Here is a 461,373-nt window from a genome sequence, read left to right as displayed (position 1 = left end):
TCAGCTATTTCCTGAGCGGCTGGCTCGGCGGCCCCAGACTGTACGCCGAGCACTTTGGCAGCATTAACATCCCTGGCGCCCACAGTCACCTGGCCATAGGCAATGCGGAACGCGATGCCTGGCTGCTCTGTATGCGCTATGCGATCGCTGCACAAAATTATCCCAGCGAGTTCGCCAACTACCTACTCGCTCAGCTCACAATCCCCGCTGACCGCATTCATCAGCGGTGCGCATTGGCTCACAACAACTGATTCAAGGACGCCCACAACGTGCCTACTCCCATTGATCCCAAACACCTGATTCTGGACAACTATCCCCGAGTCATCACCACAGAGCCCCGCTACTCCGACATGGATACCAATGCGCATCTGAATAACGGCGCCATCGGCACCTACTATGAAAATGCCCGGGCGCATATGTTGATCTACCTGTTTCAGCGCCCAGATCATTTCAGCGCCCAGGCGCCCGACCGCACGATCCTGGCCGAAATCACACTACGCTACCTGGCTGAAGGCAGCTTCCCGGAGCCAGTCACCGTCGGCAGCGCGATTGGCCACATTGGTAACAGCTCCTTTTCCATGGTTCAGGCCCTCTTCCAGAAAGACCGGTGTATCGGCGTCGCAGAGACCACCATGGTCTACCAGATCGACGGCAAGTCAGCGCCGATCACCGGAGAACTACGCGAGAGATTTATCAGCCAGCAAATTGCGGGCTAGCCAGCCAAGCCTCCTTGCAGGCACCGATCATGGCAAACACCTGCCGGTGTCGCTGTGACTCAGAAGCGGAAAATACTCGAAAGATGACCGCATTTCAGCCGCGCGCTAACGGGTTGGCTCGCTGAATTTGGCACAAACGCTACGGAAATAGAGAGCCCTGCCGTTCGCACTGATCAGGACCGGCAAGCGGCTCTGCGTTCAAGGAGTACGGAGCCTCACCGCCCAGGATCGCCGCCGCCTGCGCCACCGCCCCCCGCAACCAGATGTCGACATCGCCAGGAGCGAGTAACAAAGGAGCACGCGGATGCAGCCAGGCCATTGATGCCGGCGCAGGCGTCGTCAAAATGGTAAAGCTGTCCACACGCTGGTCGCCCCGCGACCATACCTCCCACAAGCCGGCCAGCAGCATCGGCTGGGCACTTGAAACCCGGTAGCACTGCTTGCCAGCCGTTCCCTGCGTCCATTCAAAATACGCCGACACCGGCACAAGGCAGCGCTGGCCACTGCGCCATGCATCCCGAAACGCAGGTTTATCGGCCACTCCCTCGACCCGGGCATTAAACGTGCTGAATTTCACCTTGGGCTGGCGCGACCAGCGTGGAAGCAACGACCAGCGCCGGTCGCGCCAGCCGTCGGCCGACAGTGTCAGCGCCGCCTCGCTGGGCTTTACCGAAAAGCGGATGGGCAACTGTTCCGGCCAGGAGGTTAACAGGCCGCGCCACTCCTGCATTGCCGCCAAATGCTGTTCAAATCGTCCGCACATCTTTTTCGTGCTGCCCTTTCATCTGCGCAGGCCAAACACCGTACTATTGCAAACTATCGCTGCAACCACAGGGCCCGCCCAATATAATGAGACCACCAACAATAAACAGGGAACTATCATGCCACAATCTCTACGCCCGTTTACTATCGCCATTGAAGACCAGGCATTGCAAGATCTTGAACAACGTCTGACCCAAACTCGATGGCCGGAAGCCGAGACCGTTGACGACTGGTCACAGGGCGTGCCACTCGCCAGCATCAAAGCACTGTGCAACCATTGGCTGCACCACTACGACTGGCGCGAGTTTGAAACACGTCTCAATCGCTATCCACAATTTTTGACAGAAATAGACGGCCTGGACATTCATTTTCTGCACATTCGCTCGACCCACGCCGAGGCAATGCCAATGATTCTCACCCACGGCTGGCCGGGGTCCTTCGCCGAATTTCTCAATGTTATCGACCCCCTCGTCAACCCCACTGCCCACGGTGGCAGCGAGAGTGACGCCTTTCACCTGGTAATACCCTCCCTGCCCGGCTACGGCTTTTCCGGCAAACCGGCAAAAACCGGCTGGGGGCTGGAACGCATTGCCCAGGCATGGATCACACTGATGGATCGCCTGGGTTACGACCGCTACGTTGCCCAAGGGGGGGACTGGGGTTCAGGTGTTACCAGCAAAATTGGCGAAATCCAGCCCCCACAGTGCATGGGCATACACTTGAATATGGCACTGGCCATGCCCACCGAAGAGGATCACGCCAATCTCAGCGACAGGGACAAGAAGGCGCTCGCCGATGTTCAATACTACTTCGACCACGACTCTGCCTATGCCATGCAACAAAAATCCCGTCCGCAGACGCTGGCCTACGGTCTGGCCGATTCCCCCGTCGCCCAGGCTGCCTGGATCTACGAGAAATTTCACAGCTGGACTGACAATAACGGCGCCCCGGAAGACGCACTCTCGGTCACCGCCATGCTGGACAATATCAGCCTTTACTGGCTGACCAATAGCGGAGCGTCGTCGGCGAGATTGTACTGGGAAAGCTTTAGCGATATGAGCGGTGTAGAGATTTCATTGCCTACGGGGATATCAGTGTTCCCCCGGGAAATATTTCGCCCGGCAAGGGCTTGGGCGGAACGTAAATACCACAATATCATCCACTGGGGAGAGCCCGCCAAAGGCGGCCATTTCGCGGCCTTTGAGCAGCCGGAAATTTTTGTCGACGAGTTGCGCCAGTGTTTTGCCAGTCTTCGCTAAGCACTCTGCCAACCCCAAAGAGATAAACGCTACAGGCACAAAAAACCCCGGATAACCGGGGTTTCGATCAAATAAAAAGAGGCCCTTACAGACCTCTTTCCACTCGAGTTTAGTTAGCGACTTCAGCTTCCATTACTGCAACAACGCGACGGTTAGCCAGACGGCCCGCAGCAGTGTTGTTGTCAGCGATCGGACGCTCTTCGCCGTAACCGATAGCGCTCAAACGGTTGGCAGCAATGCCGAACTCGTTAATCAGCATCAGGCGTACGGCATCAGCACGTTTTTGCGACAGCTGCTTGTTGAAGGACGCTGCACCAGTGCTGTCAGAGTGACCTTCGATCACAGTGCGCACACCAGAGAACTTCTTCATGAACTCAGCAACCTTGGCCACTTCTGCACGCTGAGTCGCAGGAATTACCGCAGAACCGCTTGGGAAGTTCACTTGCAGTTTGATACTTTCAGTCTGCTTCAGCACGAACTTACAGCCGAATTTATCGACCTGACGGCCAGCAGGCGTGTTCGGGCACTTGTCACGGTAGTTGGGAACGCCGTCACCGTCCTTGTCCAGCGCACAGCCTTTGGCATCAACTGCGATACCCGCTGGAGTGCCGGGGCACTGGTCAACCGTATCCGCAACACCGTCGGCATCGCCATCAGCGGGCCCCAAAGCGGGAGCGGGAGCTGGCATCATGCTGGAGGAAGACTTCTGACCCATCGCGAAGCTTACACCCACCGACAGGATAACGTCGTTGGCATCAGTATCAGTAGCGTAGAAGTAACGTGCGTCAGTACGCAGGCTCAGGTTGTCCTGCAGTTTATAACGGAAGCCGCCACCTGCGTTCAACTGGGTGAAATAGCTTTCCTGATCGAGACCGCCGTCAAATTCCAGTGCGCCCTGGCCGATACCCACCGCCGCATAGGGAGACAAACCGTTCTGCTCACCGTAGTAACGCAGCATGTTCAGTGAGCCGAAAATCACTTCCGCATCGCGGTCAGGATTATCCGAGCTGCTGTCAGCGGTGCCATAGGTCAGCATCCCTTCAACACCCCAGTTTTCTGACAGCTTGTTCTCGATACTCAGTACAATCACAGGAGCATCGTCAAGATCGCTCTCCTCGCTCATGAACTGGTAGCCGAGACCGGCGTTCAGATACCACTTGTTTTCTTCCGCTGACGCTACCGCCGAAGCCATGGCTACTGCTGTAGCCGTCGCGCCCAGTAGGAACTTACGCATAATACTCCCCCTAATTATCACTTTGGTCTTCCTTCGCCATGCCTGAGCGGCACGTCTGAATTCAAGAATAACACGAGCTTAAGGCCTTTAGGGCCTCAAATTTTGTAAATATACCGCGGCCCACTATACGCATCCAGTAGACCAACTCCAATTTCGCAGAACTAGAATTACCACTACAGGCCATGCTTTACCACAATATTTTAAAAAATTTCTATCTCTGGCCTGTCGAGAGCAATTCCTCATTTATAGCCCAGTATCACAGATTAGCAAAATCAGCCTGCACTAAGTCCACGACATAACCTCCCTGACGAAGGGAATGGTCAACTTCCGACGCTGCACCAGACTATGGCGATCCAGCTCGTTTAACACTTCGAACAAGCTGCTGAAGTCTCGCTGACAACGCCGGTAAATATACTCAGCTACCGCATCATTAAGTCCCAGACCACGCTCCAAAGCCCGGTGCTGCAAGGCTTTGATGCGCTCCGACTCGGTCATCTCCACCAATCGGTAGCGACTGAACCCCTGCAACCTCGAACGCAGGTCCGCCAAGCCGACATCCATACTCTGCGGAGCCTGTACTGCCGCCAGCACCAGAAATGTGCCACTCGACAGACAGCGGTTATAGACGTTGAACAGCGCGACTTCCCAATCCGCCTTACCGGCTACAGCACCAAGATCATCAAGACAGAGCAGATCCAGCGCCTCTACTCCCTCCAATACTGCTTCGGCGGGAAAATGGATCACCTCTTCCAGGGGGATATAACGCGCCAGCTTTTCATTGGATACTGCCAGATGGCAGCAGGCCTGTAACAGGTGGCGGCGCCCGGTGTCACCAGACAGCAGGGTAAATTGTTCACCGTCACCCAATGCCGCTCGACGCAGCTCGCTGACCAGCAGCTGTTGGGAATGCGGAACATAGTAATTATCAAAAGTGGCTTCGGTATCCAGACTCAGCGCCAGGGGCAACTGCTCAGCGGTCATTGGCGCGGCTCCGACAGCGACTCCTCGTCAGTTGGCGTCAAAGGCAGACCGCCCTCGGAATACCACTGACTGATGAGATAGCGCTGATGCAAGTAACTGAACAGCACCTTGAAAACCGCCGCTGCCGGCAATGCCAGCAGCACCCCAAGGAAGCCGAACAATTGCCCCCCTGCGAGCACCGCAAAAATCACCATTACCGGGTGCAGCCCGATCTTGTCACCCACCAGAGTCGGCGTCAGCAATACGCTTTCCAGCACCTGGCCCACACCAAATACACCGGCTACCGCCAGCAGTTCCCAACTCAGCCCAAACTGGAAGTAGGCCGCCACGCCGGCGGCGACGATACCGACCAAAAACCCCAGGTACGGCACAATACTGGCCAGCCCCGCGACCAAACCGAGCACCAGCGCCAGATCGACACCCACCGCCCACAGGCCTATGGTATAAATTGCCGCCAGCGCCAACATTACCAGCAACTGGCCGCGGGCAAAGGCACCGAGAATGTCATCGCACTCTGTTGCCAGGTCAACGCACAGCTGTTCTCTGGAACGAGGCAATAATTTGCGGATCGCAGCGGTCATCAAGTCCCAATCGCGCAGCAGGTAGAACGTCACTACCGGTATCAGCGCCACATTGGCCATCCAGGTGATAAACGCCATACTCGAGCCACTGATCTTTTGCCATAAATACAGCAACACGCCCCCTGCGGCGTTCCAGTTTTTACTCAATGCTTCTTTAGCCGAGTCGATGGGCGGCTGTCCGCGATCAGGCAAATCCAGAAACGCTCTCAGCTGTGGCAACGCCTCCGCCTGGAACCACTGTACAAAGGCGTGCAACCGAGTGATCAGCAACTGCACCTGATCGAGCAATATCGGCAAGGTAACCAGAACAATAATCAAACTGACAAGCGTCAGACAGCTGAATACGATAACCACCGCCGCGCTGCGGCCAATTCGGCGCTCCTCAAGACGATCGACCAGGGGGTCGCCCATATAGGCCAGCACCGCCGCAATCGCAAAGGGCATTAGAATCGGGCTCAGTGCACGGAACAACAGCGCCAATAGAATGACGCCACCAACGCTGTACACCATGCGGCTGTTGATGGTCATTTTCTACCCTGCCAGAGATAGTAGGATTGGACTGCCATCGGGGTTATTGCTCCGCTCGCATTCTGCACTTCCCGCAGGCGCCCATCCAGCGCCAGATACCGCCGCACCTTCTCGACGTCATCCTTCAGCACCAGCTCCATGACCAGCTCCGCGCCGTCCAACCACACCGCATTGGCGTGTTCAACCATGGCCAGACCTTCCATATAGGAGAGCAGATGCGCGTACTCGCTAAAATTATCAACCCCACCGATATGGATCAGCGTATTCCCCGAGCGCTGCCCACCAGCCACTGCCGCGTAGCGACGGCCCTGAATATCGGCGATCAAGTCCACCACCGGGCTGAGCATTTCCTCGGAGTTTTGCCCTTGACTGTCGAGACGCGAGTACCCGTCTTCACTCAATAACACCCAACTCGCCACCCATTGCCCGGTCGAGAATTCCGACGCCCGACCCATCAGCACATAGGGGGGCGAGTAGCGTTCAGAGGCGGCTTTGACATCCTCGATGGACATCTGCCACACCTGATCGGTGGTCAGATTGGCCGCATCGACCAGATCAAAGAGGGGAAATTGAAGCGCCAGGCCACGCCGCTGTGCCTGCGCCTGCAGCTCTGCCTCAACCCGGGGATCAGCCCCCGCAGCAACAAAGTTGCGACCGGCGGCGGTATCCACCACCAGCCAAACAATCACTTCGGGCCGGTTCGCCGACCATACAGGCAGAAAGGCCGACTGCAACACGGCGTTTACCTGACCCGGGGCGAAACTCATATCAACCAACAACCCTTCACCCTGATCACTATTCGCCCGCTGATAACGATACCGGGTCAAAAATGGCTCGGGAGCCGCCAGCGCCGAGATGATCGCCGGGTGTTCGCGCACATCCCGCCGCCCCGACACTCGCACAAACACTTCCTCCAGGCCCGCGGCGGCGGCCTGCTTAAGGGACTGTGCCGACTGCTCTGTCACGGGATACTGCGCATCGTATAGCCCAGCAACCGTACCCGCCAACGACGCCGTCGCACCGCCGAGACACCACGCCACCACCAGGGTACGAAAAAAAGCTCTAACCACCTTGTTAAACTCCCATCACAGACATTCCGGGCCGTAGTGTAGCAAGCCTCGGGCGACAGCCCTAACCCCACAGCACCCCGGCGAGCTCACATCGCACAAATTGTCATCCTCCGACGGCGGCAAACACTATAAACTTTCCGGGCGATACACCGCTGCCAATCGCAGGCCCACCGCTATCTATAGCCCTTCCACTCCGCTCAGCGTGAAATCAGCACAACATGCGGTATTTCAATTAGCTTTGGCAAGCCCTAGAATAGCGCCCTCACAGAGGACTGCCCAGCACTATGACCGATTCCAAAAAAACCAGCCTGAGTTATAAAGACGCCGGTGTCGATATCGACGCAGGTGACGCACTTGTCGATCGCATCAAGGACGTCGCCAAACGCACCCGTCGCCCCGAAGTCATGAGCGGACTCGGCGGTTTCGGCGCCCTGTGCCAGCTACCCAGCGGCTACAACGAGCCGGTATTGGTATCCGGCACCGACGGCGTTGGCACCAAGCTCCGCCTCGCCATGGATCTGGGCATTCACGACAGCATTGGCATCGACCTGGTTGCCATGTGTGTCAACGACCTGCTGGTCACGGGCGCAGAACCGCTGTTCTTCCTCGACTATTATGCAACCGGCAAACTCAATGTCGATATCGCCGCCAGCGTTGTCACCGGCATTGGTGCAGGCTGTGAAATGGCTGGCTGCGCATTGGTCGGTGGTGAAACCGCGGAAATGCCCGGCATGTACGAAGGCGAAGACTACGACCTGGCCGGCTTTTGTGTCGGCGTGGTGGAAAAATCGAAGATCATCGATGGCAGCTCCGTACGCATCGGCGATGTATTGATCGGGGTTGGCAGTTCTGGCCCGCACTCCAACGGTTATTCGCTGGTGCGAAAAATTGTCGAGCGCAGCGAAGTGCCACTGGACAGCGCCTTCGGCGACAGTACCCTGGGCAAAACCCTGCTGGCACCAACGCGCATCTACATCAAACCGATACTGAATATCATCAAGCAGTTTCAGGTAAATGCCCTCGCCCATATCACCGGCGGTGGCCTGCTGGAAAATATTCCCCGAGTACTCCCCCCCAACACCAAGGCCGTGATCGACACCCGCAGCTGGCAGCAGCCCGCCATTTTTGACTGGCTTCAGGTTGAGGGCAACGTTGAGGATCGCGAGATGTACCGCACCTTCAACTGCGGTATCGGCATGGTCATGGCCGTGCCACAGGGCGATGCTGAGGGCATTATCGACATGCTCAAGCAGCACAATGAGACGGCCACAGTCATCGGCCAGATTGAAATGGCAGAAGACGGCGACGAGCGCGTAGAGCTGAAAGGCCTGTAACGGCGATGCCCTGTCGTATTGTAGTACTGATATCCGGCGGTGGCTCGAACTTGCAGTCGCTGATTGACTGCGCCGCCCGCGATGAACTGGGCGGCGGCAGTATCGCCGCCGTGTTCAGCAACAAACCCGAGGCCGGAGGCCTGCAACGCGCCGCCGAAGCGGGCATTGCCACACGCTGCATCAACCATACTGACTTCGACAGCCGGGATAGTTTCGACCTCGCCCTGCGTACAGAAATCGACACATTCCACCCCGACCTGGTGATTCTCGCCGGGTTTATGCGAATATTGACCGCGGACTTTGTTAAACACTACCGCGGACGGCTGATAAACATCCACCCATCCCTGCTTCCCAAGTACCCGGGGCTGCGCACCCACCAGCGCGCCATCGACGCCGGCGACAGCGAGGCCGGCGCCACGGTGCACTTCGTCACCGAAGAGCTGGACGGCGGCCCGCCGATCATTCAGGCAAAAGTACCAATAAATAGCGGCGATACTGCGGAAACCCTTGCACAGAAAGTCTTGTCCAAAGAACATCGGATCTACCCACTGGCGGCCCGCTGGTTCGCCGAAGGTAGATTGTCCCTGACTGGATCCAAGGCGGTACTCGATGACCAAGCATTACCGGAAAGCGGCTTCCCATACTCTGATTCGTAGCCTTACGGCCTGGCTAATATTCAGCCTCTCTTCTGCCGCCATGGGCGATACTGTGGCAAGCCCGGAGGCGACGCCCCCAATCCCCCTTCACCCCTATCGCGCGGAATACCAAATCAGCCATAACGGTCTCAGCACCGTCGCCAAGCGGGAGCTTGCTCGGCGAGGCGAACACTGGGTGCTCAGCCAGAACGCCAGAATATTCTTTCTGAAAGTCGATGAAGAAGCCCTGATCGAAACCACGGACAGCGGGTTGCGACCACTGCGCTACGACTACGAAAACAGCGTCAGCAGCAAGCGTAACCAGCGGATTCGTTTCGATTGGCAGCGCAATACCGTCGCTGACAAGAAGGCCCGCAAACCCTGGTCCTTTGAACTCAAGGACAACTATACCGATCAGCTCAGCTCGCAATTGCAGCTTCGTCAGCAGCTGTTGGCGGGTAGTTTCGACGATAACGGCCATATCGAGCAGACCATTATCAGCAACGGCAAGATCAAAACCTATCGCATCGAGAAATTGGGCGAGGAATCGGTCGAAACCGCACTGGGCAACTTCGACACAGTGAAATTGCGCCGCCACCGTGAGGGTAGCAGCAGCGAAACCTTTATCTGGATGGCGCCGGAGTTGAACTACCTGATCGTCAAAATGGAGCAGGTTGAAGACGACGACAACTTTTCGCTCGAAATCCTCAAGGCCGACATTCGCCCCGCCCTCGCCCAGCAGTGGTAACTCAGGTCTTGGGCAGGGTAACGCCGGTCTGCCCCTGGTACTTGCCTCCGCGATCCCGGTAACTCACTTCACAGATCTCGTCTGATTCAAAGAACAGCATCTGCGCCACCCCTTCGTTGGCGTAGATCTTGGCGGGCAGCGTTGTGGTATTGGAAAATTCCAGAGTCACGTGACCCTCCCACTCAGGCTCCAGCGGGGTGACGTTAACAATAATGCCGCAGCGGGCGTAAGTAGACTTACCCAGGCACACCGTCAGTACGCTGCGGGGAATCCGAAAGTACTCCACGGTGCGGGCCAGTGCAAAGGAATTGGGCGGAATAATGCAATGATCGCCAGTGAAGTTCACAAAGCTCTTCTCGTCGAAGGCCTTGGGATCGACCGTTGCCGAATAGGTATTGGTAAACACCTTGAACTCATTGGCACACCGCACATCGTAGCCGTAGCTGGAGGTGCCATAGGAAATAATCTTACTGCCATCGCGCTCGCGCATCTGGCCTGGCTCAAAGGGCTCTATCATGCCCTCGTTCTCCGCCATCCGGCGAATCCACTTATCCGATTTTATTGACATATCTTCCTCTTGCTGCGCCGTTGAGGCACGCAGCTTGTCCTGTGATTAATCGTCGCTGATAGAAATTTGCGGGGCCGCCTCTGCGGTAGCCGCGCGCGTCACCAATTCAGCGGCCATTGCCAGCGCCGCGCCGCGATAGAGCTGCGCGGCTTCGCCGTTGGGCTCTGCGACCATAACCGGCACACCGCAGTCAGCCTGTTCGCGAATCTGCAACGACAACGGCAGTGCGCCAAGCACTTTCACCCCGTAATCTGCGGCGATACTCTGGGCGCCGCCCTGACCAAAGATATGCTCGTGGTGCCCGCACTGGCGGCAGACATGAACCGCCATATTCTCGACCACCCCCAATACCGGCACCGACACCTTGGCAAACATTTCGATACCTTTTTTCGCATCCAGCAGGGCGATATCCTGGGGCGTTGTAACGACTACCGCGCCGGCTATGGGCACCTTCTGCGACAGGGTCAGCTGAATATCCCCGGTTCCCGGCGGCATATCGACAATCAGATAATCCAGATCCTGCCAATAAGTCTGATAAAGCAGTTGTTGCAACGCGCCGGTGGCCATCGGCCCCCGCCACACCATCGGCGTTTTTTCAGTAACCAGATAGCCCATCGACATCGACTGTATTCCATGGGCCTCAATCGGCAACAGATAGTGGGTGCCATACTGCTTCGGCCGCACGCCCTCGGCGACTCCCAACATCATCTGCAGGCTGGGGCCGTAGATATCCGCGTCGAGAATACCCACCCGTGCGCCCTCAGCGGCCAGTGCCAACGCAAGATTCACCGATGTGGTGGATTTGCCCACCCCCCCCTTGCCCGAGGCAACGGCGATAATATTGCGGACATTTTCCAGATTCTGGATTTTTTGCTGGCTGACATGAGCGGCTACCTTCCAGCTCACACTCACCGAGGCCTGACTGCCTATTTCCCGCAGCTGAGCCTGCAAAAACTGCTCATACTCCCGCTGGCGACTTTTTGCCGGGAAGCCCAGCTCAATCGCGCAGGTATCGCTATCCGCGCGCAGGACCTTGCCCAACACTGACAGCGGCTGACTTTGCCCGGGCAGCACCGCCGCCAATACACACTGTTCTATTGCCTGTTGTGTCGTCACAGTGATCCCTCTGTCTTCCGGCTTGATACAAAACGTGATTTCATGCGAAGCCCGCGAGTATACGCCGCCGACAGTTCGGTCACAACGCCGCAACAAGTGCGTTCACAGCGCAAAACCGCTATAGTAACGCGCCTCAAAACCTGAACGACTTAACACCCTGTGCGGGGCCGGACAACGCTCCTGGCCGCCAGACCGCCCATCGTTACCGCTAAAGGATTGTCATGCCACGCAAGATTTTGGTTACCAGCGCTCTTCCCTATGCCAATGGCCCACTGCACCTCGGCCACCTGCTGGAGTCGATCCAGACAGATATATGGGTTCGCTTTCAGAATCTGCGCGGCCACCAGTGCGCCTATCTCTGCGCCGACGACGCCCACGGCACCGCCATTATGCTCACCGCAGAAAAACTGGGCATCACCCCTGAAGAACAGATCGCCAGAGTAAAAGCCGAGCACGAGCGCGATCTTGCGGGCTTTCTGATCAACTTCGACAACTACTACAGCACCCATTCCGACGAGTGTCGCCACTACTCAGAAGAAATCTACCGGCGTCTGGACGCCAACGGCCATATCGAACGCCGGGACATCCAGCAATTGTTCGATCCGGAAAAGGAACTGTTTCTGGCCGACCGCTACATCAAGGGCAGCTGTCCCAAGTGCAAGGCCGAAGACCAGTACGGCGACAACTGCGAGGCTTGCGGTGCGACCTATACCCCCGCCGACCTGATCAACCCGCGCTCGGCCATTTCCGGCGCCACCCCCGTGGAAAAGACCTCCACCCACTACTTCTTCAAGCTCGCCGAGTTCGAGGGACTGCTGCGCGACTGGACCCGCAGCGATGCCCTGCAACCCCAGATCGCCAATAAACTGAGCGAATGGCTCGACGCCGGGCTGCACAGCTGGGATATTTCCCGGGATGCGCCCTACTTCGGCTTCGAAATTCCCGGTGCCCCCGGCAAATACTTTTATGTATGGCTGGATGCGCCCATCGGCTATATGGCCAGCTGCGCCAACTGGTGCGAACGGGAAGGATTGAATTTCAACGATTACTGGGGCAAGGACTCCACTGCCGAGCTCTACCATTTTATCGGCAAGGATATTATCAATTTCCACGGACTGTTCTGGCCCGCCATGCTGGACTCCGCCGGCTTCCGTCAGCCCACGGCGATTTACGCCCACGGCTTTCTGACGGTCAACGGCAAGAAGATGTCCAAATCCCGGGGCACCTTCATCAAGGCCGAGACCTATCTCAAACACCTGCCGGCCCAGTACCTGCGCTACTATTTTGCCGCCAAGCTGTCCGGCGCCGTCGATGATATCGACCTCAACCTGGAAGACTTTACCAAGCGGGTTAACTCCGACCTGATCGGCAAGCTCATCAATATTGCCAGCCGCAGCGCCAAATTCGTGCACAAGGGCAATAATGGGCGCCTGAGCGCCGAGCTGCATAAACCCGAGTTGTGGCAGCAGGTGGTCGCCGCCAGCGAAGGCATTGCCGAACACTTCGAGCGCCGCGACTACGGCAAAGCCGTACGCGAAATCATGGCGCTGGCCGACGCCACCAATGAATATTTTGACGCCTCTGAACCATGGAAGCTGGCCAAAGAGGACGGCGGCGCCATTCAGGCCGCTGCGGTCGCCTCCCAGTGTCTGAACTGTTTCCGTGCCCTGAGCACCTACCTGGCACCGGTGCTACCGGAGCTGGCCGAGCAGGTTGCCAGCTTCTTCAACGCCCCGCTGGACTGGTCAGGACCGATTGAACCCTTACTCGACCACCCCATCGAAAACTTCAAGGCGATGATGTCCCGCGTCGATCCGGATAAGGTTCAGGCAATGGTTGACGACAGCAGCGACACCAGCGCTGCCGCCGCTCCGCAACCCGCCGCCAAACAAGGTAAAAAAGCCGGGGACGAACCGGCTCTGGGAGAAACGATAGAGTTTCCCGACTTCGCCAAGGTTGACCTGCGCGCGGCACTGATTGTCAAAGCCGAACACGTCGAGGGCGCCGACAAGTTGCTGCAACTCACCCTCAGCCTCGGCGAGCTGGGTGAAAAGCAGGTATTCGCCGGGATAAAATCCGCGTACGCCCCCGAGCAACTGGTGGGCAAACTCACGGTAATGGTGGCCAACCTCGCACCGCGTAAAATGCGCTTCGGCGTTTCCGAAGGCATGGTGCTGGCGGCCGGGCCAGGCGGCAAGGAGATTTTCCTGTTGAGCCCCGACAACGGCGCCCAGCCCGGCATGAAGATCCAGTAGTCATTTATCGGCAAAACCGATAAACGATTCAGGATTAACTCGTTTTTAATTGAACACCTGATCGAAATAAAATAGCATCTCGCTATTTCCCACCGGCTGCCGATTGCGGCGGCCGGATTCTATGCAATAGAGGCATCGGCTTTGTTTGCGGACTACACAATACTTCTGCTCGGCGCGATTTTGGTCAACAACTTTGTGCTGGTCCAGTTTCTCGGGCTGTGCCCCTTTATGGGCGTGTCCAGCAAACTGGAAACCGCCATCGGCATGTCCAGTGCGACGACTTTCGTACTGACTCTGGCATCGATTTGCAGCTGGATGACCTACGAGTGGCTGCTGCAGCCACTGGGGCTGGAGTATCTGCGCACCATTACCTTTATTCTGGTCATCGCCGTCGTAGTACAGTTCACTGAAATGGTGGTACGCAAAACCAGCCCTATGCTCTACAAGGTACTCGGTGTGTTTCTGCCTTTGATTACCACCAACTGCGCAGTGCTGGGTGTCGCCCTGCTCAATATCAACAAGGAACACAGCTTTGTAGAGTCTGCCCTCTACGGGTTTGGCGCCGCCGCGGGATTTTCCATGGTGTTGGTCCTGTTTGCCGCCATGCGCGAGCGCATTGCCGCCGCCGACGTGCCTGTTCCCTTTAAAGGCGCCGCGGTTGGCATGGTTACCGCCGGTTTGATGTCCCTCGCCTTCATGGGCTTCGCCGGACTGGTATAGGAGCCGCGCCATGATCGAACTTATCAGCCAACACCCCTTCGCCGCCGCCGTTCTCGCCCTGGTCAGTCTCGGCCTCGTCTTCGGTGCCCTGCTGGGTTTTGCCTCGGTCAAATTCAAAACCGAGGGCGACCCGATTGCCGACCAGGTCGAATCGCTGCTGCCCCAGACCCAGTGTGGTCAGTGCGGCTACCCCGGCTGCCGTCCCTACGCCGAGGCGATTGCCAATGGTGACGACATCAACAAATGTCCACCCGGTGGCGAGGCGACCATTGCCGCCCTGGCCGACCTCCTGGGGGTCGAAGCGAAGCCACTGGACGCCGTGGAAGAGTCCGTGCCCTCGGTAGCCTATATTCGGGAAGATGAGTGTATCGGCTGTACCAAATGCATACAGGCCTGCCCGGTTGACGCCATCCTCGGCTCCGCGAAACACATGCACACCGTTATCGCCAGTGAATGTACCGGCTGCGACCTGTGCGTAGAGCCCTGCCCGGTGGATTGCATAGAAATGCGCCCCATCGAAACCACGTTACAGACCTGGCACTGGGACAAACCCGCTGCCACGGAAGACATCATCGCCTCGGACCGGCCATCTGCCAAGCCATCGGCAGCGGCTTGAACCGGGGGAGCGCAGACCCGCGCAACAGGTAATGACGATTATGATACAAATTCGGGACATCCACGGCGGCATCCATCCCCCGGAAAACAAACTCCAGTCTCTGGGTGAGCCCATTCGCCCGGCGGGTATTCCCGCCCAACTTATTCTGCCACTGTCACAGCATATCGGTGCCCCCGCAGCCCCAGTGGTCAGTGTTGGCGATCGGGTGCTGAAGGGCCAAAAGATAGCCGAGGCCAAGGGTTTCGTCAGCGCCCCGGTCCACGCCCCCACATCGGGCACCGTGGTGGCCATCGAGCCACGGGTTATTCCCCACCCTTCGGGCATGAGCGCACCCTGCATTATCATCAACAGCGACGGCCAGGATGAGTGGGTCAATCACCAGGGCATCAGCGACTATACCGCCGTCGATAAAAACACATTGATCTCGACAATACGCGAAGCCGGTATTGCCGGCATGGGCGGGGCGGGCTTCCCCTCGGCGGTAAAACTGAGCGGCGGCCAGGACAAGCCGATACAAACCCTGATTCTCAATGGCACGGAGTGCGAACCCTATATTACCGCTGACGATATTCTGATGCGCGAACGGGCCGGTCAGATCATCGCCGGCGCCGAGATTCTCCGCCATTTGATCGAGCCACAGGAAACCCTGATCGGCATCGAAGACAACAAGCCCGAGGCCATCGCCGCCATGCGTGCCGCTGCCGAAGGCACCGGTATAGAGATCGTCAGCTTCCCCACCAAGTATCCCTCAGGGGGCGAAAAACAACTGATCCAGATTCTTACCGGCAAGGAGGTGCCCTCTGGCGGCCTGCCCTCTGACGTTGGCATTGTCTGCCAGAACATCGGCACCGCACAGGCGATTTATCGCGCAGTAAACCACGGCGAACCGCTGATTTCCCGAGTGACCACCGTCACCGGCAACGCCTGTGGCTCACCCCGCAACTACGAGGTCTTACTGGGCACGCCGGTGCAATACCTGCTGGATCAAAGCGCCTTTAACGCCAGTGATTGCATTCGCCTTATCATGGGCGGCCCGATGATGGGCTATACCCTGCAGGACACCGCCGTACCGGTGGTCAAAACCACCAACTGCATCCTCGCTCCGACTGTTGAAGAATTGCCGCCACCACCACCGGCCCAGGCCTGTATCCGCTGCGGTATGTGTGCCGAGGTCTGCCCGGTCTCTCTGCTGCCCCAGCAAATGTACTGGTTCTCACGGGCTCAGGAGCACGACAAGCTGGAAGAGCACAACCTGTTCGACTGCATTGAGTGCGGCGCCTGTTCCTACGCCTGCCCGAGCCATATTCCACTGGTGCAATACTACCGAGCCTCGAAGGCAGAAATACGCCAGGCACAGCAGGACAAAATCAAGGCTGAGCGCTCCAAGGAACGTTTCGAAGCCCGGCAGGCCCGTATTGAGCGGGAAGCCGCCGAGAAAGAAGCCAAGCGCAAGGCACGCCTAGAAGCCGCCAAGGCCAGACAAGCAGAAGCCGTCAAGGGCGACAGTAAGCAAGATATTATTCAGGCAGCGATCGCCCGCAGCCAGGCCAAAAAATCCGGCGACGCCGACCCTGCCCAGGCAGCTATTGCCAGGGCTCAGGCGGCGCGCAATGGCACTGCAGTGGAAGAGACGCGGGAAGAAAAACAACAGCGTCTGGAAAAGCTACTCGCCTCTACCACCAAGCGGTTGGCCGCAGCCCAGGAAAAACTTGCCCAGGCGGAAGGCAATAACGACGACAATATTGCCGCGTTCAGAACCGCGGTGGAAAAAACCTCCGCAAAGCTCGCGGCAACCCAAAAAGAGTTGGACGAATTAAAGTCCAGCACCGATGGTGCGGCGCCGACGGACGACCCCGCCGCTGCAGCCATCGCAAGGGCACAGGCCAAGCGCAGTGGCCAGGCCCCCGCTGAAAGCGAGCAGGAAAAAACCCAACGCATCACTGCTCAAATCGCCAGCACCGAAAAACGCCTGGCCGCCGCTCAGGACAAGCTGGCAACGGCCAAGGCCAATGGCGACGACAAGGCCGACGCATTCGCCACCGCCGTCACCAAGACCCAGGAAAAACTGGACGCACTGCGCGCTGAGTTAGCCGCGATCACCCCGACAACCGCCACGCCGGCAACGCCAGTGGAGGACGATCCTGCAGCCCAGGCCATCGCCAGAGCAATGGCCGCACGGGCCGAGTCCGCAGGCATGAGCGAGCGGGAAAAAGCGGAAAAGAATATCGCCTCACTCCAGGCACGGGTCGAAAAAACCGCGGCAAAATTGCGCGCCGCCCAGGAAAGCGGCGACGACAATGCCGAGATTCTGGCAACCAGTCTGGACAAAATGCGCGACAAGCTGACTGCTGCGGAGCAGGCGTTAGCTGCCCTGCGCGAGGAAGAAAACTGACATGGCCTTTCTGAAACTGAGCTCCCCCCACGCCCACGGGCCGATGAGCACGCCCCGGGTGATGCGCCTGGTACTCCTTGCCACCCTTCCCGGCATTGTGAGTCTGACCTGGTTTTTCGGCTTTGGCACATTGGTCAATATACTTTGGGCCAGCCTGTTTGCCCTGGCGTTCGAAGCTCTGGCCCTGAAGCTTCGCCGCCGACCACTGGCCTTTTATCTGAGTGATTGCAGCGCCCTGGTGACCGCTTTTCTACTCGCCATAGCCCTGCCGCCGGCGGCCCCGGTGTGGTTGATTGCGGTTGGCATAGGCTTCGCCATTCTTATTTGCAAGCACATGTACGGCGGCATGGGCTACAACCCCTTTAACCCCGCGATGGCAGCCTATGTGTTACTGCTGATTTCCTTTCCGGTGGATATGACCAATTGGCTGGCTCCAAGGGGCGCTATCAGCGTTGCTGAGCTTCCCGGCCCCATCGACGCCCTGCTACGCAGCCTGGGCGCTGCCAGTACACAGTTCGACGCGGTCACCATGGCCACCCCCCTCGACCTGCTGAAACAAAACGACGCGCTGTTACTGGACGATCTCTGGGCGCAGTCTCCCCAGTTTGGCCAGTTTGCCGGGCTGGGCTGGGAGTGGGCCAACGTTGGCTTTCTTCTGGGTGGCCTCTATTTACTGTATCGCCGCGTGTTTACCTGGCACGCACCGGTGAGCATGCTCGCCAGTCTGACGGTAATAGCGGCGCTGTTCTACGATGGCGGCAGCTCCGCCTCGGGCGGCTCGCCTCTGTTCCACCTGCTCAGCGGTGCGACCATGTTCGGCGCGTTTTTTATTGTTACCGATCCGGTGACCTCTGCGGTATCCAACCGTGGCCGCGTGTTCTATGGCGCCGTAATCGGCATTCTGGTGTACACCATTCGCAGCTGGGGAAACTACCCCGATGCGGTGGCCTTCGCGGTGTTGTTAATGAATTTCGCCGCACCCTTTATCGACCACTACACCCAACCGCGCACCTATGGTCACAAGCCGCGCCAGAACAGGGAGAAGTCCTGATGCTGGGTCAGTCCATCAGTAAAAACAGCCTCCTGCTCGGAGTGTTTGCCATTGTGACCACCGGGGTTATCGCGGCCACCTATCTGTCTACCCAGCAGCGAGTACTGGATAATATCCGCGCTGCGGAAGAACGCGCCCTGCTGGAAGTCATTCCCCGGGAGCAGCACAGCAACAGCATGCTCGATGACAGCCTGTTGATAGACGACAGCGAGTTGCTGGGCCTGCGCGGCCCGCGCAGTGCCTATCGCGCCCGAAACGAAAACGGCGACGTCATTGCCGTCATCCTGCCCGCCACCGCCAGAGACGGCTATACCGGCGACATTGACCTGATTGTGGGTATCTATCGCGATGGGAATATCGCTGGTGTGCGGGTGCTCAGCCACAGGGAAACTCCGGGACTGGGCGACAAGGTCGATTACAAAAAAAGCCGTTGGGTAGACGGCTTTATCGGCCGTAGCCTGACTGATCCCGATACGGCAAAGTGGGCAGTGAAGAAAGACGGCGGCATTTTCGACCAGTTTACCGGCGCTACCATTACGCCCCGTGCGGTTACCGAGGCGGTCCATCGCAGTCTCCGGTATTTCGCCAGCCACCGCACGGCCCTGTTAAACGAGGAAGATCACCATGAGTGAGACCAGCTATCGCGACATATCCCTGAACGGGCTGTGGAAGAACAACCCAGCCATTGTTCAGCTACTGGGACTGTGTCCATTACTGGCGGTGACCGGCTCGGTCATTAACGCCATCGGCATGGCCCTGGCCACTATCTTCGTGCTAACCGTCTCCAACACCTGCGTTTCACTGATCCGCAATATCACCTCGGACGCGGTGCGCCTTCCCGCCTTTGTAATGATTATTGCCGCAGCGGTTACCTGTATCGAACTGCTGATGCAGGCTTTTGCCTACGAGCTGTTCCAGATTCTGGGGATTTTCCTGCCGCTGATTACGACCAACTGCGTTATTCTCGGACGAGCGGACGCCTTTGCCAGTAAAAACCCCCTGCTGCCTTCCATGTACGACGGTTTTATTATGGGTTGCGGCTTTGCCGTGGTACTCATACTGCTGGGGGCCATGCGTGAAGTGGTCGGCACCGGTGCGATCTTTGCCAATATGGACCTGCTCTTTGGTGAGTCTGCGGCAAACTGGAAAATCGTGCTATTCGACGACTACACCGAGTTTCTGGTGGCCATTCTTCCCCCTGGCGCCTTTATTTTCACCGGCTTGATTATCGCCCTGAAAAACCTGATCGATACCGAGATCAAACGACGCGAAGCCGCGAAAGCCGACACCAGCGCCCCCAGCAGCCGCCGGGTGAGGGTCACCGGCCATATCAGCTAAGGGAATGAACCGCTGTCGAATCGCTGATAGCGGTGGAGCGCCTTACCGTCATTGAAAACTCAGGTGCAGCGGCTGGCACTGAAGCCAAAGCGGCTACAGGACTGCTTGGTCAGCCGTTCATCGAGTATCAGACAGCAATCAAAGACCACCAGCGAATAGACCTTGCGCCAAAACTTATTGCTGTAATTGAAGCGAAACATTACGGCAATGACCCGATTAGTGCCTGTGGACCAAACAAGCCTCCTATCCACTACCGCACTACCGCAGAATCAAAAAAGCCCGCAGAAGCGGGCTTTTTATTGTGGTGAGCAGCGGGACTAGTTAACGCTTAGCTGCGCTGTAGCATTCCCTGCCATATAGCCCATCAACTTGTTGCGGGAGTAATTGCTGGCAACGGCGCTAACACGTCCGGTTTCGCCGGTTTCGATCCAGCGCTTGATACGTCCGGCATCGCCGATGGGGCTGCGTTTGCCGTAGGAATCCAGCATCACCAGCACTACTGCGCGGCCATCGATTTCAGTTTGCATAATCAAGCAGCGGCCGGCGAGGTCGAGGTAACCGGTTTTGCTGACATCCGCCTGCCAACGCTCATAGCGCAGTAAGGGGTTGGTGTTGACATAAGCCAGCTTGTAGCCCGGGCGGGAAAAGTGTGCGGTATGCAACGGGGTAGTTGAGTACTCGTGAATTTCCGGGTATTTCGCTGCCGCCGCTACCATGCGCGACAGGTCCGCAGCGGTGGAAACATTGCGGGGCGACAGGCCACTGCTGTCGACAAAACGGGTATTTTTCATACCCAGTGCCGCCGCCTTGCTGTTCATTGCCTCGACGAACTTTTCCTCGCCGCCGGGATAGTTATTCGCCAGCGCTGCCGCCGCAAGATTTTCCGACGACATCAATGCCAGCCGCATCGCCTCACCACGGGAAATTTCAGAGCCGAGGCGAATCCGCGAGAAATAGTGATTGATCGACTTACGATCCCGCTCCTGGAAGCGGATTTTTTCCCGCAGTGACTGCTTTGCATCCAATACCACCATCGCCGTCATCACCTTGGTAAGCGACGCGATGGGCATACGAATATTCGAGTGCTTTTGATAAAGAACTTCACCGGACTCAGCATCCATGGCCAGAGCACTGACCGATGCAAGCTTTAAAGCGGGTCCGTTATCGTTACTCTCCGCGGCGACGGACAGGGATGAAAAACATAATACCGCGACGAGAGAAAGCAGTCTTCTCATTGTTATCTACTCTAACGTGTGGATTTAGTGACACCGTAGCACAGGGCTTCGCGCCGAAGTGTGCGCGCATTCACCTTTCCGAACAAAGGAACCATGTCACAAATCCGACACATCGCGCATAACTGCTTATTGCCTAAGCCTTTACTCTTAATGTATCGAGTATTTCCTCAACCGCGCTGCGGTCCATATCCCGGTCGTCTTCCGCACAGGAATAGGTAATCAGCAGCAGGTGATTGGGGCCGTACAGATACCACTCACGGATGTAATCCCCCTCTTCAACCGTCTCAAACTCCCAGCCCCGCCAATCTTCACCGATCGTGCAGGGCTTCCCCGCCGCCATTGAATGACCAACACTGTTGATCAAGCCCTTCACCGCGTCGGCCCCGGCCATGGCACCCGGCTCTGCCTCGAGGGTGCTCAGGCAGATACAACCCAACTCGTCCTCGTCGAAAATCAGTATGCTGTCATCATCCTGCTCACTGAACCATTGTTCCGGCAGATCGATAAACCACCAATCGCTTTCTATTTCCTGCATATCGAGATCCTGTTTGTTAATCCACCGCCAGCGGCAAGTCCGCAGACATCAGCAGCGCGTTTTCGCGGCCACCCTCAAGCGGGTAATAGTTTTTCCGAATGCCGTCCTCAGCAAAGCCCAGCGAGCGGTAGAGCGCTATCGCCGAGCTATTGGAGACCCGCACTTCCAGTACACAGCGCAGCGCGCCAAACTGCTGCATCCACTCAACACCCTCGATCAATAACTGACGGCCAAGCCCCTGGCGTCGAGCACTGCGGTCGACCACTACATTCAACAGGCTCAGCTCGTCCAGCACCAACGAAAACGCGGCAACGGCGAGAAGCTCGCCACCAACGACCAGACCAAGACAGTGATCGTCGCGCAGGCTGCGCCGCCAGATATCATCAGGCCAGCTGAACGGGTCACTGCGCTGACTCAGCTGGATGCACTCCGCCAAATCGCGGATTTCGAGGGGGACCATTTTCATAGGAGGCGAGGCAATTATCCGAACCGGCAGGTACGCAATTGCGCCCAAAGCCGGGCTTTGCTCCGGGGGTTTGCCATCAGCTCGTCGAGGTCATCCCCCTGGATCAACGTCACCCCTGCCTCAGTCAGCACGTCATCACTGACGTAGCAACGCAGTGCGCTACCCAGTATCAGCACATGGCGCAACGGCACTGTCTCACTGCGGGCCAGCCGCGCACTGAGGGCGTCGCGGGCTTCGACTTCGCCTTGCTGCAAACCGGGAATGGTCAACAGGGGCCACACAAACTCTTCGGCGCTCATCGCCAACGGCGCCTCTGCACCGAGTTCACGGTGACAGGCCCGCGCGATATTGGCTAACAAGCGCTTGGCAGGCACCGACATTGGCCCCTTGCTCGTATCTGCCACGCAACGCAAACCAAAGCCGCAATCGACAATAGTTGCCGTAAAGCGGCACGGGCTATCGTCACTGGCCGTCGCTGCGGCAGAGGGCTTCGGCGGTGCGACAGGTTTGGGCTTGTGTGACTCGTTTTCGCCAAGCAAACCATCAAGGGCGTGGCGGGCACTCCCCCGGGATTCCTCTTTTAGCAGGCGCGCGGCCTGGTCGATCAGTGCAGTGCCACTGCGCATCTCGGCCGGGGCCGGCTCAATTTGCGATGGCGCGGGTGCATCGGCCTCCGCCACGGCCGCAGTATCATTCGCCGCGACCCATTCTGCCTGCCCGGAGGGCCGAGCAGCGGGCAATACATAACGCGGCACGTAGCAGCGAATTCCCATCGCTTGCAGGTACTGCTGGCGGATTTGTGCACTCATCGACTGGTCGCGATTCCTTATGGTTTTCCGGATTATACGCCTTCTCGCTGGGGGTGGGCGCGCTGTTTATCACTGTGCAGAATATTCAACGCATCGAGGTAGGCTTTTACCGAAGCCACAATAATATCGGTATCGGCGCCATTGCCATTTACTATCTGCCCTCCCTTCTCCAGGCGCACCTGTACTTCGCCCTGGGAGTCAGTGCCGCTGGTTATCGCGTTCACCGAGTAGAGTTCCAGTTTGGCGCCGCTGCTGACCGCCGATTCTATAGCCTTGAACGCCGCATCGACGGGGCCGTCGCCCTCCGCACTCACCGTCAGCTGTTGCTCGTCGACCTGCAAGCGCAGCACTGAGCGGGGCCTGCTGCCGCTGCGCGACACCGCTTCCAGCTCCAGCAATTGGAAGCGTTTGGGCACGTCGCCAGGCTGCACATCGCTGACCAGCGCCTGCAAATCCTCGTCAAATATTTCGTGCTTTTTGTCGGCAAGCTCTTTGAATCGGGTAAAGGCCAGATCCAGCGCCGCTTGATGAGCCACCACAATACCCAGGTCTTCCAGCCTGGCTTTAAATGCCGCGCGCCCGGAGTGCTTGCCCAGCACCAAACGGTTGGTGTGCCAGCCCACATCCTGGGCACGCATAATTTCGTAGGTCTCCCGGTGTTTGAGCACACCGTCCTGGTGAATACCCGACTCATGGGCGAAGGCGTTGGCCCCGACAATGGCTTTGTTGGGCTGTACCGGAAAGCCGGTAATCGACGACACCAAACGCGATGTAGGAACGATCTGGGTGGTATCAAGGCGAACATCGACGGGGAACACGTCCTGGCGGGTGCGCACCGCCATGGCAATTTCCTCCAGCGACGCGTTGCCTGCCCGCTCGCCAAGACCGTTAATTGTACACTCGACCTGCCGGGCGCCGTTCAGCACAGCCGACAGGGAGTTCGCCACCGCCAGCCCGAGGTCATTGTGGCAGTGAACTGAAAATACCGCCTTATCGGCATTGGGAATGGCATTGAGCAGACGGCCGATCAGCTCGCCGTACTCGCCGGGCGTACTGTAGCCCACGGTATCCGGCAGATTGATGGTACTCGCCCCGGCGGCAATGGTCTGCTCGATAATACGGCACAGAAAATCAAACTCGGAGCGCGAGGCATCCTCACAGGAAAACTCCACATCGCCGACAAGATTCCGTGCGTGCTTGACCGCAGCGACAGCGCGGGTGACCACATCGTCCGGCTGCATGCGCAGCTTATACTTCATATGAATTGGCGAGGTGGCGATAAAGGTATGAATACGCCCGGCGTTGGCGGGTTTCAGCGCTTCTGCGGCGCGGTCGATATCCTCAGCTCCCGCTCGCGACAAACTGCACACCGTACTGTCGGTCACCGCTTCGGCCACGGCCTTCACTGACTCAAAGTCACCGACGCTGGCAATGGCAAAACCCGCCTCGATCACATCCACGCCCATTTTTTCCAGCATTTTGGCAATGCGGATTTTTTCTTCGCGGGTCATCGAGGCGCCGGGGCTCTGCTCACCGTCACGCAACGTAGTATCAAATATTACCAAACGCTGTTTTGCCACTTAACCTTCCTCCACAGATTTCCCGGCAAGTATAGTCTTCCGACCGTCTCTTCACACTATTTGCCATCGTCTTGTTGGCCATCACTTGTGTAGAATGCCTCAACAACCGTCCGCCGGCCCGCCCGAACGGGGAACTCTGCCGGTAATTCGCAACCAAAGCGACAACGGATCCGGACTGCACCACAGGCGTTGCGGCACACACGCACAGCGAGATCATATTGAACAGGAGTCGGCATCACATGCGCGGACGCATTCTTCCCGCCCTAACCATTTTGCTACTACAGCTCTGCCTGCCCTCAGTGGCTGGCGCAGAGGAGCAATCCAGCCAATCGCTGAGCGAAACCCCGAACGGAAAACTCGTCACCCCTCGTCAGCGGCGGGCCGCCAGCGTACTGGAGAACTACTCCAACGGCAGCGACAGCGACCCCTCGGTGGCACTGACCCTGCTCGGCCACGAGGTCGCCCGGGGCAGCTTTCAACGCCTTTACTGGACGGCTGGCCAGGCGGTTGCCGGTCTGGCCATGCCAACACCGGTGCTGGTTGCCGCCGGGGTGAACCCTGGCCCTACCCTGTGCCTGACCGCCGCCGTTCACGGCGATGAACTGAACGGCGTGGAAACCATCCGCCGAGTGATGTTCAGCCTGGAAAGTGACAAGCTCAACGGCGTGGTCATCGGCGTGCCGATTGTAAACATGCACGGTTTTCTGCGTACCTCCCGCTACCTCCCCGACCGCCGGGATCTCAACCGCTATTTTCCCGGCGACGAAAAAGGCAGCTCAGCGGCCCGCATCGCCCACAGTTTTTTCAATGAAATCATCAGCCACTGCGACCGCTTGATCGACATTCACACCGGCTCCTTTCACCGCAGCAACCTCACCCAATTGCGCAGCGACCTGGGCAAAGAGAGCGTGATGCAATTCAGCAAAATGTTTCACGATGTGATGGTACTCGACGGTGCCGGCGCCGCAGGCACCCTGCGTCGCGCCGCAGTAGACGCGGGCATTCCCGCGGTCACTATGGAAGCCGGCGAGCCATTGCGCCTGCAACTCCCCGAGGTCAACCAGAGTGTCAACGGCATTCGAGCGGTGATGCACCACCTTAAAATGATCGACGACAAACCCGCTCGCGCGCCCAAGCAGAGTGTGTTTTACCGCTCCACCTGGTTGCGCGCCGACCAGAGCGGGGTCTTTCTCTCCGAGGCCGAGCTGGGCCAAAAGGTGAAAAAGGGCGACATTCTCGGCACGGTTACCGACCCGATCACCAATCGCAACAGCGTTATTCGCAGCAATGTCGACGGCCAGATCATCGGTATGGCGCTGAACCAGATGGTCATGCCCGGCTTCGCCGCCTACCACATCGGCATTACCACCGATCAGAAGAAGGTCGCCGCGGAAAAAGTGGCTGACTCTGTCGTGGCCGAAGCTCTGGAACCGGTCAAGGAAAGCCTGAAAGAAGTGGCACGGGAAGCCGCACAGTCGGCGGCAGAGCGCAGCGACGACCCGAAACAGGTCAGCAAGGCCGCCCGCGAGGCCGTCAAGGAAGCCACCAAGGACACTTCCCGACTTATGAAAGACAGCCCTGAGGCCGGCTCCGGGGAGCCACCAGCCACAGAACCCGACGATGCCGCTGCGCGCCCCGCCAAGGACAGGCCCGCCCCCGTCAGCGAGCGTACAAGCCCGGCGGAAAAACCCGCCGTCGGACGTCAGGAAGCCGACGAGCACCCGGAATAGCGCTGCCGACCCACAGTCTGGGCCTGCCTAACAGGCCCAGATTGCGAATTCTCCTTGGCAATTCCGGCATTCACTGTCTACATTGAATCAGAAACATTGCTAACCCGGATTGAGGCCAGCGGTAATGAGTCTGTCAGATCATATCATTCAAGAAATACGTGTATTAGCGCAGTTTAATCCGGCCTCGGTTCTCGAAGGCATTAAAGTTCACCACGACGCCGACCCGGAGATGATCGCCGCGACCGAGCGCCTGTTCGACAAAGGTATCATCACCCAACTGGACGGTGGCTATTTAACCGACGCGGGCATTGAACTCATCAAACACCTGGACACCTTGCAAACAGTCCTGATGTCACCCACCGCGAAAATCGTGCACTGAGGCCAGTTAGCGCTCAACACCTTACACCCGGCACGGCTTGGTCACCGACTAAAGGGCTGACCCGGTTCGACAAAGCCACTACAATCAGTGGTTTTGCATCGGGACAACATGGACCCACTTACTCAAGGCTTGCTCGGCGCGACAGCGGCGCGCTGTGCCCATCGTCGGCAGCACAGCGTCAGCCGCACCTGCGCGCTGGGATTTCTCGCCGGCATGGCCGCCGATCTGGACGTGCTGATTCGCTCTTCCAGCGACGCCCTGTTGTTTCTGGAATACCACCGCCAATTCACCCACTCACTGGTGTTTATTCCCCTGGGCGGTTTGATCTGTGGTTTGCTGCTCTACCTGCCCCTGGCAAAAAAGGGCCATATCGGCCTGCTGTGGAGCATCGCCTACTGCACCCTGGGTTACGCCACCCATGCCCTGCTCGACGCCTGCACCACCTATGGCACCATGCTTATGTGGCCGTTCAGCAAAGAACGCATTGCCTGGAACACCATGTCGATTATCGACCCCCTGTACACCCTGCCCCTCGTCGCGCTGCTGATATTGTCCTGCAGCCATGGCGGTCGCCGCTGGGCTGCCCCGGTCGCACTGTGCCTGATGCTCTCCTACCCCACACTCGGCTGGGTGCAACGCGAACGGGCCCAGCAGGCCGCCGATTCGCTGGCGCGGTCCCGTGGCCATCAGCCGGAAAGCCTGGAAACCAAACCGTCCTTTGGCAATATTCTGTTGTGGAAGTCAGTATATCGCTACAACGGAAGATTCTACGTGGATGCGATTCGCGCGGCGCGTTGGGTGACGGTGATTGAAGGGCATTCCATCGCCGAGCTCGACATTCCCCGGGATCTCCCCTGGCTGCAAGCGGACTCAAGACAGGCTCGGGACCTCGCCCGATTTACCTGGTTTTCCAAAGGCTACGTGGCACTGCATCCCCATCTGCCACACCGGGTCATCGACATTCGCTATTCACTGCTGCCCCACGAAATCAATGCACTGTGGAGTATCGAACTGAATCCGTTGTCACCTGAATCGGGGGTAGGCTATCTCACCCACCGGGAAGACAGCTCCAGCAAGGGCCGCCAACTGTGGCATATGATCGTGGACGGCAGTCCACCTTAAAGCCGTGCCACGCGGTAATGTGGCCAATTCAGTGCAAATCCCGCCGATAATAATCGCGTTCGCGCAGGCGTTTGCTGGCCTCCACCGCATTGATTGCCGGGTCCATCAAATAGCCCTGCAGCACATCACAACCGAAACGACACAGGGTATTGCGCTGTTCGTCGGTTTCGACGCCTTCAGCTATCACTTCCAGGTCAGCATTTTGCGCCAGGGTGATAATTGAACTGACCAACGCCGCAGACTTGCGCTCCAGCCCCATTGCCACAATAAATGAGCGGTCTATTTTCAAGGAATCCAACTGAATCGCATTAAGGTAACTCAGTGCAGAATATCCGGTGCCAAAATCGTCGAGGGCAAAGGTTACCCCCCGCTTACGTATTAAGTTGATGTTATAGGAGGCCAGCTCCATGTCCTCGATAAGGGAACGCTCCAGAATTTCAAATTCCAGCACTTCGCCAGGCATTTGAAATTCATCAAGCAAGGTCTCAACCATATTGGGAAAATCATCTGCACACAGCTGTTCACTGGCCACGTTGATCGACACTCTCAGCCCCTCAAGCAGACCCGCGTGATGCCAGATACTCACTTGGGACAGGGTCGTTTTCAGCAGGTACTGTGCCAGCTCACCCTGAATTCCCATGTCGTCCGCCACATCGAGAATGTCCAGGGGAGACACGCCGTCAACGGCGGTGTCCTGCCAGCGCATCAACGCTTCAAGCCCCGCCAACTCCAGCGACTCGGCATAAACCTTGGGTTGATAAAACACCGAAATTCCGGTTTCCGACAATGCCCGGGGGAGGTGTGAGCGCAAACGGTGGCGCACGCTGAGTCGCTGGTGAATCAGCGAGGCACTGGCCTCATCCCGCCCACGGTGGCGAAGGTGGAAACTGTCGATATACTGATAAAGCTCATTCGCCGAGCCAAACCGCCCGACATGCTCAATCCAACAACAGCTGATACCACCCTCGTGGTTTTTATCAATGTTGTCATTGTCCAGCACACGGGTCATTGTCGAGTAGAGTTCATCGGAATCCAGTTCTGCCTCATAGAAATACAAAATGCTGATCTCCCGCTCATCGGAGCGGGCAACAAAATAATTGTGCTCCTCCCCCAGCGGAGAAAAATCAAGTGGCAGTGACAAAAGTGCCTCATGGCTTTTGGCCAGCACAGATTGGTCGGCACGTCTCGGCGGATGCAACCTCACCGACATCACCGCGCAGTGTTGCTGGCGATAGTCGTCCCTGAGCACCTCCTCCACCGTGACAAATAAACCGTCTTTATTGGCAAAACCCGTCTGGGCGTCAAGCAATGCCATCGACTTGTAGACCTGCCGATCGCGGCGCAACAGTGGCGCCATCGTCAGTTCGATTTCCACTAACCTCGCATAAGCCTGGAGCTGTTGTTCCTGGGCAATATTGAAGTGTCGCGGCTTGTCGTCGATTAGGCACAGCGTCCCCAGCGGCAAGCCCTCCTGTGAATATATCGGTATACCGGCGTAGAAACGGACATAGGGTTCGCCCCGCACCAAAGGATGATCGATAAACCGCGGATCAACGAGGGTATCTTCAACAATCAATGCGCGATTTTCGAGAATGGTATGGGCGCAAAAGGCCAGATCGCGGGTCATTTCCCGCACATTCAGCCCAACACAGGATTTGAACCACTGCCGATCTTCATCAACCAGAGACACCATCACCATAGGCGCGTCGAAGGCTGAGGCAACCATACGGGTAATTGCATCGAATCGGCCTTCCTGCGGGGTATCGAGAATTCCCAGGTCACGCAACGCCTTGAGTCGCGCGACTTCCTTTGGATGAAAGGGAGCCACCACAGCTCCCTTGCGTTGTTGGTATCCTTCCATGAACTCAGCCATAAAGCTCCGTGGGCGACACACCCAGACAATGTTTGCACCGGACCAAGATTATGTGAACTCTCTCACACTTTAACCATACGTAAATAACCTAGTCCACATCAGCAATAAACGCGAGAAATCCTATAAAACAAGTGCAATTCAAGACGACCTTATTAAAAACAGCGCCACTTCAGCAATAAAACTGCACTACAATGAAATAGACTGCATCGCCGAAAATGGGCGACACCGACAGCACCTTAACAGTTGCATAGAGGACGGTGACACTGGCACCATCCAGGGAGAAAAACATGCATCGCGCGCACTCAATTCGATATCTACTTCTGAGTACTACGTTCGCCCTGGGCGCTACCCTGAGCGAACACAGCCATGCCGCCAACGCCAACTTCCAGAATTTTTTATTCGCCGCCTGTGCCAACGCCAGCGGCGACCTGGCCGTGCGCTGCTCCGAGTCAAACGGCGGTGATGTATCCGGCGACAGCGAATCGTCGCTGAACCCTTCGCAAACACTGGTGCAAAATACCAACGCGCTGCAGGAAGCCGTGGCAGTCGTGCGAGCACTGCGCGATGGCGACGACACCAAGACAATTGAACAGGCAAGCTTCGGACGCTGGTCGGTTGTTATCAGCGGCGACCAAAGCCGGCTCATTCGCGACCCCGGCGGCGACAATAGCCGCGGCTACACTCTTGAGATGGACGCCCTGCGTCTGGCGCTGGATTATCGCTATAGCGACCGTCTGGTTGCGGGCGCGCTGCTTATCGACGGCCGCAGCGAAAGTCGCCTGACGCCCTATATCCCAAGCGGGCAATTCCCCGCCTACAACCCCGACCGGTCTGGCGCCAGCAAAAGCACCAGCACCAGCCTTGGTGCCTACAGCCACCTGTTCCTCAGTCCACACTGGTCACTGGACGGCTTGCTGCTCTATACCCTGAGCGACTACGACATATTCCGGGATGCGGTCTTTCAAGTGTCGGCTCGCAACAACGATTCACCCGTGTCGACCCGCGCCAGCACCGAGGGTCGACAACTCGCCCTGGGCGGCGGTCTGCACTATGACAATCACCACGGCTCGCTGAACTACGGCGGTTTTGTGCGCGCCGACTACCAGGACTCCACCATTGACAGCTATCGCGAGCGCGGCGGCAACGGCCTGGCACTGCATGTGAGCGATGCCAACGCCGATCAATGGTTAGTCAGCGGCGGCATAAGCGCCGCCTACACCATTTTGACCGACGTCGCGGTGATTCAGCCCCACGCCTTCATTGAGCACCAGCGAAAAACCGGCGCCAGCCCGGCCAGCCGGGTTGTGCGTCTGCTGGAAGACAGTGGCGACAACACACTCACACTCACCGGCAGCAAGGAAGACAGCACCCTCAATCGCGTCGGAGCTGGTATCGGTATGGTTTGGCCCCACGGGGTTAATGGCTTTGCGACCTTCAGTCGCGACTACAGCAGCAAGGGGGTTTATCGCACCCAGTTTACCGCTGGCTTGCGTATAGAGTTTTAGCCACACCGGCGGTGGCCTGCTAAGCTGCACCTTTTTTGCATTGCGGAAGACCATGGCCAAACTCTCTGTACTTGACCTCGCGCCGGTGCCTGCCGGCAGTACCATCGCCGACGCCCTGCACAACAGTCGCGACCTCGCTCGTCACTGTGAAGCGCTGGGTTATCAACGCTACTGGGTCGCTGAACACCACAATATGCCCGGTATCGCCTCGGCGGCAACCTCACTGCTCATCAGCCATATTGCTGCGGGAACAGAGCGTATTCTTGTCGGCGCCGGGGGCATTATGCTGCCCAATCACGCCCCCCTGGTCATTGCCGAGCAGTTTGGCACACTGGCCGCCCTCTACCCCGACCGCATCGAACTGGGGCTGGGCCGCGCGCCGGGCACCGATCAAGCCACGGCCTATGCCCTGCGCCGTAACCTCCACAGCAACGTCGATCAATTTCCCCGGGATGTGGTGGAGTTGATGCATTATTTCGAGCCAGTCTCGCCGGGACAGAAAGTCCGCGCAGTGCCCGGCAACAACAGCAACATTCCCATATGGATACTGGGTTCAAGCCTGTTCGGTGCCCAATTGGCGGCACAGCTGGGCCTGCCCTATGCCTTCGCATCACATTTCGCGCCGGGGCAATTGCGCGATGCAGTCAGAGTCTATCGCCAGCAATTCAAGCCCTCACCACAGCTCGCTTCACCCTACGTCATGGCGGGGTTCAACGTATTTGCCGCCGATACTCAGGAGCAGGCGCATTTTCTGGCCAGCTCAATGCAACAAGCCTTTATTAACCTGCGCCGGGGTACACCCGACCAATTATCACCACCCCGTGAGAACTACCTGAACTCACTGAGCCCGGGGGAGCGCGCGCTACTGGCTGACATCATGCGCTGCAGCGCCATCGGCGATCCGGAGATGGTAGCCCGCGAAGTGAAGAACTTTATCAACGACTACCAGGTAGACGAACTCATTGTCGCCACCCAGATGTACGACCACCAGGCACGCTGCCGATCCTACGAAATTCTCGCCCGGTGCATGGGCTGACGCGCGGCAAGGCTTGACGGCAACGGCAAGACCAAATACTGTATATAAAAACAGTATTTGGTGTATGCCATGCAGCCGTCAAACACAACACCGCCAATAAAGGGGCGGGGAACCTCAAGCACGATGGCGGGTCGATTTGCCACGCAGATCAGCGTGGCCGATGATTGGAACAGCTCGCCAAGACACCCTCGAACCCAGCTCCGCTTCGAGCGGGCGAAATCCATTATCAGCCGCAACAATTCGCCGGATGTCCCCTTTTCCCTGTCGCTGAACCCCTACCGCGGCTGTGAGCACGGCTGCACTTATTGCTTCGCCAGACCCAGCCACAGCTATCTTGACCTGTCGCCAGGACTCGATTTTGAAACCCGAATCACTCTGAAAACCAACGCCGATGAGCTGTTCGAACAGGAACTACAGCGCCCTGGCTACCGCTGCGAGCCCATCGCTCTGGGCATGAATACCGACGCCTACCAACCTTTTGAAAAACAGTACGGCATGACTCGACGGCTACTGAGTATTGCGCTGGCCTATCGACAACCGATTTCACTGATTACCAAAAGCAGCTTGATTCTGCGGGATATCGACATTCTCAGCGAAATGGCCAGGCTTCGACTTGTGCACGTGGCGATCAGCGTTACCACTCTGGATAACGAGCTGAAGCGTTGTCTGGAGCCGCGAACGGCCTCGGGAGCCATGAGGTTGCAGGTGATAAAACGATTAAGCGAAGCGGGCATACCGGTGACCGCATTGATCGCCCCGGTGATTCCCCTGCTCAACGAGCGAGAATTGGAGCATTTGGTCGCAGCGGTAGCTGATGCCGGTGCGGAGTCCGCCAGCTATATTCTGCTACGCCTGCCCCATGAGGTCGCGCCGCTGTTCATTGATTGGCTGTATCAGCACTACCCCGATCGGGCGGGACATATTATCAAGCGTCTGGAAGACATGCGCGGCGGCCGGCTATACGATAATCGCTATGGCCACCGTATGCGCGGAAACGGTATTTTCGCCGATCTCATCCGCCAGCGCTTTTCCCTGGCACTACGCAAGCATCAGCTTCCGGCTCGGCGTCAAACCTCACTGGACAGCAGTCAATTCCAGCCGCCCACTCGCAGCGGCCAACAACTGGGCCTGTTTTAGGGCCTGCCTCTTCTCGGCAGCCTCGTCAACGATACTGAACAGCCTGCCAAAGCTATATTTTAACCCGCTTGGTACCAAACGCTTCGGTGACTCGACTCATATCCCGTCGGCGGAAACGCTCCAACCACGCGCGCACAGCCGGACCCGGCATTCCCCGCGAAATATAGAAACCCTGAGCCCATTCACAGCCCCAGCTCGACAGCAGACACAGGCTGTCTTCATCCTCGACACCCTCCGCCGTAACGTCGAGGCCGAAGCTGCTCGCCAGCGCCAGGGTCGAGCGAACGATTTTGCGGTCATCTTCATCGCTGCTCAATACCCGGACAAATTCGCAGTCGATCTTGACCTCGTTAACCGGCATTTTCTTCAGCTGCGACAGTGACGAATAACCCGTGCCAAAATCATCAATGGCAAGGCCATAGCCCGAAGACCGAAGGCGTTGCAACAACACCACGGCCTCGCTGGGGTTTTCCATCAACTCACTTTCGATAATCTCAAAGGTAAGACAGTCTGCCGGCAGCTCATAGCGCTCGCGCTGCTCCTCGATATAGGTGAGCATTTCCGGACGCATAATGTCCTGGGCAGACAGGTTAACCGCTACCTGTAGATAAATGTCCCGCTGCCGCCAGGCGGCGAGCTGGGCAGCCACCTGGGCGACAATCCACCGGCTCAGCTCCCCGATCAAACCCGCTTGCTCCGCCAGCGGAATAAACTCCTCGGGAGACACTGCACCGCGCACCGGGTGCTCCCAGCGAATCAATGCCTCCATTTTCTCCACCTGACCGGTGCGCAGGTTCAGCTTCGGCTGGTAGTACATACTCAGCCCCGCATCCCAGTCGATCATGGCGATACGCAAGTCTTCGACAAGGCTGATGCGCTTCACATAGCGCTCTTCAAGGCCGCGGTCATAGCGGTGGAAGTGGAAAGGCGCTTCGCGCGCAGTGTCCAGGCCAATTTCCAGGCGTCGCATCAGGATCTCGGCGTCCTCACCATCGTCCGGGTAGGCCACAATACTGGTGCACACATCCAGCTCAATATTGAATTTGGTCACTCCGTGATGACGCGTCAGGCGTTTGGCCAACACCACCGCGGCCACCTCGTCGGCCTCGCCCTCACGTAGCACCACAATGCCGCCGCGGTAGAATCGCGCCGCAGTGTACTCTTCCTGCTCTAGAAAACGGGCGATATTAACAAGACAGCTTTCCGCTACTTCGGGACCAAAAACGTCGTTAATTTCACGGAAATTGCCGATATTAATCCCAACAAGGTGGAAGGGATCACCACCTTGGGAGGCAATACGACGATCGGCAATGCGGCGCAATTCGTCCTGATTACGCAAACCGGTGAGAATGTCGTGGGTCGCCTGATACTGAATTTTTCTGATCAGGCGCTGAATGCGATCCTGCATCGAGTCCAAAGCGTACACCAGCCCCAAAAACTCGAGATGCGGGCTGCGCAAACGAGATGCCCTGACCCATTTGCCCTCCGCCATCGACTGGGTCCACTGGGCGAGTTTGTCAAAGGCATCTATTTGCGCCACGGCCAGCCATCCGGCAACGGCAACCAGCGCCGCCCAGCCAAATACCAACAGGCAAAAGAAGCCCAAAATGGCGTTACCCAGGGTTGAATCGCCTAGCGTCATCAAGACTAAATGAGGTTGTTTTTCGCCCGCGACTGAAATGCCCAAGGGCCGTTTTTGCGCATATCGACCCAGCAGTACCGAATTTTCCGGCTCGGCAACGTCCGGTGTTGACGAGACACTGACTTCCACCCTGTGCTCCGCTGCCAATCCGGCAAAGTCTTCCCCCTTTACCCGCCAGGCCATCAATAACCGAGTGACACCATCCTCACCAATCGGCGCCACCGCCACCTGATATACCTGACCAGAGGGAGCCGCCAGAAAATGACTGGCCGCAGAAGTACTTACCAGAGAGCGCGCGGCCAACAAACGTTGATTTAACCAATCGTGCTTGGCGGAGGCGATTAGTACCCCTTGGCCACCATGCAATGAAATTTCGAGCTGCGGAGCGTGGAGGCCCTGCCACTGCCTGAGTAGCGCTGGTGCATTGGGGCTGTCAGAGAGGACGCTCCGCGCTAATGGCGCATCGCTGGCGAAGCGCTGCAACAGCTGTTGCAACGCTTCTTCCCTGTCTTCCAGCTCTGCGGTCAGGAGCGCGCTGGCCAAATTCAGGCGCAGCTCACCCTGCTCTCGAAGAAGAGAGGTATGTAATGCGAGAAAAAGCAAAAATGCCGCGACAATTGCGAGGGTATAACTGGCGCACAGAAATCCGATGATCTGACTACGTAGCGATCTGGTCGCCATTACCACAACACTCCTGTTGCCAACACCTTTACTTGCAGGGATCCCTGGCTATGCCAAACCCTGGAGAACGGCTGTTTGTTGATCGACACCCCTATTCCGGTCGGCCAAGGGCGCTCACCGTCCTGCTTCAGTATACGCAATATTATCGTGTTCAGACCGAATTAGCGGCGAGAAGACACGGGATTCGCCGCCCTTTTACGCAAATTTGAGAACAGCATCCGCGGGAAAAACGCCAGCAGGCCGCACCCAGAGGCTCCGCAGCATTGCCGGAAGCCCCCGCGAACAGCCACAGGTGTCGTTATCAGGAGGTTTTAGGCGACGATGTCTTGGTTATCTTCCGCTTACTGACCAACTTATCCTTATCGCCTTTGCGGTGTCGTTTTTTTTCGTCTCCAGCAGTTTTGCGCGGCTTGCGACGGGGAATTTCCGGAAGTTCGCCACTGAATCGGCTCATATTCAGCATTTGCCCAGCCACACGTGGCGCTTGCAGGGCTTTTACCACCTCGTCGGGCATTTGTGCTGGCAGGTCGACGGTACTGAAGTCGTCGAACAGCTGAATGCGGCCGATACTCTCGCTGTCGATACCGCCTTCATTGGCAATGGCACCGACAATATTGCCCACACCGACGCCGTGTTTGCGCCCCACTTCGACCCGGAAGCGTTCCATACCACCCTCTGGGCCAGCTCCGCGAGGAGGTCGTCGGGCACCATCACGGCTGTCTTTACGCTCGCTCGGCTCGCGGCGAGCCGGCGAAATTTTCGTTGCCGATAGCTCTTTGGTCAGGTGCAGGTCCTTGTCACCCTGGGCCAGACGCGCCAGGGCAGCGGCGGCATCCAGCAAGTCGATTTCGTGTTTGCTGCAATAACCTTCGAGCAAGTCCCGGTAAAGCTCGCGCTCCCGTCCCGCGTCGAGACTGGCCTGGAATTTTTCCAGAAACCGTTTGGTACGCAATTCGTTGATTTCGGCAGTGCCAGGCAAGGCCATTTCTTCGATGCCCTGGCGAGTCGCGCGTTCAATCGCCTGCAGCATACGGCGTTCACGGGGCGCTACAAACAGGATCGCATCACCGCTGCGACCGGCGCGGCCGGTGCGGCCAATGCGGTGGACATAGGCCTCGGTGTCGTAGGGGATATCGTAGTTAATCACGTGACTGATGCGGTCGACATCCAGTCCCCGTGCCACAACATCGGTGGCTACCAGAATATCCAGACGAGAGGATTTCAACAGTTCCACTGTGCGTTCACGCTGGGCCTGGGCGATGTCGCCGTGCAGCTCAGCCGCGGCAAAGCCACGGGCCTGGAGCTTTTCTGCCAATTCGTTACTGGCCAGTTTGGTGCGCACGAAAACAATCATGCCATCGTAGGGTTCGGCCTCGAGAATCCGGCACAGGGCATCGAATTTGCTCGCCCCACGGGCCAACCAGAAACGCTGGCGAATACTCACCGCCGTCGTGGTTTTGGTCTTGATGGTGACGTGTTCCGGGTCGTTCAGGTAGGTATTCGCGATACGTCGAACAGGGGCCGGCATTGTCGCCGAAAACAGTGCGATCTGGCGGGTTGACGGGGTCTGGGCAAGAATCCACTCAACGTCGTCGATAAAGCCCATGCGCAACATTTCATCGGCTTCGTCCAACACCAGGTGCTTGAGACCCTCGAGTTTCAGCGTGCCACGGCGAATATGATCCATCACTCGACCCGGAGTCCCTACAACAACCTGCACCCCCCGTTTCAGCCCATCCAGCTGTTCGCGGTAGCCCTGGCCACCGTAGATGGACATCACCTTGAGGCCGCCGATATGTTTGGCGTAGCTTTGGATCGCTTCGGCGACCTGAATCGCCAGCTCCCGGGTCGGCGCCAGCACAAGGGCCTGAGTCTGGCGACTGGAAGTGTCAAGCAGAGACAGCAGCGGCAATGCGAAAGCCGCCGTTTTACCAGTACCGGTCTGTGCCTGACCGAGGACATCGCGGCCTTGCAGCAGCAGCGGAATAGTCGCGGCCTGGATGGCCGAGGGACGTTCGTAACCCAGCTCCGACACAGCAGTTTCTACTGCCGGGGCGAGGCCAAGTTCGTTAAAAGTAGGAAGATCCGCGTCAGCGGGTACAGAATTCGTCATACAATGAGCCTGATCTGGTGGTCGAGGGTGACGCGCGGCTAAATTCGGCGTCAGACGAACACAATACCGGCGGGGGCCAAATTATACGCTAATAAGCCACAAATTGCGCGGCTAAATATGGCAACAAACCGGTATTTATGCTCAGCATGCACCGTTAAAACACGTAAAGGTAGATACACAAAAAGTGGCTGACACTGCCCGCCAGCACAAACAGGTGCCAGATTCCGTGGAAGTGGCGAACCTTTTTATCGAACACGTAAAATACCACGCCGCCGGTATAGGCCAGCCCACCGCCGAGCAACAGCTGCAGGCCCTCTGGCGGCAACGCCTCCGCCAGTGGCCGAATAACCAGTAACGACACCCAACCCATCAGCAGGTAAATCAGAATCGCCCACAGCCGGCGATTTGCCTTCGGTACCATTTCCAGCACCATACCCACTGCCGCCAGCGCCCAGATCAGGACAAACATCCAGGGGCCGTCGCCATGGCGCAAACTTTTCATCAAAAAGGGAGAGTATGTACCGGCGATCAGCAGGTATATCGCCAGGTGGTCGAGTTGACGAAACAGGGCTTTTACCGGGCCGCGACTGCTGTGGTACAGGGTGGAAAAACTGTACAGCGCCATCAAACTCAGCCCATACACCAGCACACTGAAGCGCACCCAGGGATCTCCCTGGGGCCATACCTGCAAGGTTAACAGCACCGCGCCAACGACCGCGGCAATTACACCCGCCAAATGACTGAAACCGTTAAACCGCTCCCCCCGGTACATACTGACTCCCGTTAAATAGCAGCGAATGCCGCGACGACAGACGCGCGACGATCGGGCCGCAAAAGCCCAATACCGATGATGAAGTACAGACAACAACGAAGGCTAAGGGTTTTCATCGAGCAGAAAGTGAGAAAGCTCAACCCACCAGATCAACAGGGGGCTTGCCCCGGGAGAGAGGACCGAGTACATCGAACAAGGCTTCAACATAGCGCGCATTATCGGTGGACACGGTTTTGCGGATGCAGACATCAACATCACGACCATCAGTAAGTCGAAGATGACAGAGTGTACTGTCGGCGGGAAGGCTGTCACCACGACGAAGATGCAGGCAACCACGCCAGCCGCCGTCTACCCCACCTTCCGTCAGGTAAATAGGCACCCGGTGTAACAATTCCTGACCATCAATCATTACATCACAGTGGGTCAGGTCCATCCGCCACTCCTCGGTCATCGATAAATATCCATATTTATACTGTCAGACAGGGAAATAATAACACAAAAGTGTCATATCACCCCGTAAAGCTTTAGACGGTATACTTATGAACACCAAGGCCATCATCAGTCTTGGCTATTATCGCCGGGGCGGCGCGCTATTCCGGGAAATAACGGCTGATGGTGTCCACCACACAGGCGGGGCGATCACCCCCCTCAATCTCGACGGTCACACGCACCACAGACTGCACGCCACCTTTCAGCTTTTCCGCCGACAGCAATTCACCACTGCCCCGCAGCCGCGACCCTACGGGCACCGGCGCAGGAAAGCGGATTCGATCACAGCCGACGTTTACCCCCATCGAAATACCCTGCACATCAATAATCTGTGGAAGGAACAGATTGACCAGAGACAGTGTCAGATAGCCGTGGGCAACGCAGGTGCCAAAGGGCCCGTTTGCCGAGCGCACCGGATCGACGTGAATCCACTGGTGGTCACCGGTGGCATCGGCGAACTGATTGATCCGGGTCTGATCGACCTCCAGCCAGTCGCTGTTGCCGAGGTGTTCGCCAACGGCGGTCAAAAGTTCGGCGGGAGAGGAAAAAACTCTGGTCATAAGCTGTACTCTGGTTTGTATCGACGCGTTGACGAATGACGTCTGTAGCGAGAATGTAGCACCGCGCACTATGCCTCCGGCATCGTCTGAGCGGGTGACAAACGCCGTGGTAGTAAAACCGTCACCTACACAAAAACAACAACACCGGGTATAACAACGCGATGGATATCCTGGCCCTGTCAAACGACATCATCACGTGGCTGGCGCGACATGCACAGATTATCGCGCCAGCCTTGGCCCTGCTGTTTGCCACCCTGGGCATACTGTCGGCTCTCGAAGCTATAATGAAAACCCGCACCGCCCAGGGCGCAGTAGCCTGGGCGATTGTGCTCATCACGGTGCCGCCGCTGTTCGTCCCCCTGTATTGGATTTTTGGCCGGCGCAAATTCCGCGGTTACGCCATCGCCAAGGGCGGCAGCACCCGTGAAATCGATCAGCTGATTACCTCCTTTGAAAACAACTACCGCGCCCACCAACTCTCCGCACAGAGCAACGAGAAACTGCTCAACAGCCTGAACAGTCTGTGTACCCTCCCCTTTTCCCGGGGCAACCAGGCACGTCTGTTGATTGACGGCGACGCCGCTTTCAGCGACATCTTCGATCACATCCGCCGCGCCCGGCATTACGTCCTGCTGGAGTTCTACATTGTCCGCGACGACGAAATCGGCCGCACCCTTGCCCAGCTTTTGATCGAAAAATGCCGTCAGGGTGTCGCTGTACACTTTCTCTACGACGAAATAGGCAGCCTCAAGCTGTCACGGGCCTACATCCAGAACCTGCGCCAGGCCGGCGTTGAAATCCACCCCTTTAACAGCACCAAGGGACTGGGTAATCGCCTGCAACTTAACTTTCGCAACCACCGCAAAATTGTCGTCTGTGACGGCCACTACTGCGTCATCGGCGGCATGAATATCGGCGACGAATACCGCCACCGCCACCGCCGTTTGAGCCCCTGGCGCGACACCGGCCTTGCCATTAACGGCCCAGCGGTGCAGGCGGTGCAGCTCGCCTTTGCCGAAGACTGGTACTGGGCCCGCGAGCAGGTGCTCACGTTGAACTGGAACGCCGTGGCCGCCGCCGAGAACACCCAGGACATCGCGATTATGAGCAGCGGCCCCGCCGACAGTGTCGAAACCTGTGCCCTCTACTTTCAAACCCTTATCCACCAGGCACGCCATAGATTGTGGATCGTCAGCCCCTACTTTGTGCCCGACCCGCCGATAGTGCAGGCCCTGCAACTGGCCGCCCTGCGCGGGGTTGATGTCCGCATCATGCTGCCTGAGCTGGTAGACAAACAGATCATCAAGCTCTCCTCCTACACCGCCATCAAGGAAAGCCTGCCCCACGGCGTACAGTTTTATTACTACCAACGAGGCTTCTTGCATCAGAAAGTGCTACTGGTAGATGATGATATCTCTGCGGTGGGCACCGCCAATCTCGACAACCGCTCACTGCGTCTTAACTTTGAAATCTGCGCCGTCATTCACGGCCAGCAATGCAATCAGGAAATTGCCCGTATGCTTGAAGGCGACTTCGCCCACTGCCGCCAACTGCTCCCCGTCGATGTCGCCAAATGGGGGCTGGGACGGCGACTGCTCAGTCGCTGCGCCTATCTGTTTGCCCCGCTGCAATAACCCTCTGTGATGCATCCCCTGAACTGCGCCTGCCCGGATTGCGACCTGCTGCTCAGTCTTCCAGCGGGCAGCTCCCGGCGACAGCGTTACTGCCCCCGCTGCAACGCCTCCCTCGGCAGTGGTCGGGGTAGTTTTCCGGCGCTGGCCAGCACCGCTCTGGCGGGACTGATTCTGTTTTTCCCCGCAGTTACACTACCGCTGATGCGCTTTACCCTCGCCGGCCAAAGCGATAACAACAGCGTCTGGGAGGGTATCGCAGACCTGTGGCAACAGGGCTTTCCCCTGCTGGCCGTCACCGTCATGGTCTGTTCCCTGCTGGCCCCGTTGGTACAGCTACTGGTCTGTTTCAGCATTGCCTGCTGTGTACAGCTGAGTCGCTTTCCAGCCTATTACCCAAGCCTGCTGAAAATCGCCAATACCGCCAAACACTGGAGTATGCTGGAGGTCTATGCCATCGGCATTCTGGTGGCCTACGTAAAGATGATGGGCGACGGCGACGTCACCATCCTCAGCGGCTGTTACTGCCTCGCCGCCGTCATGGTCTGCGCTATATTGAGTGAGCAATTATTCGACAACGATCACGCCTGGGCCGCGTGGCAGCAAGGCAAAGCGCCATGAACACACCACGGGCAATCGACGCCAATCTGGCCCGCTGCGAAAGCTGCGCCCAGCTTTGCAAACTGACCGACGGCGATCGGGGGCAGTGCCCGCGCTGTGGCAGTGCCGTAAGCCTGCGCTACCGGCACAGTCTGCAGCGCACTCTGGCCCTCTGTCTGGCGTCGATATTTTTGCTGATCCCCGCCAACACCCTGCCGATTATGACCGTCAACAACCTCGGCAACGGTCAGCCCGATACCATCATGTCCGGCGTGATCCGCTTGTGGCAGGCCGACCTGGCGGCCATCGCCGCCATTGTGTTTATTGCCAGCATTCTGGTACCCATACTCAAACTGTTGGCCCTCATACTATTGATGTGCGTGGTAAAAATGCGCCTGCGGCTCAGCAGCGACCAGTGCACACGACTCTACCGTTTCGTACACCTGATCGGCCGCTGGTCTATGCTGGACCTGTTTATGATCTCTATTCTGGTCAGTGTGGTCGGACTGGGGAATATCGCCAGCGTCGACGCTGGCCCCGGTGCCACCGCCTTTGCCGCCGTGGTCATTCTGACCATGCTGGCCGCCAACTGTTTTGACCCACGCTTGATCTGGGACCTGGAAGAAAATGACTAAGGACACTTACCCCCAAGCCGAGCAGCGCCGCAAAACCGGTCTTTCGGTGGTGTGGCTCCTGCCACTGATTGCCGCCGGCCTGGCCCTGTGGTTGCTGTACCAAAATATGCAAAGCAGCGGCCTGGTGGTCACCGTACATTTCGATGACGGCAGTGGTATCACCGCCGGTAAAACCCCGGTGGTCTATCAGGGTATTACCGTTGGCACGGTTAGCGAACTGGCACTGGATGACGACCTTGATGGCGTCATCGCCAAGGTCGAGCTGCAATTACAGATCGAACCCCTTATCCGCAAAGACACCCGCTTCTGGCTGGTCAAGCCGCAGATTTCCTTGTCCGGAGTATCCGGCCTCGACACCCTGGTCGCGGGCAATTACATCAGTTTTCAGCCCGGCGAAGGCGAGCCGGCCACCGAATTTCGCGCGCTGACCGAACCGCCTCCCTTTGCCGCGTCGGCACCCGGCCTGCCGCTGACGCTGAAGGCGGACACACTGGGGTCACTCACCGTTGGCGCACCCGTGTTGTTTCAGCAGATTGACGTTGGCGACGTTGAGGGCTACCAACTCACCGATGAGGGCGTCGAAATCGCCCTGCGCATTCAGCCCCGCTATCAACACCTGGTGAACCAGCACTCACGCTTCTGGAATGCCAGCGGCGTCAGGATCAACGCCGGACTTCAGGGCGTTGCCATCGAAACCGGCTCACTCGCCAGCGTAATCAGCGGCGGCGTGGCCTTTGACAGCCCCAGCGGTGGTGGCAAGGTCGACGCCGGTATGCAGTTCAAATTGTATGACAGCCGCGAGCGCGCCCGCGGTGGCCGCGATATTACCCTGCACTTTCCCAGCGCCGAAGGGCTCAGTATTGGCACTGAGCTGCGTCTGAATGGCATTGGCGTCGGCCGTATCGACGAACTGGCGTTTACCCGTGGCAACCCACTCAATGGCGTCGATGCCACCCTGCGCGTGTACGCCCCCTACGACCAGCATCTCAACGGCAATAGCGCCTTCTGGCTGGTATCTCCACAGATTTCCAGCCGTGGCGTCGAAGGTCTCGATACGCTGATTGGCGGCCCCTATATTGCCTGGCGGACCGACGGCGGGCCCGGCACCGACAAAGCCCATTACACCGCGCTGCGCGAGCCTCCGGAAAAGCGGATAGAAGCCCCCGGATTGCGGGTGGTTCTGCGCGCTGATGACCTGGGCTCGGTCAGCGTGGGCAGTAAAGTGTTGTTCAAGAAAATACCGGTTGGGGAAGTGGAAACCATCCACCTCCAACGGGACGGCGTCGATATCGGCGTCTTCATCCACGACCGCTACCGCCACCTGGTGGGAAAAGAGTCGCTGTTCTGGAACGCCAGCGGCGTCAGCATCAGCGGCGGGCTCGGTGGCCTGGACATCAAAACCGAATCGGTCACCAGCATTCTGTCCGGGGGTATTGCCTTCCACACCCCTGAAGTTCGGCATCCCAAGGCCGCATGGAATGGCCTGCGCTTTACCCTGCACAAAGACTACGACAGCACCTTTGCCGACAAGGGCCGGGAAATCAGCATTTACCTGTCCAGTGGCACCAGTATTAACAAAGGCACTGAAATCAAATACCAGGGCATTAAAGTCGGCGAAGTTATCGCGGTGGAACTGGACAGCAGCATGAAGGGCGTAATGGTCACCGCCCGACTCACTCCCTCTGCCAAATCGCTCGCCCGGGAAGGTAGTCGCTTCTGGGTGGTCAAGCCTCAATTGGGGCTGGTCGGCACCCGCAACCTGGAAACGCTGGTGACCGGTGCCTATATCAGCGTGTCCCCCGGCGCCGGCAAGCAAACCACCGCCTTCATCGGGCTGGATCACCCACCCCATTTACGCAAGCCCGACAGTGGCTTGAACCTGGTGCTGAGCGCCCCCAGCCGCGGTTCGATCAAGGAAGGCGTGAAAGTCTTTTACCGGGATATTCCCGTGGGCGAGGTGTTCGGTTACGAACTGGCGGAGGACGCCCAACGCACACTGATCCACGTCAATATTGAACCGCGCTACGCCACACTGGTGCGGCACAACAGCAAATTCTGGAACTCCAGCGGCATCGCGGTTAAATTCGGCCTGTTCAGCGGCACCACCATTCGCAGCAAGTCGGTGGAATCTCTGCTGGAGGGCGGTATTGCCTTTGCGACACCACCGGGCAAAAACGGACTGGCACCGCCGGCGGAATCGTCCCAGCACTTTCCGCTGCACAAGGAAGTCGAAAGTCACTGGCTGGAGTGGTCACCCCGTATCCCACTCACCGCCGTCGCGGACTGAAGCCTCACCCATCGCCCCGGCTCACACTGTTAAAGCCGGGGCTTTCCTTACAATCATCTTAACGATAATTCACACAGCAAGGCGCTGAAAGCCGATAGAATAGCTACACCACTCGCTGGGCGTCGGCTGTGACGGTCTTCGCTATACTTCCGACCGCGGGCTATAACTAGAAGAGACTCTATTTTGCCAAAGCTTCCCAAACAGGCCATTACAGCTTCAATCATTCTTTTCGCGGCCAGTCTGTGTGCACTTGCCCTGTTTCTGCTCAAGCCCAGCCCCGAGCATAAGGAAATACCCAAGACGATCATCGCCGTTGACACCGCCATTGCCGAACCTCAAACCCTGTCCATCAACGTCTACAGCCAGGGCACCGCACAAGCACGCACCAAAACGACACTGGCCGCTGAAGTGACCGGAAAAATCACCTGGATCTCCCCCGCCTTTGAAAGTGGCACAGAAGTCGAAGCGGGAGAGGAGCTGGTGCGAATTGACGACCGCAACTACCGTGCCGCGCTGAAACGGGCCGAATCCGCCGTGGCCAGCGCTCAAAGCAATCTGCTGCAAATGCAGGGGCAGGCTGCTGTCGCCCGCGACGATATGGCCCGCTATCCGCGCAAGCACACGACAGAAGAAGGGCGTGCCCTGGCGCTGAAACTGCCTCAACTCAATGAAGCCAAGGCCAGACTCGATGCCGCAGAAGCTGACCTTGCCCAGGCACAGACCGATCTCGAACGCACACGAATCCGGGCGCCCTACCGGGGCATCATTCGCTCACGCAGCGCCAACCCCGGACAGTTTGTGGCTACGGGCAATGCTCTGGGCGAAATATTCGCTATTGATGTTGCCGAAGTTCGCCTGCCCATTCCACTGGACCGCCTGCCCTATCTGGAACTCCCCAACAGCCAGCACCCTGACCGCCGCCCCGCTGTGACCCTGTCCAATGATCTGGGCCAACAGTGGTTCGGTCACATAGTTCGCAGTGAAGCCGCCCTGGACGAGCGCAGCCGCGTGCTCTTTGTCGTCGCTCAGGTTAGCAGTCCCTATCGAGCCGAGGACCACGGCGCCATCCTGCTGAATGGCAGCTTCGTCAAAGCGGAAATTCAGGGGCGCGCCATCGACAACCTCGTAGTCGTGCCGCGCCACGTTCTGCGCACTGGCAACCAGTTGTGGGTCATCGACAGCGACAACCGCCTCAGTAGCCGCAGGATTTCAGCGCTGCGTACCGAGGGTGACTACGTGTATATCGACGCCGGCATCGCACCGGGGGAGCGTATATGCCTGTCACCGGTGCCCAACGCCGCCGACGGCACAAGCATTCGGGTCAACAGCACCATCAGTACCGCCGAACTCTTGAGCACACCTGGCGCTGACACTCTGGCAGCCGCACCCGGCGAGCAGTCCGCGCCATGAATGAGATTAATACCCACCAAGGCATAATCCCCTGGTTCGCCCGCAATAGCGTCGCTGCCAACCTGCTGATGATCGTCATAATCTTCGTCGGCATTGGCTCGGCAATGACAATCCAGCGCGCCATGCAGCCCGACTTCGACATCAACGTTATCAGCATCGTCACCCCTTACCCCGGCGCCACCCCCGAGGAGGTGGAAGACGGCGTCATACTTAAAATTGAAGAGGCCCTGCAGGACATTGACGCCATCGAGCGCATCGAGGCCACCGCTGACCAGTCGCTGGGCACAGTGTCGGTGTATATCTTCGAGGGCGAAGACCTGATGGAAGCCCTCGACGAGGTAAAGAGCGCCGTTGAGGGAATTATCAGTTTCCCCCAGCAAGCCGAGCGCCCCATCGTCAAACGCGTCGAAGTCCAGAAGCACACCCTGTTTATCCAGCTGTCCGGGGATAAAGACCCGCACACCATGAAGGCACTGGCCGAACAGATCAAAGAGGAAATACTGCAGGATCCCGACATCGCCTATGTGCGCTTGACCGGCATCCGCGATGCCGAATTGAGCGTAGAAATCCCCGAATACCGGCTACTGGAATACGGGCTGACTCTCGCCGACGTCAGCGAGGCAATTCAGCGTTCGTCCCTGGACATTCCCGGCGGCACCATTAAAACCGCCAACGGCAATATCTCCCTGCGCACTCTTGGGCAGGCCCGTCGTCAGGCAGAATTCGAGAAAATTGTGCTGCGCAGCTTCCCCGACGGCACCCGTATCACCATTGGCGATATCGCCACCATTCGCGACGACTTTGTTGAAGAAGACCGCTTCTCCTTTTTTGACCGCCACCCCAGTGTCGGTGTGCAGGTGTTTACCGTGGGTAATCAGGACCTGATTACCGTTTCCGACGCCGCCCACCGCTATCTGGAAAAAAAGCAGCAGCACATGCCCGAAGGGGTCAAAGCCGACCTGTTCGCCGACGCCAGTTTTTACCTGCATGGCCGGCTGGATATGATGATCAGCAACCTGAGTATGGGGGCGCTGCTGGTCTTCGTGGTATTGGGCCTGTTTCTGAACATCAAGCTGGCCTTCTGGGTCATGGTGGGGCTACCCATCTGCTTTCTCGGCACCTTTGCCATGATGCCGGTGGTCGGCATCAACCTGAATATGCTCAGCCTGTTTGGCTTTATTCTGGTGCTGGGGATCGTCGTGGACGATGCCATAATCATCGGCGAAAGTGCCTACGCCGAAACGGAGAAACATGGCCACTCGCTGGACAGTGTTGTGCGCGGCACCCTGCGCGTTGCCACCCCGGCGACCTTCGGTGTACTCACAACGATCATGGCCTTCTCGCCCACTCTGTTCGCCAGCGGCCCCTTCGCCTCCTTTCCCGCCTCGGTAGGCTGGGTGGTCATTCTTTGCCTGGGATTTTCACTGGTCGAATCGAAATGGATTTTGCCCGCCCATCTGGCCCACAGCAAACCGGGTACAACCGGCCTGTGGCGACAGCTTGACCGCCTGCCTCGGCGAGCGAATCGCGTACTCAGTCACTTTGTCGAAAACCACTATCGTCCCTTTATTAAAAAGGCCATCGCCCAGCGCTACGTGACCGCCGCGAGCTTTGTCGGCATGTTGATATTGACCGCGGGACTGGTACTCGGCGGCATCGTCCATTTCGTCATGTTGCCGGATGTCCCCGGTGATTTTATTCAGGCAGACCTGGAAATGGTCGAGGGCACCCCGGAACACGAAACCCGCCGCGCCTACAAGCACCTGGAAGACACCCTGTACGACATTGATCGCGAATACACCGAAAGCGAAGCGGCCAAAGGACACCAAAATCGCCACCTGGTTGAACATATTGCCGCCTTTGGCTCCAGTGAGCGCAACGCCACCATCATGGTGGAGCTGACCAAAAACGAGAAACGCGACATCGACGGCGATGAAATCACCCGCCGTTGGCGCGAACGTGTTGGTGCGCTTCCCGGCGTTAAGACCCTGTCGATCAAAATGGCCATGGAGCAGGCCGGGCCAAGCATTTCCCTCAAGCTCACTACCGACCACCCCGACGACCTGCGGGCTGCGGCCAACGACCTCGCCGAAGCACTGGCACAATTTGACGGAGTGTACGACATCCGTAACGGCGCCAGCGCCATGCGCGATGAAATCGTCCTTGAAATCAAACCTGAAGCCCAATCGCTGGGACTGACTTCGGCCATGCTCGGCAGCCAGGTGCGCAACGCCTTTTACGGCGCGGAAGCACAGCGCGTGCAACGCGGCGACGAAGAAGTCAAAGTGATGGTGCGACTGCCACGGGGCGAGCGCGAATCCGTTGCTGACCTGCAAAACATGTACATCCGCTCGCCGGACAATACCTACGTTCCGCTGAGCAACGTGGCCGAGCTTACGGTGCAACCCGGCTATGCTCGCCTGGCCCGCATTGACGGCGAGCGGTCGATCAGTGTGGGAGCCTACGCTGACAAGGCCCGTATCGAGCCCGGCGCAGTGGTAAAAGACCTGCTTGAAAACACCGTACCGCGCCTGCAACAGCAATACCCTGGGCTGGAAGTGCGCAAAAGCGGCGAAAGCATGGAGTCTGAATCCATGTTTATCAGCTTGTTGGTGGGTTTTGCACTGGCCCTGTTTGGCATCTACGGCCTGCTGGCGGTGCCGCTAAGCTCCTACACCCAGCCACTGATTATTATGGGCGTCATTCCCTTTGGCATTATCGGTGCCGTTTTCGGCCATATGGTGCTCGGCCTGTCCTTCAGTATGATGTCATTTTTCGGCATCATCGCCCTGTCTGGCGTGGTGGTCAACGACAGTCTGATTATGGTCGACTTCATCAACAAGGCCATCGCCCGGGGCGTCGATATGGCCGATGCCGTCGTCGACGCCGGTTGTCAGCGCTTCCGCGCGATTCTGCTGACCTCGCTAACAACCTTCTTTGGCCTGCTCCCCATGCTACTGGAAAGCAGCCTGCAGGCTCAGTTTGTCATCCCGATGGCCGTCTCACTGGGCTTTGGCATTGTGTTCGCCACGGTAATCACCCTGATATTGATACCGTGTCTGTACTTCGTGCTGGATGACTTTCACAAGCTGCTGGGCGCACGCGGTCCGGTAGAGCGCCAGCTGGAAGCCGGCTGACACCGAGGCCATCGCTACAAGACAACAGCGGGGCCAGCACTGCCCCGCTGATATTAGCCCTTCAAACTACCCGCCCTTCGCGCTACGCTACGCCACCGCAACAATCACGCCGAGGTAGCGATGTCAGAGTTCCAACGTATTTCCATAGCCCAGGCCCACGAACTGATGGCCCAGGAGGGGTGTCAGGTCGCCGATATTCGCGACGAACAGTCTTTTAAACTGGGGCATATCGAGGGCGCAACACACCTCGACAACCATGTTTTACAGCAGTTTATTGAAGAGGCCGACCCGGACCAGCCACTGATTATCTACTGCTATCACGGCAATAGCAGCCAGAGCGCCGCCCAGTATTTTGTGGACAAGGATTTCACCCAGGTGTACAGCATGGACGGCGGCTTTGAGGAGTGGCGTCAACACTACCCGCAGGTAAGCGACGCCGAGTCGAGATAAACGGCGCTATCAGGGAGCGATACAGCCGGGGCACATGGCGTATACACCGCGTGGATCGTTCAGCGCCGGCAGCTGCCGTAACGCCGGCACAAAGGGTTTGAGCAGTTCGGCAATCGGCGCTGGCAATTGAACAGTAGCCAGCCCCGAATCCATCAGCCAGCGCATCAGCTCTTCTTCAGGTCGCAGGGGCAGGCGCAGAATCTGATAACGCGTGTCGTCGAGACCGGCCATGTCTGCCGCCGAGGCAACTGCCGCATCGAGTCCGCCCAGTTTATCTACCAGCCCTAACTGGTGGGCGTCCATACCGCTCCACACACGTCCTTCAGCCATTGGCAGCACCTGTTCAGGCAGCTTGCCCCGCCCCTCGGCGACGACCTGAATGAAGCGCTGGTAGCCATGCTCAATGCCGGTTTGCAGTGCCCGCTCCAACACCGGGTCGAGGGGGCGGTCCAGTCGAAGCTTGCCCGCGATATCGGTGGTCCCCAGACCGTCAGTGTGGATGCCCAGATGTTTCAGCGAATCCTCAAAGGTCGGGAACGCACCAAAAATCCCTATGGAACCGGTCAGGGTTGCCGGGCTGGCCCATATCTCGTCAGCTGACGCCGCTATCCAGTAACCCCCGGATGCCGCCATGCTGCTCATCGACACCACCAGCGGTTTACCCGCCTGCTGCAGAGCCTGCAATTCCGCCCGAATCACTTCAGAGGCAAAGGCCGAACCGCCACCGCTATCAATACGGAGCACCACCGCTTTCACCGCATCGTTCAACCGTGCCTGGCGCACCAGCCGCGCCATGCTGTCGCCGCCGATATTACCGGCTGGCTGCTCGCCGTCGACAATATTGCCGCTGGCCACAATCACACCGACCCCGGCGTCGAGCTGCGCCAGGCGCGGGCCGCGACGATAGCTGAGATAGTCGCGATAGTGCACCTGATTGAAATAACCGTCCTCGTCCCAGCCAACCACGTCGGCAATCATATTGCTCAACACCGGGCGGGTGACAATGCCGTCTACCAACCGGTAATCGAGCGCTGCCTGGGCCGCGTCGCCATTACTGCCAGCAAGTACCCGGTCAATGTGATTAATGAAGTAGTCGAAATCCTTGGGACTGATCTGGCGGCGCTCTACTACTTTATTGCGGTAAAGACTCCACAGCGGCTCCAGCCAGCCGCGATTGGCCTCCTCGGCCTCCGGCGACATATCGCTGCGAATAAAGGGTTCCAGCGCCGATTTGAAGCTGCCCACCTTGAACACATGCAGATTGATCTTGAGGTTTTCCAGGGTATCGCGAAAATAATTGCGCACCACCGAAAAGCCTTCCAGGGCAACACCGCCCATATTGTGTACCAGTACCTGATCTGCCTCGGTGGCCAATTGGTACTGATCCTGGCTGTAGTGGCCAGACATCGCGTAAATCGGCTTGCCGCTCTCGCGGAAATTTGCCAGCGCCTCGGACAACTCCAGGCCCTTGGCCAGGCCGATATACTCCAGGCGATCCAACAGCAGCAACATCATCTTGATATTGTCGTCGTCACGGGCCAGATTCACCGCATCGATCAAATCCCTGAGCAGGGTTTCCCGGGGAACGCCGCTGCCGCTCAGCTGAGTCAACGCATCCACCGCGGTAATCTGGTCCACCACCACCCCTTCCGGGGCCAGTACCAGCGCACCCGCGCGGGGCACTTCAACCTGAAAAGCGCTGTACAGGCTGAACCCCAGCATACCGACAAACACCAAAAACAGCAGATTCAGGGTCCACACTCGAATACCCGTAATCAGACCGCCCAATCGACTGAAAAAACCGCGCTTTTTCGCTTCGCTCATATCGTCCTCGTGGAAACCTCACCGAACCCGGTGACTACTGAGTGGGGATTACTCGGCCGCCGTGGCTGTGGCAGCTGGCAGGCGCGACCGCGCATACCAGCGGATAAAGATAGTGGCACTGCAGAACAGCAGCACAATCAGGGCCAGTTCAACATAATTCATCCAGATCGCCATCGGCGTCATTGCCTCGACCACCGCCAGCAGAAAATAGCCCAAACAGACAAAACACATCCACGCAATTCCGCGCAATTGATGCTTGAACACCGCCCCGGCGAAGATCAACAGGGGCAGTTCGCGCAGCACCCAAATCGTGACACTGGGCTGACGCCCCTCCTGGGCCCACACCCAGGTACTCAGCGTCAGGGAAAGCAAACACCCGATATACGACGCTTTCATGATCCATCCGCTAATTAGTGCTTTCTTTTCCAGTGTAGTCATTACGCTCTCAGTCTCGCAGCTTCAGCGCCAGACCAGCGAGTCGCCGCCCCTGGGCAACAGCCAGTTCCAGTTCATGTTTATCCAGTTCGCGGCCATCGGTACCCGCAACATGGGAAGCGCCGTAGGGTGTCCCCCCGGCAGTGGTCGTATTCAGAGCCGACTCGCTGTAGGGAAGGCCAGCAATCACCATACCGTGATGGAGCAGCGGTATCATCATTGTTAACAGCGTGCTTTCCTGACCACCGTGCATACTTGCGCTGGCGGTAAACACCGTGGCCGGCTTGCCGATCATGGCACCGCTCATCCACAGGGCCGAGGTACCATCAATAAAATACTTCATGGCCGCCGCCATATTGCCAAAGCGAGTCGGGCTACCGAGGGCCAGCCCCGCGCAGTCGCGCAGATCTTCCTCTGTCGCATACAGGTGGCCGTCGTCGGGAATATCGCTGGCGGTGGCTTCGCACACCGTCGATACCGCAGGAACCGTGCGCAGTCGCGCCTCGACGCCACCCTGCTCTACCCCCCGAGCAATGTTCTCTGCCAGCCGCCGGGTCGCCCCGTGGCGGCTGTAGTAAAGCACCAGTACATAGGGCTCAGACATCGTGTTCTCCCATCACCTCAAGCACGTTTTCAGGCGCCGAGCAGATCAAGAACGTTCTCCGGCGGGCGACCCAACACTGCGCGGTCACCGCAGATCACAATGGGTCGTTCAATCAGCTTGGGAGCTTCGCACATGGCTTGAATCAGCGCCTCGTCATCGAGGCTTTGGTCAGACAGGCCGCGCAACTTGTATTCTTCCTCACCTTTGCGCAACAATTGGCGCGCCGTCATCCCCAGCTTGTCCAGCAGACCGGCCAACTCATTGGCTGAGGGTGGCGTTTCAAGATACAGCACAACCTCGGGTTCAACACCGCGGTCTTGTAAAAGCTGCAGGGTCTGGCGGGATTTGGAACACCGGGGGTTGTGGTAAATAGTATAGGCAGACATGATTTCTCACTACGCAGTATGCAAATTTTCAGCGGCATTATACACAGCAGGAGCCCCTGCCAGCCACGAACCCGAGGTAAAGCCATGAAACTCCTCCGCCGGCTGGGGGCCGTGGCGCTCCTTATCGTCATCACCGCCTGCACTCGCAGCGACTTTCATACCCTGTCGGGCCAAAGCGGCCAGTTCGCCAGCGGCGATATTGTGCTTATCAATTACTGGGCAACCTGGTGTGGCCCTTGCCGCGAGGAAATTCCCGCACTCAATCGCATCGACAGCGAATACGGCCCCAACCGGGTGCTGGGAGTGAATTTCGACGGTTTGCAGGGCGAGGCCCTCAAAGCCGCCATCGCCGAAATGGGTATCGAGTTTGATAGCCTGCCCGTTGACCCCGCAGAAGCTCTGGGCCAACAGCGACCCCAGGTGCTGCCCACCACCCTGGTGATCGCCGCAGACGGCTCAGTCCAGCAAGTGCTCACTGGGCCGCAGACCTTTGAGGATTTCCAGCGAGCCTTTCACCAACGCTGACCGCCGGAGACAAAGGGGAATGGCTTTTGCTTACCAATACTTGCCAAAGGGAAGACATGGCGCACACGACTACCCATGCCACCCCGCGCCACAGCATGCTATAGTTCCAATAAGAAAAACCAAGGCTACCGTGAGCCTATAAAAAAGAGAAAGCTGATCTGCAAGGATCGCACAATTAGTTAATTTTAGAGCAGGGACAATGGGAATACGCTATTTTCTGGAAAGCGCGCAACGTCTGGAGGGTATCGCCTCCCGTATCGAGCTGCCGACTTTTCCCGTCAGTATTGGCCGCCATCACGACAGTGGTATCGCCATCGCGTCGGCAAAAATGTCCCGCAACCACGCCTCCATCGAGCTGATTGGCGAACAGTTGATTCTGCGGGATTTAAACAGCACCAACGGCACATTCGTCAATCACCAACGCGTGAGCGAGCCGACCCCGATCAAAGAACGGGACATTCTGCACTTTGCCAATATTGAATTCCGTCTGCGCACAATGGAAACCGTAGACGACGACACCGACGGCAGCTACACCTCCTTCGAAAGCGGCGAACTCTCCAACGAATTCTCCCTGCACAGCCAGGACCTGCTCGACATGATCGAGTTCAACATGGTGCTCGGCTTCAAGCAGCCCATCGTCCGCGGCGACGGCAGTCTCTATGCCTACGAGCTATTGGGTCGGGGCGACCACCCCTCGCTGGACACCAGCCCCTACGAAATTTTCCGCCTTGCCGCCGACATCAACAAGGAAGTCGAGCTTAGCGAGGCCCTGCGGGCCAAAGGCTTTGCCGAATCCGAGGCCGCCGGCCTGACCGTACCCCTGTTTTTTAATACTCACCCACTGGAAACCAAAGACCCCCAGCGCTTGCTGCAAAATCTCGAAACCCTGCGCAGTCGCCACCCCAGTCTCAACCTGGTCTTTGAAGTTCACGAAGCCGCCGTCACCAACCACACGGTTATGCGCGAAATCAACGCAGGTCTCGCCGCTATGGGTATCGGTCTGGCTTACGATGACTTCGGTGCGGGCCAGGCCCGGCTGCTGGAATTGATTGAAGTACCGCCGCAAATATTGAAATTTGATATCGGCCTGATTTCCGGTGTCGACGACACCAGCTCTCCCAAATCCAGAATGCTGTCATCACTCAATAACTTGGTGAAAGATATGGGCATCACTACCCTGGCAGAAGGAGTGGAAACCGCCGGAGAGGCCGCCGCCTGTATCGATATGGGTATCGACCTGTATCAGGGGTACCACTTTGGCCGCCCCGAGGCGATCGACCCCCGCCGGCGCTGACACCTCCTTCGCGGGCAGGGCCCGCTCCCACAGCACAGCACCTGCTACAACACCACTCCTGTAGGAGCTTGCCCTGCAAGCGAACTGCCCAACCTTGAAAACCCTTCGCGGGCAGGGCCCGCTCCCACAGCACAGCACCCGCTGCAACACCACTCCTGTAGGAGCTTGCCCTGCAAGCGAACCGTCCAACCTTGAAAACCCTTCGCGGGCTCGGCCCGCTCCCACAGCACAGCACCGGCTACAACACCTGTAGGAGCTTGCCCTGCAAGCGAACTGCCCAACCTCGGCAACCCTTCGCGGGCTCGGCCCGCTCCCCCAGTACAGCACCTGCTATAACATCACGCCTCATCTTCGCTGCGCAATTCGACGTAGATATCGAAATCTGCACTATCAAAACGATCGTCGCTGTTTAGCTGAACCACCACTACCATCGGCCGACAGCACACCTGGCAATCTTCGGTATAGGTTTGTTGAAACTCGGAGCAGTCGATCAGTAATTCGATCAGCTCGCCGCAATAGGGGCAATGTTCTTTAACGGTTTCAAGGTCATTCATATGGGGCACCTGCAGAGTGTCCTGGCCATTACCGTTAGCGGAGCACAAGACCGCCCCGCAGCGCCTCCCAAGCATAGAAGCTATATCCGCAATTTGCCACGGGCACGCGCCCCGGAATCACCCGGTTTTTGCGGCGAGATAGGCCCGCCAGCCGCCAAAGTGGCTGATATCCTCGGCCCCGGCCAAACCGGCCCCTTCGCAGATAAACCCACACACCTCGCGGCCATCGGCCAGACGCACCTTGCCAATGCCCAGCGGCGCGGGAATACCGGCCACAAAGCTGCCAAATTCCGCCATGGGCATCGACCAGACTTCCACCTCTATCGCGCGTCCCTCTCCTTCAGGGGCAACCACCATACCGGGGCGAAAGGGCGGCCCTCCAGCCAAAGCATAAAGCTGGTATTCCGGCGCGGAGTGGGTCGCGGCCTCCAGCCTTGCACCGCGCTCGGTCAACTGCCAGTTCAGCGGCTGTCCGGAAAGATGGGCACCACACACCACCACCGACACCCGCTGTAAAACAGCCGCCGGGGACTCAACCAGGGGCTGGTAGTCAGCCAGATGCTTGCCCAGTGGCAGCTGAAAAATCTGCTGCAGGCGATTGCCGATAGACAATAGCCAGCGGTCGCTAAAGGCCTCACCCACCAGAGTCAGACCAAAGGGCATTGCCATCCCGTTGTGGTCCGCAAACCCGGTAGGCACCGCCAACCCCGCCAGATCGAACAGGTTCATATAGTTGGTGTAATAGCCCAGATTGCTATTCAGCGTAATCGGGTCTGCCTCCAGCTCCGCAATGCTATAGGGGCGGCCTGCGGTCGGCGTCAGCAGAGCATCGACGCTATCCAGCACCTTTTGCGCCATCTGACGCAGGGCCTTGAGCCGGTACTGGGCGGTAAAGGCATCAATGGCACTGGGCGTGGCCCCACCACTGATTATCGCGCGGGTGACCTCGTGCATCTGCTCGGGGCGCTGCTCGATAATCGACCGGGTGGCGATATAGCGCTCGGTCACCCAGGGCCCTTCATAGAGCAGGCGCGCCGCTTCCACAAAGGCCGACATATCTACTTCGACCAGGGTAATCCCCGCCTCGGCAATGCGTTCAAGACTGGCTTTATAGGCGTCGGCGTAGCCACCGTGACCAAAGAACTCAAGCTGCTCGGGCGGCATCACACCAAGGGTTAAGCCCCCCTGCTGCTGACCGTAGTGCCGAGCGCGATTACTAAAGGGATTGGCGCGACTGTAGGCATCGCTGTCGTCCTGCCCTTCCGCCACCGCCAGAACCTCGTTGGCATCGTCGCAGTTCAACGCGAAGATGCTAATGCAATCCAATGACCGGCAGGCGGGCAGCATTCCCGTCGACGACAACAGACCAATACTTGGTTTCAGTCCCACCAGATTATTAAAGCAGGCGGGCACCCGCCCGGAACCTGCGGTGTCGGTGCCCAGAGAAAAACTCGCCAGCCCCAAAGCCACCGCCAACGACGACCCGGCGCTGGAGCCACCACTGACCATCTCCGGGTGAAAACTGTTTTTGCCCGGCCCCCAGGGCGAGCGCGTTCCCACCAACCCCGTCGCAAACTGATCGAGGTTGGTTTTTCCCACCGGAACAGCCCCGGCGGCAATCAGCTGTTTTACCACCGTCGCGCTGTTTTCCGGCGTATAAGCATAGGCCGGGCACGCCGCGGTGGTGGGAATACCCGCCAGATCAATATTGTCCTTGATCGCAAACGGCACGCCGTAGAGCGGCAGCGTTGCAGGGTCACGACCCACCAATGCATCGATGTAGGGCGCAACCTCCCTCTCGCTCAGCAGATGAATCCAGATATTGTGATCGCGCAATGCCTCGCTGCGCTGGCGAATGTCGGCCATGATCCGCCCCGCCAGAGCCGGGGCCTGCTCACCGGCAGCACTGTAGGCCTGACGCAAATCGCGCAGGGTGAAACTTGTGGGGTGGGTTAGCGGTGTACTCATTTATATTTCCTCCAGCGTTAGCAGAGTCTGACCGGCACTGACACGGCCCCCCTCCTTGACGATCAGGGTTTTTACGCGGCCGTCATGGGGCGCGGCGATGGCAATTTCCATCTTCATTGATTCCAGCAGTAACAGACTCTGCCCCGCTTTAACCTCCTCACCCGGCTGCACTTGCAGCTTCCACACACTGCCCGCCACCGAACTGTCGACCGGGCTTTCACTCTCGGCAAATTCGGTCACGATCTCTGAAGCCTGGACCTCCGGCGCTTCATAATGAAATTGCCCATCCCGATGCCAGCGCGCCAACTCCTCGGCAAAGGCGGTTTCGCGGCGTTGGGTATGCTCGGCGATATCCTCAGCGTGGGCCTCCACCAAAGACTGGTAGGCAGCAAGGGAAAATTCGCCGTCTTCAATGCGCAGGGGATATTTCCCCAAGGGGAAGTCCCTACGAATCTGTTCCAGCTCCTCGCTGCCCACCTCGAAGAATTTGATCTTGTCGAAAAAGCGCAGCAGATAAGGCTCGGTAAAGGCCTCGGTGCGGCGGTAGCGATTCCACATTTGCAGGGTACGCCCAACAAACTGATACCCCCCCGGCCCTTCCATGCCGTACACACAGAGATAGGAGCCACCGATTCCCACCGAGTTTTCCGCCGTCCAGGTGCGGGCAGGATTGTATTTGGTAGTGACCAGCCGGTGACGGGGATCGACCGGCGTCGCCACCGGCGCGCCCAGATACACGTCGCCCAGCCCCATCACCAGATAGTCCGCATCGAACACAATGCGCTTGACCTCGTCGATGCTGTCCAGCCCATTGATACGCCGTATAAATTCCAGATTACTCGGGCACCAGGGCGCGTTGGCCCGCACCGACTGCTGGTACTTTTCAATGGCCAGACGGCAGGCGGCGTCGTCCCAACTCAGCGGTAAATACACCGTTCGCGAGGGCACGCTCAGGCTGTCCAGGCGGCTGGCCAGCATTCGCTCAATGCTCGCCAATTGTCTGAGCAATTCCTTGAGCGGCAGCACCAGCGGGTTGTAATGCAATTGCAGGGAGCGAATGCCGGGCGTCATTTCCAGCACCCCCTCGATCGGGGCCTGCTGTAACTGCTGCATCAGCGCATGGGCGCGAAACCGCAAACGAATATCCAACTCCAGCGGCCCATACTCCACCAGTAAAAAATGGTCTCCCGCCACTCGATACACCACCTCGTCGCCCACGGTGTCGGCATCCAGGTGCTGCACAATGGGCGACGGCAACGAACGCAGCGGCTGCAAGGCAGGGCCCGGTGCCGCCAGCTCGCGCAGGGCCTGTAACTGGAATTTCTCCTCGGCCACCGCATCGGCCACACTCACCGGCACAAAGCGAATTTTATTACCGGCGCGCAACTGTCCCAACTTCCACAGGTCGGCGCTGATCACCGTGACCGGGCAGACAAAGCCCCCCAGCGACGGTCCATCCGGCCCGAGGATGACCGGCATATCGCCGGTAAAATCCACCGTACCAAAGGCGTAGGCATTGTCGTGAATATTCGACGGATGCATTCCCGCCTCGCCGCCGCTGTCTCTGGCCCACTCAGGCTTCGGGCCAATCAACCGCACCCCGGTGCGGCTGGAGTTGTAGTGCACCTCCCACTCAGCAGCAAAGAACGTTTCAATATCATTTTCGGTGAAAAAGTCCGGGGCACCGTGGGGGCCATAAATCACCCTCAGCTCCCAGGCCTCCTCAATTTTCGGCTTCAGGCAATTCGGCAATGCCGCCACTCGGGGCACCGCAGCAGTCAAGCGCAGCACGTCACCGGTACGCAGGGCGCGGCCGCTATGACCGCCGAACTGACCGAGGGTAAAGGTCGAGCGCGAACCCAGATATTCCGGGCACTGAATGCCCCCAGCGACTGCCAGGTAACTCCGCGCGCCCGACGCAATACGCCCCAGCGTCAACACCTGACCCGCCTGTACCGGGTGCACCTCCCACATCGCCAAGGGCTCGCCATCAAGGCTGATCGGTGTTTCTGCCCCGGTCACCACAATTGCCGTGGCGGCGCTGAATTTCAGGGTGGGTCCCTGCAGGGTAATTTCCAAGGCCGCCGCATCGTCGCTATTGCCGAGCAGACGATTGGCGAGACGGAAGGAGTAACTGTCGAAAGGCCCCGACGGCGGAACGCCCACATTCCAATAGCCCAGCCGCGCCGGGTAATCCTGAATGGTAGTTTGGGTGCCGCCCTGCAGCACATCCATTCGCAGGGGCTGCCAGGGCCAGGTTGCCAGATAGCGGGTGGTCACCTCTCCCGCTTTGACCACCTCGCTGTCGAGCAGACCGCGTAAGTAATCGAGGTTGGTTTCAATACCATAAATTTCGCACTCATCCACCGCCTCTGCCAGTCCGGCTATGGCGCTGTCGCGATCGTCGCCATGAAACAGAATCTTGGCCAGCATCGGATCGAAATAGGGAGACACTTCCAGGCCACTGTCCAGCCAGTGCTCAATACGCAGGCCCGTGCCCCTGCTCCTATTAGTGTCGGTCCCCGACAAAGTCCCCTCGGCAGGAAAAGCGACCTTGCTCAGCAGGCCAGCGCTGGGCTGAAAATTCAGATAGGGGTCTTCGGCATAGACCCGCAGTTGCAGGGCGTGACCCCGTGGCGCAAGTCCGGCCCGCAGCTCCACCAGCGGTGGCAGTTCGCCGCAGGCCTGTTGCAGCATCCACTCGACCAGATCCACACACCAGACCATCTCGGTCACGCCGTGCTCAACCTGTAAGCGGGTATTCACTTCAAGAAAGTAAAACTCGCCGGTGTCCTGATCGTAGATATATTCCACCGTTCCGGCATTGCGATACTGCACCGCCGCCAGCAGGTTTTCCGACAGGGTATGTAAGCGCGCACGAACCTCATCATCGAGATTCGGCGCGGGGCATTCTTCAATCACCTTCTGGTTGCGGCGCTGGGCACTGCAATCCCGCTCACCCAGAGCCAGCACACCACCAGCACCGTCGCCGAATACCTGCACTTCAATATGACGCGCGCGGGCGATGTATTTTTCAAGGAAAATACCGTCGTCGGCGAAATTGCTCTGTCCCAGCTGCCTGACCTTATCAAAGGCCGCACACAACTCCTCATCACTGGCGCACACCTGCATACCAATACCGCCACCACCAGCGGTGCTTTTCAGCATCACCGGGTAACCTATATCAGCGGCGACACTCCGCGCCTGCTCCAGGTCGTTAAGCAAGCCGGAACCCGGTGGCAGGGGCAGCCCCTGTGCGGCGGCAAGGTCCCGGGCGCGGTGCTTGAGGCCAAAGCTTTCCATATGCTCGGCGGTGGGGCCGATAAAGGTAATACCCGCCTTGTCGCAGGCGCGTACAAACTCGGCGTTTTCACTGAGAAAACCGTAGCCGGGGTGAATTGCCTCGGCGCCGCAGCTCCGGGCAATCTCCAGTATCCGCGCCGCGTTCAAATAGGTGTCTGCCGCGCCGCCCTCACCCAGGCTATAGGCCTCGTCGGCCTGGCGTACATGCAGGCTGCGGGCATCGGCCTCGGCGTAGACCGCCACTGCGGTCACACCCAATTGATGCAAGGTACGAATAATCCGGGTGGCAATGGCCCCGCGATTGGCTATCAAAACTTTGTTGTACATGGTGGTCCGTTAGCGGGCCGTCCCGCCGGGCATACGACAGTGGTCGTCCACTGAAGAGTTGGTCCAAATTCCAGCGTGTTCTGTTCTGCTTGGCGCTAGGCTTCCCATACCAGAAATTCAATCGGGGTCGGGTTGTAGGCATTGCAGGGGTTGTTGAGCTGGGGGCAGTTTGAAATCAGTACCAGCACATCCATCTCGGCGCGCAGCTCAACATATTTGCCGGCACCGGAAATCCCATCGGCAAAGGTCAGCCCTCCCGCCTCGGTAACCGGTACATTCATAAAGAAATTAATATTGTGGGTAATGTCGCGCTTGCTCAGGGCGAACTCGGGACGCTCGGCAATCGCCAGCATCCAACTGTCCCGGCAGGCGTGCATACAGCGCTTTTCCAGATCGTAGCGCACGGTGTTGCTCTCGGTGGCGCAGGCCCCGCCCAGGGTGTCGTGACGACCGCAGGTATCGGCAACAATTTCCAGCATCGGCCGGTTGTCGTTACTGCGCAGCACCGAACCCGCAGTTAAATACACATTGCCCTGCTCGCGAATGGTGTCGGTGGCGCTGTAGCGTTCGCCGGGGTTGTCGGCATTGAAGAACAGCGTATCCGCCGCCTGATTGCCCTCCAGATCGAGAATGCGAAAGTATTGCCCCGCATTGACCTTGCCCAGGTAGTAATCCCCCGCAGCCACCACTTCCCGCAGCGCCGCCTCTTCGGGGCGGCGTGAACTTTCAATAATCATAGTGCTCTCCCAAATGCGTTAGCGGCCAAAGTGGTACAGGGCGTTGTTGGCAAAGCCCCGGCGATTTTCATCACACAGATTCAGACACGGATCGTCCTCCGTCATCGGCGGTGCCACCGCCAGCTCCACGCCGATTCGGCGGCGGGGATAATCCGCCGAGGTATTCAGTGGATGGGGGCAGGCATGAAGCACTACCAGAGTATCCATTTCGATGCGCAAGGTGACCTTCCGCCCCGCCTCGCTGGCGGTGTTATCAAGGCGCATATTGCCCTCGGCATCGGTCACCACCTTGCTGAAAAAATTGATATTTGCCGCCATATCCCGAGGGCCGAGGCCATATTTGGCCAGCTCCACCAAAAAGGCGTCATTGCCGTTTTGCAGCCAGTTATTGCGCTGGCTCTGATAGTCCCGCTTACCCCAGCGCGCCGCCACATGGCTGGCGTGGGAATTGCCACACACGGTATCGTGCCAACCGCTGTCATCAGCGGTGATTGAGGCAAAGATGCGCCCCATGTCCGAGTACAGGCAGTGGCCACGGGTCAGCTTGAAGCTGTGCTGGCATTTGAGAGTATCCGGCGCGTTGTAACGCTCCAGCAGGTTTTTCGGGTTGTAAAACAACACACCGGCATTGCCGCCTCCGTCGATGTCGCACAGGGTCAGCTGGGTGCCACGGGGCAGCTCCAGCGACCAGTGGCCACCAGCAGCCAGCTCGGTGTGGTATTCGGTCATGCTTGTCATTGCCAGGTCCGTCATAGTGAATCCACCACGGCGTCGGTCGCCGTCATGCTTTGGTCAATTTCTTCCAGCAACTCCGGTTCACAGGCTCCCACCGGCAGGTCGTAGGTGATCCCTGCACCGTAGGCATTGGGGGCCTGGGGGTCGTTGCGCAACTTGTCGAACACCCACAGGCGAGTGCCCAGATGAAAGCCCTCTTTCAAATCGTGGGTAACCATAAAAATGGTGAGTTTGTGCTGGCGCCACAGGCGCAGTACCAGCTCGTGCATATCGGCGCGAATACCGGGGTCGAGGGCACCAAAGGGTTCATCCAGCAGCAGAATTCGCGGTTTAAGAATCAGCGCCTGAGCGATGGCCAGCCGCTGCCGCATTCCACCCGACAGGGCGTCGGGATAGCGGTGCTGCATATGGCTCAGCCCAACAATATTCAACAGCTCCTCGGCCTCGGCGATGGCGGCACGTTTGCGCGCGCCGAATAAAAAGCCAAAGCGACTGTCGGCGAAGGCCCGAGCCACCACCACGTTGTCGAGTACAGTCAAATGGGGGAACACCGAATACTGCTGAAATACCACACCGCGGTCGCTGTCCGGCTCGTCGGCAATGGGTTTGCCATCCAGCAGAATTTGCCCCTGACTGGGTGTGTCAGTGCCGAGCAACATACGTAGAAAGGTACTCTTGCCGCAGCCCGAAGCGCCGACCAGGGTAATAAATTCGCCCTCGGCCACCCTGGCGGAGATATTTTCCAGAATCACGCTATCGCCGTATCGCTTCCACATATTGTTGATTTCGATCATGCGCCGCCCTCCTTGGGTTCATGCCAGGGAAAGGCCACACGACTCAGCTTTTGCAGGGCGAAATCAATCACAAAGGCCAGCACGGTAATCCACGCCACATAGGGCAGAATCACATCCATCGACAGGTAGCGGCGCACCAGAAACACGCGATAGCCCAAGCCATCTGTCGCAGCGATCGCCTCGGCGGCAATCAGGAACAGCCAGGCTGCACCGAGGGATAAACGCATCGCGTCGAGCAGTCGCGGCAGCAACTGGGGCACCAGCACCCGCACAATAATCTGAAAACTGTTGGCGCCCAGGGTTTGGGCCTTCACCAGTTGTTCACGGGGAATTTCAAGGCAGCGCTTTTGAATATCCCGAGCGATAAACGGCGTGGTGCCAATGGCGATCAGCGCCACCTTCGACACTTCTCCCAAACCGAACACGATAAACAGCACCGGCAGAATCGCCATCGGCGGAATCAGCGACACCACCGTGAGAAGCGGTGCGAAGCTGGCGTTCAACATGGGCAAGGCACCGGTCATCAGGCCCAGAAACATGCCCAATGAAGCGGCAATGGCCATGCCCATTCCCAAACGCTGCAAGCTGCTGAGGGTGTCCTGCCAGAACAGGTACTCGCCAGTGCGCTTGCTGGGCTCAAAGGCCAGCCGATTGATGGCATCGCCCATCTGCTCAAAGCTCGGCAGTAACTTGTCCTGAGGGTTCTCTGCCAGCCGGGCATCCGAGGCTGCCATATACACCAGCAGAATCAGGGCAAAGGGCAACATCGCCAGGGCAACGCGCCAGACCTTGCCCGGCGCCAGGTTTATCATTCGCTTCATATTAAGGTTCCAGGGGAATTACAGCTTGCCGTCGGCGGCCATCTGCATATAACTGGGATTGAAGCGCAGCTTGATATTACCCTTGTTGCCAAATACACCAGCGGGGGTTTCAATGCCGATGAATCCGGCATCCGGTGCGCCATCGCCCAACAGGCCGTGTGCAAAGGAAAACTCTGCCACGTTTTTCATGGTGGTTTTCAGGGCGTCAGATCGGGTAAAAGCCACCGCGTCGGCGGGCTTGTAGAACATTTCTGTGCTGGCAAGCTGGGCCTCGAAACCGGCCAGATCGGTGCCGGAAGCCTGGGCCATCGACGTGCGTGCGGCCACAGCCTTGGCGTCGCTACCGCTCATGGTCGCCATAATTTCATACCAGGCGCCGGTCAAGGCTTTACCCAGTTTGGGGTTGTTTTTCAGCACCTCGGTATTAATCACCAGCAAGTCGATAATCTCGCCGGGAATCTGCGAGGAATCAAACACCTTGTTGGCACCGGGCATGGTCAGAATTTCGCTGAGCAGCGGGTTCCACGTTGCTACAGAGGTAATACCCGCCGTAGGGAACACGGCGACCATATCCGCATCAGAGGTATTCACCACGGTCACATCGGCTTCTTTCAGGCCAACGCTATCCAACCCCCGCGCCAGCAGATAGTGGGACACACTCAGCTCGACCAGATTCACCTGCTGGCCCTTGATGTCTTTCAACGAGTCGTAGCCCTTCAGCACAACTCCGTCGTTGCCGTTGGAGAAATCACCCACCACCAATGCGGTGCTATCAACGCCCCCCGCAGCGGGAATGGTCAGCGCATCCATATTGGTCATGGTGCAGGCGTCAAAGGCGCCGGTGGTGTACTGGTTGATCGACTCGATGTAGTCATTGATCTGCACGACATCAATTTCAATGCCGTATTTCTTCGCCCATTTATCGACGATTTTTTGTTCGTCGCCATAGCCCCAGGGCATCCAGCCGACGTAAATCGACCAACAGACCTTAAAGCTGTCAGCAGCAAAAGAGAAAGAGGAGAACGTCAGTGTAAGTAGTACAGCAGCTAGTCGCTTCATAGCGAACCTCCGGCTAGTGTTACGCGGTTTCATAGAGCACTCCTGGCTAAATCGCCGATCGTCTCCCGGGCTTTTGTCCCGCCGTGTAACCTTTCTGCGCCGGCTTTCGCAAATACAGCAAGCCAAATTCAGAGGAGGTCGAAAGCTCTCGGACCAGTCATCACCATTGCGGTGATCGGAACCCTAGCCTTCCATTTGCAAATTGTAATGTCCTGATTCATCAAGAGTGCGGACACCCTACAACAATACAGATATTGTGCCAACAACCATGATTTTACGTGAAAGCTATGTTGTATGGGGGCTGGCAAGGAATGCGAGGGCCAGGGCTTCGCCACCCGCTGCGCACCAACTTAAAACACAAGCCAAATCATCGCACCAAAACAGAACACGCTTAGAGCAGTAAGGCGGCAGCCACCGACGCCCGCGCAGTCTATACTCGATAATGCATCACCGAAGCCTGCGCTTACGCCACCCTTCATACTTCGATGCGAGCCGTGTTGCAAATATAAAGGTCGCATATTGGCTGCAACGCCTACCCACACACAGGAGGCAAACGTGAAACCTCACATTGTGCTTACCCTTAAACGCTTTCGTACCAGCCTGATACTGATCGCACAAGCACTACTAATCACCACACTGGTGAGTTGCGGCGGAAGTGGAAGGAACACATCGCCACCCATTGTGGTGAACAGCTTGCAGGACCTTTCATCCCCCGATGCCGCCACCATCACCCTGCGTTCTGCCATTGCCTCCGCCGCGCCGAACCAGCAAATTACCTTTGCCCCCGACCTCGACGGCGGCACGATCAACCTCAGCATCATCGGCGAGGACCACACCGCCCTGATCGGCGAAGTCATGGGTTTTGATACCGCCAACAACATTTCCTTTCTGGTCGGGTACTTTATGCGCGACTACGGTCGTTCTGCGCTCTTCGCTGCCAAGAGCCTTTATATTGACGCCTCCAATCTCGCCAACGGCATCACCTTGAACTGGAATGGCACCGAGCCAGCCCGCGTTCTCGCCGTCGATGGCAACGCCACGCTCATCAACGTATCCATCACCGGTGGCAATAGCCAATTCAGCGAGGCCAGTGATGTCGGACAGCACCCCGACGACAATCAAACCTCAACCCTGGCACGGGGCGGCGCGCTGGCGGTATGGGGTACGGCCAACCTGCGCGACTGCACCCTTTACAACAACCACGCCAGGGGCGACGACTCTGACACCTCCCGCGACGGGGGGGCCTATGGCGGTGCCGTCTATGCCGATACGGTGGTGATCGACAATTGCACCATCAGCGGTAATACCGTCTACGGTGGTGGCGCAGCCGGCGGCGGCGTATTTTCTGTGGGCGGTCGCCACAGCGGCAGAAACATCGCCACAATTACCCGCTCGACTATCAGCGAAAACCGCATTTCCGGACTGTTTGCCTACGGTGGCGGCGTGTATTCAGACGGCGGTGGCATCGGTCGCTCAACCCGCCTTCATATTGAAAACAGCACTGTCGCGAGAAACAAAGTCGAACCCCTGCAACTTCCCCCCTTCCTGTTTAATCTGCTCAACATCGGCTATTGGCGCGGCGGCGGCCTGTACATGTCAAATGGCTATATGCAGGTTCAGGGCAGCACCATTGTTGAAAATCAGGTGTTCGGCAAACCCCGCGTCACCGAAATCGACAAACCCAATCTGGCCGGCGGCATCGCCGCTACCATCGGCAACGCCCATGCGGTAGAAGATATGCTGATCGGCCAGTCGATTATCGTCGACAATACCGTGCATGAAATCGACGGCGTCGGCCCGAGCGGCTACACCATCGCCCGCCAATACCAGCACGATGTTTTTAGCGGCTCCGTGTTCGAGTTTCGCAGCCTGGGCCACAACCGCATCGGTGTGATCGACTTCAGCCAAATACTCGTCCCCATTGGTGAACCCACCTGGGATTCCCTGTCGCGCAAGCACTACCCCCAAAACAACGACCTCGATGGCGTGAACCCCAGCGACGTACTGGGCAGCCCGGTGTTGTCCGCATCTATTCCATCAGCAGGCACCGAGACCGCCCCTTTCGCAGTGCTGTACTACCCCCCGGCGGGCAACGCCCTCAACCAGGTTCCCGCCAACAGCTATTTGCTTAACGAAATACTCGGCAATCTCGACGGCCCGCAAAACGAGGGACGCAACCCCCTGCTGCTGTCACTGATACTCGACCGCATTGCCGAGCACTACGACCAAACCGACTTTGCCAGCCATTTCCGAAGCTACTTTGAAGACTATCTGGCCGATATCGACCCCGATACCGACGGCAGCCAGCAATACAGCAATTGCAATCAGGTCACGATCAACACCCTTGAGCAAGCCTTCTGGTGTGGGCCTTCACAAACCTGGCCCCAGGAAGCCTACAACCACGCCTACATCGAATTTTGGCACCACCTGGATCGAGCACTGGCTGGCGACATTGCCGCAGTGACGGTTGACCGCATCAACGACCTCGGGCCGGCGCTGATCAACGACGCCACCTGGGCAAAGCTGTTTGAGATGGGCAGCAATGTTCACAACGGCATTACCGTGATCCTCAGCCAGCGATCAATCCAGGTTAATAAACTGCAAACAGACCAGCTGGGCACAGGCCGACCGGCCAACACGCCTGGTGATATTGGGGCGATTGAAAGTGATGATTAGGGAGAGTCAGGGCTCACGCATTGAGTTTGAGTAGCGCTTAGCGCTCCGTGAATTGCGAGTATGACGTGGCCGCAATCGCCGCCAAACGATTGCGCCACTGGATAAGATCGTCAAACGTATGCGTAAACGAGGTTATCTCACGCGCTACAATGCTATTCCTTTTGGCTCTTTGGCTCTTTGGCTCTTTGGCTCTTTGGCTCTTTGGCTCTTTGGCTCTTTGGCAAGTCAATTATTCACCAAACATTCCCTGTATACCCCGGGCGCAACATTGAACCATCGATTAAATGCTTTATGGAAACTGGACTTGTTAGAAAAGCCAAGGATCAGTGTCATTTCCATATAGCTTTTCCGCGCATCAACAATCAACTCACCGGCTAAATTTCGCCTAACATCGTCTAATATCTCACTGAATGACGTCCCGCACTCACTCAATCTGCGCTGAAGCGTACGCGACGAAACACTCAAACATTCTGCCACTTTCTCTACATTACAATTCCCGTTTATTAGCTCAACGTTTATTTGCTCGTAAACAGTACTAGCAAAACGAGAATCTCGCCGCATAATCGCCATTTCACGGCGAAGACGTTGAAGCATCGCATCGTGAACAAATTCTTCCGGCTTAAATTTACATTCATCAAAATATGCTGAATCTATTTCAATGTAGCTAAGACAATTGGATTTGGTGTTCACCACATCAACGCCCAACACAGATTTAATATTATCGACAGGAATACCACTACGCAGGCCTACTTTACAAAAGCAATCCTCAAGGAGCACAGCATCTAATATTTTGCATAATACCGACAAATGAAATTCTATAAATTTAAGCGAAACATTAGTTTTTGGGGGAAGCTCCCACAGCAACGTCGTGCTTTTTTTACTTAACTCAACCCCTAAAGCACCGAAATCCAGAAGCACCGGCGAGCACTCCACAATTGCCGATATTGCCTTTGTACTGCCAGGCGCGCTTTTCAAAAGATAATCGGCAAAGCCGATATCATTCTCACCAACGTACATACCAGATTTAACACTAGCCTTTTCATCCTGTAAAAGGACTGAAGCGGCCTCAAGTAGAAACTCAAAGAACCGAAGCGGAAACCTTCCCGAGTCGGTTAGATGATCAGAAGGATTCCAACCTAACTCAACCTCCAACTCTGCTCGAGTTATATTATTAACATCCAGATACCTTAGGACTCCGTCTAAATATGATTTGCAAACCGTGGGCAACCTCACCAGCACCTCCGCAACTGTCTATTATTTATTATTAACACCCAAACTAAAACGCTTATTCGACGACTACAAATAATCTGGATTGTTTACGTGCACTACACAATGAATCCCAAGAAATCATGACAAGACGTCCACGTTTACTCTTTAATTAACCAAAATAATTCTTATGAATTATTTTGGTTAATTAAAAAATACTGGCACACTATTATTTTTGACCCTAAGAAGTAATAAAAAAATTACTATCTACGATATAAACCAAGAACAACCGAATTCAGCGTTTCCTGAAAACAGTGGCCACGAGGTAATACAAAAAATAATCCCTGGCTTTTCGGCAAACTATCGCAATCCCGGTAATTTTCACAATCAGAATATCCTTTAAAACATTATTTTAGTTCTTTATATCGTCAACCTATTTTCTTGTATTTTTTACGCTACCACCTACAACAAACTCCGCCACAGATACTGCGAAAATTGCACTTAGAGGATAATAACCAAACGTTAGAACTACAAAAAAAAAGGCCGGAGCGCGCAATGCACGTTCCGGCAATGGACTAGAGGGTTTTCAGGTATTCAATAATTGCTTCACGTTCGCGCCCAGTCAAGGCATCAGTGAAGTCATGCCCTGAATTGGAGTTACCAAACTTACGCGTGTCCATAATGAAGCGCTTATCCTCTGCACCTGGGGTCGGGTCATTCACTGGAGCAAAAGGGGCCCACATCAAAGCGGAGTTCGCCATAGCCATAACAGTCTGGATATAAGATGGGCCTTCATCGTCCACAGGATTACAGTTGAACAGTGTATTCCCCGGTATCTCGCCACAACTCAGCACATCATGCTTCCAGCCCACCGAATCATAGTCATAGGCCACATCCAAACGCTGATCATACCCTGTAACAGGCCCAATAGTTTGCAACTGCCGACGCCATATTTGTGGTCGTTTACTTGAATCCAACACCGCCTCAAGCGTAGGAACAGAACCATTGTGCAGGTAGGGAGACGTCGCCCATACACCGTATAGCGGTGGCGCCATATAGCCTGGAGTACGATTCCACTTACAAACGCCCTCAGGCCGCATATCCTTTGGGAAACCATCATCTGCCATTTCTAGAGCAGGATCTTTATCCTTAGGATCGACCCATTTATCTTGCCCATCGGTATAACTCCAGAACGATGAATCCCAAGCATCAGCCATGGCTTCACCAACATGATCGAAGTGGGCAGGATCGGTACCAATAACATCAAGTGGCACGCGATAAGCGGCAATACCTTCCAAAGCCGGATCGTCAAGGAATGCAGGGTCGTTGGCAAAGCGAGGCGAAGTCACTCCATGGCAGCTAGCGCAAGACCCATTACCTTCGGTCGGCAATTTCCCTTCGTTACCTGGCGCCGCACGCAAATCCTTAACGTGGAAGAGGATAGCGCCCTGTTCAGCCAGTGCGATATCAATTTCCCCTGGATATTTTGGCGACTCCAGTGACGTTAACCACATCATCACCTTGTCATCATGTGTTTCCATGAACTCATAGCTAAAGTCACCACCGGCGGCCAAAGCAAGTCGCTGGGCATCCATGGCCGGACCACCGTCGAACATTTTGCGCGTTTTAAACGAGTCCCCCCACCAGGCGGGAGCATCCTGTTGAGCACCGGTCGCCTGTGTTGAATCCGCCGTCAACACTGCCAACTTAGCTGGATTCGGGTTTATTTCCAGCGTATCCCAGTCGAGGAGGCCCATCAAAACAGCCGTTCCTCCAGTCGCATTGTTCTGTCCGCGCTGGTCGGTCCCGAGTGAGAGCACGTTAATCGGAACGCCAGAATCAATCCCTTGCATAACGAGATCCACGTTATTATTTCCGAGACCCAGGTTCTTGAGGGAAAACACATCATCCCCCGCGTATGGATCACCGATTGTACCGCCGTGACACAGCAAACACGCAGTGGAGCCTATCTGGCCAGTATAGTTGCCGTCTGCATCCTTCGTTTGGCGGAAGCCTTGTGGCAGCTGTCCAGAGCCGCCGTTGGTCAAGTTTGGATCTTCCCCGGGCAGCGGATAGGGGTTGTCGTAGGGTGCTGCGTTCATGCCGTAGCGAAGCGTGTACATTTGATCGTAATTTTCAGGCCTCTCGGTTAGGCCCCATGCCTGCCAAGCCGAACCAAACTCTTCAGCTGATACCGTTGCGCTTATCGAAGGCAATATATCGATAATGGTGCGCTCGCCAAATTCAACAGACGCGCGCCAATCACCACAAGTTTCAAGCGTGGGATTGTATTCTTCGGGGACGTTTTCGTGACATGACTCCCAGAAGGCATTGAAGTAAACCGCCTTACCAACGTTAGTACCAGGCACGACGAGTGTCCGAGGATCAGGCGGCAGTTCGGCTGAGTCGGGTTTGCCGTCACAGTAAAGATTCCACTCGCTTTTGGCATGTCGACTGCCAAGAAGCGGGAACTCTTCTGCATTCTCACCACTATCAACAACGTCCACAACATCATCCACTGGTGGAACAGTCGCTGAACCTCCACCACCTCCACATCCGACCATAAGTGCGGCCAGTAGGGCATAAGGAAGCCCCATCTTTACTCCACTCATAATTATTATCTCCTAGGTAGAGTGAACTTAGCTAAACTTGCTAATCATTCAACATATTTTTACGGGCTACTTGTTCAAAAACGCTATTTTAATTGTGTAATTTACTTTCTCTGAACTGAACTGAACTGAACTGAACTGAACTGAACTGAACTGAACTGAACTGAACTGAACTGAACTGAACTGAACTGAACTGAACTGAACTGAACTGAACTGAACTGAACTGAACTTACTTGCTATCTACTCAACATGTTTTTATAAAAATTATTTTAACCTAAAAATTAGTATTCCAAACATCCCCTCAGCTGTCAAGTGTCGCGCGAGAAAACAATCTACCTGCCTAAGCCCTATCAATCCGACGCAGGCAGGTGATCGTCGACTCTAATACCGCCAAGTTACCTCACCGTGTATGCTACGAGGCGCTGCGGGAGCTTGGTAGAACGTTCCCGTCAATAAAGGCACATCACTGATAAACATCGAAACAACTTCATCTGTCAGATTCTGCCCCACAAGGCGAACCGTCCACGCCCCATCCCGACTACCCAAACCAATGTTCGCATTCCATCGCAGCGACTCTCCTTGCAACACGCGGTCATCACGGACCGCTAAATCAGCGTAATATTCACTCTGATAAATGCCGGTGATACCCGCGACAAGTTCAAACTCTCCAAGCACATTGATATTGAACTGAGGCCCGAGTGTTGCCGACCATTCCGAGGCGAAATCAAGCGGCTCGCCCGTCAAGTCACAACGCTCATCACCGTCACCATCGGTGTCTGGATAATCCTTAGTGCAACCCCCATAAGGAAATTCCAAAAACTCTGTAGGGTTATACCCCACTGAACCCTGGAGTTTTACCCAGTCGGTGAGCAACCATACTCCATCAAGCTCCACACCTTGAGAAAGTGCCCGCCCCGAATTATCCACAGCAAAGGCCGCTGTATCTGGATCCTGCGTTAACACTTGAAAATCATCAAGGACCATGCGGAAAACGGCGATATTAAGGTTGGCCGCACCGTCAAACAGTCTTAACTTGGCGCCAGCCTCCCACGACGCCACAACCTCCTCTTCGTACTCAAGGTTTGAGTCCGCTGACGTAGAGGCGAACATATTGAACCCGCCGCCACGAAACCCCTTAACCCATGAAACATAAACGTTCGACTCATCTGAGATATCAAATTTAAACAGTATTTTCGGTATAAGACTGGATTCCTCTCGCTCTCGCTGCGCGGCGTATTCCTCGCGCCCGAGAGCCGCTAATGCCAGCGCACCTGTTCCTTGACTGTAGGCGCTTTCCCAGTTCGCACTCTTACTCTCCTGTCCATACCGCAGCCCAAGCTGCAGCGTGGTTACCGAGTTAAACATCCAATCCAACTGTCCGAAAAAAGCCAATGACTCTGTCATTTGACTGAACACAATATCGACGATTTCATCGTCACTAGGGTCATTCTGAATTCCACTCCCCCCCGGCATGGCAGGAGCACCCGGTAGTGGCGCGCTGCTCGACCCTGCATCGATCCCCAGTAAGGCCACAGTAGACGCCGGATCGATTATTACGCGCCCCAAAGCATCACTAATCTCACGATCTTGCCAAAACACACCGGTCGTCAAGCGACTATTGCCTAAATCGGCACCAAACATGCTGCCCAAACCAAGCAAACCATCCAAATCCGGCGAATCGGTTCTAAGCTCGAACGTGGTTTGAGGGTGCGTGTCCTTGTTATCCAGGGTCAACATGGGCGTCGGGCCAAAATCAGCATCCATCACAGACTGATATTCAAGCTTAGAGTACCCCGCAACAAGTGTTACCCCCCAATCGCCAACATCAAAGCTATGATTGAGGGCAAACGAATCCACGACAATAGAAGTAAATTCATCACCATCAACCGACGTGATGTAATTATCGGTAATACCATCAAACCCTGGATCGTACTGTCGATAGATCGCCTCTGCGTCTGGATTAACCAAAGTAAGCTCTGAGCCCAACCCCGTCATTTCTACATTTGCATGATCGTAGGTAAACTCCATGCGACCCGCCAACAGATCTGGGGCGGTCAATTTTATCCGCCAAGCCTCCCGCCGATTTCCACCACTGCGCTCATTGGCTAACGGCGTCACAGCTTTTGTTGTATTTCGCAATGCGCCATCTCGTTCATCGAACGAGGCAACCACACGAACCTCTAACTCATCCTCTACCAGCGGCCCACCCGCACCCAACTCAACACTCCGGTGCCCCCTTTGACCAGACTGTAAATTAACGTTGGCACTAAATTCATCACCACCGGAACGCGTTACGATATTAAAAGCACCCGCCGTACTATTTTTTCCAAACAAGGTTCCCTGTGGCCCGCGCAGCACCTCGACGCGCTGTATGTCGTAGAGTGGAAGCTGAAAGTACGGCGAGGTGCCGTAGGTCACACCATCAATGACCATTGAAATGGGCTGCTCAAAAGCACGATTCATTGGGTGAGCATTGAAACCACGAATACTCAACTGCGGCAACGTCCCGTTGGTATCTATACGTGCGTTGGGCACAAACAAGCTGAGGTCACCAAGATCACTAATAGAGTTTTCCTGCACAAACTCATTACTGAAAGATGTAATTGAGATAGGGACGTCCTGCAATGATTCCTCGCGCTTTTGAGCCGTAACCAAAACTTCTTCTAAAACGCGCCGATTAGCGGTTCTCACAACTTGTCCTGATGCGTTCTCGGCGGACGCAGCTGAACTATGTTCGTCGCTCGCCCGTCCTGAAGCGGCGAGTACAGCGGCACCCTCGCCAGTCAGGAAAACCCCAAGCACAATCGGTCTTAGTATTTGATTCATAGATGATCTCTCCTGCGATCGGCGACCGGACTTTCCTGTGCGAGATTACTGCCATAATGGATGCGTTTAACTGCTCGAGTCTCATCGCTACCCACAACAATAAGCAAGGAGAAAATGGCGCGCCAAAAAATACTTGTTATTTGTATAGCATGTTTTATAGACTCACCATGGCCTTGTCAAGCTTATTCTGCAGACAGGCAATTCCATTGCACTATTTTGCTGAATCACACACAAGTTAATGCCAGCTTGTGAGAAAATGGCATTTGAATAAAAGCCTAACAGGGAGATCAATATGACAATCCAAAAGCGACGCACCCAGGTAGACCGCAGGGAAGAGGCTGAATCCAAGTTAATTGATGCTGCGGTCTCATTGATCGCTCATAACGGGTTTAAAGGTTTCACGTTGGCTGAAGTTGGCCAGACTGCGGGCTATAGCCGCGGACTGCCAGTACATTACTTCGCATCTAAAGACCAACTGATCGAACGAGTGGCCGAACACATTGTTGAACGCTATTACGCTGGCTTATCGACTGGCGTGCATGCAGAGCGCGGCCTTCCCATGCTCATTGAAATGATCCGCCAATATGCAAATTTACTGAAAAAGGGGGACGACTCCATGCGCGCCTTTTCCTTCCTCCTGGCGCAAGCACCTGTGAACGAATCTGTAGGACGCGCCTTCACCAAGCTAAATACAAAAGGCACGTCAACACTGCAAGAGCAGATCACCGCCGGTATCGACGCAGGTCATATCAAGTCCAGCATAGATGCAGCAACTTCCGCACAAATGATCTACGCATTTCTTCGCGGCGCTCTCATGTTTTCAGTATCCAGCAAAGACTTTGACCCCTCAGCCGTAGTCGAACAATTCATTTGCACCACGATTAATAGCTTCCGTGTTATCCAATAATTACAATGAAATCGAACTGATCGACCAGAGCAAATAGAAAGCGCTTTGCTCCGCTTGCCGCTACCACCTCAGTTTTATTCCCCTCGCATGATCCGACCAGCCAACTGGAAGGATCATGTAGCCGTATATCGGCCTCCGTTTTTCCCGAAAACACGCAAGCAGCTCCAGGCCAATTAACTGATAAGACAAGCTGCAGCCGATCCACCTTCACACATCTTTTTTTTCAACAGCGCAGTACCAGGGAGCCTTTGCACAACCTGGCTATTCCATCACCGCAGCGCACTCAAATGTCCTGCGAGAAAACCACCCGCCACTGAACACCTTAAAAAAAATCAACTCGGCGAGACCAACTTCACCATTGACTTGCTATGCGCTTAGCAAATAATATCAACTACACAACCTAATTTCAGCCAAGGAGATAACAATAATGAGCACTTCCAACGCAGTGGTATCAGCAGATATTCAGCCAACTCCAGGAAGCATTGAGTATTGGGCCCAGCAAAAACCCAATACAACTGCCATTATCGACGGCAATCGACAACTCACTTATAAGCAATGGAACACCTACGCAGACGCACTCGCCGAGGGGCTCGTGCGCCAGGGTATTGGCCCCGATGACATCATTGTTACCCGCTTACAAATTCGCTATGAATGGGCGATTTTCGCTTCTGCCGCAGCGAAAATCGGCTGCACGATTCTCGGTCTAAACTGGCGTCTCACTCCAAGTGAAGTCAATTACGTCTTGATGAATAGCGGCGCCACCGTTGTCGTGTGCGACGACGAATCACCCACCGCGTTAATACCGGCCTTCGATGGCTTGCCCATTAAATTGCGCATCTCAATGGACGTACCAGCCGAAGGCTTCGTATCCTATGATGAATTGTTGGCGGCTGATGCACCGGCTCTATACTCGGCTGGCGACGCTCGGCTAATCATCTACACATCCGGCACCACCGGCTTGCCCAAAGGGGTAAGAAATGATGTAGCACCTAATTTCACCGCCCAACAGGCGACCGAGTATTACGCTTCAATCGGTCAGAGTCGCAAGCTAAACCCAGGCGATGTCATGCTGTTAACACTTCCGTTGCACCACGCTGCAGGGCCAGCGAATGTCGGTGCAGCACTCTCCAACGGCAACCTGCTTATTATGTTAAGACGCTTTGATGCGGAAGAAACCCTCCGCCTGATTGAGCGTCATAAAGTAAGCTACTGGACCGGTGTACCCACTATGTTCAAACGCCTCAAAGTGTTGCCAGAGGAAACCCTCGCCAAATACGACATATCATCGCTAAACAACTTGGCGATTGGCGCTGCGCCAGTTCCACCATCCCTAAAGTCTTGGATTCGCGAGTACTTCGGGGAAGTGCTGTTCGAATCCTACGGCGCAACCGAAGTCGGCATGATTAGCGATCTTTCTCCTGAAATGCAAAAAATAAAACCTGACTCCAGCGGTAAACCTCATCGACACGTCAGTATCGAAATCCGCGACGACGACGGTAGGGTATTACCGGCAAATACGCCCGGAGAAATCTGGGTTCGCACACCGGTCACAATTCGAAACTACATTAATGCGCCAACCCTGGGCACCGATACCGTCGACAAAGATGGATTCTTCCGTATCGGCGATGCCGGTCATATGGACGAAGACGGTTTTCTGTTCATCACCGACCGCACTAAGGACATGATCATCTCTGGAGGGGTCAACCTTTATCCTGCCGAAATTGAAGCGGCGATCATACAACACGATGACGTACAAGACGCCGCCGTCATCGGCATACCCGACGAAGAGTTTGGCGAAAAAGTCCTGGCTTTTGTTGAGCTGCGAGAGGGTCGCAATGTAAGCGTGGAAGATTTGATGTCCTTCACAGCGGGCAAGCTGGCTTCATACAAGTGCCCGAAATCCATTGAACTCTGTGACTCACTGCCTCGCAACACGATGGGGAAATTACTCAAGCGCGAACTTCGCGAGCCCTACTGGCGTAATCACACACGTCGTGTCTAGTCGAGCACAAGGAAAGCAGCCACAATGAGCTACATAAAAACGGATATTGATGAGCACGTCCTGCTCATCACGCTAGATCGGCCGCAGGCGCGCAACGCCTTCAATCAAGCGATGGCAGACGAAATGGAAGCCATTATCGACCAATACGAAGCGAACCCGAATCTTCGCTGCGCGATCCTTAGCGCAAATGGGCCCACCTTTTCCGCTGGGCAAGACCTGATTGAAACAGCTAAAACAGGTAGGGTCTCATCAACCCCGCGCCGCGGGGGCTTCGGCATTATGGCGCAGCCTCCAACAAAGCCACTCATCGCTGCGGTCGAAAACCAAGCGCTGGCTGGCGGCATGGAACTCACCCTTTGCTGCGATATCGTGGTTGCCTCCGAAAAAGCGATCTTCGGGCTGGCCGAGGCCAAGCGCAGCCTTGTTGCCATTGGCGGCGGTTGCTTCAGGCTCCCGCATCGCATTCCCCATAACATCGCAATGGAGATGATCATTACCGCAGAACCACGCTCAGCTGCTGCCATGCATCAATTAGGCTACGTCAACAGCATGGTCCCCGTAGGCCAAACCCTAATTGAAGCCAGACGCTATGCAGCATTAGTTGTACGTAATGGGCCAATGGCGGTTAAAGCCTCAAAAGCGATTGCCTCGCGCTCGGCTACGGAGCAATGGAGCGACGCGGAGGGCTGGCGGCTGCAGGAAGAACTCGTCGCTCCGGTCATGCAATCTTATGACTTACAAGAAGGTCTGCGTGCATTTTCCGAAAAGCGCGCCCCGATATGGAAAGGAGAATAACAAAGTGAAAATGCTCGAGGGTAAGACCGCCATCGTTACCGGTGGGGCGCAAGGTATCGGCATGGCCATCACTCGAAAGTTGGTAGGAGAAGGCGCGCGCGTCATGTTTGCCGATATGGATGCATCGGCAGCTGAAGTAGCGCTAGCGGAGTTTGGCAACCAGGCTTCAGCACATGTTGCTGACTTACTTGATGAAAGCACACCACAAGCCTTAGTCGACGCCACCGTTCAGCGCTTTGGCTCACCCGACATCATCGTCAACAATGCCGGATTTCACTGGGATGCTGCATTACACAAAATGACCGACAAGCAATGGCAAGCCATGCTCGACATCCACATGACGGTGCCATTCCGGCTGCTTCGTGCTGCAGCTCCACACATGTTCGCTGCGGCCAAGAGCGACGCGCAGGCAGGACGGGAAGTCATGCGTAAAGTCGTCAATGTATCATCCCTCGCCGCCTCATTTGGCAATGTCGGTGCATCCAATTATTCGGCGGCCAAAGCGGGGCTTATTGGCATGAGCAAAGCCCTGGCAAAGGAATGGGGGCCACACAAGATCAACGTGAACGTGGCCGCATTTGGCATTATCCAAACTCGCTTCGGTCAACCACAGAGCGAGCAAAACCGCATCAAAATTGGCGGTGAAGAAATTCAAATGGGAGTACCGGATAAAATACTTGAAGCAATTGGCATCAACGCAGAAGACGCGAAATCCACAACGGCAGACGATCTTTACCGCCCACGCGAAATCCAGTCAATTCCACTTGGTCGAGCTGGACATATCGACGAAGCCGCTGACCTTGTCTACTTTCTGTGCTCCCCACTTTCAGATTATGTAACGGGCCAGGTTATGGCCGCCAGTGGCGGCCTTATGGGCGGCATGATCTGACCGATTTCGCACAGAAATCATTCGCGAAGATGCTGCGGTTAACGCTAACAATGACCGCGGATAAGCGAAACCGAGACCTCAAACTCAGCGTTTTGACTTTTGCGATCAACTTCAGTTTTTAAGGAATAACAATGGACGGTATCTATATAGTTGGCATTGGCATGACACGCTTTGGCCGCCACCTCGAATGCTCGCTAGATCATTTAGCAAACGAAGCCATCCAACTGGCAGTAAAAGATGCAGGTTGCGCTATCAACGACCTTGGCATTGCCTATTACACAGGAATTACAAACCATCTTCAGGATCAAACCTCGATTCCAGGCCAAGTGGTGTTGAGTAAATGCGGAGTGCAAGGCATTCCCATAGTGAACGTCGAAGGTGCCTGCGCCTCCGGCACCATTGGCTTAAATATGGCCATTCAGTCATTACTTGCTGGCAGCTATGACACAGCCCTGGTTCTCGCCTCAGAGAAAATGCATATTCCTGATAAAGCTCGCGCATTCAAGGTATTCGATGGCGGCTGGGACGTCGCTAATAGCGAAGAAAATGCCAAGGTACTAACGAAACTTTCGGAAGGTTTTGTTGCGCCCGAGGGCTCAGAGTCCGATCGGCCTTACAGCCTATTCATGAAAATCTACGCCGCAATGTGTATCGATCACATACAACGCTACGGCACCAGCCAGAGACAGATTGCGGCCGTCGCATCGAAAAACCATAACCACTCTGTGCACAACCCTCTGGCACAATTTAACCAAGCAATGAGTATCGAAGAAGTCCTCGCCGCACCGCCCATCACCTTCCCATTGACACTCCCGATGTGCGCCCCGCTAAGCGACGGAGCGGCGGCCATAATTGTATGCAATGAATACGGCCTTAAACGCATCGGCGCGGATAAACGCCGTACAATCGCTGTCAAGGCCAGCGTCATTGGCGGTTATACACTTAGGGAATGGGATGACTTCGAAAACCATTGCGAAACACTGGCGTCGAAAAAGGCCTACGACATCGCAGGCTTAGGCCCCGAAGACATCAATGTGGCTGAGGTGCATGACGCCTCCGCCGCCGGTGAAATCTTTCACGTCGAGAATTTGAAATTTGTGCCTAGAGGTGAGGGCGGCCCCGCCGCAGAGCGAGGAGAATTTTCGCTTGGTGGCCGCCTGCCCGTAAATACCTCGGGTGGACTGGTATCAAAAGGACACCCGATTGGCGCCACAGGGCTTGGCCAGCTACATGAACTGGTTACCCAATTACGCGGTGAAGCTGGAGCAAGACAGGTAGAGGGTGCCCGTATCGCCTTGCAGGAGAACAGTGGCGGTCTTATCGGAGTAGAGGAAGCTGCCGTTGGCATTACCATTCTGAGTCAAAACTAAGTCATTGCCGACAGAGACCCTTCAAGGCCGGTGTTTAATATAACTAAAATATCAGCCATGTAGCGCAAGACCATTTGGCCCTGTCCGCAAGAAAAGACATAGTGATTCCACCGCTGAATGAAACGGTCGACGTCAACGCCCCCTACACCTTTATTTCAACGGTATCGAGGCCGCTTGTGACACCAATATTCGCCAATGTGGTCAGAAATATCAGCTGCTGTCCTCAGTGATCGTCGTCGACTCAGAGCTGAAACTGGTGGACGCCAGAACCGGCGCGCCGCTTTGGACCGGAGTCGCGTTTGCACAGCAGTCGTCCAGTGATGGTGGCGGCGGCCTGGCTGGCGCACTGATTGGCGCGGTGGTTTCGCAAATTGTGGGCTCGATTGTCGATAACACCCCAAAACTGTCGACCATGGCGAACACCAATCTGGTACGCAACCCGAATCAGGGCCTGCTGCCCGGCCCTTACCAGGAAGATGTCGCGCTGTAGCGAATATCGTTATCAGCCATTTTACTGTTCACGAAAAAATCTCTCGAGGATGGTTTTGACCATCCTCGAGTGTCAGCGGGCTGCATGACTGAAGCCCTTCACATCGTTTCCTGTTTGTAGTCGTAGGGTTTGAGCTTAGGCATGCCATTGCTATCTGATCAGATGCTTTAGCTTAGCAAAATACACTGGCATTCAAGAGAAAACCTACAGCCTCAACGCCAGAGCACGGGCGTCATACTCGAAACTTAGAGTATGACGTTGCGGTGCCTGCCATTGTTAAACCCCATTGTAATTATCATGTATTTGTATGCAGGTTCTAATCGCATCGGCAGTAGCGACAGCAAGTGGGCCTTTGTCAGCGTAAATAACAATCACTTCTTTTGAACTTTCTGCACTACCATCCGCTTTACCTTGACCGGCTACATCAACAGTGGCTTTACCTTTAATCCCACCTGAAGACTTTGCTGACAAAATTCCCAGTTCTCTGGCGCAGATCATGTAAGCCACAGCGGATTCTTTCAAACAGACAGCAGCATTTCCGCTAGAGTATACATAAGCCGTCTTATCCGGGTTTTTGCAAGAATCATTTCCGTAAAGTTTTGGCTTATTTAGCACTGAGCATCCAGAAGCCAATGTCGCAAAAGTTATTAATGTAACTATTTTTTTCATCATCTTTCCTTTTCTCATTGTTGGTACGGTAAGACATTTAATGCCGCCAAAACGCTCGTTATTTTTTTGCCGCATGCGAGCGAAAAATACGTCGCCGTTACTGTCCTTGCTAGCTTTCTCTGGAATCATACGCATCAGGTTCCCCGTAAAACGACTGATATTCTATGCGGATATCAATAATATCAAGAAGCTCCTTCATATTATCGATACATGTAGACTCATGCGGCAGTACCTTAATCCTTATGAGATTATTTTCACTTGACGCTCTAAATACATAACCGGAGGTCATAAGGGATACTAAAGTACTTTCTACCAAAAAATTTTCCAAAATATTGGATATTGCCGCCTTTAGTTCATATTCAATATCACCCACTAATTCAGTACCGTGATAGAAAAACTGAATATTTTTAATAACTGCTGGACCCAGCCCTGCATTTACGATCGTTGCATTAATGGTTGGCGGGATATTTGTAGTAGAAGTCTCCATAACTAGAGAAGGCTTTAGAGAAAGCCGATTATGCTTTCTGTTACTATGGCCCTCATAAATCGCTAGCCCAAGCGCTACCAGAGCGATAAGCACAGAAAAAAACGCTGTAGCAATTTGCGCGTACTCAAATGTGTCCATTTCTATCCTTGAAAGCTAACCGACAACAGCCACTTTTTAAGCCTTCTTTTTATTGAGTATAAAGGCAAGCAAGCCGTGTAAGCTGCCTGCTTGCAATAGTACTTTTGAGAATGCACCCATGAATCGATCTGAAGACGCATAAAAGTCCTCTGCGGCACCGAATACTTCCTTGGCATTCAAGCTTTCGATAGTTTCTACTTGAGCCAACGCATTTGGATCTCGATGAGCTATAACAGAATTCCTAGGCTGATGAAGTATTTTCGCTGCTTTACGCTGTGCCTTTTTTAGCGTCCTCAGTGATTCGAATAACTCATTCTGTACTTCTTCGGGTACCGAAGAGCGAGATAGCAAGGCCTTGAGATTCTTTCCTGCCACTTTACCCATGTCCCATTCATAGATGGTGAGCAGAATAATCCTCAGTGACAACTTCCTTTTCCATTCATCAGGATGAGTTAGAGCATCAATTTTGACAGCCTGAATATCGTTCTCGGCCAACAGGTAAAACAGCCCCATATTCATGAGTGCCTGTGTGCACTCGTTCCCCTTACTGTTCGCTCGCTCGGCCTCTCTCTTGAACGTCTCAAGGGTGGCCTTCAAAACTTTATTCTTCTTCCTTTCCCGGAAGGTCAAAGCGATCCTGGAGTATCGCAGTGTTGCAGCTTCAACCGAAGGCCAGTACTTTCGCGTCCACTTTCGTCTGTAATAGCGGTTTATTACCTCAGGGGGAGCGTCAAATATTCTTTTGTACTTTGGCACAAGGTCTCCAAATGAGGTTTAACGCGCGTTAATACGGCCTCCGGCCTCACAAAAATTCTTACCGGGCGGCCACTGTAATATCTTAGACAGGCGCACAAACCACCCCAGCACCCCAAACAGGCACCACTCTCAACGCTTTGAAGCCAGGAATTTTCTGATATCGACTTCTGCATTCTCATTCCCTGAGTCAACCGGCGATGTTTGACGGTATGGCGCGAACGCAGCCACACACTGAGTACCTACCTGTACTACCCACCCCACTGTAATGTAATTTTTTAAAAAAGCTAGCCCCCCCGCAATCGACGCTACACCTCCCCTATTCCGGCGTGTTCTGCGCATTTCGCCGCGATAGTCGTCAAACCGCCAAAAAAACGCAATAAAACCGTAAACATCTGCCCATAGGATCTAACGCGGTAAATGATAAAGCCGCTGTCGTTTACGTGCTCCGACGCTGGTTTTTGGCCGGGGTGTAATCAGACGTCAAGCGGATATAACCCTGCGACCTCTCCGTTCCGGTCATAGAACACCTTCTTACTAGGAGCTTCCACATGCGCTTTTCACGCACTTTATTGTCAGGGGCTTTGCCTCTGGTTATTGCGTCTCATACTACGGCGGCGGTGCTGCCCGCTCACCAAACCAGCAACACCTGGTTTACCTCTGCCAAAACCACCACCGAAGCCAAGGCCTCTGCTCCGGCGGCGGGCACCGCGAAAAATGTGATTCTGTTTGTTGGCGACGGCATGGGCATTTCTACCCTTACCGCTGCGCGTATTCTTGAAGGCCAGACACTGGGCGGCAGCGGCGAGGAGCACAATCTGAGCTTTGAAACCTTTCCCTACAGTGCGCTGGTAAAAACCTATAACGTCGATGCGCAAACCCCGGATTCTGCTGGCACCATGACGGCGATGATCTCGGGCGTAAAAACCGATGTTGGCGTGATTGGTGTTGATGAAGATGTCGAGCGGGGCGACTGCGCTACTGTTGCCGGTAATGAGTTGATTACCGCCGTCGAGCTGGCCGAACTGAAAGGCCTGGCCACGGGGGTGATTTCCACCGCACGGATTACCCATGCCACCCCCGCCGCCACCTATGCCAAGGCCGCTGACCGCAACTGGGAGGACATCAGCGATATGCCCCAGGCGGCCATTGATGCGGGTTGCACGGATATTGCCGATCAGCTGGTGAACTTTGAAAGCAATCTTGAAGCGCGTATTAGCGGCGCCGATGTTGATGGTATTGATGTGGTAATGGGCGGCGGTCGTCGTCATTTCCTGCCCAAGGATGCCAGCGCCAATAGCCCCGATGCGGTCAGCGCGGTGGAGGGTGATCGCACCGACGGTCGCAATCTGGTCACCGAGTGGCAAACCCGGTATCAGAACGGCACTTATGTGTTCGACCAAACGGGTTTCGACGCCGTTGATGCCAGCACTACAACCAAGCTGTTCGGCCTGTTTAACGAGTCGCATATGCAGTATGAAGCCGACCGTGGCAACGATGTGTCCGGCGAGCCTTCACTGTCGCAGATGACCGCCAAGGCGATCGATATTCTCGACAATAACAGCAACGGCTTTTTCCTGACGGTGGAGTCGGGTCGTATCGACCACGGCCATCACGCGGGTAGCGCCTATAACGCCCTGACCGATGCAGTGGAGTTTGCCGCCGCAGTGAAAGCCGCCGTCGACAACACCAACCCCGACGAAACGTTGATTCTGGTCACCGCCGACCACAGCCACGTGTTCACCATTGCGGGCTATCCCAAGCGCGGCAACCCGATTCTGGGCAAGGTGGTGGCTATTGGCGAAACCGCTCCGGCCACCGCCGCCGATGGTATGCCTTACACCACTCTGGGTTATACCAACGGTATGGGGATGCAAACCTTGGGCAGCGAAACCGACGCCGACGCGGTGTATTCCCAAAGCAATAACGCCGGTCGCCACGATCTGGCCAGCGTTGACACCACCAGCAGCGGCTTCCACCAGGAGGCTTTGGTGCCACTGGGTTCAGAAACCCACGCTGGTGAAGATATCAGCCTTCACGCCACCGGCCCCGGTGCCGAAAAGGTGCAGGGCGTGATTGAGCAAAACCTTGTATTCCATCTGATTAACGATGCCCTTGGCCTGATTGCCGATTAACAAGGCTGCTACGAGCTGATAACAGGAGATTTGAAATGAACGTATTTAAAGTCGCAATTCTTGCAGCCGCCATTGCGGGCCTGAGCGCCTGTGGTGGAGACGATGGCGATACTGGCCCACAGGGCCCCGCCGGTGCCAACGGCGCCGATGGCGCAAATGGCAGCAACGCACTGGTTAGCCAAACGGCGCTGGCCGAAGGCGATGCCAATTGCCCCGGTGGTGGTATTCGCTTCGACAGCGGCGCGGATGCCAACAGCAACAACCAACTCGACGCCAGCGAAATCACTAACACTGAGTATGTCTGCCAGCCCCACAGCGCCGCTGAGCCTGTAGACCTGATCGGCAATACCAAAAACAATGCCTGGTTTACCGCTGGGCAGCAGCGAGTGAGCCAGGTTCAACAATACGGTGCCACTCGCGGCTCAGCCAAAAACGTGATTCTGTTTGTCGGCGACGGTATGGGTATTTCCACCGTGACCGCCGCGCGGATTCTGGAAGGTCAGCTCAAGGGCAAGCTGGGTGAGGAGCACAACCTGAGTTTCGACCTATTCCCCTTCACCGGTCTGGCCAAGACCTATAACGTGGATGCGCAAACACCGGATTCGGCGGGCACGATGACGGCGATGATGTCGGGTGTGAAAACCGACGCCGGGGTGATTGGCGTTGACGAAGACGTAGTGCGGGGCGACTGCTCCACCGTGGCCGGTAATGAGCTGGTGACCGCGCTGGAACTGGCCGAAATTGCTGGGAAGTCGACCGGGGTTGTGTCTACGGCGCGGATTACCCACGCCACCCCCGCTGCAGCCTACGCCAAATCCGCCGACCGCAACTGGGAAGACATCAGCGATATGCCTGCCGCTGCGGTGACGGCGGGTTGTGAGGATATCGCCTCGCAGCTGATTAATTTCGAGAGCAATCTTGAGGCCCGTATCGCCGGTGTGGATGTCGACGGTATTGAGGTAGTCATGGGCGGTGGCCGCCGTCACTTCCTGCCCAATATACCCGCTGCCAACAGCCCCGACGCGGTAAGCGCCACCGAAGGTGACCGCACCGATGGTCGCAACCTGGTAGACGAGTGGCAGGCCCAGTACGCCACTGGCACCTATGTGTTCGACAAATCTGGCTTCAAGGCGGTGGATACCGAAAACACTACCAAGCTGTTCGGCCTGTTTAACGAGTCGCATATGCAGTATGAGGCCGACCGTCACAACGATGTAGCCGGTGAGCCTTCGCTGCGTGAGATGACCGAAACCGCCATCAAGGTGCTGGACAATAACAGCGAAGGGTATTTCCTCACGGTGGAAGCGGGTCGTATCGACCACGGCCATCATGCTGGCAGCGCCTACAGCGCGCTCACCGACGCGATTGAGCTTTCTGAAGCGGTGGCCAAGGCGGTTGAACTGACCAGTCAGGAGGACACGCTGATTATCGTCACCGCCGACCACAGCCACGTGTTCACCATTGCGGGCTACCCCAAGCGCGGCAACCCGATTTTGGGCAAGGTCGTGCCGGTGGGTTCCAATGCGCCCTCGCTGGCCGCCGATAACATGCCCTACACCACCCTCGGTTACACCAACGGGCCAGGCTTCCGCGACCTGGGTGACGAAACCGACGCCGATGAAAGCTACAACCACGCCATCGACACTGGCCGCCAGGACCTGCTGTTTGTGGATACCACGGCTCCTGGCTTCCATCAGGAGGCGTTGATTCCGCTGGGTTCAGAAACCCACGCGGGAGAAGACGTGGGCATTTACGCCATCGGCCCCGGCGCCTCACTGGTCAGCGGCACCAATGAACAGAGCGTGATCTTTCACGTGATGGACTTTGCCGCCGACTTGGTGAACAAGGCCGATGCCAGGCAAACGCCCTGATCCATCCTCCCCTTAATGGGGAGACTTGCCGACGGGCGCCGATGATGACATTGGCGCCCGTCTGTATTCCGGTTTATTAATTTCTTTGCGACTGACCATTATGCTGTTATCTCAATCGACCTTATTCCGATCTGCCCTGCTCTCTGTTTTGCTGCTGTGTTCCGGTGCCTTAAGTGCGGCTACCGACTGTATCAGCGAGCCCTTGCAGGCCCGCTATTCCATCAGCACTCGGCACGGCGATCACACCACCACTCGCGCACTGGAGCTGCTGCGTTATCAGGGCCTGGTGGCCCACCATTTCGCCGACCGTCATATCACAGAGGTGTGGGAGCGCAACGCCACGAAACAGGCCCGCGTTACCCGCCACTTCGACACCGCCCAACGGGGAATCGAATATGCCAGCAATGAAATCGGCGGTGCCGAAAACGACGATGACTGGTCCAGCAAAGTGCATTTAATCAGCAACAGTCGCCTCAGCAGCATGACCCTCACCGGCAGTCAGGGCAGCGGCTGCAAGCGCGTTGAACACTACCATCAGCAACAGGGCGAGCGCAGCGTCTCGCTGGTATGGCGACCGGAACAGCGGCTGATTCAATCGCTGACCATTGAACAGGGCGATCACCGCGAACACTGGCAGCTGGAACAGCAACACCGCAGACTCAGCGACATCGCCGCGTTTTTCAAGCAACGCATGGACTACCAAACCACCGACTACGCCGATATTGGCGACAACGAATCCGACCCGTTTTTGTTGAAAATGATTCGTTTGGGCTTTATCAAAGGCGGTGCGTCCGGTATGTACGACGCCGAGGGGCACGCGCTATCGGGCGGGCATCAGCATTAGGGGACAGACCCCGGGGTCTGTCCCCATCGTCATTGACAGGATGGTTCGCCAGCAAGGCTGGCTCCTACAGGTGAGCTGCCCAACCCCGCAGGAAGCACCAAGCCCGGTGGGAGCTTGCCCTGCAAGCGAATGGCACTCCCCCATCGGGGACAGACCCCGGGGTCTGTCCCCAGCGTCATTGATGGGCTGGCTCCTACAGGTGAGCTGCCCAACCCGCAGGAACTACCGAGCCCGGTGGGAGCTTGCCCTGCAAGCGAATGACTCTTTCTGGCATAGAATCTGCTAAACCTCAGTATTCTCTCTACAGACCGAGCAGGTGCCATGATGCCTTCCGCCTCCGAGGACGAAATTGTTTTACATGCCCTGCAGGAGGCCACGCGGTCTTTGGGCATTGATCTTGAGCACTCGCTTAAACGTCTGGGTTTGTCGCCCAGACTACTGGCGCCGCCGGGAAGGTTCGCTGCCAGTCATTTACTCAATTATCTGCTGGAGGATATGGCGCAGCATTACCATTGTCAGGATCTTGCCCTGCATGTTGCCGACAAGCTTTCGGCGCCGCAGCTTGGTCTGCCTGCCAGGGTGCTTTCGCTGAGTCTGGATCTGGAAAATGGCCTGGATAAGGCCGCGCAATTTCCGGTGTTTTATCGCGACACCTGTTATTGGCAGCACAGTGTGATGGCGGGACAGGTAACCCTGAGCAAGCCCGCCAGCCCCTTTGGCAGCCAATTTTTTCGGCAGCGCAATGTGTTTGGCACAGCGCAGATGTTTATGCTGCTGCGCCAGCTCACCGGCAAGTTGTGGCATGCCGATGCGGTGAGTTTTAGCTTTTCTGATCCCGGCGGTAACTTCACCCAAACCTACCGTGCATTCTTCAATTGCGAGCTGCACTTCAATCAGGTTGTTGATGCCATTCATTTTTCCGACGAGTTTCTCAATTACCAATTCGCCGGGAGCGATGTGAATATGCTGCGTATGCTGGAGGCCCGGATTGTCACCATGCAGAGGGAGTTGCTGCGTCAGCGCGATTTCCTCGACCAGGCACGCCTGCTGATCGACCAGCGGTTGAATTTTTCCACCTGTACTCTCGACGAACTCGCGGTATATATGAACCGCTCAGAGGGCCAGCTCAGTGGTGACTTCGACAGCAGCGGAATGACTTTTGACGCGCTGTTGCACCAGCGCAGGGTAGAGCGGGCCAAATACTATGCAACGGCCCTGCGCGCACCGGCCAATGTGATTGCCGCAGCGCTGTTTCCAGGCAGCAACGAAACAGACTGCACAGCACTGATACCGGAAGGCTGAGTTCAGGCCGACAAATCTGAATTGAACATCCTGCGCAATTCGTATACTGTACATATAACCAGTATTTAATTGCGATAGCGTTATGCCCAAGCCACGCCTTCAACAACTCATGAGCGAGCGTCAGCTGTGGCACGCCCGGGGTGCAGGCGTGGCACGGCGAAACACACAACACAGTGTCAGCAGCGGCTTTGCCGCACTGGATCAGGCCCTGCATCTCGGCGGCTGGCCCGTGCATGGCAGTACCGAACTGCTTTGTTCCCAGAGCGGCATTGGCGAACTGGAGCTGGTGCTACCCAGTCTGGCGGAGCGCAGCCGCCAGCGACCGGTGCTGTGGTTGAACCCACCCCACCTGCCCTTTGCTCCGGCGTTGGAGCAACATAACCTGTCCTGTCATCAGCATTATGTGCTGCGCTGCACCACGCCCAGGGAGCAACTGTGGGCCGCCGAGGAACTGCTGCGCAGTGGCGCATTTTCCAGCCTGCTGAGTTGGTTTGACGGCCGCCCATTGCAAGACCGCCAATTGCGGCGGCTTCACCTTGCCGCACGGGAGGGCAATTGCTGGCACCTGCATTTTCGCGATATTCGCTGCCAACCACAGACATCGCCGGCTCCCTTGCGTCTGAGCCTGAGCGCCTCGTCGCAGCATCTGCATGTTGAGGTGTTCAAGCAGAGTGGCGGCCACGCCGGGCAGCGGCTGCAACTGCCCCGCCCCGCCAGCTTGCTTTGGCAGCAACAGCCCGCCTCAAGCTGGCCGGTATACCGTCAGGCGCCCCGCCGACGACTGAATCTGGTGGCGTCGTCGCGGCCAGAGGGCGCGCTGCAACGTTTGCCGCTCGGCCTCGACACCCTCCCCCGGCCCGGCACTCCCCACTGAACCGCCATGCTATTTCTGTGTCTGCGCTTTCCCCTGCTGGGGTTCGACGCCCTGCCCCCCAACGAAAAGCCACCGGCTGACGGCCCTGCTGCCCTGCACGACAAAGGGCGGATTGTGCTGTGCAATGCCCAGGCTCAGCAACAGGGGGTTGAAGCGGAACAATCGCTAAGCACCGCCCTGAGCATTGCTCCGGGACTGGTCTGTGTGGCCCAGCAAGCCGAGGCAGAGGCCCGCCACCTGCATAATCTGGCGCTGTGGGCCTATCGTTTCAGTGGTGAAGTCAGCCTGTCGCCGCCGAATGGCATTCTGCTGGAACTGAGCCGCTCGCTGCGCCTGTTCAAGAGCCTCGACCAACTTTACCGACGCCTTGTTGCCGCATTTCGCCAGCGGGGCCTGGTCTTTCATACCGGCCTGGCCCATACCCCGCTGGCCGCAGAATTACTCAGCCTGAGCAACACCCCGGTCAAGCACACCGCCAACCGGCAGGGCGAGTTAAAACACTCGGCGCTCCAGCAATTGCTGGCGGCCCTGCCCAGCCACCTGCTGCCACTGCCCCCACGGCAACTGGAAGCGCTGAATAATATGGGGCTGCGCCGCCTTGGCGATGTTCAGCGCCTGCCCCTGGCAGAGCTGCGCAGCCGCTTTGGCAAAGCCCTGCCCGATCTGCTCGAACGCATGAATGGCCGCTGTCACGACCCCCGCCCACTGTTCACCGTTGCCGAGGAATTTCACAGCGAGCGACAATTCGACGGCGGCCTGCACAGCAAGGAGCAGCTGCGCTTTCCGGTATCCGCCCTGCTCAGCGAGCTGGAAAGCTATCTGCAACGCCGACTGCTTCTCAATCGCGAGCTGCACTGGCAATTATTGTATTTAGACGGCAACCGCGAAGACTGGATTATGCCACTGAGCCACCGCGTTTTTCGCCGCCGCTCGCTGATCGATCTGGTAATGCTGGGCCTGGAGCAACGCCCACTGCAAGGCCCGGTGGAAATGCTCACCCTGCACTGCAAACAGTTTCTGCCATTGAACCAGGGCAGCAATGAGCTGTTTAACGACGAACAGGCCCTGCTGGATCAACAGGAAGCCCTGACCACCATACTGGACAAGCTGCGCCTGCGTTTGGGTGACGATTGCCTGCAACAGCTTCACTTGCAGAACAATCACCTTCCCGAGTTCAGCCAGCAATTGCGGGTCTTCAACCCCGCCGACCATTCACCCGTATCCCACCACCCTGCGCCCCCCGTTGGCCTTCGACCGAGCTGGTTGCTACCCGCCCCCGCGCCTTTGTCCCAACGCGACGGTCAGTTGTATTACCAGGGTGCACTGCACTTGCTCCAGGGGCCAGAGCGCATCGACAGTCACTGGTGGCAGCAGCGTCAGGTGAGGGATTACTACATTGCCCAGCGGGAAGACCACAGCCTGTGCTGGCTGTTCAAGGACTGCCTCAGCCAGCGCTGGTATCTGCACGGTTTTTTTGGGTGATGCCATGTTTGCCGCCTTGAATTGCCAGAGCAACTACAGTTTTTTGCAGTCGGCCTCCCATCCCCAGGAGCTGGTGGAACAGGCCGCCGCACTGGGTTACCAGGCCATTGCTCTGGCCGATGAATGCTCGCTGGCAGGCATTGTCAAAGCCTGGCAAGCCAGCAAGCACCACTCAATCAAACTCCTCTGCGCCTCGCGATTTGTACTCGACGACGGCACCCGACTGATTTTGCTCGCCCCCAGCCGCAGCGCCTACAGCGAACTGTGCGCCATCATCAGTCGCGGCCGCCTGAACAGTAGCAAAGGTTGCTATACGCTGAGTTTGCAGGATATTCAGCGCCTCGACAGGGAGTGCCTCGCCGTGTGGCTGGCGGCACCGAATGAAGCCGACTGCGATGCCCAGGCGATGGCATTGAAGGCTCATTTTGGCGATCGGCTGCGACTGGGGGTGGCCCTGCACTGCTCGGCCCAGCAGGAACAATATTATCGGGAGTATTACGCACTGGCCCGTCGCCACGACATCACCATGGTCGCCAGTCCCTACGTGGCCATGCACTGCCGCCACCGCAAGCCCCTGCTCGACACCCTCTACGCCATACGCCTGCACAGCACCGTGCAGGCACTTGGCCAGCAGTTGTTGGTCAACAGCGAGGTCTACCTGAAACCCCTCGCCCTGCTTCAGCGCGACTACCCCGAAGCGCTGCTCAAGGAAAGCTGCGCCCTTGCAGAACAATGCCATTTCAGTCTGGATGAGCTGCGCTACCAATACCCCGACGAGGTGGTGCCTGCGGGCCAGAACGCCAGCCAGTTTTTGCGCGAACTCACCCTGATGGGCGCGGCCCAGCGCTGGCCAAATGGCACGCCAGACACAGTGGCGGCAATGATAGAAAAGGAACTGGGGCTTATTGCCGAGTTACAGTACGAGCACTATTTTCTCACCGTTTACGACATCGTTCAGTTCGCCCGCAATCAGCAGATTCTGTGTCAGGGCCGGGGCTCCGCCGCCAACTCGGCGGTGTGTTACTGCCTGTTTATTACCGAGGTTGATCCCGCCCGCAGCCAGCTGTTATTCGAGCGGTTTATTTCCAAAGAGCGGGACGAACCACCCGACATCGACGTGGACTTTGAGCACGAGCGCCGCGAGGAGGTGATCCAGTATATTTACCGCAAATATGGCCGCAGCCGCGCTGCACTGGCCGCCACCGTTATCACCTACCGCCGCCGCAGTGCGGTGCGCGATGTCGGCAAGGCGCTGGGGCTAGACATGCAGCTTATCAACCATCTGTCGCGCAATATGGCCTGGTGGGACGACACCGCCGAATTCAGCCAGCGCCTGCGCAGTGCCGGGCTGGATGGCAACAGCGCGCTGGTGCAGCACTTCATACAGTTATTGCAGGAGATTCTCGGTTTTCCCCGCCACCTGTCCCAGCATGTGGGTGGTTTTGTTATCAGCCGCGACCCCATTGCCACCCTGGTGCCCCAGGAGAATGCCGCGATGGCCGAGCGCAGTATTATCCAGTGGGATAAAACCGATCTGGAAGCTATGCAGTTGATGAAAATCGACGTACTGGCACTGGGTATGCTCAGCGCCCTGCGCAAGAGTCTGGCCTATATCAGCCGCCACCGGCGAACGCCCCTGCGGATGATGGACATTCCCCCCAAGGATGAAGCCACCTATACCATGTTGTGCAAGGCCGACAGCATCGGCGTGTTTCAGATTGAATCCCGCGCCCAGATGACCATGCTGCCACGCCTGCAACCGCGCTGCTTCTACGATCTGGTGATTCAGATCGCCATTGTCCGCCCCGGCCCGATACAGGGCGGCATGGTGCACCCGTTTTTACGGCGGCGACAGGGCCTTGAGAAAGTGGAATACGCCAGCCCCGAACTGCGCAAGGTACTGGAACGCACCCTCGGCGTGCCGATTTTTCAGGAGCAGGTGATTCAACTGGCAATGGTGGCGGCGGGCTTCAGCGGCGGCGAGGCAGACCAATTGCGCCGCGCCATGGCCACTTGGGGGCGCAACGGCCACCTGGAAACTTTCAAGCAAAAGCTGATCGACGGTATGTTGGAACGGGGCTACAACCGCGACTTTGCCGAGCGTTTGTTCAGTCAGATGAAGGGCTTTGGCGCCTACGGCTTTCCCGAATCACACTCGGCCAGTTTTGCCCTGTTGGCCTACGCCTCGGCGTGGATCAAGTGTCACCACCCCGCCGAGTTTTACTGTGGCCTGATGAACAGCCAACCGATGGGGTTTTATTCCAATTCACAGCTGTGCCAGGACGCCACCCGTCACGGCGTGGAGGTGCGCCCGGTGTGTATCAACCACAGCCACTGGGATCACCAGCTGGAGGACGATGTGGCACCGGCAGCAATTCGGCTGGGGCTGCGCATCGTAAAAGGCCTGAGCCGCGACAGCGCCGAACAGCTCTGCGCCCGCCGGGAACAGGGGCTGTATCAATCCATTGCCGATTTCAGCGCGCGGGTACCGTTGAACAAGGGCGAACAGGGCAGCCTTGCCCGGGCCGATGCCTTTCACTGCTTTAACAGTCACCGCTTTCAGAGCTATTGGCAATTGGCTGAAAGCCGCAGCAGCGGTCCCCTGTTTGCGCAGCTGCCAGCCAGGCACGGTGCGCTGGAGCTGCCCTCGCCCAGCGAACAGGAGAATATTGCCGATGACTACCAGCACACCGGCCTGAGTCTGCGCCGCCATCCGCTGGCCCTGTTGCGCCACCTACCGGACTTCAAACACTGCCGCTGTGCCGCACAGCTGCGCCACATAGAAGACGGCCGCTTTATCAGTGTGGCCGGTCTGGTGACCTGCCGGCAACGCCCCGGCAGCGCCTCGGGTGTGCTGTTTATCACCCTGGAGGACGAAACCGGCAACAGTAATATAGTGGTCTGGAGCGCCGTGCAGCAGCAATTCCGCCAAGCCATTTTGCAGGGCAAAATACTCCGTATTAAGGGGCGCCTGCAAAAAAGTGATGCCGGCAACAGCGAGCCGGTCATTCACCTGGTGGCGATGCAAATCGACGACTTTACCCCGCTGTTCAAGTTCGACAGCTATTCCCATGACTTTCATTAGGGGTCTGTCCCCCCCCCACAGGGCCCGTGGCGTAGGTAGAATCCCCGGTTTTCGACGCTCCGACGCAGGCATACCCTGAAAGGAAACCCCCTCCGATAAGTCTGCGCACATGATGAGCAACCGGGAAGACGTCAAGGATTTACTGAATCGCACCAAAGCTATCGTCGAAACCATCGTCGATGGGGTAATTACTATCGACCATCAAGGTCTGATCGACACCGTTAACCCGGCAACCGAAAAAATCTTCGGCTATCAGGCCGAGGAGCTGATTGGGCGCAATGTCAGCATGTTGATGCCGGACCCTTATCAGCGCGAACACGACGGCTATATTGGCAATTACCTGAATACCGGCCAGAAGAAAATCATCGGTATTGGTCGGGAGGTCAGCGGTCAGCGCAAGGACGGCAGTATTTTCCCCCTGGAGCTGGCGATCAGCGAAATGGTGGTGAATGAGCAGCGTATGTTCACCGGTGTGGTCCGGGATATTTCCCAACGCAAGGAAACCGAGGAAAAGCTGCGCGCCGCGATGCGCCGGGTACATGAACAGCGGATCAAGGACGAGTTTATCGCTACCGTCAGTCACGAGCTGCGCACCCCGCTCACCTCCATTAAAGGTTCTCTGGAGCTGATCCGCTCGGGCAGTGTGGGCGCTGTTCCCGAACAGGTGAGTACCCTTATTGAAATCGCTCGAAAAAACAGCGAGCGCCTGCTACTGCTTATCAACGATATTCTTGATATTTCGAAGATTGAATCCGAGCAGATGAATTACCGCATGATCCGTATTCCGGTGCGGGCGTTTCTGGAATCAGCCATTAGTGATAACCGCGCCTACGGCAGCCAGCACAGTGTTGAATTTCGTCTTGGCAACTGCTCATCGAAACTGAATATGTACGCCGACCCCGACCGAATGATGCAAGTGATGAACAACCTGATGTCCAATGCCGCCAAGTTTTCCAAACCCGACTCCCATGTTGAGCTTTCGGCACAGGAGTGTGACGGCGGTGTTCGCATTTGTGTAAAAGATGAAGGCTGCGGCATTCCGGCTACGTTCAAAAGCCGTATATTCGACAAATTCACCCAGGCGGACAGTTCAGACCAACGCCAGATCAGCGGCACCGGGCTGGGACTGCATATTTCCAAAGCCATTGTCGAGCAACACGGCGGCAGCTTGAGCTTTCACTCGGAACTCCACCAAGGCACAGAGTTTTATATCGACCTGAAAAACCCCTTTAGCGACGAGGCGAAACCCGATGAATGATGGCAGCCCACAACTGCAGAGGGTGCTCTATATCGAAGACGAAGAGGACATTCGACTGGTCGCCCAGATCGCCCTTGAGCAAATCGGCGGTCTCACCACCAAAACCTGCGCCAGCGGCCCGGAGGGGCTGGAGGCGGTGGATACCTTTGTGCCGGAACTGATTTTGCTCGATGTGATGATGCCCGGCATGGACGGCCCCAGTGTGCTCGGCAAGCTGCGCCAACGCCACGCGCGCAACGATATACCTGTGGTATTCATTACCGCCAAGGTGCAACCGGACGAAGTCCATCGCTTCAAGGAAATGGGCGCAGAAGCGGTCATTACCAAACCCTTCGAGCCCATGACACTTGCCGCTCAACTACAGGAGATATGGAGCCATTTTCATGCGCACCGGAAATGATATAAAACAGGAGGTGAACGTCCAGCTCGCGCAACTACAGCGGGATTACATCGCCAAGCTGCCCATCAAAATCGCACCGGTCAATCAGGATTGGCAGTCGCTGCAACTCACCGGCGAGGACGAGATCACCATCAAAAACATGCAGCGAAAGCTCCATGCCATCGCGGGCACCTCATCAACCCTGGGGGTTGAGCAAGTTGCTGCGCTGACCTACTGCATTGAGGAACTGCTGGATAGAGGCTCGTTGACCCCGGAATGTCGGCAGGCCATCGCCCAGCGCATGAACGAGCTGAACCAACTCATCGACAGCAATACCCTTGAAGCCAGCCCCATGGTATTTAAGTAGCGTGCCGTATCCGGCCACCACCTAAGCGCGCCCCTTTGCCGCCGCTGAATCTGTCAGGTAGGCCACCGCGCCGCAGCCCGCCACATACCCTGTTGCATAGCATGCCGTTAACAAATAGCCTCCTGTCGGCGCCTCCCAGTCGAGCATTTCACCGGCGCAGAAATAGCCGGGGGCAGACCTTATCATCAGGTGGTCATCAACGGCGCTGAAACACACACCACCCGCCGTACTGATCGCCTCGTCGATGGGCCGATAGCTGGTCAAGGTTTGCGGCAAACGCTTTAACAGCGCGGCCAGACTGGCGGTATCCTGCATTTGCGCTTTGCTGCTCAGCGACTTCAGCAGTGCGGCTTTGGCACCCTTGATACCGAGCTTGCGCAGGGTGTTGGACACCGATTCGCCGGCCTTGCGCCCGCTGAAAACAGCATTGATTTTTTCGCTGCTGCTGCCCGGCAACAGATCCCAATACACTGTCGCAGCGCCCCCGGCGTCTATCTGGTCACGGATCGCCGCCGAGACGGTGTAGACCAGACTGCCTTCGATGCCATAGTGGCTAATCAGGGCGTCGCCCTGTTTTACCTCCCGCTGGCGGTGCTCACCGTCACCCTCCACAGAGAGGCCGATGTTTTTCAAGGGACGGCCATAATGCTCCGCCATCAGCGGCTCAGGCCAGGAGTAGTTAAAGCCGCAATTACTCGGTTTAAAGGGCGCGCAGGCAATCGCCCTGCGTTCAAACAAGGACAGCCATTGCCCGTCTGACCCGAGAGCCGACCAGCTGCTGCCACCCGTGGCAAATACCGTGACATCGGCCCTGGTAGCGATCTGTTGGCCGCGGTGGTCAAACACGCAGTCACCATTGTCGTTCCAGCCGACCATGCGGTGGCGGGGATAAAAACTGACATTCGTCGCGCGCAATCGCGCCAACCACCGGCGCAGTAACGGGGCGGCCTTTTTTTCCAGCGGAAACACCCGCCCGGAGCTACCCACAAAGGTGGTCACACCAAGGGTTTCGCACCACTGTTGCAGGGCCGCGCTATCGAACCGGGCCAGCAGCGGCTCCAGTTCCCCTTGGCGCTCGCCAAAACGGGACAGAAAGCGTTGTTGGTCTTCGCTGTGGGTGATATTCAGGCCGCCGATACCGGCCCGCAGAAATTTTCGGCCCAGCGATGGCATCGCATCGTACACCGCCACCTTAACGCCGGCCCCGGCCAATTGCTCTGCCGCCATCAGCCCCGCAGGGCCACCACCAATAATCTGAGCGGTTTTGCCGTGCAAGGTCACCAGGGCGTGTCCTTCAGTAAAAACTGCACCCGCGCCATCGCAATGGGCGAGGCTTCATCCTCCTGCCAGGCGGAAACCCGCACGTTAATCATGCGCCGGCCCAGGTACACCAGCTCACAGCGGGAGTGGGTGTCGCAGAATTTACCCGCGCGGACGTAATCCACACTGTAATCCACCACCTTCGGCACCCGTTCGGCGTCGGTGTGCTGCAATACCAGGCTCATCGCCGACAGTTCCATAAACCCGGCGATGGCCCCCCCGTGCAGGGCGGGCAAGGTGGGGTTGCCGATATTGCTTTTCCTTGCGGGCAGCAGGCAGCGCTCGGGATCGCCGGTGAGTTGAATGCCGAGGGTTTTGGCGTAGGGAACACGGTCGAGCAATTTGAGTAAATTCGCCTTATCCACGGCCATTCTCCCTGTGCTGTCGCTGGCTCTCGCGAAATTCCCGGCGCAGCTCGTCAAAGGTTGAAGACTCAAGCCGAAAAAAATTTCCCACCGACGCCGCGATCGGTCGTTCGAAGTCGCCGTGATGGGCAATACCACGGGTGAAAATAACCGACTCGGTCACTCGGTACACTTCGGCGTCGGCGTAGACCATCCTCCCCACGGTGGCAGGGCGCATATAGTCGATGCGCAAGTCGATGGTAGGGGTCATGCCGAGGTCATCCAGGGCGGTGGCCGCGGCAAAGCCGCTACAGGTGTCCAGCAACGCGGTAATCGCACCGCCGTGAATTACCCCGGTTTCCGGGTCGCCGATCAATCCCTCGGCATAACCCATCGACATGCACACTCCGCGCTGATCGACGCGCTCCACCCGCAGGCCCAGGGTATTAAAATGATCGCCTTTATTGGATGTAATCATCACATCCATAAAGCGACGGAATTCGTCATAATCTATGGCCATGTCTGCTCCCATCGAGGCCAAGGGTCACGGTTGACCGTAGCACCCGCGTATCTTACCGATAGCCGAACAGGAACTCTAATTTTGTGGCCGGTCAGCCCTGTTACAGTTCACTGACAGGTTCGCTCACCATTCGCTGAGAGCGCCACAGTGTTCGGGAAAAGGACAGAAAGAGGTAGTGCCCGTGGTTCTGGCGAAACAGCGGGCTGTCGTCGAAGGCCACATTGTGGAGGTCGAAGTAACGATAACCCACACTCCAGCGCCAGTCGCGGTCAGGCTGCCAGCGCAGTGAAAACCCGGCACCGTAGCCGCTGTGGCCCCGCTCAGCCTGATAGGCCGGGCGCTCTGGCAGGGCGTCTTTGTCGGTCACCGTATAAAAGTGATCGTGGTAACCCCGGCTGCCGTAGCGCCATTGCAAAATGCCGTCGACCTGCAAGCCTTCGCCGAGCTGGCTGATCCAGCGTAGCTCAGGGTTCAATAGCCAGCCCTGATAACCCAGTTTCAAGGTATCTTCCACCGACACCAGCGCCCGGGCGTTCAAGCGCAGCTGAAATTGGCGGTCTTCATCGTCGATAAATTTCACCCGCAGTGACGGCCCCAGTTCAAAGCTTGGGTCGAGGTCTTCCATGCCGCGACGGGCCTCGTTGTCATCACTGTTCACCGGCAGGCTGCCACCGGTAGACACATCCAGCTCAAGGTGGGAACCTCGGTACAGCATGCCGCGCAAGCCGCCGCGTCCGGCGCGCAGGTATTCACCGCGATACACGACGTAGGGTATTGGCCATACGTACTCAGTCTGCTGGTCTGCGCCGGGGTAATCCGGCAGGCTAAAGGCCGCTATTCCCGCTCCCAACTCCCATTTAGGCAGGCTTTCGGCCTGCCCTGGATTCGCTACCATCAGCCACAGGCCCCACACACTCAACCATCCCGGAGTGCTGTATGACCACCGACGCTGTTTCTTCTTCTGAGTCTTCACATGCTCCCCCGTATACCGGCGCGGCGACATTGCATCGGGCAGGTAATCCCCGGTGCCGCAGCTCAGATACAGGGTAGCCGAAATCCGGCGAAGAGGAATCAGTAACAGGCAGGGACAAGGGATAAGAGCACAGAGAACACCAATCGGGCCGACGATGTCCGGTATCGTAAAAACAGGCGCTGCAACCGCGAGTCGGGGGGCGATCTCGCCAGCCGCAGCGCCAAATGCCGGCTCAGGCCTTGGCGTTCATCGCCTCGTCAGCAGCGGCAATCATCGTGCTGGACAATACGCCATACACCACCGTCCACGCCTCTTTGACCTCTGGAGTAAAGTCCTCGCCAAGCCCGGCGGCCAGGGTGTCCAGCAGGGCCGTACCCACTGTGGCGTAGTGGCTGGTTTTCACGCCGTAGCCCACATGGCGCACGCCGAGCTTTTGCACCACAGGTACCAGTCCTTCCAGATTGTCGAGGGAGCGAACCGCCGTACCCAGCATGGTCATCAGCTTGCGACCCTGCTCCTCGATATCACCTTTGAACATGGGCTTGAGGCTGGGGTCCAGCTCAAACAGCTTGCCGTAAAAGATCGCCGCGGCCTGCTCGGAGATCGGCGCGACTTTTTCAAAACTTTCCTGTACCAGGTTTTTCTGTTCCGGGGTCATCATCATTTCCTCAGCGTTCAGTTACTTATTTCCACTTGGGATGTCATATAAAAAATCGCGTTTGACACCTGTTCATCAGTCAAATGGGTTTTGCCGCCCTTGGCGGGCATCAACCCGTAGCCCGACAGGGCATGGGACAACAGCTCCTCGTGGCTCTGTCCCAGGCGGGGGCCCCACATTTTGCTGTTACCCAGTATGGGTGCACCGTTAATGCCCTGGGCGTGGCACACTTTACAGTTCTGGCGATACACCTCCTCGCCGAGAGCCAGCCGTGGGTCCTCAGCACAACCGCTGAGCACCGTTGCCAACACCAGAGTGATTACACTGATCCCTTTCATTGCTGCTGCCCCCGACAAGTGGCGTTTACATGGGTACGCGAATTACCACTCCGCCCATAACATCGCCCAATTTGAAATCGGTGCGCGGGGTGTCCTTGTGGCCGTTGTGGCAATCAACACAGGGCGCGGCAACTGCAACATCGGGGTAGACCGCGGTGAAGTACTTCACGCCGCCCAGCTCCTCTTCGCCATAGAAGTTTTCTCCGGGGTTATCGTTGATATAGGTCAGTCCCACCTTTTCCACTTCGGTTCGCGGCCCGTTCTGGGAATTCACCGGCCACAGCGATTGCAGGCTGTAGCTGAAGTCGCTGGTCATCTCCGCCACCGCTTCTGCGCCGTAGCGAAACATCTGGGCCGGCAGCGGCGCGCCATTGGGTTTGTCTTCCCAGTGTTCGTCGGGAACAATGGCCGATGCGCCAGCTGGCCCCAATCGCTTGATAATCATTTTGGTGTAGTTGGTGCGATCCGCCTTCATCACTGCGAACAGGGAATCGGTGTAGACCTTGGGTTCGATCCCACTCTGTTTGGCTTCGCCGCCACAACCGACCATCACCAGACACAGGGGTAATGCCGCCACTAATTTTTTCATCACTCTCTCCTGATTGATTTAATACTGCTCAATACCACTCTCGATTTACTACTGCTGTCGCCGTTTTTATTAACCTCCCTCCTCACACGCTTAGTTGTACAAGGACGGTTTTACTGCGCGGTTTTTATCCCGCTCTACTGCCATGTCCACCGAGGGAATATGTACACTGGGCCGCCCCTTGAAGTTGCTGTCGATCAGCGCCGGATCGGCCAGCGCGTCGATGGAAAAGCTCAGCGAATGACAGTTCATACACACCCCCCGCAGCATTTTTTCGTTGGGCCGCAGGTTGGCGTTCTGATTGTGCTCAACCACTACCCGGCCGTTTGGCAGGGTGGTGCGCGGCATGTGGCAGGTTGCACAGGTGACCTGCTCGCTGCCCGGCTGCGCCGGATTTTCTGTCAGACCCGCGTGGGGAGAGTTGGCAAAATTCTGCACGTGGTTGGAGTTATGGCAGCCAACACAGGAGTCCACCGCGGCCCGCCGCACATCAAAGGCGTGGGGGCTATGGCAGCTGTTGCAACTCAACTCCAGATGGGCGCTGTCGGCATGCATGGGAATTCGCGCCTCGGCAACGGTCATCGCAGGCAGGCCCTGAGCCAAACGCATACCGTGCTTGCCGGCCAGAAAGCCGCGGGATTCTTCGCTGTGGCAGCTGGCGCACACGGTGTGATCGGGGGATGCCACCCAACTCAGCGCATCCGCTGCCGCTTCGGGGTCGGCGTGGCAGGAGGAGCAATTTACCCCCGCCTGGGCATGACCGCTGTGTTGCCAGTCATTCAACACCTCCGGCGCCGAATCAATCTGCGCGGGGGCATCGGCCACCGTCACCGGAGGTAACTGACGGTGATACTGCGGCGCGTTCTTCGCGACGATGGCGGCGACCTCCTTGAACATCGGCTCGCTGGCATGTTCAAGCAGAAAGTCTTCGTACAGCGCCTGGTTGTCGTGAAAATTGTGGCAGCCGGAGCTGGCACAGGTGTCGAAGCCCATGCCGTCGTGGCTGGGTCGGACCTCGGCGACATCCTGATGGCACTCGTAGCAGAAGTCCTCGGGCATCGTGACACCCATGTGCTCGGTTTTGTCAGGTTGGTGTTCAACATGACAGGTCACACAGTAGCGAGCATCCAGCTGCTCTATACGATCGGCATTGCGAGGGTTGGTAAATTTCGCCTTCGGGTGGGAGTCCCTCACCGCTTTCAACTCATCGCCATGACAGCTGATACAGGCGCTTTGCAGCACCTCGCCGCCACCAAACGCGTCGCTGTGGCAGGCGCCGCATGCCATTTCGATCTGATGATGGCCGTGGCTGGTCGGACCCGGCAGAAACTGTTCCGGCGGCTCATCCACCAACAAGGGCCAGACAAACCATAACAGCCCCACCACAGTGGCAACCGCCCAGACACACCATAGCCAGGCTAAACCACGCTGCGGGCCTGTGCCCGTACTGCTACGCCCGCCCATCAGAAGTAATACACCGAGAAAATATGCAGGCCGAGCAGGGCCGGTATTGGCCACGCCAGATACAAGTGCCCCCAGGTACACAGCCGACGCAGCCGCTTGCCCCAGCGTGGACTAAACTGCGACTCCGCGGCCACCACCCCCGCCGACACCGCACCAAGCAATGCCAGCAGAAGAAAATTCATCATCAGCAGCGCATTGAGATTTTCCCCCAGACGCAGGCCGGTGTGGGCTACCAGCACCCCGAGGCCGGCCAGCCCGGTAAGGGTGTGCACCAGCCGCCACAGGGAGAAGCGCCCCCAACTCAGCGCCGACAGCCGCTTGTTTACCGAGAGATACAAGCCCAGCACCACCATCGCCACAATGGCATAGCCACTGATTTGCTTGTACAGGCCATCTGACCACAGGCGATCCCAGGGGATATCCACCTGCACAGTGCTGGCAAAGTCGATAGGTGGCACCGCGGCCAGTAGCGCGACAACGAGCAACGCCAACACGCCACTGGCCAACAGTTTGCGTTGCACTGGCAGGGTTTGGGCTCCGGCCTTTTCACCACACAGTTCCGCCACCAGTGGTGCACAGGAACCGCATACCGTCGACGCTCCACAGCGCGCAATCACCTGTTGTTTATCTCCGAGCGCCTTATACAGCGCCGTCAATTGGCCGCGCTGGACGCCGCGACAATTACAGATCAGGGCCGTTGCTGGCCAACTGGCCACATCGGCACCGTCGTCTTCGGCCCACAGCATACCGCTGCGACTGAAACGAGCGATTTGCAGCCAGGAAACCCGGTCGCCGCGGCTGACTGCCGCCTGCACCCGCCGTACCTCGGACCAGTCGCCGACACCGATAGCACCGACAATCCGTCCACGCCGCAACACAATTTTGCGATAGCAGCCTGTGGCCGCATCGCGGTATCGCCAGGCGGCAATACGCCAGGAGCGACGACCTTCACCCTCGGTTTCACCAATACTGAAGACCGGCAGGCCCACGACCTTCAGCTGGGTCGCGGCCACCGAGCCAAGGTAGCGACTCGGCTCACCACAAAGATTGGCGGCAAGCACTGCTGCCTGCTCATAACCCGGTGCGACCAGACCGTGCAGTTGCTGACGGAACTCGGCACATTCGCCAATGGCGTGAATATTCGGCGCATTGGTAGCCAGGCCCTCGTCAACGACAATACCCTGCCCCACCACAAGCCCTGAACGGCGCGCAAGATCGATATTGGGCCGAATACCCGCCGACACCACCACCGTATCGCAGTCCAGCAGCTGGCCACTGCGCAGGCGCACTCCGATGACTTCAGGGCGGCCACGTTGATCATTGCACACCACCTCGCGTACCCCTTCCCCAAGGAGCACATCCACCCCCTGTGCGCGAATATTCTCGGCCAGCAATGCCGCCGCATCGCCGTCCAGTTGTCGATTCATCAGCCGATCCGCCTGCTGGATCACCGTGACTCTGGTGTCGCAGCGGCTCATTGCCCGTGCGGTTTCCAGTCCCAGCAGGCCACCACCGATGACCACCACATGGCGAGCGGTGGCCAAACGGGCCATCAATTGCTGGGTGTCGTTCAGGTCGCGGAAGGTGTAAACCCGCTTGGCGTCAATGCCGGGAATACCTGGCAGGAAAGGCTGGGATCCCGTCGCCAGGATCAGTGCCGAATAGCTGTATTGGCGCCCTTCCACATCGAGAATACGCTGCTGATAGCGGTCGATACCGACAATCGGGCAGTTGTAATGACAGTTCACTCTGCCCTGCTGATCGAGGTTCGGCGCAGTTTGCAGTGACTCCAGACGCACTTCTCCGGCCAGCAATGACGACAGGCGAATGCGGTCGTAGGGTTCCCAGGGCTCATTGCCGAACAGCAGGATTTCCCGCTGGCAGCCGCGCTTGAGCAATTCTTCTGCACAACGAATTCCCACCGGCCCGGTGCCGACAATGATAATTGGCCGCGGGTCCACGGAGGGATGCAAGCTGGCGGCAACATCAATGATGGGGGCTTGGCTGGTCATAGGGTGATCGCGGCTTACTCTGTTGGGCTAGTACCCGGTACACAGCAAAGAGCTTGCCAATCACAAAAATTGAATGTAAGTCATTGTTTAAAATAAAATATTTTATATTTTCCTGGCATCAAGAGGCCATTTCCCCACGCTTTAAGCTCCCGCTGCGCGCCCAGCTTTTGCACCGGCATGAACGTATTGGTGCATAAACTCTGCATCTTTAAGCACCATTTCAGAACAAGCCCCTTCACCACCGCCCCGTCCATAGTGGTAAAAATGGCCCCAATTTAACGGCAAACCTTCCACTATCGGGCTATGCCGCGTACCATTCCCGCCCCGAAAAAATGCATAACCGCAACCAGGCCAAATAGCACCCTATGTCTGAACCCTTTATCGCCGGCCAGCGCTGGATCAGTACCCCGGAGCCCGACCTGGGCCTGGGCATCATTCTTGAAGCCATCAATCGCCGCGTGGTCATCGCCTTTCCCGCCGTTGAGGAGGAGCGCACCTACGCCGCTGACCGTGCGCCCCTGTCACGGGTACAGTTCCAGCCCGGGGACGAGATCAATGTTCCTGAACTGGCGCCGCTCAAGGTCCGCGAAGTGCAGGAGCACAATGGTTGCCTGGTGTATTTTTCCGAAGACGCCGAGGGCAATGTACACCCGGTGCCGGAGCAAATTCTCAGTGCGCAGATTCAACTGCACAGCGCCAAAGACAGGCTGTTAGCCGGACAACTCGACCACCCCCGCCGCTTCCAGTTACGGGTCAGCACGATTGAACAACGCAACCGCGCCGCGGCGAATCACAGCCGCGGCCTGCTCGGCGCCCGGGTGGAATTACTTCCCCACCAGTTCTATATTGCCGACAGTGTGGCCCAGCGGGCTCAACCGCGAGTGCTTCTCGCCGATGAAGTCGGCCTGGGTAAAACCATTGAAGCCGGCTTGATTCTGCACCAGCAATACCTAGACGAACGCATTAAACGCATCGTGATTCTGGTGCCGGAAAGTCTGGTACACCAATGGCTGGTGGAAATGCGCCGGCGCTTCAACCTCAACTTCAGCATCTTTAATGAAGCCCGCTGCCGGGAAATCGATCCCTATCGGGACGACGCCGACACGATCTTCTTCGACGAAGAAGCGGAAAAGGAGATAGAGCAAAATCCCTTTGAGAGTGAACAGCTGATTATCGCCTCTGTTGATTGGTTAGCCGAGCACCCCCGTCGCGGCCAGCAATTGGCCGACGCGGGCTGGGACACACTGGTGGTTGACGAAGCCCACCACCTGCAATGGCAGGAAGACGGCAACAGCTCAAAGGGTTACCAGCTATTGGAAAAGCTGTGCGCCAGCATTCCTTCGGTATTACTGCTGACCGCGACACCGGAGAATGCCGGAATCGAAGGGCACTTCGCGCGACTACGCCTGCTCGACCCAGAGCGTTACAGCGACCTGAACGCCTTCCGTCAGGAGCAGAGCAGCTACAGTGACATCAGTGAGTTGATCGGCAGCCTGCAGGAAGACGCCACGGCGGCCCTGGCCAACCCGCGATTGGCCGAGTACCTCGACACTGATTTGCTCAGCGCCCTGCAACAGGGTAGCGACAGCGCCGTCGACGATGCCATAGCGGCACTGCTCGACCGCTTCGGCACCGGGCGCAGTCTGTTCCGTAACAGCCGCGCCTCGGTGGGCGGCTTTCCCGCCAGACGCCTCCACGAACACCCTCTCGAAGCCCCCGCGCTGTATGCACAGGTCGCCCCGGAGCTGGAACTCGCCGCACAGTTACAGCCTGAACTGGTTCTCGGCGAAGACTGGACCAGCAGTGACCCCCGAGTACAGTGGCTGGAAAAACTCCTGCTACAGGAACCCGACGCCCGCACCCTGCTGATTTGTGCGAATACCGAAACCGCCAGGGAGCTGGAGCTGTTTATGCGCCTGCGCCGGGGCATTGCCAGTGCGGTGTTCCACGAAGAGCTGAGTCTGCTTGAGCGCGACCGCGCCGCGGCCTATTTCGCCGACCCCGACGATGGCGCCCAGTTGCTGGTGTGCTCGGAAATCGGCAGTGAGGGCCGCAACTTCCAGTTTGCCGAAAATCTGGTGTTGTTCGACCTGCCGCTGAATCCCGACCTGCTGGAGCAACGCATTGGTCGTCTGGACCGCATCGGTCGTGTCGGTGAGGTCAATATCCATGTGCCTTACTACAGCGGTTCTGCCCAGCAGGACCTGCTCAGCTGGTACCGGGACGCCCTCGCAATATTCGATGAGCCCTGCACTATCGGCAGCGCAATGGTGAATGAATTCGACGCCCGGTTGCAGCAGTGTCTGACCAGCAACACCGACGTTGGCGCATTGATTACCCAAGGTGCCCAGCGGGCCGCCGAGCTGCGCGCGGAGTTGCACTCCGGGCGCAACCGCCTGCTGGAACTGAATTCCTGTCGCAAGGCCGTCGCACAGCGCCTTGTCGCACAGGTCGAAGAGGAACAGCGCAGTGGCGAGCTCGCCGATTATGTCGAGCAGCTTGCCGATCAATTCGGGCTGGAGCACGAAGACCACAGCGACAATACCATCATTCTTCGCCCCGGCGACCATATGATCAGTGACGCTTTCAGCCAGCTCCCCGAGGAGGGACTGACCGGCACCTTTGATCGCCGTCGCGCCCTCAGCCGGGAGGATATGGCCTTTCTCACCTGGGAACATCCCCTGTTGCGGGACGCGATGGATCTGATCGCCAATGGTGACTTTGGCAGCGCCTGTATTGCCACCCTGTCAGTAAAGGGCTTGCCACCCGGCACCCTGCTGCTTGAGGCCTACTACAGCCCCGCAGTGCGCGCCCCGGTGAGCCTGCAACTCGACCGCTACCTGCCCACCCACAGCGAGCGTTTGCTGATGGATGCGAAAGGACGGAATCTCGCCGACAAGGTCAGCCACCAGCAGTTAAACGGCCTCTGCCAGAAACTCAAGCGCAGCCTGATACCCGCATTGATGCGGCAGATCAGAGATCCCTTGACCGAGTTATTGAACACTGTGGAAGCCCAGGGCAAGGTCACCGAGTCGTCCTGGCGCCAGCAGGCCCTGGAGAACTACAACAAGCAACGCAACAGCGAGCGTTCGCGTTTGCAGGCACTGGCTCAGCGCAACCCCGATATTGGTGAAGAAGCCTTGCAACACTTTGACACCAGCACCGAACAAGGCCAGCAATATCTGTCACAATTGCAGTTGAACCTCAACGCCCTGCGCCTCGCCATTGTGAGCTAGCAGGCCCTCGGGCAGCACTATCGGAGTCTACATGTACCTGTTTTCTTTAAATGCCGTGGCCAAGGAAAGCTACGGCGATTTTCGCAAGGGCGAAGATGTGCCGTTTATCGTCTACATCGACTTCAAGGATTTGTTTGGCGCCGAGCAATTGGCCACGCTGTTTGTGATGCGTGAGGGCTTTCGCGAAGTGAAAATTCTGAAGCGGCGTCAAATCAAGGTCGATGACACGCTGATGAAAGACCCGCAGATTCAGCAGGCCCTGACCAAGGGCTATTGCGTGCAGGCTTTCGAAGCCCATTGATGTAATGCGGGAGAAGTGTGACGGGAGACGCAAAAATCCTCCCATCAAGCGTTTCCCGCTTCGTCAATAAAAGCTCAGAAACAGGTAGATCGCCAGAAACAAGGACACCCAGCTCACCATTGCCCCGATTGAAATATTCCGCGACATCAATCCCTCAGGGCCGTGGCTTTTCGCCATACGCTCAACAACGCCATTCACCACTGCCATAGCCCCTGCTCTGGCCCCGCGATCAATGGCCCACATACCATTCAACAGCGAGCGAATGACTCTCGGCAGTAAACGCCGGTAGAGCCAGTCGGTATCGAGGTTGGTTGATGGTATTTCCTCCGGGTACCAGCCCTTGCGCATCAGCACCGCAAAGGCCAGTGCGGCAAACATCAGTAGCTGCAGCTGGGTTATCACATGGGCAGCGGTATAGGGCGCGTAGTCGACCGGATAGGGCAAAATCGCGTACAACGGCTCGGGATAAACGCCGATGCCAATGCACAGAAAGGCGGTGATACCCATCGCCAGCAGCATATTCCACGGCGCTTCCTTCACTCGATGGCCAGCATCGTGGAAGAAGAAGGTAAAAAATGGCACCTTGATACCGGAGTGGTCCAGTACCCCGGCCGAGGCGAACAGCAGCACTGTCCAGATCACCCAATAGCCCTCACCACCCACGGCGGTAAGAATCATCGACTTGGTGACAAAACCGGAAAACAGCGGAAAGGCCGAGATAGACATCGCGCCGATAATGCAGAAAATCGTGGTGACCGGCATCGACTTGTAAAGTCCGCCCAGCTCGCTGGCCTTCACCGTGCCCACACGGTGCAGCACGGCCCCCATCGACATAAACAGCAGAGCCTTGTAGAGAATATGGGCAAAGGCGTGGGCTGCCGCCCCGTTCAGCGCCAGCTCGGTGCCGACACCAACCCCGACCACCATAAAGCCCAACTGGTTGTTGAGGCTGTAGGACAGCACCCGGCGGAGGTCGTTTTCGATGACAGCAAAGAAAATCGGGAAAGCAGTCATTACCGCGCCGATCGTAATCAGCAGTTCCTCACCGGCAAAGCCACGGGCCAGGGCATACACCGCCAGCTTGGTGGTAAAGGCCGACAACACCACAGTGCCGGTCGGTGTCGCCTGTGGATAGGCATCCTGCAACCAGTTGTGCAGCAACGGGAAGGCACATTTAATGCCGAAGGCAATAAATATCAGCCAACCAGCCAAACCTTCCAGGCCGATATGTCCAAAGGCTACAGTACCCTGATCACGGTACAGCACCAGTGCGCCGCACATCAGCAGCAGACCGGAAATCACCTGTATCACCAGATAGCGAAAACCAACCTTTGTCGCGGTGGGGTTCCGCGAGGCCCAGATCAACAACACCGAGGACAGGGCTGTCAGTTCCCAGTAGAGGAACAGGGTCAGTAAATCACCGGACAATACCGCACCAATGGCCGAGCCGGCATAGATCAGCGCCGCGACCTGCTGCACCCTGTCCTGCACATGCCAGGCGTAGAGACCGGCAAGAATGGCCGCAATATGAAAGATCACTGCCCAGACGAAACTCAGACCGTCAATGCGTCGAGTAATCAGTTCGATACCAAAAACCGTTAACCGACCCGCCTCACCCTGGGGCAGGGTCCACAGCAGCCACAGTGTCGCCAGAGGCACCGCAACCGCCCAGATGCCCAGCGCACGCCGGGGCAATACCAGCGCTACCAGGCCAGCGGCCATCATCAAAATGGCAGGATTGAGTAGCAACTCACTCATCGTAGTAGCCCTCCTCCCGCTTGATTAATCGACGCAGCCTTTTCGCGCTGAGCACAATAAAGCAATAGGCGGCAAAACCGAAAATGGCGTAGAAGCCAAAGCTGCCATCAAAACGAAAATAGGGATGCTTGTGGTAGAAAAATTCCGCCACCACCAGCGCGGCGCAAATCACCCACAACGAATGGACGATCAGGGTGACGGTTTCCGGCCGGTCCAGCCAGCGTGGACGTTCACCGTGTTGATCAGATGACATCAGACGAGCCTCGCTGAGCGAATGAATTCATAGAGGTCACTGCCATAGATAAACAGTGCAATACACATAAGGGTGGTAATCACCATTGCCACTACCGAGCTGGGGCGAGCCTCCTGCAGGCTTGCGCCAGCGGGCGCGGGACGCAGGAAGGCCCTTGCGGGAATTTCCAGCAGGTAGACAATATTGAGCAGGGAGCTGATCGACAGCACCGCCAGCATTATCAGGTAACCGCTGTCCAGGGCGCCCATCATCAGGAACCACTTACTCCACACCCCGCCCAAGGGCGGTAGGCCAATAATCGACAGCGCCCCCAGCGTAAAGGCGATAAAGGTCACCGGCATTACCCGTCCCATACCGTCGAGCTGACTGATCTCGCTCTTATGGTGGGCGACGTAGACTGCCCCGGCACAGAAGAACAGGGTGATTTTGCCAAAGGCGTGCATGGTGATGTGCAACATGCTGCCGACGATCGCGGCCTGGCTGGCCATAAAGGCGCCCAGGGTAATATAGCCGAGCTGGCTGACGGTGGAATAGGCCAGCCGGGATTTGAAGTTGTCCTGGCGCATGGCCACCAGCGACGCCAGCAGAATTGACGCCCCGGCGAGGTAGACCAGCCAGGAGGTAACCGGCAGATCCGCCACAGTGTCGATGCCAAAGATAAACACCACCACCTTGACCACCGAAAACACACCGGCCTTTACCACCGCTACCGCGTGCAGCAAGGCCGATACCGGCGTCGGCGCAACCATGGCCGCGGGCAGCCACCGGTGGAAGGGCATCAAGGCCGCCTTGCCGATACCGAAGGCAAACAACACCAGCAACACGGATAACAGCACCGGAGAGGTACCCTCAGGGAAGACCCCACCAGGGGTAAAGTCCAGCGTACCCGACAGCATCCATGTGCCGATAATCGCCGGCAGAAACAGGGCAATAGACGTACCGAGCAGAATACCCAGATAAATCCGGCCGCCGTTTTTCGCCTTCTCATTACCGGCGTGGGTCACCAGCGGATAAGTACACAGCGACAATACTTCGTAGAACACAAACAGGGTAAACAGGTTTTCGGCAAAGGCGATGCCCATCACCGCGCTGATCGCCACCGCAAAACAGGCGTAAAACCGGGTTTGATTCTGTTCGTCGTGGCCGCGCATATAGCCTATGGCATAGAGCACGGTGACAAACCACAGCGAGCTGGCGATCAACGCAAACACCATACCCATAGTGTCAACGCGGAAGGAAATTGCCAGGCCGGGCAGAATTTCTATCCAGTGAACCGCCAGTTCGACGCCGTCACGCAAATTCCCGTAGAGGGTACAAACCACCGCAAATAATATTGCCGCCGCACCCAACGACGCCGTTTCACGCAGGTTTTCCCAGCGGGAGCACAGTACAATTCCCACCACCGCCAGCAGCGGTATCAGCAGGGTCCAGTTCAGCAGGTGTGCAGCGTTCATTTTGCACCTCCCACCTGGACGCCCTGGTAGGCTTCAACAAGCAGTGAACTCGCAGCAGCCTCGGTGACCGACACCGGCAGGCGCGTATCAATACCAAAGTAGATATTACCCAGCACCAACAGCAACAAGGGCAGCAGCACCGTCAACGGCGCCTCCCCTCTCGGTGCCTGTTCCGGTGACTCGCGGAAGTACATAATTTCCACCAGACGCCAGATATACATCACCGCCAGCAAAGAGCCGAGTACCACCAGCAGTGCCACCAGCCACATACCCTGAGAGAAGGCCGCGCTCACCAGATACCACTTGCTGACAAAGCCGACTGTGAGCGGCACACCGATCAGGCTCAGACCACCGGTAACAAAAGCCAGTGCGGTAACCGGCATGCGTTTGCCCAGACCGGCAATATCGTCAACGGTAATTCCGCCGATGCGCAGCATCATAGCCACCATGGCCATAAACAAGGCGCCTTTCATCAATGCGTGGTTAAAGAGGTGTAGCAGCGTTGCCTGCAGGCCAAGCACACTGCCCAGCCCGAGACCAATTATCATGTAGCCGATCTGGGCAACACTGGAATAGGCAATGGCCCGCTTGATGTTGCGCTGCATGATCGCCACTGTCGAGGCACTGAACACGGCGATCAAACCCAGCCCAATGAATATGGAGTGCAGCGGCACATCAAAGGTGGAAAAATCTTTTCCAAAAACAGTAAAACTGAAGCGAATCAGCAGATACACCGCCACCTTGGTCGCGGTTGCCGCCAGAAACGCGGTCACCACCGAAGGGGCGAAGGTGTAGGCATTGGGCAACCAGGCGTGGAGTGGAAACAGTGCCAGCTTCAAACACACACCCACAATGATAAAGGCGTAGGCAGCGAAGACCGTACGGGTATCAGCCACCTCCGGCAGGCGCTGGGCCAGATCCGCCATATTCAGGGTGCCGGTCATCATATACATCAAGCCGATGCCGATCAGAACAAAGGTCGCACCAATGGTACCGACAATCAGGTATTGGAACGCCGCCCACAGGGCTTCGCGCTGACGGGACAGGGAAATCAGTGTATAGGTTGATAGCGAGGAGATTTCCAGGAACACAAATACGTTGAAGGCGTCGCCGGTAGCAAGAATGCCCAGCTGGCCCGCCAGGCACAGCAACCACGCGACATAGAAAAGCGTCTGTTTTTCAGCGGGAATCTCTCTGGCAACACTTTGTCTCGCGCCGGCCAGCACGACCGTACTCAGGCCGGAGACGATCAGCAGCAAAAAGGCATTGAGCAGGTCGATGCGATACTCGATACCCCAGGGTGCTTCCCAGCCCCCAAGCGCATAGACGATTTCGCCGCCCTGCCACACCTGTTTCAGCAACAGGCCACTGATAATAAACGCCAGGGCGCTGATGAAAAACGAAAAAGCCCAGGCAATTCGCGGCCGCCAGAGTATCAGGCAAGCGGGCGCGCCAAGCAGTGGCAGAATAACCTGTAATATTGGTAAATGACTTAGCACGATTCCTGTTTCCTGTTGCCCTCTGCGGCTCTCACATCCTGCTCCTCCACACTGCCGTAGGTATCGCGGATGCGAATAATCAGCGACAGACCAAGGGCCGTCGTCGCAATGCCCACAACAATCGCAGTAAGAATCAACACATGGGGCAAGGGATTTGAATAGAGGGTTATGCCATCGGCAAGAATGGGCGCGGTGCCCCCCGAAACCTTACCGGCACTGATATACAGGATGAAAACAGAGGTCTGAAAAATATTGAGGCCAATCAGCTTCTTTACCAGATTGCCCTGGGCGATCACGATATAGAATCCGATCATCATCAATACGATGACCACCCAGTAGTTATAGTGTGAAAACAACACGCTCACGACTTGTGACTCCGGTCAATCAATCGGCCGGCAAAGGCAAAGTAAATCAGCATCATTACCGCTGCCACAGTAATGCCGACACCCAGCTCGATAACAATAATGCCGTAGTGCTGCCCGTGTACCGGGTCTGCGGCGAGGGCATCGTAATCGAGAAAATTCTTGCCATTGAGCATGGCCACCAGGCCCACCGAGCCGTAAAGCAATACGCCAAAGGCGGCGAGCACCCGCAACACGGTCACGTTAATCACCTTCATCGCAGCCTCCAGGCCAAACAGCATGGTGTAGATGATTATCGCTGCCGCAAAAATCACCCCTGCCTGAAAGCCACCACCGGGGCCGTAGTCCCCATGGAACTGAACGTAGAGGGCGAACAGCATGATCGGCGCCACCAATATTTTGCTGACGATGCGCAATATACGGTGATTACTGGCCTGAAGCAGGGTGTCCGGCAGTTTGCGTCCCGCTGCGGGCAGACTGCTACCCAACAGGGCAAGCACGCCGACCACCGCAGCAAAAACCACGGTCACCTCGCCAAAGGTGTCGAAGCCTCGGTAGCTGGCCAGCACGGACGTCACCATATTGGGTATGCCAATCTCCGTACCGGACTCGTTGATGAAGCGCGGTGCCACATGGGTCTGAGCCGGAGCATTGGGGTCGCCAAAGGCTGGAATATCGAGGGTAGCGAGAATCAGCATCGCGCCGGTGAGAACGACCAGCAGCAACGCCGGCAGCGCCCGCTGATGGGGATAGCGTTCAAAACGCCCGACAATGGCCAGGGTGGCGAACATCAGCAGGGGTGAAATCCCCGCGCCGACTGAGGCCTCGGTAAAGGCGACATCCACCGCATCCATGGTGACGAAAAAGTTGGCTGAGAGCAGGCCGTAAATTGACGACAGCATAACCGCCGCCAGCAAATCCCGACTTACCGCAATACCGATGGCCGTGGCCACCAACATGCTGAGCAGGCTGATATCCAGTAACAATTCCACTATTCAGCCCCCTTCCCGCTATCACCGGCAGGCTCGCGACCATCAGTGAGGGGCTGCAAGCCAGACTTCCACGCCGCCTTGCCGAGGGTATGGCTGGCAGTGGGACCCGTCAGTAGCAGAAACAACAAAATCATTATTAGCTTGGCCAGGACCAGGGTCCAACCAGCGAGGAACATCAACCCCAACAGAATGGCTACCGCGCCCAGAGTATCGGTAATGCCCGCCGCGTGCATACGGCTGTATACATCGGGAAAGCGCAGCAGGCCGATGGCACCCGAAAGCACGAGAAAGCTCCCTATCGCCAACAGGACGGCACTGATAATCTCCAGCGGGCTCATCGACCGTCCTCCGTTGACTGCTTGTCTTCTTCCAGGTATTCGATCAGTCGCAACATGCCGACAACGCCAATAAAGTTAATCAGCGCGTACACCAATGCGATATCGAGAAACTCCGGGCGACCAAACAGAAAGCCGACAACGGCAATGAGTAGCACCGTTTTGGTGCCGAATACGTTGGCGGCGAGTATACGGTCAAACACCGTGGGGCCAACAAACGCCCGGGACAGTGCCATAGCCATCACGACCAGCAGGGTAATTGTGGTTACTGTGAGCATCATTCTTCCAGCCCGCACACACGGCGGTTCATTTCTCCGGACTTGAGGCTGACCATGCCCTCCCGGGTGAGTGAATGCACCAATATCGTATCCTCACCCACTTCCACCGAAAGCGTGCCGGGCGTCAGATTAATGGAATTGGCATAAATTACTCGGCCGATATCAGTTTTTTGGTCTGCCGGAACGGTTTCAAACTGTGGGCTGATGGCCGAGGGGCCCACCCATGCTCGGCGCACCACGTCGATATTGCTGGCAATAATATTTTTCAACAACCACAGATAGTAGCCCGGAAGTTTACCGGTCAAGTGGAGGGGCTGGGATTCGTGATCGACGACATCCATGCGATGTCCAATCCAGACCACCAGGGCAATAGAAACAACACCAAAGCCCAGTAACAGAGCAGTATAGTGGCCGGAATTTGCCAACCATATGGCCGTCAGTACTAACGTCACACTGGCGGTATGTTTCATAACTCTCCTTGTAGCAAGGGATTTGACCGTAGGTCTACGCGCTGTCGCAGGACTTCCCGCCTGGAACAGAAACGCGATACAGCCTGACTTTTATTCGCTATTGGATACTGTCTATATCGCCCTGATGGCCCAACAAATAACGCGTTGTCGGGGCTCGGGCGAGTCCGATTGTAAAAAAGGTTATCTCGCTGAGTCCAGCAAAATCGGTCATTGATATATTTGTTAGTATCTGTGGCCTGGAATAATTGCGTAATAAATAAGTATGTTGATTTTAGTAGGTTTTTCAGAAACAACATGCCCAACCACTGCGCAGCACCCGCGACCGGAGCTCATCCAGTCGCGGGTGCTGCGCAGTGAGTATAGTGTGGCAGGTTCAAATAAACGAGGCTAAGCAGTCACCGGGGGACAAATCACTGAATTGCCCTTGTGCCTCTGGCTGAAATAACAGCACAAGGGCAATTCAGAGGCTGGAGGGATTGAGGCGCCGCTGCCTGTCAGCTCACGCCTTCTCCCCTTTTGCCGGTACCCGTTGGGGCTGTTTTTCTGTAATGGCTTTGGCCGCGGCCTCAATTGCCGAGCTGGTGCTGCGGGTACTATGGGCCTGACCATTGAGGGCATAGTGATTGAGTCCGGCGATATGCACATTGCGAATGTAGTCCTGCCAGTCTATGGCGCCGGAGTCCACCGGGAACAATACCTGATCCACCGCCCCCATCGCCTTGGACAGCGACAACAGGCGGTCGTTATGGAAGCGATACTTGGGCACCGCGTAGAAGGAAAAGATGGCCGACAGTTCGATCGCCGCATCGATATTTTTCTTCGCCCGCACCTTTTTGCGCAGGCCCAGCTTACTCAGGCACTGATTAAACAGCGCCAATGCCAGTCGCACCGTCGAGATGACCAGCGTAAACAGGCGCTTGTCCACCGCCTTGAAATCGCGCTGGGGCGGCTTCTGGAACAATTTGTCGTAGTGCTGGTAGTTTTCCTTGGCCTCTGCGGTGATATGGTCGATGAAATTACCCATGGTCAGGGGATTTCGACCACCGCTGCAACACTGGTAGATACGGTGCTTGCCAGGGTCGATAAACTGCTCCGCCAGGGCCAGTAAAATGCTATTGGCAACCAGGTCGGCGGGAATCAAATCGATAACACCGCTGCGCTTGCCCGGAAAAAATGACACCTTGCCTCGAGCATAGGCCAGCAGTATCGCGTCCGCCACTTTTACCCCCTCGATCCAGCCCGGCTTGGGCTCGCGCAGCGTGCTTTCGATAATGGACGGGCGCACAATAGTCATGGGATAGCCACGCAGCATTTTGAGCAGAAGCTGCTCACCCAGCCATTTGGTGTAGGTGTAGGTATCGTTCCACCCGGCGGCCTGTGCTTCCTCAATACCCAGGTCGATCAGTGCCCCCTTCAACGCCCGCCCTTCAAATTGCCCACGAACGTGCTCAATTTTTTCCTGCAACGCGGCAACACAGCTGTAGATTTCAAAGTAGCCCTGCTCGTGCCGAGGCAGCTCCTTACCCTGGGGCGCCAGCACCTGCTCTTTAATTTCCCCCTGATTGAAGCCGTTGACATAGCAGGTGGACACCTGGATCAGCGGCACATTTCCCGACGCTTCGGCCAGCTCGGCAATGTTATTCAGCGACAGGGTGTTGATTTCCAGCGCCTTGTCCAACTCTTCGCGAAAGTTAACACTCGCTGCAGAGTTGATAATGGCATCGACATCCGAGGCAAGCGTGTTAAACGCCGACCGCGACAAGCCGAAACGCGGCGCGGTCACCTCTCCGGTCACGCAGTGAACCCGGTGTTCGCAAAACTCCTCAAACCATTTACCCCGCTCTTCGCGCAGGGCATCAAACACCGACGAGGTTGCTATCTCGTGCAAAAACCGGCTGCGCGCATCCTTGTAGTGACGATTGCCGCGCATCAACAAGTAAATACCGCCGACATCCGGCACCGTGCGAATCAGTTTTTCCATCACGACCTTGCCCAGAAATCCGGTTGCACCGGTTATCAGTACACGCCGGCCACGCAGGGCCGCAATCGTCTGGGATTTACTTAAATCCAGTTCCTTCATTCGCACTCTCCCGAAAACCACAGTAATTCCACTCGCGCACAATAAATGAGCACCCGCACCACCGAAAAGCAGCTATTTGCCCAGCAGCGTAGCACTGGTAGTTGACCCGTTAATGACAGACAAATTCCGCGCCGAATTCGATTCATCGAGAACTTTGTTCCCGTGCACTGAAGCGTCGTCGAAGGGTTTTTACATAAAAGGAGAATGCACTAAGTGGGCCAACGCTTGCGTTAACCCACAGTACTCATTTAACAGGGCTTAAAACGTCGTATCAGCCAGGGGAGAAACTTCGCAAAGATCGCTCAGCGCGGCGCATATCAGCGTCGGAGTAGTTCGGTGCCAGCACCGCGCTCAGGGAATAGCCAACACCCTGCGCGACCACATAATAGGTGAGATGTACCGAGCGCTGACTGCCCATTTTCACACTGGCCAGTATCCGCTCAGCCTCCTTGTCAGCCAAGGTCTGACGCTCGCGTGCAAGGGTCTGGTAGTTGCTGGCAAATCGATGTATTTGTCCTTCACGAAAGGCGACATAGGTGCCCAGGCCCTGCCCCTTGCCCCCGGTGTCGGCATTGACAGGATTGGCGTTGATACTGATGTAGCGCAAGGCGCTGGCTTGTCCGGCAGGGGGCGATAGATACAAGTCACTGCCGAGATATTGCTCGGCAGCGGACCAGCCAGACGGCAACTGCACGGCAAAATTATGGGCCGAATGGCGATAGACCCGCCCCATATCAGTGCAGGAAATCAACAATAGCACCGTGAGCCAGCTCAGCCCCATCCGATAAGCGTTCACGGTTGTTTGCTCACAACATGTTCAAACACCGGCAGCGGTTGCTGCGCGTCGGTGGCGTTGTAGGCCGTGCCGTCGGGATACAGGGCATAGGCCGCCGCTGTCAGCCGGTCCTCGCGCAATTCAACCCAGAAAAAACCCCAGGTTGCACCCATTTGAAAATACGCCGGGTTGCGCGTGGCATCGACCACATCGCGGCTTTTCGCCCCGGCACCCGAGACTATAAACTGGGTTTTGCCGCACTCGGCCTGGGGCATCAACCAATAGAGCTCGTGATCGTGACCGGCAATAAAGAGATCGGCCTTGTCACAAATGGTGTTTTCCAGAAAGGCCTTGTACTCCTCACCGCGACAGGAATCGCTCAGCGGCACGCCGCCTGCGCCAATACAGGGGTCGGGATTGGCGTCTACATCATAGCTTCCCGCATTGCCGTGCTGGCCATTGGAGACATAGGGATGGTGGGCCAGGGCGATTTTCCACGGTGCATCACTGGCTGCAATTTGTTGCTGAAAATAATTGGCCTGTCCCAGAATATAGGCATCCAGTGCATCGCCCCGCCACTCGGCATTGGGGTCGTCAAAAAAGTGGCTGATGGGGCTGGAGTCCAACACCAGTAACTGGGCAAACACTTCTCCCTGATCGGGTTCAACAATGTCCTGGGCGTAAAACCGCTCCGGCATTTTCCACGCCCCGGAGGGAGACACCTCGGTATAGGCCACCTGAAAATCGCCCTTGGCATTGGCGGCGCCTTCACCGATGGGCGACATGGCATTATCGTGATTGCCCAACGCGACATAGAAGGGAATACCCATATCGCCGTAGGGTATTTCAAAGGCATCCTGGAACAGTGGGTCGTCGGTGCCGTTTACGCCGCTTTCATACATATTGTCACCGGCGAGCACGGCAAAATCACAGCCGCGCAAGGCGCACACCTTGCGCATCATATCCGCCACCTGGTATTGCAAGTGCTCCGGATCGCCATCATCGCCGGTGCCCGTATCGCCAATCGCAATAAAGCGCAGCACCTTTTCAGCCTGGTCTGCCGAAGGTGGCATCTGCGGTTCGCTGGGTGCAGGGCTGGATGAGCCGCCACCACAGGCGGTTAACAACGCGGCCAAACCAACAATACTTAATACGGGCTTCATAGTGGAACTCCCTCATAGGGCGCCAACGGCGGTGGGTTGGTTTTGGCAGGACTGGCCTCGACGCTGGCCTGCAGGCGATTGTCGCCGGAACGACTGAAATGGGCGGCGCCCAGCGACTCACCGGTGGAAGGGGCGGCGACAGTGTCTACAAACCAGTGTTCGCCCTGGCAGCGCTCCTCGGTAATATCCAGCAACAGGTAGCCGTGGTCGCGCAGATTGATGTATTTCATCGCCGGGTTTTCCAGTTTCAGGCCCTCTTCCCCGACCTGACCGACCTCGTCCAGCCCCGGCGAGGACACCGATGTCGCCACAAACTCCACCGCCATCGATCCTTCCCCGTTGCCAGGGTTATAGGCGGCGATATTATTGGGATCTTCATTGATATCCATACTCCAGGCGGTATGAATATCCCCGGTGAGCACCACCACGTCGTCTACCGGCGGCTCACCCTCTTCACCGCGAATCATTCGCCACACCCTCTCCCGTTCACGGGGATAGCCATCCCACTGATCGGCATTGAGAAAAACCCCTCCCTGGCCGCCGGGGTTTTGCAGGTTCGCCGCATTGGGCAAGCCCACCAGCTTTAATTGGGAGAACATCACCTGCTGGCCAATACACTTCCAGCGCGCTGTGCTTTCCCGCAGGCTGGCAGCGAGGAAACCGCGCTGAGCATCGCCCAACAGCCCCCGCTCGGGGTCGGCAAATTCGCCGCTGTCGGTGAAGCCGAAACCGCCAACCCCTGGCACCTGACTGGGCGTCTGGCCGGCCAGTTGCTCGTCGCGGCCAATAAAGCGGGTGTCCAGCATCACCAGATCCATCAGCGCACCAAACTGAAAACGGCGATAAATGCGGTCATGGCGTCCCGGCTCTAGCAGCCTGATGGGCATCCACTCGTTGTAGACTCGAGTGGCAATGGCCGCCCGCTGGGACCAAACACCCTCTGGCCCCTCGGTGTGGTTTTCCGCGCCCTCGCGCCAGGCATCATTGGTCAGCTCGTGGTCATCCCACACGCATATAAACGGGTGCTGCTGGTGGCAGCGCTGCAGGTCAATATCCTTTTTATAGTGTGCTTGGCGACGGCGATAATCCGACAGACTGACCATTTCGTGGGGAGGATCATAGAGTCGCCCCCCCGCCTGTACATTGCTGCCGTAGCCATCGTTACCGTATTCGTAGAGATAATCACCAAGGTGGATCACACAGTCGAGGTCAGCCCGCTCTGCCACGCGCCGGTAGGCATTGAAAAAACCGTGGGGCATGCTCGCGCAGCTCATCACAGCAAAACGCAGGTGATCGACCTCACCCTCGGGCAAAGTGCGGGTTCTGCCGGTTTGACTGCGAAAACCCAGCGCTTGGAAACGATAGTAATACGTCGTCGCCGGTGACAAACCTGCCACATCGACCTTGACGGTATGGTCTCGGCTGCCGTCGGTGGTGAAGACTCCCTGAGCGACCACTGAGGCGAACGTCGCGGAGGTCGCCACCTCCCAACGCACTTCGGCGGCAAGATCCGGGTCAATGGTCACCCGGGTCCAGATAATTACCGAATCCACCAGCGGGTCGCCGCTGGCGACACCATGTTGAAAGGGGGACTCTGCCTGCGAGCGCGCGATACCCGGGCGACTGTTGGCGCTGGCTACCGCAACGGAACCGGCACTCGTCAAACCGGCGCCAACCACCGCACTGCCAAAACCCAGACGCTGCAAAAACCGGCGGCGAGATAGCCCCCGGCGGGATTTTCGACGACCCATGAGATACTCCGTAATGCTGTTCGCGTAATGGGCCGAAAGTATTCCATGACAACATGACACTGGTATGTCAGAAAAATGGCAGTTCAAACCAAGAGGGAAATTGCCCCGCCATCGCTGCAAAACAGGCCGTCAATGCAGGGTCAGCCAAAAGGTTCCGGATATATTGCCATTTGAGCTGCCCCGCTCTCTCTGCCAGACTACGCCCCAGTGTCCAACCACTCACAGGCACTCACCACACCAACCGGATCGGAGCCCATGCTAGTTATATCCAACGCCGTCGCCCTGCCCGACAACGAGATCGAGCTTACTGCTATTCGTGCCCAGGGGGCCGGTGGACAAAACGTCAACAAGGTGTCTTCGGCCATCCATCTGCGCTTTGATATTCGCGCGTCGTCACTGCCTGAATTCTACAAGACCGAGCTGCTCAATTTGAAAGACCAGCGCGTCAGCAAGGACGGCATAATTGTGATCAAAGCTCAGCAGCATCGCACACAGGAGCAAAATCGGGAGGACGCACTGGAGCGCCTGCAAGCGCTGATTCGCAGCGTCGCGGTGGTGCGCAAAACCCGAAGGCCAACGCGACCGAGCAAAAGTTCCCAGGCCAAGCGCATGGATAAAAAGACCAAGCACAGCCGCATAAAGTCTCTTCGCGGCAAGGTGACCGAGTAAATCGGCCGCTCCTCCTCACAGGTCAGGGCTTGTTACTCCCTACTGACACAAAGACAACGCTTTTACCTCACCTCGGCTATGCTTAGAAAAAACCGAGGGGTTGTATATGCTGGATGCCAAAACCATGGTTGCCCGTGCCGGCAACCTGATTTCATTGCCCGGTGTCGCACTGGAGGTCAATCGCCAGCTGAAAGAGCCTCTTTGCAGTTTGAAAGATGTCGCTGCCATTATTGAAGCGGATACCGCACTGACCGCAAAGATACTGAAACTCGGAAATAGTGTGTTGCTGCGCAACCTCGACCCGGTAAATACCGTAGAGAAAGCGATTGGTCGCATCGGCTCACGCCGAATGCTGGACTTGGTGATGAGCATCGAAGTGGCACGCAGCTTCGATGGTATCGACAATGAACTGATCTCTATGGAAGATTTCTGGCGACACAGTATTTACACCGCTCTGGTCGCCCACGCCATCGCCGAGCGCTGCAAATCGGTGGAACCGGGCGAAGCCTTCACCGCCGGACTGCTCCACGATGTCGGCCAGCTCATCATGTACAGCACTGTCGGTGAGCAGGTTGAAGAGTGTGTAGCCCGTAGCCGCGACCCACATGAGACCAGCCCCAGCCACGTCATTGAACAGGACGTGTTCGACTTCGACCACACCAACGTCGGGCTGGAACTCGCGCTGCAATGGCAGCTGCCACGTTCCCTGCAGGAGTCAATATACAGCCACCATCAGCCGGAAAAACTGGGCCACCCCAGTGACCTGACAATGGTGGTACACATGGCCAACAGCCTCGCGATGCTGTGTGAGACTGATAGCACGGATAACCCGGAGGTACCCGCCATAAGCGACGGCGCATGGAGCCAACTGGGCATTGCCCGCTCACAGATTGGCGAGCTTATCGACATTGGCAAACAACAGGCAGACAGCTTATTAACCGCCTTTATCAGTGATTAAGCCCGACCCCAGCCATTCCCCCGCGGCGGCCAACCCTAATTCAACAGTGCCGCCACGCTGGCGACCACGGTCATTACGAACAAAAACCACTTCAGCGCCGTTTGACTGGTACGCATGGCAATTCTCACCCCCAGGCGAGCTCCCACCACCGTGCCCAGGGCCAATACCAGACCCGGCACCCATTCAATCAGCCCCTGCCAGATAAAGATCGCCAACGCGACTACCGTTAAGGCGCTGGTGCAAAGCATTTTCAGCGCGTTGCTTCGCAGCAGATCGTAGCGCAGCGACCCGGCCAGCGCCGCAATCAGAATAAAGCCCACGCCGGCCTGCACAAAGCCACCATAAATGCCCGCCAAAAAAAGCACCCACCAGGCCGACCGCGAATCGGCGACCTTGGTCGGAGGTGTACCCGGCGGCGGCGCGATGGTGTCCGGTTTGAGCAAAATCAGCAGGCTCATCGCCACCATGGCCAGCAACAGTGCCGGTTTTAATAACTCCTGAGGCGCGCCAACAGCAGCGACTGTGCCCAGCAGCGAACCAATGAGTGTCGGCGTCACGATCGCCGGGGCATCGTCAAGGGGCATTACCGCTCGTTTGGAAAACCCCCTTACCGCCGCCAGCGACTGTAACAACACCCCTACCCGATTCGTGGCATTGGCCACATCGGCGGGCAAACCCATCACCATCAAGGCGGGCAGGGTGAGGTTAGAGCCGCCCCCCGCCAAGGTGTTAATGATGCCCGCTGCAATCCCAAGGGCAATCAGCATTGCGGCAAACGAGGGTTCTATAGGGATAAAAGACGGCCACATGGGTTTTCCAGAATAAAATTAGCGACGTTTAGACTGTTTTGTCCTATCAGGCCGCCGGAAGAAACTGTTATCTCCCTGATACGTCTAAGTATTATCGCGAATCCCAAAAATTGACGCGAAAGATATACTCACTGCTAACTCAGTTAATAACAGCAGGCAAGGAAATGAGAAGCAATCAATCTCTGGGCCTCCCCCTTATCGCCAATATCGCCCTCTTGGGCGTGACTGGCGGACTTACTCAGCTCGGCGTGGGGCTGGCGCCTGTTATTGCTGTCGTGACGGTGGTGTTAGTCTGCATCTCAGCGACCCACGGCTAGTATGCCACAGCGACGCACCTGTCGCTGTGGCAACCCAATGACTTAATCAGGCTCACTGAGACCCTATGTCGCTACTGAAGCAGCTCGTACTCAGCTTTTGCATATTCGCCCTGCTTCCGCTTATCATTTTTGGTGCCGTCGACTACTCACATTCCGTACGCTACCTGAAATCCTCGGCCTTGAACGAACTCCATGCGATCAGTGCCATTCAGGTCGAGCGCCTGCATGGCCAGCTGAACCAGCACCGCGACCGGGTTCAACTCATTGCCAGCAACCCCGACCTGAAAAGCTATTTATACGACTATGCCAATGAGGGCCAGATCGACACCGGTCGCGTTGCCGTCAGTCTGGAAAACGCCATTATGGCGATCAGCAGCGTCAAGGCGGTCAGTATTTACGACCTCGACAACCGCCTTATCACCTCAGTGGTCGCCCCCGGGCGAACGATCAGCAACGACGAAGCGCATATCGAAGCGAACGCCTCCAAGCCCCCGGTTGAACTCGATTTCGATGCCGAACGCAGTGAAATTCACCTGACTCAGGACGTTATGCATTTTGGCGACAAAGTGGGCAGCCTCAGTGTGACCACCGACGCGCGCTATTTCACCCGTATTTTCACCACCTACAACGGTTTTGGCGAAAGTGGCGAGTCGATATTGTTTCAGCTGGACAACGCTGGCCAGGTGACTCCCCTGCATCCGCTTCGGTTCGCCACGGGCAATTCACTTCGCGCAGCCCCACTAAACCAGCCTGTTTCCGCGCAACGTATGGAATACAGCGATGCCTTCGACTATCGCGGCGAAGCCGTCATGGCCAGCGGCCGGGTTTTGCCCGAGTTGGGTTGGGGAATCATGGTTAAAAAAGATGTCGCTGAGATACTGCACCCGGCAAATGCCATTCTGGCGCGCCTGAACGCGGCAATTCTTATCATTGCTGCACTGGCCGTTTTTTTCGCCTACAAGGTCGCCAGTTATATTTACGCCCCCATTCGCGCACTTGCCACGCTGGCGAGATCGGTGCAGTCCGGCGACCTCAGCCAGCGGGCCAACTTCCGCGATCTCGGCGAGATCGGCATCCTTGCCCGCGCCATGGACGGAATGATCGACCGCCTCACCCAGGACAATGCCGAGCTGGAAAAAATCGTCGAACAGCGCACTTCCGAGGCCCACGCAGCGCGCTTGCGCGCCGAGGAAAAAACCCGAATGCAGTCGGAATTTCTCGCCAATATGAGCCACGAAATCCGCACACCGATGAACGGCATCATCGGTGTCGCCAATCTGCTTAAAACCACGCCACTCAGCAAAGAACAGCTCGAATATATTGATATTCTCGAACACTCCGGCAGCTCACTATTGGTCATCATTAACGATATTCTCGATCTGTCAAAACTGCGCAGTGGCAAGCTGGAACTGAGCCAATCTGACTTTGATCTGCATCAGGAGTTACAGCTGCTCATAAGGGAATTCCGCGATACCGCAGCCCGCAAACAGCTGAGTCTGGAACTGCAGATCGAGCCCTCAGCACCCCGCTGGGTACACGGCGACCCGGTCAGATTGAAGCAGATTTTGGTCAACCTTATCGGCAATGGGCTGAAGTTCACCCAGCGCGGCGGCGTCAGCCTCAGCCTTCGACAGGAAGGCGAGCAACTGGAGTTTACCGTCCGCGACACAGGCATTGGCATAGAGCAACAGGATCTCGACAAAATTTTCGATGCGTTCACCCAGATCGATGGCAGTCTTACACGGAGAGCCGGAGGCACCGGTCTGGGACTGTCCATTGTTCATCAGTTGGTACTGCAAATGCAGGGGCAGATACTTTGCGACAGCGCGGTAAACAAGGGCAGCACATTTATCCTTCGCCTTCCCCTTAATGCCGCCCAAAGCACGCCGTCGCCGCCCCCCCATTTAACGCTTTTGCCCGGCAAAAAGCCCGCACCTGCACGGAAATCCCTGTCACTGCTGATCGCCGAAGACAATACAGTGAACCAGCGCATCATCAGCGACTTATTGGCATCCCGAGGGCATAAACTGACCATCGTCAGCAATGGCGCCGAGGCGGTTCGGGAGTTTCAGTCACAGCCCTTCGACAAAATTCTCATGGACGTGCAAATGCCAGTCATGGACGGATTAGCCGCATCGCGCAAAATCCGTGAACTTGAGCCCCAAAACGGGCATCATATACCCATCATTGCCCTTACTGCCCATGCCATGGCCGATGATAAAGAGCGCTGTATTACAGCAGGTATGAGCCAATATTTAAGTAAACCGATTGATCCGGAGCAATTGATACACCAGGTTGAGGGCCTCCCTTATCCGACTGATGAAATGCCACTAACGCCGGCCAATTGCGAGGGCTTAGTGCCAAAGGACATGCTGCAAATGATTCTAGATGAAGCCCGCGTAAGGGATATCACCCATAACAAGCCCGCCTTGATTGCGACAATTGCGCAGCTTTTCCTCAGCGAACTCCCTGAAATGACAGATGAAATAGACCGCGTCCTCGCCCAAGGTGACAGAAAACAGCTATCCTCATCAGTACACCGAATAAAAAGCGCACTCGGCAATTTTTCGTCGAAGGCCTTTTATGACGAAGTTGCTGAATTGGAAACCAACGCCCAATGTCAGGATCTGAGCGAGTGGACGACACAGTGGCAGGCAGCAAAGGACAAACTGGGCCAGATGAGCGACGAATTAAAAGTTCTGGCAGGTATCTGACGTCTATGGATATCTTGATTGTTGACGACGACCCCATCACCCGCCTGGCATTGTGCGCGGCAGTAGAGGAATGGTCCTTTGTTCCGTTGGTCGCCGGCAACGCAGAAGACGCCCTCAGACTCCTGTCGGGTGACACCCCGCCACATTTACTTATCATTGACTGGTCGATGCCCGGCATGAGCGGGCCCGAGCTGTGTAAAAAGCTGCGCGAACGCCCGGACGGCCAGTTTTTCTACATTCTGATGCTCACCGGCAAAGATGGTAACGACGCCGTCGTCGAGGCAATGGAGTCCGGCGCCGATGACTTCCTCAGCAAGCCCTTTGATCCGCGCATACTGAAAGTTCGCCTGGGAGCAGGCAGCCGCATTGTCCGCCTGGAGCAAACACTGAACCAGCTGGCATCGCGCGACGCCCTCACCCAGTGCTGGAATCGGCGCATGATCGACGAGCTGATGAGCTCTTCCATTGCGGAATCAAACCGCAAGGGTACGCCGCTGACACTGATGGTGATCGACATCGACCACTTCAAAAACGTGAACGACACCTACGGCCACGCCAGTGGCGACATCGCCCTCAAGCACACGGTGGACATACTCAACCAGAACCTGCGTGAGTACGACCAGGTAGGTCGTTACGGTGGCGAGGAATTTGTGGTGTTGCTGCCCTCCACCGACAAAAGCTCGGCCTGGGGGATTGCCGAACGCATTCGCTCATCCATTCAATACTCACCGGCAATTATCAGCGACGCCGAGACGATTCCTCTGACCGTGAGTATTGGCTTGGCGGAAGTCCGCAACGGCAACGAAACACCTCTGTCGCTGTTCGAACGGGCCGACAAAGCCCTCTACACCGCCAAGCAAAAAGGTCGCAATCGCGTCATTTTCGACGACTAGCAGCCTATTATGTGTCGTTGTTGAAGCCATCGGCCAGACTAAACCGGCAAAGACGCGGCATTTATTCAGCATAAACGCCGTTTGAGCCGCTTTTTACGCCGCTCGACAAGCAGACTATTCTCCCCCTGTCTATACGCAACACAGCTGCTTAGACATCCCATGATTTAGGATTAATATACTCGGATTAAATAAACTCGATGCGGCAGCGCGTAATCGGATATGAATAACCACAACGAGACACGCCGATGACCACCATATCTCCACCCTGTCTGGGCGATTCCCTCGCGGAATTCTGGCGCGCGAGCAGCGAATGTCGTCGCCTCGCCAGTGAATACCGGCAGCTCGCCGCACAACCCATGGGCGACGGTCACCCGGTGCTGTGCATCCCCGGCTACGGCGGCGCCGACGGCTGCATGTTGGCCCTGCGCTACTGGCTGAAACGCTGGCACTATCGAGCCGAACCCTGGGGATTGGGGCGAAACATGCCCGCAGAGCGCATTACCCAACTGGAACAAATGCAGGAATTCCAACGTAGCAAGGTCGCGGCTCTCGCCCGGCGTATCGAGACGCTGGCACGGCACAGCGGTGAACAGGTCAGCCTTATCGGCTGGAGCCTCGGCGGCCTGTACGCCAACGCTCTGGCCCAACACCACCCCGAACACCTGCGCCAGGTGATTACCCTTGGCACCCCTTTTGGCGATCCCCGGGGCACCGCCGCCTGGGCGGTGCTCAAACGCCTCAATCGCAGCACCACCGACGACGCCAATCATGATATTGCCGGCTGGACACACCACAATAACGGCCCTCGAAGCGTTCCCACCACCGTGCTCTACAGCCCCTGCGACGGTATTGTGTCGCCGGAGATTGCCTGTCTGAATGGCGACAATATTGAAAATATTGCGGTGCGCTCCAGCCACCTTGGTTTCGCCTGGAACCCCACCGTGCACCGCGCCATCGCGCAAATTCTCGCCCGCCCCCGGCAGCGTTGAATCTAATAGCGTGAGCCGGCCCTAGTACAAATGGCTTATGGCCCCACTATAGTTAATGTGATTTAACTAAGCCCTGCTGCATAACAATAATGAAACCAGTCGGAGCGCATTTGTGAAGAGAACTCTACCTGTTACTGCCGGGCTGTGCCTGATCGCCGCATCAGCCAGCTCGCACGTCATCGCCCAATCTGCTACACGCACTTTAGAGGAGGTTATCGTTACGGCTCAGAAAAAAACCGAGTCGCTCCAGGACACTCCAATTTCACTGACCGCGTTTGGGGAAGAGCGGCTGGAAATCGATGGCATCGGCAGTCTGGTTGATATTGGCTCCAAAGTGCCCAGCCTGACCATCGAGCCTTTTCCCATCAACAATGCCACCCTGCGAATCTTTATCCGCGGCATTGGCATCTCCGACGTGCAAGTCACCCAGGATCCGCCTATAGGCATCTACGTCGACGGCGTCTACATCGCGCGCTCCACTGGCACCGCGCTGGACGTGGCGGAATTGCAGCGGATCGAAGTCTTGCGGGGGCCACAGGGCACGCTCTACGGCCGTAACACCACCGGTGGTGCGATCAATCTGGTCACCAAGCGACCAACGACCGAAGCCTTTGAGCTAAAGCAGAAATTCACCCTTGGAAACCGTGGCTTGCTCACCTCCAAAACCTCGGCAAACGTACCCATCTCCGACACAGTCGCCGCTAAATTGGCGTATTTACACACCGAAATGGAGGGTTTCATTGAAAATACCGGGCCCGGGGGAGATTTCGGCGACCGCGAGGTGGATGGTTTCCGCATCGACCTGCGCTGGGACATCAATGACAGCACTACCCTCGACTACGCCTACGACAGCTCCGACTACGAGTACTACAACTACAATTATCAATCGATACGCCCCGCAGTACAGAATAAGGGACAGGCCGAACCGGTGCGCGAGTACGCGGTGTCAGAGTCAAAGCACAGCGACAAGCGCTTCACGCATATGGCGACGGCCCGCGCCTTCGAGCCCTCTATCACTGAGATTGAAGGGCATGCGCTGATCTTCACCAAGGATTTCGAGAACTTTCAGTTCAAATACGTCGGCGCCTACCGCGAATTATTTGACGCCGCCTACGCGGATCTTGGCGGCGGCCTTGGCTCGGAAGACTACCGTGTCGATTCCAACGAGTATTGCGGCCCCGCCGCCCGGGCACAAACCGGTCAGGACTGCCTGCCCTTGGTGGTACCGGAGATTTCCCAGGAGCAAACCTCCCACGAACTTCAGCTCAGTGGTGTACTGTTTGACGACAGTCTCGACTATATCGTCGGCCTCTACTATTTCGAGGAAGACGCCACCGAAGACAATGCTCCGATACACCACCAGTTCAGTTCAAAAATCAGCGAGGGGGTGTTCCCTGTTCCCGCGGTGGGGGGCGTGCTGCTGAGTGGCGGCGATGCCCGCATCGTCAATATGCTGTCGCAACGCTACGATATCGCCAATACCGCCAAAGCGGTGTTCGGGCAGTTCACCTGGACCCCGAACATCCTCGACAATCGAATACATCTGACCTTTGGTGCGCGCTACTCCAAGGACCACCGGCAGGCGCTCAAAAACCAGACCGACAAAACCTACCTTGAGCTGCGTAACAGCAATACCGCCTTTGATATGCAGGACGCCGGCGCGCTGCAACCGGTACTGGCCGCGGGCGGCTTTCTGCTTCCCGGCGACCGCGCCTTTGACAATGTGTTTGCAGCCCAGGATTTCACCGACAGCTCCTTCAGCTTCATCGCCGAGTTCGACCTCACCGAGGACATCAACCTTTACGGCAAGTTTATTCAGGCGTACAAGTCGGGCGGTTTTAACACCCGCGATCCCCAGCGCGGCAGTACCGGCGAGGCCTCCGGGCCCAATACCCCCGAGGGACGGGGCGACGATACCGACTCAGAGGCCCCGGATGGTATTGTTTACGGCTTTGGTTTTGCCGATGGTTTCGAGGAAGAGCACGTGGATTCCATCGAGGCGGGGATTAAAAGCGAACTGATGGACCGCCGGCTAAGGGTGAACGCCAATATTTTCTACAGCGAATACACCGATATTCAGCTGAATTTCATCCTCGCGGGTACCGTCGCCGACACCAAGGTCACCAACGCCGGCGAAGCGGAAATGCGCGGTCTGGAAGCTGATGTCACCTTTATTGCGACCGACACCATCGTACTCATGCTCAATTACGCCTTCCTCGACGCCGAGGTCACCCAGGCGACCGATCGTCAGGGCAACGATGTGACCGACAGCTTTGGTTTCTATTCAGCCCCCAAACACAGCTATACCGCCGCCGCCGACATCACCCTGGCCGCGGGCGACTGGGGTGCTATGTCTGCCAATATCAGCTACAACTACATGGCCGAGCGCAACGGCGGTGTGCGCAGCCACAATGCGGTGAATACCTTTATTGGCGAATACGGCTTGTTGAATGGAAGACTGAGCCTCAACGATATGCCCGCTGGCAAACACGGCGCTCTGAATATCGGCTTGTGGGGAAAAAATCTACTCGACGAAGAGTATGAAATCACTGCTATCGACAACCTGCCCCACAGCGATCGCTCGGTAATTTGGGGCGAACCCCGCACCTATGGTGTCGATATCATCTATCAGTATTAAGCTGGGCAGGAGACCGGCGGAAGACCTCTGTGTCCAGAGCTCTTCCGTCAGGTATCAGATTCGAATAAAGGGTTGTAGCATCCTGGCGATAATGCCTCTGAACGCCAACGGTGCGTCCATTCCGGCAAGACAAATACAGTCTTCGTCGTCATCGGCAATGGGCTGGTGCTCAACCGACCCATCCAGGTCGGCGAAATCACCGGCATTGAATTTGCCCAGTGCATCACTGTAGCCGCCGCGCAGAATCAGGGTCAACTCATTGCCACGATGGCTGTGCACCGGCATTTTCTTGCCCGCGGCGATGCGCAGCAAAAAGGCATCTCCCTCATCGCAGGCAATTTTTAACTGCTTCATTCCCGGCACAATGGTTTTCCACGGCAGGTCGTCATAACGCTCAGCGGGTAACAATTTCGACAACATTGGCGGAATCTCTCCCGCCGTCTCGGCAACAGGGGCAGCGACAACAGGACGCACAGGCTCGGGTGAGGGTTCATCAAGCATCGCCAGCACCGCTTCGCGGCGATCATTTCCCAAGGGCTTGGCCTCAAGGGAGGCCATTAATTCGCCACCCACAGATTCCGCCCTGGCCAGCTCACCTTTGCACCGCTGACAGTTTTGCAGGTGACAGCCGACAACCAGGGCCATTGCGGCAGGCAGCGAACCAGCAGCATAGCTGTATAGCGTCTCGTCAGTGGGATGATGGACAATCTTACTCATCATTCAGCCTCTAAAAAATGCTGCCGAAAACTTCGTATCGCCAGCCGCAAACTCGATTTCACACTTCCCAGGGGCATGCCTGTTTCCTCAGCAATTTCACTATGACTCTTCCCCTCGTAGTATGACTTGTAGACAACACTGGCCTGATTGCCGGGCAAATCGCCCATTACCGCCAACAAGCGGTCGCCATCAGCGTCCAGAGTCGGGTCGTAATCCACCAGCTCGCTGATTTCGTCCTCCGACTCATAGGCAATGCCGCGCTGTTTACGCAATTTATCTATCCATAGATTTCGCGCCACCCGAAACAACCAGGTACTCACCGCCGCCTTCTCGCGCTTGTACAGGTGGGCCTTGTTCCACAGGGCCAACAGGGCCTCCTGGGTCAGGTCCTCCGCTGCAGAGGCTTCGACCCCCTGTCCCTGAAGATAGGAATTTACCCGCGGGGAAAAGTGATCAAAAATCTGCATAAAGCTCTCTTTGTCGCGCTGCTGCGCAACCCGCTCCATACAGTCCGCCCAAAAGGCGCCGTTAATTGGGGCAGTATCAACATCATCTGCCATGAATTAGCCTCGTGTTGTTGTTACGTTATTATCATTGAGGCGGATCACTCGGCGACGATCATCGCCCGTGGCCCATAGAATCGCGCCAATGAGCACAAATTGCAGGGGAATACGCAGCCATAACAAGGTGGTGTCAGAGTCTGGCCCACCGGACTCCAGATAAAGTTGATAGATATTGGCGGGTAGCACCGCCAGACAATAGAGCGCCATCACACGCCCCACCTTTACCCGCAGCGAGAGCACGAAAATCAGCGGGGCAATGGCGAGTTCAAACACTCCGGTCGCCCATACGACCCACTTGGGAAAGGGCAGCATCGGCGGCACAATCGCCGCGAAATCATCGACAAACAGGAAGTGCGCCAGTCCACCGCTAATAAAAAACAACAGGATCAACCAACGCATTACACTTTTCACATTACGCCCCAAATCGCCGCCAACAGGGCAATTGTCCAACACCCCGATTATCACCGACCATCCCGGTCAGCCGTCCATCGCCCAACGCGTGAACACAAGTTCCCCCAGTATCGCCTCTTGCGCTACGTTTGCCAAACCGATCGTGCAGTTCGGGCGCGCTAAATACACGTCCGTGCTTGTCGCCCCGCGCCCGCACCGATACCATGCAACTATCTATACGGAGTATTGTAGGCCAATGACTTATAAGAGCATGCCGGAGTTGATCGGCAACACCCCACTGATCCACCTCAAACAAGTGTCTGAACTCACCGGATGTACCATTCTTGGCAAAGCGGAATTTCTGAACCCCGGCGGATCGGTAAAAGATCGCACCGCTCTCGGTATTATCCGTGATGCAGAACAGAACGGTACGCTGCGCCCCGGTGGCACGATTGTCGAGGGCACCGCGGGCAACACCGGTATTGGCCTCACGCTGATCGCCAACGCCCTCGGCTACAAAACCGTGGTCGTCATGCCCCAAAGCCAGAGCCGGGAAAAAATTGAACTGCTGGACCTGTACGGCGCCGATTTGCGCCTTGTTATGGCAACGGGTTACAGCGACCCGAATCACTACATACACACTGCTCGACGACTGGCAGAAAGCCTGAACGAGACCGAAGAAAACGGCGCCATTTGGGCGCGCCAGTTTGACAATACCGCCAACGCCAGAATCCATGAAGAAACCACTGGTCGGGAAATCTGGGAACAGACCGACGGCAAGGTCGATGGCTTTATCTGCGCGGTTGGCACCGGCGGCACCCTGGCCGGGGTGAGTCGGGCCCTGAAAGCCCGCAACAAGGATATCCGTATCGGCATCGCCGACCCCCAGGGCTCTGCCTTGTACAACTACTACACTACCGGCGAGCTGCACGGCGAAGGCCGCTCCATTGCCGAGGGCATCGGTATCAGCCTGATTACCGATAACCTCCGTCTGGCCGAAGTAGACTTCGCCTGCCAGCCCACCGATGCCGAAGCCCTGCCCTATATTTTCGATATGCTGAAAAACGAAGGGCTGTGTCTGGGTGGCTCCTCTGCGGTGAATATCGCCGGGGCCGTGTCCCTCGCGCGGGAACTGGGGCCGGGGCACACAATTGTGACCATCCTCTGCGACTACGGCGATCGCTACAAAAGCAAGCTTTACAACCCGGTATTCCTTGAAAATATGGGTTTGCCGACCCCAAGCTGGAAAATAAACTGAGCTCAACCGCGACAGGCGCCGCAAAACAGACTTTTTTTGCGGCATTTCCGCCAGCAAGGATTTAGTGCAGCACCTGCTTGGATATACTACATACTGCTATTCGCCGTTACAGAGGCCATCGTGGCGACGCAGCGCATGTGAACAGCCCCCGCAACCCCGATAGACATAAGACAAAAGAGAGAGCGATATGGAAATTGGCACTATGGTATTTCTCGCTGTGGTAGTGTTTGCCGTCCTGTACCTGGTCATGATGTATAACGGTCTGGTGAATCTGAAGCACAACGTCTCCAAACACCTCGCCAATATTGACGTATTGCTCAAGCAACGCCACGACGAACTACCTAAACTGGTGGAAACCTGCCGCCAATATATGACCTTTGAGCAGGACACTCTTGAAAAGGTGATCAAGGCACGGCAACAGGTGGCCACCGCCCAGGCTAGCCACGACATGCCCGCGCTGGGCCAGGCAGAAACCGGGCTGCGCGCCAACCTCGGCAGCTTGTTTGCGCTGGCAGAGAACTATCCTGACCTCAAGGCCGACAGTGCTTTCCAGTCACTGCAGACGCGCATTTCTGCCCTGGAAAATGCCATTGCCGACCGCCGCGAGGTCTACAACGAGGCGGTCAATAACAACAATGTGCGCATTGAGCAATTCCCCGATGTCATTATTGCCCGCTGGTTTAACTTTAAAGCCTTTGACCTGCTGCAGTTCGACAAGGGCGAATTGACCGACGTGGATATGAAATCGCTGTTTCGCAGCTAAGGCTGCGTCGGCGTGGACTACCTCCCCCATATTATCTGCGGTCTGATCGCCCCGCTGGCCGCCTGGTTCAGTATTCGGCGGCTGACCCGCGCCCGCCTGATCGAAGACACCCCAACATCGAAAATTCGCTCCGCCCCTCAGGGCTATGTCGAATTGATGGGGCACATCAGCCGCGAGGACAACACGCCCCCACTGCTCAGCCGCCTGAGCAACACCCCCTGCCAGTGGTTTCGCTACCGTATTGAACGCTACGAGCGCCGCGGCAAGAATTCCAGCTGGCGCACCCTGGAAAGCAAAAGCAGCGAGCGCGCCTTTATCCTCAGCGACGGCACAGGCCAGTGCTACGTGCAGCCCCAACGCGCCGACATCAGCAGTCATCGTAAAAGGGTCTGGCACGGGCATTCCCGCTACCCCGGCACCGACGATGGCGGACTACTCTCGGGCCTGCTCGGCTCCCGCTATCGCTATACCGAGGAGTTGCTGTGTGACAACGACCTGATCTATGCCCTGGGTTATTTCCAGACCCGGCACCCCCCCAGCGACAGTGAGCTGAATCAGCAGCGCATGGCCGACATACTCAACGAGTGGAAGCAGGACTACGACGGTCTGATTGCCCGGTTTGACCGCGACGGCGACGGCAATATCGACCTGCAGGAGTGGGAACTCGCCCGTCGTGAAGCCCTGCGAAAAGCGGAGCGGGAACGCCGCAACCAGCCCCCCGCCGACGCAATTAATATGCTGAGCTATTCGCCGAGCCGCCAACAACCGTTTATCATTGCTACTTCGGAGCCGGAATCCCTCAGCCGCCGCTACCGCTGGCAATCCCTGGGGCTGCTTATCCTCAGCCTCGCCTGCGCCGCCGGATTGGCCTGGCTCCTACTGCAAGAGCGCACTATCGCGCCACTGACACACTGAATAGGAAAGCATCATGGCCAGGCGCCGCAATACCAAAGAGCGCATACTCCAAGTCGCCGAGGAACTGTTTGCCCAGCAGGGCTTTGCCGCCACATCAGTCAGTGAAATTGCGGCTCAGGTGGGAATCAGCAGTCCCGGCATTTACAAGCACTACAACAACAAACTGGCGATATACGAAGAGGTTTGCGGGCGCCTGATGGCCCCTCTGGCGGAAGCCACCGACAAGCTGGACGCCGCATCGAACTTCCACGAAATGAGTCAACAGATTCAAGTGGTAATGACTGAGTTAAGCACCAAACCCAATATTGCCAGACTAGTGCAACACGCCACCCTCGCCAGGGACGAAACCCTCGACTTGCTTAGCGACCGTTGGTATCGCCGTTTTTTTTCCTTTATCAGCGACAGTGCCAACAACCCGGACAGCGAATGGATTAATGTGCCGACCGCAATGGCCTTCCACTGCATGATTCTCGGCTACGTCACCCTCGCTCCCCTGCACGAATCAATTTTTGGTTTCGACCCCCTGCAAAAGGAGTCGCTGGACGACCAGCTTAAGCTGCAACACAGCCTGGTAAGCGGACTGAACCGTTTGGTGGAAAAGTTCCCCAAGCGGGATTAAGCGCTCGCTCCCAGACGCTGTGCAGCCTCCAGCATCTGTGCTTTGCTGTTTTCCTCGATACTGTCCATCTCCGCGCGAAACTGATCCCGCTGTTCGCGGCTCAATTCCCGCCACTGCTGGTGGGTGGGAATATGTGCCAGCGCCGCCGCCACGTCGCGAAATACTTGCCCCTGAGCCACCACCGCGGCGGGCACCTGCGGCTGGTCCAGCAATACGGCAATACGCAGTGCTGCCTCGCTCGCCCCAACCTGACCGTCGATGAAACAGCGCGCCAGCACCTTTACAGATTCCACCGCATCCAGCGACTGACTTGCAGGCGCCGCCTCAGGTTGCTGTATCTGCACCACCGCTGCCGCAGCTTGTTTCTGGCGGCGCAGCGCCAACAATAAATACCCCGCGTAGGCGGCCAGAGCCAAAATAATCACCCCGGCCAGTACCAACCAAAACCACACCGATTCCATCATCGCCCTTTACCCGTTTCCAGCATACGAAATTCGCTATTTTACCTGCTATGAGCCGAAGACACCCTGCTTTATAATGGCGCCCCTGAAAAACGGAGGCTGCCCCTTGTCTACACCCGATGCAATCCGCTGGCACAACGACCAACTGCAACTGCTCGATCAGCGCCGCCTGCCGGCTCATTGTGACTACCTGAGCTACGACGATGCAGAGTCCGTCGCCACGGCTATTCGCGATATGGTGGTACGTGGCGCCCCCGCCATCGGTATTACCGCCGCCTACGGCATGGCTCTCGCCGCCCGGCGCTGCACCTCACAACCCAGTGTGGCGGCCTGGACACAGGCCCTCGACACACCTCGCAGAGCGCTGGCCGACAGCCGTCCCACCGCGGTAAATCTGTTCTGGGCCTTGCAGCGCTGCGACAGCATCATTGAGCAATATGGCAATGGCGGCGATGTTGCCGGCGCACTGCTGGAGTTGGCCAAGGCGCTCCACGCTGAAGATATTCATATCAACCGGCGTATCGGCGACCACGGGGCAAGCCTCATACCAGAAAACAGCATTGTTTATACTCACTGCAATGCCGGTGCACTGGCCACCGGCGGTTACGGCACAGCGCTGGGTGTCATCCGCTCAGCCTGGCGCGACGGACGGCTGCGCGGCGTTATCGCCGGGGAAACCCGCCCGTGGATGCAGGGTGCCCGCCTCACCAGTTGGGAATTAATGCAGGACAATATTCCGGTCACCCTAGCCATAGAGGGCGCCGCCGCACAGTTGATGCGGGAGTTGCGCCCCAGCTGGGTCATTGTCGGCGCCGACCGGGTCGCCGCCAATGGCGATGCCGCCAACAAAATCGGCACCTACAACCTGGCCATCATCGCCCGACATCACGGCGTGAAGGTGATGGTTGCCGCACCGACAAGCACCTTCGACCGCAACATCGATGGGCCTCAAATCCCCATCGAGCAACGCCCTGCCGAGGAAATTACCCACAGCTACGGCCAACGCGTGGCCCCGGAGGGCTGTCAGGTCAGCAATCCGGCCTTTGACGTTACCCCCGCCGCCCTCATTGACGCCATCGTTACCGAGCACGGCGTTATTTACCAGCCAGATCGCGAGCGCGTTCTCGCCCATCTGAATGCCGCCGAGGATGCCCAGTAATGAAGAAAACCAAAACCTTTTACGACAAAGCCATCGCCCTGGCCGCTGCCGGCAGCGAACTGTATGACCGGGGCTGGGTACCCGCGACCAGCGGCAATTTTTCACTGCGGCTGGACGACGAACTGGCGCTGTTGACCGCTTCCGGCAAACACAAGGGTCGCCTCGCGCCCACCGACTTTATCGCGGTAGATTTCGACGGCAGGCCCGTCACCGACGGCAAGCCCTCAGCGGAAACCCTGCTGCACACTCAGTTGTATAAGCGTTTTCCTACGGTGGGCGCGGTGCTGCACTGCCATTCGACAAATGCCACCCTGTTGTCACGGCTGCTGGCCGACAGCGGCGCCATTCAACTGACCGACTACGAACTATTGAAGGCCTTTGACGGCATAGACACCCACGCCGGCAGTGTGGCTATTCCCATATTCGACAATACCCAGGATATTGCCGCGCTGGCCAACGAAGTGGATCAGTATTTGCTAGAGCACCCTGAGTGTCCCGGTTATCTGATTCGCGGACACGGACTGTATTGCTGGGGACAATGTCTGGACACCTGTATGCGCAATCTGGAAGCACTGGAATTTATGCTCCACTGTGAACTGGAAATGCATCGGCTCACTCGCTAACCCCGGATCAGAAGACGAACCCTATGACTCAACTACAGATTTTCGCCGACACGTCCCCCGCAGCCGCCCTGAAAACGAGCACTGATGCCCACGAAATTGGCGCACTTATGGCCGAAGTAGGCGTGCGCTTTGAGCAGTGGCCCACCCGCGACGACGTCAAGGCCGGCGATAGTCAGGAAGCCGTACTTGCCGCCTACCGACCACAGGTCGAGGCACTGGTAGCAGAGCAGGGTTACCAAACCGTGGACGTCATCAGCCTGCGCAGCGACAACCCCGCCAAAAATGAACTGCGCCAGAAATTCCTTTCCGAGCACCACCACACTGAAGACGAGGTACGCTTTTTCGTGAATGGTCAGGGTCTGTTTGCCCTGCATATCGGCGACAAGGTTTACGAAATTTGCTGTGAACAGGGCGATCTGCTCAGTGTGCCCGCCAATACGCTACACTGGTTCGACCTGGGCCCCAACCCGGAACTGGTCGCTATTCGCTTTTTCAACAACCCCGACGGCTGGGTGGCTCACTACAGTGGCAGCGACATCGCCGACGGTTTTTCTCGACTGGAAAATACATGATTAAAGCGATCGTCACAGATATAGAAGGCACCACGAGTTCTATCGATTTCGTGCACGAGGTGCTGTTTCCCTATTCCACGGCGGCCCTGCCGGACTATGTGCGCCGGCACCGCGGAGAAAAGCGCGTGGCCGCCCTGCTTAACGATGTCGCCGCCCGCGCCAAGCTCTCGGTTGATGACACCGAAGGACAAATCCAACAGTTGCTCGACTGGATTGCCGCCGACAAAAAGATCACCCCACTGAAAAGCTTGCAGGGACTGATTTGGGAAAGCGGCTACCGCAACGGCGAGTTCAAGGCCCACGTCTATGCCGACGCGGTCGAGCAGCTGAAAGCCTGGCACCAGCAGGGTATCGAGCTCTACGTTTACAGCTCCGGTTCAATCTTCGCCCAGAAGCTGTTCTTCGGCTACAGCGAGGGCGGCGATCTGCGATTTCTGTTTAACGATTATTTCGACACTACCAGCGGCCCCAAGCGCGATGCCGCCTCCTACCGCAATATTGCGCGCAGCATCGACAAACCCCCACAGGAAATTCTGTTTCTATCTGATATTGTGGAAGAACTGGATGCGGCACAAGCAGCCAATATGCATACCGTGTGGGTACAACGTGAAGCGACAGGCACCGCTCTCGTTGAGCAGCCTCCCCATGTGTCAGTGAGCAGCTTCAATGACATTGCCCCCACCAGCTTCGGCAAAGGCGGCAGTAAAACCGCCCCCCGCCAACAGCAGCAACAGGCTCAACAGTAACCCCCAGCCACTTCAATCGCTTAAATAAAGGCGCTGCATATGCGCCACTGCGCACTCCCGGTCACCGGATTCACCGGTCAGTACCACTGGATCAACGCGGGTAAACAACTGCCCGCTGCCAGCCAGGGAGACCTCGCGCATATTGGGCTCGACCATACAGTCGCTGAAAAATCTCAGCAGATAATTGCCGTACTCGCTACTTATCACCAGATGACGGCTATCGACGTATTGCCAGGCGCGAATCCCCAGCCGTTCAATTGCCGCGACGTTCTGGCCGGGGCGATAACCTAGATCAGCAAGCGCTCCTCCCAGCTCGGGCGCTCGGTCGGAGTTTATCGACGTGCAGCCTGATAACAACACTACGCACAAAAACGCACGGCTCTTCATGGAATTTCCTCTGCTTGGCAAGGACTATGACCGGGTCGACACCGGTTCGTTCGCCATAGTCCTTTCCGGGGAAATCCCTATTCTACGGCTTTCGGCCCACCGTTTTCACCCGGCCAACGAGAGCCACCGATAGTGTCTGCAAAGGGAATGAAGGCCTCGGGATCCAGGGGCGCGTCCAGGGTGATTTGGCGATCCAGAAAGATCGGCGTCCACAACCAGGCATCTGCCTCGCCACGCATTGGCAACTGACTGGCTACCGGGTCCCAGGGGCTATCGATCAACGTCACCTTGCCCTGCAATTTTTCCACATGGGCGGTGCCATATTTGGAATACACCCGCACAACATGGGGTGGAAAATCCCAATCAGGCTTGGTCATATCGACACCGCGCAGATGTTTTATCCACCATTCATTGGTCTCTATTTCGGGGGGAATCTCCCCTTCACCGGTCACCTGCCCACTGAACTCCAGAAACGTATAACCGCGATGACTGACCTTGGCACTGACGAAATCCATCAACCGAAAGTACCGGGTTTCGCCATAGTATTTAGGCTGCCCCCAGCGCTCGTGGCTACCGTAAATGGCCGCCTCCTGGTCGATAGCAATACCCAGGGTGTACTCCCCTTCAATGCCATTGAAGTTCGCATCGACATTCACTACGCAGCCATACTCCGGTTCATTCAGCACCGGAAAGTTATAGATTGTGATGGTCACTCCCGGTTGTCTACCCGGCTCAATACCCGGCGGCAGCAGGCGAGCGATATTTTCCGGGTCCGTCATATAGCGGATTTTCAGCATCGGCCAATTCAGAATATCACCGGGTTTACCCATAGGGGCCGTGGTCGTTGTCATAGCATGTCCTCGTTATTATTGATGTCGCAAATGCCACCGTCGCAATCAGGCAACATAGAACTGGTTAAACCATTTTCGGTATTTGGCAATCGGACCGTCGCCGTCGCACAGGGTGGGTTCTTCGAGATAGATCTTGTTTTCCCAAATGGGAATATCCTGCCCCACCTGGCGCACAATCTCGTCGCGAAAACCATTGCCGTACAACGCGTTTTCCTCGCTCTGCTCCCGCGGCATACTGAAATTGAAGCGCATATGAATACGCTGGTCGTCGATGGGGGTAATGGTGCCCATCATCACAATGTCGAACATGCGGGAAAACTTCTGAAAGGTTTGGCCGGGGCCGTAGGAGCTGGTTTCCAAACGTCCCATATCGAAATTTTCACCACTGAGGTCGACATTGCCGTGCTCATCGATAGCGTGCTGCAAACTATCCATTACCGTGCTGCGTCGATAACCATCAATATTGACCTCGCCCACCGGCATCTCCGGCGACTCGTGCACTGTCACAAAGTGGGCGATATCTACCGCATTCTCACCGGTCTCCTGAATGATCGCGTTGATCTGCCATTCATAGACATCAATGGCCGACCATTCGTCAGAATGCAGTTCCGGGTGCTTCTCTACCTCCCATTGCGGGGGCGCGTCGCTGGGGTGATACCAGGCCCAGATCATCTGATTCAATTCGACCACCGGGTAGGTGCGCAGCGCCTGTTTATCAACCACCTTCGGCGGCATATTTTTGGCGTAGGGCACATTCTTGCAGAAGCCGTCACCACCAAACTCCCAGGCGTGGAAGGGGCATGCGATATTCTCGCCCTTCACCTTGCCCCCGTGCCCAAGGTGGGCCCCCAAATGGGGGCAATGGGCGTCGATCAATGAGGCCTCTCCCGACTCAGTGCGAAACAGCACCAAATCGCGACCGAAGTAACGCAGCGGCTTCACCTCGCCGACATCCAACGCCGTACAGTAGTCAATGGCAAACCAGCCACAGGGAATGGGCTTGTTATATCGCTTATTCATGCTTTCCCTCAAAAAAGGTAACCGTGATGTAAAAAAAGTATACGGTTTACTTATTTTGGTCAAGCACCAATTTCGGGGACAGACCCCGGGGTCTGTCCCCGAAGCCAGCTTTTCGGCATAAGACGCCTTTTATAAATTTTTGGTAATGTTGGGGACAGACCCTGGGGTCTGTCCCCAAAGGGGATTATTGGCTGGCGAGTCGTTTTTTAAGGGGAAGGAGTTCGGTGTTGAGCTGATCGATAACCGCCGGGGTTTGGCGACGTTGGGCGAGAAGGTTTTCGGCAATGGCGATGTGGTGTCTGGCGCGGTCGATATCGCCATCGGAATAATACAGTGCCGCGGTTTTGCTGTGCCAGAAAGGGGAGCTATGGCTTGCGGCGGACAGCGCTTTCATTCGAACAATCGCGGCGGCATAGCGGCCCTGTGTCTGCTCGATGGAAATCGCCAGATTCTGCAACTGGGGAATGGGCCCTGTCGCCGCCATGCGTGTGTCGAGTAGCGCCAGTGCCTGTTCCGGAGCCCCGCTGGCAAGGTAGAGTTCGGCTGCCTGGCGGTAGTAGCCGCTCGCAGAATTCGGCCGCACTTGGAAGAGCCGCTGGTAATCGGCCAGGGCATCGGCGTTTTTCCCCAGGCTAACCAGCACCTCGGCACGCTTCATCAATGCCTGATAGTGGCGAGGGTTTTCCACCAATACCTGGTCAAATTTACGGCGGGCAGCTTCAAGACGTCCGGCCCTGCGAAGCAATTCTCCCCGCGCAAAATTCGCGCTCTCGCCATGCCCCAGCCTTTCTACTCGACGCAGATCCGCAAAAGCATCTTTCATATGGCCAATTTCCGCAAAGGAATAGGCCCGGCGAAGATACAGTTCAGCATTGTCAGGGCTATGGGCGATTTTGCTGCTCAGATAGCCCAGCAAACGCCCTTCCGAGGGGCCGGCCTCAACAACAGCACTGAACGGTACAAGACCCCAGACCAGCAGGCCCAGCAATGCTCGCCGGACCGACAGGGTGTTAACGCTGCATAATAAAATGGTCACGAACTTCTCCTGAGTCATCGATAAACCGCGCTACCAAGGTGTTCTTTCCAGCATCGACCACCACCGAGCCGAGGATGTCGCCGGTGCTGTAGAAAAATGCCGGATGTCCCTCGGGATCAGACATCCCCGTCGCCTGCCCGGAGTTACCCGCCACGGTGTACACCACCTTGTCATCGGCACCGCTATTGGTGATCTGGCGATACGCTTCATCGCCCTGCCCTGTAGCAGGCTGGTTGGCGCTGTTCAGCTCTGCATGTTCCTCGGGATCAAAGGTGGTCGAAAGGCCTGTGTGGCCACTGAGATAAAACGAGCGCTCATAGGAATGGCTGTGGCCGCCATAGACCAGGTCCACACCATAGGCTTCAAACACCGGGTTAAACTGTTCACGCATATCGAAAATAGGCTGATCCACGCCACCTGCTGTACTATCCGAGTCGTGGCTGCCCTTGGTGTAGGGAGGATGATGGAAAATCACAATCGTCCAATCGGCGACGTTGGCTTGCAGGTCGGCAGTGACCCACTCCCGCATCGCTGCCATATTGGCCGCATCGCGGGTAGACACCTGGGAATCCAGGCTGATGACATGCACATTGCCGTAGTCAAAGGAGTAATACTGCTCCGTGCCGCTGGGCACCCCGCCATTTTCGCCCTGGGTAGGGAAGGAGTGAATATTCAGGTAGGGCATCGGCGAATCGGGAACCGTGTCGGCAATCCCTGTGGCAGGGCTGTAAAGATCCACCGAAGCCGCGGTGGACAAACCGCCGCTGCCCATTTCATGGTTGCCAATGGTCGACCACATACCTGTTGTAGCCAGAGTATCGGTGTACAGGTCAAACACCGCCGTTTGAAACTGGGCGTCGGTTCCATCCAGGTAGGCATTATCACCAAGCATCAAAAACAGATCAGCCGCTTCGCCGCCGTTCGCTGCCACCCAGGCATTAAAACCATCGCGCACCGCCCGCTGGCCACCGGCATTATCCCCCCTATCCAGCAGTGGTGAACTGGAGGTACCCGGATCACCCACGATCCAGATGCGCGTATTGCCATCGGCGGGGACAGCACCGGTCAGCGGCGCGGTGCGAAAGCTGAAACGCGGGTCAGTACTCGCGGCACCGCCCACAGAATAATAATACTTTGTGTCCGGTTTAAGCCCGGTAATCAAGGCTTCGCGATGGCGTGTTTCCGTGACCACCGCCACCGTCTGGCTCGATGCTGGCAGGGCGTTGTGATCGACGCCAAAGCACACCACGTCGCCGCTCTGCGCGACATCAAGCGGTGCGTTGCGCCACTTGATAATGACCCGGTCGCTACCCAATTGCTGCAAAAACAGCCTTTCAGGTGCTATGGCTTCGCCGTCACAAAGGGCGACTGGTTCAGCAGGTGGCCCGGCATTGCGCGCCGGTGACGAACTGGAGCCGCCACAGGCCGCCAGCAGGCACAGGCTGAAAGCACAAAGTGTAGAGAGAGGAAGAAAAGAGGGTTTCATAACCAGAATTTCCGACACTGATTCAAAGCACCATGTATTCATGGCGCAGGGAGATTGGAGATTGCGAGACAGACGAGTACGTTGACGCCCTGAATCCTAGTCGAGAAATATTTCAGCTACGTTACAAACTCCACGGAATATCCCGATGGCATAGCCCGAAGACGACGCCCCCTACAACATGCTGGCCGACAGGAACTCCAGCAGCTCAGCATAGCGATGGGCGGAGTCATAGTCGGGGTCGTGTACCCAATTCAGCGTAATCGCATTGAGCATGCCCACGGTCATTTCGGCGCAGAAGGCCACGCTGAGCCCTGGGCGCAATGCTGTCTTGTTGTGCTCAAACAAACGCAGAAAGATGCCGTTGATTTCCGCCAATTGCACACCGCCCTGCTTTAGGTTGGCGGAGAGTGCCCCTACCGAATAGGCGATAAGTTCCCGCTCAACACCACCGGCGTACTGCTCGCGGTGTACAAACACGTCGATAATATCCCGTAACTGCTCCTTGAACGGCTTGCCACTGGCAATCGCGTCGTCAATCAGCTGCGCGGTGCTTTGCAGCAACTCTGCCTGCACCAGCTCCGCCATCAGGTCATGTTTGGTCGCGTAATAGTTGTAGAAGGTTTTCTTGGCGACATCGACACAATCGCAGATCGCGTCAATGGTCAGTCCCTCCACACCGTGCAGTTCTATCAGGCGCAGGGTTTCCTTGCGAATAGACTCCCTGACTGCGAGTTTTTTACGCTCGCGCCGCCCAAGTTGCGATGCTGGCACGACATTCCCCCTCGACTGAGACAAAGCGGGAATCTTAGCCTATTGCCTGCGGCGGAGCCATTGCCTGCGGTTTACAGAACATCCGGCACCGTGGGGGTAGTGCCCTGCAAAATGCTGTCGGTTCTGGCGACAAACGCCGCTCGCGACTTGTCCGACATCGGGCTGATCCAGAACTTTTCGGCGCGAATTCCGTCCAGGGCAAACCGGGCCACTTCTTCCGGCTCAGTGGTCTGCAAGGTCATCTCATACTGGGCCATAATGGCTTTCATATCCTCCACTGAATGGATACCGGAATCCGGCTTGTTCGGGTCTTCGGGCAGGTCCTCGGGGCGATTGCGCTCAGAGTTAAAAATTCCCGTGTTTACCACGTGGGGACCGGGGAACAGCGCATTGACCTTCACCGGCGACTGGGCCGCCTGTAACTGATAGTGAAGGTTTTCGGTAATGGCCTGCACCGCCGCCTTGCTGGCGGTATAAATCGGAGTGTTTGGCAACATCAGGAAGGCACCGTTGCCCGAGCCAGTGACCACAAAATGGGCCTCCCGCTGCTGCGCCACCAATTGAGGCAAAAACGCATTGATGGTGTGAATCAAGCCCCAGGTGTTAACGCGAAAGCCCCACTCCCAATCATTCAGATTGTATTCCCACATATTGCCCGCCTCGCCGGTGCCGACCCCCGCATTGGCAAACACCAGGTCGATATGGTCGAAGCGCTGCACCGCTCCACTCACCAGGGCGGCCATTGACTCAGCGCTGGTGACATCGGCACGCAGGGCCATGCAGTCGCAGTTCATCGCCTCCAGTTCAGTCACTGTGCGATCCAGGGCAGCCTGCTCAATGTCAGCAATAACAACCTTTGCGCCCTCCGCCGCCAATGCCAGCGCCAACGCTCTGCCCACACCACTGCCGCCACCCGTAATCACTGCGACCTTGCCGGAAAAGTCCTTCATTGCTCTGCCTCTTTATTGTGGATTGTTGGTTTGTTACCTGCACCGGAGTTCAGCGCGACAACACAAATAAATCTACTTGTGAATAAAATTACACTCTAGTATATTTTTGTCAATCCACGAACAAGAATAAATTGGAGTCACACCATGCTCGACACCCCAAAGCAGGAAGATACCCCGGCGATAGAAACCATTTTCAACCCCAATTCGATGAGCTACGCGATGAACCCGGGCCCTCAGTGCATAGCCCTTGCCAAACGCGGACGTCTGGTTTGGTATGCACCGTGGATGTGCTGGATTATGACCCGCATGCCGGACATCATGGACTGCTGGAAGCGGGAGTATCTCAGCTCCGACTTTTACGACTGGGAATTCGCCCCGCCCCGCCCCGATGAGGCCACCTGGACGAATTTCGAAAAGGCCCTGGTGGGCCACAGCTTGCTGGCCGATCCTACCCATCACCGCCTGGTTCGCAAAATTACCTCACCGGCCTTTTCCCGCAATGTGGTGGACAATATCAATCGCCGTATTGAACCGGATATTGCGCGCCTGTTCGCCGACCTCGGCGATCCGGAAGAGTTTGACTACATCAGTGAGATTGCCCGCCACATCCCCTTTATCTCCATCACCCGCATGGTGGGTATTCCGGAAAAATACTGGGAGCAGATCAAGGCCTCGGTGTTAACCTTTACCGAAACCTGGAATCCGACAATTTCCGAGGAACGCCGGGCCAAGGCACAGGAAGACAGTAACCGCGCTATCGATGTGTTGATTGAAGTCATCGCTGAACGCCGGGCTGCACCGGTGGAAGACGGCGACTTTCTCAGCGCCCTGCTCAAGGTAGAGGCCGAAAACGACGACTTCGACGAATGGGATATTATTACCCTTATTTTGGCGTTGATCGGCGCTGGGGCAGACACCACACTGATCGCCCAGCAATGGTCCGCCTACGCCCTGCTGAAAAACCCCGACCAGGTGGCTCCGGCGCTCGCCAGCCCCGCAGCCTTCAGCAATGCCTTCAGCGAAATTATGCGCTGGTCTGCCAACTCCAAAATGGGCTTCGCCCGCTACGCTCCCGAAGATATGGAGCTACTCGGGCAGCAGGTGAAAAAAGGTCAGATGGTACTGCTGATGCCCCACCTGAAAGACCATGACCCGGCCCACTTCCCCCACCCGGACACCCTCGATGTAGGACGTCAGATCGACCCCGATGTATTGTTCGGCTACGGCCCACGCTACTGCATTGGCGCGGCGTTGGCCAAACACCAGCTTTATCTGAGCATGCGCGAGCTGTTCAAACGCTTCCCCAACGCACGCTTGGCGGTCGAACCCGAGCGCGACCTTGAAGACCACAATGCAATCTGTTTCAAGTCGCTGAGGGTCAAAACCGGGCTCTAGACCCACCACGCCCCCATCCCTGGGCGGCCGACACCCTCGGCCGCCCTGCCCCGACTTTGCCCACAGGCACAAAGCTTGCTACTTTGAAGACATCGGTGACCACCCTCGGTCACCGTCCTCGGCACGAGGTATCCATGACCTTTTCAGTACAGCTGGGCATACGGCGTCACACTTTCAGCGACCTGCGTCAGCTGTTGGCCAAGGCGTCTCCACCCCGTTCCGGCGACACCCTCGCCGGCATCGCCGCCAACAGCAATGAGGAGCGCGTCGCGGCGCAAATGTGCCTTGCCGATGTCCCCCTCAAGCATTTTTTGGCAGAGTGGGTCGTACCCTATGAAAGCGATGAAGTCACGCGACTGATTTGCGACAGCCACGACGCCACCGCCTTTGCCCCGATCAGTTCGCTGTGCGTGGGCGAATTCCGCGACTGGCTGTTGTCCGATGCTGCCGACAGTCCTGCCCTGCACAAGATTGCCCCCGGCATCACCCCGGAAATGGCCGCAGCGGTAAGCAAGCTGATGCGAGTGCAAGACCTTGTTCTGGTGGCCAAAAAATGTGAAAACATCAGCCGTTTTCGCAACACCATTGGCCTGCGCGGCCACCTGGCGACCCGCCTGCAACCGAACCATCCCAGCGACAACAGCGCCGCCATTGCCGCCAGCATTATCGATGGCCTGCTCTACGGCAGCGGCGATGCCGTAATTGGTGTCAATCCGGCGGGGGACAATATCGGCGGCGTCTGCCACCTTCTCCACCTGCTTGATGATGTGATCCAGCGGTTTGCCATTCCCACCCAGAGCTGTGTACTGACCCACGCCAGCACCAGTATTGAAGCCATTGAGCGAGGCGCACCGCTGGACCTGATGTTCCAGTCCATTGCCGGGACCGAGGCGGCCAATCGCAGTTTTGGTGTAGACCTGGCATTGCTGCGCGAGGCCCAGCACGCGGCGTTGTCCCTCAAACGCGGCACCCTCGGTGACAATGTGATGTACTTTGAAACCGGCCAGGGCAGCGCCCTGTCAGCCAATGCCCATCACGGTGTCGATCAACAAACACTGGAGACCCGCGCCTACGCAGTGGCGCGAACCTTCTCGCCGCTGCTGGTCAACACCGTGGTCGGATTTATTGGTCCGGAATACCTCTACGACGGCAAACAGATTATTCGCGCCGGGCTGGAGGATCACTTCTGCGGCAAACTTCTGGGCTTGCCGATGGGGTGCGATATTTGCTACACCAACCACACCGAAGCCGACCAGGATGATATGGACACCCTGCTCACTGCCTTTGGCGCAGCGGGGGGCAGTTTTATTATGGGCGTACCCGGTGCCGACGATATTATGCTCAACTACCAGAGTACCTCCTTTCACGACGCCCACTATCTGCGCAAGGTGCTCGGTCTGCGTCCGGCACCGGAATTCGAACAGTGGCTGATTGCCAGCGGTGTGTTCGACGGCAATGGGCAACTGCAACACCACGCGACATTACCGCCACACTTTGCTGCAAGCCTGAAATTGGATGGGGGAGCACTCCCATGACGGACCCTGATTATTGGCAGACATTGGGCCGCTACACCAATGCACGCATTGCGCTGGGCCGCAGTGGCAGTTCGCTACCCACCGCCGCCCAGTTGCAATTTCAGCTCGATCACGCCCGTGCCAAAGACGCTGTACACACCACGTTAGCCATTTCCGAGCTGCGCGCCGCGCTGGCGGAACAGGGCGGCGAGGCAAAGCAGGAGATGATCGAAGTACACAGTCGCGCCGCAGACCGCCGTGCCTACCTGCACAACCCTCAACTCGGTCGCGAACTGAGTGAGCCACAGTGGCAGCGTCTGCGCGAGACCGCGACACACGACGGCTGGGCGCAGTGCGACGTGGTATTTATTCTCGGCGATGGTTTATCGGCCCTGGCCAGCCAACGCCACGGCCCGCCCCTGTTTCAGGCCCTTCACACACGCTGCGGGGAACGGGGGCTGCGCTGTTCGCCACTGATTGTGGCCCATCAAGCGCGAGTGGCCCTCGCCGACGATATCGGCGAAGCCGTCAATGCACGGCTAAGTATTATGATGATTGGTGAGCGCCCTGGGTTGAGCGCCGCCGACAGTCTGGGGCTGTATTTATGCTACCAGCCACAGCGCGGCCGCAGCGATGCCGAGCGCAATTGTATTTCCAACATTCACGGGGCGGGACTCGACTATGAGCAGGCCGTGGCGACCTGCTGCTATCTCGTCGACCACGCGTTGAAACGGCAACTCAGTGGCGTACAGCTCAAGGATGATACCGACACCCTGTGTGCGGATGACCACCGCAGAATACCCTTCTGGCGAGATTAATCGGCGACTATAAGCTCGCCATATCAATTACAAACCGGTATTTCACATCACTGCTGACCACTCGATCAAAGGCCTCATTGACCTCCTGCATATTAATCAGCTCAATGTCGGCGGTGATGTCGTGGGTGGCGCAAAAATCCAGCATCTCCTGGGTTTCCTTGATACCACCGATCATCGAGCCGGTGAGGCCACGACGGCCCGCGGTAGCAAAGGAATTCACCATTACCGGCTGGTCGGGCATACCCACCATGCACATCACCGCATCCCGGCGCAGCAGCTTCAGCAGACTATTGACGTCATGCTGGGCTGACACAGTGTCGATGATAAAATCAAACTGCCCGGTCAAGCTGCGCATCATCGCCTTATTGCTGCTAAGTACCACGTGATCGGCTCCGAGTCGGCGGGCATCTTCTGCCTTGCCCTCGCTGCGGGTAAACAGGGTAACCTCGGCGCCAAAGGCATGGGCAAATTTCAAGGCCATATGGCCGAGGCCACCCAGCCCCACCACCCCGACTTTTAATCCGGGGCCTATTTTCCAGTGCCGAAGAGGCGACCAAGTGGTAATTCCCGCACACAACAAGGGTGCGGTGGCCGCCAGATTGAGCTTATTGGAGATCCGCAGGGCAAAGTGCTCGTCAATCACGTAGTTATTGGCATAGCCCCCTTGAGTAATGCGGCCGCTGCCGTCTCGCTCCGGCGCGCCATAGGTGCCGGTCATGCGGTTTTCGCAGTAGTGCTCATCACCGACGTCACAGGGTGCACATTGGCGACAGGAATCGACAATACAGCCTATGCCCACGAAATCTCCGAGGGTAAAGCGGGTGACCGAATCCCCCACCTCCACCACCCGACCGACAATTTCATGGCCTGGCACAATGGGATAATTGGTAAACCCCCATTCATTGCGGGCGGTGTGGATATCCGAGTGGCAAACGCCGCAGTAAAGAATTTCAATTTTAACGTCGCCGGGGCCGAGATCGCGCCGTTGGAAGTCGAAAGGCGCCAGTGGTTTATCCGCCGCAACGGCGGCATACCCTTTCGCGGGAGTAGGCATATTCAGCTCCAGTACCTGATGAGCGCGACACCATTACAGGCATCGCCAAATTGTTGTTGTATTCAGCGGCACGCGATCAGGGCAGCCATCCACTCATGGCGCTTACCCTGAGCGACAAAGCTCCGGCAACCAGGCCTGACCGACTACCCTGCAACGGCTTCCAGCTGCACCGGCACCCCGTTCAGTGCCGCATTGCCGGAAAGCACATCAAGATAAGTCTCGTCGGTCAGATCATTCACACTGACCCCTGCATGGGCTTCCGCTCGCTTCCATTGTGTACCGATACCGTGATGACCCCAGCCGTGGGGTATGCTCACCACCCCCGGCATGATCTCATCGCTGATGACGGCGGGCAAGGTAACACTGCCCACCCGTGAGGACACCTTTAACAGGCTCATTTCCTCTATTCCCAGCTGCGCCGCGTCGTCGGGATGTACCAGCACCGTACAGCGGTTTTTCCCTTTTACCAGTCGCTGGCTGTTGTGCAGCCAGGAATTATTGCTGCGCACATCGCGCCGGCCGATCAATACATAGTCTGCGGCCTGGCGGTCGCGGAAGAAAGCCTCGTTGACACGGCGCAGGTCGTCTAGGAAAAAATCCGCACTGAGATGTATTTTTCTATCGGAATGGAACAGGGCAGCGGGCAGCTGCGCTTGCAGAGGACCGAGATCAATGCCGTGGGGCGTGCGCTTGAGACGACTCAAGGTGACACCGCCAAAGGGCTTCCAGCCAACGCCGTAAGGCCCCTGACGCAGCAAAATCGCCAGCATCCCGGTGGGCCCGAGTCGCTTCTCTATGGCACGGGTCAATCGCTCTTTCAGATTGCGCGGCGGCTGCAAGCGGTCTCGCAGTCCCAGCGATATCTGCCAGTCATGACGGGCGTCTTCCCCGGGGGGGAACAGGGCCGGGGCATATCGGGCATTATTGCGCACTGCCAGTAAATTAAAGATCACATCGTAGTGCTCGCGCTCCAGCGGACTCACCGGCGGCAGAATAAAGTCGGCGTGTCGGCTGCTTTCATTGATATAGAAATCCATCGACACCAACAAATCGAGGCTGGCAAAGGCCACATCCAACTGCTCGCCGTTCGGGGTAGACAATACCGGGTTGCCCGCCTGCAACAGCAAGCCGCGAATCTGTCCGTCACCGGGGGTAAGAATTTCCTCCGCCAGCGCCGCCACCGGTAGCTCGCCACCAAACTCCGGTAAACCCCGCACACGGCTATGATAGCGCCCCATATGGCCGCGGCCGGTTTTGGGGAGGATATTGGCCGCCGGAGTAGTGAACATCAGCCCACCCTCCCGATCGAGGGAACCGGTAAGAATATTGAACAGCATAATCAGGTACTGGCACAGGGTACCAAACTCCTGCACCGACACCCCCATACGACCGTAAAGCACGGGATTACTGGCGGCACAGAAATCATCCACCAACTGTTTGATGGTGTCCGCCGACATACCGGTATAGTCCGCCACCCGCTCCGGGCTGTACTCAGCGAAATACGCGCGCAAACTGGCCGGTGCCGCATCCAGATGGGCCGCGCACTGGCCAGCATCGGCCCGATCACTGGCAAACAGATAGTTGAGCATGGCGAGTAATATCAGCACGTCGGTGCCCGGGCGAACAAAGTGGTGCTCATCAGCCAATTCTGCCGTGGGTGTACGACGTGGGTCGACCACAACGACTTTGCCCCGAGCCTTGACCCGTTTCAGGCGGCCGCGAACATCGGCCACACTCATAATGCTGCCATTGGAGGCCAGCGGATTGGCGCCGAAGATCAGAAAGTGGTCGCAGCGATCGATATCCGGAACGGGAATCCGCAGCTGATGACCAAACAGTTTCCACGACACAATATGGTGGGGCAACTGATCCACCGAGGTCGCGGAAAATTTGTTGCGGGTATTCAGCGCCCGCAGCAAACCGCCATTGAGCAGCATGGAGCCGGTGTTATGTACATTTGGATTGCCCAAATATACCGCCATCGCGTCGTTGCCGTGCTCGTCCTGCAGGCTTTTGATTCGCGCAGCGACCTTGTCCAGGGCCTCGTCCCACTCCAGTTCGTGCCACTCGCCATTGCGTTTTTCCATGGGCTTGCGCAGGCGCTCGGGGTCTTCGTACAAATCCTTCAAGGCCAGTGCCTTGGGGCAAATATGCCCGCGGCTGAAGGGATCCTGCTCATCGCCTTTGATGCTGACGATTTCGTCGTTCTCCACCTTCACCGCGACACCACACATCGCCTCACAGAGATTACAGGTTCTGAAATAAGTAGCCGATTTCACGGTGGTCGTCCTCGCTTGTTATTGTATCGACGCCAGGTCAATTGTAAGGGCCGCCAAGGCCAGCAATGTATTCACCGAAAACACACTAGCAAGTTTGCAGCGGCAATGCACTTGTTTATCACGCCTGGACAAGCCCCCGCTGTCGCGCTCCGCTAGCTGGAAATATGCCCACCCCGCGGCCGCAGCACCCACTCTTCGGTCACGACGTTTCGGTCTGCCTGGTAGAGGTGAACAAAGGCCCGGGCAACGTCTTCGCAGGGCATCAATGTCTCCTGCGCCACCCCGGTATTTTCCCAGGACGGAGACCAGGTCGGCCCCGGCAACACACAGCACACGCGAATGTCTTCGCCGCGCAATTCTTCCCGCAGGGCTTTACAGAATCCCATCACCCCGTGCTTGGCCGCGCAGTAGGCCGACACCCCCGCATACCCCTCAATGCCCGCCGTTGATGCCATCGTGAACACATCACCCCGCCCCAGGGTGCACATATCCGCCACAAAGGCCTTGCTCATCAAAAAGACACTGCGCAGATTGGTGGCCACAATGCGGTCAAAATCCGCCACCGCCATCGCCGCCACCGGATCGCCCAGCCACTGCCCGGCATTATTGATCAGCACCGACACTGCCCCCTGACGCCGATTCACCTCTGCGTGCAGCTGGGCCACCTGATCGGCGTCGCTGACATCACAGGGGTATAGCTCAATATCAGCGCAGGAGCCCACCGCAAGGCAGGTCTCACGCACCTCGGCCAGCTTGTCAGCATTGCGGGCCACAAGGGCAAGCCTCACCTTCAGCGCGGCAAACTGGCGGGCGATTTCGGCGCCAATTCCCTGTGAGGCGCCACTAATCAGCACCAGTGGCGCGCTATGTGTTTGACTCGGGGTCATATTCTGTCCTGTTGCATTGTTTTGAGAATAACCAAGAGCGTAGTATTGTGCACAGTCCGCCCGCCCTCAGCCAATCCGTATCCCGCTATGATCGACAATATCGTTAACAACCGCGCCAACAAACTGTTCGTATTACTCGGCGGTTTCTTTATTGCCAACGCCCTTATCGCCGAGTTTATCGGGGTAAAGATTTTCTCGCTGGAGCAAAGCCTGAATATCGAGCCGGTGTCATTGAGCTTCTTTGGCGTCGACAACCTGGCCTTTAACCTCACCGCCGGTGTGCTGCTGTGGCCCTTTGTCTTTGTCCTTACCGATCTGATTAACGAGTATTATGGCTCACGGGGAGTGAAGCTGCTGTCATTCCTCACCGCCGGACTGATTATTTACGCCTTTGCGATGATTTACACCGGCATCCACCTCGCCCCCGCTGACTTCTGGCCCCAATCCCATATCAATCCAGCACTTTCTGCCGCAGAGCAGCAGGCCATAACAGCAAAGGTCAGCGACTACGATTACGCCTATGGTCTGGTGTTCGGCCAGGGGCTATGGATTGTGGTCGGCTCACTGACCGCCTTTCTGGTGGGCCAGATTATCGACGTGATGGTCTTTCAGCGGATCAAGCACTACACCGGGGAACGCTTTATCTGGCTGCGCGCCACCGGATCGACCCTGGTCAGCCAATTTATCGACAGCTTTGTGGTGTTATTTATTGCCTTTTACATTGGCGCGGACTGGGGCCTGTCGTTGGTTCTGGCCATCGGTATCGTCAACTATCTGTATAAATTCACCATGGCCATGGCACTGACCCCGGTGCTTTATCTGGCCCACGGCCTCATCGAGCGCTATCTCGGCCACGAACAGGCCGCCGAGATGAAGCTGGCCGCACGCCAGGGGCATTAACCGCCCCTGGGCAAGTGCGACCCAACGCACAAAAACCGGCACCCAAAAGCTTCCCCGAGCACGACAGCAATCGAATGTCCCGATATGTCATTGTTTGCATCCGAGGGCATAGTGCTAATATGTTAGCAATGAGTACACCCTCCGCCCCCAGCGATATAACAAAACCTGCGGAGTCTGGTGACGACCGTTAACAGTCTGTGGACCTGCCTATGAAAGTTGCCCTGCCCTTACTCGCTGCCGCCTACCTGACCCTGTCTGCCTGTGGCGGCTCGTCCAGCGCCAATTCCCCTGCTACCCCCGCGACCGGAACGCCTTCCGGTGGCGGTAACGGCCAGACTGAGGCGCCGGTGAACCGCTTTGCCGCCAGCAAGGGCTGCTATGCACTGCAGTCGCCAGAAACCGGGCAGTTTGCCGTTGCCACCGCTGACGGCTACACCCTGTCGACGGCGGAACTGAGCAGCGCAGAGGGTTTTTACATGCAGCCCTCCAATCTCGGTACTTACCTGCTGTACACCAAAGACGAAAAGCTGCTCACCGCCAATACCGGCCTCACCAATGCGGGCACCGTCACCGCCAATGATGCCGCCAGCGACGACGCGATCTGGGCATTGGATATCAGCGGCGACAATGCCAGCTTTATCGCCGAGAACAGCGGCCAGCAACTACAGGTGAACGACAACGGCGAGCTGGTCATCGGCGAGCCCGGCAGTGAGCCCAATACCCTGTTTGCCCTGGTGCCCAGCTCGGGTTGCGCCACCTATCCCGAAATGCCCACCGGCATTATCGGCGACACCTACAAAGGTCAGGGCGTGAACAAGCCTATTGTCGGCTTTGCCGATGTCCACACCCATATGGGTATGTCCAGCGAGATGTCCTACGCCGGTGATGTCGGTCCATCGGCCGGCGGTGTGCTCTACGGTGAGGTCATCCACCGCTTCGGCGTTCCCCACGCACTGGAGGATTGCGAAGACTTCCACGGCCCCAACGGCTCCCGCGATGCCAACTTTATCCTCGACCAAAGCACTGCTGGCGGCCATGACACCCAGGGCTGGCCAACCTTTGTCGATTGGCCGCGGCGCAACTACCTCACCCACCAGGTTATGTATTACCGCTGGGTTGAGCGCGCCTACCTCGCCGGCCTTCGGCTGATGGTCAACCACGGCACCAATATTGCCGCGCTGTGCCGAGTGGGCCAGAGCTACGCGGGGCGGCCCGACGCCGACTGTGACGATATGGGCGTGGCGGTAAAACAGGTGCAGTATCTCTACGACGTGCAGGACTATATCGACGCCCAGCACGGCGGCCCGGGCAAGGGCTGGTATCGCATTGTGAAAAGCCCGATGGAGGCCCGTGAGGTCATCAACGACGGCAAGCTGGCGGTAATTCTCGGCGTGGAAGTGGCCCAGGTATTAAGCTGCGGGGTGACCTTCAATCCCGACGGCAGCGAAACCCGTAAATGCGACCAGGATCAGGTTGACTCGGAAATCCAGCGCCTGTGGGACCTCGGCGTTCGTCATATCTACCCCTACCACGACATTGACAGTTCCCTCGGCGGTACCGGGATCTTCAACGGCAGTACCATGAATTTTCTCAACTACATGGACACGGGCCGCTTTATGACCACCTCGGAATGCCGCGAATACCCCACTGACGAACCGGCGGTGCGCACCCCCGGCGCCGAGATGGCTACCGCGATTCCCGGCACCGGCAGCGACCCGCTGACCCAGGCCATTATCGAGTCTACCCAGGGCGCTACCCCCACCTACCCGCCGGGGCGGCGCTGTAATGCCCGCACGGTTACCGATCTGGGAGCCTACACCCTCAACGCTCTGATGGATCGTGGCATGGTCATTGATATTGACCATGCGGCCTACCACAGCAAAGACATCATGCTGGATATCGCCGAGCAGCGTACCCCCGTCTACCCCATGGCCAGCTCCCACGACGCCCACGGCGGCCTGACCAGTGACCAGGCAGTGCGCATGCTCAAGGCCGGCGGCACTATCTACCCCTACAAGGGCAATGGCATTAAACACGTCGAGTTTATGGAAAAACTGAAATTCTGGCGGGAAAAAGCCGGAGTCAATACCACCCAGGTAATGGGACTGGGCTATGGCGCTGACGCCAATGGATTTGGCGGTCACCCAGGCCCCCGTGGTGGCGACTCGGAACCGGTAAGCTATCCCTTTACCCTGTTCAGTGGCGATGGCTGGGGCCCCCAATTCAACAACATCAAACCCGTCACCGTGGAAATGCTGACCATCCCCGAAAGCGGCAAGTTCTGGCATATCGACGAAACCGGCATGAGCCACTACGGTCTGGTTGCGGACTTTGTTGAGGAGGTACGACTGGAGGGCGGACAGGAGGCCATCGACGCCCTCTTCAATTCCGCAGAAGCCTATGTGCAAATGTGGGAACGGGCCTACTACTCTGCTAACCCCGCGCCCTGACCGGCCGTGGTCACCGGCCAGCTGCACTGGCAGCGACCGGTGACCCACCAACGATACAGCCCAGTATGAATCGACTACCCGCCCTGATCCTTGCCGTCAGTCTGTCCCTTGTGCCACAGACGCTGCTGGCCCATTCCTTCGGCGAGCCCTATAAACTGCCCATGCCCTATTGGATGTACATCTACGGGGCACTGGCGGCACTGATTCTGTCGTTTCTGGTACTAGCCTGTTTTTATCAGTCAGAGCCACAGGCCACGCCCTGGCGCAAGGTGATTCAGCTGCCACGCTGGCTGCGACACCGGGCCGTTACTCTTGCTTTGAAGTTGTCCCTGCTGATGCTGTTTGTTCTGGCGGTGACCACCGGATTGGTTGGCAATCAGGACAGTTACCGCAATTTCAATATGACGTTTTTCTGGATCGTATTCGCTCTGGGTGGCTGCTATCTCAGCGCGCTGATCGGCGACTGGTACCGCTACCTAAGCCCGTGGCGCACCCTGAGCGACGGCATCAACATCCTGGCCAAGGGCTTCAATCAGGGGCGCCTTCGCTATCCCCGGCGTCTCGCCTACTGGCCGGCACTTGTGCTGTATATGACCTTTATCAGTCTGGAGTTGTTCGGCGAAACCCGGCCCTTTTCCCTGTCGATCATTTTGCTGGCCTACACCCTCATCAATCTGCTGGCAGTGTGGCTGGTCGGCGCTCAGGCCTGGTTTCGCTACGGTGAGTTTTTTGCGGTCATGTTCCGCCTGACTGCGATGATGTCTCCGCTGACCTTTTCGCGTCGCCCCGAGGACCAGTCCAGGCGCATACACATCGTGCTGCGCGCCCCCTTTTCCGGCCTTATCGACCAACGTGTTGAGCACCCCAGCCTGCTGGTGTTTTTGCTGTTCATGCTGTCCTCTACAGCCTTCGACGGCTTGCGGGAAACCAGCCTCTGGTTCGGCCTTTTCTGGAAAGACCCCCTCAATATCCTGACACCACTGATTGGCGAACCACCGATCTACGCCTACGTCTGGCTGCGCCCTTGGTATCTGTTCTACGAATTTATCACCCTGCTGCTGTCACCCCTTATCTACCTCGGTCTGTTTGTCGGCTTTCTGTGGCTGGGCAAATTACTGACCCGCAGCGCAATCCCCCTCGGCCAACTGGCGATGCAATTTGGCTATAGCCTGCTGCCAATTGCCCTGGTCTATCACATCACCCACTACTACACCCTGCTGCTCAGCCAGGGGATAAAAATCCGCGCACTGGCCTCAGACCCCTTTGCCTGGGGCTGGAATCTGTTTGGCAACGCCATTACCGGCCGCATCCCGATACTTCCCGATATGGGCGCGGTGTGGAACAGCCAAGTCTGGCTGATTCTGTTGGGACATATTGCCAGTGTCTACCTGGCCCACGTCGAGGCCCTGCGTCGCTTTCCTTCTGCCCGTCAGGCGGCCCTCAGTCAACTGCCCATGTTAATGCTAATGGTGATCTTTACCGCCGCCGGACTGTGGATACTGGCCCAGCCGTTGCAGGGCTAGTGCCACCTGCTTCGGCCGGCCAAACGTTAATTATCACCCTCCGCAAACTCGACGCAGGCCCGGCAAACCCTTATAGTGCGCCCTCTTTGCGTCATTCAGTACGCCCGCCCTCCACTCAGCCACGCTCGGGAATATTCCATTGATCTCTACCGCCAACATCACCATGCAATTTGGTGCCAAGCCCCTTTTTGAAAATATTTCGGTCAAGTTCGGCGACGGCAATCGCTATGGCCTTATCGGAGCCAACGGCTGCGGCAAGTCCACCTTTATGAAAATTCTCGACGGCAGCCTTAAACCGACCTCGGGCAATGTTTCCATCACCCCGAACGAGCGCATCGGCAAACTCCACCAGGATCAGTTCGCCTTTGAGGAATTCTCGGTGATCGACACCGTTATCATGGGCCACACCGAACTGTGGGAAGTAAAAAAGGAGCGCGACCGCATTTATTCGCTGGCGGAGATGTCAGAGGAAGATGGCATGAAGGTCGCCGAGCTGGAAACCCAGTTTATGGAAATGGACGGCTACAGCGCCGAAAGCCGTGCCGGGGAAATTCTGCTGGGTGCAGGTATTGCCCAGGAACTGCACTTCGGCCCCATGAGCGAAGTCGCCCCCGGCTGGAAACTGCGGGTATTACTGGCCCAGGCGCTGTTTTCAGACCCTGATATTCTGCTGCTGGACGAGCCGACCAACAACCTCGATATCAACACCATTCGCTGGCTGGAAGATGTGCTCAACGAGCGCAAAAGCACCATGGTGATAATCTCCCACGACCGCCACTTTCTGAATGCGGTGTGCACCCACATGGCAGATATCGACTACGGCGAGCTGCGGGTCTACCCCGGCAACTACGACGACTTTATGCGCGCCGCCACCGCTGCCCGCGAGCGCCTGCAGTCTCAGAACGCGAAAAAATCGGCCCAGATCGCCGACCTCCAGCAGTTTGTCAGCCGTTTCTCCGCCAACGCCTCCAAGGCCAAGCAGGCGACCAGCCGGGCCAAACAAATCGAGAAAATCCAGCTGGACGAAATCAAGGCCTCCAGCCGGGTGTCTCCCTACATCCGCTTCAAGCAGGACAAAAAGCTGCACCGCCAGGCACTGACACTGGAAAATGTCGGCCACGGCTTTGACCAGTCGCTGTTCACCAAGGGCAATATGATTCTCGACGCCGGCACCCGCCTCGCGGTCATCGGTGAAAACGGTGCAGGTAAAACCACCTTTCTGCGCTGCCTGATGAAGGAGCTGGAAGCCAAAGAGGGCAATGTCAAGTGGGCTGAAAACGCCAGCCTCGGCTACTGCCCCCAGGACAGCAGCGACGATTTTGACACCGCAATGAATTTGTTTGAATGGATGAGCCAGTGGCGCAAACCCAGCCATGACGACCAGATTGTCCGCGCCACCCTGGGCCGTCTGCTGTTCTCCTCCGACGATTTCAACAAGGAGGTTCGAGTGTGCTCCGGGGGAGAGAAAAACCGCCTGTTGTTCGGCAAATTGATGATGATGGACACCAATGTGTTAATCATGGATGAGCCGACCAACCACCTCGACATGGAAGCCATCGAGGCGCTGAACCTTGCCCTGGAACACTACGAGGGCACGCTGATTTTCGCCAGCCACGACCGTGAGTTCGTTTCGTCGCTGGCCACTCGCGTGGTGGAAATCAAGGATAATTCACTGGTGGATTTCCAGGGGACCTACGATGAGCTGCTGGCCAATCAGGCGGCCAACAGCCACTGAGCAGACAGGGAGGCGTTGATCTCCCTAGCTCTGACAATACACCACATTAGCCCCGCCATTTTGCTGGGCCAGACTCAAGGACGAACTGGCCCGGGTCACCCCCGCAGAGAACTCTCCGGGGCGGGCGGCGACCGCCACACCGCTACTGATGGTAATCCCCTCATCGACCCCGCTCAGTACCAGCGCCTCGACGCCCTGGCGAATGTCCTCCGCGCGGCGTCGGGCCACCTCCATCGTGCCCCGCTGACACAACACGGTAAAGGTTCCGTCATCCCCCCGACAGATCACGTCATCGTTTTCGGTTTTCGCCGCAATCACCGCCGCCACCGATCGCAGCGCATCCTCGGCAACAGCCTCGCCACTGCGCTGCACGATTCCTGAATAATCGTCGATCTGACAAACGATACATCCCATCGGCAGCGCGGATTTTTCGGCCAATTTGGCCAGCGGGTAAACATAGTCGTTGAGAAAGGCCGGCTTAAACACCCCGGTGACCGGGTCGGTCAAGCTCCCTTGCAGACGGTCAGCGTGTTTGCTCGCCGCCTCTTCCTGAGCCCGCTGGCGGGCATACTCGCTAAAAAAGTTAATCACTACCAGCAGCGCCAGCAATACACAGCTGCCAACCACCTCCACCACGGTGTAGTCAGCGCCGGGAATGGCCGGCCACAGCAAACCGATGTAAACCACCGCAAATATCGCAACGGCGATCAACATGCCGCCAAAGGCCCCGAGCAGAACAAACTGCCAACACAGCAGTGGCGCCAACAAATAGAGTTCAAAACCATGCAAATCGCCGGCATACATCAGGCCGACGAGCAGCACCGCAACAATACCACCGAGGTACACCGCCGAGCGCGGCAGGTTCCTGCGCAGCAGCTCGTAGCCGAGGGTCGCGAGAATCGCCACACCACCGCCACCGCTAAACAACAGCACCGTCAAATCGAGAGCGCCGATGGCGTATTTGGCATAGGTAAAGCCCGCCAAAATCAGACCGGCAAACAGCACTGAGGCGTAAAACACCAAACTGCGACGATGGCGCTCGGCAAGGCTGGCGTCGCTGTAGCGCCGCAACAGTACCGACACCCGGGCATAGGCCGGAGCGGCAACCACGGCACTTCCATGTGCAGGATTTTCTTCCCCCTGTTGAGGGGTTTCGGCGGGGGCCTGATTCAAAATCGTTCTCTCCATGATGCAAAACCAATCCTGTCGCCACGTTTTTCAGCGGACAGGTGTTAGGGGACGATAACCGCGCAATGATAACCGAATTCATTTTTAGCGGGTATTTCCGTGCACGCTTTATACCAGTATTTGACCGTGCAAAACGTGCCTGACAGCAGACATCGGCTCGCTGCCGGACTAACGAGTCGCGGCGGTGGCGTGGTAGTATTGCCTGCGATAACAACAGACCACGACGGTCAGCTGAGTTCAACATCATCGAATTTTAATTACGTGCGCTCATCACCACACCTTCTCCGGCAAACATACAACAAGGTCGGTTTTTTCCGAGCACACATCAACACCGGATTAAACTGTGACACAAGCCGCCGACAAGCCTGTAATCGCTGCACCGTCTCCCCTGGCGCCCCTTAAAGAACCGGTATTCCGCCGCATATGGACCACCAGCCTGCTGGCTAACTTCGGCCAACTGGTACTCGGTGTTGCCGTCGCCTGGGAGATGACCCGATTGACCTCCTCTGCCAGCATGGTAGCGCTGGTACAAACCGCCATGATGTTGCCACTGATGCTGGTCGCCCTTCCCGCCGGGGCCATCGCCGATATGTTCGACCGCCGCAAGGTCGCCATGGTCGGCCTGGGCATCGCTGCACTGTTTGGCTCCATTTTGTCGGCACTGGCCTTTTTCCAACTGACCAGCCCGTGGATACTTTTGCTGTTCTGCTCGCTGATCGGCTCCGGTGTGGCGCTGTACGCCCCCGCCTGGCAGTCATCGATCGGGGAACAGGTCAAACCGGCGGATGTCCCCGCCGCCATCGCCCTGGGCACGGTGAGCTACAATATTGCCCGTAGCTTCGGTCCGGCACTGGGCGGGGTTCTCGTCCTGGCTGCCGGGGTACAGACGGCCTTTGCCTTTAACGCCCTGGCGTATTTGCCGCTGATTGTTGCGTTTTTTCTCTGGCGACGCACCCAGACCACCTCGCGTTTACCCCCGGAGCGGATCACCCGCGCCATGGTCTCCGGCGCGCGCTATGCCTTCCACTCAACGATTATTCGCACCGTGCTGATCCGCATTTTTATCTTCGGTGTAGCCGGTGCCACCGCCACCGCGCTGGCGCCGTTAATGGCCAAGGATTTGCTACAGGGCGACGCCAGTATTTACGGCATTCTCCTGGGCGCAAACGGTGTGGGCGCGGTCTCCGGCGCGGTGCTAATCAATCGTATGCGCGCCAATTTCAGCGTTGAAACCGCGGCGACGATACTCGCCATCGCCGGGGGACTGTGCCTGATTGTCATGGGCGTCAGTCGCTCACTGCCATTAACCTGCATCGGTATGTTTCTGGTCGGCGGGGTGAGCATGTTGACCATCTCACTGTTCAATATTGCGGTACAGATATCGGTGCCCCGCTGGGTGACGGCCCGAGCGATTTCGCTGTATACCTCCTCCTTGACCGGCGGCATCGCGGTAGGCGCCTGGTTGTGGGGAGTCGTTGCCAACCACTGGACAGTGGGCAATGCGATTATCGCCTCCGGCTTGTTTATGCTGGCACTGCCACTGTTTGGTTTGTTCCTGCGCCTGCCCAGGGAAATTACCGCGAGCACCGATATGGTGTCGATTGCCAACGAGCCCGAAGTGGCCCTACCGATTACCATGCGCTCAGGCCCCATTGTGATCGAGGTGGAATACCGCATTGCCGCCGAAAATGCCCGTCCGTTTTACAACGCCATGCTCGATATTCAGAACCTGCAATTGCGCAACGGCGGCTTCGACTGGTCTCTGACCCGTGACATCGGTGACCCGACCCTGTGGGTGGAGCGGTATCACTGCCCCACATGGGCCGACTATCTGCGAATGCGCGACCGCCTCACCCTGGCGGATATGGCCGCCCATGAGCGGGTTAAATCCTACATGATCGAGGGGGAATCACGGCGAATTCGCCGCAGTTTGGAACGGCCCTTCGGCTCGGTACGCATGAACGCGGAAACACCGGACCTGCTCAAAGATCCCGTGGTTTACAACGGGCCTTGAGATTATTTCGATACGCGGGGCTTATACCCCCTCCAGATGCTCCGTGTTCAGGCCCGCGGCCTTCGCCTGCTTTAGCACGGCGCCGGCCACAGGCAGTTTGCCCCCCTGCAACAGGGTGAGGTTGCTTTCCATTTGGCGCAGATTGTAGCCGTAATTCACCATCATACCCGCGGCATTGCGCAGGCCGTTTTTCGACATATCGCCGAATAGATTGATGCGATGAATATAGGCCCCATTGCGCAGATGAAAACGCGCCACCGAATTGAGGGGCCGGCCTCCCTCCATCGTGGTCAGGTATTCCAGACACTTCCGCGACAACAGCTTTTCCAGCTCAGGGCGCCACGGCGGCTCCGGCGTACTCACCAATGAGTCCAACGCGGAATCGAGGGTGACCGGCGAGAATGGCAGGTTGTCGAAATCCGCCTCGACCACATGGCTGTCCAGCCAACTGCGAAAACCAGGCACCGGCGACAGGGTAACGAAGGTGTGCAGATCAGGCAGTTCACTGCGCAGCTCCTTCACCGCCTGTTTGATCAGGTACTCACCAAAGCTGATTCCCCGCAGCCCCTTTTGGGGACTGGTAATGGAATAAAACACCGCCGTATCTGCCTCCTCGGGGTCGGTAATCGGCGTCTCCACATCCAGTAATTGTTGCACATTGGCGGCGATACCACGGTTCAACGCTACGTGTAATATCGTCAGCGGCTCCTGGGGCATACGCGGGTGAAACAGGGTGTAACAGCGACGATCACCGTCCAGCCGGTTTTTAAGATCTTTCCACGACACGATGGAATGATTGGCCTCGTATTCGGTCAACTTCTCCAGTACGCTACCCGGCGACATCCAGGTAACCCGCTCAATATCCAGAAAGCCGGGATCGAACCACAGTTTGAACAGATTGGCGAAATCCGCATCCAGGGTTTTCAGCTCCCGGTGCCTGCGCGTCAGCGCCAGTATTTCACTGCGCATATCCACCAGAAACTTGACCCCATCGGGCAGGCTGGTAAACCGTGTCAGCAGCGCCATGCGCCGGGGCTGCAAGGCCCGGCTCAGCGCCAGGGCCGCACCCTCGCAGTCGTCGTCGCGACACTGCTGATAGCGTTCAATACAGCGATCAATCTCGCTTCGATCCGGGCCGAACTCCCTCAGCAGCATCAGTAATACCTCGGCACGGGTTTCTTCGTCGAAAGCCGCATAGGCCGCCCCGAGGCGAGCGGCGCGATTGCGCGCATCGACCTCGCCAAAGGGCGCATCGATACAGGTCTGGGCCTCCCGGCGAAACTCCTCCAGCGTTAATTCCGCTTTTTCTGCTTTACCGATGGCGGGTGCAGCGAACAAATACTTTTGCACGCTCTGCTTCCAGCGACTCAATTTGGTGTTAACAGTTGGCATAGGCACTTCTGTATTCAAGGAAAAGATTCCGGGCGCAGTCGCACCGGTTGGCGGCGAACACCACCCCATGGTGAAAATATACTAGCAGCTGCCCTGACGTATGTCGCGACAGCCTCCGCCGATCAACTGCGCATTCAGCCCGTCCCCCGCGAAGTGAATTTTGCGATTGACACGGGCCCTGTAATTTTATCTAATACTTTTAGATTTAACTTAAAAGGGGCTCCGCAGGGCATGGTGAAAATAGTTTTTGAATCCCACGATGGCAGCGAACGCACCGAACTTGAGCTCAGCCCCGGCGGCTCAGTGATGGAAGCGGCCGCCGCCAATAACATCGATGGCATCCTCGCCGATTGCGGCGGCTCGATGGTATGTGGCACCTGCCACGCTTTCGTCAGCCCGGAGTGGTTCGAGAAATTGCCCGAACAAAGCGAGATGGAGAGCGCCCTGCTGGAGTACGTTCCCGATCCCCAGCCCAATGCTCGGCTATGCTGTCAACTTGAGGTCAGCGACGCCATCGACGGTATCACCTTCACCTTGCCCGAAAGCCAGCGCTGAGCCGCTGCGAAAAGCGTCAAAAATTTTATCGTTCAAGACAATAACATTTCCGAGGACACGCTCATGAACTCAACCGTCAACGACCATATCCCCGACCACGTCCCCGCCGACCTGGTGGTCAGTTACGACTATCACGGCGACCCACGCCTCACCAACGAGGTTCACGCCAGCCTGCAAGTGCTGCACGATGAGGCGCCGCCAGTATTTTATACCCCCAGGAATGGCGGCCATTGGGTGGTGACCCGCTTTGACGAAATCAAAAAGGTGGTCGAGGACTATGAAGTGTTTTCCGCCAAGGAAATGCAGATTCCGCGCATCGAGAATCCCCCTTACTTCATTCCATTGAATGTCGATCCACCGAACAACATCCCCTACCGCCAGGCATTGATGCCCGCGTTTTCACCCAAGGCCATCAAGGCGCTGGAAGCTAAGATTCGCCAATGGGCCGGGGAAATTATCGACAACGCCCTCGCCAAGGGCGACGGCTTCGACTTCATTCAGGAAGTGGCCTCGGTTTACCCGGTGAGCATCTTTATGGAGTTAATGGGCATGCCGATGGATAGGCTGTGGGAGTTCCGCAATCTGTCCGATGAGTTTTTCTCCACTAACGACCAGCAGAAAATCCATCAGCTGAGCGGCCAGATCATTATGGCCATGACGGAAATTCTCGAGCAGAAAAAGGCCGCCCCCGCCGACGACCTGATGAGTCACATCCTCAATATCAAGGTAAAGGGGGAGCCGATCAGCCTCGAAGAAATGCAGAATATGTGCTTTTTGCTGTTCCTCGGTGGCATGGATACCGTGGCCAACGTCACTGGCTACAGCTTCCGCCAGCTGGCCAATATGCCCGAGCTGCAACAGCGTCTGCACGACAACCCGGCAGATATCGCCAAATTCACCGACGAAGCCATTCGCATGTTCGGCGTTATCAGCAATCCGCGCATTGTCGCCAAAGACGCCGAAGTGTTTGGTGTGAAGTTCAAAAAGGACGATATGGTATTGTGCCTGCTGCCGATCTCCGGCCGCGACGATCGCAAAAATGGCAATCCCCATGTATTTGACATCGACCGCAGCAAGGAAGACGGTCATACCCTGACTTTCTCCTCCGGCCCTCATATGTGTCTGGGCAGTTTCCTCGCCCGCTCTGAAATTCGCATTCTGGTAGAAGAGTGGTTCAAACGGGTCGCGCGCTATGAAATCGTCCCCGGCACCGAACTGGGCTATCGCACCGGATTTTCACTGGCACTGACCGAGCTGCCATTGAACACCGTCAAAAGCTGACGCCGGCGCCCCTGCCCGCGCAATTACCGTGGCGCGTTAGTTTTACTCCTCCCCTGATTGGGCTTGTCTGTTACAATCGACAGCCCTGACAGGGGCGTTTTCCTCATCGGGCGGCGCTAACACCAGTTTTTCAAACAAAGGGATTTTTCAGTGGGACGACCATCAAAACCGATTATTTCCAAATCCAGTGCGGCGCGGGCAGCCCTGGCGGTAATCGATGAACAGGGCATTGACGGCCTTAGTCTGCAACGGGTCGCCAAGGAACTCGGCGTAAAAGCGCCGTCCCTGTACTACCACTTCAAGAACAAGGCAGAATTACTCGCCGAGGTCGCCCGACGCATTCTCAAAGATGCGGAAGTGCCAGACCTGGAACAATATGACAACTGGCGTGAGGCGCAAATTTCCCTTGCCCTTGCCACCCGCGCGTCGATTCTCAAACACCCGAAAGCAGCACCCCTGCTGCTACAGTTTTTCCCCCGTCACTTGATGCTCGCTGCCTATAACACCTGGACTGGGCGTTTTGATGTGCCGCTGAATCAGCGCATGGTGATTATTGAAGGGGTCGAAAAACTGACCTTTGGCTCGGCCCTGCTCGGCGCGATGAGTCGCGGCGCAGGCACCCCGCCGATGCCCGACTTCGATGCCGAGCAGTTCCCCGACCTGGCCGCATCAATGGCGGCAGACCCCCACAGCGAAGCGGAAATGTTCGAGGAAACCCTGCGCAAGTTTCTCTACGCTTTTTAACAACTTTCCCGAAACAAACTACGCCGCTGACAGGGCGCGCCAGATGATGTTTTTCTGAACTTCACTGGTGCCGCCATAGATGGTTTGCGCCCTCTCGAACAGATAGGCATCTGCCCAGACCGGGCCCTCCGGGCAACTTCCCGCCAGAGCGGCGCTCCATTGCGACTCATCCCGGGCCGGATAAGCCAACGCCGACAGGCCCGCAATATCCACCCCCAGGCGGGTAATTGCCTGAGCCAGCTCGGTGCACTGAATTTTCAGCGCCGATACCGCCGCTGCCGGCAAGCTTCCTCCCAGGCTGCGGAACACCGACATTTCCGCATTGGCTACGCGCACTTCCAGGACGGCGAAACGCGCCGCCCAAAGCGGTTCTTCAAGCAAGTCCTGTGACAAAGCCCAGTCACGCAGCGCCTGCAAATCCCGTTTTTTACGCCCGATGTGGGCATAAGAGAGGCGCTCATGCTTCAACAGATAATTGGCGTAGTGCCAACCCTGCCCTTCATCACCGATACGATTGGCCACCGGTACCCGCACGTTATCGAAGTGAACACGGTTGAGTTCGTGGCTGCCATTCATAGTAATAATCGGTTCAACGGTGACCCCGGGGGCACTCATTTCCACACAGACAAAACTGATGCCCTGCTGCTTTTTCTCTTCACGGGAGGTGCGCACCAGGCAGAATATCCAGTCCGCCCAGTGGGCAAGGGTCGTCCAGATTTTGCTGCCGTTGAGCACATAGTGATCGCCGTCGCGCCGGGCCTGCAAGCCGAGACTGGCCAGATCCGAACCCGCTTCCGGCTCTGAATAGCCCTGGGCCCAAAATGCTTTGGAGGACAGAATATTCGGCAACCACCGCTGCTGTTGCTCAGGACTGCCAAACTCCGCAATCACCGGCGCAACATAAATTATCGCCATCGGCACCAGATTGGGTGCCCCCGCCAGCTCCAGCTCCTCCTCAAAGATATAGCGCTGTACAGGACTCCAACCGGGGCCGCCAAACTCCTGAGGCAGGGTGAAACCCAGCCAACCACGGGACTGTAATGCCTGCTGTGAGAGTTCCTGGTCGAGTTTCTCCAGGCGCTGTCCTCGACGAATTTTGTCGAGAATCGACGCGGGATAGTCGCGTTGAAAAAACTCCCGCACCTCGGCGCGAAAGCGTTCTTCCTCCTGGCTAAAACCCAGTTCCATCGCACCCTCTCTGGCATATGTGTGACGGCGACATAACAGACAGCTGCCGAAAATTTGCTACATCGTTACCACAATTTTGCCAAAGTGGCCGCCGCTCTCCTGGTAGCGAAAGGCCTCCGCCAGCGACTCCAAAGCAAATATTTTGTCGTCGATCACCGGGCGAATGCCATTAACGTCGATGGCGCGAATCATGTCCTGCTGCTGGCGGCGACTGCCGACGGTGATCCCCTTAACCTTCAACTGACGCCCCATAATAGCGGCAGTCGGCACTTCGCCACTGAAGCCGGCCAGCACACCGATCATTGAAATATGGCCACCGTTGCGACAACTTTGCATGGACTGGGCAAAGGTGCCCGCGCCACCAATCTCGACTACATGGTCTACCCCGCGTCCCTGGGTCAGCGCCATGACCTGGGCCGACCACTCGGGATACTCGCGGTAGTTCACCACTTCGTCGGCACCCAGTGCGCGGAGTTTTTCCATCTTGGCCGGCGACGATGTGGTGGCAATCACCCTCGCCCCCGCCGCCTTGGCAAACTGCAGGGCAAACAGTGATACACCACCGGTGCCTTGAACCAGCACGGTGTCACCAGGTTTGATCCCGCCCTCGTATACCAGTGCCCGCCACGCGGTGACCGCTGCGCAGGGCAGGGTCGCCGCTTCTTCGTGACTGTAGCCCACCGGAGCGTGGGTCAAGCCAGTTTGCGGCACTGTTGCCTCGGTGCAGGCAAAACCATCAATGCCATCGCCAAAGGTCAGGCTATGGTGTCTGTCCTGAACGTCACCATCGACACAGTCACTGAAAAAGGTGCTCACCACTCTGTCACCCACGGCGAATTCGCTTACCCCTTCGCCCACCGCGGTCACCACACCAGCGCCATCAGACATGGGAACTCTGCCATCTTCGCTGGGCAAATGGCCTACCGCCACCAGGTAGTCGTGGTAGTTAAGTGAGGTGGCATGCACCCGCAATGAGACTTCCCCCGGGCCCGGTGCAGCAACACTGCGCTGATCAACATATAAATTGTCCAAGCCACCGGGCTTTTTCACACGCACAACGGTCATGCAGTCGCTTCCTGTTTTGATTATCTGGATTGCCGCGGGGCGCACCCCGCCTGCGATTATTTGGGTATGTAGATCGCCTTGGGCAGAGTGAATTCCAGCAGGCCGTGCAGCCCGTTCTCACAACCAATGCCCGACTGTTTATGTCCCGCCAGCGGCGTCATCGGCGTCGATTGCAGATTCTGGTTTATCCACACTGTGCCAGTGTCCAGTCGGTGAGCGATCGCCACAGCCTGGTCGATGTCCTTCGACCACACCGCCCCGGCCAGACCATATTCACTGTTATTTGCCCGCTCGACTACCTCATCCACCGAGCTGAATTTCAGTAGAGGCAGAATCGGACCAAAAGCTTCCTCGGTGACCACGCGGCTATCTTCAGGAGGATTGTCCACCAGGGTCAAGGGCAGGAAGTAACCCTTGTCCGGCACCGGGCCACCCTCCAACACAGTCAAGCCAAGCTCCCGGGCCTCATTCATCAAGCCTTTCACCCGCTCGTACTGGGGTTTGTTCTGCACCGGCCCAAATACACTGCCCTCGTTCATGCCATCGCCCACCGGCATCACCTTGGCCAGTCCGTGAAGCTTATCCCGCAGGGCATCGTAGATATCCTCGTGGATATACATACGCTTGGTGGCGATACAGATTTGTGCAGTATTGTAGAAGGCGCCCATAAACAGGGTTTGCGCAACTTCGTCGAGGTCGACGTCGGGCATGATAATCGCTGCATCATTGCCACCCAGCTCCAGGGTGATCCGCTTCAGATCGCTGGCCGCCGAGGCCATGATGCGCTTGCCCGTAGCGGTAGAACCGGTGAAGGAAATTTTGTCAAAGCCGGGGTGTGCGGTCATCATCGGCCCCAGTGCGTCACCGCCGCTGATAACATTCAGCACGCCCGCAGGCAGAACATCCAGCAGCAGCTCGGCGATACGCAGCATCGCCAGCGGGGTGAACGGCGAGGGCTTCAATACCATGGTATTACCCGCCAGCAACGCATGGGAAATTTTCCAGAATGCCAGCAACACAGGAAAATTCCACGGCACAATAGCGGCGACCACGCCCACGGGTACCCGGTGCACCTCGACTCGACGCTCGTCGGTATCTTCGGTGACATCCACCGGCAGTGAATGCATACCCATGCCCTGCAACCAACCGGCTGCGCCGAGTATTTCTTCCTTGGCGAAGGCCAGTGGCCTGCCTTGCTCAAGGGTAAAAATACGCGCCAGCTCGTCGGCATTTGCAGTAAGGACCTTGGCCGCCTCGCCCAGCACTTTGCGCCGTTCATTGTAGGCCGTGGCCTTCCAACCGGGAAACGCTGCGCGAGCGGCCTTTACCGCTGCATCCAGATCAGCCTGCTGGGCATCCGGCGCAGTGGCAAACACTTCACCCAGCGCCGGGTTAACCACATCGATGCGCGCGCTGCCGCGCACACGCTGGCCGCCGATGGTCATGGGGAAATCAAATTCAGTGGATTCTGTCATGGGTCTTCGCTTCCATTATTGGTTTTCGGTGAACGCCAGCCAGTTCAAGTCATCGACCCAACGGGCTGCCCCCTCGTGTGATTTCGATGACCGTTACAGTAGCAGTTTCGGCGAGGAATCGCTTATCCCTCGCCGCCAATTATTGATCATGGCGATGACTGCACAGGCGGCCACAGGAACCGCTATCGCACCTTGGGCAGGGTCTTATCAGCATCGCGGTAGGTTTCGCGCAACTGCATTTTGGCGATTTTCCCGGTGGCTAATCGCGGCAGAGGCTGGTTTTCAACCACAATGTAACGGGGGACTTTAAAGCCGCTTAATTCGGCATTGCAGTGGGCCACAATCGCCTCTGGCGTCACCCCTTCAGCGCTGTACACAATTGCCATTGGTGTTTCGCCGAACTTGGCGTCGGCGGCGGCAATAACTGCCACCTCGATCACACCGGGCACTTCAGCCACCACCCGCTCGACCTCCGCAGCGGATATATTCAAGCCTCCGGAAATAATGATGTCCTTGAGACGGTCGATAAATGTCAGCAGCCCCTGTTCATCAATTTCGCCGAGGTCACCGGTGCGCAGCCAGCCGTCGACCAGGGTTTTTGCTGTCGCTTCCTCGTCCTGCCAGTAGCGATCCATCATGCCGGCACTTTTAATTACGATTTCGCCAGGGGTGTTGGCCGGCAGAAAGTCTCCGTCCGGACCGATGACCGCCAGCTTGGTGAACGGCGCGCCACGACCGCATTTTTCCGGGCTGTTAATTGCGCCGTCATCGGTATTGATAGTGGCCTGCCCACCGGCTTCGGTCTGGCCGTAGAGCTGTCGCAGTATCACGCCCTTATTCAGCCAGCTGTCCAGTAGTTTACGCGACACCTGCGCGCCACCGACCAGACAGTAACCCAGACTCGACAAATCGGCGTCGGCGAAATCCGGCAAGTCCATAATCCGCTCAAAGAAGATGGGAGCACCCATCATCACCGAAATTTTTTCCCGCTGAATTTTGTCCAGTGCCACCTGGGCATCGAAGATCCCTTCGATGTACACCGTGCCGCCGTAGTTAAGGTATTGGGTCATGACGACATAACCCGCAGAGGTACACAGGGGGCCGAACAAAAACACTTTGGCATTGTGGATCGCGCCGGGCCGGGCAATGGCAGTATCAGCAGCGTAGTCCACCAGCCCACCGTGGGTATAGACCACCCCTTTCGGACGCCCCGTGGAGCCACTGGTGGGAATAATCACTGCGTCACTGCGTCGAGTAATCTTCGGTCGCGGTTGCTCCATGCGCGGCGTTTGGTGACGCAGTTCAGTTACTTCTTCCAGGCTGCGCAGGCGGCAACCGGGAATTTTCCCGGCGACTGCAGCGGCCAATGGCTGGCGCTCATCGTCGTGGAAAATCACCGCCGACTGATAGCGGTCGGCGACGATAAAACTGGCCTCACTCACGGTAAAACGCGGGTTCACCGGCGCGACAATACCGCCCGCCAGCATTACGCCCTGGGCGGCAATCACCCACTTCATTGAGTTGGTCGCAATAATCGTCACCCGATCCCCCGCCTGGAGACCATCAGCAAGCAGGCTGTCGGCCACGCATTCGGCCCAATCGTTGAGCTCCCGATAAGTGAGACGGTCATCCCCTTCGACAATGGCGGCCTGATCGGCGCGCTCCACTGCCCACCATTTAAAGGTATCCACTAACGTGCCCGGCATTCTGCGACTCCCCTGCTAACTCCCATCGCCATGATGGGTCGTGGTGATATCACCGACAGATCGATGCTGAACAGCGCCGACCCGTGGTGTCTCATTAAATCTTATGATGATAGATTTAATCCCAAGCAGCCTCGCTGGTCAAGGTGAATCGACGATGAATCGCCCAAGGGGAGCAGAGAAGGCCGCCACCCCTTTTAAATCTATCAACAATAGATTAATCTACGCCATGCGCCGATTGACCCACCAGCCCGACAGGCAAAAATTGGCGGCAATAGACAACGGCTTACACGGACGGCACCGTACACTGGACAACGAAAATTCGTTGCAGGCAGTGCCTGAATGATAATTAAAGCCCGATTTGGAGAATTAGCATGGTAAGTCCGGAAAATATTCCCGTAATTGTCGGTGTCGGCGAGTTTATCGACCGACCCTCTGCCCCGGAAAACGCTCTGGAGCCGGTTGCGCTGATGGCCGAAGCCATTCAGCAGGCCAACAAGGACGCCGGCGGCGACATGCTGAACCGCTGCGCCTCTATCGAAGTGGTCGGGCTGATGAGCTGGCGCTACCAAAACCCGGTTGGTCTGCTATGCGACAAGCTCGGCGTGTCCCCTCCCCGCCAGATCAACGCCAGCTTTGGTGGCGAAACCCCTATACGCCTGATCCACGAAGCCGCCCTGCGCGTTGTCGAGGGCGACCAGGGCAGCTCGATTATTGTCGGTGGCGAGGCGATGAACTCGCTGAACAAGGCCATGAAAAGTGGAACCAACCTGAACTGGACACCGCTGGCCAGCAAGGAGGACACCGTGAAGGTAAGCGGCGACCGCATTGAGCGCAGCGCCATAGCCAAATCATTAGGGGTCAACGACCCCGCGGCGATGTACCCCCTGTACGAAATGGCCCTGCAAGCCGCCGAGGGTAAAACCCCCGCTCAAGGCACCGAGGAATCCGCCAGACTGTGGGCACAATATGCCGAGGTGGCCGCCAACAATCCCTACGCATGGATCAAGTCGGCCCCCAGTGCCGAGGAAATCGCCACCGTCAGCCCTGGCAACCGCATGATTAATTGGCCCTATCCCAAATATATGGTGGCCAATCCGGCGGTGAATCAATCTGCCGCCATCATCGTCACCAGCCTGGCCAGCGCCCGGGCAGCCGGTGTCGCCGAGAACAATATCGTCTATCTCTGGGGGGGTGGCAATGCCGCCGAGCCCGACAACTTCCTGTTCCGCGACCAATACGTTACCAGCCCGGCAATGAACGCCACCCTCGACCGCGCGGTGGAAATCGTCGGCGGCGACGCCAAACGTTTCAGCAAAGTCGAGCTCTACAGTTGCTTCCCCGTTGTACCCAAAATGGCCCTGCGCCAACTTCAGCTCGACCCCCGCGAGCACTGTCCAACGGTGGCCGGTGGCCTGACCTTCTTTGGCGGCCCACTCAATAACTATATGGCCCACGCCACCTGCGCCATGGTGAGAGCGCTGCGCGCCGCCCCCGGAGAACTGGGCCTGCTATACAGCAATGGCGGCTTTATCAGCAAGCACCACACCATGGTAATAAGCACCCAAGCCCCGGAAAACGGCATTGCCCCCGGCTTCTCGGTACAGGACGAGGCCGACCGTCGCCGCCACACGGTGCCGCCATTAAATGAATCCCTCAGCGGCCCGGTCACCGTAGAAACCTTTACCGTAATGTATGAGCGCGACGGCAGCCCCAAGCAGGGGGTTATCGTCGCCCGCAACAGCAAGGGCGAACGCGGCATGGCCTGCGTTCCCGCGACCGATACCAGTACCCTGGCCATGCTCACCAGCACCGAAAAATCGGTCATTGGCATGCAAGGTACTATCACCCCGGACGCCGATGGCACGCCGGTGTGGCGACCCAACTAAACGGCAATAGCGAGGCAAAGCATGAATATAGAGTGGTCACCGGAAGAAAAGGCCTTCCAACAGGAGGTCAGAACCTTTCTGGCAGAAAAACTGACCGACGACCTGCGTCAGGCCGGACAACTGATGACCAGTGTCTACGCTGACCACGATGCGAGCATGGCCTGGCAGCAAATTCTGTTGGAGCAGGGCTGGCTCGCGCCGTCGTGGCCGGTGGAGTACGGTGGCTGCGACTGGACCGCTGCCCAGCATTATATTTTTGCCAAGGAGAAAGCCGCCGCCGGTGCCCCTCCCACCTCGCCAATGGGTATTCAGATGTGCGCCCCGGCCCTGATCGCCTTTGGTACCGAAGAACAAAAATCCTACTTTCTACCGCGTATGCTGAGTGGTGAGCACTTCTGGTGCCAGGGCTACTCCGAACCAGGCTCGGGTTCCGACCTGGCATCACTGCAAATGCAGGCGGTTGACGATGGCGACCACCTGGTGTGTAACGGCGCCAAAATCTGGCAGACCCATGCGGATGAGGCCAACTGGATTTTTTGTCTGGTCAGAACCAGCAAACTCGATAAGCCACAAAAGGGTATTACCTTTCTGCTTATCGACATGGCCACCCCCGGCGTTGAGGTACAGCCTATTGTCGGCCTCACCGGTGAGCACATTCAAAACCAGGTGTTTTTCAACGATGTGCGAGTGCCCAAGGCCAATGTGATCGGCAATATTGACGAGGGCTGGACAGTTGCCAAATACCTGCTCGAATTTGAACGTGGCGGCGCTGCCTATGCCCCACTCATGCAGGTGCGCCTGGAAGAAATCCGGCGCGCGGCTGCGGAGGTCCCCGGAGACTGCTGTGACCGGCTGATTGACGACCCGCTGTTTGCCAGCCAACTGGCCGACACCGATATAAAGGTCAGCGCCCTGGAAATGTACGAGCTGCAAACCCTCGCCGAATTAAGCAAGGGCCACTCGCCGGGGGTCAATGCCTCGGTGATGAAAATCCTCGGCACGGAACTGCAACAGCGGGTGACTGAACTGGGTATGCTGCTGGCCAACCACTATGGTCTAGCCTTCCAACCTCAGGCCGGCCGGCCCGGTGGTGCCGTGAGCTACCCCTACAACCGCGAGAGCTATGTTGGATCGGCGCTGTCGGCGGTCTCGCCACTGCGCTACTTTAATGAACGGGCAGGGTCGATCTACGCCGGTTCCAATGAAATTCAACGCAATATTCTGGCGAAATCCGCCCTCGGCCTATAGTGTTCACGCCGCCCTCCCTACCGAAATAAGGGCGGCGCTTCCCCCTCCCCTGACACCGCAGATTTCGCTACACTGCGGCAGGGGTACTCCCCTCTACCTACGCACCAACCCAGGACAACCCCGTGCCGCAACCCTCCGCAGACACTCCCAACTCCTTCGGACACCACATCAGTTTTGCCGAAGCGCTGAGGGTCTGGTTTAAAATCGCCCTGCTCAGTTTCGGCGGTCCCGCCGGGCAAATCGCTGTGATGCACCGTATTCTGGTCGACGAAAAACAGTGGATCAGCGAGAGCCGCTTCCTCCATGCACTGAACTACTGCATGGTGCTGCCCGGCCCGGAGGCCCAGCAACTGGCCACCTATATCGGCTGGCTACTACACGGTGTCAGGGGAGGATTAGTCGCCGGAGGTTTGTTCATACTACCCGGCTTTCTCAGTATTTTAGTGCTCAGCCTGCTCTATGCAGGCTATCAGGACGCCACCCTGGTACAGGGTCTGTTCTTTGGCATCAAGGCGGCAGTGCTCGCCATTGTGATACAGGCGGTAATTCGCATTGGCCAACGCGCCCTGAAAAACCATTATATGTATGCCCTGGCCGCCACCGCCTTTTGCGCGCTGTACTTATTCTCCGTCCCCTTTCCCGCCATTATCATGCTGGCGGCCTGCGCAGGATTGATCGGCTCGCGCCTGGCGCCCCAGGCCTTCGCTCACCATGACGCCCACGCCCCGGCGAAGCACCACGCGATTGACACGATGATGCAGGGCGAACCGCGCCACACCCAGGCCTCCTGGTTGCGCGCCGGAAAAGTGCTGTCTGTCTGGCTGTCCCTATGGCTGGTGCCACTGATTGCCATGCTCGCCACCCTCGGCGGCGACCATGTCTTCACCACCATCGGTTTGTTTTTCAGCAAACTGGCAGTGGTGACCTTCGGCGGCGCCTACTCCGTGCTCGCGTATATGGCCCAGGAAGCGGTACAACATTACGGCTGGCTGGCCCCCGGCGAAATGCTCGACGGACTCGGCATGGCCGAAACCACCCCCGGTCCATTGATTCAGGTCGTTCAGTTTGTCGGCTTTATGGGCGCCTTTCGCCAACCCGGCAGTCTGGACCCCTTCACAGCGGGGGTACTCGCCTCAATCCTTACCACCTGGGTGACCTTTATTCCCTGTTTTCTGTGGATATTCCTCGGCGCTCCCTATGTGGAATCACTGCGCGGCAACCGGGCGATAAGCGCCGCCCTATCCGCCGTCACCGCCGCGGTGGTTGGTGTGATGCTCAACCTGGCGATTTGGTTTGCGATTCACGTGGCCTTTAATGAAGTGACCACACTTGAGCACTTCGGTATGAACCTGCTCGCCCCGAACTGGCGCAGCATAGACCTGGCGAGCACCGCCCTTACCCTGGCGGCCTTTGTCGCCATCCTCCGTTACAAGATTGGCGTGCTGCCCGTCATTCTCAGCAGCGCCCTGCTGGGCATGCTGATAACCCCCTTCCTTTAACCTAGGTAACCTAGGGGACAGACCCCGGGGTCTGTCCCCAGGATTTATTTGTCGAGGTTGAGCGGCCCCAGTTCGCTCACCTTGAGCCTCACTTCCTCCATGATTTCACCCTGCACATTGCGTACTTGCAACTGTAGCAGGGCCTCTTCTCCCTCACGGGTAATCTGGATTGTGCCGAAATTATCGACAACGATATTGCGCGGTGTGGTGCGCAGGGAATTGGTTTCATTGGCCAATGCCGTCAGATCACTCAGGGCCGAGTTCAGGCCACTGGCGGTGATTTCATACAGGGGATAGGACAGCGCTCCGTCAAGTCTGGAGATTTCCGCCATATGCCGGTCGCCGCTGATCAACAACACGCCATTGGCCTCGGTGCTATTCAGCAGGCTGAACAGGCGCTGGCGTTCATGGGGAAAATTGTTCCACTTTTCAAAACAGTGTTCGGTGGGTAATACCTGAATGCTACTGGCGATAATGCGCAGGTCAGCGGGCTTTTGCAGCTCCAGCTCCAGCCACTGCCACTGTATATCTCCGAGTACTGTCGCGCCGGGGTCGGACGTGGGCACCCGGCGATTTTTCGGGCAGCTGCTGGTCGGCCCAGTGCTCAATGGGCTGCGATAGCTGCGGGTATCGAGCATGATAAATTGCACGGTTAAACCGCCGATATCGCGAAAATCCGCGTAGAACACCCCGCGTTTTTCCTGGTCGCCGATGCGGTCAAGCTCCAGACCGAAAAAGTCGGCAAAGTATTCCCGGGATTCTTGCTGGTAGGGAAACTCCGCCCCGCCATCGTTCACGCCGTAGTCGTGGTCATCCCAGGTAGCGAAAATGTCGATTTTCTTCTGCATACCAAAGCGCTTGAAGGCCTTGTCGCGGGAGAGTTCTTTATAAGCTTGGCCGATACGTCCGGGAAGCTCTGTCGAAGTGTAGGCACCCACATCGGTGTACACATTGTCGCCGAGAAATACAAAGGCCTGGGGTTCCAGTGCGGTGACCGACGCCCACACGGGTTGTGGCTGCCACTGTTTCAGGCATGATCCAAAGGCTATCGTGCCGGTTTTCAGGGTATGTTTGAGGGAGTAGGCTGATGCCGACAGCGGTAGCACCACTAAGGCAGCAATGACGACAAGGCTTCGAATAGACACAGGCATGACGGCTCCGAATACGAGTATTAGGGAATTATTGGGGACACCAGACAGCTATCGACGTCGTAATACGATACCCGCTTGGTAATAAGGCCAGCATAAATCGTGCCCATGACAGATTTGCGTATCACAGATTTATGAAAGCCCTGCACCCATTCCCCGTCGTCGACCAATGCGCCACAGGCACTGTCCACTCGGGACAGGCGGCGAAGGGCCGCCCGTTCAGCGCGGTGTTATTTTGGTTTTTTGAGCTGCATCTTCAGCATATTTTCCATGGTGCTGCCATAAGGCGGATCCATCATTGCACCCAGTTTTTTATACCAGCCCTGACGGAACACCGACTTGGCGTGGGAAAAGCGATCAAAGCCCGCTCGGCCGCCCCAATAACTGCCCATGCCACTGTGACCCACACCGCCAAAGGGCAGCTGTGACATCATCAACTGCATCATCACTTCGTTGATTGCCACACCCCCGGCAGAGGTCTGATCCAGCACCTGTTGTTGCTTGTCAGACTCGTTACCGAAGTAATACAGGGCCAGCGGCTTTTCCCCTCGATTGATATGATCAATCGCTCCCTGAAGACCATCGCAGGTGAACACTACCAGTATCGGCCCGAAGATTTCCTCCGTGGCCAAACGACTGTCAGCGGGAGGGTTCACCACGATCAACGGGTTAACCTGGCGTTTGGCCGATTCGCCGCCCACATCAATCTCGATGCAGCGACAGCCGGAATCCAGGGCCTCCTGACGCAGGCTAAGCATACGCTGGTAATGGGCGTCGGTGGCGATGGCCGCGTAGTCGCGCCCGCCGAGTGACAGGGGATACATCTCCCGGGTCGCAGCCTCTGCCGCCGCTAAAAAATCTTCGAGACGGGCCGCTTCGATCAACACATAGTCCGGGGTAATACAGCCCTGCCCGGTATTGATCAGCCGCCCACTCATTGTACGCTGCGCCGCGTAGTCGATGTCGCAATCACTATCGACAATCACCGGCGATTTGCCGCCTAGTTCCAAGGTCACGGGAGTCAGGTTCTTCGCCGCGGCGGCCATGATATGCCTGGCAGTGCCACTACTGCCGGTGTACATCAAATGGTCGAAGGGCAGCGCCGCAAATTGCTGGCTGACCTCCAGCTCGCCAGTGACGATAGCGAGTTCACTGCTGTCGAAATATTGGGGGATTTGCTGCTCCAGCATGGCTGCCACATGGGGCGAGAATTCCGATATTTTCACCATGCAGCGATTACCTGCGGAAAAGGCATCCATCGCCGCGACCATCGCCATCGCCACAGGTCCGTTCCAGGGCACCATCACCCCCACGACACCCAAGGGTTGATAACGCACAAAGGCTTTCGCCCCCATCAGGTTGAAGGGAAAGTCTGCCGCTCGGGGTGCATCCTTCATCCACCCGGCCAGATGTTTGCGGATGTGCTTGGCGTGATTCAATACCGGTAGCAGCTCCATCGCCTTAACGAAGGAGGCGGGCTTGTGCTGCCAGTCGGCAATCGTTGCCTCTACGATGGCCTCCTGTTGCTCAACAACAAAATCGACACAGCGGGCGATACGCGCCAGTCGCCAGTTGCGATCCGGCATAGGCAAGGCCTGATGCGCAGCCCGTTGCGTATGAAAAATATCGGTAATTGACTGAGCAACCGCAGTGTCCATGTCCAGCTCTCCGGTAGTGACGTTCTGCTGAATAGTGCTTATCACGCGCTGCGCCGAATGTCGGCGTGACGTAACAGGTGATAGTCGCGACTGCCGTACTGGGTTTCAATGGCGGTGGCGCGCTTGAAATAGTGGCTGACCGCAAGTTCATCGGTCATGCCCATGCCGCCGTGAAGCTGCACCGCATTCTGACCGACAAACTGACAGGCTTCATTGATTGTCGCCTTCGCGGCAGATGCTGCCAGTGCCCGCTCGGCGACCTCCTCACCCTGGCGCAACACCGCTGACAGCGTCGCCGAGCGCGCCATCTCCAGCTGCATATACATATCTACCATTCGATGTTGCAGGGCCTGGAAGTTGGCAATCGGCTGGCCAAATTGACGGCGTTGCCTGGTGTATTCAACGGTATCTTCGTGCATGCGGGCCATTACCCCCAGGGACTCCGCCGCCAGCATTGCCGAAGCCAGATCCTGAACTTCCGCCAACAACGTCTCTGCTTCACTACCAGTGGCAAGCAAGGCGTCGCTATTCACGGTGGCAGCAACGATGGCAAGGTCCCCGGCACGACCACCGTCGATACAGGGGTAGGCATTGATGGTTAAACCGGCTTGGCTTGCATCGACCAGGAACAGTGCCAGCTCGTCATTGAGTATGGCGCTGACAATAAAACGGCTCGCCCAGGGCGCACCGCGCACGACGATTTTACTCGCATCAATCAGAAAGCCTTCGGTCACGGACTGTGCCCGCCCCTGCACCTTGTGCAGATCAAACCGGCTGGCGGCTTCGTTCAATGCGGGAACAATAATTTCGCTACCATCCACCACTCCGGCCAACAGCGCCCTGGCGGCTGAATTGCCGCTGCGCTGGAGAATACGCACGCCAAGCAGCGAAGACTCCAGATAGGGTTCGACCACCAGGCTACGCCCCAGCTCTTCCATTACCACCATGCAACTGACCGCATCACCGCCGATACCGCCATCGTCCTCTGCGACCGCCAGACCGAGAATACCAAGCCGGTCAGCAAAATCCTGCCACACCTTGGAATTGCGCCCCTCCGTCGTCGCGATCCATTGCCGACGCTGCTCGAAACTGTAGTGATCGCGCAGATAGGCCCGCAGACTGGTGCGCAGTAATTCCTGTTCTTCTGTGTAATCGAAGTTCATTGATCTCTCGCATAGAGTTCCGGGCAGTGAAAGCCACTGCCGGTATGGGGTTCAGTCGCCGCGTCGAATAATATCTGCGGCGCGCCACGCCATCGCCATTGTCGGGCCGTTAGTATTTCCCGAGGGAATTTGCGGCATAATCGATGTGTCCATTATTCGCAGGCCGGTCACACCGCGCACTCGCAACTCAGGGTCTACCACCGACGCCGCGTCATTGCCCATGCGACAGCTACCCACAGCGTGATAGCCACAGGTGCCGTACTCATCGTAGGCCGCGATAATATCGTCGTCGCTGGCGCACTGATTACCCGGGTAAGTTTCCGCCTCAATAAACTGCTTCAGCGCTGGCTGCCGGGCATATTCCCTGGCGAGATGAACGGTTTTCACCATCAGCTCACGATCACTCTCAGTGCTGCGATAGTTCGGCCGCAGAATCGGCGGATCGCGGGGGTCGCGGCTGCGGATATGAATGCTGCCCTCTGAGGTTGGCCGCAGGGGGTAAGCAATAATGCTCATGCCGGGGAAGGTTTCGAGTTTTTCCCGGCCACTGGGTAAATCAAAGCTGAAAGGCGCTACCAGAAACTGGACATCGGGTCGCGGCACATCGTCCGAGGATTTAAACCAGGCTCCAACCTCGTAGGCACCGGATGACATGGGGCCGGATTTGTTCAGAAAATACTGGAGCACATTTTTTAACAAACGCAGTCCAACGTATTCGCGGTTTTCCGACAGTGGCGCATTGAGCTTCCACTGCACGATCAATCCGCGGTGGTCGATCAGCTTATTGCCCACATCGGGGCTGTCTACCTTGAGCGGAATACCGGCGGCGTCCAGCACCGCTTTCGGCCCAATGCCTGAGCGCTGCAAAATACCTGGCGAGGCCATCGCCCCGGCGGCAATAATAATCTCCCGGCGGGCATTGAACTCCACCGCTGCACCACATTTTTCGTCAATGGCCACAACCCGGCAGGCACGATCACCCTCGAACTCCACCCGGTCTACCAGAATATGGGTAAACACCTTCAGGTTGGCGCGGTCTTTATAAGGGTGAACAAAGGCAACCGCCGCACTTTGGCGACGGCCCTGATAAATCGTTCGTGAAGCATAGCCAATACAGGGCGCATCGGTGGGCGCATTAACGTCTTCCAGCCGTGGCACGCCCATGCTCACGCCGGCCTCTATCATTGCCTCTGTGAGCGGTGTGCGGCGGTCCGCCAGCGTAACCTTTAATGGTCCGCTGTCGCCACGACTGTCGTCGGCTCCCAGCTCGTGACTTTCAAGGGCTTTATAGGCGGCGGCAATATGCGGCCAGGCCCAGTCATCGCTGCTCTGCGCGGCAATCTCATTGAAGTCACTTGGTTGGCCACGTACATACATCAGTCCGTTCAGAGAACTGGAGCCGCCGAGTACTCGGCCCCTGGCCCAGTTCTCGTCGGTTTGAAAGCCATTGCTCTCCTCTGGCTCAGCAACATACGACCAGGTGTGCTTGGGGTCGGTCATCAATTTACCGATGCCCTTGGGCATATGTACCAGCGGGTTGCCATCGGGGCCGCCGGCTTCAAGCAGGGCTACCGACACCGAGGGGTCCTCTGACAGGCGGTGGGCCAGTACACACCCCGCCGCACCGGCGCCGACAATAATGTAATCGAACTCATGCATGGTCGTTGTCTCGCATCCGCGCAATGGCGGGACTGTTGTTATTGTTGGACGGCGCAACCGACGTCTCAGCTTTCCGGCTTATCCAGGAACGATTCAATCGACTCGTGGAAGGGCGTTATCATTTCTTCCAGACCGCCGAAGTACAATGTCTCCACACCACTATTTCCGTTACCAAGCGCCGCCGTTTGCAACTCTGCCGCACGGAAATCCTCGCCGCCAAATACCTCGTGAATCAACTCAAAGGAGCGGGCAAACAGCTCTTTTGCTTTGTCGCTGTCCGGCTCGGACTTGGTCAGCATAAAGTAGTCCACAACCGTGCGGTTCGCACCCCGGGGCATCAATATCATTATGCTCATATAGTAGGGGCTGGTAATCACCACAGTGTTCGGGAAACACAGATAAGCGTGGGTAATATATTTGTGCAAATTATCAATATTGCCTTTGAGCAGGTCAGGACTGAAGTTGGCCTTGCCCGAGGTCTGCCGCTGGTGGTGCCCAAGGAAGCCGTAGACACTGGGCACATCGAGGAACATATCGGCGATGGAGTCTGCGTGTAAACGCTGAATGTGATACGCCTCCAGGAAGGGCTCCATCACAAATTTCCAGTTCGCTTTCAAGTCGTAAGTGCGGCGGCCATACATATGCATGGTGTGCAAACCAAAGGCTTCAAGGTCGGCGTGCAATTGATCGCTACCTTCCAGCAGACCCGGTTTTTCCTTGGGGTCCATACCCACCCAGATCATGCCGCCGGCTTCGTAACATTCCAATGTCACCAGCCCAAGTTCGCACTTCTTCGCTGAGGGAAAGGTTTCGGGGCGGGGAATGCCGATCAAGCGCCCGTCAGTGGCGTAGGTCCATGCGTGATAAGGGCAGGAAAGGCGCGCACTCGCAACCGGCTCGTTGCCCTCAACAATCTTTGACCCGCGGTGACGGCAGGCGTTAACAAAGGCCCGCACCACGCCGTTTTTATCGCGAGTGAGTAGCATGGGTATACCGTAGCCATCCTGTGCCAGGGACTCACCGGGTTTCAAATAACAGGAGGGTGCCGCGACCAGGGGCACTTTTTTAAACAGCTGTTCGATCTCCGCCTTATAGCGCTCTTCGCTGAAATAAATCGACGCTGGACGCTGGCCTTCCGCGGTGGGGCTTATCGCCTCATCGGCGGGACGCAGGGCACAAATTGCCTCCCACTGGCTCTCGGTCAAACCCAAAGGCGCTGTAGCGTTATCGTTAGCATTCTGCTGCATGCTGTATTCCTCGTAATGTGGCTCACTGCCAATGCTCACGCACTGGCCATCGTCGGCCCGCACGACCGGACTCCTATGACATGACACAAAGGCTAACCAGCGCATTATCTAATGTCAATAGTTTTATTGTCCCAAGCACACTTTCACCGGAAGAATTTTCGGGGTTCAGCGTCAACATAATTTTCAAAAATCCGGCGCACGGCAATTCCCTCGCGCGAACAGGCCGACGACAAAAATTGCGGTAACAAATAAGACAAAAAGAAGAAAACGAAGGGTGACACCGCGCCGGTAAAGCGCTGTTATAGCAGCGCTCCGCACGGTGTATTCAATAATCGCTCAGCGACGTCAGACAGAAGCAGTGGAGCAATAATTGCCGCTAAACGCGGTTATTTTTTCTCGAGCGCCCGCTGCAATGCCGCGCGCTCTTTCAGGCGCGATAAATACGCTTTTACCCCTTCGGGGTAGTGCTCCGACACCCCAAAAGTCTCGCCGAGAATCAAAGCGTAACCCACCGAAATATCCGCCAGACTGAACTCCCCACACAGGTAGTCGCGGCCCGCCAACTGCTGTTCGAGTCGCGGCAGCCGGCCGAGCACCATTTCCTGATAGTCCTTGGCCACTGCCGGTTGGCGCAGCTCCTTGGGCATAAAATACTGATAGCGCAACACTACCGACTGCGGCATTGCCAACGAAGCTTCGCCAAAATGCAGAAATTCAAGAAAATTTCCGAACTCGGCGCTGGCCGGCTCTACCGACAACTCGCCTTCGCCATAGCGACTGTCGAGATACTGCAGAATGGCACCGGACTCACTCATCCTGGTATCGCCATCAACCATAAACGGCAGAGTGCCAGCGGGATTGATTTGCAAAAATTCCGGCGCTTTCAAGCGCGGCGGAAATGGCAGGGAATGCAGCTGATATGCCACACCCAATTCTTCCAATGCCCACAGGCATCGCAGGGAACGTGTACCGGCGCTGTGATAGAGATCGATCATAATATTTCCTTTGTTATTGCCGTTGGCTATTGGCGTAAGTGGCGAACCATCACATAAATCTAATGACAATAGATTCAACTCTTAGTATCCTTTCTGCAATCCAATACGTCAATAAAATCAGCGACAGGAGCAGCGTATGAAAGGGCTCGGTGCAGACGCACCCTACTGGCAAGCACTACAGCAGGGGCAACTGAAACTTCAGCAATGCAGTGATTGTAGTCAATGGCACTGGCCTGCGGTGTGGCGCTGCGGCGAATGTGGCAGCTGGGAGCAACAATGGCGGGAAGTGACGCCCAGGGGCCGGATTTACAGCTGGACCCGCAGCCACTACGACTTCGGCGCACCCAAGGGACTACCCCTGCCCTACGTCAGCGTTGTCGTTGAACTGGCCGAGGCCGGCAACCTGCGCCTGCTGGGCCACCTTGCCGCAAACAGCGATAAACAACCCGCCATTGGCATGGCTGTCGAGGGCGAGCTGTTTCACTGCGAGGTCGATGGCGAATCCATACCCGCATGGCGCTGGCAACCCGGTAACACCACTACGGAGGCGGCACAATGAGCACACAGAAATTTTGCGGCGGCGTATCTGCCGTCGGTGTCGGCCTGCGTCAATACAAACGCGGTGAAGCACCCATGCCGGAACAGGGCGTACTGGTGCAGGCCATAGTCGATGCCTGCGAAGATGCCGGTATTAATCCAGCCGACGTCGACGGCTTTGTTTCCTACGGCGACGACAAAAATGAGCCTGTGCGGCTGATGTCCGACCTCGGCACCAAAAACCTGTGCATCAACACCCAGGTGTGGGGTGGTGGCGGCGGCGGCATCGCCGCGGCCTTTGGTCTGGCCGCAGCGGCCATTGGCAGCGGCCAGGCACGAACAGTGGTGGTCTTTCGCGCACTGGTACAGGACAACAGCGGCCGAATGTCAGCGGCTGTCATGCGTCACCACCTCAACGATCATATTATTGGCGCAGGCTTGATTGCTCCGGCACAAATCTGCGCCCTGCGCGCCCAGCGCATGTTTGAGTATCACGGCATTTCCAATGCGATTACCGAAGAACTGGTACGCGCGTCCTACTACCATGGATCGCGCAACCCCGAGGCCACCAGCTACGGCAAAGAGCTGGACATCGACGCCTATCGCAATGGCCGCTGGATTGCCGAGCCCTTTCGACTGTTCGACTGCTCCCGGGAAAACGACGGCGCCGGCGCCATTGTGCTGGTGGCCGACGATGTCGCCAAGGATCTGCGTAAGCCACCGGTACGTCTGCTCGGCGTGGCCAACGGCTGCGAAAAAGGCTGGGGCGACCTGCTGGAAAACGACACCCACTACGATTCGGCGGGCTTCCGCCCGGTCGCCAAACGCCTGTGGGAGCAAACCGGCCTGACCCCAAGCGATGTTGACGTCGTCCAGCTCTACGAAAACTTCAGCGCCCAGGGCATCGCCTCGCTGATCGACCACGGCTTTTGCAGCTACGACAATGTCGAGGAATTCGTCCGTTTTGAAAACCTGATTGCTCCCTCCGGCGCACTGCCGGTAAACACCTCCGGCGGCAATTTCGCCCAGGGCTTTATCCACGGCTTTGGTACGGCGGTCGAATCGGTACGGGTACTGCGCGGTGAATCTGCCAACCCCGTTGCCGACGCCAGGGTGTGTTTGCTCGCAGGTGGCCCCGGTGCACCCACTGTCAGCTCAGCGCTGTTTGGCCGAGCCGATCTATAACACTGTAAAGGAGGCAAGCCACATGAGTGAAAACGATACACTGAAATACCGGGTTGACGACGGCATAGCCTTTATCACCATTAACCGGCCCGAAAAGCTCAACGCCTTTACCCCGAAAATGGCCCGGGACTTTATCGGTCTGCTCGACCGTACCGATGCCGACGACGATGTGAAGGCCGTTATCGTCACCGGCGAAGGCCGGGCCTTTTGTGCCGGAGCCGACCTCGAGGGCGGCAGCGACACCTTCGCCGACATCAGCGGCGAAGACGCCGTCGTCAACGAAGATGGCAGCCTGAACTACGCCGCAGAGTCGATTCGGGATATCGGCGGTTTGGTTACGCTGCGAATTTTCCGTAGCCTCAAGCCCATTATCGCGGCGATCAATGGCGCCGCAGTCGGCGTGGGCGTCACCATGACCTTGCCGATGGACATTCGGCTTGGCACCGACAAAACCCGCGCAGGATTTGTGTTCGCCCGCCGCGCCATTGTTCCGGAAGCGGCATCCAGCTACTTCCTTCCCCGCATTGTGGGTATCTCCCGCGCACTTGAGTGGAGCTACAGTGGCCGACTGGTGCCCGCCCGGGAGTTAAAGGAAGGCGGTTTGCTGCGTGAGATCTACGCCGAAGACGAACTTATTCCCGCGGCAGTAGCCATCGCCCGCGAGTTGATCGACAACTGCGCACCGGTGTCCATTGCCCTGATACGACAAATGCTATGGCAGGGCCTCAATATGCAGCACCCGATGGAGGCCCATCGCCTCGACAGTCGCGCTGTCGCCTGGCGGGGACGCAGCAATGACGCCAGGGAAGGTATCGACTCCTTCCTCGAAAAACGTCCGCCACGCTTTACTGACAAGGTTTCAAAAGACATGCCGGATTTCTTTCCCTGGGTGGACGAACCGCCCTACCAGTAAGCCCTGCCGCCCTCCCCTCAGTAGGACAAGCCCCCACTTGGAAATGAATGCCGCGCACCCGCGCGGCAACCCCGCGTACAGAACACGTCACACCAACCCGCCAACACTGCGACGAAATCCAGACAAAAAAAAGCGCGACAGATGACTGTCGCGCAAAGCGGGTCTATGTACTGGGTGCCTGACAGGCGTTTGAGTTTCTGCCTGTCAGACCGTTGCAGCCTTTAGTATTCCCAATTAATCCGCAGTCCGTAGGTAGTGGGCGGCGCCAGATAATCCGAGCGGCCCGCATCGGTATGGAACTGGGAGTAGGTGTAACGGGCATCATTCAGGTTTTTACCGTAAGCCGTTACCCGCAGGTTACTGTCGAAGTGCAGGAAGCTCAGCGACGCATCCACTACGTAGTAATCTTCCTCAAAGGAGATCGGCGAGTTCTGGGCGAGATAGTAGAAACCGTCGTTGTAGTACACGGTTGAATTCAGCTCGAATTCGCCGGCGTCGAAGAACGAGAACGCCTGGTTAAAGCCGAAGCTGCCACTGAATTCAGGGGTACGGGTAACCCGGTTGCCGGTAAAGTCACCGTTACCGTTGTTGTACAGGCCATCGCCTTCGTTGTAACCACTACCATTAACGTAGGAGGTGTATTCAGAATCCAGGTAGGAGCCGCTCAAAGCCAGTACCAGACCGGGGTTGGACATCGGCATGGGCACCCACTGCACATCAAAGTCGAGGCCCTGAATTTTCGCGCCACCGGCGTTTTCCAGGGACACCGCACCACCACTCAACAACGAGATAAACTGTACTTGCAGCTCGTCAATTTCATTTTCAAAAATAGCCGCATTAAAGGTCAGTGCGTTGTCAAACCACTGGGATTTCAAGCCCAGCTCCATGGTGGTTACCACTTCGGGTTCAACATACTCGGGCTGGTCATAAACGTTAACAGTATTGAAAGTACCGCTCTTGTACCCCTGGGTATAGGTCGCATACACCAACATATCTTCCACCGGATTAATACCAAGGGTCACCTTCGGTGAGAAGTTATTATCCAACTGCCGCGGACGATCAAATTGCTGGATTTCAGTAATCGAGCCGTCATTATTGGCGGTGTTAATGCTGGATTCCACCACACGGCGGTCTTCTTCCTGATAGCGGCCACCCAACGTCAGGTGAACCCAATCGGCAAAGTGGAGGGTGGTCTGGGCGAAGTACGCGGTCGAGTCGGTGCTTAGTTTTGACACCAAAGCCAGTGAGCCACCGTCCGGCAGCGCCCCCAACAAGGGGTTGCTCTGGGCGAAATCAACCGCTGCAGGCGGCAGAGGCACACCGAGGAAGGAACCATCGCTGAAGTCCAACCCCAACGCCGACAGGCGGTTAAGGGGGAAGCCAGACAACTGATTGATATGATAAGCACCCACAATCCACTCTAGCCAGTGTGGTGAACTTTCATTGGAGAGAAACTGGATTTCCTGGGTTTTAACGTCAGCGAACTGGCCTTTGGCGTCAAAGGTAATAAACGGCGTATCAGAACCATCAAAGTCGTATACGTTATCAGTCACGATATCCTGCTTACTGGCCAGCACTTTGACATCAAACCAGTCGGTGCGCCACTCGATTTCACCGTAAAGCACTTCGTTATCCAACGCGAAATAGCTCGGCACATCCACATCAACATGGTGGTCACGCTCTTCCGCTTCAATACCCTGAGCCCGGGACAGTGCACTGGGTGCAACGTTAGGCATGGCGGTTGAACTCACCCCGTACTGATCGAATTTGATGTAGGCCGCATTGAAATCGATGTTATCGGTCGGCGAGATACGCAGTTTGTAACGCACGCCCTCGGCTTCTTCGTCGGGAAAGGGCTCGCTGCCACCGGCGCCGTCGCCACGGGTACCGTCATAGTAGTTTTCTGATTCGCTACGAGTGTAGGACACGCTGGCCGCAAGCCAGTCGGCAATCGGGTAGCTGCCGTACAAGCGTACGCTGTTGTCGTCAAAACGCGGGGCGCTGACGACCTGTACCGATGCCTCAGGCTCTACACCGGGCTTCTTGGTAATTATATTGATGGCACCACCGGTGGAGTTCCGACCAAACAGGGTACCCTGTGGGCCCTTCAATACCTCGATGCGTTCAACCGCACCAAACGCCTGAGATTGACCGTTAGCAAAGGGGTAGTAAATGCCGTCGATATACGTTGCCACACTTGGGTCAGAGTCTGGCAGGAAGGCATCACTACCCACCCCGCGAATATAGATTACCGCGAAGTTAACCGTCTGCCCGTAGTACATACCCGGAGTAAACTGAGCCAGATCCTTCGGGTCATCAATACCCATGGCGTCGAGCTTTTGCTCACTAAATGCAGACAGTGCAATAGGCACGTCCTGGGCATCTTCCTGTCGCTTCTGCGCGACAACAATCACTTCTTCAAGCAAACGGTTTGCGGGACGCTTCTTTTCTTCGCCCGCATCCTGGGCAATCGCGCTGCCGGCGCCAAAAATCGCCGCGCCCACAGCTAGCACCAAAGCATTGACGGTAAAACCGGGAGTCATCTGCCGACGGGGGGAATTAAATATATTCACGCTTAGCCATCCCTTTTATTAAAGTTATGAACACATCGGCTGTCGTACCACTTGGACTGGACAATTATCCGCGACAAGCCGATGCAAATCTTTCACAATTAAACCTTACTGATACAGGATTCTAAATTCGTACCAAGCGCGGGTCAACTAAATCTATCGTCATTCGATAAAATAATTTAACGATATTAGATTTAGTTCTAAAATTGCCATAGAATCCAGCAACATGCTCTATTATCCCCGTCGCATTGGCACGGCTTTTGACTACGCGCCATTCACTTAATAATGCTTATTGGATCAATGTGTTATGCCAGCTTCCACAAAGCGAGCACGCCTCGACTCAAGAGAAAACATTATTGAAAAAATAATGGCCTATATCCGCGACCACGATATAGAAAAGTGCAGCATGGACGATTTCGCCTCAGCGGCGGGTATCAGCCGAATCAGCCTGTATCGCCTGTTTGGCAACCGCAATGCCCTCATCGACGCCCTGGTCAGCCACCGATCAAAACAATTCAATACACTGATGGCAACCCGCTTGCGCGACTATCACAATATCGACGATGCTCTTGTTTATTATTGCACCGCCGCCGCAAAACTCGCTGCCAAAGACGGCACCATCGCCTATTTTATTGAAAGTCAGTATGTGTACCGCGCAGTTTTCGGTGACACGATGTCATCAATACGGGGTCATATAGAGCGCGCCTGGCTACCTGTTATTGAAGACCATTTCGATATGGATTCCAGCTGTTTCCGAAAAAACAGCGCCGAAATTACCGAGTGGATAGTGATCAATCAGGCCACCCTCGCCCGGCTCTATATCGACTCCGGTTGCTCCCTCGACAAGCTCAAGCAACTTGTCGAGGACTTTATTCTTCCCGGGCTGCGCAGCAAGCTGGGGTTGCCGGTCGACTGATTCAGTCAGCCCGACCCGGCCCTGCCACTCAATCAGCGGCTTCCAGAACACCCTCGGCAATATACTGCTCAATCTGCTGAACCGACAAACCCAGCACCGACTCAGCCAGCAAACGCGTGTCGCGCCCCTGTAGCGGTGCCGGCCGCAATTTCGGGTCGGGTAACTCACTGATGCCCGCAGGGCTGTTTTCGGTGAGTAACTCCCCCAGACCCGGCTGTTCAAAGGTGCGGAAAAAGTGCCTGGCCAATAGTTGAGGATGCTGTGGCAACTCGACTAGACGCAGCATTTTACCCGCCGGCACCCCCGCCTGTTGACACTGTTCTACCACCGCCTCGACTTCCCGCGCACGGGTCCATTTGGCAAGGCGCTCGTGGAGGGCCTCGCGACACGCGACACGCTCCTCTGCACTTGCCAGGTTTGCATCACCGAGCCAATCGCTATAACCGGTTGCTTCACACAGTGCTCGCCAGTGTTGCTCATTGCGTACATCGATAACACACCACTGGTCATCACCGGCACAGGGGAAGACCCCGGACGGTGCATGAAAGACATCGACATTCCCCGTCGCTTGCAGGCTACCCGGCTTCAGCGACTCCCGCAGGAAGGGGGCTGCCATGCAATTGAGAATCGCCTCTGCCTGCGACAGGACCACCTTCGCCCCCCGCCCCTCTGTCTCTCTGCGCCACAGCGCCGACACCACGGCAATTGCGGCCAACCTACCCGCGAGGTGGTCGGGAAAAATAGTGGTGCTGTCGCTATAGCTGTCCGCGAGTTCAGGGTAGCGCCACAGTCCGGTCAGCCCCGACGACGCCCTGACCAGTGGGCCGTAACCCATGCTTTTTGCCAGCGGACCAGTGTTACCAAGAGCACTGCTTTCCACCAATATGATTCGCGGATTCAATTCGCACAGGCGCTCGTAGCCAATGCCCAGAGATTCCATGGTGCCCGGCTTGAAATTAGTCAGCACAATATCGGACTTCGCCACCAGTTGTTCAAATAACTTGAGCCCCTGCTCGTGGCGCAAATTTAAACCCAGCGATAGCTTGTTGCGACTGCCCTGGGCAAAGGACTCGCTGATGGGACTGCCGTCGGTGGTTTGCCGCAAGCCGTCGGGAAAAGCGGAATTTTCCACCTTGATCAATTCTGCGCCGTGATCGGCAAACATTCTGCCCAACTCAGCACCGGCCACAATGACCCCAAGATCCAGCACCCGCAGCCCCTCAAAGGGGCGTTTGCGCGCTGGTGTCGGCCCCGCCTGCGCTGTGCGCTGTTCGGTGATCAGCGCTTCCAACTCAGGCTGGTGCTCGCCTGCCTCGGGGGCGGTAAACCTCGGCCCCAGCCGCAGCCCGTCCACTTCGAAAAAGCCCGACGCAAGGCGTCCGACGGCATTATCCAGAGGATAGTCAACGAAAGCCTTTCGCGCCTTAAAGTGTGAGTTAGCCAACACTTGCTGTGGTGTAGACACCGCGGCAATCGGCACTCCCCGGCGCTGCCCTTCGCTGACCAGTTCCTCAGCGGTAAATTTGCTGAACAACTCGGATATCAGCGCATTGATGTCACGTATTACCGCGAAACGTTCAGCCAGGCGGCCATATTTCGGATCGCGGAAGGGGTGATCTGCACCCAGCCAGTCAGACATGCCCTGCCACTGACGAGGGTTCAGTACGCAGATTCGTACATGACCATCGGCACAGGGAAATATCGGGTACAGCTTGCCTACCGGCGGGCGCCCCAGGGTCGCCATTTTCGTGGCACTCTTGCCCCCGGCGGCACTACCGGTAACTCCCAGACCGGGATCAAGTATTTGCGCGGTGGCCTCCAGCAGGGAGAAATCCAGCAGATTGCCGCTGCCCGTACCCTGACGCTGCCACAGTGCCAGCATAATCGCCCAGCAGGCCTGCACCGAGGCCGCTACATCGGCGAGGTTACCCGGTGGCAGCAGTGGGTCGTGCCCCTTGATTCCGGAACGCGCCAATACGCCCCCTTCCGCCATCAATACGGCATTGGTCGCCTGCCAGTCACACCACGGACCGGTCAGACCAAAATCGGTGATCGCCACTACGATTACCGAAGGGTAGTCCTGACGTAGCTCGGCGGGTTTCAGCCCGGAAGCAATACTCTCTCTGCCCAGAATGACCACGTCACAGTTCGCGATCAGGGCCTTGCAAGTCGCGATACCCTCATCGGCTGACAAGTCCAGGCACAGGCTTTTTTTGTTGCAGTTTTCCACCTCGAACTGACAGCTCCGGCCCTGAACGATTGGCGCAGCCCGCCGGCCTGCACGACCCTCGGGGGGTTCCACCAACAGCACATCCGCGCCCATATCAGCCAGCAGACGACCGGCATAGCCGCGACCGTCATCTGATACATCGACGACCCGCAGTGATCCCAGTGGCAGTTCATCTATCCGCGACCAATCAAAGTCCAAGCTATTCATTCTTCATCCTCATCGGCCGACACCTAGCCTTTACATAAATCTACTACAATTAGTTTTAATTGTCACACGAACCTTTAGCTTTCTGCCAACACCGAAGGTGACGACCGAGGATCGCACCAGCCATCCAGCCGTCATCGCGACTCATTACTGACGAGTCGTTATTTATTTGCCACCACAAACATCGCCACATTGTTCATGCCGGTCAATCAATACACATTTTTGTGCATTGCGCGGCGGGATACACTGTCACAACGAGCGCGAAAAATCACCCCAAAACACCTCGGCGATAAACAGGGCTAATACGGCAAAATAAGCAGAGCTGATGCGGCCCCGGCTTTTGATTTTTGTTTGCGTAATTCCCGCGAATCTTTGCCGCATAACGCCCTAAAGCATTGAACTGGGCAAGCCAGATCAAGCAAACTAAATACTCTGCCGGAGCATTAATAACCGCACTACAAGTACACAGAGAAAACATTCAATGTGTAATCTTGCGATCAATGCGTAGCTAAAAAATAACAGGTCGTCACTATTTGGCAGTGGCAGGTTTTACTCAGGTTGTGCACGTCAATTTAAAAAGGATATTTGATATGAAGCAGTTGTCGCAGTTTGATTCCATATTCATCTATAACGAGAGTACTGACACTCCACTCCATATCAGCCCCATCCTCATATATGACCCCAGCTCAGCCCCCGACGGGGTAGTGCGCTTCAAGGACATCCTCGCCAAGTTCAACGAGCGCATTCACAAGTCGCCGGTATTTCGCCGTAAATTGGTACGAGTCCCGTTTAATCTGGACAGCCCTTATTGGGTGGAAGACAAAAACTTTGACCTTGAATTTCACGTGCGCCACCTCGCATTGCCTCACCCCGGCGACTGGCGCCAGTTCTGTATTTTGCTCGCGCGACTGCACAGTCGACCGATCGACCTCAATCGTCCGCCCTGGGAGGCGTACATTATTGAAGGTCTCGACAATATCAACGGAATGCCTTCCGGTTGCTTTGCCATGTACCTGAAGATTCACCACAGCGCCATTGACGGCGCCACCGGCAATCAGATCATCGAAGCCCTGCACGACCTCAGCCCCGAGGGGACCGTTATAACCGAGGCCGACAACTGGCAGGGAGAAGACGACCCCAGCCAATTTGCCCTGTTGAAAAACGCCTATTTCAACATGTTCAAATCCCCCAAAAAGCTGGCTCGCGTGGTCAATCACGCGGTGAAGTCTCGCCGCCAGGCCAAACAGGGCTTTGACGGCAAGTCCTTTGTTAATCACAGCGTGACCGAACGCACGCGGTTTAACAACGAAGTCACCCCCCACCGGGTCTTCGGCGGCCTGCGCATGGATCTCAACGACCTGAAACACATCAAAAACACCGTGGGTGACTGCACACTGAACGATGTCATTCTGTCTATCGTTGGCGGAGCCATGCGCCGCTACCTCGACGCCAAAGGCGAACTGCCCACCCAGTCGCTGGTTGCCGGAGTGCCAATCAACACTCGCAGCGAAGCCAACACCAATGCCGACGGCGGCAATGAGGTGGCGGGAATGCGACTGTTCCTGCGTACCGATATCACCGACCCGATTGAACGACTAAAGCTGATCCACGCCGACGCAGTAGCGAGCAAGGCCTACGCCAACGCCATTGGCGTCGAGCGGATGTCCGCCGTGGTTAACTCGATACCCTCTGGCCTGGCATCACTGGGAATGCGGGTGGTCGCCGCCACCGGCCTGAGCACCAAAGCGCCGGTGTTCCACACCATTATTACCAACGTCCCCGGCCCTTCTTTCCCGATGTATATGTGCGGCGCCAAAGCCGGTTTGTGGCTGGGTGCCGGCGCACCCATGCACGGAGCGGGACTATTCCATACCGTAAACAGCTACCACGGCAGCGTGATGCTAACGTTCCTCTGCTGTCGCGAAATGCTGCCCGACCCCGACTTTTATCACCAGTGCATCAACAGCTCCTTCCGCGAGCTGCTGGAGGCCACCACACCCAAGACCAGCAAGGCACCTCAAAAAGCCGCACGAACCGCCCCGGCGAAGAAGCCTCCGGCTAAAAAAGCCAAGGCCTGAGCACAGATAACCACGAGGGCGGATCGCCGCCCTCGCCGATCAGAATTCAGAAGCAACACAGAAAGGAACCCCTTATGACCATTGACCACTTTCAACTCAGCGACAAAGTTTGCCTGGTGACCGGTGCCTCCAGCGGACTCGGCGTCCACTTCGCCAATGTTCTGGCCGACGAGGGTGCCATTGTCGTACTCGCGGCACGCCGGGCCGACAAGCTGAGCGCTGTCGTCGAAAGCATCCGCGACAAGGGCGGTCGCGCCTCAGCAGTCACCATGGACGTTTCCAGCCCCGACAGCGTCAGCGCCGCCTTTGCTGCCATCAAAGAGGAACACGCTTGCCTCGACGTGCTGATTAACAACGCCGGGGTGGCCGACGACCCCAAATCCTTTCTCGACACCAATGAAGAGGACTGGAACTGGGTTGTAGAAACCAACCTGAACGGCGCATGGCGGGTAGCCAAAGCGGCGACAGAGTTGATGGTCGAAGGCGGCCGCGACGGTTCCATTGTCAACATCGGCTCCATTTATGGCCTGCACACCGGGGTGATGAAGGTGGCCTATAACGTGTCTAAGGCCGGTGTTGTCCAATTAACCAAGTCGATGGCCATGGAGCTGTGCCGCAAGAATATTCGCGTTAACGCACTGTGCCCCGGCTGGTTCCTCACCGATATTAACAGCGACTATTTCGCCTCCGAGTCCGGGCAACGCTATGTGCGCGGTATCCCCGCACGGCGATTGGGACAAATGGAGGACCTGACCGCCCCGCTGCTGCTTCTGGCCAGCTCCCATGCGGGTAGCTATATGAACGGCACGTGCATCACGGTAGACGGCGGCATGGTGGAATCTCCCATCTAAACTGGCCCCCGAAGCGGCGACACCAGCCGCTTAGCTTACCCACGACTCACAACCACTGGATGGAATCATGGACACGCCACTGACTGCACGTACCTTCAGCGAACTGATCGACCACCACGCGACGCGCCGGCCCGATCATATCGCCACCCACTTCAATGAGCGGCAATTGAGCTATTCCGGGCTGCAACAGCAACGCGACAGCGTCGCCACGGCCCTCCAGGGGACGGGTATTGGCCCCGGGGACAGGGTCGGCATATTGGCCAAAAACTCGGATCGCTATATCGAGCTGCTGCTGGGAGTGACTCATGTCGGCGCAGTGGTGGTGGGCCTGAACTGGCGGCTCAGCGCCAAGGAACTCAGTTACATCAGCAATGACAGCGATATGCGCTGCCTGTTTATTGACAGTGGTTTTGCCGACGTTGCCGAACAGCTTATCGACAGCTCCCCGTCACTGACACAGGTTGTGGTCATCGACGGCAGCACTCCAAACTGGCCTAATCTGGATGGCTGGTTAGGCGATACGCCGCCAGGCAACAGCGCAACAACGCCCGCTACCGCCGATTCCCCCGCCTTGCAGCTCTACACCAGCGGGACCACCGGCAACCCCAAAGGGGTGGTGTTACCCCACCGGGCCTTTTTTGATCCCTGGGTCTACGACGAAGTGGCCAACATGGCCTGGAACCGAATAGCTCCCGAGGACAAGGTTCTGCTCGCTATGCCCTTTTTCCATGTAGGCGGTATTGGCCTTGCGTTTATGGCCCTACGTGCCGGAGCATGCAGCGTGATAGTGCCCGAATTCTCACCCGCCGCATTTATTGATCTGGTGCCCGCCCATAAAATTACGCGAACCTTTCTGGTACCCGCCGCCCTGCGCGCCGTACTGCTGGACAGCCGTGCGGCAAACGCCGACTGGTCGTCCCTCTCACATGTGATCTACGGCGCTGCGCCCATGCCCGAGGCCCTTCTGCTCGAGGCGCTGACCCTGCTGAAATGCAAATTTGTGCAAAACTACGGCATGACCGAATTGTGCGGCACCGTGGTGCATTTGCCCCCCGAGGATCACCAGCCCGGCAGTCCGCGTTTGCGCGCAGCGGGCCTGCCCACTCCTACCACCGAGCTTCGTATTATCGACCAGACCGGCAACGATGTGGCCACCGGTGAAGTAGGGGAAATTATTATCCGCAGCCCCGCCACCATGCTCGAATACTGGCGCAATCCTGCTGCCACTGCCGAAACACTGATCGACGGCTTTATTCATACCGGCGATGCCGGCTATCTCGACGAAGACGGCTATCTGTATATCTTCGACCGCATGAAAGACATGATTATCAGCGGCGGTGAAAACATCTATCCGATTGAAGTGGAAAATGCCGTGTTCAACCACCCGGCGGTAAGCGATGCCGCGGTGATCGGCATTCCCGACGACCACTGGGGCGAATTGGTTACCGCCGTGGTGGTACTCAAAGAAGGTAGCGCCGTTACCGAAGCCGAGCTTATCAGCCACACAAAAGACCAGATCGCCTCGTATAAATGCCCCAAGCGGGTCATATTCACCGACGAGCTCCCTCGAAATGCCTCCGGTAAAATTCTCAAGCGGGAACTACGCCAACCCTTCTGGGCTGGGCGTGAACGCAGTATCTGATCCCTTCAATCGTAGCTGACCCCATTGATCCCCCGCCGCCGATAATGGTGTCGGGGGACAGCCAGGCATACAAAGCCGGCCCGCTCTGCATTAAACTAGGCGCACTCATAACAATGCCTGCGCACCACGGCTGTCGTTTCGCGGCCCTTTCAGCCCACCGGAACATGGGCATCTTCGGCGCGCCATTGACCTAAAATCTGTTACATCACCACCTGGAGGGCCAAACACGCATGAGCAGCATCGGTACAATGCGCAATATTTCGCTTTCCAACTACTTTGCGCGGGCGGTGTTGGAGAACGTCGAAAAAGCCGGTATTAGCAGGGAAAGTCTGTTAAGCAGCGCGGGTATCGCACCCGACCTCCTGGCCCAGCCCGACGCGCGCATACCCGCTGTGCAATTTGGCCGCTTGCAAACCAAAACCATCTTGGCGATGCGCGACGAATTCGTCGGCTACGGCCCCCAGGCCTATCTCCCCGGCACCTGGACCAATATGTGCCATTCGGTGATCCACTGCACTTCACTAGGCCATGCGCTCGCGCGCTACTGCCGCTTTTTCCAGATGTTTGAATGGGGTTTTCAAAGCGAGTTAATCATAGACGGTGAGTTCGCGCACTTGCGCGTCAAGGCGGGCAACGGAGTTGAGGATTACGGCATCTATGGCTGGGAGATGATACTGTTCAATGCCCACCGCTTTGCCAGTTGGCTGATTCGCCAGCACCTTCCCCTGCAGGCGGTAAATCTCTCCTACGATGCCCCTGCCCATGTCGCGGAATATCGGCATTTGTTTCTGGGGCAGCCGATTTTTTTCAATAAACCCCACACTGAACTGGTGTTTCATCGCAGTCTGGCGGAACTGCCCCTGTCGCAAAACGAAACCTCCCTACGGCGGTTTCTCAAGCACCCTAACCTGGTATTTCTGGTTCAGCAATACCCACAAAAAAGCTGGTCAACGGAGGTGCGATTGATCATCAACAAGCAACTCACCAGTACTCCGGGAATTGAAGACATTGCCCAGACCCTGGGGTTGCACCCGCAAACCCTGCGCCGTCGCCTGGCTCATGAGGGCACCACCTTCAACGACATCAAAACCCAATGCCGTCGCGACACAGCGCTTTACTTCCTCGGCAAGTCCAGCTTTACCATTGAGCAGATCGCACTGCGCACCGGGTTTTCCGAAACGAGCGCTTTCACCCGGGCCTTTAAAACCTGGACCGGCGTACCACCACAAAGCTACCGCCAGCAGCTTGCGGAAAACTGACAGACGAAAAAAAGCCCGTGACACATACATGTCACGGGCAAAGCTACCGCTTTTTACTCGGCAAAGGAGGTTAACAGCCTCTCGGCAATAATTTCCTTCGCCTCAGTAACCATGCGTTGAAGAAGCTCTTCACAGCTGGGAATATCGTGGATCAAGCCGATTACCATTCCCGCTGTCCAGATACCGTCATCGGTATCGCCCCCTTCAAGCACTTTTTCACGACCCCGCACACCCGCTACCAGCGGTTGCAGGTCGGCAAAATCGGTGTCGCCATCCTTGCCCTCGATTTCCAGCACCTGCTCCGCAATGGCATTGCGGAATACCCGTGCGGTGTTATTCAGGGTGCGGAAGATCAATGCCGTCTGGCGCTCGTCGGCATCCACCATTGCCTGCTTTACGCGATCATGTACCGGCGCTTCCCTGGTGGCCACAAAGCGCGTTCCCATATTGATGCCTTCGGCACCGAGGGCAAAGGCCGCCACCATGCCCTGGGCATCGCCGATACCGCCAGAGGCGATCATCGGAATGCTCAGTTTGGCTTTGGCCGCAGGCAGCAGAATCATATTGGTGACATCGTCTTCGCCTGGGTGACCGGCGCATTCGAAGCCATCAACACTGACGGCGTCGCAGCCGACCTTTTCTGCCTTAACCGCGTGGCGCACCGAGGTACACTTGTGAATCACCCGCACCCCGTTGGCCTTGAACATCGGCATAAAGGGCTCGGGACTGCGCCCGGCGGTTTCCACCACCTTCACGCCACCGCGAATAGCGGCCTCGACATATTCCTCGTAAGGCACCGGGTTAATCGTTGGCAGAATGGTAAGGTTGACCCCGAAAGGCTGATCGGTCATTTCCTGGCAACGCAGAATCTCCTTGTAGAGATCCTCCGGTGTTGGCTGAGTCAGCGCGGTGAGAATACCCAGTCCACCGGCGTTCGAAACCGCCGAGGCCAGCTCTGCGCGACCCACCCATTGCATACCGCCCTGAATAATCGGGTAGCGTATGCCGAGCATTTCCGTAATTCGCGTTTGCATCTGCACTGTCCCTTGTCGGTTATATGCGCTCGATAATAATCGCAGGGGCCATACCGCCCGCCGCACACATGGTCACCAAACCGCGCTTGAGGTTGCGACGCTCCAGTTCATCCAGCACGGTGCCGATCAGGATAGAGCCGGTTGCGCCAATCGGATGACCCAAAGCCATTGCACCACCGTTTACATTCACCTTGTCGCGGTCGAGGTTCAGATCGCGGATGAATTTCTCGGCAACTACAGCGAAGGCTTCGTTGATTTCAAACAGGTCGATATCGTCGATGGTCAGGCCTGCTTTTTCCAATACCTTTTTCGCTGCTGGCACGGGGGCATTCAGCATCAGCGTGGGCGAGTCGCCCATATTGGCCATTGCCACAATACGCGCGCGGGGCTTGAGGCCGTTCTTTTTCGCGTACTCGGGAGAAGTCAGCAGCAGTGCCGCGGCACCGTCTACCACACCTGAAGAGTTACCACCGTGGTGGACATGGTTGATTTTCAGATCGGGGTAGGCTTTTTGTACCAGACCGGCGTAAGTCGTGCCATGCTCATCCAGCGGGTGGTAGGCCAGTTGCTCAAAGGCCGGCTTCAGCTGCGAGAGCCCTTCCAAAGTAGTGCCCGGACGGGGAAACTCTTCCTTGTCCAGAGCCAGTGTGCCGTCTTCGTGATACACCGGAATCAGGCTTTTGTCGAAGTAGCCGTTGGCGATGGCATTGGCTGCGCGCTCCTGACTGGTCACTGCCAGTTTGTCCAGGTCTTCGCGGCTGATGCCTTCCAGAGTGGCAATCGCGTCACCACACACACCCTGATGGGGCTGGGGGTGGGCGTCGCGCAGACGGAGGTTGCCAGCATCCAAAAACATTGCGGGATCGTTACCTGCAGTGCCGTAGTTGGACATCATCTCAGTACCACCGGCGATCACCACATCTTCCATTCCAGACATGATGCTGGCGGCCGCGATATTGACCGCAGTGATGCCTGAACCACAGAAACGGTCCAGTGTGACTGCGCTGCTGCGCACATCGTAGCCGGCATCCAGCGCCGCCATACGACCCAGGTCGCCGCCCTGCTGGCCACGCTGGGAGCTGGTGCCCCACACGATATCATCGACATCGGCAGTGTTGAGGTTGTTGCGCTCGGCAATCGCCTTCAGTACCGCCGCGCCCAGTTGCTGGGGGTGAATACCGGCCAGAGAACCCTTGCCTACTTTGCCGATACCGCGGGGAGTGCGGCAGGCGTCGATAATCCATGCTTCAGTCATAATCTTTACTCTCGTGTTAGGTTAAAAAATTACTTGCCCTGCCAGTTCGGCGCACGTTTTTCAGCGAAGGCGGTTGCCCCCTCAATGGCGTCCTGGCTGGCCAAAACCGGGTTGGCAATTCGTGATTGATTGGCGTACATATTGTCGTTGGTCCAATCCTGGGACTCGTGAATAATCTGCTTGCTGGCGATCACCGCCAGTGGGCCGTTGGCTGCAATTTTTGCCGCCAGTGCCTTGGCCTCCGCCAGAGTAGCACCGGGCTCAACAACGCGGTTGACCAGACCCAGCTCATAGGCCCGGGCGGCATCGATAAAGTCGCCGGTCAACGCCAGCTCCATTGCCACCCGCGGGGCAATCTGCCGTGGCAGACGCATCAAACCACCGGCGCCGGCGACCAGACCGCGCTTGGCCTCGGGAATACCGAATTTCGAGTTATCGGCGACAACCACCAAATCACAGGCAATGGCAATTTCACAGCCGCCGGCCAGGGCGTAGCCCTCAACCGCCGCGATCAATGGTTTCTTTGGCAGCGCCTCAACCAAACCGGCAAAGCCACGGCCCTTGATACCCGGTAACTCTCCGGTCACAAAAGCTTTCAGATCCATGCCCGAACAGAACGTATTGTCGGCGCCGGTAAGAATCGCCGCGCGAATCTCATCGTTGCTGTCCAGCTCGTCCATCGCCGCAGCAATGCCCTCGGCCACTGCACGGTTTACCGAGTTCTTGGCTTTGGGGCGATTGATGGTCACCACCATCACGCCATCTTCTACTTCTACCAACACTTCATCAGACATGGTTTTCTCCTTTTTTATTAGGACGTTAAACAGCGACACTCAACTGCGAAAATCGCTTATACCAGTACGCCGAGCTCTCGAAGCTCTGCAATTTTTTCTTCAGAGTAGCCGGAATCCCTCAGCACCTGTTCGCTGTCGCTGCCCGCTGCGCGGGGCGCTTTCGGCACGGCACTGGGAGTACGGCTGAAACGCGGCGCCGGTGCAGGCTGCAACACGCCCTCGAGTTCAAGGAAGGTCTTGCGCTCCACATTGTGCGGGTGCAACGGTGCTTCAAGCATCGACAATACCGGCGCAAAGCATACGTCAGTGCCCTCGAGCAGCTCACACCACTCATCGCGGCTGCGCTGCTTGAATACTTCGGTAAGCAGCTCGGATTTTTTCTCCCACGATGCGCTGTCATTCTGATTGCCAAAGGTGTCCTGATCGAGGCCCACCAGGTCGAGGAACAGTGCATAAAACTGCGGTTCAATGGGGCCTATGGAGACGTATTTGCCATCGGCGGTTTCGTAGGTGTCATAAAAATGGGCCGCACCGTCGAGCAGGTTCACACCGCGCTCGTCCTGCCATGTACCTTCAGCGAGGAAGGTATACATCAGGTGCATCAGATTGGCCGCGCCTTCGACCATTGAAACATCGACGACCTGCCCCTGCCCGGAGTTCTTCGCCTCGTAAATCGCAGCCAGAATGCCCATCACAAGGAACATGCTGCCGCCGCCGAAATCTCCCACCAGATTCAGTGGTGGCACCGGTTTTTCTCCCTTGCGGCCCATGCCGTGCAAGGCGCCGGAAAGCGCAATATAGTTAATATCGTGACCCGCTGCCGAAGCCAGCGGGCCGGTTTGCCCCCAACCGGTCATGCGGCCATAAACCAGCTTCGGATTACGCGCAGAACACACCTCTGGCCCAAAACCCAGACGCTCGGCGACACCGGGGCGGAAGCCCTCGATCAACACGTCGGCGGTATCACAAAGTGATAGCAACGTTTCAACACCCTCAGTGGACTTGAGGTTCAATGCTACGGATTTCTTGCCACGTTCACTGATTCTTTCTGCTCGCGAGGCGTCACTGGACTTCCGGGTGATCGAAATCACTTCCGCGCCCATATCCGCCAGTAACATGCCGCAGAACGGCGCCGGGCCGAGGCCCTCAATTTCAATAACCCGCAAACCTTTTAATGGTCCCACACTTACCTCCTGTTATTGTGACCGTGCGGCCACTGGCCGCAGAGCCTGTACTGTAGCCTGCTGCCGAAAAACCGCAAACTATTTGCCCTTGAACACCGCTGGACGTTTTTCCATAAAGGCCTGAATCGCCTCCTGGGAATCCTCACTGGCGACGCACACCAATTGCGCTTTGGCCTCTGCCGCCGCGGTGGTGGCATAGGATTGTGTCGCGGCATTACGCAGCAGGGTTTTCGCCTCCCGCAGCGCTATGGGCGCACGTTCGGCAAGCTGTTTAGCCCAGGCCTGCGCGGTACTCAACACTTCGTCGGCGGGCGCCAACATGGTCACCAGACCACAGTCGAGACAACTTTGAGCATCGAGACTGCCGCCCTCGGCGATTAACTTGAAGGCCCTTTGGTAGCCCAGATTGCGCAACAAATTCCAGGTGGCGCCACCATCGGGCACCAGCCCGACGTTGCTGAATGCCATAACCATTTTCGCGTCGTCGGCCATCACCGAAAGGTCACAGTGCAGGGCAAAGGCCGCACCGACTCCGGCCATGACTCCCGGCACGGCAGCAATCACCGGTTGTTCCAGCGATTCAATGAGGCTCAGGATCGGCACATACTCATCGAGCAACAGCCGCTCAACGGTCTGCCCCTCCTTGGGGGCTTCTGCTAAATCTGCACCGGAGGAGAAGCCGCGACCTCTTGCGCCCAACACAATCACCCGCACCTCGGGCTGTGCCGCCACGCTGCGTAGCCCAGCTAATAACTCCTTACGCAATTCGCTGTTAAAGGCGTTCAGCGACGACGGGCGGTTCAGGCAAACGGTGGCAACGCCACCGTCTACGCTGACGTCAATCGTATTAAAGTCACTCATCGTATCGCACTCCTCATCCTCTCCCGCTCTTAGCGGGGCTGCATTCGAATGCCGCCATCCATACGGATGCACTCACCATTGATGTAGTCATTATCAATGATCGCTGCGGCCAGCTTGGCGATTTCTTCGGGCTTGCCAAGACGCTTGGGGTACAACACCGAGTTGCACAGCGTCTGGTGGATTTCCGGGGTTACGGAGTCAAACAGTGGAGTGTTAATCAAGCCCGGCACGATGGTGTTAACACGAACGCCAATGGCCGACAGGTCGCGGGCGATAGGCAGGGTCATACCGACAATACCGCCTTTACTGGCGCTGTAAGCGGCCTGGCCAATCTGACCTTCGTAGGCTGCAACAGAGGCTGTGTTAATAATGACGCCGCGACCGCCATCGTCGTTAACGGGGTCGTTCTTCGCCATTTGCTCAGCACACAGGCGCAGCACGTTGAAGGTTCCAGTCAGGTTGACCGCAATGGTCTTATTCCAGTCTGCCAGCGGAAACGCACCTTGCTTGGGGCTGTAGGTCTTGTGGGCTGAGCCGATACCGGCACAGTTCACACACACATGGATTGCGCCAAAACGATCCATAACCTGAGCGATACCAGCGGCGACAGAAGCTTCGTCTGCCACGTTAACACTGGCGAACAGCGCCGCGTCACCCAGCTCGCTAACCATTGCCTGGCCAGCCGCTTCGTTCATATCAAAGATCGCTACTTTGCCGCCATCGGCGACGACGCGCCGGGCAATCGCCTGGCCCAAACCTGATCCACCACCGGTGACAACAGCAACTTTACCTGCGATATCCATCTGATCTTTCCTCTAGTAATTGGGTTGAGTCAACATCGAGCCGAGTGTTAACGCTTCTCGAAAATCGAGCGCGCGATGATTTCTTTCATAATTTCAGAGGTGCCCGCCAGAATGCGGCTGATACGGGCATTGGCGTAGAGATTACAAATTTCGTATTCCTGCATATAACCCGCACCGCCGTGGAGCTGAACGCCCTCATCGACCATGCGCCCCTCGACCTCGGAACAGTAGAGTTTGGCCTGGGAAGCCAGCACTGCAGTCAGCTTGCCATCGTTATGCTGCGCCACACACTGGTCGATAAACGCCTGGGCAACATCAATTTCGGTGCGCAGCGCGGCCATTTTGAAGCGGGTGTTTTGCTGTTCCGACAGAGGCTTGCCAAAGGCCTTGCGCTCCTCGACGAAGGATTTGGTCAATTCAAAGGCACTTTGCGCAGCGGCGAGGGAAATACACGCCGTAATCAAACGCTCCTCGGCCAGGCCCTGCATCAACTGGTGCATACCCTTGCCCACTGTTCCCAGCACGTTTTCCTTGGGGATTTTCACATCGGTGAAGAACAGCTCGGCAGTATCCTGAGCCTTCAAACCCAGCTTATCGAGGTTGCGACCGCGCTCGAAACCTTCCATGCCCGCCTCAACAATAAACAGCGTCATTTCGCGGGGCTTTTCGGGGTTAGTCTTCGCTGCAACGATCACCGCGTCGGCAAGAATACCGTTGGAGATGTACACCTTTGAGCCGTTGAGCAGCCAGTGGTCACCCTTGTCCTCGGCCCGGGACTTCATCCCCGCCAGATCACTGCCCGCATCCGGCTCAGTCATGGCAATCGCCAGAATACATTCGCCGCTGACACAGCGCGGAATAAACCGCTGCTGCTGTTCATCGTTGCCAAAATGCTTGAGATAGGGAGCAACCAGGCGGCTGTGCAGAGTGTGGAAAAAGCCGGGCTCACCGTAGAGGCCATCTTCTTCGATCATAATTTGCTGGTAGCGGAAATCATCAATGCCCAGGCCGCCAAATTTTTCGTCCGCCCAGGTTAACAAATAGCCCTGCTCACCCATTTTGCGGAACAGCTCCCGGGGCACAATGCCGTTCTTGCGCCATTCTTCCCGATGGGGCGCAACTTCCTGCTCAAGAAAGCGACGGTAGGCATCGCGGAACATAATTTGGTCTTCAGTAAAACAGCTGCGCAGCATACAGATACCTTTGATAACAAGAGTTGAAGTTCGACCAACCTGGGTCTAAAACGCCCAGCATAATCAGTGAGATGCGCGGCAACAGCGGCCGACAGCAGAAGTGGGCATAATTCTCCAGCAGGCGAAGCACAGCGACAATGACGGTGGGGAACAGATAATTTGATAAAAAGTGACAGTGCATTGGCTGCCCTGTCTATTTACGTCAAGGCTAAAAAAGCGGGGAAACGCCCCAGAGTCAGGCGATCAGGACTTTGCAGGAAGGAAAAATGCTACGTTGGCACCCTCGGCCCCGAAGAGGGTAAACTCGAGGACAAATTTTGTAGAACGAAACTTCGCTATTCAAGGAGCCGACAGAAACCGGTTTTCAGCCGTTTTCACGCTCCGATTGACATAACATGACATTTCTCTGTCCGCTACTTCACCGATATTCCGGCAAAGTCCCGAACAAACTCCGCCAAGCGTAACGGTGCGAAGTTTTGTACAGAATGACCCGCCTCAGGCACACGCTCAACCCTTACATCAGGCACACGCCGGCGCAACTCGACTTCGTCGTCGTCACGCACAAACCTCGACCGCCCGCCCCTCACCAGCATTAGCGGCGCGGTGATTTTCCCGACGTCGTCCCACAAACTGGCGTAACGGGCGGCATCAATGGGATCACTCAGGTCGAGACGGTCGTAGCGCCACACCCACTCGCCGCTCTCCCGCTGCCGGGCATTTTGTCTGACACTGCGCAATGTCGCCGCCGCCGGGCGCTTGGGGCTGGCCGCCAGTGCAGCCGCAGCCATAGCCTCGAAGCTGGGGAAGCATTGAACTTTATCGTAGAGCGACATCGATCCCCTACCCGCCTTCTGCATTTGCTGAGCCGCAGCGCGGGTACCCGGGGTAACATCAACCAATATCACCCGCTTAATCAACTCGGGCCAGCAAGAGGCCAAACGGATTAGAGTGGCGCCCCCCAACGACATGCCCACCACCACCTTTGCCTGTGGCGCAAATTGTTGAATCACTGGCGCCAGGGCTTCGGCGTTGGTGTGGGGGGAATAGTCACGGTCGTCACGCCAACTGGAATGGCCGTGGCCGGGCAAGTCAATGGCCAGAGCGGGCCGACCCAGCGCCAAGGCCAGGGCATCCCAGGTGTGGGCGTTTTGGCCAGAGCCATGGAGAAAAACCAGTTCAGCCGCTGAATGGCCCCACTTGATCGCACTGATATGACCGTGATCCGGCCCAGCAACGCCTATACGCGTCACCTCGGGCAAGTCACCGAAAATACCGACTTCCTCGGCTACTTCAGCCAGCGTTGCAAATTCATCGTAGTGGTCGCTATCGAATTGGCTGTCGCTGTCGTTCTCGCTGCTGTCTTTCATTGCCGTTGTGGGCCTGCGGTTTATCACTGTAAAACCCCATACTACCCGATCGCCGCCCGGTTAAAAATTCAACGGCCTACCTCGGTTGCCCAGGGGATTCAGTCTCCCAACAGCGAAGCGATCACCGCCACATCGGCAATGTCGTCGGCAGAGCAGCCCCGCGAAAGATCCATCCACGGTCGGGCAAAGCCCTGTAGCAACGGCCCCAGCGCCTTGGCACCGCCGATGCGCTGGGTAATTTTGTAGGCGATATTGCCCGCATCGAGGTCGGGGAAGATAAACACATTTGCCGCACCGGCGACCGCAGAGTTCGGCGCCTTTTTCTGAGCCACAATGGGGTCAAAGGCAGCATCAAACTGCAACTCGCCATCCACTCTCAAGCTCGGCTGGCGACGGCGAACGATGTCAAAGGCCTCGCGCACCTTGTCCACCTTGCTGTGCTGGGCCGAACCCCGAGTGGAAAATGACAACAGCGCCACTCTGGGCTCTGCACCGGTCAAACGCTGATGACCCGCCGCGGTGGCTATGGCAATATCGGCCAGCGCCTCGGCATCGGGATCGGGGATCACTCCGCAGTCGCCATAGCTCAGTAGGCGACCATCGGCCAGCGCCATCAGAAAAAAGCTCGACACCTGGTGGGCATCATCAGCCAAACCGACGCCGTGAAGACCTGCCCGCAGCACATCAGCGGTGGTGGCCACAGAGCCGGCCACCCCTCCATCGACATAGCCGAGACCAACCAGCAGCGCCGCCAATAGCAGGGGGTTATCCAGAGACGCCCTGGCCTGCTCAGCGGTCGTCCCCTTAGCCGCCCGTCGGGCAAACAGCTCTGCCGCCGCCCTGTCGCGCCACTGCGCAGCATCGCTGCGGCGGGAAAAAATCTCTACATTGTCGGGAATAGTCGCTGTGTCCGTCGTCGGCGCATCCAGCAATACCGGAACCACCGCGCCATTGCTGGCCAGCCGGCACACCGCCTGCAACACACGTTCGTCGCCGTGCTCCGGCAGAATAATGCGTCGCGGACGCTGCTTCGCCCGCTGAGTCAGCGTACTGATAATATCGCTATCGACGGACATAATGCTCTCATGAATTCGGGGTCTGTCCCCGGGGTCTGTCCCCGGGGACAGACCCCCTTTACCTATGTCAGGCCAGCAGGTGGTCTGGCACGTCCACTTCCATAAACAACAGCGCGAGGCTGTGAACCTTACCCTGGGCATCCATAATCAGGGTTTCCGTGCCCCCGCCGCCGAGGGAGTCCTCGAGGATGAAGTTCAGCGCGTTAAGGTTGTCCAGCTCATAGCGGGTAACATCGCCAAAGCAGATTTCGCTAAAGTGTTGTTTTACCTTTTCCGTAGTCAGCGTCTCCTTGAGAAACTGATACAACTCGGGCGTACGCGCCTTGATACCCACGTTACTGCCATCGCCTTTGTCACCGCTGCGGGCAATTGCAATGTCCATTAATTTAACCTTTGCCATGACTACACCTCCTCCACAGTGACAGTGGTAGTCACCTTGGTTTTGTCGATCAATGCTGGCCAGTAACCAACGATTTCAGTGGGACGGGGACGCCCCGCCGCGAAGCCTGTCACCCCCACTGGACCGCTGGTAATCAGTGGTGCCACTTCGCGGCCAAGCAGATTCAGCAGGTTTTTATCCGCGCTTTTTGCGCCGACTCGCAGCAGGACTTCCGCGGGCTCTTCCGATTGTTTAACGATGCCCTTGTAGCAGACGTTGGTGCCAAAAATTTCGACAAAGCGGTCTTCTTCCGGAATAGGCGTGCCGTACAGCGCTACGCGGTCGAACAGTATCTGCGCTGCCAGCTCTGCCTTGGCGACAGCATCGGGGCCGGTATAGGTCAGCTGCCCGACAATTTTGTAGCCGTTTTCATAGGACATTGACACCTTGTAGGTCGGCGTTGGTGCACTGCCCTTGATTCCCCATACCTTGACCCGGTTCTCTCCGTCCTGGGCCAGCTGGATGGTGGTGAAATCGGTTTGGCAGTCGGGTCCGAGATACCCCTTTGGGTCGCCCAGTTCATACAGCAACTGGGAGGTCACCGTGTCGATATTCACCAGACCGCCGGTGTTGTCGTGTTTGGTGACGGTGAAGGTACCGTCTTCCTTCACCTCGACAATGGGATAGCCGATGCGGGCAAAATCCGGCACCGATTTCCAGTCGCAGTAGTTACCACCGGTACACTGGGCCCCACACTCAAGGATGTGCCCCATAACAGTACCTGCGGCGAGACGGTCATAGTCGTCCATGGACCAGCCGAACTCGTGAATTAGCGGAGCCAGTACCACCGAGGGATCCGTAGCGCGGCCGGTCACCACAATATCGGCCCCCTGATCGAGCGCATCGGCAATCGGCTTGGCGCCGATATACACATTGGCGCTGGACAGGCGGTCGAGAATCTTGTCTACCGATTCACCGGTATCTAAATTGTTAAACGCCTCTCCCGACTTGATCAGCTCGGGGATTTGATCGAGGATATCGTCGCCCTCGACTATGCCTATTTTGATACCCGTCAGACCCAGTTCCTTTACCACCGCCTTGATGGCCTTCAGGCATCCCTGTGGGTTAACACCGCCGGCATTGGCAATCACCTTGATGCCCTTTTGCTGGCAGGTGGGTAGAATTTCCTTAAGCATCGACACAAAGTCGGTGGCGTAACCCGCTTCGGGATTGCGCAGCCGCTGCTTTTGCATAATGCTCATGGTCACTTCCGCCAGATAATCCAGTGTCAGATAATCCAGAGGCCCTTCTTCCACCAAACGCTTTGGCCCCAGCAGGCTGTCGCCCCAAAAGCCCTGGCCGTTGGCGATAAGTACAGTTTTGTCGCTCATAGTCGCTACCTAGATTCAGTCATCAGTGGGTAAATCGAAGTGTCGCAAGGCAACGAGAGACATCCCGAAAGGCCCTCGCCGCCAAAGCGACTATCCAATCCAGTCAGGTTTTCGTTTTTCAAGGAAGGCGGTCAGCCCTTCCTGCCCCTCGGCGCTGCCGCGGGTTTCTGCAATTCGGCGGCTGCTGTCTGCGATTAGCTCCGCATCGATTTCACGGTTGGCGTAATCCAGAATCAGGCGCTTGGCTTCGCCGACACCGCGGGGGCCGTTGCGCAGCACACTGCGTAAAATGCCGTCAATAGCGCTGTCCAATTCCTCTGCCGAAGGCACCAGCTCGGTCACCAGACCCAGCTCCCTTGCCTTCTCGGCACTGATAAGTTCAGCCGTGGTGAAATAGCGACGCGACGCCCGCTCACCAATAGCATTAATCACATAGGGGCTGATCGTTGCCGGGATCATGCCCACCTTGACTTCGCTCAAACAAAAGGCGGCTTCCGGCGCGGCAATCGCAATATCACAACAACTCACCAAGCCCACACCACCGCCGTAGGCCGCTCCCTGCACTCGGGCAATAGTCAGCTTGGGCAGGGTGTTCAGCCGGCGCAGCATCTCTGCCAGCAGATTGGAGTCGCGCAGATTTTCCTCATAGCCGTATTGCGCCATGCGGCGCATCCAGTTCAAGTCACCACCGGCACAAAAGCTTTTTCCGGTAGACGCGAGCACCAGCGCACGCACGCTGGCGTCTTCCGCCGCCGCGGCAAAGGCTTCACTCAGCGCGGCGACAACCGTGTCGTCAAAGGCGTTGTGGATGTCCGGCCGGCTCAGGGTCACCGTCGCCACGCCACGGGCATCAACTTCGTACTTTATTGCGGCATCAGCCATAAACTGCTCCTTATACCTCTCGGCAAACTTCATACCGAGCAATATACTAGCCATACGTATTGTTAGCAAGCTATCGTTTATAATAGACGGGTATCCGTCTATCGAGGTGGCTTTAATATCCTGCTAATATTTCGCCTATAAACAATAAAGAGGAGTCACAATATGAAATTGAGTTTCGACCAGATCAAGGCGGCCTACGAGCGGGAAGTCGCCCGGCGCGCGCCGGTTCAGCAGCGCGAGCAAATCCCCCTGGCCTTTGAAGACATCACCCTGGAATGGCTGAACAACACCGTGGGCGACAAGCAACACGGTGACATTACTGGCTTTACCCTGGGGCCTGAAGATGAGGGCACCTCCAGTCGCCGGCGCATTGAACTGACGCTTGACGGCGACGCGACCCACCTCCCCTCCAGCTTGTTTGCCAAAGCCACCTTCACCCTGCCCAGCCGCTGCCTACTGGGTATGAATGGCGCCATTGAGGCCGAAGTCCGGTTTTATAATGAATTGCGACCACAGCTGAATATCGAAGCGCCCACCGCGCGGTTCGCAAACTTCAACCCAGACACCCTGAACTCGATTATTTTGCTGGATGATATGACCGGCCAGGTTAGCTTCAGCGACCATCGCACTGCCATTTCAGAACAGCAGGCCAAGGAGCAATTGAGCATCCTCGCCACCCTTCACGGCAAGTATTATCAAAGCCCCGAACTGACCCGCTCACTGTCTTATCTGAATACCTGGAGCGATTTTTTTACCATTACCGCCAATGAGGCGGGCTTTGGCCCCCAGGCCGACATCGGCTTCCGCGAAGCGCAGGCAGTGATACCGGATCGACTGTTCAAGAAGGCCGATAAGATCTGGCCCGCCACCCTCGCCAGTGTCGCCCGCCACGAGTCCTTGCCCCATACGGTAGTGCACTCCGACGTTCATCTGAAAAACTGGTATATCACTGCCGACCAGCATATGGGCCTGAGCGACTGGCAGTGCATGTGTCGCGGGCACTGGGGGCGCGACCTCGCCTATGTAATTTCAACCAGCCTGACCACCGCCGATCGCCGCGCCTGGGAAAAAGACCTGATCCAGTACTATCTCGCGGAATTAAAAGCCAGCGGCGGCGCGGAGACCACCTTCGACGACGCCTGGACCTACTACCGCCAGAACCTGTTCGGCGCACTGGCCTGGTGGACGCCCGTGCTCAGTCCCAACCCAGACGTGCCAGACATGCAGCCCCGGGACACCAGCCTGGAGTTTATCAGCCGCATGACCCACGCCATCGACGATACCGACGCCCTGGATAGTTTCTGATTGGGAGACGCTGTACGGGAGACGCTGTGCAGCGTTCGTGCGTCTCGCGTCTCGCGTCTCGCGTCCTGCTTATTCCTACCTAACCAAACAATCCTCGCACAAGCCCTGTTTGTCGATTCACCCCTAAGTTGGCCCCCTTGGCCATCTTAGGGTAAATATCTGCAACGGCCAGCATATGGTAAATCACTTCACAAGTGGCGCAAGTCAGGTCGGCTGCTGGTCAGAAGCGGACAGTCACCAGCGTCCTTTCGGGGAAAACAGCCACTCAGCTTAAAAAAGCTGCCCCAAATCGGCACTTTCCCCTTTTTCAGGAGCCACGAGCTCACTATCACCTTTTTGCCGGTGCTAACTAATTGATTTTTATATGAGTGGGTATATGATCAGGGGAAAAGGAGCTAAAGCAGATAGAGGGAACTGGTCTTGCTATCATCAATCACTAACTCGACGAAATTCATCCAAGCCTTTGAAATCTTCAGGATTCCTGGTTCCATTCCAATTTTAGCCCCCGAGATAAGGAGCCTCAGTGATATAAGGCCCCTGTCTTCATAATAAAACAGTTATGAGCTACCAAGAATGAAGAATTTTGCGCTATCAATGTTATTTCTTTCGGCCCATGCATTGGCTACTGGTGGCCCTGAAATTGTGGAGTTAACTCATTCATCAGCAAATGAATTGGGTTTTACCGTTGCAACCAAACTCGAAGGTCTCTCTACCCAAGTACAGCTAAAAGGGCCAGCAAAGAACATTGATTCCTGTCCCGCATCAAGAAGCGGGACATTCTTACTTGATGCCGAAGGTCAGGAGCTTATGGTTCACATTACTGAACTTCCACCTTCACAAGAGCAACCAGAGGCATTGGGTTACTACATTAATAAAAGCCACACCATGGGCGTATTTATAGATTACATATGTTCGCAAGGCAGCTTGGCTAAAAGTAAACGGTACACCGTGCCATCAATTAGCAACTGGCTCATAACAAGGCCATCAAATTGACCGCTTTACGCTGCGCTTCAAGCGGCAATTTATGGCGGCGTTATGTGAAAACAAATGGTTCTCAAGCATGAAGCATGATGTATACATCGAAATTCTAAGATATGGCCGCAGTAAAATAGGTGAGCCAATCACGTTTGATGAGTTGAAAAGTCATCTTGAAAGCGAAGGTTATGAATTTGATGATTTCGCTGCAGAGCAGTTCTTTTCAGACCTATTTGTAGATAAAGGCCTTCCGAGAGGAAACAAGCCTGGGCAGCTACGTAACGAGGGTGAATTTTTTCTTGAGCACGAGGGTTACTTTAATTTACTTGAGTATGAAGAACTGATTGAGGCAAGACGATCTGCAACTCAGGCAACATTGTTTGCTGCTATCGCAATAATAATTTCTACCGTTTCAACAGGCGCATCTATATATTTTTCGAGACTTCAACTGGAAAGACCTACGCAAATAGATGAGTTTCAAGTGCATAAGGTTTTAGCGACTATCGAGCTAGAGCGTAAATCCATAAATGGTCAAATTCAAGGAGTTGAAAGCGCCGTTTCTGAGTTGAAAATGCAGGTAGAAAATTTAGGCGCACATAACAAGTCAATGCAGCCGACGCCTCCGGCGGCGGCTGATTGAGGCGTTAGAGAGCCATGGTCTACGTTCCACCGCCAATACATGGCCTGCAATGTGAATGCTGTGACAAAAAATTTGAGAATTATTCTGCGAAAACGACAAGCAAGTGGCGCACAGACGCGGTATTTGAATGTCCAAGATGTGGTGTGAAGCTTCAATATCCTCCCAGCTGTCGTTTGCCGGGACTGTTTGTCCGCTCAGCGCTAATGATTCTTACATTTTATCTGGTTCACTCGTTTATTGAATTTTGGGACAACGAGGTGGCCACGTGGCTTGGAATTTTGGTTTTACTTTTGGCAGTGTTTGCGCTACCAAAGAGTATGGGTGTTAAAAACCGGTACCTAGTTATGCGGCGAGTATAGAAGGTGTATTGTCTCTCTAACAAGGGCCGGCACCCTCGCGCAGTAAGCTGCGCTGGACTCGCAAAGGCTGTCGCCTTTGCTCGCCGGTGCGGTCGACGTTATGCGTGCGGTATTAACCAAGCAAGGTCAAGATATTCAAAGGAGACACTCTGCTAACGACAACCTCAGTCCTATCGAGTTTGAGGAGACTGCTTTGGCAGCTTAGTTATGGTGTCTAATTTTTGTGGGGCAGACCAAACCGAATTAAACGAAATATGAGATGAAAATTCAAATTGATATTGGAAGAGTTTTTATAGCTATAGGTGCGTTAATCGTATGTCTCTATTTATTCAATAGTATATTTAGAAGTGAAACAAAATCATTCAATGGTGTTGTTGTAGATGTAAGTTGTAAAGAAAGAATGCATGGGTATGATTTTGATATGTCACTTGCTCTCGATAACGGAGAATCGAAGAGTTTTTCAATTGGCTCTATCTCTTGCGGCAGGTTGTCGGTTGTGGAAGTTGGCCGAACCGTAAGCTTGAAGCAAAGAGTATTCAATAACGGTGTGGAAGAGCTTATTGTAGATGAGTATCCTGTGTTTACTGAAAGAGAATCATTTATTAATGCTCTACTGGGTTTAATTTTAATATTGTCTCTATTCTTTGGGATTGGAATAGCATCGATAAAAAATGCAAGAACGCGGGAGGCGGAAAAATTAACATAACAATTTTGTCGTGAGGGACGTGTGCTGCTGGGACGCCTCCGCTGACGCTCCGGCGCCCCAAAACACGGCGTTGAGGATGTAGTGCGGCCATGTTATAGGCGAATCAACATGCATGAAGGCGCATATCGGGGCCTATTGACAGGCCCCGGGAGTGGTCAGAACCGATACTCAGCCTCTACCCCGAAGGTAGCTGGCGGCGCCGACGAGACGAAATCACCAAAGGTGCTTTGCTGCGAGTAATAGGAGTACTCGCTGTCGAGCATATTGCGGCCATACAGACGGAAGCGCCAGGTCTCGTCCTTGGTAGTCAGCGCCACTTCGGCATTCAACACGTCGTAGCTGTCCTGTTCGGTGCGGTTGTCGGGCTCCCAGTAAAAGCCGTCGTTATAGTAGTAGGACACGTTATAGTTCACCTCACCCAAACTGGTGTCCTGACGATAGTTGGCGCTTACACTTGCAGTCGTTTTTGGCGCTCGTGTCATTTCGTTTCCGGCCAGATCGGCAAAGGTCTGAGTATTCCCCGAGCCATTCTGATTCGGTGAAATTACCGGTCCATTGTCAAAATTGGTGTACTCCGTATCCAACAGTGCCAACGATGCCGTCAGGTCTAGGTTTTCCGTGACATAGTACTGGGTTTCAATTTCGGCACCGTACATCTCCGAGTCACCCACGTTGAACAGGAATACCGCGCCACCCAAAATCTGTTGCAGCTGCAAATTCTGGAAGTCGTAGTAGAACGCCGCGGCATTGACCCTCAGGCTTCGGTCGAGGAAATCGCCCTTGAAGCCCACTTCGTAGGCGTCCAGTTCTTCCGGGTCGACCGGTTGCGGCGCGTTGCCCGTTACGACCAGGGTGTTGTACACCCCGCTTTTGAAACCGCGACTGTAACTACCGTAAAGCAGCACATTGTCGTCCAGCTGGTGATCCACCGCCAAGCGCCAACTTGGCGATGACCAGCTTTCATCAGCCGCGAAGGGCGAAACGTTTGTTCCCACCGTAGTCGTGCCACTCAGCTCACGGTCGTCCTGGGTATGGCGTGCACCGAGGGTCAGCTTGGTCGCTGAGGTGATGTCGTAACTCCCCTGAGCGTAGACCGCATAGGAGGTGGTTTCCTGCACGGAATCCACTCCGATATCCGCATTGGGCGTGGTCACCACGGTATTGTCGTAGGCCGCATCAGCATTCAGGTAATACAAACCGGCGGTCCACTGCAATGGCCCATCACCCACTGAGTTAAACTGAAATTCCTGGGTCAGCTGCTTGGTATACTGGCGAATGTAAAAGTTAACAATTTGTGCTGGCCCCGAGTCCTGATCCAGCAGATAGTCGAGGTGGGTCACTGTGCGCGCCGTCGTCGAGATCAACTCAAAGTGCTCAAAGTCGCGACGATATTTCGCGCTGTAGGAGTCGGTGTCTGTATCGGCCAGAGGCTCTTGGTTGGTGTTCACATCCTGAAAATCACCGGTATTGGTGCCACCGCCGGTGGCGGTTGTGCCCTCGGCGGGCTGCCGGGCCACACCGACGTCACTGCGTCGATTGGTTCTCAGGGCGCTGAAAATCACGCTGCTTTTATCGTCGATATCGTAAAGCAGCTTGCTGCGCAGTGAGCTGCTCTCCTCTCCGGGGCGCTCTTCGCCACGGGTGAGATTGTCGCCATAACCCTTATCGCGATTCAGGTAAAACGCCGACACATCCACCGCAACCGACTCGGACAGGCCAGTGCTGAAGTAACCGTTCAGCTGAGCCTCGTTATAGGTGCCGTAGCCCACACCCAGCATACCGGTGGTATCGAAAACCGGGTCCTTGGTAATCACGTGGATCAAACCGCCGGTGGCGTTGCGGCCAAACAGCGTGCCCTGCGGCCCGCGCAACACTTCCACCCGCTCGATATTATTAAAGTCCATAACAGAGCCGGCCATCGACGAGTAATACACCCCATCGACATAGGTCGACACGCTACTCTCGTCACCCACTGACGAGTTCTTGGTACCCACCCCGCGAATAAACGGCGTAGCCGAACCCACCTGGCGGCTGAACTGGAGGTTTGGCACCACCTGGGTTAGCTCATCTGAGCCGGTGATACCGGTTTTTTCCAACAACTCCGCCGTGGCGGCAGTGATCGCGATGGGCACATCCTGCACATTTTCCGCCCGCTTTTGGGCCGTCACCACTACCTCTTCGAGCAAGGCATGGGTGGTTAGGGGTCCGACGAACAGAGGCAGGCTCCAAACAATAGGCGAATACTTCACGAATTTACGCATACTGATTCCTTTTTGATTGTTATGGCTATAAGAACACGCCAATCCAAGTTATCAGATTTTTTGTTTGCTTGCGATTCTTTCGTTTACGTTTTTTACGCCTACTACTTAACAATGCGAGACCAGCGACTCGAACTTACCCTCCGCGCGCCGCCGCTGACTGGCGCAGCGCCGCAAGCAGGGCCGTACGGCTGTGCACAGCAAACTTGCGATACAAGCGGCTGAGGTAGTTTTCAATGGTGTAAATCGACAAATGGAGGTCAGCGGCGATCTGCTTATTACTACTCCCCCGCAGCAGCTCGTTGACCAATTGCTGCTCCCGGCGGGTCATCGATACTGGCGCAACAGGCGCGGCGGGGGGCGCCGCCGGGCGATACAGTGCGATATGCAAACAGGCATCGACAAGATAGTCACTGCCCTGAGCCAGCCATTGATCCACCTGACCAGTAACGCTATCTACCGACAGACTGCCGCGAAATTGTTGGCGGTGGGCCAACAAGCCCACCACCAGATGAAAACTGCGCCCCAGGGGGCGCGACAATGCCGCGGCCTCGACAAAGCCCGCCCGGCCCAGGCGGGAAAAATACACCTCGTTCGTCTCGGCAACACTATTGGCCGGGGCCACGATAGAACTATGGCGCATCACTTCGTCGTGGCAACCGGCATCAGGCAACAAGGGGTCACAGGTAAACCATTGGGACGAGTAAGAGGTCACTACCGACTCGGGGATGCCGCTGTTGTGCAGAAAGTGTATTGCCGGAGAGGCGGCGGAGGTGTCGTACAGCATCAGCGCCAGACCGGAGGCTCGGCTTGCACTGGCGACTTCGCCACCATAGCGGGTATTCAGCTCGTGAAATTCCTGCGCTGCTGTCAGGTGCATGGGCAAACCTCCCGCAGACTGGATAATTATTATGTTGCAGCCCCTGCATCCATTTGCACAGGGGCTGCCTTAGCCGCGCGCGCGTCGGCGATCAGTCAATAAACTTTCTGAAATCCGGCTTGCGCTTTTCATTGAAGGCGTTCACGCCCTCTTTCGACTCTGCCGTGTCGTAATACATTTTCACCGCATTCAGCGCCATCATGCTGGTGCCGCGAATAGACTCGGTATCGCAGTTAAAGGAGCGTTTGGCCAGAGCCATGGCGGTGGGGCTGTGCTGCAACATGGTTTCGCACCAGCTGGTGACCTCGGCCTCCAATTCAGCGGCGGGCACGACTTTGTTCACCAAGCCCATATCAGCCATTTCCTGGGCGGTATAACGCTTGCACATATACCAGATTTCACGAGCCTTTTTCTCGCCGACAATGCGCGCAAGATAGGCGGTGCCCCAGCCTGCGTCTACAGAGCCGACCTTCGGCCCCACCTGGCCCATTTGCGCTGTGTCGGCGGCAATGGTCAGATCACAGATTGTCGCCAGCACGTTGCCGCCACCAATCGCAAAACCATTCACCGCCGCGATAACCGGTTTGGGAATGTCGCGAATCGCCGACTGCAGTTCGTCAATCGGCAGCCCCACAACACCGCGACCATCATAGTCACCGTCGTGGTTGGACTGGTCACCGCCGGTACAAAACGCCTTGTCGCCGGCACCGGTCAATACCACCACACCCACTTCCTTGTCGCTCGCGGCGGTCAGAAAAGCGTGAATCAATTCCTCGATGGTTTTGCCGCGAAAGGCGTTGTACACCTTGGGTCGGTTGATGATAATCCAGGCCGCGCCATTGCGGTTTTCGTAGATAATGTCTTCATAGGGGGTAGAAGCAAACATAATCCTGTCCTTACCTGCTGCTAGTGATGTTTATTCAGAGTGCAATGAGCCTCAGCTCATTGTCAGCCCACCGGAAATCGAAATCGCTTGCCCGGTGATATACCCGGCATCGTCGCTGCCGAGAAAGGCGATCATTCCTGGGTAGTCCTCGGGCTGGGCCATACGGCGCAACGGAATTCCCCGCGCCATCGACTGCTTCCATTTTTCCGCTTCCGGCCCGGTGCCAGCAACCGCCGCCATAGCGGGAGTATCCGTTGGCCCGGGGCACACGGCGTTCACCAGAATATTATTTCGCGCCAATTCCCGCGCCATCGACTTGCTGAAGGCAATCGTGCCACCTTTACAGGCCGAGTAAACCGCCTCGTTGCTGGTGCCGACACGACCGGCATCCGACGCCACATTAACAACGCGTCCCTCGTTTCGCTCTGCCATACGTTTGCACACCGCAGCGTGCAGGTTAATAGGACCAAATAAATTCAGGTTAACGATTTTCTGCCACAGCTCGGGGCCGGTACTGAGGAAGGGCGCGGGCTGATCCCAACCGGCATTGTTCACCAGCATCCACACCGGCCCCAATTCAGACTCCACCTTTTCCACCGCCGCTTCGACCGCTTCCAGGTTAGTGATATCGGCAACGTAAGGCGACACCGAGCCAGCGGCACCAGCCGCCCTTGACTTCTCGGCAACCGCTGCAGCGGCGTCACTATTGATATCAAACAGGGCGACCTTGCAGCCCTCTTCTGCCAAACGCAGCACGATGGCCTCGCCAATACCACTGCCACCGCCGGTTACTATTGCGACCTTTCCCGTCAAGCCTTTCAAAATACACCTCTCTGCTGCAATTTGAGTCCAATATGACCGCCACCGGAGGGCGGCAATATCAGAGTGGTTAATCTATCGAGCACCCCTTTACGACTATGGGCCACCCTGTCGGAAATCATTATAGACACAGATTTAGCATACGCACAATATGCTTGCTATTATTTCGCTTGCTTATTATTATCACAACCCATCATAAATTTCATCATCTCGGCCGAAGGCCCGCTAAAACCAGCACTAGGCCCGATATTTGCACGATAACCCATACTATCGCACAGGGCGAATCCTTGTCCGGACAGTTATCGTTGACAGTCTCGGGGCATTCGTAGAAATTACTACGCTATAGAATATTAATGGATACTAACAATGTCGAGCCTTGAAGAACTTTACGCCGAAATTGCCGACACCCCCGAGGGACCGGACACCCTCGCACTGTTTGATTTCGACGGCACTCTGATCGCAGGCTACTCCTCGATATTCGTTCTACTGGAACAGCTTCGTCGTGGCGACATATCCAAAACCGCCTTTGCCAACACTTTTCTCAGTGCGCTGAACCACCGGCTTGGCCTATTGGACGATCAGGGGCTAATGGAAGTGGGCGCGTCGTTTATCGCGGGTCGCAGCGAGGAAGAGTTTGCCGAGCTGTGCCAGGCTGTCTTTGAAAAGCAGCTATACAAACGCATTTACCCGGAAGCGCGGGCGCTGATTGCCGCCCACAGAGCCAAGGGACACACCGTTGCCATCGCCTCCTCAGCTCCCCGACAGGCCATTGCTGCTACCGCGGCAGAGCTGCAAATCGAGCATATTGCCAGCTCCGTCTATCTCCTTGAGAACGGCGTCTTTAACGGCAAGGTCAGCCAGCCAGTGTGCTGGGGCTATGGCAAGCGCAGCGCCGCCGAAGACCTCGCCGAGTCGCTGCAGTGCTCCCTCGACAACGCCTTTTTTTATTCCGACAGCGACGAAGACCTGCCACTACTGGAGGTTGTCGGCTGCCCCGTAGCGGTCAACCCCAATACCGGGCTGCGCCAGCGCGCAGAGCAGCAGGATTGGCACTGTTTCGACTTCGCCCCGCGCAAGTGGCGACTGCGCGAGCTGGGCGGCACCGCCGGGGTTTACGCCTCGCTGGTTGCCACCTATCTCGGTGGGCTCGGAGTTGCCCGTTTGCAGGGCGACCGGGACAAGGGCCGCAGTTTTATGCTGAACGCTTTCACCGACAGTGTCAGCGCGCTGACCGGCATGAAACTTAAGGTGGTGAACGAGCACTACCTCAATGACAGTCCGGCGGGCGTCGTGATCTTTAACCATCAGAGCACCGCCGACGGTTTTATTATTCTCAAGCTGCTCAAGGAAAATTACGCAGGAATTGGCAAACGGGCCTTTGGCCGCATTCCACTGCTGTCCGACGCCTATGAATTTGCCGGCGTCATTCCCATCGACCGCAGCGACAGCGCATCGGCCATCAACAGCATGGCTCCCCTTGTTGACGCCATTAAACTGGAAGGCCGCAGTGTCGCCATCGCCCCGGAGGGCACCCGCAGCCAATCGCGCAAACCCGGGCCGTTTAAAAAAGGCGCTTTTCATCTCGCCCTCGACGCGGGCGCGAACATCATTCCAGTGGTGATTCACAACTCGATGGATGTGCAGGGCAAGGGCGATAAATTTTTCCACCCCGCCACCGTCACCGTTGAAATACTGCCGCCAGTCGATACCCGTCGCTGGCAGCGCGACACCCTGGACCGCCACATTCACGACGTGCGCAACCTCTACCTTGAGGCGCTGGGCTACCCCCGCGAAAAGCCCCCCAGACGTCCGCGCAAGACCGCCTCCATCAAGTCCGACAGCACGCCGGCAAAACCCGCAAAGGCCCGCAATGATAAGACAGCTTAAGCCCCAGGACGCCCAGTTTCTGTATATGGAGACAGAGAACAATCTGTCTAACGCCACCATGGTTTGCGTCTACGCGCCACCGACTGACAATACGTTTTCTGCCGCACGCGCGGTGCGCCAGCAATTTGAACAGCGGCTGCATCTCAGCAGTATTTTCCGTCACCGGATCAAAACACTGCCCTTCAACCTGGACTATCCCTATTGGGAGAAGGCGCCGCACTTCAATCTCGATAATCACATCAGCAACGTTGCCGCGCCGGCCCCCGGCGACCGCGCGACACTGAACCGCATTACCGCCCAATTCCACTCCCGACCACTGGATCTGCGACGCCCTCCCTGGGAGGCGGTGGTAGTCACCGGACTGAATCATCTGGAGGGACTGCCCACTAACAGCTTTGCAGTGTTAATCAAAATTCATCACGCCGCCATTGACGGCGTTGCCGCGATGAAACTTTTTCTGGGCCTGCACGACAACAGCCCGACCGCCGAAACATCCACTGATACCCCATTTGATGACACGGCTTATAATCTGCCAACGCGCAAGCACCTGTTACACAATGCCAGACGTAATTACCTGAATGCCCCCGCCTCGGCAGTAAGCCGTATTGCCAAACAGCTTGGAGCCCTGCGCAAGGCATCAAGCGATGACGGCACCGCAGGCGACAAAAAACACCCGGTTCCCAAAACCCGTTTTAATCAGCCGGTAGGGCCAGAGAAAAAGCTGGCAACCACCTTCTTTCCACTGGATCAGCTCAAGGCCCTGCGGCAACTACACCCCGGCGCCACCCTCAACGATATTATTCTGGCGATAAGCAGTGGCGGGCTCCATCGCTATCTCAGCGGTCACAAGGCTCTGCCCAATATTCCGCTGGTAGCCTGGGTGCCGATCAATGCGCGGCAGCCAGGCAATGCCGACGCCGATGGCAATAACATCAGTGCCACCGCCATCGCTTTGGCCAGCCAGATTCGCGATCCGATGGAGCGGCTCAAGCGCATTGTCGCCGCCACCCGCGACGCCAAGGAAGCCAGGTCAGGGCTCGCCGCCCGTATGGTGACTGACCTCACTCAGCATCTGCCCAGCACCGGCATGGCGGCCTTTACCCAGTTACTGTTGGCGTCGAACACCACCGGTAAGCTGTGCAATCTCGCGGTATCAAATGTGCCCGGACCACAGCAAGCGCTTTACCTGGCCGGCGCCGAGTGTCGCGAGCAATTCGGTATGGTGCCACTGGCCGACCGCATGGGTTTGTTCTTCGTAGTCATGAGCTATAACGGTCGCCTGAGCCTGAGCATTACCTCTACCGAAGACATCCTGCCCGACCACGACACCTTGATCGACGCCCTGCACAGCGAATTCCAGTGGCTGTGCCAACAACTCGGACAACCAGCCTGATGACCGCCCTTCGCACACGGCGCCGCCCACGGCATCAGCCCACGCCCAGCCGGGCAATGGCCCAGGCAAAAAGCTATGCCCAGTGGTGTGAGGCCGCCATGATTCGCGACCAGAAAACCGGCATGGAGGCATGGAAACGGGCCGAAAGCAGCCGCCTTTACGATTATCGCTCAATTCGCAACCGACTGACCAAACTCCGCGACAAGCGCACCAGCGGCGACAGCAAGGGGCTGCTGTTCGTTCTGAATGAAGGCATTCACGGCAATATGGCGGGCATGGGCAACGACCTGCTGTATCAGCGGGCGGCCTTTGGCACCAAGGCGCTCATTGAGGAATATGTCACCGAAATCGGCGATGCCCTGGAGTACCTGGCCAGCGACGAGGCCAACGCGATCAGCGAAGCCGAAAAACTCGATTTCTTTCAGCGAGCCAGTCATTGCTTTGGCCGATCAGCACTGATGCTCAGCGGTTCCGGCACCCTGTTTTACTTTCACCTCGGCGTCGTCAAAAGTCTGTGGGAGCAAAACCTGCTTCCGCGCATTATCTGTGGCTCCAGTGGTGGTGCACTGATTGGCTCGCTGGTAGGCACCCACTCCCACACCGAACTCGAAGGTATCTTCGACCCCGAATACATCCGCTTTGAGGTCGAAAAGGAAAACGGCATTCTCGGCAATATTGGCCTGCTTCGCCGCAAACCGATCTCGGTGGATGGCGTCAAGGAACTCTACCATCGGCTGATTCCGGAAATGACCTTTCAAGAGGCCCAGCAGGCCACCGGCTTCGACCTCAATGTGTCGGTCGCACCAGTGGAAACCCACCAGTCGTCCAGACTGCTGAACTCGATCGCCTCACCCAATGTCATGGTGCGCGACGCGGTGATGGCCTCCTGCGCCTTTCCGGGTTTTTTCCCCGCTGTGGGCCTTCGCGCCAAAGACGAATACGGCAATATCCGCCCCTATCTGGAAGACCGGCGCTGGATGGACGGCTCGATTTCCGACGACATGCCAATTCGTCGAATTACTCGCCTGTATGGGGTGAACCACTTTATTGTCAGCCAGACCAACCCCGCCGCGCTGCCCTTTATCAATCGGGAAAAAGACCCGGTGGGCCTCGCGGTGCTGAAAAAGGCGATGAAAAACACCACACGGGAATGGCTGGTGGCCGGCAATAAACTCATCAGCCACCCCGCCGCCAGCCAGTCACCGCTGCACGTGGCCGCCACCATGCTGGGGCGCGTGCTGTCACAAACCTATACCGGCGACATCAATATTTTTCCGCCATCCATGCTGCACAATCCCATGAGCCTGCTCTCGGGTCGCAGCAGTGAAGAGGCCCTCGCCCTGATTCATGCCGGTGAGCGCGCCAGTTGGCCCCATATAGAGCGCATACGCATACAAACCCACATCAGTCGGGTGCTCGACAATATTCTGCGGCAGCGCGATGCCCTCGCGCCCCAGCGCCGCCCACACACATCAACGCCCCCTAGCGCGAGACCACCGGCCCATGACTAATACCGCTCAAGGCTTTATTAATGCCTACGGCAAGAAAATACACACCCACAGTTGGCCCGTTACCCAAGCCAAGGCCCAGGTAGTTATTGTGCACGGACTGGGTGAACACGGCGGCCGCTACAGTGAGTTGGCAAGCTCATTGAACCAACGGGGTTACAGCTGTTACGCACTCGACCACCAGGGCCACGGCAAATCAGAGGGCGAGCCGGGTTTTATCGAAAGCTTTGCAATATTTGTTGATACCGCAGCGGATTTTATCGAACGGGTCAAAGCCCAGGCTCCCGACCTTCCCTGCATTATGATTGGCCACAGCATGGGCGGCGTCATCGCCAGCAATCTGTTGATTGACCACCCCGGGCTGGTCGATATTTGCGCCCTGTCCGGCCCGGCCCTGGCCACTGACGATGCCATCGGCCCCCTGCAGCGACGCTTGCTGAAGGGGCTCGCCGTCCTGTTGCCCAAAGCCAGGGTATTCAGTGTTGACCCCACACTGGTCAGCAGTGACCCGGCCACGGTAGCGGCCTATCGTAACGACCCGCTGGTACTGCAGGGCAAGGGCTGCGTAAAACTGATTACCGAAATCCTCAACGCCGCCGGGCGTGCCCTGGAGCGCGCCGATGCTATCCGCATTCCCATGTTGTTTATGCATGGCGGCGCCGACGCCCTCGCCCACCCCAATGGTTCTGTGCGCATGCACGACGCCATCGCCAGCACCGACAAAGACCTGGTGATTTATCCCGACCTCTACCATGAAATTTTCAATGAGCCGTGCCGACAGGACATTTTCACCGAGCTGGGCGACTGGCTGGATCAGCATTTATCGCCACCGAATTAGTCACTACAGGTAACCCCCATTATGAGCCAAATCAATAAAAACCCCTGGCCAACCGATACCGACTTGCCAGTGATTTTTATCGCCGACTGTTCCAGCAAGCGGGAGATGAAACTGCTTAAACAGTTTATCGACGCCCACCGCCCGGCGAACCGCATATACGACATTGTCTACCGACCGCTGCGCACCGCGAGCCGGCGGCGGCTGAGCAAAGGCGATTTGATGGCCGCCATCGAGCGCTTCGACAACTGCTACCTCAGCCCGATACGCTTGAACTGGATTCCCCGCAAACAAAAGGACGAAGGGGTGACCTTTCGCGATCTCGTCGCCGGCCACACCGCCAATCCCAACGCACTTCAGCAGCTGGTATCCAGCGTCGCTGGCGGCCTGGACACCGGAGTGATTGTCGGCCCCGGCGCCACCGCTGATGAACTGCGTGAGAATTTCGAGCGCAAGAAAAGCAAGGGCTTTGAATACCCCGACCTCGCCGCCTTTATCGAACGATCGGCCCTGCTGGCGCTGGAAAAGGCCCACCGCGACCTGAGCGGCGCGCGCTACCGGGTACCCCGGCTGATCGACAACGAAGTTATTCAACGCCCCGCCATGCGCGAGGCTCTGGAACACATCGCAGAGTCTTGCGGCAAAAACCTTGAGTCACTGGAAAAATACGCGCGCAAATGCCTTCATGAAATGGCGGCGACCCCCTCCCCCATTGGCAACGATATCGCCGCAGCACTGGGCCGCTTTATGTTTGAACGGGGTTTCGACCCGGACATCGACATCGACGAAAACGACATCGCCCGCATACAACAACTACTGAAAGAAAAGCCCGTCGCGTTTTTGTTCACCCATAAATCCCATATCGACGGCTTTTTGTTGATCTGGCTGTTTCACCAATACAACCTGACCCCGGCGCATATCTTCGGCGGAATCAATATGAGCCTGCCCGGGCTGGGACAATTGCTGCGCAGCTCCGGCGCCATTTTTATTCGCCGCAGCTTCGGCAACGACGAAGTCTACAAAGCGGTGTTTCGCAACTACATCGACTATCTGGGAGAAAAGCGCTTTCCGGTTATGTGGGCGATGGAGGGCACCCGTAGTCGCACCGGCAAGCTGATGCCGCCACGCTACGGCTTGATAAACTATGTTGCCAGCGCCTATGCCCGGGACGACGCCCAGGACCTGATGATGATGCCGATTTCCATTTGCTACGACCAGGTACCGGAAATCGCCGACTACGATGCCTTGCAGGCCGGGGGCAGCAAGCGGCCGGAATCCGCCTCGTGGTTTATGGAATACATCAGCGGCTTGAAAAACCCCCACGGCAAAATCCACGTACGCTTCGGCGAGGGTGTACCCATCAGCCGTTATATCGACCAGTCGAACCCCCGTGTGGACAAGCGAGCGGTTCAGAAGCTGGCCTTCGACCTCGCGGTGGATGTCAACCGGGCGACCCCTGTCACCATCAACGGGCTGCTGTGCTATGTGCTGTTGGAAAACGGCCACCGCGCGATCAATTTCAAGGAATTGTCCGGCGGCGTGTACGCCCTCTGGCGACTGGCAAAATTACTTGATGTTCACCTCAGTGACGAGGCCAGGGAAATTACTGAAGACTGCCTGCGCAAACGCCTGACCCAGCTGGGTGGCACCGGGGTTATCAAAATCATCAACGACGGTATCGAGACCGTTTATATGATCCCCCACGACAGTGGGCGAATGGCAGCTTACTACCGCAATGGCATGCTTCATTTTTTCACCACCAGTGCGATTGCCGAGCTGGCCCTGCTTGCGGTGCGTAGTGAGGGCGAGGCCGCACTTGAGGAGTTCCACGCCGAAGCCCTGCGCATTCGCGACCTGCTGAAACACGAGTTCTTCTTTGAGGGGTCTGAAAATTTCCTTGTAACCCTGGAACAGGAAATGGATCTGCGCATGCCCGGCTGGCAACAGGTGATTACCCGGGGTAGCGAAGCTGCCCGCGGCCTGCTCACCGAGCTCGACACCCTGATCGGCCACGGCACCCTGCGCGCCTTTATCGAAGCCTATCTTGTGGTGGCGCGCTCCCTGCGTATGGATACCGGCGTGCAAGACGTGCAAACCAAAACCCTGATTGATCGGGCACTCACTCTGGGCAAACAGCGGGTGTTACAGCAGCGCATTCATTGCGAGGAATCGGTGTCGTCGGTCTACTTTGAAAACGCGGTAAAAATCGCCGACAGTCTCAAGCTCTTGCAGGCCAGTGAATCGGCTCCCGAGCTGCGACAACAATGGCTGGATGAGCTGCGCGCACTTACCGCCAATATCCGCTTTCTGGCGTCGATCAGTGAATCTCGCCGTCTGGCGGAACGCACTCAACTGGAAGACACAATGGCATATTCCTGAGAAGACACAACGGCGAAACCCGGCAACCCCACCCGAAGGGGTCAGTGCCGGGCCCAAGCCTAATGCAGGACAGCAATCAACACCGAGCACATAATGATATTCCATGCGTCAAACCCATGGCGCAGCCATTTCGGTGCGTGTTTCAGTTCCATAAACTGAAACCCGATCACCCAGGTTTTAACAAACGCGGAAATCACCACACCGTACATCGCCAACGAGGCCGCGTCGCCGGTTCCGCCAAGACTCCAGGCAACACATGTAGTGCCGACCAATACCAGCCATGCCAGGGTCATCCCCCGGTGCTGCGTGAACAGAGATTGAAGACCGGATATGCTCATAACAAATACAACAACGCGAACAGTACAACCCACAGTAAATCGACCAGATGCCAGAACAGCGCACCGTTCTCTATGGTTCGAATATCACCGGAACTCATGTTATCGCGACGACTCGCATGCCGGGCTATGGCAAGCACACCGACACCGACCAGCACATGTATAAGATGAATACCGGTAAACACAAAAAAGTACATAAAGAATTCGTTGGTCGCAGGCGTCACACCCATATTGAGCTTCAGTCCCCATTCAAGGACTTTATTCAACACAAATGCCAGACCACAGAGCATGCCCAAACTGAACAGACGACTGGTTCGCGCAGAATGCGCTGATCTGCACCGCTCAACGCCCAGGGCGACGCACCACGACCCGGTCAGCAAAATAAGCGTGTTGACCACACCCAGCCACTGATCCAGCTGTGCACGGGACTCATTGAACAACTCAGTATTCTGGTGCTGCCCCATGGCGATTAGCACAAAGAACACACCAAAAACCAGCAGATCCCCAGCGATAAAAAACCATATGCCTATTTCACCGGGAACCCTAGATGTCGGTTCCTGCTCGCCCGAAACGGTCTCGCTGGACAGCGGCAACCCTTGATTAGCCGCCATCAATCGAGCGCAGTGTTAGTCCACTGCAGCTTTGAAATTTTAAACATTTCATAGGACATAATTGCTATCCACAGAAAGAAAGCCACAAAGGGAATCCACAACGCGACAATGCCATGCCAGGAGAATGGGCCGTCCTTGAAAAAGATTATCATCTGTCCCGGCGCAAAGAGCAAAACCGCCCAGAGGTTTACGTAAGCCACCCAACGGGGGAATGGCTCGCGCCCCTCCTGCGCGAACAGGATAGGCAGCGCGATAGTCACGCACCATCCGCCAAACACAGGAACCGAAAATACCGCCAGAAAATACGCCGCGTCGGCGAACATCTGCACCAGCGAGGGGTGATATTCTACTGGCCTGAACACCATAAGCGCCCAGGCAAAGGCCACCAACAACGCAACCATTGTGCCGCAGGCGGTAAACATCAGTTGAATGTATGAGAATACCGGTCGCTGCTCCCCACGCCGGGTTTGAGCGGCAATACCGGCGCCAAACGCGCCAAAAAGGGCGAAGGACATCATCAGCACAATGGAGCCGATACGAATTTCAAAAAGCTGACCGGATACCTTCTCGACAAATACCGCTGCGGGATCACTGGCATTCAGCAATGGCGGCAGCATTCCCCCGAGCAGCATTCCGCCTATTATAAAAAAGACTATTGCCAGAAAGCCCGCCCAGGCGCAGCAAAGCATTGACCTTTGAAACAAGGTATCTTCCTGAACACTCACCATAATATTGCACTCCTGTTATTAATTTTATTCACGGCATGCCTTGGGGTTACCGATCCGGCAACCCCAAGACTCACTTTTTAAACATGTCTTTCGCAATAATCGTCTTCATAATTTCGATGGAACCACCTGCGATTTTGACAATTCGGGCGTCGGCATAGGCGCGGCAGATCGGGTATTCCCACATATAACCCCAGCCGCCAAACAATTGCAGACACTCATCTACCGCCTTGCAGTGAAGGTTGCTCAATTGCATTTTGGCGATAGCCGCGGTGACGGAATCCAGCTTGCCCTGCATAAACATTTCTATGCATTTGTCGGTGAACACACGGCCCACAACGGCCTCGGCCTGCAATTCAGCAAGTTTGAATTGAGTGTTCTGAAAATCGGCAATCGTGCCGCCAAAGGCTTCGCGCTGAGAGACATAGTCACGTGTCCACTCGATAACGGTTTCCGTTACTGTGGCGCTGCGAATAGCCTGGGCCAGTCGCTCCTGGGCGAGCTTCTGCATCATTATTTTGAAGCCCTTGCCCTCCTCGCCCAGCATATTGCTGGCCGGCACCCGCACGTTTTCAAAGAACAGCTCGGAAGTGTCCTGGGCCTTCATACCCAGCTTGTCGAGGTTTTTTCCACGGACAAATCCCTCGCGGTCGCCCTCAACAATAAACAGGGTTACCCCGTTAGCACCGGCCGCTGAGTCGGTCTTGGTCGCGCAGACCAGTATGTCGCAGTTCTGACCATTGGAAATAAACACTTTCTGGCCGTTAATGACATAGTCATCACCGTCGCGAACTGCCTTGGTGCGTATATTTTTCAAATCGCTGCCCGCGTGGGGCTCGGTCATACCCAGCGAACCAATCCACTCACCGGATACCATTTTCGGCAGAATCCGCGCCTTTTGCTCGTCGGTGCCAAAGGAGTTGATATAGGTGGCGACGAGGTCGGTGTGAATCAAAAAGCCGGGGCCGGAAAAGCCCGAGCGGAACAGTTCTTCAAACACGATCACGTCGTAGAGGTAGTCTGCGCCAACGCCGCCATATTCCTCAGAGATTGTGCAGCACAACAGGCCCATTTCACCGGCTTTGAGCCAAAGCTCCCGAGGGACAATGCCGTCTTTTTCCCACTGCTCATGGTATGGGGCGATTTCCTTGTCGATAAATCGCCTGACCATATCGCGGAACATATCGTGTTCTTCGTTGAAAAGCGTTCGTTCAATCATTAGCCGCAACCCTATTAATGCACATTCGTAATTTTCGCAATCGAATTAATTCGATAAATTTTTACCCGCTGCGGGTGCTATACCGCTTGCAGGTGATAACCCCATTCATTTTTAAAGCGCCAGGCACAGCGGGACAGCAGCTCTGCTGCGCCGGGACAATTCAACTCGCCCCGCTGGAACATGGTCAGGCAAGACAACGGCCCGCCCGTCCACTTGGGAAAGCCCACTCCGTAGACCGCCAGCAAATCGACACCCGCCAGCAGCGCATCAACGCCCTTAGCGCCAGGGGTCAGCTCAACACTCGGCTCATTGCTCAGCCATTCCGCGACCGCTAGCGACAGGTTGAGTAACAGGCGGTATGCCGCCTCTTTATCCGGCTCCACGCCTCCCGTGGCCCCCTCTGGGTGATCCAGCGTCAGACTGTGCAAGCGATCCAGACCCAACGCTGCGCACTGGGCAAAAAACTGTTCCGGCGACGCGCCGCTGCCCGCACTGGCATCCCGAAGCGCTTTCGCCAGCACCCCGTTTACACTGTTTTCAGTTCGCGTCAGTACAATGGTCTTGCCACTGTTTTCCAGCACCGCCAGCGCGCGGGCATCGGCCTCATCACTGCCACTGGCAGCCAGCTCCAGCACTTCGCTTTGTTCAAATGGCTGCACCAGTCGCAACACCGGCTCTGCCGTGCCGCCCTCGGTATTGCATTCCAGGGCCGAGACAACCCTCAGGTCTGCCACACCGGGCTCCCGGCCCGCCGCCGCGAGGATAAATTGAGCCTCACCAGGAGGCAGCTGGGATAAACGCCTGAACGGACGCTCTCCCAGATCCAGCCCTTCGCCAAGCGCAAAACTCGACACAGGTTCGACTGTGGGCAAATCCGCCAATGACTGTTTGGTTGCAGCGGTTTTAGCAAGGAAGCAGGTCGTAACCATATTGGAGGACACCGGGTCGCTCATCAGGTCGACAAATACATCCCACTCAACATCGCAGGCACTATCTATATCCTTGCCATAGCCGCCCTTGATGCAATTGATAATCGCAGACACCGCCGGGTACAGCGCGAGTTCCCCCGCGCTGATTCCCGCCTGCTCGCAGGCCCAGCGGGCAAACTCGTCGTCTGTGGGATCGGGGCTGGCCGCGGGCATGTTGAAATCAGGCCGATCCCAGAGAGCACCGGGGGCCAATGTCAGGGCCAATGCCTTGGCCTGCTCAATAAGTTGGTCTGGTGCTGCCACGCGATCGACCAGCCCCAGCTCAAGAGCCGCCGCCGGCGATACCGGCTTGCCGTCCAGCAGCATTCGAGTACCGCTCTCCAGGCCAACATAGCGCGGCAGCCGTTGGGTGCCGCCCGCCCCGGGCAACAACCCGAGCAGAATTTCGGGCAAGCCCAGTTGCACATGACGGGCATCGGCACAGACCCGGCCATGACAGGCCATCGCCAATTCCAGCCCGCCACCCAGGGCCAGACCGTTCACTGCAGCCACCACCGGCACCGGCAAACGCTCAAGACGACGGAACAGCTTGCCTAAATAGCTGTAGCGGTCGCGCATTTCCTGCCAGCTTGCGTGAAAGCGCATGGCGCCGAAATCCTGAATCATGCCGAGATCGGCACCGGCTACAAAACTGCCCTTGCCCGAGGTGATTACCAATCCCGTTGGCGCATTGCCCTTTGCAAACGCGTCATTCACCGAGTCAATCAACTCGGCCAGGTCAGCCATCATATCTTCCGAAAACACATTGAAGGGCCGATCAGGCATATCCAACGTGGCCAACATTAGCCCCTGAGCATCGTTAGTAACCGTAATATTTTTCATTTAGCGAACTCTGCAAACACGACGAGCCAATCCCAGCACGCTCGCCCCAAGGGGGATAAAGCAGCATTTCGCCGTTTATTGGCGTGCGAATGGGCCTTGATTATCAACAGTATAGCTATTCGTTTGCAAAAGTAAAGTTCGCTAGCTATCTTTTATTTTGAAAAGCCCAGTCAACCGTTTCAGGGCGTTTTCGCCATTGCCAAAGATACTAGCCTTCGGCCCAATGGGCCTCGGACTCCAGCAAGCCCACAAGGGTGCGAATAGGAGGGCTGGGTAAAAAGCGCGAATGATATGCTGCCACCAAGGGCACTGGAGAAACGGTGTCGACGGTATCCAGTGGGGTGAATTTCCGTAAAAACGCCGCGTTGTTGCGGTAGGAAGCTGCAACCGTACCAATGGTGTCGGAGCTGGCCACAATGCGGCAGGCCGAAGAGAAGTGATTAATAATGTGCAATTGTTTGTCCGGCGGCACCTCTCTGCTGCCGAACAACTGATAAATCAGCTCTGGCGACGCCACACTGCGGTCGGCCAGGGCCATCGGATAGTCGCTCAGGTGCGCAACTTCTATTTCGCTTTTACCGCACAGCGGGTGACCCTTGCGCACAAAAAAGCAGATCTCCAATGGCGGCAAAGGATGCAACGTGAACTGGTCACCATAGCGCTGTATATGCGGCATTGGCCCTACCAACAGGTCGATATCGCGGTTAGCCAGGTGGTGAATACTCTGCTCGATCCATCCGGCGGTTTGCTCAATACACACCCCGGGGTGGAGGTTCAACACCTTGGGCAGGGCTATATTCAACAACGACACCAGCGACGGGGGACAGACCCCAATGCGCATTTTCAGGTCATGCAAACCCTTGGCACTGCGGGCGTCAGCCACCAGTTGCTCGAGGTCTTCCACCACCCGCGCCGCGCGATCGAGAAAGGCCCGCCCCTCAGCGGTGGCCACCACCCCGCGTGATCGCCGTTCAAACAGCGCAAAGCCCACGGTTTCTTCAATGTCGGCAATGGCCTTGGTCAACGCCGACTGGGTGATATGCACCACTTCCGCCGCCGCGGTGAGTGACCCGAAGCGGTCAACCGCCACCACATACTTGAGTTTGTTGGAATTCATAGATATTCCAATTACGACTATTAGTGAATATTTATCATTAGACGGAATATCTCATTATTGTCAAGCTCAGGGGGTATTTACCCGGAATCACCAGAGAGCTACCACCATGCTGACAAGGTCAATTTACACCGAGGAACACCACCAATTTCGCGAGAGTGTACAGCGCATGTACGCTCGGGAACTCCAACCCTATGTTGAACAGTGGGAAACCGAAGGCATTGTCAGCCGCGACTTCTGGCGTGCCTGCGGCGACAACGGCATGTTGCTGCCCGACATTCCCGAGCAATACGGCGGCTGTGGCCTCGACTTCAAATTCAACGCCATTATCCTTGAAGAAACCGCCCTCGCCGGCACCACCGGCCCCGCCTTTGGCGTGCACAACGACATCGTCGCCCACTACATTAACAACTATGGCAGCGAGGCCGTTAAACAGCACTGGTTGCCACGTATGGCCACAGGCGAAGCCATCGGCGCAATCTGCATGAGCGAACCCGGCACCGGTAGCGACCTGAAAAACATTCGTACCCGCGCCACCCCGGTAGACGGTGGCTATGTGCTCAACGGTTCCAAAACCTTTATCACCAACGGCATCAATGCCGATGTTGCAGTGATTGCAGCGCGGGTCGGTGACGACAGCGGCGCGCGGTCAATCTCGCTATTTGTATGCGGCTGCGATCAACCAGGCTTTACCAAGGGACGCAAACTCGACAAGGTGGGCAACCGCTCCTCAGACACCGCCGAACTGTTTTTCGAGGACCTGTTCATTCCCACCGAAAATTTGCTGGGAAAACAGGGCGAAGGCTTTATCTACATGATGAAGGAACTGCCCCAGGAGCGCCTGTCTATCGCCATTTCCTGTCAGGCCGCCGCCCAGCACGCCTACGACATTGCTGTGGCCTACGTGAAAGAACGGCAGGCCTTTGGCAAAGCGGTATTCGACTTTCAGAACACGCGCTTTGTATTGGCCAATATCAAAACCCAACTACAGGTCGGCTGGCAGCACCTGGACGCCTGCATTCAGGCACTGGTTAACAAGCAATTGAGCACCGACGAAGCCGCCGCAGCAAAGCTCTGGCACAGTGAACTGCGCTGCAAGGTGGTGGACGACTGCCTGCAATTGTTTGGCGGCTACGGCTATATTGAGGAGTACGAAATCGCCAGATTGTGGCGCGACGCTCGAGTAATGCGACTCTACGGCGGCACCTCGGAAATCATGAAAGACCTTATCAGCCGCTCGATATAAACCTGGCGGCCAACACAATACCAATACCTACAACGACAGACATAGCAAAGGTGGAACATGACATATCAATCTGTATTCAAGCCCGGCCTTTTTGATAACCAGGTGATCATCGTGACCGGAGGCGGCAGCGGTATTGGGCGCTGCACTGCCCACGAACTTGCCGCCCTGGGCGCAACCGTTGCGCTGGTGGGTCGCAGTGCCGACAAACTGGAAAGCGTGCGCCAGGAAATTGAAGAAGACGGTGGCCGCAGCGCGGTATACGCCTGCGATATTCGCGTGGAAGAACAGGTGATCAGCATGGTTGAGGGCGTGCTTGAAAACCACGGCCGCATCGACGGGCTGGTCAATAACGCCGGCGGGCAATACCGCCAACCCCTGCATGAAATCAGCAGTAAAGGCTTTGAGTCAGTGGTGCGACTCAATCTGTTTGGCGGCTTTATGGTGATGCGCGAGGTCTACAACCGCTGGATGGCCGACAACGGCGGCAGCATTGTGAATATTATTGCCGACATCTGGAACGGCTGGCCCAACTACGCCCACTCCGGCGCCTCCCGTGGCGGCATGCTTACCCTGACCGAAAGCGCCGCGTCTGAATGGGCACCCAGTGGCGTGCGTGCCAACAGCGTCGCCGTAGGGGGTGTGGCCAGTAGCGGCTTCGACACCTACGAACCCTCTGCACAAAAGGAAATTCTCAAATTCCCCAAAACCATTCCCATGCAACGCTACGGCAATGTCGCCGAAGTATCGTCGGCTATTGTCTACTTGCTCTCCCCCGGATCTGCCTTTATCACCGGCTCATGTATACGGGTAGACGGCGGCGCCCCCAACGCGCGCCTGTGCTGGAACCCACCGACACCCCACAACAACTCCCCCACCTTTGAAGGATTTCACCGGGACGAGCCACCCAGGTTGTTGACCGAGGGAGTGAAAAAAACAGGCCGCAGGGAAGGATAAGGCTTGCATGCACTACCCCCGCTAAAAGCGGGGGTCTAGCGGGCGAAGACTTGCCCGCCAGGGATACTACCAAAAAAGGCGTTTACGCCAGGGCTGTTCAACTACTTGCTGCATTGCCCCGACAGAGCCAGCTTCAACTTAGCGACGTCTTTCTTTCCTTCTTCCTCAGATTGTAATCTCAGGTTAGCGCCTCCGACAAACACGCCCATTTTCATGTATTGTTCTATAAAGTAGTTTTCCCCCGCTTTGGTCTCTACCATGAGGTCATCAGGCGAAAACTCAGACGCCGTAGACACCTTATGCTGGGTATTTCCGGCCACACCTCGTTGTAAAAAATACATTCGGCGCCGACTCCCCAGGCACTCGTCATCGACCCGAATATCCCTTTTTAGCGCAGCTCCCAATCCAGACGATCTATAGACGTAAAGACCGGCCTTACCCTCTGCTGCTGCGCTGTAATTTTAAAGTGCATTTGAACGCTCACCATTTTCCATAGGCACTAAAATCGGTAAAGCCTGAGAGCTCGCGAGCAGGGCAAGTTCCTGCGGGTGAGACTGAGGGTTCGCGTGCAGGGCACGCTCCCACAGGCCGGGGAATTGAATTGGCTATCGGGAGGATTGGTGATCGGTGTTTTGTAGGAGCTTGCCTTGCAAGCGAGCTTTTGCGGTTAAAAAAAAGCCGCCTTAGGTAAGGCGGCAAAGAGGCATGATCCGGGTTGCGTTTAGTTCAGGAATACGTCGAAGTCCCACTTCAATTTCAAACCGTATAACCGGGGTGGTGCCAGGGTTACTGAGCGACCGAAGTCCTGTTGCAGAATACTGGCGTAGTAGTCTTTGTCTTTGGCGTTGTCTACGAATGCCGTGAGCTGCAGACCCCAGGGGTCATAGAAGTAGCTGGCACGGGCTGACCACAGCTCATACTGGTCTTGCACGTAGTGCGGGGAGTTCTGTGCCGTGGTGAAGTATTCCGATTTGTAGGAATAGTCCACACCGAATTCCAGTGCGCCAAAGTCACCCACATTGACAAACTGGTTGAGCGATACGGTTGAGGTAAAGTTCGGCGACCGAGGCACGTCGTTGCCGGTGAAGTCTCGAGGGCCATTGGCGCCATCGGTGGTGGATACCGGCAAACTGGGTAAACCCAGAACGTCGAAAGGAATGTCTTCCGGCGCACCGGGGCCGAAGTACAGACCCGACTCGTCGTCGAAACCTTCACCTTCTTTATATTCGCTAAAGATGGACTCGACATAGGTCGCACCGCCGGTAATCGCCAGACCGGGGTTCCAGTTAGGCATGGGCTGCCACTGGAAGTCGATCTCGGCACCTTCTACCTCTGCCTCTTCGGCATTGGCATAACGCACAATCGCGCCAGAGGTAAACGATACCAGACCGGTAAGCTGGTTCTTTGTCCGTGATGCGAAGATCGCACCATTCAAACGCAGCGAACCATCGAGCCACTCGGATTTCACACCGAGCTCGGCCGCTGTGGTTTCTTCTGCCTCCACCGCATCGGGGTTACCAAAGAAGTTTACGATGTTGTATGTCGGGCTTTTATAACCGCGCTGTAGCGATGCATAAACCTGGGTAGTAATCGTCGGGAACCATTGCAATGAGATCTTGGGAGAAAAGGTTTCCTCTTCCAGAGGCGGCGCACTAAAGGTCGACAGGCGAGTGTTACGCGAATAATCGTTGCTTTCGTAGTAGGAATCATCGAAGCCCGGGGACTGGTTGTCCACGTAGTCCAGATACGTGCTACCAATCGATCGCGTTTCTTCCTGATGTCTTGCCCCCAAGGTCAGCTGCCACTCTTCGTTGAACATCCAGGTGCCCTGGGCGAAGAACGCGTCGGCCTCTGTGGTGAGTATCCCCGCCGACTCCAGGGTGACCTTTTGCTGGTCTGCAGCCCCGGCACCAACCGTGGGAGGTAGCAATGCGGTCGCGAAGCCATTGTTGAGGAAGAAGAACAATCGACCAAAGCCACCTTCAGCTTTCAAGCCGTAGTAACCTACAACCCACTCCAGCTTGTCAGACCAGGGTGTATCTTCGTTCGACAGAATCTGTAGTTCGATAGTTTCCTGCTCGTTGTACTGGTCGTAGGTAAAGAAGCCGGAACGGTCTTCGTCGGTTGAGTCGTAGTCATACTGCCCCCAGTCAACATCGGCGAGCTGGTCGGAGTAAATCAGTTTGACGTCTACCGGGCCGGGGCGCCACTCGAAGATCGCGCCATACATGGTGTTGATCGTAGCGTTACCACCCTCGTAGTTGGTGTGGGTATCGCGATCGGGCTCGTCGGGTTCTGCACCGTTGCCAAAAAACGGCGAGGGCCGGGTGTTTTCCTGCACAAGGGAGTTACCATTGAACTGGTTAACGTAGGAGCCAATCAGCGTGAGGCTGTAGTCGTCGAGGAAGTCCCAACGAACCTTGACGCGACCACCCTCAGAGAAGTCTTCCCGCCAGGGCATCGGTTCACCGTTATTAAAGTTGGTGCCGTAGTTTTCGTGGGTGTCCTTAAAGCCCGCCAGGGTCATGCCCAGGCCTTCGACACCGGGAATACCAAAGCCGGTGTAGGCCTGATATTCAGCGGTATCATAGTTACCCGCCGTGTATTTGATATTGCCGACAATTTCGTCCACCGGTGGATCTTCGGTGACAATGCTGATCGCACCCGCGGTGGCATTTCGACCAAACAGCGTGCCCTGTGGCCCCTTCAGAACCTCTACCCGCTTAACCGGCCCGAGGGAGTCCTGCTTACCCTGGCTGGCAGGAATGTTTATTCCATCGATATAGGTGGCAACACTGGGGTCTGCGTTAGGCAAAAAGGCCTCGCTCCCCACACCGCGCAGATAGATCAGGGTGTAGCCGTAGGTGTAGGTAAAAGTCAGCCCCGGGGTTATTTTCTGCAAATCGGCGGTGTCTTCAATATTGAAGGCGTCGAGTTTTTCTCCTGAAAAAGCCTGTATTGCAATGGGTACGTCTTGCGAGTCCTGCTCACGCTTCTGAGCCGTTACCGTAACCTCTTCAAGCAACCGGTTGGCGCTACGCTTTTTAGTCGCAGGCTCGTCACTTTGAGCGTGTGAGTGGCTGGCAAATATTGGTGCGGCAAGAACCGCCGCAGCCAGTATGGTCTTTTTCATATTTTCACCCTGCATAGTACAATTTTAATTTTTAGTTCAATGCAAAAATTTACGCGTCAGTACGTCGTTAACAATATTTTATTTATGCTTGCTATTTATTCATGTGCGAACGTTTTTGTCAAACATTTGTCCATGAGATCTGCCGTTTATTGACTTGCATCGCAATAACGGCATCACAAGCGCAACGATCCAGCTCTTCGCCCGATGGACTTTGAGCTTACTTTTGCCACAACAACCCTCGTCGATGTGGCAAAAGAGTGGCTATAGTTTGAGTATTGCCTTCACCGACTTGCCGCTGTGCTGGTCTGCAACTGCCTGATTAATCTGATCGAATTGATAGAAATCACAAAGCTTGTCGAAGGGGAATTTGCCTTCCATAAACAAGTCCACCATCACCGGTATAAACTCAGCGGGGTGAGCGTCGCCCTCGCAAATCCCCTTCACTTTAATACCGCACAACAGCATATTCAGCACATCCAGCTTGAGCATGGCGTCGTCTTCAGTGCTGGGAACACCCACAATGCCAATCTCGCCACCAGCGCCCATTGCTGCAACCAGCCCCTGGAACACAACCCCTTTTCCGGTGGTATCCAGTGCGTAGTTCAAACCATTGGGTTCAATTTCGCGGATCGCTTCTGTCATATTCACCGACATCGGGTCTATCACATGGGTCGCCCCAACTTCCAGCGCCAACTGACGGCGATTCTCGTGGGGTTCAACCACGATAATCGTTTTGCAGCCCTGGGCGACGGCGCCCAATACAGCGGCAAGCCCCACCGCCCCGCCACCGGTTACGGCAACGGCTGAACCAGGCTCACAGGAAAAGGCGCGCATAAAAGTGCCTGCGCCTGTTTGAATTCCGCAGCCCAGCGGCCCGAGGAGTTCCAGCGGCGCATCGTCGCGCACTTTCACAACATTGTTTTCATAAGCCAGTGCGTAGCTCGCAAAGGACGACTGACCAAAGAAGTGGCTACTGACCGGGCCCTGACTGTCTTTCAAGGCCTTGCTGCCATCGGCACGCAAGCCGACAAAATTCAACGGCGCAAATTGCTGACAGTAGTTGTGGTGATCGTGCCCGCAGGGAGCACATTGTTCACAGAAGGTATAGGACAACACGACGTGATCGCCGGGTTTGACCGAGGTCACTGCCGAACCGACCTTTTCGACGATTCCTGCGCCCTCGTGCCCCAATACAATCGGCATTTCGGCGGGAATAGCCTGGTCCCGGGCAGCAATATCCGTATGACACACTCCCACACCCACAATCTTGACCAACACTTCATTGTCGCGGGGGTCTTCGAGTTGCAGTTGCTCTATCGAAAAATCGCTGCCGGCGGTACGGCTCACTGCTGCTGTAATTTCCATGCTTCAATCCCGTTATTGTGTTATCAGATTTATTTGCTTAGTCGTCCAACAGGGCACAGACTGACTTGGATTCGGTAAACATCAGAACGCCCTCGTCACCGACCTCACGCCCAATACCCGACTCCTTGAATCCGCCGAAGGGCATCGCAGAATCAACAACAAAGTAGGTATTGATCCACACAGTTCCGGCATGAATCGCCGCCGCCATTTTGTGAGCGGTTTTCACGTTTTTACAGTAGAGGTTGGCACCCAAACCAAAGCGCGACTTGTTCGCCAGCCTGATGGCTTCTTCTTCGGTGCTGAATTTGGTTGCCGCCAGCACAGGGCCGAAAATTTCTTCGTTGAATACCCGTGACTGCTCAGTCGCACCCGACAGTATCGTCGGCTTGACGAAGTAGCCTTGGCCGGGTAATTCAGCATCCGGGCTGATAGCTTCGGCGCCCTCTTCCTGGCCTATTTTGATATAACTTTCAATACGCTCGCGCTGCTTCTTATTCACCACCGGGCCGATCATGGTGTTGGCATCCTGCCCCGGACCGATGGGCAGGTTTCGGGCGACTTCGTTAATACCGGCAATCACATCGTCGTAGATCGACTCGTGGCACAGCAGCCGAGAACCGGCAAAACAGGTTTGTCCTGAGTTAAAGAAAATCGCCATGGCCGCGTCGGGGATCGCCTTGTCGAGATCCGCATCAGGCATGATGATGGTAGGCGACTTGCCTCCAAGCTCAAGGCTCACTCGGCGCAGGTCATTGGCGGAGCTGCGGAGTATGTGCTTACCGACGGGGGTTGAACCGGTGAACGCAATCTTGTCGACATCGGGATGGGTAATCAGTGCTTCGCCTGCTTTTTCACCAACACCGGTCACAATATTCAGCACCCCCGGTGGAACACCCGCCTCCAGCATCAACTCGGCTAAACGCAGGGTGGTCAGCGAAGTCACCTCCGAGGGTTTAAGCACCACGGTGCAACCCGCCGCCAGTGCCGACGCGATTTTCCAGGCAGCCATAGACAAGGGGTAGTTCCACGGCACTATCGCGCCGACCACACCGATAGGCTGGCGCAGGGTGTAGGCATGATACTGGCGTCCATCACCGGAAACAGGCAGGGTTTTACCGTAAATTTTGGTACACCAGCCCGCCATATACCGGAACACTTCCACCGCCGCGGGTACATCCACCATCATCGCCAGATGTTTGGGCTTACCATTGTCGTAGCTTTCCAGCAGCGCCAGCTCATCGGCGTGGGCTTCAATTTTCAGCGCCACTTGCTCCAGCAAACGGCTGCGGTCGATGGGACGCATTTTCGCCCATTCCGCCGACTCAAAGGCTTTGCGTGCGACCTTTACCGCCGCATCTATTTCCGCAGCACCACCCGCCGCGATCGACGCGAAAATCTCGCCGTTGGCGGGGTTTTCTACATCCAGTCGCTCGCCGGACTGGGCGTCGCACCAATCCTGACCGATTAACATTTTGCCCGACGGAATTTTGAGATCACTGATAGAGTTCATGGCTTGGCTCCAACTTTTGTTATGGGGTATACAGCGTGCCGCGTCGTTATGTTTAATCCTGCCTGGACAAACCGTGGCTGGCGTCCAGAAATTTGTCTGCATGGATATTGGCTTCGTCGATACCCAGTTCCAATACGGTTGCAGTGACCGCGTCGATCATGGGCGGTGGGCCACATAAATACACCTGGGCGTCCTCACCGATATATTTACCTGCCACAGTGTCGATGGCGGTATTCACAAAGCCGCGCAAGCCCTGCCAATCGCTGTCTTCAGGCTCGTCAGACAACACCGGCACGAACTGGAAGGCACCATCCCAGGCTTCCTCTATCTGTTTGATACGATCAAGGCAGTACAGATCTGCCTGGCTGCGCGCCCCGAAAAACATCACACAGGGTCGGCCATGAGGTGCTTTTGCCGCCTGCTCAAGCAGGCTTACAATCGGTGCCAATCCACTTCCCCCACCCACACAAATAATGGGGCCCTTGCCCTCGCGCAACCAGAAGTTGCCAGCGGGACCGTGGATTTTCACCTTGGCACCATCCAGCTCGCCGGCAAACAACTTACCAGTGAATTCACCGCCTGGAACCAGCCGAATAAACAGCTCTACGTCCTGATTACCGCCTTCGGCAGGCGCCATGGCAAAGGAATAGGAGCGAATACCGTAAATGTCCTCGTGATGCACTTGCACATACTGTCCCGCATCAAATTTCATCGGCCGATCGAGACGAATCGTCACTCGGCGAGTGTCGTGGGTCAGCTCTTCCTGAGCGACGATTTCGCCCTGAAAGTCCTCTGGCGGTGTGAGCTGCTTCAGTTCGAAATGAGGAATATTGATGACCGCATCGGCCTTCAGAGCCGCCTGACAGGTCAGAATCACATTACTCTGCAGCTCCTCCGCCTCCAGCACATAGGCAAAATTTGTTAACTCACGCACCTTACCCTCAGACAACTTGCACTTGCACGTACCGCAGGTACCCACAGTGCAGCTATGGGGCATGGCATAGCCCGCTGCCAACCCAGCTTCAAGAATCGACTGACCCGGCTGGACCTCAAAACTGACCCCCGCTGGCATCACAGTGACCTTCTTTGGTGAAGGCTTAAGAAAAGAGAATATCGACACAACGACTCCTTACCCGGGGTGAACCGAAACCAACGCGGCAACGGCAATTCATTATTAGTTAATGCAAATAATCTTAAGTATGCGAACCTTTTATGTCAAGCATCCAGATTTATAATTATCACAATGCTCAATAGGGCAACGACCTGCTAAAACCGACTATAAAACGACCGTAGTCCTACCACCCTGCCCCCGCCTCATCGGCGTCCTTCTTATTTTATTTCGCTTACTTATTGTTACCCATCGTAAATTAACGGAAATACTCTCCGAACACTTCCCACCCCGGGTAACGCTCCGAACTACCCACGAAGACTACCCCAAGCCACCTGCAAGCCTTTTAGTCCGACGGTATCGCACCGTTACTGGCTACTTGCGACTGACAATTCCTATCGGACGACTGCGCCTCACCCATCCCTCGACGCACCAAAGCGTTCTGGCAAAAGCCCGAATGCCGCCCTCACAACTACCATCACCCAACCATCAGCGAATTAAGTAACATACCGTGTAGACGAACTGTATTTAAACAATACAACCTTGTCAACAGCTATCTGCACTAACGTGGATAATCCTCGCTCACCCTCCGCCAATCGGGCCTCTGGGGCCACCCAGACCCCATCCGCCCAGCAGCTCAAAACACCGCAAGCCGTTCTGCCCGATCGCGAAAACAGCGACTTTATTTTAAGCAAGCGAACTCTTTTCATCAGTTCAACACGGATGGGGCGGCACGCACGCCGCTCACCGCCTGCGCCGACGGGCCTGAAAATAAAAATTTTTCGATGAATGGATAGAAGGGCAATAAAATAGGTTTACGAACTTTATTCGTACGCGTACTATTAATATTAGTACTAAATTGGCGCCTGGCGACTGACCCAGTTCAAGCATCAGGCCTATAACTGATAAGCACAAACCTATTCGACGGGAGTCCCGGATGTTTAGTCACAATACGCTCACTCAAAAACGCATTCTTATTACCGGTGGCGGCACCGGTCTTGGCAAGGAAATCAGCCGGGGCCTGCTACAGTGCGGAGCAGAGGTTTATATCTGCGGTCGCAGGGAGTCCGTATTGCAGGAATGCTGTGAGGAATTGAGCGCCGACACCGGCGGCAAAATTCACTACCGCATTTGCGATATCCGCGACCCCGACTCCATCGAAGCCATGGTGGACTCCATCTTTCAGGAAGGCCCATTGACCGGCCTTATCAACAACGCCGCCGCCAATTTTATTGCGCCGACCAAAGACCTGTCCCCCCGCGGCTACCAAGCCATTCGCTCGACCGTGATGGACGGTTCCTTTTATACCGTATTGTCAGTTGGCAAGCGCTGGATCAAACAGCAGATTCCCGGCAGCATTGTCAGCAATCTGGTGACCTGGGTTTGGACCGGCTCGGCCTTTGTTGTGCCCTCGGCGATGGCTAAAACCGCGATTGACTCCATGACCAAATCCCTCGCCGTTGAGTGGGGCCGCTACGGCATTCGCGTGAATGCGGTTGCCCCCGGCCCCTTTCCCACCGAGGGCGCTTGGGACAAGCTCAACCCCACGGGCAAGTCCACCGGCGCGACTGACTCCGAGAGTGTCCCCATGCGCCGCTACGGCAAAATGCCCGAGCTGGCCAATTTAATGACCTTTTTACAGGCCGATGGCTGCGAGTATTTGACCGGGCAAACCATTGCCATCGACGGCGGACACCACCTTGCGGCGCCCAGTACCTTTGCCAGCCTCGCAGACCTGAACGACGATGACTGGCAGGAAATACGAGACAGCATCAAGGCTTCGGCGGAAAAAGAGAAAAGCCAGCGCAGCACCGGCTAAAGGCGCGGAGCTATCCAATAAAAAGGGGTTAAAAAACAGTTATGGAACTATCAGCCTTTACATTTTCAGTCAGCGACGGGGTCGCTCATATCACTCTCGCCCAGCCCAAGCGGGGCAATCCCTTCGATGCCACGTTTTGCGAGGAATTCAAGCGCATCGCCATCGAATGCGACGAGCGCCGGGATATCCGCGCTGTATTAATCGACGCAGAGGGCCCCTACTTCAGCGTGGGTGGAGACCTTAAAACCTTCGCCAATGGCGAGCGCGACGCTCTGCCGCGATTTATAAAAGACGCCACCGCCAATATTCATATGGGATTGTCGCGCATGGCGCGCATGGACGCCCCGGTGATATTGGCCGCCAACACCCTGATTGCCGGAGGCGGCGTCGCGATGGCAGCCGCCGCCGACTTTGTACTCGTCGGCCCGGAGGCGCGGTTTTACGCCGCTTTCGCCGGCATCGGCTTCTCCTGCGACTGCGGCTCTTCCTATTTCCTGCCGCGGCGAGTGGGCAGTCGCAAAGCCTTTTCCTTTTTCGCCCGCAACGAAAACTGGACCGCGCAGCAAGCGGTGGATTACGGGTTGGCCAGCGAGCTGCATCCCGCCGAGACACTGGCCGACGCCGCAAAAAACCTCGCGGAAGAACTGGCGAAAGGACCGACATTTACTATAGGTAAGTACAAGAACCTGTTCCTGAGCAGTTTTAGCAATACCCTGGAAACGCAAATGGAAGCCGAGGCGAGAACTCTGGCAGACTGCACCCGTACTGACGACACCTGGAACGCGGTGCTCGCCGTTGCCCGTAAAGAACCTGTTACCTTCAAATACAAATAAAAGAGGATCGACACCATGTGGGCCTTCCCCGAAGTCAAAACCGTTGCCGACATTGTTCGCTATAATGCCAAGCACTACGCCGACCGCCCAGCCACTCAGTTTATGGGCTATTCCATCAGTTGGGCGGAAATGGATGAAAAGTCGAGTAAACTGGCCAATGCCATGCGCGCGGCCGGGGTTGTCGCCCGCGACCGTGTATTATTCTACGGCGGCAATTCCGACGATTATTTTATTACCATATACGCCTGCGCCAAGCTCAATGCGGCGTTTATTCCCATGAACTGGCGGCTTGCCGCAGCAGAAGCGGCGGTGATTCTAGACGACGCCGAGCCCGCTCTGGCCATTGTACAAGACAGCTTTGCTTCGCTCTGGGAAAAGGCCAGCCAGTCCAACAGTCGCAATATACCCGTAGTGGCCATGCAGGCCGGCAAGCAGGACAGCAATCCGCTGTGGCAGTGGTTTGCCGACGCCGACAGCAGCGACCCCCGCGCTTACTGCCAGCCTGATGATACCGCCTGGCAAATTTATACCTCGGGTACAACCGGTGTCCCCAAGGGCGTCGAAATGGTTCACGGCGGTATTATGAATATGCGCCTGTGTGAACACCTCGAGCCCGCCTATACCTGGGGCCCGGAGGATCGCTACCTCTTCTGTGTACCCAGTTTTCACCTGCTCGGCCTCGGCTTGTCCATGCAGGCAATGTATAACGGTGCGGCCATTGTCATCGCGACTCAATTTGACCCCACCGAGGTGCTGCAACTGATTAACGAGCAGAAACCCACCCTCGCCGGGGTTGCACCGGTGATGCTGCAGTTTCTGCTCGACCACCCGGAAACCGACAACACCGATTTCAGTTGCGTGCGCGAAATCATGTACGCCGGCTCACCGATTTCAATGGGCCTGTTGAAACGTGCCATGGAAAAAATCCCCTGCAAGTTTATGCAGTTCTATGGCTCAACCGAGTCGGGTGGTGCAATCACCCTGCTCCGCCCCGACGACCACGACCTGAGCAACGAAAAGCGGCTAACCTCCTGCGGTAAGCCGCTGCCGCTGATTGACATTCGCATAGTGGATGGCGACGGCAATGTCCTCGGCGCGAACCAGCCTGGCGAAATGCTGATAAAGCTGCCCTCCATTGCCAAGAGCTACTGGCGCAAGGCAAAAGCCTGGGACGAGGTGTATAGCGACGGCTGGTATAAATCCGGCGACGTGGGTTACTTCGACGAAGATGGCTATTTTTATATTGTCGATCGCGCCAAGGATATGATTGTCACCGGTGGCGAAAACGTCTACTCCACAGAAGTGGAGAATTGCCTGTCTCTGCACCCCGACATTGCCGCCTCAGCGGTTATCGGCGTACCCAGTGAAAAATGGGGTGAAGAGGTCAAGGCGCTGGTAATACCACGCCCGGGCAGCACCCCGAGCGCTGATGAGATTATCAATTACTGCAAGGAGAATCTGGCAAACTACAAATGTCCGAAATCCGTCGAGTTTGTCGAGGACTTTCCCCGCACCGGCGCGGGCAAGGTATCGAAAAAAGACCTGCGCGCGCCCTACTGGGAAGGACAGCAACGTGGCATTGGCTAACCAGCCCAGTAACGCACACAAAACACCACGCGTTGGCGGGCACAAACCTTGCCGCGCCACCGCAATTATTAATGAACCGGAAGAGGCACTTTAACTATGGCAACAACCTACAATGACGCATGGTTGATCGACGGTCGCCGCAGTGGCTTCGGCGAAGTCAACGGCACCATCGCCCACCTTTCTGCCACCGACCTCGGCATCGCCGTCGTCAAAGGGCTTTTTACACAAGCCAATATTAACCCGCAGGATGTCGACTGCCTGTTTGCCGCCAACCTGGCGCCATCGGACTTCGACGCCGGCTACCTGCCCCGCCATATCGGCCTGTACTCCGGTATGAAGCAAAGCGCACCGGCCTTGATGCTGCAACGGCTGTGTGGGTCTGGCTTTGAACTGATCGCCGCAGCCGCCGACTACCGGCAATTGAACAAGGCCGAAGTCATGCTGTGCGTCGGCAGTGAATCCATGTCGCGGATGCCGGTAGCCAGCTTTACCAGCCGTGGCGGCTTCAAACTGGGGCAGGTGGATTTTCGCGACTATTTGCTGGAACTGCTCTACGACGCCGCTGCTGATATTCCAATGGGTTGCACCGCAGAAAACCTGGCCAAGCAATTTAATCTGAGCCGGGAAGAGGTCGATGAATTTGCCTTCAACAGCTTTGAGCGGGCATTGGCGGCGCAGAAATCCGGCGTACTGAACGACGAAATTCTGACCCTGACCAACCAGACCTTTGAGTGTGAAGGTTTGAAAACCAAGCAATTCAAATTGCCCCGGGGAGTTGACAGTTTTGCCACTGATGAGCACGTGCGTCCGACGAGCCGTGAAACTCTCGCCAAATTGCGGCCCTCGTTTGCTAAAGACGGTGTGCAAACCGGCGCCAACAGCTCCGGTATCGTTGACGGTGCCGCCGCCGCGCTGGTGGCCAGCGCCGCCTATGCCGAGCGCACCGGCGTAAAACCACTGGCGCAGATCAAGGCGTCCGCCGCCGCGGCTGTTGACCCCCACTATATGGGCATAGGTCCCGTACCGGCGATCAAGGACATTCTCGCCAGCACCGGCTTAGCGCTGAGTGATATTGGTTTGTTCGAAATCAATGAAGCCTTCTCCGCCCAGTGCCTGGCCGTAGCAAGGGATCTTGACATCAGCCTCGACAAACTTAACGTTAATGGTGGTGCCACCGCCTATGGCCACCCCCTGGCCGCAACGGGCGTGCGCTGCACCACCACCCTCGCCAAGGAAATGAAACGCCGTGGCATCAAGTACGGCATCGCCTCTGCCTGTGTCGGCGGCGGCCAGGGTAGCGCCCTGCTGCTGGAAAACCCCGAGGCGTAAGCCTCCTGGCGCACCGGCAAAGCTGCCGGTGCGCTCTTTCCCCTGCCACATTTCCCGGCCTCAGCTCAGCTCGTTGGCCTTCGCCCCTGCTTTCAGAATATCACCCACAGCGGGTAATTCCCCGGCATTGCTGTCAAAGCCCATCGGCAAACACCAGGCTCGCCCCATTTGCGTATGCGCCTTGGCATAGCGGTACAGTGCTACCGCGCTCTGTGTTTTAAAATCGTCGCTAACATCGGTCAGTGCCAACAGCCGCTCGCAGTAAAAACCAGCAGCATGCAGATCGCCATCACCACAGGCCGATTCCAGTTGTTCACGCAGTGCGCGGACCTCTGCATCCTGCTCGTTGCGACTCAAAGCCAGCAGCGACTCACACAGATTCTCCAGCAGCGTATCGCAATAATTGTCGACGGCCTTCTCCTGACCGTCCTGCTGCTGCAGCGCGGCAAGATGCCCCAGCAGCAGGCCAGCCTGCTCCCTGGCCAGTGGCTGATCGTCGCCGATGGCGGGCATAATACTGTCCTGTAGTGCACGCATCATTGTGGATACACGCAGGGATTGTGATGGATTCATAGGGGAGACTCCTCCAGCAGCGAGAGTAATTCGTCGGAAAAGGCGTGCCCGGCGGCGGTCAGCCAGCTCAGCAGAATGTCCTGATGGCTGTGCTGACGCTTTGCTGTTTGCGCGGAGGTCGCCAGACAAATCGCCACACACTTGTACACGCTCAGCACCTTGTAAAAATGCAGATGGGCGGGGTTGACCCGCCGTCCGGTAGCACGGTGGTAGCAGTCGCACAGCTGCTCCGGGGTGAGCAGGCCCGAAGCCATGATCTCTCCCTCGGCAGTGACACCTTTGTGGCAGATTATCCAGGCAAGATCCTCGTGATAGTCACCGATATGGGCCAGTTCCCAGTCGAGAATGGTAGTAATTTCCTGGCTGTCTTCATCGAACAGATAATTGCCGGTACGAAAATCCGCGTGAACTACCACCAGCTCATCGGTGTCGGGCAAATGATCCCGAAGCCACCGCTCGGCCAGCCCCATTAGCGGACTGCCTTCAATGGCGTCATCGCGCCACACACTGCTCCACCAGTTAACTTGCCACCTGGCGGCCTGCTTAGGGTCGGCATCGGGCACATGAAATACTTCGGGGTCGAAATCCACCGGCACCCCGTGCATCGCCGCCAGATAGTCGATGAATTGCGCCGACAATTTCTCGCGAAAGGCTTCCGGCACCAGGGTGCCGAGACCGGAGACATTGCCGCTGTCCCCCGAGGGCTTCGTCACACCACCAATAAACCCGGCAATAAGGGCCGGGCGGCCCAACTCGCTGCCGTCGACATCAGCCCACAGGGCCGGCGGCACCGGCAGCACGGACTCCATCCGTCGCAACACACTGACCTCCTTGCGGCGGTCGGAGACGACGGCGCTTTCCAACGGGTCCATACGCAGCACACAGCGTTGGGTCGGCTGGCCTGCCGCGTGCAAATCGAAAACAAACTGCTCTTTTGATGCGCCGCCGCCCATACGGCGTAGCCCCTCTACCCTGGGCTGCGCTACCCCGTTACGGGCGAGAAATGCCTCCAGTTTTGGCCCCATTTCCGCCGCTGTCACCGAGCGGTACGCCGGCTCGCCCTTGTTGCGAGCAGCCTGTTCAAGCATCGCGACCACGCCGGGTTCGATATCGCGGCCCGCCACATAGTTTGAAGCAACCGATAGTGTTGTCATCACGCCGCCTCCCGCTTGGCTTTCACGTATTCGATCAGGCTGTTGGTCCACATCACCTCGCAGCAGCCGCCGCCGGGAACCCCGTCGATGTGGGCGGTAATCGGCGATTCAAACAGGGTTATCATCGGGTCGGGGCTGAGGTAGAACGTCGCGTAGGGGATGCCCTGAAAGCGCGTAAGCCGCCCCGCCGAATCCCGTATATCGGCGTTTACAGAGCGCGTAGTCATATCCTCATTCATGGCAAATTCGATATCCACATTCACCACCTGAGCGATATGGCCGTTTTTATCGACATAGCCACGGGTCAGCGTCTGTCCCATCGACTCCAGTTTCCAGAAATGCACACTGAGTTCCGGCCCGGCCTGAGCGTGTATCCACTTCCAATGCTGATTGACACCCCAGTCACGAGTGCCCCATGAGTGATCGCGCTGGGTATAGCCGCGCAGGGGAATCTCGCGGCCATTAAAACGAATCCAACCGGACTGAGTGCCCTGCTGTTCAAAGCGATCGTGGGCAATCCACTGGGGACAGCCTCCCGCGTGAGAGCTATAAGCGTAGGCGGGTTGGGCGGCGGTAAAGTGATAATCGATTTCGAAGTGTTCCGACTGATATTGAATATGCGCGGTGTCCAGTAACTCGCCAATACGCAGCTGCAAACGCTCAACCCGCCAGTCGTAAAAGTCCATATCAGCGGGCACCGCCACTCCGTCAAGCATATCTACCAGAGGTTCCGGCCCCACCCCTGGCCCGTACAGAGTCACGGCACAGCCGGCCTTGCCTTCGCCATTCACCCAGGTGTAGATAATCCCGGCAATGCCCTCCTCGGGCAGCTGCAGTACATACGCAAGAGACTCCCGCGCAAGCGGACCGCTGCCCAACTGATGACGATTGTCGTGTATTGGGTCAAGGGCTTTAATATCTGTGGTGTATTTTCGCTTCATGATTGGCTGCTCCCTGTTATTTAAATCGTTATGGGCAACAGTATTAGCAAGCGAACTACTTGAGGCAATAGACCAATTTCAGTCTATCGGGGCAGTATCAATTCACGAAAACGGGCAGTGACAGGAGGAAAGGGCGGCATTAGCACCGCCGCCCTGCTGATTTACTCGGTGCGATGCCGGTCGATATAACGCTCACGCACCACGAGATAGACAGGAAAGGTGAAGGACACACCAATATACGACAGGGCCACAAAGAACCAACCCCATTTCATGCCCATGCCTATCCTGGCAGTATCGAACACCACCCAGATCATAAACACTACCCAGGCAATCATCATATCCAGACTGAGAAAGGCCGCCGTCTCGCCCGCGTCGATGGCATCGGTAAAGAAAGACAGCGGGTCGAGAATATTCCCGCCATTGCGCATCCAGTCAAAAGCGTGGGGCCAAGTGAGTATCAGTGCGGCAATACCCAGGATAACGAAAATTATATGTTTGATATTCTGTGCGGTCATGGTGTCTCCAATATTGTTATCAATTTCACCAACACCGACGCTATTACCAGCGCGCGGCCAGCACCACAATATCTCTTATAATTTCCGTTCGCAAGCTAATATGTATTGTAATTCAGGCGCCTCGAGGCAGATGATAGATCGCCGACGATCTCGCCACCAATGTCTCATCGGCATAGAGCTCGGCCCGAGTGAAGGCCATACGGCCGGTGCGCTTTTGCAACTCTGCCCGACACTCCAGCCAGGTGCCCACCGTGGAGGGGGCAAGATACTCCACCGAAAGACTTATCGTCGGCGTAATCACCTCGGCGGAAATACCCAGCTGTGGCCTGACTCCTTCCAGTTGCCAGTCGGCCAGGGTCGCCATTACGCCACCGTGCAAGGTGCCACCGTCATTCAGGTGGTGGGGCTGAACACGAAAGCCCAACAAAAACCGGTTTCCATCTTCCTTGCAATACACGCCGCCAAAACGCTCATCAAAGGGCGAGCCAGAGCGGATGGGGCGGAAGCCTTCGGGGATAGCAAGCGCAGACTGTGTGTGATCGGACAATGGGCGTACTCCTGTAAAACGACATGAACTAACACTTCACAGCGCGATCACGCCCGTCGCCGATAACAAAGCGGTACGGTTATTCACCCCGAATTTTTTAAACAGTCGTTTAAAGTGATTTTCAATGGTGTATTCAGACAGGGATAACTGCGCTGCGATTTGCTTATTACTGTACCCCCTCGCCAGTGCATTCACCACCTGTTGTTCCCGAGGTGTCAGCGCCGGGGGTCTGTCCCCATTATCCTTCTCCGGTGTTGTGCAAATCAATGGCGACAGCCAATTTGCCATAATGGCGTTGGCCGCGGCTGCGGTGAAGGTGTTCATCGCGTCAAGCGTATCGTCGGATACAATGCGACGACATGGGCCATCGCCTTCCTGGCGCATCAGCCCTCCCACCAGGAAGGTATCGGCGCTGAAGGGGTGGATCGCCGCAATAATGTCCCGGTAGCCAACCCCGTTGATAAAATGCCAATAGGCGCTGTGGGGGTCGTTCTTTGTTTCTAGCTGACCCCGTTCTAACAGCAGGGGAGTCGGTTTGTCCGTCGGCCAACGTTGGCAGTGCAGAAAGGGGTCCTGGCGCCACAAGCTCCGAGTGTAGCCCTGGGCAACGGGTCGACTCATGCCATAATTACAGATAAACCGCACCCCTGCGCGCTCAGGGTGGGCAGAGAACAGGAACAGGCAGAAGTTATTGGCGCCGGAGCGCGCCATGATTTCCTGGGCACTTAAGTGCTGATCAGCAGTGAGTTGGTACATAGCGATATTTTTATTTATCTCGCGAACCATTAGCAAGCAAGATACTTTGCCGACACAGGGCTTGTCAACGGCACAAATCCCCATAACGCAGTCGCAGCGAGCCGGTGCAAGCGGCTATAATGAGCCAGCAGTCACTGATGATTCAGCGCACAGTGCTGACGATACTCCAGGGTAGACGGTATAAGGATAGTAGCTTGACTGAGAAGACTAAAAAGATACGGGTCCCCCAGGCGCAGCGTACGGCTAATATGCGGTTTCGCCTGTCGAAAGCAGCCTTTGAAGTCATTCAGGAGGTCGGCTATGCCAACTTCCGCACCTCGGCAGTTTCCAAAAAGGCCGGTGTCTCCCAGGGTGCCCAGCTACATCACTTTCCCACCAAGAACGACCTGACGCTGGCAGCAATGCAGTACGCCTATGAGCAGTCCCACAGTATTTTCTCGCGGAATATCTCGGCCTTCAAAGCCGGCGACGACCCGATAGACGCGGCGATGAAAGACGCTGAAGACTTTTTTATGTCGGACTATTTTATGGTCGCACTGGACATTCTGATGGCCGGCGGCAAGAACGAGGAATTGCGCGACCAGCAAATCAAACTGGCCATTGCCAGCCGCTCAGAGGTTGAAAAGGCGTGGATCGACCGGCTGATCGCCCTGGGCTGGGACAAGGAACTCGCGGAAGATATTTTAAACCTGAGCTTTTGTGTCGTCCGGGGCTATGTGGTGAAAATGTTGATTAGCGAAAACCCCAAGCAGTACCAGCGGCTGGTCACCCGCTGGAAGCAGATGGTGAGCGCCGCGGTAGTAAGCGGTCAACCCGCCCACTCCGCTTAGCGCTGTCATTAACCGCTGACAATGCTCAGGATTGTAGCGCGGCTTCTGCCAAACCCAGCGTTTCGCTGATCTCATCGAGAATTGCCGCGTCATCAATGGTCGCGGGCACCTTGTAAGGCTCGCCGTTCAGCATTTTTTGTAAGGTCGCCCGCAGAATTTTACCCGAACGGGTCTTCGGCAAACGTTTCACCGCCCTCGCCTGTTTAAAGCAGGCAACCGGGCCAACCTGCTCCCGGACCAATGCAATGGTTTCCTGTTCTATCTCCTCCACCGGGCGGGCGACCCCGGCATTGAGCACCAGCAAACCGTAGGGCACCTGGCCCTTCATGGGGTCGTTCACCCCGAAGACCGCACACTCAGCCACGTCGTGATGGGCCGCCAGCACCTCCTCCATACGCCCGGTGGACAGCCGGTGACCCGCCACATTAATCACGTCGTCGGTGCGACTCATAATGTGAACATAGCCCTCGTCGTCAATAAACCCGGCATCACCCGCATCGTAGAAACCCGGATGACGACTGAGATATTTTTCGATAAAGCCCTGATCGTTTTTCCACAGACTGGGCAGGGTTCCGGGTGGCAGCGGCAGGCGTATGACCAGCGCGCCCATTTCCCCGGGAGGGAGTTCCCTGCCCTCCTCGTCGAGCACCACGACATCGAAGCCCGGCACACATTTACCCGACGACCCATACTTCACCTGGAACAGTTCCCGTCCGGCGCAATTGGCCACCGCCGGCCAGCCCAGTTCGGTTTGCCACCAATGGTCGATGACCGGAATACCAAGCTGTTTTTCCGCCCAGTGAATGGTGTCGGGATCGGCCCGCTCGCCGGCCAGAAACAGGTGTTTCAGGCTGGACAGATCGAAGTCCTCCGGCCCATGGCCCTCGGGATCTTGCTGTTTAATGGCACGGATGGCAGTGGGTGCGGTAAACATCGCCTTGACCTTGTGGCGTTCGATCAAGCGCCAGTACGAGAAGGCATCGGGGGTGCCCACCGGCTTGCCCTCAAACATTATCGCTGTGGCACCGCGAATCAGCGGCCCGTAAACGATATAGGAATGACCCACCACCCAGCCGATATCCGAGGCCGCCCAAAATACATCGCCGGGGTCGATGCCGTATATCGCCCCGAGACTCCAATTCATCGCCACCAGGTGGCCGCCGTTGTCCCGCAGCACACCCTTGGGATTTCCGGTGGTGCCCGAGGTGTAAATAATATAAAGAGGATCGGTGGCCTGCATGACTTCGCACTCGGCGGGCGCCCCCCCTGCCTCGCATTCGACCCAATCCAGGTCACGCCCCACCACCATCTCGGCATGCAGCTGTGGACGCTGCAAGATGATGCACTTTTCCGGTGGGTGCTGGCAGCGTTCAATCGCCTCGTCCAGCAAAGGTTTGTAGGCCACCAACCGACCGGGCTCGATGCCGCATGACGCGGAAATAACGAGTTTGGCACCGCAGTCATCAATGCGCGAGGCCAGCTCATTGGCGGCAAAACCACCGAATACTACCGAGTGCACCGCACCAATTCTGGCACAGGCCTGCATTGCCACCGCGGCCTCGGGCACCATTGGCATATAGATCACTACCCGATCGCCCTTGCCTACGCCCAGAGCCTTCAGGGCACCGGCAAATTTGGCCACTCTCTCCAGCAATGTCTGGTAGCTAATGTGCTCGATCGTGTCGGTGACCGGACTGTCGTAGATCAGAGCGGTTTGCTCCCCCCGTCCAGCAGCAACGTGGCGATCCAGGCAGTTATAACTGGTGTTGCACTGGCCGTCGCTGAACCATCGGTATAACGGCGCCTGACTGTCATCCAGCGTGACGGTGGGATTGTGAAACCAGTCGATTTCCTTCGCAGCTTGCTGCCACTGCGCAATATTTTCCTGCATGCTCATTATTATTCTCTCCTCACGCGTTATTCAAAATTGATCGCCACTGTGCCGATCCCTGAAATCTCCAGTGACATGGTGTCACCCGGACGCACATCCTCCAGGGGCACCAGCGAACCAGAGAGAATAATATCTCCCGCCGACAATGAAATATCGTATTTGCCAAGGGTGTTGGCCAGCCAGGCGACACAGGTCAGCGGGTTGCCCAATGCCGCAGCACCGCTGCCTTCACTGAGCAGCGCCCCGTTTTTGAAGACCTTCATTTTGCACGAGGGCAAATCCAGATTTCGGGGGTCAACCTTGTCTTCTTCATTGACTACGAAGCTGCCGCAGGACGCATTGTCAGCTACGGTGTCCTGAATCTTGATTTTCCAGTCGGCAATACGGGAGTCGACAATTTCAAAACAGGGCATGACGTATTCCGTCGCCGCCAGCACGTCGGCTTCCGTCACCCCAGGACCCTTGAGGTCGCTGCGCAGGCAAAAGGCGATTTCACCTTCAGCCCTTGGGGCGATCATTCCCGCCAGCGACAGGCTGCCCTCGCATTGCATAGCCTCAGTGAGAAAGCCGAAATCGGGCTGGCGAACATTCAGCATATTCTGCACCGCCTCGCTGGTCACTCCGATTTTCTTGCCGATAAGTCGTTCGCCATCAGCCAGACGCTTTTCCAGCATGGCCAAGGAAATGGCATATGCGGCGTCGATATCCAGCTCGGGATGTCGATCCGTCAGAGGCGGTACAGCAACGCCCTGACGCAGGGCGGTATAGAGTTCATTGCTGAGCTGTTCAATCTGCTGAGTATTCATAAAACGTGCGCGGCTCCGGTTACAGAATAATGCTGATTTTGGCCTGGGGTCTAAGCCCGTCCAGCGCCAGGTTGCAGGTCTTTTTCACTATTTTCAGTTCGCCCTCGACCTCTCTGAGCAGGTAGCGATAATGGCCAATAAAAGTATCGGTGTGACCATTCTTGGTACGGTAGACCACAAACCCTGCACTGACACCAACCTCGGTGCCGTTGTCACTTTCAAGTAGAATATTGCTGACCAGATGCTGCACCTTGGAACGGGGGAACTCCGCATGGCAGGTACGTTTATCCAGCCGAATCACACGTTCCTCAAGGCGGGCACGGTTATCGGCGATGTAGTAAAGATGCTTGGCCGGGTCGGCCTCCTCGGCGGAAACATCGGTGGGCGGCACAAAATAACCGCCGTCTTCCGTAAACAGATCCAGCCACTCATTCAGCCGCCACGAATCGAGTAACTGAGCTTCGTGAAACAGTAATTGTTGAATCTGGAAGTAACGCAACAGCGATTCCTGGGTCGCGGTAATTTTCATTGTTATTTCTCCCCTTCAGTCGCAACTCGACGATTCCACTCCCGCCAGAAGGCGCGCATTTGCAGTTCGTCATCAAAGGACGGCTGCGAGGCTTTCATACCCTTGGAAATATCGTTCCACGGCACATTCGCATGGGCCTGAAAGCCTCGCTGACAGTGCTCCAGCGCCTCAACGTCGTCCGGTGTAGCAAACCCGCCGGGGCCGATAAATTCGAGAAAGTTGGACAGGCGATATTCACGGCGCCATTCACTTTCATCACACACACCGAGAGCAAAGGCGTTAATCATCATTTCGTCAGGCGCAGTGGGATAAAAGGTGCGCACGGTAATCGCCATGATGTCGTTAATCACCAGGTTGGGAAAAATAATCATATTGCGATTCAGCGTTGCCATCTGTTTGGCTTTGTCCTCACCCAGACGCTCAACCAACTCGGCGTAGACCCGGTCCAGTTCTTCCTTGCCCTTTTCACCCCACATCGGAATCCACTGGGCAATGGGTCGTCCCCAGGGCGCACTGTATTCAATAACCGCATGACCGTTGCCCAGATCGTAGCCCTTGCCGGCCAATTTGGTCGCGGTAAGACTGCCATTGGTGTTCATCAGGTAGTCGAGGTAGGTGGCGTGGGTTGACTCGGCATGGTAGCCATCGACACTGTTCTCTACTAACAGTTTCCAGTTGGCGCGAATGGAATACTCCTGGGTACCGCCAACAATCTCCATTCCCGCGCTGGACTGGTCTGCGACGATATCCAGATATTCCTTGGCGCCAGCCAGGTAATCCGGCAGTGGCTCAATATCCTCCTTAAAACTGACGAAATAGAATCCCGCATAGCTGTCCAGATGCGGTACCGCGCGCAGATTGCAGTTGCCGTTTTCCTTGAAGTCCTTGGCGTAGGCCGGTTCACCGCTGAGGTGATTGATTTCACCGTTATTTTTAAACACCCAGCCGTGGTACATACATTGAAAGCTCTTCGCCTTGCCTTTTTTCTCTCGGCAAACCGTTGCGCCACGGTGGGGGCACACATTGAAAAAGGCACGCACTTCGCCGTCTTTGCCCCGTACAAAAATCAGGTTTTGTCCCGCGACGGTGCGTGTAACAAATTCGTTGGCATTGCGCAGCTCCGACTCGTGGCCGAGGTACAGCCAGCAATTCTGGAAGATTCGGTCGCGCTCCTGCTCAAAAATTTCCTGGCTGGTAAAGCTGCGCCGGGCAACCTTGAAGACGCCGCGATCGTTGTCATCAATAATCAGGGGATCAGTCATCACACTTCCTCTTTCTTATGCTTTTAGTTCCGCTTCAGTTTGCCCCAGTGTGGGCGTGTCAAATATTGTGATGGCGCCAAAGCGCCATCTGCCAGCACAGCTAGGCTGCGCTGGATTCAGGATCGTCATGGGTCAGGTGCAGCCACATTCGCCGAAAGACATCCGGGGTTCTTACCTGGCGGTCGCGAATCTCCTCGGTATTAAGCAAACCTTCGCGGGGGTCAAATGCCGCCGCGCGAATTTGTAGCTCAATGCGCGCGCTGTCCTCAAGAAACCAACTGTAGGTCAGCATTTCCTCCAGCGAGGCCGCGGCGACAACCGCGCCATTGCCGCGCATCACCAGTGCAGGCCGATCGCCCATCAATTCAGCCAGGGCACTGGCGGCGGCATCATTGCGCAGCAGTCTGGGGTCGTGCCACAGGGGAATATAATTAGCGAAGTAGGCGCCGATGCCGTGGCGACACATCGGAGTAAGCCCCTGAGTAGACAGCGCCATGATCGACGGCGGCATCATTCGGCCTATCGCACCGACATCAGCGCGCCGCTGATACAGGTACTGGTGAATTCTCACCTCGCCCAGCACCCCTTCCGGCAAGGGCTCGCGAATGGCCACCCGCTGATTGTCGGCCCCGGCGGGTATACACCCCATCGGCAATGGCGGGCACACCCAAAAGTAGTCGTCGTTTTCGCGGAAACTGCAATGACCAAAGGCATGGGCCAGCCCTGCCCGAGCCATTGCCCGGGCGGCCATGCGCAGTTTGCGCTGCTGCTCGGCAAGGCCGGGCGTCATCACGAGCCGGCTCCCGCTGCGACCAGTCCCTTCTCTCTGGCCATTGTCAGCGCGAGGTCTTCGATCATATCTTCCTGCCCCCCGACAGTGCCCCGGCGCCCCAGTTCGACCAGCACATCCCGTGCGGAGATACCGTAGCGCTGCTCGGCGCGCTTGGCGAACAGCAGGAAGGAGCTGTATACACCGGCGTAGCCAAGGGTCAAGGCATCGCGATCAATGCGAATGGGCTGGTCCATCATTGGCACTACCCGGTCTTCGGCAACGTCCATGATCTTGTACAAATCGATACCGGTAGCCATTCCCATGCGATGCATCACCGCGACCAACACCTCCAGCGGAGTATTTCCCGCCCCGGCACCCAAGCCGGCAACCGAGCCGTCGATGCGGCTGGCCCCGGCGCGAATGGCGGCCACCGAATTGGCCACTCCCATCGCCAGGTTGTGATGGCCGTGAAAGCCGATTTCGACATTGGCGGGCAATTTGTCACGCAGCAGGCCAATTTTTTCACTGACCTCCTCGGGCAACATAAACCCGGCCGAGTCAGTGCAATACACACAGTTGGCACCGTAGCTGGCCATCAGACTTGCCTGTTCCAGCAGGGCTTCAGCGGACACCATATGGGCCATCATCAGAAAGCCCACTGTGTCCAGGCCCTGCCCGGCGGCATACTGGATATGCTGCTGGCTTACATCCGCTTCGGTACAATGGGTAGCTACACGAATGGTAGACACTCCACAGTCCTGCGCCATACGCAGGTGATCCACTGTGCCGATCCCCGGTAGCAACAATGCAGAAACCTTTGCTTGCTTCATTTTCGGCACTACCGCACGCAAATAATCTTCGTCGGTATGGGCGGGAAAACCATAGTTGACGGAAGCACCGCCCAGGCCGTCGCCGTGGGTCACCTCAATGAGAGGCATACCCGCGTCGTCGAGGCCGGTGGCAATATTGACCATCTCCTCAATCGAAATCTGATGCTGTTTGGAATGCATACCATCGCGCAGGCTCATATCGTGCAGCTTTACCCGAGACTGTTGCATTGCTGATTCGCTGCTCATTACACGGCCTCCTGTGCACGCTGTACCAACATTTCCGCCGTGCGCAGAGCCGCTGCGGTCATAATATCCAGATTGCCGGCATACTTGGGCAGGAAATCCCCTAGCCCTTCAACCTCAAGAAACAGTGACACCCGCTGGCCATCAAACACTGGCCCATTGACCAGTTTATAGCCCGGCACATAACGCTGAACCTCAGCCACCATGGCGTGCACCGACCGGGTAATGGCTTCCTGCTGTGGCTCGCCATCGACAAGGCAATGCACCGTGTCGCGCATCATCAGCGGTGGCTCGGCGGGGTTGATGACAATAATCGCCTTGCCCTGTTCAGCGCCGCCAACCAGCTCTACCGCTTTGGCCGTGGTGCGAGTGAATTCGTCGATATTCATTCGAGTACCCGGCCCTATCGACCGCGAGGCCACGGTAGCCACAATCTCCCCGTAGGTCACCCGCTGCACACGGGACACCGCCGCGACCATCGGGATCGTTGCCTGACCACCACAGGTGACCATGTTTACATTGTTTACGGTGTCGCCCCCAAGTGCGGCGAGGTTGACCGGCGGCACACAAAACGGCCCGATGGCCGCCGGTGTCAGATCGATCATCGTCACCCCCAGGGCGTTCAGCTTGCGGCTGTTCTCTGCGTGGGCATAGGCCGAGGTAGCATCAAAGGCTAATGTAATGCCGTCGCGCTCGACCATTGGCAACAGGCCGTCCACTCCATCAGAAGTGGTTTTCACCCCCAGTTTTTCTGCCCTTTTCAACCCTTCGGAATCGGGATCAATACCCACCATCCACACTGGCTCGACCCATTCAGAACGACTCATTTTCATTAGCAGGTCGGTGCCGATATTGCCGGAGCCGATAATCGCAGCCCGTTGTTTAACCGCCATGTTTCACCCATATATTCCGTTGCGTTATTGGTCTGTGGTACATCGACAGCTCAGTCTCTCAGCAAAAAGCCGCGCACCAAATCAGCAAAGGCCGCGGGCTTTTCAACCTGAGTCCAGTGGCCACACTCACCGAAAATATGCAGCTCGGAATTTTTCAGCAGACGGTGCGCCTTGATCGAATTATCCATAGGGACAATCACATCCTCCCGTCCGTGCACTAGCAGTACCGGATGGGAAATTTTTTCGATTTCGCTTTCGGGAATCGATAGACCATCGAGTTTTTCCTGCATTGGTTCGGGAAACAGCTTTTCGTAGGCCTCCTGATACCCGGGGCGAATACTCGCCTCGTAGCGCGACTTGATGATCTCGTCACTGACCAGATCCTTGCGGTAGGCAAATATCGACATCAGTTCGCGCATCGCTTCGACCGAGGGCTTGTAGCCCCAGACAATACGCAGACCTTCGGTAATCTCGAAGCGGATGCCGGCCGCCCCCATCATGACAAAGCGCTCCACCCGCTCGGGATGGCGGGCCGCCATGGCCAGACTCAGCGCACCACCAAAGGAATTACCGACAAAGTGCGCTTTTTCAACACCGGTGGCATCCATAAAGTCGCAAACGAAAGCCAGCCAGTTTTCCATGTTGTAATCGAAATTTTCCGGATGATCGGTGTAGCCGAAACCGACGACATCGGGGGCCAGCACGTGAAAGTGCTGCTCTAGCTGGGGAATCAACAGACGCCAATTGGCGTAGCCGGTTACACCGGGGCCAGAGCCATGTAGCAGAATGACAGTGGGATTTTCCCGGCTGCCAGCCTCAAGATAATTCGCGCCATAGCTGCCCAGCTCTGCGCGCTTGCCTATTTCCGGATTGGTAGTGCTGCTCATCATCTTCTCCCGAAGCGTTAGCCCGTAAGGGTCAGGGGATTTATAGTTGTTTAAACCGTTTGGGACGGGGATTAATATAAATATCGTCGCCCACCACCTTCACATCAAAATAGGGAAGTGGTGCTCGGCAGGGCATGGTCAGGGCTTGACCGGTGCGCACATCGAAGCGACCGTTATGCCAGGCACATTCCACCTGATAGCCGTCGAGTTCACCCTCGTCGCTGAGAGATGCCGCACCATGGGTACAGCGGTCGGATGTCACATATATCTCACCATCAACCTGGTAGATGGCCAGATCAAGGCGCCCACCGGGATGTTTGGCAGTGCCGATGTCGCCCTTTGGTAACTCGGAGACCTTTGCAATGAATTTCCACTCGTCGGCCTGGGCACTGTCGGTGGCGATGACTTTACTATTCATTATTATCACCTGTTGAAACTTGTCGTCGTGATGCCCCGCATCACAGCATGGTTGAGCCACCGTTCACGCTGATAACCTGACCGGTAACAAAGGCGGCGTCTTCACTGGCCAGATACGCCACCATCGACGCTACTTCGCGGGTTTTCGCCGCCCGCCCGGCGGGAATGACACTGAGGAATTTTTCGGCAACGTCTGGCTGCTCGTTGAGAAATTTATCGAGAATTGCAGTCTGCACGGCACAGGGTGCCACGGTGTTAACGGTGATGTTGTCAGGCGCAAACTCCCGTGCCAGCCCGGTGGTCATGCCGTGAACCCCACCTTTAGCTGCGTTGTAGGCCGCGTGATTGGCCAGGCCATTGCGCACCGAATCGGCACCGATGTTTATAATGCGGCCATACTGTCGCGATCGCATTCCCGGCAGTACGCACCAGCTACACCACAGTGCCGTCCAGAGATTGCGCTCAACCGTTTTTACCAGTGTTTCCGGCGTATGCTCCAAAAATGGCAGAATGATGCCACCCCCGGCATTGTTCACCAGAATATCGGCCCCGCCCTGTTCCTCAGCCAGTGCCACCAGTGCCTGCGCGTCAGTCTGAGACGACAGGTCGCCAGCCAAAGTACGAACCCGAATACCCAGCTTCTCTGCTACCACCGCCAATTCGTCAGACAGGGCAGTCAATTTGTCGGCCTCCAGATCGGCCAGCACCAGATTCGCCCCCCGCTCAGCCAGTGTCGCCGCAATGGCACGACCGATATCACTACAGGCGCCGGTGACGATGGCGAGTCTGTTTTTAAGCGAATCCCCAGCCATTATTCCGCGTCCTCGCCGATAATTTTTCCGGCACTGGAAAATTCCGGTTTGGGCCGCCCACCCCAGAGATCCATGGTCGATGCGGAGTTTTCCAGCATTCTCGGTTCGCGGGCACCCTCGACGGGGAACTCCTCCATACCAAAGCTGAACTCGGCGGTCATGCCGTCGGGGTCAAGGAAATACAGAAAGACACTGCCCGAGGGCTTGTGACGACCTGGGCCAAAGACGATTTCCACTCCTTCGTCCAACAGGCGATTGCGGGTTCGCCCGATGTCGTCAATTTCACTGACCATAAAGTTCACGTGGTGCAGGCCGTTTTCCGCACTTTTCACCAGAGCCAGACTGTGGTGCAAGGGGTTCGGGTAACAGCGCGCCCACACCGCCTTGTCCTCGACAAAGTCTGAACTTAACAGGCCGAAATCCCGCTCCAGCACCGCCCAGCAGGCGTCGATGTCTGCCACCCGCAGCACCACATGTCCCAGCCGCTGGATATTGGCAAGGCCCGGTTGATAAGGCCGACCCAGCTCCATTACCGAAGCGAAATACTCAAACACAACACCGGTGGTTGGCTCATACACCCTGAAACCTTCCGCCACCCGCAAAAAGCCAAGCTCCTCTGCGGGAATATCGCGCACCTGATAATTCAGCCCCTCAAAGTGCTGACGGGCCTTATTCAGTTCCGCCTTCGCAGCTAATTGAAAACCCACCCTGCGCAAGCCAGGCTCCGACGCCTGATAAAGAATCAAGCTGGCGGCATGGTCGTCGCAGCGCAGCGCAACGCACTCAGGCTGCTCACCACTGACCTCCAAACCCAGTAAATCGCTATAAAACGCCCTTGAGGCCGACAGATCACTGACGTTCAACGCCACGTAGCTGAGCTGACGATATAAAAATGGAGCACCCATATTGATCTGCCCTTCTCGTTATTCTGAATAGGTCGATGCTTGAAGAAAAACTTACAAACCGTGTAAACGAACTGTATTTTAAATAGAGAGCTTTTGTCAACACTATTTTTGATGGAACAGGTGAGCCTGTAACGGCGGAGAGGTGCAGCAAGACAATGCAACGCCACCACATATGCCAATAACCCAGCACTTGCGATTCTTTGCTATGTGATTGAGGCAGGGCGGCGTTTACTGCACCGCACGGGAGTTAGGGGAGAGCAACAAGGCGTCTCGGAACCGATTCGCCAACGATACAACCAGCGCAATTAATGATCACGCCCGGAACAAGGCTGAAAGTTACGAGACAAACACTGCGAGCGTGATCTTTGGGCCACGATGACTACCTGGCAAGAGGCATCAAAGCCGCCCAAAAATACTATTACTTGTCCTTGACCAGCAGCTCACTCTTCATCGACTTGAGATTACGATTCAGCTTCTTGAGCACCTCGACGGTTTGAACCACCTCTTCAAGACTGATGTCTTCCAACATTTGCCTGTTGTTTTCAAGGGTAATGACACGCATTTCCTTGATCACCCGACGACCTTCCTTGGTAATAAAAATCCGCTTGATACGGCGGTCGCTGGGGTCGGGGCGGCGCTCAACCATACCCACGTCTTCAAGGCGGTCAATCAGGCCACTGAGGGTAACCTTTCCCAGATCCATGTCGTCGGCGAGATCAGACTGGGTGAGCCCATCGCGGCGAGAGAGATAAGCCAGCGCCCACGCCTGGGAGCGCGTCACCTTCAATGGCTTAAAGATCTCGTCAATGACAATCCGACGCAGGCGAGCGGAGTCGTGAATCATAAACCCCAGACGGATTTTGGCGTCTTCATCGGACACCGTCGCGTCACTGGACAACGCAGCATCATATCCCTTTGAACTCGGCAGCTTAGCCATATCAACACTCCAATCATCGACAGCTTGAAAACTGTACTTACACCCAAATATTAACCTTTCATATAGTAACAATTCCCATACGGAAAGTACGCATATTTGTCGGAGAATTTTATCAGTAACCAACACAGGATCAGTTAGCAGACAACACCGCTGACGGCCTAGGGTGAACCCCTGAAAGGTAACGCCAGCGCGACACTCTCGCCGCGCCTTGAACGCTGCCTGAATTCATCGGGAGACATACCAAACCAGCGTTTGAAAGCGCGTCGAAAATTCGAGCTGTCATGATAGTTCAACAGTGATGCCACCGCGTCAATGCTCAACTGGGAGTTGCATAAATAGCCCTCGGCGAGGGAAATTAACACTCGATCGCGCACCTCTCGAAAGCCAGTACCCTCCTCTTTCAGCCGCCTCGCCAGAGTTCGCTTACTCACGAATAGCGCGGCAGCAACGTCCACCTCTGCCATTTGATGGTTGACGTTGGACAATAGCAGGCGGCGCACCTGTACCGCCGTACTGTGATATTCACTGGTCATATCGCGCAGGAGATCGCGGCACTGAAGCAAGGCCAGCTCATAGTTGCGAGGGTCGGAGGACACATTCGGCGTAGGCGCCAGAGCAATGGGAATGCGCAGCACATTTTCGCTGCTCTCAAAAGTGACCGGCAGAGGGTAAACATCGCGGTATCGCCCCGCGTATTCCGGCGGCGCGTAATCCAACTCCAGCCTGGCGTCCGAGAGCGGCCTGCCCAGCAGCGATCCTGCGATGGCAATCACCGCCAGACTGAGAGTTTCAATAAACAATCGATACACTTTGGGTGTGACACCGGGGCTGGCAAACATGCGGCATTCCAGCCACTTGTCACTTCGACGCAGGGTGATGGCGGTGAGGTTCATACGCAGAGGCAGGTAATCTTCGAAGGCTTCCAGCGCTTCTATCAGAGTCGGGCTGCTGTTCACCAGGAACCCCAGTGGGCCGTGAGTCGCCGGAGTAATTCGCTGGCCGTAATACAGGCCAAACGCGGGATCACCCGCCAGATCCAGGGCATTACTCAAAATCTGCACTTGCTGACGCCCATTGATATGGATGTCGTCGCGAAGTAAGTCCTTACCTTCAATACCTGCGCCCATTGTCAGCAGGCCCAACTGTCGCTCACTAAGTCCCAAAGCACGGGCAGCCACCCGCGAGTAGGTCATCGGGATCGCCGCATTGGTCATTATGCTGTCGGAAAATTCCATTATCAGACCCAGTTCACATCAGGTTTCGATCACCCTGTGAGTATGGCACAAAATGACCCCTCAATGGCAACAAATGACCTCCCCAAATACAGGCTTTTCTCCATAATGAATCCACGGCTGAGGAAAACCCCACGCCACCGACAATAATTTTTAGAGGTGAACCAAGATGTTTGACTACCTGCGATATTATTTCGGGCCATTGCTTCAAGTTGCTGCTGCCATCGGCATTATTGCTGGCGGCATCTATACCTGGACCGGCCTGTCCACACTGTTTATTCTCGCATTTCTCGATGGCGTCCTGCCACGGGATATGCGCTCGCGATCCATTCGCAACGACAACCTGGCCCTCATTCCCATTTGGCTGGGGGCGATTATGGCCGTCGGTCTGTACCTGATACTTGCCTGGCAAATCGGCCAGGGCGGCATGAGCACGATTGAGATTGTCGGCGGCATGCTGTCGGCATCATGGCTGGGCGTTATTATCGGTGTACCCACGACCCACGAGCTTTACCACAAGCAAGGCGCCGTGAAGAAATTCATCGGCACCTACTGCCAGGTAATTTATCTCGACTCCACGCGGAACATCGCTCATATGGTAGGTCATCACCTCGACGTGGGCACCCCGGAAGATTGCGATACCGCTGAGCGCGGCAAAACCCTCTACACCTTTGCCCCGGCAGCAGTGATCGAAAGCACCAAGACGGCCTGGCGCCTGGAAAGCGAAGCACTGATGAAGCGCGGCTATTCACGCTGGTCGATTCACCATCAGGTATGGAAGGCACTGATTGCCCTGATCGTGTTCGCTGCAGCGATGTATGCCCTGGGTGGCGCTACAGCAATGGGCTTTGGTCTGCTGGGCGCAGCACTGGCACGCCTGTGGGTAGAAACCTTTAACTACTTCCAGCACTACGGTCAGGTGCGCGTAGCCGGCAAGCCTATCGGTCGCCGCCATGTATGGAATCACCTCCAGCCCTTAAGCCGCCTGGTTGCCTTTGAAATTACCAATCATGCCGACCACCATCTGGATGCCTATATTCCCTACTACCGTCTGAAGCCGGACACCTCTGCGGTAAAAGTTCCCAATGTATTCATCTGCTTCCTGACGGCATTGGTTCCGCCGCTATGGCACCGCTTCGTCATCATGCCAGCGCTGAAAGAATGGGACCTGAACTTCGCCAGTGCGGAAGAACGGGAACTGGCTCGACAGCAGAACCTCGCCGCCGGCTGGCCAGACTGGTTCGCCGAAGCGCCTCAGGCACAAATGAGCAACGCCTGATACTGGCCACTGACTATCCCAACCCTTCGGGCAGCGCTATCGCTGCCCTTTTTTTGCGTGTTGACCACACCGGTCGCGAGCAAAGTACAAGAACACGCAACTCGACACCTTAACAATAAAAAGCGGAGTCGCTATGGCGCATCATGCTTCTGGTTTTACCCTAGGCTTACTTATCGCAATGACAACGGTCAGCAGCCACGCTATTGCCGGACTGGGCAGCTATCTCAACGGAGCGGGTACGAATAATCGTGCATTGTCCGGGGCTGGCGTCGCCTTCGCCGAAGACGGTATGGGCATGGCCACCAACCCCGCCGGCCTGGCCTCATTGACGCGAGATGGCTGGCAGATTGGTAGCATCTTCCTCACCGCGGAACAAACTGCCTACGCCAGTGATGTTTCGGCAGGAAGCTCCCCCTCCGGGGGATTGGTAATAGCACCGGGCAAGCGTACCGCGGAGCCCGATGTGCCCGCCGAAATTGAAGGCGTCTTCCCCATCCCCTTCGGGGCAATTCACCGGCGCATTGACGAACGCCATGCTATGGGCCTTGTGTTTTACGGCAATGGCGGCATCAACATCAACTACAAGACCTTCGACAATCCCAACTGCCCACAGGGTACACCGCAACAGGGTTATCTTTGCTTTGGCGACACTGGCTCCGATATCGCCCAGTTGTTTATTTCCCCGACCTGGGCCTATACCGCCAATGAGCATCTGCGCCTTGGCTTGAGCCCAACTGTTATTTACCAAACGATAGAAATCAATGGCTTCAGCATTTTCGCACCCGCCTCGCGGGCACCTGACAAGATTAGTAACAACGGCCACTCCGGCAGTATCGGCTACGCGCTAAAGGCGGGAGCCGACCTAGATTTCAGCGACACTTTGCGTGCCGGACTCACTGTGCAATCACGGGGGCGTATGCAAAAACACAGTGAATACGCCGGGCTGCTCGCAGAACAGGGCTCGCTGGACGTCGCACCCTATATTCAGTCCGGTATTGCCTGGCAGGCCAGTGCGACACTGACTCTGTTAGCGGATTTCCAACGCATCTATTTTTCCAAAGTGAAATCCCTGGCCAACCCCGGCAATGCACCGGGGAGGTACGGCGATCGCGACGGCCCCGGCTTTGGCTGGGACGACCTGACGGTGATTAAACTGGGTTTGCATTACCGCGCCAGCGACCGCACCACGCTTCGCCTGGGCTTCGCAGATATTCAACGCAAACCCTTTGGCCGGGATCAGGTGCTGAACAATCTGGTGTCCACCGCCGTCTTCGACGAGCGTATCAACATGGGCTTAAGCCGCGCCATGGCTAAAGGCACCTTCGATATCGCCCTCAACTACGTACCAAAGAAAAAAATCACCGGCGTTAACCCCGGCGTTCCCGATCAAACGATTACCCTGAGCAACACTCTTTTTTCCCTGGATATCGGTTGGCGACAGGGGTTCTGACAACTCGGCAAACAGGAACGATTGATAACACACCGGGACTCACTGCATTGCTTCCGCTAAAACTGTATCAACAGACATAAAAAAACCGCGACTCGAGGAAGTCGCGGTTTGATTCTCTTCCAGCCCAAACCTGAAGGCATACACCTTCAGGCCGACACGCTAGTACGACTTGGGCATACCCAGTACTTTCTCGCCAATAAACGACAGAATCATTTGTTCGGTCACCGGGGCAATTCGCGGCAGGATGGACTCACGGAACAAACGCTCAACGTGGTATTCCCGCGCGTAACCCATGCCCCCGTGGGTGAGCACCGCTTTGGTACAAGCGTCAAAGGCGGCGCGGGCACTGAGGAATTTCGCCGCATTGGCTTCGGCGCCACAGGCGTGGCCCTTGTCGTACAAGTCGGCAGCGCGCAGACACATCCAGTAGGCGGATTCGAGGTAGGTCCACGCTTCCGCCAAGGGGTGTTGAATCCCCTGGTTCTGGCCAATCGGTCGCCCAAACACCACCCGCTCACGGGCGTATTGTGCGGCCTTGTCGAGAGCGGCTCGGCCAATACCGACCGCTTCAATGCCCACCAGCACGCGCTCGGGGTTGAGGCTGTCGAGGATATAATAGAAGCCCTTGCCCTCCTCGCCGATCCTGTCACAGTCGGGAATAAAGTAGTCGTCGATATAGGTGGCGTTCGAGTCGACCGCGTTGCGACCGAGTTTTTTGATTCGACGCACTTCAATCTTGCTGCGATCGAGGTCGGCATAGAACAAGGTCATGCCATCGGTCGGACGTTTGCACTCTTCCTTGGGGGTAGTGCGCGCCAACAGCACAATTTTATGGGCTTCCTGGCCGGTCGAGGTCCACATTTTGCGACCGTTGACGATGTAGCCGCCATCCACCTTTTTGGCGAAGGTTTTAATACTTGTGGTGTCCAGTCCGGCATCCGGTTCGGTCACTCCAAAGCAGGCCTTTTCCTCACCTTTGATCAGCGGTTCAAGCCAGCGTTTTTTCTGTTCAGGGCTGCCGTGAACCACAATGGAATGTGGCCCAAACAGGTTGATATGGATCGCCGAGGCCGCAGATTGGCCGCCGCCACTGGCCGCCACGGCGTGCATCATAATTGCCGCTTCGGTCACGCCCAAACCCGCGCCACCCAGCTCCTCGGGCATGGTAATGCCCAGCCAGCCGGACTGGGCCATTGCGCTGTAAAACTCTTCGGGAAAACGCGCGTGCTCATCGCAGTCCATCCAGTAGTCGTCGGTGAATTCCCCGCAGACCTTGCGTACGCTCTCGTCGATTTCTTTCTGCAATTCAGTGAGATTCAAGTCCACTGTAGCCACCTCTCAAAGTATTCAGTCATTGCACTGAAAATTATATTAGCATGTATATTGTTCTAATACGAACCATTTTGCATGATAAGTGCTCGACAACATAGAAGCACTTAACGCAACCAGCGATGCTCAAATTCCGCCGCCAGCCGGTCGCGATGATTCGGGTGAGCGATTTCGATCAAGCGCCGCCCCCGAGTGATGAAGTCCGCACCGCGCAAATGAGCGCAACCGTACTCTGTCACCACGACATCAACTAAATATTGGGGCACAGAAATCGCACTGCCCACAGCCAGTTGCGCAACAATACGGGACTGCTCGCCACTGGGGTCAGCCGCCGGCAGGGCGATGATCGAACAGCCCAGCTGTTGCGCCCGGGCACCCGCGGCAAAATCCGGCAAGCCACCGGGGCCACTGACGTAGCGGCCACCCAGCATTTCGGCATTGACCTGACCCGACAGGTCGATCTCCAGAGCGGAATTTACCGCATGCAAACGCGGCACACCGGCCAACGCCTGCGGAGTATGACAGTCTTCAACACCACAGATTGTCAGTCCGTCGATATCGGCCAACTGCCCATAGAGCCCGGGCGAGCCCAGCGCAACAATACTGGTGATCGGCGCGGCGCTGTCCAATGCCCCCGCAGCCAGCAACGTCGACATACCATCGCTGGCCATGCCGCTGTGAATTCGTAAATGGCGGTGATTCTCCAGCGCCTTGGCCAGCAAGTTAGGCACCTTGCCAAGGCCACATTGCAGGGTGGCTCCATCGGGAATGATGGCGGCAATATTTTCCGCTATACGCTCAGACACACTATTGGGCTTGCCCGCATCGTAGCTGGCCAGCGCCAGGTCGCTCTCACAATAAGCATCGATATCCGCCAGGCGAATTTTCGGCGCGCCGGGAAACACGGGGACCTGTGGGTTAAACACCGCCAGAACTCGCGGGCGGTTTTTCAACAGTCCGGGCAAAAACTCGCCCTGAGGCCCCAGTGAACACCAACCCAACTCATTCGGCGGCGACACCTGTACCAGCACCGTATCAATAGCCCCGGGGGTGCACAGTTGCTGCTGAGTATTGCTATAGGACATAGGCGCGAATTTTACCTGCCCCGCCGCCAGCCCTTTTCGATAAGCACCCTGCATAAAGCTGACCGTCATGGTGCGCCCTTCACCGGCCAGATTTTGCACGTTGACACCGGGAATAAAACTGCAGAAAAATTCCACACCAACGGCCAGGTCGGGACGACTGGCAATACACTCGGTCAAGGCCCGTGGCTCTCCGGCACTGCCCGATACAAAAACCTTTTCCCCCGCACGCAGGGATTGCACCATTCGCTCGACGCTGATCGCCGTCATCGCACCACCCTCACCTGCTCGAGTGCATCAAGCACCCTCCAAACCCACAATACTGATCGCACACACGCCGTTATAAGGCACGCCACCGAGATTGTGACTAAGCCCAAGCTTAGGGTTTGGCAGTTGCCGATCGCCCGCTCGCCCCTGCAATTGCAGGTAGTGCTCGTAGACCATGCGCAAACCGGAAGCGGCAATCGGATGCCCGAAACACTTCAGGCCGCCATCAATCTGGCAGGGCAACTCGCCGTCGGCGTCGAACACACCTTCCAGTACATCGCGCCAGCCCTGACCCGGCGCGGATACACCCAGATCCTCCATGGTCACCAATTCGGTGATGGAAAAGCAGTCGTGAACTTCAAGGCTGCTCAGTTCTTGCCGAGGATTACTGATACCAGCCTCCCGGTAGGCCGCCTGTGCCGCATTGCGGGTATTCTGCACATAACTGCCATCCCACTCCTTGTACCCTTGCTCACGGCCCGAGCTGGCCGACAGCTGCAAGGACTTGATTGTCACCAGATCGGCCTTACCCAAACTGCGGGCAATTTCCGGTGTAGTGACAATGGCACAGGCGGCGCCATCGGAAACACCGCAGCAATCAAAGACCCCCAGCGGATCAGCGATCAGTGGCGCGTTGAGAATCGTGTCCATATCAACCGCTTTGCGCAAATGGGCCTTGGGGTTTTTGGCCCCATTCTGGTGACTCTTCCACGACACCCGCGCCATCGCCTGTTTCAACTCAGCCTTATCGACGCCGAATTTGGTGCGATAGCCTGCGGCCAACTGGGCAAAACCCGCCGGGGCTGAGCCATAGGGCAGCCAAAGGTCATTGAAGGTACCCTTGGGCATATGGGGCAGACCGCCGTAGCCGGTGTCCTTGAGCTTTTCTGCACCGATGGCCAAGGCGATATCCACCGCTCCCGAGGCTACCGCATAGGCGGCACCGCGCAGGGCTTCGGTGCCGGTAGCACACATATTTTCTACTCGCGTTACCGGAATTCCGTCGAGCCGCAGCGCCGTGGAAAGGGGAATGGCCGAGTTCCCCACATTGATTTTGTCCGCCGCTGAGCCAAACCAGGCGGCGCCGATGCGCGCCTTTTCAATGCCCGCGTCGGCAAGAGCCTCGTTAAAGGCCTCTGCCAGCAAATCCTCTGTCCCGGCGTTCCAACGCTCGCCAAACCGGGTACAGCCCATGCCGACAATCGCGACCTTGTCCTTGATGCCTGTTGCCATAATTACTTCCCCTCTGCCGCGGCACGTGGCCTGGCCTTCCAGAAATATCGCTGATAATGGCGCGTGCGATCACGCTCCTTGATACGGAAAGACATTTCCAGCGGCGTACCCACATCGACCCCCTCGGGGCCGACATCAACAATTTCCATCAATAAACGGGCACCGTTATCGAACTGGGCCAGGCCCATATACAGCGGCGGTGCCACCGAGAACATCAGCCAATCGGCGGTACAGGTCAGCACTGTCGCCTTCTCGTCAGCCATCGGCACAGGCTGCTGACTTTCAAAGCCGCCGCAGCTGACACAGTTCGGCAAACGCGGGAACTGGATCGTGCCACAGTCACTGCACTGACCGCCGATAAACCCAAACACCTGATCGGCCACCCGATACTGCTGGGTCAGTGCGGTTTTTTGATCTGTCTCGGCGCGCATGCCCCAATCAATGTCGATTTCGCCGCCAAAGCTGAGCATTTTCATATACGCCGTTTCTTCCAGACGACGCTCAAGGCTGCCCGCCAGCCCTCGGCGGTCAGTGCTGTTCGGCGCCCGTATCATTTCAAAGGCGATGGCCTCACAGCCCTGACCAAAGGCGGCAATCACAATAAGGTCGCCCGGCACTGCGCGTTCCAGCGCCGAAATCAACAACAGCGAGGCATGGGCGGCACCGGTGTCGCCCACTCGGTCGCGCAGATCCGGCAATACCGCCTGCGCGTCGATGCCCATTTTCTTCGCCGCAAAGGAATCGGCCCTGGGGCCGCCACCACTGAGACCAAAATGGGCCACATCACTTGCCTCTTTGCCCAGGCGTTGCAACAACCCCTTGACCGCTTCGGGAACCAGCTTGGCCACACCCTCGTCGCGAATCCACCGTTCCTCCCAGCCGTATTCATAGCTTTCGCGGGTGGCACGAAAATGGTCGATAAAGGGCACGGAGATTGATTCGCTACCCAGATAATGCGCCAGCAGGTCGTCACCGGAGTCGACCAGCAAAGCCCCTGCACCGTCGCCGAACAACATTTCCTGCGCGCTGCCCGGCTTTGCCTTACGCTGCTCACTGGCAATCAATAACTGCAGCCCACAGCCGCTTTCGCAGGCCTGACTGACGGCATTCAAGCTGGCGCGAATCGACGCGCTTTGATCGCTGACCGCAACGTTTCGGGGGGCGCTTATCGCACTGGCAATCAACGCCGCATTCTGCACATCGCCAAAGGGCGCGCTGGTGCTGGCCAGGCTCACTCGGGCCAATGCCTCGGTGGCTTCACCGCGCAGGCAGTCACGCGCCGCCTCCACCGCCATGGTAATGACATCCTCGTCCCACGAGCAAAACGCCTTTTCCCCTTTACCCAGGCCACGCAGACCCGGCAACGCCCAAGCGTGGGCCTTGGCAATTTCACTGCGCAACATGCGCCTTGCGGGTATATAGGCTCCAAACGAGCGGATACCTATCGGCTGCTGTGTGTTCATGTAGATCTCCAAAATGTACGGCGCCAGAAGCTCCAGCGGCGAATCCCTTAAACCGGATCCCAGCTAAAAATATCCATCGACCGATGCAGGGGGTACAGGTCGTCTTTAAACATAGGAAAGACCCTGTCGATGATGGCCTCGGCATTGATGCCCTCGCCGTCGCCGATATGAGCGGTGCGCACCGGGCGCGGTTGACTGAAGAAGTACACCTCATTGCCCCGAGCACCGAAAATTTGGCCATTGATATGGGCGCCGCCGTCAGCAATCAGCGCGCATACCAGCGGAGCGACTTTCTCGGGCTCCATTTTTTCAAGTATTTTCCAGCGCTCGCGACCCTCTTCCGTATCCCGGGGTATTCCCGCCATAATCATCGGCGTGAGGGCGAAAGGCGCGATGCAGTTGGAACGGACATTGAATCGCTGCATATCCAGAGCAATCGACTTGGACAATCCCACCAGTCCCATTTTGGCCGCCGCGTAATTGGATTGGCCAAAGTTGCCGATCAGGCCCGATGTCGAAGTCATGTGCACCATTGCCCCGGACCCCTGCTCCTTCATAAAGGGAGCGACCGCACGAGCGGTGTTAAAGCAGCCCTTGAGATTGACCGCTATCGACTGGTCCCATTCCTCTTCAGACATCTTGTGAAAAATGCGGTCGCGGAGTATGCCCGCATTGTTCACCAATCCATCAACTCGCCCCCAAAGATCAACGGTGGTTTGAATCATCTCTTCGACTTCAACGCGCTGCGCGATATTTGCGGTAGAGGCGATAGCTTGCCCACCGTTCTGACGAATGCCCTCTGCCACTGCTTCGGCGATCGGCTTGCCATCCTCGTCTCTGGCGAGGTCGTTGACTACAACCCTGGCACCCTGTTGGGAACAATACTCAGCAATACACTGCCCCACACCGCGACCGGCCCCGGTTATCACTACCACCTTGTCTTTTAATAAATCAGGCATTTCCACTCCCCTCGCGCCAGATTCTGGCGCGATTCTGTGAATCGACTGGCCAGTATTCGGCATTTACGTTATATTGCTAACTGTTCTCTAGCTTATAGTAATTAAATATTTGTTGTCCAGAGCCATTTGGACAAAGGGTAAAATTGCAGAAAAACAGTGATATGTGACCAGTTTATTCGCCATACCCCATGCCAACGATCGCTCATATTTTATATACGCATGCAAACCGATAACTTATTAATCATAAAAATTCGGGCCAGAAAGACCGACAAAGCAGGTGCCAGCCGTGAATAAACATTGCCAACCCCAAGCGCAACAGCAGATCAACAAACAACGGCTTAAAATTGGATTTTTGATCCACGACGTCTCCCGCCTGCGCCGGACCATTTACGACCAGTATCTGAAACCCCTTGGCATCACTCGCTCGCAGTGGTGGGTACTGGTCAATTTGTCGCGCCGCAACAGAGGGGATTACACGCAGGTCGAACTGGCCCGACAAATGGATCTGGGCAAAGTGACTCTGGGCGGTTTGATCGATCGTCTGGAAGAAGCCGGCTTTGTATCGCGGGTAGCCGACGCGCGCGACCGTCGGTCGAAGCGACTACTGATATCCCCGAAAGGAGCTGACGTCATGCAACAGATAGAAGCCATTTCCGCAAAATTGAATGGCGAGATATTAAAAAACATGACGCCGGAACAAGAAGCGCAATTGGCAGAGTTACTTTCTGCCATGAAACGCAACCTGCTGGAAATGGAATCGCCGACGGCCTCAACCCGCCCTGAAGCAACCTCTACCTTTACCTCTACAAAAGCGGAATGAAACGACTATGAACCTCGACGCCCTTCGCCATCACCAATTCGACGCCAAGCTGGCCTCTTACTCTGATCGGGATACCATGCTCTATGCGTTGAGCCTCGGCGCCGCCAGCCCACCTTACGACACCGCTGATCTGCCGCTGGTTTACGAGAAGAATCTCAAATGCCTGCCGACCATCGCCGCCGTGCTGGGCCACCCCGGGGCGTGGATGAGCGCGAAGAAATTCGACGTCACCATGACCAAGCTGCTGCACGGCGAACAACGCATTCAGTTCCACGCACCGCTGCCACCCACCGGTGATATTCGTTGCGAATATCACGTGCCAGCGGTAGTCGACAAAGGCGCCGACAAAGGCGCCTTAATGTATTTCGACAAAGTGATTTACGACCAAAACACCGAGGAAAAACTGTGTACCGTGAGCGCCTCATACTTCCTTCGCGCCGATGGGGGCTGCGGCAGCTTCGGTCAAGCACCCGCCCCCCTTGAGGCGCTACCGGACACCCCTGCGGATTTCACCGAGGAGGTGACCATCGATCCCCGGGCCGCACTGTTCTACCGATTGAACGGCGACCGCAACCCCCTCCACGCCGACCCGGACATCGCACAAAAGGCAGGCTTCAGCAAACCTATACTTCACGGCCTGTGCACCTATGGGATGTGCGGCCTGACACTAACCCGCAAAGTACTCGACTACAACGTCGAACGCGCCGCCTCCCTCGGACTGCGCTTCAGCGCCCCGGTCTACCCCGGAGAAACCTTGCTTATCGAAGGCTGGCGACTTGAGGGTCGTATTGGCTTTCGCGCGACCGTCAAACAGCGGGGCACAGTGGCCGTCAACAATGGCTGGATGACATTGCGGGAATAGACATACAGAGGGCGCGCTGCGGCTGAACTGGCCACAGCGCGAAACTTATTTAACATAGCGACAAACCAAACAGGGCACCCACATTTTCACAACGGGATGCCCAACGGTTGCTATTAATAAGTCCAGTTCAATCTGGCACCGACAATTCTCGGCGAGTTCAACACCTGATTCCGGCCGAAGTCATCGACAAACACTACTTCGTTGTAGACCTCATCGGTCACGTTTTCACCGAACACCGTCAGCTGCAGGCCCCAGGGATCGTAGAAATAGCTCACCCGGGCATTAATCAGGCTGTAGGACTCACGGGCATAGAGATCCGAGTTCTGCGGCAGGAAATAAAAGCCATCGTTGTAGTAGATATCCGCTCCCAGTTCCAGCGCACCTTCACCCAGGGGAATACTTTGGTTGAAGCCAAAGGTGTAGGTCAGCTCAGGGGTACGCACGATGTCGTTACCGGTGAAATCCCGGGCAGGCAGGGGGAAGGTGCCGCCGTTACCAAAGGCCAGACCAGTCTCCTCGTCATAACCGCGACCTTCTTCGTATTTGGTGTACTCAGAATCGAGATAGGTCGCCGCGCCGAACAACACCAGGCCGGGGTTCCACTCGGGCATCGGTGTCCACAGGAAGTCCAGCTCCGCACCGGAAATTTCGGAGTTGCCGGCGTTGTCGTAGTTCACCACCCCACCAGAGGCCAATGCCACAAATCCGGTCAGCAGATTTTCCTGCACGATATGGAACAACGCGCCATTAAGGGTTAAACCACCGTCAAACCACTGGCTTTTGAAGCCGAGTTCATAGGAATCCACCTGCTCCTCGTCAACTCTCTCCGGCTCGTCAATCAGGTTTACCGTGTTGTACGTAGGGCTCTTGAAGGCCCGGGACCAGGAGGCATAGATTTGATTGTCGTCGCCCATTGGCCGCCATTGCAATGCCACCTTGGGCGAAAACTGGGTCGACGACAACTCCGGTGGATTGTCTTCCCGGATCAAGGTGTTGTTGCCATCCTCCCCTTCGAACTCCGCTTTCGCGTTGAGCAAGTTTCGCTTCTCTTCCTGGTGGCGCAAGCCAATAGTGAGATCGATATCGGTGCCAATAAATACCGTCGCCTGGGTGTAAGCTGAGTAGGCCTCGCTATCCAGCACACCGTAGGCAAGTACCCTCGCCCCATCAGACAAGCCCTGTTGCCCCAGGCTCGTTGTCACAAGGTTGAGCACACCGCCCAACTGCTGACTGGCGGGCACACCCAATACATCAAGAATATTGGGCGCGATATCAAAGGCAATAGGGTTAAAGCCGCCGCTGGACTCAATATAGTAAAGGCCCGCCACCCACTCCATGTATTGGGAAAGTGGCGAATCAGCGTTGGAAAGGATCTGCAGCTCTGCTGTTTTCTGAAAGGACTCCTGTACGATGGACTCGATATTCACGATCGGGTCTTCACTTTTGTCGAAGTCGGCTCGCACAAAAGGTGCCGCAACTTCCTGATCGGAAACGATTACCTTGATATCGGCAAAATCCGTGCGCCAGTCCAGAATCAGCGACATGAGTTCGGCTTCTGACTGAGCACCCGCCATGGTGTCAAAACGCACGCGACGGTCGGCCTTGGGGTCCTGCTTTATTGTCCCTGCAAACACCGGAGCCACCCGAGTATTCTCGAAGGCCAACCCACCGTTATTACTGCCTTCCTGAATGGATGCCGCAAAGGTCAGCGCGATATCCTCGGAGATATCCCATCGAGCTTTAGCCCGTCCGCCCTTTGAATACACATCAATGATCGGCCCCACTTCGTTGACATAGTAGTTGTCGCGACCAGTATCAAAATATGACAGGCTTACCGCGAAGGTATCTGCCAGCGGCACACTGGCATAGAGCAACACGTTCTTCTCGTCGTAGTCGGCCTTCTCCAATTTAACATCCAGCTCCAGCTCCACCCCCGGGTCCGGGGTGATAATATTGATTGCACCACCCGTGGCATTGCGGCCAAACAGGGTACCCTGCGGCCCCTTTAACACTTCGACCCGCAGCACCCGCCCCAGGGTGTCAGTACTACCCTGAGCGCCCAGCAAGGCCACGCCATCAAGATAGAACGGCACACTGGGATCAGCGCCGGGCAGAAAGGCATCGGTACCCACACCACGGAGATAAGCGACATTAAAACCCACCGCATTGGTGATAGTGAGTCCTGGGGTAATTTTCTCCAGCTGCTGGGCGCTTTCTATACCGAAGGCATCCAGTTTATCCGCGCTAAAGGCCTGTATAGCGAGTGGGATATCCTGGGCTTTTTCTTCGCGCTTTTGGGCCGTAACCACAACCTCTTCGAGCAAGCGATTGCTACTGCGTTTCTTTTCACCACCATTCTGTTCGCCGTTGTTCTGCGCGTAACAGAGCGGGGCAACCAAAAATGCTACAGCGAGCCCCGTCGACATGCGACCCAGTGCTTTTAAAGCCATTATTTTGAACTCCAGATGATTTTTTTATTCTCTATCGCCAGGTATCCACCCATCAGGGCAAGCAACCCGTCAATTCCAGCTACCTAATCATGTTAGCTTTACTATAGCGTACGCTAACTATATTTATGCTGATCGTCGGAACCGACGATTTTCTTTGGCCACCATTGGGCGAACCTTGCCACGTGGCCTGAGCAGGCTTCGATTGATATAAGCGTAAGCTTGGTTACCGGTAGCAATTGACACTCCGCCCGGCGCGGGCGTAGACTAGCCAAAATACTATAACGAGCGCTATATACAATCGAGACCAAAAGCAGCTAACACCATCCATTAAACAGTTGAATATATTGGATTTTTACTGACTCCGACGTATAGCGAATAGAGGACCGTTTCAGATGCAAGAGCATGCAAGCCCCCAGGGCGACTATAAAGACATCGACGTCATCGTCGCCGGCGCTGGCCATAACGGCCTGGTGGCATCCTGTTACCTGGCCAAGGCCGGCCTCAAGACCCTGGTTGTTGAGGCCCATGAAACCGCCGGCGGCATGACCGCCACCAATCCCATGGCACCGGAAGCTCCCGAGCACATCATCAACGAAGCGTCTATTCACGCGTCACTGTTCCGCCTTTCGCCCATCGCCCAGGAGCTGGAACTGGAGACCAAGTACGGTTTGCGCCAGCGCCGCATCGACCCCTGCCACGTGCAACTGAGTCAGGACGGCGACGAGTCCATTGGTATGTGGAACGACCCCCGCAAAACCGCGGAAGAGATCAAGTATTTCTCCAAAAAGGACGCCGCCGCGTGGCTCGACCTCTCCAATACAATTGATCGGGCGATGAAGATCGGCCTGCCGCTGATGAACACTAACGCTCACCGCCCCAGTCCTGCGGCGGTGCTGCGCACTATGGGCGGGGCCATTCGCCACGCCCGGCATATTCCGGCCATTGTCAAGCTGATGACCAATTCCCACGCCGCCGTGCTTGAAGAGCTGTTTGAAACCGATATGGTGCGCGCCTGCCTGCTGACCGGCCTGCCCTTTATGGAATTCCGCTCTGACCTCAGCTCGTTCTGCATGATTTATCTTTCTGCTTTGCAGAGCACGGGCATTACCATGTTTGAAGGTGGCACCGGCGCCTTCCCCAAAGCCCTGATCCGCTGCCTTGAAGACCACGGCGGTTCTGTTCGTACCAGCGCCAAAATCGACGAAATTATTATCAAGGACGGTCGCGCTGCCGGAGTTCGCCTCACTAGCGGCGAAGAGATTTTCGCCAGGAAAGGGGTCGTGACCGCCTTCAGCCCGAAAATGGTGCTCAACCACCTGCTACCAGATGGCATCCTTGACCACAAAACCGCCGTAACCGCCAAGCACATCCCCACCGCCAGCCGCGGTATTGCCGATTTCAAATTGAATATCGCACTCAAGGGCAAGATTGAACCCCGCCGACACTCTGAGTGGCGCCGCAAACGGGGCTGGGATGCCGATCTGCGCCTGCCCACGCTGCAATGGGCCACCTACGAACAGGGTCTAAAGGCGTATCAGGACTGTATTCGTGGCGAAATTCCGGAAATCATCGCTGGCCTCGGCCAGGTAACCACCGCCTTCGACCCCAAAATGGCCCCCGAAGGCCACGACACTTACTGGTTCTGGTCGGGTCTCGTGCCCTTCAATCCAAATATCGGCTGGGAGAAAGCTCGAGATCAGATCAGCGACATGATTACCAAGGATTCAGCCAAGTACTACGACGGCATCGAGGAACTTGAAATCGCCCGTCGTCCTCTGGCGCCGCCCGATATCGAAAAACGCTTCCATGCCATAGACGGCAGCGTGTACCACGTTGACCCCTACGTTACCCGGTTTGGACCTGGCCGCCCGGCCTTTGCCCTTGGCGGCTATAAAACCCCTGTACCCGGTTTGTTCCTCAGTGGTTCCGGAACCCACCCCAGTGCAGGCATCTGCGGTATGCCGGGACGGAACTCGGCCCTGACCGCCATTAAGAATATGAAGTAAACCACGCTTCATTTGTAGAGATAATCACAAGAGAGGAAAACACCATGTCACTAATCGAGAAGTGGATGACACCGGTAGTCGCCGAGCGGCTGCCGGTTCCCGCAGACTATATGGCCAATGAGCTGGTCGGTAATTTATTCACTGTATGGGCCGGGGGCTTCGGTATCGCCGTAATACCCTGGGCCATCTATTGCTATATGAAGAAAGGCAACGATATTCCACTGTGGATGATTCTCGGCGGTTTGATTTGCTCGCTGATCGAGCCGATGCTCGACCACCTGGGACACCTGTGGTACCCCACCAACCTGCCCGGGCCTGCGTTTATCGGCTATGACCTGAATATTCCGGCGCTGATACCACCCTGCTATGTCTTCTTTATTTCGATGACCGGCTACTGGGCCTATACCCGAATGAAACAGGGCCTGACCGTGAAAGGCGTGTTTATCACCTGGTTCCTTATCGCGATGACCGACGTCATTATGGAAATGCCTGGCACAGCCACGCAGGCCTATATCTACTACGGCGATGCCTCGTTCAAAATCTTTGGCTTCCCGCTGGCCTGGGGCTGGCTGAACGGCACCTCAATGCTGATGGTAGGTTTCCTGCTGTATCTGGTAGAGCCCTACCTGAAAGGTCGCAACCGTATTGCTTTGGCGCTGGTTTCAGTGGTCGCCATGGGCGCATCCTACGGCATTACCGCATGGCCCTACTTCATGTCGCTTAACCACGACATGCCGTGGATCGCCACTCGCCTGCTGACCTTGCTGTCACTCGCTCTGTGTCTGCTCGTTGTTCGCTTTGTCGCGGCACTGGTCGCCGACAAGTCAGTGTCTGCGGAAAACCCCGCTGCCGCACTGCGCACACAACCCGCATAACCCGCTCCAATGCACCGGCAGTCTTCGGGCTGTCCGGTGCCCTGATAAATTCATCGATTGCTATGACTGCTTTTGAACCTTCACCACAACAACCTGGATCAGCCAACGTGAGCAAGTCACCCGCCAACGATGCCAATGGTGTTGCCCCGCACATGCCCGGCGATGAAATGGTGTGGTTGTTCCTGTTAGGTGATATGGCCTGTTTTTCGCTTTTCTTTGGTATGTTCGCCTACTATCGCAGCGAGGCATTGGAGCTATTCCGCGAGTCACAGGCCCTACTCGATATTCATATCGGCTCGGTGAATACACTGCTTTTATTGTGCAGCTCCTGGCTGGTGGTTTTGGCACTGAAGGCGGTAAAGCGTCAACTTTGTCGCCAAGCCGCTCACATGTTAGTGGTTGCCGCTGCTTTAGGAACTGGCTTTCTTGTTCTCAAGGGCATGGAATACAGCGACAAAGCCGCCCTGGAAATTGACTATCTCAGCAATAACTTCTGGGTATTTTACTACCTGATTACCGGCATGCATTATTTTCACGTACTGCTTGGCGTGCCGATGCTGTTGTATTTTGCTTTCAGTCTTTACCGAACCGACAAGGTAGATGACACCGCCTATGCCAACATGGAATGCGGTGGCATTTACTGGCATATGGTTGACCTGCTGTGGATTATTATTTTTCCACTGATATACCTTATTCCCTGACACGGTGTTGTTGAAGCACTCAAAAAAATAACGGACCCGCCATGCGTGAACTGATACTCTCCAAGGAAACTGCAATCTGGTTACTGCTCACCGCCATTACCTTTTTTTCGTGGGCAGTAGGCAGTCACCACGGAATGCTGTTTGCCGATCATTTTATTGAATCTGCGGCTATTCTGATTCTGGCTTTTTTCAAGGCGCGGCTGGTCATCATCCACTTTATGGAAGTGGGGCACGCACCAAGCACATTACGCGTGTCCTGTGAAAGCTGGGTGTTATTCAGCTGCGTAGGTTTACTGCTCGCCAATAGCGGACAGCTGTCCCTCTGACAGTAACTACCGCGCCACCGTACCAAACGACGCTACGAATAACCAACACATCTTCGCCGCCGCGCAGCCAGATCGCGCCAACACCACGGAATAATTATGCTGAAAAACTTCGCTTACCACGCCGTTCTATCGGGCGGTCTGTGCTCGGTTTTGTCTGCACAGGCCGCCAATGGCATTTACCTTACCGCCTATGGCGCTGAAGCCACTGCTATGGGTGGCGCGGAAATCGCTGCTGTCAGTGACACCGGCGCACTGATCGCCAACCCCGCCGGACTCGCCAATATTGCTAACAGCCGCACTGACTACAGCGCAACCGCCTTCTCTATTGCGCGCACTGGCCACAAAGACGGCTACAGCGGTCGTACCCGCGTTAGCAACGAGCTGGGGTCTGTCGTCGGCGCAGGCCATGCCCGCCGGTTCAATTCCGAAAGCCAATTTGTATGGGGCGCCGGGGTGAACGTTGCCGGAGGTCTGGGTTATGTTTATAACAATCTCGATAACGTATACGGCACCGTTGACGACGCCACCTCATTATTTTCACTATTCCGGTTTTCCGGTGGACTCGCCTGGAACTACAGTGACAAGCTAAGGCTTGGAGTCGTCGTTGCGGCCACCTATGCGGGTGCAGAACAGAGCCTGTTTGAAGACACATCTGTCGCCACTGCCGAGCAAACCTTTTTCGGCGTAAAAGTGCGGGACTTGAGTGGCTGGGGCGGCGATGTAAAGCTGGGCATGCAGTATCAGGTTAATGAACAAGTTATCGTGGGTGCAAATTACACCACAGAATCGAAGATTGATCTTGATGGCGGCTCAATGACCGTCAACTACGAGGCGATAGGTGCCGGTCGAGTGACCTATCAGGACGTTTCCATGGAGGGACTGGAAACCCCGAGGGAATTCGGCATTGGCGTATTCTGGAAGCCCCGCGCGGATTGGGGGCTTTCCGCTGAAGCAAACTGGTTCGACTGGGCAGGCTCAACACGACGGTTGACACTATCCGCAAGTGACCCCGACAGGACTGCACCGGCCGACGAGCTGGAATTCAGCAGTTCAACGAAAATGCACAGCCAGATTGTTTACAGCATCGGGGTGGAAAAACACCTGGGCAATAACCGCACGCTGCGCGCAGGATACTCCTACCACAGCCTGATTCTCGACAAGGCCAGCCTGTCCCCTACTTTTGCTCTCACCCCCCGTCACGATTTGTCAGTAGGGTATACCAGTAAACTGAATAGACGTTGGCTGATAAATACCGCTCTGGCCTATCAGCCTCGTACCGAAACCCGCTATCACAACCCCGAAACACCCTTTGGGCCTTCGTCGGAAATTAACGAGTCATTGGCACTGCACTTCACCTTTAGCCAGATAAACCAGGGGAGCCGCCCGCTATGAACGAGCCACGCACTGACACTCTTTCTTACCCCCTCTCCCACACTCTTTCTCATACCCTTTCCCACACCCAGGCACCGGCAGATCTGGTCATGCCGGCACTGCCGCAGCTTATCACTACGGTGGCCTATGGCATCGGCGCGGTGATTTTTGTTATTTACGCCCTTTACCTGAGCAAGCGACATCGCAGCGCGGTGCCCCTGTTACTATTGCTCGGCTCCGTGCTGACCCTCTACCTGGAACCAGTGGTAGATTTATTGGGCAATGCGGTGCACCCGCAGATTGCCCAGTACAATGTACTAACTACCAATGGGCACCCCGTCCCCCTCGCGGTTTTGGTCGGCTACATTTGGTATTTCGCAGCCCTGCCGCTGCTGTGTTTTGACAAAATAAGAGCGCGCACACTTAAGCAAAACTTTGTCTGGAAAAGCTACGCAGCAGTTGTGTTCACCGCAGCCCTGGTCGAACAAATACCCCTGCATTTCGGGGTGTGGGTGTACTACGGCTACCAGCCCTTCAAGCTGGGCTATATGCCGTCCTGGTGGTTCTTCGTCAACACCACTGCGGTGATTGTGCCCTTCCTGCTCACCTATGCACTGATACCCAAACTCAAGGGTTTAAAACAAATCGCTTTGGTACTGATAATGCCCAGCGGCGCATTTATGGGCCACGCCGCTGCCGGTTGGCCCATGTACAACGCCCTGGGCACCGACACCCTGAATTTCCCCCAGTGGATAATTCAGGGTTCCAGTTTACTCAGTGTGCTGTTATCCCTTCTGGTAGTCTGGGTAGTGATGGCAATTATCGACCTGCCACGGCGCTAATTCGCGCCGACCAACGCTGCCAATTCGTCGAAGGCTTCGCGGGTATAAACAGCGATTTTCTGCATTGACGGCAGGGTGTCACGGCACGCGGTATAGCCGATATTCACCTCATCGGCATAGCTGGCCATGGTGATATTCAATGCCTGCCCATGGAACAGCACCGATGGCCCATAAATATGCTCCACCCGCGCACCATTAAAATACAAACGCTCGCGAGGCCCCTGCACATTGGAAATCACCAGATTGGCCGCGGGCCGCAAATGGCCACCCAGATTTAATATCGTCTCGGTGATATAGGGCGCCAGCACAATGGCGGTGTAGGCCTCTATGGCATCGGCAGAAAGCTGGCTCTGCAAGGCCTTGGCAGACTCCGTAGAGGCCCGCACCGCGTGAAGACGCTCGATGGGGTCTTCAAGGTCTGTGCCAAGGGTGGCATAAACAAAACTCAGGGCATTCCCCACACTGCCATCACCGGCGGGACGAATACTTACCGGCACTTGGCCCACAAGCGAGTGGCGGGGCAAGGCGGAAATCTCACTGAGATAGCGCCGCAGTGCCGCGCCGGTAATCGCGAGAAATACATCGTTCACCTTTGCTTCTGCCGCGCCGGCGACCGCTTTTAACTCGTCCAGCTCAAAACGCTGGGTGGCATAGCGACGATGACCGCGAATACGGGAGTTGAGCACCGACTTGGGCCCTTGATACGGGGCGAACAAGGCGTGGTCGCGGGTAAAATAGGAGTGCTTGCCAAGTGTGCCCAAGGCTCCCGCTATATTCATCAACCGCTTGCCCTGCTTTACGCCGTTGGCCAACGAAAGGGCCTTCGCGTCGGCTTTAGGTGATGATTTACGCGCGCTGAGGCCCACGCTCCAGGGGGGCACCAAACCCCGTTGCCCGGGGTCACTACTGAAACAACGCGCCATTAGCCTGGCCGCGCCCATACCATCGAGTTGGGAGTGATGCAGCTTGAGATAGAGCGCAAAGCGATTGTCCTCCAGACCTTCAATGATGTAGACCTGCCACAGTGGCCGACGGCGATCAAGACGGTGTGAGTGCAGGCGCGACACCAGCACACCCAACTGCTGCTCTCCCCCCGGCGCGGGCAAGCCCACGTGCATGAGGTGGTATTCCATATCCAGCTCGTCATTGGGCACAATCTCCCATTTGGGCACCAGACCCTTGGCCAGACGGTAGTTAAACGGCGGGGCAAACTGCTGGGATTTGCGCCACTCGCTGACCAGACGCGCGACAAAATCCGGCTCCCCCTCTGGACAGCTCATAAAAATAAGCGGCCCGAAATGCGCCGGGGCTTCGCGCTTCTCGATATACAGCCACGCGGCATCCATTGGATTTATTGCTACCGTTTCCATCTACACCTCATTAGATCCGTCATATCAATCCGTTGGCGAACATAAACAAGCCCAAAACACTATGCACATGGCGGGCCAGCGCAACACCGTAGCAGGGTTATTCGCCGTTGCATTCGTCGCAATCGACGATTCGCCGACAACAGAAAAAATACGCTTAAAACAAGGAAATCGCCGTCACTTGGGTTAAAATAATCGCACTCAACAAAGTCTTAAACTCTTTGTCCGCAACAGTCAGGGAACCCCCATTGCCAGCGAAAAGACCCGGCGCCAGCAACGCGCGCAAAAAGATTCTCGACGTATCGACCCGCCTGTTTGCCAAACACGGTTTTGATGCTGTCACCATGCGACAGATTTCCAAGGAATCCGGTTTGTCGATGCCGTCAATCTATCACCACTTCGGCAATAAAGAAGATCTGTTTAAAGCTGTCGAAACCGAAATGTACAGCGCCCACGCGCAAACCCTGTTGCATGAAATTCAATCTGACGCCTCAACCGAAGAGCGCCTGCGAAAATTTATTGTCGCCATGTTTGAACGACTGGACAGCAACCCCGATTACCTCAAATTATTACAACGCAACCTGGTTGATGGCTGGGAAGAAAACCAGGCCTTCCTGGTGGAGCTGTCGCTGCAAGGCGTGGTCGATGAACTCAAGCTACTGCTTAACCAGTACTCGCCTGGAAAAGGCAACGGCATTACCCCCGTGGCAATCTTTTCCATGATTCTGGGCTTTGTCACCATGAGCCCGGTGATCCGTCACCTCAAAGGCGAACAGATCGCCGCCTTTACCAGCAACAACCGCGCCGCCTTTGTCGAAGTGGTCATCGACTTTATAAAGTCCAGCAAACACTAAGCTATCTCGTCGCATCCGACGAGTGTGGCTTTCATAACGCCGTTTACTATTACTCCATTGAATAATTGGCCACCCCGCTCCGACCATCACAGGAGCGCGGGACGGCTGTGCATGTTTTTTGGAGAGAGGAAATGACCGGGCAGGTTCTGTTTATTACTGGCGCTGGTAGCGGCATAGGCCAGCTTTCTGCAAAGCGCGCACTGGCGGAGGGCTGGAAAGTCGCCGCCATCGACGTTAACCAGAAGGGCCTCGATCAGCTTGGCAACAGCCCCGCGTTATTAAAACTGGTCTGTGATATCACTGACGCCCGCGCGGTTGAAGAGGCCGTCGCCCGCTGCGAAACCGAGCTGGGCCCGATTTTCAAGCTGGTCAATGCAGCGGCAATTATGCCGTTGGCGGAGATTATGGATCAGGGCCGCGATACAATTCACAAGATAATGGCCATCAACTATGGCGGCATGGTCAACGTCAGCCAGGCCGCCCTGCCCCGCCTGCTTGCTCGCAAACAGGGACAGTTCGTCAACTATGCGTCAATGGCCGGGCACTGGCCCATCCTGTATATGGGCGCCTACAACGCCTCGAAGCACGCCGTCGCCGCCTACACCGAAGTGCTGTATCACGAAACCCGCAATAGCGGTGTTCGTATCGTATGTGTCTGTCCACCGATTGTCGCGACACCTCTACTGGAACAGGCCCGGGATTGCTGGCCAAAAATCTTCGATGTGTTTCCGCCCATTACCCCCGAAGATGTCCTCGACGCGATAGAGCGCAAACTAAAGGGCAAGGGATTGTGGGTCTTCCCCGGCCCGATGACAGCCACCAGCTGGCGGCTGCGTCGCTGGATCCCCGGTCTGGTGTGGAAAATCGTGCACCGAATTGAAAAGCGATAGCCCCATCGCGATACCTCGTTGACCAATAAAGGTGATTCTGCAACACTCGATTTTCAATAATAATCAGGAGTCTCTGCGGGTATGGCAGCAGAACGCAGAAACTACACAACGCGCATCGCCAAGGCAAAAACACTGCCTCCGCGACGCTCAGCCATCAACCTTCAGCGTCAGGCCATCAGCGACCGCGAGGGCGATTTATCCCGAGCGCGCCTTGTCGTAATCCAGGCACCCGCAGGGTTCGGCAAGACCACCGCGATGATGCAGCTGATTGACGCTGACCAGCGCAGTGGCAATCTGGTCGCGTGGTTGACCCTCGAAGAAGCCGACAACGACGTGACGCGCTTTTTGCGCGGGTTCGCTCTCGCTCTGCACAATGCCAACCCTGCCGCCCCCATGGACAGCGATCACAGCCGCAACGCCGATCTGGCGGATTGGATCATTGCAACCATTGAGGATGCACAGCAGCCCACCAGCATCTACTTCGACAATTTCGAAGCGGTGCACAATCCGGTGGTGCTGGGGTTGATCCAGCGCGGCATTCAGTCGCTGCCACCGGGCTCCCGCGCCATCATCGCCAGCCGCAAGCAAGCGGAACTCGGTCTTGCCAAACTCCGAGCCAGGGGCGAGCTGATCGAATTTGATGCCAGTCACCTGCGCTTCTCCAGCGAGGAAGCGGCAGAGCTGATAAACCGGGCACTGGGCAGCACGCTGACAGCCTCCCAGCATGAGCGCCTCTACCGCAGCACCGAGGGCTGGGCTGCCGCACTCTGGCTAGCCTCAATGGCATTGCGTGATAAAACGGACGCCGAAACCTTTATACAGTCGTTTTCAGGCTCTAACGCCGCCGTAGCGTCGTATCTTGCCGAGGACGTTCTGCGCGGTCTGAGCGAGGAATTACGCCAATTTTTACTGCGCATCAGTGTGCTCGACGAACTGACGCCCGAGCTCTGCGACGCCGTTACCCGACGCCGCGATAGCGCAGATCTGCTGACAACCCTGCATCAACAGGGTCTCTTTGTGCAATTGGAAGATGAAGGCCAGAGCAACTACAGCTTTCATGCGCTGTTTCGGGACTTCCTCAGAACCCAGCTGGAACGACAGTGCAGCGACGCCGACATCGCCGACCTTCACCATCGCGCAGCGGAGGCTTATCTGCAGCGCAAACGCCCTATTCCAGCCTTGCATCATCGCTTCCGATCCCGCGACTACACCCGGGCAATAGCCTTGCTGCAAGCACATTTACCCAAGCTGCTTGACGATGGCAGGCTACGTCTGACACTGCGACTTATCGACACCCTCCCTGGCTCCGTATTGGCGGAACACTCCTATCTCCAACTGGTACGAGCATGGTGTATCGCATTTACCCGAGGCCCCAATGAGGCACTGGCGATCGTCAGCGGTATTCAAGCGGAAAAGCTGGACAGCAATGGTCGGGCGAATCTGTTGGTGTTGCAGCCGATGTTATTGGCGATGACCGATCGCATTGAAGAATCCCACACCATCGCCCTGGGCGTGCTGCCAAAAATTGATGGCAGCCATCACTTCGCCCTGTCCATGCTTTACCAGTCGCTCACCCAAACCAGCATCATTCTCGGCGAGCACGACAACGCTCGAAAATATGTCGATAAAATTCGCGGCGGCAGTATAAAAAGCGGACTGTTCGGCGCTGTTTTAGCCGAATCAGCAGAAGGTCTACTCGACCTGATGAAGGGACAACTCAGCCAGGCGATTACTCGGCTGCAACACGCCATGGACACCTTCGCCTCTTCCCGCGAGGGCGACCGCCGGGGCATCACCCTTGCCGCCATACAGTTGGCCGAAGCCCTCTACGAAGCCGGCAAGGTCGATGACGCGCTGAAACTGGTCGATGCCTACTCTCCGCTGGTTCAGGAAATCGGGCCCGCCGATGCCCTTATCAGCGCCAGCGTAGTGCATGCCAAAATTGTTTACGAACAGGACCGCAATCGCGCAATGGAGTTGCTGCTGGAGCTTGAAGAACGGGGGCGCATACTCAAACTTCCCCGTGTCGTGGCGACCGCCCGCTTGCAACGGGCCAATTTCTGGCTGGCGGAGGGCAACGACAGCGGCGCCGAAGAGCAAATTCGTATCGCGGAGCAACTGTTTGAATGGCCTGATTTAAACCAATGCTGGTACGTGGCCAACGACTATCTGACACCGGAAATATGCCGCTTGCGCTGGATGCTACGCACGGGCAAGGTAAACACTGCCCTGCCTCAGTTACGCGACGCCACTCGGGAGGCCGAGCGCAGTCAGCACAACCGCCGTGCCCTGAAACTCAGGCTTCTATTGGCCGAAGCCTACCAGGAAGACGGGCAAACCAACCTGGCGCGCAGAACCATGGGCAAGGCGCTGAAAATGGCCCATAGCGAGGGATTCATGCGCTGCCTGACCGAGGAAGGCAACAATATCGCCGGCCTGATCAATGATATTCAAGCCGGCCACGATGGTGGCGAGGACGCGCCCTCACTAGCACCAGCAGAACCGGCCCACGCCGTTGGCAACGTACTTAACGACCCCCTGACACCCAAGGAAATGCAGGTGCTTAGCCTGCTCGCTGAAGGGCTGTCGAATATCGCCATGGCCGAAAAACTGTTTGTATCAGAATCAACAGTGCGCACCCACCTGCGCAGTATTAATCTCAAACTGGATGCAAAAAACCGCACCGAAGCAGTGGTTATCGCCCGACGACTCAAGCTGGTTAACTAGCGCCACTCAGCAATGAGCGGCGCAACCTTCACTCCGTCATCAAGTTCTCAGGAGGCGAGTGCTTCCCGATACTCCTGGATCAACAGGCGCTTCAGCAATTTACCATTTGGCTCTCTCGGCAGGGTGTCGCGGAAATCAATTTTTCGCGGACACTTGATAGAAGACAAGCGCTCCTTGCAAAAGGCGATCAGCTCTTCCACCAGCGCGTCATCGCCAGCAACACCTGCTTCGAGCTGCACAACCGCCCGCACCTCTTCACCAAAGTCCGGGTGAGGCGTGCCAATGACCGCCACATCGAAAACCTTCGGGTGAGTGATTAGCAGGTTCTCGGTTTCCTGGGGGTAAACATTCACCCCACCGGAAATAATCATATTGCTCTTGCGGTCAGTCAGATACAGAAAGCCGTCTTCATCCAGATGACCAATATCACCCACGGTCGCCCAACCTTTTTCGTTATAGGCTTCGGCCGTCTTGCTGTCGTCATTGTGATAGCTGAATGGTACACCATCGGCAAAGTACACCAGACCGTCCTGACCGGCAGGCAATTCATTACCGGCTTCATCCAGAATATGGGGCACACCCAGTAGCGGACGACCGACAGTTCCCGGGCGAGACAACCAGGCTGCGCTGTCGGTGAAGGTCATGCCAATAGCTTCGGTACAGGAATAGTATTCAAAAACTATCGGGCCCCACCAGTCGATCATCAACTGCTTGGTCTCTATTGGACACGGCGCTGCCGCATGCACAGCCACTTTCTGGGAGGACAGGTCGTACTTATTGCGAACATCCTTCGGCAAGCCAAGTAACCGATGGAACATGGTCGGCACCCACTGACTGTGGGTTACGCGATAGCGCTCAATGGCCGCCAGCGCGCCCTCGGCATCGAATTTTTCCATCACGACAACAGTGCCACCAATACAGGTGACGGCCTGGCCCCACTTCATCGGCGCAGCGTGATAGTGAGGAGCTGGCGACAGGTAAACCGTGTTCTCGTCAACGCCAAAGCCCTTTTGCAACAGCATGGCAATGGTGGAGGTGCTGCCCAGCGGCAGGCCGGTCATTTGCGGCTTGACACCTTTGGGCTTGCCGGTTGTTCCGGAGGAGTACAACATATCGCTCCCCTCCAGCGTGCCCTTGATCGGGCTGTCTTCAAAGGCGGAAATTTCATCCTCCAACACCGGCAGGCCCGCCACCGGGTCGAGGCTATAGATCTTCGGCGGATTTTTCAGCGCGCGCAGCGCATCCAGCACCGGCTCGGCGGTTTGGGCGCTGACCACCACCACCTTCGCGTTGCAGTCGCCAACTATATAGGCCACCTCGCCCGAGGTGAGTCGAGTGCTGACAAAGGTGTAGTACAGCCCGGCATAGTGGGCGCCCCACTGAATTGCGAGACAGTCCAGGCGATTTTCCACCAGGTAAGCAACGTGCTCTCCGGTTTTCAGGCCCAGCCATTGGTACATTCGACCCAGACGGTTGGCATAGGCGTCAAGCTCACCATAGCTGATGGACACTCCCGACTCGGCCATAATGGCGGCGGCTTTATCCGCGAGCCTTGGCACCAGCGCCCCCGGGTACAATTTTGCTTCATTATTTTGCTGACTCACAGTCTTCCTCCTGCGGTCGCCGCCGCGACCTTACCCGCTGAATAACTCGAATTCCGCAAATTGCGGTTCAATCTCCATAGGCTAATTGTTGAAAAGACGCCGCGTAATTGAATCGTCGGAAGCGACGATAACAAGCTCGGCCTCGCTTCCTATGATGGTTCCATATTCAGAACACACGCGAAAACAGGTTGCACATGATTGATAATTATCGCCCCGGCTGGATGGACGACGAGCTCGAAGCCGTACAAACCATGACACGCCGCTTTGTTGCCGAGCAAATCACGCCCCGGCAGGAACAGTGGTACGAACAGGGCTATACCGACCGTGATGTATGGCGGCAGGCGGGCGAGCTGGGCATTCTCGCGCCGGATATCAGCGTGGAGTACGGAGGCTCCGGCGGTCATTTCGGTCACGAAGCGGTGATTGGCCACGAGCTTTGCGTAGCCGGCGACTCCAGCTGGCGTACCTGCAAACAAATTCATGTTATCGCCGCCCACTACATTGAAAAATACGGCACCGAAGCCCAGAAGCAAAAATGGCTTCCCGGCATTTGCAGCGGTGAACTGATTGCCGGTATGGGCATGACCGAGCCCAACGGTGGCACTGACCTGCAAAACATGCGCACCAAAGCCATTCGCGATGGCGACAATTACCGCATTAGCGGCGCAAAAACCTTTATTACCAACGGTTCGACTGCCGACATTCTGATCCTCGCCACCAAAACCGATCCCAGCCAGAAGGCCAAGGGCGTTTCACTATTCATTTTTGAAACCAGCACGCCGGGATTTGCCGTCAGCAAACGACTGAAGAAAATCGGCCTGCACGGTTCCGACACCGCAGAGTTATTTTTCGACGATTGCGTGGTTCCCGCCGACAGATTACTTGGTGAAGTTGAAGGCCAGGGCTTTTATCAAATGATGAAAGACCTCACCTATGAGCGGGCCCTGACCGGTGTGAACTGCGCCGCGGTGATGGAACACGCGCTTAAGGTGACTACCGAATACACCAAGGACCGCAGCATTTTCGGCGGCAAACTAATCGACCTGCAAAACACCCGCCTGGAACTGGCAGAAGTGAAAACACTGGCCACCATCGCCCGAGTATTTGTCGATTTCACCGTGGAACGCATGATCAACGGCACCATGACCAGCGATCTCGCGTCGATGAGCAAATGGTGGATGAGTGACACTCACTCAGAGATTATTAATCGCTGCCTGCAACTGCACGGCGGCCACGGCTATATTCTGGAATACCCGATCGCCCGAATGTATGTCGATGCTCGAATAGAAGCAATCTATGCCGGTGCAAACGAAGTTCTGAAAGACCTGATTGGTCGCAATCTTTAAGCTTTTTACATGCCCTTTGCGGCACCACTCCCCGGTGCCGCTTTTTTTAACTCACCCACTCCCGCCCTAAAAATTCGATGGCCTATAATGCTGAATATGTGGCCTTTTATGTGGTTTTTACATTAACCTAATCGCCATATAGTGATACCTGTACATTTACCAACTATAAAAAACACAGGTGGCTACATGTTGAATATCAACCACTACACAAGGATGTGCGCTGCTGCGCTCATCGCCTCTGCCAGCTACAACACCTTTGCCCAGCCCCCTGAAGGGAAACCACGCAACCGGGTAATGGAGGAGGTGCTGGTTACCGCGCAAAAGCGCGAGGAATCACAACAGGACGTACCCATCGCAATTCAGGCTTATGGCGGTGAAGCGCTGGAGGCTTTCGGTATCGAGGACACCACCCAACTGGGCCAGGTGATTCCCTCACTGCAGTTTACCGGCGTTGTCGGCTACACCCTGGTGTACCTGCGCGGAGTTGGCACCGACGCCTTTGCCCCCTCCTCAGACCCCAGTGTTGCGACCTACGTCGATGGCGTATACATGCCTGCGGGACACGGTGTTTTCCAATCCTTTGGCGGGGTTGAGCGGGTAGAGGTACTGAAGGGCCCTCAGGGCACTCTGTTTGGTCGTAACTCGACCGGTGGGGCGATCAGCGTAGTCACCAAAGACCCTCATCCCGAAGAAATCGAAGCTGATTTATCTATCGAGCGTGCCAGCTATGACAAACGCGCATTCAAAGGCTATTTCAGCACCCCGGTCACAGACTGGCTGGCAGTAAGTCTGTCGGCAATCAGCCATACTGAGCGCGAGTACTACCGTCAGGCCAACCGTGACCTACCGGATATCAGCACCACCGCGGGGCGCATCAAGATTAATGCGCGGCCTACAGAGTCCCTGGAAATCAACCTCGCCCACTTTCAGTCGCGCCAAACCATACTGTCATCCGTACTATCGGAGAACAACAACCCCAGCGCACTGGGTCGAGCTGCGGGCATTGAGCCCACCCCCGAAGACGACTACTACACCGAAATGGATTTTCCCGCCGAGCTGCTCACCCATCAGGATGTGACCTATGGCACTCTCACTTGGTACGCGCCTTGGTTCGATGTAAAACTTATCGGCAGTGACATTCTTGCATTGACCGACTTCGCCTCCACCGACTTTGACGCGTCGGCGCAGCCTATCGCCTCCTTTGACAGTACCAATCAGTACTCGGACTACCAGACCGCCGAACTGCAACTGTTATCCAATGAAAATAGCTGGGGTGCCAGCCACTTTAACTGGATTACCGGGTTGTACTATCTGGAAAGTGAAGTTGGCTACGACCCCGCACACCTTCGCCTTGGCCCCGGCTTTACCGGTCAGATTCTCGCAGGCACTCTGGGTCTGCCCGACACTGTCACCGACCGGCTGCTCGACGCCCTGAGCCAACTTCCTGTTGGGTCAACACCTTTAGGGGAAGATGGGCTGAACTTTGAGTTCCGCGGTCTACTTGGCACCAAAAGTCTGTCGGCCTTTTTTCAGACGACGATCAATGCCACCTCGTGGCTCGACATCACACTGGGCGGCCGCTATCAGGACGAGGAACGTTTCCTCATAAAATCCCAAACCGGAGTGTTGTCTGCCGATGGCGAGAGCACGACACCACTCTTTTTCTTCCCGCTGGAATCCAGTGAAGTCACCAACTTTTCACCCAAGGTGGTCTTTTCAACTTATCCTGCAGAAAACATGATGGTATACGCCTCATGGTCAAAGGGCTTCAAAAGTGCCACCTATAATATCGTCAACATCTACGAAGACCCCGACTATGTGCGCCCCGAAGAGGTTACCCTTTACGAGCTGGGTTTGAAGTCTGAGTTCAGGGATGGCCAGCTAAGGGTAAACGGCGCCATCTTCCAGACCACTATTGACGATCTGCAATCCGGCTTTGTTTCCCTGCTGGCCGGTGGCGCCGTGACTTTGGAAAATGCCGGCCAGGCGCAAATCGAAGGGGCGGAAATCGACACCCTGTGGGTGCCTATGCCGAACTGGAACCCCGGCTTTGTTATCGCCGCCAATGCGGGCTACCTCGATGCCATTTACACCGATTACCGCAACGGTGCAGGCTACGATGAAGAAACGGGCGCATTCACCAACAACCTCGACTTCACCGGCAACAATATCGTTCGCGCACCGGAAATTACCGCAGGGTTGAGCCTGACCCAGACCCTGTCAGTGGGCTTTAATCACGAGTTTGAAATTGCCACCGATGGCTACTACAACTCAGGCTTTGCCTACACGCCGCAGAACACTGTTACAGAACCCGCGTACACCTTGATTAACGCGCGCCTCAGCTACCTGCACATACCGACCAATATACGGGTGACCGGCTTCGCCAAAAACCTGACTGACGAGGTGTATCACTACGGCAAGTTCCAAACCGATTTCGGCGTGAACCAGACTCTGGCAGCCCCTGCCAAATACGGTCTGAGATTGCAGTGGAGCTACTGATATCATCGGTAAAATGACAATAAGTACAGGGAGATCGACGAGATGTTCAGACCGACAAAAATAAAACATTATCTTCGCTATATGGAGCGTCTAGGCTTTGACGCAAAACGCGTTCTAGCCGACACGCGCATACAACACGATATGCTCGACGATCCCGCCTACCTGATCGACACCAGCCAGTCTCAGCGGGTGGTGAGTAATATGATTTCGCTGACCGGTAACGACGAACTAGGTTTTGATATCGGTCTCGACGCCAACTTCGACGACTTTGGCATTGCCGGCTACGCGCTGATGTGCTGCCGACATCTTAAAGACGTGTTCGACACCTGGGCCGCATTCGGGCCAACCCTTGTCGGCTCTCACCTGACTCTGCAACTGGAGGAGCGTGGCGGCGGGCGCTGGCGGGTCACTTTCAATGAAAGTGTTCCCCTCGGCCCGCTGTTACGCTTCTGCGCAGAAGAAACCCTGTCCGCGGGGGATTGGCTCAGCTGCACGGTCATCCGCGACGACATCCATTACGAAAGCGTCGAGTTCGCCTACCCTACGCCGGACAATATCGAACGCTATGAGAGAGTCTTTAATGCACCCGTCATTTTCGATGCACCGGTAACCGCGGTCAACGTCGCATCACCGTCGCTTTACCAGCCTTGCCCCGACCACCGCGACACCGAGTTTTTTAACCTGTGTCAGAGTTATTGCCACGAAGTGATGCGTGAAATTACCGAGGGGCGCCCGCTAAGCTTCAAGGTTAGACAGATCTTCCTTAACAGCGCGGGAAACCTGCCCAATCTGGAGACGACCGCTGAGCTATTGCATATGAGTTCGCGCACATTCAAGCGAAAATTACAGCAAGAGGGGGTCAATTTTAACGAATTACTCAGTGAATTCCGCTGCGATCTGGTCAAAAAATATATTGAAAGCAACAAAAGCCTGCCACTGGAGAAAGTCGCGCTACTGACGGGCTACAGTGACGCCAAATCACTGAGCCGCGCCTTCAAAAACTGGACGGGCCAAACCGTCAGCGACTATCGCCGAACACATTGATTATTGAATACAGGATTTCGCAATGAACTATACCGTCGATTACCCACTTGCGCCCTTCGATGCGGTGATGCCCGCCACAGCGCAAAATGTTTTGCTTACCCTCGTCGTTATCGCCCTGGCTGCCTATAGCGTGTACGCCCTGGTACTCGCGAGGAAATACAACTCCTCACTACCCTTATTTCTGCTGGTTGGCGGCTTCGCTGCCTGTCTGATGGAACCGGTCATCACCCATCTGGGTCACGTCATTCACCCTGAAATCGGGCAAATCAGCTTATTCAAAACAAATAATCGCGCGATTCCTCTGCATATTGCGCTGATTTATCCGGTGTATTTCTGCACCGCTTTTTTTGCGATGTACAGCCGCATTCACAAGCAGTCCTTTGACGCTGGCTATGTCTGGAAGTCCTATTTTATTACCTGCGTATTGGCATATTTACTGGAAATCATACCAGTTAGCATTGGCCTGTGGGTCTACTACGACAATCAGGGACTGTGGATCTGGCGCGGCGGCATGCCCCTGTTCTGGACCTTCGTCAACGCCTGCTGCGTACTCGTTTCGGTGACTCTGGTTAAAATTTGCTACCCGCTACTCCGGGGCTGGAAGGCCGCATTGGTCATTATTCTGGTCCCTGCCGGTGGCTTTATGGGGCATTTTGGGGCGGGCTTTTTCATCTACAACGTGGTCAATTCCGGTTCACCACAGTGGCTGGTAGAGGTTTGCGCCCTGCTCTCGGTGTTCACCGCGCTTGTCATCGTCGCACTGTGCGCACGGTTGTTGAGCAATGACACCCGCGCTATTGCACACGCCGCTGCATCGCCCGCCAAGGTCTGATAGCCCTATAAATTATCTTTCGGGAGAAAAACAATGAATATTAGAAAAGCCTTCCTGTGGACACTTGGCGTGCCCTTCCTGTTGATGCAAGCCTATTGGACCTTTAACCCCAGCAACGGCATCGTCGAGACCTATGGTTTCTGGAACGCCTTCCCCCAGTATTTCGCCCTGCATTGGGGCAACGGCCTGCTTATGGCGGGTCTCACGGATTTTATGCTGGTGATTATCGTAAGTTTTGTGTGGATGTGGGCCGAAACACCGAAAGAAGAACGTCACAGCTGGAAATTCCCGGTTTGGCTGGTGAGTTATGTGGTATTTCCAGGTCTGGGCTTTCTGGTGTACTTTCTGCTACTCAACCCCAAACACCGGTTTGTGGCTGATTGAATGCAGCCTCAACGGAATTCACTACCGCAATGCCCCTGGGGTTGATAGCGGATAAAGCCCAGGGCGCGCCAATGGTATCGGGGATACAGTTAAACAGGCTCGCCACCGACGTAAAGGCCGAATCCTTCCGTTCCACCCGTACCAAGCATTCCGGCGCACCGTCAACGCGCCAGTCAATTGCTCGGTTTCGTTGGCCTAGAAAAAACGATCTCAAAGGTTTCGGCCAACGATATCCAAGCGCCATAAATTAAGGCGAACCACCCTTCCCGACGCTTCCCTGAACCTGCTTTCACACCAAACATAATCTACAACCCTTGGTTTTACTGGGGCCGGGGGGCACACCAAAACGTAAACTAGACAACATCGCCTCATGGGTTTATATTTGAACTCATAAGCATAAATGACATAATAATATTTCGGAGAGCTATTCAATGCACTGCAACCACATGCTAATGATGGTGTCGATATCGGCCGTGTTAATTTCCAGCCACGCCAATGCTGCCGATGCCACCCCGGAAAGTAGCCCCAAAAAGCGCAACGCATTAATAGAAGAGGTTGTAGTTACTGCCCAAAAACGCGAAGAAAATTTGCAGGACGTGCCAATTTCCATTGCTGCCTACACTTCCGAAGGTCTTGCCGCGCGAGGCGCGACTGATACCAAGGATCTGGCAACAATTACACCCGCACTGTCAATAACAGAATTTGGTGGCTTTACGTTTATCTATATTCGCGGCGTCGGTTCCGATAGTTTTATACCGTCAGCCGACCCCAGCGTCACCACCTACGTAGACGGTATTTACGTTCCGACATCACAGGGGCTTCTGACCTCTTTCGGTGGCATTGAACGCGTTGAAGTATTGAAAGGCCCTCAGGGTACACTTTTTGGTCGAAATTCCACTGGCGGCGCGATCAACGTCATCACTAAAACACCAGGCAACGAAATTGAGGCGAATATTTCCGGTGTTGTCGGCAACTACCACGAAAAGCGACTAAAGGGATTCATCAGCGCGCCGGTTACCGAATGGCTGGGCGTCAGTGCTGACTTATTAAAGGACACCATTGACCATCAATATACCCACGTTTCGAGGAAAATACCTGCAGAGAAATCTCGTTCCGGTCGATTCCGACTTAACTTTCACCCAGTAGATAGCTTTGAGATAGATCTTTCATATTTTAAATCCGAACAGAAAGGCCAGGGAACCCTGCTGACAAAAAACACCGACCCAAGTTCATCATTGGGCGCCACTATTCCCGACGAACCAGATAATCGCGAGGCCAACTCTGACTTTCCAGCAGGCCTGCGAGGCACTCACGAGGTCTACGCTGCGAGCATTTTTCTGGAATTACCATGGTTTGATACCAAGTTAATAGCCAGTGATCAGCTTATTAATACAAGCTATACGGCTTTTGATTACGACGGCTCACCCCAGCCATTGGTAGCCTTTGTTGTCACCCCAAAGGAATTCACAGATGCAAAGTCTCTGGAATTGCAGGCCCTATCAAATGAGTTCAGCTGGGCTTCTGATAAACTGGACTGGGTAGTCGGCGCCTATTATCTCGAAAGTGAAGGCGGCTTTGCCGATATAAACATTCCACTCACCGGCCCCTCACTAAATACCCTGGGCATATCAGGCCTATTGGACACCGTCGGTGTGGACTTAAACAGCGCCATAAGCCCAACGATAATTGCCACAGGGTTACTGGGAACTGAATCAATATCCGGCTTTGCCCAGGCAACATGGCACGCTACAGCGGAATTGTCTTTTACACTGGGAGGGCGTTATCAGGATGAGAAACGATTTCTGACAAAAGGCGAACTTTCCTATTCCAACGATGGCGGCGAACAGACAGACCCTGTTGAACCCTTCCCTCTGGAGAGTGATAGCAGAGACAATTTGATTACCAAGGCGGCGGTAAGCTACACACCAATAGATGACCTTATGATTTACACGTCGTATTCTCAGGGCTATAAAAGCGCGACCTACAATATCGTTAATCTGGCGACCCCTCCAGAGTTAGTGCTACCGGAAGAAGTCGAAGCCTATGAATTAGGGCTAAAGTCTTCCCTTTTCGACCGAAGCTTGAAGCTAAATGCCTCAATTTTCAGGAACGATATCGAAAACAAGCAAACCTCGATCGTGTCGTTAACAAGCGGCGGCGTAATCGAGTTCTATAACGCGAAGAGCACCAGAATTGACGGCATTGAAGCCGATCTCACCGGGGTTCCGTTTATAAATTCAAACTCCGGGTTTGCTATCACGGCTAACGCAGCGTATTTGGACGCCAACTACATCAAGTATACCAACGCACCTGGCTTTGACGAAGAAAACGGGCTTTATCAGAACGGACTGGACTTCTCCGGAAACAAAGTAGAAAGGACGCCTGACGTCAGTGGAGGACTTGGAGTTAGTCAGTTAATAAACCTTCCCCACGACTCTGAATTGGAAATAGCGGCAGATTGGTACTATAACTCCGGCTTCTACTACAGCGCTCAAAATTCAGAGAACTATCGAGAAGATTCATACTCCCTGCTCGACCTTCGACTCAGCTATTTCCATATTCCTTCAGACATCAAGCTGACGGCACTGGTCAAAAATGCCTTGAACGAAGACTACCATATAGGGCTATTTCAAACAGACTTCGGCATAAATAGCAGTCTCGCATACGAAACCCAATACAGCCTGAGGCTGGAGTGGAATTTGTAAATGGCATGTCTGAATGGGGTTTGCAGATAACTTTTTTGGAAAGTTTTTCTGGCTGAAAACGCCAAAAAGAGGCCACTTGGCAAGCGTGATGACCTGACAGGCTTCTGGAAAACGTCCTCGGCTGTCAGGTCAAGCCTGAATTACTACAGCTAAGCTGGCTGATAAGTGTCTATTAAGGCCTCAAGCCCTGCACGCAGCTCTATGTCGTCGGTCAAGGGGCCTGCGATGGCAAGTGTCGCGGCTTCTTTAAACGACAGACCGTGCGCCATAAGTTTTCCTGCGGCAATCAGGGTACGGGTAGACGCCACCTCGCGAAGCCCTGTGATAGAGCCCCGCCTGATCACCGCTCCCAAACGGACAAGGGCTACGGCTGAATCTGCCTCTACGCCTGACTCAATGAGTATTTTCTCTTCAATATCCGGCTCGGGAAAACCCAGTTCAATAGCCACCATCCGCTGACGCGTACTTGTTTTTAGATCCTTTAGAACGCTTTGATAGCCGGGATTATAGGAGACAACTAGGCTGAAATCCTTGGAGGCGCGCAACACTTCTCCCCCCTTACGTTCAAGAAATAATTCTCGCCGATGATCCGTAAGTGAATGAATGGCAACCGTTGCGTCCTGACGTGCTTCTACAATTTCGTCGAGATAACAGATCCCTCCGTCACGAACGGCTTTCGTTAAAGGCCCATCAACCCACTCTGTGTTTCCATCTACCAGGACATACCTTCCCAGAAGATCAGAGGCCGTCATGTCTTCATGACAGGATACCGTATACAACGGCACACCGAAGCGGTGAGCCATATATTCCACTAAGCGGGTTTTGCCGCAACCGGTCGGCCCCTGGAGCATAACCGGCAAACAGCTATTATAAGCCGCCTGAAAGGCCTCGACCTCGCGCCCGGTAGCGATATAGAAGGGAGTATTGCTTTTGGCCTCAGATAATGGGGCTGCGCTCATGACGTTCTCCTGTCAAATTTCATATGATCGTACCGAATTTATTGCCGTTGACGGCCGTCACGACCCATCGACGCTGCCTGGTGCAATCCGCCGCGAAATACCGGCATAACAACTCTATGCAGCTCGTTGGTGTCGGTTAAGCGCAAATAGGGAACCCCTCCCCATGCGCGAGCTAAAACCACTTCATCCGTGTCGCTATTAACCGCGACACAAACGCAGCCTACTCCCGATTCAACCGCTTCGGAAAGTGCCTTGGAAACATCATCCTGCGCATAATCAGACTCGTAGCCGTCATCAAAGGGAAAACCATCTCCAACGACAATCAGCAGGCGATTATCTGTACCACCCTGGTGTTTAAGGGTTTGGGTGCCATGGCGAATCGCGGCACCGAGCCGGGTGAATCCGCCGGGAGAAAGCGCCGACATTTTCCGGCGAGCACCCGCATCAAATACCTCGCCAAATTCCTTAATCTTCAAGAGTTGCACATTGTGTCGCCCCCAGGATCGAAAACCATAGGCGGCGACGCGGTCTCCAAGATCATCCAATATCGAAACCAGACCCGCCGCGACGCGGCGTTGTGCCTCGAAAACGCCGCCTTCATCCGCTTCCTTAGCCGTCGATCCAGAGGCATCCAGCAGGACTAAAGCGCTGAGGTCTCTGGCTGTGCGACGGCGCATCTCATACACTCGGGTATCTGCTGCGCTACCCAGAGTGCGGTCCACCGCGTAATCGACCAATGCTGTCACATCGATGCCATCGCCATAGGGTTGGCGTCGATGGCGCTCGTAGGCGAGACCAAGGGTAGCCAGGGCTCGGCGCAGGCGCTCATCTCTTCGCAGTTCGACCGGCTGGGTCCCCGTGGGCACATCGACGTTGCGCTCAAAAACTGAACACCAGTGAGGCCTGAATACACCACAGCGACTATCCCATTCAGGGTAGCTGTGCTGCTTGAACGACGGCTCCTCGCTAGCCGGCTCCTCAGAACGATTAATCTGTGTATGAATCTGAGTACCTGTGCGCGCCGAGACTCTACCGACAACCCCGGGAAGCTCTACCCCACCGGTCGAAAAAGTAGTACCGCTCCGTGAACTGCCAAGCATCCACCTAAGTAAATTGGCGAGCGGGTTGCTCATCCCCGCACCATCATTTTTTTGCTTTTCTGAAGTATCGTCCTCTGCTGAATCAGATCCCTCATCCTTTGACGAAGAACGTTCACCTTTGGCCTGCGCATCGGCAGCGGGCGGCTTATGCCGTAAGGAATGTGCGAGCACCTGGGTGGGCTTTATCGTGCCAAACCATGAGGGCATTTCCGGCAAGGCTTCGGAACCTTTGGCGCGATGCAAGGAGTGAGACTGGGAGTCCGGAATGTCGGCAATCTGCAAATTATCGACCGCCCTGACAACTGCCGGGGGGGCAATCCCCCGATAGACGTGCAGAGCGCGTACCACCTCCAACAGCATATAGCGCCTCTGGGTGCGAAGACGTCCCAAGGTTTTTAACACACCCATCGTTGCGAAACAGCCAACACCGACAAGCGCAGCCTGAATGACTACCGTATGAGGGCCATCGTCCGCAGCCAGATAAATCGTTTGGCCGTCAGTCCAGGAGGTATCGCTGTCAGCGGAGTCAACCTCAAGAGTGCGCCCGGCAATTGCCGTTGCCAGCACTCTCAGGTGACTCCGCTTATCCCCCTCCAACTCGCGCATCACTGCTCTCGCGTGAGAGTTCCTGACTTAAGATCATTAGCTACTGAAGGAAGTGACACGCCTTCAGGAATAACCAACCGGCCATCCGGGCCTATATAAAGCGACTGCTCACCGCGGGGAAAGGGAATTCGGGGGTCCGGGCACGCCACATCGCTCCAGGGGCCACACAGCTCGGTAACAAAGTATGAACGCGACTGCACATCCTCTGACCACGCGTCTCCTCGAAGAGCAATCATGGCATTGGGGATATGGTAAAAGACGAAAAATATTCCCGTGATTGCACCGGACACCGCAAAGAATCGCATCCAGCCCTTCACATGGTTGGAAACATTCAATCGCTCAATGCCGTTTTCAGCAAAGCTCAAACCACGGTCGTTACGATAAAATCGCATTGCGCCCCAAGTCGTGTACAACAAGCTCGCGGTAATCCCCTGATAAATCGGGAAGGCGTAATAATGGCCGGGGTTAAGACTAAAACTACGGATAGTCGATGCGTAGGAATGAGAGCCCATTACCATGAAAGATGCTTCCCATATGGTGCCGGCAACGACCATCGGGAAAAAGGCGACCAACCACATACCAACAGGGCTCATCGACGGCCATCTTTCACGGGTTTTACGGAAAATCCAGTTAACGATCAGCACCATGGCGAAGAAGGCGCAAGTATACACCCCGGGCAACCAAATCAAGGGCTGAGCGATTTGGGTCGAGTTGGGCGACATCCAACCCGGTGCGTGTCCGACCCAGGACCCCAGATTTATGAAGTAGGCGTTGTAGTTAAAGCCGGGTGTAAAATAGTTGTAGAACGGATCAGACCACCACATCAGTGAAAATGTCATCACCATTAGGCCGTCAAAGGTAAAAGATCCGGTTTGTAAACGCGGACGAAACGCCTTGAACCAGAGTAAAGCCAGCATGCCTAAAAACAAGCCCCATTGCTGAACCTCAAGACACACCATCATCCACCCAGGCAGGGGTGTATCCCCCGGAAGCACGCGCTGAGGGTCGCCTGCGGCGATCCAACTGATAATCATATAGGCCGCAAACGCGAGAAAACTAAAACCGAGAGCAGCCCACCACGTAATCGCGACCGCCTTATCTGGCTCTGCCGCACCGCCGACATTCTTTCCTGCATTAGCTGTTGATGTCATAGTATTGTCCTTCGTCGTTAAACCTGACTTAACCACTTATTATTTAGAAAGTAACGCTCTTATCATGTACTTGGAGCAAGCTGTCTTGAGGGTCCGGGGGCGAACATCCCGGTACCGAAGCAGCTCGCTGCCAATTACCTAATACTTTTCAATAATCGTTTGGCGCTGACATAGCCAGGCCCCCCTGTGATGCCGCCGCCCGGGTGAGTACCGGCACCGGTAATAAACAGGCCTTCAATTGGAGTTTTGTAGTCCGATAAGCCCACCGCTGGCCGCAATGGCCCGGTCCTGCTCAACGTCATGTCCACATGGGTGATATTTCCAGCGGAAACATGTGCCAGACGACCGATATCTTCATTACTTAATACCGCACGATCCAACTCCAGCTCCTTGAGACCCTCATAGTATTCGCTCGCAGTCTCTATAATGGTCTGCGCTGCTTCGTCTCGACGGGCTTCCCAGCCCCCTTCCGGATTCAAGGGCGCAACGGCACTATAAATATAAAGACTGTCCTGCCCCTCAGGCCCCTGAGAGGGGTCAGCTGCGGTGGTAATAACAGGCCATAGCGAAAAATCGCCGTGCAGCGGCAGTAGACCCGCTTGGGATCGTGCGAATGTACGAGCCATACCGGCTTCGGTGCCTATCATGTGGGAGGGTATACGCAGATCAACGTCGTCTTTTCGCTCCTTCTGATGGCGCTCCAGTGACAAACGACCTGACAGGGCGACGTCAACCTTCATCTGACCGATCCCAAGGTTGTCCTGAGGAATACTGTCTACTTTGCGTTGTATATCTTCCGGTAGAGCACCGGAGGGCAGGAGTTTGGACAGAGTGGTAACGGGGTCACAGGAGGCCAGTACCGCTTTGTTTACCGAAATGACCTGTCCATCTTCAAGTATGACTCCAGTCGCCCTGCCACCTTGCATCTGAATATCAACGACCTTGGCGCCGGTTTGAATTTCACCACCTTTCGACTGGAGTCGCTTCGCCAGGGCATTGGGAATAGCCTGTACGCCGCCGATTGGTCTACTGGAAACATGCCGATGCATGGTTCCCAGCCAAAGAAAGCAAATTCCGGTACTACTCGCGTTATTTGGAATGGTAGCGCCGGCAGTCGCGTGCATGGCATCTCTGACGACGGGGTGCTTAAAGCGCTCATCGATAATTTCACTTACGGATAGCGCCAAAAAGCTGCCAATTTCCTTGAGGTCCTTTCGATTCCTTACGGCCAGCTTGGCAGCCTGCCATAACACGGCTGGCTCTGGCTTTACCGGGCTTGTTTTCGCCAGAGTTAAAAATATATCCGATAGCTTGCCCAAAACATCGGCAAACCTCGCATAGGCGTGAGCGTCCTGCTCTGAGTAACGACGTATTTCTGCGATGGTCTTTGAGGCGTCCTTCCAATAGCCAATAGACGCACCACTGGGATGAAGGTATACGTGTCCGGGATCAACCGCTACACGCTGCAATCCGTAATTGTGTAACTCGAGTTCCCAGGAAGGCGGAAAGGAGTCCCAAAAAAAAGCATCTACGGAGTATGGATTGGACGCGTGGTCGGGTGCCAGGGTAAATGGATATCGAGTCGCCGTCAGACCGCCAATTTCGTCGCAAGCTTCTATGACGATAACCCGTAAACCAGCGTCCACAAGATAATTTGCCGCGACGAGGCCATTATGCCCTGCACCGATGACTGCAACATCATATTTTTTATCTGACATATAAGTTCCTGCTACGTAACAAAATGGCTGCACAAATAAACCAGCGTGAACGAACGCTCTGTTAATCAGGTTTTAAACTACCAGCGATATACCAGCATCAATTGGGCGACCATAACCTCCCACCTGTTTTCGGCGTTCTCGCCATACGGCAAACTTTCATTGGTATAGACAACCTTAACTGGCGGCTGATAAATATATGTGCCAACCACCTCGATATCCTGCGTTATTTTATTTGAATACCCTATAGTAAAATGCTCTTCCGCTGTTACCGCCAGCAAGGGATCTGTACGCGACTCTGGCAACGGGTTTCTGCCATAGTTGTAGCCCAAATACAGGTTTGAAAAATCGTTAATCCTGTACTGCGCACCTATAGCAATCACTTTCTGGTCTCGCCAATCAAGCACAGACTTGTAGCTCAATTCACTATCGGTCGCTGCTGGTGAAACGGGCTCGGACAGATTCAGCACCGAGGACTTCATCGCCTTGGACCACATCACAATTTTGTAATCCGCAGAGACCGTCCATTTGTCAAACCCCCTGTATGCCAATCCGACACCGAAGTCACTGGCAATATTGAGCCCTTTAATCGACGCATTGTTGTAGCGGACTTTACCAAAGCCACTTGCGCTCTGGTCGAGAACAGCATACCCATCTTCCAGTTTGATCTCTGAATCGGTGGCATAGGACGCGCCGACAGTCAACACAGGATCGATGTCATACTGAAAGCCAATTCTACTGCTGAATGATTCGCCGGAAACTCCGTCCACTTTAATCCCATAAAAGACGTTTCCATTGCCGTCGTCGACAGAGGTATCAGGGAAAAGTTCTTGAGCTGCCTCTGAATAGAGAAAGCCAAACGCCCCTCCCAACCTCAGACGGCCGTCCAATGACTCCCATGCCAGTGCACTTTGTAGCTTAAAAGAACCAAATGAGGACGACACAGTATCTTCGTTACCGAAGGCAGTGTTTATGTCTTTGTACGTAAAACCGACCCCACCCTGTGCAAACAAACCAAGGCCCAGTGTGAATCCAGAGTCCTTCAAAGGATGAGCATGTGCTACGCCGAAGACCGCCGAGGCCTGTGGATCGAGGTCCTCACGAGGGCCATACTGGTCGTCATGAGAATTAAAATAGTAAAAAGGCTGTACATTAAATTCCGTTTTAGTCTTATCGGTATAGGCCAGAGCTGCCGGATTAATATTCAACGCAAAGGCGCCGCTATTTATAGCGATGTCCGCGCCCCCCAAACCTGCGGAAATCGCGCCATAAGCAAAGTCGTTGATTCCATTACCTGCATAGGTTAATGAACTCAACAACAGCGCGATAAATGTACCGATCAGTATTTTTATCATAATTCCCTGCACAAACCCTCACGAGTATCACAGCGATACCGCGACAAGATTAATAATGTAATTTCCCTTAAGGTGACTCTGGAACCGACCGAACTAACGAACCTTTAAGTGCTATTTACCATCTTGGTCTTAATCAATCGCACTACACGCAAAGCTATCCATGAATTGAAACAGTATTCACGTATAGCGCGACAGACAAATTTCACCAATTAAGCTCAGTGTTCACTGGGAACGTCGAAGTAATCGATGTATTTTTTGAAATCCCGCTCGGCTTTTGCGATAGACTCTGGAGTACCAGGGTTGAATCTATGGGGCGGCCGTGAATCGCGGGGATTATCACTTAAGTATTTCTCCATACTTGCCTTACCTTCTGCGGACAAACCAATGCCGAAGTGTTCCAGCATTTTCTCCACTTGAGTAATTGGACTCGCGACAAAATCCTTATAAGTCAGATTGAAAATCTGCGATGATGGAATTTCTCCATTTTCAATCTGTGATATAACGGCATTAAAACGCGCCGCCGACGTTGCCGAGTCGGTCATGTATTCCAATGAACCGCCTTTAAACGGGTGTTCAGAGCGCCCCCATTGAATCGTCCCAATAATACTGACAAGGGATGCAAGTGCACGTACAGGATCGCGGTGAGGCCAAACAAAGCAGGCATCTGGATATACTTTCAGAATCGATTTCATCCGATCGAAGTGAAGCGGGTCTTTAAGCACCCAGTGTTTCCTTGGATTTTTCCACTGAAGTAACTTAAGCACTTTTTTATGGTAGCGGAATGCAGGCTCCCAATCCCATTCCGGATTGAATACCATCGCGTCGTAGCTCGCTACCTGCCCCATACAGTCAAACAGTGATGGTGACATAAAATTAAAGCCCATAACCGCCATATCCTCGTGGGGTAGACGGGCTGAAAACTCGTGCATTGAATCCAATTCAGGCGTGATGCGTGACCACTGACAAATGCGTTTATCTGCTACCTCTATGCGCGGGTCAGAGAGATAAGTCTCCTGCTCTGGAGGAGGACAAGGGAACATTGCCTCCCAATGCATCAATCCACCAAAATCAACGTTGTGCGACAAAAGATTCTGCATGAAAGAAGTACCCGACCGTCCCTGTCCGATGATAATCACAGGTCGAACGATCTCTTCATCCTCTATTTCCGGATGCTTTTTATAGGTGTCTTCAATCTTAAGGCGGCCTTCCAGCAGCATGAGAATCTCGGACCTGGCCACCAGGCGCCCCATAAGATGCAGATCGGCCTCTTCATCGAGCGATTTAATCAGCACTTTGAAAGGCTCGTACCATTCATCATCACCGAAATCTGAGAGGCCGGTATTACGCTTTGCGGCCTCAAGCAGAGAGTTCTCATCCAAAGGCACTACGCTTTTAATATCCATAGTGTGACCTTCCTCGATAACTCGAGCTACCCAATCAGGTCTGGCTGGCGGTGTCCATTCCGCGCGATGATCATTCTTTAAGTTATTCACTTGTAATACCTCTATCGATCTAATTTAGACGTTACACCACGTATCGATTATTAAACTGCTCGAGGCGCTTGCTTAGGGCCTGCTCGCGCTCTTCAGGGGATACCCACTTTGTTTCTTTCGGCAGAACGTCCTTTAGATCGCAAAGCTTAACAACCTGGGTATGTATTTCAGTCTCACCAAAATCATGATCTTTGGTTTGCGGCAACTGGTTCAGACGAATCATAAACAGTGGTTCGTAGGTATCCAACATGTCTATCCAGTTGTGCACACCCGGGTCTTTCAGCGAAAACACATAGGTGTAGGAGCCGTCTTCATTGGCAATACTTTGATCATTGTTGAGGGTACTCTGCCGGCTCCAGTAGTTACCGCTCATCAACCAATAATCGTAAAGCACAGTGACAAAATATTTTGAGCCGCCTGGCTTTAGCGTGAGTACAAATGCTTCGTTGTCATTAAGCTTTAAATGCCCCCGCGCCAACTTCTGAATAGCCATACCGCCAAAAAAAGTCGTGGTTTCGGGCTCGGTACAGGTATTTATATCAACGCAGGCCACCATCCGGTGGAACCAAAAATTCTCGGATATATCGTCGATAATGTAGCGATTCGCGAGTTCGGCAATCTGGTCAATGGATTGAGGTGGCGCAGTCGGGGGTGTAACCCGTTTGATTCGCAACGCATGGGGCTTTTGATCCCAATTCACTCGGCTCGCCCGAACGAATATATACCGCGCGTTAATCATTGTTTGTATATGGTTTTTACGACCGTTGGCAGGCTCAGGACTAATGGTTATAACAAAGTTGCCATCTTCATCAATTTCGACGTCCTGCCAGTCGAGGCATGCAAGGTTCATCCCCATTGAGAGATTGCCGACAATATGAAATGGGCACTCACCTACAGGCTTATCGCTGAGTTTACCGTGCAATTCAAAATGAGAGCGCCCATCAACCGGAATCCAGCTATAGTTGTTATCCGGATTTTCAGCGGTACCAGGCCCACGGCAACCCGGCACATCCATTCCGAACCAGTTGTGCGGTGGCCCATAACCGTGATCCAGAACTTTCGGGTAATTAGAGTCGCCATTTATCGCCAACAGCAAATAGTGGAATGTCCATTCTTCCATTTTCTTCTCAAAACTAACCCAAGCCTCGCTGGGAACCTCATCAGTGCACATCATTCTCCAACGACGCGCTGCGGCCTGCTTCGCGGCGAGCACACGTGGATGACTCATCATCTCGAGAGCGAGCTCTTCTATTTCCTTTTGGTCTAGCGTCGCGGTGTGATTATTCGGGGACAGAAAATGGGGATCATTCAGGTCCAGGACATCTGTAGCACCCAGACATTTTGATCCAACTTCGTCAAAGGACGTTATATTTTTCATATTTTAGAACCTCTTGATCTTATAACTGAACAAATTTGTGAGATTGGCCAACCGCTCTACTCGCCGTACATTCTCACGAATCCCTCTCGCCTGTACCGAATTGCCGCCTTGCGTTCTTCGGGACTCACCAGTGCCGTATCACCGGGCAGGTAATCGAGTAGCTTGTCGAGCTTTACTTTCATTACATCAGGAACGACAGTTTCCGTAGTGAAGTAATTTCTGAAAAACATCTCGCCATGATTGTGCTTGGTAGGATCCAGCCAATTGGCGACGCCGGGATCCTTGATTGAGAGTACAAATCGATAACCCCCGTCAGAATCCTGTACAGCTTGCGCGTTATTCAAGGAAGTCTGGTAGCGACTGAAGGGGAGCGCACGCGACCAGGTATCACCCAACATGATCCCCCAGTAAGGACTGGTAGGTGCCTCTTTAAGCTCAATGATAAGCGCCTCGTCCTCATCTATGGAGAACGCGCCTTGCGCGTAGACACTGAATGAACTACCACCCACAAATGTCAGCCCTGGCTGCGGCGACATAACATTTGGCTTGCCCTGGCTTCCGGCGTTGGCAAAGTCCCAAATGCCGATAGTGAATTCCTTGATGTAAATGCGCATTAGCATTTCTGCGCGATGAATTCGCTCTGCCATCACCGCCTCATCAAACTCTTCCTGCTCGTAAAGGTCAGCTTCTACCGGCGCTAAATGTTCGATTCGATACTCGCCAATGTCTTCATTACCAAATTTCTTGATTTGGGTTCGAATGTATAACAAGTTCCAGTTTGAATTATTGTCTAACGCAACCCAATTTCGCTCTCTTGGCGGACCGCCGATAATGACCTCATAATTGCCATTTTCGTCGAAATCGACAATATCGTTAAAGTCATGCATACCAATAGTTCTATGGTCCGGCATGCCGAGGGAATCGCTGCAAACCTGGAGGAGAAGCAATTCATTTTCGCCTTTTCTGCCGGACAGCTTGTAAGCATAGGCGCCGTCCAGATAGAGAAGGCCGTAGTGCCAATCCGCACCCACTAGTCCCAACGAAAAAATGTCGTCGTGCCAACCTGAGTTGGTGTGAATTCGTGGCGTAGCGGTACGCGGAGCGATGGTCATACTATAGGCAATAGCCTGTATCTCCATCATGACGTGAAACGCCTTGGCTCGATATCGCGGGTTTTTAAACATCGAGGACTTCTCGAGTAAGAAGCGCATCTCATCGACAGCGGAATGATAGCTTTGCCATGCACTTCTTAGCGCTGGGCTCGCCTGATCCGGCCTGGCAGTCAATGAAGCGGGAGGCGCGTCCATCAATGCCTTCCTAACCTTATTTGTCTCGTCTTCCGGAATTGAAAAGTTTGAACCGCTAGCCCCAACACCATATTCCGTCTTATTTTTGTTTACCGACATACCAACTCCTGCCATTTAGTCAACGCCCGGCCGCATATTCTTCTTACATGGGCCGATCTGATCACCGTGTAGCGATCGGCCTTCAAACAACACTGTATGCGACATGCATGAAAGCTGAAAACTACGCTTACGCCATGAGTTCAATTTTAAACACATAAAAAATACTGTGTCTATTTAATTTCAACGCTATTTCCCGTCTGATCCAGGAGCGATGAAATAGCGCCTTTCATAATGCCTACAAGGGAAGATAGCCTACGCATGAACGACAACCCTTGAGCAAATCACGCATTGGAACCGATCAACTTGATACCGCTATACTGCCTTTGCGAGGCTATACAAGCTTTTAGTACACAGCCTCGCGATAGTCCGACAGCTTTAGTTAAAGAGTTGTCACCTAGAACGCCTCCCACTTCAAACGCACACCGTACATTTTTGGCGGCGCGTAGCGGCCACTGATATTGAAATCAACGGGGAAGCGACTTGAGAAGTATTCTGACCCCTCAAGGTTAGAACCGTATCCGGTAACTCTTATTTTGGTGTCTTCATGGTAGTAAGAGATCTGCGCATTCACTAAAGAGTACTGAGGTTGAACGGCAGCATTTTGTGCATCAAAAAAGAATCCATCGTTAAAGTAATAACCCGCACCCAGTTCAAACTCGCCCCCCAAAGCAAAGAATGAATAATTCATGCCAAAGTTATAACTCCACTCCGGAGTTCTTACTGTTCTGTTTCCTGTGTAATCCTCAGTACGACTCGCAAAAGTGCCTACTTCATTAAACCCTGAGGCATTCTGATAATCGGTATATACCCCGTCGAGATAGGAGAAAGAGCCACTTACCACAAAACCTGGAACTGCCTCCATAAATGGCACCCAAAGGAAATCCCCATCGGCGCCTTTTATTTCTGCCGCACCAGCGTTTTCAAAACTTATTGCACCACCATTTTGCAATGCAATTATTGCCACCTGAACGTTATCAACTTCGTTCTTGAACACACCGAAATTCATGCGTAACGCACTATCAAATAGCTCTAGCTTGGCGCCTACCTCAAGAGAGTTGGCCTTTTCGGGCTCAACAAACTCAGGCTCAGTGGTGATATTAGCGACCTGAAACGCGCCCGATTTCACGCCTTTCGATCCTGTAAAAAATATCAAGCCATTATCAAGGCGGTAATCTATAGTTAACTTGAAGCTTTCATCGTCGCTGTCTCTTTCGTCTGGCTCATATTCAATAAGGGGTTCTGAATTCGTGCCATCTCCGCCAACAAAGCCAAGTTCAGACTGAGTGATTTTCTTCAACTCGGTTTGATAACGCGCACCCAGAGTAATGCCGACTCTATCCTGGAACAGGTTTTGAGTGACTTCCGAAAATACGGCATGAGCATCTGTGTCGACCAGCCCATTAAAATACACCGTGCCACTTGCGGGTAGCGGCACTCCAGCCGCACCTGCAATAGTAGCCAGCGGCACTAATACCGGGGCTGCTATATCGGTAGCGCTACCCGCTACGGCAAGTTCGATATTCCGGAATCCGGCTTCTCGTTGCCGATAGAAGAAATAGCCTGCGATCCACTTTAGCTCGTCTGAGTTCCACGAGTTCTCATTAGAGATAAGTTGCGCCTCTGCGGTGACATACCGCGCGCCCTGATCAGTGGGGGCAAATCTCGCTAAAGGCGCATTGTCTCCATCGAAATCAACACTGAAGTCGGTTCTTATACTTTGGTAACTGGCAAGCAGCTTGGTATCAAACGGCAATTCCGACGCCCAGTTGTATTCCAGATATGACAATTCATTCACGTTTTTACCAAAAACCGGGTCGTCCGGGTCTGCCTCATAGGCGTCCCTATTCTGCAGAATCGCCTGAAAAGTCGGACGCGTCTCTTTCGAGGTTAGCAACTGTTGCGTAACACCATCGAACCGAGACTGCAGTGTCGTCGCGGTGATATCCATTGTGTCTGATATATCCCAGGTAACGCGTACCTGGAAACCTCTGGAGACATCGTCGCCAAACGGCTCCTGCGTTTGTGCATCCGCGGGCCTGTTATAGTAACTTTCCTCGCCATTTCTAAATACCGACAGTCCCGCTTTAATGTTCTCTGTCAGAGGGCCGGCAATATAGGCTTTATAGTTTTCGCGATCGTAATTACCTTTATCAATTCCCAAGGAAAAATAAAACTCGTCACTGGGCTTTTCAGTGATAGTGTTGATCGCACCACCGGTAGTGTTTCGACCAAACAACGTACCCTGTGGGCCTTTCAACACCTCAATTCTGCTGATCTTACCCAGATCCTGAGCCAGACCATGCGCGAATGGGGTGTATATTCCATCTATGTAGGTCGCCACGCTACTATCAGCGGAGGGAAGAAATATGTCCGAGCCGACGCCCCGCAGGAATATAATGGTGTAACCGACGAGATTTTCAATCTGCAAACCCGGAGTGATGGAGGGCAACCCCTGAATGTCGTCTACCCCAAGCGCTTCCAGCTTTTCACCGGAGTGAGCCGAAACCGAAATCGGAACACTCGCCATGGATTCCTCTCGCTTCTGAGCGGTTACCATTACCTCTTCAAGCACCCTGCTGGTCGATTTTCTTTTCAAAGGCTCCGCGCTGCTCGCCTCACCATTGACATTCTGAGCGTACGCGGCGTACGGAACCATCGCCGCCACGCATGCGAACATACCTATTTTTATACTCTTCATACCAAACACTCCTACCTATTAGCCGCGACAAAACGACAAAGAAATAATTCATTCAATTAATAAGCCAATCGCAATCACCCATATGCCTCTTAACGCCCAACCCAAACAAAAGTAAATTTATAGATCGGCAATTCGACCGCAGGCAAACATAATTTTTAGACTTATATTCTATTAATTTAGCTAAAATATTATTTACAAAACATTCTTGAAATATACTTTTCCGACCCTTTAAAGCTTACATACAGAGCGATAGATTCTTACCGCCTTTATTCCTGATCGGGTCGTATTTTTCTACCCTTACATATGGGGTGTGCACGCGCTTTTCGTCAAACTAAATCACAACATAAGGATGTAGAGAATTCGAAAAGCGCGTTCGTATCGCCCTTATCCCTGCACCTAGCTCAGGAATATCATATTCCCGGTTGACGTAAGCCAATACATGACTAAAATTGTAGACAGCGACACAAATAACCAAATATTACAAGCAGTCTTAAGAACAAATGGCCCGTGTGACACTTCCATAAAGTTTGACATCACGATTTTCACTTTAATAAAAGTCACTACCATTAACATACACACTGCGCCAAATGAGATCGCGCCAACATCAACTCTCGACATCTCACTTACAACCCAGGACAGTGCGGTTGCCGAGCCAAGTACGAATAGCGTCGCACTCTGTCTGTTCATTATCAGGTCTTTCATTTACTCACCCCATTAAGTAAATAAGTGGAAAAAGGATAATCCAAAGCAGGTCAACCATATGCCAGTACGTGGCACCTGTTTCCAGGAATTTAATTTCACGCTCCCCCACTCTACTTTTGGTCAGCTGGAGCCACATCAAGCCGAGCACACAAAGGCCTATAATGACATGGATGAAATGCATCCCGGTCGCCATAAAATAAAGCATGTAGAAATCATTGGTTACAATGGTTATTCCGGCATCGAACTTCGTCCAATACTCGTATATTTTCACCACTGAAAACCCTATCCCACATGAAGCTGCGCCGATCAATAGCTGCCGCGCTTGAACCAACTTTTGCGATCGCGCGGATTCGATAGCCATCACCACGCACCAGGAACTCATCAACAACAATATAGTATTCAGCGTTGCCAATGTTTCGCTCAGAGTTGCCTGCGAAGTTAGGAACTCTTCAACGTTATAGGCTCGATAGTACATCCATGAACCAAATAGCGCGGTAAATATAGAAAGATCACCAAACAGAAACACCCATATACCACCTTCGCCCGGAATACTCGTCGGCTTTTCTTTCAACTTACCCAGCTTAAGGTAGCTGCTTGAGAGGGTACCTTCTCCAATGCTCATATCAATTCCTCAAATCCAATTATAATTTTTCCCGAGAAGCAATGCTTAGCGCGCTCTCGCATCCACCAGACAGTCTTTATTGTCTGACTGCAAATTCTTGTCGTTGATGATTGCCTTTGACGTGGACCACATCATCACCAGGACCCAGATAAAGAATGTGAAATAGGGTATATAGAAGGTAAATATTCCATCCCAGGCAAACGGTCCGGTGTGGAAAAATGGCGTGCAGATATCAGGAACGAAGGATACGCCAACGAACACATTGAAATATCCCACCCAGCGGGGATAAATTGGTTCTTCACGGTTATCGAACAGAATTGCAATACCAATGGCGAAGTTCCAGACAGTGTACGCAATAAATGTAGTAACGAAGAATACCCAACCCAGATCATTTAACAGATATATAAGCTGGTCGTCTCTCTCCGGGCGGAATGCCGCGGTTAGCCAGCAGATCCATGTGGTAATAAAAACAAGAGAACCCGACGAGAAAGAAGCGATCTGAATATTACTCAGTACCGGAGAAACGCCCTCGATTCTTCTGGTTTGAGCGGCAATAACAGAGCCGATTGGCAGAATAAAACTAAATCCGAGGAATGCCAGCGCGAGGCCAAAGCGAATCGCCAAGACATTCTCACGGTAAAACGCCGCAATGACTTCTGCGCTCGCACTCGGAGAATGCGCCGGAATAAAATCGGCGATGGCCCATGAGCCGCCGAATAGCATTATAAGGAAGGGAATACCCGTCAGAATACACGCTAAATGCAGCAACTGGGTGTTACTTAGCTTTTTACCTTTGATAGTAATTTTTTCATCATCAACGTACACATCGTTGCTGCTTGTGAGTGGTATATCAGTACTTGTCATTGCAAGCTCCTCAGGAATCTATAGAAGGGCTGGGGGTTCGCCCTACACCTTATTAGTAATGACCCTGCTACCAGCGTCTGCCTAGCGATCATTACCAGCACTTACACTCGCAACGCCACCTTTAGACACTATTCGCTGAAACCTAAAATAGTAACTACTAATTTAAAAACAAGCTAACTCTCTTAGCGGATGATGTCAATAGTCAATTAGATTACTTTTTTTCAATCAATTTACTTATTCTTTTTTTAGCAGATGACTGGCGCTGCGTTATTCCCTGCCGCGTTATTCCCAGCCAAGGCAAGCTTGCTTTACCCAACCACAAGTTAGAAACAATCCAGCGCGGCTCTCACGCACTCTTATTGGCATTTTTGTAAGACGTTCTTCTGAGCTTCAGTCAGGATTATAGGTATAGACAATCCAATATTTGTGAGTTTACAATTGAACTCAGCAACGGTCAACGCTGATTTTGTGACGGACCTATCATCAACAACCCGTACAACCGACCGTCATTCAGCGGCCGCCAGGATAGACCAGAAGAAAGACGGCCGCAGGCCCGGAATTGGCATCATCTCGACGTGCCCATGCCGTGCGTCTATCGAACAAGGCTTCTGCCGGAAAATAAACATATTAATTTGAGGAAAAGTTATGTCTTTTATCGACGTTTTTAACGGAGATGCCGACGGCATCTGCGCACTGATACAATTACATTTGGACTGTCCCAGAACGAGTACTCTGGTCACCGGCGTGAAACGGGATATTGCACTTCTGGATCGCGTAACTGCTACTTCAGGTGACACCGTTACAGTGCTTGACATTTCAATGGACAAAAACCGCTCGGCGCTGGAGCGGCTTCTGGAAAGCGGCGTGGAAGTTAAATACTTCGACCACCACTACTCAGGAGACATACCGGATTCAGCCCGGCTGGACGCCAACATCAATACCGCCGCAGATGTTTGCACGAGTCTACTGGTAAACGGCCATTTAAAAGGGAAGTATGCTGAGTGGGCACTCGTCGGCGCTTACGGCGACAACCTCAAACAGTCAGCGATTCGCATTGCGAAACAGTGTGACATCAATACCACCGACCTTGAAGCTCTCGAAAATCTGGGTATTTATATTAATTACAATGGATACGGCAGTAACCTTGAAGACCTGCATTACCGACCCGAAGATCTGTTCAAAGAGCTCGTTCGCTTTAAAACGCCACAGGAATTCATTTCCAGCTCAACAAAGACGTTTAATAAACTCAAAAACGGCTACGAGGGCGACATGCACGCCGCCGGTAGTCTGGGGCCTTTCTCCCACTCATCCAAAACTGCTGTCTATGTTCTTCCCGACACCCCCTGGGCACGCCGTGTGAGCGGCGTCTTTAGCAACGACCTTACCAATCAATATCCGCAACGAGCACATGCGGTACTAACCGAGAAGCCTACAGGAAGTTATCTGGTCAGCATCCGCGCCCCACTTGAGAACAAGTCCGGCGCAGACGAACTATGCAGAATGTTTCCGACAGGCGGTGGACGAGCCGGTGCTGCGGGGATTAATGATCTTGAAAAGGCCGACCTCGATCGTTTTCTGCAAGAGTTTGAGAAGCGCTACGGATAGACATGGCAGAATATTATTAACAACAACGGGCCCCTGTTAGCAATGAAATATCGTCGCAATAGACGAGCTATCACAAAGAATACTTTGCTAGCCTCACCTTGCCAGCATAACTACCCTAAGGTGAGAACAGGGGCACGAGCATAATCTTCACCATAAAAATTTCACTATAAAAATAAAGTAACGAGATTGGCAATTATGGAAAGTAGACTCGGCACAGCGCCAGAACCATTCACTGATTCAGCCCCTAAACCAGTATCCGAACGTGCTATCCCTGGAATAATTTTCGCCACGGTACTACTTTCAGCATCTGTAGTCATTGCTCAAGAGACAAGCCCCATCAATAGCGATACACCTAAAATAAGAAATCGATTGCTAGAAGAGGTTGTGGTCACAGCCCAGAAAAGAGAAGAAAACATTCAGGATGTCCCCATTTCAATTCAGGCCTTTTCCGGTGACTTGCTGGCGGCCAAGGGAATCAACGACCCTATAGACCTCCCCACTATAACCCCCGGCATGACGTACAGCGCCATCACCGGCTTTACTCTGGTCTATATTCGAGGAGTCGGTTCAGATGTTTTTTTACCGAATGGTGAAGCAAGTGTCGCCACCTACGTAGATGGCGTTTATTTCCCCTTAAATGCCGGGCTGGCACAATCTTTCGGCTCAATCGAACGCCTGGAAATTTTGAAGGGGCCGCAAGGTACGCTTTTTGGGAGAAACACCACGGGCGGCGCTATTAACGTCACCACGAAGTCACCTACCGAAGAGTTTACCGCAGAGCTGAGCGGAAGTTATGCGCGATTCGAAGATATTCGATTTTCGGCTAACGTGGGCGGGCCAATAACCGAAAGCTTGATGGCAAACATTGGCATTATCGCGAATAGATCGGAAAACTACTACAAAAATGAAGGCCCGCCAATTGAGGGGAAGCTGGAAGACGCGAAAGAAGATGGGCTTCGAGCAAAACTCCTGTGGATGCCAACTGACGAACTTGAAATATTGCTAACCTATTACGCATTATCATCCGAGACCAGCAAGTTTAATATGACCGTGGCCGAGGCGAAACCGGCAGGAGCGACTGCCGGCGTAGCGCCCGCATCAAGCCCCTACCACGATCATACTGATGCTCCACAATACAGCACTACCGACGTGAGCGTCGGTATTCTAAATATTGAATACGATCTGGGCTGGGCGACATTTAAGTCAATCAGTGGCTGGCAAGATACCCAATACTTCACGCTGACGGATTTTGATGGATCAAATATGCCTATCGCGGCATTTGATGGAACTGCGATACTAAAATCTTTTTCTCAGGAAATCCAACTACTGTCAACTGATGCGCCAGAATGGCTGGAGTGGATAGTAGGTGCTTACTATATGGATGTGAGTGAAGCGAGTTTTAACCCTCAGTTGGCGCCTTTTTCTACGGATTCAATCTATGTTTCCATACCCCCGTTAGGTGATGCCCTCAGTGATCTGGATTTAATTCCACAATCCACTTTACAGATGTTTGGTCTTATGAAGACCAAATCAACCTCAGTCTTTGGGCAAGCTACCTGGGCGATGACTGACACCCTGAGCCTGACTCTTGGTGGTCGCTATCAGGAAGAAGAACGAGCGATTTCAGAAACGTCTTCAGTAATGGAGTTTGACGACGACCCACAGTCGCAGACTATTTGCTGCAATCCCTCTTCATTCTCCGAGGAGGAAACAAATTTCTCTCCAAAAGCAACATTGGATTATGCGCCCAACGACAGCTTATTGATTTATACGACATGGGCAAAGGGTTACAAAAGCGGTACATTCAATCTTGTCAACATACTTGTACCGTCAAATTACGTACATCCCGAAGTTGTTACCTCCTACGAATTTGGCGTGAAATCCGAGTTGTTTGACTCCGCCGTTCGACTTAATGCGGCGATATTTCACAATGAAGTTCAAAACTCCCAGCAACAGTTCATTTCCTTGTTTTCAGGGGGCATCACTCAGCTCGAAAACGCCGGGGGCCTTGAGATCGAAGGCGCCGAGTTTGACCTGACATGGCATATCACAGACCAACTGGCGTTTAACGCAGGCGCGGCGTATTTGGACGGTGTATATACGGATTTTAAAAATGCGAGTGGATATGAACCAGGGACCGGCACTTACACCAACACACTGGATTTAACCGGAAATAGTACGGTAAGAACGCCAGAGTGGTCTGCTAACGCCAGTTTAAGCTATACCTTCGCCGTACCGGGAGGCACGCTGGAGAGCGTCGTTGACGGCTACTACAATTCAGGATACTTCTACGACACACAAAACGTTGCCGAGCAGCCAGAGTATTACCTGATAAACGCGCGTTTTAGCTATTTCCACGAGGATACCGGAATACGCTTTACTGTGTTCGGCAAAAATCTCAACGACGAATTATATTACTACAATCGCTACCAAACAGACTTCGGAACGCTGGGAACAGTTGCGCCACCCATGTCAGCAGGCGCGAAGTTAGAATGGGCTTATTGACCCTTAAGTAGTGCTGCTTGAGCAACAACCAGCCACCTGCACGTCGTGACACAGGTGTCTGGCACCAAAGCTTAGTATGCACACTGGGTCGACCGAGCGCGCGACGGCGGAAATCAGCTAATACCTGATTGAATTCGAGCGGGGCCATCCACAGACGAAAATCGATGTTCTTTTATTACTTCTTAAATCACGCACCGTCAACCTCAGCTTAAAGCTGTGGCGATGGAGTCCCAATAAATAGTTACCTTGAACTGGAAGTTAACGCGTACGCGGCTGTAAGTATGTGTATAGCAGCGACAAGAGCCCAACCACAAGCAGGCTTATCATCCCGTACGCCGAGGGGAACAGCGCTAACCGAGGATCACCTATTACCGTCGTTGCAACGACTATTGCCAGCAATCCATTCTGCATACCCACTTCTACTATCACCGAAAGCCGCTGAGGAATAGATAAGCGAAATACTTTCGCCAGGGCGTAACTTAACAGCATGGTCACAATCAAAAGCTCAATAACTACACTGCCCGCAAAGCGCATATTATCGATCATGTAGTCACTTTCTTTAACCATCAACGCAACGACCATCAGCATCAGCACAATTCCAGAAAGGATGCGTGTTGGCTTTTCCATTTTGTCAGCAAAATCCTGATACAAATTACCAATCAACATTCCTATGGATACCGGCGCCAATGTCATTACGAACAGCTGAATCATGAGCTTGAATTTGGGAATTTCCACTTCACCTACTTCAACGCCGAGAAAGTACTCGGTCGAGAGATACAACGCAACGGGCATGGTAATAATGATAAGAAAGCTGCTCAGGGTCGTTAGAAGAATCGACAACGCTATATCTGCGCGCAAAATATAGGAGATAACATTGGATGTTGCACCGCCCGGACAGGTTGAAAGAATGACCAAGCCCAAGGCCAGCTCTGGAGGCAGGTCCTGTACAACCGCGATTGTTACTCCGATTACAGGAAGGAGTAAAATTTGCGCACCAAGCCCCAACAGAACGGCTTTGGGGTATTTTATTAGCTGTTTGAAGGACTCCAGTCGTATGCTAAGCCCCATGCCACACATAATTGCCGCCAACGCTACGGGAGCTACATAATTAAGAATAAGTTCCAGGGCACCCATACAAAATACACTCTTTTTATATCAAAGACGTTATTGTGTCTTCGAATTATTCAAGTAGTACAACAACGCAGCAATGCCCTAGTCGCCACGTTCTATCCTGTCGATAAGATCATTTCGAATTCGGTGCAACATTTCATTTAACTGCACCTTTTCTTTTTCATTAAGGCAAGAAACGATCAATTCCACTTCAACATCGGACTCTTTATCAATTTTTTTCGCGACCTTTCGACCTTTAGCGGTAAGAAAAACACGCTTCGTTGCGCGACCGTTTGTATTATGAGCCTCCCTCATCACCAGGTCTTTTTCTTCAAGCGTTCTTATCAACTTGGTGATGCCACCTTTGGCCATATCGAGTGCGTCGGCGATTTCCTGCTGAGTACTCCCCTCGATAAAACACAAATATGAGATGAGATACCACTCAGCGCGAGTAAGATCCATTCCCGACATTTTAGTATCAAAGTGCTTTCTTATTAGCCGTCCCAGATCAATTATCAAATACGCAGATAGATCCAGTAGTTTTTCTCTAGGTTTTATGGTTTCCATTAAATAACAATCCGTTCGCGATTTTTCTTGAAAGCCCTATTATCTCAGCGGTAATAACAAACAGTATCGTTAGCCATTGTTGATTCCTAATGGCGAACTCTCGCATACGATCAATGGACTGAAAATTGACCAAGCCATTTTCCAGCGTACGCTAGTCTGAAGTATCGGCGGCGACTAACTCTGTCAATGGCACTCGCAGAAAAATTAACAACCTCAGCCTACCAGGAAATGACCGAACCTTTACCTCGTGCGCTCGGGGGTCCCTCTTTGTATTACCCCGCTTCGTATATGACCATGCGCAACGCCATTGGCGCTCGCGGGGTGCTGCAACTTTGACAAGTTAACATACACTAATATAGCATTGTCAATTTTCCTTCGCTGGATAAATCCATGGTAACCAAGAAAACCAAGAATATTACTCGAAGGCTGCCTCCCGCTGAACGAAAACAGCAAATTGTGGAAGCGGCGCGAAGGGTTTTTATCCGCATGGGATTGAACGGCGCGCGAACAAAAGATATAGCCGAAGAAGCGTCCGTTACTGAACCCACCCTTTACATCTATTTCAACACCAAGCAGGATCTGTTCGACGCGGCGATTGTAGAACCGCTACAAAAGTTAATCAAACTGCCCAAAATGAAAGGGGTTGATTACGCGGAAGCCCCCTCTGCGAAAGAAAAGCGGGAAATTTGCCGCACTGCAATCAAGGAAATAGTAACGTCTATGGCTGACGTCTATCCCTTGCTTATTACCGCACAATTTTCTGACCAGGAGTCAGGCACAGCGATATACAATCACAATATTTATCCAATCCTAAAGGAAATAGGCAAAGCTGCCAGTGTCGGGTTTGATATTCCAGATAGCGATTACGCCGAATTTGTCGCGTTGTCCACTTTCGGATTAAGTTTTTCTATAGTGATGCATCACCATTACATGAACCTCCCGCTGGACATCGATAAGGCTTCAGATAGAATCACCGGCTTGTTACTTGACGGGGTGGCCTAACCCGGTTGCTTTTTGCTATTTCCCCCTTCCCACGTCATGCCAATCGGCTACTTCACGCCATTTTCTGAACTATGCCTTGCGCTAATCTATAGCATCACTATTTTTTTGAAACAATTCCCTTAGCCAGCAACGACCCAAGCTGTCCGCTACTCATGCCCAGCACATCCAACAGTACCTCCTCGGTATCGGCGCCTAAAGAAGGCGCAGGCTTTGCATCGACTCGACCGGTGGCAAAGTTCAGCGGCACACTGGGCGACAATAGCTCACCAATGCCCACTTGCTGCACACGACTGAACATCGGGTTGTCGGTCGAGCAGGAAGGGTCTTCCCTCACCAGTTCAGCCACCGTTTGATACTTGCCCCAGCATACACCGCAGTCATCGAAGCGCGCCTGCACCTCTGCGAAGGAATGGGTGGCGATCCACGGCCCAATGATTTCAGCAAGTTCTACCCGCGCCTTGAATCGTTCACCCTCAAGGTTCAGGTCTACCTTTAGTCGCTCGGCCAGTGCAGCAACAGCGGCTGCGGAGTCAGTGGCTTTCACCAAGGATTGCCACTGCTTTAATGACAGCCCCACAACCATCACCCGCGCGCCGTCGGCGGTGGCGAAATCCCGTCCAAAGGCGCCGAACAAGTCGTTGCCACAGCCCTTCCGCTCAACACCCAGCTCCGCTTCAGCGATAAAGCCCAGGTGGGCCATCACCGATAGCGCCACGTCTTCCAGCGGCAGTTGTACGTGCTGGCCTTGACCGCTACGCAAACGGTGCCGCTCCGCCGCCAAGAGGCCCACCGCAGCCATCTGTCCGGTCACTAAATCCCAGGCTGGGAGCACGTGATTAACCACTAGTTCCTTGCCCTCGCGGGCAGGCCCGGTTAAATAGGGTAAGCCAAGACGGGGGTTAAGGGTGTAGTCCAACGCGGAACCGCCGTGACGGTCGCCCTGAATGGTCAGCTGAATCAGGTCGTTGCGCTGTTCCGCAAGGGCATGATAGTCCAGCCACCCCCGCGCAGGAAAGTTGGTGAGCAGCATTCCAGCATCCTGCCCCGGTGCACAGATCAGTTGCTGAGCGAGCTCCCGACCTTCGGGTTTGGCGATGTCAATCGCCACTGAGCGTTTGTGTTTGTTCAGTCCCGCCCAGAACAGGGAGTCGTTGTTCTCGGTTACCGGCCAACGTCGGTAATCCAGCCCACCCTGGGGACGGTCAATGCGGATGACATCTGCGCCCATCTGGGCCAAGGTCATACCACCGAGTGGTGCAGCAACAAAGGCAGACAGCTCGACGACACGCATGCCCTCGAGAATCGCCGGTTTCTGTTGCGTCGTTTCGCGGTGATGTTCGCTGCTCATGCTGCGGACTCGGTCAGCGCGGATTCCATCAAACTGCGCGCAATCACTTTCAGTGCCAAGGTTTCTTCCGCTCCCTCAAAAATTGACAGCACCCGGGCATCGACGAAATAGCGGCTTACCGGCATTTCCTCGGCGTAGCCCATACCGCCGTGAATTTGCAGGGCCTCCCGACTGACGATTTCGGCACTGCGACAGGCGAACAGTTTCACCAGACTTGCTTCCATACGGCCACCACCCTCGTCGAGGATACGCGCCACGGCATAAGCGAGGTAACGACTGGCGGCATAGCGGGCGGCCATTTTGGCCAGCTTCGCTGAGGTCAGCGAGTATTCCAGCAGAGGCCGGGAAAACACCTTGCGTTCCTCGGCATAACGCAACCCCGCCAGTAAAGAGGCACGCATCACACCGCTGGCGCGAGCGGCGGTCTGCATCCGCCCGCCCATCATGCCGCTCATGGTGTAATAGAAGCCCTTGCCCAATCCGTCCTTCTCGCCAATCACATTGGCGTCCGGCACAAAGTAATCTTCAAAGGACACATCGAAGGAGTGCATACCGCGATAACCAATGGTTGGAATGGCGCGGCCAATAATGCGGCCACCGCCCTCCTGGCGATAATCGAATTCGTGGCCGTCAAAGGAGGGTTTTTCCGCCAACAGCAAGCTCAGTCCGCGATAGCCCTTGCTGACATCGGGGTCAGTACGGGTGACCACCATCATCACCCCGGCCTTGCCCGCGAAGGTGCACCAGGTTTTTGCGCCGTTAAGCAACCAGCCGCCGTCGGTTTTGGTGCCGCGCAATTTAAGGCTGGCAACATCGCTGCCAAAGTCCGGCTCGGTAATGGCGATGGCACACAATGGATCACCCTGGGCGAGGCGGGGCAGCCACTGCTGCTTCTGTTCTTCGGTACCGCCACTCATCAGCGCTCTGGACAGAATTTCGGGACGGGTAATCAAGCTCCCCGCAGCCGCCAGGGAGGCTTCCGACAGCGCCTCGGTGACCACAACCATGCCGAGGTTATCATCGCGGTCGTCCGGTGCACTGCCGCCGTATTGTTCTGGAATAGACAGGCCGAACACTCCCATTTCACGCAGGGGTTGCAGCAGGGTGTCCTCGGGCACCGTCAGGTCCTGACGGTGAATGTCCTCGGCCAGCGGAGCCACTTGCTCAGCGGCAAAGCGCTGGAACATATCCTGTACCATCGACAGGTCTTCGTTAAGGGTAATCCGTGCGATCTGCTCCGGGTTATCGGCCATCAACCGCGCGGTGGCCAACAGATAGCCGTCACTCAGGGCCTCTTTGCGCAGTGCTCGGCTTGCAGGATCACTGTGTATCGCCGCCAGTGCGGTCGCAGCGTTGCCGTTGATGTCCAGATCAATCGCTTCAAGACGGTCCCGCAGTAAAGTAAGAGCCTCGGCAACAAAAATCATCGCCAGCCGCGACTCAAGTTCGCCGTTACTTTCCTGTAAAACCCGCACCGCCTGCTCGGCGGCGAGCAGTTCGGCATTGGCCCAGGCCAATTCATAACAGGACACCTGACGGCGATCGAGTATTTCGCCGTCAAGCTTTCCGCCAGTGGCACACTGGGACGCCAGTTCACGGGTTGCGGTTTCGGTTTGTTCCCGCAATCTGCCCAGCAGATCGGCTATCGCTTTTACATTAATGGTGTCGGTCATCATTGTGTCCTATCACTTGCCACCGGGCGGTGTCGCTCACGGAGGTCAATAGTCATCGGTTTGTTCGGGGTCAGGCGGGCGCCCGGCGCAATAATTCCTGTGCGCGTAAAATCACCGGGCGATCGACCATTTTGCCGTTAAAGGCAAAGGCACCACGGCCTTCGGCCTCCGCCTCGGCCACTGCCGCCAGCAGGGCACGTGCCTCGGCGAGCTGCTCCTCACTGGGGCTAAACCCCGCGTTGAGCAGTGCCGCCTGCTTGGGGTGAATGCAAAATGCGCCAACAAAACCCATTTCACTCGCCCGCTTAACACTGGCAGCAAAGGCCTGTTCGTCACTGTATTCGGCAATACTCGAGGGAAAGCCAAAGGGCAAAATCCCCGCCCGGCGACAGGCAAACACCACCATTTGATTGGGTAGATACAGGGCCTCGGGGGTTGGCACCATCCCCGCCGATGCAGAGAAGTCCTCTGAGCCAAGGCTCATGCCTATTAGCCGTGGTGTCGATGTGGCAATGGCATCGAGGTTTGGCAGCGCCTGCACATCTTCAATTTGGGCAATCAATGCAATTCCGCCCACCGGTAGTCCCAGCCGAGCCTCTATGGCATCCAGTTTGTCGGCGGTACGTTTCAGCAAGGACCCGTCGTTTACCTTGGGAATCACCAGGGCGGCAACGCCGGGGCGCGCTGAGTATTCGAGATCAGCGTCCAGCAATGGCGAGCGCCCGTTGTGGTCGCTGTCGTTATTCACCCTTACCAGCACACCCACCTTGTGGGCAGCAATTTGCTGGGCCCCTGCGGCGATGCTTTCCCGTGCCTGGGCTTTTAATTCCAGTGGCACGCTGTCTTCAAGGTCGAGAATGCAGGCGTCGGCACCGCGGGTATGGGCCTTGGCAACGAACTTTTCGACATGGGCAGGAAGAAACAGCATCGACCGCCATACGGCTTTTGGCTTGTGGCTCATGATGGCTCTCCCTCACTATTTGACGAGGCCGCAGAGGTCAGCGTCGCGCTGGCCTTCATGCCGACAAAACCCTCGTGGTCCACTGTCCACAAGGTGAGCTTGTCGCCATCCCGTCGGCCGCACACCTGAAATGGCTGATCGTCAAAGGTCGGGCGCTGGGCGCGGAAGGAAAAGGTGTCGATACGCTCGCCGGGAAATTGCCTGCTGGCGGATTCCGCCAGCAGGCTGGCCAGCAATGGGCCATGCACCACCAACGCGGGATAGAACTCGGTATTCACGGCGTAATCGCGGTCGTAGTGAATGCGATGGCTGTTGTAGGTCAGCGCGGAATACCGAAACAACATCACCGGGTCCGGGGTAATGGTTTCGCGCCATTGGGCGCCAATGTCCGTTTTATCTTCGGGGGCGGATTCACCGGGTGGTAAAGGCGCGGCAGACTGGGGCATTTCCCGGTAGACGATATTCTGGGTTTCCCGCACGCAGAGCTGTCCGGCTTGCGCGATGTCATGCTCCACATTGACGAACAGCAGCACGCCACTCTTACCCGCTTTCAAATCCACCGAGGCGATGCGGGAGGTTTTCTGTGCCGTCTGACCCAGTTCCAGAGGGCGAAGGATAGAAAATTTACCCGCCGCCCACATCCGCCGAGGCAGCGGTGACGGCGGCAAAAAGCCACCGGTCGCCGGGTGACCATCGGCACCGGTACCGGCACCACTTGGGGTATCGAGAAAGTACAGCCACTGCCAACACGGTGGTAACGCTCCGCCCGGGTGCGGGCGCTCGTCGCGGTTGAACACCCCGGCCAGTGCCTGAGCCGGGAAGGGACTGAGCCCATCCTCCAGCTGAATCGTTTTGCCTTCCCAACCTTTGAGGTATTCGATATCAATTGGGGTTTCGGTATTACTCGTCATAATCACCCCCTTCCACTGCGCGGGGCTTCTGCCGTGAGCAGGGTCTGGCCCAGGCGGACACGACGGCTCAGCCACAGCGCGGGACGGTAACGCATATCTCCGGTCTGCAATTCCATCGCTTCGAGAATCGCCAGAATACGCTCGCCGCCGACCTGTTCACCGAGGGTCAATGGCCCGGCGGGATACCCCAGCCCCAAACGCACCGCATCCTCCAGGTCCGCCACTGAGGCGATGCCCCGCTGAACAATATTGCAGGCGATGTTCACAATGGTGGCAAGGATTCGCTGGCAGACAAAACCCGGACTGTCATTGATTACCGTCACCGCCGCATTCTGCCCCAGCAAAGCATGAGCAGCATCGCGGCAACGGGCCTCAGTGACCGGGCTGATCATCAGTGTGCGGTGCTTATCGAGCCCAGGCAGCGGGTCAACTGCAACACAGCGGCGGGCGTCGAGATCCCGTTCGGCACAATAGATACTGACATCCCAGCCCCAGGGTTGAATCAATATCAGCTCGGCGTCGGCGGGCTGCTCCACAAGACGGGCACCCCCGGCGCTGACCAGCTCGCCCAGCGCTGCGCACTGGTCGGCATCAGGATCTACCCACACTGCGATAGTACCGGCCAATGCCGGGGTTTCCGCTGTCGGCGAATCCACCCGCTGACCATTGTCATAGCGATACCAGCCCTCGCCGGTCTTGCGACCAAACAGCCCCGCTGCGATACGCGGCGCGACCAATGGCGATGGCCTGAAACGTGGTTCCTGCTGGAATTGCTCGTAGATAGAGCTCATCACCTTGCCCGACACGTCGAGGCCGGTGAGGTCCATCAGCTCAAAGGGACCCATTTTAAAACCGGCCGCCTCTCGCATCAGGCGGTCGACATCCTCTGGGCTCGCGCACTGATCTTCAACAATACGCAGGCCCTCGGTATACAGCCCCCGCCCCGCGTGATTGACCAGAAAGCCCGGCTGATCCTCCGCCACAACGCCGCGATGACCGCAGGATTCGATCAAGGTTTTCAGTGCAGCGATATGTTCCGGTGCACTGCGCACCGCTGCAATAATTTCCGCCACTTTCATCAACGGCACGGGGTTAAAAAAATGCAGCCCCGCGACACGCTCCGGGTGTTTGCAGGCCGAGGCGATTTCCGCCACAGTCAGCGACGAGGTATTGCTGGCAAGAATACAGTCGCTGGCGACCACCCCCTCCAGCATTTCGAAAACAGCGCGTTTGGCATCAATATTTTCGATGATGGCTTCCACCACCAGATCGCAGCCGGCAAATTCCGCAACATCGCTACAGGGAATGATTCGCGCCAGGGTCACATCGGCCTCCTCCCGCTTCAGCCGTCCCTTGTCCACCGCCCGTTCAATCAAGCCGCTGACAAAATCGACCGCCTTGGCAACGGCTCCATCGACCGCATCGTAGCTGTATACCTCGTAGCCGGACTGGGCAAACAATTGAATAATGCCGCGCCCCATAGTGCCGGCGCCCAACACGCCGATTCGACGAATGTCCTTCATATCAACGCCCCTTGAATTCCGCTTTGCGCTTTTCCAGAAATGCGCTCATGCCTTCGCGCTTGTCGTCGGTATCAAACAGCAATAAAAATTCGCGATTTTCCAGCATCAGTGCGGCATCCAGCGGCAGGTCTGCGCCCTGGGCCAACACCCGCTTGATTGCCGCTATCGCCTTGGGCGGCATTTTGCTGGCCGACTTCGCCAATTGCTGCGCCCGGCCCAATGCTTCGCCCTCGGCAACCAGGTCGCTGATCAAACCCAGCTGATAGGCGCGTTCCGCGGTAATCGGCTCGCCGCTCATCAACATCATCGACGCGGTGGCCTTACCCACCGCACGAATCAATCGCTGGGTGCCACCGGCACCGGGCATAATGCCCACCCGGGCTTCGGGCTGACCGAAGCGAGCACTCGGGTCTGCCACAATCATGTCGCACATCATTACCAGCTCGCAGCCGGCACCCAGAGCAAACCCGCTAACCGCCGCGATCACCGGTTTACGGCACTGGGCCAGCGGTGCCCAATACTGACCAAGATCAATATCCGCCACCTGTTGCGAGCCCTTATCGACCAGCAAATTCAGGTCGGCCCCTGCGGCGAAGACCTGATCGCCACCGGTAATAACAATGGCCGCAACGCTGTCGTCTGCACTGAGCTCACGCATACCTTCGGCGATGGCCGCGCGCAGGGATAAATCCAGCGCGTTGCGTTTTTCAGGACGATTCAGGGTCAGTGTGGCCACCGCGCCGTCGCGGCTGATTACTACTGCATCATTCATGATTTACTCTTTGTTGGTTCCTTTGGCGCCTGGGTCTCTCACGGACTGGCGTATCACGATTCGGCGTATTCCCGGCTGACTGACCAGATGGTCTACCGCTGCGGCCAGTGCACAGGGGGCTGCTTGATCCACCGGGCGGCTTTCGCCAAACCTGCGGCTATGTCGCGCCAGGCAAGCGGTGTCGCCACGCAAGGCGATACTCACCATTTCAGCGGCCACCGCCGTCGGCCCTTTCCGCAGGTAATGGCTGGGTAAAATCCGGGTCGCGTTTGTCGTTGAAGGCGGCGAAGCCCTCGCGGAAATCATCGCCCAACAGCAGACAGGCCTGGTCGTCTTCTTCCCTCTGCCACTCCTCATCAAAGCTTGCCGAGGGGTGCATCAACCGCTGCTTGAGACGATAAAATGCCTCCCCCGGCAGCTCGGCCATAGTCGCCGCCTGAGCCACCGCCGCCGCCATAATATCCTCGCCGCCGTCACTGTCGGCCAGACCGATAGCCAGTGCCTCGGCATCGCCGATGATCTTGCCGCTGGTCATAATGCGTTTGGCCGTCGCCACCCCGACCCGCTCGGGCAAGGTACGCAGGGTGCCCCAGTCGGGCACCAGACCAAGACGCATAAACGGAAACAGAATCTTGCTGCCCTTGCCCACCACAATATGATCGCCGAGCAGGGCGAGGCCCACAGCGGCACCGGCGCAGAACCCCTCAACCGCCGACACCACAGGCACCTTGCTGCCCGACACCAATCGGCAGAGTTGATGAATATGCTGCATCCGCGCCCGTGCTCCGGCCTCGTCCAGCCCGGCCATGCTGGGCACATCGCCGCCAGCGGAAAACACCCCCTCCACGCCGCCTAGTACGATGGCTCTGCAATCACTATCCTCCGCCACCTCCCGCAGGGCATCGATCATCGACTGGCGCACATCGTAGTCGATGGCATTGCGCTTGGCGGGGCGGTTTATCAGTAAACGGCGCACATGCGGTGCCGGGGTATCTACACGAATCATCGACATTGCCGCCCCCTATTCGCCCAGTCGTCCGACAATGGAAATCGAGCAAACATTCTGGTTGGGCTGGCCACCCAGGTTGTGGATTAATCCGGTGCGCACATTACTCAGCTGGCGCTCGTCAGCCCGCCCCTGTAGTTGCAGGTACATTTCATAGAGCATACGAATGCCACTGGCCCCCACCGGATGACCGAAGCACTTGAGCCCGCCGTCGATCTGACAGGGGATGTCGCCGTTGGCGTCGAACTTGCCATCCAGCACGTCGCGGTAGGCCTGTCCCTCATCGGACAAACCGAGGTCTTCCATCGTCACCAGTTCGGTAATGGAGAAACAATCGTGAACCTCGGTCATGCTGATTTCTTCACGGGGATTGCGGATTCCCGCCTCCTCGTAGGCTTTCTTCGAGGCGATGCGCGCGGTGTGAACATAGCTGCCATCCCACTCGCTGCCCGACATTTCCCAGCCGTTAGACACCGACAATTGCAGGGCCTTGAAGCTCACCAGATCGGTTTTGCCCAGTTCACGGGCAATTTCCGGGCGGGTGACGATCACCGCAGCCGCGCCGTCGGACACACCGCAACAGTCGAACAACCCCAGCGGTTCGGCAATTTTCGGCGCTTTCAGGCACTGCTCGATGGTGATTTCCTTGCGCAGATGCGCCTTGGGATTTTTCGCGCCATTGGCGTGGCTTTTTACTGAAACATGGGAAATGGCTTGTTTAAGAGTCGCCTTATCAACATCGTGTTTGGCGCGATAGGCCGCAGCAAGCTGGGCGAAGTTGGCCGGGGCTACTGCTGCGGGATACCACTGGGGAATGTAGGTGCCCACCGTTGCCACGGGCAAACCGCCGTAGCCGGTGTCCTTGAGTTTTTCGACCCCGAGTGCAATGGCAATATCGCAGGCCCCGGAAGCCACACCGTATACCGCTGCTCGCACGGCCTCGGAGCCCCCCGCGCAAAAATTCTCCACCCGCGTGACACCGATGTTAGGTAGGCGCAAGGCGATGCCCATGGGAATGCCGCCGCGCCCGGTGCCCACATCTTCCATATGGGTAGAGAACCAGGCAGCGTCGAGTTGCTCGGGGGTGATTCCCGCATCGGTCATGGCTTCGTTATACGCCTCGACCATCAGGTCTTCGGGACTGGCGTCCCAGCGCTCGCCAAAGCGTGAACACCCCATCCCCAGAATGGCGACTTTATCTTTAATACCTTGTGGCATAGTGTTTTACTCCAGCGTCTCAGGACTGCGCGTCATTCTCGGGATAGGTCACCGGCTTGGCTTTCCAGAAGTAGCGTTTAAAGCCACGCAGTTCATCGATGTCTTTAATGCGGAATACCATTTTTACTTCGCTGCCGTTGTCGATATCGCCGGGGCGAACATCAGTGAATTCCATCAGCAGGCGGCCGCCGCCATCGAAGTCCACCTGCCCGTAGTGGTGGGGCGGTGCCATATAGGACGACAGGTATTCCGCCGACCAACTCAAAATACGGCCGTGTACGTCTGCCAGGGGATAGGGCTGCTGGGTATCCTGCTCGGGTTTTCCGGGGGTATAGCTGATCCGCGTCGGCGGAAAATGCACATCGCCACTGACTGAACAGCGCCCTGCAACAAAGCCCAGCAGGGCCTCGCGGTGACGCCAGCTGGTACTCAGGGCGGTTTTCTTGTCCTGCTCGCCGCGCATACCCCGCTCCAGCTTCAGTTGGCCCTTGTAGGCGAGGTAGCGGGTGTAACTGGTTTCTTCACAGCCGCCCTCCAATTGCGCCGCCAGGCTGGTCGCCGGGCGGAACCGGGTAATATGTTCGGTGACCTTCAATACCGCGCAGGCCATGCCGCTGCCGAACTGGGTTAATACAATGGTCTGACCGGGCGTGGCTTTTTCCAGTACTCCATTGAGCATCAACAGCGCATGGGCTGAGCCACTATCGCCAACGGTGGCCGACAGATTGTCCGCTACGGCGGCATCGGGAATGCCACAGCGTTTGGCCAGTTGCGCATCGGCTTTTTTAAAGACGGTGGGGAAAATAAAGTGATCGACCTCAGCGGCGGCCACCCCCGCCCGATCCAGGGCTTCGCTGACGGCGGCGGGGGCAATCTTGCCGATACCTTCGTCGCGTACCCAGCGCTCCTCCCAGTGATAATCAACGTCTTCACCGGCCATACGGAAATGATCGACAAAATCCACCGTGCGGCTGCTGGTGCCCAACACCTCGGCAAGCACCGGCTGGGCCTCACTGTGACAGCCGATGCGCACGGCGGCTGCCGCGTCGCCATAGTCCAGCTCCGGGGCGCTGGCAGCGCGGGTACGGCGATTACTCGCAGCCACCAGCAAACTGGTTTCGCCCGCCGCTTTCGCAGCGTTCACCAGCTGGCTGATTGACGCCACAGCAACACTTTGCGCGCCACTCACGTCGGCGGCATTCACCGCGTCCGGCAAGCACAGCGCACCGGCAACCACCGCCGCATTCAAGCGCTCGGCAAAGGGCAGGGTTTCCGACACCAGCAACAAGCGGGCGATATTGTCCCGAGTGTCACTGGGCGGGGTCGCATGTCGCGCGGCGGCCACCGCCAGCGTGATGGCATCTTCATCCCAATTTGCCATACAGCGATGGCCACGACCCTTGCTGACCAAACCCGGTGCAAACCAGGCATTGGCCTCCGCGACGACGCGGCGGGCAAGACGAAGATGGGGCAGGTAGGCACCGTATCCGGTGATTCCAATCGTCACAGTATTACTCCACATCAAGATCTGCGCGAGCCCTGGCTGGGGACTGCCAGTGGTCTTGCAGAAAGTGTCCGATATCATTGATTGCCTGCCGGGCTTCCGGCAGGTCTTCGGCGAATTGCTGAAACACGTGAATCATGCGGTCCCACACGCTCAATGCGACCTCAACACCGGCCTGCTGCGCCCTATCCGCGAAGGCCACCGAATCATCGAGGCCGACCTCGCGATCGCCCACCTGCAGCAGCAGCGGCGGTAATCCCGCCAGCTCGGCAAACAGCGGTGATGCCAGGGGATTGCGCCGATCACCCTCCTTACCCAGGTATTGATTGGCGAGGGCGTCGAGCATAAATCGCTGGTGAATGGGGTCGGCACTGGCACGGGATTCATAGCTGTCGCCACTGAGGGTCATGTCCAGCCAGGGCGACAACAGTACAGCAGCCGCAGGCTGGGGCGCTTCGGCCTGACCCAGCGCCACTAACAGCGAGGCCGCCACACCGCCACCGGCGGAGTCTCCCGCCACGGCAATCTGGCCAGCGTGATAGCCCTCGGCAAGCAATTGGTGGTACACCGCCAGGGCATCATCGACCGGCGCCGGAAACCCGTGTTCGGGAAAAAGACGGTAGTTGACACCCACTACACGGCAGCCCGCTGCCGCCGACAGGCGCACCATCAAATCGTGGTGGGATACCACTGAACCCATTTTGAAACCGCCGCCGTGAAAATACATCAGCAGCCGGCTCGGGTCGCAGTCGGGGGTATCAATCCAGCGCACCGCAACACCGGCAAGGGTGTCGTCGCGGTATTGGGACGGCTGGGTATCCCGCCAGAACAGGCGGTCCCAGTCCTCGCGCATTTGTTGCGCGGAGGTATCCCGACGCCAGGTGGAATACACCTGCTGAACACGGGCGATCACCTGTTCTATCTGTGCATCGGAGGCGCGGCTTTCAGCACTCATCAACAGCCCATCCCGCCGGACACACCCAGTGTTTCACCGGTAATAAAGCCAGCATCGTCACTGGCCAGATAGGCCACAGTGGAGGCCACTTCTTCAGGGCGACCGAGGCGACCCATCAGGGTAGATGCCTGCATGGCCTGTAATAGTTTTTCGCCCCCCTGGTCCACCGCCGATCGTAGCAAGGGCGTATCGACCGGGCCCGGTGCGACCACATTGGCGGTAATGCCAAAACGGCCATTTTCCCGTGCAAGCGATTTGGTAAAGGCAATTACCCCACCCTTGGCAGCGGCGTAGACCGAGCCACCCTTGGAGCCCTGGCGACCGGCCTCGGAACCGATATTAATGATGCGACCAAAGCCCTTTTGCTGCATGGCAGGCAGGGCCGCGTGACAGGTGGCCAATACCGCGTGAAGGTTCACGCTGAGCAGGTAATGCCATTCCTCCGGGGTGGTTTTGGTGAAGAAGGCGTGCTGATCCATTCCCGCATTGTTAACCAGAATATCGAAGGGGCCATTGGCGGCCACGGCATCGGTACAGTCTTGCAGGTTCGACACATCAAGCTCAACGGCGTGGCTGCCAGTACGACTCGCCACCTCCGCCGCCGATGCCATATCCCGCGCGGAAAACACCACGTCGCAGCCCTCGGCTGCAAGCCGCTCCACGATCGCCAGCCCGATACCCGAGGCGCCGCCAGTGACAAAGGCTCGACGCCCTTGCAGAGATTGTCCTGCGCTCATATCACTCCCCCTTGAACTCGGGTTTGCGACGTTCGATCACCGCCGAGAGGCCTTCCTGAACATCGGCGGTTTTGCACAATTCAGCAACGGTACGCGCCTCCTCGGGCATGGCCGCGTCGATGCCCAAACCGGTGCCGGTCCACAACAGGCGCTTGGTGGCAGCCAGGGCCAGGGGCGCGCCCTTGGCCATTTTCCCGGCATAGGCCCTGGCCTGTTCGAGCAATTCATTTTCCGGCACCAGCTGATTAACCAGGCCCAGATCCTTGGCCTCCGCCGCACTCAAGGTCGGATTCATCAGCAGCAGTTCCGAGGCGCGACGGGCACCGATCAGCCGCGGCAGGGTAACCGATAGCCCCGCATCCGGTGCCATTGCTACCCGGGTGGCCCCAACCATGTACTGGCTGGTATCGGCAGCAATCACAATATCTGCCGCACAGACCAGTCCCATACCACCACCACCGGCGGCAAAGCCCTGCACCGCGGCAATCACCGGGGCATCCAGATGGACCATGGCGTTAATGACCACCTGCAGGTGCAGGGTGGCCTGACGGATATATTCCGACAGCCCGTCGCCCTTGTTTTTGAAGGTTTTAACGTCGCCACCGGCGCAGAAGTTGGCACCCTTGCCAGTCAGCAGCACGACCCGCACCCGGCGGTCACCGTGGCACACCATCAGGGCGTTATAGAGGTCCTTGAGCGTTGGAATGTCGAGGCCATTGGCCGACTCCGGGCGGTTCAACTGGAGATGAGCCACTCCGTCCTGAAGGGACAACAGTGCCGCCCCCTCTCCCACCAGTACTTCGGCATCACGACTCGCGTCACTCATCTGTTCACTCCATTATCAATTAGCGTCGTTAAACCCGCTTGCCCGGCGTGACATCACACCAGGAAGGACAGGGTGTACATGGGCTGGTCGTTGTTCACCAACACTACTTTTTTGCGCGCCATACGCAGACCGTCATCTGTGCGACGCAGCAGAAACTCATTGCGGGTGGCCCACACGGTTTCACCGCGCTGGCTGACTTCATAAATCAGCGCATTGCTGGCCACCTGGATTTCGCTGTCGTTGGCGTCAAGGATTTCGATATTGGATACCACTCGACCCAGCGACGATTGCGGCAACTGGGTGTGGCGCTTGCCCGTGTGGAACTGCTTGATGCGCAGACCGATGCGAGAGCGGTTGTCGTAGATAATCGACATCTGCTCTTCCGGGTCGATATCAGCGCCATTGGCCGGTACCCAGTAAATGGCATCGTCAGTCCACAGGGCTTCCCAGTCATCGTAGGCATGGCTGTCCTGCAAGCGCGCTTCGCGATAGAGGAACTGCTGTACTTCGGCCATCAGGGCCAGATCAATTGTGTTATTCATTACGACTCCATCAGCTCCCGGTAATGACGCCAAATTCCCCGCGAGGTCACTTCGTCGGTGGCATCGGCCACGAGATAACCCTCTTCATCGCGGCGTTCGCGGTGCTTGCCCCGGCCAAGGTAGTTCCACTCCGGCTGCTTTGCGGCCACACCACGCTGCGTGCGTTCGTACATTTCAGAGTCGTCGGCCAGCAAAAAACCCGCTGGCCCCACAGAGCCCATGGTTTGCTGACGCAGGCGGCGGTTGAGGTCGGGGGCACCCTTGAATTGCAGGGCCGTTACGTGCTGAATGGTTTCATCCACCGCCACCGCCTGAATCACAAAGATCTGGATTTCGGCAATAAACAGGTTGGGGAAAATCATCACGTGGGGAGTGCCGTCGATCATGATTTTGCGAGCCTGTTCTTCGCCGTAGGCCGCCTTCATTTTTTCGACGTATTCCGGCAGTCGCTGCTCGTTGGTGCCAAACCAGTTCATCGGCTTGTCGATGCGACGGAATTCCGGACGCAGATCATTCTCAGTGTGGCCATCGCCGAGGTCGCGGGCGACAGCGGTAGAGTCATTGCTGTAGAGATCGCCTATACCGCTTTTCGCCACACTGAAGATCGACGCGTGCACAAACTGGGGGTGGTAGCCGTCGGTTTCGTTTTCCACCAGAAACTTCCAGTTCGCCTTGGCCTTGTGTTGCAGAAAGCCCGCGGTAATTTCCACTTCACCTTCCGGCGAGGTCTGAACCAAACGGTCAATGGCATCGCGACCACCACGACCCAGGTGCTCCTCCAGCGAAGGGCCTTCGTCGGCGAAACTGCCAAAGATAAAGCCCTTGTACTCGGCCACACGATTGACCTTGGCCAGGCCCAGTTCGCTGCGATCAGCCGTATCGTAGCCATCGGGAAAGGGGAAACCGCGCAGTTCGCCGCTGTTGGAGAATGTCCAGCCGTGATACGGGCAGGTGAACGTGCCCCGGTTGCCCTTGGCCTGCACACAGACCTGGTTGGCCCGGTGTGGGCAGCGGTTCAGCAACAAGTGAACATTGCCGTCGCGCCCCCGGGTCATAATGACATCCTGAGGTCCTATCGACTTGCGTACGAAGTCGTTGGCATTGGGCACTTCACTGCTGTGGCCAACATAGACCCAGGTCTTGTACCAGATTTTCTCCAGCTCCAGCTGGAAAATCTGTTCGTCGGTATAGAGCGAACCGTGAATGCGATCTTCCTTCACCAGTTCGCTGAAATTGGGTGTAGAGGATTGACTGTCCATCACCGTGCTCTCAGTTAATTGGGTTGATGCGGCCTGACGACCAGTGCGCCAGACGCGCGCCCCGCCACAGACCTGCAATCAGGCGTGCATGGGGCTACTAATACCTATCCGCCAGCTTATCTACCCGGCGGTCTTCCCAGATCGTCGAATCCGACGAATCGCCGAAGGGGGCTTATTCTTCGATCAGGTCGTAATCTTCCTTGGCCGCGCCGCACTCGGGGCACATCCAGTCATCGGGAATATCTTCAAAGCGGGTGCCAGGCGCGATACCGCTGTCGGGATCACCCAGGCGCTCGTCGTAGACATGGGAACAAAAACGGCACTGATAACGACGCATCTTTTCTCTCCTTTCTCAATTTCGGCATTGACGCCGCCAACCACCTCAGCGGTTGGCGGGATAGATTGTGGGACGAATGGCCATACCGTGCTGAACGGCCAGGTCATGGTTATTCAGCTCACTTTCCAGCAGCCGGAAGACCTTTTCGTTGTTGTAAAACGGGGTCATCGGGTACAGGTGATGAATCAGGTGGTAGTTCTGGTATTGCAGCACCGGATTCATAAACCACTCCATGCCCTTGCGCACGGTTGTCGCCCGAGTGTAATTTTCTTCCTGGGACACATCGTGGGGTACGTGGGGAAGCCAGAAAAAACTGAAACCGAGGAACAACAGGATCAGTCGCGACGGCAGGAACCACAGCATGAACACTTCAAGGCCGTAGCCGAAGTAGGTCAATACCCCGATCACCGCAACCACCACAGCCAAACGGCGCAGGCAGGCATTGAGGAAGGGCCGCGCCACCTTGTCGCCATGCTTAAGAGCGTACACAAAGTAGCAGGCATCAATGGCCATCCAGCGAAATGGCAGGGTCCACCAGGCACCATTAAAGGCCTTGTCGGGATCACGCTCACCACTGGCAAACCGATGGTGCAGAATATGCGCCCAGCGGAACATCCGCAGATCAACATAGGGCAGCACCAGATCCAGCCCGGTTTGTCCGACCCGGTCATTAACCTTGGTATTGGTAGATACCGCACGGTGAATAGAATCGTGAATCACACTGAATGACACATAGCCAATAATCGCGTTAAGGATCGTACCGACCCACAATGGCAGGTAACCCATACCACAGGCCACATAGCTAAAGCCGTAGGTCAGCACCAGCGCCACCGTCATCGCAATTGTTGGCTTCGACAGTGTCGGCGCGCTGGTCAGCTGTTTAAATTGCTGTTTTTCCACATCACTGAGACCATCCAGTGAAATAAGTGCCCTGCTCATAATGTCCTCACTTGCAGTATTGCTGCGGATTAATATGAAGTTCCTGTAAAATCTGCGCGTCGTCGCAAGCGACGAGATATCACCCCACCGCCCTGTGCGCGGCCAGCAGCCGTTGCAACAGGGGGCCTACAATTTCTTCCAACGCCATGCCATGCACCAGCTGGTCGGCGGTATGCAGACTCAGCAAGCCGTGCAGAGCCACCCAGACATGGTGGGAAATTTCCCTGGCATTACCCTGTAGATCGCCGCACTCAACACAGCGCTGCACCGCGTCCACCACGTGATCAAAAACCCGGCAACGGGCCGCCAACACATCGGGGTACTGCTCCGGCGAGGGCTGCTCGGTGGCGAAAATCAGCATGTAGTCCTCGGGCAATTCCCGGGCAAAGGCCAGATAGCCCTCCGCTATCGACTGCACCTTTTCAAGCGCACCCTCCACCCGCTCCTCGTACTCACGCACGTAGCTTTCGAAGCGGCTCAGCGCATCGGCACGCATCCGTGCCAGCAGCGCTTCCTTGTTATCGAAATAGCGGTAAGGCAAGGTGTGACTGATGCCCGCTGCCTCGGCGATACGGCGAAAACTCAACGCCGACAGACCTTCCCGGCGATAGACTTCAAGCGCCGTCAGCGACAGACGCGAGCGCATCACTTCGACTTCTTCCTGGCTTTGTTGCAGTCTTGGCATATCGTCCTCTGCTTACCCACGACACCGACCCTTCAGCGGCTCTGATGATCTTATGCCGTTTAATTAACAATGTTTATTTAACATTGTTAATTTATACACCCAAAAAAAGACCTGTGCAACATTTGATCAACACAGGCCTTGTTTTTCAGACGCGATAAACCGTCACCACCGCCGCGCCACCCAAACCGAGATTGTGCTGCAAGGCTACTCGCGCACCCTCGACCTGCCGTGCACCGGCCAAGCCACGCAAATGCCAGCACAGCTCAACACACTGGGCCACACCGGTTGCGCCAATTGGATGCCCCTTGGACATCAGACCACCGGAGGGATTCACCACCACCTTGCCACCGTAGGTGTTGTCGCCGTCATTGATAAAGCGGCTGGCTTCACCCTCGCCACACAGACCGAGCCCCTCGTAGGTAATCACCTCATTCGGGGTAAAACAGTCGTGCAGCTCAACAACATCGGCGTCTTCCGCACCAATTCCCGCCTGCTCATAGGCCACAGCGGCGGCGCGACGGGTCATTTGCGCGCCGACCAGATTCATCGCCGAGTCCCAGCTATCACTGTGGTCGGTGGCCATACCCTGCCCGGCCATTTCAACGCCGTGCCCAATACCGTGACGAGCAGCGAACTCCTCGCTACAGACAATCGCTGCGGCGGCACCGCAGGTGGGTGGACAGGCCATAAAGCGGGTCAGATGGGGCTCGTATATCACCGGGGATGTCATCACCTCCTCCAGTGTCATCGGCTTGGTGAACAGGGCATAGGGATTTTTAACCGCATGGTTACGGGTCTTCACCGCCACCTTGCCAAAGATCGCCGGGTCAGCGTCATAACGCTCAAGGTAGTCCATGCCACCGGCACCAAACACACAGGGCGCTGGCCCCGCCTTGGTTACCGCATAGCCCAAGCGATTCAGGTGACCGGTAAAATCGTCGAAGGGGCTGGGGCGGTCATCCCACACCGTGCCCAGTGCACCGGGGCGCATCTGCTCAAAGCCGACCACCAGCGCGCACTCCACCGAGCCGCCCATCACCGCCTGGCGGGCCAAAAACAGTGCAGTGGAACCACTCGAGCAATTGTTGTTAACGTTGATGATCGGGATGGCGGTTTCACCCACCCGATACAGCGCCTTTTGACCACAGGTGCTGTCCCCATAGATGTAACTGGCGTAGGCCTGCTGCACCTCAGCATAGTCAATGCCCGCGTCCTGCAGGGCTTCGCGCACGGCTTTTTCTGCCATTACATCGTAGTTTTCGTTTTCGCCAGGTTTGGCGAACTTCACCATACCAACACCGGCAACGAGGGCTTTTCGGGTCATGTCGTAACTTCCAGTTGAATTCGAGTAAGCGGGTCAGCACCCCGCCAGACTGACTTACACTATGCCGTTACCGCTCTGCGGAATGGTCGTCGGATTCGACGATTTTTGCCCACCCAGAGCGCCACACCGTAGCCCTTCCCTCCTCGGCTATGACTATCGTCGGATTCGACGAGCGCCCCAAAACCATATTACGATAGATTTACAGGCCACAGGTTTCACCAATACCGGCCCTACCGACTCCACCGGCTTTTACAACTATCAGAAAAACAGGATCAAGGCCCATGCCCTACACCACTCGAGCACAACTTCTCGCCGTTGACGGCGCACTGGTAGCGGTAGCGCTAATGCTGGTGGCGCTGGTATTCGTCGCCAACTGGTTCCCGCCTATTGACCCGGCACTGGATGCCCAGGCCATCGCCCAGCTGTATCAGGAGAACACCAACCGCTACCGCTTCGGTGGTTTATTGGTGGCCTTCTCGGCGGCATTTTTCTGGCCCTTTGGGGTAGCTATCAGCGAGCAAATGAAGCGGGTCGAAGGATATCGTCATCACCCCATGTCCTCGTTACAACTCGCCTCAGTAACCGGCACCGTGTGGGCAATTCTGTTCCCCGGCATAATATGGATGGTGGCGGCCTATCGACCGGATCGCGCACCGGAAATCACTCAAGTGCTGAATGATATGGGCTGGATCATCTTTATTGGCACCGTCTCCCCGGCTTTGATTCAACTCCTTGCCATTGGCTTCTGCGCATTAAACCAGTCAAAGGACGCACCGGTATTCCCGCCCTGGTTCGGCTTTTTCAACCTGTGGTTTGCCACTGGCTTCCTCGCCGGCACGCTGGTGCCCTTTGTCACCGACGGCCCCTTCGCCTGGGACGGTTTAATCTCCTTCTGGTTAGCGGCAACCTTCTTCTTTGGCTGGATTCTTATCACCTGGTATGTCGTTCGACAGTGCATTATTCAGCAGGCTGAATCGTTACCCGAAAACTCAGGAGGCGCGCTGTAATGAATATCAGGGAACCCCTTATGGACACTCGTGATTCCACCGCCACCGCGCACTACAGCGGTGAACCCACACTGTGGGTATTACTGCTGGGTGACATCGTTATTTACTCGGTATTTCTGATTTTCCTTGGCTTCGACAGCAACCGCCAACCGGAATTGTTTCAGCAGACCCAGGCGCAACTCAACGCCGGTTTCGGCTTCTTTAACACTCTCGTGCTGCTTACCGGCTCTTGGCTGGTTGTGCGCGGCTTGCAGGTACTGGGCAAGGATGGCGACGCACCTACAGCGCAAATCAGGGCATCATCGGGCCGTTTTTTTGGTCTCGCCCTGTTTGCCGGTGTCGTCTTTGCGGTGTCAAAAACCGTGGAGTACACCCTGAAGGCCCAGAGCGGTATTGAAATTACCGATAATATCTTTTTCACCTACTACTTTGCGCTGACGGGCTTTCACCTGGTACATGTTCTGATTGGCATGGTCGTACTGTGGTATATGCGCTGCCACGTGCGTAACTCAACAACCGTTAGTCGCTCCATGCTGGAATCCGGCGCCAACTTCTGGCACCTGGTCGATATGCTGTGGATTCTCCTCTTTCCGATAATTTACCTGGTATAAGCCATGACAAAACTGCCAACGCTATCTTCAACCCACATCTGGCTGTTGCTTATGGCCTTGACCCTGTGCAGCTGGCTCCTCAGTGCCGGCCCCGATGTCGCGACAGGAAATATTGCGACCGCGGCTATTATCGGAATTGCCGTAATCAAGGCACGGATGGTTATGCGCTACTTCATGGAGGTGAAATCAGCCCCCCTGTGGCTGCGTCGCGGCACGGATGTCTGGGCGGGGGTGATGTTTGCTGCCTTGTTGTTTCAGCATATCTAGACCGATATATCGATTACCACGCGCAAGTAGCGTCTTACCGGTACGTAAACATTCCATTACAAATTTGTTGGATGAAATAAGTGAATTTACTATAAGTAATTACTTGCAATATCGTTCTGCATGGATTCACTTTCACCATATACCGGAGAAAACCATGCAGAATGAGCTAGTTAATAATATTGATGGCCTGAGAAAACAGGCTGAAGCTGAATTGGCTAGAAAGGCTAGCAATACACCTCCCGAGGACTTCCCCGCCTTACCCACCATCCCCGCAGCACGGTACACAGATCCAACGCTCTATGAGCTTGAAATGGATAATATCTTTATGAAACAGTGGCTGTGCGTGGGCATAGCTTCCGAACTGCCAGAAATTGGCAGCTACAAAGTTTGGAACCGATTGGGCATTCCAGTGATTCTCGTACGAGGCAAAGACAACACCATCCGCGCCTTTCGAAACAGTTGCCGTCATCGCGGCGGCTCTGTGGTACCAGGAGACACAGGGAAAGTAGGGAGCTTTCGCTGCAATTTTCACTGCTGGAATTATGACCTCGACGGGACGCTCAAAGCCGTACCGGATCAATACGAGTTTCCCACCCTCGACAAAAGCAAGCACAACTTACTGCCTATCCGCTGCGAAATGCTGGGAAACCTTATCTATATCAATTTTTCAGAGCGCGCGCCCTCACTTGAGCAACACCTTGGAAAGGTTGCGTCAGAACTAGCACATTTTGACTTCGAAAAGCGCTCATTTCTCAAGCGTGCCGAGTTCGATATGGACTGTAATTGGAAACTGGCGATAGATGCATTTGCCGAGTCTTACCATTTATTCTGGACTCACAAGAATACCGTAGCGCCAATGTTTCAATCACACGGCCAGGTATTTCGATTGTGGCCAAACGGTCATTCCCTTATGATCACGGCAAGCCAAAGAGAAAACCGCGCAGAGTGGATAATGGATACCGGCAGTAAAGATCCACGACATGAACTGTCACGCACAGAACAAGTTAGTGCGACAATATTCCCGAACTGCATTCTTCCTTTGGGCGAATTCACTTTTCCGATATTTAATTTTTGGCCTACCAGCATTAACTCTACGAAATTTGAAGTCATCATGACGACACCGCTTGATATTGATGACAGCGTTAAAGCCGAAGTTGACATTGTTCTTGAACAATTAGGAGTGATAACGCTGGAGGATATTTCCAATATGAACGATATGCAGAAGTCGGTAGAAACCGGAAGTTTGACGGATATTCAGCTTGGCTGCCAGGAACGTCGAATCTACCAGTTCCATGAAGAGCTCGATCGCCAGATCGGGGAAAAATCCGTCCCCGAGAATCTTCGCATCAAACCCGTTGTCAGCACGTATATCGATGATTAGCCCTTAACTTTAGTATTGATGTGGCGTGCCGCTGCTGAACGCTCTGTGGCGGCAAATTATCTATGATAGTAATTACCCTAAATCCGCTGTTTTATCGAGAACACACAACAGGATAGACAGAAGGGCTCTAATCATCTTGCCCTGATAAAACGTATGATTAATAGACCAATCCGCGAAAATGTAAAGTCTAATGATAAATCCAGGCGCCGTCCCAAACGCAGGGACAGCAGAGAGACCGTAACGAAAATATACAGCGCACTTCAGCAGCTAGCCGAGAAAAGAAGCTACAGCAAGATTTCGACGAACCATATCGCATCTCAGGCTGAGATAAATATATCCACAATTTACCAGTACTTTTCCTCAAAGGAAGAGATCGCCCTCGCGTTGTATCAGAAAACCTCCAGCGAAGTTTCTCGTTCTATGAAAGAGCACGTTCTCAGTAGAGTTGAAGATAATATTGACTTTGCGATGCCAGAGTTAATCAACACGCTTATCACTGTGTACGAAAAAAATTCTTCAGTGTTACTCAGAATGCCGGAGGAGCTTCCGGAACTGCACGAGCTAATATCGACAAGAGAAGTAAACAGGCTGGCCGTTAGTATCGGCCGTGTTTATATTGGACAACAAAGGCCTGATCTTTCTGAAGATCAATTAGAGTCGGTTTATCAGTTTTTGGCAAACAGCACGCTGGCAAACATTCGGCAGTATCTCGTCGGTTCTCCGTTCTATCTTCCCAAGCAGAAGTTTGTCAATGAATTATCCACAAGCATATCCAGCTATATCAAGCACGCAGCACCTTTCTGATAAAAATGACTATACTTCGCCAAGGTGTGAATCATAAAAACGAAGGCGAAATATGAGATCTCCGTCCGTCCAGAAAAGGTCGATCGAAACGGTAAACAGGATTCTTTCCGCCTCTGCAGACCTCCTTCGGGAGCATCAATTTTGCGACATTTCAACAACAATGATTGCCTCAGCAGCCTTTGTTTCCACTGGCACCGTGTACAAATACTTTGCTGACAAGGAATCTGTCTACCTCCGAGCTTATGAGGCCACAGCCTCCCGCTGCGCGAACGAAATGCGAAGAGCACTGCTATCCAGAGTTGATATCCCGATTGAAATTTCATTACCTCAGCTTGTCGAACTAATGCTCAGCCTACATGAAGAAAACAGATTGATTCTTATTGACCTCGTTGAACAAGCTCCCGATGTGGTTAGTTCCGTTCGATCTCTCGCTGTAGATAATTTAGTAAAGGAAACAAGCCACATCTATCTTCGATCTCAAAACAAGAACCTGGACGAAATGACATTAAGGAGCTGTGTTTATTTTTTAATTCGAAATGTAATTGTAGAAAGCATCAGACGATATATCCTTGAAAATAGGACAGATATAGAGCGCAGTGTTTTTGTCAACGAAACTGCCAAAATAGCCTACCTGTATTTTAGGTGTCATGATTGAGCTATCGAATAAAACAATGGCATGGAAAGTCGGTAGCTACTGCCTCTCCACATCAATCAAAGGCATAGCGCGCCGACACTCCATACTGGCGCGGTGCTCCGGCATAGCGCGCAGCACCGTCCCCAGCCTGAATAATGCTCACCGTCGAGAATTCATTGGTCACATTGCGCCCATACACGCTCACGTCCCACTTGCCTGAGAATTCCTCCAGACGCAGCCGAGCATTCCACAAACCATAGTCGTCATGTTTGAACAGTGGATCCTGATCAAGCGTCGAGTTGGTCTCGCTGGAATAGCTGTAATCCACCGACACGGCCATGGTCAGACCATCCGTTATGGGAAAGCTGTAGTCGGCAAGCACGGTCACTTCTTTTTCCGGCGAGAAATTGAAGGGGTTACCAGCAAAATCTGTCGGTTCACCGTCAAAGCCGGTGCTCTCGAATTCCAGTATTTCGGTGAGAATATAGGAGCCATTAACAGCCAGTAGCAAACCCTCAGTCGGCGCAACACTGAACTCAATCTCAGCGCCGTACACCTCCGAAGATGGTGCATTTTTGAGCACAGGCAGTGGTCCAAATACCGGATCAAGCAGCCTAGTCAGCAGTTGTTTGTCGCTGTAGTCATAGTAGTAGATGGCACCGTTAAGCTGGATGCGCTTTTCCCACAGTGAGTTCTTGGTGCCAATTTCATAGGCGAGTAATTCTTCCTGACGCACTGGCTCATACTGCTTTTTTGCCGATGAGCTCAGCACCGGAAAACCCCCGGATTTAAACCCTCGACTCACCGAGGCGTAGACCAAGGTGTCGTCTACTGGAGTCCAGTTCAGCACCACCCTCGCCGAAACATTTGATTCATCCAGAGTCCCGCGATAGGGAGAGTTGTCGCCGTTGTCATCGACAGTAACACACTCCCCTTGACTGATGGGTTCGCCGCCACGGGATACCGCCAAGACAGAAAATACCGGTGTAAGGCCCGCGCCCTCGGAATCGTCCGGCTCTTTGGAACAGCCCTCAAAGTCACGAATATCCTGGGTGTAGCGCGCACCCACACTTAGCTGCCAGGCTGGCGTAAATTGCCAGTTGTAGTTGCCAAACAGTGCATACTGGTCAGCGACGAAATCGCCAAAGGTATCAATACGGTTCCCCAGCGCCGTTTCCCCCGTTATCGGGTATATCGCGCTATTGGTGTCGACAAACAGTTTGTGGGATTCAAAGCCCGTATCCTGGCTGATATTAATGCCCAGCATCCAGTCCTGGGCGTCGTCGATAAACCCGTCCAGGCGTGACTCCAGGGCAATGGTGGTAATTTCCGCGTTCAATTCCTGCTCGGCGTTAAGCTCGGAATAACCCGACTGGGGCAGCAAGGTACCATCGTCATACACCTCGCCGTAGGACAGTATCGACACCAGCGCGACACTGTCACTGAAGTCCCAGCGGGAGCGGAAGGAAATCTGATCGAAGCCCTGATTGAGCTGCCAGTCGTATTCCGGCGACCAGTCCGCGACCCGGTTGTCGTCGCTATCGACTGGCACAAGTGGGTGATTACGAATGCGCGGGGATAACGCGGCTTCACCGGCGCTGGCATTCTGTGCAATCACGCCGATCGGCTGTGCGGCCTGGGGTTCGCTCTTATCCCGCCAGCCCTCGTAGACCACCCGCAGGGAAAACGTATCCTCAGGCAGCCAGTCCATTCCCAAACGATAGGACAGCTTATCTTTTTTGCCGAGGCGATCATCGGGACGAGTGAGGCTGTACTGGTAGCCCTCCCCCGTGTAAATCCCTCGCATCGCCACACGAACACCCACGGTATCGCTTAGCGGGGCACTGACAAAGCCCTCCAGCTCTCTGGTGTCGAAACGACCATAGCCCCCGGAAATTTCCGCTTCGAAGGCTTCTCCGGGTTTATTGGCAATATAGTTAATCAGGCCACCGGTGGTGTTGCGCCCGTACAAAATACCCTGCGGCCCCTTCAATACCTCAACCCGCTCAAGATCCAGGCTGGCCCCCTTCGACATTACCGCATAAGGCAAATTAACCTCATCGACGTACAAGCCCACCGTTGACGAGGCATTGTAGGTGGCGTCGTTAAAACCGACCCCGCGCAGGGTGTAAATCGGTGTGGCGTAGCCACTGTCGGAATAGGTGAAGCCGGGAATAAAATTGCCGAGGTCTCGAGTATCGACCACGCCAAGGTCATCCAGTTTGCTGCCGCTAAAGGCACTGATCGAAATAGGCACATCATTTATCGACTGGGAACGCTTCTGGGCCGTAACCATCACCTCCTCGATCACCGGCGCCGCCATTACCCCTCCGGCCAGCACCATTCCCGCGGTGACGCCCACCACACCAACTCCCTTGTATCCGCCCCTCATTCAAACCACCTCAAGTCATTTTTCGATTATTTTTCGCGGCCAACGGCCCTGTTACCACTGGTAGGTCGCACTTAACCCATAAGTCACTGGCATTCCGGTATAGCGCCCGACGATATCAGCAATCTGGTAAACATTGATCGCCTGGAATTCATTGGTGATATTTCGCCCCCACAGGGCCGCCTTCCACACCCCGTCATTGCTGCCAAGTTTTAGCCGCATGTCCAGCAGGCCGTAGGCATCCATCGCGTAAAGCGGGTTCCCCTCAAGAGTGGCGTTGCTGTCATCCCGATAGCTGTAATTCGCCGCCGCACCGATGTACAGCGAATCGTTCAACGGTGTCTCGTAGTCCACCCCGAGGTTGTATTGCAGCTTAGGCGAATAGTTAAACGGCCGCCCCGCAAAGTCTCGCGGCTCGCCATTAATATCAAGGCTTTCAAACTCCTCGATTTCGGTTTCTATCCAGCTGGCCGCCAGACTGAACAACAGGCCCTCCAGCGGTGTGGTATTCAGGCTTAGCTCCGCGCCACGCACATACGACGCGGGGGCGTTACGGAGTATCGGCAAGGGGCCGAAGAAGGGATCGTCCACTCGTGTCAACAATTGTTTGTCTTTATAGTCATAGTCAAACGCAGCGCCATTAAGCTGGGTAGACCCGCCAAACAAGGTCGCCTTTATCCCCAATTCCCAGGCCACCAGTATTTCCTGCGTGACCGGCTCGTACTGCGATTGATCAGAAGCCGGCAGCACCGGAAAGCCACCGGATTTGGTACCCCGAGCGAAGGACACATACGCCAGCAGATCGTCGGTCGGCGTCCAGTTCAGGGTGACACGCCCGGACAGATTGGATTCCTCCAGCTTCCCTTGATAAATATCGGTGCTCCCAGACTCGTCAAGGGTGAAGCACTCGCCCTTTTCAATGGCAACCACATTCCCTCTGCTCAACGCGACAACGCTGAACAATGGCCCAAGACCAGAGCCTTCGCTTTCGGGTTCATCAAAGGAACAGCCCTGGAACTCGGTGACCTCGTCGTTATAGCGGGCACCGACTGTCAGTTTGAAGCTCTGCGATATAAACCAGTCGATATTGGAGAACAGGGACATCTGCCGCGCCTCACTCTCACCGGCCACTCCGACATCGGTAAAGGCCGCAACCTGCCCGCCCACGGGGAATGCCGAACTCACATCGCGGTCATAGGCGTGGTTGTGCTGATCGCCCTCGTCAAAGGAGATATTCCCCCCGACCATCCAATCAACACCCTGGCCATCGGCCACGGCAAATCGCAGCTCCTGGGACACCGTGCGCAGGTTCGCGTCAATCTCGTAGTCACTGACCAGGGCGTCCAGTCCGGCGGGAATCACCGACTGATCTGACTCAGCCTGGGCAAGGGACGTAATCGCAACCAGCTCCGCATCCTCAGACACGTACCAATTTGCATGAAGCACCAGATTGAAGAAGCTGTCGTTCAATTTCAGATCCAGCTCCGTTGTCCAGTCCGCTTCACTATTGTCGTCGGTATCCTGATCGATCAATTGGGCATTTTCGACTCTGGGCGACATCACCGCGCCCCCGGTGAAGGGATTCTGGGGAATGATCGCTATAGCCTGCGGCGATTGCGGATCGCTTTTATCGATCCAGCCCGAGGCGGTCACGCGAAACTGCCATTGCTCACTGGCCTGCCAGTCAGCAATGCCGCGCAAAGCTAGTTTATTGACTTGCCCCAGTCGATCCCGGGGGCGAGAGACACTCTGCTGCCAACCCTCTGCCGCATGAATCGCACGCACGGCAAGACGCCCGTTCAGCTCCGCGGTGATCGGGCCTGTGACCATGCCTTCGACGTCCACACGCTGATAGCGACTGTAGTCCGCGTGCAAGCGAGCCGAAAACTCATCGCCGGGTTTGTTGCTGATATAGTTAATTGCCCCACCGGTGGTATTTCTACCGAACAGGGTTCCTTGGGGGCCTTTAAGCACCTCAACCCGCTCCACATCCAGATTTGGCCCCTTACTCATAAACGAAAACGGCAGCGGCGCCTCGTCTACATAGACACTGACCGTCGGCGACGCGAAGAAGCTCTGATCGTTGAAGCCCACACCGCGAAGGGTGTACACCGGCGTACCTACACCGCTTTTCGAGAAGGTAAATCCCGGCGTCACCTTACCCAGATCACGGGTATCGGTAAGCCCCAACTCGGCAAATTTTTCACCTGCCAGGGCGGTAATGGTGATCGGCACATCATTCACCGATTCAGAACGTTTTTGCGCGGTCACCAGCACCTCCTCGAGCACTGGCGCGGCGGATAGCGCCGGTGCACCACCAGCAAGCAGTAACATCGCGCAGGGCCGCATTTTATTCCATTTACCCAAAGCGACCTCCATCGCATATATAACGATCGCTATATTCTCGCCAATCACAAACTGATATATCGTCGGATCCGACGATTTTGTAAAACCTCCCAGGGAATCGTCTGAACGCCAGCGCAGAGCCACCTCGACAGAAACTCGACCACGCTTTCGCCATTTATACACTTTTCGTCGGAATCGACGAGGGGTATCCACAGCCTCCTCACTACACTGCCGCTATAGACCGACAACCCCGACCACGCCGGGGCGTCGCGCCCCCCATTCACCAAACGAGGTAGCACAATGACGATTTTCTCTGGCCATTTTCTCCGGGTAGACGCCCTGGAGAACGGCATTGCCAACCTGGTTCTGGACAATCAGAGCGAACCCGTCAACACCCTTGGCGACGCCTTTCGCGAGGAACTGTCCAGCGCCCTTGAACCCCTGCGCCAAGGTGATTTCAGCGGTTTGCTGCTGTCCAGTGCCAAGGCCGGCTTTTTGGCGGGGGCCAATATCAGCGAGCTGGAATCTCTGCTGAACACACCGGAGTCCGGACAGATCGCCTTCTGTGAAACCACCGCCAGGGTGCTTTGTGAACTGGAAGACCTGCCCTTTCCGATCGTATGTGCTATCAACGGCTTTGCCCTCGGCGGCGGATTGGAAGTCGCCCTGTGCAGTGATTACCGGGTCGCCACCCACAACGCACTGCTGGGCTTCCCCGAAGTGGAGCTAGGGGTATTGCCCGGTGTTGGAGGCACGGTGAAGTCAACCCGGCTGGCGGGCTTTGCTACCGCGCTGGAGTGGCTGACCAGCGGACGCAATTACAGCGGTGACAAGGCACTGAGCGCGGGCATGGTCGACGCCACCGCCGACGATGCCTCACTGCGCGACGAAGCGCTGGCACTACTGCAACAACTGATCGACGGCACCCTCGACTGGCAACAACGCCGCGAACGACGCCGGGGGGCCGTTACCATCGACAACGATGCTCTGGATGCCACCCGCGCCCGATACGCGCCCCGTGCGGAACACTATCCCGCCGCGGCGGTGATTACCGAGCTGCTGGCCGACAGCGCAGCCCTCGGACGCGATGAGGCCCTTAAAGCCGAAGCAAAAAGCTTTGCCCAGCTGGCACAGTCCTCCACCGCCAAAGCGCTGGTCGCCGTCTTTCAGGCTCAGCAAAGCCTGAAAAAGGCGAACAAGGCCCACGCCAATCGGGAAAAGATTGCCCAAGCCGGAGTACTGGGAGCGGGTATTATGGGCGGCGGCATTGCCTACACCACCGCCCTGCGCGGCACCCCGGTGTTGATGAAGGACATCGCCGATCAGGCCATCGACATCGGCGTTAAAGAGGCCAAAAAGCTTCTCGGCAAACAGGTGAAACAACAACGAATCAGCCAAGAGCAGGCCGACGCCATTCTTGGGTCGATTCACGGCCAGCTGGATTTCAGTGGCTTCGACAGCCTCGACATTGTTGCCGAGGCTGTGGTCGAAAAGCTGGACATCAAGCAGGCCGTACTGGCGGAAACCGAGCAGCATTGTCGGGCCGACACGGTCCTGGCGTCGAATACCTCGTCGCTGTGTATCGCCGATATCGCCAAAGGGCTGTCGCGCCCGGAGAACCTCGTGGGTATGCACTTTTTCAATCCGGTGCATATGATGCCCCTGGTCGAAGTGGTCAAGGGTCCCCAGAGCAGCGATACCGCGGTGGCCAAAACCATCGCCTACGCCTTGCAAATGGGCAAAACCCCGTTGCTGGTGAAGGATTGCTCAGGCTTTTTGATCAACCGTATTCTCGGCGCCTACTTTGCCGCGTTTAACCTGCTGGTTCGCGACGGCGCAGATTTTCGCAGAATCGACAGCCTGATGACCCAATGGGGCTGGCCGATGGGTCCCGCCTACCTCCTCGACGTTGCGGGGTTGGACACCCTCGACAAGGCCATGCGTATTCTCGGCGAGGCCTACCCCGAGGTGATGGCTGCAGACTACCCCACCGCCATCGCCACACTGGCAACTGCCGAACGCTTCGGCCAGAAAAACGGTCGGGGCTTTTACCGCTATGACGCCGACGACCAAGGCAAACCACGACGCAGTGACGACGCCGATGTCGAGCCCCTCATCGCTTCGATTCGCGCTGCCAACCCCAGCGTGCTCAGCGATGAAGACATCCAGCAACGCATGTTACTGGCAATGGTGTTGGAAGCCAGCCGCTGCCTGAATGAAGGCATTTGCGCCTCTGCCCAGGATATTGACACGGGCATGCGTCTCGGCACCGGTTTCCCCGCCCATTTCTGCGGGCCACTGTGGTATGCCGACCACCTCGGACTCGATACGGTGCTGGCTCTCTGCGAGAAATATCAGCACTGCGGCGGCCTGTATGCTGCCGACGCCGGCTTACAGGCGCTTGCCGAGCAGGGCAAGACCTTCTATCAGGGACGGCTCCAGCAGTAACCTCTCTCGGAGTGCACCCTGCGCTCCGCTGCGGCAAGTCCTTCTTCGCGCCATGCCCGTCATGGCGCCTTTTTCTCCACCTCCGTTTCGTCTGTACCGACGATGCCAGCGCCGGACAGCTGGCCGACTATAGTCACTGATGTTTATCCACTGACACTTATATCCACTGAAATTGATGCCCCACCCGCCATGAGAACGAATAGCCCTATGGAAAGCACGGTATCCGCACCTGACCAACTCGCCCCACTACCCGCAACCGAAACCCTAACGCCGGAATTACACAGTGATATCCAGCGTATTTTTGAGCTTCAGCAAAGCACCGCGCTGCGCCTGCGCCGCTCCACCGTGAACGAGCGCCTGGGTAAGCTGGAGAAATTGAAACAATCGATACTGAATCACCGGGAGGACATCGTCGCCGCCGCCGAGCAGGACTTCGGTCGCAGCGGTGCCGAGGCTGAATTTACCGAGATGATGCCGGTGTTGATGGAAATCGCCGACCATCGCAAACACCTCAAACGCTGGCTGCGCCCCAAGCGTGCGCCACTCTCTGCGATGATGCTCGGCACGCGCTCCGAGACCCGCTACGAACCCCGCGGTCGATGCCTGATCATCGCCCCGTGGAACTATCCGGTAACACTGACCCTTGGCCCCCTGGTGCCGGCAATCGCCTGCGGCAATACCGTAATGATCAAAACTTCGGAAATGGCTCCCCACTTTTCCGCTGTGCTGGTCACGATTATTCGCGAGTGCTTCAACGAAGACGAGGTCGCCATCTTTGAAGGCGACGCCAGTGTCGCCAAGGCGCTGCTCGACCTCCCCTTCGATCACATGTTTTTCACTGGCGCACCGGGCATTGGCAAACTGGTGATGGCCGCTGCCGCGCGCCACCTGAGCAGCGTGACCCTGGAACTGGGCGGCAAATCGCCCATCGTTATCGACAACAGTGCCGACCTCGAACTCGCCGCCAGAACCATTGCCTGGGGCAAGTACATCAACAACGGGCAGACCTGTATCGCCCCCGACCACATCTACGTTCAAAACGATATCAAGGACCAGTTTGTCAGCGCCATCAGCCGCGCTCTTAGCGAATGGTATGGCGAAGGCCTGCAGGCGCAGCAAAGCCAACTTGCAAGGATCATTAATCAGCGTCACACCGACCGGGTCGTGGGTCTGCTGGAAAACGCCAAGGCCCTGGGTGCCAAGGTAGTCTATGGCGGCGCCGTAGATCGCGAAGATCGCTTTGTTAGCCCCACATTGCTCAGCGACATTCCCGACAATGCCGACATTATGAGCGAGGAAATTTTTGGCCCGCTGCTGCCGATTATCGGTTTTAATCAGCTGGATGAGGTCATCGACCAAATCAACCGAGCACCCAAACCCCTCGCCCTGTATATCTGGAGCCGCAACGACAGCAACGCCGAAAAAATCATTCAAAACACCAGCGCCGGCGGCACCTGTGTGAACCATATCGCCGCCCACTTTCTTAACCAGAACCTGCCTTTCGGCGGCGTAAATAACTCCGGCATTGGCAGTTATCATGGCGAATGGGGTATTAGCGCCTTTTCCCACGAACGGGCCGTACTAAAAACCCAGTTCTTTACCGCCAAAATCTTCTTCCCTCCCAATGCGGAAAAGCTGCGCAAGCCATTGCAGTGGGTGATGGGCAAACTGTAACGCCAGGGAAGGAGTACGTTTTCGAGGAGAGAACGCCCGAATAAGATGGTGCTGTTTCGGGCCATCGATCGCCCCAACTGAGTTAATCCCTCAGCAATTTCAGCACTGCCTCCTGCAGGGAGGCCAACCGGGTTTCATTTGATTCGCCGGGGAGCTTTTCCCCGGCTTCCTGCACCAGGTTATAGAACTCACAGTAGCCCAGTAGCATGCCATTTATGATGAACACGGTGTTGGGGTCAGCGGTTCTGCCGAGTGCCTCAGAGGCGAGATCGCGGATATAACGCAGAAAAAACACGTGCTGCTGGCGACACAGAAACTGTCGATTGGGCAGCGACACTTCAGCGATGTCCCGCTGAACCAGCAGCAGCAAGGTGCGATCCTGGGTGAACAGCGAGAAAAAAGCTGCCACCATTTGCCGCACTTTCTCCTCGGGTGAGGCGCTATCATCCACCTGCCGCTGAATCTCGTCGATGGTGTCTTCCAGCTTATTGGAAAATGCTTCGCGGTAGAGGGTTTCCTTGTTGCCGAAGTGATAATAAATCGACGGCAATCTACAGCCGCAGGCTTTGGCGATTTCCCGCGTACTTAAGCCATCGAAGCCATGTTCAGCGAACAGATCTGCCGCCACCTGAAGTACATGGTCGATATCGATCGCTGGCGCCTTGGGGAGACGCTTTGCTGTAACGAGCGTCTCAGTGTGTTTATCATCGGGAGCTTTTCCTCGGGCCATTGAGAATGCCTGCCTGTTTATTATGATGTCGATGTACAGCCACTATAACCCTCGCGGCAACCAGGTAAAACCCACGGGATGAGGGCCGCGTGACCGCAGCCCACTGACGCCAATGAACCTGGGCTCAACGCGGATGGAAACCATTTTCCACCGGCGAATTCACCAGCCGCGTAGGCTGGCGCTTGCCTGCCTGAATATTGGCGGTGGACTCAAAGTCGCAGAAACCCACTTGGTCGCCACACCGCGCTTCGCACAGCACATCGACGCAGCAAATATCATGATGGTATGAGGTAAAGGCAATATCCGCCGCACGCTGGCACTCGATATCGAAGACCTCCCCTGTGGTCAACTCAAAGCGCACATGACCGCCGCGATTCACCATACCGTCAATTTCGGTATAGGTGACAATATCGACCGCTTTGGCAAAGGTTACCGTGTCACCTCGCACCACCCAACCAAAGCTGGCCAGGGTTTCGTCAGCGGCATAGAACGATAGCGCCAGAAAACTGAAATCCGGACCAAGGGTGCCCGCTACCCAACGGTGAGCCAACAGGTAGTCCCACTCCCGTACTCCCCAGCCACGGTCGCGAAAGCTCAGGCCCGCAATGTTATATTGCTTGCCCGCAACAGTGAGCTCGCCGCTAACCTTACCGGGAATATCCGTGTGAACATTGGCGAAATCCTCGGACACATTACTGTCCTTCGGGTAGCATTCAACATTGGCGTGAAAATCGTCGTGACGAATCACCGCATTGACCTGTGCGTCGTTGATTGTCCAGACGTGCTGGCCATCAATAAACTCATATTTGCAGGTCTCACCGGCACCGAAGCCGCCGTTGGCAAGCCGGTCTTCTTCACGTAAATCCAGATACACAACGTTTTTATAATCGCCCTCCGGGGCGGTAATATGCGACCACAGCGCAATTTTCGGTCCATCCTTGTAATTGGGTTCGTGCCCAATGCGGTGGAACCCGCCGATTTTGTTTTGCGCATCCCACCAGGTCAGCACGACGCTGTCCTGCCAGTTATGCTCCTTTACCGGCTCCTGCCAGTAATTGACGTTGTCTGGTAATACCGGCAAATCTGCTGCTCCGCTTACTTTCATCGTTATTCTCCATAATTGTGGGTAGTCATTGTCTGGCTGAATATCGGCAAGGACTTAGGCTTAGGCATAACACTGTCGAATCAATCGGTATTGCCCAACGCCAACTGCATAAACGACGGTGTAAAGCCCAGCTCTACCATCGCGTAGCGCAGATCCTGATTGCGCCCGGTTTGCAAATTCAGCGTAGCTTTATTGCCTGCCAGATTGGTGCGTAAGGCCGCATATGCCATGCCATAGCGCATCATGTCTTCACGAGGCTCGCGACCGCCATGCTCAAGGTAGTGGTCGAGAAAGCGCTGCCAGTCGATGTGCTGACTGATGTGGGGGCGGATATAGGCAAGGTCCTGCTCAGCGGCGCCAAAGCCCGCGCACTCCCAGTCGAGAATGCAGGAAATACGTCCCTCGTGAACCAGCACGTTATGAATATTGAAATCGCCGTGTACCAGTACCGGTGGACGCTCATCCGCAGGAATATTGTTAGCCAACCAGTGGATCAACCAGTGCAGATAGGGCGAGGGCAGATGCTCTTCATTTTGTATGTAGGCATCCCAGCCCGCCATATTTCGAAGGTAGGCATGGCGGGTATCGCCGTCGAGAACACCCGATGTCTCGCACTCCCTCGCATAGGTGGCAAAATCCGACACTGGCAGGCTGTGCAGCCTGCCAAGATAAGTGGCAAGATCGAGGAATACTGCTTCGGGAACCTCGCCACTCATACCGTGAAGAAATGCACCGGGCACGTCACCGAGACTGCGTTCCATCACATAAAAGTCACCGTCGACATTGCGCCAGTTTTCCGCGTAGGCGAAGGGCTTTGGTGCTGGATAGTCTTCGGGTAACGCACGCAACAGGGCGTATTCCCTTTCAAGACTGCAGGCGCCGTGACGCATAATTGGCTGGGGGTCCATTTTACGCACGACCAGCTCGCGGCGACGGTCACCCTCGCCAGTGTAGGCACACATATAGGTCTGTTTGCCAAATCCCCCTGGCAATGCCTGAAAGGTGTCAAGTTGTACCGACGACTGTGGCTCGAGGTTGGCACTGTTTAAAAACGATTCCAGCAAGGCTTTGTCCAGGCTTACCTGGCCTTCCTGCGCCGTGGCGAGATCAGCGTTCGCTGAGTCGACCACAGTGACTCCAGCCATTTTCTCGTAGTAGCTCAATTCCCATTCGGCGATTTTTCGCAGCAAAGGCGCCTTATTACCCGGTTCAGCAACCTCAAGTTTTTCCGCCACACCACTCAGCTGCCGCACCAAATTTTCGTAGACTTCTGTCAGCGCTGCCCACGACAGCGACGACAGATCTTCTACGACAGGCTCAGCCTGCTCACCCAATGCGTGCTTGACCTCGGTGTACAGCGCCTGGCCGTTGCCAATCACCTCGCGCAATACCTCCGAAGCACCCGCCTCCCGTTTGCGTAGTTCCTTCAGTGTGGTTTTTAAAATTTCAATGGTCGATTTCGCCGCTGACGACGAGACTTCAGGCATTAGCACTTCGTCAATGGCTCGCAAAGCGAGGCGAAGATAGTTATCGCTGCTGTTTATTTTCATGGTGACTCCCCCTTAAATTATTCCCGCTGGCCGCGTCCGAATCTGCCTTCGGAAACGCCAGCTTTGCTGTATACCGCGACACCCCGATTGAACTCCGCGGCAATCGAAAAGCGCACTACTCGTAGCGGTAATCCAGCGTAATCCCCCAGGTGCGGGTCATACCGGTGTAACGCGCGATGGTATCGGCACCGGTTTCAAACATGCCGCTGGTATACACTTCATCGACGATATTTCGGCCCCAGGCGGTCAGTTTCCAGCCATCGTGCACGCTCGACAGGTGTATGCGGGCATTGACGACCGCGTAGGCATCTATCGCAAATATTTCTTCACCGGTAATCACGGCATTGGTGTCGTCGCTGTAGCTGATATCTCCGCCCACGCCCATATCCAGCTCGTCTGACAGGGCCCAGGTGTAATCGGCAATCAGGGTTATCTCGATTTCAGGTGCAAAATTAAAGGCGTTCCCGGCGAGATCCACTTCCTCGCCGTCGCGGTCCAGTGTTGCCCCCTCTTTGACTTCGGTGTGAAGATAGCTCGCCGCCACTGAGACAAACAGGCCTTCCAGCGGATTGCTCTGCGCCTCGGCTTCAAGACCGTAGACCTCGGACTCGGGCACGTTAACCAGAATAGGGAGTGGCCCAAACACCTCGTCAAAGGTACGCCCCAGCAACTGCTTGTCTTTGTAGTCGTAGTAATAGGCAGCTAGATTCAGGTTCAGAGCACGATCAAAGAAACCAAACTTGGCCCCGGCTTCCAGCGCATCCAGCCTCTCCTGCGTGGCTGGCCGGTACTGCTTGCGGTCTGAGGAGGCCAGCACCGGGAAACTGCCGGATTTGAAGCCGCGGCTATAGGAGGCGTACAGCAGGTCGTCGTCACTCACCTGCCAGTCTGCTGCCAGGCGCCAGGACAAATTGTCTTCATCCAGAACACCGGTGTAGACACCCGGCTCCCGGCGCGCTGGACCACCTGGAGCCTGTGAGGGTTCGTCGCCAAGTATCAGACAGTCTCCCGGCTCGATACCGCCGGAGCCACCCGTGCTCAGACTGAGGCCATTGAGCACATTGCCAAAGCCGATTCCTGCTGAGTTATTGGGGCTGTCGATGGTACACCCCGCAAAGTCGCGCCTTTCGCGGGTGTAACGCAGGCCAGTCGTCAGTTTCACCGCATCATTGAGCTGCCAGTTGGCATTGCCGAACAGTGCATACGCGTCGGCGACCTGCTCGCCATAGGTATCTACCCGGTTGCCAATTAGCGGCCCCGGCTGCCCTAAATTCGCGGGATCAATGGTGAAGGAGGAACTTGCCTCATCGATATACACCGACTGGTATTCGTAGACATCGTCGTGGCTGACAAAGGTACCCACAAGCCAGTCCATGCCCTCCCCCCAGATGCCATCGACACGGGCCTCAACGGTCCATGCACGGGTGTCGACTATCACTTCTCGTTCCGCATTGCGCACCGACAAGCCGCTCTGGGGCAGGAAGGAATGGTCGTTCTCAAAGTCCGCGAGGCTCGCCAACACCGTCAGTGTGTTGTTGTCGGTGATACTTCGCTCATGACGCAGTGATGCCATCATAAAGGTTTCGTTCAACTGCCACGGGAGGTCAGCCCAATCTGCCTCGCGGTTGTCATCGGTATCACGATCTACCGTGGGATGATCCCGCACACGTTGTGGCAGTCCCATCTCCTCCGGCAAGCCCGCACTACGCAAGGCGCTGGATGCCACCGCGTTCTGCAGGCGAATCGCTATGGCCTGAGGCGCCTGTGGCTCCCCCTGATCGGACCAGCCCGACAAGGCGAGTTCGGTGGTCGCCGTGTCCGAACTATCCCAGACCAATGTGCCGCGACCGGATAACTTATCGACCTGACCGAGATTAGCCTCGGGGCGGGTAAGGCTGGTTTGCCACCCGTCCTCAGAGGTTATGCTCCGCAATGCCAGGCGCGCCCCAAGCCTTTCGCCAATTGGGCCGCTCACAAACCCTTCCACATCGTAGGTTTTGAACCGGCTTAATGTTGCAGCCAGACCGGCCTCCAGATTCTCACCTGGCTTCGCGGTGATATAGTTGATAACGCCGCCGGTGGTATTGCGACCGTAGAGTGTGCCCTGGGGGCCTTTCAGTACCTCAATGCGCTCAAGATCCAGGTTGGCGCCCTTGGAAAATACTGGAAAGGCGAGATTCTGCTCGTCGATATACACCCCAACCGTCGCACTCGCGGTTTGACTCGCCTCGTTAAATCCAACACCCCGCAGGGTATAAATGGGCACCGAATAGCCGCTATCGGAGAAACTGAAGCCCGGCACCAGATTGCCCAGATCCCGAGTATCGGTGAGTCCCAGCTCGCGAATCGTTTCTCCAGAGTAGGCGCTGATGGATATCGGTACTTCGTAAATCGATTCGGACCGCTTTTGCGCTTTTACGATAACCTCTTCTATTACCACGCCTCGACTGCGTCGCGCTGGCTCACCTGCTTCGTCTTGAGCCGAAAGGGTCGAACTGGTAAATGATGCAAGGGCACCGCAGACGGACACGGCCCAGGGAAAGCGGTAGAAGCCTATATTCTTCATCTCAACAACTCTCAGTGTAATTATAATTAGTTCACTGCGAAGGCCCATCAGGCCAACGATAGGAGAGATGCTAACGTAGTGCGAATTCGCCGTTTGAACAGCTGTTCAGAATGTACCGAGGGGGGGCGTTAGTGCGGGGTGAATCCCCTCGGGCAGAGCCAGAGGGGTGAATAAATCATAGCACGAAGTAGGCTCTAAACCCCTAACGCGCTTAGGGTTTCAAGGTCTTCCAGCGCAGCGGAAAATCTCTCAACATTTGCACCGACTATATCATCAGGCTGCATAGACGGCGGTGTCGCCACCCACATATACCCGTGCATAACTTGCTGCCGATAGGCCAGCCATGCCTCGTCAAACATTGGCGCACTCTCAACCCCGAGCCGCTGCAGCGCGTCAAGATAATGCCTCAGCAAGTCTCTTTCGTTGGATCGTCGGTCGGCGACCGTAAGGCCGCCGATCAATGCATAGGTCACATCGTCTGACCATGGCCCCAGCATCGGACTCTGCCAGTCCAAAAATCCGGGCGCATTATCTACGAAATACATATTCCCCAGGTGAGCATCACCATGAATAAAGGTTTTCGACTGAGAGCCAAATGTCTCCCACATACTCATTAGTGCCTTACGCACAACTTTCGGATCACGGGCCACTTCCGGCAATGGCTTGGCAAGTGGACGGGAGGTCATCGGCCCCCAATAATCATCGGCCAACATAACGTCGATCAAGCTACCTACAACCCCGGGCCAGGGAATGTTAGCGTCGACAGGAGGCTTGCTCCAGAATGTCGCATGAAGATGAGCCAACCATTCCATGGTTTTGGCCATCATATCAACACTCATGGGCGCGGTCGCATTGCCAAAGGTAGCTTGTCGCTGTGTTAAATCTTCAAGAATAACAATCGCTTGCCCGTTTGCGTCATTGGCTCCCGCGAAAAAGCTCTTCGGTATTTCAAGGCCGTCCAGCTGATTTTCAAAATTTTGATAGAACCCCACCTCTTGATGATAGCCAGCGCCCGCTAACTCCAGTTGCTCCGCACCATGAAAACCACCTTTGATATACATGGATTCAGGAAGGCCGTGCGGGTTGCCATTATCATATTTCAACGCAACATTGATCTTGCTCGCAGTGCCTGCGACGACATTACAGACTTCGCTGGATGCCAGCTTTACACTCGGGTAGCGTATCGACAGCGCCGACTCCAGCCACTCTGTTGTTAATCCCTCCGGGGCCAGTGGTAAATCCAGGGTTACCTTGGAACTCATACATAATCTCCTGCCAATTTATTAATATTAATGATGATGTGAGTGATCCGCAGTTGAACCGCCCATACCCAACTCATACGCGATATGTTCGCCGTGAAACACGACAACGTATCCCAGAAATACCACCGCAACAGCCAACACCGCGTTTCGACTAACCAAAGACACGGCCTTTTTCCTGATGCACGTTAGGTAGTAGATGAATAGGCCAGCCAGCACACAGCACGCCATCGCATTCTCCAAATTATTCCAGATTAAACCGGCGACAAGGTAATAGCCGTACGTCCATCAATATAAACATTCGTGCGAATTTCACCGGTATCACTTGCTACCGCCAGTACATCCTCGCGCCCGGAAACCTGCAATTTATACTGCCTGTTTTCCTCCAGCCGACTAACTACAATCTCTTGATCGCCTTTTTCATTACCGTTATAAAGCACCAAGTCAAGAGATACGCCGTCGTGACTATATGCTTTCGCCACCAACACATCGGGGTAGCGGCAGTCTGATAATATCGGCCCGGATTTTGTCGTACTTGATGGTCCGACTAGCACACTGTCTCGCCAAAAATCGGTTTTGATAATCCTCGCCAGAGCGTAGTCTGCCGCCGTAATAACCGAAACACCTTCCAACATGAGCGCGCCATTTTTCTCTTGCAGAGAATATTCCTTCTCAACCTTCTCCAGCGCTAATCGAGCAACCTCTCTATCTCCCATCTCTCCGGCCGCGGCAGCTACCCAACTGTAAGTAAAAGCGAAGCTTTTGGTATAGTTCCCTGGATCTACGGAATCCATATTGGTCAGGTTAAGATCGAGGGTATCTGAATCTACTATTTTCATATCCTCAGTACGAAATAGGCCGTATGTACGACGAGCCAGCTTGGGATCTACAACATTAAGCAGATGCACATTAGACAAATTTGCAACGACCGATGGCTTAAAGAGAAAGGGTAATCCGGTTAAGTTAGACAAAATAGGCTGGATGTCCCCTGTTGCCAGCTCAAATTCTTCTTTCAAGTTGTCTCTGAATCTGGAGTCGATATCGTTGGTATGATTTGATCCGGTGACTAGATCATAGGTCGCGAGCGCTCCGTATCCATAAAGATTACACTGCGCATATACAAAATTCGGCTCACACGGAAACAGGAAGTAATTACACTGATTCCAGTTTTTGAGCAGAGAGTCCACAAAGGTGTGGTTGCTATGTTTATAGCGTTTTGAATTTTCCTTTTTGAACGGTTTAAACGCCAGCGAACCTTCTTCGAAATACCGTGTATCTCCGGTATTGAGTGCGTAGGTTCCCAAGCAATGGCCCGACCAACCGGTGAGCATAATATTATCTTTGGTATCGACAGGATCAGGGTTCCAGGTAAAATTCCCCCAAACACTCTCGAGCTTCCAATAGCCACACACCTCAGGCAGAGTCAGGCTCTCTATGGTATAGCGTTGAGCCTCATTCAAATAGCCGTGAAAATTCGGCGTGTAGTGGCACTGCATAACACCTAAAGTGTACTGAATATGATTAAGCTGATAGCGCAATGCTGCCGGTTGAAAGTTGTCCTTTCTTACAAATCCATCAAACTTCCCGAAAGGCTGTAAGGATAGGTCGAACAAATAGCGCATCACCTTCAAATCGGTGTGGCTCAGCTCGCTCTCACCAGGATTTGGCTTGTCCTCACACATATTCGACATTAACGCGGGAATATTATCGAGCAATGCATTTCTTTTACTTTGGATTGCCATCTGCTTTTTCAACTTGGATTTTGATCCAAAAAAAGCCATAACCAGAATAGCAAGAGGTAACGCAATGACGGTGGGCAGCACCCAGTCAGCGACGTGATGACTGGATAGCGGAGCGAGCACGGCTGACAACAACCAAATGGCTATTGGCGCCATAAGGTTACCGGTAAACAACCATGCAGCCATTGCCACAAGAAATAAAACCATCGTCAATGGAACGAATAAGAAGGCCCACCACGACGCGGCAAAAAAGCCTGCCCCGGGAAAGGCCAAACCCAGACCAAAGACCTGCAGGTACGTTGTACTGCCCCCGACGACCAGCGCCGCCCCAACGACCAGCAACAGCAGGTAGAGAACAAGAGTTCGGCGACGCAGGCGCGACGTGATATTCCCGTGGAGCTTCTTCTTTGTAATTTTCGGCAAATTATCCCAAATTACACTTCTGGCGGCGTCTGTTTGCATATACCTACATCTCTTCTCAATAGATTGCTTGAAATTATTTATTACTTGCGTCGACAATTTTCCAGAGGAGCGACGGTGATAATCTACGCAGAAATTCCCCTGCCGCAGCCTCTCCCGGCAACACTTTCCATTTTCCTTTTTCCAATCCTTTTTCGATAGCCGAAATAATAGAGCCCGCATCGGCCATTTTCCCGGATTTGGCCGCTGACTCGAGGCCCTTTGGACCGGTATCAAGTGCTTGCTTAATCAGCGGGGTATCGACCGCAGGAGGACAAACCAGGAGGATCTTGATGTTATTACCACGGTTTTCATAGTGAAGCACTTCAGTAAAGGTGTTAACTGCGGACTTCGTTGCACAATAAGCACCGAGATTTGAGCTTGGCACTATACCTGCTGAGGAGCCGAAGATGATGATTTCACCAGCATTGCGTTTCAGCATATATGGCATAACAGCCTTAGTTAAATGAACGGTTCCGCCATAATTAATCATCATTAACTGAACAATTTTTTCTGATGGCATATCAACCAATGTACCACCGGGCATAATTCCTGCTGCATGGGCCATTCTCCATATCGGCCCGACATCCTTCTCAACTTCCGCAACAATGTTTTCAACCTGCTCTCGATTGGTAACGTCGCAGACAAAGTAGCTGATATTGTCATTCGACTTACAGGTCTCCACCATGCCGGGCTCGTTAACGTCGAGAATGACCACACGGTGGCCTTTTTCGGCCAGCTGTTTTGCCATAAGCTGGCCCATCCCGCTGCCGCCACCCGTGATTAATGCAACTTTTTTTGTCATAGAATTACTCTTCGCATAAAGGTTGTTAATTCAAAAAATGCCAATTTATGTTGTGCTATACGTGTCCGGTAAGGCCATATTTTCTGGCAAACAAAATTTGCTTTAACACTGAAAGCCGAGACGAATTTTGGCAGCTAGTGAACACATGCTATTCGCGCACTCGAACTATCACAGGAGCCTTGCTTAGCTAATTGTAGCGGGCCGCAGACATCGTCCTCGTTATAGTAATAATGCAAGCTAAATTTCAGCGAACAAGCGTTACCTAAACTGCAGCCCTTAACCACTGGACTCCGTAAAATTTTATTGCCACTGCAATCATTGTCAGTGGTTAACGATCTGCATTCCGACCCTGCCCACCAACCCTTTCACATTCGCCGTAAGCGCGATGAAAACGCATCAACACTTCACGGAGCCTGCAGTTGATAAAGGTATCACTGACATTATAAAAGCATACTTAGTATGCTATGTCAATAATGTTGGCGTTTACCGCGAATATCAACCGCATTACATTCGGCGCCGCACCCGGTTGCGCAGTAACGGCGCCTTTAGCTATTTATTACTCAGCGTTATTCAGTTTTCCCATCTCTGTCAGAACCGTTTCAGCAGCTTGGAGGGCCACTCCCGATGCTGGAAAGCCGCAATAGTAAGCAGAGTGCAAAATAAGAGCCTCGATTTCTTTCGCAGACAAGCCGTTATTGACCGCTCCCCGCACGTGATTTTGGATCTCGCCTTCAGCTCTCAAGGCGATCAGCATAGATAAAGTTGCGATACTTCGCTCTCGAGGCGACAGGGTGTCGTCAACCCACACCCCGCCAAAAATATCCCTTAAAGCCAATCTCGCCCCTTGAGACCCAAACCCCTCGGAACCTGCCTTCCCTTCAAGATAATTCAGTATTCCGTCACCAAACATCCGCTCTACCAGCTGCCTGCCCTTAGCTACTCTTTCTTCGTTTTGCATAAAACCTCCTTAAGCTCACCTAACTCACTACAACTCTGCGGGCGGCACGACCGCACGCTCCAGAAATTCCCACACACCTATATATAACCTAGTACACTATATATAAATTCGCGAACACAATACATGTTGACGAATTCTGCGAAAAACTCCCCCACAGCTAAACAAAGGGGGGAAAGCAAGCACAGCCTGCACACCGAAAATTGTCACTTAAATAGTTGCCAAATGATTTGCAAGCTTTTTATAGTATACTCAGTGCCGCAATTGCACTCCTATAACGCAACAGAATCGCGAGACACAGCTTTTGAACAACAAAACGATAGCGACCGCAAAATCAACAGCAAACGACAAGTTTCGAACTCCAAAGATCAGCGAACTCGTCGCCAAGGAGCTTCGTCGCCAAATTATTCGGGGCGAGATAGAACCGGGTGCGAACCTGCCCCCCGAATCTGAGCTAATGGAAAAGTTCGACATCGCTCGCCCCACTTTGCGCGAAGCATTGCGGATACTCGAATCGGAGTCACTGATCAGCGTCCGCCGCGGCGCCCGTGGAGGACCGACTGTTCACCTTCCCGACCCCGAGATCGCCGCACGACATTTCGGGCTCTTGCTCCAAAGCCGCAAGGTCACCACCATTGATCTTTTCAGGGTTTATCAATTAATTCAGCCTCCGGCAGTACGCCTTGTTATAGAGAACTCTTCCGAGGAAGCGGAAGCCGTACTTACCGAGCTTCACAAGGAAGAAGAAAAAGCCTTGTTAGGGCAGGATATTGGCGCCCTGGCCCAAAGTGTTTCACGCTTTCACTCAACACTTATCGACCTCACTAAAAACCAGACCCTCATACTCATGATGAGAATGCTGGAAAGCATCTATGAAAACCAGATTTATAAGGCGCCCGACGGTGGCTTCGACAGAAAATCGGCTGCCGACCATACCTTGAGTGCCCAGCGACGACTAATACAGCTGATTAAAAAAGAACGCGCTGATGAAGCAGTCAAATTCTGGCGGCAGCATCTAAACGAAGTCGAGGCCATCTTGGCCAGCCAAAGCTGGTCTGAAAATGTCGTCGATACCCTTGAATAAGCCAGCGTAGAACTGCAACCGGGCTGCCCTTTAACGGGGAGCAGCTCGACCCTTTTACCTACTTCTTATCCAGCCCATTACTTTACTGTCACCGCCAAAGCTTAATTGGCAACACATTCAGGCCAAACAACCTCTGACATCATCAAAAAGAAGGCCGGCCAATTAAACTAACAATTGTAAAAAAGAATGCGACCTCTCCCTGGAAAGGTCGCATTCACCTTACGCTTTTATGCCGGGATCAAGGACAACTCCAGCCGATCTCCCAATTCGATCGCCAACTGTGAACAGCCTTCACCGTCTGCTACGACTTCCGCTCCTGGCATACCCTCGACCTTATAACGCGTATCAGGCTTCAAGCGCTGGAATTTAAGCACCGCGTCGTGCTTGTCACTACCCGGGCGCAGCACCAGATCCAGGCGAGTACCGTCGGAAACCGCTTTGGCAACAAGGACATCGGGATAGGGTGCATCAGAAAGCAGCGGGCCATTCTTCCACTCCTCCGGCATCCCATTATTGATAAGATCCCGCCAAACATTTGGCCGAGCAAAGAGGCCCATAATGTAGATGGTGTTCAATATAGTGGACACCTCGAAGCGGCGAACACCGTCCTTCGTAACCGGGGGATTTTCCTTTTCTATATAGGCTTTCAACTTATTCCACAGCTCTAGATCACCCATCTCCGCCGCAGTTTCCATCAATACAGTACAGCCGCCCATATCACAGCCGCCCTTGTAGGTTCCCACGTCCATCTTATCGGGCCCTACCAGAGTTAGATCCAGTTCGCCTTCCGGCGTAATTTTGGCGAACTCCTTCCGCAAAATCGCCCACAAGCGGTCGGCATGACCAGGATCAAGAGCATTTAAGTACCAGATAAAGTTGGCGTCACTCGTCATCGATGTGAGGCCTGGCAAGGTAATACCCAAGCGACTGGAGCGTATGGCGACGCAGCGCCCGTCGCCGGTCAGGAACTCTTCATTCAGCGACTGCTGCCAGCGCTCATAGATCGCATCAACGTGCCTGGTGCCGTGCAATCTGTCATGCAATACCAGGCTGCTCATACCGATACAATTACACATGTTGTAGAGCCAGTTAGGCTCACAGACCATCAGGCCCATTTCTGATTCACGATAGTTTCTTGCTACCGCTTCGGAAATCGTCCCAAAGTCATACACGAAGGATTTCTTGTCATTCCATTTGAACGGCATGCTTCCCGGTGCCGAAAATTGATAGTCCTGGTTAACCGTTTCGTACAGACCAATCATCAGGCCGGTATTACCGGAGTACATCACGTTATCCTTGCGGATCGGGTCAGCATCGAAGCGGAAATTTCCCCAGAGATTTTCCAGAAACCAATACGACCACATGCGCTTATCCAGCTTTTTCTTGATCAGGTTTTCCTGGGCCTTCTGCATGTACCCGGTGAAGGCGGGCGTTCGGGTAAACTGTGCAATCGCCAGACCGTACTGCGCGTAATCGACCTGATAGCGGGTAGCAGCGGACTGAAACTGATCCAGGAAGTCAAATCCCTCAAAGCTTTCCAGGGGCTGCAAGCCCAGATCCAGCACAAATCTCAAGCTGGCCAGCTCTTCCGGCGACATTTCCTCACTGACAGTGATTGCGCCATCTCTCTCTCGTGAGGTCGCTTTCGCCAGATATCTGTTGCGCTCTTTTGCAACTTCCAGCTCAGCGAGGTGCTGCCGGCGACGTTTGTAAGCACCAACTACCGCACCAAGCACTACTATCGTGGGCACCGCATACACAAATACGTTCCAGCTATTATTATCAGCCAAACCGTAGGCGCCGAGGGCGGCCAGCCCCCACACAATTGGCGGTGCCACAATCATGCCCGCGCCAAACCACGCAAATGCCGCCAGACCAAAAAACACCAATGTCAGCAAGAAAAGAAATACACCAAGGATGCCACCCGTGTAGAGAAAGCCAGCCCCGGGGAACTGCATACCTACCCCTAAAGCGATAACATTTGGCGACTCAGAAAAGGTCAAGCCAAACCCCACCAGAAACACAAGTGTCAGAACGATAAAGAATCGGGTTACGCGCTTCCCAATCAACGGACCAAATGTGGCCTCCCGCAAGGGAATAGGTGGCACAACCGGCTGAGCACTTGAGTTCATACTTATCACCTCTTTATAGAATGTATATGCTTTATCTTACGTACGGTTATTTCAACAATTCTAAAACTGAAACGAGAGCAGAATCGCCAGGGTTCTCGGCGGCATAAGATTGCCGTAATAAGATGGCGTACTCGCAACAATGGAAGAGAGCGGCGCCTCCCCGCGTAATGACAGGGAGCGTTCATTCAGTATGTTTCGGCCCATTAGCGCGACATCCCAGCTACCCTCAATATCAGACAGTCCAAGGCGCATATTCGACACCCAAAACTCATCACGTCCACCGGTGGGGTCACCAAATACATTAAAGTTGATTTCATCTGTATAGGAGGACTGCAAGGTCGCACTAAACAGCAAATCACTGCCGATGGGTTGTTCGTAATTCAAACCAAAGCTACCGGAATATTTGGGCGCCGCCGCCAGCGATTCACCGGAAAGATCCTGAGTACCGTTTACACAACCCGCTTCTTCAGACTGGCCCGGGTAACAAGGGGCCTCTCTGAATTCGTCGTATTCTGCAATGACGTAGGATGCTGACATGTCAAAGGAGAAAGCATGGTTTATGACCCACTTGAGGTCGCCCTCTATCCCCTTAGTCAACGATGAACCGGCATTCAAGGTATTAATAATAGTCGCGTTCGGCGGAGTAAACTGGATTTGCAGATCATCGTAGGCCGTGTAGAACGCGGCGAGGCTAGCGCGGACCGTATTGTCCAAAGCCTCGACTTTCAGCCCCGCTTCATAGCCGATTACGGTTTCGTCGAAGAATTCATAAGGACTGTTGGGCTGGCCATTTTCGTCAACACCGGCTACGAGATCAAAGCCCCCCGACTTATAACCTTCTTTATATGAGAAGTATGTCTGCCCTGAATCGAGAAACGACAAGGGGAAGTCAGTGTAGAAATCCCACTTAACCACCACGGAAGGATCCAGGTGGCGAGAAATACGGCTTTGGTTTAGATTATCGATATCGGTCCTGTTCAACGCCCCATTAAACAATAACGTCCCTTCACCACCATCTGCATCTGAACCGGGGTCGCCATACTGACCTACCTCTTGATTCATCGTCCCTTCTTTGCGCTCCTCGGTATAACGCATACCGAAATTGACACTTAAGGAATCGGTAAGATCAAGAGTAAGATCGCCGAAAATGGCCACTGTCTCTGTCTGAGTAGCCAGCAAGGCAGACGAGGTTCCCGCCACTGATGTCAACGCATTCGGGTCAAGAAGACCACCGACATCAGCGGCCAACACCGCGTAAATCGTCGGATTATTCGGGCCGACACGGATATCGACATCTATGCCGTTATCGCGATCAGCGGTTTCATAGAACACACCAAAAACAGAATAAATACTGTCGGTTATCGGGTAACTCATTCGCACTTCCTGTGCCAGGGCCACGAGATCTTCCACGAAACCTGAATCAATAAACTGAATATTGGTAAAGTCGGAGTCCTGGGCCGTGTAAATATCCAGCGTCTGATACCCTGTCGTGGCGACGATGGAAAGATCCCCGATATCCCAGTCGACGTTTAACGCGTGACTTCTCATCTCCCCCTTTTGACCACTGATACCGTGCGCACTACGCTTTTTGGCAAGGCCATCGCCAAGCTCTCCGCCGTACAGCAAGTCGTCTGCGGCGCAATCATCGGTTGAGCCCAAGGTTGCGATAAAGCCCTGGTATTCGCTATTGCATTCAATCAGTTCGCTGCCAAGCATGCGCTTTTCGAAGTCGCTGCCGAATATCGTGTACTTTACGGTGAGGTAATCTGTAACATCCCAAAGCAAGGTACCACGGGCTAACAACCGCTCTAACTTAGGCGCATCTTCCCCAAAGATCGTGGTTTGGTAACCGGTGTTTTGCCGACTCTGAACAGCAAGACGAAAGCCCAGAGCGTCGCTCACGGGACCGCCGACACCAACCTGAAGAACTTCTTCTTTGGTTTCAGCTTCATAATTTAACTTTACTCCCGCCTCGAGTTCGGAGCCGGGCCCCTTGCTGCGCACGTTAATCAAACCAGCGGTGGTATTCTTACCGAAGTCAACGCCCTGCGGTCCCCGTAACACCTCTATCTGAGCCACATCGAACAAGCCGGCCTGAAACCAGTGAGAGTTCCCGAAATAAACCCCATCGATGGCAAGACCCACGGTTAAATCGAAAGGATTAAGGGTCGCGACACTGCCCACGCCCCTGATGACAATCGACGGCGCCCCCACTGGCGTATCCGTAATGATTAATCCCGGCGTTGATTCCGCTACATTATCGAAGTTTGATGAATCGAATTTCTCAAACTGTTCACCCGAAATTGCGAAAACGGAATAGGTTGTATCTGCAAGCGACTCGTCCCGCTTCCTGGCCGTTACCATGACCTCTTCTAGAACCACAGGCTTTCGCCTGGAGTTTTTAGCAGAAACGTCTGGTGCCGATGATGAAAGTGCGGAAGAACGCTCACTTTCCGTCTGAGCATAGGACGGCAAACTCACGAGCAGCATTGCACAAATTACTAGCGATGAAGGTTTGGTTGCTTTCACAGAACACCCTTAATTATCAGTTTTGGTATACGGACTTCCAGTGCATCTATTTAAAATATAGTATACTTAGTTGATTATATCAATCACCACCATCGGTTAATGTGACTACCCTCAACTACAAGCTACGATATTCGCACCCATTTCCATCGTCATAACTTGCGCCAATACAATCCAGCCTTACACCACGGGCGGTCCTACGGCCTCGCACGATAGTGGCCCCCTGCTACGACGACAATAACCCACCGATGAGACTCAGCAGCTATTCTTCAGCAGATGAACTATTTTTCAGCAGGCCCACCGCACTCAGGGCACCAATTTCGGAGACGCCGCCGTCTACAGGGAGCTCGACTCCCGTAATGAAACGAGCTTCATCGCTGGCCAGAAATCTGACCGCCTGAGCGATATCCCAGGAGTCCCCCTCAACCCCCAAGGGTGCAATATCACGTCTGGCCGCGCGTAACTCCGGCGTCACAAAGGCTTCTACCAGTGGCGTCAAAATGTGACCTGGCGCCACAGCATTGACACGGACTCCCTCTCGCCCATACATCACCGCCAGCTCGCGGGTTAGTCCAGCCAAAGCTGACTTTGACGGGCCATATGCGAGATTGCCAAATGCGCGAATGCCGGCAATAGACGAGATATTTACGATGGCACCACCGCGCTCCCTCATGGAGGGCATCACATAGCGACACATCAGCATGGCCGAGGTTAGATTTGTATTCAAAACTCTGGACCAAGCCTCTTCGTCATCGCCATCCAATTCCACCGGCGATGCAATACCGACGTTATTGACCAGCACACTGACGGGGCCAAATTCCGCCGTACAGGTTTCTACAATGCGACGACAAACGTCTCGATCGGTTACATCACCGGCGATCGCTATGGCTCGACCACCGCGATCCTTGATATAGCCAACCGTCGTCTCAGCTCGCTCCGCGTCCAGGTCAACCGCGCAGACACTTGCGCCCTCCATCGCCAGCAGTATCGCAATCGCGCGGCCAATGCCCATCCCTTCGCCCGCTGCACCCGCGCCGGTAACGATAGCGACCTTGCCATCCATAGTAGAGTTAAATTTGGTGGGTAAACCCATGATCGGAGCCCCTGCAATAATGGTTATTATTTAATTTCGAGTTACACATTTTCAGTCGGCATTAAGCCCTACCCGGACTCGCCGACTTACTCAAAAGCGTTACGCTAGTGAATGGAGCGCACCAGCGTAGCGGTATCTCCATCGTCGGAATTCACCAGAATTGTCTCTCCCGGTTTGAAGGTTTTTTTGATTTCCTCACCTTCGCGCTTTTTACCATCCGTGCCGCGCACATAGGTTTCTGTATTGATACGATAAACCCTTTCCTGACTGTTTTGACTATCAATCAGAGTGACCTGCTCTTCATTGATCTCCTTTACTGGACCAATAGTCGGCACTCGCCCGGAGGCCTCCGTAACACGAATATCAAAACTCATTCTGAAACGGTCTTTGGAGATATTCACCAAGCCGCTATGGGGGGTATTCAGATCAAATATAACGATATCGCCTGGGGAAAATTCAGCTGTCTTCCAACCATCGTCGGGGATCTTTTCCGGTGGAATCGGAAACAATGGAGGATTGCTCAAGTCGTGCAGAATTGGACCATTGTTCGCGCCCTCAACCCAGGCGCACCCCCCCATGTCCCCACTAATATGATCGACAGGAATCCAGCAAATCTTCATGTCCATACCCCGGCTATAGAAGCCGTCCTGGTGTGGGGCAATCAATCGGGAGCCGTTGTACTCAACGACAGGAGCATTCGCTCGATATTCGGCGATTGGTAACCAGAAGGGGTCGTCTCCAAGAATTTCCTTGAGCGTAGCGCAGATTTTCGGATTCTCTGTCAGTACCCGATGCAACTTGCGCTCGTTAAACTCTGCGACCCTCTCCAAATCAGCACGAGAGATCGGCTTACCCTCGAAACTCGCTCCATTGTATCGATTTTCCTCGACATTCTTATCAATGAAGCCCTGCCGCTGAAGGTAATCGATCCACTCACGTCGAAGTTGTGCTATCACATCCAGATCGAGTATTTCTTTAAAATACCAGTAACCGTCTCGTTGCCACGCCGACTCAAGCGCCGCTCGGTCGCCGAGCAAATGGTTGGATACTTTCAGCTCACCCATTTTAAGGGGGGGATTCACGTCCCTTACGCCATTTTCAATTTTGTTTATATCAGGCATAAATCATCACCGTGCTTGAAGAAGTGGTAACGATTTTGAACCCTAAACCCATAGCGCAATAGGGGTGAATTCGACATAATACAAAGGCATTTTCAACACTCAAGGGCTTTTACATGGCAAATTTCGCATTGCTGGGAATGGACGGCGTTTATCTGTCAAGCCTGGGAGCCTTTGCTGACGCCTTCGTCATGGCGAGGCACAGGGTTCATAGTGTTTTCCAGCGAAATGCTCCCATCGAGATGGACAGTCAAGTGCAGGTGGTCGCTCCCGCAGGACGAACAATCCACACGGCCTGCGGGCGCAGCGTTGCCGCCGATGCGCAAATAGAAGGCGAGAGACACTACGACATCGTTCACATACCGAGTTTTATTATTCACAACACTGATAGACTTTGGGAAATTCTTAAAAATTCCACGCGTGTATACGAGTGGCTACACCATCACTATGAACGCGGCGCGATCATTTCAGCCTCGGGCACAGGTGTTTTTCTGGTTGCCGAATCGGGCTTGTTGAATGGCGGCAAGGCCGCCATACTGCGTCAGCTCACCTCCGAATTTCGCAGCCATTATCCCGACATTACCTGCTGCCCTCTGGAAATGGTAGTGGAGCACCGCGGGATTCTGACAGCATGTGGGCTGGGTGCCGATAACGCTCTAATGGTTCGCATTCTGGAGCAGACTATTTCGCCGGAAGTTTCTCGATGGTATGGCGAAGTCACCGGACATTACCAAACTCCTGAACACTCTGTGTCGGAGGATGCGCTGACCGCCCGGGCGCAATTGTGGATGGAATTTCGGTTCACTCAGGGCATAACAATAGCCGAACTCGCAGAGGCAATGTCGGTAAGTCAACAGACATTACTGCGGCATTTCCGCAAGTTTCTTGGTATGACTCCACGGGATTATCTAAAGAAGCTTCGAGTAGACGCGGCCTGCACGATACTCACACGAACAGACCGCTCTGTAGACCAGGTCGCCGCACTGGTGGGTTACAGCGATGTTCAATCCTTTCGCAAAGCATTCCGCGAGCAAACGGGTAGCACTGCCATGGCTTATCGAAAGCAAGAAAAATATGCCGCTACCGCCAACGTCGCCAAGCCTGCTTCTCTATAGACTGGCAAGCAGCGCTCAACCCTCTTGTACCTCACCCAATCAGCTTGTCCAGAATTTTGGACTGGCGTTTTGTGTAAGGGGGATTGAATAATTTAGCCATACTGATTTTCTTTTGTTTCAGGATCGCTTTCGGATGGGTAAATTCCAGAAAACCGTGATAGCCATGGTAAGCGCCCATGCCGCTGTGCCCAACCCCTCCCAACGGTAAGGTCTCGCAGCTCGCATGGGTCGCAATATCATTGACCGACATCCCACCCGATACGGTGTACTTTTTCAAGCGGTCCAATTCACTGCTGTTACTACCGAAATAATAGAGTGCCAATGGGCGTTCGCGAAGGTTGATATAGTCAATAACTTGCTGAATATCGGTATAGCCCTTGAGGGAAAGCAGTGGTCCGAACACCTCATCGCGCATAACGCCAAGATCATCAGCGGGCTCAACAAATATATGCGGCGCAATCTGCCTGCCTGGCAGCGACATTGAAGAGGTTTTCAGGCTTTCCACCCTCGCACCCTTTTCTTGTGCCTCGTCGATATAGCCCTGAAGCCGCTGCAAATGGCGATCATTGATTATCGAACAGAAATGCGCGTCGTGTTCGGGCTTATTGTGCCACGCTGCAATTTTTTCACGGGCCCTGCTCAAAAACTCCTCTACATATCGCTGTGGTACAAAAACGTAGTCTGGCGCGAGACATATCTGCCCGGCGTTTTGCACCTTGCCCCACATTATTCTGTCCACTGCCAGGTCGAGGTCTCCACTATCACTGACCACTACCGGGCACTTACCTCCCAGTTCCAGGGTCATTGGCACGAGATTTTCCGCCGCTGCCCGCATGACATGACTCGCGATAGAGGGCGCTCCGGTAAAAAGCAAATGGTCAAAGGCAAGGCTACAAAACTCCTGCCCGACCTCGGGGCCACCAAGCACCACATCAAGTTCGGTTTTATCGAACTTTTCGCCGATTAACTCCGCCAGTAAGGCTGACACGTTAGGGCATAGCTCGGAGGGCTTCAGCATTGCTCGATTGCCGCCTGCAAAGACCCCCGCCAATGCGCCGAGAGAAAGTACGTAGGGAAAGTTCCACGGTGCGACCACACCGACCACACCCAGAGGCTGGTGCAGTATCTCCGCACTCGCACCGGTAAGACGATTGATAAATGGCACATCACGCTTATCGGGCTTCATCCAACGCTTCAGATTTTTGGTGGTATAGCGTATGGATTCCAGCGCACCAAATATTTCCATTCTGGTTTGAATAGCCGGACGGCCATTAAAATCCTTGTCGGCGGCCTCTATCAGTGCGGATTGATGGTCAACCAGAATAGCGTCCAGTTTCTTCAGGCGGCCAATGCGCACCTCATACGAGGTATACCCCTCCTGGATTGCGGCATTTCTAATGGTGGTTAAACGTTGTTTCAACATAATCCTGTCTCTTCGATGTTCACGACGGGCGAATATCCCCGTTGTCGAACCTGCACTATCAAAGTCAATGACGAACTGATCTTCACTGGGCGCTGGCGATCACTGATCGAACTCAACATTCAGCGCATCGGGGCCACGCAGAATAAGGCCATGTATGGTCGGCGGCGCACAATTCGGGTCCAGCTTCAGGTTGGGCAGGCGATCCAACAATATATTGATGGCAACAACCATTTCCATTCTCGCCAGATGCTGTCCAATGCAAATATGTGCGCCTGAGCCAAAGGCCAGATGGCGACGGTCGCGATGAACATCGAATTCGTGCGGGCGGTCCCATACATCGGGGTCGCGATTGGCTGACGCGATCATCACGTTGAGGTAGTCGCTGGTAGAGACCTCGACATCTCCCAATGTGACCGGAACCGTCGGATTTCGGAACAGGGTTGTGACCGGGCATTCCCAACGCAGGCCTTCCTCTATCGCCTTGGGTACAAGTTCTCTGTTATTGCGTATGGCTTCCAGTTGCGTGGGGTTGGTGAGCAAACCTGCCAGGATATTGCCCAGCCCGTGGTAACTGGTATCTCCGCCTGCGTTCATTAATTGGCGAAAAAAGGCTACCACCACATCGTTTGGCAGCCGCTCACCGTCGACCTCGGCAGTGGCGATTGTGTGGATAAAATCATTGTCACTGATAGGATTTTCCCGGCGCTGGTCTACAAGCTGCTCCAGATAACTACGCAGTTTTCGGGTCGCCTCTGCCCCGCGTGGCGGGTCATATGATACCGCCAATTGACCGACCGCCAGTCGATGAAATACTCCTCGATCCTCCAGCGGCAGTTCCAATAATTCGTTGATAAAATTGAACGCAAAATGCCGAGTAAACGCGGTGACCAGTTCCGCTTTGCCTTTATCAGCGAACTGATCTACCAAATCGTTGATAACATTGGGAACCCGCTCATCCTTGAACTTCTGAATAACCCCTGGCAAAAAGGCCTTCTGAAATATGCGCCTGTAGCGCCCATGTATCGGTGGGTCTATCGTCGTAATCGACGGACCAAAGGCCGCACCCAGGAAGTTCTGGTAGATAGTATTGGAGTAGGTTGCAGGATCGTTCAATACGGTTTTGACCAGGTCATGACCGAGCACCGTCACTCCGCGAACCGTTGTCAGGGTCTCATCACGGGGTATTCCAAACATATCCCGTATATCAATATCGTGTACGGGCCCCTCTCCCAAGCGACGCTGTAACTCACCATAGAGATCAGTGACCATTTCTTCCTTACCCATGACCAATTGCCCGGTAAAGGGGTCGTAGTCACCGTCAAAGTCCTCTATACGAATCGTCAGGCTCATAGCTTCACTCCAAATAGGTACTCATGTGCAGAAATACACCTGCATTTTTATTTGCTTTTGGCGCAGCACTGCCACGCAGATGAAACTCCTGGTGCTGAATTCAACGGACGTTTCATCAGTCTAATCCGAGGCACTCGCGTATGGCCCTGGCAATAGGAAAGAGCGGGTCGTCATCGACAGAATGGGGGTTGTACAAGCGGTTATGGCAGATCGCCACCGAAAGATTGTTGTCGATATCAGCCCAGCCGATCGAGTTTCCCTGCCCAGGATGGCAAATTGCACGGGGGTTTCCGACGCTACACACAGGCGGGTAATCCCCGCCCAACCAGAATCCCCCCGAACTAATCGGTAGCGGAATACCGAACATGACTGGGTCCGGTTCCTCACTGTTGATTCTGGGTGTACGCAAGCTATCCACCAGTTTTTGTGACAGCAAGCGCACGTCGCCCAATGCGCCGCCACCGGCCAACATGGCCCAGAACCGCGCTTCGCTACGCGCATTGAAAATGCCGCCAACACCGGCAACCTCCGCCCGCCGAACCTCCGGCAGCTCGAATACCGCAGGGGTCAGGGCGACCTGCGGGGGCATAGATGCCAGAAACAAAGGCGGCAACATGTCGGCTGGCGGCTCTTGCATTTCGTTTTTTTGAACCGCAACACGGGGAAGTGCGTCATCAGGTAGACCAACCCATAAATCAGTTATACCCAATGGCTCGGCAATTTCCTCCTTGATGAAGGTTCCCAGCGAACGCGCCTGTGGGTCAGTGCGACGCACCAGCTCGCCAATAATCCAGCCAAATGTCATCGACAGGTAAAGTGTCTTGCTACCGGGCTCGGCTAGCGGGGCCAGATCGGCTATGGCCGTTGTCATCCACTCCCAATCACACATCAATTCCGGGGTTACTGCATCGGGCATCTGCGGAACACCGGCGCGGTGGGTGAGCACGTCCCTTACCGTGGTCGCTCCTTTTCCATTCGCGGCATACTCAGGCCAATAGTCGGCAACTCGTGCATCGTAATCCACCAGCCCACGGTCAACCTGTATATGCAGTGCTGTTGCCGCCACCGCCTTGGTCACCGAGTACACATTAAATAACGTGTCGCCATCCACCGGTATATTGCGTTGCGGATCTGCCAGACCACCCCAGGTATCCAGCACCAGCTCGCCGTTATGATAGGCCGCGACCTGTATGCCCACTTCACCGCGCCCAATCGCCGCGGCGATAGCCTGGTCTACCTTTTCCGCCATAGCGAAATGCATTCTCAATCCCACTCGAGTTCGAGTTTCAGAATACCGTTGACCGAGCCACTGGCCATCTTCGGCGTAGTACCTTGTTTCACTCTGAAATGAGGGATGTGCTTGAGCCACTCTTTCAGAAATATCCGCACTTCTCGCTTCGCGAGCATCGCGCCGGGACAGCGGTGCGGCCCATTGCCAAAGCCTGCCTGGGGAATCGGTGCAGGACGAGAAAAATCCACCTCAAGAGGGTTATCGACGATTCGTTCGTCCAAACCATACAGGCAAGTTGGAATGAGGATATTTTCGCCGGCCTTTAAAGAGACTCCGCGAAATTCATAATCACTGACAATGTAACGGCTGGTATTTGGCAGAGCGTGCCGGCGCATCAGCTCCTCTAGAATTCGGTCTTCCTCCAGAAGATCCGGGTTATCAAGCAGCTGTTGGCGGTGCTCTGGATGCAGCGCCAAAAACCGTGCAATAAAGCCCATCATCGACGCGACGGTGTCGAGTCCCCCGATCAGAACCAGCGAGCACAAGCCCAGGACTTCCATCTGCGACAGAGGCTGCCCCCCCACCTTTGCCTGAGTGATCTTGCTGATAAGATCCTCGCCCGGCTCTTTGCTTCGACGGTCGATCCAGCCAATCAGGTACTCGCTGACTTTTATCTGTGCTTGCAGTCGAACATCGGGATCCTGCTCTCGAACAATGACATCAGCCAGAGGCAACAGCATCTCGCGGTCGCTGGCCGGCAAGTCGACAATGCTCAGGAAAACCTCAATGGGTAGCACAGAACCGAACTCGCTAACAAATTCGCATTCACCTTTTTCGGCGATCTTGCTGATAAGTTCCTCACAGACTTGCTGCGCGCGCGCGCTCAGCGCGACCAATGCCCTTGGGGACATCGCCGGATTAATCAAAGCACGGACAGGGGCATGCTCAGGCGGATCCAGGCACAGCGGCAAAGCAGGCACGGGGGAGTTCATCCACGGGATAGTAAACTGGCGGTGGGAAAAGTGCTCGTGGTCGAGTTCAACTTCCTTAATAATATCTCCGCGCACACCAACCCAATGTCCCCCGTTATGGGGCGTCCAGAAAATGTCCGGGCTGGAATCCTGAATTCGCTTCCAGGCTTGCTGTACATCCCCTGAACCGAAATCCATTTTGTAAAAATCGAAATCCACTACCCTGTCGCTGGGCACGTGGTCTGGAATATTCGCTACTTCAGCACTCATCATTTTTCTCCAATTCTGAACGTCGCAAAAATTACCGCGTCATTTATTCCGCGCGCACGTGTTTGGCAATTATTTGTAGTTCGTCGACCAAACTACAGGGTTCATCGACCACTGTCTGGTCTTCAATGTCGGCAAAGTGGGCAGCGACATCTTCAACCGACGCCGGCGCATCCCGGGGTCCAAGCCAACCCTTGGTCAGTCCGATGACGACCTTGGCGAAGCGACCGGCAACGGCAGAGTAAATGCTTTTATTTGCTTCGCACTCACGGCTCACCAAATATACAACTAACGGCGTAATATAGTCTGGCGTAAGCGCATTGCCGAAGGTGGCATTAAGCTCAGCGAATTGCTGCAACTGGGCCGGGTCCATTTTCTCGGCCATGCGACTTGCTGCCATCGGCAGCAGCGTATTGGTCTTGATACCGTGAGCTTCGCCTTCAATACCAAATACATTTGTTAGCCCAACCATGCCGGCTTTAGCTGCGGCGTAAGCGGCCTGTTCCGGGTTACCGAAAACACCTGCTGCCGACGAGGTAAACAGGATTCGACCATATCCCTGCTGTTTCATGTGATGGAAGGCCGCTCGACTCACATACAGTGAACCCTTGAGGTGTACCGAATGCAGTGAATCAATATCGTCATCGCTGAGCTTGTCGATATAGGCATTACGTAAATTGCCGGCATTGTTAATCACAATATCGACTCGACCAAACTTGTCCAAAGCGGTTTGGATAATGGCATCTGCGCCTTTGCTGTCCGCAACCGAATCGTAATTTGCAACGGCTTTGCCCCCGGCGGCAAGGATTTCCGCGACAACACTGTCAGCCATGGAGGTTCCTGCCCCATCACCTGAGATATTACCACCGAGATCGTTCACTACTACCGCAGCACCACGGGCAGCCAGTTCAAGTGCATAGGTTCTTCCCAAGCCGCCACCCGCTCCGGTGACTACGGCTACCTGCTGATCGAATCTTATAGACGTCATGATTAACTCCAGTTGTTATAGTATTTTGGATCGGCGATGATTTTTCCCAGATAACTGAGGAACCGGGCAGCGTCAGCGCCATTAATGACTCGGTGGTCGTAGCTTAAGGAGAGGGGCAGCATATAGCGCCACTCTATCTCGCCGCCTTCTCCCCGCGTTGGCTTCCAAACGGCCTTGGTCGCTCCAAGTATTGCGACCTCAGGGGCATTGATGATCGGTGTAAACGATGTACCACCAATGGAGCCCAATGCGCTTACCGTAATTCCGCCACCTGACATTTCCGACATGGGCAGGCCTTTTTCCCGAGCGCGCTGCGATTTATCAAGAATCTCCGCAGACAGCTCCGCGATGGATTTGCCATCGACATTCTTGACTACCGGTACAAGCAGGCCATTCGGTGTGTCTGCGGCGAAACCGATATTAAAATAACGCTTACAGATCAGGCGGCTTTGATCCTTACTCAGTGACGCGTTGAATTGAGGATATTCCCTCATGGCCTCGACCATAGCCTTCATTAAAAAAGGCAAAATACTGGGTTTCGGCGACAAGCCCTTGCGAAAGCCCTCCACATCGGTGATATCCACATCGTCATTATGGGTAACGTGGGGTATCCCCAACCAGTTGCGGTGTAAAAACGCCCCTACTAATTGTTGTACCTTACTGACGAGCTGTTCTTCGACTTCGCCAAAAATCCGGTGGTCAACGTCCGGCCAAGCCGGCAGGTTGGCGCCTATTGCAGTATTTTTTTCAGACATGTGCCTTTCCAATTCCCGCCTTAACTTTCTATGGTGGCGATAACATCGCCCACTGAGTAGGTTTCTCCCGCCTTGCCAATCAGCTTGATCACGCCACTGGCAGGCGACTCGACCTCCTGAACCGACTTCTCGGATTCAAGACCATAAATCGACTGCCCCTCGCTGACTGTCGCGCCATCACTGACATACCACTCTGCCAGCACGCCTTCGTCCATAGAGAACCCGATTTTCGGAAATTTCACTTCTGTGGCCATATCCCATCCTCACTTAAATGTCGATTTCACGGCGCTGATAACGTCGTCGTGACTCGGTAAAAAGGCAGTTTCCAGCGGCTTGGAAAAGGGCACAGGAGAAAATACCGATCCCACTCGCTTAACCGGTGCGTGCAAACTACCAAACAGCTCATCCTGCAAGTAGGCGGCAATCTCTGCGCCTACACCAAATGGAGTGACTGCCTCGTGCACAATGACACAACGTCCGGTCTTCTCCACTGACGCCGCGACTGTGGCTTTGTCGTAGGGTGCGATTGTTCGCAGATCGACGATTTCCGCCTGAATACCTTCCTCTGCCAACTGCTCTGCAACCACCAGACAATCACTGATTGTCCGCCCATAACTGATTAATGAAACGTCGCTACCTTCACGTAGCACTTTGGCTTTACCCAACTCAGCGACCGTTCCCCGTTCAGGCGCATCCCCCTGAACCCAATAGGAGGGCAGGTTTTCGATAAACAGACAGGGGTCTTCATCTGCGATACATGCACGCATGAGTGCGTACGCATCGGCCGGACTGGATGGCGTCACGACTTTAAGGCCGGCGGTGTGGGCAAACCACGCTTCAAGGTAGTCGCAGTGCTGGCCGCCATTGCCAAAACCTGCTCCTGTCATAGTACGGATGGTCAGAGGAACGCTGGTTTGCCCCCCTGACATGAACCGCAGTTTCGCCGCGTGGTTAATAATCATGTCCATCGCAACGGTGGTAAAATTCATCAACATAATTTCCGCTACCGGTCTGAATCCGGTAATCGCGGCACCGATTGCTGCACCCATTATGGCCTGCTCAGCTATCGGCGTAGACATCACACGCAGCTCGCCATATTTGCTGGACAAACCTTTGGTGACGCCAGCAATACCGCCTTCCTGGGGGTCGGCGACGTCTTCACCAAGCACCAGAACGCCGTCGTCTTCCGCCATCGCATCATCAAGCGCCATATTTATCGCTTGAATAAAATTCACTTTCGCGCTCATTAGTTTAACTCCTCTGCGAATACGTCACGTTTCAGCTCGGCAACGTCGGGCATGGGACTCGACAGGGTAAACGCCAGAGCCTCATCGATCTCAGCGGTGATAGCGGCCTCCATTTCTGCCAACTGCTCTTCCTGTGCATGCCCTTGATCCAGCATCCACTGACGGAATCGTGGCACAGGGTCGTTGGCCATAGCCTGTTTCTTTTCTTCCTTGTCCATATAACCATCGGCGTCACCCAGCACATGCCCCATAAAGCGGAAGGTTTTCGCTTCTATAAGCGTCGGGCCATCACCATTACGTGCCCGGTCAATGGCTTCCTTTGCCGCGACATACATCGCAACCGGGTCATTACCATCTACCGTTACTCCAGGCATCTGATATCCCGCGGCGCGATCGGAAATCTGCCGCGCCGAGGTAGACAGGCTATAGTGAGTGTGTTCGCCATAACCATTATTCTGGCAAACAAACACCACCGGAAATTTCTTCACCGCCGCCATGTTCATGGCTTCGTGTACCGCACCGATATTGGATGCGCCATCACCGAAATAGGCCACGGTAACCCGCTTGTCGTCACGAAGCTGTGACGCCCAGGCCAGGCCGTTGGCAATCGGCAGCGAGCTGCCAACGATCCCCGTGGTAACCATCACTCCGGTCGCTGGGTGGGTGATATGCATTGGCCCGCCTTTGCCCTTGCAGGTCCCTGTGGCTCGACCACCTATTTCTGCCCAGATTTCCTTTACCGGCGCGCCTTTCGCCAGCATGTCATGGACACCCCGATAAATCGTACAAATGTAATCTTCATCAGTGAGATTCACCGACACGGCAGCGGGAATAACTTCCTGCCCCCGGGGCGAATAATAGGTGGTAGCAATCTTTCCTGAGCGTATCGCAGAGCGCAGACGTTCGTCGTTCTGATATATCAGATTGACTCGTCGATACATATCCAGAAGTACTTCCCGGTCTGGCTGCTGTGTTTCTTTCATCATTACACCTCGCTATACATTCATGGCTTGCCGCTGGCATGAGCCGCAGCCAAATAGGAAAATACGTAGCTTGCGCCGATACTTGCACCCGCCCCTGGGTAGGTTTTGCCCATGACACTGGCGGTGCAATTTCCCGCCGCGTAGAGACCTTCTATCGGCGTACCGTCTTTACGCAGAACTCTGGAATTTTCATCGCAAACCAAACCACCAAAGGTGCCCACGTCTCCGGGGAAGGCCGTTATCGCGTAGTAAGGCGGTTTGCGTAGTGGTCCGAGACTCGGATTGGGTTTATTGGAAAAATCCCCATTCCAATGGTTGTAGGCATTAGCCCCTCGGCCGAAGTCAAGATCTTTTCCCTCTTCACAGTAACGATTAAAGCGGGTAACCGTCTGTTGCAGACCATCTGGATCGATACCGCACAACACGGCCAACTCCTCAATGGTATCAGCGCGTCGTAAATAACCACTTTCCAGCCATTTCTTCGGCGCACCCAATGTCGTCCCTCCCCAGGGATAGCGCTTTCTATTACTGTGGTCGGTGATAATCCACGACGGCACCGATGCGGTTCGGTACATTTCTTCGCCAACATGCATGTAAGAGGCTGATTCATTCACAAATCGCTGCCCCTTTTGGTTGACCATAATCAAGCCTGGTTTACCGATATCGATAACATGCAGGAAAGGGTAATCTTTACCGTTGATAATTTGCCCGGGCGCGGGGCTACCGTCGGGACAACGGGAGGTCAATACCCATATCGCCGCGTCGGTATTGTGGGTATCTGCGCCAAGTTGAATCGCCGCCTCCAGCATCTCGCCGGTGTCACCCTGATTGGCACTGCTCAGGTTTGCGTCGGTCGGCGTTGGCAGGTATTGGTCGCGTAATTTCTGGTTACGCGCAAAGCCGCCACTGCTAATCAATACCCCTCGACTCGCTGCGACACGAACCAGCTTGCCGTCCCGACGAACCAGCACCCCAGCGACTTTTCCGTTTTCTTCAATCAGATCAACCACCGGCGAATTCAGCCAGAGGTCTACCTTTTTATCGAGCAACAGCTTGAGCATACGCCCTTGCATAGCAGCGCCTTGCCCACGGGTTTTCCGCCCCAGGAAAAAATCCACTATGATTTGTTTCACCATTCTGCCGACGGCTTTCTTCCCAGCCAACGTGGTCATCATCGTGGAAATAGGCGACACGTCGTTGCTGTGTAATGGCATGTCAAAGCCAGGGTAGGTCGCCAGTTTTGGTAGCCAGCTACCCAGCTCCTTCAGGTTAAACAATTTGGGAACAACGGAGCGACTGCGACTCTCGCCACCGGGAAGGTCGGCATAGTAGTCCGGCCAAAATTCCACTGCCTCCATTTCCATGCCCTGGCGCATCAAAAATTCACACAGCCTTGGGCCATTTTCAATATACGCCCGGCGTCGCGCATCCGTAGAGCCTGGCTGCTCTTCTCCCACGACGGCGTCGAGATACTGCCGACCTCTGGCATAGGAATCCTCGTACCCACGCTTTTTCATCAGCGGGTTATTGGGAATCCACCACACTCCACCTGAAAGGCCGGTGGATCCGCCGAAATGCGGGTTCTTTTCTACGATCAGGCAGCGCATTCCTTCGGCATGGGCCTTCAATGCACCACTGGCGCCACCGCCGCTGCCTATCACTACAAAATCGTAGACTTCATCCCAGGAATTCACTTGGAAGCCTCACCGTTGAGATAGTTTTCAATAAGTACTTTGTGGAAATTTGACAACACTTTTTCCTGCTTCGGGTTGGTGCGAGCACCGGAGAAGCCGCTGGATTTCATGCCGCGCTGCACGTTGTGCATGTTTTGAAAATCCTGAGTCAGGATCAGACCGAAGTTATCCTGCTCTCGCCAATCGTCTTTTCCATAAAATTTTTCGTGCTTCAATTCGGGCTCGGCACCCGGCGCAAATCGCGCCAATGCCCAGATATCGTAGATACAGCTGTCGGGGTTATCGCCGTCCGGACGGGACCGATAAAACAGCGCCCCATCAGGATAGGGCAGGAATACAAAATTGGGAAACACATGCCAGTCTGTACCCGCCTTATAGACATCTTCAAAGGACATATCAGGCCAACCGGCGCCGTCTGCCACGGCGGCCTCCTGCATAAATCCGGCAAGCTTACCCAGCAGTTCCATTGGATCATCATCTGCCGAAGCGTCGGTCATCAGACGGCGTGAGGCCGCAGCATCGCGGTGGGTAATAATCGCATTCAGGGTTTTATCAATCTGGTCTATATATTGAATCAGCCCCGGACGGATATCGTCAGGGACTGGCTTTCCAGTGCGTGGACTCGGTGTACCCAGAGGTCGTGTGCCCTCGAAGTAACCAAACATCCCGTGCTTGTTAAAGGCAAAGGAGACTGTGCGATCGTCGCCAACGGTATCCAGCAGTTGTGGATGGGTCGCCGCGACATGATAGCCCTCATTAAATGCCTCAAGCGCAACTTTCCAGTTACACGGCAAACGCACCGACTTGCTCCAATGGAAACGCATTTTTGAGAATTCAAAGCCGTCGCAATAGCTCGGCACGGGGTCGAGGTATTTTTCCAACGGCTCGGCATTGGAGTCCATATTGATGAAGACAAAACCCTGCCAGAAGTCGATCAACGGTTCTTTCAATGCCAGATCGGCATCGGACATATCCTCACAGCCGTCCCAGTCGCTGCGATCCAGCACTTCCGCGAGGCTACCGTCCAAATTCCAGGTCCAACCATGGAAGCGACAGCGCAAGCGCGCCTTCCTGCCGCAACCTTCGACTAACCTTCTGCCACGATGCTGACAGACGTTGTGATAGGCTTTGATGGTTTCAGCATCGGTCCTGACGATAACAAAGGATTCGTCAAGCACTTCATAGGTCACGTAGTCGCCTACCCGAGGTATCTCCTCTTCACGGCAAACCACTTGCCAGACCTTGGGCCAAAGATACTCTTTTTCCAGGCGCGCAAATTTCTCGGACAGATACACGTCCTTTGGAACGAAATCTTCACGAACAGGTATTAACTCTATTTGATCGTTGGCCATATCTCTCCCGTCATCATTTATTCTTGGTCAGGCCCGGCTGTCTTTACCTATCACAGCCGCGGCGACCATCAGTATCAGAGGTTGTTCAACCCAATTCACCAGCCTCGCCCAAGCGCTCGCGTACTTCCTTGCGCCGCACCTTCAGTGATGCAGTGCGGGGAAGTTCTTTAAAGGTAAGAAAACGTGCTGGCACTTCCTGGGGACGCAATACCTGCCGCGCCAGATCCTCAAGCTCTGCTGAGGACGGCGGCGATAAGCCCTCTTTTAGTTCTATTACCGCAACGGGGATTTGCCCCAGACGATCGTCACGTTGACCGACAACAGCCACCTCCGATACCGACTTGTGGCGACGCAGAACGGCTTCAACTTTCTCGGGTTGCACTTTAAAGCCCCCCCGATTAATGGTGTCGTCCGCTCGCCCCTTTATAAAAACAAATCCTTCACTATCCATCATCGCCAAATCAGTTGTGCGCAACCACTCGCTACCAATGCGATCTACTTTCGCCTCAAGTATCCCTACTTCACCGAACGGCAGTGGATGCCCGCTCTCACTGTCGATAATTCGAATTTCAACACCCTCGCGGACGCGACCCACGCTGCCCAGCTTGACGTCGCCAAAAAGCTGATGCTCCTCAAGCGTCCACGCTACAATAACGCCGCCGAACTCCGTCGCCCCGTAGCCAATCAGGATGCTGATTCCGTAGTAGTCCTGAAACGTCTTTTGCACCTCCGGATCCAGCGGAGACGCACCCACACCCAGTGCAGCAAGGCCTTGCAGGTCTTCCTTGGCCACTTTTCGGTCCAGAATCATTTTTATCGCCGGCGGCGGCACCGCGCAGTAGCTGGGGCGGTAAGCCTTTACCGCACGCAGCCAATCATCGAGACGGAATTTTTCCAGCAGCACCAGCGCCTGCTGGTTAAGGCAGGCGGGAATGAGAAAATACAAACCACTGATATTGCCGATTGGAAAGGGCAGAATATCGACAGTAGGTGCGGCATCGCCCACCTTGACCATACCGGCCGCAGCCTTATCGAGCGTGGTGTAACTGATGGCTATGCGCTTGGGTTTTCCGGTCGTACCACTGCTAAGCATTTCAATAGCAGTCTCGGACTGGCCTACCAAGGCGAGAGATAAGTTAGTGAGGTCACAGATCTTTTCGACCTGTAAACCCGACGGCAGCCTTCCCGATACGGACAAGCCCATCACTCCGGCGGCCTTGACGGCGGATATGAGCCCCGGAGTCCAGTCTTCTGCGTCGGCGATCACCGCAGGAACAGCCATGTTGACCAATTCCGCGGCCAGCTCCTGCTCTGGCTGGGCCACATAAACCATTGCAGTGGTATACCGCGAGGCCATCAACCCCAGCAGGGCTGCAACATGGGCTGGCCGATTGCGGGCAACCAGCGCCACCCTCGCCCCCTCACCCAAACCGGCATGACCCAGCACCTGCTGGAGCGACCCGGCATGGCGACTTAAATCCTGCCAACTGAACCAGTTGCCTTGATACTCGAGGGCATTCGAGAGCCTGGCATCAGTGAGAGACTGCTTGATCTGGGAGCTGATATTCATAGCACTGCTTTTGATGTCGGTTAATTAGATATTGTTATTCGACTGACCACGCACAGGCGCATATAACGGCAGCGCGGACCAACCATATACAAATAGTATAATAGGTATTCTATTTAAGCAACAAGAGACTTACAGCGGACAACATCAAATAAAACGGCAACTCGCTCCGGCATTCAAACCCGGCGCGCCGCCAAACTCACTGCAATAATGAAGGGTATTTGAAACGAATAAACAGGAAAGTATCGAGCTGGCATGCCTAACGCAGTACCGTTGCCTAACCAGACTTAACAGGCAATCCCGACACGTATAAAAAAAAGCCCCGCGTACTCCGCGGGGCAAGCATGAGAGCCTAGAAGGATTTACTGATCGATACACCAAAGGTACGTGGCGCACCCGGCTGATACGAGGTGATGCCCAGCGGTGTATTTTCCAAAGGCAGCAACCGGGTTTCATACTCTTTGTCCAGGACGTTTCGACCCCATAGCGCGACCTCAACGTCGCTCTTGCCAAAAGACAGGGCCAGCCGGAGGTTGAGCAATCCATAACCATCCATTTTGGCAGTGTCCCTCAATTCACGATTTTCCTCATCGTTTAGTTCGGGGTCTTTCAGTGCCAGCGCGTACATATCATCTTTATACGCATAGTTAACGTTAAGATTGAGCAGCTTGTCGCCGGACATTGGTATGTCATAATCTGCCGACACGCCGTAGGTCATTTCAGGCGAGTATATAAAGGGCGTATCCGACAAATCCTGACCGTTGATGCTGTTGATAAACTCTTTGTATTCATAAACAGTCAAGCCGACGTTGGCGGATAGGGTCAAATTTTCCACAGGCAGTAACTGCAATTCAAACTCTGCGCCCTGAATCACCGCCTCTGCCGCATTATCAATACCCGAAACTAGTCGCCCGTCATCGGTGACACCGGTCAGGTTGCGCTGAATGTCCTTGAAGTCAGTGTGGAACACAGCTGTATTCAAGCGCCCACGCCCTTCCCAGAAGTCGAACTTCGCCCCCACTTCCACATCGGTTACTTCTTCTGGGTCAAAGCCAATCGGCGGCGTTCCACCCGCTACCACCCGAGTATTAAGCCCGCCTGAACGGTAGGCCCGACTGACCTTCAAATAACTGAACAGCGAATCGCTGATCTGGTAATCAAGACCGAACATTGACGACCAGTAATCATAGTCACGCTTAAACGTTGCACGGAAAGGGTCATTCGGATCCCCATCCAGAGTTTCCGGTGGCAGGGAACTGGATTCCGCGCCGGTAAAGGCATTACGATCGCGGTTTCTCGATATCATTTCCCGCTCGTCTTCAGTGTAGCGAAGACCCGTCGTCATTCGCAGACGCTCTGAAAGATCAAAGTTGAGCTGGGCAAAAACCGCGCGACTCTTGTTGGTGATCTCAGCATCGACATAACCGATAGCTGGATTTATCGGAAACAACGCGCCACTAATAGAGTCATCGTCGCCTTCTTCAATGAAATAATACAAACCAACAATCCAGCTCAGCCGACTATCCAGCGCGGTACCATTCAGCTGCAGTTCCTGACTAAACTGGGACTGCTTGATAAAGTTACCGTGATCGTCTTCTACGCCACCGGTCAACACATAGGGAGTACCGTCGTTATCCGTCAACGACGCCATCTCCACACCACGGACACCGGTTATAGATTTGAAGTAAAGCGTTTCGCTGAGATCAGCATCCACCGTGGCCGAGAAGCCGTAATTCTCAACCTCACCATAGGCCGCCGCTGGAGAAAACGTATCGTGAAAGTCATTAATCAGACCATTTCCCTGTAAATAATTATCGTAGGTATCCCCACCAGGACGACCATAGGGGCAGGCCTGAGCCAAGGATTCTGCGCCGGGAATCTGCCCGGAACACGCCGCAATCACCGCCTGGTTAGCCTGGGTTGGACGCCAGGATTTCAGCCCCACAGTCTCCCCGGCAGTGCTCATTTCAAATCGATCGGCAGCCAGTAAAACGCTGTAAGGAGCATCCTCAGGCGAGAACTCCGCCGTCAACCGCAGGTAGTCGTTATCAAAACCACCCGTCTCGCGATCAAGCAGCAGGTTTTTACCGAAGCCATCCTGCTCCTTGTGCTGGTATGCCGCACGAACCGCGAAAGCGTCATTCACTGGCAAGTTCAGCACGCCACGAAACAACTTGTGGTTGTAGTTCCCGACATCCACGCGAGCCGAACCTTCCAACTCCTGGGAAGGCCGAGTGGTGATTACGTTAACCGCACCGCCAGTGGTGTTTCGACCGAAGAGCGTACCCTGCGGCCCCCGCAACACCTCAACTTGCGCTACGTCAAAAAACTCCAGCAAGCCCCCCGTCGAGCGTGCAGCATATACGCCGTTGACATATACACCAATGGCCTGGTCAATCGCGATCAAACCATCAAGCGACCCTTGCCCACGCATAAACAGGGTGGCTGAGCCAGGCTGCGCGACAGCGCTGGACACCACCAGATTTGGAACTGCTGCAGATAGCGCTGATATATCAACCAACTGCTGTTTATCAATGGCAGCTGAAGTCACCGCCGTAACAGCCACCGGCGTAGACTGCATTGATTCTTCAACCTTCCTCGCTACAACAACTACTTCCTCTATGACCTGTGAACTCTGGGCAAGTGGCGACACTGGCAGGGTCGCCGCCAACAACGGAATATAAGCGCACTTTTTAAGACTGTATAAGGGATATTTATGTGGCACAGAGAAGCCCTCTTGAAATGCTCATTATTAATTAAGGGTATAAAAGGTAATCTATTTATTGGTCTTTCGCAAGCCGCTCGCCGCACCCGCCATTCCCAACACCAGAATGCTGACCCTATTAGCCGAACTCAAAGCCTGTCACAGTAAAACGATATATATCAGCATGTTACGCTCACACCATTAAGAAACTCCCAATAAACCGCTCCAAATCTACCTAAGTTAAACCGACTTTACTCGGCCCCGTAGGTACAATTACTTAGACCGCACACTGGCTGCCAGCCTGACATTTACCCATTGCGCACCAAACGGCTCTGCCCCTACAATCAACCAATTGGTATACTAGGTATAGTTTTTGTTTGATCTGGACATTTCCGTTCACCTGCAATCAACCCATAAACATAACAAGAGGATGCTTACGATGAATCAACAGCAATTAGTTGCCACTGTAACCGAGCTGGCAGACCGACAGGCCATACTGGATTGCATGCACCTTTACTGCCGGGGCGTCGATCGCCTGGACAGGGAACTATTGGTATCGGTCTATCACCCGGATGCCATAGATGATCATGGCATGTTTGTCGGGGACCGCGAGGCCTTCGCCAACTGGGCCATTAACCACCACACCACCTATCAGCACAGCACCCAGCACATTGTCACCAATCACACCTGCGAACTCGACGGCGACACGGCTCACACCGAAACCTATTGGATGTTTGCAGCAATGAACAAGCACGGCGCACCCCTCTCCCTCGGCGGAGGACGCTACATCGACAGATTGGAAAAACGCGATGGGCAATGGGGCATCGTTACTCGCAAATGCCTCATCGACTGGTCAGGTGCCCCAGGCGAAGTACCGATGCCACGTGAAGCCCTCGACGCGTTCCTCGGTACTGGCATCCCCCGCAGAGACAAGCTGGACCCCTCCTATGAACGCCCCCTGGCCGTTGACCCGAAGCGGATCGGTTTACGCTTTCCCGATAGCATTGACGGATAAGCCGAACTCCTGGCCACCGACAGATCGTGCCGCGCCCGCAATTTGACGACACATCCGTTAGCTACACGGCAAGCCACCGACGCCCCCTGTATTTATTACACATAGCGAGGCTCACTGTGGCTATGTGAAATGCGAAGGATCTACCGCTTGCCGACAACTATCACTTAGATTACTATTTTTTTTCAAAATAATGATGATAACAATGGATAGCATCCTTACCATGAAAACGCACCGAGTCCTGCTCTCTTCCGTCCTGGCCTTCTCGCTTACCCCGTTGGACGCACTGTCACAGATGCTGGAAGAGGTTGTTGTTACGGCTCGCAAGCGCGATGAATCGCTGATGGACACCACCTATTCGGTGTCGGCCATTTCCGGTGAAGAACTGGACGCCTTTGGCTCGTCAAATTTCAACAATATTGCCGAGTCGACTCCCAACCTCGACATATCAAAATCTCCTACCGGGGTGCCCTCTGTCTCCATGCGCGGAATCGGTACAATAAGCTCCCTGAACCCCTTCGACATGACCGTTGGACTGGCTATAAACGGACAGTTCTACACCAACGCTCAGTGGTTCCAAAGTGGGCTGTTCGATATTCAGCAAATCGAAGTCTTGCGAGGCCCTCAGGGAGTAGACTTTGGCAAAAATACGACGGCCGGTCTGATCAATGTGATGACACGCCGCCCCGGACAGGAACTGGAAGCCTCCCTGCGCACCAGCTATGAGCCAGAGACAGAAGAACAACTGTTCGAGGTCGCGATAGCCGCACCTCTGACCGAACGCATAGCCGGAAGGATCGCCGCCCAACGACGGAAAAACACAGGGTATCAACAAACCTATTTAGGCAAGAATTCGCCCAATTTAACGCGAGACCTGCTCCGCACCACCCTCACATGGGCAGCAACTGATAATCTGTCTGTCGCCCACATCTATTTTCACAGCGACTTTGAGGAGGTCGGCATCGGGTCAGAGCTTATGCAATGCGATCCAACCTACCGTAGCTTTCTCGGCTCGATCGGCAGCACCGACGACTGTCAGGCGAATGACGTTCTTTATGAAGGGCAATTGATCGGCGGCATCACCGCGCAGCCGCTTTATCAACGTGGAATCGACAACTCTGGCAAATTCGGAGAACTGTCAAGCCACACATTAGCCCTGGAGGCCGAGTTTTCACGATTGTCAGTCACATCAACTACCGGCTACCAGACTCTGGACACCTACTCGGGGGTCGATACTGACTATACCAATACCGAGTTTATCGATGCGGGCTTTCCCGATAAAAGCCGCACGATATCTCAGGAAATTCGTGTCGACTTTAATGAATTCAACAAGCTAACCCCCATGCTGGGTATTTACTACGAATCGCAGAATAGAGCGGCGGGGACCTTTGCCGATTTCCGCTTACCCAACGTCGTTGCCGAGATATTACTGCCTGCCGCACTGCTGGATACATTGAGCGGCTTAACCCTGGATGGAGCGGGCTTTAGCTCTGCCGCGAGCCTTGAAACCACCTCAGACACCTTTGCTGTTTTTGGAGATGTAACGTGGGAAATCACTTCGGCACTAAGCCTGAACTTCGGCGCACGCTACAACATCGAGTCCAAGGATGCACTTTATAACCAGATATCCGGAGACCTTCGCGACCCCCAAAGTAATGAGCGCGGCGGGAAGGCGGTCGGAACCTTTATCGGTCGCACAGACATTAACAACCTGAAGGGCACCCGCGAGGTTGAATACTTCCACCCTTCCGCAACCCTTCAGTGGGATTACTACGAGTTGCTCACCGACTACCTAGACTCCGCACAACTCTATCTAACCTATAAAGAGGGTTATAAATCAGGCGGATTTGAAAGCATTTCGGGAGTAGACGCCAACGGCGAGCCCGCTCAGGAATTTGAGTTCGACGATGAAACGGTAGACGGGATTGAAGTCGGCACCAAAATCGAGGCCTTTAATGGCCGAATGCGATTATCTCTAGCAGCATTCCAAAGCAACTACACCAATCTGCAGCTTCAGTACCTGCCGTCCAGCCAGTTTACTCTGATCGCCACCAACGCAGGCAGTGCAACGACCGAGGGTTTTGAGTCAGACTGGCAACTCGCTCTGACCGAGCAATTATGGCTCTCCATCGCTTATGCCTACACCGTCGCTGAATATGAGACATTTGCAGACGCCCCATGCTACGGCGGTCAAACAGAAAGCGAAGGCTGCACAGACGGCGTCCAGGATCTATCTGGACAGGGTATGGCAAATGCTCCGAAAAATACCGGAAGCGCGGGTATGCGCTACAGAGGCACGGTGCTTGATTCTTACAGCGTGAACGCCAGTGTACAGGCCTCTTACACCGATGACGCACTATTTGATGCTTTCGGCGACCCCAACACTTATCGCGACGCCTTTATGACGGTAAACGGAAATCTCTCTTTCGGCAGTATTAACGAAAGCTGGACGATTTCGCTGATCGGAAGAAACCTTACCAATGAGCGCAATCTGTCATTCAAAGCGACTGCACCGCTTTCCAGCCTGTTGCCGACTTTTGAGAACCCCAGCTACTTTGGCGCTCTTGCACCACCACGAACTATCGCCGCGCAGCTAACGCTAAAGTACTGACATATGACGTAGACCGCTCCCTGCGAACACGAGTGCGATTTTAGCACGCAGAGCATGCCGAACGCGCAAGCGCTCTCAGGGGCGCACGCCATATCAGCCCAGCCTGGGTAAACAAATGTCAGCGCGCTGGCAATTGTCTTTGTTCTGTATGAAAACCGCTTATCACGTATCGGTATATGGCGAGTGACTGCCGGGTTTTCATTAATTCTCGGCGTATCGCTCTTTATGGTTATTCCAGGCGAGGAAGATTACTACGGCCTATCGGGATTAATTCACGGAATACTGCTTTTACTGTCTGCGCTGGACGCACTCCAGGGCAAACGGATGTCCTTGGTTATAGCATGGCTTGTTATCGTAAAAATCGCATTTGAAACCCTGGTTGGCACCTCGATTATTCCCATCGCTCCGCTGATTAATGCACGGGTTGCCGTAGAAGCACATCTGCTGGGTGTCATTGTCGCGATAATAGCATTGCTTATATGGCGTATATCCCAGACTTTCTGTCCCGGCCGAGGGAAATAACAGTAAAGGGTTACGTTTGCTCCCTGACTCGCCCAGGAGTAGCCCAAGCTTGTTATATACGTGGCAATAGGCTATTGTATAACTAGGTATGCTTTTTAAAAGACTAAAAACGATTGGCAATTTGTTCCAAAAACGATGCCCCAGCGCGAGCTCATTGATCGGAAATGTAGCGGCTGAACGCTGAGACACCTATATGCGCATATTTCACAAAACCAAAGCGACTCTGGTAGCTACGCAAGTATGCTCACACACATTTATCAGTGCTACTGAGGAACGTCATGCCTTATTTCGCGATCGCCACTCTCACTGTAATCCTCTGCGCGATCTATTTGCTCAAAAAAAATTCCGCAACGAATCAGGAACGCAGCGCTGTTCCCGAGAGTCTTCGCCGCACCCGCTACGGAGAGGTTATCGGCTTCAGGGATAAAAATGGCTTGCTGTCCTGGCAAGGGATCCCCTATGCCGCGCCCCCCGTGGGTGAACTACGCTGGAAGGCGCCCCGCCCACCCACGCCGTGGACTGGGGTGCGCGACGCCCTGCAGGCCGGCAACAAACCCGCTCAAATCGGCAGCGCCAGCGGCGGCTTCCCCAAAGAAGCCTACAATCGGCCCGCCGGCAGCGAAGACTGCTTGTATATGAATATCTGGTCGCCGGAAAAGTCCGGTAAGAAACTTCCTGTGATGGTGTGGATTTATGGTGGCGGTAACTCTGCCGGCGCGGCCGACCTTTCCGCATACAACATTCCCTACTTCGCCGCCAACGGTGAGGTGGTGGTCGTCACCTTTAACCACCGCCTCGGCATACTCGGCTGGTTTTATCACTCGGCGTTGAGCGCGGAGGCCGAAACACCGGAAGACGCTTCTGGCAACTTTGGCACACTGGACTGTGTACAGGCATTGCGTTGGGTACAGGATAATATTGCCGAGTTCGGCGGTGACCCCGACAACGTAACCGTATTTGGCGAATCGGCAGGCGGGATCAATACGCTGAGCATGGTGTTGGTACCTCAGGCCCGAGGGTTATTTCATCGCGCGATTGCCCAAAGCGCGGTGACCATCCATCACACCATCGACCAAGCCCAAAACTATGCAGATGCCCCCTCTCCCGGCCATCGCCACAGCTCCAGGGAGATGATTAATCTCTTCCTGCAAAAAACAGGTCGAGCAAACTCCGCTGTTGAAGCACGCACACTGCAGGACGCGATGGACGCCGATGCAATTAGGGATTTTCTCTACAGCCTGAGCGCCGAAGAACTATTGAGTCCCTTCAATGAAGTGATAATGGGCATGTATGCTACACCGAGCCCCATAGCCGATGGTGCCGTGTTCCCCACTTGCTCATGGCACGAGGCTTTCGCCGACCCCGACAAGCACAATCCAGTACCCCTGATGGTCGGAGCCAACCGCGACGAATTCAAACTGTTTATGGCCGGCGATACGGACGACTACGTCAATATGCGCTTTGGCCGAATACCCACGCCGAAGGACCCTGTTATATACGAACGCGATGGACGTTATCTATCGGAAATGTGGCGGGCAGCTGCGGTCGATGAAGTCGCCTTAAGTCTGGTCAAACACAACACTGCCCCGGTCTTTGCCTACCGCTTTGACTGGGACGACTGGCCGCGACTGCCCTTGATAAACCTTTCCGTGCTTATCGGTGCCGGACACGGGCTTGAAGTTATGTTTATGTTCGGGCTGATTGCCGAGCGTCCCTGGCTGCGCTTTCTTCTGGGCCGCCGGCGTTTTCGGGAAATGACTGCGCTCAGCGCAGCCATTCGCCAATACTGGATTTCCTTCGCCACTAGCGCCCACCCCAGCTCAAACGGCAAGCAAACACTCCCGCAATGGACGCCCTGGCCCGCCGACAGTGGAACCTTGCAAGCTAATCTGATGATACTCGATTCACCGGTGCATTCCGCCTGCCGAATGGAGCGGAACATAGTCAGCGTTGAACACATTAAAGGAAGAATGCTGCAAGACCCCCGATTGAAGACCTCATCGGATGAACTTTGCCGCCTTTACGCCAGGCTGTTTATCTATGGCGTACAAGGCGACTACTGGGACTCAATACCCTATCCCGGTCTGGAGCACTACCAACCGGGAGGAAGCAAAAGAAAACAAGCAGAGGCCTGCAGGCCAGCGCAAACTCGCTGACACACAATAGAAATAACACAAACACTAATAAGGTATACACCATGCAAAAGCTAGGCTTACTTGACGCGATGTTCGTCCATACAGAGGCAGAAAACGCCCCCCGTCACGGCTGCGGCCTGCAGATCTTTTCTCCCCCTGCCGACGCCGGCCCCGACTTCCTGCGCAAACTCTACGACGCGATGCGCGCAATCCCCGTCAGCGAGGCACCCTGCAATTGGAAACTAAACCAGGACTCGCTGATACGAAAGCTCGCTCCCGTTTGGGAAACCCTTGATCACGTAGATTTGGATCAACACTTTTTCCGCTGGGGCTTACCCTCGCCCGGTGGCCAGAAGGAGCTTGGCGAACTTGTTTCCCATATTCACTCTCAGCCGCTCGATTTTTCCCGTCCCCTATGGGAATGCCACCTGATAGAGGGGATGGACGATGGGCGTTTTGCCATTCTGACCAAAGGCCACCATGCCATGTTCGATGGAATGCGAGGCCTACGCTGGCAAACTTGTATGCTCAGCACAGACCCGGAAAAGCGGAATATGGTGCCATTCTGGGCGGTTGGTCTACCAAAATCAGTCCACAAGGAAATCAAGGAAAGCCCTAGACTTCTGCCGGACGTGCTGCGCAAGCAAATTAAAAGCAGCTTTAGCTCAGTAAAAAGCCTGACAGCAGCAGCCCGCGAATCACTCATCGCGGCCACAGATAAAAACAGTGAATTAATCGCACCCTATACTGCACCGAAATCGCCAATGGGCGATTCTCTGACATGGCGGCGCCGCGTCGCTACACAGTCGATCAGTATAGAGCGCCTGCGCGCAGTCTCGGTGGAAGGCGCAACCATCAACGACGCCGTGCTAACCCTGATCGGCGGTGCTTTGCATCGCTTTTTGCCCGAGATCGACGCCCTGCCTGAAAAATCATTGGTCGCAGCGGTCCCGATGGCACTTAAAAGCAATGATGCCTCAATGAGCGGCGGAAATGCCTTGGCAAACCTACTGGTTCCCATTGGCAGCCATATCGAAGATCCCCTATTGAGAATGCAATACGTCATGGACTGCTGCAAAACGGCAAAGGAGCACATGCAGCAAATGTCTCCCCAGGGCATGCAGGCATGGATGGTTATGACTGGCCTTCCCGCCATGCTGGATCTGGCGTCGAAGGAAAACAGTATCGCTCGGCGCTTCAGCAATCTGCTCATTTCAAATGTACCGGGTTCAAAAGACGCGCTCTATTACAACGGCGCCAAAATGGAGTCCTGGTATATTCCATCAGTGTTAGTAGAGGGTGCTGGCGTCAATATCACGGTGAGTAGCTACAACGGCAACCTCGACTTCGCGTTTACCTCCTGCCCGGACATTCTGCCCCACATCCAGAAAGTGTCGGTATACCTCCTTGATGAGCTCGAAGCTCTGGAAAAAAAGCAACAGAAGAAGAAAGTCCCGACACGCACCAGATCAACCAAAGCGGGAAAAGCCAAGCAGTAATCGCAGCCGCTGCGGCACTCACTTCCGGAGACTCAAATTGAGCGTTCATAAAATAGTATCACTGATGAAGCAAGCGCCCGACCTCGACAGTGTGGGTCGCGCCATGGCCAACGCAACTCACTATGACGAATGGCTGGCCCTAGCTAATCGACACGACGAAATCAGTGGCCTGTACCAATGGCGGGCCGTCGAACGCACTCGTCTTTACGACTACGCCGAGATTCGGCGCAGGAAATCTCGGATCGACACCTTGCTCCACAGCGGAGATGTCAGCGCTCTCCTGCGTCACCTCAATGAAGGGGTTCACGGAAATATGGGGGGAATGGGCGATGCCCGCTTATACCACCGCAGCAAAGTCGGCACCAAGCACCTGATCGAGGAGTATATCGCCAGTCTCACAGAGGCGTTCGAGCTCATCAGCAAGGACCCGCGCCAAGGTCTGAAGCACAACGAAAAAACCGACTTTCTGCGCCGAGCCAGTCATTGCTATGGTCGCTCAGCGTTAATGTTAAGCGGCGGTGCAGGTTTAATTTACTTTCACCACGGGGTGGTCGCGGAACTGGCAGAACAAGGTTGCCTACCGAATGTAATCTCAGGTGCCAGCGCCGGATCATGGGTCAGCGTCCAGGTTGGCGCAATGACAGATGAAGAATTCGCGTCGGGCTATTTTGAGCGCAAACGTTATTCCCGACTTACAGGCAAAGAAGTCTGGCAGAGCCTCAACGACCGCAGCGGTAAAATCTCTGCCGAAATCCGAACCGAACTTATCGATAGTTTTTGCAGCAAAATGACCTTTCAAGAAGCCTACGAACACACCGGACGCTATATCAATATTTCCGTAGCACCGGTGGAGCGTCACCAAAAAGCACGACTGCTGAACGCCATCACCTCACCGGATGTGACACTTCGCTCCGCTGCTATGGCCTCTTCCGCCGTTCCCGGAATGACCAGCGCTGTACAATTGGAGTGCAAAGATGGTCACGGACGCCTCATACCCTACCTGCCATCACGCCGCTGGGTAGACGGTTCAATGATTCAGGACCTACCCGCTAAACGTCTCGCCAGACTCTATGGCGTTAACCACTATATTGTCAGCCTGATCAATCCCTTGGCTCTGCCTTTCACCGCAGAACCCGCTGTTTCACGCAGCAACCTATATAGCTCCGCACGACGATTTTTTTATAACGCTAGCCTTGAAGCGCTAAAACTCGGCCAGAATACTTTGGAAAAAACACCCCGCGCTCAACCTCTGGGGAACATACTCACCATCGGCCACCGCCTGCTGGATCAAGAGTACACTGGAGATATCAATGTCATCCTACGCCGCGAGGACTACCGACGCTCCAACATTCTGTTTATGTACAAAGGCAATGAAATCGAAAATCTTATTCTGGCAGGACGACGAGCAGTGTGGCCCCGACTCGCCCAGATTAAAAACTCCCTCAGCCCGAGTCGAAAACTGGATGAACTGATAGAAAGCACAGATCAACCAAAGGGAATTCAGTCGTCTATAATGAATTCTCCCCGATAACATGGATACCGATTTCAAATCACCATACAGCGCTCAAATTCTACCGAGATAAGCCCCCAATACCTGAGTGCAAATGGCATTCGTGATGAAATTTATAGCAGCACAGTTCAGCCATGAATTTCGAAACCGGTGTTGTTTAGCAATCCTTGATCGCTGCCAGTATCCATGAACTCGCTATAGGTCGACTGGCTACCTTTAGCGTTCTCCTCGGCAACAGATAACAAAATCCGTTACACGCTGAAAAGAAGATATTTCCCGGGACTTAATTAGGGCCGGATTTTATCCGTTCCGCCGCAAGCCACGCCATCGCCATTGTTGGCGCATTGGTATTGCTCGATACCATTGTCGGCATCACCGAGCAATCCATAACCCTGAGCCCTTGAACACCTTTGACTTTCAGGTCAGGATCGACCACCGCACCCGGACCAGTGCCCATCGCGCAGGTGCCGACAGCGTGGTACCCGGATTGGCCGAAGTTCCGATATGCGTCGAGAATCTCCTCGTCTGAATTAACGCTGGGGCCTGGGTGTATCTCCTCTTCGACAATCCGCGACAAGGAGGGCATCCGCGCGAAATCCCGTATTATCCTCAACGCATCAATACTCACTTTTTTGTCATAGTCGTGAGCCAAATAGTTAGGCTGAATTACCGGCGCAACACTGGGATCGTGACTGACAATGGCGATATTGCCCTGACTTTCTGGCCTGAGTGGATAGGAAAATATCTGGATACCCGGGCGTTTCTCAAAGGTCACCTGTTCGCCAAGAGGCAAGTCCAGCGAAAACGGCGTCATCACAATCTGCGCATCAGGACGATCTAGCTCCTTGCGGGTTTTGACGAAGGCTACCGCTTCATGGGACGTTGACGCCAGTACACCGCGCTTGCTAACAAGATAGCGCAGCGCATTCTTCACCAGATTAATACCGCCATACTGGTGATTATGGCTGAGATGCCGTGCATTCACGCGGTATTGCATGGCATGCAAAAAGTGTTCTCGCAAATTGCCACCGACACCCGGCAGGTCAGATATAACGTCAATACCCAGTGGCGAAAGTTGACTGGCATTACCAATACCGGAGCGCTGCAGCAACACAGGGCTTTCAATCGCGCCAGCACAAACAATAATCTCACGTTTTGCCGAAAAACGATTTCGCTCATTTGCTGTACGACACAAGACCTGACTCGCGCGGCGACCGTCAAACTCCACTTTTTCGGTATAGGTATCCACCAAAATTGTCAGGTTCTTTCGATGCTTTGCCGGATGCAAAAAAGCCACAGCAGCGCTTTGTCGTTTGCCCTTCCATATGGTGCGCGGGGAATACCCGATGCCTTCCTGGTCAGGTTGATTTACGTCCTCCCTGACCTTCAGCCCAAGCTCACCACCCGCCTTGATAAACGCATCGCAAGCAGGATAATGCTCCGCTGATAAAGACACTTTCAACGGTCCGTCACCACCTCGGTAGTCATTACCCCCAAGCTCGTGACTTTCTATGGCCTTGTAGGCTCGACGCATATCTTCCCAGGCCCAACCACTGCAGCCGGACGCTGCCCACCCATCGAAATCCTCTGGCTGACCGCGGGTATACATCATACCGTTGATCGAACTCGATCCGCCGAGCATTTTCCCCCGGGACCAGGCTTCCTGCCGGTGCCCATTACCCTCCTCGGGACTTACCTGGTACTTCCATGAGTGCTTCGGATCAGTGAGCAGCATGCCGAAACCCTTCGGCATATGAATGAGCGGGCTGCGATCCAGGGGGCCGGCTTCGATAAGCAGCACCGAACTTGTACCATCGGCAGACAGTCTTTCTGCAAGAACACATCCAGCGGAGCCGGCACCAATGATAATGTAGTCAAATTCTTTCATAATTTATCTTTTACGCCTGCTCATTCTACTCTGTTATTTTTTGCTCAACTCAACCGTATTTCGGTGAAAAGCACAGGGGAAGAACGCTATTGTACAGTGATATAATAATGCCACGTGGTTACTATCTCGGCAGCCCCAAAGCCCGCTCGCCAATAATATTTCGACGAATTTCCGAGGTCCCACCACCAATTGTATGAATAAAGGAATTAAGGTAATTGAACTGCATACTGCCGGGATGGCCGGGCAACAACAACGCATCACCACCCTGTAGCTCCATACCCAAACGAAAGGCCTTCTGCATGGTTTCGACAGTATACAAGGCCACCATCGTCGCCTCCGGCCCCGGCGCTCCGCGCTGTGCGGTGGAAATGGTTTTATAGCTCATGGCGCGAAGCGCAGTGACTTCCGCTTTCAGATTACCGAGCCTGGCTATCAGCTCTCCGTCGTCGATGGCTCTACCCACACTCCCGGGCAGTGCTTTATTTCGGCATAGCTCCAACAGGTGCTCGACATAATTATTAAGTTCGATCTGATCGAAGAGCAAGCCTGTTCCCCGCTCAAAGCCCAATGTTGTCATGGTGACACGCCAGCCATCATTGATATCGCCCACAACATTTTTCAGCGGAATACGGACGTTGTCGTAAAACACCTCACAAAAGTGCTCTGTACCATCCATACATTTGATCGGTCGAATATCAATGCCTGGTGACTCCATATCACAAATGACCCAGGTAATACCGTGGTGTTTCTTTGGGCCATTGCTATCGGTGCGTACCAATAACTCCTGATAACGGGCGTGTTGAGCGTAGGTGGTCCAGATCTTTTGACCATTAACGACCAAATGATCGCCGTCGATTTCCGCTCTCATACGCAAGCTGGCCAGATCGGAGCCAGCACCCGGCTCCGAGAAGCCCTGACACCAGATCGTTTCGCCACTGAGTATTCGAGGCAGATAAAATGCCTTCTGTTCGTCTGTACCAAGCGCAATCAGGGTCGGCCCGCCATGGTTTAAGGCTACGTAGTAACACCCCACCGCAGGAGCGCCCGCGCTGGCGTATTCTTCAAGCCAAATCAATTGTTGCAACAGGCTCAAGCCCCTTCCGCCAAATTCCTTTGGCCAGGCCACCCCCGCCCAGCCTGCATCGAATTGCCGACGCTGCCAGGCGCGGTCAAATTCTACCATTGCCTCGCCATGGTGAGGCCGGGGCTGCATAGGTACATTGCTGCGAAGCCAGTCGCGGGCTTCTTCGCGGAAGGCCTGTTCTTCGGCGGAAAACGAGATATCCATAATGACTTACCCTACTGATTCAAAACGCCCAACCGGCAGACCCAGAACATGGCGCTGGAGGTGCCGTGGCGGTGCGCTGACCTGCTCGAGCAAGCGAGCACGCTTCAGAAACCAATGCGCATTACATTCAGCGGTGTAACCCATCGCTCCGTGAACCTGAATATTGCGCGTGGCGTTTTCCCGAGCGGCCTCTCCCGCCAGCAGACGCGCCGCAGCCGCCTGCACCAACAGATCTGTCTCGCCACTGGATTGCGAAACAACAGCCATACGCAGCTGGCAATCTGCGGCCTCTACGCGGCAGGCCATATCGGCGCAAGCATGTTTGATCGCCTGAAACGCGCCGATGGCTTGCCCGAATTGCTCGCGAACCTTGGCATAGTCCACCGCCATATCACGTACACCTTCCGCCAATCCGGTTTCCATCGCGGCAAGCAGAACCAGCGCTCTCGCGTAAATATCAGCTTCTCCACGTGTAGCTCTGACAAAGGGGGCGACACTGCCGCTCGCCACAGACAAGCCAATGCTGTTATCGACACCAGCCACGGCTACCTGTTTTAACTGCGAGGCCGATAGCATCACTGCGGCCTCTGTATCCCACAGCAGGACATACTCGGCATTCTCGGGATCGATCAACAGCAACTCAACGTCCAGAAGATCCTCGAGTAGAGAAACCGGCTTGCGGGGAACCGCCAGAGCAACCGTCGTCTCTCCTGCAACAATGCCCGCGACTGCCTCAGGTGCGTTTACCGCAGCAACATGTGCTCCCAGTATTGCGGCCAACAGCGAAGGCGACAAAAGATGACGCTGGGAGGCCCTGCACAACAGCATCTCCTCGGCTAAACCGTAGCCAACCCCACCAACCCCATCGTCAAGACCCAGACCCAACCAGCCCAGTTCGGCTATCTGCTGCCACTGGTTTGGCGCCATTGTCGCGCTGCCCCCATGCAGGCGATCAAGCGGGTATTCTTGAAGCAGCACATCGCCGATGGCATCAGCTATCATTTGCTGCTCGTCGCTTAACAGTAGATTCACATTGCTACCTCGTTGCCTTCGTTTGGAAACACCCGCTTACCAGCCAGCCAAATCGGCGGCGCGATCGAAATGAACCGCAGGTTGCCCCATGAAGGCAAAATTAAACATCGCGCGTTTCACATAGATTTGCACGTCGCACTCCCAGGTGTAACCAATTCCACCGTGGGCTTCGACAGTATCCCGTGCCGTCTGCAAATAGCGATCACAGAGGTGGGCTTTCGCCAGCGCCGCTGCATGTTCTGCCTTGCCGGCAATGTGGTCAAAAGCATGAGCCGCAAACCAATACAGTCCGCGACTAGGTTCGACCTCTACAGCGGTATTGACCAATTGGTGTTTAAGACCCTGAAAGCGACCGATAGGCTGACCGAACTGCTCGCGTATCGTGGCGTAACTCACTGCACTCTCTACCGCGCGACTGGCACCGCCAAAACTGTCTGCAGCCAACAACACCAGAGCGGCGTCCCGCACCTTTTCTGCTAACCCCTCGGCGCCCGGCAAAGGGTCAGCGACCACTTGGTCAAACACAAACTCCGCCACCGGACGGGTCCGATCGATGCCATCCTGAGCACAGCGGCTTAGCCCTTCGGCACTGGCATCAACCAGAGCAAAGCCCCCCCCGCTGAGCCCGACCAATATGAGGTTGGCCTGCATACCGTGGGGAACAAAGCGTTTACGCCCGGAAAGCCTCGTCGAGGAAGACAAGCGCCACTGCTCGGGCAGCCAGGTTTGGCCGCCTTCATCAAAGGCGACCGTCGCGACCACTTCACCAGCCGCCAGCTTAGGCAACCAATTGGCTTTTTGATCGTCGCTACCGCCATGCATAATGGCCAGTGTAACCAGGGCATGGCCGAGCAAGGGTACAGGCGCAGCATTGGCGCCGAGCACTTCGCTAATCAGTGCCAAATCGATCATTTCCATACCGAGGCCACCGAATGCTTCGGGAACGATCAGCGCCCCGACACCCAGCTCGATCAGCCCTTGCCAGATCGATGGTTCATAAGGCTCTTCGCGATCATAAATCTCGTGCAGTGTTGTGGACGGACAGGATTTAGACAGAAACCCCGCTATTGCACGCTGGATTTCGACCTGTTCTTGAGACAATAGAAAATTCATGGCTGACACTTACTCCCGCGGTAAACCTAGTCCGCGCTCGGCAATCACGTTGCGCTGAATATTGGACGTACCACCCGCAATGGCAATCCCCAAAGAGCCAATAAACTGGTTGATCCACTTTTCGTTTCCATCTTCTTTCTTTCGATCCTGTGGCGGAGACAACATCAAGTCATCTCCGATCAGATCGCGGGCAAGACGAGCCACATCGTGGCCAATATTGGTGGAAATCAACTTATTCATACTCGTCACGAGACCGGGGTCCTGCTGGTTGACCGACATCGACAACTGTCGGTAGCTCGAGTAAAGGTGTGACGAGACATATCCATCGAGAACAGCAAGACGGCGACGGATTGTCGGATCGACTATCGCTGGCTCGCCATTTATTTCAACGGATTTCGCCAGCGCGACCAACTTTTCAAATAGCGACACCGAACCGCTGGCACCACCCAAGGCGCTGCGTTCGTGTGACAGCGTTGCCTTCGACACCGCCCAACCTTCGCCGGGCTTGCCCACTATCCAGTCTTCCGGCGTTTCTGCGTTATCGAAAAAGACTTCACAAAACTCTTCGCCACCGGTGATCTGTTTGAGCGGGCGTATCGTCACACCCGGTTGCTTGAGATCAACCAAAATATACGACAGCCCGGCGTGCCTGGGCTCAGCATTGGGCTCGCTGCGCACCATCACGAACATGAAACGTGCATACTGCGCGAGAGTGCTCCAGATTTTCTGACCATTGATAAGCCACTTGCCATCTTTCAATTCGGCTCGGGTTTTAACCGATGCCAGGTCACTACCGGCATTGGGTTCACTGTAACCCTGGGCCCAGAGGTATTCACCACTCAGGGTTTTGGGAATAAAGTACTCTTTCTGCCAGTCGCTTCCACACTGCAACAGGGTGGGCACAAGCATGGCTGTGCCTACACCCGGCAACTCTACAGGTGCCCGCACGCGGCCGAACTCTTCGCGAATGATCTGCCCTTTAAGTACATCAGCAGGCTGCTCGGAGCCACCGAATTGTCTGGGTACAGAGCGATACAGATAACCGACCTCAACCGCTCGCTGGCGGAACAGGGCCTGCTGCTGATGGCGCCTTAACTTTGCCTCCTCGCCTTTCAGAGGCCAATTATTTTCCAGGAAGGCCTTCACTTCCTCCCTAAACGCTTCGTACTCCGCGCTGTACTTCAAGTCCATGGTGGAATTCCTATCTCGATCGAACCACTGCCGGCATTATTGTTTCCACGTACAGACAGAGGCAGACCACAGCCTACCTCTGTCACCTTGCTTATTTTGCCGATAGCTCGCGATGACGACTTATCATTTCGACGGCACGGCGCTGCAAGTCCCGAGGTGGTTCAGGCAACACAACTACACCATTTTTCTTGCTCGGCAGCACTACGGTTGCATCACAGCGCACCGTTTCTTCACCACGCTGATTGATCATTTTCAACTCAACGTCGACCAGACACTGACCACCCTCTTCGCGTTTTCCGGTAACCTCACCAGTAATAAACTGGGTATCACCCATAAGGTTGAACTTGCGTATCTCGTCATAAAAACGCGATACCCATCCATTGTCACCCACCCACTCGAGGAGGTAGTGATACAGGTAATGCTCGCGCATAACCCCGTAGTCATAGGCGCGGGGGTTACCAATGGCCTTGGCCCACTCGCTATCCCAGTGCAATCGTTGAGCAACATCGGGCACGCCCATCTCATTTTTCACATAGAAGGGAGCGATGCGTTTACGATTTTTGTGCCACAAACGACCTGTACGAAGGCCGTAGGGAACCCAACCATAGCCACCCGCATGGAAGTTCACTACATCGGTAACCGTCAGCGGCCCGCGTACTGAATCAGGTAGGGCGCTGCCAACCTCAAGATCCTCGAAGAATAATTTATCAGCTCCACGCGGATTATCGTTGGCGTATAGCTCATCGATCTTCGCGATATCCTCATCGCTGTAATTGGCTGGCTCGATGGACAGGTTCTTGCCTTTTTCCCGCGCCTTCTTACGCTCTGTCAGAATCAAGCGATAGGTGTAAATTGCGACAATTTCACCGCGCTGATTCATTTTTACTGAACGGTTGAAGCGAGTCACCTTGGTTCCCGCAAACTCCGAAGGCGTCACCTCTATGTCGCTTTCTCCTGCGAAGCTGTACACCGTATCTCCGGGATACAGGGGCTTGAAGAACTCCCATTCGCCACCGGAAATAAATGCGTGAATTCCGCGAAAAATGCCCTTGGTTGCTTCCTTCAGCGCTGGATCCATTTTGTCCCCGAGCATCGGAGCGTTAACGAAACCGGATATCATCGGCGGCGCAAATACCGAGCCCCACCGGGTTGATGCGGCATAGTCCGGATCTACAAATAGCGGATTATCGCTACCGCAGGCCTGGGCGTAAGTGCGAACATTGTCTTCACTAATAGTCTGGATTTGTTCTTTGTCGCGACAGGCGATATCGACGCCAATTAGCAGTTTGGCTTTTTCAATATCTTCATCCTTCAGCTCGTAGCTGGTCGCCTTTTCAAATTCCTCGCTAATCTTATTGTCTTCAGCCACGTGTTTTACTCCTTGGAAGTTTACTGGTGATTGTTAAATAATGCTTTTACGCCAGGCTGGCTTATTTTCATGGACGGTGTCCGGGGTAACTCATCGACTACCAGAATTCTCGCTGGCACCTGGTAGGCAACCATTCGCTGTTTAAGAAAATCCCGAACGTCACTTTCATCGGGCTTTCTGGCGTCAGACTCCAGCTCAAGCGCCGCTACCGGCAACTGCCCCAGGCGCTCATCGGGTAGGCCCACAACCGCGGCATCCAGCACGCCGGGATATTGCTTCAGCTCGGTGACGACGGTCTGGGGCGAAATCTTGAATCCACCGCGTATAATGACGTCGTCGGCGCGCCCCAAAATGTAGAGAAAGCCATCCTCGTCTATTTTTGCCAGGTCTGTTGTACGCACCCAGTCACCATCGCCTATTTGCTTGCCTTGTACCTCAAGGAGGCCTTTCTCCCCCGAGCTCAGGACACTCCCGCTGTCTTCATCAACAATCCGCAAAGAGATACCGGGGTTCGCTCGCCCTACCGAGCCCCGCTTGCGATCGCCAAATACTTGATAGTCAGGCCAAGTCCACCCGGCAACGCCACCACCAAATTCAGTCGCGCCGTAGGAGTCCAGAATGGGAATGCCATAGCGCTCCTTGAAGGCGTCGGCAAAATCAGGCGACAGCGGCGCCGACCCGGCACGAATCGCAATCAAGCTGGAGAGGTCCTCCACCGGCACGCCTGCATCGTAGATCATGCGAATGGCGGCGGGTGCCAGCGACACGAGCTTGGGCCTGTGCTGAATAATCGCGGCATGCCAGTCCTGCACATTGAATTTGTCGAACATGACAATTCCACGCCCTACCACCAGATTCATAAAGGCGGTAAAGATGCCGCCAATATGCACCAATGGCTGCGTGCTGAATGCCAGCGACCGTTTCAGAGAAAGCTCACCGGCATTGCCGGCCTCGTAAAATGTCGCACCCAGGATTGCGTGCTCGAAGTTTTTGAATTTCAGGGCGATGCGCTTCGCAGGACCAGTAGTGCCACTCGACAACATCAACATTGCAGTGTCTGGCAGTGACTGGTGAAAGACGTTATTCGGGGCCGTCACCTTTTCGGCTACGCTTTCAGCCAATGCCGAACCACGGGTAACGATCAGCTGACAACCGATCTCCCGAACTACCGACAGCAATAGCGGATTTTCCGCCCAGACCTCGTCAACGACCACAGAGGGGAGCTGTAGCCTGCGCAACTCCATAGCCAACGCTTCGGCAGATTGATGCGGGTTAATGGTCACCATGCAGCGACCACTGAGGATCACGCCCATGACGGCAGCCAGCATTTGTGGTGAGTTACTCACCACTACGCCCACCGCAGCACCATCTCCCAGTTCCGCTCGATCAAGGCATGTGCTCACGCAGGACATTGCGTTGCCAATGTCACCCCAGCTAAAGCCTTTGCCACGATATTCCACAGCGGCTCGGCTGGGATCAAGGGTCAATACTCGCTCTATCTGAGCGGCGAGCTCACTTTTAATCAAAACATTCTCCCAAGGCCAGCAAGCAGCCTTTACATCGGTTGACGCCGCAATGGATTAATTGTATTACTAAGTTATCTCTTAATCAACAATAGATATATTGATACACAGCATTAAGCCCAGAGGGGGCGTCACAGCCTTCTGTTTCGTTATGCACTTTTTGGATTTCGGCTGGGGGAGGGAACCAACGAGAGAAAGTCTCACAAACGCGACTCTGTTCAATTGCGTTCGTGTATTTGCAGTACCGCAGCATCAGCCCAACAGCGGCAAACGCCTGACAACAATAATTGAATGACCATAACAACTGGAACGACGCAATAAAGGAGACAATAAGCCATGCAGCAATCTCTTCCGAACACACTGGATGACATCAATACCGAGTGGCTATCACAGGCCCTGCAGAATGATTTCCCCGGCGTAAATGTTCGCTCTCGCACTGTAGATCAGATTATTCAGGGCACTTCCACCAAGGCGAAATTGACGCTGGATTACCACGACCAGCAGGGCAATGCGCCGAGAAGCCTTTGGGTCAAAGGCAATTTCACCAACGACCGCCAGTATATGGCCGATCTCGGCATCTACACCGACGAGGTGCGCTTTTACCGCGACCTTCAACCGGAATTAAATATTAACTCCCCTGTTTGCTACTACGCGCAATTGGACAGCAAGTCACAGGGCATTTTGTTGCTGGAAGACTTGCTGGCCAAAAAGGTGGAATTTGGTTGCGGCGCCTATGACGTCAGCCAGCGCTCTGCGCAACAGATAGCAGAACAACTCGCAGCACTTCATGCCCGCTGGTGGCAGCATCCAACACTGGACACCGAGTTTGCCTGGGCGGATGACCCGCTATCGGATGGGCCACGGGGAAGCTACTACCACGCCATGCGCCAGCCGGAGACCTGGTCGCAGCGCTGTATGCAGCCCCATGCCCTGGCACTGCCGAGACGACTGCTGGATATTCGCAATATCGCCCCGGCAATGGAGCAACTGATGCAGCTCCATTATCAGGAACCTCGTTGCCTGCTCCATGGCGATCCCCATATCGGCAACATCTACTTCGAGCCCGACGGCACACCGGGCCTTTACGACTGGCAATGTGTTCGTCGTGGGCACTGGAGCCATGATCTGAACTATGCGCTGGTGTCGTCCCTCGACATTGCTGATCGAAGGGAGTGGGAGCAAGACCTCCTGCGCCACTATTTGGCTAGCCTTGAAAAAGAGTTTTCGCTTCTGGAAAAAAAGTGCGCGACACCCTCCTTTGAAGAAGCCTGGACGGCCTACCGAAAGCAGAATCTGTACGGTCTGTTTTTCTGGATCACCAATACCGAAGACCTGCAACCTTTCAGCAATAACGCACCATTGGCCAATCGTTTTGCGATAGCAGCCCTTGACCACAACACTTTGGAATTATTGCGATGAGCCGACCTGACCTTCCTATGCCCTTGAACCTGAAAGGACTGAATGCCGAGTGGATAGGCAATGCCCTATCGATACGCTTCCCCGGTGTTACGGTCACTGACAGTCGAATCATTGACGTTATTCCCGGTACGACCACCAAAGTTCGCGTCGCTGTAAAATATAATCAGGCGGGGCTCGATATGGGGCTTCCGGGCCGACTCATCGTCAAAGGCGGATTCGAAGCCCATAGCGAAGCCATGTCCAGTGCGTATGTCGCGGAAAATCGCTTTTATGCTCTGGTTCAGCAGCATGTGGATTTACGCTCACCCTCCTGCTACTACGCGGACTCCGATCCGGATTCCTGGCAGAGCATTATCATCATGGAGGATCTCGTGGCCCGCGGCGTGACCTTCTGCCACCCGCTGCAAACTCATAGCTTTCAGCAAGTGGCAGACCGTTTGCGGGCCATGGCTCGCTACCACGGGCAAAGCTGGAACTCCCCTGAATTCCAACCCGGCGGGGTTTTGGGAAATATCGACATTCCCTTTACTGATAGCGTGATGGATTATATCGATTTCTACCTTTCAGCCGAGCAATGGAATCGACTGCTGGCCTTACCACGGGGCGCCGCTGTGCCGCGGGCCTTTCACGACAGGGAATGGCTGCGGGAAAAACTATTGGCACTCAAAAAATACCATGAAGGGCAACCTCGCAGTATTCTTCACGGCGACACTCATCTGGGGAATCTCTATATCGACGCAGACGGTACTCCTGGATTTTTCGACCCCCAGGTACGGCAGGGCCCCTGGCACTATGAAGTGTGTTACCACTTGATAGCGGCTTTAGACGTATGCGATAGACGTCGCTGGGACCGCCCATTGCTGGAAGTTTATCTGAACGCTCTACAGCAGCAAGGCATCAGCACACCGGACTTTGACCAGGCGTGGGACGCGCTTCGTCGGGAAGTTGTGTGGGGGCTCTTTATTTTTCTGATTAATGAACCCACCTTCCAGACCGAAGCGGTAAACACTGCCTACGCCGTGCGCTATGCCATGGCTGGCCTGGACTGGGGCATCGTGTAGGGCGAGACGTGATTTACGTCTATGTAACCCGGCCAACAATACCCCAAAAGGAGTGCCGGGTTTAAATCGATAAATTCAGGAATCAGGAATCAGGAATCAGGAATCAGCAACACCTTGCCATTGAGTCCGCCACGCTTGACCATGTCTTGCGCCTCGGCCGCGTCGCGCAAAGGAAGACGCGCCGCAACGGGAAAAGTCAGCCGCTTACCCACCATCCACCCCATAATTTGTTCAAGGTCAGCGGCACTTGGCACAAAGAATGTCTGACTCACTTCCACCCCGATGGGGGGCGCAGCGCTGATGGGACTGGTCGCGACCGTAGATAAACAACCACCGGGCTTGATTTTGGACATCAGACTGTCGGCCAGAGCGCCGCCGACGGTATCAGCGATTCCGTTCACCGGCTCCAGCGCAGCATATGAAGAAGGGTCATCGACGGCGAAGATTTCATTAGCGCCAATAGCCGCCGCGCGTTCGCGGTACTTATCGCGCACCGCCGCAATCACAAATGCTCCAGCCTCCTTTGCTGCGACAACCGTTGCAAGCCCCACGGCGCCCGTCGCGCCGGTAATAAGTATTCGCTGCCCGGACTTTACTCCCAACCCGTCCCTGACGAGCTGCACCCCCGTAAGACCTGCCGTCGGAATAGCGGCCACGTCTATCAAATTCAGAGCGTCGGGTACGACGGCGAAATAATCAGCATTTGCCGTGACATATTCTGCGTAAGTGCCTTCATCCATAGGGGTCAGTGCTGCAACGACTCGATCGCCTGCCTGAAGCCGAGTCACCCCGGAGCCGACCTCAACCACCTCACCGGACACATCCAGCCCGGGACAGAAAGGCAATGATTTGGGCAAAACGTCTTTCAAAAACCCTTCGCAGATCTTCCAGTCAGCAGGGTTAACCGATGCTGAAACCACTCGAATGCTAACCTCCCCGGCCTTGGGCGGCCTGCGCTCTGCATTGCGTAATTTGAGGTCGGCGGGGCTGTTATAGTTATCCAGCATGATGCGCTTCATTGCAGACTTCTCCTATCAACGCCGTTGACCGGCGGCCTTACCATTTGCCTTTACGGTGCCGTTTGGCGCAATAGCAGTGTGTTAACGCGAGCAAGCTGGCCACGCAAACCTGGAGCAACCACTGACTACTTCGGCGAGACCTGCACCACCAAGGTCGTGACTTAAATAGAATACTTAGTTATAGTTTAACGTATTGGTTTGCAGAATATAACAGCCACTCATAATTGCCAGAGAAAATGATGGCGGTGGCCGCTGAATGGATGACCGAGTACCGGGAAAGCCTGTACCACTCAACCCGGGAGTACAGGCGGCTTTCGGGGAAACTCCCCTACTCCGCCATTCACACCGCCCTCCAATTAGCTGTTTCACATTATTTCAATAAGAGGCCGAACAAGTGAAAGATACCTCGCTCCCCCTTGAGGGCATACGAATTCTGGACTTTTGCGACCAGCGCGGTCAGGGCTGCGGCCGACTGCTGGCCGACCTGGGTGCGGAGGTCATCCTGGTCGAGCCCCCGGCGGGAATGGCCTCACGGGCCAAGCCGCCACTTTATGATGGCGCCAGCCTGCACTTTATTGCCCACAATCTGAACAAGCTCAGCCTGACCCTCGATCTTGCCAGTCAGGCCGGCAGAGAAGAGTTGCTCACACTATTGCCTTCGGTAGATATCTTACTGGATGGCAGTGCACCCAATTACTTATCCAGTCTCGGACTCGACGTAGCAACCCTGAGGCAGGCGCATCCAGAGCTTTTATACTTGAGCATTACCGACTTTGGCTTGGCGGGGCCACGGCGAAGCTACGTTGCTACGGAATCGGTGCACATGGCTCTGGGCACTATGCTGTCTCGCTCGGGCCGCGCCGGTCGGGAGCCCTTGTTACCCCCCGGCGACATGGCACTGGAAACAGCATCAGTGCAGGCTGCCTGGGTGGCCTTGCTAGCCTACTGGCAGCGGCAGTTCGTTGGTAGGGGCGATTTACTGGATTTCTCCATCAATGACGCGGTCGCTCAATTACTCGACCCGGGAGTTGGCGCGACCGGCAGCGCCTCCGCCGGACGCACTGCGGTGGAGGCAGCCCCTCATAGCCGTCCCCTCGTCGAGTTTACGCCAGGCGAACTCCCTTCCGTCGCACTGATGTACCCGGTATTTCAATGTGCTGATGGCGCCGTCCGCTTGTGCGTACTCAACCCCAGGCAATGGCATGCGATGTCGGAATGGCTCGGACCAGACCACCCATTCAAGCATAAAAAGTATGATGGCACCGCCGGGCGACTAATGAAGATCGACAAGATCAACGCCCTTATTGCAGAGCTTTTTAAACACCAGACCCGCGCACAACTTGTCGATGAGGGGCGAAAAAGAGGGATTCCCATCGCGTCGTTGGCACTGCCTCACGAGCTCTTCAACGACTCGCATTTTGCAGCGCGAGAGCTGTTTACCGAGGTGGACGCAGGCACAAAAAAGGGCCTCATGCCTTCGGGTTACCTGCGCATGGATGGACGGCGCATCGGCGCAAGAACGCCGTGCCCAACCGTCGGTCAACATACGGAAGTGTTAAGCAATAAACCTGCGCAACCACTCGAACCGACGCCGGAAAAGCAAAGTATAGGGCGACGTCCGCTGGAGGGAATCCGCGTGCTCGACCTCGGGGTTATTGTCGCCGGTGGCGAACTCGGGCGACTCTTTGCCGACCAGGGCGCCGACGTCATCAAACTCGAAAATAGAGCCTTCGGCGACGGCCTGCGGCAATCATTTGATGGTAACCCGGTATCCATTCCTTTCGCGCAAGCATCCAGGGGCAAGCGTTCACTGGGGCTGAACTTACGCTCGGACGAGGGCAAGCATTTATTCAATGAACTGGTAAAAAAAACCGATATTGTCCTGACAAATTTCAAGCCTGGAACCACAGAATCGCTGGGTATTGACTATGAAACGCTGAAGCACATTAACCCGGGCATCATATGCGCCGAGAGCAGCGCGATGGGCAGCGTCGGGCCAAATGCAAAAACGATGGGCTACGGCCCACTGGTCAGAGCCAGCACCTCGTTGACGGGGCTGTGGCGCTACCCCGATCAAGCAGATGGATACGGCGACGGGGTGACGATCTACCCCGACCACTTCGTCGCCAGAGTCAGCGCCGTGGCGATACTGGCAAAACTCATTGAACGCCGACGAACCGGCAAGGGCGGATTTATTGATCTCTCTCAGGCTGAATGCATTATGAATGTGTTGGCCACTGAGTTTTTAAGGGAATCACTCCAACCCGGTTCGATGGTTGCCAAAGGCAATAGCGATGAATTTGATGCACCTAATTCAATATTCCCCTGCTGGGGACATGACGAGTGGTGTGCAATAAGTGTGACCAATGACCAGCAATGGCAAGCGCTGTGTAAGGTGATGGACAGACCTGACCTGAGTAGCAATCACGACTACAGCACCTGCGATGGACGGCTCGCCCGGCGCGAAGAGCTGGAGGCAGAAGTACGCCGATGGTGTCAGGACAGAACCCCTCAAGAGGTGATGGAGCAATGTCAGTCTGTCGGCGTACCTGCTGGCAAGATGCTCCGCCTGTCGGAGTTTATCGTTGACGAGCACTTCCAGGCCCGAAAATTTTTCCGGGTGCTTCAACAGCCGACAGCTGGCCGGCCACTGGAAACTGAAAACGGCCCCGTTGGGCATTCAGAAACGCTACCGGAGCCAGATATTCGGCGCGCACCGGCCCGCGCCGAGCACACTCGCGCGGTTGCTCGGGAAGTCCTGCAATTAAGCGACGACGAGATTGATGAACTCATCGCCAAAGGAGTGCTGGAACAAGGAAATTCCGCCGAAAAAGGTGCGAAATCCCAAAAGTTCAAAACTTTCGCAGCCCGGGCAGGCGCCAGCCTGGTGGTGAAGATCAACGCGCTTCGAGGTTAATGAATCGCCTTGAATGGGCTCGTTATCGCGGTCGCAGAACGATCAGCGCCCAGTATATGGCACTGGGCCGAATATGAGGAAACGATGTAATGGTAAAACCTAATACGCCCGTTATTATTGGCGTCGGCGAGTACAGCGAAAGGCTGAATGACAGCAACTACCAGGCGATGAGCCACGTTCAATTGGCGGTAGCCGCTGGCAAACAGGCACTGAATGACGCCCTGTCTGCAGACGCCCTGACTCCCCATATCGATACCATAGCCGCTGTCCGCACATTTGAAGACACATCGGTTGCGCTTAGCGGGCCCTTCGGCAAATCGAACAACTTCCCGGGTTCCATCGCCAGGCACCTCAACATTTCCCCAAAACGCTGCGTGCTGGAGGTCGCTGGAGGACAAAGCCCCCAGCACCTGGTGAACGAGTTTTGCGAGGAAATTGCAGCAGGTAATGCCAGCATGGTGTTGTTGGCCGGTGCAGAAGCGATTTCAACCGTACGCCACCTCGTTACCCAGCAGCAAAATGCCGATTGGTCCGAGACCCTTGACGAAGCGTTTGAAGATCGCGGCGCGGGCATCGGCAATATCAACACTCGCTACCAAATGGCCCACGGCTTAACGGCTGCCCCGCCCAGTTACGCCCTTGCGGAAAACGCCCGGCGTGCTCGACTGGGCCTATCGCGCAACGATTATATTGACCATATGGCCCAGCTCTTCGCCCGCTTCACCCCGGTTGCCGCCGACAATCCTCACAGCATGGCAAAGGAAATTTACTCCGCCGAGCAACTCGCCACTATTAACGAGGATAACCGCATGATCGCGGATCCTTATCCCCGCCGTATGGTGGCACGAGATCAAGTCAACCAGGGCGCCGCCGTGCTACTGACATCCTTTGGCAAAGCTCGGGAGCTGGGTATTGACGAGCACAAAATGGTGTTTCTGCACGGCTACACCGACCTGTCAGAAAAAAGCCTCATTGAGCGTCCTGACCTGGGTGCCTCTCCGGCAGCACAACTTGCCAGCCGCAAGGCCCTCGAATACGCAGGCATTTCAGCTGATGAACTTTCCTGTATCGATCTCTACAGCTGCTTTCCAATTGCCGTACTGAACGTATGTGACGGCTTGGGACTTAAGATAGACGACCCTCGCGGCCTCACGGTAACCGGCGGCCTCCCCTATTTTGGTGGTGCGGGCAATAATTATAGTATGCATGCCATCTGCTCCACCGCGCAGCGGCTGCGTCATCAACCCGGCAGTTTCGGCTTTGTCGGTGCAAACGGCGGCACACTGTCCAAATATTCGGTAGGGATATATTCAACAACGCCAACCGAGTTCAAGGTGTGTGACAGCGCGGAATTGCAATCCCAACTCAATCAGCAGCCCGGCGCACGTGTATCCGTGAACGCAAAGGGAGTGGGAGTTATTGATAGCTTCACTGTCATTTACAAGAAAGGCGCGCCCAGCCAGGCGGTGATTATCGGCTCTCTTAAAGAGAGCAGCGAACGTTTTTTCGCCACCCCCGAGATTGACGACACAGAAACCCTGCAAAGACTCCTCTCCGAGCGGGAACCCGTTGGCATGACCATTTATGTTGAGCCTACGCCCAGGGGTAATCGCTTTGCGTTTGATAAAGCCTCGCTGACCCAACGCTTTCCCAAGCACGCCCCGGCGCTGCGAGAGAGCTACGAGTTTTGCCAGGTGAAGCGGGAGGGACATCTGCTGCAGGTCACGATTAATCGGCCCGAGTCGCGCAACTGCTTGCATCCGCCGGCGCACCTGGAGTTGGAAAGTATTTTCGACGCCTATTACGCCGATTCAAGCCTCTGGGTTTGCATCCTCACTGGCGCCGGTAGCGAGGCCTTCTGTGCGGGCAATGACCTTAAGTACAGTGCATCGGGTAAACCCGTATATATGCCACTATCGGGCTTTGCCGGCCTCACCTCCCGCAAGACCCGAAACAAACCGGTTATTGCAGCCGTAAACGGCCACGCCATGGGCGGTGGGTTAGAGATATGCCTTGCCTGCGATATTGTTGTCGCCGACGAGACCGCAAGGTTTGCTTTAAGTGAAGTCAAAGTGGGTGTCATTGCCGCCATGGGAGGTCTGGTGCGATTACCGCGGCAACTCCCTGAAAAAATTGCCTCTGACATGGTGCTCACCGGTCGCAGTATTGACGTCGACACAGCTCTGCACTACGGACTGGTCAGTCGCAAAGCCTCAGCCGGTCAGGCTCTGGCTACGGCACGACAAGTCGCCGAAGAAATACTGCAAGCCTCGCCCACCTCGGTAAGACTGTCACTGGAATACATGAACGAAGCGAAGGATTTTGCATCAGAAAGCGAAGCCATTGCCCACGACTATCCACAACTTGACGAGTTGATAAATAGCCACGACATGCTTGAGGGAATCATGGCGTTTTCCCAGAAGCCCAAACCAAATTGGAAAAATCACTAAGCAAACCGCAGATACTACCGAGTAACAGCGGGAACAGGAGCTAGCTCCAGCTCCCGCTTTCCCGCGCTTTTAACGCCACCGCCATTCCGGCGGCCGCTTTTCCAAAAAGGCGTCCCTGGCTTCCCGGGAGTCTTCATAGTTCATTAACCGCGCGGTGTAATCCTGCTCGGTGCGATACGCCTCTTTCAGCGGCAATCCCTCCACACGATTCATTGACTCCTTGGCCAGACGCATTGCAATAGGGCTTTTCTCCGCCAACCGCGCGGCCAGCTGTCGAGCCTCATCGATAAGATGCTCGCTCCGTACGACCTTGCGCACTGCGCCAAGGCGGTACATCTCTGCCGCCGAGACTTTTTCCCCAAGGAAAAACATTTCCCTCGCCTTGTGCCGACCGACGAGCAACGAAAGGTGAGCACTTGCGCCCAACAAACCGACATTGATTTCCAAGGTTCCGAAACTCGCATTTTCCGCCGCCAGCAACATATCGCAACAGGCAGCGAACGCGACCCCTGCGCCAATAGCCGGGCCGTTGATTGCTCCTATTACGGGTACAGAGCAGTCAGTGATTGCCCACATGGCATCGCGAGCGACCTTGCCGGGATCGGTTATGTACTCGGGCTCCTGGTTTGCCGCGCTGCCAATCTCCTCCAGATCTGCGCCCCCCATGAACGCACGGGTTCCCGCCGCGGTAAAGATAATAGCGCGGACATCTTTCTCTCGCCCAAGACGGGTGAAGACGTCGCGAATTTCCAGCAGCGTCGCATTATCCACTGCGTTCACCGGTGGTCGATCCAAGGTTACCGTAGCTACAAATTGCTCTATCTCGACATTCAAACTTGCCATCTTTCCTCCACTGGCTACCGGCGGCGGCACCCTGAGTTATTTGCCTTCTTGAGTAAGTCCTGTGTCCTGCACTTTGACTTCGACCACAAATATATATCATACTTAGTTATCTTTGTATGCTTAAAGAGATTTTCGCGTCCTGACGCCTTGCTACAACGGAGACAATAAAGTGGCAATTCCGAACGACCTTCGGCAGCAAATAACTCTCCCGGTGATTGCTGCCCCGATGTTTTTGGTGAGTGGGCCCGAGCTCGCCATCGCGGCGTGCCGAGCTGGCATAATTGGGTCGCTACCGGCACTGAATGCGCGAAACCCTGAGCTGTTTGAACAATGGTTGGAGCAGGTCTATTCAGCAATCGGCAACACGCCGGATGCCGGCCCCCTAGCGGTGAACTGCTCGACCAAAAAATTTGGCGGAAAGCGCTGGGAAGCCGATATGGCGCTGATCGAACGCTACCAGGTGCCTATCGTTATTACCGCGATAGGCGACCCTACGGAAGTCGTAGAGCGTGTACACGGCTACGGTGGTCGTGTATTTCATGACGCCACCACGCTCGCCCACGCCCGAAAAGCCGCCCAGGTAGGCGTCGATGGGATCAATGTCATTTGCGGCGGCGCGGGAGGCCACGCGGGATTACTCAATCCTTTCGCCTTTCTCCCGCAGATTCGCGAATTTTTCGACGGAATACTGTGCCTGGCGGGGTCTATCTCAAACGGCGCATCAATCAGAGCTGCTCAGGTACTGGGGGCAGATTTGTGCTACATGGGCACACGGTTTATTGCGACCCAGGAGTCCATGGCATCGCCAGAATACAAGCAGATGCTGGTTGATGAGGACAGTAGCAACGTACTGTATACCGACTCAGTCGCCGGGATGCCCGGCAATTTCCTGAAAGCTTCGATGGCTTCTGTGGGCATTGACCCCAATAACCCGCCTCCACCCAAAGCACCACATATTCCGAATTTGCCCGAGGGCGTCAAACCCTGGAAGCACATTTGGAGTGCTGGCCAGGGCATCGGCTTGATCAAGGATGTCCCCTCTACAGCACTGCTCGTGCAACGGTTGCAACAGGAATACCACAGCACTTTCACCAATCCCGTCCACGAATACGGTAACCGGCTATGACAGACGATATTCTGCTAAAGGACCTTAGCGATAACATACTCACCCTGACCTTGAACCGGCCAAAGCATCGCAACGCGCTCAACCCAAACCTGATGCGTGCACTTCTGGATGCCTTGAACGACGCCACAGAAGACGCTCGAGTGCGCTGCGTCATATTGCAGGGAGTGGGCAAGGACTTTTGCGCTGGCGGCGACATTGCAGCCGCCAAAGACGCCAACAACACAACCGAGCTTAGCGCCGAGGAAAAAGCCGCTGCCGAACTTCGCGCCGCAAAACGAGGCCCAGTTTCAGCAGAACTGATGACTCGCTGGCTACGTCGTAACGCCGAAGTAGCTCGCATTATTCACACCATGCCCAAACCCGTTATCAGCGTATTGAAGGGGAACGTGGTTGGCGCGGGTATTGGGCTGGCGCTGGCATGTGATTTTCGGGTAGTCGCCGACACCGCCAAATTGACCAGTGGATTCGTAAAGGTCGGCTATTCCGGCGACTTCGGCATATCCTACTTTCTCACCAAGAACCTTGGACCGGCGAAAGCAAAGGAAGTCCTCATGCTAAACAGACCCATTTATGGTGAGACCCTCAACACTCTCGGACTTGCCACGCAGTACACTTCAGCCGACGAGGCCTCTTCCTGCGCGCGGGAATTGGCGATCGAACTAGCGAACTCCGCACCCATTTCACTTGCCTATATGAAGCAAAACGTTCGTATCGCGATGGAAAAAGAGCTCGACATCTCGCTGGATATGGAAAGCATCAATCAAAACCGATCCGGCTCAACCAACGATAGCAAAGAGGCGATAAAAGCGTTTTTCGAGAAGCGACAGCCTGTTTTTCAGGGAACATAGCTCCCCAAATAAACTCTATTTGAGCCTAATCCCCGACAGCCCAGAGCGTAAAGAGTTTTCCACGGCGCCAAATAATAAAACAGGGCACATTGATAGATTCCTTGCTGGAGGGTGCGCCCGCCAGCGGCGGCAACAATCATCGCCCCTCCCCCTGCTTCTCGGTGTGGAGGGTGCTATCGCCGACGGCGCTTTGAATCGAATCAGCGCGAACCGGCGCCAAGCCAACATCTCAGCGATGGCCTGAATACTCTAGTTCGAATCTCCGATCAACCCACCTCTTTACCCGGGAACGCCAATTCTGCATGGATTGCGCGCATGTCTAAGCTCCCCTTGGCAAAGGGCTTACCCAGAATGTGAATATAAATTCACCTCTCCACGTCAAACCGAATGCGCCCCGCTCCCCTTGCTTGTTGACTTAGGTATTATTGTAATACAATATTATGCTGAGATGACTGGAGGCAAATAATGAAAATCGAATCACATGTACTGAACGACTTACATGCCCTTAGGTATGCAGAAGATGACCAAGAGTCCCGATATGCCCTGGTGATCTCACACGGCTTGGGCGGCCACGGTGGAATATACAATACCTTCTGTGAACACCATGCAGCCAAAGGCGTTGAAATCTGGAGTTTCGACGCCCCTGGCCACGGACGCTCTACCACAAGCCGTCCGCGCGGCCAGTTCAGCATGGAAGAGTGGGCACAGGGTACTCGCGACTTCGCCGCCCACGTCAAGGCAAAAACCGGCCTGCCCGTTTTTGCGCTGGGGTCCAGCCTCGGAGTTTCTGCAGCGATCTCTGCCATCGATAGCCCAGACCTATCCGGCGTTATCTGCATGGGCTCGCTTGCGGTTCCCGGCAGCCCCACAATCAAGGCAATGACCGAAGCCTGGCGCAGTGAGCCTGTTCAGCAGTTACTGGCACAATTTGGCCGAGCCTTACGCATTGACCTACCGTTGTTTTTCGATTTTGACGAGGACTACGGCTACAAGGGCGCCGCCGAAGCCAAAAGACAGGACCCGCTGAATACATGGTCTTACGACGCCGCTTCCTGGGCGTCAATCATGAACTACGTTCCCCCCGTACCACTGAGCGAAAACACCAAGCCAGTATTGTATACGGCGGGCTCGAAAGACCCGAATATTCCGGACGGTGGACTAGAGCTTATAGTTTCCGAAATTGGCGGGCCGGTGACGCTTAAAATATTTGAAGACGCTACCCACCAGCTTATGCTTTTTAATACAGAAGAGTATTCCAGCTGCATACATGACTTCTGCATCGAAAACTCCTAGCACACACGAAGCCAGTAGCGGGCAATAGTGCCCGCTTTTTCCAAAGCAGTCGCCAAGGCGTCACCTTGTCGACTGGCTCGGGATTCTATCCGCGGCATAACCTTGCGCGCCCTCCTCTCACACAGTCAATTTTCCAGCCTGTAATTGACATGGCGTTATTTAATGAGATCCAGTGATGCAATTCATGCAGGTTTCACTGTCAAACATGATTCTTGAAGCTTCAAAGCCACGCCATCGTCTTGTGCCGGGACGGCAGATCATAATTTCTACACCCTGAGTTATTGTATTACAATAATACCTGTCCTATATTATGGTTATCAGGAATAACTATAGAGCTAATAAGGACTATGAAACCAATAAGCAATAAATATACTAAGCTAGCACTATCCTCGACGCTGACTTTGGCAAGCAGCGTGGCATTCAGCGCCCCCGCGCTGGAAGAGGTAATAGTTACCGCCCAGAAACGTAGCGAGAGCATTCAGGATGTCCCTGTTTCGATCAATGCTGTTTCTGCAGAAACAATGGCGAAAAATGGCATCTCAAACCTCGAGGAGATGTCCACCCTGGTGCCAAACCTGAATATAAGTGACTCACCCGATGCCAACATAATTATGATGCGTGGTCTGGGCTCTGGCGCAGGAAATGTCTCATTTGAACAAAGCGTGGGTCTATATGTCGACGGAATTTATGCGGGGCGTTCACCGCAGTTCCAAATTCCATTTTTAGATGTGCAGCGTGTTGAAGTGCTGCGCGGGCCTCAAGGTGTAATTTTTGGCAAGAACTCTATCGCAGGTGCTATCAGTATTCACAGCGCCAGACCCAGCGAAGAGTTTGAAGGCATTATCCAAAGCAGCTATGAAGCGAACTATGGAAGCACGACACTCACCGGCATTCTATCGGGTCCAGCTCTCGAGTCAGCCGGCCTTGGCGCGCGCCTTGTTGTCAGCGACACAAAAGATAAGTCCTTTGTAGAAAACCATTACAATGGAGAGGGGCCAGGTGAGCCCGACTACGCTTCTTCGGCTCAAGCTATACGTCTGCTTGTGGATTGGGCGGCAACTGAAAATACTCTACTGTGGGCAAAATTTGAGCACAGCACTGTCGATGAAGAAGGCGTCAAGTTTCAGTTGATTCACCGTGATCCAAACACCACACAAACTGACCCAATATTATTGCCGTTTACTAATAACATAATCGCCGCACAAGAAGCTGCAGGTGAAGACTATAAATTCGACACCAAAAATTTTGCAGACGGCCAAGGGAACGACAGCTTTTTGAATCAGGAGGCCAGCAGCTTTACCCTCAATGCAGCACACATGATGGGTGAGTTTGAAATCACCTACATTGGCGGATATTCTGAGTATGACCGGATGATCGCCGTAGACGGCGACTTTAGCGGCTCGAATCTACTGGTCACAAACAATAACGAAGATTTTGAACAAGTTTCACATGAATTACGCTTTACCTCCCCATTAGGCGGCCGCATAGACTATATGGGCGGACTTTATTACTTGAAGCGGGATTTAGTGCTCCCGAACACCAATGTAGACATTGATCTGCAGACCCAACTTCCGGGCGGCGCGGGTATCGCCTTCACCATGGTACGAGACTATTTTGAATTTTCCGAAGGCTACTCAGGATTCTTCCAGGCAACCTGGAATATCACTGACACCTTCAGCGCCACGCTCGGGGCTCGTAGATCTTTTGAAGAAAAGTCGGCATCTGCCGTGCAAACCCTTAACGATTACCGTTCGGAAGAGCCACTCACCAACCCCATTACCTTATTAGTCGCTAACGCCTCAGGTACCAACAATTACAACTATGGCGAACAAATTCGAAAAGAAGCGAATACCGACGGCACTTTCAACCTGCAGTGGGTTGTAAACGACGACGTGAACCTGTATTTCACCCATGCGCGAGCAACTAAGGGTGGCGGATTCAATGCCTCTGACTCGTCGGGCAATATTGATGGATTTGAATACGACGAAGAGCGCGCCAGGAACTACGAGCTCGGTGCCAAAATGGAACTGTTCGACCGCCGTCTACGACTTAACACCGCGGTATTTTATACAGATTTCGACGATTTACAGGTGTCGACCTTTACCGGAGACGACTTTATCGTAGGAAATGCCGGCAGTTCCGTGAGTAAAGGTGCTGAGCTGGAACTCACATTCCTCGCTACCGAAGAAATATTACTGGGTGTCAACGCCGCCGTTCTACGAGCCCGGTATCGCGAATTCCGAGGCCAGTGCCCAACTGTTCAGAGTGAGCAATCCGCGGAATGTCAAGCCAGTGAAGACGGACTTCAAGACTACCGAGGAAGGCCTTTGCTGGCGGCACCGGATACCAGCGCGAGCGCCTTTATCGACTACACAAAGGCCTTTGACAGCTTAATATTCAATGTTCGCCTTGATGCCAAATTCAGCGACGAGTATTACTTCGCACCAGCCCAGGAGTCCACTACCCTTCAAGAGGCATACTGGAAATACAATGCAAACATAGGCCTGGCCAATATTGACAATACCTGGAGTGTCAGTCTGGCGGCGTTAAACCTGACAGACGAGCGGACGATCAACTTTGGTGGACCGCAGTTTTTAGTGCCCGGCTCATTCTTTGGAAATCTGGAAGATCCAAGAATGTATGCTATGAATTTCCGCTACGCCTTCTAGCGTTAGTGAAGTAACTCAATATTGCCACCGTTTCATCGATGAAACGGTGGCAATATGTCACCATTTCAGCTGCAATTGCCTTTTTTCCTCGCCTTTTACCTTTCCCTTGCCTTTTCTGCTACTTCAGTGATGACAGACATCCCATATAAGAAAAGCCTCTAACCACCACTCGAACTCACCAAACAAGTTATAAGCAACGGTGCAGCAGGTGTTGACCTATGATCATGCACTAGTGCATTATTGGGCAACCTGAACCCTCATAAGCAGAAGCATTTGGCTTGGAGTGGCGAAATTGGTTGCTTAATGAGCATCCGAGCAATGCCTCCAAGCACTGTAACCAAGAATAATTTTGTGAAGCTCCAGCTTAACCCGGCTGTTTTCAAACAGTCCGTTATTTCCAGATTTGACCTGCTGCGCGACAGAATCATCAGAAAGACGATAAGCAGAGCACTGAAATAGCAAATAATTACCGAATATTTTTACAAACTCGTAATCTCTTTAACCGCAAAGGTACGATAAAAATGAGACCCACACCGATAAATAAAATCATTTCGACTTGTCTCGCAATAATGTCCTTTAGCTCGACAAATGTAATGAGCGCACCACAACTAGAAGAGGTTATTGTTACGGCCCAAAAACGTAGCGAAAGCATCCAGGACGTACCGGTGTCGATCAACGCCGTTTCTGCTGAAGCAATGGAAAAAAACGGCATCTCGACTCTTGAGGAAATGGCGACTATCGTGCCAAACCTGAATATCAGCGAATCACCCGGTTCCAACATTATCTCGATGCGTGGCCTGGGCTCCGGCGCGGGCAATTATGCGTTTGAACAAAGTGTGGGGCTTTACGTCGACGGTATATACGCTGGCCGCGGGCCGCAGTTCCAAATTCCATTTTTAGATGTGCAGCGTGTTGAGGTGCTGCGCGGACCTCAAGGCGTAATTTTTGGTAAGAATTCCATCGCAGGTGCTATCAGTATTCACAGCGCCAGACCCAGCGAGGAGTTTGAAGGCAGCGTTCAAAGCAGCTATGAGGCCAATTATGGTAGCACTACACTCTCCGGCACTCTGTCAGGCCCGGTACTCGAATCAGCCGGTCTTGGCGCTCGCCTGGTTGTCAAAAAAGCAGAAAATAAAGCGTTTTTAGAAAATGACTATCGGGGGGAGGGCCCAGGTGAATCCGATTATTCTTCTTCAGCTCAGGCTACGCGCCTGATCATTGATTGGGCTCCGTCTGACTATACTGAGCTATGGGCAAAGTTTGAGCAGAGCAAAGTCGATAGAAAAGGAGGCAGGAACCAGCTTATCCACCGTGACCGAGACACAACACAAACAAATGCAGCGTTGATTCCCTTTACTAATGCTGTTATCTCAGCACAGGAAGCCGCAGGCGAAGACTACGTTTTCGACACTACAAATTTCACTGACGGCCAAGCGAAGGACAGCTTTTTGAATCAGGAGGCCAGCAGCTTTACGCTCAACGTCGCGCAGCAGATAGGTGAGTTTGAGGCCACCTACATTGGTGGATATTCCGAGTATGACAGGATGATCGCCGTAGACGGCGACTTAAGCGGCTCAACTTTGCTGGTCTCAAACAATAACGAAGACTTTGAGCAAGTATCACACGAACTGCGCTTTACATCCCCTGTTGGCGGCCGCATAGACTATATGGGCGGGCTTTATTACTTGAAGCGAGATTTAGTGCTACCGAACACCAATCTGGACATTGACCTTCAGCTCCCGGAATTCGCCTTTACCATCGTACGAGACTATTTTGAAGCTACCGAAGGTTACTCGGGCTTCTTTCAGGCAACCTGGAATATCACTGACAACTTCAGCGCCACCCTGGGGGCACGTCGCTCGTTTGAAGAAAAGTCGGCGTCTGCCGTGCAAACCATTAACAACTACCGCTCGGAAACGCCAGAGGACAACCCTCTTACTTTATTAGTCGTCAACGCAACAGGCGTTAACGCATACGATTACCCGACGCAAACGCGAAAAGAGGCAAACACCGACGGCACGTTCAATCTGCAATGGATTGTAAACGACGATATAAACCTGTATTTCACCCATGCGCGGGCAACCAAGGGCGGTGGTTTCAATGCTTCTGAAGCATCGGGTGATATTAATGCGTTTGCATTCGACGAAGAGCGCGCCAGGAACTATGAACTGGGTGCCAAAATGGAATTGTTCGACCGGCGCCTACGACTAAACTCCGCTATCTTCTATACAAATTTTACCGACTTACAGGTGTCAATCTTTTCCGGAGACGCCTTTATCGTAGGCAATGCCGGTAGCTCCGTGAGTAAAGGTGCTGAGCTGGAACTCACATTCCTCGCTACCGAAGAAATATTACTGGGTGTCAACGCCGCCGTCCTACGAGCCCGTTATCGCGAATACCAGGGCCAGTGCCCCACCGTTCAGAGTGAACAGTCCGCAGAATGCCAGGCCAGTGACGACGGACTTGAAGACTACAGTGGAAGGCCTTTGCAGTCAGCCCCGGATACCAGCGCTAGCGCGTTTATCGATTATACGAAGGCATTTGGTAGCCTAGTGTTCAATGCTCGCCTTGATGCCAAATACAGCGACGAGTATTACTTTGCACCAGCTCAGGAGAGCGCCACGCTTCAGGACGACTATTGGAAATTCAATGCAAACATCGGCCTGAGCAATATTGACAACACATGGGGTGTCAGCCTGTCGGCGTTGAACCTGACAGACGAGCGGACGATCAACTTTGGTGGCCCGCAGTTTATAGTCCCCGGCTCATTCTTCGGTAATCTGGAAGATCCGAGAATGTATGTTATGAATTTCCGCTACGCCTTCTAGTATCAATTCGCTTGTCAATACAGCTACTGCCTCACTTTCGAGGCAGTAGCTGATTGCACATCCAGGCATAATCTTGCTGTAAAATAAAAAAAACGTGAAACTCGCTACCTCCAAATTGGTCGTGACCGCATGATGCACTTAAAGTAAAATGTAGTCCGCAAAGATCTATGACCCACAACTTCCATGACCAAAAACATAATAGGAATTGAACGGTGATAATTAGCTGGAAAAAATCCGTACTAACTGTTTCTATAGCGTCGCTAATGGGTTTCGCTGTATTTCAATTTGTTGTCAAGCCCAATGCCAGCAAGGATGCGCTGCCAGAGGTTCCTTTCCCCAGCAGCCCTGTCTCTCAAGTGGCGGACAAGCCCAATATCGTCGTCGTTGTGGCGGATGATCTAGGCTACACCGACTTAGGCAGCTACGGTAGCGAAATCGAAACGCCCAACCTCGACAATCTCGCAAAAAACGGCGTCCAATTTTCGCAATTTCATGTTGGTGCAGCATGCTCACCAAGCCGCGCAATGCTAATGACAGGCGTGGATAACCACCTCGTTGGCCTTGGTGTCTTCAATGAGAACACTATTGCATCCAATCAGAAAGGCATCGAAGGATACGAGGGAAAGCTTAACAAAAGCGCCGCGTCATTGAGCGAGGTCTTTCTCGACTCGGGATACCATACCTATATTGCAGGGAAATGGCATTTAGGCTACGGCGCAGAAAATAGCCCACCTGTATTTGGTTTTCAGCGATCCTTTGTACAACTGGAAGGCGGAGCCGGTCATTTCAACGAACTGCCAGTTATTCCGTTGCAGCGCAAAGCGCGCTACCGTGAAGATGGACGGAACGCAAGCTTGCCGAAGAACTTCTACTCCAGCGATTTTTACACTGACAAGCTTATTAGTTATATCGACCAAGATGCGCCATCCGGGCGGCCATTTTTCGCAGTTCTCGCCTACACAGCACCGCACTGGCCCCTGCAAGCCAAGCAAGAAACGATTCAAAAGTATGAAGAAAGGTACCGACTGGGCTACGAGCTACTAGCCAGGCAAAGAATGCAATCGCTCGTCGAAAAAGGTCTCCTGGACAGTCCCAAAGAGCCCCATCCATATGTAAACGATGATCTGAAGCGATGGGACAGCCTTACTGCAGAAGAACAAAAATACGAAGCACGGCGCATGGCAGTTTACGCTGCGATGATCGATGACATGGACAACGCCTTCGGCCGTTTCGTGTCGCATTTAAAAGACGTAGGGAAATACGAGAACACACTCTTTGTCTTTCTATCCGACAATGGCGCCGAAGGGCATGAAATGGATTATTTGGTGCCACTAATTGAACTGAGCACGATGTTCGGAATAGACTGCTGCGACAATAGTTACGAGAACCTCGGCAAGGCAAACTCCTTCATCGATTTAGGGCCTCATTGGGCTCGCGCGTCGATAGGACCACATAGAATTTACAAGGGTTTCCCTACACAAGGCGGAATAATCGCACCTGCTTTTATTAGCGGTAAAGGTGTTCAGAAAAACCGGCAATTCCACCAATTTGCCAGCGTCAAGGACATCTTCCCAACGCTGCTCGACTACGCTGAAATAGATAGGCATGGGTCATATTATAACGGGCGAAAAGTACACCCGATAGAAGGTAAATCCATGCTGGAAATGCTATCCGGCAATAGCGATACCGTCCACAGCGGTAAAGCCATGATGGGCTGGGAGCTTTTTGGAAAGCACAGTGTACGATTCGGAGATTGGAAGTTATTGCGGATGCCCCCACCCTACGGAGAAAACCAATGGGAGCTGTACGACCTCTCGAACGATCCTTCTGAAAGCAACAACCTGGCAGCCACCCAGCCGGAAATGCTCGAAAAAATGATTGGGAAATGGGAGGAATACCAAAAAGCTGCGAACATTGTACTACCCGGAAAAACGTGGTGGACATATTGATATAACCCCGATTAAACCGGTAAAGCTTCAGTAGCGGCTTGCGTAGAAGTGCCGATCAGCCTTGAAGGAATCGATTACGCCATTCCTTCACTGGAAAATAGAAATACATTGAGATCAATGGGGTTAATCATCCAGACCTTAATCGCATATTCGATAGACAGCACAATCTCGATAAATTTGGGCACGATATTTTGAAAATGTGCATAGTATTATGAAAGTATCGAAACGGGCGGGAGTTCTGCTGGCGCTTTTTTTTGCTCTGGTATCTTTTTATCTATTTAAATCTGTCGCAGTTCCGTCAACGCCTGAAGGAATGGTATTTATCCCGGGGCAAGTCTTTACTATGGGCCTCGATCATCCGATGACTCCGGATGCCATGCCACTTCATAAAGTGCGAGTAAATTCTTTCTATATCGATGCAACCGAAGTAACCAACGCCGCATTTCAGGAATTTGTAAGCGCCACAGGGTATATCACCACGGCGGAGCGACCGCTGGATCCGAAGGATTACCCAGGGGTTGATCCCTCATTACTGGTACCCGGTTCTTTAGTATTCACCGCCCCCAAAATACCGGTTAATAAGCGCGATTACACTCAATGGTGGCGCTTTATCCCCAACGCGAACTGGCGTCACCCGGAAGGCCCTGGCTCCACAATCTCGGAACGGATGAACCACCCCGTTGTGCACGTCACATGGGAGGATGCATCGGCCTATGCAAGCTGGGCAAACAAACGACTTCCCACTGAAGCCGAATGGGAATTAGCGGCACGAGGTGGGCTATCGCAGGCAGAGTTCTCATGGGGTAATCAACAACACGGCAGAGGAAATTTTTTAGCCAATATATTTCAGGGCATTTTCCCCCACAAAAATACAAGTGAGGACGGATTTTTCGCCACCTCACCAGTAGCCACTTTCAGTGCGAACGGCATGGGCCTATATGATGTTGCAGGAAACGTGTGGGAGTGGGTTCAAGACTGGTATGACCCCACCTATTACAAGCAGCTGGAAAACGGGGTTGCGGACAATCCAAAGGGCCCCTCCCCCAACAGCAAGCTAGCGCCTTTTCGAGTACAAAAAGGAGGCTCCTTTTTGTGTACCGACGATTACTGCGCTCGATATCGTCCAGGGGCAAGGGGAAAAGGGGATCCCAATACCAGTAGCAACCATGTTGGCTTTCGTCTCGTAAAGGATATTAACTAAGGAAGGCTAGCACGAGCTTTGAGGCCAACCAGGCGTGAGTACCACCCCAATTTAACTTCTGTGCAGGTGCTTCGAATATCGCTACCGGACGCGCACCGTATCAAAATTTTTGCTCGGACATCTAGACGTCAGGTTTGCGTCTATTAGGCGAGATCAGCCTACAACGCAAACGAGCCTGTTATTTCTGCTGCTCACCTATAGTGCCCTAGCTTAACAAAAGCCCTGCAGTATTACCTTGAATGCGCGGCCGAACCATCGCTCCGCAGCCGCATACAATATATGGACGGGCCATATTACTTAAAGCGGAATTTTCTGGCACTCAAAAATCGCGCCAGAGCCCTACCTTCAATCACCACCCTACCCTAGCTCTTATCTATCAACGTGAGTGCACGAGCGATTAGCCTAAGCGCGGACTCATGCAGTCTTTCAGCGACATCTTTTGGCGCTTTTCCTGCGCAGTACCTGGCATAAGTACCTTCGAGGATTATCGCGAGCTTGAAGCATGCCAGTACGCCGTACCAGTTAATATTGCTCAGGTCTCGATGTGAATGCTTACCGTAATGTTCGATCAGCTCTTCAATCGTCGGTCGCGACTCCCAACCTGCAACCTCAAGCATCAACGTTTCGGTGCCATCCACCTCTGGCCAGGTTGCGATAATCCAGCCAAGATCAATAAGTGGGTCGCCAATTGTGGCAAGCTCCCAGTCGATCAATGCAGCAACTTCACCGCTGTCGAGCCTGAACATAACATTGCCCACGTGCGCGTCGCCATGGAGTACACCAGGCTCAAAGGAAGCTGGGCAGTTTTCGTCCAGCCAACCAGCGATGGCATCGATACTTTCGGCATTACCCAAACCTGGCCACTCTGTATATTTTTTGTAGCGCTCCAGCTGTTCCAGCCAACGCGGCGCTTGCCTTGTCAGGAAGCCGTCAATCTTGCCAAAGTTTTCCAAGCCAACAGCTTTGTAGTCAATGGCGCCAAGCGCTGCCAGCGCTTCCATGTGTGAGAAGGCCATTCGACGCTGCAGGTCTTCACTGGACTGGTGCAAATCTGGTAAACCATTTAACACATTGAAACCAACTATTGGCTCCATCAAGTAAAAATTAGCGCCCAGCACATCGGTATCGTCACAGGCCGCGATAAAACCCGGGTGGGGCACATTGGAGCCAGAAAGAGCCGAGAGCACGGTAGCTTCTCTTTGCATGGTCTTGTTGGAGTTTTGCCGAGTGTGAATGGGGGGACGACGAAGTACGTAGGATCTGCCGGAGCGATCGAACTGCATTAGTATGTTCTGCGTGCCACCAGTCAACAGGTGGGAATTAGTAATTTCTCCACTACCCAGTTCCTGGGAATCCATCCAATTCTTCAAAGCATTAAGGTCAACTACATCGGTCATGGCGGTCAATATTACTCCAGGTTTGTTGCCTGATACTCAGAAGGCGCAAGCACCTCTGGCGGCCGTCTTATTTTGTAATACAATATAACATACACACATGTAAATACAGCAATTCTTTGTCTTATTGCGGTGCGAAATAAGTACCATTTTTGCCAGAGATCAACACACTCACCATTAGCGCAATTAATTAGTATGCAGGCTTTTCAAAGACGAGCGAGGGCAGCCAGCTCGATTAAAGCACAGGAACACCGACGCAAATTATCTCGTCCGTAAAAGCGGCATTACGGTATAAGCCAAGGCTTGCCCGAAGGTAGTTCTGATGGCTTGATAACAGCAAGCAGGGAATGGGTTACGAGTTGAGTATATACACAATTTAACAGGGCATTCCGCTTGTCGATTTTTCCGCCCTGCTTACCAAGGATTCACTTAATTTTTGAACCCCGTTGCAATCGCAATTAGATTTTCCGAGCCAAGCGTATTTTTATATTAATAACTTTAATTTAAATCACACTGTGAAAGTGGCATGGGGATAAGTCCATGGATGCTGCTTGGCGACGCAATTCATTTTCCGTTATTACAACACTACGATATCGACAGTCGACAGGAAACACATGGCTCTGGCCATACTTCTGGAGCATTGCCGATTGGCCTTTAACCTGATCCCAGACTGAGCAAGCCCGCAGAAAAAATCACACCAGTGACCAGAAATATCATTACGGTATATCCCATGATTTGTCGCAATTTTAAACCCGCTATCGCCAACAAGGGAATCGTCCAGAACGGCTGGATCATATTGGTCCATTGATCACCGTAGGCAACAGCAAGCACTACCACTGAGTGGTCGACCTGAAGCAGATTTGCGGCTTCAACAAAAATGGGACCCTGTACTGCCCACTGCCCCCCTCCGGAAGGAATGAACAGGTTAATTAATCCTGCGGAAAAGAATGCTGCCATACCAAGTGTTTCTGCGCTTGCAACCGACGCGAAAAAATCGGATATCACCCCAGCTAAACCTGTTCCTGTCATCAAGCCGAGGATACCTGCGTAGAACGGATACATCAGGATAATCGGACCGACGGCACCACCAGCGCCTTCAATGAGCTGGACATAATGTCGCGGTGATCGAGCGAGTAGAAGTCCTGCTGCAACAAAGGACCAGTTGACGATATCCAGCGTGAGATAAAACCCCTTTTGATGAAAGCTATATGCAATATAGGCGAGCAAGGCAAGTCCAATAGACGCAGATAGCGGTCTAAGATTTTCCAATTTTTGTGCGGGGGTTTGGCATACGTCCTGGCTAGTCACTTCATTATTGGAAGGTTCATCAAGCAATGCGCGATCGACTTCAATAATATCTTTCTCGTCTGGTCGCATCAGCGGGCATAAAATAGCGACGGCTGCGAGTGCTATGCCGGCAAGTACAGCGTTATTCAGCGTAAATATAGTTTCTGTAATCGGGATAATACCCATTTCGGCTTGCAGCGAGTGACCCTCGGTAGCCACAAAAAGCGGGGCAGAAGCTGAGTAACCCATATGCCAGATAACGAATCCGCCGTAGGCGGAAGCGACCAACAAGGGGTAATGGACGCGTATGCCCCGTTTGCTGCACTCAATAGCGACATGACGCGCAATTGCGGCGCCAACAACCAAGCCCAAAGACCACGCAATCAAGGATGCCGTACCTGCGGTAAGTGCAACGAGAGAATAGGCTGCTGAAGCGTTGCGCGGTATGCCACCAATCTTTTTAAGTAAGCGTTGAACCTGGTCGGTGTGCGCGAGCGCATGAGCGCTCAACAGTGTAATGCTTAATTGCGCAGTGAAGGACAGAAGGCTGGGTAGGCCATCACCCCAGGCCTGAAGAGCACCGGCAGGTGTGGTGTCTGTCGCCAGTAGCGCACACACTAGCGTCAGCAACGTCATCACAACTGCAAAAACAAATGGCTCTGGGTAATAGCGCTCAGCCAATGTGGTAAAAGGGCTGAGTAGCCATTTTGGGAGTTTCATATTTGCTATCTACGCCTCAAATAAATGGACTCAGGTTTCCCAGGCCATTTCCAAAATTTGCATGATCTGACTCTCGTCAGAAATAGGACGGGGGTTATTGCGGACAAAGTAGCCAGGTAGCGCGGCTTTAGCGATTTGCGCGAACTGTTCTTTTTTCACCCCTGCACTTTTAAGGCTGTCGGGAAGTCCGAGCCTACGAATTAATGCAAGTACTGCATCGGCTGCACTACTTCCAGGCGCTCCCAACGCTTCCGCTATCCATCCGTCTCGCTCGCCTGAAACCTCGGCATTATAGCGCAGCACCGTAGGGAGCATGGCGCAGGAACAGATGCCATGTTGAACACCAGCGACGGCGCCTACCTGGTGACCGATGCCATGACTTGCGCCGTAGGGTGCCCGCATAAGTCCCATCGTAGCTGACCAAACCGCAAACTGGCTCTCCTGAATGGACTCCAGCGATAGACTATTTTGGTTTCCGGAGTTAAGTGAACGGCCGAAAAGCCGTAAGGCATGGAGTGCGGGCCCATCCGTAAAGGGTGTCGCCCCGACTGATAATACGGTTTCGACCGCGTGATCGACAGCCCGCATCGCCGTAGATAACCACAATTCATTTGGCGTCAAGCGGCACAATTCCGGGTCATAAATAACGCTGGCGGAACACATTTGGGGGTGGGCGTAGATATCTTTAATATTTCTGCGCGTATCCACCGCGCCACCTATGGTGCCGAATTCAGCACCGGAAAGGGTCGTTGGAATAGCGATTTGACGCAAAATGGAATCAGGCTGGAAGGGCGCCACCTGCTCGCCACTCTCTCCTACCGTGACTCGCAACGTGGAAATCTCTTCCGTAGATTTCGCCTGTGCGGCGAACGCGAGTGCAGCAACCTTGACGGTGTCAATAACACTACCGCCGCCGATGGAAACAACGAGATCGGGCTTCTCTCTGTCGAAGCACTTACTTAGCTCAAGTATATTTTCAAGGGGGGCATGCGGTTCTATATCGTCGTATATATCGAGTAAACGACTGCCCAGATGAGACCTGAGCGTTTCAGTTGCACCCAGCTTTCTGTTAATTGAACGCGATGACACAACCAAAACGCGGCTCGCATTCCGACGGGCGACCTCTTCTGCCGCAGCGCAGCCCGCTTCTTTTCCAAAAATAACACGCTGCTGGTCAAGGAATGAATACTCACCGCGTTTAAGCATAACTTACTCCGTTTAACTCATTATTTTAATTTTTAGGGTTTGCTATCCGTTGCGAAGTATCCGCTTGGCAATTGCCCAGCGATGCACTTCAGATGGACCATCGTATATTCGGAATGAGCGCGCTTCGCGGAACACCCATTCGACTACCGTATCTTTTGTTACGCCGCTCCCTCCGAGCACCTGCACGCAGCGGTCGGCGATACGAAATACCGCTTCTGACACCAGGGTTTTCGTCATACTGGATTCATGGCGCCCTTTCTCACCTTTATCAAGTGCTGCTGCTGTCCACCAAATCATTAGCTGGCTTTGTTGCAACTCCATCTCATTGTCCGCAAGCATAAAGCCAATGCCTTCGTGCTCGCCAATGGGTTTGCCAAACGCGTGGCGACGACGAGCATAGTCACATGCGATGTCATGTGCCCGACGCGCTGCGCCAAGCCAGCGCATGCAATGTGTCAGCCGAGCCGGTGCCAAGCGTACTTGAACATAGCGAAAACCTTCTCCCACCTCACCCAGAACATTCTCAGCCGGTATCCGCAGGTTATTGAAGGTGATTTCAGAGTGGCCTCCGGTGAAACTGTTGTCCAGAGATTCCAGATCACGACTTATGGTTATACCTGGCTGATCCATATCGGAAATCAGCATTGTCGGACCACCCGGCTTGTCGCCCTCGGCTTGAACATCACAGAATATAATTGTGAATGACGAGCCTCGTGCTCCCGTTATCAACCACTTGACGCCATTGACAATAAAGTCGTCACCATCATAGGTCGCCTTGGTGTACATCCCCGACGGATCTGCGCCTGCGCCTCCGGGCTCAGTCATACAAAAATTGGAGCGTATATCGCCGGCCGCGAAGGGCTTTAGCCATCGCTCTTTCTGTGCCGTTGTACCTACCTTGCTGAGCAGGTTCATATTGCCTTCATCCGGCGCAGCACAGTGCAGCGCAATTGGCCCCAACGGTGAGTACCCTGCCGCTTCGAATGCGATAGCCATATCTACGTGATTCAGCCCCATACCACCGAGCTCTTTCGAGACGTGAGGAGCAAACAAGCCCGCTTCCTTTGCCAGTGCGTTAAGCTCAATGCGCAACTCATCGGTTGGGCCGTGAGACGTTATTCTGGAATCTTTCTCGTAAGGAATGATTTTTTCAGTAATGAACTGCTTTACGCGTTGCTGCAGTTCAAGTTGTTCATTGGTTAAGTCAAAATTTATCATTGGGCTATTCCCGTGGTGCTACATTAAAGTGATACCGCCATCGACCAGCAGCATTTGCCCTGTAACATAAGAGGACATTGGCGAGGCCAGGAAAAGTGCTGCATTCCCCATCTCTTCGGCTTCGCCCCAGCGCTTAAGCGGGATTCTGGCTGACGATGCCTTATAGACCTCTTTATCTTCCCAGCTTCGCTGGGTAAGTTTTGTTTTGACAAAGCCAGGAGCAATGCCGTTAACGCGTATGCCCTTGCGCGCCCATGCCTGAGCGAGCGATTTTGTCAGGGTTAATAGCGCTCCTTTGCTGGCGCTGTAGGCTGGTTGGCCTGGCGTCGCGATAAAGCTTGAAGTAGAACCGACCAGTACGATTGTACCTTCTCGCTGCTCATTCCCCTCGAGCAGTCCCCGAAAGCATGTGCACAGGTGCATAACGCCATTCAAGTTGACGTCTATCACTTTTCGAAATGTCTCTATCTCATACTCGGCCCCGCCGTAAGCCACGATACCAACGCTTGAAACAAGTATGTCCAGTGACTCGAAGCTATCAGCAAAAGCTTTCACTGCGTTCGTGTCCGCCACATCGAGTGAATGAAAGATAAGTCCATTCAAATCACTTTCGTTGTAGTCAGAGCTACTCGCGCGAGTGCCAGTAATATGGACGACAGCTCCGGCTTGCTTGAGCTTTTGAGCAATACCCAAACCAATGCCACTGGAACCCCCGGCCACCAGGGCGGTTTTACCGTCGAGATTTATACTTACCGTCATTTCACCCATCCAACTTTCAACTCTAGTTCTTCGAACGCAGTATATTTCTGCGAATTTTTCCGGTCACAGTCTTCGGCAGTTGGTCTGTAAATGCGATGCGGCGCGGGTACTTGTACGGGGCGGTGGTGCTCTTCACGTGACCCTGCAATTCTGCAATTAAGGCTTCACTTTCTGTAAAGCCATCCTGGAGTACAACCCATGCCTTAACCAGCTCACCTCGTTCGCTGTCTGGAATACCTACCACAGCACACTCTCTGACCGCACGATGGCTGCTGAGCGCGTTCTCTACTTCCTGGGGGCCGATTCGGTAGCCGGAGGAGTTAATGATGTCGTCGGCACGCCCCGTGAAAAATACGTAGCCTTCGCTGTCGATTTCTACATTATCCCCGGTGACAAACCATTCCTTACCATCATGTTTCAGCCGTGTAGACGACGTGCGTTCCGGGTCCCGCCAGTAGCCGAGCATTACCTGTGGGTTTGGCAAGCCCACCAGCAATTCCCCGGAAGCATTTCGTTGCTCAACACTACCTTCAGCCGTTCTTACAGCGACTTCGATACCCGGAAGCGGCAAGCCCATAGAGCCGGCCTTGACAGGGTTCCTCGGTCGATTGGTGACGGTCATCAGCGTCTCGGTCTGGCCATAGCCATCGAGAACATCAGTCCCGGTGAGCTCTTTCCAGCGCGTCAGAATTTCAGGGTTTACTGACTCACCGGCTGAAACGGTGTGGCGGAGATTTGACAGGTCATACCCAGCCACATCCTCCAGTATCAGTTGGCGTAGCTCGGTAGCCGCTGCGCAGAAGCAGGTAATCTTATGGCGAGACAGAATGTCGAAACGCTTCGCAGGGTCAAACGGGCCATCATAAAAAAGGACGGCGCTGCCTCGACTCCAGGGGCCGAATAGTATGCTGGTGCCAGCTTTTGACCACCCGGTGTCGGCGGTGCACCAAATTCGGTCATCAGGGCCAAGATCCAACCAGTGTTTAGCGGAATGTTCCCATGCCCACAATGCGCGAGATGCGTGGGTTACGCCTTTGGGTGAACCCGTCGAGCCGGATGTATAGTAGATGATTGCAGGATCGTCTGCGTGTACCGTCGGGGACCGAAATTCAATGGACTGGCGCTCTGATTCGCTTATGCTCGTCCAGCCAGAGGGAGGTTCACCCACGCATATGCGGGCCTTAAGTCCGGTAATGGTGTCAAACTTCACGCACTCACTTGCGATGGTGACTACACCGCTGGCTTCGGCATGCTGAGCCCTGTAAGCGAGATCCTTTTCCGTCAGCATCGTTATACACGGGATGGGAATCGCACCCATTCGCAGAATTGCGGTCATTGCGATCTGCCATTGAGGAATACGCGGCATCATCACGATCACGCGATCCCCTTTGCCGATGCCCTGCTCTGCCAGCAAGTTTGCCATTTGGCAGGACTGTATAGATACTTGCCTGTAAGTGAGAACCTGCTGATCGCCGCGTTCGTTCTCGGCGATCAGAGCTACCTTGGCGGGGTTTGATGCCCAATGATCTACTATGTCGGTGGCGAAGTTGAAGGTTTTTGGCGGCTCTGAGCCAGAGCTGTTGCCCGCATCGAATACAGGCCGCAAATTATTGTCACTCATCATTATATTCTAGGTGTCATTATTAATACTTACAATGTAATATTGTAATACACATAATACAAGCCCAAGATTAGGTTCGCAATTTGCACACAGCAGGCTATTACAGCAAAGCCACGCTTAACCAAGCGTTCGAGATAGCTGCCGCACAACCCTTGAGCAGCGCTCTAAAAAAGTGAGCCTAGCATGCAGTTAAGGGCCTGATTACGCGAAGCCGGGAAGCCCTGATGCCGCCATCTTGGGAACATTAACCCCAACATGCCTTGCCGATAGCCACAGATCGTCATTGCTGGCCGCGACCTGCCCCCGGTAGCCGTACCAGCCTCGACTTAGTATAGTTCGCACACAAAAAAACGCAGGGGCAACTGGCGGGCCAGAAGACCCAAACCCACTGGCCGCAAGGGCTCGAACGTCGCGAACACCGTCCAGCCACAGATTGAATACGTGCTCAGTCGGCCAGCTGTATCGCTCGAAGGAGCCCGGATGAAAACCTAGAAAGCTGGTTGCCATACACTGCAATCATATATACTAATCATATTGTCTTTCATCGACGCAGACTGATGAATCTACAAACAGCTATGGGCATCACATTTTCATGACCAAAAAACAGACTTTTAAAGCAGTATCCCGAGTCCCGGCTTATCAACTTGTCGAAGAGTCTATTCGCAGAATGATCATGGGCAATGAGCTTTCAGCTGGCGACCTGTTACCACCTGAAACTGAGCTAGCCGAACAACTGGAAGTCACACGCCCCACAGTTCGCGAAGCTTTCCGGTCATTAGAGGGCGCAGGCCTTATACAGCGCGGCCCTCGTCGCCGCATGGTTGTCACCGCCCCCTCCCCTACCATTGTTCACAACGCGATGCATGAGGCGATAGTTTTGCACGGCGTCACTTACCGGGAGCTATGGGAAATCAACATGGCCCTGGAGCCAATGGCCGCCGGGCTGGCAGCCAGCAAGATCTCACCCGAGATACTTGCAGAAATCGAAGACAATCTGGCTCGTACCTCAGAATGCCTCGACCATCCGGAAAAACTTGCAGAGTGTGATGTTGAGTTCCACGAGCTGGTTGCCAAAGCAGCATCAAACCACGCAATGCTACTTGCCAGAGAACCCTTGGGCGAACTACTTTTCCCAGCCTACGCAGAGGTCATTCGTAATATTGGGCCAGGTCAGCGGCTGTTTGAGGCTCACACCAAAATATATCAGGCCCTTAAAAAAGGCAGCGAAAAGCAGGCGACCACCTGGATGACTAAGCATATCCATGATTTTCGTCGTGGATGCGAGCTAGCAGGCCTGAACCTTGATGCACCGGTTCGAGCCAAGCAGCCCCAATAAATTCCTGAGGCGCACCTTCGAGTCATGTGTCGTTGCGACAGTTTGACTCCCGACTCCTGTTCTTGCTTCGAGCTGCCCATTTAAGCCCAGCCACGCTGATGACGATCGTAGAAAAATGCGAACAGCGATCAAGCCAAGTATTGCTCACCGGACATAAATCAACTGCGCCTGCCGGAATCGGGTAGGCAAAGTCCATCGGGCGTACATATTACTCGATGGCTGAATTCCTTTATTTAACGCATGGCCGCTATCCGCGCGATCCAAAGCCATACTTCGACAGCTGCGACCGCAAGCTGAGACAAATCTCATTCGCACCTTGACCTGCGTCAAAAACATAGAAGTCAGGGCGAAGCAAAATAACATCGGCATTATGGCTTTGAAAGTATTTCGTCAATACACCACGGCTATCTTCGATATCTGAGCCTATCGTCAGACAGATGCCACCGAGTTCGGTCTGCAGCCATTCAACACCCTGTCCTTGAACAGGACCCCTCGAAATAATCGCGAATCGATCACCGATAAGCTCATCAATAACGAGCTTATCTCCATGTGAATTTCGAAGCGTCGGCGGAAAAAACCGAGCGCCAGACAGCGGATGGCTCTTGCCTATCAGGCCGTCTTTATACGGCGCCATATTCGACATATTTTCCGTCATAAAATAAGCCAGCTTGCTACTCACCCGGCCAATCAAAAAACTCAGGTTCCGCGCCAGAATTTCCCGCTTACTGGAGGTACTCAGCATAAGCCCTCGCTTCGTCGCGCCATTTATCATGTGGGCACAATTTTCCCAACGCTCTTCCTGATAGGTATCCAGAAAGGCATCACTCACCATCCCCTTCAGCACCATATCCAGCTTTATCGATAAATTCGCCGCATCGCGTATGCCCATATTTAAACCCTGCCCCGCAAACGGTGAGGTTTGATGCGCCGCGTCACCGGCGAGAAATACTCGACCCTTTCGCCATTGGTCTGGCATGCCGGCGTAGAACTTATAGGGCTGGCGTCGAATAATTTCTATGTGCTTGCTGTCGACGTCGATGTATTCAGCAATTAGTCTATGAGCATCTTCCTCGGTAAAAGCCAGTGCAGCCTCCGCTGAGGGCTGTTCAAAATCCATGCGAATATGACCGTGCACGCCTTTGACAACGACTACGGCGGCGTTTGGCTCACAGGTAAAGGCACTGCCCTCACGAAAATTATTCCACCATTCTCGATCATGGATAATGAGGTCCATCACGATCCAATCTCGACTGTAATTTAAATCGACGCGGTTTGCGTTGATATATTTCCTGCACGTGCTCGCGCCGCCGTCAGCACCCACAAGATACTGTCCAGAGAACGATACTTCCTCACCTGTTTCAAGATTCCTGGCGATCAGCGTTGCTTCAGCCCCCTCGCCATCAATACTCAAAACTTCGTAGCCCAAAAAGGCCTCTACACCCGGGCCCTTCTTGAAGTCCTCCCGCAGCATGGCTTCAAACGCGGGCTGATGAAACATGACCGGCTCGTAATCATGCTCGACTCCGACACCGGAAATATTAACCTCCATCAGGAGTTTATGCTTAGCTGAGACGAAACGATGACAGTGGAATGGCACAGCATCTTCTTTCATTAAGCGCTGATACAACCCCATTCTGTTGACAATGCGACAGCTTTCCATATCCATCATCATGGCTCTGGGGGCGTGAAATATGTCTACATCCCGATCGAATATGGCGACCTTATGGCCTTTTGCGTTAAGTAAGTTAGCCAGGATTGCACCGGAAGGGCCACAACCTACAATTAAAACGTCGTATTTTTTTGAGGATTCCATAAGATACCCAAGTATTATTTAAACGTGTTTTTAAAAATCCGATTTTCGCGCGACCTGACTTTAATCCAGCAGATGGCTGCAGCGCGCCATTGAGAGTGGTTGAGTAACTTTCCTTCGGCAATCACCGCTACCATTTATGCTCAGGCATGCGGTTTATTCATGTATTAGAGCAATGAGAATGTGAGCAACGTGGCGTCATTGGTGACCCTCTTCTCAATACCGGTCTTCGCAGCACTGGTCTTCGTCATACTGGCGTCAGAATTATTGTCATCATTGGTGACTATGTTGCCACTCGAGATTATCCAGTGTCAACACACTCAAGCGCTTTTAGTAAAAGCAGATACCGCTTTCCAGCCACCTCAACGGCGTCAGCATCTCTACAGCGAGAATCACATGAGCGGCGAACACCACTAAAGCCATCGCAATGCCGAACCGCCGAAGGACAAACTAAAAGAGGCCTACTGCAATCCGGGCGCTTAGCAGGGACAGGACACGCCCAGGACAGGAATCTATAAGAAACGTCTTATCGGAAAAGATAAACGACCGGAAATTACGCGGCATATCGTCGAGCCCACAAACGCTAAAATCACGTCCTTATGGCTATTTTTATGTGTCGAGTAGTACTGCTCGCGCGCGAACTTTCGGGCCAAAAAGGCCCTGTGCGAAGAATTCCCCTACCGGCGTCGGGCAATTTTTGTGGTGATCCCATTTCTGTAGAACCCAACTGCAAGCGAGCCTGCGGCGATACTCACCAGCGTTATTAGCTTCCTTGTTTTCACCTTAGCTTCCTTATTTTTATCTCAGCAAGCGAACCCGATCAAACTCAAATTTAAGCTTCTGTCAGGGCCTGCTGACGGCCCTCAGAGCCTTAAATCCCAACAAGCAAGCGAGCTGGCTCAAGAAAGTAAAGAGTGACAAGCAGCATGGGTAAAGCAAATATAGCCAGAACACCTATGGCCACTTTGGCACCCCGCCCCACGGATACCAAATTCGTTGCGCTCGCACCAAGCATAGCGAAAAACATAACACCTGAAGCAACGCCCGCATACGCAGGGAACCAAATACCTGCGATCAATAATGGGCCACACACTATCTCAATCGCGCCGGATAGATAAGCGAGTGAGTAAGGCACTTTCATGCTTTCGAACTCCTCGATAAAGTGCTGGTGTCTGGTCAATTTGAGGATGGCGGCACCGGTGAAGAATACACCAAAAAGCATCAGGGCAATGTAAATTAAATAGCTCATCGACGAGTCTCATACGTTTTATTTAGCGGGAGGGATCTCGGGAAGGTCACCCCAATGTTCGGCAAGGCAACCCCGAAGCGCATCCAGCTGTTTTCCACCCAAGCGTTTTGCCAATTCCTGCTCCATTCCCGCAATGATCTCGGCGGCATCTATGCCGATGCTGACACCAGATTCTGCTGGAAATATTAACTTTCTGCGGCCATCGAGTGGGTCGGGTTCCAGACGGATCAAACCTCGTTTAATTAACGGCTTGGAGGCCTGATTGATCGCTTGTGGCGATAGACCCAAGGCTCGCGCGATCTCAACAGGACTTCTGGTGCCCTGGGCGACATAGACCATTATCTGCGACTCAGTGCGGGAGAGGGCTTCCCAGCCTCGGGCTGCGATGTTCTTCTGGAGGCACTGATCCATCCAGTTGAAAGCGCGTAGCAAGCCCCCCATCAGGTCCGCCCGCAAGGCCTCAACAAGCTCCGGCTTTATTTCGTCCATAAGCTCTGAGTCTATATCTACTGTCATGAAGCACTTTTTATCTACCTGGGAAGGTGCTTAGTTTGCTTAGCCCTATCATACTTGTCAATCATATTGATATTCAATTTGGTTGATAATCATCATAGATGACAATATGATAAGGAAGATCAAGCCACGGAAAACCATTAGAAGCGCAATGGCCAATACTTAACGGCGCATCGACTCAGTACTGCGTTGTTGAATAAAACTCTAGTGGCACCTTGATTGCTATAACACATAAATAGGAAAGCATGTCATGTACGAGACTCTTCATCTGGCGCTTGCGCCGTACTACCTTTATATAAAAATGGTTCATGTGCCCGCAGCATTTCTTTGGTTCATGAGCGTGTTATCAGGCTTTTCTTACTACCTGGTACCGGTCATGCAAGCGTGGCGCAGAAACCAGAATGACCGAGGCCATACGGAAATGCGCAACTGGGTGTTTGAGCGTTTTGACCAGTCCGTTTCAGTAGAGCATGTCGCCTACCCGCTGGTGATGATTTCAGGGGTACTATTATTCGTTGCCGGCGGGTGGAACGCTGAAGCGGGTTGGCTCATGCTGAAGTTGGCGATTGTCGTAGTAATCACCGTGCCGATGGAAACATTTGATTACTACATTTCCCACCTGAATGGAAACAAGCGCTACCAACGCGACCTTGATGGTGAGCCTGATTGGGGGCGATATGAGGACGCGATGCACAAGCACTGGTGGTTCTTCCTGGTTACGACTCCCCCCATTGGCTTTATGTTGTTTAGTGTTATTTACCTTGCTTTTACCAAGCCTTTTTAATGGGCAGCCAACCCTTACTATCAATAACCTATAACCGCTTCATATTGGAGAAAATATGGAATCCGATACCACAAAGACACAACAAAGCGAACTTGCATACAGCCGCCCCTTCGCTGGCACGCCGAAACACTATTTTTGGGTTTCGGTGGCTGCATCATTGTATTTGAGTATGGGTATATATCTATTTTATGCCTTGGTGCGTTACTACTTTGCCGGGGATGGCGATGTTTTTACCTGGCAAGTATTCCGCTATGCATTGCTATGTTTTCTGCTTTACACCGCATTCAGCTACAGGACTATGATGAAATACGATGGTGCTTATGCCGATCCGGATAAATGGGTGGAAAAGGAAGTGACCGTGAAATTGCTTGAACCGAAAGAGCATCGTCGCTTTGGATAAGGAATTAATAATGAATGCTATACATAAAAATATTCTAACTTGTACGGTCACCCTGGCCGGTGTGTTTGTGATGATGACACCGCACTCTGTAAGCGCTCAAGAAGCAGACGTAAAGGCTGGCGCGGCCAGAGCTGCGGTATGCTTTTCCTGTCACGGTGAAGATGGCGTATCAAAAAACGCGAGCTGGCCAAACCTTGCTGGACAAAACGCTAAGTATTTAGCGAAACAAATGAAGGATTTTCGCGAGGGTCGTCGCCAGGATCCAACGATGGAAGCCATGGCGCGACCCTTAAGCGACAGTGATATTGCTAACATCTCTGCCTATTACGCCAGCTTGAGCGACTGCGAGCCAGAATCCAATCAATAGCGAAGGTAATGGCGATTTGCATGCAACTACCTGAGATGTATAAGTTCAGACCCAATCTGACACTTCACATTGAAAAATTGAGGGTTACCGGTTTTGATTGAAGGTGACCAAACCTGAAATCAACCCAAACCAGAGGCAACCCTCATGCTCCATACTAACGACAAGATTGTTAAACACAAGGTAGGCCTGCACAATTTGGCGGACGAGTTGGGCAAGCGTGCTTATCCGTACCAAGTGTTGCAAGGTGTTTCTCCTGTTTTCATTTCCTGTGTAGTAGGGGCAGTGAGGTTTTCATCACCTCACCGCACGCCTGCCGGATCGCCGCCTGCCAGCTGGCACGATTGTGTTGGGCATTGTCGCTCAGCGCAACAGGTTGCACGGCTTCACTTGCGGCCAGCTGCCGGCCATCACTGACGGCGAAGCGCTCAGCGCGCACGACCACCTGACCGGGATCTCCCACCGCCTGCATCGCAACCGAAAAGAACAGGATTTCACCACGGGCCAATGCCGGGTGGAAACGGGCGGCCTGCAGTGCCTGCTCCCGTGGCGTGAGTGGTGACGACGATTCCACTTTGTGGGCGTAAAACGCAACGTCGCTATACCGGTAAACGGTTGCACCCCGAGACGATAACAATGCGCCCAGCTCGCGCTCCGCCTCCTGGTAGGCCTGCCGGGCCGCGTGCCCCTCCTTGAGGGCAATCACCGCGATATCGCCAGTGGCCGGTGGCGGCGGTGTCATGGTGGAGCAGCCGCTCACTATGACAAGCAGCGCCAGTAGTATGCCGGGATCGAGTCGCTTCGGGTTCAACACGGCGTCACTCTCCTGCTGCAATTATCAACGGCCAGCCTTGTCAGGGTTGTGGATCAGCTTGGGCGCATTGCTCGTCGCAGCGCTGAATAATAGGGCGCGACCACTGCGAGATTTCTGCGTTCACCTTGAGCTGCTCCTCATGCGAGCTGTAGGTGTCGCCCACTTTGATATGGCTCGGAATCTGATCTCTTGTGGGATAACACGCCTGGCGACAGGCTTCTCGTTGGGGGGCTCTGATCTGCCACTGCCGATACGCCATCGAGACGCTGCACCCGGTTTTCTGGCCGGCGGCGCAATCGAGGTTGCGGGCATTGACGGCGTCACGGTTTACGAGCTTCAGTCTCAGCAGCTCCACATTCCCCCGCTGCTCTTCTGCCAGGTAGGTATCCGAGTGATATCCCAAAACCTTATCCACATAATCGAGCAGGGTTTCAGGCTCGCCATCAACCATCTCGACGGCGTTGATATCGAACCGCACTCGGCGCTGACCAGCGCCGGTGCGGTAGCCGTAGTCATCGAAGAGGAACTGATTGAAAAAATCTTTGACCTGTCCGGTGAAGATCGCGCGTTTGGCGATATTCCGCTTTTGATGGTGAAACGGGACATCAGACAGCGCATAGACGCTTTTAATATCACAGGAATAGGTCATCAGCTCGTTGAGCAGCGTAGGCAGGTTGCGCTCCAGCACCTCGCCGTCGGTGATACGAAAGCCCTGGGCGATGGTCGCGCGAACAATGCCGCGCATATCCAGATATTTGTCGCCGCGCTCACAAGCCTTGGGGACGGCGGTGCACATCGGAGGCCGGATCGGGAAGCCGGAGCTGGTCTTTTGCTTATAGCGATCGAGCGGGTACAGATCACCCTCGCCACTTTGTTGTACTGCTCTGGGCTGTAGTGAAGCTCCTGGCTGATCGCCAGTGTCGGCAGCAGGCTGGCGCTGAGAGTAAGGAGCAGTATCAAAAGCGGCGGCAGTTTCATCGTGAGTCCATTCTTAGCGAGTTCGTTCCTGTCTCGTCTAACCGTAGCGCAACTTGCGGGCCGATTCCACAGGGCGGGTGCGCTCCGTTGTGGGCGCTTTGACATCAATATGGTGGACGGCTTCCACCCCGACTCCCAATGGCAGTCAGACAAATACACAGCCCTACGTGACGCAAATCACATTCCGCAAGGCCATTGCCGGCCCCGCCGTGCCCCCCGCTCCAGATTTCGGCTATGGTTACCTCAGGATTAATGACAAAAATACGCCATGGAGGCAACGATGATCTCTTTGCTCAGACTGCTCGCCCCCCTTCTAGCTGCTACCCTATTTGCCCAACTTGCCCACGCCCAAGCAGCGGCCGCTGGAGGTGGCGCTGCGCCGGCTGTTCCGGCCGCCGACCAAGCCAGAGAGAAAGCTGCCATGCAATCATTTGCGGGCCTCAAGTTCGGTATCGGTTTGTCGCTCACAAAGGACAACGGGAACAATGACCGCGTGGTGTCGGCCACCCTCGACGAAAATAACATTGTCAGGATCGAAGAGGAGCAGAACAGCGTTGCACGGATTGTCCTCGAATCCCACTTTTTCTTCCCTGGAACTACTGCTAGCGGACTGATCTGGGGGCATGGCCCATTCGTAGCGCTGCAACCGGGCACAGATGAACTTATCGACGCACTGGGGATGGGCTATATGGTAGGCTGGCGCCGTAATAATAGCACCGACGACAATTCCAGCTTTAATCTCGGAGTAGGCGTCATCGTCGACCCCTCCGTGAGAATTCTCGGAGACGGTATCGAACCCAACCAGCCACTCCCCGCAAACGAGACCGCTATCAGGTACAAGCAAACGAGCCAGAACGGCTGGCTGGTGATGTTTTCGTTCGGATTCTAATAGCACTCACATACATTGGGTTGAAGATTCTACACCCTGTCAAGACTGGTTCTCGTTGGTCGCTGGGACACTCAAAACGCTGCACTTATATGTCTGCCGCAGCAGGACGCTAGAGGTATAAAATATGCTTAAGCTAGTAATGATTGCAAAGGTTCTGCTGTACTTAATTTGTAGTAATTCAGACTTGACCTGACAGACACCTTCTGAAAAACCGGTAACTGTCAGATCAAGTCTGAATTACTACATTTGATGCAACAACCTGAGAATATCAAGAGCACTCCTTAGGGGTGCTCTTCACTTGGCATTCTTGAAAAGATCGTCACTACCGCATCCGCCTAAGCTGTTATCGTTTTTTAAGATAGCCCTCTACGCCGCCAGCCGTCATCATATCCAAGGCAATCGGTGTCACTTCTTTTAGCTTAAATTCTGTTCCCTGTGTGATATTTCTCAACAACCCCTGATGCACATCGATATCGAGTTCATCCCAACGAGAGACATTGGTCGATATATCGGCGCACTCCAACAACTTCATGCCACTGGCCAATTCACTGCGATAGAATGGGAATGCGTAGGATTCTGCAACGATAACGTCAATACCTACCGCGCGCATGCCAACCATGGCCTGAGGATGCGGATGGCCATATCCAAAGTTCTTGCCACCAACGAGAATATCACCGACATTGATATTGCTTTTAAATTCGCTATCGTACTTATACATTAGAACGTCGACGATTTTATCGGTATCAGAAATTGATATATTCTCGATCCCAATAATCAAATCAATATCGTAATTATCGCCAAAGACGTAAGCGGCTCTACCTTTTAATGACTCCATTTTTATAGCCCCTTACAGATACTTTTTAGGGTCTGTTATCTTACCCTCAATCGCCGTAGCCGCCACTACAGCGGCGTTCGACAGGTAGATCTCGGCATTGGTATTCCCAAGGCGACCAGGTACGTTTAAGGTCTGGGTGGATATGGCTTTTTGGCCATCTCCTAACACCACGCCTTTACCGTAACAATAGTCACAGGTAGGCGAGCTCACAAAGCCGCCTGCTTTGACTATTTTCTCCACGTAGCCTTTGCCTAGAGCCTCTACGAAAATCTTATTGGTGGTGGGGACAACAAATAATTTGAAGTTAGGGTTAACAGTCTTGCCGTCAAGTATTTCCGCAGCCCATTTTAAATCTTCAATTCGGCCCGATGCACAAGTACCGATAATCCCTACATCGACCTGCATGTCTTCCAATTCATTGATGGGCACGATATTAGCAGTATCGGGATGCGCCGCTATCATTGGTTCAATCGTTGCTAAGTCATAATGAACGACATCATCAAAGGCCGCATCAGGGTCACTGCTAACAAACTCAATGTTTTTCTGGCCCAGACCCTCCAGGTATTCCCGGGTACGCTCATCGGGCTCAAAAAGTGCTGTAATGGCACCAAAATAATTGGCCAGATTACAAATCACCATTCGGCTTTCAACACTGATGTTCTTGGCGCCTTCGCCGCCGAAAACAAATATTTTCCCTAAACCCCAACGCGGACCATGATCTGACACGACCTTGTGGAGCAAATCCCGTCCAGACACGCCATCTCTAAAATCGTTATCGAGGTTGATTCGAACCACACTCGGTGCGGTGAACCACATTTCACCTGACACGGTCGGCATGAGCACTTCTTTCATAATGCCGATGCCCAGTGCGCCAATGCCGCCAACACAACTGATGTGCGTATCAAAATGCGTAGCCAACATGCCGGGCTTAACCATGCCCTCTTCTACAATGACCTGATGACCGATGCCTTTTCCCTCGACATAGTCCACGTCGTGCTTTACACACCAGTCTCGCGTGTCTTTGTGAAACTTTTCTTCTTTAGGGTTAGTCACCGGCAGCAGATGATCCAGGAATACGACCAAACGCTCCGGATCCGGAATTTTTCTTTGCTCAGAACCACCATCAACAGCTTCGGCGAGCCAATCTGAAATTGCCGGCCAATCGTAAAGCACGATTTTGTCTGGCTTAAACATGTAAGTTAAGCCAGCATCCACTCCTACCGAGTCACTCTTACTCTCAAGGATTTTATATACGATATTTTTTCCGGCCATCTCAGTTCTCGCGCTTCAGTGACGTTTCGTCGATACCGAGTAGCCTTTCGTACTCATGCAAATCCACCATTTTATCAGTGATGCCTTTTGTCGTGCCTTGGCTCTTGATAGTGCTAAACACCTCTTTTAACGCTTTGGTGTAGGCAAATGTAGAAGACAAGCAATGAAACGAAATGTTAAAACCCATCTCGCCTAATTCTTCGTAGGGTATTAAGGTCCAGGGCCACGCCTCAAGCGAATCAACCATAATCGGGATATCTTTGAATTCTCGGCCAACGATTTCCATCTGCTCCCTGCTCTGGAAATTTTCGATGTACACCATATCAGCACCGGCCTCGTAGAACGCATGAGCCCTTTTAATGGCCTCGTCTATCCCTACAACAGAAATCGCATCTGTTCTGGCGATAATGACAAAATCAGGGTCTCTTTTGGCGTTGACTGCCGTTCGAATGCGCGCAACGGCCTCATCTATGTCAACCAGTTGAACCCCCTTCATAGCGCCGCATCGTTTGGTGGGTGTCTGGTCTTCAATATGGATACCCGCCACCCCCGCGCCTTCCCACTCGCGCACTGTTCGCACTATACTGTCTGCGCTACCAAACCCGGTGTCCGAATCGCAAATCAGTGGTATATCGAGCACATTGACGATGTTTCGCGCATGATCAACCATTTCTCTCATCGTAATATAACCAATATCCGCCATACCTAACTTGGCAGCCGTGGTTCCATTACCAGACATATAGGCCAGTTCGAAGCCTTCGTCCTGCAATATTCTCGCGCCCAAGGGATCGTGCACACCCGCGGTCGGCGTAATTCGGTTTTGCTTTAGCAGATTTCTGAGTTTTGTGGTGTTTTTCATCATTGGTTTCTGTCGCATTGCTGAAGGTGTAATTAGCCAGACCGGTGCCAAGCAACTGTAAATTATGTATGATTGTAATACAATTAGTCAAGAATATAGCGAATTCAGGACAGCGCAAAGGCTTTTGCCTGCACGGTTCTTTTTACTAATAATTGGAGTAAGCAATTCATGACCCTACCGCACACTCTCCGGGACGCCCTGTCGCTGCCGCTGGTCTCGGCGCCGATGTTCATCGTATCCAACCCCGACCTGGTTATTGCTCAGTGCAAAGCCGGCATCGTCGGATCCTTCCCGGCGCTGAATGCGCGCCCTGCAGCCGAGCTGGACGTCTGGCTGCAGCGGATTACGGATGAACTGGCCGCCCACAACGAGGCCCATCCGGAGCAGCCCGCAGCCCCCTTTGCCGTCAACCTGATCGTGCATGGCTCTAATGACAGGCTGCAGCACGATCTGGAGGCGTGTGTGAAGTTCAAGGTGCCCATTGTGATTACCTCACTGGGAGCAAAGGAATTCGTCAACGAGGCGGTCCACTCCTATGGCGGTATCGTGCTGCACGATGTTATCTCCGACCGTTTCGCCCGCAAGGCCGTGTCAAAGGGCGCCGATGGCTTGATCGCTGTGGCCGCCGGAGCCGGCGGCCACGCAGGCTCAATTTCACCCTTCGCACTGATACAGGAAATTCGGGAATGGTTTGACGGCCCCCTACTGCTGTCCGGGTCGATCGCCACCGGAGACGGGATCCTTGCAGCAGAGGCCATGGGAGCAGATCTCGCTTATATCGGCTCTGCCTTCATCGCGACAGAGGAAGCCAACGCCGAGCAAGCCTACAAGCAGTGCATCGTCGAGCATTCCTCAGCGGATATCGTCAACAGCAACCTGTTTACCGGTGTACACGGCAACTACCTGCGACCCTCCATTATCGCTGCGGGCATGGACCCGGACGCTCTGCCAGAGGGCGAGATCTCCGCGATGAACTTCGGCTCAGGCGGCAATACCGATGCCAAGGCGTGGAAAGACATCTGGGGTTCAGGCCAAGGTATCGGCGCCGTCAAGTCTGTGGTGCCGGCAGCCGAACTGGTCGCCAGACTGCAGCGCGAGTACGACTCTGCCCGAGCCAGACTGCTTAAAAATCGGTGAACATTTCACCCCTTGGGCGAATACCGGGAGGATGCAGGCTGAAGGCCCCACTCAAGGACCTGCGGCCTGCGACTTAGGGCCGCTAGGCATCTTTATAGGTAGGTTGGCGTCGCTCAGCAAAGGCCGCCATACCCTCTTGGGAGTCTGCGGTCTGCGCACAGAGTATCTGGTTGCGATCCTCCAGTGCGATAGCCGCCTCCAGGCAGCCGGTATCAATATTTACGTTCAAGGCTTCCTTGGACAAACGTAAACCCAGGGGTGAATTGGTCAACATCAGTTGCAGATCTTCTTCCACCGCCGCTTCAAGTTGGCCTGGCTCAACCACCTGCGATACAAGCCCCAACGACAAGGCGCGCTCAGCCCCAATGAACTTGCCGGTGAGAATCAACTCGGCGGCCAAAGAAGCGCCCACCAGACGGGGCAAAAAGTAAGACGAGCCCATATCACAGCCACCCAGGCCAATGCGGATATAGGCGCAGTTCATCTTCGCGGTCGTGTCCGCAATTCGAATGTCGGAAGCCATCGCCAAGGAAAAGCCGCCACCGCAAGCCGCCCCACTGATCAGGGAAACAATAGGCTGCGGACAGCGACGCATGGCCAGGTAAATCTCGGCAGTCGTTCGCTGTGTGACCAGACCCTCCTGCACTGTGCCCAATTCCAGCGCGTCCGCTGCGCTGCCGCTGGCTTTGATGTCCAAGCCCGCACAGAACGCTCGACCAGCCCCCCGAAGCACCACAATACGACGGTCAGGGCGGGTGGCCAGATCGCGAAAATAGCTCGTTAATTCTGCAATCATAGTTGGGTTTAGGGCGTTCAAGGAATCCGGCCGATTGAGGGTCAACCAATCAACGGCCCCCTTCTCCTCGACTACCAGGGTTTCAAACGATGTTCTGCTCATAAAAATCTCTCTGGATATGATTAGCGATTACTTTTTTTGACCTGCCCAAGCCGACCAGCCATGGCAGAGAAGTCAACTGCGTCGTTAAAGGGACGGGACAATTTATCCTCCAGCTCCAAACCACCTGCCAGGCTGGTTTCCCAACCATCGTTCATCAGTTTTCTGATACCGACCACGGCATCAGCATGGTTTTCGGCAATTTCCCGAGCCTTATCCATGGCTTCTTGCAATACACTCTCGCCGCTGCAGATCTTGTTGACCAGCCCCCACTCAAACGCCGTCTGCGCATCTATCGGGCTGCCCGACAAACTCATTTCGCGCGCGCGATTGATGCCAATAATGCGGGAAAGCCGCTGCGACATGCCCCAGGTCGGCATCAACCCCACCTTGGCGTGGGTATCACCAAAGCGGGCGGTGTTCGCGGCATAGAGAAAATCACAGTTAAGTGCCATTTCCAGACCGCCAGTGAACGCCGCTCCATTAATGGCACCAATCAGGGGCTTGCGGCAATTGGCAAACGCGCCGGTAAGGCTGACATCATCGTCCAACACAGAGCCACCCTCGCTCAATTCCTTGAGATCCACACCGGCACAAAATGCCCGGCCCGCGCCGGTAAGGACAATAACCCGCACATCATCATTGCTGTCCGCCTGGTTCAAGGCGGCTGACAGACCATCCACCAGCCCCCCGGACATGGCGTTGAGACTGGCAGGGCGATTGAGGGTAATCAGCATGACGCCGTCGGCTATTTCAGTCAGTACAGGTTGTTGATCGCTCACAATATATTCTCCGATTATTTTTACAGGCTCGCAGTCAGACAGCAGCCTTGATCAATAGCCCGCTTAGCGGTGATTTCCGCGCCGCGGCTAGCTCTTTTTCCGTCCGGCGTCGACGACCTGCCCCCGACGATCCTCCAGAGAAGCTGCGCTGACATTTGCCGCGTGCGCTTTGCTGAGCCGGCTTTCCTCCACAAGGCCTTGTTCCAGGCCATGGTCCAGGGTGTAGTCAATCAGGTGCTGCACCGCCTGAAGGGTTGCGCGATCTGCTAACTGGATCTCGCGAGCCAGTTGTAAGCAGTATGGCAGCAATTCTTCCGCCGGTAGGACGCGGTTAACCAAACCCCAACTCGCCGCCGTGTCAGCATCCAGATAAGCGGCACTAAAGCTCAGCTCCTTGGCTCGTGATGGGCCGACCAAGCGCGCCAGACGCTGCGTCAGGCCCCAGCCCGGAACCACGCCAATGCGAGTGTGGGTGTCGGCAAACTTCGCCTTTTCCGATGCAACCAATATGTCGCACATCAGGGCTATTTCGAAACCACCGGTCACCGCAAAGCCATTGATGGCACCAATAATCGGCTTGCCGACACTGCAAATGGCGTCCTGAACATCGATGCCGCCCAGCTCCTCACTCGGAAGACCAGTCTCCCCCAGCTCCTTAAGATCAAGGCCCGCGGAGAACGCTCGTCCTGCACCGGTAAGGACAATCACCTGAGTATCCGGGTCCCTGGCCAGCCTGACAAACTCCTCCACCAGGGCTGCTCTCAATTCCCCCGACAGCGCGTTCAGTTGATCCGGCCTGTTCAGTGTGACCGTGGTAACGCCGCTCTCGGTCTCGCTCAGTAATACACTCATGCCACTCGACCTCTTAAAAATGTGATTTCCCTGCCGCCATCAATGACCAGCGAATTTTCCGGGCTAGCGCCCGGTCGGGATATCCTCGAATGCCAGCCCCTTGTCGGCGCGCATCTCCTCGGGCAAGCCAAGCACTCGCTCAGAGATGATGTTGCGCAGGATCTGGTCGGTGCCACCTTCGATTCGAACAGCGGGTGAACGCATTAAAATGGCCTGAAATCGCGCTTGCCCGTCTGCAATATTGGGGTCATCAATCACCGCGCCAAAACCCTGCAGGTCCATGGCGTATTTGGTAACTTCCTGCAAAAGCTCACCGGCAACCAGTTTACCGATGGAGTTTTCAGGCCCCGGAGTACCACCCTTTGCAACCAGATTGATTGCGCGATTGCCCGAGTTTTTCAGGCCAGCGGCCTTCACATAAAAGCCAGCAAGACTGGCCCTCACATCGGCGCGATCGATGGCCTGCTCACTGTCGAGTACCAGGCTTCTGACCAAGTCAATAAACTCCGGCACGCCGGTATTGATGGCGCCGCCAATGGCCAAGCGCTCGTTCATCAGGGTTGTGAGAGACACCCGCCAACCGTCACCCACTTCACCCAGGCGCTGGGCGTCGGGTATCCGTACATTATCGAAATAGACCTCGTTGAAGGAGCTGCCGCCATTGATCTGTTTGATCGGCCGCACATCAACGCCCTCTGACCGCATATCGACAAAGAACATGGTTAGCCCTTTGTGCTTCGGCACGGTGGGGTCGGTGCGTGTAATCAAGATGCCGTAATCGGAGTTATGGGCCTCAGAGGTCCAGATTTTCTGTCCATTGACCACCCAGTCATCACCGTCTTTAACAGCCTTGGTTCGCAAGCCCGCCAAGTCTGAGCCACTGCCAGGCTCAGAGAACAACTGGCACCACACCTCTTCACCACTCGCGATCTTGGGGAGATAGCGCTTCTTCTGCTCCTCAGAAGCATAGGCCATCAGGGTCGGCCCGCACATTCCATGGCCAATGAGGAACCTTTCGGAGAGCTTGCCGTAGTCGCCCTCTTCCTGCCTCCAGATAATGTTTTGCATTGGTGTGGCACCGCGTCCACCGTACTCTTTTGGCCACATCAGCACAGCCCAGCCGTTTTCCGCCTTTTTCCGCTGCCATGCCCTTGTTACTTCGAGGGGATCCTCATCACCGAAATTAAACTTAGCGCCGAACACACTTGTTTTGAGCTCCTGCTCCAGATGAGTGGGAACGTTATCTTTAAGCCAGGCCCGAGCCTCTGCCCTGAACGCGCGGCTCTCTTCGTCTGCGTCCTCTACGACTGTATTCTCGGCCCCTACCTCTTGAGCAGACAGCGACTCGACCAAGCGGCTCTCCCATACACTCAGGCCGCCCAGCTCCAGCGTCTGGTAATTGGAGCGTCGGTAATAGATGTGGCAATCAAACTCCCAGGTAAAGCCCATACCGCCGTGAACCTGGATATTGTCCTTAGCGCAGAGTTGAAATGCTTTGATAGCCCCCACTCTCGCCGTTGCCGCCACAAGCGGTAAATCATCAGACTGCTCTGCCAGCGCGGTGGCCGCAGCGAAACAGTTGGACTCAGCCAATCTGAGCGACG

At 55.3% G+C, this 461,373-nt stretch carries 383 protein-coding genes, 2 pseudogenes and 1 riboswitch (2 of these 386 cut by a window edge); of the genes and pseudogenes, 156 read left to right on the top strand and 229 right to left on the bottom strand.

The genetic code is table 11. The features are described 5' to 3' along the window. Positions 1-251, top strand: the 3' portion of a protein-coding gene (locus HCU74_RS02655) for a group II truncated hemoglobin (RefSeq protein ID WP_246864396.1). The gene continues 190 nt to the left of window position 1, outside the view; 251 of the gene's 441 nt are visible here — the last part of the coding sequence; the start codon falls outside the window, past its left edge; the stop codon is at positions 249-251. Positions 252-269: 18 nt separating this feature from the next. After that, positions 270-716, top strand: a complete 447-nt coding sequence (locus HCU74_RS02650) for a thioesterase family protein (protein ID WP_168448838.1) — start codon at positions 270-272, stop codon at positions 714-716. Positions 717-855: 139 nt separating this feature from the next. On the opposite strand, the gene HCU74_RS02645 is transcribed toward HCU74_RS02650, so the two are convergent. Then, positions 856-1,479: an SOS response-associated peptidase gene (locus HCU74_RS02645; protein WP_210425078.1), complete on the bottom strand. Its 624-nt coding sequence runs from the start codon at positions 1,477-1,479 to the stop codon at positions 856-858. Between the two features lie 118 nt (positions 1,480-1,597). Between HCU74_RS02645 and HCU74_RS02640 the strand changes: the two genes are divergently transcribed. Then, complete coding sequence (locus HCU74_RS02640; RefSeq protein WP_168448836.1) at positions 1,598-2,737, top strand: epoxide hydrolase family protein; 1,140 nt, start codon at positions 1,598-1,600, stop codon at positions 2,735-2,737. A gap of 109 nt (positions 2,738-2,846) precedes the next feature. Here HCU74_RS02640 and HCU74_RS02635 read toward each other — a convergent pair whose 3' ends face one another. The 4 genes from HCU74_RS02635 to HCU74_RS02620 form a co-directional block, all read right to left on the bottom strand. Beyond that, on the bottom strand, positions 2,847-3,971 hold the full coding sequence (locus HCU74_RS02635) for an OmpA family protein (RefSeq protein WP_168448835.1): 1,125 nt from the start codon (positions 3,969-3,971) through the stop codon (positions 2,847-2,849). Positions 3,972-4,253: 282 nt separating this feature from the next. Then, entirely contained in the window at positions 4,254-4,952 is a 699-nt protein-coding gene (hda, locus tag HCU74_RS02630) for a DnaA regulatory inactivator Hda (RefSeq protein ID WP_168448834.1), read from the bottom strand. After that, positions 4,949-6,061: an AI-2E family transporter gene (locus tag HCU74_RS02625; RefSeq protein ID WP_168448833.1), complete on the bottom strand. Its 1,113-nt coding sequence runs from the start codon at positions 6,059-6,061 to the stop codon at positions 4,949-4,951. The genes hda and HCU74_RS02625 overlap by 4 nt, the downstream gene beginning before the upstream one ends. After that, positions 6,058-7,131 (bottom strand): DUF2066 domain-containing protein, encoded by a 1,074-nt coding sequence (locus tag HCU74_RS02620; protein ID WP_168448832.1) that lies wholly within the window; start codon positions 7,129-7,131, stop codon positions 6,058-6,060. Before HCU74_RS02620 ends, HCU74_RS02625 begins: the two co-directional genes overlap by 4 nt. Before the next feature lie 284 nt (positions 7,132-7,415). Here HCU74_RS02620 and purM point away from each other — a divergent pair, with 284 nt between their 5' ends. Genes purM through HCU74_RS02605 form a run of 3 tightly spaced genes read left to right on the top strand, consistent with a single transcriptional unit; the run spans position 7,416 to position 9,848 of the window. Further along, positions 7,416-8,465: a phosphoribosylformylglycinamidine cyclo-ligase gene (purM, locus tag HCU74_RS02615; RefSeq protein ID WP_168448831.1), complete on the top strand. Its 1,050-nt coding sequence runs from the start codon at positions 7,416-7,418 to the stop codon at positions 8,463-8,465. A gap of 5 nt (positions 8,466-8,470) precedes the next feature. Then, positions 8,471-9,121 (top strand): phosphoribosylglycinamide formyltransferase, encoded by a 651-nt coding sequence (gene purN, locus HCU74_RS02610; protein ID WP_168448830.1) that lies wholly within the window; start codon positions 8,471-8,473, stop codon positions 9,119-9,121. Continuing rightward, positions 9,075-9,848: a DUF3108 domain-containing protein gene (locus tag HCU74_RS02605; protein ID WP_168448829.1), complete on the top strand. Its 774-nt coding sequence runs from the start codon at positions 9,075-9,077 to the stop codon at positions 9,846-9,848. Before purN ends, HCU74_RS02605 begins: the two co-directional genes overlap by 47 nt. A gap of 1 nt (position 9,849) precedes the next feature. Here HCU74_RS02605 and dcd read toward each other — a convergent pair whose 3' ends face one another. Both dcd and apbC read right to left on the bottom strand, forming a co-directional pair. Further along, positions 9,850-10,416: a dCTP deaminase gene (gene dcd / locus HCU74_RS02600; protein WP_168448828.1), complete on the bottom strand. Its 567-nt coding sequence runs from the start codon at positions 10,414-10,416 to the stop codon at positions 9,850-9,852. Positions 10,417-10,461: 45 nt separating this feature from the next. Continuing rightward, entirely contained in the window at positions 10,462-11,538 is a 1,077-nt protein-coding gene (apbC, locus tag HCU74_RS02595; RefSeq protein ID WP_168449151.1) for an iron-sulfur cluster carrier protein ApbC, read from the bottom strand. A 215-nt stretch (positions 11,539-11,753) separates the two neighbouring features. On the opposite strand from apbC, the gene metG reads away from it, so the two are divergent. The 8 genes from metG to HCU74_RS02555 all read left to right on the top strand — a co-directional run bounded on the left by metG (position 11,754) and on the right by HCU74_RS02555 (position 20,212). Then, positions 11,754-13,787 (top strand): methionine--tRNA ligase, encoded by a 2,034-nt coding sequence (metG, locus tag HCU74_RS02590; protein WP_168448827.1) that lies wholly within the window; start codon positions 11,754-11,756, stop codon positions 13,785-13,787. Between the two features lie 141 nt (positions 13,788-13,928). Beyond that, the gene (gene rsxA / locus HCU74_RS02585) at positions 13,929-14,507 is read left to right on the top strand and encodes an electron transport complex subunit RsxA (protein WP_168448826.1); all 579 of its coding nucleotides are present in this window, start codon (positions 13,929-13,931) and stop codon (positions 14,505-14,507) included. A gap of 10 nt (positions 14,508-14,517) precedes the next feature. Next, positions 14,518-15,123, top strand: coding sequence for an electron transport complex subunit RsxB (gene rsxB / locus HCU74_RS02580; RefSeq protein WP_168448825.1), 606 nt, complete (start codon positions 14,518-14,520; stop codon positions 15,121-15,123). A 40-nt stretch (positions 15,124-15,163) separates the two neighbouring features. Further along, positions 15,164-17,515: an electron transport complex subunit RsxC gene (gene rsxC / locus HCU74_RS02575; RefSeq protein ID WP_168448824.1), complete on the top strand. Its 2,352-nt coding sequence runs from the start codon at positions 15,164-15,166 to the stop codon at positions 17,513-17,515. 1 nt (position 17,516) lies between these two features. Then, complete coding sequence (gene rsxD / locus HCU74_RS02570; protein WP_168448823.1) at positions 17,517-18,566, top strand: electron transport complex subunit RsxD; 1,050 nt, start codon at positions 17,517-17,519, stop codon at positions 18,564-18,566. Continuing rightward, on the top strand, positions 18,566-19,198 hold the full coding sequence (rsxG, locus tag HCU74_RS02565) for an electron transport complex subunit RsxG (RefSeq protein WP_168448822.1): 633 nt from the start codon (positions 18,566-18,568) through the stop codon (positions 19,196-19,198). The genes rsxD and rsxG overlap by 1 nt, the downstream gene beginning before the upstream one ends. Continuing rightward, complete coding sequence (locus HCU74_RS02560; protein WP_168448821.1) at positions 19,191-19,904, top strand: electron transport complex subunit E; 714 nt, start codon at positions 19,191-19,193, stop codon at positions 19,902-19,904. Before rsxG ends, HCU74_RS02560 begins: the two co-directional genes overlap by 8 nt. Positions 19,905-19,936: 32 nt before the next feature. Continuing rightward, complete coding sequence (locus tag HCU74_RS02555; protein WP_168448820.1) at positions 19,937-20,212, top strand: hypothetical protein; 276 nt, start codon at positions 19,937-19,939, stop codon at positions 20,210-20,212. 9 nt (positions 20,213-20,221) lie between these two features. Here the strand turns inward: HCU74_RS02555 and pbpG are convergent, their stop codons facing one another. From pbpG to HCU74_RS02530, 5 genes are all read right to left on the bottom strand, one after another. Next, entirely contained in the window at positions 20,222-21,139 is a 918-nt protein-coding gene (pbpG, locus tag HCU74_RS02550) for a D-alanyl-D-alanine endopeptidase (protein ID WP_168448819.1), read from the bottom strand. Positions 21,140-21,272: 133 nt separating this feature from the next. Further along, positions 21,273-21,674 (bottom strand): hypothetical protein, encoded by a 402-nt coding sequence (locus HCU74_RS02545; protein ID WP_168448818.1) that lies wholly within the window; start codon positions 21,672-21,674, stop codon positions 21,273-21,275. A 16-nt stretch (positions 21,675-21,690) separates the two neighbouring features. After that, positions 21,691-22,140, bottom strand: a complete 450-nt coding sequence (gene rimI / locus HCU74_RS02540) for a ribosomal protein S18-alanine N-acetyltransferase (protein WP_168448817.1) — start codon at positions 22,138-22,140, stop codon at positions 21,691-21,693. Between the two features lie 14 nt (positions 22,141-22,154). Beyond that, on the bottom strand, positions 22,155-22,949 hold the full coding sequence (locus HCU74_RS02535) for a hypothetical protein (RefSeq protein WP_168448816.1): 795 nt from the start codon (positions 22,947-22,949) through the stop codon (positions 22,155-22,157). A 32-nt stretch (positions 22,950-22,981) separates the two neighbouring features. Further along, positions 22,982-24,529, bottom strand: coding sequence for a 2-isopropylmalate synthase (locus tag HCU74_RS02530; RefSeq protein WP_168448815.1), 1,548 nt, complete (start codon positions 24,527-24,529; stop codon positions 22,982-22,984). 239 nt (positions 24,530-24,768) lie between these two features. Here HCU74_RS02530 and HCU74_RS02525 point away from each other — a divergent pair, with 239 nt between their 5' ends. The 3 genes from HCU74_RS02525 to HCU74_RS02515 all read left to right on the top strand — a co-directional run bounded on the left by HCU74_RS02525 (position 24,769) and on the right by HCU74_RS02515 (position 27,760). Continuing rightward, positions 24,769-26,259, top strand: a complete 1,491-nt coding sequence (locus tag HCU74_RS02525; RefSeq protein WP_168448814.1) for a succinylglutamate desuccinylase/aspartoacylase family protein — start codon at positions 24,769-24,771, stop codon at positions 26,257-26,259. 124 nt (positions 26,260-26,383) lie between these two features. Next, positions 26,384-26,638, top strand: coding sequence for a TIGR02647 family protein (locus tag HCU74_RS02520; protein ID WP_168448813.1), 255 nt, complete (start codon positions 26,384-26,386; stop codon positions 26,636-26,638). A gap of 108 nt (positions 26,639-26,746) precedes the next feature. Continuing rightward, positions 26,747-27,760: a metal-dependent hydrolase gene (locus HCU74_RS02515; RefSeq protein ID WP_168448812.1), complete on the top strand. Its 1,014-nt coding sequence runs from the start codon at positions 26,747-26,749 to the stop codon at positions 27,758-27,760. A gap of 28 nt (positions 27,761-27,788) precedes the next feature. On the opposite strand, the gene HCU74_RS02510 is transcribed toward HCU74_RS02515, so the two are convergent. Next, positions 27,789-29,633, bottom strand: coding sequence for a sensor domain-containing phosphodiesterase (locus HCU74_RS02510; RefSeq protein WP_168448811.1), 1,845 nt, complete (start codon positions 29,631-29,633; stop codon positions 27,789-27,791). A 287-nt stretch (positions 29,634-29,920) separates the two neighbouring features. On the opposite strand from HCU74_RS02510, the gene HCU74_RS02505 reads away from it, so the two are divergent. The 3 genes from HCU74_RS02505 (at position 29,921) to HCU74_RS02495 (ending at position 33,311) form a co-directional block, all read left to right on the top strand. Further along, entirely contained in the window at positions 29,921-31,138 is a 1,218-nt protein-coding gene (locus tag HCU74_RS02505; protein WP_168448810.1) for an autotransporter outer membrane beta-barrel domain-containing protein, read from the top strand. A gap of 52 nt (positions 31,139-31,190) precedes the next feature. Next, on the top strand, positions 31,191-32,174 hold the full coding sequence (locus HCU74_RS02500) for an LLM class flavin-dependent oxidoreductase (RefSeq protein WP_168448809.1): 984 nt from the start codon (positions 31,191-31,193) through the stop codon (positions 32,172-32,174). Between the two features lie 69 nt (positions 32,175-32,243). After that, positions 32,244-33,311 carry a PA0069 family radical SAM protein gene (locus tag HCU74_RS02495; RefSeq protein WP_168448808.1) on the top strand — a complete coding sequence of 356 codons (1,068 nt, stop codon included), beginning with the start codon at positions 32,244-32,246 and terminating at the stop codon, positions 33,309-33,311. Positions 33,312-33,363: 52 nt separating this feature from the next. Here HCU74_RS02495 and HCU74_RS02490 read toward each other — a convergent pair whose 3' ends face one another. From HCU74_RS02490 to HCU74_RS02470, 5 genes are all read right to left on the bottom strand, one after another. Next, positions 33,364-35,634 carry a putative bifunctional diguanylate cyclase/phosphodiesterase gene (locus HCU74_RS02490; RefSeq protein WP_168448807.1) on the bottom strand — a complete coding sequence of 757 codons (2,271 nt, stop codon included), beginning with the start codon at positions 35,632-35,634 and terminating at the stop codon, positions 33,364-33,366. Between the two features lie 301 nt (positions 35,635-35,935). Continuing rightward, positions 35,936-37,747, bottom strand: coding sequence for a DEAD/DEAH box helicase (locus tag HCU74_RS02485; protein WP_168448806.1), 1,812 nt, complete (start codon positions 37,745-37,747; stop codon positions 35,936-35,938). A gap of 154 nt (positions 37,748-37,901) precedes the next feature. Continuing rightward, complete coding sequence (trhA, locus tag HCU74_RS02480) at positions 37,902-38,519, bottom strand: PAQR family membrane homeostasis protein TrhA (RefSeq protein WP_168448805.1); 618 nt, start codon at positions 38,517-38,519, stop codon at positions 37,902-37,904. Between the two features lie 136 nt (positions 38,520-38,655). Next, a complete protein-coding gene (locus HCU74_RS02475) occupies positions 38,656-38,970 on the bottom strand; it encodes a hypothetical protein (RefSeq protein ID WP_168448804.1) in 315 nt (104 codons plus the stop codon). Positions 38,971-39,109: 139 nt separating this feature from the next. Further along, positions 39,110-39,568 carry a MaoC family dehydratase gene (locus HCU74_RS02470; protein ID WP_168448803.1) on the bottom strand — a complete coding sequence of 153 codons (459 nt, stop codon included), beginning with the start codon at positions 39,566-39,568 and terminating at the stop codon, positions 39,110-39,112. Positions 39,569-39,729: 161 nt separating this feature from the next. On the opposite strand from HCU74_RS02470, the gene cls reads away from it, so the two are divergent. The 7 genes from cls to glpE all read left to right on the top strand — a co-directional run bounded on the left by cls (position 39,730) and on the right by glpE (position 49,718). Continuing rightward, positions 39,730-41,202 (top strand): cardiolipin synthase, encoded by a 1,473-nt coding sequence (gene cls / locus HCU74_RS02465; protein ID WP_168448802.1) that lies wholly within the window; start codon positions 39,730-39,732, stop codon positions 41,200-41,202. 9 nt (positions 41,203-41,211) lie between these two features. Then, positions 41,212-41,820 (top strand): paraquat-inducible protein A, encoded by a 609-nt coding sequence (locus HCU74_RS02460; RefSeq protein WP_246864440.1) that lies wholly within the window; start codon positions 41,212-41,214, stop codon positions 41,818-41,820. Next, positions 41,817-42,434 carry a paraquat-inducible protein A gene (locus HCU74_RS02455; RefSeq protein ID WP_168448800.1) on the top strand — a complete coding sequence of 206 codons (618 nt, stop codon included), beginning with the start codon at positions 41,817-41,819 and terminating at the stop codon, positions 42,432-42,434. Before HCU74_RS02460 ends, HCU74_RS02455 begins: the two co-directional genes overlap by 4 nt. Then, complete coding sequence (locus HCU74_RS02450; RefSeq protein WP_168448799.1) at positions 42,427-44,721, top strand: PqiB family protein; 2,295 nt, start codon at positions 42,427-42,429, stop codon at positions 44,719-44,721. Before HCU74_RS02455 ends, HCU74_RS02450 begins: the two co-directional genes overlap by 8 nt. A gap of 183 nt (positions 44,722-44,904) precedes the next feature. After that, on the top strand, positions 44,905-46,131 hold the full coding sequence (locus tag HCU74_RS02445; protein WP_168448798.1) for an efflux RND transporter periplasmic adaptor subunit: 1,227 nt from the start codon (positions 44,905-44,907) through the stop codon (positions 46,129-46,131). Then, the gene (locus tag HCU74_RS02440; protein ID WP_210425077.1) at positions 46,128-49,268 is read left to right on the top strand and encodes an efflux RND transporter permease subunit; all 3,141 of its coding nucleotides are present in this window, start codon (positions 46,128-46,130) and stop codon (positions 49,266-49,268) included. Before HCU74_RS02445 ends, HCU74_RS02440 begins: the two co-directional genes overlap by 4 nt. A gap of 120 nt (positions 49,269-49,388) precedes the next feature. Beyond that, a complete protein-coding gene (gene glpE / locus HCU74_RS02435) occupies positions 49,389-49,718 on the top strand; it encodes a thiosulfate sulfurtransferase GlpE (protein ID WP_168448797.1) in 330 nt (109 codons plus the stop codon). A gap of 9 nt (positions 49,719-49,727) precedes the next feature. On the opposite strand, the gene sppA is transcribed toward glpE, so the two are convergent. The 4 genes from sppA to arsC are packed head-to-tail and all read right to left on the bottom strand — an operon-like array spanning position 49,728 to position 52,967. Next, positions 49,728-51,542, bottom strand: coding sequence for a signal peptide peptidase SppA (sppA, locus tag HCU74_RS02430; protein WP_168448796.1), 1,815 nt, complete (start codon positions 51,540-51,542; stop codon positions 49,728-49,730). Between the two features lie 48 nt (positions 51,543-51,590). Continuing rightward, positions 51,591-51,938: a DUF2069 domain-containing protein gene (locus tag HCU74_RS02425; protein ID WP_168448795.1), complete on the bottom strand. Its 348-nt coding sequence runs from the start codon at positions 51,936-51,938 to the stop codon at positions 51,591-51,593. A 49-nt stretch (positions 51,939-51,987) separates the two neighbouring features. After that, positions 51,988-52,581, bottom strand: coding sequence for an NAD(P)H:quinone oxidoreductase (gene wrbA, locus HCU74_RS02420; protein WP_168448794.1), 594 nt, complete (start codon positions 52,579-52,581; stop codon positions 51,988-51,990). A gap of 29 nt (positions 52,582-52,610) precedes the next feature. Then, positions 52,611-52,967, bottom strand: a complete 357-nt coding sequence (arsC, locus tag HCU74_RS02415; RefSeq protein WP_168448793.1) for an arsenate reductase (glutaredoxin) — start codon at positions 52,965-52,967, stop codon at positions 52,611-52,613. An 84-nt stretch (positions 52,968-53,051) separates the two neighbouring features. On the opposite strand from arsC, the gene HCU74_RS02410 reads away from it, so the two are divergent. Further along, positions 53,052-53,492: a TlpA family protein disulfide reductase gene (locus tag HCU74_RS02410; protein ID WP_168448792.1), complete on the top strand. Its 441-nt coding sequence runs from the start codon at positions 53,052-53,054 to the stop codon at positions 53,490-53,492. 199 nt (positions 53,493-53,691) lie between these two features. Further along, on the top strand, positions 53,692-54,786 hold the full coding sequence (locus HCU74_RS02405; RefSeq protein ID WP_168448791.1) for an EAL domain-containing protein: 1,095 nt from the start codon (positions 53,692-53,694) through the stop codon (positions 54,784-54,786). A gap of 338 nt (positions 54,787-55,124) precedes the next feature. Here HCU74_RS02405 and HCU74_RS02400 read toward each other — a convergent pair whose 3' ends face one another. The 8 genes from HCU74_RS02400 to HCU74_RS02365 all read right to left on the bottom strand — a co-directional run bounded on the left by HCU74_RS02400 (position 55,125) and on the right by HCU74_RS02365 (position 65,084). Next, positions 55,125-55,340, bottom strand: a complete 216-nt coding sequence (locus tag HCU74_RS02400; RefSeq protein ID WP_168448790.1) for a CPXCG motif-containing cysteine-rich protein — start codon at positions 55,338-55,340, stop codon at positions 55,125-55,127. 117 nt (positions 55,341-55,457) lie between these two features. After that, positions 55,458-57,308: an allophanate hydrolase gene (atzF, locus tag HCU74_RS02395; RefSeq protein WP_168448789.1), complete on the bottom strand. Its 1,851-nt coding sequence runs from the start codon at positions 57,306-57,308 to the stop codon at positions 55,458-55,460. After that, positions 57,309-60,938, bottom strand: coding sequence for an urea carboxylase (gene uca / locus HCU74_RS02390; RefSeq protein ID WP_168448788.1), 3,630 nt, complete (start codon positions 60,936-60,938; stop codon positions 57,309-57,311). Positions 60,939-61,033: 95 nt separating this feature from the next. Beyond that, positions 61,034-61,675: an urea amidolyase associated protein UAAP2 gene (locus HCU74_RS02385; RefSeq protein ID WP_168448787.1), complete on the bottom strand. Its 642-nt coding sequence runs from the start codon at positions 61,673-61,675 to the stop codon at positions 61,034-61,036. A gap of 18 nt (positions 61,676-61,693) precedes the next feature. Beyond that, positions 61,694-62,428 carry an urea amidolyase associated protein UAAP1 gene (locus HCU74_RS02380; protein WP_168448786.1) on the bottom strand — a complete coding sequence of 245 codons (735 nt, stop codon included), beginning with the start codon at positions 62,426-62,428 and terminating at the stop codon, positions 61,694-61,696. Continuing rightward, positions 62,425-63,204: an ABC transporter ATP-binding protein gene (locus HCU74_RS02375; protein WP_168448785.1), complete on the bottom strand. Its 780-nt coding sequence runs from the start codon at positions 63,202-63,204 to the stop codon at positions 62,425-62,427. The genes HCU74_RS02380 and HCU74_RS02375 overlap by 4 nt, the downstream gene beginning before the upstream one ends. After that, on the bottom strand, positions 63,201-64,025 hold the full coding sequence (locus HCU74_RS02370; protein WP_168448784.1) for an ABC transporter permease: 825 nt from the start codon (positions 64,023-64,025) through the stop codon (positions 63,201-63,203). Before HCU74_RS02370 ends, HCU74_RS02375 begins: the two co-directional genes overlap by 4 nt. Positions 64,026-64,043: 18 nt before the next feature. Continuing rightward, positions 64,044-65,084, bottom strand: a complete 1,041-nt coding sequence (locus tag HCU74_RS02365; RefSeq protein ID WP_210425076.1) for a putative urea ABC transporter substrate-binding protein — start codon at positions 65,082-65,084, stop codon at positions 64,044-64,046. A 60-nt stretch (positions 65,085-65,144) separates the two neighbouring features. Continuing rightward, positions 65,145-65,282, bottom strand: a riboswitch (guanidine-I (ykkC/yxkD leader). Between the two features lie 357 nt (positions 65,283-65,639). Between HCU74_RS02365 and HCU74_RS02360 the strand changes: the two genes are divergently transcribed. Further along, positions 65,640-67,760 (top strand): hypothetical protein, encoded by a 2,121-nt coding sequence (locus HCU74_RS02360; protein ID WP_168448782.1) that lies wholly within the window; start codon positions 65,640-65,642, stop codon positions 67,758-67,760. Between the two features lie 225 nt (positions 67,761-67,985). Here HCU74_RS02360 and HCU74_RS02355 read toward each other — a convergent pair whose 3' ends face one another. The 4 genes and pseudogenes from HCU74_RS02355 to HCU74_RS02340 all read right to left on the bottom strand — a co-directional run bounded on the left by HCU74_RS02355 (position 67,986) and on the right by HCU74_RS02340 (position 74,401). After that, positions 67,986-68,912 (bottom strand): helix-turn-helix transcriptional regulator, encoded by a 927-nt coding sequence (locus tag HCU74_RS02355; RefSeq protein WP_168448781.1) that lies wholly within the window; start codon positions 68,910-68,912, stop codon positions 67,986-67,988. A gap of 629 nt (positions 68,913-69,541) precedes the next feature. Next, positions 69,542-71,578, bottom strand: coding sequence for a c-type cytochrome (locus HCU74_RS02350; protein WP_168448780.1), 2,037 nt, complete (start codon positions 71,576-71,578; stop codon positions 69,542-69,544). A gap of 88 nt (positions 71,579-71,666) precedes the next feature. Continuing rightward, positions 71,667-71,774, bottom strand: a pseudogene (locus HCU74_RS20390) (hypothetical protein); the annotation flags it as partial. 182 nt (positions 71,775-71,956) lie between these two features. Next, entirely contained in the window at positions 71,957-74,401 is a 2,445-nt protein-coding gene (locus tag HCU74_RS02340) for a TonB-dependent receptor (RefSeq protein WP_168448779.1), read from the bottom strand. A gap of 292 nt (positions 74,402-74,693) precedes the next feature. On the opposite strand from HCU74_RS02340, the gene HCU74_RS02335 reads away from it, so the two are divergent. The 6 genes from HCU74_RS02335 to HCU74_RS02310 all read left to right on the top strand — a co-directional run bounded on the left by HCU74_RS02335 (position 74,694) and on the right by HCU74_RS02310 (position 80,854). Further along, the gene (locus HCU74_RS02335) at positions 74,694-75,308 is read left to right on the top strand and encodes a TetR/AcrR family transcriptional regulator (RefSeq protein WP_168448778.1); all 615 of its coding nucleotides are present in this window, start codon (positions 74,694-74,696) and stop codon (positions 75,306-75,308) included. Between the two features lie 427 nt (positions 75,309-75,735). Beyond that, positions 75,736-77,310 (top strand): class I adenylate-forming enzyme family protein, encoded by a 1,575-nt coding sequence (locus HCU74_RS02330; RefSeq protein WP_168448777.1) that lies wholly within the window; start codon positions 75,736-75,738, stop codon positions 77,308-77,310. Positions 77,311-77,334: 24 nt separating this feature from the next. Further along, entirely contained in the window at positions 77,335-78,105 is a 771-nt protein-coding gene (locus HCU74_RS02325; RefSeq protein WP_168448776.1) for an enoyl-CoA hydratase-related protein, read from the top strand. A gap of 10 nt (positions 78,106-78,115) precedes the next feature. Next, positions 78,116-78,994 carry an SDR family NAD(P)-dependent oxidoreductase gene (locus HCU74_RS02320; RefSeq protein ID WP_246864439.1) on the top strand — a complete coding sequence of 293 codons (879 nt, stop codon included), beginning with the start codon at positions 78,116-78,118 and terminating at the stop codon, positions 78,992-78,994. Positions 78,995-79,125: 131 nt separating this feature from the next. After that, positions 79,126-80,364, top strand: a complete 1,239-nt coding sequence (locus HCU74_RS02315; RefSeq protein WP_168448774.1) for a thiolase family protein — start codon at positions 79,126-79,128, stop codon at positions 80,362-80,364. Between the two features lie 163 nt (positions 80,365-80,527). Beyond that, complete coding sequence (locus tag HCU74_RS02310; protein ID WP_345889650.1) at positions 80,528-80,854, top strand: GNA1162 family protein; 327 nt, start codon at positions 80,528-80,530, stop codon at positions 80,852-80,854. Between the two features lie 276 nt (positions 80,855-81,130). Here HCU74_RS02310 and HCU74_RS02305 read toward each other — a convergent pair whose 3' ends face one another. Genes HCU74_RS02305 through HCU74_RS02295 form a run of 3 tightly spaced genes read right to left on the bottom strand, consistent with a single transcriptional unit; the run spans position 81,131 to position 82,904 of the window. Then, positions 81,131-81,658: a hypothetical protein gene (locus tag HCU74_RS02305; protein WP_168448773.1), complete on the bottom strand. Its 528-nt coding sequence runs from the start codon at positions 81,656-81,658 to the stop codon at positions 81,131-81,133. Further along, on the bottom strand, positions 81,633-82,148 hold the full coding sequence (locus HCU74_RS02300; protein ID WP_168448772.1) for a hypothetical protein: 516 nt from the start codon (positions 82,146-82,148) through the stop codon (positions 81,633-81,635). Before HCU74_RS02300 ends, HCU74_RS02305 begins: the two co-directional genes overlap by 26 nt. A 36-nt stretch (positions 82,149-82,184) precedes the next feature. Then, on the bottom strand, positions 82,185-82,904 hold the full coding sequence (locus tag HCU74_RS02295) for a hypothetical protein (protein ID WP_168448771.1): 720 nt from the start codon (positions 82,902-82,904) through the stop codon (positions 82,185-82,187). A 548-nt stretch (positions 82,905-83,452) separates the two neighbouring features. Between HCU74_RS02295 and HCU74_RS02290 the strand changes: the two genes are divergently transcribed. From HCU74_RS02290 to HCU74_RS02245, 10 genes are all read left to right on the top strand, one after another. Then, on the top strand, positions 83,453-85,036 hold the full coding sequence (locus tag HCU74_RS02290; protein WP_168448770.1) for an alkaline phosphatase: 1,584 nt from the start codon (positions 83,453-83,455) through the stop codon (positions 85,034-85,036). A 35-nt stretch (positions 85,037-85,071) separates the two neighbouring features. Then, positions 85,072-86,907 (top strand): alkaline phosphatase family protein, encoded by a 1,836-nt coding sequence (locus HCU74_RS02285; protein WP_168448769.1) that lies wholly within the window; start codon positions 85,072-85,074, stop codon positions 86,905-86,907. 100 nt (positions 86,908-87,007) lie between these two features. Further along, positions 87,008-87,751 carry a hypothetical protein gene (locus HCU74_RS02280; protein ID WP_168448768.1) on the top strand — a complete coding sequence of 248 codons (744 nt, stop codon included), beginning with the start codon at positions 87,008-87,010 and terminating at the stop codon, positions 87,749-87,751. A 321-nt stretch (positions 87,752-88,072) separates the two neighbouring features. Continuing rightward, entirely contained in the window at positions 88,073-89,053 is a 981-nt protein-coding gene (locus HCU74_RS02275; RefSeq protein WP_168448767.1) for an AraC family transcriptional regulator ligand-binding domain-containing protein, read from the top strand. 82 nt (positions 89,054-89,135) lie between these two features. Next, entirely contained in the window at positions 89,136-89,927 is a 792-nt protein-coding gene (imuA, locus tag HCU74_RS02270; RefSeq protein WP_168448766.1) for a translesion DNA synthesis-associated protein ImuA, read from the top strand. Between the two features lie 6 nt (positions 89,928-89,933). Then, positions 89,934-91,409, top strand: coding sequence for a Y-family DNA polymerase (locus tag HCU74_RS02265; RefSeq protein WP_168448765.1), 1,476 nt, complete (start codon positions 89,934-89,936; stop codon positions 91,407-91,409). 4 nt (positions 91,410-91,413) lie between these two features. Then, on the top strand, positions 91,414-94,494 hold the full coding sequence (locus HCU74_RS02260) for an error-prone DNA polymerase (RefSeq protein ID WP_168448764.1): 3,081 nt from the start codon (positions 91,414-91,416) through the stop codon (positions 94,492-94,494). 109 nt (positions 94,495-94,603) lie between these two features. After that, positions 94,604-95,752 (top strand): sensor histidine kinase, encoded by a 1,149-nt coding sequence (locus tag HCU74_RS02255; RefSeq protein WP_168448763.1) that lies wholly within the window; start codon positions 94,604-94,606, stop codon positions 95,750-95,752. After that, positions 95,745-96,152 carry a response regulator gene (locus HCU74_RS02250; protein WP_168448762.1) on the top strand — a complete coding sequence of 136 codons (408 nt, stop codon included), beginning with the start codon at positions 95,745-95,747 and terminating at the stop codon, positions 96,150-96,152. The genes HCU74_RS02255 and HCU74_RS02250 overlap by 8 nt, the downstream gene beginning before the upstream one ends. Next, positions 96,136-96,498, top strand: a complete 363-nt coding sequence (locus HCU74_RS02245) for an Hpt domain-containing protein (RefSeq protein ID WP_168448761.1) — start codon at positions 96,136-96,138, stop codon at positions 96,496-96,498. Before HCU74_RS02250 ends, HCU74_RS02245 begins: the two co-directional genes overlap by 17 nt. A gap of 21 nt (positions 96,499-96,519) precedes the next feature. Here HCU74_RS02245 and HCU74_RS02240 read toward each other — a convergent pair whose 3' ends face one another. The 9 genes from HCU74_RS02240 to HCU74_RS02200 form a co-directional block, all read right to left on the bottom strand. Beyond that, positions 96,520-97,779: a TIGR03862 family flavoprotein gene (locus tag HCU74_RS02240; RefSeq protein ID WP_345889646.1), complete on the bottom strand. Its 1,260-nt coding sequence runs from the start codon at positions 97,777-97,779 to the stop codon at positions 96,520-96,522. After that, a complete protein-coding gene (locus HCU74_RS02235; protein ID WP_168448760.1) occupies positions 97,776-98,189 on the bottom strand; it encodes a PaaI family thioesterase in 414 nt (137 codons plus the stop codon). Before HCU74_RS02235 ends, HCU74_RS02240 begins: the two co-directional genes overlap by 4 nt. Further along, a complete protein-coding gene (locus HCU74_RS02230; protein WP_168448759.1) occupies positions 98,176-98,682 on the bottom strand; it encodes a PaaI family thioesterase in 507 nt (168 codons plus the stop codon). The genes HCU74_RS02235 and HCU74_RS02230 overlap by 14 nt, the downstream gene beginning before the upstream one ends. Positions 98,683-98,782: 100 nt before the next feature. Then, positions 98,783-99,655, bottom strand: a complete 873-nt coding sequence (locus tag HCU74_RS02225) for a MipA/OmpV family protein (RefSeq protein WP_168448758.1) — start codon at positions 99,653-99,655, stop codon at positions 98,783-98,785. Between the two features lie 232 nt (positions 99,656-99,887). After that, positions 99,888-100,313, bottom strand: a complete 426-nt coding sequence (locus HCU74_RS02220; RefSeq protein ID WP_168448757.1) for a globin family protein — start codon at positions 100,311-100,313, stop codon at positions 99,888-99,890. 17 nt (positions 100,314-100,330) lie between these two features. After that, positions 100,331-100,651: a c-type cytochrome gene (locus HCU74_RS02215; RefSeq protein WP_168448756.1), complete on the bottom strand. Its 321-nt coding sequence runs from the start codon at positions 100,649-100,651 to the stop codon at positions 100,331-100,333. A 25-nt stretch (positions 100,652-100,676) separates the two neighbouring features. Further along, entirely contained in the window at positions 100,677-101,240 is a 564-nt protein-coding gene (locus HCU74_RS02210; protein ID WP_168448755.1) for a Tll0287-like domain-containing protein, read from the bottom strand. 90 nt (positions 101,241-101,330) lie between these two features. Further along, complete coding sequence (locus HCU74_RS02205; RefSeq protein WP_168448754.1) at positions 101,331-102,701, bottom strand: cytochrome c3 family protein; 1,371 nt, start codon at positions 102,699-102,701, stop codon at positions 101,331-101,333. Further along, a complete protein-coding gene (locus tag HCU74_RS02200) occupies positions 102,701-104,713 on the bottom strand; it encodes an FAD-dependent oxidoreductase (protein WP_168448753.1) in 2,013 nt (670 codons plus the stop codon). The genes HCU74_RS02205 and HCU74_RS02200 overlap by 1 nt, the downstream gene beginning before the upstream one ends. 365 nt (positions 104,714-105,078) lie before the next feature. On the opposite strand from HCU74_RS02200, the gene rapA reads away from it, so the two are divergent. Both rapA and HCU74_RS02190 read left to right on the top strand, forming a co-directional pair. Next, the gene (gene rapA, locus HCU74_RS02195) at positions 105,079-107,949 is read left to right on the top strand and encodes an RNA polymerase-associated protein RapA (RefSeq protein WP_168448752.1); all 2,871 of its coding nucleotides are present in this window, start codon (positions 105,079-105,081) and stop codon (positions 107,947-107,949) included. Positions 107,950-107,980: 31 nt separating this feature from the next. Next, positions 107,981-108,250 carry a hypothetical protein gene (locus tag HCU74_RS02190; RefSeq protein ID WP_168448751.1) on the top strand — a complete coding sequence of 90 codons (270 nt, stop codon included), beginning with the start codon at positions 107,981-107,983 and terminating at the stop codon, positions 108,248-108,250. A gap of 63 nt (positions 108,251-108,313) precedes the next feature. Here HCU74_RS02190 and HCU74_RS02185 read toward each other — a convergent pair whose 3' ends face one another. From HCU74_RS02185 to HCU74_RS02125, 13 genes are all read right to left on the bottom strand, one after another. Beyond that, the gene (locus HCU74_RS02185) at positions 108,314-110,008 is read right to left on the bottom strand and encodes a Na(+)/H(+) antiporter subunit D (RefSeq protein ID WP_168448750.1); all 1,695 of its coding nucleotides are present in this window, start codon (positions 110,006-110,008) and stop codon (positions 108,314-108,316) included. Next, entirely contained in the window at positions 110,001-110,261 is a 261-nt protein-coding gene (locus HCU74_RS02180; protein WP_168448749.1) for a hypothetical protein, read from the bottom strand. The genes HCU74_RS02185 and HCU74_RS02180 overlap by 8 nt, the downstream gene beginning before the upstream one ends. Beyond that, complete coding sequence (locus HCU74_RS02175) at positions 110,261-111,715, bottom strand: proton-conducting transporter transmembrane domain-containing protein (protein WP_168448748.1); 1,455 nt, start codon at positions 111,713-111,715, stop codon at positions 110,261-110,263. Before HCU74_RS02175 ends, HCU74_RS02180 begins: the two co-directional genes overlap by 1 nt. Beyond that, on the bottom strand, positions 111,712-113,214 hold the full coding sequence (locus HCU74_RS02170) for a proton-conducting transporter transmembrane domain-containing protein (RefSeq protein ID WP_168448747.1): 1,503 nt from the start codon (positions 113,212-113,214) through the stop codon (positions 111,712-111,714). Before HCU74_RS02170 ends, HCU74_RS02175 begins: the two co-directional genes overlap by 4 nt. After that, positions 113,208-113,579, bottom strand: a complete 372-nt coding sequence (locus HCU74_RS02165) for a cation:proton antiporter subunit C (protein WP_168448746.1) — start codon at positions 113,577-113,579, stop codon at positions 113,208-113,210. Before HCU74_RS02165 ends, HCU74_RS02170 begins: the two co-directional genes overlap by 7 nt. Then, positions 113,576-114,568: a Na(+)/H(+) antiporter subunit B gene (locus tag HCU74_RS02160; protein WP_168448745.1), complete on the bottom strand. Its 993-nt coding sequence runs from the start codon at positions 114,566-114,568 to the stop codon at positions 113,576-113,578. The genes HCU74_RS02165 and HCU74_RS02160 overlap by 4 nt, the downstream gene beginning before the upstream one ends. Continuing rightward, positions 114,568-114,906 (bottom strand): monovalent cation/H(+) antiporter subunit G, encoded by a 339-nt coding sequence (mnhG, locus tag HCU74_RS02155; RefSeq protein ID WP_168448744.1) that lies wholly within the window; start codon positions 114,904-114,906, stop codon positions 114,568-114,570. The genes HCU74_RS02160 and mnhG overlap by 1 nt, the downstream gene beginning before the upstream one ends. Then, complete coding sequence (locus HCU74_RS02150; protein ID WP_246864395.1) at positions 114,903-115,184, bottom strand: MrpF/PhaF family protein; 282 nt, start codon at positions 115,182-115,184, stop codon at positions 114,903-114,905. The genes mnhG and HCU74_RS02150 overlap by 4 nt, the downstream gene beginning before the upstream one ends. After that, positions 115,181-115,651 carry a Na+/H+ antiporter subunit E gene (locus HCU74_RS02145; RefSeq protein WP_168448743.1) on the bottom strand — a complete coding sequence of 157 codons (471 nt, stop codon included), beginning with the start codon at positions 115,649-115,651 and terminating at the stop codon, positions 115,181-115,183. Before HCU74_RS02145 ends, HCU74_RS02150 begins: the two co-directional genes overlap by 4 nt. 499 nt (positions 115,652-116,150) lie before the next feature. After that, positions 116,151-117,731, bottom strand: coding sequence for a fatty acyl-CoA reductase (locus tag HCU74_RS02140; protein WP_210425075.1), 1,581 nt, complete (start codon positions 117,729-117,731; stop codon positions 116,151-116,153). Between the two features lie 271 nt (positions 117,732-118,002). After that, positions 118,003-118,527, bottom strand: coding sequence for a hypothetical protein (locus tag HCU74_RS02135; protein ID WP_168448742.1), 525 nt, complete (start codon positions 118,525-118,527; stop codon positions 118,003-118,005). Beyond that, the gene (locus HCU74_RS02130) at positions 118,524-119,669 is read right to left on the bottom strand and encodes a metallophosphoesterase (protein WP_168448741.1); all 1,146 of its coding nucleotides are present in this window, start codon (positions 119,667-119,669) and stop codon (positions 118,524-118,526) included. The genes HCU74_RS02135 and HCU74_RS02130 overlap by 4 nt, the downstream gene beginning before the upstream one ends. Next, positions 119,666-121,420 (bottom strand): alkaline phosphatase D family protein, encoded by a 1,755-nt coding sequence (locus tag HCU74_RS02125; RefSeq protein WP_168448740.1) that lies wholly within the window; start codon positions 121,418-121,420, stop codon positions 119,666-119,668. The genes HCU74_RS02130 and HCU74_RS02125 overlap by 4 nt, the downstream gene beginning before the upstream one ends. Positions 121,421-121,675: 255 nt before the next feature. On the opposite strand from HCU74_RS02125, the gene arfB reads away from it, so the two are divergent. Both arfB and HCU74_RS02115 read left to right on the top strand, forming a co-directional pair. Then, positions 121,676-122,089 (top strand): alternative ribosome rescue aminoacyl-tRNA hydrolase ArfB, encoded by a 414-nt coding sequence (arfB, locus tag HCU74_RS02120; protein WP_168448739.1) that lies wholly within the window; start codon positions 121,676-121,678, stop codon positions 122,087-122,089. A 106-nt stretch (positions 122,090-122,195) separates the two neighbouring features. Beyond that, positions 122,196-123,047, top strand: a complete 852-nt coding sequence (locus tag HCU74_RS02115; protein WP_168448738.1) for an HDOD domain-containing protein — start codon at positions 122,196-122,198, stop codon at positions 123,045-123,047. Positions 123,048-123,082: 35 nt separating this feature from the next. Here the strand turns inward: HCU74_RS02115 and HCU74_RS02110 are convergent, their stop codons facing one another. Next, positions 123,083-123,856, bottom strand: coding sequence for a sulfite exporter TauE/SafE family protein (locus tag HCU74_RS02110; protein WP_168448737.1), 774 nt, complete (start codon positions 123,854-123,856; stop codon positions 123,083-123,085). A 164-nt stretch (positions 123,857-124,020) separates the two neighbouring features. On the opposite strand from HCU74_RS02110, the gene HCU74_RS02105 reads away from it, so the two are divergent. The 5 genes from HCU74_RS02105 (at position 124,021) to HCU74_RS02085 (ending at position 131,407) form a co-directional block, all read left to right on the top strand. Next, positions 124,021-124,173, top strand: a complete 153-nt coding sequence (locus tag HCU74_RS02105) for a hypothetical protein (protein ID WP_168448736.1) — start codon at positions 124,021-124,023, stop codon at positions 124,171-124,173. A 65-nt stretch (positions 124,174-124,238) separates the two neighbouring features. Next, complete coding sequence (locus HCU74_RS02100) at positions 124,239-126,887, top strand: ATP-binding protein (protein WP_168448735.1); 2,649 nt, start codon at positions 124,239-124,241, stop codon at positions 126,885-126,887. Positions 126,888-126,892: 5 nt separating this feature from the next. Then, entirely contained in the window at positions 126,893-127,780 is an 888-nt protein-coding gene (locus HCU74_RS02095) for a diguanylate cyclase (protein WP_168448734.1), read from the top strand. A gap of 245 nt (positions 127,781-128,025) precedes the next feature. Then, positions 128,026-128,769, top strand: a complete 744-nt coding sequence (locus HCU74_RS02090; RefSeq protein ID WP_168448733.1) for an alpha/beta fold hydrolase — start codon at positions 128,026-128,028, stop codon at positions 128,767-128,769. A 112-nt stretch (positions 128,770-128,881) separates the two neighbouring features. Further along, on the top strand, positions 128,882-131,407 hold the full coding sequence (locus tag HCU74_RS02085) for a TonB-dependent receptor plug domain-containing protein (RefSeq protein ID WP_168448732.1): 2,526 nt from the start codon (positions 128,882-128,884) through the stop codon (positions 131,405-131,407). A 54-nt stretch (positions 131,408-131,461) separates the two neighbouring features. Here HCU74_RS02085 and HCU74_RS02080 read toward each other — a convergent pair whose 3' ends face one another. From HCU74_RS02080 to HCU74_RS02070, 3 genes are read right to left on the bottom strand one after another with little or no spacing between them, the layout of a single operon-like run. Beyond that, a complete protein-coding gene (locus HCU74_RS02080) occupies positions 131,462-132,127 on the bottom strand; it encodes a ChrR family anti-sigma-E factor (protein WP_168448731.1) in 666 nt (221 codons plus the stop codon). Further along, the gene (locus HCU74_RS02075; protein WP_210425074.1) at positions 132,124-132,684 is read right to left on the bottom strand and encodes a sigma-70 family RNA polymerase sigma factor; all 561 of its coding nucleotides are present in this window, start codon (positions 132,682-132,684) and stop codon (positions 132,124-132,126) included. Before HCU74_RS02075 ends, HCU74_RS02080 begins: the two co-directional genes overlap by 4 nt. Before the next feature lie 3 nt (positions 132,685-132,687). After that, a complete protein-coding gene (locus tag HCU74_RS02070) occupies positions 132,688-133,098 on the bottom strand; it encodes a DoxX family protein (protein WP_168448730.1) in 411 nt (136 codons plus the stop codon). A 235-nt stretch (positions 133,099-133,333) separates the two neighbouring features. Between HCU74_RS02070 and HCU74_RS02065 the strand changes: the two genes are divergently transcribed. From HCU74_RS02065 to HCU74_RS02050, 4 genes are all read left to right on the top strand, one after another. Next, on the top strand, positions 133,334-134,335 hold the full coding sequence (locus tag HCU74_RS02065) for a cysteine synthase A (RefSeq protein WP_168448729.1): 1,002 nt from the start codon (positions 133,334-133,336) through the stop codon (positions 134,333-134,335). A 187-nt stretch (positions 134,336-134,522) separates the two neighbouring features. Next, the gene (locus HCU74_RS02060) at positions 134,523-135,098 is read left to right on the top strand and encodes a LemA family protein (RefSeq protein ID WP_168448728.1); all 576 of its coding nucleotides are present in this window, start codon (positions 134,523-134,525) and stop codon (positions 135,096-135,098) included. Positions 135,099-135,110: 12 nt separating this feature from the next. Beyond that, positions 135,111-136,013 (top strand): GIDE domain-containing protein, encoded by a 903-nt coding sequence (locus HCU74_RS02055; RefSeq protein ID WP_168448727.1) that lies wholly within the window; start codon positions 135,111-135,113, stop codon positions 136,011-136,013. A 13-nt stretch (positions 136,014-136,026) separates the two neighbouring features. Next, a complete protein-coding gene (locus tag HCU74_RS02050; RefSeq protein ID WP_168448726.1) occupies positions 136,027-136,632 on the top strand; it encodes a TetR/AcrR family transcriptional regulator in 606 nt (201 codons plus the stop codon). Here HCU74_RS02050 and HCU74_RS02045 read toward each other — a convergent pair. Further along, a complete protein-coding gene (locus HCU74_RS02045) occupies positions 136,629-137,096 on the bottom strand; it encodes a DUF2489 domain-containing protein (RefSeq protein WP_168448725.1) in 468 nt (155 codons plus the stop codon). The two genes, HCU74_RS02050 and HCU74_RS02045, sit on opposite strands and share 4 nt — an antisense overlap. Before the next feature lie 103 nt (positions 137,097-137,199). Here HCU74_RS02045 and mtnA point away from each other — a divergent pair, with 103 nt between their 5' ends. The 4 genes from mtnA to mtnC are packed head-to-tail and all read left to right on the top strand — an operon-like array spanning position 137,200 to position 140,193. Further along, positions 137,200-138,252 carry an S-methyl-5-thioribose-1-phosphate isomerase gene (mtnA, locus tag HCU74_RS02040; RefSeq protein WP_210425073.1) on the top strand — a complete coding sequence of 351 codons (1,053 nt, stop codon included), beginning with the start codon at positions 137,200-137,202 and terminating at the stop codon, positions 138,250-138,252. Further along, the gene (locus HCU74_RS02035; protein WP_168448723.1) at positions 138,252-138,875 is read left to right on the top strand and encodes a methylthioribulose 1-phosphate dehydratase; all 624 of its coding nucleotides are present in this window, start codon (positions 138,252-138,254) and stop codon (positions 138,873-138,875) included. The genes mtnA and HCU74_RS02035 overlap by 1 nt, the downstream gene beginning before the upstream one ends. A 23-nt stretch (positions 138,876-138,898) precedes the next feature. Then, complete coding sequence (locus HCU74_RS02030; protein ID WP_168448722.1) at positions 138,899-139,447, top strand: 1,2-dihydroxy-3-keto-5-methylthiopentene dioxygenase; 549 nt, start codon at positions 138,899-138,901, stop codon at positions 139,445-139,447. Then, a complete protein-coding gene (mtnC, locus tag HCU74_RS02025; RefSeq protein ID WP_168448721.1) occupies positions 139,444-140,193 on the top strand; it encodes an acireductone synthase in 750 nt (249 codons plus the stop codon). The genes HCU74_RS02030 and mtnC overlap by 4 nt, the downstream gene beginning before the upstream one ends. Before the next feature lie 12 nt (positions 140,194-140,205). On the opposite strand, the gene HCU74_RS02020 is transcribed toward mtnC, so the two are convergent. From HCU74_RS02020 to HCU74_RS01990, 7 genes are all read right to left on the bottom strand, one after another. Beyond that, positions 140,206-140,580 (bottom strand): DUF6491 family protein, encoded by a 375-nt coding sequence (locus tag HCU74_RS02020; RefSeq protein ID WP_168448720.1) that lies wholly within the window; start codon positions 140,578-140,580, stop codon positions 140,206-140,208. Between the two features lie 77 nt (positions 140,581-140,657). Continuing rightward, positions 140,658-141,431, bottom strand: a complete 774-nt coding sequence (locus HCU74_RS02015) for an acetoacetate decarboxylase family protein (RefSeq protein WP_168448719.1) — start codon at positions 141,429-141,431, stop codon at positions 140,658-140,660. 45 nt (positions 141,432-141,476) lie between these two features. Next, the gene (locus tag HCU74_RS02010; RefSeq protein ID WP_168448718.1) at positions 141,477-142,451 is read right to left on the bottom strand and encodes a Rieske 2Fe-2S domain-containing protein; all 975 of its coding nucleotides are present in this window, start codon (positions 142,449-142,451) and stop codon (positions 141,477-141,479) included. Between the two features lie 184 nt (positions 142,452-142,635). Beyond that, positions 142,636-143,487 carry a tetratricopeptide repeat protein gene (locus HCU74_RS02005; protein WP_168448717.1) on the bottom strand — a complete coding sequence of 284 codons (852 nt, stop codon included), beginning with the start codon at positions 143,485-143,487 and terminating at the stop codon, positions 142,636-142,638. Then, positions 143,462-144,973: a purple acid phosphatase family protein gene (locus HCU74_RS02000; protein WP_168448716.1), complete on the bottom strand. Its 1,512-nt coding sequence runs from the start codon at positions 144,971-144,973 to the stop codon at positions 143,462-143,464. The genes HCU74_RS02005 and HCU74_RS02000 overlap by 26 nt, the downstream gene beginning before the upstream one ends. A 171-nt stretch (positions 144,974-145,144) precedes the next feature. Next, positions 145,145-145,744: a TetR family transcriptional regulator gene (locus HCU74_RS01995; RefSeq protein ID WP_168448715.1), complete on the bottom strand. Its 600-nt coding sequence runs from the start codon at positions 145,742-145,744 to the stop codon at positions 145,145-145,147. Between the two features lie 71 nt (positions 145,745-145,815). Beyond that, on the bottom strand, positions 145,816-146,694 hold the full coding sequence (locus HCU74_RS01990) for an SDR family NAD(P)-dependent oxidoreductase (RefSeq protein ID WP_168448714.1): 879 nt from the start codon (positions 146,692-146,694) through the stop codon (positions 145,816-145,818). Positions 146,695-146,838: 144 nt separating this feature from the next. On the opposite strand from HCU74_RS01990, the gene HCU74_RS01985 reads away from it, so the two are divergent. The 3 genes from HCU74_RS01985 to eutC all read left to right on the top strand — a co-directional run bounded on the left by HCU74_RS01985 (position 146,839) and on the right by eutC (position 150,421). Then, on the top strand, positions 146,839-148,089 hold the full coding sequence (locus HCU74_RS01985) for a cytochrome P450 (RefSeq protein ID WP_168448713.1): 1,251 nt from the start codon (positions 146,839-146,841) through the stop codon (positions 148,087-148,089). 134 nt (positions 148,090-148,223) lie between these two features. Beyond that, positions 148,224-149,624 (top strand): ethanolamine ammonia-lyase subunit EutB, encoded by a 1,401-nt coding sequence (locus HCU74_RS01980; RefSeq protein ID WP_168448712.1) that lies wholly within the window; start codon positions 148,224-148,226, stop codon positions 149,622-149,624. Then, positions 149,621-150,421: an ethanolamine ammonia-lyase subunit EutC gene (gene eutC / locus HCU74_RS01975; RefSeq protein ID WP_168448711.1), complete on the top strand. Its 801-nt coding sequence runs from the start codon at positions 149,621-149,623 to the stop codon at positions 150,419-150,421. The genes HCU74_RS01980 and eutC overlap by 4 nt, the downstream gene beginning before the upstream one ends. 7 nt (positions 150,422-150,428) lie before the next feature. On the opposite strand, the gene HCU74_RS01970 is transcribed toward eutC, so the two are convergent. From HCU74_RS01970 to HCU74_RS01960, 3 genes are all read right to left on the bottom strand, one after another. Continuing rightward, positions 150,429-151,475, bottom strand: coding sequence for an NAD(P)-dependent alcohol dehydrogenase (locus HCU74_RS01970; RefSeq protein ID WP_168448710.1), 1,047 nt, complete (start codon positions 151,473-151,475; stop codon positions 150,429-150,431). A 143-nt stretch (positions 151,476-151,618) separates the two neighbouring features. Next, the gene (locus HCU74_RS20250) at positions 151,619-153,754 is read right to left on the bottom strand and encodes a molybdopterin oxidoreductase family protein (RefSeq protein ID WP_345889644.1); all 2,136 of its coding nucleotides are present in this window, start codon (positions 153,752-153,754) and stop codon (positions 151,619-151,621) included. Positions 153,755-153,906: 152 nt separating this feature from the next. Next, positions 153,907-154,641 carry an SDR family oxidoreductase gene (locus tag HCU74_RS01960; protein ID WP_168448709.1) on the bottom strand — a complete coding sequence of 245 codons (735 nt, stop codon included), beginning with the start codon at positions 154,639-154,641 and terminating at the stop codon, positions 153,907-153,909. Between the two features lie 45 nt (positions 154,642-154,686). Here HCU74_RS01960 and HCU74_RS01955 point away from each other — a divergent pair, with 45 nt between their 5' ends. The 4 genes from HCU74_RS01955 to HCU74_RS01940 all read left to right on the top strand — a co-directional run bounded on the left by HCU74_RS01955 (position 154,687) and on the right by HCU74_RS01940 (position 161,249). Then, positions 154,687-155,541, top strand: a complete 855-nt coding sequence (locus HCU74_RS01955; RefSeq protein ID WP_246864394.1) for a queuosine precursor transporter — start codon at positions 154,687-154,689, stop codon at positions 155,539-155,541. A 209-nt stretch (positions 155,542-155,750) separates the two neighbouring features. Next, complete coding sequence (locus HCU74_RS01950; protein WP_168448707.1) at positions 155,751-157,991, top strand: peptidase M19; 2,241 nt, start codon at positions 155,751-155,753, stop codon at positions 157,989-157,991. Positions 157,992-158,056: 65 nt separating this feature from the next. Further along, entirely contained in the window at positions 158,057-159,514 is a 1,458-nt protein-coding gene (locus HCU74_RS01945; RefSeq protein ID WP_168448706.1) for a hypothetical protein, read from the top strand. 139 nt (positions 159,515-159,653) lie between these two features. Next, complete coding sequence (locus HCU74_RS01940; RefSeq protein WP_168448705.1) at positions 159,654-161,249, top strand: ABC-F family ATPase; 1,596 nt, start codon at positions 159,654-159,656, stop codon at positions 161,247-161,249. 24 nt (positions 161,250-161,273) lie between these two features. Here HCU74_RS01940 and HCU74_RS01935 read toward each other — a convergent pair whose 3' ends face one another. Continuing rightward, positions 161,274-162,437, bottom strand: a complete 1,164-nt coding sequence (locus HCU74_RS01935) for a GGDEF domain-containing protein (RefSeq protein ID WP_168448704.1) — start codon at positions 162,435-162,437, stop codon at positions 161,274-161,276. A 343-nt stretch (positions 162,438-162,780) separates the two neighbouring features. Here HCU74_RS01935 and HCU74_RS01930 point away from each other — a divergent pair, with 343 nt between their 5' ends. Continuing rightward, positions 162,781-164,451 (top strand): MFS transporter, encoded by a 1,671-nt coding sequence (locus HCU74_RS01930; protein ID WP_210425071.1) that lies wholly within the window; start codon positions 162,781-162,783, stop codon positions 164,449-164,451. A 21-nt stretch (positions 164,452-164,472) separates the two neighbouring features. On the opposite strand, the gene HCU74_RS01925 is transcribed toward HCU74_RS01930, so the two are convergent. Continuing rightward, positions 164,473-165,843, bottom strand: coding sequence for a malonyl-CoA decarboxylase domain-containing protein (locus HCU74_RS01925; protein ID WP_168448703.1), 1,371 nt, complete (start codon positions 165,841-165,843; stop codon positions 164,473-164,475). A gap of 231 nt (positions 165,844-166,074) precedes the next feature. On the opposite strand from HCU74_RS01925, the gene HCU74_RS01920 reads away from it, so the two are divergent. The 3 genes from HCU74_RS01920 to HCU74_RS01910 all read left to right on the top strand — a co-directional run bounded on the left by HCU74_RS01920 (position 166,075) and on the right by HCU74_RS01910 (position 168,423). Further along, the gene (locus HCU74_RS01920; RefSeq protein WP_168448702.1) at positions 166,075-166,398 is read left to right on the top strand and encodes a 2Fe-2S iron-sulfur cluster-binding protein; all 324 of its coding nucleotides are present in this window, start codon (positions 166,075-166,077) and stop codon (positions 166,396-166,398) included. A gap of 63 nt (positions 166,399-166,461) precedes the next feature. Further along, complete coding sequence (locus tag HCU74_RS01915) at positions 166,462-167,679, top strand: cytochrome P450 (protein ID WP_168448701.1); 1,218 nt, start codon at positions 166,462-166,464, stop codon at positions 167,677-167,679. 150 nt (positions 167,680-167,829) lie between these two features. Further along, on the top strand, positions 167,830-168,423 hold the full coding sequence (locus tag HCU74_RS01910; RefSeq protein ID WP_168448700.1) for a TetR family transcriptional regulator: 594 nt from the start codon (positions 167,830-167,832) through the stop codon (positions 168,421-168,423). Between the two features lie 18 nt (positions 168,424-168,441). Here the strand turns inward: HCU74_RS01910 and HCU74_RS01905 are convergent, their stop codons facing one another. The 4 genes from HCU74_RS01905 to HCU74_RS01890 all read right to left on the bottom strand — a co-directional run bounded on the left by HCU74_RS01905 (position 168,442) and on the right by HCU74_RS01890 (position 173,857). Continuing rightward, positions 168,442-169,611 (bottom strand): acyl-CoA dehydrogenase family protein, encoded by a 1,170-nt coding sequence (locus HCU74_RS01905; protein WP_168448699.1) that lies wholly within the window; start codon positions 169,609-169,611, stop codon positions 168,442-168,444. Between the two features lie 57 nt (positions 169,612-169,668). Next, complete coding sequence (locus tag HCU74_RS01900) at positions 169,669-170,676, bottom strand: zinc-dependent alcohol dehydrogenase family protein (protein ID WP_168448698.1); 1,008 nt, start codon at positions 170,674-170,676, stop codon at positions 169,669-169,671. A 56-nt stretch (positions 170,677-170,732) separates the two neighbouring features. Continuing rightward, positions 170,733-172,151: an aldehyde dehydrogenase family protein gene (locus HCU74_RS01895; protein WP_168448697.1), complete on the bottom strand. Its 1,419-nt coding sequence runs from the start codon at positions 172,149-172,151 to the stop codon at positions 170,733-170,735. 182 nt (positions 172,152-172,333) lie between these two features. After that, positions 172,334-173,857 (bottom strand): class I adenylate-forming enzyme family protein, encoded by a 1,524-nt coding sequence (locus HCU74_RS01890; RefSeq protein ID WP_168448696.1) that lies wholly within the window; start codon positions 173,855-173,857, stop codon positions 172,334-172,336. A gap of 371 nt (positions 173,858-174,228) precedes the next feature. Between HCU74_RS01890 and HCU74_RS01885 the strand changes: the two genes are divergently transcribed. From HCU74_RS01885 to chrA, 3 genes are all read left to right on the top strand, one after another. Next, entirely contained in the window at positions 174,229-175,743 is a 1,515-nt protein-coding gene (locus HCU74_RS01885) for an acetyl-CoA acetyltransferase (protein WP_168448695.1), read from the top strand. A 21-nt stretch (positions 175,744-175,764) separates the two neighbouring features. After that, on the top strand, positions 175,765-176,991 hold the full coding sequence (locus HCU74_RS01880) for an acyl-CoA dehydrogenase family protein (protein ID WP_168448694.1): 1,227 nt from the start codon (positions 175,765-175,767) through the stop codon (positions 176,989-176,991). 122 nt (positions 176,992-177,113) lie between these two features. Beyond that, the gene (gene chrA, locus HCU74_RS01875; protein ID WP_168448693.1) at positions 177,114-178,490 is read left to right on the top strand and encodes a chromate efflux transporter; all 1,377 of its coding nucleotides are present in this window, start codon (positions 177,114-177,116) and stop codon (positions 178,488-178,490) included. A gap of 44 nt (positions 178,491-178,534) precedes the next feature. On the opposite strand, the gene HCU74_RS01870 is transcribed toward chrA, so the two are convergent. The 6 genes from HCU74_RS01870 to HCU74_RS01845 all read right to left on the bottom strand — a co-directional run bounded on the left by HCU74_RS01870 (position 178,535) and on the right by HCU74_RS01845 (position 186,360). Further along, entirely contained in the window at positions 178,535-179,635 is a 1,101-nt protein-coding gene (locus HCU74_RS01870) for an alkaline phosphatase D family protein (RefSeq protein ID WP_168448692.1), read from the bottom strand. Positions 179,636-179,868: 233 nt separating this feature from the next. Beyond that, the gene (locus tag HCU74_RS01865) at positions 179,869-181,341 is read right to left on the bottom strand and encodes an aldehyde dehydrogenase family protein (RefSeq protein WP_168448691.1); all 1,473 of its coding nucleotides are present in this window, start codon (positions 181,339-181,341) and stop codon (positions 179,869-179,871) included. Then, complete coding sequence (locus HCU74_RS01860) at positions 181,338-182,459, bottom strand: acyl-CoA dehydrogenase family protein (RefSeq protein ID WP_168448690.1); 1,122 nt, start codon at positions 182,457-182,459, stop codon at positions 181,338-181,340. Before HCU74_RS01860 ends, HCU74_RS01865 begins: the two co-directional genes overlap by 4 nt. 51 nt (positions 182,460-182,510) lie before the next feature. Then, positions 182,511-184,118, bottom strand: a complete 1,608-nt coding sequence (locus HCU74_RS01855) for a GMC family oxidoreductase (protein WP_168448689.1) — start codon at positions 184,116-184,118, stop codon at positions 182,511-182,513. Between the two features lie 65 nt (positions 184,119-184,183). Then, positions 184,184-185,428: an SRPBCC family protein gene (locus HCU74_RS01850; RefSeq protein WP_168448688.1), complete on the bottom strand. Its 1,245-nt coding sequence runs from the start codon at positions 185,426-185,428 to the stop codon at positions 184,184-184,186. Positions 185,429-185,751: 323 nt separating this feature from the next. Further along, complete coding sequence (locus tag HCU74_RS01845; RefSeq protein ID WP_168448687.1) at positions 185,752-186,360, bottom strand: glutathione S-transferase family protein; 609 nt, start codon at positions 186,358-186,360, stop codon at positions 185,752-185,754. Between the two features lie 136 nt (positions 186,361-186,496). Between HCU74_RS01845 and HCU74_RS01840 the strand changes: the two genes are divergently transcribed. Genes HCU74_RS01840 through HCU74_RS01830 form a run of 3 tightly spaced genes read left to right on the top strand, consistent with a single transcriptional unit; the run spans position 186,497 to position 188,995 of the window. Beyond that, complete coding sequence (locus HCU74_RS01840; RefSeq protein ID WP_168448686.1) at positions 186,497-186,919, top strand: Zn-ribbon domain-containing OB-fold protein; 423 nt, start codon at positions 186,497-186,499, stop codon at positions 186,917-186,919. Next, entirely contained in the window at positions 186,916-188,082 is a 1,167-nt protein-coding gene (locus tag HCU74_RS01835; protein ID WP_168448685.1) for a thiolase C-terminal domain-containing protein, read from the top strand. The genes HCU74_RS01840 and HCU74_RS01835 overlap by 4 nt, the downstream gene beginning before the upstream one ends. A 22-nt stretch (positions 188,083-188,104) precedes the next feature. After that, a complete protein-coding gene (locus HCU74_RS01830) occupies positions 188,105-188,995 on the top strand; it encodes a crotonase/enoyl-CoA hydratase family protein (protein WP_168448684.1) in 891 nt (296 codons plus the stop codon). Between the two features lie 221 nt (positions 188,996-189,216). On the opposite strand, the gene HCU74_RS01825 is transcribed toward HCU74_RS01830, so the two are convergent. Continuing rightward, complete coding sequence (locus tag HCU74_RS01825; protein ID WP_168448683.1) at positions 189,217-191,568, bottom strand: TonB-dependent receptor domain-containing protein; 2,352 nt, start codon at positions 191,566-191,568, stop codon at positions 189,217-189,219. Positions 191,569-191,872: 304 nt separating this feature from the next. Here HCU74_RS01825 and HCU74_RS01820 point away from each other — a divergent pair, with 304 nt between their 5' ends. After that, on the top strand, positions 191,873-192,481 hold the full coding sequence (locus tag HCU74_RS01820; RefSeq protein ID WP_168448682.1) for a TetR/AcrR family transcriptional regulator: 609 nt from the start codon (positions 191,873-191,875) through the stop codon (positions 192,479-192,481). Positions 192,482-192,509: 28 nt separating this feature from the next. On the opposite strand, the gene HCU74_RS01815 is transcribed toward HCU74_RS01820, so the two are convergent. Then, entirely contained in the window at positions 192,510-194,918 is a 2,409-nt protein-coding gene (locus tag HCU74_RS01815) for a CaiB/BaiF CoA transferase family protein (protein ID WP_168448681.1), read from the bottom strand. 587 nt (positions 194,919-195,505) lie between these two features. On the opposite strand from HCU74_RS01815, the gene HCU74_RS01810 reads away from it, so the two are divergent. The 4 genes from HCU74_RS01810 to HCU74_RS01795 all read left to right on the top strand — a co-directional run bounded on the left by HCU74_RS01810 (position 195,506) and on the right by HCU74_RS01795 (position 200,745). Beyond that, on the top strand, positions 195,506-196,993 hold the full coding sequence (locus HCU74_RS01810) for a WS/DGAT/MGAT family O-acyltransferase (protein WP_168448680.1): 1,488 nt from the start codon (positions 195,506-195,508) through the stop codon (positions 196,991-196,993). Positions 196,994-197,067: 74 nt separating this feature from the next. Beyond that, positions 197,068-197,844, top strand: coding sequence for an SDR family NAD(P)-dependent oxidoreductase (locus HCU74_RS01805; RefSeq protein ID WP_168448679.1), 777 nt, complete (start codon positions 197,068-197,070; stop codon positions 197,842-197,844). Positions 197,845-197,911: 67 nt separating this feature from the next. Beyond that, complete coding sequence (locus tag HCU74_RS01800) at positions 197,912-199,486, top strand: long-chain-fatty-acid--CoA ligase (protein ID WP_168448678.1); 1,575 nt, start codon at positions 197,912-197,914, stop codon at positions 199,484-199,486. Between the two features lie 230 nt (positions 199,487-199,716). Continuing rightward, positions 199,717-200,745 carry an AraC family transcriptional regulator gene (locus HCU74_RS01795; protein ID WP_246864392.1) on the top strand — a complete coding sequence of 343 codons (1,029 nt, stop codon included), beginning with the start codon at positions 199,717-199,719 and terminating at the stop codon, positions 200,743-200,745. A gap of 53 nt (positions 200,746-200,798) precedes the next feature. On the opposite strand, the gene HCU74_RS01790 is transcribed toward HCU74_RS01795, so the two are convergent. The 12 genes from HCU74_RS01790 to HCU74_RS01735 form a co-directional block, all read right to left on the bottom strand. Next, on the bottom strand, positions 200,799-201,779 hold the full coding sequence (locus tag HCU74_RS01790; protein ID WP_168448677.1) for an NAD(P)H-dependent flavin oxidoreductase: 981 nt from the start codon (positions 201,777-201,779) through the stop codon (positions 200,799-200,801). 19 nt (positions 201,780-201,798) lie between these two features. Then, the gene (locus tag HCU74_RS01785; protein WP_168448676.1) at positions 201,799-203,034 is read right to left on the bottom strand and encodes an acetyl-CoA C-acetyltransferase; all 1,236 of its coding nucleotides are present in this window, start codon (positions 203,032-203,034) and stop codon (positions 201,799-201,801) included. A gap of 29 nt (positions 203,035-203,063) precedes the next feature. Continuing rightward, on the bottom strand, positions 203,064-203,828 hold the full coding sequence (locus tag HCU74_RS01780) for a crotonase/enoyl-CoA hydratase family protein (protein WP_168448675.1): 765 nt from the start codon (positions 203,826-203,828) through the stop codon (positions 203,064-203,066). Between the two features lie 56 nt (positions 203,829-203,884). After that, positions 203,885-205,012 (bottom strand): CoA transferase, encoded by a 1,128-nt coding sequence (locus tag HCU74_RS01775; RefSeq protein WP_168448674.1) that lies wholly within the window; start codon positions 205,010-205,012, stop codon positions 203,885-203,887. A gap of 78 nt (positions 205,013-205,090) precedes the next feature. Further along, a complete protein-coding gene (locus HCU74_RS01770; protein WP_168448673.1) occupies positions 205,091-205,873 on the bottom strand; it encodes an enoyl-CoA hydratase/isomerase family protein in 783 nt (260 codons plus the stop codon). 29 nt (positions 205,874-205,902) lie between these two features. After that, entirely contained in the window at positions 205,903-206,676 is a 774-nt protein-coding gene (locus HCU74_RS01765) for an SDR family NAD(P)-dependent oxidoreductase (protein ID WP_168448672.1), read from the bottom strand. 47 nt (positions 206,677-206,723) lie between these two features. Next, positions 206,724-207,869, bottom strand: a complete 1,146-nt coding sequence (locus tag HCU74_RS01760; RefSeq protein WP_168448671.1) for an acyl-CoA dehydrogenase family protein — start codon at positions 207,867-207,869, stop codon at positions 206,724-206,726. Positions 207,870-208,282: 413 nt separating this feature from the next. Next, positions 208,283-209,236, bottom strand: a complete 954-nt coding sequence (locus HCU74_RS01755; RefSeq protein WP_168448670.1) for an alpha/beta fold hydrolase — start codon at positions 209,234-209,236, stop codon at positions 208,283-208,285. A 98-nt stretch (positions 209,237-209,334) separates the two neighbouring features. Further along, positions 209,335-210,312, bottom strand: a complete 978-nt coding sequence (gene pta, locus HCU74_RS01750) for a phosphate acetyltransferase (protein WP_168448669.1) — start codon at positions 210,310-210,312, stop codon at positions 209,335-209,337. 67 nt (positions 210,313-210,379) lie between these two features. After that, positions 210,380-210,712 carry an AtuA-related protein gene (locus HCU74_RS01745; RefSeq protein ID WP_168448668.1) on the bottom strand — a complete coding sequence of 111 codons (333 nt, stop codon included), beginning with the start codon at positions 210,710-210,712 and terminating at the stop codon, positions 210,380-210,382. A gap of 2 nt (positions 210,713-210,714) precedes the next feature. Next, entirely contained in the window at positions 210,715-212,082 is a 1,368-nt protein-coding gene (locus tag HCU74_RS01740) for an acyclic terpene utilization AtuA family protein (protein ID WP_168448667.1), read from the bottom strand. Between the two features lie 90 nt (positions 212,083-212,172). After that, entirely contained in the window at positions 212,173-212,964 is a 792-nt protein-coding gene (locus tag HCU74_RS01735) for an enoyl-CoA hydratase/isomerase family protein (RefSeq protein WP_168448666.1), read from the bottom strand. 162 nt (positions 212,965-213,126) lie between these two features. On the opposite strand from HCU74_RS01735, the gene HCU74_RS01730 reads away from it, so the two are divergent. The 4 genes from HCU74_RS01730 to HCU74_RS01715 all read left to right on the top strand — a co-directional run bounded on the left by HCU74_RS01730 (position 213,127) and on the right by HCU74_RS01715 (position 216,949). Further along, a complete protein-coding gene (locus tag HCU74_RS01730) occupies positions 213,127-214,269 on the top strand; it encodes a phosphotransferase (RefSeq protein WP_168448665.1) in 1,143 nt (380 codons plus the stop codon). A 573-nt stretch (positions 214,270-214,842) separates the two neighbouring features. Further along, a complete protein-coding gene (locus tag HCU74_RS01725; protein ID WP_168448664.1) occupies positions 214,843-215,262 on the top strand; it encodes a hypothetical protein in 420 nt (139 codons plus the stop codon). Positions 215,263-215,293: 31 nt separating this feature from the next. Further along, a complete protein-coding gene (locus HCU74_RS01720; protein WP_168448663.1) occupies positions 215,294-215,884 on the top strand; it encodes a hypothetical protein in 591 nt (196 codons plus the stop codon). A gap of 618 nt (positions 215,885-216,502) precedes the next feature. Beyond that, entirely contained in the window at positions 216,503-216,949 is a 447-nt protein-coding gene (locus HCU74_RS01715; protein ID WP_168448662.1) for a hypothetical protein, read from the top strand. 155 nt (positions 216,950-217,104) lie between these two features. Here the strand turns inward: HCU74_RS01715 and HCU74_RS01710 are convergent, their stop codons facing one another. From HCU74_RS01710 to HCU74_RS01695, 4 genes are all read right to left on the bottom strand, one after another. Continuing rightward, complete coding sequence (locus tag HCU74_RS01710) at positions 217,105-219,210, bottom strand: TonB-dependent receptor (RefSeq protein WP_168448661.1); 2,106 nt, start codon at positions 219,208-219,210, stop codon at positions 217,105-217,107. 133 nt (positions 219,211-219,343) lie between these two features. Then, positions 219,344-220,087 (bottom strand): helix-turn-helix transcriptional regulator, encoded by a 744-nt coding sequence (locus HCU74_RS01705; protein WP_168448660.1) that lies wholly within the window; start codon positions 220,085-220,087, stop codon positions 219,344-219,346. A 91-nt stretch (positions 220,088-220,178) separates the two neighbouring features. Then, complete coding sequence (locus HCU74_RS01700; RefSeq protein WP_168448659.1) at positions 220,179-220,973, bottom strand: enoyl-CoA hydratase-related protein; 795 nt, start codon at positions 220,971-220,973, stop codon at positions 220,179-220,181. Between the two features lie 51 nt (positions 220,974-221,024). Further along, positions 221,025-221,795 (bottom strand): SDR family oxidoreductase, encoded by a 771-nt coding sequence (locus HCU74_RS01695; protein WP_168448658.1) that lies wholly within the window; start codon positions 221,793-221,795, stop codon positions 221,025-221,027. A 363-nt stretch (positions 221,796-222,158) separates the two neighbouring features. Between HCU74_RS01695 and HCU74_RS01690 the strand changes: the two genes are divergently transcribed. Genes HCU74_RS01690 through HCU74_RS01670 form a run of 5 tightly spaced genes read left to right on the top strand, consistent with a single transcriptional unit; the run spans position 222,159 to position 229,794 of the window. After that, a complete protein-coding gene (locus tag HCU74_RS01690) occupies positions 222,159-223,679 on the top strand; it encodes an HAD-IB family hydrolase (RefSeq protein WP_168448657.1) in 1,521 nt (506 codons plus the stop codon). After that, entirely contained in the window at positions 223,663-225,072 is a 1,410-nt protein-coding gene (locus HCU74_RS01685) for a wax ester/triacylglycerol synthase family O-acyltransferase (protein ID WP_168448656.1), read from the top strand. The genes HCU74_RS01690 and HCU74_RS01685 overlap by 17 nt, the downstream gene beginning before the upstream one ends. After that, positions 225,072-226,583, top strand: coding sequence for a DUF3336 domain-containing protein (locus HCU74_RS01680; protein ID WP_246864391.1), 1,512 nt, complete (start codon positions 225,072-225,074; stop codon positions 226,581-226,583). Before HCU74_RS01685 ends, HCU74_RS01680 begins: the two co-directional genes overlap by 1 nt. Beyond that, on the top strand, positions 226,576-227,418 hold the full coding sequence (locus HCU74_RS01675; protein ID WP_168448655.1) for an alpha/beta hydrolase: 843 nt from the start codon (positions 226,576-226,578) through the stop codon (positions 227,416-227,418). Before HCU74_RS01680 ends, HCU74_RS01675 begins: the two co-directional genes overlap by 8 nt. A 21-nt stretch (positions 227,419-227,439) precedes the next feature. After that, positions 227,440-229,794 carry a 1-acyl-sn-glycerol-3-phosphate acyltransferase gene (locus tag HCU74_RS01670; RefSeq protein ID WP_168448654.1) on the top strand — a complete coding sequence of 785 codons (2,355 nt, stop codon included), beginning with the start codon at positions 227,440-227,442 and terminating at the stop codon, positions 229,792-229,794. Between the two features lie 59 nt (positions 229,795-229,853). On the opposite strand, the gene HCU74_RS01665 is transcribed toward HCU74_RS01670, so the two are convergent. The 6 genes from HCU74_RS01665 to HCU74_RS01640 form a co-directional block, all read right to left on the bottom strand. After that, positions 229,854-230,132: a cytochrome C oxidase subunit IV family protein gene (locus tag HCU74_RS01665; RefSeq protein WP_168448653.1), complete on the bottom strand. Its 279-nt coding sequence runs from the start codon at positions 230,130-230,132 to the stop codon at positions 229,854-229,856. After that, positions 230,129-230,740, bottom strand: a complete 612-nt coding sequence (locus tag HCU74_RS01660; RefSeq protein WP_168448652.1) for a cytochrome c oxidase subunit 3 — start codon at positions 230,738-230,740, stop codon at positions 230,129-230,131. Before HCU74_RS01660 ends, HCU74_RS01665 begins: the two co-directional genes overlap by 4 nt. Continuing rightward, positions 230,740-231,468: a hypothetical protein gene (locus HCU74_RS01655; protein ID WP_168448651.1), complete on the bottom strand. Its 729-nt coding sequence runs from the start codon at positions 231,466-231,468 to the stop codon at positions 230,740-230,742. Before HCU74_RS01655 ends, HCU74_RS01660 begins: the two co-directional genes overlap by 1 nt. A gap of 70 nt (positions 231,469-231,538) precedes the next feature. Beyond that, the gene (locus tag HCU74_RS01650) at positions 231,539-232,684 is read right to left on the bottom strand and encodes an acyl-CoA dehydrogenase family protein (protein WP_168448650.1); all 1,146 of its coding nucleotides are present in this window, start codon (positions 232,682-232,684) and stop codon (positions 231,539-231,541) included. A gap of 77 nt (positions 232,685-232,761) precedes the next feature. Further along, complete coding sequence (locus tag HCU74_RS01645) at positions 232,762-234,495, bottom strand: enoyl-CoA hydratase-related protein (RefSeq protein ID WP_168448649.1); 1,734 nt, start codon at positions 234,493-234,495, stop codon at positions 232,762-232,764. A 208-nt stretch (positions 234,496-234,703) separates the two neighbouring features. Continuing rightward, positions 234,704-235,612 carry a LysR family transcriptional regulator gene (locus HCU74_RS01640; protein WP_168448648.1) on the bottom strand — a complete coding sequence of 303 codons (909 nt, stop codon included), beginning with the start codon at positions 235,610-235,612 and terminating at the stop codon, positions 234,704-234,706. A gap of 106 nt (positions 235,613-235,718) precedes the next feature. Between HCU74_RS01640 and HCU74_RS01635 the strand changes: the two genes are divergently transcribed. Together HCU74_RS01635 and HCU74_RS01630 are read left to right on the top strand one after the other, a co-directional pair. Further along, positions 235,719-236,855: an acyl-CoA dehydrogenase family protein gene (locus HCU74_RS01635; protein WP_168448647.1), complete on the top strand. Its 1,137-nt coding sequence runs from the start codon at positions 235,719-235,721 to the stop codon at positions 236,853-236,855. 57 nt (positions 236,856-236,912) lie between these two features. Next, positions 236,913-237,809 carry an SDR family oxidoreductase gene (locus HCU74_RS01630; RefSeq protein WP_168448646.1) on the top strand — a complete coding sequence of 299 codons (897 nt, stop codon included), beginning with the start codon at positions 236,913-236,915 and terminating at the stop codon, positions 237,807-237,809. 101 nt (positions 237,810-237,910) lie between these two features. Here HCU74_RS01630 and HCU74_RS01625 read toward each other — a convergent pair. The 5 genes and pseudogenes from HCU74_RS01625 to HCU74_RS01605 form a co-directional block, all read right to left on the bottom strand. Next, a pseudogene (locus HCU74_RS01625) lies at positions 237,911-238,240 on the bottom strand (DUF2846 domain-containing protein); the annotation flags it as partial. A gap of 290 nt (positions 238,241-238,530) precedes the next feature. Continuing rightward, positions 238,531-240,942 carry a TonB-dependent receptor gene (locus HCU74_RS01620; RefSeq protein ID WP_168448645.1) on the bottom strand — a complete coding sequence of 804 codons (2,412 nt, stop codon included), beginning with the start codon at positions 240,940-240,942 and terminating at the stop codon, positions 238,531-238,533. A gap of 261 nt (positions 240,943-241,203) precedes the next feature. Further along, positions 241,204-242,307 (bottom strand): NAD(P)-dependent alcohol dehydrogenase, encoded by a 1,104-nt coding sequence (locus HCU74_RS01615; protein ID WP_168448644.1) that lies wholly within the window; start codon positions 242,305-242,307, stop codon positions 241,204-241,206. 37 nt (positions 242,308-242,344) lie between these two features. After that, on the bottom strand, positions 242,345-243,817 hold the full coding sequence (locus HCU74_RS01610) for an aldehyde dehydrogenase family protein (RefSeq protein WP_210425069.1): 1,473 nt from the start codon (positions 243,815-243,817) through the stop codon (positions 242,345-242,347). 52 nt (positions 243,818-243,869) lie between these two features. Beyond that, complete coding sequence (locus HCU74_RS01605) at positions 243,870-244,937, bottom strand: 2Fe-2S iron-sulfur cluster-binding protein (protein WP_168448643.1); 1,068 nt, start codon at positions 244,935-244,937, stop codon at positions 243,870-243,872. 925 nt (positions 244,938-245,862) lie between these two features. On the opposite strand from HCU74_RS01605, the gene HCU74_RS01600 reads away from it, so the two are divergent. The 4 genes from HCU74_RS01600 to HCU74_RS01585 all read left to right on the top strand — a co-directional run bounded on the left by HCU74_RS01600 (position 245,863) and on the right by HCU74_RS01585 (position 250,493). After that, positions 245,863-246,744, top strand: a complete 882-nt coding sequence (locus HCU74_RS01600; protein WP_168448642.1) for an SDR family oxidoreductase — start codon at positions 245,863-245,865, stop codon at positions 246,742-246,744. A gap of 41 nt (positions 246,745-246,785) precedes the next feature. Continuing rightward, positions 246,786-247,577: an enoyl-CoA hydratase/isomerase family protein gene (locus tag HCU74_RS01595; protein WP_168448641.1), complete on the top strand. Its 792-nt coding sequence runs from the start codon at positions 246,786-246,788 to the stop codon at positions 247,575-247,577. Positions 247,578-247,592: 15 nt separating this feature from the next. Further along, positions 247,593-249,164 (top strand): long-chain-fatty-acid--CoA ligase, encoded by a 1,572-nt coding sequence (locus HCU74_RS01590; protein ID WP_168448640.1) that lies wholly within the window; start codon positions 247,593-247,595, stop codon positions 249,162-249,164. A 96-nt stretch (positions 249,165-249,260) separates the two neighbouring features. Then, positions 249,261-250,493, top strand: a complete 1,233-nt coding sequence (locus HCU74_RS01585) for a thiolase family protein (protein ID WP_168448639.1) — start codon at positions 249,261-249,263, stop codon at positions 250,491-250,493. A 60-nt stretch (positions 250,494-250,553) separates the two neighbouring features. Here the strand turns inward: HCU74_RS01585 and HCU74_RS01580 are convergent, their stop codons facing one another. The 6 genes from HCU74_RS01580 to HCU74_RS01555 form a co-directional block, all read right to left on the bottom strand. Then, positions 250,554-251,066, bottom strand: coding sequence for a hypothetical protein (locus tag HCU74_RS01580; RefSeq protein ID WP_168448638.1), 513 nt, complete (start codon positions 251,064-251,066; stop codon positions 250,554-250,556). Further along, positions 251,063-252,220 (bottom strand): phosphotransferase family protein, encoded by a 1,158-nt coding sequence (locus tag HCU74_RS01575; protein WP_168448637.1) that lies wholly within the window; start codon positions 252,218-252,220, stop codon positions 251,063-251,065. Before HCU74_RS01575 ends, HCU74_RS01580 begins: the two co-directional genes overlap by 4 nt. Then, a complete protein-coding gene (locus HCU74_RS01570) occupies positions 252,220-253,161 on the bottom strand; it encodes a DUF7064 domain-containing protein (protein ID WP_168448636.1) in 942 nt (313 codons plus the stop codon). The genes HCU74_RS01575 and HCU74_RS01570 overlap by 1 nt, the downstream gene beginning before the upstream one ends. Positions 253,162-253,322: 161 nt before the next feature. Then, positions 253,323-253,676, bottom strand: coding sequence for a DUF2834 domain-containing protein (locus HCU74_RS01565; RefSeq protein ID WP_168448635.1), 354 nt, complete (start codon positions 253,674-253,676; stop codon positions 253,323-253,325). Positions 253,677-253,788: 112 nt separating this feature from the next. Continuing rightward, positions 253,789-254,223 carry a PaaI family thioesterase gene (locus HCU74_RS01560; RefSeq protein WP_168448634.1) on the bottom strand — a complete coding sequence of 145 codons (435 nt, stop codon included), beginning with the start codon at positions 254,221-254,223 and terminating at the stop codon, positions 253,789-253,791. Between the two features lie 36 nt (positions 254,224-254,259). Beyond that, positions 254,260-254,979 carry a helix-turn-helix transcriptional regulator gene (locus tag HCU74_RS01555; protein WP_168448633.1) on the bottom strand — a complete coding sequence of 240 codons (720 nt, stop codon included), beginning with the start codon at positions 254,977-254,979 and terminating at the stop codon, positions 254,260-254,262. A 194-nt stretch (positions 254,980-255,173) separates the two neighbouring features. On the opposite strand from HCU74_RS01555, the gene HCU74_RS01550 reads away from it, so the two are divergent. After that, positions 255,174-255,809 (top strand): TetR/AcrR family transcriptional regulator, encoded by a 636-nt coding sequence (locus HCU74_RS01550; RefSeq protein WP_168448632.1) that lies wholly within the window; start codon positions 255,174-255,176, stop codon positions 255,807-255,809. A gap of 25 nt (positions 255,810-255,834) precedes the next feature. Here the strand turns inward: HCU74_RS01550 and HCU74_RS01545 are convergent, their stop codons facing one another. The 13 genes from HCU74_RS01545 to HCU74_RS01485 all read right to left on the bottom strand — a co-directional run bounded on the left by HCU74_RS01545 (position 255,835) and on the right by HCU74_RS01485 (position 268,228). Then, a complete protein-coding gene (locus tag HCU74_RS01545) occupies positions 255,835-257,706 on the bottom strand; it encodes an AMP-binding protein (protein ID WP_168448631.1) in 1,872 nt (623 codons plus the stop codon). 20 nt (positions 257,707-257,726) lie between these two features. Next, complete coding sequence (locus HCU74_RS01540; RefSeq protein WP_168448630.1) at positions 257,727-258,506, bottom strand: fumarylacetoacetate hydrolase family protein; 780 nt, start codon at positions 258,504-258,506, stop codon at positions 257,727-257,729. Between the two features lie 19 nt (positions 258,507-258,525). Then, on the bottom strand, positions 258,526-259,035 hold the full coding sequence (locus HCU74_RS01535; protein ID WP_168448629.1) for an aromatic-ring-hydroxylating dioxygenase subunit beta: 510 nt from the start codon (positions 259,033-259,035) through the stop codon (positions 258,526-258,528). A 2-nt stretch (positions 259,036-259,037) separates the two neighbouring features. Continuing rightward, positions 259,038-260,297 carry an aromatic ring-hydroxylating oxygenase subunit alpha gene (locus tag HCU74_RS01530; RefSeq protein ID WP_168448628.1) on the bottom strand — a complete coding sequence of 420 codons (1,260 nt, stop codon included), beginning with the start codon at positions 260,295-260,297 and terminating at the stop codon, positions 259,038-259,040. Between the two features lie 100 nt (positions 260,298-260,397). Continuing rightward, positions 260,398-261,087 carry a class II aldolase/adducin family protein gene (locus HCU74_RS01525; RefSeq protein ID WP_210425102.1) on the bottom strand — a complete coding sequence of 230 codons (690 nt, stop codon included), beginning with the start codon at positions 261,085-261,087 and terminating at the stop codon, positions 260,398-260,400. Then, positions 261,087-262,145, bottom strand: coding sequence for a 4-hydroxy-2-oxovalerate aldolase (dmpG, locus tag HCU74_RS01520; RefSeq protein ID WP_345889642.1), 1,059 nt, complete (start codon positions 262,143-262,145; stop codon positions 261,087-261,089). Before dmpG ends, HCU74_RS01525 begins: the two co-directional genes overlap by 1 nt. Further along, positions 262,145-263,035: an acetaldehyde dehydrogenase (acetylating) gene (locus HCU74_RS01515; RefSeq protein ID WP_168448627.1), complete on the bottom strand. Its 891-nt coding sequence runs from the start codon at positions 263,033-263,035 to the stop codon at positions 262,145-262,147. Before HCU74_RS01515 ends, dmpG begins: the two co-directional genes overlap by 1 nt. Positions 263,036-263,085: 50 nt before the next feature. Next, positions 263,086-263,922: an alpha/beta fold hydrolase gene (locus HCU74_RS01510; RefSeq protein WP_168449137.1), complete on the bottom strand. Its 837-nt coding sequence runs from the start codon at positions 263,920-263,922 to the stop codon at positions 263,086-263,088. A gap of 40 nt (positions 263,923-263,962) precedes the next feature. Continuing rightward, positions 263,963-264,340 (bottom strand): non-heme iron oxygenase ferredoxin subunit, encoded by a 378-nt coding sequence (locus HCU74_RS01505; protein ID WP_168448626.1) that lies wholly within the window; start codon positions 264,338-264,340, stop codon positions 263,963-263,965. A 40-nt stretch (positions 264,341-264,380) separates the two neighbouring features. Continuing rightward, positions 264,381-265,151, bottom strand: a complete 771-nt coding sequence (locus HCU74_RS01500; protein ID WP_168448625.1) for an SDR family NAD(P)-dependent oxidoreductase — start codon at positions 265,149-265,151, stop codon at positions 264,381-264,383. After that, entirely contained in the window at positions 265,151-266,056 is a 906-nt protein-coding gene (locus HCU74_RS01495; RefSeq protein WP_168448624.1) for a VOC family protein, read from the bottom strand. The genes HCU74_RS01500 and HCU74_RS01495 overlap by 1 nt, the downstream gene beginning before the upstream one ends. A gap of 418 nt (positions 266,057-266,474) precedes the next feature. Further along, positions 266,475-266,993 carry a MarR family winged helix-turn-helix transcriptional regulator gene (locus tag HCU74_RS01490; RefSeq protein WP_168448623.1) on the bottom strand — a complete coding sequence of 173 codons (519 nt, stop codon included), beginning with the start codon at positions 266,991-266,993 and terminating at the stop codon, positions 266,475-266,477. Between the two features lie 158 nt (positions 266,994-267,151). Then, entirely contained in the window at positions 267,152-268,228 is a 1,077-nt protein-coding gene (locus HCU74_RS01485; RefSeq protein WP_168448622.1) for an AraC family transcriptional regulator, read from the bottom strand. 166 nt (positions 268,229-268,394) lie between these two features. On the opposite strand from HCU74_RS01485, the gene HCU74_RS01480 reads away from it, so the two are divergent. Then, a complete protein-coding gene (locus tag HCU74_RS01480; RefSeq protein WP_168448621.1) occupies positions 268,395-269,504 on the top strand; it encodes an alkane 1-monooxygenase in 1,110 nt (369 codons plus the stop codon). 178 nt (positions 269,505-269,682) lie between these two features. Continuing rightward, positions 269,683-270,954 carry an OmpP1/FadL family transporter gene (locus tag HCU74_RS01475; RefSeq protein WP_168448620.1) on the top strand — a complete coding sequence of 424 codons (1,272 nt, stop codon included), beginning with the start codon at positions 269,683-269,685 and terminating at the stop codon, positions 270,952-270,954. A 159-nt stretch (positions 270,955-271,113) separates the two neighbouring features. On the opposite strand, the gene HCU74_RS01470 is transcribed toward HCU74_RS01475, so the two are convergent. The 5 genes from HCU74_RS01470 to HCU74_RS01450 all read right to left on the bottom strand — a co-directional run bounded on the left by HCU74_RS01470 (position 271,114) and on the right by HCU74_RS01450 (position 277,287). After that, positions 271,114-272,280: an acyl-CoA dehydrogenase family protein gene (locus HCU74_RS01470; protein WP_168448619.1), complete on the bottom strand. Its 1,167-nt coding sequence runs from the start codon at positions 272,278-272,280 to the stop codon at positions 271,114-271,116. 110 nt (positions 272,281-272,390) lie between these two features. Then, positions 272,391-273,635 carry an acetyl-CoA hydrolase/transferase family protein gene (locus tag HCU74_RS01465; protein WP_168448618.1) on the bottom strand — a complete coding sequence of 415 codons (1,245 nt, stop codon included), beginning with the start codon at positions 273,633-273,635 and terminating at the stop codon, positions 272,391-272,393. A 27-nt stretch (positions 273,636-273,662) separates the two neighbouring features. Beyond that, positions 273,663-274,865: an acetyl-CoA acetyltransferase gene (locus tag HCU74_RS01460; RefSeq protein ID WP_168448617.1), complete on the bottom strand. Its 1,203-nt coding sequence runs from the start codon at positions 274,863-274,865 to the stop codon at positions 273,663-273,665. 2 nt (positions 274,866-274,867) lie between these two features. After that, complete coding sequence (locus HCU74_RS01455) at positions 274,868-276,328, bottom strand: 3-oxoacyl-[acyl-carrier-protein] synthase III C-terminal domain-containing protein (protein ID WP_168448616.1); 1,461 nt, start codon at positions 276,326-276,328, stop codon at positions 274,868-274,870. Between the two features lie 47 nt (positions 276,329-276,375). After that, the gene (locus HCU74_RS01450) at positions 276,376-277,287 is read right to left on the bottom strand and encodes an SDR family NAD(P)-dependent oxidoreductase (protein WP_168448615.1); all 912 of its coding nucleotides are present in this window, start codon (positions 277,285-277,287) and stop codon (positions 276,376-276,378) included. A gap of 277 nt (positions 277,288-277,564) precedes the next feature. On the opposite strand from HCU74_RS01450, the gene HCU74_RS01445 reads away from it, so the two are divergent. Then, positions 277,565-278,107, top strand: a complete 543-nt coding sequence (locus HCU74_RS01445; RefSeq protein ID WP_210425068.1) for a MarR family winged helix-turn-helix transcriptional regulator — start codon at positions 277,565-277,567, stop codon at positions 278,105-278,107. Between the two features lie 7 nt (positions 278,108-278,114). Continuing rightward, positions 278,115-278,969 (top strand): MaoC/PaaZ C-terminal domain-containing protein, encoded by an 855-nt coding sequence (locus HCU74_RS01440; protein ID WP_168448614.1) that lies wholly within the window; start codon positions 278,115-278,117, stop codon positions 278,967-278,969. A 113-nt stretch (positions 278,970-279,082) separates the two neighbouring features. Here the strand turns inward: HCU74_RS01440 and HCU74_RS01435 are convergent, their stop codons facing one another. Then, positions 279,083-281,419 (bottom strand): TonB-dependent receptor, encoded by a 2,337-nt coding sequence (locus HCU74_RS01435; protein WP_168448613.1) that lies wholly within the window; start codon positions 281,417-281,419, stop codon positions 279,083-279,085. A gap of 392 nt (positions 281,420-281,811) precedes the next feature. On the opposite strand from HCU74_RS01435, the gene HCU74_RS01430 reads away from it, so the two are divergent. From HCU74_RS01430 to HCU74_RS01405, 6 genes are all read left to right on the top strand, one after another. Then, positions 281,812-283,425 carry a phytoene desaturase family protein gene (locus HCU74_RS01430; RefSeq protein WP_168448612.1) on the top strand — a complete coding sequence of 538 codons (1,614 nt, stop codon included), beginning with the start codon at positions 281,812-281,814 and terminating at the stop codon, positions 283,423-283,425. 44 nt (positions 283,426-283,469) lie between these two features. Then, entirely contained in the window at positions 283,470-284,300 is an 831-nt protein-coding gene (locus HCU74_RS01425) for a hypothetical protein (RefSeq protein WP_168448611.1), read from the top strand. 107 nt (positions 284,301-284,407) lie between these two features. Beyond that, a complete protein-coding gene (locus tag HCU74_RS01420) occupies positions 284,408-285,001 on the top strand; it encodes a cytochrome c oxidase subunit 3 (protein ID WP_168448610.1) in 594 nt (197 codons plus the stop codon). Positions 285,002-285,042: 41 nt separating this feature from the next. Beyond that, the gene (locus HCU74_RS01415; RefSeq protein ID WP_168448609.1) at positions 285,043-285,327 is read left to right on the top strand and encodes a cytochrome C oxidase subunit IV family protein; all 285 of its coding nucleotides are present in this window, start codon (positions 285,043-285,045) and stop codon (positions 285,325-285,327) included. Between the two features lie 96 nt (positions 285,328-285,423). After that, complete coding sequence (locus tag HCU74_RS01410) at positions 285,424-286,719, top strand: OmpP1/FadL family transporter (protein ID WP_168448608.1); 1,296 nt, start codon at positions 285,424-285,426, stop codon at positions 286,717-286,719. After that, positions 286,716-287,540: a hypothetical protein gene (locus HCU74_RS01405; RefSeq protein ID WP_168448607.1), complete on the top strand. Its 825-nt coding sequence runs from the start codon at positions 286,716-286,718 to the stop codon at positions 287,538-287,540. The genes HCU74_RS01410 and HCU74_RS01405 overlap by 4 nt, the downstream gene beginning before the upstream one ends. Here the strand turns inward: HCU74_RS01405 and HCU74_RS01400 are convergent. Further along, positions 287,537-288,910, bottom strand: coding sequence for a WS/DGAT/MGAT family O-acyltransferase (locus HCU74_RS01400; protein WP_168448606.1), 1,374 nt, complete (start codon positions 288,908-288,910; stop codon positions 287,537-287,539). The genes HCU74_RS01405 and HCU74_RS01400 overlap by 4 nt on opposite strands. Before the next feature lie 245 nt (positions 288,911-289,155). Here HCU74_RS01400 and HCU74_RS01395 point away from each other — a divergent pair, with 245 nt between their 5' ends. The 3 genes from HCU74_RS01395 (at position 289,156) to HCU74_RS01385 (ending at position 293,378) form a co-directional block, all read left to right on the top strand. Continuing rightward, positions 289,156-289,761, top strand: a complete 606-nt coding sequence (locus HCU74_RS01395; RefSeq protein WP_168448605.1) for a TetR/AcrR family transcriptional regulator — start codon at positions 289,156-289,158, stop codon at positions 289,759-289,761. Positions 289,762-289,892: 131 nt separating this feature from the next. Next, positions 289,893-290,651: an SDR family NAD(P)-dependent oxidoreductase gene (locus HCU74_RS01390; protein ID WP_168448604.1), complete on the top strand. Its 759-nt coding sequence runs from the start codon at positions 289,893-289,895 to the stop codon at positions 290,649-290,651. 81 nt (positions 290,652-290,732) lie between these two features. Beyond that, a complete protein-coding gene (locus tag HCU74_RS01385; protein ID WP_168448603.1) occupies positions 290,733-293,378 on the top strand; it encodes a winged helix-turn-helix domain-containing protein in 2,646 nt (881 codons plus the stop codon). Positions 293,379-293,425: 47 nt separating this feature from the next. Here the strand turns inward: HCU74_RS01385 and HCU74_RS01380 are convergent, their stop codons facing one another. Continuing rightward, a complete protein-coding gene (locus HCU74_RS01380; RefSeq protein WP_345889641.1) occupies positions 293,426-294,982 on the bottom strand; it encodes an acyl-CoA synthetase in 1,557 nt (518 codons plus the stop codon). Between the two features lie 194 nt (positions 294,983-295,176). On the opposite strand from HCU74_RS01380, the gene HCU74_RS01375 reads away from it, so the two are divergent. The 6 genes from HCU74_RS01375 to HCU74_RS01350 all read left to right on the top strand — a co-directional run bounded on the left by HCU74_RS01375 (position 295,177) and on the right by HCU74_RS01350 (position 303,792). Continuing rightward, complete coding sequence (locus HCU74_RS01375; RefSeq protein WP_210425067.1) at positions 295,177-296,328, top strand: acyl-CoA dehydrogenase family protein; 1,152 nt, start codon at positions 295,177-295,179, stop codon at positions 296,326-296,328. Positions 296,329-296,514: 186 nt separating this feature from the next. Beyond that, positions 296,515-298,827, top strand: a complete 2,313-nt coding sequence (locus HCU74_RS01370) for a TonB-dependent receptor (RefSeq protein ID WP_168448602.1) — start codon at positions 296,515-296,517, stop codon at positions 298,825-298,827. Positions 298,828-298,869: 42 nt separating this feature from the next. Further along, the gene (locus HCU74_RS01365; protein ID WP_168448601.1) at positions 298,870-299,871 is read left to right on the top strand and encodes an AraC family transcriptional regulator; all 1,002 of its coding nucleotides are present in this window, start codon (positions 298,870-298,872) and stop codon (positions 299,869-299,871) included. Between the two features lie 22 nt (positions 299,872-299,893). Next, entirely contained in the window at positions 299,894-300,703 is an 810-nt protein-coding gene (locus HCU74_RS01360) for a hypothetical protein (RefSeq protein ID WP_168448600.1), read from the top strand. Positions 300,704-300,736: 33 nt separating this feature from the next. Next, complete coding sequence (locus HCU74_RS01355; RefSeq protein ID WP_168448599.1) at positions 300,737-301,087, top strand: hypothetical protein; 351 nt, start codon at positions 300,737-300,739, stop codon at positions 301,085-301,087. Positions 301,088-301,518: 431 nt separating this feature from the next. Next, on the top strand, positions 301,519-303,792 hold the full coding sequence (locus HCU74_RS01350; RefSeq protein ID WP_168448598.1) for a TonB-dependent receptor: 2,274 nt from the start codon (positions 301,519-301,521) through the stop codon (positions 303,790-303,792). 149 nt (positions 303,793-303,941) lie between these two features. On the opposite strand, the gene HCU74_RS01345 is transcribed toward HCU74_RS01350, so the two are convergent. The 11 genes from HCU74_RS01345 to HCU74_RS01295 all read right to left on the bottom strand — a co-directional run bounded on the left by HCU74_RS01345 (position 303,942) and on the right by HCU74_RS01295 (position 319,841). Further along, entirely contained in the window at positions 303,942-304,751 is an 810-nt protein-coding gene (locus HCU74_RS01345; RefSeq protein ID WP_168448597.1) for a CbbQ/NirQ/NorQ/GpvN family protein, read from the bottom strand. A gap of 38 nt (positions 304,752-304,789) precedes the next feature. Next, the gene (locus tag HCU74_RS01340; protein WP_168448596.1) at positions 304,790-306,457 is read right to left on the bottom strand and encodes a nitric oxide reductase activation protein NorD; all 1,668 of its coding nucleotides are present in this window, start codon (positions 306,455-306,457) and stop codon (positions 304,790-304,792) included. Then, positions 306,457-307,608, bottom strand: a complete 1,152-nt coding sequence (locus HCU74_RS01335) for a spirocyclase AveC family protein (protein ID WP_168448595.1) — start codon at positions 307,606-307,608, stop codon at positions 306,457-306,459. Before HCU74_RS01335 ends, HCU74_RS01340 begins: the two co-directional genes overlap by 1 nt. 134 nt (positions 307,609-307,742) lie before the next feature. Beyond that, entirely contained in the window at positions 307,743-309,326 is a 1,584-nt protein-coding gene (locus HCU74_RS01330; protein ID WP_168448594.1) for a phytoene desaturase family protein, read from the bottom strand. Between the two features lie 77 nt (positions 309,327-309,403). After that, the gene (locus tag HCU74_RS01325) at positions 309,404-310,678 is read right to left on the bottom strand and encodes an OmpP1/FadL family transporter (protein ID WP_168448593.1); all 1,275 of its coding nucleotides are present in this window, start codon (positions 310,676-310,678) and stop codon (positions 309,404-309,406) included. 215 nt (positions 310,679-310,893) lie between these two features. Then, positions 310,894-312,081, bottom strand: a complete 1,188-nt coding sequence (locus HCU74_RS01320; RefSeq protein WP_168448592.1) for a sulfotransferase family protein — start codon at positions 312,079-312,081, stop codon at positions 310,894-310,896. Between the two features lie 121 nt (positions 312,082-312,202). Continuing rightward, on the bottom strand, positions 312,203-313,549 hold the full coding sequence (locus HCU74_RS01315; RefSeq protein WP_168448591.1) for a DUF1214 domain-containing protein: 1,347 nt from the start codon (positions 313,547-313,549) through the stop codon (positions 312,203-312,205). Between the two features lie 56 nt (positions 313,550-313,605). Further along, complete coding sequence (locus HCU74_RS01310; RefSeq protein WP_168448590.1) at positions 313,606-314,955, bottom strand: DUF1214 domain-containing protein; 1,350 nt, start codon at positions 314,953-314,955, stop codon at positions 313,606-313,608. Positions 314,956-315,349: 394 nt separating this feature from the next. Beyond that, a complete protein-coding gene (locus tag HCU74_RS01305; protein WP_168448589.1) occupies positions 315,350-317,653 on the bottom strand; it encodes a TonB-dependent receptor in 2,304 nt (767 codons plus the stop codon). Positions 317,654-318,359: 706 nt separating this feature from the next. Beyond that, positions 318,360-318,977: a cytochrome c oxidase subunit 3 family protein gene (locus HCU74_RS01300; RefSeq protein ID WP_168448588.1), complete on the bottom strand. Its 618-nt coding sequence runs from the start codon at positions 318,975-318,977 to the stop codon at positions 318,360-318,362. 45 nt (positions 318,978-319,022) lie between these two features. Further along, a complete protein-coding gene (locus HCU74_RS01295; protein WP_168448587.1) occupies positions 319,023-319,841 on the bottom strand; it encodes a hypothetical protein in 819 nt (272 codons plus the stop codon). Positions 319,842-320,486: 645 nt separating this feature from the next. Here HCU74_RS01295 and HCU74_RS01290 point away from each other — a divergent pair. Both HCU74_RS01290 and HCU74_RS01285 read left to right on the top strand, forming a co-directional pair. Continuing rightward, a complete protein-coding gene (locus tag HCU74_RS01290) occupies positions 320,487-321,446 on the top strand; it encodes a DHH family phosphoesterase (RefSeq protein WP_168448586.1) in 960 nt (319 codons plus the stop codon). A gap of 195 nt (positions 321,447-321,641) precedes the next feature. Next, positions 321,642-323,951, top strand: coding sequence for a TonB-dependent receptor (locus HCU74_RS01285; RefSeq protein WP_168448585.1), 2,310 nt, complete (start codon positions 321,642-321,644; stop codon positions 323,949-323,951). 258 nt (positions 323,952-324,209) lie between these two features. Here the strand turns inward: HCU74_RS01285 and HCU74_RS01280 are convergent, their stop codons facing one another. Both HCU74_RS01280 and HCU74_RS01275 read right to left on the bottom strand, forming a co-directional pair. Then, complete coding sequence (locus HCU74_RS01280) at positions 324,210-325,085, bottom strand: bile acid:sodium symporter family protein (RefSeq protein ID WP_168448584.1); 876 nt, start codon at positions 325,083-325,085, stop codon at positions 324,210-324,212. A gap of 78 nt (positions 325,086-325,163) precedes the next feature. After that, entirely contained in the window at positions 325,164-325,628 is a 465-nt protein-coding gene (locus HCU74_RS01275; protein WP_168448583.1) for a MarR family winged helix-turn-helix transcriptional regulator, read from the bottom strand. A 390-nt stretch (positions 325,629-326,018) separates the two neighbouring features. Between HCU74_RS01275 and HCU74_RS01270 the strand changes: the two genes are divergently transcribed. Then, positions 326,019-326,630 carry a TetR/AcrR family transcriptional regulator gene (locus HCU74_RS01270; protein ID WP_168448582.1) on the top strand — a complete coding sequence of 204 codons (612 nt, stop codon included), beginning with the start codon at positions 326,019-326,021 and terminating at the stop codon, positions 326,628-326,630. A 97-nt stretch (positions 326,631-326,727) separates the two neighbouring features. On the opposite strand, the gene HCU74_RS01265 is transcribed toward HCU74_RS01270, so the two are convergent. The 19 genes from HCU74_RS01265 to HCU74_RS01175 form a co-directional block, all read right to left on the bottom strand. Next, positions 326,728-327,978 (bottom strand): CoA transferase, encoded by a 1,251-nt coding sequence (locus HCU74_RS01265; RefSeq protein ID WP_168448581.1) that lies wholly within the window; start codon positions 327,976-327,978, stop codon positions 326,728-326,730. Then, positions 327,975-329,651 (bottom strand): acyl-CoA dehydrogenase family protein, encoded by a 1,677-nt coding sequence (locus HCU74_RS01260; RefSeq protein WP_168448580.1) that lies wholly within the window; start codon positions 329,649-329,651, stop codon positions 327,975-327,977. Before HCU74_RS01260 ends, HCU74_RS01265 begins: the two co-directional genes overlap by 4 nt. A 70-nt stretch (positions 329,652-329,721) precedes the next feature. Further along, positions 329,722-330,612, bottom strand: coding sequence for an HpcH/HpaI aldolase/citrate lyase family protein (locus tag HCU74_RS01255; protein WP_246864390.1), 891 nt, complete (start codon positions 330,610-330,612; stop codon positions 329,722-329,724). Continuing rightward, positions 330,609-331,523, bottom strand: a complete 915-nt coding sequence (locus tag HCU74_RS01250) for an HTD2 family dehydratase (RefSeq protein WP_168448579.1) — start codon at positions 331,521-331,523, stop codon at positions 330,609-330,611. The genes HCU74_RS01255 and HCU74_RS01250 overlap by 4 nt, the downstream gene beginning before the upstream one ends. 2 nt (positions 331,524-331,525) lie before the next feature. After that, a complete protein-coding gene (locus HCU74_RS01245) occupies positions 331,526-333,046 on the bottom strand; it encodes a 3-hydroxyacyl-CoA dehydrogenase (RefSeq protein ID WP_168448578.1) in 1,521 nt (506 codons plus the stop codon). Position 333,047: 1 nt separating this feature from the next. Beyond that, positions 333,048-333,818, bottom strand: coding sequence for an enoyl-CoA hydratase-related protein (locus HCU74_RS01240; protein WP_168448577.1), 771 nt, complete (start codon positions 333,816-333,818; stop codon positions 333,048-333,050). A gap of 3 nt (positions 333,819-333,821) precedes the next feature. Then, on the bottom strand, positions 333,822-334,025 hold the full coding sequence (locus tag HCU74_RS01235) for a hypothetical protein (protein WP_168448576.1): 204 nt from the start codon (positions 334,023-334,025) through the stop codon (positions 333,822-333,824). Between the two features lies 1 nt (position 334,026). After that, positions 334,027-334,830, bottom strand: coding sequence for an enoyl-CoA hydratase/isomerase family protein (locus tag HCU74_RS01230; protein ID WP_168448575.1), 804 nt, complete (start codon positions 334,828-334,830; stop codon positions 334,027-334,029). Between the two features lie 9 nt (positions 334,831-334,839). After that, positions 334,840-336,042: an acetyl-CoA acetyltransferase gene (locus tag HCU74_RS01225; protein WP_168448574.1), complete on the bottom strand. Its 1,203-nt coding sequence runs from the start codon at positions 336,040-336,042 to the stop codon at positions 334,840-334,842. Positions 336,043-336,061: 19 nt separating this feature from the next. Next, positions 336,062-337,549: a 3-oxoacyl-[acyl-carrier-protein] synthase III C-terminal domain-containing protein gene (locus HCU74_RS20245; RefSeq protein WP_210425066.1), complete on the bottom strand. Its 1,488-nt coding sequence runs from the start codon at positions 337,547-337,549 to the stop codon at positions 336,062-336,064. 4 nt (positions 337,550-337,553) lie between these two features. Beyond that, positions 337,554-338,501, bottom strand: coding sequence for an alpha/beta hydrolase (locus HCU74_RS01215; protein ID WP_168448572.1), 948 nt, complete (start codon positions 338,499-338,501; stop codon positions 337,554-337,556). Beyond that, positions 338,501-339,238 (bottom strand): SDR family NAD(P)-dependent oxidoreductase, encoded by a 738-nt coding sequence (locus tag HCU74_RS01210; protein WP_168448571.1) that lies wholly within the window; start codon positions 339,236-339,238, stop codon positions 338,501-338,503. Before HCU74_RS01210 ends, HCU74_RS01215 begins: the two co-directional genes overlap by 1 nt. Before the next feature lies 1 nt (position 339,239). Then, a complete protein-coding gene (locus HCU74_RS01205; RefSeq protein WP_210425065.1) occupies positions 339,240-340,064 on the bottom strand; it encodes an enoyl-CoA hydratase/isomerase family protein in 825 nt (274 codons plus the stop codon). Between the two features lie 53 nt (positions 340,065-340,117). Beyond that, positions 340,118-340,606, bottom strand: coding sequence for an aromatic-ring-hydroxylating dioxygenase subunit beta (locus HCU74_RS01200; protein ID WP_168448570.1), 489 nt, complete (start codon positions 340,604-340,606; stop codon positions 340,118-340,120). Then, entirely contained in the window at positions 340,606-341,865 is a 1,260-nt protein-coding gene (locus tag HCU74_RS01195) for an aromatic ring-hydroxylating oxygenase subunit alpha (protein ID WP_168448569.1), read from the bottom strand. The genes HCU74_RS01200 and HCU74_RS01195 overlap by 1 nt, the downstream gene beginning before the upstream one ends. A gap of 172 nt (positions 341,866-342,037) precedes the next feature. After that, the gene (gene rd / locus HCU74_RS01190) at positions 342,038-342,202 is read right to left on the bottom strand and encodes a rubredoxin (RefSeq protein WP_168448568.1); all 165 of its coding nucleotides are present in this window, start codon (positions 342,200-342,202) and stop codon (positions 342,038-342,040) included. A 45-nt stretch (positions 342,203-342,247) separates the two neighbouring features. Beyond that, entirely contained in the window at positions 342,248-343,141 is an 894-nt protein-coding gene (locus HCU74_RS01185; protein ID WP_168448567.1) for a fatty acid desaturase, read from the bottom strand. Positions 343,142-343,220: 79 nt separating this feature from the next. Continuing rightward, a complete protein-coding gene (locus HCU74_RS01180) occupies positions 343,221-343,826 on the bottom strand; it encodes a TetR/AcrR family transcriptional regulator (protein ID WP_168448566.1) in 606 nt (201 codons plus the stop codon). A gap of 145 nt (positions 343,827-343,971) precedes the next feature. Continuing rightward, on the bottom strand, positions 343,972-345,150 hold the full coding sequence (locus tag HCU74_RS01175; protein ID WP_168448565.1) for a lipid-transfer protein: 1,179 nt from the start codon (positions 345,148-345,150) through the stop codon (positions 343,972-343,974). 281 nt (positions 345,151-345,431) lie between these two features. On the opposite strand from HCU74_RS01175, the gene HCU74_RS01170 reads away from it, so the two are divergent. The 6 genes from HCU74_RS01170 to HCU74_RS01145 all read left to right on the top strand — a co-directional run bounded on the left by HCU74_RS01170 (position 345,432) and on the right by HCU74_RS01145 (position 349,875). Further along, the gene (locus HCU74_RS01170; RefSeq protein ID WP_168448564.1) at positions 345,432-346,157 is read left to right on the top strand and encodes a hypothetical protein; all 726 of its coding nucleotides are present in this window, start codon (positions 345,432-345,434) and stop codon (positions 346,155-346,157) included. A 20-nt stretch (positions 346,158-346,177) separates the two neighbouring features. Continuing rightward, on the top strand, positions 346,178-346,768 hold the full coding sequence (locus HCU74_RS01165; protein WP_168448563.1) for a cytochrome c oxidase subunit 3: 591 nt from the start codon (positions 346,178-346,180) through the stop codon (positions 346,766-346,768). A gap of 3 nt (positions 346,769-346,771) precedes the next feature. Continuing rightward, entirely contained in the window at positions 346,772-347,035 is a 264-nt protein-coding gene (locus HCU74_RS01160; RefSeq protein WP_168448562.1) for a cytochrome C oxidase subunit IV family protein, read from the top strand. A 154-nt stretch (positions 347,036-347,189) separates the two neighbouring features. Further along, positions 347,190-348,416: an aromatic ring-hydroxylating oxygenase subunit alpha gene (locus HCU74_RS01155; RefSeq protein WP_168448561.1), complete on the top strand. Its 1,227-nt coding sequence runs from the start codon at positions 347,190-347,192 to the stop codon at positions 348,414-348,416. A 153-nt stretch (positions 348,417-348,569) separates the two neighbouring features. Beyond that, a complete protein-coding gene (locus tag HCU74_RS01150; RefSeq protein WP_168448560.1) occupies positions 348,570-349,220 on the top strand; it encodes a TetR/AcrR family transcriptional regulator in 651 nt (216 codons plus the stop codon). A 52-nt stretch (positions 349,221-349,272) separates the two neighbouring features. Next, positions 349,273-349,875, top strand: a complete 603-nt coding sequence (locus tag HCU74_RS01145) for a TetR/AcrR family transcriptional regulator (protein ID WP_168448559.1) — start codon at positions 349,273-349,275, stop codon at positions 349,873-349,875. A gap of 52 nt (positions 349,876-349,927) precedes the next feature. Here HCU74_RS01145 and HCU74_RS01140 read toward each other — a convergent pair whose 3' ends face one another. Both HCU74_RS01140 and HCU74_RS01135 read right to left on the bottom strand, forming a co-directional pair. Further along, positions 349,928-352,246 carry a TonB-dependent receptor gene (locus HCU74_RS01140; protein WP_168448558.1) on the bottom strand — a complete coding sequence of 773 codons (2,319 nt, stop codon included), beginning with the start codon at positions 352,244-352,246 and terminating at the stop codon, positions 349,928-349,930. Between the two features lie 51 nt (positions 352,247-352,297). Beyond that, entirely contained in the window at positions 352,298-354,610 is a 2,313-nt protein-coding gene (locus HCU74_RS01135; protein ID WP_168448557.1) for a TonB-dependent receptor, read from the bottom strand. Positions 354,611-354,889: 279 nt separating this feature from the next. Between HCU74_RS01135 and HCU74_RS01130 the strand changes: the two genes are divergently transcribed. Both HCU74_RS01130 and HCU74_RS01125 read left to right on the top strand, forming a co-directional pair. Beyond that, the gene (locus HCU74_RS01130) at positions 354,890-357,037 is read left to right on the top strand and encodes a 3-hydroxyacyl-CoA dehydrogenase NAD-binding domain-containing protein (protein ID WP_168448556.1); all 2,148 of its coding nucleotides are present in this window, start codon (positions 354,890-354,892) and stop codon (positions 357,035-357,037) included. A gap of 207 nt (positions 357,038-357,244) precedes the next feature. Continuing rightward, on the top strand, positions 357,245-358,711 hold the full coding sequence (locus HCU74_RS01125) for an aldehyde dehydrogenase family protein (RefSeq protein ID WP_168448555.1): 1,467 nt from the start codon (positions 357,245-357,247) through the stop codon (positions 358,709-358,711). A gap of 82 nt (positions 358,712-358,793) precedes the next feature. Here HCU74_RS01125 and HCU74_RS01120 read toward each other — a convergent pair whose 3' ends face one another. The 9 genes from HCU74_RS01120 to HCU74_RS01080 all read right to left on the bottom strand — a co-directional run bounded on the left by HCU74_RS01120 (position 358,794) and on the right by HCU74_RS01080 (position 369,882). Further along, positions 358,794-359,441, bottom strand: a complete 648-nt coding sequence (locus tag HCU74_RS01120; protein WP_168448554.1) for a TetR/AcrR family transcriptional regulator — start codon at positions 359,439-359,441, stop codon at positions 358,794-358,796. A gap of 124 nt (positions 359,442-359,565) precedes the next feature. After that, positions 359,566-360,546: a DUF7065 domain-containing protein gene (locus HCU74_RS01115; RefSeq protein ID WP_168448553.1), complete on the bottom strand. Its 981-nt coding sequence runs from the start codon at positions 360,544-360,546 to the stop codon at positions 359,566-359,568. A gap of 80 nt (positions 360,547-360,626) precedes the next feature. Continuing rightward, complete coding sequence (locus HCU74_RS01110; protein ID WP_168448552.1) at positions 360,627-362,096, bottom strand: phosphotransferase family protein; 1,470 nt, start codon at positions 362,094-362,096, stop codon at positions 360,627-360,629. 115 nt (positions 362,097-362,211) lie between these two features. Next, complete coding sequence (locus HCU74_RS01105) at positions 362,212-364,662, bottom strand: TonB-dependent receptor (protein WP_168448551.1); 2,451 nt, start codon at positions 364,660-364,662, stop codon at positions 362,212-362,214. 194 nt (positions 364,663-364,856) lie between these two features. Beyond that, a complete protein-coding gene (locus HCU74_RS01100) occupies positions 364,857-365,924 on the bottom strand; it encodes a phosphotransferase (protein WP_168448550.1) in 1,068 nt (355 codons plus the stop codon). 27 nt (positions 365,925-365,951) lie between these two features. After that, the gene (locus HCU74_RS01095) at positions 365,952-366,089 is read right to left on the bottom strand and encodes a hypothetical protein (RefSeq protein WP_168448549.1); all 138 of its coding nucleotides are present in this window, start codon (positions 366,087-366,089) and stop codon (positions 365,952-365,954) included. Between the two features lie 86 nt (positions 366,090-366,175). Continuing rightward, positions 366,176-368,122 (bottom strand): linalool dehydratase/isomerase domain-containing protein, encoded by a 1,947-nt coding sequence (locus HCU74_RS01090; RefSeq protein ID WP_168448548.1) that lies wholly within the window; start codon positions 368,120-368,122, stop codon positions 366,176-366,178. Positions 368,123-368,156: 34 nt separating this feature from the next. Next, positions 368,157-368,924, bottom strand: a complete 768-nt coding sequence (locus HCU74_RS01085) for an SDR family NAD(P)-dependent oxidoreductase (RefSeq protein WP_168448547.1) — start codon at positions 368,922-368,924, stop codon at positions 368,157-368,159. 556 nt (positions 368,925-369,480) lie between these two features. Then, positions 369,481-369,882 carry a carboxymuconolactone decarboxylase family protein gene (locus tag HCU74_RS01080; RefSeq protein ID WP_210425064.1) on the bottom strand — a complete coding sequence of 134 codons (402 nt, stop codon included), beginning with the start codon at positions 369,880-369,882 and terminating at the stop codon, positions 369,481-369,483. 301 nt (positions 369,883-370,183) lie between these two features. Here HCU74_RS01080 and HCU74_RS01075 point away from each other — a divergent pair, with 301 nt between their 5' ends. Then, positions 370,184-370,963 (top strand): FadR/GntR family transcriptional regulator, encoded by a 780-nt coding sequence (locus HCU74_RS01075; protein ID WP_168448546.1) that lies wholly within the window; start codon positions 370,184-370,186, stop codon positions 370,961-370,963. A gap of 227 nt (positions 370,964-371,190) precedes the next feature. On the opposite strand, the gene HCU74_RS01070 is transcribed toward HCU74_RS01075, so the two are convergent. The 4 genes from HCU74_RS01070 to HCU74_RS01055 all read right to left on the bottom strand — a co-directional run bounded on the left by HCU74_RS01070 (position 371,191) and on the right by HCU74_RS01055 (position 377,835). After that, positions 371,191-373,095: a linalool dehydratase/isomerase domain-containing protein gene (locus tag HCU74_RS01070; protein ID WP_168448545.1), complete on the bottom strand. Its 1,905-nt coding sequence runs from the start codon at positions 373,093-373,095 to the stop codon at positions 371,191-371,193. Positions 373,096-373,155: 60 nt separating this feature from the next. After that, the gene (locus HCU74_RS01065) at positions 373,156-375,624 is read right to left on the bottom strand and encodes a TonB-dependent receptor domain-containing protein (protein ID WP_168448544.1); all 2,469 of its coding nucleotides are present in this window, start codon (positions 375,622-375,624) and stop codon (positions 373,156-373,158) included. Positions 375,625-375,883: 259 nt separating this feature from the next. Further along, complete coding sequence (locus HCU74_RS01060) at positions 375,884-376,714, bottom strand: SDR family NAD(P)-dependent oxidoreductase (RefSeq protein ID WP_168448543.1); 831 nt, start codon at positions 376,712-376,714, stop codon at positions 375,884-375,886. 104 nt (positions 376,715-376,818) lie between these two features. Continuing rightward, positions 376,819-377,835, bottom strand: coding sequence for a phytanoyl-CoA dioxygenase family protein (locus HCU74_RS01055; RefSeq protein WP_168448542.1), 1,017 nt, complete (start codon positions 377,833-377,835; stop codon positions 376,819-376,821). A 113-nt stretch (positions 377,836-377,948) separates the two neighbouring features. On the opposite strand from HCU74_RS01055, the gene HCU74_RS01050 reads away from it, so the two are divergent. Further along, on the top strand, positions 377,949-378,947 hold the full coding sequence (locus HCU74_RS01050; RefSeq protein WP_168448541.1) for a GlxA family transcriptional regulator: 999 nt from the start codon (positions 377,949-377,951) through the stop codon (positions 378,945-378,947). A gap of 31 nt (positions 378,948-378,978) precedes the next feature. Here HCU74_RS01050 and HCU74_RS01045 read toward each other — a convergent pair whose 3' ends face one another. The 13 genes from HCU74_RS01045 to HCU74_RS00985 form a co-directional block, all read right to left on the bottom strand. Beyond that, positions 378,979-380,370 (bottom strand): coniferyl aldehyde dehydrogenase, encoded by a 1,392-nt coding sequence (locus HCU74_RS01045; RefSeq protein ID WP_168448540.1) that lies wholly within the window; start codon positions 380,368-380,370, stop codon positions 378,979-378,981. A gap of 99 nt (positions 380,371-380,469) precedes the next feature. After that, complete coding sequence (locus tag HCU74_RS01040) at positions 380,470-381,720, bottom strand: cytochrome P450 (protein WP_168448539.1); 1,251 nt, start codon at positions 381,718-381,720, stop codon at positions 380,470-380,472. Positions 381,721-381,835: 115 nt separating this feature from the next. Beyond that, positions 381,836-382,981 carry a serine hydrolase domain-containing protein gene (locus tag HCU74_RS01035; RefSeq protein WP_168448538.1) on the bottom strand — a complete coding sequence of 382 codons (1,146 nt, stop codon included), beginning with the start codon at positions 382,979-382,981 and terminating at the stop codon, positions 381,836-381,838. Between the two features lie 2 nt (positions 382,982-382,983). Beyond that, on the bottom strand, positions 382,984-384,192 hold the full coding sequence (locus HCU74_RS01030) for a cytochrome P450 (RefSeq protein ID WP_210425063.1): 1,209 nt from the start codon (positions 384,190-384,192) through the stop codon (positions 382,984-382,986). Positions 384,193-384,235: 43 nt separating this feature from the next. Continuing rightward, a complete protein-coding gene (locus HCU74_RS01025; protein ID WP_168448536.1) occupies positions 384,236-385,177 on the bottom strand; it encodes an SDR family NAD(P)-dependent oxidoreductase in 942 nt (313 codons plus the stop codon). 2 nt (positions 385,178-385,179) lie between these two features. Continuing rightward, the gene (locus HCU74_RS01020; RefSeq protein WP_168448535.1) at positions 385,180-385,932 is read right to left on the bottom strand and encodes a 2-oxo acid dehydrogenase subunit E2; all 753 of its coding nucleotides are present in this window, start codon (positions 385,930-385,932) and stop codon (positions 385,180-385,182) included. A gap of 20 nt (positions 385,933-385,952) precedes the next feature. Beyond that, entirely contained in the window at positions 385,953-386,186 is a 234-nt protein-coding gene (locus HCU74_RS01015) for a biotin/lipoyl-containing protein (RefSeq protein WP_168448534.1), read from the bottom strand. A gap of 9 nt (positions 386,187-386,195) precedes the next feature. Then, positions 386,196-387,179 carry an alpha-ketoacid dehydrogenase subunit beta gene (locus HCU74_RS01010; protein ID WP_168448533.1) on the bottom strand — a complete coding sequence of 328 codons (984 nt, stop codon included), beginning with the start codon at positions 387,177-387,179 and terminating at the stop codon, positions 386,196-386,198. Beyond that, the gene (locus HCU74_RS01005) at positions 387,179-388,165 is read right to left on the bottom strand and encodes a thiamine pyrophosphate-dependent dehydrogenase E1 component subunit alpha (RefSeq protein WP_210425062.1); all 987 of its coding nucleotides are present in this window, start codon (positions 388,163-388,165) and stop codon (positions 387,179-387,181) included. The genes HCU74_RS01010 and HCU74_RS01005 overlap by 1 nt, the downstream gene beginning before the upstream one ends. Positions 388,166-388,182: 17 nt before the next feature. Next, positions 388,183-389,856, bottom strand: a complete 1,674-nt coding sequence (locus tag HCU74_RS01000) for an FAD-binding protein (protein WP_168448532.1) — start codon at positions 389,854-389,856, stop codon at positions 388,183-388,185. Beyond that, entirely contained in the window at positions 389,853-391,208 is a 1,356-nt protein-coding gene (locus HCU74_RS00995; protein ID WP_168448531.1) for an aromatic ring-hydroxylating oxygenase subunit alpha, read from the bottom strand. The genes HCU74_RS01000 and HCU74_RS00995 overlap by 4 nt, the downstream gene beginning before the upstream one ends. 85 nt (positions 391,209-391,293) lie before the next feature. After that, positions 391,294-392,778 (bottom strand): class I adenylate-forming enzyme family protein, encoded by a 1,485-nt coding sequence (locus tag HCU74_RS00990; RefSeq protein ID WP_168448530.1) that lies wholly within the window; start codon positions 392,776-392,778, stop codon positions 391,294-391,296. A 349-nt stretch (positions 392,779-393,127) separates the two neighbouring features. Beyond that, a complete protein-coding gene (locus HCU74_RS00985) occupies positions 393,128-395,500 on the bottom strand; it encodes a TonB-dependent receptor domain-containing protein (protein WP_168448529.1) in 2,373 nt (790 codons plus the stop codon). A 418-nt stretch (positions 395,501-395,918) separates the two neighbouring features. On the opposite strand from HCU74_RS00985, the gene HCU74_RS00980 reads away from it, so the two are divergent. The 6 genes from HCU74_RS00980 to HCU74_RS00955 all read left to right on the top strand — a co-directional run bounded on the left by HCU74_RS00980 (position 395,919) and on the right by HCU74_RS00955 (position 404,789). Next, positions 395,919-396,494 (top strand): nuclear transport factor 2 family protein, encoded by a 576-nt coding sequence (locus tag HCU74_RS00980; RefSeq protein ID WP_168448528.1) that lies wholly within the window; start codon positions 395,919-395,921, stop codon positions 396,492-396,494. Between the two features lie 220 nt (positions 396,495-396,714). Then, entirely contained in the window at positions 396,715-399,102 is a 2,388-nt protein-coding gene (locus tag HCU74_RS00975; RefSeq protein WP_168448527.1) for a TonB-dependent receptor, read from the top strand. 126 nt (positions 399,103-399,228) lie between these two features. Next, positions 399,229-399,624, top strand: a complete 396-nt coding sequence (locus HCU74_RS00970; protein WP_168449129.1) for a rhomboid family protein — start codon at positions 399,229-399,231, stop codon at positions 399,622-399,624. 278 nt (positions 399,625-399,902) lie between these two features. Next, on the top strand, positions 399,903-401,780 hold the full coding sequence (locus tag HCU74_RS00965) for a carboxylesterase/lipase family protein (protein ID WP_168448526.1): 1,878 nt from the start codon (positions 399,903-399,905) through the stop codon (positions 401,778-401,780). A gap of 41 nt (positions 401,781-401,821) precedes the next feature. Continuing rightward, positions 401,822-403,258: a wax ester/triacylglycerol synthase family O-acyltransferase gene (locus HCU74_RS00960; RefSeq protein ID WP_168448525.1), complete on the top strand. Its 1,437-nt coding sequence runs from the start codon at positions 401,822-401,824 to the stop codon at positions 403,256-403,258. Positions 403,259-403,295: 37 nt separating this feature from the next. Then, the gene (locus HCU74_RS00955) at positions 403,296-404,789 is read left to right on the top strand and encodes a DUF3336 domain-containing protein (RefSeq protein ID WP_168448524.1); all 1,494 of its coding nucleotides are present in this window, start codon (positions 403,296-403,298) and stop codon (positions 404,787-404,789) included. 262 nt (positions 404,790-405,051) lie between these two features. Here the strand turns inward: HCU74_RS00955 and HCU74_RS00950 are convergent, their stop codons facing one another. From HCU74_RS00950 to HCU74_RS00920, 7 genes are all read right to left on the bottom strand, one after another. Continuing rightward, the gene (locus HCU74_RS00950) at positions 405,052-406,656 is read right to left on the bottom strand and encodes a GMC family oxidoreductase (protein ID WP_168448523.1); all 1,605 of its coding nucleotides are present in this window, start codon (positions 406,654-406,656) and stop codon (positions 405,052-405,054) included. Between the two features lie 121 nt (positions 406,657-406,777). Beyond that, positions 406,778-407,944: an acyl-CoA dehydrogenase family protein gene (locus HCU74_RS00945; RefSeq protein ID WP_168448522.1), complete on the bottom strand. Its 1,167-nt coding sequence runs from the start codon at positions 407,942-407,944 to the stop codon at positions 406,778-406,780. Between the two features lie 6 nt (positions 407,945-407,950). Continuing rightward, entirely contained in the window at positions 407,951-408,976 is a 1,026-nt protein-coding gene (locus HCU74_RS00940) for an acyl-CoA dehydrogenase family protein (protein WP_168448521.1), read from the bottom strand. 36 nt (positions 408,977-409,012) lie between these two features. Then, positions 409,013-410,089 carry an acyl-CoA dehydrogenase family protein gene (locus HCU74_RS00935; protein WP_168448520.1) on the bottom strand — a complete coding sequence of 359 codons (1,077 nt, stop codon included), beginning with the start codon at positions 410,087-410,089 and terminating at the stop codon, positions 409,013-409,015. Between the two features lie 9 nt (positions 410,090-410,098). Continuing rightward, positions 410,099-411,280: an acyl-CoA dehydrogenase family protein gene (locus HCU74_RS00930; protein ID WP_168448519.1), complete on the bottom strand. Its 1,182-nt coding sequence runs from the start codon at positions 411,278-411,280 to the stop codon at positions 410,099-410,101. Between the two features lie 91 nt (positions 411,281-411,371). After that, positions 411,372-412,649 carry an FAS1-like dehydratase domain-containing protein gene (locus tag HCU74_RS00925; RefSeq protein ID WP_168448518.1) on the bottom strand — a complete coding sequence of 426 codons (1,278 nt, stop codon included), beginning with the start codon at positions 412,647-412,649 and terminating at the stop codon, positions 411,372-411,374. 20 nt (positions 412,650-412,669) lie between these two features. Then, a complete protein-coding gene (locus HCU74_RS00920; protein WP_168448517.1) occupies positions 412,670-414,175 on the bottom strand; it encodes a class I adenylate-forming enzyme family protein in 1,506 nt (501 codons plus the stop codon). A gap of 333 nt (positions 414,176-414,508) precedes the next feature. On the opposite strand from HCU74_RS00920, the gene HCU74_RS00915 reads away from it, so the two are divergent. Both HCU74_RS00915 and HCU74_RS00910 read left to right on the top strand, forming a co-directional pair. Then, positions 414,509-415,591: a phosphotransferase gene (locus HCU74_RS00915; RefSeq protein WP_168448516.1), complete on the top strand. Its 1,083-nt coding sequence runs from the start codon at positions 414,509-414,511 to the stop codon at positions 415,589-415,591. After that, entirely contained in the window at positions 415,588-416,652 is a 1,065-nt protein-coding gene (locus HCU74_RS00910; RefSeq protein WP_168448515.1) for a phosphotransferase, read from the top strand. The genes HCU74_RS00915 and HCU74_RS00910 overlap by 4 nt, the downstream gene beginning before the upstream one ends. Positions 416,653-416,741: 89 nt before the next feature. Here the strand turns inward: HCU74_RS00910 and HCU74_RS00905 are convergent, their stop codons facing one another. Next, complete coding sequence (locus HCU74_RS00905) at positions 416,742-417,671, bottom strand: NADP-dependent oxidoreductase (protein ID WP_168448514.1); 930 nt, start codon at positions 417,669-417,671, stop codon at positions 416,742-416,744. Between the two features lie 394 nt (positions 417,672-418,065). Here HCU74_RS00905 and HCU74_RS20240 point away from each other — a divergent pair, with 394 nt between their 5' ends. Next, a complete protein-coding gene (locus HCU74_RS20240) occupies positions 418,066-420,588 on the top strand; it encodes a CoA transferase (RefSeq protein WP_168448513.1) in 2,523 nt (840 codons plus the stop codon). An 89-nt stretch (positions 420,589-420,677) separates the two neighbouring features. After that, a complete protein-coding gene (locus HCU74_RS00895; RefSeq protein WP_168448512.1) occupies positions 420,678-423,038 on the top strand; it encodes an enoyl-CoA hydratase-related protein in 2,361 nt (786 codons plus the stop codon). 69 nt (positions 423,039-423,107) lie between these two features. On the opposite strand, the gene HCU74_RS00890 is transcribed toward HCU74_RS00895, so the two are convergent. Next, positions 423,108-423,881: an enoyl-CoA hydratase-related protein gene (locus HCU74_RS00890; RefSeq protein ID WP_168448511.1), complete on the bottom strand. Its 774-nt coding sequence runs from the start codon at positions 423,879-423,881 to the stop codon at positions 423,108-423,110. Between the two features lie 169 nt (positions 423,882-424,050). Here HCU74_RS00890 and HCU74_RS00885 point away from each other — a divergent pair, with 169 nt between their 5' ends. The 7 genes from HCU74_RS00885 (at position 424,051) to HCU74_RS00855 (ending at position 435,795) form a co-directional block, all read left to right on the top strand. After that, positions 424,051-425,007, top strand: coding sequence for a nitronate monooxygenase (locus HCU74_RS00885; RefSeq protein ID WP_168448510.1), 957 nt, complete (start codon positions 424,051-424,053; stop codon positions 425,005-425,007). After that, positions 425,004-425,855, top strand: coding sequence for an enoyl-CoA hydratase-related protein (locus tag HCU74_RS00880; protein ID WP_168448509.1), 852 nt, complete (start codon positions 425,004-425,006; stop codon positions 425,853-425,855). The genes HCU74_RS00885 and HCU74_RS00880 overlap by 4 nt, the downstream gene beginning before the upstream one ends. 465 nt (positions 425,856-426,320) lie before the next feature. Then, positions 426,321-427,148, top strand: a complete 828-nt coding sequence (locus tag HCU74_RS00875; RefSeq protein ID WP_168448508.1) for an alpha/beta hydrolase — start codon at positions 426,321-426,323, stop codon at positions 427,146-427,148. A gap of 347 nt (positions 427,149-427,495) precedes the next feature. Continuing rightward, positions 427,496-429,817 (top strand): TonB-dependent receptor, encoded by a 2,322-nt coding sequence (locus HCU74_RS00870; protein WP_168448507.1) that lies wholly within the window; start codon positions 427,496-427,498, stop codon positions 429,815-429,817. Between the two features lie 593 nt (positions 429,818-430,410). Continuing rightward, a complete protein-coding gene (locus HCU74_RS00865) occupies positions 430,411-432,645 on the top strand; it encodes a TonB-dependent receptor (protein ID WP_168448506.1) in 2,235 nt (744 codons plus the stop codon). A gap of 263 nt (positions 432,646-432,908) precedes the next feature. Continuing rightward, positions 432,909-434,594 (top strand): arylsulfatase, encoded by a 1,686-nt coding sequence (locus HCU74_RS00860; protein ID WP_168448505.1) that lies wholly within the window; start codon positions 432,909-432,911, stop codon positions 434,592-434,594. Positions 434,595-434,805: 211 nt separating this feature from the next. Next, the gene (locus HCU74_RS00855) at positions 434,806-435,795 is read left to right on the top strand and encodes a formylglycine-generating enzyme family protein (RefSeq protein ID WP_168448504.1); all 990 of its coding nucleotides are present in this window, start codon (positions 434,806-434,808) and stop codon (positions 435,793-435,795) included. Between the two features lie 362 nt (positions 435,796-436,157). On the opposite strand, the gene HCU74_RS00850 is transcribed toward HCU74_RS00855, so the two are convergent. From HCU74_RS00850 to HCU74_RS00825, 6 genes are all read right to left on the bottom strand, one after another. Continuing rightward, positions 436,158-437,192, bottom strand: coding sequence for a phosphotransferase family protein (locus tag HCU74_RS00850; RefSeq protein WP_168449128.1), 1,035 nt, complete (start codon positions 437,190-437,192; stop codon positions 436,158-436,160). A 651-nt stretch (positions 437,193-437,843) separates the two neighbouring features. Further along, positions 437,844-439,196, bottom strand: coding sequence for a short-chain fatty acid transporter (locus tag HCU74_RS00845; protein ID WP_168448503.1), 1,353 nt, complete (start codon positions 439,194-439,196; stop codon positions 437,844-437,846). A gap of 30 nt (positions 439,197-439,226) precedes the next feature. Continuing rightward, positions 439,227-440,402, bottom strand: a complete 1,176-nt coding sequence (locus HCU74_RS00840) for an iron-containing alcohol dehydrogenase (RefSeq protein ID WP_168448502.1) — start codon at positions 440,400-440,402, stop codon at positions 439,227-439,229. A gap of 42 nt (positions 440,403-440,444) precedes the next feature. Further along, positions 440,445-441,620 (bottom strand): acyl-CoA dehydrogenase family protein, encoded by a 1,176-nt coding sequence (locus tag HCU74_RS00835; RefSeq protein ID WP_210425060.1) that lies wholly within the window; start codon positions 441,618-441,620, stop codon positions 440,445-440,447. An 18-nt stretch (positions 441,621-441,638) separates the two neighbouring features. Next, positions 441,639-442,379 (bottom strand): SDR family NAD(P)-dependent oxidoreductase, encoded by a 741-nt coding sequence (locus HCU74_RS00830; protein WP_168448501.1) that lies wholly within the window; start codon positions 442,377-442,379, stop codon positions 441,639-441,641. A 22-nt stretch (positions 442,380-442,401) separates the two neighbouring features. Next, a complete protein-coding gene (locus tag HCU74_RS00825) occupies positions 442,402-444,003 on the bottom strand; it encodes an acetate--CoA ligase (protein WP_210425059.1) in 1,602 nt (533 codons plus the stop codon). Between the two features lie 589 nt (positions 444,004-444,592). On the opposite strand from HCU74_RS00825, the gene HCU74_RS00820 reads away from it, so the two are divergent. Then, complete coding sequence (locus HCU74_RS00820) at positions 444,593-445,336, top strand: FadR/GntR family transcriptional regulator (protein WP_168448500.1); 744 nt, start codon at positions 444,593-444,595, stop codon at positions 445,334-445,336. Between the two features lie 247 nt (positions 445,337-445,583). Here HCU74_RS00820 and HCU74_RS00815 read toward each other — a convergent pair whose 3' ends face one another. The 3 genes from HCU74_RS00815 to HCU74_RS00805 form a co-directional block, all read right to left on the bottom strand. After that, positions 445,584-447,149 carry an FAD-dependent monooxygenase gene (locus HCU74_RS00815; protein ID WP_168448499.1) on the bottom strand — a complete coding sequence of 522 codons (1,566 nt, stop codon included), beginning with the start codon at positions 447,147-447,149 and terminating at the stop codon, positions 445,584-445,586. Between the two features lie 868 nt (positions 447,150-448,017). Next, the gene (locus tag HCU74_RS00810; RefSeq protein WP_168448498.1) at positions 448,018-448,395 is read right to left on the bottom strand and encodes a DoxX family protein; all 378 of its coding nucleotides are present in this window, start codon (positions 448,393-448,395) and stop codon (positions 448,018-448,020) included. An 18-nt stretch (positions 448,396-448,413) separates the two neighbouring features. Beyond that, a complete protein-coding gene (locus HCU74_RS00805) occupies positions 448,414-448,911 on the bottom strand; it encodes a MarR family winged helix-turn-helix transcriptional regulator (protein ID WP_168448497.1) in 498 nt (165 codons plus the stop codon). Between the two features lie 247 nt (positions 448,912-449,158). Here HCU74_RS00805 and HCU74_RS00800 point away from each other — a divergent pair, with 247 nt between their 5' ends. From HCU74_RS00800 to HCU74_RS00790, 3 genes are read left to right on the top strand one after another with little or no spacing between them, the layout of a single operon-like run. Further along, entirely contained in the window at positions 449,159-449,692 is a 534-nt protein-coding gene (locus tag HCU74_RS00800) for a hypothetical protein (RefSeq protein WP_168448496.1), read from the top strand. Between the two features lie 55 nt (positions 449,693-449,747). Then, positions 449,748-450,092 carry a hypothetical protein gene (locus HCU74_RS00795; protein WP_168448495.1) on the top strand — a complete coding sequence of 115 codons (345 nt, stop codon included), beginning with the start codon at positions 449,748-449,750 and terminating at the stop codon, positions 450,090-450,092. A 10-nt stretch (positions 450,093-450,102) separates the two neighbouring features. Then, positions 450,103-450,459: a c-type cytochrome gene (locus HCU74_RS00790; RefSeq protein WP_246864389.1), complete on the top strand. Its 357-nt coding sequence runs from the start codon at positions 450,103-450,105 to the stop codon at positions 450,457-450,459. A 259-nt stretch (positions 450,460-450,718) separates the two neighbouring features. Here the strand turns inward: HCU74_RS00790 and HCU74_RS00785 are convergent, their stop codons facing one another. Both HCU74_RS00785 and HCU74_RS00780 read right to left on the bottom strand, forming a co-directional pair. After that, a complete protein-coding gene (locus HCU74_RS00785; protein ID WP_168448494.1) occupies positions 450,719-451,270 on the bottom strand; it encodes a hypothetical protein in 552 nt (183 codons plus the stop codon). A gap of 40 nt (positions 451,271-451,310) precedes the next feature. Next, entirely contained in the window at positions 451,311-452,066 is a 756-nt protein-coding gene (locus HCU74_RS00780) for a hypothetical protein (RefSeq protein ID WP_210425058.1), read from the bottom strand. Positions 452,067-452,528: 462 nt separating this feature from the next. Here HCU74_RS00780 and HCU74_RS00775 point away from each other — a divergent pair, with 462 nt between their 5' ends. After that, positions 452,529-453,137, top strand: coding sequence for a hypothetical protein (locus tag HCU74_RS00775; RefSeq protein ID WP_168448492.1), 609 nt, complete (start codon positions 452,529-452,531; stop codon positions 453,135-453,137). A 343-nt stretch (positions 453,138-453,480) separates the two neighbouring features. Here the strand turns inward: HCU74_RS00775 and HCU74_RS00770 are convergent, their stop codons facing one another. Genes HCU74_RS00770 through HCU74_RS00760 form a run of 3 tightly spaced genes read right to left on the bottom strand, consistent with a single transcriptional unit; the run spans position 453,481 to position 456,106 of the window. After that, positions 453,481-453,972: a 3-isopropylmalate dehydratase small subunit gene (locus HCU74_RS00770; RefSeq protein ID WP_168448491.1), complete on the bottom strand. Its 492-nt coding sequence runs from the start codon at positions 453,970-453,972 to the stop codon at positions 453,481-453,483. A gap of 12 nt (positions 453,973-453,984) precedes the next feature. Beyond that, positions 453,985-455,244, bottom strand: a complete 1,260-nt coding sequence (locus tag HCU74_RS00765; protein ID WP_168448490.1) for an aconitase family protein — start codon at positions 455,242-455,244, stop codon at positions 453,985-453,987. Between the two features lies 1 nt (position 455,245). Continuing rightward, on the bottom strand, positions 455,246-456,106 hold the full coding sequence (locus HCU74_RS00760) for an isocitrate lyase/PEP mutase family protein (protein WP_168448489.1): 861 nt from the start codon (positions 456,104-456,106) through the stop codon (positions 455,246-455,248). Positions 456,107-456,271: 165 nt separating this feature from the next. Between HCU74_RS00760 and HCU74_RS00755 the strand changes: the two genes are divergently transcribed. Then, entirely contained in the window at positions 456,272-457,240 is a 969-nt protein-coding gene (locus tag HCU74_RS00755) for an NAD(P)H-dependent flavin oxidoreductase (protein WP_168448488.1), read from the top strand. 82 nt (positions 457,241-457,322) lie between these two features. On the opposite strand, the gene HCU74_RS00750 is transcribed toward HCU74_RS00755, so the two are convergent. From HCU74_RS00750 to HCU74_RS19915, 4 genes are all read right to left on the bottom strand, one after another. After that, positions 457,323-458,138 carry an enoyl-CoA hydratase/isomerase family protein gene (locus HCU74_RS00750; RefSeq protein WP_168448487.1) on the bottom strand — a complete coding sequence of 272 codons (816 nt, stop codon included), beginning with the start codon at positions 458,136-458,138 and terminating at the stop codon, positions 457,323-457,325. A gap of 20 nt (positions 458,139-458,158) precedes the next feature. Next, entirely contained in the window at positions 458,159-458,917 is a 759-nt protein-coding gene (locus HCU74_RS00745; RefSeq protein ID WP_168448486.1) for an enoyl-CoA hydratase, read from the bottom strand. 87 nt (positions 458,918-459,004) lie between these two features. Further along, on the bottom strand, positions 459,005-459,769 hold the full coding sequence (locus HCU74_RS00740; RefSeq protein ID WP_168448485.1) for an enoyl-CoA hydratase: 765 nt from the start codon (positions 459,767-459,769) through the stop codon (positions 459,005-459,007). A gap of 63 nt (positions 459,770-459,832) precedes the next feature. Beyond that, positions 459,833-461,373, bottom strand: the 3' portion of a protein-coding gene (locus HCU74_RS19915; RefSeq protein ID WP_246864388.1) for an acyl-CoA dehydrogenase family protein. 826 nt of this gene lie beyond the right edge of the window; only the last 1,541 of its 2,367 coding nucleotides appear in the window; its start codon lies beyond the right edge, outside the window; it ends in the stop codon at positions 459,833-459,835.

It is taken from the genome of Spongiibacter thalassae, from assembly GCF_012272835.1.
GTDB classification, from domain to species: domain Bacteria; phylum Pseudomonadota; class Gammaproteobacteria; order Pseudomonadales; family Spongiibacteraceae; genus Spongiibacter; species Spongiibacter thalassae.
This window is presented reverse-complemented; position numbering and strand designations above follow the sequence as displayed.

Excerpts from the sequence above, each read along its gene's own strand:
- HCU74_RS02645 (WP_210425078.1), bottom strand. The coding sequence starts at position 1,479 with ATGTGCGGACGATTTGAACAGCATTTGGCGGCAATGCAGGAGTGGCGC.
- HCU74_RS02640 (WP_168448836.1), top strand. The coding sequence starts at position 1,598 with ATGCCACAATCTCTACGCCCGTTTACTATCGCCATTGAAGACCAGGCA.
- HCU74_RS02635 (WP_168448835.1), bottom strand. The coding sequence starts at position 3,971 with ATGCGTAAGTTCCTACTGGGCGCGACGGCTACAGCAGTAGCCATGGCT.
- hda (WP_168448834.1), bottom strand. The coding sequence starts at position 4,952 with ATGACCGCTGAGCAGTTGCCCCTGGCGCTGAGTCTGGATACCGAAGCC.
- HCU74_RS02625 (WP_168448833.1), bottom strand. The coding sequence starts at position 6,061 with ATGACCATCAACAGCCGCATGGTGTACAGCGTTGGTGGCGTCATTCTA.
- purM (WP_168448831.1), top strand. The coding sequence starts at position 7,416 with ATGACCGATTCCAAAAAAACCAGCCTGAGTTATAAAGACGCCGGTGTC.
- purN (WP_168448830.1), top strand. The coding sequence starts at position 8,471 with ATGCCCTGTCGTATTGTAGTACTGATATCCGGCGGTGGCTCGAACTTG.
- HCU74_RS02605 (WP_168448829.1), top strand. The coding sequence starts at position 9,075 with ATGACCAAGCATTACCGGAAAGCGGCTTCCCATACTCTGATTCGTAGC.
- dcd (WP_168448828.1), bottom strand. The coding sequence starts at position 10,416 with ATGTCAATAAAATCGGATAAGTGGATTCGCCGGATGGCGGAGAACGAG.
- metG (WP_168448827.1), top strand. The coding sequence starts at position 11,754 with ATGCCACGCAAGATTTTGGTTACCAGCGCTCTTCCCTATGCCAATGGC.
- rsxB (WP_168448825.1), top strand. The coding sequence starts at position 14,518 with ATGATCGAACTTATCAGCCAACACCCCTTCGCCGCCGCCGTTCTCGCC.
- rsxC (WP_168448824.1), top strand. The coding sequence starts at position 15,164 with ATGATACAAATTCGGGACATCCACGGCGGCATCCATCCCCCGGAAAAC.
- rsxD (WP_168448823.1), top strand. The coding sequence starts at position 17,517 with ATGGCCTTTCTGAAACTGAGCTCCCCCCACGCCCACGGGCCGATGAGC.
- rsxG (WP_168448822.1), top strand. The coding sequence starts at position 18,566 with ATGCTGGGTCAGTCCATCAGTAAAAACAGCCTCCTGCTCGGAGTGTTT.
- HCU74_RS02560 (WP_168448821.1), top strand. The coding sequence starts at position 19,191 with ATGAGTGAGACCAGCTATCGCGACATATCCCTGAACGGGCTGTGGAAG.
- pbpG (WP_168448819.1), bottom strand. The coding sequence starts at position 21,139 with ATGAGAAGACTGCTTTCTCTCGTCGCGGTATTATGTTTTTCATCCCTG.
- HCU74_RS02545 (WP_168448818.1), bottom strand. The coding sequence starts at position 21,674 with ATGCAGGAAATAGAAAGCGATTGGTGGTTTATCGATCTGCCGGAACAA.
- rimI (WP_168448817.1), bottom strand. The coding sequence starts at position 22,140 with ATGAAAATGGTCCCCCTCGAAATCCGCGATTTGGCGGAGTGCATCCAG.
- HCU74_RS02535 (WP_168448816.1), bottom strand. The coding sequence starts at position 22,949 with ATGAGTGCACAAATCCGCCAGCAGTACCTGCAAGCGATGGGAATTCGC.
- HCU74_RS02525 (WP_168448814.1), top strand. The coding sequence starts at position 24,769 with ATGCGCGGACGCATTCTTCCCGCCCTAACCATTTTGCTACTACAGCTC.
- HCU74_RS02520 (WP_168448813.1), top strand. The coding sequence starts at position 26,384 with ATGAGTCTGTCAGATCATATCATTCAAGAAATACGTGTATTAGCGCAG.
- HCU74_RS02515 (WP_168448812.1), top strand. The coding sequence starts at position 26,747 with ATGGACCCACTTACTCAAGGCTTGCTCGGCGCGACAGCGGCGCGCTGT.
- HCU74_RS02510 (WP_168448811.1), bottom strand. The coding sequence starts at position 29,633 with ATGGCTGAGTTCATGGAAGGATACCAACAACGCAAGGGAGCTGTGGTG.
- HCU74_RS02505 (WP_168448810.1), top strand. The coding sequence starts at position 29,921 with ATGCATCGCGCGCACTCAATTCGATATCTACTTCTGAGTACTACGTTC.
- HCU74_RS02500 (WP_168448809.1), top strand. The coding sequence starts at position 31,191 with ATGGCCAAACTCTCTGTACTTGACCTCGCGCCGGTGCCTGCCGGCAGT.
- HCU74_RS02495 (WP_168448808.1), top strand. The coding sequence starts at position 32,244 with ATGCAGCCGTCAAACACAACACCGCCAATAAAGGGGCGGGGAACCTCA.
- HCU74_RS02490 (WP_168448807.1), bottom strand. The coding sequence starts at position 35,634 with ATGGCGACCAGATCGCTACGTAGTCAGATCATCGGATTTCTGTGCGCC.
- HCU74_RS02485 (WP_168448806.1), bottom strand. The coding sequence starts at position 37,747 with ATGACGAATTCTGTACCCGCTGACGCGGATCTTCCTACTTTTAACGAA.
- trhA (WP_168448805.1), bottom strand. The coding sequence starts at position 38,519 with ATGTACCGGGGGGAGCGGTTTAACGGTTTCAGTCATTTGGCGGGTGTA.
- HCU74_RS02475 (WP_168448804.1), bottom strand. The coding sequence starts at position 38,970 with ATGACCGAGGAGTGGCGGATGGACCTGACCCACTGTGATGTAATGATT.
- HCU74_RS02470 (WP_168448803.1), bottom strand. The coding sequence starts at position 39,568 with ATGACCAGAGTTTTTTCCTCTCCCGCCGAACTTTTGACCGCCGTTGGC.
- cls (WP_168448802.1), top strand. The coding sequence starts at position 39,730 with ATGGATATCCTGGCCCTGTCAAACGACATCATCACGTGGCTGGCGCGA.
- HCU74_RS02460 (WP_246864440.1), top strand. The coding sequence starts at position 41,212 with ATGCATCCCCTGAACTGCGCCTGCCCGGATTGCGACCTGCTGCTCAGT.
- HCU74_RS02455 (WP_168448800.1), top strand. The coding sequence starts at position 41,817 with ATGAACACACCACGGGCAATCGACGCCAATCTGGCCCGCTGCGAAAGC.
- HCU74_RS02450 (WP_168448799.1), top strand. The coding sequence starts at position 42,427 with ATGACTAAGGACACTTACCCCCAAGCCGAGCAGCGCCGCAAAACCGGT.
- HCU74_RS02440 (WP_210425077.1), top strand. The coding sequence starts at position 46,128 with ATGAATGAGATTAATACCCACCAAGGCATAATCCCCTGGTTCGCCCGC.
- glpE (WP_168448797.1), top strand. The coding sequence starts at position 49,389 with ATGTCAGAGTTCCAACGTATTTCCATAGCCCAGGCCCACGAACTGATG.
- sppA (WP_168448796.1), bottom strand. The coding sequence starts at position 51,542 with ATGAGCGAAGCGAAAAAGCGCGGTTTTTTCAGTCGATTGGGCGGTCTG.
- HCU74_RS02425 (WP_168448795.1), bottom strand. The coding sequence starts at position 51,938 with ATGAAAGCGTCGTATATCGGGTGTTTGCTTTCCCTGACGCTGAGTACC.
- wrbA (WP_168448794.1), bottom strand. The coding sequence starts at position 52,581 with ATGTCTGAGCCCTATGTACTGGTGCTTTACTACAGCCGCCACGGGGCG.
- arsC (WP_168448793.1), bottom strand. The coding sequence starts at position 52,967 with ATGTCTGCCTATACTATTTACCACAACCCCCGGTGTTCCAAATCCCGC.
- HCU74_RS02410 (WP_168448792.1), top strand. The coding sequence starts at position 53,052 with ATGAAACTCCTCCGCCGGCTGGGGGCCGTGGCGCTCCTTATCGTCATC.
- HCU74_RS02405 (WP_168448791.1), top strand. The coding sequence starts at position 53,692 with ATGGGAATACGCTATTTTCTGGAAAGCGCGCAACGTCTGGAGGGTATC.
- HCU74_RS02400 (WP_168448790.1), bottom strand. The coding sequence starts at position 55,340 with ATGAATGACCTTGAAACCGTTAAAGAACATTGCCCCTATTGCGGCGAG.
- atzF (WP_168448789.1), bottom strand. The coding sequence starts at position 57,308 with ATGAGTACACCGCTAACCCACCCCACAAGTTTCACCCTGCGCGATTTG.
- uca (WP_168448788.1), bottom strand. The coding sequence starts at position 60,938 with ATGTACAACAAAGTTTTGATAGCCAATCGCGGGGCCATTGCCACCCGG.
- HCU74_RS02385 (WP_168448787.1), bottom strand. The coding sequence starts at position 61,675 with ATGATTATTGAAAGTTCACGCCGCCCCGAAGAGGCGGCGCTGCGGGAA.
- HCU74_RS02380 (WP_168448786.1), bottom strand. The coding sequence starts at position 62,428 with ATGACGGACCTGGCAATGACAAGCATGACCGAATACCACACCGAGCTG.
- HCU74_RS02375 (WP_168448785.1), bottom strand. The coding sequence starts at position 63,204 with ATGATCGAAATCAACAATATGTGGAAGCGATACGGCGATAGCGTGATT.
- HCU74_RS02370 (WP_168448784.1), bottom strand. The coding sequence starts at position 64,025 with ATGAAGCGAATGATAAACCTGGCGCCGGGCAAGGTCTGGCGCGTTGCC.
- HCU74_RS02365 (WP_210425076.1), bottom strand. The coding sequence starts at position 65,084 with ATGAAGCGACTAGCTGCTGTACTACTTACACTGACGTTCTCCTCTTTC.
- HCU74_RS02350 (WP_168448780.1), bottom strand. The coding sequence starts at position 71,578 with ATGAGTGGAGTAAAGATGGGGCTTCCTTATGCCCTACTGGCCGCACTT.
- HCU74_RS02340 (WP_168448779.1), bottom strand. The coding sequence starts at position 74,401 with ATGAATCAAATACTAAGACCGATTGTGCTTGGGGTTTTCCTGACTGGC.
- HCU74_RS02335 (WP_168448778.1), top strand. The coding sequence starts at position 74,694 with ATGACAATCCAAAAGCGACGCACCCAGGTAGACCGCAGGGAAGAGGCT.
- HCU74_RS02330 (WP_168448777.1), top strand. The coding sequence starts at position 75,736 with ATGAGCACTTCCAACGCAGTGGTATCAGCAGATATTCAGCCAACTCCA.
- HCU74_RS02325 (WP_168448776.1), top strand. The coding sequence starts at position 77,335 with ATGAGCTACATAAAAACGGATATTGATGAGCACGTCCTGCTCATCACG.
- HCU74_RS02320 (WP_246864439.1), top strand. The coding sequence starts at position 78,116 with ATGCTCGAGGGTAAGACCGCCATCGTTACCGGTGGGGCGCAAGGTATC.
- HCU74_RS02315 (WP_168448774.1), top strand. The coding sequence starts at position 79,126 with ATGGACGGTATCTATATAGTTGGCATTGGCATGACACGCTTTGGCCGC.
- HCU74_RS02305 (WP_168448773.1), bottom strand. The coding sequence starts at position 81,658 with ATGCGTATGATTCCAGAGAAAGCTAGCAAGGACAGTAACGGCGACGTA.
- HCU74_RS02300 (WP_168448772.1), bottom strand. The coding sequence starts at position 82,148 with ATGGACACATTTGAGTACGCGCAAATTGCTACAGCGTTTTTTTCTGTG.
- HCU74_RS02290 (WP_168448770.1), top strand. The coding sequence starts at position 83,453 with ATGCGCTTTTCACGCACTTTATTGTCAGGGGCTTTGCCTCTGGTTATT.
- HCU74_RS02285 (WP_168448769.1), top strand. The coding sequence starts at position 85,072 with ATGAACGTATTTAAAGTCGCAATTCTTGCAGCCGCCATTGCGGGCCTG.
- HCU74_RS02280 (WP_168448768.1), top strand. The coding sequence starts at position 87,008 with ATGCTGTTATCTCAATCGACCTTATTCCGATCTGCCCTGCTCTCTGTT.
- HCU74_RS02275 (WP_168448767.1), top strand. The coding sequence starts at position 88,073 with ATGATGCCTTCCGCCTCCGAGGACGAAATTGTTTTACATGCCCTGCAG.
- imuA (WP_168448766.1), top strand. The coding sequence starts at position 89,136 with ATGCCCAAGCCACGCCTTCAACAACTCATGAGCGAGCGTCAGCTGTGG.
- HCU74_RS02265 (WP_168448765.1), top strand. The coding sequence starts at position 89,934 with ATGCTATTTCTGTGTCTGCGCTTTCCCCTGCTGGGGTTCGACGCCCTG.
- HCU74_RS02260 (WP_168448764.1), top strand. The coding sequence starts at position 91,414 with ATGTTTGCCGCCTTGAATTGCCAGAGCAACTACAGTTTTTTGCAGTCG.
- HCU74_RS02255 (WP_168448763.1), top strand. The coding sequence starts at position 94,604 with ATGATGAGCAACCGGGAAGACGTCAAGGATTTACTGAATCGCACCAAA.
- HCU74_RS02250 (WP_168448762.1), top strand. The coding sequence starts at position 95,745 with ATGAATGATGGCAGCCCACAACTGCAGAGGGTGCTCTATATCGAAGAC.
- HCU74_RS02245 (WP_168448761.1), top strand. The coding sequence starts at position 96,136 with ATGCGCACCGGAAATGATATAAAACAGGAGGTGAACGTCCAGCTCGCG.
- HCU74_RS02235 (WP_168448760.1), bottom strand. The coding sequence starts at position 98,189 with ATGGCCGTGGATAAGGCGAATTTACTCAAATTGCTCGACCGTGTTCCC.
- HCU74_RS02230 (WP_168448759.1), bottom strand. The coding sequence starts at position 98,682 with ATGGCCATAGATTATGACGAATTCCGTCGCTTTATGGATGTGATGATT.
- HCU74_RS02220 (WP_168448757.1), bottom strand. The coding sequence starts at position 100,313 with ATGACCCCGGAACAGAAAAACCTGGTACAGGAAAGTTTTGAAAAAGTC.
- HCU74_RS02215 (WP_168448756.1), bottom strand. The coding sequence starts at position 100,651 with ATGAAAGGGATCAGTGTAATCACTCTGGTGTTGGCAACGGTGCTCAGC.
- HCU74_RS02210 (WP_168448755.1), bottom strand. The coding sequence starts at position 101,240 with ATGAAAAAATTAGTGGCGGCATTACCCCTGTGTCTGGTGATGGTCGGT.
- HCU74_RS02205 (WP_168448754.1), bottom strand. The coding sequence starts at position 102,701 with ATGGGCGGGCGTAGCAGTACGGGCACAGGCCCGCAGCGTGGTTTAGCC.
- HCU74_RS02200 (WP_168448753.1), bottom strand. The coding sequence starts at position 104,713 with ATGACCAGCCAAGCCCCCATCATTGATGTTGCCGCCAGCTTGCATCCC.
- rapA (WP_168448752.1), top strand. The coding sequence starts at position 105,079 with ATGTCTGAACCCTTTATCGCCGGCCAGCGCTGGATCAGTACCCCGGAG.
- HCU74_RS02190 (WP_168448751.1), top strand. The coding sequence starts at position 107,981 with ATGTACCTGTTTTCTTTAAATGCCGTGGCCAAGGAAAGCTACGGCGAT.
- HCU74_RS02185 (WP_168448750.1), bottom strand. The coding sequence starts at position 110,008 with ATGAGTGAGTTGCTACTCAATCCTGCCATTTTGATGATGGCCGCTGGC.
- HCU74_RS02180 (WP_168448749.1), bottom strand. The coding sequence starts at position 110,261 with ATGTCATCTGATCAACACGGTGAACGTCCACGCTGGCTGGACCGGCCG.
- HCU74_RS02175 (WP_168448748.1), bottom strand. The coding sequence starts at position 111,715 with ATGAACGCTGCACACCTGCTGAACTGGACCCTGCTGATACCGCTGCTG.
- mnhG (WP_168448744.1), bottom strand. The coding sequence starts at position 114,906 with ATGAGCCCGCTGGAGATTATCAGTGCCGTCCTGTTGGCGATAGGGAGC.
- HCU74_RS02150 (WP_246864395.1), bottom strand. The coding sequence starts at position 115,184 with ATGATGCTCACAGTAACCACAATTACCCTGCTGGTCGTGATGGCTATG.
- HCU74_RS02145 (WP_168448743.1), bottom strand. The coding sequence starts at position 115,651 with ATGAAACATACCGCCAGTGTGACGTTAGTACTGACGGCCATATGGTTG.
- HCU74_RS02140 (WP_210425075.1), bottom strand. The coding sequence starts at position 117,731 with ATGAAGGAACTGGATTTAAGTAAATCCCAGACGATTGCGGCCCTGCGT.
- HCU74_RS02130 (WP_168448741.1), bottom strand. The coding sequence starts at position 119,669 with ATGAAGCCCGTATTAAGTATTGTTGGTTTGGCCGCGTTGTTAACCGCC.
- HCU74_RS02125 (WP_168448740.1), bottom strand. The coding sequence starts at position 121,420 with ATGGGTCGTCGAAAATCCCGCCGGGGGCTATCTCGCCGCCGGTTTTTG.
- arfB (WP_168448739.1), top strand. The coding sequence starts at position 121,676 with ATGCTAGTTATATCCAACGCCGTCGCCCTGCCCGACAACGAGATCGAG.
- HCU74_RS02115 (WP_168448738.1), top strand. The coding sequence starts at position 122,196 with ATGCTGGATGCCAAAACCATGGTTGCCCGTGCCGGCAACCTGATTTCA.
- HCU74_RS02110 (WP_168448737.1), bottom strand. The coding sequence starts at position 123,856 with ATGTGGCCGTCTTTTATCCCTATAGAACCCTCGTTTGCCGCAATGCTG.
- HCU74_RS02105 (WP_168448736.1), top strand. The coding sequence starts at position 124,021 with ATGAGAAGCAATCAATCTCTGGGCCTCCCCCTTATCGCCAATATCGCC.
- HCU74_RS02100 (WP_168448735.1), top strand. The coding sequence starts at position 124,239 with ATGTCGCTACTGAAGCAGCTCGTACTCAGCTTTTGCATATTCGCCCTG.
- HCU74_RS02095 (WP_168448734.1), top strand. The coding sequence starts at position 126,893 with ATGGATATCTTGATTGTTGACGACGACCCCATCACCCGCCTGGCATTG.
- HCU74_RS02090 (WP_168448733.1), top strand. The coding sequence starts at position 128,026 with ATGACCACCATATCTCCACCCTGTCTGGGCGATTCCCTCGCGGAATTC.
- HCU74_RS02080 (WP_168448731.1), bottom strand. The coding sequence starts at position 132,127 with ATGATGAGTAAGATTGTCCATCATCCCACTGACGAGACGCTATACAGC.
- HCU74_RS02075 (WP_210425074.1), bottom strand. The coding sequence starts at position 132,684 with ATGGCAGATGATGTTGATACTGCCCCAATTAACGGCGCCTTTTGGGCG.
- HCU74_RS02065 (WP_168448729.1), top strand. The coding sequence starts at position 133,334 with ATGACTTATAAGAGCATGCCGGAGTTGATCGGCAACACCCCACTGATC.
- HCU74_RS02060 (WP_168448728.1), top strand. The coding sequence starts at position 134,523 with ATGGAAATTGGCACTATGGTATTTCTCGCTGTGGTAGTGTTTGCCGTC.
- HCU74_RS02050 (WP_168448726.1), top strand. The coding sequence starts at position 136,027 with ATGGCCAGGCGCCGCAATACCAAAGAGCGCATACTCCAAGTCGCCGAG.
- HCU74_RS02045 (WP_168448725.1), bottom strand. The coding sequence starts at position 137,096 with ATGATGGAATCGGTGTGGTTTTGGTTGGTACTGGCCGGGGTGATTATT.
- HCU74_RS02035 (WP_168448723.1), top strand. The coding sequence starts at position 138,252 with ATGAAGAAAACCAAAACCTTTTACGACAAAGCCATCGCCCTGGCCGCT.
- HCU74_RS02030 (WP_168448722.1), top strand. The coding sequence starts at position 138,899 with ATGACTCAACTACAGATTTTCGCCGACACGTCCCCCGCAGCCGCCCTG.
- mtnC (WP_168448721.1), top strand. The coding sequence starts at position 139,444 with ATGATTAAAGCGATCGTCACAGATATAGAAGGCACCACGAGTTCTATC.
- HCU74_RS02020 (WP_168448720.1), bottom strand. The coding sequence starts at position 140,580 with ATGAAGAGCCGTGCGTTTTTGTGCGTAGTGTTGTTATCAGGCTGCACG.
- HCU74_RS02015 (WP_168448719.1), bottom strand. The coding sequence starts at position 141,431 with ATGACAACGACCACGGCCCCTATGGGTAAACCCGGTGATATTCTGAAT.
- HCU74_RS02010 (WP_168448718.1), bottom strand. The coding sequence starts at position 142,451 with ATGAATAAGCGATATAACAAGCCCATTCCCTGTGGCTGGTTTGCCATT.
- HCU74_RS02000 (WP_168448716.1), bottom strand. The coding sequence starts at position 144,973 with ATGAAACCCTCTTTTCTTCCTCTCTCTACACTTTGTGCTTTCAGCCTG.
- HCU74_RS01990 (WP_168448714.1), bottom strand. The coding sequence starts at position 146,694 with ATGAAGGACTTTTCCGGCAAGGTCGCAGTGATTACGGGTGGCGGCAGT.
- HCU74_RS01985 (WP_168448713.1), top strand. The coding sequence starts at position 146,839 with ATGCTCGACACCCCAAAGCAGGAAGATACCCCGGCGATAGAAACCATT.
- HCU74_RS01980 (WP_168448712.1), top strand. The coding sequence starts at position 148,224 with ATGACCTTTTCAGTACAGCTGGGCATACGGCGTCACACTTTCAGCGAC.
- eutC (WP_168448711.1), top strand. The coding sequence starts at position 149,621 with ATGACGGACCCTGATTATTGGCAGACATTGGGCCGCTACACCAATGCA.
- HCU74_RS01970 (WP_168448710.1), bottom strand. The coding sequence starts at position 151,475 with ATGCCTACTCCCGCGAAAGGGTATGCCGCCGTTGCGGCGGATAAACCA.
- HCU74_RS01960 (WP_168448709.1), bottom strand. The coding sequence starts at position 154,641 with ATGACCCCGAGTCAAACACATAGCGCGCCACTGGTGCTGATTAGTGGC.
- HCU74_RS01950 (WP_168448707.1), top strand. The coding sequence starts at position 155,751 with ATGAAAGTTGCCCTGCCCTTACTCGCTGCCGCCTACCTGACCCTGTCT.
- HCU74_RS01945 (WP_168448706.1), top strand. The coding sequence starts at position 158,057 with ATGAATCGACTACCCGCCCTGATCCTTGCCGTCAGTCTGTCCCTTGTG.
- HCU74_RS01935 (WP_168448704.1), bottom strand. The coding sequence starts at position 162,437 with ATGGAGAGAACGATTTTGAATCAGGCCCCCGCCGAAACCCCTCAACAG.
- HCU74_RS01925 (WP_168448703.1), bottom strand. The coding sequence starts at position 165,843 with ATGCCAACTGTTAACACCAAATTGAGTCGCTGGAAGCAGAGCGTGCAA.
- HCU74_RS01920 (WP_168448702.1), top strand. The coding sequence starts at position 166,075 with ATGGTGAAAATAGTTTTTGAATCCCACGATGGCAGCGAACGCACCGAA.
- HCU74_RS01915 (WP_168448701.1), top strand. The coding sequence starts at position 166,462 with ATGAACTCAACCGTCAACGACCATATCCCCGACCACGTCCCCGCCGAC.
- HCU74_RS01905 (WP_168448699.1), bottom strand. The coding sequence starts at position 169,611 with ATGGAACTGGGTTTTAGCCAGGAGGAAGAACGCTTTCGCGCCGAGGTG.
- HCU74_RS01900 (WP_168448698.1), bottom strand. The coding sequence starts at position 170,676 with ATGACCGTTGTGCGTGTGAAAAAGCCCGGTGGCTTGGACAATTTATAT.
- HCU74_RS01895 (WP_168448697.1), bottom strand. The coding sequence starts at position 172,151 with ATGACAGAATCCACTGAATTTGATTTCCCCATGACCATCGGCGGCCAG.
- HCU74_RS01890 (WP_168448696.1), bottom strand. The coding sequence starts at position 173,857 with ATGCCGGGCACGTTAGTGGATACCTTTAAATGGTGGGCAGTGGAGCGC.
- HCU74_RS01885 (WP_168448695.1), top strand. The coding sequence starts at position 174,229 with ATGGTAAGTCCGGAAAATATTCCCGTAATTGTCGGTGTCGGCGAGTTT.
- HCU74_RS01880 (WP_168448694.1), top strand. The coding sequence starts at position 175,765 with ATGAATATAGAGTGGTCACCGGAAGAAAAGGCCTTCCAACAGGAGGTC.
- HCU74_RS01860 (WP_168448690.1), bottom strand. The coding sequence starts at position 182,459 with ATGAACTTCGATTACACAGAAGAACAGGAATTACTGCGCACCAGTCTG.
- HCU74_RS01855 (WP_168448689.1), bottom strand. The coding sequence starts at position 184,118 with ATGCATGAGTTCGATTACATTATTGTCGGCGCCGGTGCGGCGGGGTGT.
- HCU74_RS01845 (WP_168448687.1), bottom strand. The coding sequence starts at position 186,360 with ATGATCGATCTCTATCACAGCGCCGGTACACGTTCCCTGCGATGCCTG.
- HCU74_RS01840 (WP_168448686.1), top strand. The coding sequence starts at position 186,497 with ATGAAAGGGCTCGGTGCAGACGCACCCTACTGGCAAGCACTACAGCAG.
- HCU74_RS01835 (WP_168448685.1), top strand. The coding sequence starts at position 186,916 with ATGAGCACACAGAAATTTTGCGGCGGCGTATCTGCCGTCGGTGTCGGC.
- HCU74_RS01830 (WP_168448684.1), top strand. The coding sequence starts at position 188,105 with ATGAGTGAAAACGATACACTGAAATACCGGGTTGACGACGGCATAGCC.
- HCU74_RS01820 (WP_168448682.1), top strand. The coding sequence starts at position 191,873 with ATGCCAGCTTCCACAAAGCGAGCACGCCTCGACTCAAGAGAAAACATT.
- HCU74_RS01815 (WP_168448681.1), bottom strand. The coding sequence starts at position 194,918 with ATGAATAGCTTGGACTTTGATTGGTCGCGGATAGATGAACTGCCACTG.
- HCU74_RS01810 (WP_168448680.1), top strand. The coding sequence starts at position 195,506 with ATGAAGCAGTTGTCGCAGTTTGATTCCATATTCATCTATAACGAGAGT.
- HCU74_RS01805 (WP_168448679.1), top strand. The coding sequence starts at position 197,068 with ATGACCATTGACCACTTTCAACTCAGCGACAAAGTTTGCCTGGTGACC.
- HCU74_RS01800 (WP_168448678.1), top strand. The coding sequence starts at position 197,912 with ATGGACACGCCACTGACTGCACGTACCTTCAGCGAACTGATCGACCAC.
- HCU74_RS01795 (WP_246864392.1), top strand. The coding sequence starts at position 199,717 with ATGAGCAGCATCGGTACAATGCGCAATATTTCGCTTTCCAACTACTTT.
- HCU74_RS01790 (WP_168448677.1), bottom strand. The coding sequence starts at position 201,779 with ATGCAAACGCGAATTACGGAAATGCTCGGCATACGCTACCCGATTATT.
- HCU74_RS01785 (WP_168448676.1), bottom strand. The coding sequence starts at position 203,034 with ATGACTGAAGCATGGATTATCGACGCCTGCCGCACTCCCCGCGGTATC.
- HCU74_RS01780 (WP_168448675.1), bottom strand. The coding sequence starts at position 203,828 with ATGTCTGATGAAGTGTTGGTAGAAGTAGAAGATGGCGTGATGGTGGTG.
- HCU74_RS01770 (WP_168448673.1), bottom strand. The coding sequence starts at position 205,873 with ATGAGTGACTTTAATACGATTGACGTCAGCGTAGACGGTGGCGTTGCC.
- HCU74_RS01765 (WP_168448672.1), bottom strand. The coding sequence starts at position 206,676 with ATGGATATCGCAGGTAAAGTTGCTGTTGTCACCGGTGGTGGATCAGGT.
- HCU74_RS01760 (WP_168448671.1), bottom strand. The coding sequence starts at position 207,869 with ATGCTGCGCAGCTGTTTTACTGAAGACCAAATTATGTTCCGCGATGCC.
- HCU74_RS01755 (WP_168448670.1), bottom strand. The coding sequence starts at position 209,236 with ATGAAAGACAGCAGCGAGAACGACAGCGACAGCCAATTCGATAGCGAC.
- pta (WP_168448669.1), bottom strand. The coding sequence starts at position 210,312 with ATGTCCGTCGATAGCGATATTATCAGTACGCTGACTCAGCGGGCGAAG.
- HCU74_RS01745 (WP_168448668.1), bottom strand. The coding sequence starts at position 210,712 with ATGGCAAAGGTTAAATTAATGGACATTGCAATTGCCCGCAGCGGTGAC.
- HCU74_RS01740 (WP_168448667.1), bottom strand. The coding sequence starts at position 212,082 with ATGAGCGACAAAACTGTACTTATCGCCAACGGCCAGGGCTTTTGGGGC.
- HCU74_RS01735 (WP_168448666.1), bottom strand. The coding sequence starts at position 212,964 with ATGGCTGATGCCGCAATAAAGTACGAAGTTGATGCCCGTGGCGTGGCG.
- HCU74_RS01730 (WP_168448665.1), top strand. The coding sequence starts at position 213,127 with ATGAAATTGAGTTTCGACCAGATCAAGGCGGCCTACGAGCGGGAAGTC.
- HCU74_RS01725 (WP_168448664.1), top strand. The coding sequence starts at position 214,843 with ATGAAGAATTTTGCGCTATCAATGTTATTTCTTTCGGCCCATGCATTG.
- HCU74_RS01720 (WP_168448663.1), top strand. The coding sequence starts at position 215,294 with ATGGCGGCGTTATGTGAAAACAAATGGTTCTCAAGCATGAAGCATGAT.
- HCU74_RS01715 (WP_168448662.1), top strand. The coding sequence starts at position 216,503 with ATGAAAATTCAAATTGATATTGGAAGAGTTTTTATAGCTATAGGTGCG.
- HCU74_RS01710 (WP_168448661.1), bottom strand. The coding sequence starts at position 219,210 with ATGCGTAAATTCGTGAAGTATTCGCCTATTGTTTGGAGCCTGCCTCTG.
- HCU74_RS01705 (WP_168448660.1), bottom strand. The coding sequence starts at position 220,087 with ATGCACCTGACAGCAGCGCAGGAATTTCACGAGCTGAATACCCGCTAT.
- HCU74_RS01700 (WP_168448659.1), bottom strand. The coding sequence starts at position 220,973 with ATGTTTGCTTCTACCCCCTATGAAGACATTATCTACGAAAACCGCAAT.
- HCU74_RS01690 (WP_168448657.1), top strand. The coding sequence starts at position 222,159 with ATGTCGAGCCTTGAAGAACTTTACGCCGAAATTGCCGACACCCCCGAG.
- HCU74_RS01685 (WP_168448656.1), top strand. The coding sequence starts at position 223,663 with ATGATAAGACAGCTTAAGCCCCAGGACGCCCAGTTTCTGTATATGGAG.
- HCU74_RS01680 (WP_246864391.1), top strand. The coding sequence starts at position 225,072 with ATGACCGCCCTTCGCACACGGCGCCGCCCACGGCATCAGCCCACGCCC.
- HCU74_RS01675 (WP_168448655.1), top strand. The coding sequence starts at position 226,576 with ATGACTAATACCGCTCAAGGCTTTATTAATGCCTACGGCAAGAAAATA.
- HCU74_RS01670 (WP_168448654.1), top strand. The coding sequence starts at position 227,440 with ATGAGCCAAATCAATAAAAACCCCTGGCCAACCGATACCGACTTGCCA.
- HCU74_RS01665 (WP_168448653.1), bottom strand. The coding sequence starts at position 230,132 with ATGAGCATATCCGGTCTTCAATCTCTGTTCACGCAGCACCGGGGGATG.
- HCU74_RS01660 (WP_168448652.1), bottom strand. The coding sequence starts at position 230,740 with ATGGCGGCTAATCAAGGGTTGCCGCTGTCCAGCGAGACCGTTTCGGGC.
- HCU74_RS01655 (WP_168448651.1), bottom strand. The coding sequence starts at position 231,468 with ATGGTGAGTGTTCAGGAAGATACCTTGTTTCAAAGGTCAATGCTTTGC.
- HCU74_RS01650 (WP_168448650.1), bottom strand. The coding sequence starts at position 232,684 with ATGATTGAACGAACGCTTTTCAACGAAGAACACGATATGTTCCGCGAT.
- HCU74_RS01645 (WP_168448649.1), bottom strand. The coding sequence starts at position 234,495 with ATGAAAAATATTACGGTTACTAACGATGCTCAGGGGCTAATGTTGGCC.
- HCU74_RS01640 (WP_168448648.1), bottom strand. The coding sequence starts at position 235,612 with ATGAATTCCAACAAACTCAAGTATGTGGTGGCGGTTGACCGCTTCGGG.
- HCU74_RS01635 (WP_168448647.1), top strand. The coding sequence starts at position 235,719 with ATGCTGACAAGGTCAATTTACACCGAGGAACACCACCAATTTCGCGAG.
- HCU74_RS01630 (WP_168448646.1), top strand. The coding sequence starts at position 236,913 with ATGACATATCAATCTGTATTCAAGCCCGGCCTTTTTGATAACCAGGTG.
- HCU74_RS01620 (WP_168448645.1), bottom strand. The coding sequence starts at position 240,942 with ATGAAAAAGACCATACTGGCTGCGGCGGTTCTTGCCGCACCAATATTT.
- HCU74_RS01615 (WP_168448644.1), bottom strand. The coding sequence starts at position 242,307 with ATGGAAATTACAGCAGCAGTGAGCCGTACCGCCGGCAGCGATTTTTCG.
- HCU74_RS01610 (WP_210425069.1), bottom strand. The coding sequence starts at position 243,817 with ATGAACTCTATCAGTGATCTCAAAATTCCGTCGGGCAAAATGTTAATC.
- HCU74_RS01600 (WP_168448642.1), top strand. The coding sequence starts at position 245,863 with ATGTTTAGTCACAATACGCTCACTCAAAAACGCATTCTTATTACCGGT.
- HCU74_RS01595 (WP_168448641.1), top strand. The coding sequence starts at position 246,786 with ATGGAACTATCAGCCTTTACATTTTCAGTCAGCGACGGGGTCGCTCAT.
- HCU74_RS01590 (WP_168448640.1), top strand. The coding sequence starts at position 247,593 with ATGTGGGCCTTCCCCGAAGTCAAAACCGTTGCCGACATTGTTCGCTAT.
- HCU74_RS01585 (WP_168448639.1), top strand. The coding sequence starts at position 249,261 with ATGGCAACAACCTACAATGACGCATGGTTGATCGACGGTCGCCGCAGT.
- HCU74_RS01580 (WP_168448638.1), bottom strand. The coding sequence starts at position 251,066 with ATGAATCCATCACAATCCCTGCGTGTATCCACAATGATGCGTGCACTA.
- HCU74_RS01575 (WP_168448637.1), bottom strand. The coding sequence starts at position 252,220 with ATGACAACACTATCGGTTGCTTCAAACTATGTGGCGGGCCGCGATATC.
- HCU74_RS01570 (WP_168448636.1), bottom strand. The coding sequence starts at position 253,161 with ATGAAGCGAAAATACACCACAGATATTAAAGCCCTTGACCCAATACAC.
- HCU74_RS01565 (WP_168448635.1), bottom strand. The coding sequence starts at position 253,676 with ATGACCGCACAGAATATCAAACATATAATTTTCGTTATCCTGGGTATT.
- HCU74_RS01555 (WP_168448633.1), bottom strand. The coding sequence starts at position 254,979 with ATGTACCAACTCACTGCTGATCAGCACTTAAGTGCCCAGGAAATCATG.
- HCU74_RS01545 (WP_168448631.1), bottom strand. The coding sequence starts at position 257,706 with ATGAGCATGCAGGAAAATATTGCGCAGTGGCAGCAAGCTGCGAAGGAA.
- HCU74_RS01540 (WP_168448630.1), bottom strand. The coding sequence starts at position 258,506 with ATGAATACTCAGCAGATTGAACAGCTCAGCAATGAACTCTATACCGCC.
- HCU74_RS01535 (WP_168448629.1), bottom strand. The coding sequence starts at position 259,035 with ATGAAAATTACCGCGACCCAGGAATCGCTGTTGCGTTACTTCCAGATT.
- HCU74_RS01530 (WP_168448628.1), bottom strand. The coding sequence starts at position 260,297 with ATGACTGATCCCCTGATTATTGATGACAACGATCGCGGCGTCTTCAAG.
- HCU74_RS01525 (WP_210425102.1), bottom strand. The coding sequence starts at position 261,087 with ATGACGCCCGGCCTTGCCGAGCAGCAGCGCAAACTGCGCATGGCCGCC.
- dmpG (WP_345889642.1), bottom strand. The coding sequence starts at position 262,145 with ATGAGCAGCGAATCAGCAATGCAACAGTCTCGGGTAAAGCTGCACGAT.
- HCU74_RS01515 (WP_168448627.1), bottom strand. The coding sequence starts at position 263,035 with ATGGCGGTTAAACAACGGGCTGCGATTATCGGCTCCGGCAATATCGGC.
- HCU74_RS01510 (WP_168449137.1), bottom strand. The coding sequence starts at position 263,922 with ATGAGCAGCACTACCAATCCGGAAATAGGCAAGCGCGCAGAGCTGGGC.
- HCU74_RS01505 (WP_168448626.1), bottom strand. The coding sequence starts at position 264,340 with ATGAATAGTAAAGTCATCGCCACCGACAGTGCCCAGGCCGACGAGTGG.
- HCU74_RS01500 (WP_168448625.1), bottom strand. The coding sequence starts at position 265,151 with ATGGCTGGGGATTCGCTTAAAAACAGACTCGCCATCGTCACCGGCGCC.
- HCU74_RS01495 (WP_168448624.1), bottom strand. The coding sequence starts at position 266,056 with ATGGGTGCTCCATTTTTATATCGTCAGCTCAGCTACGTGGCGTTGAAC.
- HCU74_RS01490 (WP_168448623.1), bottom strand. The coding sequence starts at position 266,993 with ATGGCTAAGCTGCCGAGTTCAAAGGGATATGATGCTGCGTTGTCCAGT.
- HCU74_RS01485 (WP_168448622.1), bottom strand. The coding sequence starts at position 268,228 with ATGGAATTTTCCGACAGCATAATGACCAATGCGGCGATCCCGATGACC.
- HCU74_RS01480 (WP_168448621.1), top strand. The coding sequence starts at position 268,395 with ATGTTTGACTACCTGCGATATTATTTCGGGCCATTGCTTCAAGTTGCT.
- HCU74_RS01475 (WP_168448620.1), top strand. The coding sequence starts at position 269,683 with ATGACAACGGTCAGCAGCCACGCTATTGCCGGACTGGGCAGCTATCTC.
- HCU74_RS01465 (WP_168448618.1), bottom strand. The coding sequence starts at position 273,635 with ATGACGGCGATCAGCGTCGAGCGAATGGTGCAATCCCTGCGTGCGGGG.
- HCU74_RS01460 (WP_168448617.1), bottom strand. The coding sequence starts at position 274,865 with ATGGCAACAGGCATCAAGGACAAGGTCGCGATTGTCGGCATGGGCTGT.
- HCU74_RS01455 (WP_168448616.1), bottom strand. The coding sequence starts at position 276,328 with ATGAACACACAGCAGCCGATAGGTATCCGCTCGTTTGGAGCCTATATA.
- HCU74_RS01450 (WP_168448615.1), bottom strand. The coding sequence starts at position 277,287 with ATGCCTGATTTATTAAAAGACAAGGTGGTAGTGATAACCGGGGCCGGT.
- HCU74_RS01440 (WP_168448614.1), top strand. The coding sequence starts at position 278,115 with ATGAACCTCGACGCCCTTCGCCATCACCAATTCGACGCCAAGCTGGCC.
- HCU74_RS01435 (WP_168448613.1), bottom strand. The coding sequence starts at position 281,419 with ATGGCTTTAAAAGCACTGGGTCGCATGTCGACGGGGCTCGCTGTAGCA.
- HCU74_RS01430 (WP_168448612.1), top strand. The coding sequence starts at position 281,812 with ATGCAAGAGCATGCAAGCCCCCAGGGCGACTATAAAGACATCGACGTC.
- HCU74_RS01425 (WP_168448611.1), top strand. The coding sequence starts at position 283,470 with ATGTCACTAATCGAGAAGTGGATGACACCGGTAGTCGCCGAGCGGCTG.
- HCU74_RS01415 (WP_168448609.1), top strand. The coding sequence starts at position 285,043 with ATGCGTGAACTGATACTCTCCAAGGAAACTGCAATCTGGTTACTGCTC.
- HCU74_RS01410 (WP_168448608.1), top strand. The coding sequence starts at position 285,424 with ATGCTGAAAAACTTCGCTTACCACGCCGTTCTATCGGGCGGTCTGTGC.
- HCU74_RS01405 (WP_168448607.1), top strand. The coding sequence starts at position 286,716 with ATGAACGAGCCACGCACTGACACTCTTTCTTACCCCCTCTCCCACACT.
- HCU74_RS01400 (WP_168448606.1), bottom strand. The coding sequence starts at position 288,910 with ATGGAAACGGTAGCAATAAATCCAATGGATGCCGCGTGGCTGTATATC.
- HCU74_RS01390 (WP_168448604.1), top strand. The coding sequence starts at position 289,893 with ATGACCGGGCAGGTTCTGTTTATTACTGGCGCTGGTAGCGGCATAGGC.
- HCU74_RS01385 (WP_168448603.1), top strand. The coding sequence starts at position 290,733 with ATGGCAGCAGAACGCAGAAACTACACAACGCGCATCGCCAAGGCAAAA.
- HCU74_RS01375 (WP_210425067.1), top strand. The coding sequence starts at position 295,177 with ATGATTGATAATTATCGCCCCGGCTGGATGGACGACGAGCTCGAAGCC.
- HCU74_RS01370 (WP_168448602.1), top strand. The coding sequence starts at position 296,515 with ATGTTGAATATCAACCACTACACAAGGATGTGCGCTGCTGCGCTCATC.
- HCU74_RS01365 (WP_168448601.1), top strand. The coding sequence starts at position 298,870 with ATGTTCAGACCGACAAAAATAAAACATTATCTTCGCTATATGGAGCGT.
- HCU74_RS01360 (WP_168448600.1), top strand. The coding sequence starts at position 299,894 with ATGAACTATACCGTCGATTACCCACTTGCGCCCTTCGATGCGGTGATG.
- HCU74_RS01355 (WP_168448599.1), top strand. The coding sequence starts at position 300,737 with ATGAATATTAGAAAAGCCTTCCTGTGGACACTTGGCGTGCCCTTCCTG.
- HCU74_RS01350 (WP_168448598.1), top strand. The coding sequence starts at position 301,519 with ATGCACTGCAACCACATGCTAATGATGGTGTCGATATCGGCCGTGTTA.
- HCU74_RS01345 (WP_168448597.1), bottom strand. The coding sequence starts at position 304,751 with ATGAGCGCAGCCCCATTATCTGAGGCCAAAAGCAATACTCCCTTCTAT.
- HCU74_RS01340 (WP_168448596.1), bottom strand. The coding sequence starts at position 306,457 with ATGCGCGAGTTGGAGGGGGATAAGCGGAGTCACCTGAGAGTGCTGGCA.
- HCU74_RS01335 (WP_168448595.1), bottom strand. The coding sequence starts at position 307,608 with ATGACATCAACAGCTAATGCAGGAAAGAATGTCGGCGGTGCGGCAGAG.
- HCU74_RS01330 (WP_168448594.1), bottom strand. The coding sequence starts at position 309,326 with ATGTCAGATAAAAAATATGATGTTGCAGTCATCGGTGCAGGGCATAAT.
- HCU74_RS01325 (WP_168448593.1), bottom strand. The coding sequence starts at position 310,678 with ATGATAAAAATACTGATCGGTACATTTATCGCGCTGTTGTTGAGTTCA.
- HCU74_RS01320 (WP_168448592.1), bottom strand. The coding sequence starts at position 312,081 with ATGGATATTAAAAGCGTAGTGCCTTTGGATGAGAACTCTCTGCTTGAG.
- HCU74_RS01315 (WP_168448591.1), bottom strand. The coding sequence starts at position 313,549 with ATGAAAAATATAACGTCCTTTGACGAAGTTGGATCAAAATGTCTGGGT.
- HCU74_RS01310 (WP_168448590.1), bottom strand. The coding sequence starts at position 314,955 with ATGTCGGTAAACAAAAATAAGACGGAATATGGTGTTGGGGCTAGCGGT.
- HCU74_RS01305 (WP_168448589.1), bottom strand. The coding sequence starts at position 317,653 with ATGAAGAGTATAAAAATAGGTATGTTCGCATGCGTGGCGGCGATGGTT.
- HCU74_RS01300 (WP_168448588.1), bottom strand. The coding sequence starts at position 318,977 with ATGAGCATTGGAGAAGGTACCCTCTCAAGCAGCTACCTTAAGCTGGGT.
- HCU74_RS01295 (WP_168448587.1), bottom strand. The coding sequence starts at position 319,841 with ATGACAAGTACTGATATACCACTCACAAGCAGCAACGATGTGTACGTT.
- HCU74_RS01290 (WP_168448586.1), top strand. The coding sequence starts at position 320,487 with ATGTCTTTTATCGACGTTTTTAACGGAGATGCCGACGGCATCTGCGCA.
- HCU74_RS01285 (WP_168448585.1), top strand. The coding sequence starts at position 321,642 with ATGGAAAGTAGACTCGGCACAGCGCCAGAACCATTCACTGATTCAGCC.
- HCU74_RS01280 (WP_168448584.1), bottom strand. The coding sequence starts at position 325,085 with ATGGGTGCCCTGGAACTTATTCTTAATTATGTAGCTCCCGTAGCGTTG.
- HCU74_RS01275 (WP_168448583.1), bottom strand. The coding sequence starts at position 325,628 with ATGGAAACCATAAAACCTAGAGAAAAACTACTGGATCTATCTGCGTAT.
- HCU74_RS01270 (WP_168448582.1), top strand. The coding sequence starts at position 326,019 with ATGGTAACCAAGAAAACCAAGAATATTACTCGAAGGCTGCCTCCCGCT.
- HCU74_RS01265 (WP_168448581.1), bottom strand. The coding sequence starts at position 327,978 with ATGAGCAGCGAACATCACCGCGAAACGACGCAACAGAAACCGGCGATT.
- HCU74_RS01260 (WP_168448580.1), bottom strand. The coding sequence starts at position 329,651 with ATGACCGACACCATTAATGTAAAAGCGATAGCCGATCTGCTGGGCAGA.
- HCU74_RS01255 (WP_246864390.1), bottom strand. The coding sequence starts at position 330,612 with ATGAGCCACAAGCCAAAAGCCGTATGGCGGTCGATGCTGTTTCTTCCT.
- HCU74_RS01250 (WP_168448579.1), bottom strand. The coding sequence starts at position 331,523 with ATGACGAGTAATACCGAAACCCCAATTGATATCGAATACCTCAAAGGT.
- HCU74_RS01245 (WP_168448578.1), bottom strand. The coding sequence starts at position 333,046 with ATGAAGGACATTCGTCGAATCGGCGTGTTGGGCGCCGGCACTATGGGG.
- HCU74_RS01240 (WP_168448577.1), bottom strand. The coding sequence starts at position 333,818 with ATGAATGATGCAGTAGTAATCAGCCGCGACGGCGCGGTGGCCACACTG.
- HCU74_RS01235 (WP_168448576.1), bottom strand. The coding sequence starts at position 334,025 with ATGGTGAGTATCGCCTTGCGTGGCGACACCGCTTGCCTGGCGCGACAT.
- HCU74_RS01230 (WP_168448575.1), bottom strand. The coding sequence starts at position 334,830 with ATGTCGATGATTCGTGTAGATACCCCGGCACCGCATGTGCGCCGTTTA.
- HCU74_RS01225 (WP_168448574.1), bottom strand. The coding sequence starts at position 336,042 with ATGCCACAAGGTATTAAAGATAAAGTCGCCATTCTGGGGATGGGGTGT.
- HCU74_RS01215 (WP_168448572.1), bottom strand. The coding sequence starts at position 338,501 with ATGAGTGCTGAAAGCCGCGCCTCCGATGCACAGATAGAACAGGTGATC.
- HCU74_RS01210 (WP_168448571.1), bottom strand. The coding sequence starts at position 339,238 with ATGAGCGCAGGACAATCTCTGCAAGGGCGTCGAGCCTTTGTCACTGGC.
- HCU74_RS01205 (WP_210425065.1), bottom strand. The coding sequence starts at position 340,064 with ATGAGTGACGCGAGTCGTGATGCCGAAGTACTGGTGGGAGAGGGGGCG.
- HCU74_RS01200 (WP_168448570.1), bottom strand. The coding sequence starts at position 340,606 with ATGAATAACACAATTGATCTGGCCCTGATGGCCGAAGTACAGCAGTTC.
- HCU74_RS01195 (WP_168448569.1), bottom strand. The coding sequence starts at position 341,865 with ATGGACAGTCAATCCTCTACACCCAATTTCAGCGAACTGGTGAAGGAA.
- rd (WP_168448568.1), bottom strand. The coding sequence starts at position 342,202 with ATGCGTCGTTATCAGTGCCGTTTTTGTTCCCATGTCTACGACGAGCGC.
- HCU74_RS01185 (WP_168448567.1), bottom strand. The coding sequence starts at position 343,141 with ATGAGCAGGGCACTTATTTCACTGGATGGTCTCAGTGATGTGGAAAAA.
- HCU74_RS01180 (WP_168448566.1), bottom strand. The coding sequence starts at position 343,826 with ATGCCAAGACTGCAACAAAGCCAGGAAGAAGTCGAAGTGATGCGCTCG.
- HCU74_RS01175 (WP_168448565.1), bottom strand. The coding sequence starts at position 345,150 with ATGACCCGAAAAGCCCTCGTTGCCGGTGTTGGTATGGTGAAGTTCGCC.
- HCU74_RS01170 (WP_168448564.1), top strand. The coding sequence starts at position 345,432 with ATGCCCTACACCACTCGAGCACAACTTCTCGCCGTTGACGGCGCACTG.
- HCU74_RS01165 (WP_168448563.1), top strand. The coding sequence starts at position 346,178 with ATGGACACTCGTGATTCCACCGCCACCGCGCACTACAGCGGTGAACCC.
- HCU74_RS01160 (WP_168448562.1), top strand. The coding sequence starts at position 346,772 with ATGACAAAACTGCCAACGCTATCTTCAACCCACATCTGGCTGTTGCTT.
- HCU74_RS01155 (WP_168448561.1), top strand. The coding sequence starts at position 347,190 with ATGCAGAATGAGCTAGTTAATAATATTGATGGCCTGAGAAAACAGGCT.
- HCU74_RS01150 (WP_168448560.1), top strand. The coding sequence starts at position 348,570 with ATGATTAATAGACCAATCCGCGAAAATGTAAAGTCTAATGATAAATCC.
- HCU74_RS01145 (WP_168448559.1), top strand. The coding sequence starts at position 349,273 with ATGAGATCTCCGTCCGTCCAGAAAAGGTCGATCGAAACGGTAAACAGG.
- HCU74_RS01140 (WP_168448558.1), bottom strand. The coding sequence starts at position 352,246 with ATGAGGGGCGGATACAAGGGAGTTGGTGTGGTGGGCGTCACCGCGGGA.
- HCU74_RS01130 (WP_168448556.1), top strand. The coding sequence starts at position 354,890 with ATGACGATTTTCTCTGGCCATTTTCTCCGGGTAGACGCCCTGGAGAAC.
- HCU74_RS01125 (WP_168448555.1), top strand. The coding sequence starts at position 357,245 with ATGGAAAGCACGGTATCCGCACCTGACCAACTCGCCCCACTACCCGCA.
- HCU74_RS01120 (WP_168448554.1), bottom strand. The coding sequence starts at position 359,441 with ATGGCCCGAGGAAAAGCTCCCGATGATAAACACACTGAGACGCTCGTT.
- HCU74_RS01115 (WP_168448553.1), bottom strand. The coding sequence starts at position 360,546 with ATGAAAGTAAGCGGAGCAGCAGATTTGCCGGTATTACCAGACAACGTC.
- HCU74_RS01110 (WP_168448552.1), bottom strand. The coding sequence starts at position 362,096 with ATGAAAATAAACAGCAGCGATAACTATCTTCGCCTCGCTTTGCGAGCC.
- HCU74_RS01105 (WP_168448551.1), bottom strand. The coding sequence starts at position 364,662 with ATGAAGAATATAGGCTTCTACCGCTTTCCCTGGGCCGTGTCCGTCTGC.
- HCU74_RS01100 (WP_168448550.1), bottom strand. The coding sequence starts at position 365,924 with ATGAGTTCCAAGGTAACCCTGGATTTACCACTGGCCCCGGAGGGATTA.
- HCU74_RS01090 (WP_168448548.1), bottom strand. The coding sequence starts at position 368,122 with ATGCAAACAGACGCCGCCAGAAGTGTAATTTGGGATAATTTGCCGAAA.
- HCU74_RS01085 (WP_168448547.1), bottom strand. The coding sequence starts at position 368,924 with ATGACAAAAAAAGTTGCATTAATCACGGGTGGCGGCAGCGGGATGGGC.
- HCU74_RS01080 (WP_210425064.1), bottom strand. The coding sequence starts at position 369,882 with ATGCAAAACGAAGAAAGAGTAGCTAAGGGCAGGCAGCTGGTAGAGCGG.
- HCU74_RS01070 (WP_168448545.1), bottom strand. The coding sequence starts at position 373,095 with ATGAACTCAAGTGCTCAGCCGGTTGTGCCACCTATTCCCTTGCGGGAG.
- HCU74_RS01060 (WP_168448543.1), bottom strand. The coding sequence starts at position 376,714 with ATGGGTTTACCCACCAAATTTAACTCTACTATGGATGGCAAGGTCGCT.
- HCU74_RS01055 (WP_168448542.1), bottom strand. The coding sequence starts at position 377,835 with ATGCCTGATATAAACAAAATTGAAAATGGCGTAAGGGACGTGAATCCC.
- HCU74_RS01050 (WP_168448541.1), top strand. The coding sequence starts at position 377,949 with ATGGCAAATTTCGCATTGCTGGGAATGGACGGCGTTTATCTGTCAAGC.
- HCU74_RS01045 (WP_168448540.1), bottom strand. The coding sequence starts at position 380,370 with ATGTTGAAACAACGTTTAACCACCATTAGAAATGCCGCAATCCAGGAG.
- HCU74_RS01040 (WP_168448539.1), bottom strand. The coding sequence starts at position 381,720 with ATGAGCCTGACGATTCGTATAGAGGACTTTGACGGTGACTACGACCCC.
- HCU74_RS01035 (WP_168448538.1), bottom strand. The coding sequence starts at position 382,981 with ATGCATTTCGCTATGGCGGAAAAGGTAGACCAGGCTATCGCCGCGGCG.
- HCU74_RS01030 (WP_210425063.1), bottom strand. The coding sequence starts at position 384,192 with ATGAGTGCTGAAGTAGCGAATATTCCAGACCACGTGCCCAGCGACAGG.
- HCU74_RS01025 (WP_168448536.1), bottom strand. The coding sequence starts at position 385,177 with ATGACGTCTATAAGATTCGATCAGCAGGTAGCCGTAGTCACCGGAGCG.
- HCU74_RS01020 (WP_168448535.1), bottom strand. The coding sequence starts at position 385,932 with ATGTCTGAAAAAAATACTGCAATAGGCGCCAACCTGCCGGCTTGGCCG.
- HCU74_RS01015 (WP_168448534.1), bottom strand. The coding sequence starts at position 386,186 with ATGGCCACAGAAGTGAAATTTCCGAAAATCGGGTTCTCTATGGACGAA.
- HCU74_RS01010 (WP_168448533.1), bottom strand. The coding sequence starts at position 387,179 with ATGAGCGCGAAAGTGAATTTTATTCAAGCGATAAATATGGCGCTTGAT.
- HCU74_RS01005 (WP_210425062.1), bottom strand. The coding sequence starts at position 388,165 with ATGATGAAAGAAACACAGCAGCCAGACCGGGAAGTACTTCTGGATATG.
- HCU74_RS00995 (WP_168448531.1), bottom strand. The coding sequence starts at position 391,208 with ATGGCCAACGATCAAATAGAGTTAATACCTGTTCGTGAAGATTTCGTT.
- HCU74_RS00990 (WP_168448530.1), bottom strand. The coding sequence starts at position 392,778 with ATGAATATCAGCTCCCAGATCAAGCAGTCTCTCACTGATGCCAGGCTC.
- HCU74_RS00980 (WP_168448528.1), top strand. The coding sequence starts at position 395,919 with ATGAATCAACAGCAATTAGTTGCCACTGTAACCGAGCTGGCAGACCGA.
- HCU74_RS00975 (WP_168448527.1), top strand. The coding sequence starts at position 396,715 with ATGAAAACGCACCGAGTCCTGCTCTCTTCCGTCCTGGCCTTCTCGCTT.
- HCU74_RS00965 (WP_168448526.1), top strand. The coding sequence starts at position 399,903 with ATGCCTTATTTCGCGATCGCCACTCTCACTGTAATCCTCTGCGCGATC.
- HCU74_RS00960 (WP_168448525.1), top strand. The coding sequence starts at position 401,822 with ATGCAAAAGCTAGGCTTACTTGACGCGATGTTCGTCCATACAGAGGCA.
- HCU74_RS00950 (WP_168448523.1), bottom strand. The coding sequence starts at position 406,656 with ATGAAAGAATTTGACTACATTATCATTGGTGCCGGCTCCGCTGGATGT.
- HCU74_RS00945 (WP_168448522.1), bottom strand. The coding sequence starts at position 407,944 with ATGGATATCTCGTTTTCCGCCGAAGAACAGGCCTTCCGCGAAGAAGCC.
- HCU74_RS00935 (WP_168448520.1), bottom strand. The coding sequence starts at position 410,089 with ATGAATTTTCTATTGTCTCAAGAACAGGTCGAAATCCAGCGTGCAATA.
- HCU74_RS00930 (WP_168448519.1), bottom strand. The coding sequence starts at position 411,280 with ATGGACTTGAAGTACAGCGCGGAGTACGAAGCGTTTAGGGAGGAAGTG.
- HCU74_RS00915 (WP_168448516.1), top strand. The coding sequence starts at position 414,509 with ATGCAGCAATCTCTTCCGAACACACTGGATGACATCAATACCGAGTGG.
- HCU74_RS00910 (WP_168448515.1), top strand. The coding sequence starts at position 415,588 with ATGAGCCGACCTGACCTTCCTATGCCCTTGAACCTGAAAGGACTGAAT.
- HCU74_RS00905 (WP_168448514.1), bottom strand. The coding sequence starts at position 417,671 with ATGAAGCGCATCATGCTGGATAACTATAACAGCCCCGCCGACCTCAAA.
- HCU74_RS00895 (WP_168448512.1), top strand. The coding sequence starts at position 420,678 with ATGGTAAAACCTAATACGCCCGTTATTATTGGCGTCGGCGAGTACAGC.
- HCU74_RS00890 (WP_168448511.1), bottom strand. The coding sequence starts at position 423,881 with ATGGCAAGTTTGAATGTCGAGATAGAGCAATTTGTAGCTACGGTAACC.
- HCU74_RS00880 (WP_168448509.1), top strand. The coding sequence starts at position 425,004 with ATGACAGACGATATTCTGCTAAAGGACCTTAGCGATAACATACTCACC.
- HCU74_RS00875 (WP_168448508.1), top strand. The coding sequence starts at position 426,321 with ATGAAAATCGAATCACATGTACTGAACGACTTACATGCCCTTAGGTAT.
- HCU74_RS00870 (WP_168448507.1), top strand. The coding sequence starts at position 427,496 with ATGAAACCAATAAGCAATAAATATACTAAGCTAGCACTATCCTCGACG.
- HCU74_RS00865 (WP_168448506.1), top strand. The coding sequence starts at position 430,411 with ATGAGCGCACCACAACTAGAAGAGGTTATTGTTACGGCCCAAAAACGT.
- HCU74_RS00860 (WP_168448505.1), top strand. The coding sequence starts at position 432,909 with ATGGGTTTCGCTGTATTTCAATTTGTTGTCAAGCCCAATGCCAGCAAG.
- HCU74_RS00855 (WP_168448504.1), top strand. The coding sequence starts at position 434,806 with ATGAAAGTATCGAAACGGGCGGGAGTTCTGCTGGCGCTTTTTTTTGCT.
- HCU74_RS00850 (WP_168449128.1), bottom strand. The coding sequence starts at position 437,192 with ATGACCGATGTAGTTGACCTTAATGCTTTGAAGAATTGGATGGATTCC.
- HCU74_RS00845 (WP_168448503.1), bottom strand. The coding sequence starts at position 439,196 with ATGAAACTCCCAAAATGGCTACTCAGCCCTTTTACCACATTGGCTGAG.
- HCU74_RS00840 (WP_168448502.1), bottom strand. The coding sequence starts at position 440,402 with ATGCTTAAACGCGGTGAGTATTCATTCCTTGACCAGCAGCGTGTTATT.
- HCU74_RS00835 (WP_210425060.1), bottom strand. The coding sequence starts at position 441,620 with ATGATAAATTTTGACTTAACCAATGAACAACTTGAACTGCAGCAACGC.
- HCU74_RS00830 (WP_168448501.1), bottom strand. The coding sequence starts at position 442,379 with ATGACGGTAAGTATAAATCTCGACGGTAAAACCGCCCTGGTGGCCGGG.
- HCU74_RS00825 (WP_210425059.1), bottom strand. The coding sequence starts at position 444,003 with ATGATGAGTGACAATAATTTGCGGCCTGTATTCGATGCGGGCAACAGC.
- HCU74_RS00820 (WP_168448500.1), top strand. The coding sequence starts at position 444,593 with ATGACCAAAAAACAGACTTTTAAAGCAGTATCCCGAGTCCCGGCTTAT.
- HCU74_RS00815 (WP_168448499.1), bottom strand. The coding sequence starts at position 447,149 with ATGGAATCCTCAAAAAAATACGACGTTTTAATTGTAGGTTGTGGCCCT.
- HCU74_RS00810 (WP_168448498.1), bottom strand. The coding sequence starts at position 448,395 with ATGAGCTATTTAATTTACATTGCCCTGATGCTTTTTGGTGTATTCTTC.
- HCU74_RS00805 (WP_168448497.1), bottom strand. The coding sequence starts at position 448,911 with ATGACAGTAGATATAGACTCAGAGCTTATGGACGAAATAAAGCCGGAG.
- HCU74_RS00800 (WP_168448496.1), top strand. The coding sequence starts at position 449,159 with ATGTACGAGACTCTTCATCTGGCGCTTGCGCCGTACTACCTTTATATA.
- HCU74_RS00795 (WP_168448495.1), top strand. The coding sequence starts at position 449,748 with ATGGAATCCGATACCACAAAGACACAACAAAGCGAACTTGCATACAGC.
- HCU74_RS00790 (WP_246864389.1), top strand. The coding sequence starts at position 450,103 with ATGAATGCTATACATAAAAATATTCTAACTTGTACGGTCACCCTGGCC.
- HCU74_RS00780 (WP_210425058.1), bottom strand. The coding sequence starts at position 452,066 with ATGTGCACCGCCGTCCCCAAGGCTTGTGAGCGCGGCGACAAATATCTG.
- HCU74_RS00775 (WP_168448492.1), top strand. The coding sequence starts at position 452,529 with ATGATCTCTTTGCTCAGACTGCTCGCCCCCCTTCTAGCTGCTACCCTA.
- HCU74_RS00770 (WP_168448491.1), bottom strand. The coding sequence starts at position 453,972 with ATGGAGTCATTAAAAGGTAGAGCCGCTTACGTCTTTGGCGATAATTAC.
- HCU74_RS00765 (WP_168448490.1), bottom strand. The coding sequence starts at position 455,244 with ATGGCCGGAAAAAATATCGTATATAAAATCCTTGAGAGTAAGAGTGAC.
- HCU74_RS00760 (WP_168448489.1), bottom strand. The coding sequence starts at position 456,106 with ATGATGAAAAACACCACAAAACTCAGAAATCTGCTAAAGCAAAACCGA.
- HCU74_RS00755 (WP_168448488.1), top strand. The coding sequence starts at position 456,272 with ATGACCCTACCGCACACTCTCCGGGACGCCCTGTCGCTGCCGCTGGTC.
- HCU74_RS00750 (WP_168448487.1), bottom strand. The coding sequence starts at position 458,138 with ATGAGCAGAACATCGTTTGAAACCCTGGTAGTCGAGGAGAAGGGGGCC.
- HCU74_RS00740 (WP_168448485.1), bottom strand. The coding sequence starts at position 459,769 with ATGAGTGTATTACTGAGCGAGACCGAGAGCGGCGTTACCACGGTCACA.